This is a genomic window from Bradyrhizobium sp. Tv2a-2, from assembly GCF_000472425.1.
Classification (GTDB): Bacteria; Pseudomonadota; Alphaproteobacteria; order Rhizobiales; family Xanthobacteraceae; genus Bradyrhizobium.
Genome location: NZ_AXAI01000003.1, coordinates 1 through 456295, shown reverse-complemented (window position 1 = coordinate 456295; position 456295 = coordinate 1). Strand labels below are relative to the sequence as shown.

General features: G+C 63.2%; 414 protein-coding genes, 6 tRNA genes, 3 pseudogenes and 1 riboswitch. Of the genes and pseudogenes, 221 read left to right on the top strand and 202 right to left on the bottom strand.

Features of this window, described 5'->3' with window-relative positions; all coding sequences use genetic code 11:
- Positions 1-154 precede the first annotated feature (154 nt).
- Positions 155-562: a hypothetical protein gene (locus A3AI_RS0108360; protein ID WP_502685738.1), complete on the top strand. Its 408-nt coding sequence runs from the start codon at positions 155-157 to the stop codon at positions 560-562.
- Between the two features lie 46 nt (positions 563-608).
- On the opposite strand, the gene A3AI_RS0108355 is transcribed toward A3AI_RS0108360, so the two are convergent.
- The 7 genes from A3AI_RS0108355 to A3AI_RS0108325 form a co-directional block, all read right to left on the bottom strand.
- A complete protein-coding gene (locus tag A3AI_RS0108355) occupies positions 609-1289 on the bottom strand; it encodes a response regulator (RefSeq protein ID WP_024515154.1) in 681 nt (226 codons plus the stop codon).
- Entirely contained in the window at positions 1286-2746 is a 1461-nt protein-coding gene (locus tag A3AI_RS0108350; RefSeq protein WP_024515153.1) for a sensor histidine kinase, read from the bottom strand. Before A3AI_RS0108350 ends, A3AI_RS0108355 begins: the two co-directional genes overlap by 4 nt.
- A 261-nt stretch (positions 2747-3007) precedes the next feature.
- Positions 3008-4084 (bottom strand): class I SAM-dependent methyltransferase, encoded by a 1077-nt coding sequence (locus tag A3AI_RS0108345; protein ID WP_051382321.1) that lies wholly within the window; start codon positions 4082-4084, stop codon positions 3008-3010.
- Between the two features lie 227 nt (positions 4085-4311).
- Positions 4312-5223 (bottom strand): alpha/beta hydrolase, encoded by a 912-nt coding sequence (locus A3AI_RS0108340; RefSeq protein WP_245286858.1) that lies wholly within the window; start codon positions 5221-5223, stop codon positions 4312-4314.
- Between the two features lie 211 nt (positions 5224-5434).
- Positions 5435-6610, bottom strand: coding sequence for a 4-hydroxybenzoate 3-monooxygenase (gene pobA / locus A3AI_RS0108335; RefSeq protein WP_024515150.1), 1176 nt, complete (start codon positions 6608-6610; stop codon positions 5435-5437).
- A gap of 78 nt (positions 6611-6688) precedes the next feature.
- Positions 6689-8053: an LLM class flavin-dependent oxidoreductase gene (locus tag A3AI_RS0108330; RefSeq protein WP_024515149.1), complete on the bottom strand. Its 1365-nt coding sequence runs from the start codon at positions 8051-8053 to the stop codon at positions 6689-6691.
- 240 nt (positions 8054-8293) lie between these two features.
- Positions 8294-9034 (bottom strand): SDR family oxidoreductase, encoded by a 741-nt coding sequence (locus tag A3AI_RS0108325; protein WP_024515148.1) that lies wholly within the window; start codon positions 9032-9034, stop codon positions 8294-8296.
- 125 nt (positions 9035-9159) lie between these two features.
- Between A3AI_RS0108325 and A3AI_RS0108320 the strand changes: the two genes are divergently transcribed.
- Positions 9160-10056 carry a LysR family transcriptional regulator gene (locus tag A3AI_RS0108320; RefSeq protein WP_024515147.1) on the top strand — a complete coding sequence of 299 codons (897 nt, stop codon included), beginning with the start codon at positions 9160-9162 and terminating at the stop codon, positions 10054-10056.
- A 106-nt stretch (positions 10057-10162) separates the two neighbouring features.
- Here A3AI_RS0108320 and A3AI_RS0108315 read toward each other — a convergent pair whose 3' ends face one another.
- The 3 genes from A3AI_RS0108315 to A3AI_RS0108305 form a co-directional block, all read right to left on the bottom strand.
- A complete protein-coding gene (locus A3AI_RS0108315; RefSeq protein ID WP_024515146.1) occupies positions 10163-12535 on the bottom strand; it encodes a phospholipase C/P1 nuclease family protein in 2373 nt (790 codons plus the stop codon).
- A gap of 574 nt (positions 12536-13109) precedes the next feature.
- Entirely contained in the window at positions 13110-14603 is a 1494-nt protein-coding gene (locus tag A3AI_RS0108310; protein WP_024515145.1) for an NAD-dependent succinate-semialdehyde dehydrogenase, read from the bottom strand.
- A 138-nt stretch (positions 14604-14741) separates the two neighbouring features.
- Complete coding sequence (locus A3AI_RS0108305) at positions 14742-15062, bottom strand: hypothetical protein (RefSeq protein WP_024515144.1); 321 nt, start codon at positions 15060-15062, stop codon at positions 14742-14744.
- Between the two features lie 349 nt (positions 15063-15411).
- Between A3AI_RS0108305 and A3AI_RS0108300 the strand changes: the two genes are divergently transcribed.
- Together A3AI_RS0108300 and A3AI_RS0108295 are read left to right on the top strand one after the other, a co-directional pair.
- Complete coding sequence (locus tag A3AI_RS0108300) at positions 15412-16605, top strand: serine hydrolase domain-containing protein (protein ID WP_024515143.1); 1194 nt, start codon at positions 15412-15414, stop codon at positions 16603-16605.
- A gap of 171 nt (positions 16606-16776) precedes the next feature.
- Positions 16777-18477, top strand: coding sequence for an AMP-binding protein (locus tag A3AI_RS0108295; RefSeq protein ID WP_198030071.1), 1701 nt, complete (start codon positions 16777-16779; stop codon positions 18475-18477).
- Between the two features lie 85 nt (positions 18478-18562).
- On the opposite strand, the gene A3AI_RS0108290 is transcribed toward A3AI_RS0108295, so the two are convergent.
- A complete protein-coding gene (locus tag A3AI_RS0108290; protein ID WP_024515141.1) occupies positions 18563-19564 on the bottom strand; it encodes an adenosine kinase in 1002 nt (333 codons plus the stop codon).
- A 168-nt stretch (positions 19565-19732) separates the two neighbouring features.
- Between A3AI_RS0108290 and murJ the strand changes: the two genes are divergently transcribed.
- The 15 genes from murJ to trmB all read left to right on the top strand — a co-directional run bounded on the left by murJ (position 19733) and on the right by trmB (position 34377).
- Complete coding sequence (gene murJ / locus A3AI_RS0108285) at positions 19733-21289, top strand: murein biosynthesis integral membrane protein MurJ (RefSeq protein WP_024515140.1); 1557 nt, start codon at positions 19733-19735, stop codon at positions 21287-21289.
- Positions 21290-21343: 54 nt separating this feature from the next.
- The gene (trpS, locus tag A3AI_RS0108280) at positions 21344-22396 is read left to right on the top strand and encodes a tryptophan--tRNA ligase (protein WP_024515139.1); all 1053 of its coding nucleotides are present in this window, start codon (positions 21344-21346) and stop codon (positions 22394-22396) included.
- A gap of 130 nt (positions 22397-22526) precedes the next feature.
- A complete protein-coding gene (locus tag A3AI_RS0108275; RefSeq protein ID WP_024515138.1) occupies positions 22527-23021 on the top strand; it encodes a universal stress protein in 495 nt (164 codons plus the stop codon).
- 124 nt (positions 23022-23145) lie between these two features.
- Positions 23146-23715: a NifU family protein gene (locus tag A3AI_RS0108270; protein ID WP_024515137.1), complete on the top strand. Its 570-nt coding sequence runs from the start codon at positions 23146-23148 to the stop codon at positions 23713-23715.
- Between the two features lie 283 nt (positions 23716-23998).
- Positions 23999-24700 carry a tRNA (adenosine(37)-N6)-threonylcarbamoyltransferase complex dimerization subunit type 1 TsaB gene (tsaB, locus tag A3AI_RS0108265; RefSeq protein WP_024515136.1) on the top strand — a complete coding sequence of 234 codons (702 nt, stop codon included), beginning with the start codon at positions 23999-24001 and terminating at the stop codon, positions 24698-24700.
- Positions 24697-25179, top strand: a complete 483-nt coding sequence (gene rimI, locus A3AI_RS0108260) for a ribosomal protein S18-alanine N-acetyltransferase (protein ID WP_024515135.1) — start codon at positions 24697-24699, stop codon at positions 25177-25179. Before tsaB ends, rimI begins: the two co-directional genes overlap by 4 nt.
- Positions 25180-25241: 62 nt before the next feature.
- A complete protein-coding gene (locus tag A3AI_RS0108255; protein WP_024515134.1) occupies positions 25242-25691 on the top strand; it encodes a Fur family transcriptional regulator in 450 nt (149 codons plus the stop codon).
- A gap of 224 nt (positions 25692-25915) precedes the next feature.
- The gene (miaB, locus tag A3AI_RS0108250; RefSeq protein WP_502685737.1) at positions 25916-27379 is read left to right on the top strand and encodes a tRNA (N6-isopentenyl adenosine(37)-C2)-methylthiotransferase MiaB; all 1464 of its coding nucleotides are present in this window, start codon (positions 25916-25918) and stop codon (positions 27377-27379) included.
- A gap of 65 nt (positions 27380-27444) precedes the next feature.
- Positions 27445-28440, top strand: a complete 996-nt coding sequence (locus A3AI_RS0108245; RefSeq protein ID WP_024515132.1) for a PhoH family protein — start codon at positions 27445-27447, stop codon at positions 28438-28440.
- Positions 28441-28497: 57 nt separating this feature from the next.
- Positions 28498-29007, top strand: coding sequence for an rRNA maturation RNase YbeY (ybeY, locus tag A3AI_RS0108240; protein ID WP_024515131.1), 510 nt, complete (start codon positions 28498-28500; stop codon positions 29005-29007).
- 1 nt (position 29008) lies between these two features.
- A complete protein-coding gene (locus A3AI_RS0108235; RefSeq protein ID WP_036047619.1) occupies positions 29009-30133 on the top strand; it encodes a hemolysin family protein in 1125 nt (374 codons plus the stop codon).
- Positions 30130-31749 carry an apolipoprotein N-acyltransferase gene (gene lnt, locus A3AI_RS0108230; RefSeq protein WP_024515129.1) on the top strand — a complete coding sequence of 540 codons (1620 nt, stop codon included), beginning with the start codon at positions 30130-30132 and terminating at the stop codon, positions 31747-31749. The genes A3AI_RS0108235 and lnt overlap by 4 nt, the downstream gene beginning before the upstream one ends.
- A gap of 272 nt (positions 31750-32021) precedes the next feature.
- Complete coding sequence (locus A3AI_RS0108225; protein ID WP_024515128.1) at positions 32022-32438, top strand: helix-turn-helix domain-containing protein; 417 nt, start codon at positions 32022-32024, stop codon at positions 32436-32438.
- An 80-nt stretch (positions 32439-32518) separates the two neighbouring features.
- Complete coding sequence (locus tag A3AI_RS0108220; protein ID WP_024515127.1) at positions 32519-33649, top strand: M20 family metallopeptidase; 1131 nt, start codon at positions 32519-32521, stop codon at positions 33647-33649.
- Complete coding sequence (gene trmB / locus A3AI_RS0108215) at positions 33646-34377, top strand: tRNA (guanosine(46)-N7)-methyltransferase TrmB (RefSeq protein ID WP_024515126.1); 732 nt, start codon at positions 33646-33648, stop codon at positions 34375-34377. The genes A3AI_RS0108220 and trmB overlap by 4 nt, the downstream gene beginning before the upstream one ends.
- A gap of 138 nt (positions 34378-34515) precedes the next feature.
- Here trmB and A3AI_RS0108210 read toward each other — a convergent pair whose 3' ends face one another.
- Together A3AI_RS0108210 and A3AI_RS0108205 are read right to left on the bottom strand one after the other, a co-directional pair.
- Complete coding sequence (locus tag A3AI_RS0108210; protein WP_024515125.1) at positions 34516-35358, bottom strand: phytanoyl-CoA dioxygenase family protein; 843 nt, start codon at positions 35356-35358, stop codon at positions 34516-34518.
- Positions 35359-35533: 175 nt separating this feature from the next.
- Positions 35534-36616 (bottom strand): DUF2336 domain-containing protein, encoded by a 1083-nt coding sequence (locus tag A3AI_RS0108205; RefSeq protein ID WP_024515124.1) that lies wholly within the window; start codon positions 36614-36616, stop codon positions 35534-35536.
- Positions 36617-37118: 502 nt separating this feature from the next.
- Here A3AI_RS0108205 and rimP point away from each other — a divergent pair.
- From rimP to pnp, 8 genes are all read left to right on the top strand, one after another.
- Positions 37119-37871 carry a ribosome maturation factor RimP gene (rimP, locus tag A3AI_RS0108200; protein ID WP_024515123.1) on the top strand — a complete coding sequence of 251 codons (753 nt, stop codon included), beginning with the start codon at positions 37119-37121 and terminating at the stop codon, positions 37869-37871.
- A 3-nt stretch (positions 37872-37874) separates the two neighbouring features.
- Positions 37875-39485 carry a transcription termination factor NusA gene (gene nusA / locus A3AI_RS0108195; protein ID WP_024515122.1) on the top strand — a complete coding sequence of 537 codons (1611 nt, stop codon included), beginning with the start codon at positions 37875-37877 and terminating at the stop codon, positions 39483-39485.
- A gap of 22 nt (positions 39486-39507) precedes the next feature.
- On the top strand, positions 39508-40260 hold the full coding sequence (locus A3AI_RS0108190; protein ID WP_024515121.1) for an RNA-binding protein: 753 nt from the start codon (positions 39508-39510) through the stop codon (positions 40258-40260).
- Positions 40261-40307: 47 nt separating this feature from the next.
- A complete protein-coding gene (infB, locus tag A3AI_RS0108185; RefSeq protein WP_024515120.1) occupies positions 40308-43061 on the top strand; it encodes a translation initiation factor IF-2 in 2754 nt (917 codons plus the stop codon).
- A gap of 153 nt (positions 43062-43214) precedes the next feature.
- On the top strand, positions 43215-43634 hold the full coding sequence (rbfA, locus tag A3AI_RS46065; protein WP_024515119.1) for a 30S ribosome-binding factor RbfA: 420 nt from the start codon (positions 43215-43217) through the stop codon (positions 43632-43634).
- Positions 43631-44746: a tRNA pseudouridine(55) synthase TruB gene (gene truB, locus A3AI_RS0108175; protein ID WP_024515118.1), complete on the top strand. Its 1116-nt coding sequence runs from the start codon at positions 43631-43633 to the stop codon at positions 44744-44746. The genes rbfA and truB overlap by 4 nt, the downstream gene beginning before the upstream one ends.
- A 2-nt stretch (positions 44747-44748) precedes the next feature.
- Positions 44749-45018 (top strand): 30S ribosomal protein S15, encoded by a 270-nt coding sequence (gene rpsO, locus A3AI_RS0108170; RefSeq protein ID WP_024515117.1) that lies wholly within the window; start codon positions 44749-44751, stop codon positions 45016-45018.
- Positions 45019-45361: 343 nt separating this feature from the next.
- A complete protein-coding gene (pnp, locus tag A3AI_RS0108165; RefSeq protein WP_024515116.1) occupies positions 45362-47536 on the top strand; it encodes a polyribonucleotide nucleotidyltransferase in 2175 nt (724 codons plus the stop codon).
- A gap of 297 nt (positions 47537-47833) precedes the next feature.
- Here pnp and katG read toward each other — a convergent pair whose 3' ends face one another.
- Positions 47834-49990 carry a catalase/peroxidase HPI gene (gene katG, locus A3AI_RS0108160; RefSeq protein WP_024515115.1) on the bottom strand — a complete coding sequence of 719 codons (2157 nt, stop codon included), beginning with the start codon at positions 49988-49990 and terminating at the stop codon, positions 47834-47836.
- A 316-nt stretch (positions 49991-50306) separates the two neighbouring features.
- Between katG and A3AI_RS0108155 the strand changes: the two genes are divergently transcribed.
- From A3AI_RS0108155 to A3AI_RS0108145, 3 genes are all read left to right on the top strand, one after another.
- Positions 50307-50765, top strand: coding sequence for a GNAT family N-acetyltransferase (locus A3AI_RS0108155; RefSeq protein WP_024515114.1), 459 nt, complete (start codon positions 50307-50309; stop codon positions 50763-50765).
- Complete coding sequence (locus tag A3AI_RS0108150) at positions 50762-51358, top strand: glutathione S-transferase family protein (protein WP_024515113.1); 597 nt, start codon at positions 50762-50764, stop codon at positions 51356-51358. The genes A3AI_RS0108155 and A3AI_RS0108150 overlap by 4 nt, the downstream gene beginning before the upstream one ends.
- A 127-nt stretch (positions 51359-51485) precedes the next feature.
- Positions 51486-52346 carry a hypothetical protein gene (locus A3AI_RS0108145; protein ID WP_024515112.1) on the top strand — a complete coding sequence of 287 codons (861 nt, stop codon included), beginning with the start codon at positions 51486-51488 and terminating at the stop codon, positions 52344-52346.
- Between the two features lie 19 nt (positions 52347-52365).
- On the opposite strand, the gene fabI is transcribed toward A3AI_RS0108145, so the two are convergent.
- The 3 genes from fabI to fabA form a co-directional block, all read right to left on the bottom strand.
- Entirely contained in the window at positions 52366-53166 is an 801-nt protein-coding gene (gene fabI, locus A3AI_RS0108140; RefSeq protein WP_024515111.1) for an enoyl-ACP reductase FabI, read from the bottom strand.
- 171 nt (positions 53167-53337) lie between these two features.
- Positions 53338-54561 carry a beta-ketoacyl-ACP synthase I gene (gene fabB / locus A3AI_RS0108130; RefSeq protein WP_024515110.1) on the bottom strand — a complete coding sequence of 408 codons (1224 nt, stop codon included), beginning with the start codon at positions 54559-54561 and terminating at the stop codon, positions 53338-53340.
- 54 nt (positions 54562-54615) lie between these two features.
- Positions 54616-55137 (bottom strand): bifunctional 3-hydroxydecanoyl-ACP dehydratase/trans-2-decenoyl-ACP isomerase, encoded by a 522-nt coding sequence (gene fabA, locus A3AI_RS0108125; RefSeq protein ID WP_024515109.1) that lies wholly within the window; start codon positions 55135-55137, stop codon positions 54616-54618.
- 358 nt (positions 55138-55495) lie between these two features.
- Here fabA and irrA point away from each other — a divergent pair, with 358 nt between their 5' ends.
- Positions 55496-55987 (top strand): iron response transcriptional regulator IrrA, encoded by a 492-nt coding sequence (gene irrA, locus A3AI_RS0108120; protein ID WP_024515108.1) that lies wholly within the window; start codon positions 55496-55498, stop codon positions 55985-55987.
- Positions 55988-56146: 159 nt separating this feature from the next.
- Here irrA and A3AI_RS0108115 read toward each other — a convergent pair whose 3' ends face one another.
- A complete protein-coding gene (locus A3AI_RS0108115) occupies positions 56147-56674 on the bottom strand; it encodes an SH3 domain-containing protein (RefSeq protein WP_024515107.1) in 528 nt (175 codons plus the stop codon).
- A 341-nt stretch (positions 56675-57015) separates the two neighbouring features.
- Between A3AI_RS0108115 and A3AI_RS0108110 the strand changes: the two genes are divergently transcribed.
- The gene (locus tag A3AI_RS0108110) at positions 57016-58017 is read left to right on the top strand and encodes a 2-hydroxyacid dehydrogenase (protein WP_024515106.1); all 1002 of its coding nucleotides are present in this window, start codon (positions 57016-57018) and stop codon (positions 58015-58017) included.
- 165 nt (positions 58018-58182) lie between these two features.
- On the opposite strand, the gene leuB is transcribed toward A3AI_RS0108110, so the two are convergent.
- Positions 58183-59295, bottom strand: coding sequence for a 3-isopropylmalate dehydrogenase (leuB, locus tag A3AI_RS0108105; RefSeq protein WP_024515105.1), 1113 nt, complete (start codon positions 59293-59295; stop codon positions 58183-58185).
- Between the two features lie 138 nt (positions 59296-59433).
- On the opposite strand from leuB, the gene A3AI_RS0108100 reads away from it, so the two are divergent.
- Positions 59434-60621 (top strand): YbfB/YjiJ family MFS transporter, encoded by a 1188-nt coding sequence (locus A3AI_RS0108100; RefSeq protein WP_024515104.1) that lies wholly within the window; start codon positions 59434-59436, stop codon positions 60619-60621.
- A gap of 102 nt (positions 60622-60723) precedes the next feature.
- Here A3AI_RS0108100 and A3AI_RS0108095 read toward each other — a convergent pair whose 3' ends face one another.
- The 4 genes from A3AI_RS0108095 to A3AI_RS0108075 form a co-directional block, all read right to left on the bottom strand.
- On the bottom strand, positions 60724-61509 hold the full coding sequence (locus tag A3AI_RS0108095) for a molybdopterin-binding protein (protein WP_024515103.1): 786 nt from the start codon (positions 61507-61509) through the stop codon (positions 60724-60726).
- Positions 61510-61525: 16 nt separating this feature from the next.
- Complete coding sequence (locus tag A3AI_RS0108090) at positions 61526-62161, bottom strand: cytochrome b/b6 domain-containing protein (RefSeq protein ID WP_024515102.1); 636 nt, start codon at positions 62159-62161, stop codon at positions 61526-61528.
- A gap of 194 nt (positions 62162-62355) precedes the next feature.
- The gene (locus tag A3AI_RS0108085) at positions 62356-62910 is read right to left on the bottom strand and encodes a fasciclin domain-containing protein (RefSeq protein ID WP_024515101.1); all 555 of its coding nucleotides are present in this window, start codon (positions 62908-62910) and stop codon (positions 62356-62358) included.
- A 366-nt stretch (positions 62911-63276) separates the two neighbouring features.
- Entirely contained in the window at positions 63277-64038 is a 762-nt protein-coding gene (locus tag A3AI_RS0108075; protein WP_024515100.1) for an SDR family oxidoreductase, read from the bottom strand.
- Positions 64039-64121: 83 nt separating this feature from the next.
- On the opposite strand from A3AI_RS0108075, the gene A3AI_RS0108070 reads away from it, so the two are divergent.
- The gene (locus A3AI_RS0108070; RefSeq protein WP_024515099.1) at positions 64122-65651 is read left to right on the top strand and encodes a malonate--CoA ligase; all 1530 of its coding nucleotides are present in this window, start codon (positions 64122-64124) and stop codon (positions 65649-65651) included.
- Between the two features lie 89 nt (positions 65652-65740).
- Here the strand turns inward: A3AI_RS0108070 and A3AI_RS0108065 are convergent, their stop codons facing one another.
- The gene (locus A3AI_RS0108065; RefSeq protein ID WP_024515098.1) at positions 65741-66601 is read right to left on the bottom strand and encodes a sulfite exporter TauE/SafE family protein; all 861 of its coding nucleotides are present in this window, start codon (positions 66599-66601) and stop codon (positions 65741-65743) included.
- A gap of 105 nt (positions 66602-66706) precedes the next feature.
- On the opposite strand from A3AI_RS0108065, the gene A3AI_RS0108060 reads away from it, so the two are divergent.
- From A3AI_RS0108060 to A3AI_RS46060, 9 genes are all read left to right on the top strand, one after another.
- Positions 66707-67612, top strand: coding sequence for a LysR family transcriptional regulator (locus A3AI_RS0108060; RefSeq protein WP_024515097.1), 906 nt, complete (start codon positions 66707-66709; stop codon positions 67610-67612).
- A gap of 263 nt (positions 67613-67875) precedes the next feature.
- Positions 67876-68274 carry a succinate dehydrogenase, cytochrome b556 subunit gene (sdhC, locus tag A3AI_RS0108055; protein WP_024515096.1) on the top strand — a complete coding sequence of 133 codons (399 nt, stop codon included), beginning with the start codon at positions 67876-67878 and terminating at the stop codon, positions 68272-68274.
- Positions 68271-68681: a succinate dehydrogenase, hydrophobic membrane anchor protein gene (gene sdhD / locus A3AI_RS0108050; protein WP_024515095.1), complete on the top strand. Its 411-nt coding sequence runs from the start codon at positions 68271-68273 to the stop codon at positions 68679-68681. Before sdhC ends, sdhD begins: the two co-directional genes overlap by 4 nt.
- Positions 68682-68684: 3 nt before the next feature.
- Entirely contained in the window at positions 68685-70526 is a 1842-nt protein-coding gene (gene sdhA / locus A3AI_RS0108045; RefSeq protein ID WP_024515094.1) for a succinate dehydrogenase flavoprotein subunit, read from the top strand.
- Between the two features lie 42 nt (positions 70527-70568).
- The gene (locus A3AI_RS0108040) at positions 70569-71354 is read left to right on the top strand and encodes a succinate dehydrogenase iron-sulfur subunit (RefSeq protein ID WP_024515093.1); all 786 of its coding nucleotides are present in this window, start codon (positions 70569-70571) and stop codon (positions 71352-71354) included.
- 102 nt (positions 71355-71456) lie between these two features.
- Complete coding sequence (locus A3AI_RS0108035) at positions 71457-72284, top strand: FkbM family methyltransferase (protein ID WP_024515092.1); 828 nt, start codon at positions 71457-71459, stop codon at positions 72282-72284.
- A gap of 22 nt (positions 72285-72306) precedes the next feature.
- Positions 72307-72690: a VOC family protein gene (locus tag A3AI_RS0108030; protein WP_024515091.1), complete on the top strand. Its 384-nt coding sequence runs from the start codon at positions 72307-72309 to the stop codon at positions 72688-72690.
- A gap of 71 nt (positions 72691-72761) precedes the next feature.
- A complete protein-coding gene (locus tag A3AI_RS0108025) occupies positions 72762-73259 on the top strand; it encodes a pyridoxamine 5'-phosphate oxidase family protein (protein WP_024515090.1) in 498 nt (165 codons plus the stop codon).
- A 489-nt stretch (positions 73260-73748) separates the two neighbouring features.
- Positions 73749-75608, top strand: coding sequence for an OmpA family protein (locus A3AI_RS46060; protein WP_084800857.1), 1860 nt, complete (start codon positions 73749-73751; stop codon positions 75606-75608).
- Positions 75609-75718: 110 nt separating this feature from the next.
- Here the strand turns inward: A3AI_RS46060 and argG are convergent, their stop codons facing one another.
- The 6 genes from argG to A3AI_RS0107980 form a co-directional block, all read right to left on the bottom strand.
- The gene (gene argG / locus A3AI_RS0108005; protein ID WP_024515086.1) at positions 75719-77056 is read right to left on the bottom strand and encodes an argininosuccinate synthase; all 1338 of its coding nucleotides are present in this window, start codon (positions 77054-77056) and stop codon (positions 75719-75721) included.
- 114 nt (positions 77057-77170) lie between these two features.
- Positions 77171-77947: a phosphatase PAP2 family protein gene (locus A3AI_RS0108000; protein WP_024515085.1), complete on the bottom strand. Its 777-nt coding sequence runs from the start codon at positions 77945-77947 to the stop codon at positions 77171-77173.
- A gap of 132 nt (positions 77948-78079) precedes the next feature.
- Entirely contained in the window at positions 78080-78571 is a 492-nt protein-coding gene (locus tag A3AI_RS0107995; RefSeq protein ID WP_024515084.1) for a hypothetical protein, read from the bottom strand.
- Between the two features lie 161 nt (positions 78572-78732).
- Complete coding sequence (gene rlmN / locus A3AI_RS0107990) at positions 78733-79932, bottom strand: dual-specificity RNA methyltransferase RlmN (RefSeq protein WP_024515083.1); 1200 nt, start codon at positions 79930-79932, stop codon at positions 78733-78735.
- A gap of 83 nt (positions 79933-80015) precedes the next feature.
- Positions 80016-80627 carry an invasion associated locus B family protein gene (locus tag A3AI_RS0107985; protein WP_024515082.1) on the bottom strand — a complete coding sequence of 204 codons (612 nt, stop codon included), beginning with the start codon at positions 80625-80627 and terminating at the stop codon, positions 80016-80018.
- Positions 80628-80803: 176 nt separating this feature from the next.
- Positions 80804-81643 carry an SDR family oxidoreductase gene (locus A3AI_RS0107980; protein WP_024515081.1) on the bottom strand — a complete coding sequence of 280 codons (840 nt, stop codon included), beginning with the start codon at positions 81641-81643 and terminating at the stop codon, positions 80804-80806.
- A gap of 158 nt (positions 81644-81801) precedes the next feature.
- Between A3AI_RS0107980 and A3AI_RS0107975 the strand changes: the two genes are divergently transcribed.
- From A3AI_RS0107975 to A3AI_RS0107965, 3 genes are all read left to right on the top strand, one after another.
- Complete coding sequence (locus tag A3AI_RS0107975) at positions 81802-82776, top strand: NADPH:quinone oxidoreductase family protein (protein WP_024515080.1); 975 nt, start codon at positions 81802-81804, stop codon at positions 82774-82776.
- A 530-nt stretch (positions 82777-83306) separates the two neighbouring features.
- On the top strand, positions 83307-84239 hold the full coding sequence (locus tag A3AI_RS0107970; protein ID WP_245286852.1) for an SEL1-like repeat protein: 933 nt from the start codon (positions 83307-83309) through the stop codon (positions 84237-84239).
- 42 nt (positions 84240-84281) lie between these two features.
- A complete protein-coding gene (locus A3AI_RS0107965) occupies positions 84282-85511 on the top strand; it encodes a TAXI family TRAP transporter solute-binding subunit (RefSeq protein WP_024515078.1) in 1230 nt (409 codons plus the stop codon).
- A gap of 230 nt (positions 85512-85741) precedes the next feature.
- Here A3AI_RS0107965 and A3AI_RS0107960 read toward each other — a convergent pair whose 3' ends face one another.
- Both A3AI_RS0107960 and A3AI_RS0107955 read right to left on the bottom strand, forming a co-directional pair.
- Positions 85742-86116, bottom strand: a complete 375-nt coding sequence (locus A3AI_RS0107960; RefSeq protein ID WP_024515077.1) for a YkvA family protein — start codon at positions 86114-86116, stop codon at positions 85742-85744.
- Positions 86117-86194: 78 nt separating this feature from the next.
- Entirely contained in the window at positions 86195-86497 is a 303-nt protein-coding gene (locus tag A3AI_RS0107955) for a 4a-hydroxytetrahydrobiopterin dehydratase (RefSeq protein WP_024515076.1), read from the bottom strand.
- A gap of 133 nt (positions 86498-86630) precedes the next feature.
- On the opposite strand from A3AI_RS0107955, the gene A3AI_RS0107950 reads away from it, so the two are divergent.
- Complete coding sequence (locus tag A3AI_RS0107950) at positions 86631-88082, top strand: TAXI family TRAP transporter solute-binding subunit (RefSeq protein ID WP_024515075.1); 1452 nt, start codon at positions 86631-86633, stop codon at positions 88080-88082.
- Between the two features lie 47 nt (positions 88083-88129).
- Here the strand turns inward: A3AI_RS0107950 and A3AI_RS0107945 are convergent, their stop codons facing one another.
- The gene (locus A3AI_RS0107945) at positions 88130-88519 is read right to left on the bottom strand and encodes a response regulator (protein WP_024515074.1); all 390 of its coding nucleotides are present in this window, start codon (positions 88517-88519) and stop codon (positions 88130-88132) included.
- A gap of 176 nt (positions 88520-88695) precedes the next feature.
- Between A3AI_RS0107945 and A3AI_RS0107940 the strand changes: the two genes are divergently transcribed.
- From A3AI_RS0107940 to A3AI_RS0107930, 3 genes are all read left to right on the top strand, one after another.
- Entirely contained in the window at positions 88696-89457 is a 762-nt protein-coding gene (locus A3AI_RS0107940) for a Crp/Fnr family transcriptional regulator (protein ID WP_024515073.1), read from the top strand.
- Positions 89458-89794: 337 nt separating this feature from the next.
- Positions 89795-91621 (top strand): translational GTPase TypA, encoded by a 1827-nt coding sequence (gene typA / locus A3AI_RS0107935; protein WP_024515072.1) that lies wholly within the window; start codon positions 89795-89797, stop codon positions 91619-91621.
- Positions 91622-91775: 154 nt separating this feature from the next.
- Positions 91776-93026: a flavin monoamine oxidase family protein gene (locus A3AI_RS0107930; RefSeq protein WP_024515071.1), complete on the top strand. Its 1251-nt coding sequence runs from the start codon at positions 91776-91778 to the stop codon at positions 93024-93026.
- A gap of 117 nt (positions 93027-93143) precedes the next feature.
- Here the strand turns inward: A3AI_RS0107930 and A3AI_RS0107925 are convergent, their stop codons facing one another.
- From A3AI_RS0107925 to A3AI_RS0107910, 4 genes and pseudogenes are all read right to left on the bottom strand, one after another.
- Entirely contained in the window at positions 93144-93551 is a 408-nt protein-coding gene (locus A3AI_RS0107925; protein WP_024515070.1) for a thiol-disulfide oxidoreductase DCC family protein, read from the bottom strand.
- 86 nt (positions 93552-93637) lie between these two features.
- Positions 93638-93799, bottom strand: a pseudogene (locus A3AI_RS47310) (NAD-dependent epimerase/dehydratase family protein); the annotation flags it as partial.
- A gap of 9 nt (positions 93800-93808) precedes the next feature.
- Positions 93809-94276 (bottom strand): DUF2269 family protein, encoded by a 468-nt coding sequence (locus A3AI_RS0107915; RefSeq protein ID WP_024515068.1) that lies wholly within the window; start codon positions 94274-94276, stop codon positions 93809-93811.
- Positions 94273-95160, bottom strand: coding sequence for a dienelactone hydrolase family protein (locus tag A3AI_RS0107910; RefSeq protein ID WP_024515067.1), 888 nt, complete (start codon positions 95158-95160; stop codon positions 94273-94275). The genes A3AI_RS0107915 and A3AI_RS0107910 overlap by 4 nt, the downstream gene beginning before the upstream one ends.
- 264 nt (positions 95161-95424) lie before the next feature.
- Here A3AI_RS0107910 and A3AI_RS0107905 point away from each other — a divergent pair, with 264 nt between their 5' ends.
- Positions 95425-95934, top strand: a complete 510-nt coding sequence (locus tag A3AI_RS0107905; RefSeq protein WP_024515066.1) for a GNAT family N-acetyltransferase — start codon at positions 95425-95427, stop codon at positions 95932-95934.
- A 168-nt stretch (positions 95935-96102) separates the two neighbouring features.
- On the top strand, positions 96103-96633 hold the full coding sequence (ppa, locus tag A3AI_RS0107900) for an inorganic diphosphatase (protein WP_024515065.1): 531 nt from the start codon (positions 96103-96105) through the stop codon (positions 96631-96633).
- Between the two features lie 114 nt (positions 96634-96747).
- Here the strand turns inward: ppa and folD are convergent, their stop codons facing one another.
- From folD to A3AI_RS0107885, 3 genes are read right to left on the bottom strand one after another with little or no spacing between them, the layout of a single operon-like run.
- Complete coding sequence (gene folD / locus A3AI_RS0107895) at positions 96748-97632, bottom strand: bifunctional methylenetetrahydrofolate dehydrogenase/methenyltetrahydrofolate cyclohydrolase FolD (RefSeq protein WP_024515064.1); 885 nt, start codon at positions 97630-97632, stop codon at positions 96748-96750.
- An 18-nt stretch (positions 97633-97650) separates the two neighbouring features.
- The gene (locus A3AI_RS0107890) at positions 97651-97977 is read right to left on the bottom strand and encodes a DUF167 domain-containing protein (RefSeq protein WP_024515063.1); all 327 of its coding nucleotides are present in this window, start codon (positions 97975-97977) and stop codon (positions 97651-97653) included.
- Positions 97978-97995: 18 nt separating this feature from the next.
- A complete protein-coding gene (locus tag A3AI_RS0107885) occupies positions 97996-98286 on the bottom strand; it encodes a YggT family protein (protein ID WP_024515062.1) in 291 nt (96 codons plus the stop codon).
- A gap of 212 nt (positions 98287-98498) precedes the next feature.
- Between A3AI_RS0107885 and A3AI_RS0107880 the strand changes: the two genes are divergently transcribed.
- A tRNA-Ala gene (locus tag A3AI_RS0107880) sits at positions 98499-98574 on the top strand.
- 114 nt (positions 98575-98688) lie between these two features.
- On the opposite strand, the gene A3AI_RS0107875 is transcribed toward A3AI_RS0107880, so the two are convergent.
- The 6 genes from A3AI_RS0107875 to A3AI_RS42385 all read right to left on the bottom strand — a co-directional run bounded on the left by A3AI_RS0107875 (position 98689) and on the right by A3AI_RS42385 (position 104639).
- A complete protein-coding gene (locus tag A3AI_RS0107875; RefSeq protein WP_024515061.1) occupies positions 98689-99492 on the bottom strand; it encodes a glutamine amidotransferase in 804 nt (267 codons plus the stop codon).
- A gap of 176 nt (positions 99493-99668) precedes the next feature.
- Positions 99669-100445 carry an SDR family NAD(P)-dependent oxidoreductase gene (locus A3AI_RS0107870; protein WP_024515060.1) on the bottom strand — a complete coding sequence of 259 codons (777 nt, stop codon included), beginning with the start codon at positions 100443-100445 and terminating at the stop codon, positions 99669-99671.
- 308 nt (positions 100446-100753) lie between these two features.
- Positions 100754-101230 carry a tellurite resistance TerB family protein gene (locus A3AI_RS0107865; RefSeq protein WP_024515059.1) on the bottom strand — a complete coding sequence of 159 codons (477 nt, stop codon included), beginning with the start codon at positions 101228-101230 and terminating at the stop codon, positions 100754-100756.
- Between the two features lie 223 nt (positions 101231-101453).
- Positions 101454-102863 (bottom strand): adenylate/guanylate cyclase domain-containing protein, encoded by a 1410-nt coding sequence (locus A3AI_RS0107860; protein ID WP_024515058.1) that lies wholly within the window; start codon positions 102861-102863, stop codon positions 101454-101456.
- Positions 102864-102908: 45 nt separating this feature from the next.
- Positions 102909-104297, bottom strand: a complete 1389-nt coding sequence (locus A3AI_RS0107855) for a cytochrome P450 (protein ID WP_024515057.1) — start codon at positions 104295-104297, stop codon at positions 102909-102911.
- 135 nt (positions 104298-104432) lie between these two features.
- Entirely contained in the window at positions 104433-104639 is a 207-nt protein-coding gene (locus A3AI_RS42385) for a hypothetical protein (RefSeq protein ID WP_036047610.1), read from the bottom strand.
- A gap of 252 nt (positions 104640-104891) precedes the next feature.
- Here A3AI_RS42385 and A3AI_RS0107845 point away from each other — a divergent pair, with 252 nt between their 5' ends.
- The gene (locus A3AI_RS0107845) at positions 104892-106580 is read left to right on the top strand and encodes an MFS transporter (protein WP_024515055.1); all 1689 of its coding nucleotides are present in this window, start codon (positions 104892-104894) and stop codon (positions 106578-106580) included.
- A 109-nt stretch (positions 106581-106689) separates the two neighbouring features.
- Here the strand turns inward: A3AI_RS0107845 and A3AI_RS0107840 are convergent, their stop codons facing one another.
- A complete protein-coding gene (locus A3AI_RS0107840) occupies positions 106690-106905 on the bottom strand; it encodes a hypothetical protein (protein ID WP_024515199.1) in 216 nt (71 codons plus the stop codon).
- Positions 106906-107079: 174 nt separating this feature from the next.
- Complete coding sequence (locus A3AI_RS42380) at positions 107080-107361, bottom strand: hypothetical protein (RefSeq protein ID WP_036047609.1); 282 nt, start codon at positions 107359-107361, stop codon at positions 107080-107082.
- A gap of 354 nt (positions 107362-107715) precedes the next feature.
- Here A3AI_RS42380 and A3AI_RS0107830 point away from each other — a divergent pair, with 354 nt between their 5' ends.
- Positions 107716-108771: a polysaccharide deacetylase family protein gene (locus A3AI_RS0107830; RefSeq protein ID WP_024515054.1), complete on the top strand. Its 1056-nt coding sequence runs from the start codon at positions 107716-107718 to the stop codon at positions 108769-108771.
- Positions 108772-108936: 165 nt separating this feature from the next.
- Here the strand turns inward: A3AI_RS0107830 and A3AI_RS0107825 are convergent, their stop codons facing one another.
- The 5 genes from A3AI_RS0107825 to A3AI_RS0107805 all read right to left on the bottom strand — a co-directional run bounded on the left by A3AI_RS0107825 (position 108937) and on the right by A3AI_RS0107805 (position 113421).
- A complete protein-coding gene (locus A3AI_RS0107825; protein WP_024515053.1) occupies positions 108937-109248 on the bottom strand; it encodes a hypothetical protein in 312 nt (103 codons plus the stop codon).
- A gap of 138 nt (positions 109249-109386) precedes the next feature.
- Positions 109387-109462 (bottom strand) — tRNA-Thr (locus A3AI_RS0107820).
- 126 nt (positions 109463-109588) lie between these two features.
- Entirely contained in the window at positions 109589-111349 is a 1761-nt protein-coding gene (locus tag A3AI_RS0107815) for a heme biosynthesis protein HemY (RefSeq protein WP_024515052.1), read from the bottom strand.
- 7 nt (positions 111350-111356) lie between these two features.
- Complete coding sequence (locus A3AI_RS0107810; RefSeq protein WP_024515051.1) at positions 111357-112586, bottom strand: COG4223 family protein; 1230 nt, start codon at positions 112584-112586, stop codon at positions 111357-111359.
- An 88-nt stretch (positions 112587-112674) separates the two neighbouring features.
- Positions 112675-113421, bottom strand: a complete 747-nt coding sequence (locus A3AI_RS0107805) for a uroporphyrinogen-III synthase (RefSeq protein WP_024515050.1) — start codon at positions 113419-113421, stop codon at positions 112675-112677.
- Between the two features lie 294 nt (positions 113422-113715).
- Between A3AI_RS0107805 and tsaD the strand changes: the two genes are divergently transcribed.
- The 3 genes from tsaD (at position 113716) to A3AI_RS0107790 (ending at position 116373) form a co-directional block, all read left to right on the top strand.
- Positions 113716-114789 carry a tRNA (adenosine(37)-N6)-threonylcarbamoyltransferase complex transferase subunit TsaD gene (gene tsaD / locus A3AI_RS0107800; RefSeq protein ID WP_024515049.1) on the top strand — a complete coding sequence of 358 codons (1074 nt, stop codon included), beginning with the start codon at positions 113716-113718 and terminating at the stop codon, positions 114787-114789.
- Positions 114790-114976: 187 nt separating this feature from the next.
- Complete coding sequence (locus tag A3AI_RS0107795; RefSeq protein ID WP_024515048.1) at positions 114977-115957, top strand: NAD(P)H-dependent glycerol-3-phosphate dehydrogenase; 981 nt, start codon at positions 114977-114979, stop codon at positions 115955-115957.
- 2 nt (positions 115958-115959) lie between these two features.
- Positions 115960-116373 (top strand): EVE domain-containing protein, encoded by a 414-nt coding sequence (locus A3AI_RS0107790; RefSeq protein ID WP_024515047.1) that lies wholly within the window; start codon positions 115960-115962, stop codon positions 116371-116373.
- Positions 116374-116383: 10 nt separating this feature from the next.
- Here the strand turns inward: A3AI_RS0107790 and A3AI_RS0107785 are convergent, their stop codons facing one another.
- Positions 116384-117595: an alpha/beta fold hydrolase gene (locus A3AI_RS0107785; protein WP_051382319.1), complete on the bottom strand. Its 1212-nt coding sequence runs from the start codon at positions 117593-117595 to the stop codon at positions 116384-116386.
- Between the two features lie 3 nt (positions 117596-117598).
- The gene (locus A3AI_RS0107780; protein ID WP_024515045.1) at positions 117599-119038 is read right to left on the bottom strand and encodes a DUF4403 family protein; all 1440 of its coding nucleotides are present in this window, start codon (positions 119036-119038) and stop codon (positions 117599-117601) included.
- A 267-nt stretch (positions 119039-119305) separates the two neighbouring features.
- On the opposite strand from A3AI_RS0107780, the gene A3AI_RS0107775 reads away from it, so the two are divergent.
- Complete coding sequence (locus tag A3AI_RS0107775; RefSeq protein ID WP_156927675.1) at positions 119306-119998, top strand: hypothetical protein; 693 nt, start codon at positions 119306-119308, stop codon at positions 119996-119998.
- 463 nt (positions 119999-120461) lie between these two features.
- Complete coding sequence (locus tag A3AI_RS47305; protein WP_156927674.1) at positions 120462-120605, top strand: hypothetical protein; 144 nt, start codon at positions 120462-120464, stop codon at positions 120603-120605.
- A 30-nt stretch (positions 120606-120635) separates the two neighbouring features.
- Here the strand turns inward: A3AI_RS47305 and A3AI_RS0107765 are convergent, their stop codons facing one another.
- From A3AI_RS0107765 to A3AI_RS0107755, 3 genes are all read right to left on the bottom strand, one after another.
- On the bottom strand, positions 120636-122093 hold the full coding sequence (locus tag A3AI_RS0107765; RefSeq protein WP_024515043.1) for a UvrD-helicase domain-containing protein: 1458 nt from the start codon (positions 122091-122093) through the stop codon (positions 120636-120638).
- The gene (locus A3AI_RS0107760; RefSeq protein ID WP_024515042.1) at positions 122083-123870 is read right to left on the bottom strand and encodes an ATP-dependent nuclease; all 1788 of its coding nucleotides are present in this window, start codon (positions 123868-123870) and stop codon (positions 122083-122085) included. Before A3AI_RS0107760 ends, A3AI_RS0107765 begins: the two co-directional genes overlap by 11 nt.
- 1252 nt (positions 123871-125122) lie before the next feature.
- A complete protein-coding gene (locus A3AI_RS0107755) occupies positions 125123-126280 on the bottom strand; it encodes a DNA topoisomerase IB (protein ID WP_024515041.1) in 1158 nt (385 codons plus the stop codon).
- A gap of 402 nt (positions 126281-126682) precedes the next feature.
- On the opposite strand from A3AI_RS0107755, the gene acs reads away from it, so the two are divergent.
- Both acs and A3AI_RS0107745 read left to right on the top strand, forming a co-directional pair.
- Entirely contained in the window at positions 126683-128629 is a 1947-nt protein-coding gene (gene acs / locus A3AI_RS0107750; RefSeq protein ID WP_024515040.1) for an acetate--CoA ligase, read from the top strand.
- A gap of 359 nt (positions 128630-128988) precedes the next feature.
- Positions 128989-129501, top strand: a complete 513-nt coding sequence (locus A3AI_RS0107745; RefSeq protein WP_024515039.1) for a L,D-transpeptidase — start codon at positions 128989-128991, stop codon at positions 129499-129501.
- A 156-nt stretch (positions 129502-129657) separates the two neighbouring features.
- Here the strand turns inward: A3AI_RS0107745 and A3AI_RS0107740 are convergent, their stop codons facing one another.
- Positions 129658-129957 (bottom strand): hypothetical protein, encoded by a 300-nt coding sequence (locus tag A3AI_RS0107740; RefSeq protein ID WP_156927673.1) that lies wholly within the window; start codon positions 129955-129957, stop codon positions 129658-129660.
- Between the two features lie 16 nt (positions 129958-129973).
- Positions 129974-130183 (bottom strand): DUF1674 domain-containing protein, encoded by a 210-nt coding sequence (locus A3AI_RS0107735; protein ID WP_024515037.1) that lies wholly within the window; start codon positions 130181-130183, stop codon positions 129974-129976.
- A 228-nt stretch (positions 130184-130411) separates the two neighbouring features.
- On the opposite strand from A3AI_RS0107735, the gene A3AI_RS0107730 reads away from it, so the two are divergent.
- The 3 genes from A3AI_RS0107730 (at position 130412) to purH (ending at position 135458) form a co-directional block, all read left to right on the top strand.
- A complete protein-coding gene (locus tag A3AI_RS0107730) occupies positions 130412-131755 on the top strand; it encodes an RsmB/NOP family class I SAM-dependent RNA methyltransferase (protein ID WP_024515036.1) in 1344 nt (447 codons plus the stop codon).
- Between the two features lie 209 nt (positions 131756-131964).
- Positions 131965-133680, top strand: a complete 1716-nt coding sequence (locus tag A3AI_RS0107725; protein WP_024515035.1) for a heparinase II/III family protein — start codon at positions 131965-131967, stop codon at positions 133678-133680.
- An 81-nt stretch (positions 133681-133761) separates the two neighbouring features.
- A riboswitch (ZMP/ZTP riboswitch) is annotated at positions 133762-133842 on the top strand.
- Between the two features lie 23 nt (positions 133843-133865).
- Complete coding sequence (gene purH, locus A3AI_RS0107720) at positions 133866-135458, top strand: bifunctional phosphoribosylaminoimidazolecarboxamide formyltransferase/IMP cyclohydrolase (RefSeq protein WP_024515034.1); 1593 nt, start codon at positions 133866-133868, stop codon at positions 135456-135458.
- 113 nt (positions 135459-135571) lie between these two features.
- On the opposite strand, the gene A3AI_RS0107715 is transcribed toward purH, so the two are convergent.
- Positions 135572-136957 carry an MFS transporter gene (locus tag A3AI_RS0107715; RefSeq protein ID WP_024515033.1) on the bottom strand — a complete coding sequence of 462 codons (1386 nt, stop codon included), beginning with the start codon at positions 136955-136957 and terminating at the stop codon, positions 135572-135574.
- Between the two features lie 86 nt (positions 136958-137043).
- Here A3AI_RS0107715 and ggt (A3AI_RS0107710) point away from each other — a divergent pair, with 86 nt between their 5' ends.
- Both ggt (A3AI_RS0107710) and A3AI_RS0107705 read left to right on the top strand, forming a co-directional pair.
- A complete protein-coding gene (gene ggt, locus A3AI_RS0107710; RefSeq protein WP_502685736.1) occupies positions 137044-138792 on the top strand; it encodes a gamma-glutamyltransferase in 1749 nt (582 codons plus the stop codon).
- A gap of 67 nt (positions 138793-138859) precedes the next feature.
- Positions 138860-140158, top strand: a complete 1299-nt coding sequence (locus tag A3AI_RS0107705) for an MFS transporter (RefSeq protein ID WP_024515031.1) — start codon at positions 138860-138862, stop codon at positions 140156-140158.
- A 134-nt stretch (positions 140159-140292) separates the two neighbouring features.
- Here the strand turns inward: A3AI_RS0107705 and A3AI_RS0107700 are convergent, their stop codons facing one another.
- Positions 140293-140958, bottom strand: a complete 666-nt coding sequence (locus A3AI_RS0107700; protein ID WP_024515030.1) for a glutathione S-transferase family protein — start codon at positions 140956-140958, stop codon at positions 140293-140295.
- Positions 140959-141126: 168 nt separating this feature from the next.
- On the opposite strand from A3AI_RS0107700, the gene A3AI_RS0107695 reads away from it, so the two are divergent.
- The 4 genes from A3AI_RS0107695 to A3AI_RS0107680 all read left to right on the top strand — a co-directional run bounded on the left by A3AI_RS0107695 (position 141127) and on the right by A3AI_RS0107680 (position 144989).
- Positions 141127-141717 (top strand): DUF2239 family protein, encoded by a 591-nt coding sequence (locus A3AI_RS0107695; RefSeq protein WP_024515029.1) that lies wholly within the window; start codon positions 141127-141129, stop codon positions 141715-141717.
- 86 nt (positions 141718-141803) lie between these two features.
- The gene (locus A3AI_RS0107690; RefSeq protein ID WP_024515028.1) at positions 141804-143153 is read left to right on the top strand and encodes an MATE family efflux transporter; all 1350 of its coding nucleotides are present in this window, start codon (positions 141804-141806) and stop codon (positions 143151-143153) included.
- A gap of 157 nt (positions 143154-143310) precedes the next feature.
- Positions 143311-144237 carry a 2-dehydropantoate 2-reductase gene (gene panE, locus A3AI_RS0107685; protein ID WP_024515027.1) on the top strand — a complete coding sequence of 309 codons (927 nt, stop codon included), beginning with the start codon at positions 143311-143313 and terminating at the stop codon, positions 144235-144237.
- Positions 144238-144461: 224 nt separating this feature from the next.
- Positions 144462-144989 carry a TetR-like C-terminal domain-containing protein gene (locus A3AI_RS0107680; protein ID WP_024515026.1) on the top strand — a complete coding sequence of 176 codons (528 nt, stop codon included), beginning with the start codon at positions 144462-144464 and terminating at the stop codon, positions 144987-144989.
- Positions 144990-145423: 434 nt separating this feature from the next.
- Here the strand turns inward: A3AI_RS0107680 and ftsZ are convergent.
- Positions 145424-146375, bottom strand: a pseudogene (gene ftsZ / locus A3AI_RS0107675) (cell division protein FtsZ); the annotation flags it as partial.
- 122 nt (positions 146376-146497) lie between these two features.
- Between ftsZ and A3AI_RS47300 the strand changes: the two are divergent.
- Complete coding sequence (locus A3AI_RS47300; RefSeq protein ID WP_156927671.1) at positions 146498-146737, top strand: hypothetical protein; 240 nt, start codon at positions 146498-146500, stop codon at positions 146735-146737.
- Positions 146738-147122: 385 nt separating this feature from the next.
- Here A3AI_RS47300 and A3AI_RS0107665 read toward each other — a convergent pair whose 3' ends face one another.
- The 3 genes from A3AI_RS0107665 to A3AI_RS0107655 all read right to left on the bottom strand — a co-directional run bounded on the left by A3AI_RS0107665 (position 147123) and on the right by A3AI_RS0107655 (position 150768).
- Positions 147123-147704, bottom strand: a complete 582-nt coding sequence (locus A3AI_RS0107665) for a c-type cytochrome (protein WP_024515023.1) — start codon at positions 147702-147704, stop codon at positions 147123-147125.
- A gap of 172 nt (positions 147705-147876) precedes the next feature.
- Entirely contained in the window at positions 147877-149151 is a 1275-nt protein-coding gene (locus A3AI_RS0107660) for a PQQ-dependent sugar dehydrogenase (RefSeq protein ID WP_024515022.1), read from the bottom strand.
- A gap of 306 nt (positions 149152-149457) precedes the next feature.
- On the bottom strand, positions 149458-150768 hold the full coding sequence (locus A3AI_RS0107655) for a class-II fumarase/aspartase family protein (protein WP_198030073.1): 1311 nt from the start codon (positions 150766-150768) through the stop codon (positions 149458-149460).
- Between the two features lie 297 nt (positions 150769-151065).
- Here A3AI_RS0107655 and A3AI_RS0107650 point away from each other — a divergent pair, with 297 nt between their 5' ends.
- Entirely contained in the window at positions 151066-151455 is a 390-nt protein-coding gene (locus A3AI_RS0107650) for a nuclear transport factor 2 family protein (protein ID WP_024515020.1), read from the top strand.
- 82 nt (positions 151456-151537) lie between these two features.
- Entirely contained in the window at positions 151538-152392 is an 855-nt protein-coding gene (locus A3AI_RS0107645; RefSeq protein ID WP_024515019.1) for a helix-turn-helix transcriptional regulator, read from the top strand.
- A gap of 12 nt (positions 152393-152404) precedes the next feature.
- On the opposite strand, the gene A3AI_RS0107640 is transcribed toward A3AI_RS0107645, so the two are convergent.
- From A3AI_RS0107640 to A3AI_RS0107625, 4 genes are all read right to left on the bottom strand, one after another.
- Entirely contained in the window at positions 152405-153382 is a 978-nt protein-coding gene (locus A3AI_RS0107640; protein ID WP_024515018.1) for a M14 family metallopeptidase, read from the bottom strand.
- Entirely contained in the window at positions 153379-154335 is a 957-nt protein-coding gene (locus tag A3AI_RS0107635; RefSeq protein WP_024515017.1) for a class I SAM-dependent methyltransferase, read from the bottom strand. The genes A3AI_RS0107640 and A3AI_RS0107635 overlap by 4 nt, the downstream gene beginning before the upstream one ends.
- Entirely contained in the window at positions 154335-155393 is a 1059-nt protein-coding gene (locus A3AI_RS0107630) for a fatty acid desaturase family protein (RefSeq protein ID WP_024515016.1), read from the bottom strand. Before A3AI_RS0107630 ends, A3AI_RS0107635 begins: the two co-directional genes overlap by 1 nt.
- A 37-nt stretch (positions 155394-155430) precedes the next feature.
- Positions 155431-155505: transfer RNA gene (locus A3AI_RS0107625), tRNA-Gly, on the bottom strand.
- Between the two features lie 933 nt (positions 155506-156438).
- Here A3AI_RS0107625 and A3AI_RS0107610 point away from each other — a divergent pair.
- On the top strand, positions 156439-157359 hold the full coding sequence (locus A3AI_RS0107610) for a thioredoxin family protein (protein ID WP_024515014.1): 921 nt from the start codon (positions 156439-156441) through the stop codon (positions 157357-157359).
- 24 nt (positions 157360-157383) lie between these two features.
- Positions 157384-158058, top strand: a complete 675-nt coding sequence (locus A3AI_RS0107605) for an LON peptidase substrate-binding domain-containing protein (RefSeq protein WP_024515013.1) — start codon at positions 157384-157386, stop codon at positions 158056-158058.
- Between the two features lie 59 nt (positions 158059-158117).
- Here the strand turns inward: A3AI_RS0107605 and A3AI_RS0107600 are convergent, their stop codons facing one another.
- On the bottom strand, positions 158118-158468 hold the full coding sequence (locus tag A3AI_RS0107600) for a hypothetical protein (RefSeq protein WP_024515012.1): 351 nt from the start codon (positions 158466-158468) through the stop codon (positions 158118-158120).
- 92 nt (positions 158469-158560) lie between these two features.
- On the opposite strand from A3AI_RS0107600, the gene A3AI_RS0107595 reads away from it, so the two are divergent.
- Genes A3AI_RS0107595 through A3AI_RS0107585 form a run of 3 tightly spaced genes read left to right on the top strand, consistent with a single transcriptional unit; the run spans position 158561 to position 160285 of the window.
- On the top strand, positions 158561-159139 hold the full coding sequence (locus A3AI_RS0107595; protein WP_024515011.1) for a TetR/AcrR family transcriptional regulator: 579 nt from the start codon (positions 158561-158563) through the stop codon (positions 159137-159139).
- 14 nt (positions 159140-159153) lie between these two features.
- The gene (locus A3AI_RS0107590) at positions 159154-159348 is read left to right on the top strand and encodes a Trm112 family protein (RefSeq protein WP_024515010.1); all 195 of its coding nucleotides are present in this window, start codon (positions 159154-159156) and stop codon (positions 159346-159348) included.
- Positions 159341-160285 (top strand): alpha/beta hydrolase, encoded by a 945-nt coding sequence (locus A3AI_RS0107585; RefSeq protein ID WP_245286851.1) that lies wholly within the window; start codon positions 159341-159343, stop codon positions 160283-160285. Before A3AI_RS0107590 ends, A3AI_RS0107585 begins: the two co-directional genes overlap by 8 nt.
- On the opposite strand, the gene A3AI_RS0107580 is transcribed toward A3AI_RS0107585, so the two are convergent.
- Positions 160286-161509, bottom strand: a complete 1224-nt coding sequence (locus A3AI_RS0107580; RefSeq protein ID WP_283807216.1) for a ubiquinone biosynthesis hydroxylase — start codon at positions 161507-161509, stop codon at positions 160286-160288.
- Positions 161510-161704: 195 nt separating this feature from the next.
- Here A3AI_RS0107580 and tesB point away from each other — a divergent pair, with 195 nt between their 5' ends.
- Positions 161705-162565 carry an acyl-CoA thioesterase II gene (gene tesB / locus A3AI_RS0107575; RefSeq protein WP_024515007.1) on the top strand — a complete coding sequence of 287 codons (861 nt, stop codon included), beginning with the start codon at positions 161705-161707 and terminating at the stop codon, positions 162563-162565.
- Between the two features lie 122 nt (positions 162566-162687).
- Here tesB and A3AI_RS42375 read toward each other — a convergent pair whose 3' ends face one another.
- Positions 162688-163554, bottom strand: a complete 867-nt coding sequence (locus A3AI_RS42375; RefSeq protein ID WP_036047608.1) for a DUF4339 domain-containing protein — start codon at positions 163552-163554, stop codon at positions 162688-162690.
- 211 nt (positions 163555-163765) lie between these two features.
- On the opposite strand from A3AI_RS42375, the gene A3AI_RS0107565 reads away from it, so the two are divergent.
- The 11 genes from A3AI_RS0107565 to hisC all read left to right on the top strand — a co-directional run bounded on the left by A3AI_RS0107565 (position 163766) and on the right by hisC (position 176644).
- Positions 163766-164104, top strand: a complete 339-nt coding sequence (locus A3AI_RS0107565) for a P-II family nitrogen regulator (RefSeq protein WP_024515006.1) — start codon at positions 163766-163768, stop codon at positions 164102-164104.
- A gap of 80 nt (positions 164105-164184) precedes the next feature.
- A complete protein-coding gene (locus A3AI_RS0107560; protein ID WP_024515005.1) occupies positions 164185-165495 on the top strand; it encodes an ammonium transporter in 1311 nt (436 codons plus the stop codon).
- A gap of 464 nt (positions 165496-165959) precedes the next feature.
- Positions 165960-166298 (top strand): P-II family nitrogen regulator, encoded by a 339-nt coding sequence (locus A3AI_RS0107555; protein ID WP_024515004.1) that lies wholly within the window; start codon positions 165960-165962, stop codon positions 166296-166298.
- Between the two features lie 39 nt (positions 166299-166337).
- A complete protein-coding gene (locus A3AI_RS0107550; RefSeq protein ID WP_024515003.1) occupies positions 166338-167840 on the top strand; it encodes an ammonium transporter in 1503 nt (500 codons plus the stop codon).
- Positions 167841-168029: 189 nt separating this feature from the next.
- Positions 168030-168434, top strand: coding sequence for a GFA family protein (locus A3AI_RS0107545; protein ID WP_024515002.1), 405 nt, complete (start codon positions 168030-168032; stop codon positions 168432-168434).
- A 203-nt stretch (positions 168435-168637) separates the two neighbouring features.
- Positions 168638-169864: an aminotransferase class I/II-fold pyridoxal phosphate-dependent enzyme gene (locus A3AI_RS0107540; protein WP_024515001.1), complete on the top strand. Its 1227-nt coding sequence runs from the start codon at positions 168638-168640 to the stop codon at positions 169862-169864.
- A 16-nt stretch (positions 169865-169880) separates the two neighbouring features.
- Positions 169881-172331 (top strand): DNA translocase FtsK, encoded by a 2451-nt coding sequence (locus A3AI_RS0107535; RefSeq protein ID WP_024515000.1) that lies wholly within the window; start codon positions 169881-169883, stop codon positions 172329-172331.
- A 206-nt stretch (positions 172332-172537) separates the two neighbouring features.
- Positions 172538-173302, top strand: a complete 765-nt coding sequence (locus A3AI_RS0107530) for an outer membrane lipoprotein carrier protein LolA (RefSeq protein ID WP_156927687.1) — start codon at positions 172538-172540, stop codon at positions 173300-173302.
- Between the two features lie 148 nt (positions 173303-173450).
- Positions 173451-174266 (top strand): exodeoxyribonuclease III, encoded by an 816-nt coding sequence (locus A3AI_RS0107525; protein ID WP_024514998.1) that lies wholly within the window; start codon positions 173451-173453, stop codon positions 174264-174266.
- Between the two features lie 142 nt (positions 174267-174408).
- Entirely contained in the window at positions 174409-175509 is a 1101-nt protein-coding gene (locus A3AI_RS0107520; RefSeq protein WP_024514997.1) for a hypothetical protein, read from the top strand.
- 82 nt (positions 175510-175591) lie between these two features.
- The gene (gene hisC, locus A3AI_RS0107515; RefSeq protein ID WP_024514996.1) at positions 175592-176644 is read left to right on the top strand and encodes a histidinol-phosphate transaminase; all 1053 of its coding nucleotides are present in this window, start codon (positions 175592-175594) and stop codon (positions 176642-176644) included.
- A 114-nt stretch (positions 176645-176758) separates the two neighbouring features.
- On the opposite strand, the gene A3AI_RS0107510 is transcribed toward hisC, so the two are convergent.
- Positions 176759-177202: a cyclic nucleotide-binding domain-containing protein gene (locus A3AI_RS0107510; protein ID WP_024514995.1), complete on the bottom strand. Its 444-nt coding sequence runs from the start codon at positions 177200-177202 to the stop codon at positions 176759-176761.
- Between the two features lie 51 nt (positions 177203-177253).
- Positions 177254-177940, bottom strand: a complete 687-nt coding sequence (locus tag A3AI_RS0107505; protein WP_024514994.1) for a response regulator transcription factor — start codon at positions 177938-177940, stop codon at positions 177254-177256.
- A 270-nt stretch (positions 177941-178210) separates the two neighbouring features.
- On the opposite strand from A3AI_RS0107505, the gene A3AI_RS0107500 reads away from it, so the two are divergent.
- Entirely contained in the window at positions 178211-178726 is a 516-nt protein-coding gene (locus A3AI_RS0107500) for a L,D-transpeptidase family protein (protein ID WP_502685734.1), read from the top strand.
- Between the two features lie 9 nt (positions 178727-178735).
- The gene (locus A3AI_RS0107495; protein ID WP_024514992.1) at positions 178736-179521 is read left to right on the top strand and encodes a 2-keto-4-pentenoate hydratase; all 786 of its coding nucleotides are present in this window, start codon (positions 178736-178738) and stop codon (positions 179519-179521) included.
- 49 nt (positions 179522-179570) lie between these two features.
- Here A3AI_RS0107495 and A3AI_RS0107490 read toward each other — a convergent pair whose 3' ends face one another.
- Entirely contained in the window at positions 179571-180260 is a 690-nt protein-coding gene (locus A3AI_RS0107490; protein ID WP_024514991.1) for a YggS family pyridoxal phosphate-dependent enzyme, read from the bottom strand.
- A gap of 106 nt (positions 180261-180366) precedes the next feature.
- Between A3AI_RS0107490 and A3AI_RS0107485 the strand changes: the two genes are divergently transcribed.
- The 4 genes from A3AI_RS0107485 to holA all read left to right on the top strand — a co-directional run bounded on the left by A3AI_RS0107485 (position 180367) and on the right by holA (position 186537).
- On the top strand, positions 180367-182064 hold the full coding sequence (locus A3AI_RS0107485) for a diguanylate cyclase domain-containing protein (RefSeq protein ID WP_024514990.1): 1698 nt from the start codon (positions 180367-180369) through the stop codon (positions 182062-182064).
- A 117-nt stretch (positions 182065-182181) separates the two neighbouring features.
- Entirely contained in the window at positions 182182-184803 is a 2622-nt protein-coding gene (leuS, locus tag A3AI_RS0107480) for a leucine--tRNA ligase (protein WP_024514989.1), read from the top strand.
- A complete protein-coding gene (gene lptE / locus A3AI_RS0107475; RefSeq protein ID WP_024514988.1) occupies positions 184790-185341 on the top strand; it encodes an LPS assembly lipoprotein LptE in 552 nt (183 codons plus the stop codon). Before leuS ends, lptE begins: the two co-directional genes overlap by 14 nt.
- 167 nt (positions 185342-185508) lie before the next feature.
- Positions 185509-186537 carry a DNA polymerase III subunit delta gene (gene holA / locus A3AI_RS0107470; RefSeq protein WP_024514987.1) on the top strand — a complete coding sequence of 343 codons (1029 nt, stop codon included), beginning with the start codon at positions 185509-185511 and terminating at the stop codon, positions 186535-186537.
- A 13-nt stretch (positions 186538-186550) separates the two neighbouring features.
- Here the strand turns inward: holA and A3AI_RS0107465 are convergent, their stop codons facing one another.
- The 7 genes from A3AI_RS0107465 to hemJ form a co-directional block, all read right to left on the bottom strand.
- Positions 186551-187432 carry a ParB/RepB/Spo0J family partition protein gene (locus A3AI_RS0107465; RefSeq protein WP_024514986.1) on the bottom strand — a complete coding sequence of 294 codons (882 nt, stop codon included), beginning with the start codon at positions 187430-187432 and terminating at the stop codon, positions 186551-186553.
- Between the two features lie 190 nt (positions 187433-187622).
- Entirely contained in the window at positions 187623-188474 is an 852-nt protein-coding gene (locus tag A3AI_RS0107460) for a ParA family protein (RefSeq protein ID WP_024514985.1), read from the bottom strand.
- Positions 188471-189154, bottom strand: a complete 684-nt coding sequence (gene rsmG, locus A3AI_RS0107455) for a 16S rRNA (guanine(527)-N(7))-methyltransferase RsmG (protein WP_024514984.1) — start codon at positions 189152-189154, stop codon at positions 188471-188473. Before rsmG ends, A3AI_RS0107460 begins: the two co-directional genes overlap by 4 nt.
- Positions 189155-189217: 63 nt before the next feature.
- Positions 189218-191101, bottom strand: coding sequence for a tRNA uridine-5-carboxymethylaminomethyl(34) synthesis enzyme MnmG (gene mnmG / locus A3AI_RS0107450; protein ID WP_024514983.1), 1884 nt, complete (start codon positions 191099-191101; stop codon positions 189218-189220).
- A 181-nt stretch (positions 191102-191282) separates the two neighbouring features.
- Positions 191283-192617 (bottom strand): tRNA uridine-5-carboxymethylaminomethyl(34) synthesis GTPase MnmE, encoded by a 1335-nt coding sequence (gene mnmE, locus A3AI_RS0107445; protein ID WP_024514982.1) that lies wholly within the window; start codon positions 192615-192617, stop codon positions 191283-191285.
- Positions 192618-192913: 296 nt separating this feature from the next.
- Complete coding sequence (rho, locus tag A3AI_RS0107440; RefSeq protein WP_024514981.1) at positions 192914-194179, bottom strand: transcription termination factor Rho; 1266 nt, start codon at positions 194177-194179, stop codon at positions 192914-192916.
- Between the two features lie 256 nt (positions 194180-194435).
- The gene (hemJ, locus tag A3AI_RS0107435) at positions 194436-194858 is read right to left on the bottom strand and encodes a protoporphyrinogen oxidase HemJ (protein ID WP_024514980.1); all 423 of its coding nucleotides are present in this window, start codon (positions 194856-194858) and stop codon (positions 194436-194438) included.
- Between the two features lie 446 nt (positions 194859-195304).
- Here hemJ and A3AI_RS0107430 point away from each other — a divergent pair, with 446 nt between their 5' ends.
- From A3AI_RS0107430 to dnaQ, 4 genes are read left to right on the top strand one after another with little or no spacing between them, the layout of a single operon-like run.
- Positions 195305-196144 (top strand): pyruvate, water dikinase regulatory protein, encoded by an 840-nt coding sequence (locus tag A3AI_RS0107430; RefSeq protein WP_024514979.1) that lies wholly within the window; start codon positions 195305-195307, stop codon positions 196142-196144.
- Positions 196141-196749, top strand: a complete 609-nt coding sequence (locus A3AI_RS0107425; RefSeq protein WP_024514978.1) for a Maf family protein — start codon at positions 196141-196143, stop codon at positions 196747-196749. Before A3AI_RS0107430 ends, A3AI_RS0107425 begins: the two co-directional genes overlap by 4 nt.
- A gap of 39 nt (positions 196750-196788) precedes the next feature.
- The gene (gene coaE / locus A3AI_RS0107420) at positions 196789-197388 is read left to right on the top strand and encodes a dephospho-CoA kinase (RefSeq protein WP_024514977.1); all 600 of its coding nucleotides are present in this window, start codon (positions 196789-196791) and stop codon (positions 197386-197388) included.
- Positions 197389-197416: 28 nt separating this feature from the next.
- Positions 197417-198139, top strand: a complete 723-nt coding sequence (dnaQ, locus tag A3AI_RS0107415; protein ID WP_024514976.1) for a DNA polymerase III subunit epsilon — start codon at positions 197417-197419, stop codon at positions 198137-198139.
- On the opposite strand, the gene secB is transcribed toward dnaQ, so the two are convergent.
- Positions 198136-198615 carry a protein-export chaperone SecB gene (secB, locus tag A3AI_RS0107410; RefSeq protein ID WP_024514975.1) on the bottom strand — a complete coding sequence of 160 codons (480 nt, stop codon included), beginning with the start codon at positions 198613-198615 and terminating at the stop codon, positions 198136-198138. The two genes, dnaQ and secB, sit on opposite strands and share 4 nt — an antisense overlap.
- A gap of 387 nt (positions 198616-199002) precedes the next feature.
- On the opposite strand from secB, the gene A3AI_RS0107405 reads away from it, so the two are divergent.
- The 3 genes from A3AI_RS0107405 to A3AI_RS0107395 are packed head-to-tail and all read left to right on the top strand — an operon-like array spanning position 199003 to position 201918.
- Complete coding sequence (locus A3AI_RS0107405; protein WP_024514974.1) at positions 199003-199707, top strand: Tim44/TimA family putative adaptor protein; 705 nt, start codon at positions 199003-199005, stop codon at positions 199705-199707.
- Positions 199685-201331, top strand: coding sequence for a murein transglycosylase A (gene mltA / locus A3AI_RS0107400; protein ID WP_024514973.1), 1647 nt, complete (start codon positions 199685-199687; stop codon positions 201329-201331). Before A3AI_RS0107405 ends, mltA begins: the two co-directional genes overlap by 23 nt.
- Entirely contained in the window at positions 201328-201918 is a 591-nt protein-coding gene (locus A3AI_RS0107395; protein WP_024514972.1) for a Smr/MutS family protein, read from the top strand. The genes mltA and A3AI_RS0107395 overlap by 4 nt, the downstream gene beginning before the upstream one ends.
- Before the next feature lie 33 nt (positions 201919-201951).
- Here A3AI_RS0107395 and hslU read toward each other — a convergent pair whose 3' ends face one another.
- From hslU to hslV, 3 genes are read right to left on the bottom strand one after another with little or no spacing between them, the layout of a single operon-like run.
- Positions 201952-203253 (bottom strand): ATP-dependent protease ATPase subunit HslU, encoded by a 1302-nt coding sequence (hslU, locus tag A3AI_RS0107390; RefSeq protein ID WP_024514971.1) that lies wholly within the window; start codon positions 203251-203253, stop codon positions 201952-201954.
- 26 nt (positions 203254-203279) lie between these two features.
- Positions 203280-203771 (bottom strand): GNAT family N-acetyltransferase, encoded by a 492-nt coding sequence (locus tag A3AI_RS0107385; RefSeq protein WP_024514970.1) that lies wholly within the window; start codon positions 203769-203771, stop codon positions 203280-203282.
- 12 nt (positions 203772-203783) lie between these two features.
- A complete protein-coding gene (gene hslV, locus A3AI_RS0107380) occupies positions 203784-204344 on the bottom strand; it encodes an ATP-dependent protease subunit HslV (protein WP_024514969.1) in 561 nt (186 codons plus the stop codon).
- 181 nt (positions 204345-204525) lie between these two features.
- Here hslV and hisB point away from each other — a divergent pair, with 181 nt between their 5' ends.
- From hisB to coaA, 7 genes are all read left to right on the top strand, one after another.
- On the top strand, positions 204526-205119 hold the full coding sequence (gene hisB / locus A3AI_RS0107375) for an imidazoleglycerol-phosphate dehydratase HisB (RefSeq protein WP_024514968.1): 594 nt from the start codon (positions 204526-204528) through the stop codon (positions 205117-205119).
- Positions 205120-205152: 33 nt separating this feature from the next.
- Positions 205153-205683: a DUF2628 domain-containing protein gene (locus tag A3AI_RS0107370; protein WP_024514967.1), complete on the top strand. Its 531-nt coding sequence runs from the start codon at positions 205153-205155 to the stop codon at positions 205681-205683.
- On the top strand, positions 205680-206330 hold the full coding sequence (hisH, locus tag A3AI_RS0107365) for an imidazole glycerol phosphate synthase subunit HisH (RefSeq protein ID WP_024514966.1): 651 nt from the start codon (positions 205680-205682) through the stop codon (positions 206328-206330). The genes A3AI_RS0107370 and hisH overlap by 4 nt, the downstream gene beginning before the upstream one ends.
- Positions 206318-207061, top strand: coding sequence for a 1-(5-phosphoribosyl)-5-[(5-phosphoribosylamino)methylideneamino]imidazole-4-carboxamide isomerase (hisA, locus tag A3AI_RS0107360; protein WP_024514965.1), 744 nt, complete (start codon positions 206318-206320; stop codon positions 207059-207061). The genes hisH and hisA overlap by 13 nt, the downstream gene beginning before the upstream one ends.
- Before the next feature lie 11 nt (positions 207062-207072).
- Entirely contained in the window at positions 207073-207849 is a 777-nt protein-coding gene (hisF, locus tag A3AI_RS0107355) for an imidazole glycerol phosphate synthase subunit HisF (RefSeq protein ID WP_024514964.1), read from the top strand.
- Between the two features lie 79 nt (positions 207850-207928).
- On the top strand, positions 207929-208258 hold the full coding sequence (locus A3AI_RS0107350; protein ID WP_036047671.1) for a phosphoribosyl-ATP diphosphatase: 330 nt from the start codon (positions 207929-207931) through the stop codon (positions 208256-208258).
- A gap of 14 nt (positions 208259-208272) precedes the next feature.
- Positions 208273-209229, top strand: coding sequence for a type I pantothenate kinase (gene coaA, locus A3AI_RS0107345; RefSeq protein ID WP_024514962.1), 957 nt, complete (start codon positions 208273-208275; stop codon positions 209227-209229).
- Between the two features lie 36 nt (positions 209230-209265).
- On the opposite strand, the gene A3AI_RS0107340 is transcribed toward coaA, so the two are convergent.
- The 7 genes from A3AI_RS0107340 to rsmI all read right to left on the bottom strand — a co-directional run bounded on the left by A3AI_RS0107340 (position 209266) and on the right by rsmI (position 217509).
- Positions 209266-211506 (bottom strand): ATP-binding protein, encoded by a 2241-nt coding sequence (locus tag A3AI_RS0107340; RefSeq protein WP_024514961.1) that lies wholly within the window; start codon positions 211504-211506, stop codon positions 209266-209268.
- Between the two features lie 133 nt (positions 211507-211639).
- Positions 211640-212116: a hypothetical protein gene (locus tag A3AI_RS0107335; protein WP_036047607.1), complete on the bottom strand. Its 477-nt coding sequence runs from the start codon at positions 212114-212116 to the stop codon at positions 211640-211642.
- A 110-nt stretch (positions 212117-212226) separates the two neighbouring features.
- Positions 212227-213765, bottom strand: a complete 1539-nt coding sequence (locus tag A3AI_RS0107330; RefSeq protein ID WP_024514959.1) for a YifB family Mg chelatase-like AAA ATPase — start codon at positions 213763-213765, stop codon at positions 212227-212229.
- A gap of 77 nt (positions 213766-213842) precedes the next feature.
- Positions 213843-214931 (bottom strand): T6SS phospholipase effector Tle1-like catalytic domain-containing protein, encoded by a 1089-nt coding sequence (locus A3AI_RS0107325; protein ID WP_024514958.1) that lies wholly within the window; start codon positions 214929-214931, stop codon positions 213843-213845.
- A gap of 225 nt (positions 214932-215156) precedes the next feature.
- A complete protein-coding gene (gene gshB / locus A3AI_RS0107320; RefSeq protein WP_024514957.1) occupies positions 215157-216110 on the bottom strand; it encodes a glutathione synthase in 954 nt (317 codons plus the stop codon).
- Positions 216111-216152: 42 nt separating this feature from the next.
- Positions 216153-216578 (bottom strand): YraN family protein, encoded by a 426-nt coding sequence (locus A3AI_RS0107315; RefSeq protein WP_024514956.1) that lies wholly within the window; start codon positions 216576-216578, stop codon positions 216153-216155.
- Positions 216553-217509, bottom strand: coding sequence for a 16S rRNA (cytidine(1402)-2'-O)-methyltransferase (gene rsmI / locus A3AI_RS0107310; protein ID WP_024514955.1), 957 nt, complete (start codon positions 217507-217509; stop codon positions 216553-216555). Before rsmI ends, A3AI_RS0107315 begins: the two co-directional genes overlap by 26 nt.
- A gap of 244 nt (positions 217510-217753) precedes the next feature.
- Between rsmI and A3AI_RS0107305 the strand changes: the two genes are divergently transcribed.
- The gene (locus tag A3AI_RS0107305) at positions 217754-218986 is read left to right on the top strand and encodes a penicillin-binding protein activator (RefSeq protein WP_024514954.1); all 1233 of its coding nucleotides are present in this window, start codon (positions 217754-217756) and stop codon (positions 218984-218986) included.
- Positions 218987-219094: 108 nt separating this feature from the next.
- Here the strand turns inward: A3AI_RS0107305 and hemW are convergent, their stop codons facing one another.
- From hemW to rph, 3 genes are read right to left on the bottom strand one after another with little or no spacing between them, the layout of a single operon-like run.
- Positions 219095-220276 carry a radical SAM family heme chaperone HemW gene (gene hemW / locus A3AI_RS0107300; protein ID WP_024514953.1) on the bottom strand — a complete coding sequence of 394 codons (1182 nt, stop codon included), beginning with the start codon at positions 220274-220276 and terminating at the stop codon, positions 219095-219097.
- A complete protein-coding gene (gene rdgB, locus A3AI_RS0107295; protein ID WP_024514952.1) occupies positions 220263-220898 on the bottom strand; it encodes an RdgB/HAM1 family non-canonical purine NTP pyrophosphatase in 636 nt (211 codons plus the stop codon). Before rdgB ends, hemW begins: the two co-directional genes overlap by 14 nt.
- A 5-nt stretch (positions 220899-220903) precedes the next feature.
- Positions 220904-221617, bottom strand: coding sequence for a ribonuclease PH (rph, locus tag A3AI_RS0107290; protein WP_024514951.1), 714 nt, complete (start codon positions 221615-221617; stop codon positions 220904-220906).
- A gap of 149 nt (positions 221618-221766) precedes the next feature.
- Between rph and hrcA the strand changes: the two genes are divergently transcribed.
- Positions 221767-222855: a heat-inducible transcriptional repressor HrcA gene (gene hrcA / locus A3AI_RS0107285; protein WP_024514950.1), complete on the top strand. Its 1089-nt coding sequence runs from the start codon at positions 221767-221769 to the stop codon at positions 222853-222855.
- A gap of 107 nt (positions 222856-222962) precedes the next feature.
- Positions 222963-223571: a nucleotide exchange factor GrpE gene (gene grpE, locus A3AI_RS0107280; RefSeq protein WP_024514949.1), complete on the top strand. Its 609-nt coding sequence runs from the start codon at positions 222963-222965 to the stop codon at positions 223569-223571.
- A gap of 146 nt (positions 223572-223717) precedes the next feature.
- Here the strand turns inward: grpE and A3AI_RS0107275 are convergent, their stop codons facing one another.
- Positions 223718-224653 carry a hypothetical protein gene (locus A3AI_RS0107275; protein WP_024514948.1) on the bottom strand — a complete coding sequence of 312 codons (936 nt, stop codon included), beginning with the start codon at positions 224651-224653 and terminating at the stop codon, positions 223718-223720.
- A 435-nt stretch (positions 224654-225088) separates the two neighbouring features.
- Between A3AI_RS0107275 and dnaK the strand changes: the two genes are divergently transcribed.
- From dnaK to A3AI_RS0107230, 9 genes are all read left to right on the top strand, one after another.
- A complete protein-coding gene (gene dnaK, locus A3AI_RS0107270; RefSeq protein ID WP_024514947.1) occupies positions 225089-226984 on the top strand; it encodes a molecular chaperone DnaK in 1896 nt (631 codons plus the stop codon).
- Between the two features lie 144 nt (positions 226985-227128).
- Positions 227129-228259, top strand: coding sequence for a molecular chaperone DnaJ (gene dnaJ / locus A3AI_RS0107265; RefSeq protein WP_024514946.1), 1131 nt, complete (start codon positions 227129-227131; stop codon positions 228257-228259).
- 226 nt (positions 228260-228485) lie between these two features.
- Entirely contained in the window at positions 228486-229085 is a 600-nt protein-coding gene (locus tag A3AI_RS0107260) for a class I SAM-dependent methyltransferase (RefSeq protein WP_024514945.1), read from the top strand.
- Between the two features lie 54 nt (positions 229086-229139).
- Positions 229140-229718 carry an NADPH-dependent FMN reductase gene (locus tag A3AI_RS0107255; protein WP_024514944.1) on the top strand — a complete coding sequence of 193 codons (579 nt, stop codon included), beginning with the start codon at positions 229140-229142 and terminating at the stop codon, positions 229716-229718.
- A gap of 7 nt (positions 229719-229725) precedes the next feature.
- Positions 229726-230436 (top strand): orotidine-5'-phosphate decarboxylase, encoded by a 711-nt coding sequence (gene pyrF, locus A3AI_RS0107250; protein WP_024514943.1) that lies wholly within the window; start codon positions 229726-229728, stop codon positions 230434-230436.
- Between the two features lie 18 nt (positions 230437-230454).
- The gene (locus A3AI_RS0107245) at positions 230455-230757 is read left to right on the top strand and encodes a DUF1330 domain-containing protein (protein WP_024514942.1); all 303 of its coding nucleotides are present in this window, start codon (positions 230455-230457) and stop codon (positions 230755-230757) included.
- A gap of 66 nt (positions 230758-230823) precedes the next feature.
- A complete protein-coding gene (dapB, locus tag A3AI_RS0107240; RefSeq protein ID WP_024514941.1) occupies positions 230824-231639 on the top strand; it encodes a 4-hydroxy-tetrahydrodipicolinate reductase in 816 nt (271 codons plus the stop codon).
- Between the two features lie 128 nt (positions 231640-231767).
- Positions 231768-232391: a 2,3-bisphosphoglycerate-dependent phosphoglycerate mutase gene (locus A3AI_RS0107235; protein ID WP_024514940.1), complete on the top strand. Its 624-nt coding sequence runs from the start codon at positions 231768-231770 to the stop codon at positions 232389-232391.
- Positions 232388-232918, top strand: coding sequence for a GNAT family N-acetyltransferase (locus A3AI_RS0107230; RefSeq protein WP_024514939.1), 531 nt, complete (start codon positions 232388-232390; stop codon positions 232916-232918). The genes A3AI_RS0107235 and A3AI_RS0107230 overlap by 4 nt, the downstream gene beginning before the upstream one ends.
- A 96-nt stretch (positions 232919-233014) precedes the next feature.
- Here A3AI_RS0107230 and A3AI_RS0107225 read toward each other — a convergent pair whose 3' ends face one another.
- Both A3AI_RS0107225 and A3AI_RS0107220 read right to left on the bottom strand, forming a co-directional pair.
- A complete protein-coding gene (locus tag A3AI_RS0107225; RefSeq protein ID WP_024514938.1) occupies positions 233015-233911 on the bottom strand; it encodes a methylated-DNA--[protein]-cysteine S-methyltransferase in 897 nt (298 codons plus the stop codon).
- Between the two features lie 53 nt (positions 233912-233964).
- Complete coding sequence (locus A3AI_RS0107220; RefSeq protein ID WP_024514937.1) at positions 233965-234486, bottom strand: DUF2244 domain-containing protein; 522 nt, start codon at positions 234484-234486, stop codon at positions 233965-233967.
- A 22-nt stretch (positions 234487-234508) separates the two neighbouring features.
- Between A3AI_RS0107220 and nth the strand changes: the two genes are divergently transcribed.
- The 6 genes from nth to A3AI_RS0107190 all read left to right on the top strand — a co-directional run bounded on the left by nth (position 234509) and on the right by A3AI_RS0107190 (position 241470).
- The gene (nth, locus tag A3AI_RS0107215; protein WP_024514936.1) at positions 234509-235300 is read left to right on the top strand and encodes an endonuclease III; all 792 of its coding nucleotides are present in this window, start codon (positions 234509-234511) and stop codon (positions 235298-235300) included.
- 167 nt (positions 235301-235467) lie between these two features.
- A complete protein-coding gene (locus tag A3AI_RS0107210; RefSeq protein WP_024514935.1) occupies positions 235468-236520 on the top strand; it encodes a type III polyketide synthase in 1053 nt (350 codons plus the stop codon).
- A complete protein-coding gene (locus A3AI_RS0107205; protein ID WP_024514934.1) occupies positions 236517-237017 on the top strand; it encodes an isoprenylcysteine carboxyl methyltransferase family protein in 501 nt (166 codons plus the stop codon). Before A3AI_RS0107210 ends, A3AI_RS0107205 begins: the two co-directional genes overlap by 4 nt.
- Before the next feature lie 26 nt (positions 237018-237043).
- Entirely contained in the window at positions 237044-238585 is a 1542-nt protein-coding gene (locus A3AI_RS0107200) for a DHA2 family efflux MFS transporter permease subunit (RefSeq protein ID WP_024514933.1), read from the top strand.
- Positions 238586-238685: 100 nt separating this feature from the next.
- Positions 238686-239855, top strand: coding sequence for an HlyD family secretion protein (locus tag A3AI_RS0107195; RefSeq protein ID WP_024514932.1), 1170 nt, complete (start codon positions 238686-238688; stop codon positions 239853-239855).
- Positions 239842-241470: an MFS transporter gene (locus tag A3AI_RS0107190; protein ID WP_024514931.1), complete on the top strand. Its 1629-nt coding sequence runs from the start codon at positions 239842-239844 to the stop codon at positions 241468-241470. Before A3AI_RS0107195 ends, A3AI_RS0107190 begins: the two co-directional genes overlap by 14 nt.
- Here the strand turns inward: A3AI_RS0107190 and A3AI_RS0107185 are convergent.
- Positions 241462-242214 carry a sulfate transporter family protein gene (locus A3AI_RS0107185; protein WP_024514930.1) on the bottom strand — a complete coding sequence of 251 codons (753 nt, stop codon included), beginning with the start codon at positions 242212-242214 and terminating at the stop codon, positions 241462-241464. The two genes, A3AI_RS0107190 and A3AI_RS0107185, sit on opposite strands and share 9 nt — an antisense overlap.
- 102 nt (positions 242215-242316) lie before the next feature.
- Positions 242317-243729 (bottom strand): MFS transporter, encoded by a 1413-nt coding sequence (locus tag A3AI_RS0107175; protein WP_024514929.1) that lies wholly within the window; start codon positions 243727-243729, stop codon positions 242317-242319.
- 425 nt (positions 243730-244154) lie between these two features.
- Between A3AI_RS0107175 and A3AI_RS0107170 the strand changes: the two genes are divergently transcribed.
- Positions 244155-245132, top strand: a complete 978-nt coding sequence (locus A3AI_RS0107170; protein ID WP_084800854.1) for a tripartite tricarboxylate transporter substrate-binding protein — start codon at positions 244155-244157, stop codon at positions 245130-245132.
- 56 nt (positions 245133-245188) lie between these two features.
- On the opposite strand, the gene A3AI_RS0107165 is transcribed toward A3AI_RS0107170, so the two are convergent.
- Together A3AI_RS0107165 and A3AI_RS0107160 are read right to left on the bottom strand one after the other, a co-directional pair.
- Positions 245189-246253, bottom strand: coding sequence for a ketopantoate reductase family protein (locus A3AI_RS0107165; RefSeq protein ID WP_024514927.1), 1065 nt, complete (start codon positions 246251-246253; stop codon positions 245189-245191).
- A gap of 213 nt (positions 246254-246466) precedes the next feature.
- A complete protein-coding gene (locus A3AI_RS0107160) occupies positions 246467-246787 on the bottom strand; it encodes a hypothetical protein (RefSeq protein ID WP_024514926.1) in 321 nt (106 codons plus the stop codon).
- A gap of 188 nt (positions 246788-246975) precedes the next feature.
- On the opposite strand from A3AI_RS0107160, the gene A3AI_RS0107155 reads away from it, so the two are divergent.
- Together A3AI_RS0107155 and A3AI_RS46050 are read left to right on the top strand one after the other, a co-directional pair.
- The gene (locus A3AI_RS0107155; protein ID WP_024514925.1) at positions 246976-247818 is read left to right on the top strand and encodes an amidohydrolase family protein; all 843 of its coding nucleotides are present in this window, start codon (positions 246976-246978) and stop codon (positions 247816-247818) included.
- An 88-nt stretch (positions 247819-247906) separates the two neighbouring features.
- Complete coding sequence (locus A3AI_RS46050; protein WP_198030070.1) at positions 247907-248560, top strand: phasin family protein; 654 nt, start codon at positions 247907-247909, stop codon at positions 248558-248560.
- Between the two features lie 430 nt (positions 248561-248990).
- Here A3AI_RS46050 and A3AI_RS0107145 read toward each other — a convergent pair whose 3' ends face one another.
- A complete protein-coding gene (locus A3AI_RS0107145; RefSeq protein WP_024514923.1) occupies positions 248991-249917 on the bottom strand; it encodes a LysR family transcriptional regulator in 927 nt (308 codons plus the stop codon).
- Positions 249918-250037: 120 nt separating this feature from the next.
- Between A3AI_RS0107145 and A3AI_RS0107140 the strand changes: the two genes are divergently transcribed.
- Together A3AI_RS0107140 and A3AI_RS0107135 are read left to right on the top strand one after the other, a co-directional pair.
- Positions 250038-251216 (top strand): CaiB/BaiF CoA transferase family protein, encoded by a 1179-nt coding sequence (locus A3AI_RS0107140; protein ID WP_024514922.1) that lies wholly within the window; start codon positions 250038-250040, stop codon positions 251214-251216.
- On the top strand, positions 251213-252160 hold the full coding sequence (locus A3AI_RS0107135; RefSeq protein ID WP_024514921.1) for a hydroxymethylglutaryl-CoA lyase: 948 nt from the start codon (positions 251213-251215) through the stop codon (positions 252158-252160). The genes A3AI_RS0107140 and A3AI_RS0107135 overlap by 4 nt, the downstream gene beginning before the upstream one ends.
- Here A3AI_RS0107135 and A3AI_RS0107130 read toward each other — a convergent pair whose 3' ends face one another.
- A complete protein-coding gene (locus A3AI_RS0107130; RefSeq protein ID WP_024514920.1) occupies positions 252161-254608 on the bottom strand; it encodes a heavy metal translocating P-type ATPase in 2448 nt (815 codons plus the stop codon). It lies immediately after the preceding gene.
- A 50-nt stretch (positions 254609-254658) separates the two neighbouring features.
- Between A3AI_RS0107130 and A3AI_RS0107125 the strand changes: the two genes are divergently transcribed.
- Positions 254659-254934: a metal-sensitive transcriptional regulator gene (locus A3AI_RS0107125; protein ID WP_024514919.1), complete on the top strand. Its 276-nt coding sequence runs from the start codon at positions 254659-254661 to the stop codon at positions 254932-254934.
- A 68-nt stretch (positions 254935-255002) separates the two neighbouring features.
- Here the strand turns inward: A3AI_RS0107125 and A3AI_RS0107120 are convergent, their stop codons facing one another.
- Positions 255003-255965 (bottom strand): YiiX/YebB-like N1pC/P60 family cysteine hydrolase, encoded by a 963-nt coding sequence (locus A3AI_RS0107120; RefSeq protein WP_024514918.1) that lies wholly within the window; start codon positions 255963-255965, stop codon positions 255003-255005.
- 197 nt (positions 255966-256162) lie between these two features.
- Here A3AI_RS0107120 and A3AI_RS0107110 point away from each other — a divergent pair, with 197 nt between their 5' ends.
- Positions 256163-257563 carry a flavin monoamine oxidase family protein gene (locus tag A3AI_RS0107110; RefSeq protein WP_024514917.1) on the top strand — a complete coding sequence of 467 codons (1401 nt, stop codon included), beginning with the start codon at positions 256163-256165 and terminating at the stop codon, positions 257561-257563.
- Positions 257564-257615: 52 nt separating this feature from the next.
- Here A3AI_RS0107110 and A3AI_RS0107105 read toward each other — a convergent pair whose 3' ends face one another.
- The 5 genes from A3AI_RS0107105 to rpmI all read right to left on the bottom strand — a co-directional run bounded on the left by A3AI_RS0107105 (position 257616) and on the right by rpmI (position 262670).
- On the bottom strand, positions 257616-258392 hold the full coding sequence (locus tag A3AI_RS0107105) for a sulfite exporter TauE/SafE family protein (protein WP_024514916.1): 777 nt from the start codon (positions 258390-258392) through the stop codon (positions 257616-257618).
- Positions 258389-260797, bottom strand: a complete 2409-nt coding sequence (gene pheT / locus A3AI_RS0107100) for a phenylalanine--tRNA ligase subunit beta (protein WP_024514915.1) — start codon at positions 260795-260797, stop codon at positions 258389-258391. Before pheT ends, A3AI_RS0107105 begins: the two co-directional genes overlap by 4 nt.
- Positions 260794-261876 (bottom strand): phenylalanine--tRNA ligase subunit alpha, encoded by a 1083-nt coding sequence (pheS, locus tag A3AI_RS0107095; RefSeq protein ID WP_024514914.1) that lies wholly within the window; start codon positions 261874-261876, stop codon positions 260794-260796. The genes pheT and pheS overlap by 4 nt, the downstream gene beginning before the upstream one ends.
- Positions 261877-262027: 151 nt before the next feature.
- Complete coding sequence (gene rplT / locus A3AI_RS0107090; RefSeq protein ID WP_024514913.1) at positions 262028-262387, bottom strand: 50S ribosomal protein L20; 360 nt, start codon at positions 262385-262387, stop codon at positions 262028-262030.
- A gap of 82 nt (positions 262388-262469) precedes the next feature.
- Entirely contained in the window at positions 262470-262670 is a 201-nt protein-coding gene (rpmI, locus tag A3AI_RS0107085) for a 50S ribosomal protein L35 (RefSeq protein ID WP_024514912.1), read from the bottom strand.
- A gap of 289 nt (positions 262671-262959) precedes the next feature.
- On the opposite strand from rpmI, the gene A3AI_RS0107080 reads away from it, so the two are divergent.
- Positions 262960-263355, top strand: a complete 396-nt coding sequence (locus A3AI_RS0107080; protein WP_051382324.1) for a hypothetical protein — start codon at positions 262960-262962, stop codon at positions 263353-263355.
- 76 nt (positions 263356-263431) lie between these two features.
- Here A3AI_RS0107080 and infC read toward each other — a convergent pair whose 3' ends face one another.
- Positions 263432-263971 carry a translation initiation factor IF-3 gene (gene infC / locus A3AI_RS0107075; protein ID WP_024514910.1) on the bottom strand — a complete coding sequence of 180 codons (540 nt, stop codon included), beginning with the start codon at positions 263969-263971 and terminating at the stop codon, positions 263432-263434.
- A 235-nt stretch (positions 263972-264206) separates the two neighbouring features.
- Between infC and A3AI_RS0107070 the strand changes: the two genes are divergently transcribed.
- Both A3AI_RS0107070 and A3AI_RS0107065 read left to right on the top strand, forming a co-directional pair.
- Positions 264207-265040, top strand: coding sequence for an alpha/beta hydrolase (locus A3AI_RS0107070; RefSeq protein ID WP_024514909.1), 834 nt, complete (start codon positions 264207-264209; stop codon positions 265038-265040).
- 19 nt (positions 265041-265059) lie between these two features.
- Entirely contained in the window at positions 265060-265530 is a 471-nt protein-coding gene (locus A3AI_RS0107065; RefSeq protein WP_024514908.1) for a nuclear transport factor 2 family protein, read from the top strand.
- A gap of 6 nt (positions 265531-265536) precedes the next feature.
- On the opposite strand, the gene A3AI_RS0107060 is transcribed toward A3AI_RS0107065, so the two are convergent.
- Genes A3AI_RS0107060 through A3AI_RS0107050 form a run of 3 tightly spaced genes read right to left on the bottom strand, consistent with a single transcriptional unit; the run spans position 265537 to position 268193 of the window.
- Entirely contained in the window at positions 265537-266325 is a 789-nt protein-coding gene (locus A3AI_RS0107060) for an acyl-CoA thioesterase domain-containing protein (protein WP_024514907.1), read from the bottom strand.
- A 33-nt stretch (positions 266326-266358) separates the two neighbouring features.
- Positions 266359-267552 (bottom strand): tRNA epoxyqueuosine(34) reductase QueG, encoded by a 1194-nt coding sequence (gene queG, locus A3AI_RS0107055; RefSeq protein WP_024514906.1) that lies wholly within the window; start codon positions 267550-267552, stop codon positions 266359-266361.
- Positions 267501-268193 carry a glutathione S-transferase family protein gene (locus A3AI_RS0107050; RefSeq protein ID WP_024514905.1) on the bottom strand — a complete coding sequence of 231 codons (693 nt, stop codon included), beginning with the start codon at positions 268191-268193 and terminating at the stop codon, positions 267501-267503. The genes queG and A3AI_RS0107050 overlap by 52 nt, the downstream gene beginning before the upstream one ends.
- A gap of 174 nt (positions 268194-268367) precedes the next feature.
- Between A3AI_RS0107050 and A3AI_RS0107045 the strand changes: the two genes are divergently transcribed.
- The gene (locus A3AI_RS0107045; RefSeq protein ID WP_024514904.1) at positions 268368-269183 is read left to right on the top strand and encodes an undecaprenyl-diphosphate phosphatase; all 816 of its coding nucleotides are present in this window, start codon (positions 268368-268370) and stop codon (positions 269181-269183) included.
- 47 nt (positions 269184-269230) lie between these two features.
- On the opposite strand, the gene A3AI_RS0107040 is transcribed toward A3AI_RS0107045, so the two are convergent.
- The gene (locus tag A3AI_RS0107040) at positions 269231-270199 is read right to left on the bottom strand and encodes a complex I NDUFA9 subunit family protein (protein ID WP_024514903.1); all 969 of its coding nucleotides are present in this window, start codon (positions 270197-270199) and stop codon (positions 269231-269233) included.
- 200 nt (positions 270200-270399) lie between these two features.
- On the opposite strand from A3AI_RS0107040, the gene A3AI_RS0107035 reads away from it, so the two are divergent.
- The 13 genes from A3AI_RS0107035 (at position 270400) to ptsN (ending at position 284044) form a co-directional block, all read left to right on the top strand.
- A tRNA-Leu gene (locus A3AI_RS0107035) sits at positions 270400-270486 on the top strand.
- Positions 270487-270720: 234 nt separating this feature from the next.
- Entirely contained in the window at positions 270721-271074 is a 354-nt protein-coding gene (locus A3AI_RS0107030; protein ID WP_024514902.1) for a hypothetical protein, read from the top strand.
- A 97-nt stretch (positions 271075-271171) separates the two neighbouring features.
- Positions 271172-271579: a FixH family protein gene (locus A3AI_RS0107025; protein WP_024514901.1), complete on the top strand. Its 408-nt coding sequence runs from the start codon at positions 271172-271174 to the stop codon at positions 271577-271579.
- Positions 271576-273018 (top strand): efflux RND transporter periplasmic adaptor subunit, encoded by a 1443-nt coding sequence (locus tag A3AI_RS0107020; RefSeq protein ID WP_024514900.1) that lies wholly within the window; start codon positions 271576-271578, stop codon positions 273016-273018. Before A3AI_RS0107025 ends, A3AI_RS0107020 begins: the two co-directional genes overlap by 4 nt.
- A complete protein-coding gene (locus A3AI_RS0107015) occupies positions 273015-276206 on the top strand; it encodes an efflux RND transporter permease subunit (RefSeq protein WP_024514899.1) in 3192 nt (1063 codons plus the stop codon). The genes A3AI_RS0107020 and A3AI_RS0107015 overlap by 4 nt, the downstream gene beginning before the upstream one ends.
- 470 nt (positions 276207-276676) lie before the next feature.
- Complete coding sequence (locus tag A3AI_RS0107005) at positions 276677-277135, top strand: MarR family winged helix-turn-helix transcriptional regulator (protein ID WP_245286850.1); 459 nt, start codon at positions 276677-276679, stop codon at positions 277133-277135.
- 102 nt (positions 277136-277237) lie between these two features.
- Positions 277238-277852, top strand: coding sequence for a ribonuclease D (locus A3AI_RS0107000; protein WP_024514896.1), 615 nt, complete (start codon positions 277238-277240; stop codon positions 277850-277852).
- A 159-nt stretch (positions 277853-278011) separates the two neighbouring features.
- On the top strand, positions 278012-278773 hold the full coding sequence (lptC, locus tag A3AI_RS0106995) for an LPS export ABC transporter periplasmic protein LptC (RefSeq protein ID WP_024514895.1): 762 nt from the start codon (positions 278012-278014) through the stop codon (positions 278771-278773).
- Entirely contained in the window at positions 278773-279555 is a 783-nt protein-coding gene (locus A3AI_RS0106990; RefSeq protein ID WP_024514894.1) for an LptA/OstA family protein, read from the top strand. The genes lptC and A3AI_RS0106990 overlap by 1 nt, the downstream gene beginning before the upstream one ends.
- Before the next feature lie 333 nt (positions 279556-279888).
- Positions 279889-280905: an LPS export ABC transporter ATP-binding protein gene (lptB, locus tag A3AI_RS0106985; protein WP_024514893.1), complete on the top strand. Its 1017-nt coding sequence runs from the start codon at positions 279889-279891 to the stop codon at positions 280903-280905.
- A gap of 95 nt (positions 280906-281000) precedes the next feature.
- A complete protein-coding gene (rpoN, locus tag A3AI_RS0106980) occupies positions 281001-282617 on the top strand; it encodes an RNA polymerase factor sigma-54 (protein WP_024514892.1) in 1617 nt (538 codons plus the stop codon).
- Between the two features lie 143 nt (positions 282618-282760).
- Entirely contained in the window at positions 282761-283348 is a 588-nt protein-coding gene (gene hpf, locus A3AI_RS0106975) for a ribosome hibernation-promoting factor, HPF/YfiA family (RefSeq protein WP_024514891.1), read from the top strand.
- Between the two features lie 234 nt (positions 283349-283582).
- Positions 283583-284044 carry a PTS IIA-like nitrogen regulatory protein PtsN gene (gene ptsN, locus A3AI_RS0106970; RefSeq protein ID WP_024514890.1) on the top strand — a complete coding sequence of 154 codons (462 nt, stop codon included), beginning with the start codon at positions 283583-283585 and terminating at the stop codon, positions 284042-284044.
- A 169-nt stretch (positions 284045-284213) separates the two neighbouring features.
- Here ptsN and A3AI_RS0106965 read toward each other — a convergent pair whose 3' ends face one another.
- The 8 genes from A3AI_RS0106965 to A3AI_RS0106930 all read right to left on the bottom strand — a co-directional run bounded on the left by A3AI_RS0106965 (position 284214) and on the right by A3AI_RS0106930 (position 291275).
- Entirely contained in the window at positions 284214-284474 is a 261-nt protein-coding gene (locus tag A3AI_RS0106965; protein WP_024514889.1) for a BQ00720 family protein, read from the bottom strand.
- Between the two features lie 50 nt (positions 284475-284524).
- Positions 284525-284950: an Hsp20 family protein gene (locus A3AI_RS0106960; protein ID WP_024514888.1), complete on the bottom strand. Its 426-nt coding sequence runs from the start codon at positions 284948-284950 to the stop codon at positions 284525-284527.
- A gap of 121 nt (positions 284951-285071) precedes the next feature.
- A complete protein-coding gene (locus tag A3AI_RS0106955) occupies positions 285072-286160 on the bottom strand; it encodes a sn-glycerol-3-phosphate import ATP-binding protein UgpC (RefSeq protein WP_024514887.1) in 1089 nt (362 codons plus the stop codon).
- A gap of 5 nt (positions 286161-286165) precedes the next feature.
- Complete coding sequence (ugpE, locus tag A3AI_RS0106950; RefSeq protein ID WP_024514886.1) at positions 286166-287014, bottom strand: sn-glycerol-3-phosphate ABC transporter permease UgpE; 849 nt, start codon at positions 287012-287014, stop codon at positions 286166-286168.
- A 2-nt stretch (positions 287015-287016) separates the two neighbouring features.
- Complete coding sequence (ugpA, locus tag A3AI_RS0106945) at positions 287017-287898, bottom strand: sn-glycerol-3-phosphate ABC transporter permease UgpA (RefSeq protein WP_024514885.1); 882 nt, start codon at positions 287896-287898, stop codon at positions 287017-287019.
- A 71-nt stretch (positions 287899-287969) separates the two neighbouring features.
- Positions 287970-289286 (bottom strand): sn-glycerol-3-phosphate ABC transporter substrate-binding protein UgpB, encoded by a 1317-nt coding sequence (gene ugpB, locus A3AI_RS0106940; RefSeq protein ID WP_024514884.1) that lies wholly within the window; start codon positions 289284-289286, stop codon positions 287970-287972.
- 201 nt (positions 289287-289487) lie between these two features.
- Complete coding sequence (locus tag A3AI_RS0106935; RefSeq protein ID WP_024514883.1) at positions 289488-290690, bottom strand: CaiB/BaiF CoA transferase family protein; 1203 nt, start codon at positions 290688-290690, stop codon at positions 289488-289490.
- 159 nt (positions 290691-290849) lie between these two features.
- Positions 290850-291275 carry an organic hydroperoxide resistance protein gene (locus A3AI_RS0106930; RefSeq protein ID WP_024514882.1) on the bottom strand — a complete coding sequence of 142 codons (426 nt, stop codon included), beginning with the start codon at positions 291273-291275 and terminating at the stop codon, positions 290850-290852.
- Positions 291276-291444: 169 nt separating this feature from the next.
- Between A3AI_RS0106930 and A3AI_RS0106925 the strand changes: the two genes are divergently transcribed.
- Positions 291445-291903: a MarR family winged helix-turn-helix transcriptional regulator gene (locus tag A3AI_RS0106925; RefSeq protein ID WP_024514881.1), complete on the top strand. Its 459-nt coding sequence runs from the start codon at positions 291445-291447 to the stop codon at positions 291901-291903.
- Positions 291904-291908: 5 nt separating this feature from the next.
- On the opposite strand, the gene A3AI_RS0106920 is transcribed toward A3AI_RS0106925, so the two are convergent.
- The 3 genes from A3AI_RS0106920 to A3AI_RS0106910 all read right to left on the bottom strand — a co-directional run bounded on the left by A3AI_RS0106920 (position 291909) and on the right by A3AI_RS0106910 (position 292874).
- Positions 291909-292145, bottom strand: a complete 237-nt coding sequence (locus A3AI_RS0106920; protein ID WP_024514880.1) for a GIY-YIG nuclease family protein — start codon at positions 292143-292145, stop codon at positions 291909-291911.
- Positions 292146-292309: 164 nt separating this feature from the next.
- Positions 292310-292385, bottom strand: a tRNA-Ala gene (locus A3AI_RS0106915).
- 75 nt (positions 292386-292460) lie between these two features.
- A complete protein-coding gene (locus A3AI_RS0106910) occupies positions 292461-292874 on the bottom strand; it encodes a TIGR02300 family protein (protein ID WP_024514879.1) in 414 nt (137 codons plus the stop codon).
- Between the two features lie 185 nt (positions 292875-293059).
- Between A3AI_RS0106910 and aroA the strand changes: the two genes are divergently transcribed.
- The 8 genes from aroA (at position 293060) to trpB (ending at position 301117) form a co-directional block, all read left to right on the top strand.
- Complete coding sequence (aroA, locus tag A3AI_RS0106905; protein WP_024514878.1) at positions 293060-294406, top strand: 3-phosphoshikimate 1-carboxyvinyltransferase; 1347 nt, start codon at positions 293060-293062, stop codon at positions 294404-294406.
- Positions 294403-295041, top strand: coding sequence for a (d)CMP kinase (gene cmk / locus A3AI_RS0106900; protein ID WP_024514877.1), 639 nt, complete (start codon positions 294403-294405; stop codon positions 295039-295041). The genes aroA and cmk overlap by 4 nt, the downstream gene beginning before the upstream one ends.
- A gap of 253 nt (positions 295042-295294) precedes the next feature.
- Positions 295295-297004 carry a 30S ribosomal protein S1 gene (gene rpsA, locus A3AI_RS0106895; protein WP_024514876.1) on the top strand — a complete coding sequence of 570 codons (1710 nt, stop codon included), beginning with the start codon at positions 295295-295297 and terminating at the stop codon, positions 297002-297004.
- Positions 297005-297225: 221 nt separating this feature from the next.
- Positions 297226-298206, top strand: a complete 981-nt coding sequence (sppA, locus tag A3AI_RS0106890; RefSeq protein ID WP_024514875.1) for a signal peptide peptidase SppA — start codon at positions 297226-297228, stop codon at positions 298204-298206.
- Positions 298207-298376: 170 nt separating this feature from the next.
- Positions 298377-298685 (top strand): integration host factor subunit beta, encoded by a 309-nt coding sequence (locus A3AI_RS0106885; RefSeq protein ID WP_024514874.1) that lies wholly within the window; start codon positions 298377-298379, stop codon positions 298683-298685.
- 102 nt (positions 298686-298787) lie between these two features.
- Positions 298788-299174 (top strand): lipopolysaccharide assembly protein LapA domain-containing protein, encoded by a 387-nt coding sequence (locus tag A3AI_RS0106880; RefSeq protein WP_024514873.1) that lies wholly within the window; start codon positions 298788-298790, stop codon positions 299172-299174.
- Positions 299175-299231: 57 nt separating this feature from the next.
- The gene (locus tag A3AI_RS0106875; RefSeq protein ID WP_024514872.1) at positions 299232-299891 is read left to right on the top strand and encodes a phosphoribosylanthranilate isomerase; all 660 of its coding nucleotides are present in this window, start codon (positions 299232-299234) and stop codon (positions 299889-299891) included.
- Between the two features lie 11 nt (positions 299892-299902).
- On the top strand, positions 299903-301117 hold the full coding sequence (gene trpB, locus A3AI_RS0106870) for a tryptophan synthase subunit beta (protein ID WP_024514871.1): 1215 nt from the start codon (positions 299903-299905) through the stop codon (positions 301115-301117).
- Positions 301118-301199: 82 nt separating this feature from the next.
- Here the strand turns inward: trpB and A3AI_RS0106865 are convergent, their stop codons facing one another.
- Positions 301200-301544 (bottom strand): endonuclease domain-containing protein, encoded by a 345-nt coding sequence (locus A3AI_RS0106865; RefSeq protein WP_024514870.1) that lies wholly within the window; start codon positions 301542-301544, stop codon positions 301200-301202.
- Between the two features lie 81 nt (positions 301545-301625).
- Between A3AI_RS0106865 and trpA the strand changes: the two genes are divergently transcribed.
- The 4 genes and pseudogenes from trpA to A3AI_RS47295 form a co-directional block, all read left to right on the top strand.
- Positions 301626-302462, top strand: coding sequence for a tryptophan synthase subunit alpha (gene trpA / locus A3AI_RS0106860; protein WP_024514869.1), 837 nt, complete (start codon positions 301626-301628; stop codon positions 302460-302462).
- Positions 302463-302557: 95 nt separating this feature from the next.
- Complete coding sequence (gene accD / locus A3AI_RS0106855) at positions 302558-303496, top strand: acetyl-CoA carboxylase, carboxyltransferase subunit beta (protein ID WP_024514868.1); 939 nt, start codon at positions 302558-302560, stop codon at positions 303494-303496.
- On the top strand, positions 303493-304836 hold the full coding sequence (locus A3AI_RS0106850) for a bifunctional folylpolyglutamate synthase/dihydrofolate synthase (RefSeq protein ID WP_024514867.1): 1344 nt from the start codon (positions 303493-303495) through the stop codon (positions 304834-304836). Before accD ends, A3AI_RS0106850 begins: the two co-directional genes overlap by 4 nt.
- A gap of 11 nt (positions 304837-304847) precedes the next feature.
- Positions 304848-304940: pseudogene (locus A3AI_RS47295) on the top strand (metallophosphoesterase family protein); the annotation flags it as partial.
- A gap of 76 nt (positions 304941-305016) precedes the next feature.
- On the opposite strand, the gene trxA reads toward A3AI_RS47295, so the two are convergent.
- From trxA to ubiE, 12 genes are all read right to left on the bottom strand, one after another.
- Positions 305017-305337, bottom strand: a complete 321-nt coding sequence (gene trxA / locus A3AI_RS0106845) for a thioredoxin (RefSeq protein ID WP_024514866.1) — start codon at positions 305335-305337, stop codon at positions 305017-305019.
- A 97-nt stretch (positions 305338-305434) separates the two neighbouring features.
- Positions 305435-308917, bottom strand: coding sequence for a double-strand break repair helicase AddA (addA, locus tag A3AI_RS42365; RefSeq protein ID WP_036047602.1), 3483 nt, complete (start codon positions 308915-308917; stop codon positions 305435-305437).
- Positions 308911-312057 (bottom strand): double-strand break repair protein AddB, encoded by a 3147-nt coding sequence (gene addB, locus A3AI_RS0106835; RefSeq protein WP_024514865.1) that lies wholly within the window; start codon positions 312055-312057, stop codon positions 308911-308913. Before addB ends, addA begins: the two co-directional genes overlap by 7 nt.
- A gap of 130 nt (positions 312058-312187) precedes the next feature.
- Complete coding sequence (locus A3AI_RS0106830) at positions 312188-314017, bottom strand: tetratricopeptide repeat-containing glycosyltransferase family protein (protein WP_024514864.1); 1830 nt, start codon at positions 314015-314017, stop codon at positions 312188-312190.
- Positions 314018-314037: 20 nt separating this feature from the next.
- Complete coding sequence (locus tag A3AI_RS0106825) at positions 314038-314760, bottom strand: nucleotidyltransferase family protein (protein WP_024514863.1); 723 nt, start codon at positions 314758-314760, stop codon at positions 314038-314040.
- Positions 314761-314903: 143 nt separating this feature from the next.
- Positions 314904-315221: a PilZ domain-containing protein gene (locus A3AI_RS0106820; RefSeq protein ID WP_024514862.1), complete on the bottom strand. Its 318-nt coding sequence runs from the start codon at positions 315219-315221 to the stop codon at positions 314904-314906.
- A 108-nt stretch (positions 315222-315329) separates the two neighbouring features.
- Positions 315330-316868 carry a tRNA (adenosine(37)-N6)-threonylcarbamoyltransferase complex ATPase subunit type 1 TsaE gene (tsaE, locus tag A3AI_RS0106815; protein ID WP_024514861.1) on the bottom strand — a complete coding sequence of 513 codons (1539 nt, stop codon included), beginning with the start codon at positions 316866-316868 and terminating at the stop codon, positions 315330-315332.
- Positions 316865-319366, bottom strand: a complete 2502-nt coding sequence (locus A3AI_RS0106810; protein ID WP_024514860.1) for a sensor histidine kinase — start codon at positions 319364-319366, stop codon at positions 316865-316867. Before A3AI_RS0106810 ends, tsaE begins: the two co-directional genes overlap by 4 nt.
- A gap of 307 nt (positions 319367-319673) precedes the next feature.
- A complete protein-coding gene (gene dut, locus A3AI_RS0106805) occupies positions 319674-320129 on the bottom strand; it encodes a dUTP diphosphatase (RefSeq protein ID WP_024514859.1) in 456 nt (151 codons plus the stop codon).
- Positions 320126-321559: a bifunctional phosphopantothenoylcysteine decarboxylase/phosphopantothenate--cysteine ligase CoaBC gene (coaBC, locus tag A3AI_RS0106800; protein WP_024514858.1), complete on the bottom strand. Its 1434-nt coding sequence runs from the start codon at positions 321557-321559 to the stop codon at positions 320126-320128. Before coaBC ends, dut begins: the two co-directional genes overlap by 4 nt.
- A gap of 63 nt (positions 321560-321622) precedes the next feature.
- A complete protein-coding gene (gene ubiB, locus A3AI_RS0106795; protein WP_024514857.1) occupies positions 321623-323197 on the bottom strand; it encodes a 2-polyprenylphenol 6-hydroxylase in 1575 nt (524 codons plus the stop codon).
- Positions 323194-323955 (bottom strand): bifunctional demethylmenaquinone methyltransferase/2-methoxy-6-polyprenyl-1,4-benzoquinol methylase UbiE, encoded by a 762-nt coding sequence (gene ubiE / locus A3AI_RS0106790; RefSeq protein ID WP_024514856.1) that lies wholly within the window; start codon positions 323953-323955, stop codon positions 323194-323196. The genes ubiB and ubiE overlap by 4 nt, the downstream gene beginning before the upstream one ends.
- A gap of 142 nt (positions 323956-324097) precedes the next feature.
- On the opposite strand from ubiE, the gene mutM reads away from it, so the two are divergent.
- A complete protein-coding gene (gene mutM / locus A3AI_RS0106785) occupies positions 324098-325003 on the top strand; it encodes a bifunctional DNA-formamidopyrimidine glycosylase/DNA-(apurinic or apyrimidinic site) lyase (protein WP_024514855.1) in 906 nt (301 codons plus the stop codon).
- A gap of 220 nt (positions 325004-325223) precedes the next feature.
- On the opposite strand, the gene A3AI_RS0106780 is transcribed toward mutM, so the two are convergent.
- The gene (locus A3AI_RS0106780) at positions 325224-326006 is read right to left on the bottom strand and encodes a nucleotide-binding protein (RefSeq protein WP_024514854.1); all 783 of its coding nucleotides are present in this window, start codon (positions 326004-326006) and stop codon (positions 325224-325226) included.
- Between the two features lie 198 nt (positions 326007-326204).
- On the opposite strand from A3AI_RS0106780, the gene ggt (A3AI_RS0106775) reads away from it, so the two are divergent.
- Positions 326205-327884 carry a gamma-glutamyltransferase gene (gene ggt / locus A3AI_RS0106775; RefSeq protein ID WP_024514853.1) on the top strand — a complete coding sequence of 560 codons (1680 nt, stop codon included), beginning with the start codon at positions 326205-326207 and terminating at the stop codon, positions 327882-327884.
- Between the two features lie 188 nt (positions 327885-328072).
- Here ggt (A3AI_RS0106775) and A3AI_RS0106770 read toward each other — a convergent pair whose 3' ends face one another.
- On the bottom strand, positions 328073-329428 hold the full coding sequence (locus A3AI_RS0106770) for a serine protease (protein ID WP_024514852.1): 1356 nt from the start codon (positions 329426-329428) through the stop codon (positions 328073-328075).
- Between the two features lie 148 nt (positions 329429-329576).
- Between A3AI_RS0106770 and A3AI_RS0106765 the strand changes: the two genes are divergently transcribed.
- Positions 329577-330377, top strand: coding sequence for a HesA/MoeB/ThiF family protein (locus tag A3AI_RS0106765; protein ID WP_024514851.1), 801 nt, complete (start codon positions 329577-329579; stop codon positions 330375-330377).
- Positions 330378-330508: 131 nt separating this feature from the next.
- On the opposite strand, the gene A3AI_RS0106760 is transcribed toward A3AI_RS0106765, so the two are convergent.
- A complete protein-coding gene (locus A3AI_RS0106760) occupies positions 330509-330865 on the bottom strand; it encodes a hypothetical protein (protein ID WP_024514850.1) in 357 nt (118 codons plus the stop codon).
- A gap of 187 nt (positions 330866-331052) precedes the next feature.
- The gene (locus A3AI_RS0106755; protein WP_024514849.1) at positions 331053-331913 is read right to left on the bottom strand and encodes a hypothetical protein; all 861 of its coding nucleotides are present in this window, start codon (positions 331911-331913) and stop codon (positions 331053-331055) included.
- Between the two features lie 115 nt (positions 331914-332028).
- Here A3AI_RS0106755 and A3AI_RS0106750 point away from each other — a divergent pair, with 115 nt between their 5' ends.
- Positions 332029-333063: an aspartate-semialdehyde dehydrogenase gene (locus A3AI_RS0106750; RefSeq protein WP_024514848.1), complete on the top strand. Its 1035-nt coding sequence runs from the start codon at positions 332029-332031 to the stop codon at positions 333061-333063.
- Positions 333064-333090: 27 nt separating this feature from the next.
- The gene (locus tag A3AI_RS0106745) at positions 333091-333642 is read left to right on the top strand and encodes a TIGR00645 family protein (RefSeq protein ID WP_024514847.1); all 552 of its coding nucleotides are present in this window, start codon (positions 333091-333093) and stop codon (positions 333640-333642) included.
- A 2-nt stretch (positions 333643-333644) separates the two neighbouring features.
- On the opposite strand, the gene A3AI_RS0106740 is transcribed toward A3AI_RS0106745, so the two are convergent.
- Positions 333645-334298 carry a carbonic anhydrase gene (locus A3AI_RS0106740; RefSeq protein WP_024514846.1) on the bottom strand — a complete coding sequence of 218 codons (654 nt, stop codon included), beginning with the start codon at positions 334296-334298 and terminating at the stop codon, positions 333645-333647.
- A gap of 103 nt (positions 334299-334401) precedes the next feature.
- On the opposite strand from A3AI_RS0106740, the gene A3AI_RS0106735 reads away from it, so the two are divergent.
- Entirely contained in the window at positions 334402-335280 is an 879-nt protein-coding gene (locus A3AI_RS0106735) for an HpcH/HpaI aldolase/citrate lyase family protein (RefSeq protein ID WP_024514845.1), read from the top strand.
- Between the two features lie 100 nt (positions 335281-335380).
- On the opposite strand, the gene A3AI_RS0106730 is transcribed toward A3AI_RS0106735, so the two are convergent.
- The 4 genes from A3AI_RS0106730 to A3AI_RS0106715 all read right to left on the bottom strand — a co-directional run bounded on the left by A3AI_RS0106730 (position 335381) and on the right by A3AI_RS0106715 (position 337873).
- Positions 335381-335794, bottom strand: coding sequence for a hypothetical protein (locus A3AI_RS0106730; RefSeq protein ID WP_024514844.1), 414 nt, complete (start codon positions 335792-335794; stop codon positions 335381-335383).
- A 68-nt stretch (positions 335795-335862) separates the two neighbouring features.
- Entirely contained in the window at positions 335863-336651 is a 789-nt protein-coding gene (locus A3AI_RS0106725; RefSeq protein WP_024514843.1) for a glycosyltransferase family 32 protein, read from the bottom strand.
- Positions 336652-336739: 88 nt separating this feature from the next.
- The gene (gene leuD, locus A3AI_RS0106720) at positions 336740-337345 is read right to left on the bottom strand and encodes a 3-isopropylmalate dehydratase small subunit (RefSeq protein WP_024514842.1); all 606 of its coding nucleotides are present in this window, start codon (positions 337343-337345) and stop codon (positions 336740-336742) included.
- 129 nt (positions 337346-337474) lie between these two features.
- The gene (locus tag A3AI_RS0106715; protein ID WP_024514841.1) at positions 337475-337873 is read right to left on the bottom strand and encodes a metallopeptidase family protein; all 399 of its coding nucleotides are present in this window, start codon (positions 337871-337873) and stop codon (positions 337475-337477) included.
- Between the two features lie 113 nt (positions 337874-337986).
- Here A3AI_RS0106715 and A3AI_RS0106710 point away from each other — a divergent pair, with 113 nt between their 5' ends.
- Together A3AI_RS0106710 and A3AI_RS0106705 are read left to right on the top strand one after the other, a co-directional pair.
- Positions 337987-338304: a hypothetical protein gene (locus A3AI_RS0106710; protein ID WP_024514840.1), complete on the top strand. Its 318-nt coding sequence runs from the start codon at positions 337987-337989 to the stop codon at positions 338302-338304.
- A 195-nt stretch (positions 338305-338499) separates the two neighbouring features.
- Positions 338500-338790, top strand: a complete 291-nt coding sequence (locus A3AI_RS0106705; RefSeq protein ID WP_245286849.1) for a hypothetical protein — start codon at positions 338500-338502, stop codon at positions 338788-338790.
- 91 nt (positions 338791-338881) lie between these two features.
- On the opposite strand, the gene A3AI_RS0106700 is transcribed toward A3AI_RS0106705, so the two are convergent.
- From A3AI_RS0106700 to ffh, 8 genes are all read right to left on the bottom strand, one after another.
- The gene (locus tag A3AI_RS0106700; protein ID WP_024514838.1) at positions 338882-339115 is read right to left on the bottom strand and encodes a hypothetical protein; all 234 of its coding nucleotides are present in this window, start codon (positions 339113-339115) and stop codon (positions 338882-338884) included.
- A 100-nt stretch (positions 339116-339215) separates the two neighbouring features.
- Positions 339216-340622 (bottom strand): 3-isopropylmalate dehydratase large subunit, encoded by a 1407-nt coding sequence (gene leuC, locus A3AI_RS0106695; protein WP_024514837.1) that lies wholly within the window; start codon positions 340620-340622, stop codon positions 339216-339218.
- Between the two features lie 369 nt (positions 340623-340991).
- Entirely contained in the window at positions 340992-341372 is a 381-nt protein-coding gene (gene rplS / locus A3AI_RS0106685; RefSeq protein ID WP_024514836.1) for a 50S ribosomal protein L19, read from the bottom strand.
- A 122-nt stretch (positions 341373-341494) separates the two neighbouring features.
- Positions 341495-342229 carry a tRNA (guanosine(37)-N1)-methyltransferase TrmD gene (gene trmD / locus A3AI_RS0106680; protein WP_024514835.1) on the bottom strand — a complete coding sequence of 245 codons (735 nt, stop codon included), beginning with the start codon at positions 342227-342229 and terminating at the stop codon, positions 341495-341497.
- 10 nt (positions 342230-342239) lie between these two features.
- Entirely contained in the window at positions 342240-343322 is a 1083-nt protein-coding gene (locus tag A3AI_RS0106675; protein ID WP_024514834.1) for a zinc-binding dehydrogenase, read from the bottom strand.
- Between the two features lie 119 nt (positions 343323-343441).
- The gene (gene rimM / locus A3AI_RS0106670; protein ID WP_024514833.1) at positions 343442-343969 is read right to left on the bottom strand and encodes a ribosome maturation factor RimM; all 528 of its coding nucleotides are present in this window, start codon (positions 343967-343969) and stop codon (positions 343442-343444) included.
- 12 nt (positions 343970-343981) lie between these two features.
- Positions 343982-344314, bottom strand: coding sequence for a 30S ribosomal protein S16 (gene rpsP, locus A3AI_RS0106665; protein WP_024514832.1), 333 nt, complete (start codon positions 344312-344314; stop codon positions 343982-343984).
- 102 nt (positions 344315-344416) lie between these two features.
- Positions 344417-345973 carry a signal recognition particle protein gene (gene ffh / locus A3AI_RS0106660; RefSeq protein ID WP_024514831.1) on the bottom strand — a complete coding sequence of 519 codons (1557 nt, stop codon included), beginning with the start codon at positions 345971-345973 and terminating at the stop codon, positions 344417-344419.
- A gap of 309 nt (positions 345974-346282) precedes the next feature.
- Here ffh and A3AI_RS0106655 point away from each other — a divergent pair, with 309 nt between their 5' ends.
- The gene (locus tag A3AI_RS0106655; protein ID WP_024514830.1) at positions 346283-347278 is read left to right on the top strand and encodes an MBL fold metallo-hydrolase; all 996 of its coding nucleotides are present in this window, start codon (positions 346283-346285) and stop codon (positions 347276-347278) included.
- A 25-nt stretch (positions 347279-347303) separates the two neighbouring features.
- On the opposite strand, the gene A3AI_RS0106650 is transcribed toward A3AI_RS0106655, so the two are convergent.
- Positions 347304-348017: an SIMPL domain-containing protein gene (locus tag A3AI_RS0106650; protein ID WP_024514829.1), complete on the bottom strand. Its 714-nt coding sequence runs from the start codon at positions 348015-348017 to the stop codon at positions 347304-347306.
- A gap of 5 nt (positions 348018-348022) precedes the next feature.
- On the bottom strand, positions 348023-348796 hold the full coding sequence (locus A3AI_RS0106645) for a GyrI-like domain-containing protein (protein WP_024514828.1): 774 nt from the start codon (positions 348794-348796) through the stop codon (positions 348023-348025).
- Positions 348797-348962: 166 nt separating this feature from the next.
- Between A3AI_RS0106645 and dapF the strand changes: the two genes are divergently transcribed.
- Both dapF and mtaB read left to right on the top strand, forming a co-directional pair.
- The gene (dapF, locus tag A3AI_RS0106640; RefSeq protein ID WP_024514827.1) at positions 348963-349829 is read left to right on the top strand and encodes a diaminopimelate epimerase; all 867 of its coding nucleotides are present in this window, start codon (positions 348963-348965) and stop codon (positions 349827-349829) included.
- A gap of 4 nt (positions 349830-349833) precedes the next feature.
- Positions 349834-351087 (top strand): tRNA (N(6)-L-threonylcarbamoyladenosine(37)-C(2))-methylthiotransferase MtaB, encoded by a 1254-nt coding sequence (gene mtaB, locus A3AI_RS0106635; protein WP_024514826.1) that lies wholly within the window; start codon positions 349834-349836, stop codon positions 351085-351087.
- A 160-nt stretch (positions 351088-351247) separates the two neighbouring features.
- Here the strand turns inward: mtaB and A3AI_RS0106630 are convergent, their stop codons facing one another.
- Positions 351248-351949, bottom strand: coding sequence for an RluA family pseudouridine synthase (locus A3AI_RS0106630; RefSeq protein WP_024514825.1), 702 nt, complete (start codon positions 351947-351949; stop codon positions 351248-351250).
- 45 nt (positions 351950-351994) lie between these two features.
- Between A3AI_RS0106630 and ftsY the strand changes: the two genes are divergently transcribed.
- Positions 351995-352942, top strand: coding sequence for a signal recognition particle-docking protein FtsY (gene ftsY, locus A3AI_RS0106625; RefSeq protein WP_024514824.1), 948 nt, complete (start codon positions 351995-351997; stop codon positions 352940-352942).
- Positions 352943-353069: 127 nt separating this feature from the next.
- Entirely contained in the window at positions 353070-353672 is a 603-nt protein-coding gene (locus A3AI_RS0106620; RefSeq protein WP_024514823.1) for a septation protein A, read from the top strand.
- 32 nt (positions 353673-353704) lie between these two features.
- Here the strand turns inward: A3AI_RS0106620 and A3AI_RS0106615 are convergent, their stop codons facing one another.
- The 5 genes from A3AI_RS0106615 to ccmA form a co-directional block, all read right to left on the bottom strand.
- On the bottom strand, positions 353705-354301 hold the full coding sequence (locus tag A3AI_RS0106615) for a DsbE family thiol:disulfide interchange protein (RefSeq protein ID WP_024514822.1): 597 nt from the start codon (positions 354299-354301) through the stop codon (positions 353705-353707).
- Positions 354302-354311: 10 nt separating this feature from the next.
- On the bottom strand, positions 354312-354491 hold the full coding sequence (ccmD, locus tag A3AI_RS0106610; protein WP_024514821.1) for a heme exporter protein CcmD: 180 nt from the start codon (positions 354489-354491) through the stop codon (positions 354312-354314).
- A gap of 6 nt (positions 354492-354497) precedes the next feature.
- On the bottom strand, positions 354498-355265 hold the full coding sequence (locus tag A3AI_RS0106605) for a heme ABC transporter permease (protein WP_024514820.1): 768 nt from the start codon (positions 355263-355265) through the stop codon (positions 354498-354500).
- A gap of 77 nt (positions 355266-355342) precedes the next feature.
- The gene (gene ccmB / locus A3AI_RS0106600) at positions 355343-356011 is read right to left on the bottom strand and encodes a heme exporter protein CcmB (protein ID WP_024514819.1); all 669 of its coding nucleotides are present in this window, start codon (positions 356009-356011) and stop codon (positions 355343-355345) included.
- Positions 356012-356276: 265 nt separating this feature from the next.
- Positions 356277-356879, bottom strand: a complete 603-nt coding sequence (gene ccmA / locus A3AI_RS0106595) for a heme ABC exporter ATP-binding protein CcmA (protein WP_024514818.1) — start codon at positions 356877-356879, stop codon at positions 356277-356279.
- 281 nt (positions 356880-357160) lie between these two features.
- Between ccmA and acnA the strand changes: the two genes are divergently transcribed.
- The 3 genes from acnA (at position 357161) to A3AI_RS0106580 (ending at position 361748) form a co-directional block, all read left to right on the top strand.
- Positions 357161-359881 carry an aconitate hydratase AcnA gene (gene acnA / locus A3AI_RS0106590; RefSeq protein WP_024514817.1) on the top strand — a complete coding sequence of 907 codons (2721 nt, stop codon included), beginning with the start codon at positions 357161-357163 and terminating at the stop codon, positions 359879-359881.
- Positions 359882-360145: 264 nt separating this feature from the next.
- Positions 360146-360925, top strand: a complete 780-nt coding sequence (locus tag A3AI_RS0106585; protein ID WP_024514816.1) for a DUF1223 domain-containing protein — start codon at positions 360146-360148, stop codon at positions 360923-360925.
- 427 nt (positions 360926-361352) lie between these two features.
- Positions 361353-361748 (top strand): DUF2794 domain-containing protein, encoded by a 396-nt coding sequence (locus A3AI_RS0106580; protein WP_024514815.1) that lies wholly within the window; start codon positions 361353-361355, stop codon positions 361746-361748.
- A gap of 90 nt (positions 361749-361838) precedes the next feature.
- On the opposite strand, the gene A3AI_RS0106575 is transcribed toward A3AI_RS0106580, so the two are convergent.
- The 4 genes from A3AI_RS0106575 to A3AI_RS0106560 form a co-directional block, all read right to left on the bottom strand.
- Positions 361839-362375, bottom strand: coding sequence for a GNAT family N-acetyltransferase (locus A3AI_RS0106575; protein WP_024514814.1), 537 nt, complete (start codon positions 362373-362375; stop codon positions 361839-361841).
- A gap of 149 nt (positions 362376-362524) precedes the next feature.
- A complete protein-coding gene (locus A3AI_RS0106570) occupies positions 362525-363319 on the bottom strand; it encodes a Bax inhibitor-1/YccA family protein (protein WP_024514813.1) in 795 nt (264 codons plus the stop codon).
- A 270-nt stretch (positions 363320-363589) separates the two neighbouring features.
- Complete coding sequence (locus A3AI_RS0106565; protein ID WP_051382323.1) at positions 363590-366121, bottom strand: ABC transporter permease; 2532 nt, start codon at positions 366119-366121, stop codon at positions 363590-363592.
- 59 nt (positions 366122-366180) lie between these two features.
- Positions 366181-366912 carry an ABC transporter ATP-binding protein gene (locus A3AI_RS0106560; protein ID WP_024514811.1) on the bottom strand — a complete coding sequence of 244 codons (732 nt, stop codon included), beginning with the start codon at positions 366910-366912 and terminating at the stop codon, positions 366181-366183.
- Positions 366913-366967: 55 nt separating this feature from the next.
- On the opposite strand from A3AI_RS0106560, the gene A3AI_RS0106555 reads away from it, so the two are divergent.
- From A3AI_RS0106555 to A3AI_RS0106500, 12 genes are all read left to right on the top strand, one after another.
- Positions 366968-367615, top strand: coding sequence for an arylesterase (locus tag A3AI_RS0106555; RefSeq protein ID WP_024514810.1), 648 nt, complete (start codon positions 366968-366970; stop codon positions 367613-367615).
- Positions 367616-367815: 200 nt separating this feature from the next.
- Positions 367816-368352: an RNA 2',3'-cyclic phosphodiesterase gene (thpR, locus tag A3AI_RS0106550; protein WP_024514809.1), complete on the top strand. Its 537-nt coding sequence runs from the start codon at positions 367816-367818 to the stop codon at positions 368350-368352.
- 210 nt (positions 368353-368562) lie between these two features.
- Positions 368563-369747, top strand: a complete 1185-nt coding sequence (zapE, locus tag A3AI_RS0106545) for a cell division protein ZapE (protein ID WP_024514808.1) — start codon at positions 368563-368565, stop codon at positions 369745-369747.
- Between the two features lie 233 nt (positions 369748-369980).
- A complete protein-coding gene (gene mdh, locus A3AI_RS0106540; RefSeq protein WP_024514807.1) occupies positions 369981-370949 on the top strand; it encodes a malate dehydrogenase in 969 nt (322 codons plus the stop codon).
- Positions 370950-371064: 115 nt separating this feature from the next.
- Positions 371065-372261, top strand: a complete 1197-nt coding sequence (sucC, locus tag A3AI_RS0106535; RefSeq protein WP_024514806.1) for an ADP-forming succinate--CoA ligase subunit beta — start codon at positions 371065-371067, stop codon at positions 372259-372261.
- A gap of 4 nt (positions 372262-372265) precedes the next feature.
- Complete coding sequence (locus A3AI_RS0106530) at positions 372266-372745, top strand: DUF1579 family protein (RefSeq protein ID WP_024514805.1); 480 nt, start codon at positions 372266-372268, stop codon at positions 372743-372745.
- 33 nt (positions 372746-372778) lie between these two features.
- Positions 372779-373663 (top strand): succinate--CoA ligase subunit alpha, encoded by an 885-nt coding sequence (sucD, locus tag A3AI_RS0106525; protein WP_024514804.1) that lies wholly within the window; start codon positions 372779-372781, stop codon positions 373661-373663.
- Between the two features lie 139 nt (positions 373664-373802).
- Complete coding sequence (locus A3AI_RS0106520; protein ID WP_024514803.1) at positions 373803-376760, top strand: 2-oxoglutarate dehydrogenase E1 component; 2958 nt, start codon at positions 373803-373805, stop codon at positions 376758-376760.
- Between the two features lie 172 nt (positions 376761-376932).
- Positions 376933-378180, top strand: coding sequence for a 2-oxoglutarate dehydrogenase complex dihydrolipoyllysine-residue succinyltransferase (gene odhB, locus A3AI_RS0106515; protein ID WP_024514802.1), 1248 nt, complete (start codon positions 376933-376935; stop codon positions 378178-378180).
- 40 nt (positions 378181-378220) lie between these two features.
- The gene (locus A3AI_RS0106510; protein WP_024514801.1) at positions 378221-378967 is read left to right on the top strand and encodes an SDR family oxidoreductase; all 747 of its coding nucleotides are present in this window, start codon (positions 378221-378223) and stop codon (positions 378965-378967) included.
- 37 nt (positions 378968-379004) lie between these two features.
- Entirely contained in the window at positions 379005-380405 is a 1401-nt protein-coding gene (lpdA, locus tag A3AI_RS0106505) for a dihydrolipoyl dehydrogenase (RefSeq protein ID WP_024514800.1), read from the top strand.
- Between the two features lie 36 nt (positions 380406-380441).
- Positions 380442-380972: a hypothetical protein gene (locus A3AI_RS0106500; protein WP_024514799.1), complete on the top strand. Its 531-nt coding sequence runs from the start codon at positions 380442-380444 to the stop codon at positions 380970-380972.
- 34 nt (positions 380973-381006) lie between these two features.
- Here the strand turns inward: A3AI_RS0106500 and A3AI_RS0106495 are convergent, their stop codons facing one another.
- Together A3AI_RS0106495 and A3AI_RS0106490 are read right to left on the bottom strand one after the other, a co-directional pair.
- Positions 381007-381597, bottom strand: coding sequence for a DUF4337 domain-containing protein (locus tag A3AI_RS0106495; RefSeq protein ID WP_024514798.1), 591 nt, complete (start codon positions 381595-381597; stop codon positions 381007-381009).
- 110 nt (positions 381598-381707) lie between these two features.
- Positions 381708-382700 (bottom strand): tyrosine recombinase XerC, encoded by a 993-nt coding sequence (locus A3AI_RS0106490; RefSeq protein WP_024514797.1) that lies wholly within the window; start codon positions 382698-382700, stop codon positions 381708-381710.
- 94 nt (positions 382701-382794) lie between these two features.
- Here A3AI_RS0106490 and A3AI_RS0106485 point away from each other — a divergent pair, with 94 nt between their 5' ends.
- Complete coding sequence (locus A3AI_RS0106485) at positions 382795-385005, top strand: primosomal protein N' (protein WP_024514796.1); 2211 nt, start codon at positions 382795-382797, stop codon at positions 385003-385005.
- Between the two features lie 203 nt (positions 385006-385208).
- Here A3AI_RS0106485 and A3AI_RS42360 read toward each other — a convergent pair whose 3' ends face one another.
- A complete protein-coding gene (locus tag A3AI_RS42360; RefSeq protein WP_036047601.1) occupies positions 385209-385706 on the bottom strand; it encodes a septal ring lytic transglycosylase RlpA family protein in 498 nt (165 codons plus the stop codon).
- A gap of 678 nt (positions 385707-386384) precedes the next feature.
- On the opposite strand from A3AI_RS42360, the gene A3AI_RS0106475 reads away from it, so the two are divergent.
- The 4 genes from A3AI_RS0106475 to atpD all read left to right on the top strand — a co-directional run bounded on the left by A3AI_RS0106475 (position 386385) and on the right by atpD (position 391111).
- Positions 386385-386945, top strand: a complete 561-nt coding sequence (locus A3AI_RS0106475) for a F0F1 ATP synthase subunit delta (protein WP_024514794.1) — start codon at positions 386385-386387, stop codon at positions 386943-386945.
- Positions 386945-388474: a F0F1 ATP synthase subunit alpha gene (gene atpA / locus A3AI_RS0106470; protein ID WP_024514793.1), complete on the top strand. Its 1530-nt coding sequence runs from the start codon at positions 386945-386947 to the stop codon at positions 388472-388474. Before A3AI_RS0106475 ends, atpA begins: the two co-directional genes overlap by 1 nt.
- A gap of 175 nt (positions 388475-388649) precedes the next feature.
- Positions 388650-389528 (top strand): F0F1 ATP synthase subunit gamma, encoded by an 879-nt coding sequence (locus A3AI_RS0106465; RefSeq protein ID WP_024514792.1) that lies wholly within the window; start codon positions 388650-388652, stop codon positions 389526-389528.
- Positions 389529-389668: 140 nt separating this feature from the next.
- The gene (gene atpD / locus A3AI_RS0106460) at positions 389669-391111 is read left to right on the top strand and encodes a F0F1 ATP synthase subunit beta (RefSeq protein WP_024514791.1); all 1443 of its coding nucleotides are present in this window, start codon (positions 389669-389671) and stop codon (positions 391109-391111) included.
- Between the two features lie 94 nt (positions 391112-391205).
- Here the strand turns inward: atpD and A3AI_RS47290 are convergent, their stop codons facing one another.
- A complete protein-coding gene (locus tag A3AI_RS47290) occupies positions 391206-391352 on the bottom strand; it encodes a hypothetical protein (RefSeq protein ID WP_156927669.1) in 147 nt (48 codons plus the stop codon).
- Here A3AI_RS47290 and A3AI_RS0106455 point away from each other — a divergent pair.
- Both A3AI_RS0106455 and A3AI_RS0106450 read left to right on the top strand, forming a co-directional pair.
- Positions 391351-391758 (top strand): F0F1 ATP synthase subunit epsilon, encoded by a 408-nt coding sequence (locus A3AI_RS0106455; RefSeq protein ID WP_024514790.1) that lies wholly within the window; start codon positions 391351-391353, stop codon positions 391756-391758. The genes A3AI_RS47290 and A3AI_RS0106455 overlap by 2 nt on opposite strands.
- A 161-nt stretch (positions 391759-391919) precedes the next feature.
- Entirely contained in the window at positions 391920-393602 is a 1683-nt protein-coding gene (locus A3AI_RS0106450; protein WP_024514789.1) for an adenylate/guanylate cyclase domain-containing protein, read from the top strand.
- 30 nt (positions 393603-393632) lie between these two features.
- Here A3AI_RS0106450 and A3AI_RS0106445 read toward each other — a convergent pair whose 3' ends face one another.
- The 12 genes from A3AI_RS0106445 to A3AI_RS0106390 all read right to left on the bottom strand — a co-directional run bounded on the left by A3AI_RS0106445 (position 393633) and on the right by A3AI_RS0106390 (position 405356).
- On the bottom strand, positions 393633-394130 hold the full coding sequence (locus tag A3AI_RS0106445) for an RNA pyrophosphohydrolase (protein WP_024514788.1): 498 nt from the start codon (positions 394128-394130) through the stop codon (positions 393633-393635).
- A gap of 249 nt (positions 394131-394379) precedes the next feature.
- Positions 394380-394883, bottom strand: coding sequence for an RNA pyrophosphohydrolase (locus A3AI_RS0106440; protein WP_024514787.1), 504 nt, complete (start codon positions 394881-394883; stop codon positions 394380-394382).
- A gap of 68 nt (positions 394884-394951) precedes the next feature.
- On the bottom strand, positions 394952-396166 hold the full coding sequence (locus A3AI_RS0106435) for a divergent polysaccharide deacetylase family protein (RefSeq protein WP_024514786.1): 1215 nt from the start codon (positions 396164-396166) through the stop codon (positions 394952-394954).
- Between the two features lie 139 nt (positions 396167-396305).
- Positions 396306-397670 carry a S41 family peptidase gene (locus A3AI_RS0106430; RefSeq protein ID WP_024514785.1) on the bottom strand — a complete coding sequence of 455 codons (1365 nt, stop codon included), beginning with the start codon at positions 397668-397670 and terminating at the stop codon, positions 396306-396308.
- Entirely contained in the window at positions 397667-399019 is a 1353-nt protein-coding gene (locus tag A3AI_RS0106425; RefSeq protein WP_024514784.1) for a murein hydrolase activator EnvC family protein, read from the bottom strand. The genes A3AI_RS0106430 and A3AI_RS0106425 overlap by 4 nt, the downstream gene beginning before the upstream one ends.
- 59 nt (positions 399020-399078) lie before the next feature.
- The gene (gene rlmH, locus A3AI_RS0106420; protein ID WP_024514783.1) at positions 399079-399561 is read right to left on the bottom strand and encodes a 23S rRNA (pseudouridine(1915)-N(3))-methyltransferase RlmH; all 483 of its coding nucleotides are present in this window, start codon (positions 399559-399561) and stop codon (positions 399079-399081) included.
- Positions 399562-399681: 120 nt separating this feature from the next.
- Entirely contained in the window at positions 399682-400041 is a 360-nt protein-coding gene (gene rsfS, locus A3AI_RS0106415) for a ribosome silencing factor (protein ID WP_024514782.1), read from the bottom strand.
- A 205-nt stretch (positions 400042-400246) separates the two neighbouring features.
- Positions 400247-400882 carry a nicotinate-nucleotide adenylyltransferase gene (locus A3AI_RS0106410; RefSeq protein ID WP_024514781.1) on the bottom strand — a complete coding sequence of 212 codons (636 nt, stop codon included), beginning with the start codon at positions 400880-400882 and terminating at the stop codon, positions 400247-400249.
- A gap of 25 nt (positions 400883-400907) precedes the next feature.
- Complete coding sequence (locus tag A3AI_RS0106405; protein ID WP_024514780.1) at positions 400908-402200, bottom strand: glutamate-5-semialdehyde dehydrogenase; 1293 nt, start codon at positions 402198-402200, stop codon at positions 400908-400910.
- 140 nt (positions 402201-402340) lie between these two features.
- Positions 402341-403486: a glutamate 5-kinase gene (proB, locus tag A3AI_RS0106400; RefSeq protein ID WP_024514779.1), complete on the bottom strand. Its 1146-nt coding sequence runs from the start codon at positions 403484-403486 to the stop codon at positions 402341-402343.
- A gap of 75 nt (positions 403487-403561) precedes the next feature.
- Positions 403562-404602 (bottom strand): GTPase ObgE, encoded by a 1041-nt coding sequence (gene obgE / locus A3AI_RS0106395; protein WP_024514778.1) that lies wholly within the window; start codon positions 404600-404602, stop codon positions 403562-403564.
- A gap of 274 nt (positions 404603-404876) precedes the next feature.
- Positions 404877-405356: a MaoC family dehydratase gene (locus A3AI_RS0106390; protein WP_024514777.1), complete on the bottom strand. Its 480-nt coding sequence runs from the start codon at positions 405354-405356 to the stop codon at positions 404877-404879.
- A 147-nt stretch (positions 405357-405503) separates the two neighbouring features.
- Between A3AI_RS0106390 and A3AI_RS0106385 the strand changes: the two genes are divergently transcribed.
- On the top strand, positions 405504-406421 hold the full coding sequence (locus tag A3AI_RS0106385) for a DMT family transporter (RefSeq protein ID WP_024514776.1): 918 nt from the start codon (positions 405504-405506) through the stop codon (positions 406419-406421).
- 49 nt (positions 406422-406470) lie between these two features.
- Here the strand turns inward: A3AI_RS0106385 and A3AI_RS0106380 are convergent, their stop codons facing one another.
- From A3AI_RS0106380 to rplU, 3 genes are all read right to left on the bottom strand, one after another.
- Positions 406471-407064, bottom strand: coding sequence for a GNAT family N-acetyltransferase (locus A3AI_RS0106380; RefSeq protein ID WP_024514775.1), 594 nt, complete (start codon positions 407062-407064; stop codon positions 406471-406473).
- 148 nt (positions 407065-407212) lie between these two features.
- Entirely contained in the window at positions 407213-407485 is a 273-nt protein-coding gene (rpmA, locus tag A3AI_RS0106375) for a 50S ribosomal protein L27 (RefSeq protein ID WP_024514774.1), read from the bottom strand.
- 87 nt (positions 407486-407572) lie between these two features.
- The gene (gene rplU, locus A3AI_RS0106370; RefSeq protein WP_024514773.1) at positions 407573-407953 is read right to left on the bottom strand and encodes a 50S ribosomal protein L21; all 381 of its coding nucleotides are present in this window, start codon (positions 407951-407953) and stop codon (positions 407573-407575) included.
- A gap of 394 nt (positions 407954-408347) precedes the next feature.
- On the opposite strand from rplU, the gene A3AI_RS0106365 reads away from it, so the two are divergent.
- The 6 genes from A3AI_RS0106365 to A3AI_RS0106335 all read left to right on the top strand — a co-directional run bounded on the left by A3AI_RS0106365 (position 408348) and on the right by A3AI_RS0106335 (position 414933).
- Positions 408348-409490, top strand: coding sequence for an ROK family protein (locus A3AI_RS0106365; protein WP_024514772.1), 1143 nt, complete (start codon positions 408348-408350; stop codon positions 409488-409490).
- 465 nt (positions 409491-409955) lie between these two features.
- Positions 409956-410045 (top strand) — tRNA-Ser (locus tag A3AI_RS0106360).
- Between the two features lie 370 nt (positions 410046-410415).
- Positions 410416-412050 carry a site-specific integrase gene (locus tag A3AI_RS0106355; RefSeq protein ID WP_036047600.1) on the top strand — a complete coding sequence of 545 codons (1635 nt, stop codon included), beginning with the start codon at positions 410416-410418 and terminating at the stop codon, positions 412048-412050.
- 429 nt (positions 412051-412479) lie between these two features.
- A complete protein-coding gene (locus A3AI_RS0106345; RefSeq protein ID WP_024514769.1) occupies positions 412480-413676 on the top strand; it encodes a PfkB family carbohydrate kinase in 1197 nt (398 codons plus the stop codon).
- Positions 413673-414269, top strand: coding sequence for a 7-cyano-7-deazaguanine synthase (locus tag A3AI_RS0106340; RefSeq protein ID WP_024514768.1), 597 nt, complete (start codon positions 413673-413675; stop codon positions 414267-414269). Before A3AI_RS0106345 ends, A3AI_RS0106340 begins: the two co-directional genes overlap by 4 nt.
- Positions 414270-414285: 16 nt before the next feature.
- Positions 414286-414933: a nitroreductase family protein gene (locus A3AI_RS0106335; protein WP_024514767.1), complete on the top strand. Its 648-nt coding sequence runs from the start codon at positions 414286-414288 to the stop codon at positions 414931-414933.
- Here A3AI_RS0106335 and A3AI_RS42355 read toward each other — a convergent pair.
- The 4 genes from A3AI_RS42355 to A3AI_RS42350 form a co-directional block, all read right to left on the bottom strand.
- Entirely contained in the window at positions 414930-415715 is a 786-nt protein-coding gene (locus A3AI_RS42355; protein WP_024514766.1) for an 8-oxoguanine DNA glycosylase, read from the bottom strand. The two genes, A3AI_RS0106335 and A3AI_RS42355, sit on opposite strands and share 4 nt — an antisense overlap.
- Before the next feature lie 200 nt (positions 415716-415915).
- Positions 415916-417775: a UvrD-helicase domain-containing protein gene (locus tag A3AI_RS0106325; RefSeq protein ID WP_024514765.1), complete on the bottom strand. Its 1860-nt coding sequence runs from the start codon at positions 417773-417775 to the stop codon at positions 415916-415918.
- Positions 417772-419757 (bottom strand): ATP-dependent nuclease, encoded by a 1986-nt coding sequence (locus tag A3AI_RS0106320; RefSeq protein ID WP_024514764.1) that lies wholly within the window; start codon positions 419755-419757, stop codon positions 417772-417774. The genes A3AI_RS0106325 and A3AI_RS0106320 overlap by 4 nt, the downstream gene beginning before the upstream one ends.
- Positions 419758-419812: 55 nt before the next feature.
- A complete protein-coding gene (locus A3AI_RS42350; protein WP_024514763.1) occupies positions 419813-421429 on the bottom strand; it encodes a DUF2130 domain-containing protein in 1617 nt (538 codons plus the stop codon).
- Positions 421430-421659: 230 nt separating this feature from the next.
- Between A3AI_RS42350 and A3AI_RS42345 the strand changes: the two genes are divergently transcribed.
- Genes A3AI_RS42345 through brxL form a run of 6 tightly spaced genes read left to right on the top strand, consistent with a single transcriptional unit; the run spans position 421660 to position 434549 of the window.
- Positions 421660-422424, top strand: coding sequence for a hypothetical protein (locus A3AI_RS42345; protein WP_156927668.1), 765 nt, complete (start codon positions 421660-421662; stop codon positions 422422-422424).
- A gap of 10 nt (positions 422425-422434) precedes the next feature.
- Positions 422435-422998 (top strand): hypothetical protein, encoded by a 564-nt coding sequence (locus A3AI_RS0106305; RefSeq protein WP_024514761.1) that lies wholly within the window; start codon positions 422435-422437, stop codon positions 422996-422998.
- Positions 422995-426462, top strand: a complete 3468-nt coding sequence (gene brxC, locus A3AI_RS0106300; protein WP_024514760.1) for a BREX system P-loop protein BrxC — start codon at positions 422995-422997, stop codon at positions 426460-426462. The genes A3AI_RS0106305 and brxC overlap by 4 nt, the downstream gene beginning before the upstream one ends.
- Before the next feature lie 10 nt (positions 426463-426472).
- Positions 426473-430138, top strand: a complete 3666-nt coding sequence (locus A3AI_RS0106295) for an Eco57I restriction-modification methylase domain-containing protein (RefSeq protein ID WP_024514759.1) — start codon at positions 426473-426475, stop codon at positions 430136-430138.
- On the top strand, positions 430135-432495 hold the full coding sequence (gene pglZ / locus A3AI_RS0106290; RefSeq protein WP_024514758.1) for a BREX-1 system phosphatase PglZ type B: 2361 nt from the start codon (positions 430135-430137) through the stop codon (positions 432493-432495). The genes A3AI_RS0106295 and pglZ overlap by 4 nt, the downstream gene beginning before the upstream one ends.
- Positions 432492-434549, top strand: a complete 2058-nt coding sequence (gene brxL, locus A3AI_RS0106285) for a BREX system Lon protease-like protein BrxL (RefSeq protein ID WP_024514757.1) — start codon at positions 432492-432494, stop codon at positions 434547-434549. Before pglZ ends, brxL begins: the two co-directional genes overlap by 4 nt.
- Positions 434550-434681: 132 nt before the next feature.
- Here brxL and A3AI_RS0106280 read toward each other — a convergent pair whose 3' ends face one another.
- The gene (locus A3AI_RS0106280; RefSeq protein ID WP_024514756.1) at positions 434682-435230 is read right to left on the bottom strand and encodes a T4SS efffector SepA family protein; all 549 of its coding nucleotides are present in this window, start codon (positions 435228-435230) and stop codon (positions 434682-434684) included.
- Positions 435231-435452: 222 nt separating this feature from the next.
- Between A3AI_RS0106280 and A3AI_RS46040 the strand changes: the two genes are divergently transcribed.
- On the top strand, positions 435453-435695 hold the full coding sequence (locus A3AI_RS46040; RefSeq protein WP_084800850.1) for a DUF4160 domain-containing protein: 243 nt from the start codon (positions 435453-435455) through the stop codon (positions 435693-435695).
- On the top strand, positions 435682-436281 hold the full coding sequence (locus A3AI_RS42340) for a DUF2442 domain-containing protein (protein WP_051382318.1): 600 nt from the start codon (positions 435682-435684) through the stop codon (positions 436279-436281). Before A3AI_RS46040 ends, A3AI_RS42340 begins: the two co-directional genes overlap by 14 nt.
- 130 nt (positions 436282-436411) lie before the next feature.
- On the opposite strand, the gene A3AI_RS0106270 is transcribed toward A3AI_RS42340, so the two are convergent.
- From A3AI_RS0106270 to A3AI_RS0106260, 3 genes are all read right to left on the bottom strand, one after another.
- Positions 436412-436612, bottom strand: coding sequence for a hypothetical protein (locus tag A3AI_RS0106270; RefSeq protein ID WP_024514754.1), 201 nt, complete (start codon positions 436610-436612; stop codon positions 436412-436414).
- An 83-nt stretch (positions 436613-436695) separates the two neighbouring features.
- A complete protein-coding gene (locus A3AI_RS0106265) occupies positions 436696-438432 on the bottom strand; it encodes a type IV secretion system DNA-binding domain-containing protein (protein WP_024514753.1) in 1737 nt (578 codons plus the stop codon).
- 2 nt (positions 438433-438434) lie between these two features.
- Positions 438435-438830, bottom strand: a complete 396-nt coding sequence (locus A3AI_RS0106260; protein ID WP_024514752.1) for a hypothetical protein — start codon at positions 438828-438830, stop codon at positions 438435-438437.
- A gap of 180 nt (positions 438831-439010) precedes the next feature.
- Here A3AI_RS0106260 and A3AI_RS0106255 point away from each other — a divergent pair, with 180 nt between their 5' ends.
- Together A3AI_RS0106255 and A3AI_RS0106250 are read left to right on the top strand one after the other, a co-directional pair.
- Positions 439011-439796 carry a hypothetical protein gene (locus A3AI_RS0106255; protein WP_024514751.1) on the top strand — a complete coding sequence of 262 codons (786 nt, stop codon included), beginning with the start codon at positions 439011-439013 and terminating at the stop codon, positions 439794-439796.
- Positions 439793-440884 (top strand): hypothetical protein, encoded by a 1092-nt coding sequence (locus tag A3AI_RS0106250; RefSeq protein WP_024514750.1) that lies wholly within the window; start codon positions 439793-439795, stop codon positions 440882-440884. The genes A3AI_RS0106255 and A3AI_RS0106250 overlap by 4 nt, the downstream gene beginning before the upstream one ends.
- Here the strand turns inward: A3AI_RS0106250 and A3AI_RS47285 are convergent.
- Complete coding sequence (locus A3AI_RS47285; protein WP_156927666.1) at positions 440797-441345, bottom strand: hypothetical protein; 549 nt, start codon at positions 441343-441345, stop codon at positions 440797-440799. The genes A3AI_RS0106250 and A3AI_RS47285 overlap by 88 nt on opposite strands.
- A 266-nt stretch (positions 441346-441611) precedes the next feature.
- Here A3AI_RS47285 and A3AI_RS42335 point away from each other — a divergent pair, with 266 nt between their 5' ends.
- Both A3AI_RS42335 and A3AI_RS45165 read left to right on the top strand, forming a co-directional pair.
- Complete coding sequence (locus A3AI_RS42335) at positions 441612-441962, top strand: plasmid mobilization protein (RefSeq protein WP_024514748.1); 351 nt, start codon at positions 441612-441614, stop codon at positions 441960-441962.
- A 9-nt stretch (positions 441963-441971) separates the two neighbouring features.
- Positions 441972-444374 carry an AAA family ATPase gene (locus tag A3AI_RS45165; RefSeq protein WP_024514747.1) on the top strand — a complete coding sequence of 801 codons (2403 nt, stop codon included), beginning with the start codon at positions 441972-441974 and terminating at the stop codon, positions 444372-444374.
- A gap of 1124 nt (positions 444375-445498) precedes the next feature.
- On the opposite strand, the gene A3AI_RS0106225 is transcribed toward A3AI_RS45165, so the two are convergent.
- Entirely contained in the window at positions 445499-446668 is a 1170-nt protein-coding gene (locus A3AI_RS0106225) for a hypothetical protein (RefSeq protein WP_024514745.1), read from the bottom strand.
- 498 nt (positions 446669-447166) lie between these two features.
- Between A3AI_RS0106225 and A3AI_RS0106220 the strand changes: the two genes are divergently transcribed.
- Positions 447167-447715, top strand: coding sequence for a T4SS efffector SepA family protein (locus A3AI_RS0106220; protein WP_024514744.1), 549 nt, complete (start codon positions 447167-447169; stop codon positions 447713-447715).
- A gap of 527 nt (positions 447716-448242) precedes the next feature.
- Here the strand turns inward: A3AI_RS0106220 and A3AI_RS0106215 are convergent.
- The 3 genes from A3AI_RS0106215 to A3AI_RS0106205 form a co-directional block, all read right to left on the bottom strand.
- Positions 448243-449787, bottom strand: coding sequence for a S41 family peptidase (locus tag A3AI_RS0106215; RefSeq protein WP_024514743.1), 1545 nt, complete (start codon positions 449785-449787; stop codon positions 448243-448245).
- A gap of 38 nt (positions 449788-449825) precedes the next feature.
- A complete protein-coding gene (locus tag A3AI_RS48690) occupies positions 449826-450977 on the bottom strand; it encodes a SagB family peptide dehydrogenase (RefSeq protein WP_502685735.1) in 1152 nt (383 codons plus the stop codon).
- Between the two features lie 188 nt (positions 450978-451165).
- A complete protein-coding gene (locus A3AI_RS0106205; protein ID WP_024514741.1) occupies positions 451166-453412 on the bottom strand; it encodes a TOMM precursor leader peptide-binding protein in 2247 nt (748 codons plus the stop codon).
- Positions 453413-456295: the final 2883 nt, after the last annotated feature.

Genomic DNA, 456295 nt, shown 5'->3' with positions numbered 1-456295 from the left:
GCCTTGATGACCGACTACACCGGCCGGGACATTTCCGGCGAATACAAGATGCAGTGATCACTGCTTGAGAGCGGATCGCCTCGTCGCCGATCGCCCGCTACAATTCTTGCTCACGACATCGAAGATCAACAAGCGGGAGACTGCGATGAGGCGGATGCGGGTGGCAGTGACGGCGCTGGCGATCATGATCTCGGCGGCGACGTGCAATGCGGCGACGGTCGCGCAGACGGCACCGAGCGACAACGCGGCACCGACCCCTGACAATGCCGTCATGATCACCATCTTCCTCAAGCACGACCAGTCGCGCCCGCTAGGCGAGCTCAATGCGCAGCTCGAGAAGCAGGGCTTCTACAAGGCTTTTCCGCCACCCGGCGTCGAGGTCGTGAGCTGGTATGTGATGATGGGGATCGGCCAGGTCGTGACATTGCGGCTGCCGGCCTCGCGCCTGCGCGAGGTCAACCGCATCTTCGAGACCTCCGCCTGGGGCGCCTATCACACGGAGTTCTATCCCACCTACGACTACAAGGCAGTTGGCATCGCCAACCATGAGAAGGCACAGTGAGCGGGCGCCAGCGCCGCATCTTGCTCAGCAACAGCCGGCGCCGGCATCACGTGGCGGTCCCGCCCGCGGTCTCGCCGAGATCGGTCTGCGTCAAGATGCCCTGCCGCAGCGCGAGTCGAACCAGCTCGATATCCGAGCTCACGCCGAGCTTGTCCTTGATCAGGGAATGTAAATTGGCAACCGTCTTCGGGCTGATGTGCAGCGCCTCGGCGATCTCCTGCGTGGTGCGCTCGGCAAGCAGCATCTGCAGGACTTCAAACTCGCGCGCGCTCAGGACATCGGCGGCGACGGTCTCGCCGGCAAGCCTTCCAAGCGCGAGCTGATGATCGATATCGGGGCTGACGGCGATCTGGCCGGCCAGCACATCCTTCACCGCGCGCACCAATGTTTCGGGCGGGCTGGTCTTGGTGACAAAGCCTCTCGCGCCGGCGCGGATCGCCTGCACGGCAAAGCCCGCGTTCTGATGCATGGTGAACACGAGGATCCGGGCGTCGCGGTCCCATTGCCGGATGCGCCTGATGGCTTCGATGCCGCCGACGCCCGGCATGGCGAGATCCATGATCACGACATCCGGCCGCACCTCCTTGAACAGGCGATAGGCCTCGGCGCCATCGGAAGCTTCCGCAATCACCTTCAGGCCCGCCTGCTTCTGCAGCACGCTTCGATAGCCCTCGCGGACCACGGCGTGATCGTCGACCAGCATGATGGTGCCGCCGGCCATCTTCATGCCGCGCACTCCGGCTCGGGAATGATTTGCTCGACAGGGCTCTCCGCAGCGCGCAGAGCCTCCGTCCCGGCGACGGGAATGACAACGCGCAAGACCGCGCCCAGTCCCGGGCGGGCGTTGAAGGTCAGCTCGCCCCCAAGACTCGCGACGCGCTCGCGCATGCCGAGCAGGCCCATGCCCGACTTGACCGCGCGCTCGCTGGCGCGGCCGTCATCCTCGACAATGAGCTCGATCCGCTTTTCGACCTTCGTCTCCTTGCCGTGGCCATCGGGCGCGTCGCGCAGCGCAAGGCGCAAGCTGACCGCTGTCGCCTCCGCATGCTTGGCCGCGTTGGTGATAGCCTCCTGCGCGACGCGATAGAGGTTGTCGCCGATCGCCGCCGGCAGGCTATCGACATCGCCCGTGAGTTTTAGCTCAAAGCGCGGCTGGCCGCGGCTGCGCCCATTCCATCCGGCGACCAGCCCATCAAGGCTCGCGGCAAGACCAAGCTCCTCGACATCGGGCGGGCGCAGGCGGAACAGCGCACCGCGCAACGTCTCCATCATGCCGGTCGCGGTGCGCGCGATGCCGTCGCATTCGACCAGGATTGCCGGGCAATCCTGGGCGGCCGTCTGGCGGGCCGAGGCCGCAAGCGCGCGGATCGCGGCGAGCGACTGCCCGAACTCGTCATGCAGCTCGCGCGCGAGATGCCGCCGCTCCTCGTCCTGCAGCGCGATCAGCCGGCGCGTCAGCTCGTTGCGCTCGGCAAGCGCCGACGCGAGGTTTTCCGCGAGCTGGTTGAACACGTCGCGGAGCGCCGACAGCTCGGCGAGATCGAACGGCGGCAGCCGCGCAGCCAGATCGCCGCCAGCGATGCGCTCGAGGCCGTTCCTGATCAACCGCGTCGGCCGCAGCGCCCGCGCCAGTGCCGCATAGACCAGCGCGCAGAGCAGCGGCAGCGCGACCAGGAGCGCCGCCATCAACCGTCCCGCCTCATGCCAGGCCTCTGCCGTCAGCACATTCGGATCGACCCAGACCACGGCGTCGCCGATCTTGGTGTTGTCCGGTGCAAGCACCGGCCGCACCGCTTCGCGGCCGGGGTCGAACAGTGTGCGATAGAATGCCGCAAACAGCCAGGGCGGATCGCTTTGTCCGCTGGGCGGGCCAACGCAGGCGCGCTGACTGCTGTCGCCGTCATTGCCGCGATAGGCGATGCACAGACCAGGCGTCATGAGATAGCTCGTGACCAGGTCGAGATCTGGAAAGTTGGGACGGCTGCGACTTGCCCACAGCGCCCGGCTCTGCTGCAGAGCCAGCGTCTTCGCCGTGATCTCGGCGATGCCGTTGATCCTGGCGTGCACGGCTCTGTCAGCATCGAGCAGGAAATAGGCTGAGATCGCAGCGAAGCAGAGCGCCGACACCGCAGCCACCCGCAGCGTCAGGCGGTATTTGAGATCACTCCCGGCAAACGTCCACATCAGCGGTTGCCTTTTCCCGATGCCTTGCGCCGGTGATCCCGGCGCAGATCGCATTAAACGGCAGAATTTCGGCGCGTGAAAGCATAGCCGATGCTGCGTAGCGGTATCGGGAGATTTTCCCGGCTCTGACGGCGGGCCCACATGCGGGAGGGTTGGCAGGAATTTGCGAGTGCGCGCCCCCCGGGGCAAATCAACTGCGGTTCGCTCCGGCCCCGAACAGGGGAGCAGCTGGGGCTGGTAAACCGGCCCCAGCTGCCAAATTCAGATCCGTGCTTCCAGGATCAGGTTGAACGGTGTGTCGGCTGCACGGCGGAAGCGGGAGAGGCCGGCCTGCCGCGCGACCTCGCGAAGCCTTGCCTCGCCGGCCTGTGCTCCGAGCGCGAGACCGACCTCCTGGTCGAGCGAGGCGGGCGTGCAGATCATGGTTGACGATGCGTAAAAAACCCGCCCGACCGGATTGAGATTATCCTCCAGGCGATCATTGGCGAACGGCTCCACCAGCATGCACGTTCCGTCGGAGGCCAAGGTCTCTCGCACGTGCTTGAGCGCACCTACCGGATCGCCCATGTCATGCAGGCAATCAAAGAAGCAGACCAGATCGTAGCCGCTTCCGGGATAGGTCTTGGCGCTGTGAACATCGAAGGTCACGCGATCGCCGAGCGCTGCTTCTCTTGCCGCCAGCCGCGCAGCGTCGATGGAACCCTCGTGATAGTCAAAGCCGAAGAAACGGGATTTCGGAAAGGCCTCCGCCAAGAACCGGGTGGATACGCCGTGGCCGCAACCGATATCGACCACGCTAGCCCCGCGCTGCAGCTTTTCCACCACGCCGTCGAGCGCTGGCAACCATTCCTGCACAAGATGATGCTTGTAGCTGGTTCGAAAAAAGCGCGCAGTGCCGCAGAACAGGCATTCGCTGCGCCGATTCCAGCCGACGCCTTTGCCGCTCTTGAACGCGTCCGAGATTTTCGGTTCGTCCAGAAACGCCGCGGCAACGAGATTGCCGATGGCGGCCATGAAAAAAGGGCTTTCCTCGTTCGCCAACGCTAGCGCCTGCTCGGGCTGCATCGAGAACGTCTTGCGATCCGGATCATAGTCCACGTAGCCGGAGGCGGCCTGCGTTGCCAGCCACTCCCGAATGTAGCGCTCGGCGGTGCCTGTGGCCTCGGCAAGCGCGGTCGAATTCATCGGACCTTTCTCGGCGAGCACCTTGTAAAGCCCGAGCTTGTCGCCGACCAGCATCGACGAAGCGCTCATCGCCGCTCCGAAGTCGCCGACCATTTTTCCCATGAACGCATTCAACTTATCAGTATCGATAGCCGTGTCGGTATCAATAGCCATTGCCGGCCTCCATCGCGTATCGCCACATTGCGTCAAATCGGATACTTCAGGACGATGATGGGATCGGATGCCCGCAGAATAATGTCAGCGTTCAGAAATTGCATTGCATCTGTAACGACCCGGGTGCACCTCGTCGCTCAGTCTGGAAGAAGACGTGCCATGAATGATCACAGCGTAAAAGCTGCGCTATAGCTGCACGCGGCGAAGCGACCGAAACAGCAGCCGCTCTATAGCTTCCGAACGAAGGCTTCGAGCGCTTCGTTCGTCTCCGGCGGGGCTTCCTGCTGCACCCAATGTCCAATGCCCGGAATGATAGTGGACCCGCGGAAGTCAGCACAAGCAATCCCTGGGCTGGCGTAAAGGTCCAGGTCCGGGACAAATGCGCGCACGGGGTCGCGCTCGCCGGCAATGAACGTTGACGGTTGCACGATGCTCCGCCCGCTTAATTCGGCGAGTTCGTTGAAATCGATCTCCTCGGCGCGGTATCGATTGATGGGTCCGCGAAAACCGCCCGCGCGAAATGCGTCAAGGTAAATATCGAGATCAGACTCGTCCATCCACCCTGGAAACGGCTGCGGATCGACCAGCCCGTCCAGCAGCTTTGCCTCCAGCGGCTTCCGCTCGATCCACTTGTTGAGGGGCGCGGCCCCGGACAGCGCAAAATAAATCCTGCGTAACGCGCTCGCGACATCCGACTCCAGCTCGGCCTCGACGACGCCCTCCTGCTGGAAGTACAACTGATAGAAGAAACGTCCCTTGTAGGCGGATCGCACCAGGTCGATGAACGGCGCGCGTCCCCGCGGAATGTAGGGAACGCTGAATCCCGCAACCGCCCTGACCTTATCGGGGTGCAGCAAAGCGGTGTTCCAGGCGATGGGCGCGCCCCAGTCATGACCAAACAGAATGGCCGGCTCATCTCCCATGCGATCGATCACGGCAGCGACGTCAGAGGCCATATTGCGCAACGTGTAGGCCTCGATCTCCCGGGGCTTCGAGCTGCGTCCGTAGCCGCGCACGTCTAGCGCGGCTACGCGAAAGCCGCGACTTGCAAAATGCGCGATCTGGTGCCGCCAGGAATACCACAGCTCCGGGAAACCATGAATGCAGACGATCAGAGGTCCTGAGCCGCTAACCGCCACGTTAAGCTCGACTGGCCCGTTATAGACAGTGAGAAAATCCACCACGACCTTACATGTCCCGGAATCGTATTGAATGGCGGGTCCGGCGTCGCGCGCGCCCCAACACGCTGCTAGGCGCTTCGTGTTACCTGGCAGTGTCCAGTTCGGGAATTGGCGTTACATCGGTAACCGGCGGTGCGGTCGACGCGCCCGGCGCTCATGCATGGCCGAGTCAGTCCTCGAAGGGCAGCCCGACATACTGCTCGGCCAGCGCAGCCTGCGCGGCATTGGACGAACGCAGATAATCGAATTCGTTGAGATGCATGCGGCGGCCGAATGGGTCTTCATCGGGAAATACGTGCAAGAGCTGCGTCAGGTGCCAGGAGATGCGCTCCGCGCTCCAGACGCGCCTCAACGCCATGTCCGAATAGAGATCGAGATATCGAGACTCTCCTCGCTTGAACCATGCCTCGAGCGCCCGATGCAAAAAGAACACGTCGGATACCGCGAGATTCAGGCCCTTGGCGCCGGTCGGCGGGACGATATGGGCGGCATCTCCCGCAAGGAACAGCCGTCCGTGGCGCATCGGCTCCGAGACAAAACTGCGCAACGGGGCGATCGACTTTTCGATCACGGGGCCCTCGACGATCCGATCGGCGACGTCCTGCGGAAAGCGGCGCTTGAGCTCGTTCCAGAATTTTTCGTCGGGCCATTCGGCGACATCAGTACCAAGATCGCACTGAATGTAGTACCGGCTCAGCGTCGGACTGCGCTGTGAAGCCAGCGCGAATCCGCGGCTGTGATGTGCATACATGATTTCGTTGAGCGGCGCCGCTTCCGACATGACGCCGAGCCAACCGAACGCGTAGGTGCGCTCGAAGGTTCTTTGCACCGAGGCCGGAATGCTGCGCCGGGAGACGCCGTGGAAGCCATCGCAACCCGCGATGATCCCGCAGTCCAGGCGCTGCTCCACACCATTATGCGCGAAGGTCACATATGGCTTGTCGCCGGCGATATCATGCAGCTCAACGTTCTTGGCCTCATCGATCACCTGTCCTCCATTGCGGGTGCGGATCCGGTACAGTTCCTCCGTTATGGCGGTCTGTCCAAAGGCCATCATCTGTCTGCCGGTAAACTTCCTGGTGTCGATCAGAAATAGCGGCCGATCCTCCCAGGCGATCCAGGCTCCGTCATGAACATGACCCTCTCGATCCATGCGCTCGCCGAGCCCGACGTCCCGCAACAGCTTGATGGTGCCGCTTTCAAGCACACCCGCGCGGATTCGCTGCAGCACATGGTCCCTGCTCTGCCGTTCGAGCACGATGCTGTCGATGCCTGCGAGATGCAGCATGTGCGAGAGCAATAGGCCTGCCGGCCCACCGCCAATGATTGCAACCTGCGTCCTCAACATCGTTTCTCCTTGGCCGCAGCCTGAGCGAACATTTGCCGCCAACCGAGCATGTGCGTTCCCGGTTCCTGCATAGTCCTATTCGGCTGCGACGCGCGGCTCTGGTTTCCAGGCGCCCGCCGCCGGGCGCTGCAGTCCGAGATTTTCGCGCAACGTCTTCCCGGAATAGTCCTGGTGAAAGAGCCCGCGCCGCTGCAGTTCCGGCACCACGTACTCGACAAAATCGGCGTAGGAGCCGGGCACATGGGTTGCGGCGATGACGAAGCCGTCACAGGCCCGGCCGACGAACAGCTCTTCCAGTTCGTCGGCGACCTCCTTTGGTCCGCCGACGATCGCGTCAAAGGGCTTGGAGCGGTCGCCATATGTGAGAAAGTCGCGCGTGGATGGATTGGCCTTGCCGGACGCTTTCACCACCATGTCGCGGATGGGAATCATGCCCTGCATGCTCTGAAGCTCTGCAGTGGTCAGCGGCTCGTCGATCGGCTTCGCGCCGAAATCGAAGTTGAGACCTTCGGCGAGCAGTGACAGCGCATCGATTTCCAGCGACAGCTTCTGGATCAGCGCCATCTTGTCCTCCGCTTCCGACTTGGTCGCCGCGCAGACGGGCGTTGTCAGCTTGCAGATCAACACCTGGTCGGGATCGCGACCGGCCTGTGCAGCCTCGCGCCGCGCCGCGTCATAGCCCGTATAGCCCTCTCGGACCATTGCGCGCGTCGGGAAGGGCGTGAAGATCACTTCTGCCCATCGGCCGGCGAAACGCTGGCCGCGGCCGGAGGCGCCGGCCTGGATGATGACGGGATGGCCTTGCGGCGAGCGAGGCACGGTGAAAGGCCCGCGCGATCTGAAGAACCTCCCCTGATGATCCAGCCGCCTGACCTTGGCCGGATCGGCGAAGTGGCCGCGCGCCTTGTCGACGATCAACGCACCGTCTTCCCAGGTATCCCAGTGGCCAAGCACAACTTCCATGAATTCATCGGCGCGGTCATAGCGCAGATCGTGCGCGAGGTGCTCGTCCTTGCCCATGTTGAGGGCTTCGCCGTCATTGACCGATGTCACGACGTTCCAGCCGACGCGGCCGCCTGTCATCAGGTCGAGCGTTGCGAAGCGGCGGGCCAAATCGAACGGCTCGAAATAGGTCGTCGAGCCGGTCGCGGCGAGCCCGAGATTCTCGGTGACCGTGGCCATCGCCGTCAGCACGACGATGGGATCCATCTTCACACAGCGGATGCCATATTCGACCGCATGCGCGTGGTCGTTACCGTAGCGGTCCGGCATCGCCAGCCGATCGTCGAAGAAGGCCATGTGGAACTTGCCCGCTTCCAGAATGCGAGCGATCTCCTGGTAATAGCCCACCGACATCGAGTCGGTGCGCGATTGCGGATGACGCCAGGAGCTTGGCAAGGTGGTGCAGTTCTGAGCTTGCATGAAGCCGATGATCGTCATTTGCCGCATCGGGCTGTCCTCGTTTTGTTGGCGCTTGTCCTGCTTGCCGCCCCACGCATTGCGAGCCGCCTTGAGGGCGCTCAAACGCAGGATCATGGCCAACGTGTTGCACCGAGGTTTCAAGTCTGGAGAACTTGGCTACGACGGAAACGGCGGCGCCACGCGAATTTGCTCATGGGGAATCTGCTTCGACATCGCCAATGTCTTGGATTGGGGGATGTCCGGAGTTGAGAGGCGGGATCAGATGATCCCGCCATTGGCGCGAAGCACCTGGCCGTTGATCCAGCTTCCGTCGGGGCCGGCGAGGAAGGAGACCGACGCGGCGATATCGGAGGGCTCGCCGAGCCGCTCCAGCGGCGCGAGCTTCACCAGGCGATCAATCACCTCTTTCGGCTTGCCCTCAAGGAACAGTTTCGTTGCCGTCGGTCCCGGAGCGACTGCGTTAACGGTGATGTTGCGGCCACGCAGCTCCTTGGAGAGCACATGCGTCATGGCTTCGACCGCGGCCTTGGTGGCAGCGTAGACGCCGTAGGTCGGATGGAGCAGGTAGGCCTGGCTCGACGACAGGTTGATGATGCGCCCGCCATTGCGCAGCCGGCGCGACGCCTCGCGCAGCGTGTTGAAGGTGCCCTTGAGGTTGATCGCCATATGGCTATCGAACAATGCGTCATCGCTGTCGGCGAGGCTCTGCAGCCGCATGATCCCGGCATTGTTGACCAGCACGTCGACACCGCCGAACGCCGCATCCGCCATGTCGAACATCCGCGATACGGCAGCAGCGTCGCTGACGTCCGCCTGCGCGGTGACCGCGCGGCCGCCTGCCTGCTCGATCTTTCCGGCCAGCGCCTCGGCCTCGGCCTCGCCGCCCGCATAGTTGATCACGACCGTGAAGCCGTCGGCTGCGAGCCGCTCGGCGATAGCGGCGCCGATGCCCCGCGAGGAGCCGGTGACGATTGCGACTTTTCCGTTTGCCTTTGACATTTTCCCTCTCCGTATTTTTGACGCCGCGCTCTCTGCGGCCGACACGGAGGAATTTGCGCTTTACACAATCAAAGATAATCAGGCATAAATTGACATCATTGTTCTATTATGACGAACAATAGACCATGGACCGATTTGATGCGATGCGGCTGTTCATACGCGTGGTCGAGCGTCGCAGCTTCACGCAGGCCGCCCACGACATCGGATTGCCGCGCTCGACGGCGACGCAGGCGATCCACCAGCTCGAACGCAGGCTCGGCGTGCGGCTGCTCCAGCGCACCACGCGCGTGGTGCGGCCGACGCTGGATGGCGAAGCCTATTACCGGCGATGCCTCGCGATCCTCCAGGACGTGGACGACGCGGAGGGCGCGTTCGCCGGCACCAAGCCGAAGGGCACGTTGCGCATCGAGGTGCAGGGCACGCTGGCGCGCCATTTCCTGATGCCGAACCTGCCGGCATTCCTCGAGCAATATCCCGACATCGAGATCGTGATGAGCGAGAGCGATCGCTGGGTCGACCTTGTGCATGAAGGCGTGGACTGCGCGCTGCGCTGGGGCGAACTCGCCGACAGCGGATTGGTGGCGCGCCGCCTCACCGTGCTGACCCGCATCACCTGCGCGGCTCCCACCTATCTGAAGCGCTTCGGCCACCCGAAATCGTTACAGAGCCTCGGCGTGGGCCATCAGATTGTCGGCTTGCGTCTGCTCACCAGCGGCGACCTCGAACCGCTGACCTTTACCGTCGATGGCAGGATCGAGAGCATGCTGCTTCCCGCCCCGTTCTCGGCCACGGGGCCGGAAAGCTATCTGCTGGCGACGAGGCTTGGTCTCGGGCTCGCACAGATGCCGCATTTTCACATTGCCGAGGATCTCAAACGCGGTAGCCTGGTGGCTGTGCTGACCGACAATCCGCCGCCATCCGCGCCAGTCTCGCTGATGTATGCGCAGAACCGCCAGCTCTCGCCGCGCGTGCGCGCCTTCAGCGACTGGCTCGCGCAGCAGTTTCGCAGAAGCGAGGCGTGAAGCGTGGGCTGTAGCCGTTGCTGCCCCCGCTTCGCTCAAGAGCCTCTGGTCCCGGCACTCCGCGCTCCTACGCCGACAAGCCGCGCCGGATTCGATCAGAGCCGGGTCACGGTTCGAACTTACCGCTCTCCGCCATCTCATCCAAGCTGAGGCTAGGCACGAACTTCTGATCGCGGCGATAGACCGGCTCGAGTTCCTCCTCTTCGTAGGTCCTTATCTTGGCTTTGGGGACGCCGGACCCTCCGCCGGCTTGCCAGGCCGACGTCCAGAGCGCGGCAAGCACTCTCACGCTATCTGCCAAGGACCGTATCGTCGCCTTCCTGATATCGTCGTCATTCCAGAGAGCGGTAGCTCTCGCTTTCGGGCCCAGCGACGGGTCGTCCGCGTCAATGATCGTCTTGGGTGCGAGGCGGGTCTGCGCATCGCTCATTAGCGCGATGACGGCCTTCGCCGCACCATGGCCGCTTCGATCCACTTTCACATCGCGCTGCTTTTTGAGTTCCTCGTCGATCGCAGCGAGAGCACCCGCCGTGTCGACCTCAAGCATGGTCTCTTCGTAAATGCCGTGGATCTGCGCCTCGCGGCTCGTCTTGAACTCCTTGAACTCGTCACTGTCGCGCGGCACCGGATAATTTCGGCCGCCCACCCTCTTCATCGGAGGGATGCCGTGATGCATGTATGAACAGTGCAGTGGTTGAGACGCGTCGCCGACATAGTGTGCCATGACGCCCGCGCCGGCCACGAAACGAAGCACGTCACCTTTCTTGAGGTAAGCCACCATCGCATCCCATATCTGCCAGACCCGGAATGGCAGCGCGCCCTCCTCGGGCCCGACGTCTTTTGCGGCGAATCCATCGAAGTAAGCCTTCCATTTGCTGGCGGAGATGTTGGCCGGGTCGTCCACGCAGCGTTGCAGCATGGACGGGCCGCCATCGATGTCCTCAATGTCGATATCCGCAAAGTGCTGGATGTTTTCCGAGCCTCGGCCTGCGCCATGGACCCAAACATAGTCTGGAACATCCGCCAGCGGGACGAATCCGTCACGTCCAACGCGAAATCCCGATCCGTCCGCGATCGTCTCATTGGGGAAGCCGATGCGCTCCTGATTCGCCTTCATGAGGCGACCGAGATCGCCGGAGAGCCGGTCGCAGGCTTTCCATCCGATGGAGAAGTGACCGATTTTACCCCAATACTCATCGTGACCGAGGCTCCAATTGCGGACCACCTCCACATCGAGCGAGCGGCAGATGCTGGAGAGAAACGATCCCAGGGCGTAAGCGCTTCGTACGCCGTCCTGCGTCATCACGCGCTGGCCACCCCATTGCATTGCGATCGGGCGAAGCCGGCGAACCCGCACGCCTGCCTCGGCGGCCTCCTCGCCAACGCCGAGGTCTTCGTTGGCGTCATTGGGGCGCGGTTTGAATGGCGGATCATAGAACCAGAGCGTTCCGGAGTCCCCCGGACGGGTCAGAGGATGCTCGATCTTGGGGTGCTTGATCCTGGCGTGGTCGTCGTTGCGCCGCGGACCGATCAGCAGATCGGTCGCGTATTCGCGCCCGCCCTGGACCTCGTAGCGGAAGAACAGCGCCCGCACCTCGCCTTCGATCACGCCGCTTGTGCCGCCAAAGGCGCGCACCGGACAGCCGATGATGTCAAGGGTGACCGAATGCTCAGTCGCATCGAACACGTCGCCAATCTCGCCAATGCCGAAGGCCTGCGAGGTCCACTCGTTTATGTCGTTGATCTTGATCAGACCCGCATCAAGAGTGAGCAGCGTGCTCTGCTCGCCCCACAGCGGGAACACCGACGACATCGGTTGGCGATCAACGGCAATATTGGAAGTCTTCCCGATAGGTTCGTAGTTGCCGCGGATATAGGCCTTCACGATCTCGCCATCGCCGCCGGCGACGTGACGATTCGTAAGACCATAGTAGGAGCCGCCCTTCCGCACGAGACAAGCGAAAGTGCCGAGCGCCTGCTCCCCCTGATGTTCCCGCAGACATGAGTAGCCGCCGCCCAGCAGATGGCTGGCGTGGAACGGTCCAGCGCTCTGCTCAGGCAGAGCTTCGTCTGGCGGCGCTGCGATGACGCAGGTCGGGACCACGCGACCATCCGCGAGGTACAGGGTGCTCGGCACGGCATTGGCCCCGAGATGTTCTGGCTGCTCCCATTGTTTGACAAAAACCAGAACGGCGGGCCAAGACCATGGCCGAATGACCGAGTTTGCCAACGTCCGAGGACCCTTGACACGCGCGACACTTGGCGGGCGTGGCCGGTCAGGTGGATTCTCCGCGTACCAATCATCTTGCCGAATGCAGTAGCGCCCGATGGCCGTCGCGATCACGTTGTCAAGCTGCGAAAGATAGACGTGATACGCCTCACGCGCGTCGAGCAGGTCCTTGAGCGAGAGCGAGGCGTAGTCCCGTCGTGGTGGAAAGATGCCCGTGCTGCCGGCAGGGCGTCGGGTCTGCAGCGCCATCACACCCTTGGAAGGTCGAGGCGATTTGCGCGTCGATCTTGCATTCATGACATTTCGCTCCGATGTCGAATCAGACGGCGGCATCGCAACAACCTTGCGGCAAGCAGATTCTCTGTCGGGTTGAACGCCTGAACGAAGTCGCACCGGTCGGCGCCGCGAACTTTCGTTCCGGAGCCGGCCGCCCGCGACTCTGATTCTGGTAGTACGCAGTAACCAGACGGCAATCGCAATTGCGGCTACTTACACAAGGTGGTTGATCGCAGCCCTCAGAAATAGCAGTTTTCGAAATCACTAACTCAAGTAGTATACAACCACGACTTGTTTATTCGCAAGGGCGCAGGTCTAAACCACACCTCAATAATCTCACCTGCGATTGCGTCGCGCAGGTGCTTGAAAATTGACATGCTCGCTGCAGGCGCATCGCTTCGATCAGGTCGCAGGTTTTTCCTGGATGCAACAATGTTGCAAAAGAATGCCCGGGTTCAAGCCCGGGCACGGAAAGCGTCGCCGACGCGGCGGCCTGTGGCTATCAGCTACGCCTTCGCCGCGGCGATGCTACAATCGCACGGCGGGATTACACCCCCGCCATCATCACATACTTGATCTCGAGATATTCCTCGATGCCGTGATGCGAGCCTTCGCGGCCGAGGCCGCTTTCCTTGACGCCGCCGAACGGCGCGACCTCGGTGGTGATCAGGCCGGTGTTGACGCCGACCATGCCGCTTTCCAGCGCTTCGGCCACCCGCCAGACGCGCCCCAAATCGCGGGCGTAGAAATAGGAGGCAAGCCCGAACGGCGACTTGTTGCACATCGCGATCACGTCGGCCTCGTCCTTGAAGCGGATCACCGGCGCGAGCGGGCCGAAGGTTTCCTCGTGCGCGACCAGCGCGTCAGGGCTCACATGGGAAAGCACCGTCGGCTCGAAGAAGGTGCCGCCGAGCGCCGAGCGCTTGCCGCCGATGACGATCTTCGCACCGCCTTTCACCGCGTCGGCAATATGACGCTCGACCTTGTCGACCGCTTCCATGTTGATCAGCGGTCCCTGCGTGACGCCTTGCTCGGTACCGTCGCCGATCTTCATGGCGCCGACCTTCTTGGTCAGCTTCTGGACGAACTCATCGTAGATCTTGTCCTGGGCATAGATGCGGTTGGCACAGACGCAGGTCTGCCCCGCGTTGCGGTATTTGGAGACGATGGCGCCCTCGACCGCCGCGTCGATATCGGCATCGTCGAACACCACGAAGGGCGCATTGCCGCCGAGCTCGAGCCCGAGCTTCTTCACGCCGACGGCGGACTGGCGATACAAAATCTTGCCGACCTCGGTCGAGCCGGTGAAGCCGACGAAGCGCACGGCGGGATGTTCGCACAAGACCTTGCCGATCGGCGGTGCATCGCCGGTGATGATGTTCAAAACGCCCTTGGGGATGCCCGCCTTCTCGGCGAGCGCAGCAAGCGCGAGTGCCGAGAGCGGCGTCTCGTTGGCGGGTTTGAGCACCACGGTGCAGCCGGCGGCGATCGCGGGCGACACCTTGCGGGTGATCATGGAGTTCGGGAAATTCCACGGCGTGATGGCGCCGCAGACGCCCACCGGCTGCTTGATCGCAAGTAGCCGCGCATCGGCGCGCTGCGAGGGAATGGTCTCGCCATAGACGCGGCGCGCCTCCTCGGCGAAGAACTCGATATAGGCTGCGCCGATATCGACCTCGCCCAGCGCCTCCGCCAGCGGCTTGCCCTGCTCGGAGGTGAGGATCAACGCGAGGTCGTCGCGGTTGGCGATGATCAGCTCGAACCATTTGCGCAAGGTATTGGAACGCTGCTTGGCGGTGAGCTTGGCCCAGGCTGGAAACGCACGCTGCGCCGCTTCCACGGCCTGCGTGCAATCGTCGGCGCTGAGCTGCGGTATTTTGGCGATCTCGCGACCTGTCGCCGGATTGTTCACCGCGAACACCGGCGTGCCGACCCAGGCGCCGTCGATATAGCAGCGGTCGCGCAACAGCGAGGGATCTTTCAGGCGATCGCGCAGGCTTTGGATCGCTTGCGAAGCGCGTGCGGCGGCAGTCGGGGTCATGGCGTCTCTCCAGGCCTTCTCGGGATTGATCCCAATATAGGCCGGCAGGCGCGCCAAAGCGACCTCCGCCGGAAGCGAGGCTGCGTCAAGCCAAAGTCAGGGCTGAACGGAAGGACAGATAAAGAAGGGGCGGCAACTTCAGGCGGCGCCGCTGATATAGGTTTCGCGGCGGCCGATCATACGATCGGCGGCGTCCCTCGCGTCCGCCTTGGTCGAGGTGGCACAGGTCCGATATTCGAGATCAGGAACCTCCGACGTATCGCGCCGGCCGAACCAGGATTTCGTGCCCAGCGGCAACAGCGCCAGCGCCTGCGCGAGATTGTCGACCGCGCCGAACGAATGCACGGCGCCGGTTGCGGCAATTCGTACTTCGTAAATGCCCGGCGAAATCGGCGCTTCGAGATTCTCGCCACGCCCGGGTCTGGGGTAGCGTTTCCATTCGCTCCAGGTGGAGATCATTTCAGCCCCCTTGCGGCTTTCAGGAAGCCGCAAAAATCTGTATTAAAATTTATGGAAAATTGGCGCCAGCCAGCGTCAATTCATCCGGGATGTGAACGCCTTACTGTGAAAATGGTTTCAAGGACAGTACGCCACGAGCATATCGCCGATGCGCTGTAGGGTCACTGCGGGTTGAAGCGGTTTCCCCCTCAATTTGCACAGTGTGGTAAATCCGCACGCCCCCATGGCCTTTTTCGTTCGCGCGCGATCACGAGATTGCGGCCGCTATCGCTGCGCCGAAAACCCTGCTTGCCGGATCACGATCTTGGGAGGAAGATCATTCTCTCATAAAACAATCGGGAGGATGCCCATGCAAAGCAAGGCTCAGATCGACCAGGCGTTGCGTTCCAAATGCGACGCCAAGGAAATCCCCGGCGTTGTTGCCGTCGCTGCCAGCGGCAGCGAGGTGATCTACCAGGGCGCATTCGGCAAGCGCGACCTGGCAAAAGACGATCCGATGACAACAGACAGCGTGTTCTGGATCGCCTCGATGACGAAAGCGGTGACAAGCGCCGCGGCGATGCAGCTGGTCGAGCAGGGCAAGCTCTCGCTCGACGATCCCATCGGCAAGCTCTTGCCCGATCTCGCCTCGCCCCAGGTGCTCGAAGGTTTTGATGCGAAAGGCGAGCCGGTGCTGCGTGCCGCAAAGCGGCCGATCACGCTGCGCCATCTCATGACCCACACCGCAGGCTTCTGCTACGATCTGTGGAACGCCGACATGGGCCGCTACATGGAGAAGAAGGGCGTTCCCGGCATCATAAGCTGCAAGAATGATGCGCTGAAGACCCCGCTCGCGACCGATCCCGGCACGCGCTGGGAATACGGCATCAATATCGATTTCGTCGGCAAGGCCGTGGAAGCCGCGTCTGGCAAGCGTCTCAATGCCTATTTGCGCGATCACATTTTCGCCCCGCTCGGGATGAACGACACCGACTTCAAGATCACCGACGAAATGCGCAAACGCCTGGTCGGCGCGCATGCGCGCGGACCGGATGGGACACTCTCGCCATTGCCGTTCGAGCTGGAGCAGGAGCCGGAATTCCACATGGGCGGCGGCGGGCTCTATTCGACCGGCGGCGACTACATCAAGTTCTGCCAGATGATCCTCAACAGGGGCCGCGGCAACGGAAACCAGCTGCTCAAGCCGGAAACGGTCGCGTTGATGGCGCAGAACAATATGGGCGATCTCGTCGTCACCAAGATGGTCACGGCCGCGCCGATCTATACCAACGACGTCGACCTCTTCCCTGGCATGGTCAAGCAGTGGGGCCTCAGCTTCATGATCAACACCGCGCTCACGCCGGAAGGGCGCAGCCCCGGCAGCCTGTTCTGGGCCGGGCTCGCCAACACCTACTTCTGGATCGATCCGGCGCGCGACGTGGCCGGCGTGATCCTGATGCAGCTGTTGCCGTTCGCGGACAGGGACTGCCTGGAAGCCTTCGCCGCGTTTGAGCGCGGCGTCTATGCCGGACTCGATGCCGCCGGCGGCAAGAAGGCGGCCTGACCGGTCCTGTCATACCCGTCGTTCGCCCCGGCCCTTTGCAAGACCAGGGGCGAACCTTCCTGCAACGTAAGTCGAACCTGCCGAACGCCCGGCAATTTACTATGATGCGTGTAAAAGCGCCGGGCGGGACGCTGCGCGATCTTGTGCGCAGACACCCGGCCAGGGGAGGAGATGGACGTGGGCGAGCGAGCAGATAGCTATGTGTGCGGCGTCTCCGACACGCCGCTGTTGGGCGAGACGATCGGCCGAAGCCTCGATCGCGCGCGCGAGCGCTGGGGCGACCGCGAAGCGCTGGTGTCGCCGAGCCACAATGTCCGCTGGAGCTGGCGCGAATTCGCCGAGCGCGTCGATGCGCTGGCCGCGGGCTTCCTGGCACTCGGCCTCGAACGCGGCGAGCGGATCGGCATCTGGTCGCTCAATCGTCCCGAATGGACGCTCACACAATTCGCCGCCGCCAAGGCGGGGCTGATCCTGGTCACAATCAATCCCGCCTATCGTCTGAGCGAGCTGGAATTCGCGCTCGCGAAAGTAGGATGCGCGGCGATCGTCACCGCGACCACGTTCAAGACCAGCAACTACATGGAGATGGTCAATACGCTGGTGCCCGAACTCGCGAGCGCCGAACCGGGCCACCTGCGGGCAAGCCGCCTGCCGCAATTGCGCGCGGTGATCCAGATCGGCGGTTCTCTCTTTCCCGGCACGATCCCGTTCGACGAGGTCGCGACCATGGGCGGCGCTCGGCATCGCGAGCAACTGGAGAGAATCGGCAAAGATCTGCAGTTCGATGACCCCGTCAATATCCAGTTCACCAGCGGCACCACCGGATCGCCGAAGGGCGTGACGCTGACCCATCACAACATTCTCAACAACGGTTATTTCACCGGCCGCGCGATGCGCCTGACCGAGAACGACCGGATCTGCATCCCGGTGCCGCTCTATCACTGCTTTGGCATGGTGATGGGCAATCTCGCCTCGGTCTCGATCGGTGCCACCATGGTCTATCCCGGCGAGGGATTTGATCCGCTGGCGACCTTGCGCACCATCGAGCAGGAAAAATGCACCGCGCTCTATGGCGTGCCGACCATGTTCATCGCCGAGCTCGATCACCCTGAATTTGCAAGCTTCAATCTCAAATCGCTGCGCACCGGCATCATGGCCGGCGCCCCCTGCCCGATCGAGGTGATGAAGCGCGTCAACAATGAGATGAACATGGGCGAGGTCACGATCGCCTATGGCATGACCGAGACCAGCCCGGTCAGCTTCCAGAGCGCGGTCGATGATCCGCTCGAACGGCGGGTGTCGACGGTCGGACGCATCCATCCGCATGTCGAGGTCAAGATCGTCGATCTCGAAGGCAAGATCGTGCCGCGCGGCCAGCGCGGCGAGCTTTGCACCCGCGGCTACAGCGTCATGCTCGGCTATTGGGATGAGCCTGCAAAAACCGGCGAGGTGCTCGACCGCAGCGGCTGGATGCACACCGGCGACCTCGCCGTCATCGACGACGACGGCTATTGCAACATTGTCGGCCGCATCAAGGACATGGTGATCCGCGGCGGCGAGAACCTCTACCCGCGCGAGATCGAGGAGTTCCTCTATCGCCATCCCAAGATCCAGGACGTGCAGATCTTCGGCGTCGCCGACGAGCGCTATGGCGAGGAGCTCTGCGCCTGGATCAGGGTCCGCAGCGGAGAAGCGCTGACCGCGGACGAGGTGCGTACGTTCTGCCAGGGGCAGATCGCGCACAATAAGATCCCGCGCTATGTCGAATTCGTCGACGAATTCCCGATGACCGTGACCGGGAAGATCCAGAAATTTTTGATGCGGGAGGCGGTCGAGCGGCGACTCGGGTTGAAGGCGGCGAAGACGGCGTAGCTGTGGTCGAGATTGGGTTCAGCTGATTGAGGCCGTGCGCACCTCTCCCCGGCGGGGAGAGGTGAACGGAGGGTCCGCCCCGTCCCTAAACCGATAGCCCGTTCTGCTGTGCCAGCTCCTTCAGCGACACCTGCGGCCGCGCGCCGATGTGCTGGATCACCTCGGCCGCCGCGAGGCCGCCGAGCCGCCCGGCATTCTCGTAGCCCGCGCCACGCACCAGGCCGAACAGGAAGCCGGCCGCGAACAGATCGCCGGCACCGGTCGTATCCGTGACCTGGGCGACCGGAAAGGCCGGTACCGCGATCACGCCCTCGCTTGAGGCCACCACGCATCCCTTTTCGCTGCGCGTGACCACGCCGAGCTTGGCATCCACACGCAGCTGTTTCAGCGCGGTGTCGAAGTCGGACGTTTCGTAAAGCGAGCGCAGCTCGGCCTCGTTGGCGAACACCAGGTCCACCGTGCCCTTGCGCATCAGCTCCAGGAACTCGTCGCGGTAGCGATCGACGCAGAAGGAATCCGACAGCGTCAGCGCGACCTGCCGCCCCGCCTCATGGGCGATGTCGGATGCCTTGACGAAGGCGTCCTTGGCGCTCTTCGGGTCCCACAAATAGCCCTCGAGATAGACGATCCGCGAAGCCGCAATCTGCGCCGGATCGATATCATCAGGCGTCAGGTCCTGCGCCGCGCCGAGATAGGTGTTCATGGTCCGCTCGCCGTCGCCCGTGACCAGGATGTAGGAGCAGCCGGTGGCCGGGCCGTCAGACGCAGGTGTTGTGTCGAATGTAACGCCCGCGGCGCGGATGTCATGGGCATAGAGCCCGCCGATCTGGTCGGCCTTGACCTTTCCGACATAGGCGGCGCGGGCCCCGAAGCTCGCGAGCCCGACAATGGTATTGGCGGCGGAGCCGCCACTCATTTCGGTCGCCGGCCCCATATCGCCGTAGATTGCCCTGGCGCGCGGCTCATCGATCAGCGCCATGCCACCCTTGGTCATGCCGTGGCGGCTCAGGAAGGCCTCATCCGTCTTGACCAGCACGTCGAAAATCGCATTGCCGATCCCGAGAACGTCGTATCTGGCGTCAGTCATTCCTTTAGGTCCTGCGTTTAAGCTCTGGTTCCGGCGATTGCGGTCCGGTCAAAAATCCGGTTTAGAAACCTGTCCTAGAAATCCGTTTCTTTGGCGGCCGAATTGGCGCTCGCGGCCTATCACGGCCGCCCCGGCAGGAGCAAGCGACGGTTCCGTCCCTTTAAAGCAATGATCCGCTCCTTTCTCACGGTATCGACGGGAACACTGGCCTCGCGCCTGCTCGGATTCGTGCGGGACTCCATGATTGCCGCTTTGCTCGGCGCCGGTCCTGTCGCCGACGCCTTCCTGGTGGCCTTCCAGATGGTCAATGTCGTGCGCCGGCTTCTGTCGGAGGGTGCGCTGAACGCCGCGCTGGTGCCGGCCTGGCTGCGCCTGCGCGAGACCGATGGCGCAGCAGCGGCCGCGGCGTTCGCCGGCAAGGTGCTCGCAACAATAAGCGTCGCGCTGCTGGCTCTGTCCGCGCTGATCGGCCTTTTGATGCCACTGGTGCTGACCGCGCTCGCGCCGGGCTTTGCGGGTGAGGAGACGCTGAAGCTCGCGGTCGGCGATGCCCGGCTGATGCTGCCTTATCTCGCCTTCGCCGGCCCCTCCACGGTGATGCTGGCACTTTATTCCGCCCAGTCGCGCTTCGCTCTCACCGCCTTCTCGCCGCTTCTGTTCAACATCGCGCTGATCGCTGTCATGATCGCGCTGCTGCCGACGAGGCCAGAGGCCGGCCTCGTCGCGCGCGCGCTTGCGGCAACCGTCGGCATTGCAGGCTTCCTGCAGCTCCTGATCCTGTTCTCACGGCGCAGCGGCGCGATCGCGAGCCCGTTGCGCGTCTCCCTCGCCGCCGATATGCGCGGCTTCTTCGCCCGCGCCATCCCCGGCATGGTGGCGAACGCCGCACCGCAGCTCCTGATCGTCGGCGGCGCCATCATCGCATCCTCCTCGCCTTCGGCGGTGTCGTGGCTCTATTTCGCCAATCGCCTGGTCGAGCTGCCGCTCGGCATTGTCGGGGTGGCGATGGGGACCGTGCTGGTGAGCGAACTGGCCCGCGCCCATCGCAGCAGTGATGCGGCCGTGATCGCGCAAGCGCAATCCCACGCGCTGGAGCTTGCGACAGGGCTCGCGCTGCCGGCGATGCTCGGGCTCGCCGTGCTGAGCGAGCCGATCGTGCGGCTGTTGTTCGAGCACGGCGCGTTCACTGCCGAAGACACGCGTGCGACCGCGCAGGCGCTGGTCTGGCTCGCGCTGGCGCTGCCGGCCCATGTTCTGACCAAGGCACTGTCCCCGTCCTTCTTCGCGCGCGAGGACACTGCAACGCCGCTCACGGCGAGCCTCGTTGGGCTGGTCGTCGCCATGGCCGCCGCGTTCCTGCTCGACCGCGCGTTCGGCGCGAGCGGGATCGCGGCCGGCCTCGCGCTTGGCGCCTGGACCAGCACCATCTGCCTGATCCGGAGCGGCGTGGCCGCGTTCGGATTTTCGCTGCTTCCCGGCACGCGCGGGCGGCTTGTGCGGATCGCCATGGCCGCGCTGCTGATGGCCGGCCTGCTTGATCTGGCAACACGCCTGCCCGGGCTGCATGCACCCGCACACGGCCTTGCGCAGGCCCTTGCCCTGGCGCTCCTGATCGGCAGCGCGGTCGCGATTTACCTATTTTTGCTCGCCTTGTTCGGAATCGGCACCTGGCGACAGGCGGTTAACGCGATCCAGACGGGCAAGCCACGCGACTTGCGCAATTGACCGCTCTCGTGGCAAACGACGCCCGCAAACAGCGCTATTAGCGGGAAGCTGGTTATGGCCTTCGTGGAACGGGTATTTTCGGGCGTCCAGCCGACGGGCAATCTGCACCTCGGCAATTACCTCGGCGCCATCGTCAACTTCGTGAAGATGCAGGAGACACACAACTGCATCTATTGCGTGGTCGACATGCATGCGCTCACCCAAGGCATCGACGTCTGGGGCGGCCCGACCGAGCTCGCACGCAACACCCGCGAGGTGACCGCGGCGTTCCTTGCCGCAGGCATCGATCCGAAGAAGCACATCGTCTTCAACCAGAGCCAGGTCGCGGGCCACGCCGAGCTGACATGGATATTCAACTGTGTCGCGCGTATCGGCTGGCTTAGCCGCATGACCCAGTTCAAGGAGAAGGCGGGCAAGGACCGCGAGAATGCGTCGGTCGGTCTCTACGACTATCCGGTGCTGATGGCGGCCGACATTCTGCTCTACCACGCCACCCATGTGCCTGTTGGCGAGGACCAGAAGCAGCATCTGGAGCTGTCACGCGACATCGCCCAGAAGTTCAACAACGACTTCGCCGATTCCATCCGCGCCCACGGCATTGCCGACGGCCTGTTCTTCCCGCTGCCGGAGCCGATGATCACCGGACCCGCGACGCGGGTGATGAGCCTGCGCGACGGCACCAAGAAGATGTCGAAGTCGGACGCATCAGACTATTCGCGCATCAACCTGACCGACGATGCCGACACCATCGCGCAGAAGATCCGGAAAGCGAAGACCGATCCGGAACCGCTGCCGACGGAGGAGAAGGGCCTGGAGACGCGGCCCGAGGCCGACAATCTCGTCGGCATCTTTGCCGCGCTCTCCGGACGCAGCAAGCAGCAGGTGCTGAGCGATTTCGGCGGCGGGCAGTTCTCGGCCTTCAAGAACGCGCTGGTCGAATTGTGCGTCGTCAAGCTCGCGCCGATCGCCTCCGAGATGAAGCGGCTGGTCGCCGATCCCGGCCATGTCGATGCGATCCTGGTCGACGGCGCCAATCGCGCACGCGAAATTGCCGAAGCGAACATGGTAAAGACCAAGGACATCGTCGGCTTCGTCCGCAAGGCCTGATTTTGCGTTGCGAAGTGCCGGCCGCGGCGAATGTCGCGTCGTGCCCGATGTCACCACGTCCCCTCTCCTCATGCGAGAGGGGATGTGGCACCATGCGCGGCGTCTGACGCCGTAAGCCACCGGGACATGCATGACCACCCAGCGACGCAGCTACGAGGCGGGTCACAAGCCGAAATGCCTTGTCATCGTCGACGCCTCAGCGGACTGGGATCGCGCGGTGTATTACTCCAGCCGCTGGGCCAAACGGATCGGCGGCGGCGTGGTGATGCTGCATGTCATCGAGACCGAAGAACAGAACCAGCAATGGCTCGGGGTCGCCGACATCATGCGCGCCGAGGCGCATGAGAACGCCAATGCCGCGCTCGATCGCGCCGCCGGCCGCGCCAACGGCATCGCCGCCATCACGCCGGAGCGCGTGATCCGCGAGGGCGACGCGACCGAGCAGATCCTCGACGTGATTGAGCAGGACGTCGATATCGCCATGCTGGTGCTATCGGCCAGTCCCGGTGCCGAGGGCCCCGGACCGCTCACGACCATGCTGGCCAAGACGGTCGGGACGTTCCCGATACCGGTTGTGATCGTCCCGGGCGATCTCGGCGATTCCGATCTCGACGCACTGTCATAGCGGGGGGCCATGGCCAGGCCGCCGGGGGAACCCGCGTTTCTGTCCCCTTGATCGTGCGTTTGCAGATGCCATCTGCTAGAAGGCCTCACGCGCCGGCCTTGAACCGGCGACGCCGGAGAAAACCATGTTCATTCAGACTGAAGCGACCCCCAATCCCGCCACCTTGAAATTCATTCCCGGGCGCCTCGTGCTCGACGGCGGCCCCATGGAATTTGCCAGCCGCGAGGCCGCTGCGCGCTCGCCGCTCGCCGAGCGCCTGTTTGGCGTACCGGGCGTCACCAGCGTGTTCTACGGCGCCGACTTCATCACCGTCACCAAGGACGGCAGTGACTGGCAGCATTTGAAGCCGGCAATCCTCGGCGCGATCATGGAGCACTATATGTCAGGCGAGCCGCTGCTTGCCGACGGCAGCGCCTCCAGCGCCGCGGACATCGATGGTGGGGATGAGTTCTTCGACGAGAACGATGCCGAGACCGTCGAGATGATCAAGGACCTGATCGAGACGCGGGTGCGGCCCGCCGTCGCCAATGACGGCGGCGACATCACCTTCCGCGGCTTCAAGGACGGCATCGTCTATCTCAACATGAAGGGCGCCTGCTCGGGCTGCCCGTCGTCAACCGCGACACTGCAGCACGGCATCCAGAACCTGCTGCGCCACTTCGTGCCCGACGTGGTGGAAGTGCGGCCAATGTGACTTTTGATGCGTCGCGGCGCGACGCCTTGAAAACCATGCCCCCGGGGCGATGCATCAGCATCGAACCCCGGATCTTGAGGTCCTCAGGTGTGCAACAGCACATTACGGGCCGGCTTGCCAAGATTTTTCCAATTGTTTCAATTGGTTGCGCCAATCCATGATTGCAGGCCAAAGCCGGCCGATCGACTGGAGCGAGCCGGCTGGAATTTCGGCTTGGACAAAGTCCTCAGGTCGCCGGTCCGGCCTTGACCTGTGGCGCCGCAAAGCATGTTAAGAGCGGAACATGCTGATCCTCGCCATCGATACCGCGCTCGACGCCTGCGCGGCCGCCGTGCTCGACACCGGTAGCGGCAGGCTGATTGCGCAAGCCTCCCAGGCCATGAAGCGCGGGCACGCCGAGGCCTTGATGCCGCTGCTCGCAGACGTAATGAAGGACGCGGGCATGCCCTTTGCGGCCCTCGATCGTATCGCGGTGACGACCGGCCCCGGCAGCTTTACCGGCCTGCGCGTCGGCCTGTCCGCCGCGCGCGGTATCGCGCTTGCGGCCAACAAGCCGGTGGTCGGCCTCACCACGCTGTCGGCCTACGCCGCTCCCGTGATCGGCGAGGATGAGGCGCATCCGATTATCTCCGCCATCGATGCGCGCCATGACCAGGTCTATTACCAGGTCGTGGGCGGCGACGGCGCCTCGCTCGCCGAGCCGCGGGTCGCGCCCATCGCCGAGGTGCTGGAAGCATCGCGCTTCGGCGCGCCCTACCTGGTCGGCAATGCCGCGGGGCTGCTGGCGCAGCGCTGGCCCGCCGATGCACCGCCGCCGCGCAAGGTCGATCCGCAAGCAGCGCCCGACATCACCTGGGTGGCGTGGCTCGGCGCCGTCGCCGATCCCGCCACGGCGCCCGCCCGCCCCTTTTATCTGCGCGCGCCCGATGCCAAGCCGAGCGTCGATCCACAGCGCCCGCCGGCCGGCCCCGCGGCAACACAATGAGCTGGTTCAGCGCGTTTTTGGGTGGCGGCACGGCCTCGGTCGAGCCGGCAACGCTGGCCGATGCGCAACGGCTTGCACAGCTGCACGGCGCCTCCTTTCACCGCGGCTGGGGCGAAAGCGAATTCGAAAGCATGCTCGGCGAGACCAACACGCTCGTGCATCGCTTGCGGCTCGGACGAAAGACAGTGGGGTTCGCGGTCTCGCGGATCGGCGCGGACGAGGCCGAGATCCTGTCAGTCGCCATCGACCCGCGCTGTCGCGGCCAGGGACTGTCGCGAAATCTGCTGTTGACCCATCTCGGCCATCTCGCCGGCCGCGGCGTGCGAACTATATTTCTCGAGGTCGAGGAAAATAACCGCGCGGCGCTCAGCCTCTACAAGCGAGCCGGATTTGCCGTGGTCGGCCGGCGCGAAAGATACTACCTGGAGCCCAACGGGGAACAGCTGAACGCGCTTCTGATGCGCCGCGACTTGTCGTAAAATGACCGAGGTGGCACAAGGCTCTCGTTTCCTGGTGCTCATCTCTTTAGGCCGGAATGTCCATGACCGCATTGAAATCGACGTCAGCACCAAAAACTTCCGGCATTGAGGCGCGCTGCGCCGCGACCGGCATGCGCATGACCGAGCAGCGCCGCGTCATCGCACGCGTGCTGGCGGAGGCCGAGGACCATCCCGACGTCGAGGAGCTCTATCACCGCTGTGTCGCGGTCGACGACAAGATCTCGATCTCGACGGTGTATCGCACCGTCAAGCTGTTCGAGGACGCCGGCATCATCGAGCGGCATGATTTCCGCGAGGGCCGCGCGCGCTACGAACAGATGCGCGACAGCCATCACGATCACCTGATCAATCTGCGCGACGGCAAGGTGATCGAGTTCACCTCGGAGGAGATCGAGAAGCTGCAGGCCGAGATCGCCCGCAAGCTGGGCTTCAGGCTGGTCGATCATCGGCTGGAGCTTTACTGCGTCCCGCTGGATGAGGATAAGGGCTGAGCGGGAAACTCCCTCATTATTCCGGGGAGACGCGCAATCATCAAACCATGGTGCGCAGTTGCGCACCTGGGAATCTCGAGATTGCGGGCCTTGCCCTTCGGACCATCCCGGAATGACGGTTCCAACGGATCAGCGGCCATTTTGGCGCGAAAATCGACGGATTCGGCCGAATTGCGGCCCGAACTCGGCCGCCGTCGTTCTGGATTTTTGTCCCCTAAACCTATATTTCACCCTCGCGCTCCGAGCCTGATCCGGCACGGGCGCAATTATCTATATTTCAACCGGTTTTCATGACTTCGAAGCGCAAGCTGCACATCAAATCCTATGGCTGCCAGATGAACGTCTACGATGCCCAGCGCATGGTGGACTCGCTGGCGGGCGAAGGCTTTGTGGAGTCGGCAAGCGCCGAGGATGCGGACCTCGTAATCCTCAACACCTGCCACATCCGCGAGAAGGCCTCCGAGAAGGTCTATTCGGAACTCGGCCGGCTGCGTGCGGCCAAGACCGAAGCGGCACAGAACGGCCGCGAGATGCAGATCGCAGTCGCCGGCTGCGTCGCTCAGGCGGAGGGCGACGAGATCATCCGCCGCGCGCCGGTGGTCGACATCGTCGTGGGCCCGCAGAGCTATCACCATCTGCCGCAGCTGATCGCGCGCGCCAAGACGCAGGGGCGCGCCATCGAGACGGAATTTCCGGTTCAGGACAAGTTCGGTGTGCTGCCGCAGCCCGCGGCCAGCGCGATCCGCGCGCGCGGGATTTCCGCTTTCGTCACCGTGCAGGAAGGTTGCGACAAGTTCTGCACTTTCTGCGTGGTGCCCTATACGCGCGGCGCCGAGGTGTCGCGCCCGGTCGAGAAGATCGTCGAGGACGTGAAGCGCCTCACCGACAACGGCGTGCGCGAGATCACGCTGATCGGGCAGAACGTCAACGCCTATCACGGCGAAGGCAAGGACGGCGCAAGCTGGCCGCTCGGCAAACTGCTGCACCGGCTCGCGGAGATCCCCGGGGTGGCGCGGATGCGCTATTCGACGAGCCATCCCCGCGATGTCGAAGACAGTCTGATCGCGGCGCATCGCGAACTGCCGCAGCTGATGCCCTTCGTGCATCTGCCGGTGCAGTCGGGTTCCGACCGGATTCTTGCGGCCATGAACCGCAAACATACCGCCCGCGATTATTGCGAAATCATTGAGCGTTTTCGCGCGAGCCGGCAAGATATTGCTTTTTCATCGGATTTTATTGTCGGCTTCCCCGGCGAGACGGAGGAGGATTTTTCCGCCACCCTCGCGCTTGTCACGCAAATCGGCTACGCTGCGGCTTATTCGTTCAAATATTCGCCGCGGCCCGGCACGCCGGCGGCGGACATGCAGGAGACGGTGTCGACAGCGGGGATGGACGAGCGTTTGGCGCGGCTTCAGGACCTGATCAACAGCCAGCAATCGGCCTTCAACAAGGCCGCCATCGGCACCACCATGGACGTGCTGTTCGAAGCCGAGGGACGCGTTCCCGGCCAAATGGTCGGACGCAGCGCCTATTTGCAGCCGGTCCATGTCATGGCCTCTCCCGACATCGTCGGCCGGGTACTGCCGGTGACAATTGAAAAGCTCGAGCGCTACAGCCTGTTCGGCGCGCTCGCTTCCCCCGTTTCGACTGTTCAGCCAACGCCCTTTCAAATGACCATTGGAGCCTGAAACCCTTGCCTAAAAGCGCATCGGATTCGTCTTCGCTCGCTCCCAGCCGCAAATTTGACCGCGACATGCAGGTTCCACCCGAGACGCAAGTCGTCATCGATTTCGACGACAACCGCGCGGTGTCCGTGCTGGTCGGTCCGTACGGGCAAAACCTCGCGCAGATCGAACGACGGCTTGGCATCGTCGTCGATTCCCGCGGCAACCACATCACGATTGCGGGCTCGCGCGACGGCTGCGACGCGGGCCGTCGCGTGCTGGAAGCGCTCTATGCGCAGGCGCTGCAGGGCCACGATCTCGACCAGGGCGAGGTCGAAGGCGCGATCCGCGCCGTGATCGCGCAGGGCTCGCTGTTCGAATACGACGCCAAGTCCGCCAAGGGCGCGTTCGAGATCATCAATCTGCGCAAGCGTCCGGTGCGCGCGCGCACCGCGGCGCAGGACTCATATATTCGCGCCCTCAAACGCCATGAGCTGGTGTTCGGTGTTGGCCCCGCCGGCACCGGCAAGACCTGGCTTGCGGTGGCGCACGCCGCGCAACTGTTCGAGCGCAAGGAAGTCGATCGCATCATCCTGTCGCGCCCCGCAGTCGAGGCCGGCGAGCGGCTCGGCTTCCTGCCCGGCGATTTGCGCGAGAAGGTCGATCCCTATCTGCGCCCGATTTATGACGCGCTCTATGACCTCATGGATGCACGCATCGTCGAGCGTGCGCTGCAGACCGGCGAGATCGAAATCGCGCCGCTCGCTTTCATGCGCGGCCGCACGTTGACCAATGCCGCCATCATCCTGGACGAGGCGCAGAACACCACAGCCATGCAGATGAAGATGTTCCTGACCCGCCTCGGCGAGAACAGCCGCATGATCGTGACGGGCGATCCGTCACAGGTCGACTTGCCGAACGGCCAGATGTCGGGCCTTGCCGAAGCCAGCAGACTGCTCGACGGCGTCGAGGGTATCGCGCAAGTGAAATTCACGGCCGAAGACGTGATCCGCCACGAGCTGGTGGCACGGATCGTCGCGGCCTATGAAAGCGCGCCGCAAAAGCAAGCGGCCAACAAGGCTTAAGGGAAGGATCGCGCCGGACGGAAGCGTGATTTCCGTCCGAAAGATGTTCCGTTTGATATGCCACAAAGAGCTTATCCCATCACCGAGGTCGTCGTCGCCGCCGACTGCTGGCAGCGCGAGCCGGACGCCGAGGCCATCGTGCAGCGCGCGATCCTTGCCGCAAGCACGGCCGCGGACGCCGATGTGGGCAATGCCGAGGTCGCTGTGATGCTCACGGACGATGCAGCCATCCGCACGCTCAACAGGGATTTTCGCGGCATCGACAAGCCGACCAATGTGCTGTCGTTCCCGGCTCCCGAAACGCACGGTGCGGACGATGAAGACGTTGCGCCTCATGCGCTCGGCGACATCGCGATTGCCTATGAGACGCTGCGCCGCGAGGCCGAAGAGGAAGCAAAGCCGTTCCTGAACCATTTGAGCCACCTTGCAGTGCACGGCTTCCTGCATCTGATCGGCTACGATCACGAGACCGATGACGAAGCCGACGAGATGGAGGCGCTCGAGACAGCGATTCTGGCGCAGCTCGGCATTCCCGATCCCTATGCGGAACGGGAACGGATGGATTGAGATGCCCGATTCCGACCCCGTCCACGACAATCCGCGCAACACGCGCAACCTGCCTGCGGTGGTGCCGGCGAACGAGGTCGCTCGCCCTGCCGCCGAGAACTGGATGGTGCGCGCGATCCGCGCCTTGTTCGGCTGGAAACCGGGCTCGGTCCGCGACGATCTACAGGTCGTGCTCGATGCGTCGGCGCCCGACGATGTCGGTTTCACCGCCGTCGAGCGCACCATGCTGCGCAACATCCTGTCGCTGCACGAGCGGCGCATCGCCGACGTCATGGTGCATCGCGCCGACATCATCGCGGTGAAGCGCGACATTCAGCTCGGCGAATTGATGGACCTGTTCGAAAGCGCCGCGCATTCGCGGCTCGTGGTCTACCACGAGACTCTCGACGATCCCGAAGGAATGGTTCACATCCGCGACCTGCTCGCCTTCATGACCGCGCGGGCGCGCCTGCGCGATCCCGCCAAGACCCGGCGCAAGAAGCCGTTCCCCGCGGGCCTCGATTTGCGCACGGTCGACCTCGCAATGCCACTGTCGGACGCCAACATCATCCGCAAGCTGCTCTATGTGCCGCCTTCGATGCGCGCGATCGATCTGCTCGCGCAGATGCAGGCCTCGCGCATCCATCTTGCGCTTGTGGTAGATGAATATGGCGGTACCGACGGCCTGGTCTCCATCGAGGACATTGTCGAGCAGATCGTCGGCGAGATCGACGACGAGCATGACAGCGACGACCCGCCGGCGATCGTGCGACAGGCCGACAATTCCTTCGTGGCCGACGCGCGGGCAAGCCTCGACGACGTCCGCTCGGTGATCGGCGAGGATTTCGTGACTGGGGAAGCCGGCGAAGAGGTGCAGACGCTGGGCGGCTATCTCGTCAGCCATGTCGGGCGTTTGCCGGTGCGCGGCGAGGTGATTTCCGGTCCCGGCAATTTCGAGGTCGAGGTGCTGGACGCCGATCCCAGGCGGGTGAAGCGGTTGCGCATCGCCGTGCGCAAGGAACGGCCGCCCCCACGGACGGCGCGCGAGGGCCGCAAGCGCGAGGCCGCATCTGACGGCGGGCCGACGCCGAGCAACGACAATTCGACAAGCCCGCCCTCCTCCGGCGACGGAGCCGGCTCACAGTGACGCTGGACAAGAAACTTCGCCGCGCTGGGTTGACCTTCATCCTGCCGATCATCCTGTCTTGGGGCTGGAAGCGCGAGCTGATTGCGCTTGTCGCAGGCGCGCTGTCCTCGCTTGCGATGGCGCCGTTCAATGCCTGGCCGGTGCTGTTCCTGACCTTTCCGGTGGCGGTCTTCCTGATCGACGGCGCCGGCGCCGGCCGCGCGCAGGGCCTGCCAGCCGCGGCGCTGACCGGCTTCTGGTTCGGGCTCGGCTATTTCGTGCCGGGCCTCTACTGGATCGGCAACGCCTTTCTGGTCGAAGCCGACACGTTCGGCTGGCTGCTGCCCTTCGCCGTGCTGGGATTGCCGGCATTTCTCGCCCTCTTCACGGCGTTCGGCTTTGCGCTGGCCCGCCTGGTCTGGACCAAGGGCGGCTCGCGGGTGATCGGGCTTGCTGCAAGCCTCACCATTTCGGAATGGCTGCGCGGCCATGTGCTGACCGGCTTCCCCTGGAACGCGTTCGGCTATGCCCTGACCGAGCCCCTGGCGCTGGCGCAGACAGCCTCGCTGATCGGCATCTGGGGGCTAACGTTCCTGAGTGTCGCCATCTTTGCCTCGCCCGCCGTGCTGATCGACGGCAGCACCCGCGGTCGCGCGCGCCTTGCCGCCCCCATCGCGGCGCTGGCGCTCCTGGTCGCCATGGGCGCCTTCGGCGTCGTTCGCCTGAGCCAGCACCCGACCACAATGACCGCGAACGTCAAGCTCAGGATCATGCAACCGAACCTGCAGCAGGACGAGAAGTTCAACTACTCCGCCAAGGCGGCAGTGATGCAGAAATATCTCGCGCTCTCCGACCGCGCGACCGGGCCGCACGCGACCGGCGTGCGTGACGCGACGGTGCTGATCTGGCCGGAATCGGCATTCCCTTTCTTCCTGACCCGCGAGCCAGACGCGATGGCGCAGATTGCGGATCTGCTGCCCAAAGGAACGACCCTGATCACCGGCGCGGTGCGCGCCCCCGACCTGCCGCCAGGCGTACGAGTGACGCGGGCCTACAACTCGATCTATGTGATCGATGATGAAGGTACGGTGCTGTCGGTCTATGACAAGCTGCACCTCGTGCCGTTCGGGGAATATCTCCCTTTCCAGGACTTGATGGAGAGCCTGGGCTTGGAGCAACTCACCAGGGTCAGGGGCGGCTTCATTCCCGGTAAGGTCCGGCGCACTTTGGGAATTCCCAACGCGCCGCGCGCGCTGCCCCTGATTTGCTATGAAGCGGCCTTTCCTTCCGCCACAGCGACCCCCGACGATCGCCCCGGCTGGATGGTCAACCTGACCAATGACGGCTGGTTCGGGATCTCGACCGGGCCCTATCAGCATCTGCAGCAGGCACGGATGCGCGCCGTCGAGCAGGGGCTGCCGCTGGTCCGTGCCGCCAACACTGGAATTTCCGCGGTCATCGATCCCATGGGCCGCATCGTGGCGCAGCTTCCGCTGGGCATCGAGGGCGTGCTGGATGCTCCCCTGCCGGCCCCGATCGCACCGACGGTCTACGCGCGCGTCGGCAATATCCCGGCCGCCATCCTTGTCGCCGCGGCCCTGCTGCTGGTCATTCGCCGCCGTTTCCTGCGGCGCTGAGCGTATCAAACACCCATTTGATTGCTTCTGATTGTGGCCCCGCCTCCGGGCGGCAAATTTTTTTTCGAGCAACCGCGGTTCCACTAGTTGACAGAATACCACAGGCATTCTCATTTTGCGCCCGCCGGTAACAATCCACCAGTCACTGCATTGTCAATTTCTCTGATCACTCCCGCGATCTCCGAGCAAGGTTTGACGGTGCTGGTAACGGGGCCAATCCGCGCGCGATTTGCCTCGCTCGTTGATGCCTGATCGCAGAAGGAGTGTCGGAAATGTCCACCAAAGCACCGAACCCTGTTGACAAATATGTCGGCAGCCGGGTGCGGATGCGCCGAATTATGCTGGGTATGAGCCAGGAGAAGCTTGGCGAGGCCTTGGGGCTGACCTTCCAGCAGATTCAGAAATACGAGAAGGGCACCAACCGGGTCGGAGCGAGCCGCATCCAGCAGATCGCGGAAGTCCTGCAGATCCCGGTCTCCTTCCTGTTCGAGGGCGGGCCGACCAGTTCGCCCGGCAAAGATAATTTTGGCGAAGGCGCCTCGCCGACCTATGTCTCCGATTTCCTTGCAACGTCCGAGGGGCTGGCGCTGACCCGCGCGTTCACGCGGATCGCCGACTCCAAACTCAGACGCAGCATCGTCGACCTGGTCGAACAGATTGCCGCGCGTGAGGTCCTCGAGCGGAGCTGACCCCGCCCATTTGGATTTGAGCCATCGCGAAATCTGGCCTATGCCGTGAGAAAGTCATTCTTTCTCAGCAAGGCCACGCGATGCTCAAGTCTGCCAATCCGTTCGACTCCGGGACCATCCTCGACGGCATCCGCCGTTGGGTCGAGATCGAGACGCCGACGGAGGCGCCCGAGCAGGTCAACCGGCTGGTGTCGTTGGTTGCCGACGGCTATCGCGACCTTGCCGCACATCTCGAGCGCGTGCCGGGCCAGAACGGCTGCGGCGATCATCTGATCGTGCGCTCGGCCTGGGGGCAGGATGCACCCGGCATCCTGGTGCTGAGCCATCTCGACACCGTGCACCCGCTGGGCTTCATCGCGCGGCTGCCGTTCAAGATCGACGGCGACAGCGCCTTCGGGCCTGGCATCTATGACATGAAGGGCGGCGCCTATCTCGCTTTCCACGCCTTCCGGCAGCTTTGCGCCGAGGGCAAGCCGACCCCGCTCGGCATCACCCAGCTCTATGTGTCGGATGAGGAGATCGGCAGCCCGACCTCGCGCAGGCTGATCGAGCGCGAAGGCGAGAAAGCCAAATATGTGCTGGTGACAGAGCCCGCGCGCGAGGGCGGCAAGGTCGTCACCGGGCGCAAGGGCGTCGGCCGCTTCGAGGTCTTCATCAAGGGCGTGCCCGCGCATGCCGGCAGCCGGCCCGAGGATGGCCGCAGCGCTATCCGCGAACTCGCCAATATCATTCAGACGCTGGAGGGGCTGAACGATCCGAAGCGCGGCATCACCGTCAATGTTGGTGTGGTCAGAGGCGGCACGCGTCCCAATGTGATCGCGGAAGAGGCCTATGCGGAGGTCGATCTGCGCGCCCCGTCGGTCGCCGCCGCCGACGAGCTGGTCGAGAGGATCCTCGGCATCAAGTCGCGCAGCGAGGGCGTCAGCGTCACCGTGACGGGCGAATTGAACCGGCCGCCTTACGAGAAAGGCAACGCCGGCGCGGCGCTGTTCGAGCACGCCAAGACGCTCGCCACCGAGCTCGGCTTCGAGCTGGTTGACATGTTCACGGGCGGCGGCTCGGACGGCAATTTCACCGCGGCGCATACCGCAACCCTCGACGGCCTTGGCGTCGACGGCAAGGGCGCGCACACGCACCGTGAGCAGCTCTACATCTCCTCGATCGAGCCGCGCGCGCGGCTTCTGTATCGGCTGTTTCAGACCCTGCGATGAGCGCGGCAGAACACGACAGTGAGCAGCGCACGTCCTCCGCCAGCGAGGGCGCGCGTCAGGCGGGCTCGTTTTTCGGCCGTCGCAAGGGGCACAAGCTGCGCGCCCACCAAGCCGACCTGATTGAGCATCTGCTGCCGCATTTGGCGCTGAACATCGCAGGCCCGCCGCCTGATGTCGCTGAACTGTTCGATTCCGCGCGGAGCGCCTTGCGGCTCGAGATCGGCTTCGGCGGCGGCGAGCACCTGGTGGCCGAAGCCATGACATTTCCCGACACGGGCTTCATCGGCTGCGAGCCCTATGTCAACGGCATGGCCAAGATCCTGACCCAGATCGAGGCTCACAACATCGGCAACATCCGCCTGCTCGCAGGCGATGCGGCCGAGCTGCTCGCCTGGCTGCCGCCGCAATCATTGGCGCGGATCGACCTGATCCATCCCGATCCCTGGCCCAAGCGCCGGCACTGGAAGCGGCGCTTTGTTCAGGACGCGACGATTGCCGCGATGGCGCGTGTGGTGAAAGCCGGCGGCGAGTTTCGCTTTGCCAGCGACATCGACGATTACGCCAACTGGACGCTGGCGCATATGTTGCGCTCGCCCGACTTCGAATGGATCGCGGAGCATGCCGACGACTGGCGCCTGCCGTGGGCAGGCTTTACGAAAACACGCTACGGCCAGAAGGCCGAGCGCGAGGGCCGCAAGGCGACATATTTGCGGTTTCGGCGGGTGTGACTCGTCGCAATTGGAGCATCTACACCATTGGCCCGCCGTCATTCCGGGGCGATGCGAAGCATCAAACCCGAGATCTCGAGATTCCGGGTCTGGTCCTTCGGACCATCCCGGAATGACAGCGCGCCATAACGGAAAGAACTATCGCTCCGCCGCCATCCGCGCCTTCTTCGCATCGGTCGCTTCCCAGACCATGCGCTTGCCGCGCTCGCGCCCCAAAAGCTCGATCGGGTCGCGATTGTCGATGTGGCCGAACTGCCCCTTGTAGACGCTGTAGCCGCACAGTTCCTGCAGGCGCCGCGGAAAGCGCGCCGCGGTCTCGCGGGGAATGCCGAGTTGCAGATTCTCCTGCTGGCGCATCCAGCCCCAGCAATAGGCGCAGGAGAAGGCGAAGCGCCTGGCCTCGCTGACATTGGCGCCGCCGCCATGCCACAGCGCACTGTCGAACAGCATCACGCTGCCAGCCGGCATGGTCGCCGTCACCGTCTCATAGTGTCTGCCGTAGTCCGGCGACGAATCATATTTGTGGCTGCCGGGAACGATCCGCGTCGCGCCATTTTTCTCGGTGAAATCCGACAGCGCCCAGATCGCATTGACCGTGATCGGGATATGCGGCCGCGGCAGCGGAATGAGCTGAGTGTCCTCATGGATCGGCTGCGCCTCCTGGCCCGGTCCGAGCACCAGCGAGCAGAACGATGACAACAGGCACTCCCTGTCGAGCATGCCTTCGACCACGGGCAGCACGTTCTCGTGCAGCGGCACCTCCCAGAACAGATCGTCATAGGTCAGGAGATTGTTGATGCGGACGGTCTTGAAACCCTCGAACGAGGTCTTGGCGTAACCCAGATCGTGCTCGCGCTCGATGCGCTCCAGCGTCCGCTTCAGCCCCTCGACCAGATCAATCGAGGCCGCCTGCTCGATCACGGTGTAGCCATCGTCGCGGATGCGCGCGAGATGCGCCTTGATGTCATCTTCGGTCAACATTTCCACTCCCCAATGGCGCTTTTGCGCGCCTTGAGGCAAAACATAGCGCGAGGTCTCCGACCTTGGGAAGCGCTAGAGCATTTCCGGTTCTGATTGAATCAGAACCGAAGCTCCGGATTCTTGTTTTGACGCGTTTTCTTCACGCGAACCGGTGTCCACTTCGCTCGAAAACGCTCTAACCCGACTGGCGCGTCTTCCAGAAGCTCACTACGCGCTCGGCGGTGGCCGGCATCAGGCGCGCATAATTGACCCGCACGGTTTCGATATCGGCCGGCGCCGGCACACGGTTGAGACCGAGCCGGAGCAGCACCAGAGCGCGGACGGTCGCCCATTCGAGCCCGATGAACTTGCCGACGATCAGGATCGGATCATGGCGATCGCCCGAGATCAGCCGGTCAAGCGTTGCAATGCCGATCCGCGACATCGCAGCCAGTGCGGCGATCGACTCTTCATACGAGAAACTCTTGGCAAAGCCGAGTAGCGCGGCCTCGTTGAGATCGCCGGTTTTGTGCAGAGCAAGGATGGCGCGCTGTGCGGGGACGAAGTTGCGCTTGCTTTCGAACGTCTCCGGGACGCCAGTGATGTCGCCGATGACGCGATTGATCGCGGCCTGACGCTCGGGCTTGACGAGGTCGAACAGGCGGCGGCGGATCACCTCAAGCGATCCGCCCATGAGCTCCTTCAGATGTGCATCCGACAGATCGCTGCGCTGACCGACCGTGAGCGTCAGCACGCCGTCCTGCGTGGCGCGCTTGATCAGCGCCTGATAGCCGATCACGGAAAATGCCGCGCCTGGATTGCCCGCCGTGCGGCGCACCACCTCACGGTCGCCGCGCCGGACCATGACATCGGTGAGGCCGGTCGAGAGCGTGCTGCGCTCGGCCATTGCAAGCAAATGGCCCTGTCCTTTCAGCCGCGCCACCTCGAGCAGCACCTCGTCGTCGAGCACGGGCGAGCGGCGCAGCACGGGCCCGGCCACCAGAATCTCGTTCTCGCGCGCAAGCTGGCCGATCAGTGCACGCGGTGCGTTGGCGAGCTGCGAGAAGCGCTCGGCGAGCTCGGCCCGCGCCACCGTTTCAACGTAAGGGACGAGGTCGACCAGGATGTCGTCGAACAGCGCAACATGGCCCGCACGCAGCTTCGCGGCGTCCTCGAAGAACAGTTGCGAAATTCGCCGCGCGGCCTCGCGACGGCGCGCGGGATCGCTGTGGCGTATGATCTTGTCAAGCCCGGGGATCAGCGACGCGGCCGCCGTCATCAAACCTGCCCCATGCGCAACCGCCCCCACGTGACGACGCGCCCCTCGAAAAAAAGCAGGCAACGGACGCTCTTGCCAATTTAGGCCGGCTTGGTGAACGAACGGTTAGAGCGTGATCCGGGAAAATTGTGCGGCGGTCTTCCGGAAGGTCATGTTCCATCGGAAACCGAAGGCGCGGTGACGGCTCAACCTGAACCGATCGCGGTTTAGGCCGGCTCTTGGGCATTTGAGGGGCCTCAAAATCGGCCCGATGAGAGCTGGTTCCTCTTGTGGGGGGAGAGGAAAAACGCTATATCGGCGGCAACTTACAGTTCTCATACGAAACGCGTATTGAGAGTGGGCCCCCCGGGACCCGCTCTTTTTTATTACCCGAAGCAGGCCAGCGGATGATCGCCGGCAGGTTCGGGTTAATGCCATCGGGCGGACTTCCGGCGAGCTTGGATCCACCCCACCTGAAAGCAGAATAGACCTGTCGCACGTTCAACCTGTCTTGACACTGGATATGACCGATCCGACCGCTCCGATGACGGATGCTGACCTGCTGGCCGAACCGCGCCTGGTGGTCGAGCCGGGCGTGGCGGCGCGGGTCGCGGCGGTGGCGGGCCCGGTCCTGCAGGGCATGGGTTACCGGCTGGTGCGGATCAGAATTACCGGCGAGGCCGGCTGCACCGTCCAGATCATGGCGGAACGGCCTGACGGCTCGATGCAGATCGAGGATTGCGAGGCGGTTTCCAAGGCCCTGTCGCCGGTGCTCGACGTCGCCGACCCCATCGATCGTGCCTACCGGCTGGAAATTTCCTCGCCCGGGATCGACCGGCCGCTGGTGCGCCGTTCGGATTTCGAGCGTTCCCGCGGCCATCTTGCTAAGATCGAAATGGCGGTCGCCCATGAGGGCCGCAAGAGATTCCGCGGCACGATAGAAGGCGTCGACGGCGATCGCGTAAGACTGCATCGGGATGACGCGCCGGAAGGCGAAGATGCCGATGTGCTGTTGACCATGGAAGACATCGCGGAAGCGAAGCTCGTGCTGACCGACGAGTTGATCGCCGAATCCATGCGTCGCGGCAAGGCTGCCGAACGCGAGCTGAAGCGTGACCTCGGGCTTGAGCCTCCGGCCCCCGCGCACGCCAAGAGACAGACCAGGACGATTGCGCCGAAACCAAAGAGCAAGCCGGCGCCGACGAATACGAAGAAACACCGCCTCGCCGGGACAAGCGCGCGCAGAGGCGAAACCGATCCTGATAGAGGAGATTGAGCCATGGCAGTCAGTGCCAACCGATTAGAACTGCTGCAGATCGCAGACGCGGTGGCGCGCGAGAAATCGATCGACCGCGGCATCGTGATCTCCGCGATGGAAGACGCCATCGCCAAGGCCGCCCGCGCCCGTTACGGCAGCGAGACCGACGTCCATGCCGAGATCGATCCGAAGAAGGGCGAGCTGCGCCTGTCGCGCCACATGCTCGTCGTCGAAAAGGTCGAGAACTCCTCCAACCAGATTTCGCTCGAGGATGCGCGGCGCGCCAATCCGGGCGCGCAGATCGGCGACACCATCGCCGACACGCTGCCGCCGCTGGAATATGGCCGCATCGCCGCGCAGTCGGCCAAGCAGGTGATCGTGCAGAAGGTGCGCGAGGCCGAGCGTGACCGGCAGTACCAGGAGTTCAAGGACCGCATCGGCGACATCGTCAACGGCATCGTCAAGCGCGTCGAATATGGCAGCGTGATCGTCGATCTGGGCCGTGGCGAAGCCATCATCCGCCGCGACGAGATGCTGCCGCGCGAGGTGTTCCGCAACGGCGACCGCGTCCGCGCCTATATCTTCGACGTGCGGCGCGAGACCCGCGGCCCGCAGATCTTCCTCTCCCGCACCCATCCGCAGTTCATGGCGAAGCTGTTCGCGCAGGAAGTGCCGGAAATCTATGACGGCATCGTCGAGATCAAGGCGGTCGCCCGCGATCCCGGCTCGCGCGCCAAGATCGGCGTGATTTCGCGGGATTCCTCGGTCGATCCGGTCGGCGCCTGCGTCGGCATGCGCGGCTCGCGCGTGCAGGCCGTGGTCAACGAGCTGCAGGGCGAGAAGATCGACATCATTCCCTGGTCGCCCGACATCGCGACCTTCGTGGTCAACGCGCTGGCGCCGGCGGAAGTCGCCAAGGTCGTGATCGACGAGGATCGCGAGCGCATCGAGGTCGTGGTGCCCGACACCAACAACCAGCTGTCACTGGCGATCGGCCGGCGCGGCCAGAATGTGCGCCTCGCCTCGCAGCTCACCGGCTGGGACATCGACATCCTGACCGAGCAGGAGGAATCGGAGCGCCGCCAGGCCGATTTCGAGAACTCCACCCGCGTGTTCATGGAATCGCTCAATGTCGACGAGGTGGTGGGCCAGCTGCTTGCCTCCGAAGGCTTCACCTCGGTCGAGGAACTCGCGCTGGTCGACGTCAAGGACCTCGCCGGCATCGAGGGCTTCGACGAGGAGACCGCGACCGAGCTGCAGAACCGCGCCAAGGAATATCTGGAGCAGCAGGAGGCCGAGCTCGAGGCCAAGCGCAAGGAGCTGGGCGTCGAGGACGCACTCACGACCGTACCGGGCGTGACCTCCAAGATGCTGGTGAAACTCGGCGAGAACGACATCAAGACCGTCGACGATCTCGCAGGCTGCGCCACCGACGATCTGGTCGGCTGGACCGAGCGCAAGGAAGGCAGCGAGCCGACCAAGCATGCCGGCGCGCTCGACGGCATCGAGATCTCCCGGGATGATGCGGAACAGCTGATCATGCAGGCGCGCGTCAAGGCCGGCTGGATCAGCGAGGCCGATCTTGCCAAGCCGAGCGAGCCGGCCGAGACCGCCGACGCGCCAAGCGCATAGGCATCAGGGAGATGGCCCACGCATGCTCGCTGCTGTTGACCCCGAACTCGACCTTGGACCGCGGACCGAAAAGTCCGCGACCAGGCGGATGTGCGCGGTCAGCCGCGAGGTGCGCCCCATCGAGGAACTGATCCGCTTCGTCGTGGCGCCCACCGGCGAGGTGATCGCCGATCTCAAGCGCAAATTGCCGGGCCGTGGCCTGTGGGTCACCGCCTCGCGGCAGGCGGTTGCGGAAGCCGTCCGCCGTCACCATTTTTCCAGAGGATTCAAGCGCGACCTTCGGGTCTCGCCGAGCCTTGCCGCCGACACTGAAGCTCTCCTTGTCCGCAGCACGACCGATGCCTTAGGCGTGGCCGCCAAGGCCGGTCAGGTTGTGGCCGGGTTCAGCAAGGTCGAGGCGGCCCTGAAGCAGCGTGGCTCCCGGAACACGGTTCAGGCACTGATCCATGCCAGCGACGGGGCGGAGGACGGAATCCGCAAATTGGACGCCCTGTTGGGTCAAAATAGCGGGCAGAATATCGAGATCCCGGGGGGATCCATGCAGATTCCCGTCATCACCGTCTTAACTTCAGCAGAATTGGATTTGGCACTAACCCGGTCAAATGTGATACATGCAGCGCTGCTCGCGGGCCCGGCGAGCAAGACTTTCCTGTCGCGCAGCCAGACCTTGGTCCGATACCGGATGGCCGACGCGGACAAGACTGCCGGAATCGGTGCCAGGAATTCGAAACCGCATTCAACGTCGCTCTCGCGAGACGGTGACGACTTGCAATAATAGACGGTGCGCCGAGCGCACCTTGAGGAACAGATTGGGACGACTGAATGGCTGATAACAATACGCCTGGCGACAAGAAATTGAGTGTGCCCAGCAAGACCTTGACGCTGAAGCCGCGCGTCGAGACCGGCACCGTGCGCCAGAGCTTTCCCCATGGCCGCAGCAAGCAGGTCGTGGTGGAGAAGCGCGGCAAGCGCAGGGTCGGCGGCGAAGGGGATGCCCCGCACGCCCCTGAGCCCGTCGCGCCCAAGCCCGCGCCGGCCGCCAGGCCGCCGATGCAGGGCCGCCCGGGCCACGGTTCGCACCCATCCCAGCCGCGCAATACCTCCGGCGTGGTATTGCGCACCCTGACCGAGGACGAGCATGCAGCGCGCGCCAGCGCGCTCGCCGACGCCAAGCTCCGCGACGTCGAGGAACGCCGCCAGGCCGAGGAAGAGGCCAAGCGCCGCGCCGTGCGCGAAGCCGCCGAAAAGGCCGAGCGTGAGGCTGCGGAAGCGCGTCGCAAGGCCGAGGAAGAGCGCCATCGCCACGAAGAGGAAGCCAGGCGCAAGGCGGAAACCGAGGCCAAGAAGCGCTTTGGCGAGGGTGAAGCGCCGCGCCCCGCGCCGGCTGCAGCCAGCGCGGCCCCGGCGGCCGCAGCTGCCACCGCTGCAGCGGCGCCGCAGTCCGCCACAGCCCGCGCACCCGCGCCGGCCCGCGCCGGAGCGCCCGCCACCGCGCGCGCGCCAGCGGCACGTGCGCCGGGGGCAACACCAGGCGCTGCCCGCCCCGCTGTGCCGGCGCGCGCGCCGGGCGTCGCCGCTGAAGCGGAAGAGGATGAAGGTCCGCGCCAGATCCGGCGCGGCCCCGGCGGCGCCATGCGTCCGGTTGCCGCGCCAAAAACCACCCACAAGCCCTCGCCGCAGAAGCAGCGCGGCCGCCTGACCGTGGTCACGGCACTCAATGCCGACGACGTGCGCGAGCGCTCGATTGCCTCGTTCCGCCGCCGTACCCAGCGCCTGAAGGGGCATGCCTCCAACGAGGCAAAGGAGAAGCTGGTTCGCGAGGTGACGATCCCGGAAGCCATCACCATCCAGGAACTCGCCAACCGCATGTCGGAGCGCGCGGTCGATGTCATCCGCCTGCTGATGAAGCAGGGCGCGATGTACAAGATCACCGACGTGATCGACGCCGACACTGCGCAGCTGATCGCCGAGGAGCTCGGCCACACCGTGAAGCGCGTGGCGGCCTCCGACGTCGAGGAAGGCCTGTTCGACGTCGTCGACGATTCCACCGACACCGAGGAGCGCTCGCCGGTCGTGACCGTGATGGGCCATGTCGACCACGGCAAGACCTCGCTGCTCGACGCGTTGCGCCACGCCAATGTCGTCTCCGGCGAAGCCGGCGGCATCACCCAGCATATCGGCGCCTATCAGGTGAGCTCGCCGGAAACCGGCAAGAAGATCACCTTCATCGACACGCCCGGCCACGCCGCGTTCACCGCGATGCGCGCGCGCGGCGCCAAGGTCACCGATATCGTCGTGCTGGTGGTCGCGGCCGATGACGGCGTCATGCCGCAGACGGTGGAAGCCATCAATCACGCCAAGGCGGCCAGGGTTCCGATCATCGTCGCCATCAACAAGATCGACAAGCCGGACGCCCGGCCCGAGCGCGTGCGCACCGAACTGCTGCAGCATGAGGTGCAGGTCGAATCGCTCGGCGGCGAGGTCGTCGATGTCGAGGTCTCGGCCAAGAACAAGACCAATCTTGACCGCCTGCTCGAAATGATCGCGCTGCAGGCCGAAATCCTCGACCTCAAGACCAACTCGGAGCGTCCTGCGGAAGGCACCGTGATCGAAGCCAAGCTCGACCGCGGCCGCGGCCCGGTGGCGACCGTGCTGGTCCAGCGCGGCACCTTGCGTGTCGGCGACATCATCGTGGCCGGCGCCGAGATGGGTCGCGTCCGCGCGCTGATCTCCGACCAGGGCGAGACCGTTCAGGAGGCAGGTCCCTCCGTGCCGGTGGAAGTGCTCGGCTTCAACGGCCCGCCGGAGGCCGGCGACCGCCTCGCCGTGGTCGAGAACGAAGCCCGCGCCCGCCAGATCACGAGCTACCGCGCGCACCAGAAGCGCGAGAACGCGGCCGCCTCGATCTCCGGCATGCGCGGCTCGCTCGAGCAGATGATGTCGCAGCTCAAGACCGCGGGCCGCAAGGAGTTCCCGCTGATCGTCAAGGCTGACGTGCAGGGCTCGCTCGAAGCCATTCTCGGCTCGCTCGAGAAGCTCGGCACCGACGAAGTCGCCGCGCGCATCCTGCATGCGGGCGTCGGCGGCATCTCCGAATCCGACGTGACGCTGGCTGAAGGCTTCAACGCCGCGATCATCGGCTTCAACGTGCGCGCCAACAAGGAGGCCTCGGCCTCCGCCAAGCGCAACGGCATTGAGATCCGCTACTACAACATCATCTACGACCTCGTGGATGACGTGAAGAAGGCCATGAGCGGCCTGCTTGCGCCGACATTGCGCGAGACCATGCTGGGCAACGCGCAGATCCTGGAGATCTTCAACATCTCCAAGGTCGGCAAGGTCGCGGGCTGCCGGGTCACCGACGGCACCGTGGAGCGCGGCGCCAATGTCCGTCTGATCCGCGACAACGTCGTCGTGCACGAAGGCAAGCTATCGACACTGAAGCGCTTCAAGGACGAAGTGAAGGAAGTGCAGGCCGGCCAGGAATGCGGCATGGCGTTCGAGAGCTATCACGACATGCGTGTCGGCGACGTGATCGAATGCTACCGCGTGGAGACCATCCAGCGCTCGCTGTAAGTCCAAATCTTACGAAGCGCCTGAGGTTTTTTGCGAACTGAATGACGTCGGCATGGCCGGAATTGTTCCGGCCATGCACGTTTTGGCTGTTTTGGAAAAGAAAAACGTCGATGCCCGCATCACGCGCGGGCGTTTCGGCTTTGAGAGAACACAATGCCTCGTGCTCACCAGAAAAAAGGCTCTGCGCCCGGCGGCTCGCAACGCCAGCTGCGCGTAGGCGAAGCCGTGCGCCACGCTGTTGCCGATATTCTTCTGCACGGTAGCGCTCATGATCCCGACCTTGAGGGTCACATCATTACGATACCCGAGGTTCGGATGTCCCCGGATCTCAAGCTTGCAACAATCTACGTGATGCCACTCGGCGGACGCGACACGGACACCGTGCTCGCGGCGCTCGACCGCAACAAGAAATTCCTGCGTGGCGAGATTGCTCGGCGCGTTAACTTAAAATTTGCTCCCGATGTCCGCTTTCGCGTCGACGACCGATTCGACGAAGCGGAACGTATCGAGAAATTACTGCGAACGCCTGCGGTGCAAAGAGACCTCGCACCCGATTCGGACGAAGATCAATGAACGTGACCCCGGCCAAGAGCCCGGCAGAGCGCGCGGTCGGCGCGCAAACGCCGGCTGATTCACGCAGCGACGAGAATATTTTTGTCGATGCGCGCCGCGACGAGCCGCGCGGCAACAATGACCCGCGCGCTGGCAAACAGCAGAGGAACAATCAGCCGCGTCGCGACAAGCGCGACATCCACGGCTGGGTCGTGCTTGACAAGCCGATCGGCATGACCTCGACGCAGGCCGTCGCCGTGGTGAAGCGGCTGTTCTCGGCCAAGCGCGCCGGCCATGCCGGCACCCTCGATCCGCTCGCCTCCGGCGGCCTGCCGATCGCGCTTGGCGAAGCCACCAAGACCGTTCCTTTCGTGATGGACGGCCGCAAGCGCTACCGCTTCACCGTGCGCTGGGGCGAGGAGCGCGACACCGACGACACCGAGGGCCAGGTGGTGAAGACCAGCGAGAACAGGCCGACGGCGGAGGCGATTCGTGCGCTGCTTCCGCAGTTCACCGGCCTTATCGAGCAGACCCCGCCCCGCTATTCCGCGATCAAGGTCCAAGGCGAACGCGCCTATGACCTCGCGCGCGACGGCGAGGTTGTGGAACTGGCGCCCCGTCCCGTGGAGATTCACCAATTAACCTTGTTGGATCAACCAGACAATGACCATTCCCTGTTCGAGGCCGAGTGCGGCAAGGGAACCTATGTCCGGGCGCTGGCCCGCGATATCGGCCGGATTCTGGGCTGTTTCGGCCATATCTCGGCGCTCAGGCGGACCCTGGTCGGGCCTTTCGGCGAAAACGACATGATTCCGCTGGAACAGTTGGAGGCTTTATGCAATAGAGCCGCGTCGGGCGAGGGAAGCCTCGCCGACGCGCTTTTGCCCGTTGAGACCGCGCTGGACGACATCCCGGCACTGGCCGTCACACGGGCTGATGCGGCAAGGCTTCACAGAGGCCAAGCCGTTTTGTTGCGCGGACGGGATGCGCCCAATAGTAGCGGCACAGTCTATGTCACGGTGGCAGGCCGGCTTCTCGCGCTTGCCGAAATTGGCAATGGCGAACTCATCCCCAAGCGTGTGTTCAACCTGACCGGGCTGACAGCCAGTTCCGGCCGCAACGAGAGAGTTTGACGATGTCGATTACCGCCGAACGCAAAGCGGAAGTCATCAAGGGAAGTGCCAACAAGGCCGGCGACACGGGCTCGCCGGAGGTTCAGGTCGCGATCCTGTCGGAGCGCATCAACAACCTGACCGAACATTTCAAGACCCACGTGAAGGACAACCATTCGCGCCGGGGCTTGTTGAAGCTCGTCTCCACCCGCCGCTCGCTCCTCGATTATCTCCGCAGGACGGACGAGGCGCGCTACAAGGCGCTGCTTGAGAAGCACAACATTCGTCGTTGAGCTTTTTATGAAGTACACGCGCGCAAGGTTGCGCGCGTTTTTGCATGACGCTTCGGGGTCCGGGAATGGCCCTCGCGGCGTTCATCATGCCAAGGGCATGATCGGGAGGCCTCGATGGAGAGGGTTCCGGCATGCCCAACCAGAGCGCCCAGCAGCAATCCGGCCGCTGGACGCAACGGGCAAGGTGCCCGTGATAACGATAAGGATGGTCGCCATCCGAAAGATAACAACCATGGCAGGATCGCCGGACGCTGATCTTTTGCGATCAGCGTCCGGCCGTCTTGCGCATGGTTTTTGTGTTTTGGAGCGGCCGTTCTTTCGGAAACCATGAAAGAAGACCGCAATGTTTAATATCCATAAAGTTGAGATCGATTGGGGCGGGCGTCCGCTCAAGCTGGAGACCGGAAAGGTCGCACGCCAGGCCAATGGCGCGGTGCTCGCGAGCTATGGCGAGACCGTCGTGCTCGCCACCGTCGTCGCCGCCAAGACCCCGCGCGAGGGCGTCGATTTCCTTCCCCTGACCGTCGACTATCAGGAAAAAGCCTATGCCGCGGGCCGCATTCCCGGCGGCTATTTCAAGCGCGAAGGCCGCCCCACCGAAAAGGAAACCCTGGTTTCCCGCCTGATCGACCGTCCGATCCGTCCGCTGTTCGTCGACGGCTGGCGCAATGAGACCCAGGTGATCGTCACCACCCTCTCCCATGACATGGAAAACGATCCCGACATGGTCGCGATGGTCGCGGCGTCCGCCGCGCTGACGCTGTCGGGTGTGCCGTTCAAGGGCCCGATCGGCGCCGCCCGCGTCGGCTTCGTCAACGACGAATATGTGCTCAACCCGACGCTCGACGAGATGACCGAGACCCAGCTCGATCTGGTCGTCGCCGGCACCGCCGACGCCGTGCTGATGGTGGAATCGGAAGCCAAGGAGCTCAACGAGGAAATCATGCTGGGCGCGGTGATGTTCGGTCATCGCCACTTCCAGCCGGTGATCAACGCGATCATCGACCTCGCCGAGAAGGCCGCCAAGGAGCCGCTCGAGGTCAAGGCGATCGACGACAGCGCGATCGAGAAGGAGATGCTCGGGCTGATCGAGCAGGAGCTGCGTTCGGCCTACGCCATTCCGGTGAAGCAGGAGCGCTACGCCGCCGTCGGCGCCGCCAAGGAAAAGGTGATGGCGCACTTCTTCCCGGAAGGGCAGGAGCCGCGGTTTGAGAAGCTGCGCGTCGCCGACGTCTTCAAGGCGCTCGAAGCCAAGATCGTCCGCTGGAACATCCTCGACACCGGCCGCCGCATCGACGGCCGTGACGTCAAGACCGTGCGCAACATCGTCTGCGAGGTCGGCGTGCTGCCGCGCGCCCACGGTTCGGCGCTGTTCACCCGCGGCGAGACTCAGGCGCTGGTCGTTACCACGCTCGGTACCGGCGAGGACGAGCAGTATGTCGACGCGCTGTCGGGAACGTACAAGGAAACGTTCCTGCTGCACTACAACTTCCCGCCCTTCTCGGTCGGCGAGACCGGCCGTCTCGGCGGCACCAAGCGGCGCGAGATCGGCCATGGCAAGCTCGCGTGGCGTGCCATCCACCCGGTGCTGCCGCCGCATCACGAGTTCCCCTACACCATTCGCGTGGTGTCGGAGATCACCGAGTCCAACGGCTCGTCGTCGATGGCGACCGTCTGCGGCTCCTCGCTCGCGCTGATGGACGCCGGCGTGCCGCTGAAGCGGCCGACCGCGGGCATCGCCATGGGCCTGATCCTCGAAGACAGCCGCTACGCGGTACTTTCCGACATCCTTGGCGATGAGGACCATCTCGGCGACATGGACTTCAAGGTCGCCGGCACCGAAGGTGGCATCACCTCGCTGCAGATGGACATCAAGATCGAGGGCATCACCGAAGAGATCATGAAGGTTGCGCTCGGTCAGGCCCGCGACGGTCGCCTGCACATCCTGGGCGAGATGTCCAAGGCGCTGACCGCCGCGCGTGCCGAGCTTGGCGAATACGCGCCGCGCATCGAGACCTTCAAGATCCCGACCGACAAGATCCGCGAAGTGATCGGCACCGGCGGCAAGGTGATCCGCGAGATCGTCGAAAAGACCGGCGCCAAGATCAACATCGAGGACGACGGCACCGTGAAGGTCGCCTCCAACGACGGCGACGCCATGAAGGCCGCCATCAAGTGGATCAAGTCGATCACCTCGGAGCCGGAAGTCGGCCAGATCTACGAGGGCACCGTGGTCAAGGTGATGGAATTTGGCGCCTTCGTGAACTTCTTCGGTTCCAAGGACGGCCTGGTCCATATCAGCCAGCTCGCGGCCAACCGAGTGCAGAAGACGAGCGACGTCGTCAAGGAAGGCGACAAGGTCAAGGTCAAGCTGCTCGGCTTCGACGATCGCGGCAAGACCCGGTTGTCGATGCGAGCGGTCGACCAGACCACCGGCGAGGACCTCGAGGCCAAGCAGAAGGCCGAGGACAAGCAGAAGGGCGACGCCCCGGCGCCGCGCGAAGCCGCCGGCGAGTAAGGCTTCCGACTGAAGCGCGCTGAGATTCAGTTGAATCGTCATCGCGCTTCGGGCCTTTGATTGAGCATGATCTTTTCGGAAAACCGCTACACACTTTTCCGGATCATGCTTTAAATCGCGATGAGATTCAGTTGAATCGTCATCGCGCTTCAGGCCTTCGATTGAGCATGATCTTTTCGGAAAACTGCTACACACTTTTCCGGATCATGCCTTAGCGAAAAGAGAAAGGGCGGCTTTTCAGCCGCCCTTTTGTTTTGTCTCGGTAAGCGCCGCGTTCTGAGGCGACGCCTCCCGCGGTCACGCCTTCAGATCGAACCGATCCAGGTTCATCACCTTGGTCCACGCCGCCACGAAGTCCTTCACGAACTTCTCCTTCGCGTCGGCACAGGCATAGACTTCCGCGAATGCACGCAGCTGCGAATGCGAGCCGAAGATCAGGTCCACGCGGGTACCGGTCCACTTGGCCTGCTTGGTCTTGCGGTCGCGGCCCTCATACGCGCCATCGGCGGTGGGCTGCCACTCCGTGCCCATGTCGAGCAGGCTGACGAAGAAGTCGTTGGTCAGCGTCCCCGGCTTCTTGGTGAAGACGCCATGCTTGGACTGGTTGGCATTCGCGCCGAGCACGCGCAGGCCGCCGACGAGCACAGTCAACTCGGGCGCGGTCAGCGTCAGCAATTGCGCGCGGTCCACCAGGGCCTCCTCGGGCTGCATGAACTGCCGCTTGCCGTTGACATAGTTGCGGAAGCCATCAGCTCGCGGTTCGAGCGGTGCGAAGGAAGCGACGTCGGTCTGCTGCTCTGACGCATCGGTGCGACCTGGCGTGAAGGGCACCTTCACGTCGGTCCCGCCGTCCTTTGCCGCCTTCTCGACGCCGGCGCTGCCGGCGAGAACGATGAGGTCAGCGAGAGAGATCTTCTTGGTGCCGGCGTTGAACTCCTTCTGGATCGCTTCGAGCTTGCCGAGCACTTTGGCAAGCTGAGCCGGCTGGTTGACCTCCCAGTCCTTCTGTGGAGCAAGTCGGATCCGAGCGCCGTTGGCGCCACCGCGCTTGTCGGAGCCGCGGAAGGTCGATGCCGAGGCCCAGGCCGTCGTGACCAGTTCGGAGACAGACAGGCCCGAGGCCAGGATCTTGGCCTTCAGCGCGGCCACGTCCTGCTCATTGACCAGCGGATGATCGACCGCCGGAATCGGGTCCTGCCAGATCAGCGCCTCCTTCGGAACAAGCGGCCCGAGGTAGCGCACGACCGGCCCCATGTCGCGGTGCGTGAGCTTGAACCAGGCACGGGCAAACGCGTCCGCGAACTGGTCCGGATGCTCGTAGAAGCGCCGAGAGATCTTCTCGTAGGCCGGATCGAAGCGCAGCGAGAGGTCCGTGGTCAGCATGGTCGGCACGCGCTTCTTCGACTTGTCGAAGGGGTCGGGAATCGTCGCGGCGGCGCCTTTTGCCTGCCACTGCTGTGCGCCCGCCGGGCTCTTGGTCAGTTCCCACTCATATTTGAACAGGTTCTCGAAGAAGTAGTTGCTCCACTTGGTCGGGGTCTCCGTCCAGACGACCTCCGGCCCGCCGGTGATCGCGTCCGCGCCCACACCCGTGCCGTACTTGCTCTTCCAGCCGAGGCCCTGGTCCTCGAGGGCGCCGCCCTCGGGTTCCGGACCGATCAAGGACGGATCGCCCGCGCCGTGGGTCTTTCCGAACGTGTGGCCGCCGGCAATCAGAGCGACGGTCTCCTCGTCGTTCATCGCCATGCGGAAGAACGTCTCGCGGATGTCCTTGGCTGCGGCGATCGGGTCCGGCTTGCCGTTCGGGCCTTCGGGATTGACGTAGATGAGGCCCATCTGTACCGCACCGAGCGGTTCGGAAAGCTGACGCTCGCCGCTGTAGCGCTCGTCGCCAAGCCACGTGCCCTCGGGACCCCAGTACAGCTCTTCGGGCTCCCAGACGTCGGCCCGACCGCCGGCAAAGCCGAACGTCTTGAAGCCCATCGACTCCAGGGCGACGTTGCCGGCAAGCACCATCAGGTCGGCCCACGAGATCTTCCTGCCGTACTTCTGCTTGATCGGCCACAGCAGCCGGCGCGCCTTGTCGAGGTTCGCGTTGTCGGGCCAGCTGTTCAGCGGCGCGAAGCGCTGCTGACCGGCTCCGGCGCCGCCGCGGCCGTCGGTGATGCGATAGGTGCCGGCGGAGTGCCAGGCCATGCGGATCATGAGGCCGCCGTAATGGCCATAGTCGGCCGGCCACCATTCCTGCGAATCCGTCATCAATGCGGTGAGGTCCTTGATCACGGCTTTGAGGTCGAGGCTCTTGAATTCCTTGGCGTAGTCGAACGCCTCGCCCATCGGATCGGAGAGCTTGGAGTGATGGTGCAGGACCCGAAGGTCCAGCTGGTCGGGCCACCAATCACGGTTGGCGTGGCCGCGGGTTCCCGTAAACGGGCATTTGGTTTTGTCATCCATGTTTCTTCTCCTCCGGAAATCCTGCTCCGGGCGCCCGCACTCTAAGCAGAGCACCCGATCAGGTGAAATTGGTTTTAGTGATCAGCGCGATCAATTATTCTGATCTCGCAATTTCCATTCGATGGCGATGTCGTGCTTTCGGCTCCGTATACTAGCATCGCCGAACCATGGAAAGCGATCGACGCACGCGGGGCGGCGTTTGCCAGCCTTGCGACAAACACCGCATGGTCGTGATCTTTTCGCTCGCATGTCCGTGAATTGAAACCTAGGCTCGCTCCAGCGTCGCAGACGCGGCCGCGCCTGAAAGTTTCGATCGATGAACGCAGTGATCCGACCCGCCCGTGCAGAGGAATATGACGAGATCGCCCGCGTCTGGATGGAAGGCTGGGTCTCCACCGGTCTCGAGGAGGCGAGCAACTTCCTTCTGGCAAAATTACGCGCACGCGTGCCGCAGGAGATCGAGAAGGGCTGGACGCTTTTTGTCGCAGATGACAATGGTGCGCTCGCGGCCATGCTGGCGCTTCATGTGCCAAAGCTCTATCTCGACCAGCTGTTCGTCGCGCCCGCCTGGCAGGGACGCTCGCTGGGCCGGCAGTTGCTCGCCTTCACGCGAACGCAACTGCCGGCCGAAATTTTCCTGCGCTGCGTGCGCGAAAACGAAAAGGCATGGCGCTGGTATGAGCGTCAGGGTTTTGTGTTCGAAGAGGAGCAGGTCGAGCCGATGACCGGCTTCGTGATGAAGCATTATCGATGGAAGAGGGGAAACACGTCATGATGCAACTCTACTGGTCGCCGCGCTCGCGCTCGTTCTCGGCGCTTTGGCTGATGGAGGAGACGGGCAAGCCCTACGATCGGGTCCTGACCGACATTTCGACCGGTGCGCAAAGGCGCGCGGAATACCTCGCGATCAATCCGATGGGCAAGGTGCCGGCGCTGAAGGATGGCGAGGCCACGCTCGCGGAATCCGCCGCGATCTGCGCCTATGTCGCCGAACGTTGTCCCGACGCGAAACTGGCGCCGCCACTCAGCGATCCCCTGCGCGCGAAATATCTGCAATGGCTGTTCTTCGCGCCCGGCTGCATCGAGCCCGCGATGGTACAGATCGCAACCAAGCTGGAGATGAATCCGGTTTCCGCCGGCTGGGGCGATGCCCAACGGGTGTTCGACGTGCTCGACGTTGCGCTGGAAAAGGGCCCCTGGATCCTCGGCGAGCAGTTCTCGGCTGCCGATATCGCAATCGGCTCGGCGCTGAATTTCTCCGTGCGGCTGTTCAAGATGGTGCCGTCGCGCCCAACCTTCGACGCCTACATCGCCCGCTGCGTCTCGCGCCCCGCCTTCCAGCGGGCGGAGAAGATCGCGGCAGGCTAAGCCTCCTCCCACAACCACGCATGGTCATCCTCCGCAAAAGCGGAGGACACATGCCGCATCAGCTTGCGCGCGGACGGCTCTCGCTTTAGCTTTGTTTCGTCGTTTCCTCAACTTTCGTTTGTCAGTCATGTTACGTCGTTTCGTCGTCGCCACGATCCTGTTGTCGTGCCTCGTTCCGGCCGGCCGGGCACAATCCCCATCACCGGCGAATGCTCCCGCAGCCGCCAACAAGCCTCCCGCCAATACGCCAGTCGCGCACAAGCCCGTTGCGAAGAAGCCTGCGCCCAAGTCCAAGGCCGCAGCGACGCAACATGACGTGGCGCAAACCGGTCCCTGCAGGCTTGGCGTGATTTCGGCGCTCGGCGACCAGTTTGCCGTGCAGCATTTCGGCATCACGGTCTTTGAGAACAAGGAGAGTGTAGTTCCGGTCGCGGGTTGGGGGCTCGACGATCTGGTGCTCGCGCGGGTGCGAGCCGCAACCGGCTCCGATCCCACGGTCCGGGGAATCAGCTATCCCACCGGCGCGTTCGACCCGTTCTACAATCCGAAATCCAGATTCATTCCCGACCCGAGTGAGCGTTTGCCGACGATCGTCAAGAACATCACGTCAAATGCGAATTGCGAGCGCTATCTTGTCGTGACCCGTTCCAAGGGCGAGCTTCCCGGCACGCACATGACGCTCGATGGCATCGGCACCTACGACCAGGGCATCGGATCGGTGCTCAGACACACGCATCTGTTCGCAAACATCTGGATCCTGATCCTCGACGGCAAGACATACGAGGCGATCAACCATCCGTTTGCGAATTTCGGGACCCATTTTGCCGATAGCCTCAGGCTGACCGAGGACCCGTTGACCAGGCTGGACACTTCGCTCTTTCCCGACCCACCGGAAACCGCTTCAAGCAGTGCGACCCTTCGCGAAAGGACCCGCGCGCTGGTCGCAGCACTGCTCGACAAGGAACTGCCTGGCTATCTCAAGGAGTAATGCGCAAAGCGCGCCAAACTCACTCGCCTTCGAGATGGTCCGGGCGCGGCTGCAAGATGATGTTGAAGCCGCTGTCGACGTAATGCACCTCGCCGGTCACGCCACCGGAGAGATCGGACAACAGATACAGCGCTGAGCCACCGAGTTCGTCCAGTGTGACGCCACGCCCGAGCGGCGAATGCTTTTGCTGGAAGGCGAACATGGCACGTGAATCGCCGATCACCGATCCGGCGAGCGTCCGCACCGGACCGGCCGAGATCGCGTTGACGCGAATGCCCTGGCAGCCGAAATCGGAGGCGAGGTAGCGCACTGAGGCTTCCAGCCCCGCCTTGGCGACGCCCATGACGTTGTAGTTCGGCATCGCCCGCTGCGAGGCACCGTAGGTCAGCGTGATCATGGAGCCGCTGCCGCCTGTCATCAGTTCGGCGGCGCGCTTGGCAACTTCCGTGAACGAGAAGCACGAGATCAGCATGGTGCGCGAGAAATTGTCCCGCGTGGTATCGGCATAGCGGCCGCGCAGCTCGTTCTTGTCGGTGAAGCCGATGGCGTGGACGAGAAAATCGAGCCGGCTCCATTTCTCGCGCAGCGCCGCGAAGACGGCATCGACACTCGCGGTATCCTCGACATCGCAGGGCAGCACGAGGTCGGAGCCGAGCTCTCGTGCCAGCGGCTTCAACCGCTTGGCCTGCGCGTCGCCCTGATAGGTGAAAGCCATCTCCGCGCCATGAGCGCCGAGCGTCCTGGCAATGCCCCAGGCGATCGAATGATCGTTGGCAATGCCCATGATGAGGCCACGCTTGCCTTGCATCAAACCCTGCATCGTCCCTCTCCTTCGTCATGCCCGGGTTTGAGGCGTTCGCGGGGCCGAAGCCCCTCCGGCGAAGCGAAGGCCCGGGCATCCACGCGACCAGCATTCCGCACTTCAAGACGTGGATGGCCGGGACGAGCCCGGCCATGGCGGTAATATGACTGTCGTGTTCGCAGATAAAGCTTACGCATCCAGCCGCTTGAAGACCAGCGTGGCGTTGGTGCCGCCGAAACCGAAGGAGTTCGACAGCACGGTGCCGAGCCTGGCGTTGTCGATGCGCTTGCGCACGATCGGCATGTCGGCAAAGACGGGATCGAGCTCGGTGATATGGGCGCTCTCGCAGATGAAGCCGTTGTTGAGCATCAGCAGGGAATAGATCGCCTCCTGCACGCCGGTGGCGCCGAGCGAATGGCCGGTCAGCGCCTTCGTGGCCGAGATCGGCGGGCACTTCTCGCCGGTGCCGAACACCTTGCGGATCGCCTCGATCTCGGGCGGATCTCCTGCCGGCGTCGACGTCGCATGCGGATTGATGTAGTCGATCCTGGTCTTCACGGTCGACAGCGCCATCTTCATGCAGCGCTCGGCGCCCTCACCCGATGGCGCCACCATGTCGTAGCCATCCGAGGTCGCGCCGTAACCGACGATTTCGCCATAGATGCGCGCGCCGCGCGCTTTCGCATACTCGAGCTCTTCGAGCACCAGCACGCCCGCGCCGCCGGCGATCACGAACCCATCGCGGCTGATGTCATAGGGGCGCGAGGCCGTCGCCGGCGTGTCGTTGTATTTCGAGGACATCGCCCCCATGGCGTCGAACAGGACCGACAGCGTCCAGTCGAGTTCCTCGCAGCCGCCGGCAAAGATCACGTCCTGCTTGCCGATCTGGATGGTCTCATAGGCATTGCCGATGCAGTGATTGGAGGTCGCGCAGGCCGACGAGATCGAATAATTGACGCCCTTGATCTTGAACCAGGTGGCGAGCGTGGCGGAGGCGGTCGACGACATCGCCTTCGGCACCGCAAAAGGCCCGACCTTTCTCGGCCCCTTGGTCCGGGTGATGTCGGCCGCTTCGACGATGGTACGGGCGGACGGTCCGCCTGAGCCCATGATGATGCCTGTGCGCTCGTTGGACACCTCTGATGGCTCCAACCCGGCGTCCCGGATCGCCTGCTCCATGGCGATGTGATTCCAGGCTGCGCCCTGGCCGAGGAAACGCATCGCGCGACGATCGATCACGGCACCCGGATCGAGTGTCGGTGCACCTTGCACCTGCGAACGAAAGCCGAGCTCGGCATATTTCTCGGCTCGCGAGATTCCCGATTTCGCCTCATGGAGGCTCGCAAGCACTTCCTGGGTGTTGTTTCCGATGGATGAGACGATGCCCATCCCCGTGATGACAACCCGCTTCATCTCCCGCCTCGCCTGCCGTTACGTCCCTTAAGTCCCTGCTGACTGCTTCCCGGTTCAACCGGGCGCCGAGCCCAGCTTGAAAAGCCCGACCTTTAGATCCTTCGCGCGATAGATAATCGCGTCGTCAACGGAAAGCCACCCGTCGGCGATACCCAGCACCAGCTTTGAACGCATCACGCGCTTGACATCGATGTTGTACACAACCTTGCGTGCCTCAGGCAGCACCTGGCCGCCGAACTTGAGCTCGCTCAAGCCCAGCGCCCGGCCGCGGCCCTCGCCGCCGATCCAGCCGAGATAGAAGCCGACCATCTGCCAGAGCGCATCGAGCCCGAGGCAGCCCGGCATGACGGGATCGTTCTTGAAATGGCAGCCAAAGAACCAGAGGTCCGGCTTGACGTCGAGTTCGGCGCGCACATGGCCCTTGCCGAATTCGCCGCCATTGTCGGAAATTTCCGTGATGCGGTCGAACATCAGCATTGGCGGCAGCGGCAGTTGTGCATTGCCCGGGCCAAACATCTCGCCACGGGCGCAAGCCAGCAAATCTTCGTATTCGTAGCCCGAGCGCCTATTCAGCATGTGACAATTCGCCTCTCTCAAATTCCCGCTTGAGCTTCTCATTGACCGAGAGAACCCTGATCCGCTTACCAAGCGCACCGGACAATTCGGGGCGTAGATCGGCAGATGACCTCAGGCTGTCAGAACGCGCCAATGCACGCCCTAGCCCATATCGGCGACCAGTGTCCGCGCGCTCTCTAACACAGGCCCCGTGGCCGTCAAAGCTCAGTCGCGGGGTTTAAATCGTCGCGTTGGACCTATAGTTCCGCACATGGCGGCTCTGCAGCCATTCCAGTTGCGAAAAACTTGCATCTGGCGGATTTCTTCCATATGTTTCGGGGCATAGTAGAAAAATGGCCAACCGGTGGTTGACGTGGAAATGAATGACAAGGCGGCCCGTCCGAGCGGCGAAACCGCGCCCTCCGCTGTCCTGCAGCAGGGCCGACAGCCGTCCTTGACCGGCTGTCCCTGGCACGATGTCAATGAAATGCTGCAGTCGGCCGGCTTGCGCCCGACCCGGCAGCGTATGGCCCTGGGCTGGCTGTTGTTCGGCAAGGGCGCCCGCCATCTGACCGCGGAAATGCTCTATGAGGAGGCGACGCTCGCCAAGGTGCCGGTGTCGCTCGCGACCGTCTACAACACCCTCAACCAGCTGACCGATGCCGGCCTGTTGCGCCAGGTCAGCGTCGACGGCACCAAGACCTATTTCGACACCAACGTCACCTCGCATCACCACTTCTATCTCGAGCACAACCACGAGCTGGTCGACATTCCCGACCCGCATCTGGCGCTGTCGAAGATGCCTGACGTGCCCGACGGCTACGAGATCTCCCGTATCGACATGGTCGTGCGCCTGCGCAAGCGACGCTGAAGCCGCGCTCCGCTGTCGTCCCGGCCAAGCGCGCAATTGCGCACGGGGGCTGGGACCATACCGCGGAATCTATCCGCGAATTGAAGGCGGAAGACGCGTTTTTCAAACAACAAAATCTTGGGGTCATGAGTCCCGGCCTTCGCCGGGACGAGAGAGAAATCAGTTCACCTGCTCGTCGGAATAGACGCCCCACAGCCGCTGCTGCTCGATCCAGCCGTCAAACCCGCCGCCGGCAATGTGGCACCAGTGCGCGTCGCATTTCTTGACCTGGGCGACGACTCCGGCCTGCAGGCGGGCGGTAACGGCGCTGTCGGTGTCGGCGGTCTCGTGCAGTGCGGCGAGATCGTCCTTGTTCTTCATGGTGACGACCGCGGTGCGGCGACCTGACAGCAGCGAATGATAAACCCAGCCCTCCGCGCCTTCGGAATCGCGGACGCGGCGCCAGTTCTCGAACTCGGCCGTAATTTCGACCGGCAGGCCTGAGCGGGTATAGACCCAGGCGACATCATTGTCTTTGGTCGGGCCGGCACGGACGTTCACGTGATCGGACTTCAGGCTGACGTAGCGCGGAACGGGAAGGCCGCTCGCGGTCGTTGCCGTGTCCTTTGCGGAAAACCCTGTCGTAACCGAAGCCCCGAGCCAACCACCCACCAGCACTGCGATCACACAGAAACGCCCGAACGCCATTCCACTCGTCTCCTGCCGAGAAACAGTTCAACCCGCTTCTTCGAGCTGAATTTCACGAAACCTTCGCCTGATCCCCTTTGATCCCCGCCGCTTTGGACCGCGGCACGCCGGCCTCACCCCAATTCAGGGGGTCTTGCCTGGCTTCTTGTCTTGGCGTCCCCTTCTGCTAGAGAGGACGGAACACACTGAAGCCAAGACGCTGAGTCAAGACGAGCCCGAGGCCTGCTGGCGAAACCCAGCGGGAATATCGGGAACCCCCAAAGGAAACGCCGGGACCAGCGGCCATGGCAGTGTCGAACAACCGGGTTAATGAGGCCTGAACAGCCTCATGAGTGCAGGCCATGTCGGTGAAGAAAAAACCTCTCGTCGTCGTCACCCGCAAACTGCCGGATTCGATCGAGACGCGGATGCGCGAATTGTTCGATGCCCGGCTCAATCTCGACGACACGCCGATGACTGCCGAGCAGATCGCAGACGCGATGCGCACTGCCGATGTGCTGGTGCCGACGGTGACCGACCACATCAATGAGAGCATCCTCAAGGCGGAGGATTGCAAGGTCCGCCTGATCGCCAATTTCGGCAATGGCGTCGACAATATCGACGTCATCGCGGCGCATGCGCGCGGCATCACCGTCACCAACACGCCGAAGGTTCTGACCGAAGACACCGCCGACATGACCATGGCGCTGATCCTGGCGGTGCCGCGGCGGCTGATCGAGGGATCGCTGATCCTGACCGAGGGGCGCCACTGGCCGGGCTGGTCGCCGACCTGGATGCTCGGCCATCGTATCGGAGGAAAGCGGCTCGGCATTGTCGGCATGGGCCGGATCGGCCAGGCCGTTGCACGCCGTGCCCGGGCCTTCGGCTTGCAGATCCATTATCACAACCGCCGGCCGGTCGCGCCGCACATCGCCGAGGAGCTCGGGGCCACCTATTGGGAAAGCCTCGACCAGATGCTGGCGCGAATGGACATCATCTCGGTGAACTGCCCGCACACGCCCGCGACATTCCATTTGCTGTCCGCGCGGCGGCTGAAGCTGATCCGCAAGGACGCCTACGTCGTCAACACCGCGCGCGGCGAGGTGATCGACGAAGACACGCTGGTCAAGCTGATCGAAGCGGGCGACATCGGCGGTGCAGGCCTCGACGTCTACGAGAATGAGCCGGCGGTCAGCCCGAAACTGGTGCGGCTGGCAAAGGCCGGCAAGGCCACGCTATTGCCGCACATGGGTTCGGCCACCATCGAAGGCCGCGTCGAGATGGGCGAGAAGGTGATCATCAACATCCGCACCTTCCTCGACAACCACAAGCCGCCGGATCGCGTGCTGCCGAGCATGCTCTGACCGTCATTGCGAGCGGAGCGAAGCAATCCAGACTATCACCGCGGGCACAGTCTGGATTGCTTCGTCGCTTCGCTCCTCGCAATGACGGAGGAGAAGAACTCGGGTAGCGGTATCGGTCCCGGCGTTAGCCGGGACCGCGGCAGAAAAGTCTGAGCCGAGCCCGCCTCAGGCGTGCAGCTTTTCCAGCTCCTTCAGGATCGCCTCGCCCATCTGGGTGGTGCTGGCGGGCTTGGTGCCTTCCGACTTGATGTCGGAGGTGCGCAGGCCGCTGGCGAGCACTGCGGCGATCGCGGCATCGAGCTTGTCGGCGAGTGCGCCCATGTCGAAGGAATATCGCAGCGCCATGCCGAAGGAGGCGAGCATCGCGATCGGGTTGGCGAGGCCCTTGCCTGCGATATCGGGCGCCGACCCGTGCACCGGCTCATACAGCGCCTTGCGCTTCTTGCTCTTCGCGTCGACCTCGCCGAGCGAGGCCGAAGGCAGCATCCCGAGCGAGCCGGTGAGCATAGCGGCGATGTCGGAGAGCATGTCGCCGAACAGGTTGTCGGTGACGATGACGTCGAACTGCTTCGGCGACTTCACCAGATTCATGCCGCCGGAATCGGCGAGCTGGTGTTCCAGCGTGACGTCCTTGTATTCGCGGGCGTGAACCTGCGTTACCACCTCGTTCCAGAGCACGCCCGACTTCATGACGTTGCGCTTCTCCATCGAGGTGACCTTGTTACGCCGCTTGCGCGCAAGATCGAAGGCGACCCGCGCGATGCGCTCGATCTCATAGGTGTCGTAGACCTGGGTATCGACGGCGCGCTTCTGGCCGTTGCCGAGATCGGTGATGGTCTTGGGCTCACCGAAATAAACGCCGCCGGTGAGTTCGCGCACGATCATGATATCGAGCCCCTCGACCACGTCGCGCTTCAGGCTGGAGGCTTCCGCGAGTGCCGGATAGCACACGGCGGGGCGCAGATTGCCGAACAGGCCGAGATCCTTGCGCAGCCGCAGCAGCCCGGCCTCGGGCCGCACCTCATAGGGCACGCTGTCCCATTTCGGACCGCCGACCGCACCGAAGATCACCGCATCCGCGGCCTTCGCCTTGTCCATGTCGCCTTCGGAGATCGAGACCTTGTGCGCATCATAGGCCGAACCGCCGACTAGGCCCTGCTCGGTCTCGAAGCTCGCAATGCCCTTTGCATTGAGCCAGTCGATCAGGCGCTTCACCTCAGCCATCACTTCGGGGCCGATGCCGTCGCCGGGCAGGAGCAGGAGCTTGTGGGTCGCCATGGTGTTTCCTCGCGAGGGGCCTTTAAAATCCGGCCGGAGTGCTAAAGCGCCATTGCGCAATTGGCAAGACACCATTGCCCCGAAGCGCCTGTGCAAGGCCCCCTGCGCCTGCCACAATACCGATCGCCGGAGTGACCTTTGCACGCCCCTCATCCGCCTACGACCGCGCATGCCGCGCGGCTGATCCTCACGTTGTCGCTTGCCGCCACCGTTGGGCTCGGCATTGGCCGTTTTGCCTATGCGCTGGTGCTGCCGGACATGCGGGATTCCCTGCACTGGTCGTATTCGGCGGCCGGGTTCCTCAACACCGTTAACGCGGCCGGCTATCTGATCGGCGCGCTGTTGACGTCACAGATGATCCGCCGCTTCGGCTGGTCGGCGACGGTGCGCGGGGGCACGCTCGCGGCACTTGCTTCGCTCGCGCTTTGCGCCGTGACAGGCAATTTCGTGGCACTCAGCCTTGCCCGCCTGGCCGCCGGCGTCGGCGCCGCCGCGAGCTTCGTCGCCGGCGGGGCGCTGGCGGCACAAATCGCGCAGTCCCGCCCCGAGCGCGCCGATTTTCTCCTGAGCCTGTATTACGCGGCACCCGGCATCGGTATTCTCGCCTCCGGCCTGATCGCACCCTTCACGCTGCAGGTATTCGGCGCCGGCTCCTGGTGGATCGTATGGTGGGCGCTGACAGCCTTGTCCGCCGTGATGGCGGTTCCGCTGCTGCTGACCCCGATCGCCAGCAAGGCCAATATCGCCGGCGGCTCGCAGGCGAGGTTCGCGATCGGGCCAGTGGCGATCTACCTCACTGGCTATTTCCTGTTCGGCGCGGGCTACATCGCCTACATGACCTTCATGATCGCCTATGTCCGCGATCTCGGCGGTGGCGCGAGCGCCCAGGCCGCGTTCTGGTGCCTGATCGGCGTATCGGCCTTTGTCACGCCCTGGGTCTGGCGCGGCGTGCTTGCGCTCGATCGCGGCGGGCTTTCCACCGCGATTATTCTCGCCGTGAATGCGATCGGAGCCGCGTTGCCGATCTTCGGCCATTCGGTCGCCTGGCTCGCGGTCTCCGCAGTCGTGTTCGGTGTCGCCTTCTTTGCCGTCGTCGGCTCGACCACCGCCTTCATTCGCTTCAATTACCCACCCGTCGCCTGGCCGGCCGGGATCGCCGCCATGACGATCTCGTTCGGCATCGGCCAGACGCTCGGCCCCATCGTGGTCGGTGCGATCACGGATGCGCTGGGAAGTTTGACCTACGCGCTGAACGTATCAGCCGCGACGCTCGCGTTGGGGGCGCTGGCCGCGGCGTGCCAAGGGAAACTGAGGCGAGGCCAGTGATGACATTCCGGGGCGCTCGCGAACAGCGAGCGAATTCGGAATCCGGAGGTTGTGGCGCGAGATTCCCGGTTCGCGCTGTCGCGCGCGCCGGAATGACGGAAATCAGCTCCCGCTGAACGAATTATAGCCCTGGTCTTCCCAGTAGCCGCCCTTGTAGTCGTTGGTGACTTCCATCGAGACCACGTATTTCGGGTTCTTGAAGCCGAGTTTTGTGGGTACCCTGATTTTCATCGGGAAGCCGTAGGCGCGCGGCAGGATTTCGTTGCCGAATTTGAACGTCATCTGCGTCTGCGGATGGAGCGCGCTTTCCATATCGAGCGGCGAATTGTAGCCGTCCTTGTCGGCGCACTGGAACCAGACATATTTCGCGCGCGTGTCGGCGCCGATCAATTTGAGGAAATCGCGCAGGGGCGTGCCGGTCCAGCTGCCGATCGCGCTCCAGCCCTCGACGCAGATGTGACGCGTGATCTGGTTGACCTGCGGCAACTTGTAGAGTTCGTCCAGCGTCCAGGAATTCTTGTTTTCGACGAGGCCGCGCACCTCGAGCTTCCAGTCCTTGCCGTCGATATCAGGGGCATCGTCGACATCGTAATAACCGTTGAACGGAAACGGCTTTGTAATCGCACTTTCCGGAAAGGTCGGCGCCATCGCGTTCGGATTGAACATCCATGACTGCACGGCATCGTTGAATTTCGAGACCCGCGCCAGCATGGCATCAGCGCTGTCGCTATCGAGCACGTCGCAGCCGGTGAGAAGCGTCAGCGCGCCGAGGCTTGCGCCTGCCGTGATGAAGCGGCGGCGCGTCAGATCGGGCATCACCTTGACCGCGTCCTTGACCAGGAGCCGCTTGTCGACGCCGGGAACGAGGAACCTGCGTTTGCGCAGCATAATCATATCTCCGAAATCAACGGCCGATGATCATCGCGCGTAGGCTTTTGGGCACCAGAAGCGCCAGCGCGACATGGACGATCAGGAACAGGCAGATCAGCGACATGCAGACGAAGTGGACATAGCGCGCCACGTCATAACCGCCGAACAGCGCGGTCAGGTATTGCAGCTGCACCGGCTTCCAGATCGACAGGCCCGACAGCACGATGACGACGCCGACCGCGATGATGCCGGCATAGAGCAGCCTCTGCACATAGTTGTAGGTGGTGAGGTCGTCATGCGCGAGCTTGAAAGTGAGCGCCGCCTTCAGGTCAGTCAGCACGCCGCCGGGCGTGATCGGAAACAGCTTGCGGCGAAAGCGCCCTGTCGCAAAGCCAGTGATGAGATAGGCAAGGCCGTTGATCATCAACAGCCACATCGCCGCGAAATGCCATAGCAGAGCGCCGCCGAGCCAGCCACCAAGCGTTATGCTGCGCGAAAATGAGAAGCCGAACAGCGGCGAGGCGTTATAGATCTGCCATCCCGACATGATCATCAGGATCATGGCAACTGCATTGATCCAGTGCATGGTCCGCACCCAGGCCGGCTGGACCACCTTCGCCTTTGTCGGCGCGGGCGCTACGTGATGGTCTGTGACAATCAGGGTCGACATGGCAGCTCCGTTCACGTGTCAGGCGGCTTCCCAATATAATTCGTCGGGAACCGGGCGTCCGTTACTCCAACCCCGCCCCCGGAAGATAATGCCCCAATCGAAAAACGTTCACAAAAAAGCGAGCCGGGTCGCCCCCGGCTCGCCTGTCGCCCATCCGGTTTGGCGGATGGATCGGATGGACGCCCGGGTCGCTATCAGCTCGCGGGCATCAGCACAGTGTCGACCACATGGATGACGCCGTTGGACTGGTGGACGTTGGAGATCGTGACCATCGAGGTGTCGCCCTTGGCGTCGACGATCCAGATCTTGCCGCCGTCTTTTTTCACGGTGAGGGTTTCGCCCTCGACGGTCTTGAGCGTCTTGCCGTCGCTGAGGTCGGAGGCCTCTAGCCGGCCAGGCACCACATGGTAGGTGAGGATCTTGGTCAGCGTCGCCTTGTTCTCAGGCTTGACCAGATTGTCCACCGTGCCGGCCGGCAGCTTGCCGAAGGCGGTGTTGGTCGGCGCGAACACCGTGAACGGGCCCTTGCTCTCCAGCGTATCGACCAGGCCGGCGGCCTTCACCGCGGCGACCAGTGTGGTGTGGTCCTTCGAATTGACGGCGTTCTGGACGATGTTCTTCGAGGGATACATCGCGGCACCGCCGACCATCACGGTCTTCTCCTCGGCATGCAGGGGCGCTGCGATGGTCGTGACGAGCGCGAACACGCTGAAGGCGGCGGCGGACAACAGGGCAAGACGCTTGGACATGAGACGCTTGGACATGAAGAATCTCCCGAATGGTATGACCGGCTTCAAGCCGGCGGTGAAGGGTGGCGGCGACGCTGTTGCGTGAGCGGTTCTCGTCGTCGTCGCGCCGAACTACGAGAGATTTCGGCGGGCGGTTTCGGGAAAAAATTCTTTGTGATGCGTGAAACTATTGGCGGGACTTTTCGTGGGGGCGCGAGGGCACCGCATTCTCGCTGTCGTCCCGGCAGTAGAACGGGGACCCAAAACCACGGGATCTCATTGTCGCGAAGAACGTCTATCGCTCTGCCCTTTTCAGAAAATTACGCGGCATGGGTCCCGGCCGTGCGCTTCGCTCGGCCGGGACGACGGCCGCTTTTTCCTCGTCGACTAATCCCTGTTCGCAGGCGTCTGGATAAATCCCCTGTTCCACGTCGGGCTGATCAGGATTTCATTCACGCACACCCGTGGCGGAAGGCTCGCGATAAACGCGATGGTGCGCCCCAGGTCCTCGGACTGCAGCATCTTCGCCTGCTCCTCCTCGCTCGGCACCACCGGGCGCAGCTTCAGAATGGGTGTCGCGACCTCGCCAGGCATCAGGCAGCAGGCACGCAGGCCGTTGACGCATTCGTCCATGTTGAAGGAATGGGTCAGCGCCAGCACCGCATGTTTCGTTGTGGTGTAGGCCGGACCCGGCATTTTCGAGACATGGCGGCCGGCCCAGGAGGAGACGTTGATGATGATGCCGTCCTTCTGCCTGCGCATCGCCGGCAGCACCGCGCGCATGCAATAGAGCACGCCGTTGAGATTGATCTCGACCAATTTGTTCCAACCGTCGAGCTCCATGTCGTCCCAGCGCCGCTTGGCTACATTGATGCCGGCACTGTTGACCAGGAGATCGATGCGGCCGTGCCTGGCTACGATTTCGCCGGCCACGGTCTCGACGTCGGCGGCGTCGCTGACATCGAGCGGGATCGCCGCCGCCAGCCCGCCCGCCTTGGTAATATTCGAAACCACAGTGTCCAGCGTGTCCTTGCGGCGGCCCGAAACCACCACCGTCCAGCCCTCCGCGGCCAGCGCCTCCGCGCCCGCCTCGCCAATCCCGCTGCCTCCACCCGTCACCCAGGCCACGCGTTTTTCGCTTTTTGTCATGCCAACTGTCTCCGTTGCCTTTTGAAGGGCGTTTTTGCTAAGCAGCCTTTGTCATAAAGAGGCCGTGCCCCACGGAATGTTGCATGAACACAAGCGCCAACGCCAACCTGTTTTCCCGCCTGTTTGATCACCTCGACGATCCCAACCGGCTCGCGATCGAGACGCACGACGGCGAGCGCATCACTTATGGCAACCTGATCGCTCGGGCCGGCCAGTTTGCCAATGTGCTGGTCGAGCGCGGCGTCAAGCCGGGCGACCGCGTCGCCGTGCAGGTCGAGAAGTCGGTCGCGAACCTCGTGCTCTATCTGGCAACGGTGCGAGCCGGCGCGGTCTATCTGCCGCTCAACACTGCCTATACGCTGAACGAGCTCGACTACTTCATCGCCGACGCCGAGCCGTCGCTGGTGGTCTGCGATCCCGCCAAGGCCGAAGGCATCAAGGCAATCGCCGCCAGGGTTGGCGCAAGGGTCGAGACGCTGGATTCCCATGGCAAGGGCTCGTTGACGGAGGCAGCCAGCAAGGCGAGCCCCGCCTTCGAGACCGTGCAGCGCGGCAATGACGATCTCGCCGCCATCCTCTACACGTCAGGCACCACCGGCCGCTCCAAGGGAGCGATGCTGAGCCACGACAATCTCGCATCGAACTCGTTGACGCTGGTCGACTACTGGCGCTTCACGGACAAGGACGTCCTGATCCACGCGCTGCCGATCTATCACACCCACGGCCTGTTCGTGGCGAGCAATGTCACGCTGTTCGCGCGCGCCTCGATGATCTTCCTGCCGAAGCTCGATCCGGACCTGATCATCAAGCTGATGGCGCGCGCAACCGTCCTGATGGGCGTGCCGACCTTCTACACCCGCCTGCTGCAGAACCCGGCGCTGTCGCGCGAGACCACCAGGCATATGCGGCTGTTCGTCTCCGGCTCGGCGCCCCTGCTTGCCGACACCCATCGGGAATGGTTTGCGCGCACCGGACACGCCGTGCTCGAACGCTACGGCATGACCGAGACCAACATGAACACCTCGAACCCCTACGACGGCGAGCGTGTGCCCGGCGCGGTCGGCTTTCCGCTGCCCGGCGTGAGCGCCCGCGTTACCGATCCCGAGACCGGCAAAGTGCTGCCGCCGGACAATATCGGCATGATCGAGGTGAAGGGCCCGAACGTATTCAAGGGCTATTGGCGGATGCCGGAGAAGACCAGGTCGGAGTTTCGTGACGACGGTTTCTTCATCACCGGCGACCTCGGCAAGATCGACGACAAGGGTTACGTGCACATCGTCGGCCGCGGCAAGGATCTCGTGATTTCGGGCGGCTTCAACGTCTATCCGAAGGAAATCGAGAACGAGATCGACGCCATGCCGGGCGTGGTGGAATCCGCTGTGATCGGCGTGCCCCATGCCGATTTCGGCGAGGGCGTCACCGCCGTCGTGGTCAAGCAACCCAGTGCAGCCGTGGATGAAGCGACCGTGCTGAAGGGGCTGGAAGGGCGGCTCGCAAAGTTCAAGATGCCAAAGCGGGTCTTTGTCGTCGACGAACTGCCCCGCAACACCATGGGGAAGGTGCAGAAGAATATTTTGCGGGATATGTATAAGGATATTTACAACAAGGCCTGAGGGGACATCGCGGTGATCCCGAGGACCCATACCGCGGAATCCGTCCATGGCATTCGGTGGCTGAAGATCTTCGCGCGAACGTTCAGATGTCACTGGCCCGACCAGAGACTCATCACAAAGCGGCTGCCGACGAGCAAGAGATAGCAGCCGAAGGCGATCTCAAGCTGGCGTTTTGACAAGGCATGCGCGGCCCTCACGCCAAGCGGCGCGGTGAAGAGCGACATCGGCATCACCAGGATAGCTCCTATCAGCGAGATGTAGCCGAGCGCGAAGGGAAGCTGCAGCGCCATCACATCGGGAAAGCGCGCAGCCGCGGGCCAGCCCGCGTAGACATAGCCAAGCGCTCCGGGGATCGAGATCAGAACCGCAAGCGCCGAGGAGGTCGCGACCGATTGATGGATCGGCCGGCCGTAGAAGGTCATCAGCAGATTGGAGAACAGGCCGCCGCCGATCCCCATTAGGGTGGAGAGGATGCCGATCAGCCAGCCGTAGACCTTCATCAGCGCGCCTTTCGGCAGATCATCGCCGAGCTTCCAGCTCTCGCGCCCGAAGAACAGCCGCACCGTCGCGGAATAGGCCACGGCGACAAAGACGATCTTGAACAGCCGCTCCGGCGCATAGCGCGCGATCACGCTGCCAACGACGACGCCGATCAGGATCGGCAGCCACCATTGCCTGAGAATCGACAAGTCAACGGCGCCACGGGCGTAATGTGCACGGAAGGAGCGGATCGAGGTCGGGATGATCACGGCGAGCGAGGTGCCGACGCAAAGCGGCATGCGCACCTCCAGCGGCACGCCGGCCAGCCGAAAGCATTCGTAGAACACAGGGACCAGGATCGCGCCGCCGCCGATGCCGAACACGCCGGCGAGAAAGCCGGCGAGGCCGCCGACGACGATCAGAAGCGCCGCCAGCTCGATCACTTCAGAAGGGTTGAGTCCGGTCGGCAAGAATCGCTTCTCCGAGGTTGCGCCGATCATAGACTATGGCGAATTATGGGAGTATTGGCTTTCTTGAGATACTTCCTTGCGCTAAGCGGAAGGATCGAGCCCGGGATGGATCAGTTCGCGTCTCTCGCGACCTTTGTGCAGGTCATCGACGCCGGCAGCCTGTCCGGTGCCGCGCGGTCGGCGCGCAGCTCGCTGACATCGGTCAGCCGCCAGCTCTCCGCGCTTGAACGGCACTTCGGAACGCAGCTCGTCAAGCGCACCACGCGCCGGCTCGCGCTCACCGAGGAGGGGCGGATCCTCTATGCCCGCGCCAAAGCCATTCTCGCAGAGCTCGGCGAGGTCGAGCGCGCGCTGTCCGCGGGCAAGGCAGAGCCCACCGGGCGGCTCCGCCTCAGCGCGCCGAACCTGCTCGGCCGGTTGCTGGTCGCACCGCTGCTGCCGGAGTTCCTGCGCCGCCATCCGTCGCTGTCGGTCGACCTCATGCTCGCCGACCGCCCCGTCGATATGATCGAAGAGGACATCCACCTTGCGCTGCGCGTCGGACGCCTGCCGGATTCGCAGCTCGTCGCGCGCAAGCTCGCCGACATCAGGATGATCGTCTGCGCTGCACCGGCCTATCTCGAGCGGCATGGCACGCCTCGCGACCCCGAGGAGCTCGACACGCACGATTGCCTGGTGTTCTCCAGTGCGCCCGGCGCCGGAACCTGGCGCTTCCGCATCGACGGGAGCGCGGAATGCAAAATTCCGATATCTGCCAAGCTCTGGATCAATAGCCTCGATGCGCTGGTCACAGCCGCGCGCGAGGGCGGCGGCATTGTGCGCGTGCCGTCCTGGCAGGTGCGGGACGATCTTGCCGCCGGCCGTCTGCGGCGCATCCTGCAGGCGCAGGAGGCGGCGCCGGCGCCACTGCATCTGCTGTTCGACGCCTCGCGCCTCGCAGCGCCAAAGACACGGATATTTGCGGATTATCTGACCGAACAATGGCGTGCGTCAGACCCCTTCACCGACTGACGCCCGCCGCCAGACCAAGCAGTAAACCGCGATTCGACCTTTCAGCTGTAACGCAGCTGCCTGGTATACCACGAGCGATTTCCATCCATATTTACGTGCAGCCTAACGATGAATGCGGATTCGCTTAGCTGGCATTTGGCCGTTGCACTGACTGATTCGACTCCGTAAATAAGGCGCGTCTCTCCCGCGATCTTATGACGCGCCTTCGCGGGGCCCGCACAACAATCGAAGCCGCCTGCAGCCGCTTTAGAAGCAGCGTGAACATGACCGCCAGGATCGAACGACCGCTTTCGCCCCATATCCAGACCTATCGATGGACACTGACGATGATCATGTCCATCGTCCATCGCGCCACCGGGATCGCCCTGTATGTCGGCACCCTTTTATTGGTGTGGTGGCTGCTCGCGGCCGCCTCCGGGCCGACCGCTTACGCCAATGTGCAGGCCTTCACCGGCAGCTTCATCGGCCGGCTGATCGTGTTCGGCTATACTTGGGCGATCATGCACCATCTGCTCAGCGGTATCAGGCATTTCGTCTGGGACCTCGGCTACGGCTTCAAGGCCAATGAGCGCGAGGCGCTGACCTGGGGCGCGCTGATCGGCGGCATCTCGCTGACCGTGCTGTTGTGGATCATTGCCTATGCGATCGGAGGCGGACGATGAGTGCACTGGATTCACAAGGCGCTCCCCGCTCGATGCGCACCCCGCTCGGCCGCGTTCGCGCACTCGGCGCCGCCCATTCCGGCACCCAGGATTTCTGGCGCCAGCGCCTCACCGCAGTCGCCATGACGATTCTGATGATCCCCGGGATCGTCGTCGTCATGATGGTGCTCGGCCGCAACCAGGCCGGTGCCGCGCAGATCCTCGGCTCGTCCTGGGTCGCGCTGATCCTGCTGCTCTTCATCCTCGCTTCCACCTGGCACATGAAGATCGGCATGCAGGTGGTGATCGAGGATTACGTCCATAACGAGAAGCTGAAAATTGCTTCCATCATGGCCAACAACTTCTTCACGGTCGCGGTGGCGCTGGCAGCGGTCTACGCGATCTTCAAACTGTCATCGGGAGTATGAGCCATGGCCGCTGATGGCAACGGCAAGGCTGGGAACGGCGGCGCGCCGGCGACGAACGGAAAAGCCTATCCGATCGAGGACCACACCTACGACGTCGTCGTGGTCGGCGCCGGCGGCGCGGGCCTGCGCGCCGTGGTCGGCTGCAGCGAGACCGGCTTGCGCACCGCCTGCATCACCAAGGTGTTTCCGACCCGCTCGCACACGGTCGCGGCACAGGGCGGCATTTCGGCCTCGCTCGGCAACATGCATCCGGACGACTGGCGCTGGCACATGTACGACACCGTGAAGGGATCGGACTGGCTCGGCGACCAGGACGCCATCGAATACATGGTGCGCAACGCACCCGAAGCCGTCTACGAACTCGAACATTGGGGCGTGCCGTTTTCGCGTACCGAGGACGGCAAGATCTACCAGCGTCCGTTCGGCGGCATGACCATCGACTACGGCAAGAGCCAGGCGCAGCGGACTTGCGCCGCCGCCGACCGCACCGGCCACGCCATGCTGCACACCATGTACGGCCAGGCGCTGCGCCATTCCGCGGAGTTCTTCATCGAATATTTCGCCATCGACCTGATCATGGACGATCAGGGCACCTGCCGCGGCGTGATCGCGCTCAAGCTTGATGACGGCACATTGCATCGCTTCCGCGCCCAGACCACGATTCTGGCTACCGGCGGTTACGGCCGCGCCTATGCCTCCTGCACCTCGGCGCACACCTGCACCGGCGACGGCGGCGGCATGGCGCTCCGCGCCGGGCTTCCGATGCAGGACATGGAGTTCGTGCAGTTCCATCCGACCGGTATCTACGGCTCGGGCTGTCTCGTCACAGAAGGCGCCCGCGGCGAAGGCGGCTATCTGGTCAACTCCGAGGGCGAGCGCTTCATGGAGCGCTATGCGCCCTCGGCCAAGGACCTCGCCTCGCGCGACGTCGTCTCCCGCGCCATGACCATCGAGATCCGCGAAGGCCGCGGCGTCGGCAAGAAGAAGGACCACATCTTCCTGCACCTCGATCATCTCGATCCCAAGGTGCTGGCCGAGCGCCTGCCCGGCATTTCCGAATCGGCGCGGATCTTCGCCAATGTCGACGTCACCCGCGAGCCGATCCCGATCGTGCCGACCGTGCACTACAACATGGGCGGCATCCCGACCAATTATCATGCCGAGGTCCTGACCAAGGCGAATGGCGACGACAACTCGGTGGTGCCCGGCCTGATGGCGATCGGCGAAGCGGCTTGCGTCTCCGTGCATGGCGCCAACCGTCTCGGCTCCAACTCGCTGATCGACCTGGTCGTGTTCGGCCGCGCTGCGGCACTACGTCTCGCGGAGAAGCTCACGGCCGACGCCAAGCAGCCGGACCTGCCGAAGGATTCGGCCGATAAGGCGCTTGGCCGTCTCGACCATTTCCGCAATGCTTCCGGCGGCACGCCGACCGCAAAGCTGCGCGAGAGCATGCAGCATGTGATGCAGAACAATTGCGCGGTGTTCCGCACCGGCGAGGTGCTGCATGAGGGCCAGAACCTGATCCACAAGGTGCATGGCGGCATCACCGACATCTCGGTGTCCGACCGCTCGCTGATCTGGAACTCGGACCTGATCGAGACGCTGGAGTTCGACAATCTGATCGTGCAGGCTGTGGTCACCATGGACTCTGCCGCCAACCGCACCGAAAGCCGGGGAGCGCATGCGCGCGAGGATTTCTCCGAGCGCGATGACAAGAACTGGATGAAGCACACGCTGGCGTGGATGGACCCGAACGGCAAGACCACGATCGACTACCGGCCCGTGCACAACTACACCATGACCAACGACGTGCAGTACATCCCGCCCAAAGCGCGCGTTTACTGAGGCCGCGGGTTTACTGACAACGACAGCGCAAGGTTTTGCCTAATGGTTGAATTTGCCCTTCCGAAGAACTCGAAGATCACTGCCAACGGCAAGACCTGGCCGAAGCCGGCCGGCGCCACGCAACTGCGCGAGTACAAGATCTATCGCTGGAATCCGGACGACGGCCAGAACCCGCGCATCGATACCTACTACGTCAACACCGAGGACTGCGGTCCGATGGTGCTGGACGGCCTGATCTGGATCAAGAACAACATCGACCCGTCGCTGACCTTCCGCCGCTCCTGCCGCGAAGGCGTCTGCGGCTCCTGCGCCATGAACATCGACGGACAGAACACGCTCGCCTGCACCCGTTCGATGCATGACGTGAAAGACGGTGCGGTGAAGATCAACCCGCTGCCGCACCAGCCGGTCGTAAAGGACCTGGTGCCGGATCTCACCAATTTCTACGCGCAATATGCATCCATCGAGCCCTGGCTGAAGACCTCGACGCCGACGCCGCAGAAGGAATGGCGCCAGAGCCATGAGGACCGCGAGAAACTCGACGGCCTCTACGAGTGCATCCTGTGCGCCTGCTGCTCGACCTCCTGCCCGAGCTATTGGTGGAACAGCGAGCGCTTCCTCGGCCCGGCTGCGCTGTTGCAGGCGACGCGCTGGGTCAAGGACTCCCGTGACGAGGCCACCGGCGAGCGGCTCGACAATCTGGAAGATCCCTTCCGCCTCTACCGCTGCCACACCATCATGAACTGCGCGAAGGCCTGCCCGAAGGGGTTGAACCCGTCGGAAGCGATCGCCGAGCTCAAGCTGAAGCTGGTCGAGCGGCAGGTTTAAGATCGCTTATCTGGTTGTCTCGGCTTTCGCCGGGACGACGGAAGGTTTGGCGCCGCGCTCAAAACCGGTTATGCATCGCTCGCTTCTCACGAGGATGCTCAGGTGACCCCGGACAACGATACTTCGCCCGCCCCGTTTGGCACGTTTGCGCCGAATGTGGCGCAGGCGGCGTTGCTTCGGCTGGCGCACGGGTCCGGGCTGAAGCGTGGGGCGTTTCGCCCGTGGCTGTCGCGGCTGACCAATCTGCTCCGCGGCGGCCCTGTCGACGTGCAGTATCAGGGCGCGTCCTTCCGCTTCTATCACCAGGTGAGCGCCACGGAGCGTGGCGCGCTGTTCAATCCCGACTACAACCGCGAAGAGCTCGACTTCCTGCGCGCGTCCCTGGCCGAGGGCGGCGTATTCGTCGACATCGGCGCCAATGTCGGCACCTATGCGCTGGCGCTCGCGCGCGACGTCGGGGGGCGCGGCATGGTGATCGCGATCGAGCCCCATCCGGTGATTCATGGGCGGCTTGCCTTCAACCGCGCGGCCAGTGGCTTTGCACAGGTCCGGTTGGTCGCGGCGGCCGCCGGCGATTGCGACGGCGAGGTGATGATCGAGACTGACGGCGGCAATCTTGGCGCCAGCCATGTCGTGACCGGCAGCGCCTCGACCGACGCCTTCAAGGTGCCGTGCTTCACCTTGCAGCGCATTCTCCGCGATGCTGGCGCCGCCAGGATCGATGCGCTGAAGATCGACGTCGAAGGCTTCGAGGATCGCGTGCTGACAGGTTTCTTCGCACAAGCGCCGCAAACCCTGTGGCCGCGCGCGGTCGTGATCGAGCACCTGTCGCGCGGCGAGTGGCAAAACGACTGCATCGCCGACATGATCGCGCGCGGCTATCGCGAGGCTGGCAGGACAAGGAGCAATACGCTGTTGCTGCGTGGGTAGCGTTTGAACACGGGAGACCCTCATGATCGACCATATCGGCTTTCCGGTTTCCGATTATGCCCGCGCCAAGGCGTTCTACACGCAGGCGCTGGCGCCGCTGGGCTATAGCCTCATCATGGAGGTGACCCAGGAGGATCGTCCGGGCGAATCCGCCGCCGGCTTCGGCGCCAATGGCAAGCCGGATTTCTGGATCGGCGGTGAAGGCGCGCTCAACAAGCCCGTGCACGTTGCGATCCAGGCCAACGATCGCGCGACGGTCGATGCATTCTACAAAGCGGCGCTCGCGGCTGGCGGACGCGACAATGGTGCGCCGGGCATCCGCGCCCACTATCATCCCAACTACTATTGCGCGTTCGTGCTCGATCCCGACGGCCACAATATCGAAGCGGTGTGCCACACGCCGTAGTTCCAGCGGCAGCGCTCAGGAACATCGCCGTCACGGGACCGTTGACGCTCCAGCGATGAAAGGAGCGGGACATGGCCAACAAGGGTACCGGCAGCAATCCGCAGGATATCGACCGCGCCTGGGAACTGATGAAGCGCATCGGCTATGCCATGCTGGTGACACGCGACGGCGAGAAGCTGCGGGCGCGTCCGATGGCGGCCTTTGTCGAGCACGATGAGGGCGCGGTCTACTTCCTCGCCGATGCGCGCCACCATGCAGACGACGAGATCGCGCGGTCTCCCGTCGTCAATCTGTCCTTTGCCGACACCGGCGGTCAAAAATATGTTTCCGTCAGCGGCAAGGCAGTCGTCTCGAACGACCGCGCCAAGATCGGTGAATTATTCGCGACGCCGGCGCGCGCATGGTGGGACAACGCCGACGATCCGAACATCCGCCTGCTGAAAATCACTCCTGATGAAGCGGAGTTCTGGGATTCGCCAGGCACGCTCGTCACCTATGTCAAGATGGCGGCCGCGGCGGTCTCGGGCACGCGGCCTGCTGTGGGCGACAAGCGCAAGGTCGCGATGTGATGGGCAATCCATCGCCCACCGAACCACCGGACATTCCGCCGCCCACACCGGGACATCCGACCGAGCCGCCGCCGGAGAGTCCGCCCGTCAATCCCAATCCGGAAGCGCCGCCGCCGATGCGTGAGCCTGGCGAGGCGCCGGTGCCGGACGAATTACCAGGCAACGTGCCGGACGAACTTCCAACGCGCGGACCGAAAGGGCCGCGTACGCCGAGTCCTGCGACGGATTAGCACCAAGGCCGAATCATCCGCTTTCGCGGACGATGGCGGCGTGTGCTCGGCGCCTTCCGCGTCCCACGGTCGCAGGGGGACGCGCAAAGGTTCGATTTGAAAGCACCGGCTGAATGCGCCATGAACGAAGTTCCAGGCCGGGGCCATGTCTTGCGAAAATATATCCCGGTCAGCCCGCCAGCGCCGCCACATTGCGGCCTAACCCGTATTTGTTGATCGCCGCGTTTTTCGCTTCCGTTGACTCCGGGAACCATAGCACATGTCTAAACTTCGTCTCCTGCTGCTTGCCACGACCGCCATGACGGCGATGCAATTTGCAAGCTCCGCATCGCACGCCGAGGGCGCACCGATCGTCGTTGCGCAAGCGCAAAGGGAAGAGCTCGGCCCCGACGGCAAGCCGAAGCAGCCGCCGAGGGAAGCGCCGAAGCAGCCGCCGGCAAAGGGAGCCCCAACGCCGCCTCCGCCGCCTCCTGCGGTAGCACCGCGCCCCGCGCCGCCTCCGCCGCCTCCCGCCGCAGCACCACACCCCGCGCCGCCTCCGCCGCCTCCCGCCGCAACACCACACCCGGCGCCGCCTCCGCCGCAACGTCCCACGGCTCCGCCTCCGCCGCCGCCGGCTGTGCGTCCCGTGCAACCGCCACCTCCGCCGCCGCCTGCGGCACCAAGGCCGCCGGCTCCTCCGACCGCTCAGCCGGCACCGCAGCAGCACGCGCCAACCCCGCCAGCTCCTCCGCCTCCGCCGACGCCGCCCGCGGGACGCCCGCAAGGGTCACCTGCGCCTGCGCCGCAGCCGGGACAGCATGAGCGTCCCGTGGAGACGCCGGCGCCCGGACACGCGGTCCCACCGCCTGCCTCTCCTGCGCCGGGAGCGGGGCGTCCCAACGCCGCACCGGCGGCCCAGCCTCCCGCGCCACCGCCGCCTCCTCCGCCAGCCGCCGGTGCGCCGGCGATCCGGCCCGGCACTGCTCCCGGCGCAACTCCGCCCGCTCCACCCCCGCCACAGGGCGCCGGCGCGCCGCCGAGCCGTCCGGGTACGGCACCGGGCAATCAAACTGCCGCACCGCCGGCGAGTGCTCCGCCTGTGCTGGTGCGGCGCGCACCGCCGCAGGTGACTGCGCCGTTACCGCCGCCGCCTCCGCCGCCGCAGAATCTGACGCCGCTGCCGGCGAACCCGGCCGCGATCCAGGGGCCGCGCCGGCTCGAGGACTTCCGTGCCGAGCGCCGCGAGGTGCAGGAAGGCGGACGAACCGTCATCACCGAGCCCGGCCGCGTCATCATTCGCGATCCCTCCGGCGAAGCCTTCGTCCGCCACGACGAGATGGAACGCTTCCGCTTCGGCGCGCGTGACATCCAGACGCAGCGGGTAGGCAACGAGATGCGCACCATCGTGGTGCGGCCTGACGGCTCACAGGTCATCACTGTGCTTGCACCCGACGGCTCGCTGCTCAGGCGTATCCGACGCGACCCGCGCGGCCAGGAGTTTGTCATCATCGACAACTCCTATCGCGATCCGCGCGCGGTCGGCGGCTTCTATGTCGACCTGCCGCCGCCGGTCATCCGCATCCCCTACGATCGCTACATCGTCGATGCTTCGGATGCGCCGCCCGAGCTGATCTACGACACCATGATGGCGCCGCCGGTCGACCGCATCGACCGCCGCTACTCGCTTGACGAGATCCGCTACAGCCCGAACGTGCGCATGCTGATGCCGAGCATCGACGTCAACACCATCAACTTCGAGCTCGGCTCATGGGAGATTGCTCCCGACCAAGCCGCGAAGCTGCAGGCGATCGCCGACGGCCTCAACCGCGCCATCCAGCGCAACCCGCGCGAGGTGTTCCTGATCGAGGGCCACACGGATGCGACCGGCAACGACACCGACAACCTGTCGCTGTCGGACCGCCGCGCCGAATCCGCGGCCGAGCTGCTGACCCAGCAATTCGGCGTGCCGGCCGAGAACCTGACCTCGCAGGGTTATGGCTCGCAATATCTGAAGGAGCAGACCGATGGACCGAGCCGGGTCAACCGGCGCGTCACCATCCGCCGCATCACCCCGCTGCTCAACGGCGCCGCCGCATCGCTGCCCCCGCCCCCGCCGGGCATCGCGCCGCCGCGGTGAGGGTAGACGGAGACGAAATGCAAATGGCCGGGAGCGATCCCGGCCATTTTTGTTTTTGCGTCGTGATACCGATGCTGCAAGGACAGCGAGGATGGCCTCTCACGCGCGACTCAGTCCTTGTCACTTTCGAGCCTCAGGATGTCGGAGCCCTCGCCGACCGACAGCAGGCCTGTTCGTGCATAGATATCGAGCTTGGCTCGGGTGTCGGTGATGTCGAGATTGCGCATGGTCAGCTGGCCGATGCGGTCCGCCGGAGTGAACGCCGCGTCTTCGACCTTTTCCATGCTCAACCGCTCAGGCTGATAGGTCAGGTTGGGACTCTCGGTGTTCACGATAGAATAGTCGTTGCCACGGCGCAGCTCGAGCGTCACCTCGCCAGTGATGGCGCGCGCCACCCAGCGCTGGGCGGTTTCGCGGAGCATCAGGGCTTGCGAATCGAACCACCGCCCTTGATAGAGCAGGCGGCCGAGGCGCAGGCCGTTGATCCGGTATTGCTCGATGGTGTCCTGGTTGTGGATGCCGGTGATCAGGCGCTCATAGGCAATGTATAAAAGCGCCATGCCGGGAGCTTCGTAAATGCCGCGGCTCTTGGCCTCGATGATCCGGTTCTCGATCTGATCGCTCATGCCGAGGCCATGCCGGCCACCGATGGCGTTGGCCTCCAGAAACAGCGCGACCGGGTCAGCAAACGTCTTGCCGTTCAGCGCAACGGGCTGCCCTTCGTCGAAGCGGACCACGACCTTCTCGGCCTTGACGGCACAATCGTCGCGCCAGAACGGCACCCCCATGATCGGGCTGACGATGTTGATGCCGGTGTCCAGGCTCTCGAGATCCTTGGCCTCGTGGGTTGCACCGAGAATATTGCTGTCGGTAGAATAGGCCTTCTCGGCGCTCATCTTGTAGTGGAAGCCATGGGCAGTCAGGAACGCCGACATCTCGGCGCGGCCGCCGAGTTCGTCGATGAATTGCTGGTCGAGCCAGGGCTTGTAGATTTTCAGGCTCGGATTGGTCAGAAGGCCGTAGCGATAGAACCGCTCGATATCATTGCCTTTGAAGGTCGAGCCATCGCCCCAGACGTTGACGCCGTCCTCCTTCATTGCGGCAACCAGCATCGTACCGGTCACGGCGCGGCCGAGCGGCGTGGTGTTGAAGTAGGTGGCGCCGCCGGTCGAGATGTGGAAAGCGCCGGACTGGATCGCGGCGATGCCCTCATGGACCAGCTGCGTGCGGCAGTCGACGAGACGGGCGATCTCGGCGCCGAAGGCGAGCGCTTTGCGCGGAATCTCGTCGTAGTCGGTCTCGTCAGGCTGGCCGAGATTTGCCGTGTAAGCAAAGACGCGTGCGCCCTTTTGCTTCATCCACAACAGCGCCGCGCTGGTGTCGAGACCGCCCGAGAAAGCGATGCCGACTTTTTCCCCCTTGGGCAGGCCTTTCAAAATCGTACTCATAGAGCGTCCAATCGATCTAACCAGCTGACGTCATTTGCGACTTGAGGGCCGCGAATATCAAATTTCGCCGACATCGGCACGCGTTTAATGGCGGCCGGCCGCGATTGACGCCACTCATACCGACGACGCAGGTCCTGTTTTGCGGCCGAACAGGCGCTGGCGGAGCCGATAGCCGGGCCAGGCGAAGCGGGTGATCGCAGCGTCGATGGCCGCGTCCGACAGGCGGGTGCGCGGCCAGCGGTAAATATAGCCGTGGGCGAGCCAGATCACGAAAAACGACACCAGGCCCGCGGCGGCAACGTCGGTGAAGAAATGGCCGCCAAAGGCCATGCGCAGCACGCTGGTCGTCAGCCCGAACAGGGTTGCCGCCGCGTAGGCCAGGGGCCGCCACGCCGGCGGCGTCAGCGCGGCCGGCGCGATGGTCCAGAACGCGGTCGCGCCCTCACCGGAGAAGAACGAGCAGTTATGCCCGCAGCGCCCGCGCGGATCCCACCAGGCCACAAAAGGCAGATCACCGTTGAACTCCGTCACCAGCACCGGGCGCGGCCGGCCCCAATAAGTCTTGAAGGTGAAATTGGTCAGCACGCCCGCCGACAGCGTCATCGTGAGCAGCAGGAACACAATCGCGCGGCCCGACATCAGAAGCGGCCGGTCCGGCCGGATCAGCTTGATCAAAAGCGAACCGATCGCGGGTACAGCAAGCCCCCAGGCGATCCACATCGCACCGTCGCGCGCCAGCGACGCGAGCCAGTCCTGCTTCAGCGGAAAGGTCCGCGTCTCAGGATCATAGAACAGCGCCGCCAGCTTGAGATCGAGCTCGGGATAGACGGCGAACAACAGCCCGATGACGAGCGCGATCGCCAGTGCGATGAAAAGTCCGGTCCGATTCATGAGCGCGGTTTAGCGGAGCGAGGCAGATGTGAAAACCCCTGCCGTCATTCCGGGCTGCGCGCAGCGCAGACCCGGAATCTCGAGATTCCGGGTTCGATACTGGCGCATCGCCCCGAAATCACTGAACAAGCCTCACAACGGCGGCCGCGAGGCCGAAGGGAGCGGCGGTGGCGGGTCGAGGCGGGGCGGCGGCTTGCGCCAGGCGCCTGCGTTGCGGCCAGCAATCAGCCAGTAGACAAGGCCCGCGACAATGCCGGCGCCGGTCATGATTTCCAGGTGCCGCCGGACGACGCCCTCGAACTGCCACGTGTCGGTATCGAAGGGAACCAGGCCGAGATAACAGGCCAACCCCATGAAGCCGCCGCCGATCGCATAGGTCAGGGGCCCGCGGATATAGAAAGCCTCGGTGATCGCGGCGATGAGCGTCGCCGGCACCAGCGCAAAGCCTGATACGATGATGAAGCTGAAGCCGAGCAGAACATCCAGCGCGCCCTCGTCCACCGGGCCGGTGCCGAGCTCACTGAACTCCGGAAACAAAAGCGCGCTGACGACAATGATCCCCGCTGCAAGGCAGGCGGCGAGGAACGCGAGGAAGATAACAAGAAGGCGGCCGATCAGCGCCATGCAGGGTAACCACCGATGCTTGCCTCATTGCGAGGAGCCACCGGGTCCGCGCAAGCGCGGCCCGATGACAGGCTCCGCGACGAAGCAATCCGGAGCCGCACGTGGGGTTCTGGATTGCTTCGCTTCACTTGTACAGACGAATTAGGCGACACTACAGATTCTCAATCCGTCATGGCCATGGCGCGCAACGCCTGGCGCTCGCGCGCGGAGAGTTTTTCGGTCTCCGATTTCAACTGCCCGCAGGCGGCGAGGATGTCGCGGCCGCGCGGCGTGCGCACCGGCGAAGAGTAGCCGGCGTTGAAGATGTATTCGGAGAATTTTTCAATCTCGTCCCAGTCCGAGCATTCGTAAGCGGTGCCCGGCCACGGATTGAACGGTATCAGGTTGATCTTGGCAGGAATGCCCTTGAGCAGCTTGACCAGGAGCCTGGCATCGTCGAGCGAATCGTTGACGCCCTTGAGCATCACATATTCGAAGGTGATGCGTCGAGCATTCGACGCGCCGGGATAGTCGCGGCAGGCCTGCAGCAACTCGGCTATCGGATATTTGCGGTTGAGCGGCACGAGCTCGTTGCGCAATTCGTCGCGCACCGCGTGCAGCGAGATCGCCAGCATCACCCCGATCTCGTCGCCGGCACGGATGATGTTCGGCACCACGCCGGAGGTCGACAGCGTGATGCGCCGGCGCGAGATCCCGATGCCTTCATTATCGGCGACGATCAAAAGCGCATCGCGCACCGCATCGAAATTATAGAGCGGCTCGCCCATGCCCATCATGACGATGTTGGTGACGAGCCGGCCGCCGCTCTCGCGGTCGGCCCAGTCATTCAGACGATCCCGCGCCACCATCACTTGGCCAACGATCTCGCCGGCCGTGAGGTTGCGCACCAGCCGCTGCGTGCCGGTGTGGCAGAAGGAGCAATTGAGGGTGCAGCCGACCTGGGAGGATACGCAGAGCGTGCCGCGGTCGGTCTCGGGAATATAGACGCACTCGACCTCATGCGGCCTTTCGAGCTTGTCGCCCGATGGCAGCCGCAGCAGCCATTTGCGGGTACCGTCATTGGAGATCTGCTCAGCAACGACCTCGGGCCGGTCGACGGTAAAATGCCCGGCGAGCTCCGCGCGGGTATCCTTGGAGATCGATGTCATCTCCTCGAAGCTTTTGGCGCCACGGAAATAGATCCAGTGCCAGAGCTGCTGCACCCGCATCCTGCGCTGCGCCGGTGCGATCCCGATCTCCCCGAGACGATCGGCGAGCTCGGCGCGCGACAGGCCGATCAGCGACGGCTTGGCCGGCGGCACATAGGTCTCGAGCGGCGTTTTTTCCAAGGGCGCGGTCGCGCCTCCGCTAGCTGATGTCATGAGGTCGGTCATGTCTCATCAAATAAGCCTTCCCGCTCGCGCTGGAAAGGCAGCAAAACACCCGATTTCTATCTAAAATAACCCTAGCGCTTGCAGTCCTGCGCGATGCGATCGAGCGCCTGGGACAGGCCTTTCAGCGAGAAAGTGTCGGTCGTCTCGGTGCCCTTGGCTGAGACGCCCTTGACCACGGCGTCCGCGGCGCGGCGCATGGCCTCGACCATGCGCTCCTCTTCTGCAGCATTCTTGATCCAGAGCCCGTCGCCCTGGGTGTACATCGCGTAACTCGCGCCGCCGACCTCGAGCGTCGATTCCGATCCCGGCTTGAGGGCATAGCCGATCATGACCGAGACCTCGTTAAAGACCTTCTCCGAAGGCCGCGTCGAGACGAAGGCAAAGGCCGGATCGCGCGGCCGGTTCGGCGGATTGGTCTTGGACGAGGTGGGCTTGGCCAGCGCAAAGCACACCTTCTTGCCGTTCGGGGTCGCGGTGTAGGCGCCCCAGGTACCGAACTGGCCGATGAGGACAGGCTCGGCGCCACCTGCCACAGCAGCTGCCGGCGATTTCGGCGCTGCCGCCGGCTTGGCCGTGGTCTTCGCGGGCTTTGGAGATGGCGCAGCCTGCGCCAGCGCGAGGTCGGCAACCCCGCACGCCAGCCCGTTGATGGCCAAGATTGTCAGCGCCCGCCGAAACCACATGGTGCGGTTGGTTCCTCCAATATTGTGACTGGAAGATGGCCCGAGATTGGAACGTACAAGGCGAGCCATCGCCGTGATTGCGATTCGTCGAAAGGAAACCACGAACGATCGTCACTTGGCCTTCGTATTTAGCCCCTTGGTAACTAACGCTTCGCTAATTGCGGTCTCATCTTAGCCTAGCTTTTGCCGCGCGACGCGCGCAGATCGCGCCACCGCGCTTCGCTCCATTGCAGCAGATCTTCGGCGCCGGACGAGCGCAGATGTGCGCCACCGTCCTGCACCACCATCTCACCATTGATATAGGCGGCGGCATCCGAGATCAGGAAGCTTGCAAGATCGGCGAGCTCGCGGTGCTCGCCGACGCGGCCGAGCGGATTGCGCGCGGCCCAGCCGGAGTCGCGGCCCTCCGGGCGCAGCTGGCCCGAGGCACCAGGCGTCGGAAACGCGCCCGGCGCGATCGCCACCGTGCGGATGCCCTTCGGTCCCCACTCCACCGCAAGACTCCTGGTCATCGCAAGTACCGCCGATTTCGCCATCGCCGAGGGCACGGTGAAGGCGCGGCCGGTGATGGTGGAGGTCGATAGGATCGAGAGCACCACGCCTTTGTGACCGCCTTCGATCCAGCGTCTGCCTGTTGCGATCGTGCAATACATGGTGCCATGCAGAGTTGGCGCGAGGATGGCATCCGCCGCACGGAATGACAGCTGCTCCGTCTGCGCGATAAAGGTCGCCGCGGCATTGTTGACCAGGATGTCGAGCGGCGCCTCGCGCCAGATCTCGTCCATCATGGCATCGACGCCGGCTCCATCGCGGATGTCGCAGGCGATCGCACTGACCGTGCCGCCCGTGGCCGCTCGCAGCTCTGCTGCGGTCGTTTCCAGGAGTTCCCGCCTGCGGCCGCAAATGACGATCTCGGCACCGAGCTCCAGGAAGCGGCGGCCCATTGCGGCGCCAAGTCCGCTACCACCGCCGGTGACGAGGATGCGCTTGTCCTTCAGCAGGTTCTTTTCAAACATTGTTCTATTCCTCCCTGAGCCGGCCGCCACGCCCCGCAGTTGAGAATGGCGCACGCGACGAGGCAATTCATCATCTTTGTGCCGCGCTGGATTGCTTCGCCGCGCTCGCAATGACAAGCTGGAATCATCAACTCTGCGACCGAAACCCGGGTGTATCCATGAAAGCCATTCTCTGCTCGCAATTTTGCCAACCCGACGATCTCGTGCTGGCGGACATCCCCGATCCGGTGGCGGAGGCTGGACAGGCCGTGATCGCGATCAAGGCGGCGGCGCTGAATTTTTTCGACATCCTGATGATCCAGGGCAAGTACCAGATCAAACCGCCCTTCCCGTTCTCGCCCGCGGCCGAAGTTGCCGGCGTGATCGAGAGCGTCGGCCCCGGCGTCACCGATCTGAAGGTCGGCGATCGCGTGGTGGCCTCCTGCGGCCATAATGGCGCGCGTGAGAAGATCGCGCTGCCGGCCGCGTCGATTGTCAAGATTCCCGACAGTCTCGACTTCGACCGTGCTGCGGGCATCATCATCATCTACGGCACGGCGCTGCATGCGCTGGAAGATCGCGCAAGCCCCAAGAAGGGCGAGACGCTTGCCGTGCTCGGTGCCGCCGGCGGCACGGGCCTCGCGGCTTGCGAGCTCGGCAAGCTGATGGGGCTCAAGGTGATCGCCTGCGCCTCGTCGGAGGAGAAGCTTGAATTTGCCAAAGCGCACGGCGCCGAGTTGACGCTGAACTACGCCAAGGAAGACTTGAAGGAAGGTTTGCGACGGCTGACCGACGGCAAGGGCGCCGACATCATCTTCGATCCCGTCGGCGGCACTTACGCCGAAGCTGCCTTGCGCTCGATCGCATGGGAAGGCCGCTTCCTGGTGATCGGCTTTGCCGCCGGCGACATTCCGAAAATGCCGCTCAACCTCGCATTGCTCAAGGGCTGCGACATCCGCGGCGTGTTCTGGGGCAATTGGGCACGGCTGAACCCGGCAAAAAACCGAACCAATCTGCAGAAGCTCGTGCAATGGACCGCGGAGGGCAAGATCTCCTCCCACGTCGATCGCACCTTCCCGCTCGCGCAGACCGCCGATGCGCTGAAAGTACTGGCGGGCCGCCAAGCCATGGGCAAGGTGATCCTGCATCCCTGAGCGGCGCTGCAGGGTCGCGCGTTAACCGTCGCAACTAATTACGCGCGATCCTTCGCACGAATGTCATGTTCCGCAAGATTGCCACAAATTAGCCATCAGCGGTGACGGCGGGATAATGCCGTCTCGCGTGCGGCAATCGGCGCTTGACCAACGCCGCCGTCACCCCGCGCTGCCGGCTGCCGATCGATGTGCATGCACAAGTTATTGCGGCGCGGCGCAGAGATTCGTGACTCGGCCCGCCGCCCAAGGCTGCGCAATCGCTGCAACAGATCATCTGATGCAACATGCCCGATTGCGCCGGATTTGAATAAAAGAGGCCACGCAATCTCGGCGTGAATTGTTCGCATGCGCCTCAATAAATCCAAAATATCTCCCCATTCGCGCCAAAGAGGGCCGTCTTTTGGGCTGATTCAAACGGCGGATTAGGCGTTCCAGTACCGGGGCGGCGTCTGGACAACTATAATAAGCAGGGAAAGTTCTGGCCGAGCGGCTGCCCCAATTGTTGCGTCACAGTTGTGGGAAGCATCATCATGGTCGAACACAAGTCGCGATTTCGTTCCTTCGCGCCCAGTCTAGACGGGTATGACGAAGACCTCACCGACACCAACACGCAGTCGGCTGCCTACAAGTTCGGACGCTCCGCGCGGGATGAGTACACAGCCGAACCATCGATCCCGCTGTTCCTCTCCGATCCCGATGGCGAACCGGAGCCGGAGGAATTCGTACCGGCGCGCAAGCGCCGGATGGCTTCGGTCTCCTCGAAAATCCTGATGGCCGTCGTTGCGGCATCCGGCGTCGCCATGCTGTTCGCATGGTTTTCCTCCGACGCCACGCGCGACATCATCGTCAACGCCAAGGCATCGATTGCCGCTTCTATACCGACGCCTTCCGCGACCGCACAGGCCGATGCTGCGCAGCTCACGTCCGGCGACCTGCAGTTGAGGGATCCCGCGCACGGCGGCGCACCGCCGGTTCAGCCGCAAGTCGCAGCACCCGCGCAAGCGCCCGTCGTGGTCGCCAACGTTGCGCCCTCGCGCGAGGATATCGCCACCGCCTATCAGAGCGCGCTGCAGGCGCGCCCGCCCGTCGCCGTCGCGCCTACCGCGCCACAAGCGGCCGTGCCGTCGCCGGCACTGATGCCGCAGGCACCGGAGCCCCAGGCGGCAACGCAGCCACTCAAGCGGATCGAGCCCCAGGAGCTTGCCGTGCTGATGAAGCGCGCCAAGGACATGCTCGCCATGGGCGACATCCCGGCCGCGCGGCTTCTGCTCGAGCGCGCCGCCGAGGGCCAGGACGCCAACGCGGCGCTGATTCTGGCGCGGACCTATGACCCGACCGCACTCGGCACGTCGGATGTCCGCAACATCACGCCGGAGCCTGACAAGGCGCGGGCTTGGTACCAGAAGGCCGCGCAACTCGGCTCCCCCGAGGCGCAACGGCTTCTCGCGCAATTGCCGAACTGACACGTCTTCTTCGACATCACGACGCGATATCAAGGGAACCTCATGCGACGTATTTTCGGACTGGCACTCGTTGCCATCATGATGGCGTGCGGCTTTGCGGCGCGCGCCGACGAGACCGAGTATGACCCGGCCAAGGTCAGCGACAGTCTCCGGGCAATCTTTCAATTTGGCTCGGCCCAGACCAAGCAGTCGCTCAATGCCAACACGGTGACGCTGATCACCGGCACGATCGGCGGCACCTACGTGCAGTTCGGCGCCGACCTCGCTTCTCTGCTCGACAACGGCAACCAGCTGCGCGTGCTGCCGATCGTCGGCCGCGGCTCGGTGCAGAGCGTCGCCGACATTCTGTTCCTGCAGGGCGTCGACCTCGGCATCGTACGCGCCGACACGCTCGACTATCTCGAGCGCAAGGGTTTCGCCAAGGACATCAAGAAGCAATTCACCTACGTCACCAAGCTCTACAACGAGGAGATGCAGGTTATTGCTCCGAAGACCTTCCACAATCTGCGGGAGCTCGAGGGCAAGACCATCAGCGTCGATCTGCCCAATGGCGGCACCTTCGTCACCGCGCTGACCGTGTTCGAGCGGCTCGGACTGAAGGCCAATTTCGTCTATATCGAGCAGCGCATCGCGATGGAGAAGCTCAAGAAGGGCGAGATCGACGCCGTGATCGTGGTTGGCGGCAAGCCCTACAAGTCCGTCTCGACCTTCGCCAATGACGGCCGCTTTCATCTCGTGACGGTGGATTACGACAAGCCACTGCAGGGCGACTATCTGCCGGCGCGCCTGACCTCGGCCGATTATCCGAACCTGATCTCCAAGGAGGAGGGCCAGGTCGACACCATCGCAGTGCCGGCCGTGCTTGCGGCCTATAACTGGGCGCAGAATACCGACCGCTACCGCAAGCTGTCGCTGTTCGTGGATGCCTTCTTCACCAAGTTCCCGGCATTCCAGAACCCACCCTTCCATCCGAAGTGGAAGGAAGTGTCGCTGGCGGCGCCGCTGCAGGGCTGGCAACGCCTGCCCTACGCCAAGCAATGGCTCGATCAGCACGGCCTCGAACAAGGTGCACGCAATCGCTTCGACGACTTCCTGCAGCAGAACCCGGCTGCGGCCAAAGGCGCGCAGTCGGAGGCCGACAAGGAAGCGCTGTTCAAGCAATTCCAGGCTTGGCAGGCCGATCAGACGGCCAAGGAGAATGCGCAGGCCCAGGCACAGGCGGCTGCTCCCGCCGAGACCAAGCCCGCGCGGCGCGCGCGCTCCAGCCAGTAGTTTGGCTCACCACTCCCACCCAACTCGCGGGGGAGCCGGAATTGGGCATTGAGCACAGTCGAAGTCGGATCACTCCGACTTCGATGCCGAAAGTCGAGTTGAGTATTGAGTCGCACGTCGAGTTGCTACTGGCGATCGCGCAGCATCGTCCAGCGCAAATGGGTGAGGGGCTACGGTATCTGGTTGGCGTTGCGCGCCCCTCACCCGAATTGCGTTACAGGCAATCCGCTTCAGCTTTCGCCGTCGATGCCCCGCTTCAGCGCGGCGCGCGCGGCTTGGCGGTGCTCGTCCGTGATGTGGCTTGCTACCAGACGGAGCGCGGTCGCGAGGATGGCCGCGTCATCGGTGAAGCCGAGCACGGGAAGCATGTCGGGAATGAAGTCGAACGGCAGGATGAAATAGGCAATCGCCCCTAGCAGCGACGCCTGGACGTGGCGCGGCGTCTGCCGGTCGAAAGCGCAGTAATAGGCAGCGAGCAGATCTTCCGCGAAAGGAAGCTTCGCCACCACGCGCTTGAACTTGATCCAGAACTTCCGGCGTACGCTTTCGCGGTCTTCCGCCAGCCGGTCAGCCGGCTCGAAACCCACCGAATATTCACTTGCCATCGCTGCGGCTCCCTCCAACGACAAGCAATTGGGCATTGGGCGCCGCAGGTGCAAGGTTTCTCTATCAGGACTCGCGGCTCACACCCCGAGTTGGCCTGCGATCGCATTCATTGCCTTGGCAAGGGCGACGTCGCGCTCGGTGACGCCACCGGCATCGTGAGTGGCAAGCACCACCTCCACGGTCTTGTAGACATTGCGCCACTCCGGATGATGGTCGTGTTTCTCGGCAACCAGCGCTGCGCGCGACATGAAGCCGAAGGCCTCGTTGAAATCCTTGAATACGAAGGTCCGTGCGATCGCCTCCCGGCCCGCCACCTCGGTCCAGCCGGACAGGGTCTTCAGGGCCGATTTGCGGGCTTCTGCCGATAACCGCTCCACCATGATCGTCTCCCATGCTTTCCCGGAACTTTACCTTAACACCGCAAGTTGGCGCTGGGTCCGGCAACCATGACGCAGTTGTAACCCTTTCCGGGCAAGGAATTTGCTAGACTGTCTTTTGAACCATGCCGGCCAGATGAAGCTAAGCCTGAAACGCTTGTTTGGGAGATCCATGACCGGAGGCGTCAAATTGGCCGCCGCGCCGGCCGCGTCCTCGCCGCGCCAGGCGGGGCGGCAGACGCTCTTGGTGGCGATCGCCCTGCTCCTCGCACTGGTCGGCGCCATCGCCGGCGGCTATTATTTCGTCATGCGGCCGGAGACGTTGAAGATCGCCGTTGGGCCGACCAACAGCGACGACGTCAGGGTGGTGCAGACGCTGACCCATGCTTTCGCGCAAACCCATGGCCATGTCCGGCTGAAACTGATCCAGACCGACGGCGCCGTCGCAAGCGCGGATGCGCTGTCGCAGGGCAAGGTCGACCTCGCCATCATCCGCGGCGATCTCGACGTGCCAAAGAATGCGCAGGCCGTCGCCACGCTGCGCAAGAATGTCGTGGTGATCTGGGTGCCGGCGCCGGCAAAGGGCAAAAAGAAGTCGGGCGCCAGGATCACCAAGATCTCCCAGGTGGCCGGACATCGCATCGGCGTGGTCGGCCGGACCGAGGCCAATGTGAACCTGCTCAAGGTGATCCTGCAGCAATCCGGCGTCGATCCCAACAAGGTCGATGTCGTGCAATTCCCCGCCGCCGAGGCGTCCGAGGCCATCCGCAACCAGAAGGCGGACGTCTATCTCGCCGCCGGCCCGGTCAACAGCAAGATCACCGCTGACGCGATCGCTGCTTCTGCCAAGGACGGCGGCGAGCCGACCTTCCTTGCCATCGATTCGGCGGAAGCGATTGCACAGAACCATCCTGTGTATGAGTCCGCGGAAATTCCCTCCGGCGCGTTCGGCGGCTCGCCGGAGCGGCCCGACGACGAGGTGAAAACCATCAGCTTCAACCACCACATCGTCGCCCGCAAAGGCCTGTCGGAATCGACCGTGGCTGCGCTCACCCGCCAGCTTTTCGCGGCCCGCCAGCAATTGCTGACCGAATTCCCGCTGGCCGCAAAGATCGAGACCCCCGACACCGACAAGGACGCCGTGATCCCGGCGCATCCCGGTGCCGCCGCCTTTGTCGACGGCGAGGAGAAGACGTTCCTGGACAAATACAGCGATTACATCTGGTGGACCCTGATGGCACTGTCGGCCACGGGCTCGCTGGGGGCCTGGTTCGCCGGCTATCTCAAGCGCGACGAGCGCACCAACAACGGCCATCTGCGCGAGCGCCTGCTCGACATGATCGCGGTCGCGCGCCGGAGCGAATCGACCGATGAACTCGATGTCCTGCAGAGCGAGGCGGATACGATCCTGCGCGACACGCTGCATTGCTTCGAGGACGGCGCGATCCCGGAAGGCGCGCTGACCGCCTTCAATATCGCTCTGGAGCAATTCCACCGTGCGGTCGCCGACCGCAAGCTGGTGCTTGCAACCATCGCCCAGAGCCTGCCACGCGCCGGCGCTCAGCTCCGCGCCGCTGGCACGCTTTAATTCGGCCGTCACACAATCTTCCTATAGCGAGCGATCAGCGTCTTACCTCACCCTGATCTCATCCCCCGCCGCAACGCTGCTTCCAGCGTGTCCGCCGTGCAAGGCTTGCCGAGCCTCGGTCGGCCCGCAAAAGCCGCCGGCACGCTCGCAGCGCCGCCATAGCCGGTCACGAACGCGAACGGAATGTTCAGCACGTCGAGCTGCTCGGCGACCGCAAAGCTCTTCTCGCGCGCAAGGGCGACATCGAGCAGGGCGAAATCCGGCGGCCGCGCCGCGATGGCGGCAAGCGCGGCGGCGACATTGCCGACCGAACGCACCGAGGTCACACCGAAGCCGAGAATCGTGTCCTCGAAATCGAGCGCGATGATCGGGTCGTCTTCGACGATCAGCACGTCATTGGGCAGCGTGGGAAAGCCGTTGAGAGGGGCGGACTCCATTGATCAGCCATGTCTGTTGGATTTGGCAGGACGGCCCGCTGTCGGTGCCTGGGATTAGCGCGCCGACGGGTTCCCAGGATGAAGCCATCACAGCCTGCGCTGCAGGTCTGTGCACTAGTAGACGGAACCAAGAAACTGGCTTGGCGATTATCCCTCAGCGAGGAGAGATTTCATTCATGCTGAGACGGCTCGACCCGACAGCCGAGGTTACCGACCGCCCCTACAACAACCTGCTGCGGCGGTTGAATGCGGATGACTATGCGCTGATCGCACCGCATCTGTCGTTCGAGGAGGTCGAGGCAAATGACGTGCTCTACAGCCCCGGCGACGATGTCAGCGTGGTGCATTTCCCCTGCGGGCCGAGCCTCGCGACCTTCCTGGTCACGAGCGAAGACGGCCGCGACGTCGAGACCATCCTGGTCGGCCGCGAGGGCGCGGTCGGCGGCATTGTTAGCCAGGGCTTTCTGCCGGCGTACACGCGCATCATTGTCAAATTCGGTGGCCCTTTCGAGCGCATGCCTGTCAGCAGGCTCGATGCGGCGAAAGCCGAATCGAAAACCCTGCGCAACGTGTTCACCCGCTATGCCGACTGCATGCTGGCGCAGATCTTCCAGTCGACCGCCTGCAACGCCATCCATTCCATCGAGCAGCGCACCGCCAAATGGATCATCTCAGCGATCGAGCGCACCGAAGCTGCCGACGCCGTGCCGCTGACGCATGAGCAGCTCGCCACCCTGCTCGGGGTCGGGCGCTCCTATGTCAGCCGCGTGATCCAGACTTTCAAGGCCGAGGGCATCCTGCAGACCAGACGCGGCGCCATCCTGGTGTGCGACCGCGCGCGTCTGGCCGAGCGCGCCTGCCTCTGCAACGAGCAGGTGAAGAGCCATTTCGAGGAGGTCTTGCGGGGGGTCTACCCGACCAAGGAAGGCCCAGCTTGAAACGCCAAATCGCGCTTCAGTGGTTTTTCAGCATGAACTTTTCGGAAAACCGACCCGGTTTTCGCTAACGCGGTCCCACGGGTCCGGATCATGCCCTAAACCCGCGTTTTTGCGGTCGGAAAACGGCTAACCAATTGTCAAACAGCCCCATTGTTTTTTGGCTTTTTCTGAATATATTGCGCTGCAAACGCGCAAGGTGCCCGGTCGTTTGGCCGGGCTTCCTTTTTGGGATCGCGCGGCCCCTCAATTTCTCAGGTTTCAAGCGTTAACGGAAACAGGTCCCGGCTATCCCGCGAGATCGCGCCTTGAGCCATTGCACGACCAAAAGAAGCAACCCATGAACCTCCGCAACGTCGCCATCATCGCCCACGTCGACCACGGCAAGACCACCCTCGTCGACCGCTTGCTGCAGCAATCCGGCACCTTCCGCGAGAACCAGAAGGTCGCCGAGCGCGCCATGGACTCCAACGACCTGGAGCGCGAGCGCGGCATCACCATTCTGGCCAAGGCGGCCTCGGTGCAGTGGAAGGACACCCGCATCAACATCGTCGACACCCCCGGCCACGCTGATTTCGGCGGCGAGGTCGAGCGCATCCTCAACATGGTGGACGGCGCGCTGGTGCTGGTCGACGCCGCCGAAGGTCCGCTGCCGCAGACCAAATTCGTGGTCTCCAAGGCATTGAAGGTGGGCCTGCGGCCGATCGTCGTGATCAACAAGGTTGACCGCCCCGACGCGCGGCCGACCGAGGTTATCAACGAGGTGTTCGACCTGTTCGCAGCGCTCGACGCGAACGAAGAGCAGCTTGATTTTCCGATCCTCTACGGGTCGGCCAAGCAGGGCTGGATGGCGAATAGCCCGGAAGGCCCGAAGGACGCCGGTATGGAGCCGCTGTTCAACCTGATCCTCCGCCATGTGCCGGCGCCGCAGATCGAGGAAGGTCCGTTCCGCATGATCGGCACCATCCTCGAGGCCAATCCCTATCTCGGACGCCTGATCACCGGCCGCATCACCTCGGGCAGCATCAAGCCGAACCAGCAGGTCAAGGTGCTCGCCGGCGACGGCAAGCTGATCGAGCAGGGACGGATCAGCAAGATCCTCGCCTTCCGCGGCATCGAACGCACGCCGCTGGAGGAGGCCGATGCCGGAGACATCGTCGCTATTGCGGGCCTCACCAAGGGCACTGTCGCCGACACGTTCTGCGATCCCACGGTCGAGACGCCGCTGACGGCGCAGCCGATCGACCCGCCGACGGTGTCGATGTCCTTCATCGTCAACAACTCGCCGCTCGCGGGCACCGAGGGCGACAAGGTGACCAGCCGCATGATCCGCGATCGCCTGCTGCGCGAGGCCGAGGGCAATGTCGCGCTGCGCGTCCGCGAAGCCGAGGACAAGGATTCCATGGACGTCTCGGGCCGCGGCGAATTGCAGCTCGCGATCCTGATCGAGACCATGCGCCGCGAGGGCTTCGAGCTTTCGGTGTCGCGTCCGCGCGTCGTCTATAAGAAGGACGAGGCCACCGGGCAGACGCTGGAGCCGATCGAGGAGGTCGTGATCGACGTCGACGAGGAGCATTCCGGCGTCGTCGTGCAGAAGATGAGCGAGCGCAGGGCCGAGATGATCGAGATGCGTCCCTCTGGCGGCAACCGGCTGCGGCTGGTGTTCTACGCGCCGACCCGCGGCCTGATCGGCTATCAGGGTGAACTGCTCACCGACACCCGGGGCACCGCGATCATGAACCGCCTGTTCCACGGCTATGCGCCCTACAAGGGCGAGATCCAGGGCCGCCGCAACGGCGTGTTGATTTCCAATGACCAGGGCGACGCAGTGGCCTACGCCATGTTCAAGCTGGAAGATCGCGGCCCGATGATGATCGAGCCGGGCTGGAAGGTCTACAAGGGCATGATCGTCGGCGAGCACACCCGCGACAATGATCTCGAGATCAACGTGCTCAAGGGCAAGCAGCTCACCAACATCCGCACCACGTCGAAGGACGAGGCAGTGCGGCTGACGCCGCCGATCAAGATGACGCTGGAAAAGGCGCTCGCCTATATCGAGGACGACGAGCTCGTCGAGGTGACGCCGAAGTCGATCCGCCTGCGCAAGAAGCACCTCGATCCCAACGACCGCAAGCGCGCCGAAAAGGCCAAGGAAGCGGTGGCGTAACGGCGCCAACCGCGCGGCAGCCGTGATGGCCAGGCTTGTCCCGGCCATCCACGTCTCCGATACTGGGCGGGAAAGACGTGGATGCCCGGGAGCATGAGAACGAAGATGCGCTTTGCGCTCGTGCCCGGGGTATAGCGACGAAACCAGACATCCAATGCCCCTCTCCTCCTCGGTCGATGTCGTCATCATCGGCGCAGGCGCCGCCGGCCTGGGGGCCGCGCATGCGCTGAAAGATTCCGGCCTCAACATCATCCTGTTGGAAGCGCGCGACCGCGTCGGCGGGCGCGGCCATACGGTGCAGGCGGCGCCTGATGTCATCTTCGACGTCGGCTGCGGCTGGTTGCATTCGGCGGATCAAAATTCCTTCGTCCTCATCGCCGAGCAGCTGAATTTTGAGGTCGATCGCACGCTGCCGCCGTGGCGTGACCGGGCCTTTGGCGAGGTGTTTCCGGAACGAGAGCGGCAGGAATTCTTCCGCGCGATCGACGCCTTCTATGACCGCCTCGGACAAGCCGCGCTTCGGGGCGAGGACTGCGCCGCCAACCTCTATCTCGAGCCGGATAACCGCTGGAATCCGATGATCGATGCGATTTCCACCTATGTAAACGGGTGCGAACTCGACCAGGTTTCGGTGCTCGATGTCGATGCCTATGAGGACAGCGGCCACAATTGGCGGGTGCGACGCGGCTATGGCGCGCTGATCGCGGCCTATGGCGCGGGGCTGCCGATCGCATTCAATTGCAACGTCGCTCTAATCGATCATTCGCAACAGCGCTTGCGCATCGAGACTTCGCTCGGCACGCTGACCGCGGACAAGGTCATTGTGACGGTGCCGACCAACCTGATCGCAGATCAGGCGATCCGCTTTTTCCCGGCGCTATCCGCGAAAGTAGACGCCGCGGCGGCCCTGCCGCTCGGGGTCGACGAGAAGGTGACACTGGCGCTGTCCGGGCCCGAGGCGCTGCCAAGGGATGGCAATCTGCGCGGCGCCACGATGCGCACGGCGATGGGCACCTACCACATCCGCCCGTTCGGCCAGCCCTGCATCGAAGGCTTTTTCGGCGGCCGCTATGCCAGGGAATTGGAAGATGCAGGCGACGGCGCGATCGCTGCCGCGAGCATCGACGAGATCGTGTCGTATCTCGGCAGTGATTTCCGTCGCAGGCTGACGCCGCTACGTGAGTCGCGCTGGGCCCACGACCCCTTCGCCCGCGGCTCCTATTCGCACGCGCTGCCCGGACATGCGGGGAAGCGCGCTGTGCTGGCGGCACCGGTGGATGGACGGCTGTTCTTTGCGGGCGAAGCGACGTCGCCGAACTTCTTCTCGACGGCGCATGGGGCGCGGGATTCAGGCGAGCGGGCGGCGAATGAGGTGCTGGCGGTAATTGAGAGCGCTAATCGTTAGCGCCGTCATTCCGGGGCACGCGGAGCGTGAACTATGGCGCATAATTACGCGCCTGAGAATCTCGAGATTCCCGGCTCGATGCTTTCGCATCGCCCGGAATGACGGGACCTTCGAGCTCTATTCCAGTACCCGCGCCCGCATCGCCACATCAGGCACGAAGCAAGCATCATACTTCCCGAAAATCCGATACCTGTTGCGTGCGGCGACCGTGTAGACCGCGTTGCGCAGCGGCTTTGGCATCATAAACAACGCCCTCGTCCAGCCCCACCCCGGCAGATGCGACAGCACGGTCAGCGCGGCGTCGGATTTGAAATAGGCAATGCCGCCGTGCACCACCGCGTTCGTATCGGGATCATCGGGATCGATCCCAAAGGCCTGCGCCAGACGCGTGCCATAGGCCGACTGGATCGGCGTGAAGCGGAAACGGGCGGCTACGTCACGCTTCGCGATGAAGCGAATCCAGCGCGAGCAGAATACGCAGACGCCGTCATAGAGGATCACGTCATCGTCGGGCCAGCGGCTCATCTGTTGTCCAGCATCAGCAATGCGACCACCATCAGCACGATCGCCGGTCTTGGCGCAGCTACGAAGCCCTGAGCCGAGCAACAGCACGGCATCTCGAGATCAAGCGCGCTGATGCGCTGGCCCGCGAAGAATTTCCGCGCGACGCCTGTCGCCGCAAAGCCCCGTTGCCGCAGATCGTCGGTGACGAACCGGCCAATCAGGCCGGACGCGCCGAGCACGAGAACGTTGCGCGCGTTCGCTTCACTCATCTTTCGCCCTCAAAACGGCTTTGCGATCATCAGCCACAGGATGATCATGACCGAGCCAAAGCCCGGAATGCCGAAGGCAAACCAGCGGCGAAACAGCGTGAAGTATCGCGGCGGCAGCCCCGTTCCTTTTTCCGCCGCGAGGCGGGCAAGATCGCGCATCTCGATCTGCATGAAAATGACAGGCACCCAGAGCAGGCCGGCGACGGCATAAAGCCCGAGCGAGGAAACAAGCCAGCGTTCGCCAAGGCCCGTGCTCGAAAGCTTCATCAGAAGGAGGCCTGTGATCGGCTGCGCGATCACCGCCGACAGCGTGAACAGCATGTCCGCGGTCACCACGACAGATGCGGTACGAGCGACGAAGGCAGCATCGCCGGTTCGATGCGCCATTAGCATGAAGAACGCGATGCCCGTCCCGGTGCCGAGAATGACGATAGCGCCGAGGACGTGCAGGTATTTGGCCAGGAAATAGAGCGTCATGGTTTTTTGGCCGTCCTGGAGGCGTCAGGCTTCAGCGCACGGTTCAGCGCGCTTTCCGCATGCTTCACGCCTGTTGCGGTCTCCGCCATCCAGTGTCCCTCGCTGCCGGACGGCGGCAACACGGAAAATTGAACCTTGCCACCGGCCGCATGGAATGCGTCCGCCAATCTCCGCGACAATTCCGGAGAGAAATAGGTATCGTTCGCGGCGACCAGCCAGGTCACGCGCACGCGCGCGGCCTTGCCAAAAGCGGATGCTGCGGCGATCAGCGTATGCGGTGCGCACACCTGGTTCTCGCGATCATTGGCATGTCCGCCGCGGCCGGGCGCAAAAGCGATGATCGCAGCAATCTCGCGGGGGTCGCTCGAGCTAAGTGCGAGCGCGCCCCAGCCGCCGGCGGAATGGCCGATCACGACCACCCCTTCAGGCCGCACGAAGGGCTGTGTGCGCATGAAGCTCAGCGCCGCGGCAATCTCATCGGCCGTTGCGCGTCCGGAGCGGGCATAGTCCGCCTCGTCGCAACCACCCTGGTCTTCCAGATAAGTCCCGCCAGTGGCGCCATGGCCCAGGCGTTCCGGCACCAGCACGGCAAAGCCGCGACCGACCAGGAACGCCGCGAGCGGCTGATAGTCCGGTTGCGGCATCTGCGCCCGGCGCAGGACATTTTGCGTCGAGGCATGTGCGATCACCGCCAATCGGAACGGCCCATCACCATCGGGGCGAAACAGGATTGCACGCGCGGCAACCGCAGCATCGCCTGACGGAACCAGCCATTGCTGCGCGCGCAGGCCTGCGCCTTCCGCTCCCACCGCGCCGAAGGTCTGGGCAGATGCGGCGGCAAGGCCGACCGCAAGCCACGCGAAAACCGCAGTTAAGAAACGCATGAAATTCCGATCCCTTCGGCTCTCCCGCAACGGCAACACACCAGCCGCAGCGAATCAAATGCGGCGTCGACCGGGGGCAAAGCGGTAAAAAACTTTGAGCGCAGTGAAGTTGCACTGGCCCCGGCCAGCCGGCGACCGCTTCAAGAGGCGCTTTGTCCTTTTTCGATACAGGCTTGCGATGAACTGATGCAGAAAGTCCACACGTTAACCGATAATTAACGATGGACCTTGAAGCGAGCCCGCGGACTTGGTTTGATCAGCGTCATGAGCACAACCCTGATCGAGGTCCGGCCGGCCAAAGCTGCAGATGCAACTGCAGTGGCATCCACCCATGACGAAGCCTGGCGTGCAGCCTATCAGGGCATCATCCCCGGTGCCGAACTGGAAAAGCTGATCAATCGCCGCGGCCCGCAATGGTGGGACAGTGCGATCCGCAAGGGCAGCCGCGTCAGCGTGCTGGTGTTCGGCGACAAGATCGCAGGTTACGCCAATTACGGTCGCAACCGCGCGCGTAGCCTCCACTTCGAAGGCGAGATCTACGAACTCTATCTACGGCCGGAATTCCAGGGCCTCGGCTTCGGCCGCCGGCTCTTTACCGCCGCCAAGCGTGATCTCGCGCAGAGCGGCCTGCGCAGCATGGTGGTCTGGGCACTGTCGGACAATGATCCCGCCACCGAATTCTACCGCACTCTCGGCGGCCGCATGGTAGCCCGCTCCTCGGAACGCTTCGGGCCGAAGTCGCTCGACAAGGTCGCGTTCGCCTGGACTAACTAAGGCGCGAGCCCGCTTTAGCGGGCACAACTTTTCAGCCATATTTGAGCTGTCAAGGTGCATACCATTTTTGTGCACTGCGCTCTGGCGCCCGCGCGGTTTGACGCGTATTAGCCGGTCCAGAAGCCCACGTTTCAAAGCCTGACTGCAGGCCGCACGGAGCCCATTTTCATGCGTATTGACGCCATCCCGATCGGGATCGATCCGCCACGCGAAGTCAACGTCGTCATCGAGGTGCCGGTCGGCGGCGAGCCAATCAAATACGAGATGGACAAGGAAGCCGGTACGCTGATCGTCGACCGGTTCCTCTATACCGCCATGCGCTATCCCGGCAATTACGGCTTCATCCCGCACACACTGTCCGATGACGGCGACCCCTGCGACGTCCTGGTCGCCAACACCCGCGCCATCGTGCCCGGCGCTGTGATGAGCGTGCGTCCGGTCGGGGTGCTGTTCATGGAAGACGAGGCCGGCGGCGATGAGAAGATCATCGCAGTGCCCTCCTCCAAGCTCACCCAGCGCTACGACCGGGTGAAGACCTATAGCGACCTGCCCGACATCACCCTGCAGCAGATCCAGCACTTCTTCGAACACTACAAGGATTTGGAGCGCGGCAAGTGGGTCAAGATCAAGCGTTGGGGCGGGCCTGAGGACGCCCAGAAGCTGATTGCCGAAGGCATCGAGCGCGCGAAGAGGAAGTAAGGCGGCCGTCATTCCGGGGCGATGCGCTGGTATCGAGCTCAGATGTGCAATCGCACATCCGAGAATCTTCAGGTTCCGGGTTCGCTCTTCGAGGCGCCCCGGAACGACAACCGATCACACCGCCGGCTTCGGTAATCCTGCGATCGCACACGCCGCGCGCAGCGTGTTCACCAGAAGGCACGCCACGGTCATCTGCCCGACGCCGCCGGGCACCGGCGTGATCGCTCCGGCGACTTGCGACACTTCCGCAAAGGCCACGTCCCCGACCAGCTTCGTCTTGCCTGCCGCCGTCGGCAGACGATTGATACCGACGTCGATTACGGTCGCGCCTGGCTTGATCCAGTCGGCGCGCACCATTTCCGGCTTGCCGACCGCCGCATAGACCAGGTCAGCCTGGGCACAGAGTTTCGCCAGGTCGCGCGAGCGCGAATGCGCGATCGTTACCGTCGCGTTCTCATTCAGCAGCAACTGCAGGAGCGGCCTTCCAACGAGATTGGAGCGGCCGATCACGATCGCGTTCATGCCTGCGAGCGAGGTATGCACGCTCTTGCTCAGGATGATGCAGCCGAGCGGCGTGCATGGCGCCAGCGCCGCAAAGCCGCCGGCAAGCCGCCCGGCATTATGCGGATGCAGGCCGTCGACATCCTTGGCGGGATCGATAGCGTTGATGATGGTTTCGGTGTCGAGCCTTTTCGGCAGCGGCAATTGCACGAGAATGCCATGCACCGTGGGATCGCGGTTCAGCTTCGCAATCAGCGCCAGCAAATGCTCCTGCGAGACCTCGGCCGGCAGCTTGTGCTCGAAGGACGCCATGCCGGCAGCTTGCGTCTGGGTGTGCTTGCTGCGCACATAGACTTCGCTCGCGGGATCGTTGCCAACCAGCACGACCGCAAGCCCCGGTGTGAGGCCGTGATCGCGCCTGACGCGAGCGACCTCGCCCGCGACCTGGGCGCGAAGCTCGGCGGCGATCGTCTTTCCATCGATGATGCGAGCCGTCATGTCGATTCCCTTAGGTAGTTAGGTCTTGCTGTGCCTGGCCTGCGTCAGCGTCCGCAAGGACCTGCCGAGTTCTGCTGGATCGCCGTCGATCGCAACCTGCTTCAGCCGCGAGGTCGCGCCTGAGACGAGCCGCAACTTCGCCTTTGGCACGCCTAGCGCTCTGGCCAGCAATTCGATGACGGCGCGATTGGCTTCGCCGCCATCGGCCATGGCACGGACCCGCATCTTCAACACGCTGCGTCCGTCAGAGAGCGTCTCGATCCCCTCGATATCGTCGCGGCCTCCGCGTGGCGTCACCCGCAGCGCGACACTGATGCCCCCGGTCGAAGCACGCCAAGGGAGCATCAGGCCATCGGTCAAGTGTCAGAACACCGCCGGATAGATGTAATAGGTGATCACCCGTTCAAGGAACATGATGATCAGGATCAGAATGATCGGCGAGATATCGAGCCCGCCAAGGCTGGGCAGGAAATTGCGGATCGGCGCCAGCAACGGCTCGGTGATCCGATAGAGGAATTCGGCCACCGCTGCGACGAACTGGTTGCGGGTATTCACGACATTGAACGCAACCAGCCAGGACAGGATCGCGGACGCGATCAAGAGCCAGATGTAGAGATCAAGGACGATGAGAACGATGTCGAGAACAGCTCGCATGGGGGAGGGGCTCGAATGCTGCGGTCGTGGGATAGCTCCCGCTAGATATCGGTTCCGACCCCACCAAACAAGGGAACTTCCCGGCAAATCCGCGCAAATCCGGGATTTTCGCACCTCCCGACTTCTCAATTGACTTGGGGTTGTCACGGACTGTAAATGGCGCCGCTTGAAGCCGCCTTTGCCCTCCCTATTTCTGCAAAGGTGGTCGTGACGGGGCCATAGCTCAGCTGGGAGAGCGCATCGTTCGCAATGATGAGGTCGGCGGTTCGATCCCGCCTGGCTCCACCACGCTCTGCCTTCGGCTACGCGTGGCGCAGCCGCGCTTGGCCGAAGACAGAGCGTGCCCGGCGTAGCCCAACGGGCGAAGACGGGCTTTCAAGATTACCGCTCAGGATCAGCAACTCACTCCGCTACCTGAGCGAACACCGGCACCTGCAGCAGCCATCCCTCAATGAAATGCGTCAGCCACGCGCGCTCGACGGCGTCGTAGACCGCGCGGTCTGCGAAGTGCTGGTGACGCGGCCGAGCGCCAGGCGCATCCATGCGGTCGCAGCTGCGGGCAGTCCAGCGATGCATCATGGCGTACGTGACGTCGGGGTGGAACTGCAGGCCGAAGCAGGTGTCGTAGCGGATTGCTTGCACCGGGAAATCGTCGCCCGAAGCCAACAGTTCGGCGCCGCACGGCAGCTCAAAGCCCTCGCGATGCCAGTGATAGACCTGTTCCGGCCAGTCAGAGCAGACGCCCATGCCCGCAGCCGTGGGACGGATCGGGTAATAGCCGACCTGAACCACGCCTTGCTCATGCGGGGCGACGGCGGCACCAAGCTGCTTGGCCAGCATCTGCGCGCCGAGGCAAATCCCGAGGAAGGGACGGCCCTCGCGCAAGGGGATCTCGATCCAGTCGATCTCGGCGCGGACATAGTCGTCGGTATCATTGGCGCTCATCGGGCCGCCGAAAATGACGGCACCGGCGTGCCCATCCAGCGTTGTCGGAAGCGCATCACCAAAGCGCGGCCGGCGGATGTCAAGCTGGTAGCCGAGCGTGCGCAAGGCGTTGCCCACCCGACCGGGGCTGGATGTCTCCTGGTGCAGGACCACCAGGACCGGTCGTAACGGCTTCGGCTCGCTGGACCTCGAGATCGGAGGGCGGGCAGGCGGAAAGGAAACCAGGTTCTGGCCGCGAAGGTATTTCGAGCGATTCGACATGGGCCCGCGCAAAGTTCTTTAACCCAGCGCGAAATCGTACCTAAGCAATTCTTAATTTCGCGTGAGTTCAGTCACACACGGAAGCAAGTCGCGGGCCAAAGCAGTGGTTTTGCACGCCTTGTTCACCTCTCGCGGCGAGCAGAGGTGAGCGTCAACCGCCCAGCCAAGCCTCGAAACTACTGCTTGGTCTGGAAACGGCCGACGGCGGCGAGAATGAAGCCGCGCGGGAACAGACGCAACATGAATGGCACCAGCTTGATGCCAAGGCCGGGAAGCACTGCGCGCTTGTTGGCCATCAAGCCGCGATAGGCCTGCTCCGCGACCTCGCGGGGCGACATGTCGAGCACGGAGTAATCGAAGCCAGGCTTGTAGTTGGCGCGCTCCTGAAACTCGGTCTGCACCGGCCCCGGACAAAGCAAGGTGACGCGCACGCCATGAGGCTCGAGCTCCTTGCGCAGCGCCTCGGTGAAAGACAACACATACGCCTTCGACGCGTAGTACACGGCCATGCCGGGACCCGGCAAGAAACCGGCGATCGATCCGACATTGAGCAGCCCGCCGCGATTCTTGATCAGGGTTTTGGAGAACCGCAGCGAGAGGTCGGTCAGCGCCCGGATGTTGACATCAATGATGCCGAGCTGGCGTGCGCGATCAAGTTCGAGACTCGGACCGCACGCACCAAAGCCGGCATTGTTGACGAGATATTCAAGCTCCACGCCGGCCGCCGTGAGCGCGGCCTCGATCTTGTCGCCGGCGTCGGCCGCCTCGAGATCGCAGGGAATGACAACGGGCTCCGGCCTGCCCTGGGCCTTCAACTCCGAGGCGAGCGCAAACAGTCGATCCGCCCGCCGTGCAGCCAAGGCTAGACGGTGGCCTCGACTCGCAAAGACGCGCGCAAGTTCGGCGCCTATTCCCGCCGAGGCACCGGTTATCAGCGTCACACGTTCAGTCACGATTCCAGTGCTCTAAGATGATTTGGCTATGGTTCTAACACTGAAGACGAGAGCATAGGGTTGCCGTGGGTTGCAAGTCGCCCAAACCGCATGGCGATGTGCGCAAACGTTTAGAAGCGGGCGCCTGCGACCGCGTCGCGCCAAACTTACCGTTTGGCGGTAGCAGCCGAGACACCCCGCAGATTAAAGTTTCTTCATGTAGGGCGTCGACTGCGCGGCAGCGAGGCGGATTGCCGCAGCGTCCGGACCAGGCAGGGAGCAAGCGCCCTAGGGAAAGGCCTCGCGCGAACCAACTGAAAGCCCGCCCTTCAGGCGCCGGCCTCGGCTGAGCGTCGGCCTGCGACCAGGTGCTTCAGATCGATGCGATCGCGCGAGGAGATGCCGAGCAGGTCGGCGGCACGCCAGACCACATTGTCCTCGAACTCGCTGACTGCGCCGTCGGCATAGACCAACTCCCACATCATCTCGACAATGCGCAGGCGCCCCTCTTCATTGACCTCGCGCATGATGACGCTGGTGAAATGATAGAGGTCGACCGCCTCACCCTCGGCCAGGGTCGCGGACCTGATCAGCTGGTCGGCAGTGCCGGGATCGAGCCCGAAGCGGCTCTCGATCAGGCTGTGTAGCTTGCGCTTCTCGATCTCGGACGGCTCGCCGTCGAGCGAGATCACATGGATCAATAGCGCAGTGGCAGCCAGTTGATAGCCGTTCTCATCGAAGGCGCGGTTGCCATGGGGATGGGGTGATACAACGTCGGCAATGAATTGGCGTAGTCCGTCGAGCATCTGGTCCTACCGCGGGCTTCGGCATCCGCCGGAATGGCAGTGCCTCATGCTCAATATGTGGGGAAAGCGAACATCCGCACAATGCGGAACACGACGGCGACGGCATTACGTTTCGGCAATTTCGCGGTCCATATCGCCGAACGCTGGTATACTATTGCATACTTTGGAATCTCGAGATTTCGGGTTGGCCTTTTCAGGGCGCCCCCGGAATAACCGCAACAGCCTATGGTATCTCGTACACCACCATCTTGTCGGCGATGCCGCGCAGGGCGGCGTGCTTCTGGATCGGCTTGATGGACTGCCGCTCCAGAATGCCCGCGACTTCCGGCGCCTCGATCACGGGCGCCGTGGCATGGATCTCCTGCGAGGTCGACAGGCTCTGCACACGCGCCGCGACATTGACGGTCTGGCCGAAATAGTCCTGCCGCTCGTTGAGCATCACTGCCAGGCACGGACCTTCGTGAATGCCGATCTTGACCACGAGGTCGTTGCTGCCACGCTCCTTGTTTAGCTCGTCCATCGCAGCGCGCATGCGCAGGCCCGCCGTCAGCGCATGTTCGGGGCGGATGAAGGTCGCCATCACCGCATCGCCAATGGTCTTCACCACCGCCCCCTTTTCGGACGCGATGATTTCGAGCAGCGCCCGGAAATGCGCGCGCACAAGATCGAAGGCGGCGAGATCGCCGACGCGTTCGTACAGCGCGGTCGAGCCCTTGAGATCGGTGAACAGGAAGGTCAGCGAGGTGATCCTCAGGCGCTGGTCGACATTGAGATTGTCGGCCTTGAAGACGTCACGGAAGGTCTGGTTGGACAGCATCCGCTTGGCGGTGAGGAAGGGCCTCCGCTTGCCCAGGAGCTCATGCAGCGGCTCGGCGGCGATGAAGACCGAGGGCAGCACACGCACGCCGGCCTGGTTGTCGACCGACAGCCGCAACGGTCCGGGACGCATGGCCATCGATCCCGTCGGCGGATGATGCTTGTTGTAGACCAGCGAAAGCTGCTGCCGCTCCTTGGTTGGCTCGCCCTGCACATCGATGAAATGCGCGGAGTGCGTCACCGGCTCGAACACGATGATGAATTGCGCCGGCAGTTGCAGCGACATCACCGCCTTCTCGCCCGCGGGCAATTCCATCGTCTCGAGCGCGACCTCCTCGGTCAGCGACGCAAAATTGCGCTTGTTGAGATCGATGCCCGAGCTCCAGAACACCTGCTTGTAGTACTCCCACAGCGGCAGCGTGTTGGGATCGTGAGCGGCTATGCGGCGGACCCTGGGGCTGACAGTGAACGCGACCTCGACCTGCTCGTCGACCGACGGCTGATAGCCGCAAGCGCAAAGCCCGCAATGATAGTCATCGGGCTTGAGGGATTTCAGCGTGTCATGAGCGCCGAGCACGCCACCGCAACCCGGGCACAGCACATTCCAGCCGAGCTCGAACAGGCCGAGCCGGGACGCGTGCAGAAAGCCCGAGATCACCTTCTCCTCGTCGAGCGAGGTACGCCTGGAAAAATCCAGCGCATTGATCCGGTTGAGCTCGGCATCGTCGCCGGTCCTGATGAGCTCCCCGATCGCGTCTGCGACAGCAGGATCGGCGCTCTGCTTCAGGACGGAAATCTGGGCGGAGATATCGCTCATGGCCAACTCTAGATGGGATTGCTTGGGCTCTCGGACAATCCCCTGTTACCGCACCTTGATGACAAAAGGTGGCGAATGATCCGGCTGCGTGGTGACCACGCCCAGAGGCATGACAGGCACACTGTCCTTCAACTGGACATGGAACGCGCCGATCAGCCGCGCAAGCGCGAGCGTCGCCTCGACGATCGCAAAATGCGCGCCAATGCATATCCTTGGCCCTGCGCCGAACGGCATATAGGCAAAGCGATCCGGCGGCGGGATTCCCGGCATAAAGCGCTGTGGCACGAATGCTGCCGGCTGCTGCCACAGCTTTTCGTGCCGGTGCAACAGCCAGGGCGCAATCAGCATCAAATCGCCCCTTCGCACGGGAAGGCCGGCGACCCTGTCGTGGCCGGTCGCGGCACGCGCGATCAGGAAGGCCGGTGGATAGAGCCGCATGGTCTCGTCAATGACCGCGCGGGTGAATTTCAGGCGATCGGGATCGGTGGCGTCGTTGGCGGCGACGCCGCGCGCCTCCCGCGCCACCTGCTCCTGCGTTTCCGGATCAAGCGCGAGCAGATAGAGCGCCCAGAACAGCGTGGTCGCGGTGGTTTCATGTCCGGCAAGGATCATGGTTGCGACCTCGTCGCCGAGCTGGGCGTCGGAGAACGCGGCTCCGGTCTCGGGATCGCGCGCCTCGCCCATCAGGTCGAACAGGTCGCGCGCCGGCGCGCCTTCTTGCTTGCCGGCCGCGCGGCGCTCCGCCATCAGCTGGCCGACGAACGCGGTCCAGCGCTTGCGGAAGCGGGCGCGGGGGAAATCCTTTGGGCTTGGCCAGGACAGCGGCAGCAACATATCGAGGACATGCGGCCGCGCCAGCTTGTCGCCATATTCCATGACGAAGTCGCGCAGCGTCGATCCATGCTGGGCCATCCCGAACGAGAACATGGTGCGGCCGGCGATCTCGAGCGTCATGTGCTGCATGGTCTCGCGCAGATCGACTTGCGCGCCGCTCTTGTCCTTGAGCGCGGCAACCGTCTCGTCGATCACCGCAACCATGTGCGGCACCAGCATCGTCACCGCGCGCGGCGTGAAGGCGGGCGCGAGCGTGCGGCGCTGATGCTTCCAGGCCCGTCCCTCCGCAATCAGCACACCCTGGCCGAGGATCGGGCGCAGCACGCGAATGCCGGCCGGCGTGCGCGCGTAATTCTCGTAATTGTCGACCAGCACATGCCTGATGGCATCCGGCGCGTTGAGGACAAAGCTCGCTCGCCCCAGGAAGCGGCTCTGGATCACGTCCTCTTCATAGGCGCGACCACCCCAGGTGGAGATGATGTTTTCGCGCATCATCTTCATCCGGCCGAAGGCGGTTTGATTGTCCGGCGCGCGCGGCAGGCTCGGCGGCACCAGTGGCCGGCGCGTTGACGGGAAATCGTAGGCTTCGGCGATGCTCATGACGGCCCGCTCCGGTAGCCCGCATGAGCGAAGCGACATGCGGCACTTGCAAATATTACTCCGCATATCGCTTCGCTCATGCGGGCTACAGTCACCATCAAACCCAATTGCGTCAACACGGCGCTCTTGAAACAGCTAGTAAGTCGGCTCAATGACCGCAATCCTGTTCTCCAACGCAGTCCGGACGCGGAAAACGTGACCGTCGCCGCGCGCCAGCGGATCGGTGAAGTTGATGACGAACATCCGGTCGCGCGGCACGCCATTCGACTGCATCCGCGACAGCGTGGTGATCCAGAGCGCAGCATGGTCGCCATTGCCGTGCACGAACAGAATCGGCGGCACGTCAGAGGCGCCTGCGCCGCGGTTTCCGCAGGCGCCCGGATGCCGAAGCCACCAGCCAGCAGGGGCAAGGCCGTGGCGTCCCAAAGAACTTTGCGCCGGGTCAGGCCCATCATAATCCTTCCTTATCTTTCAATATCTTACCTGCGGTATGACGGGCGAAAGCGCATTCCCGGTCTTGCCAGCGATCGCCTTTCCCGGGCATCACTTGACGTCATCCAGAATCAAACCATGGCAGGTGAGGTGGGACCCGATATGACTGATGCGCCCAGATCCCAGACGTTCAGCGGCGACGGTATCACTGCGCCGCTGCGGTATCCGACCTTCCGGCGCATCTGGCTCGCAAGCCTGCTCTCCAATCTCGGCATCCTGATCCAGGGGGTGGGCGCGGCCTGGTCGATGACCCAGATGACGTCGTCGGCCGACAAGGTCGCGCTGGTGCAGACGGCCTTGATGCTGCCTATCATGCTGATCTCGATGCCTGCCGGCGCCATTGCCGACATGCACGACCGGCGCGTCGTCGCACTTGTCGCGCTCTCGATCTCGCTGGTCGGTGCGACCACGCTGACCGCGCTCGACTGGCTCGGTCTGGTTCAGCCGAACCTCCTGCTGACGCTCTGCTTCGTGGTCGGCAGCGGCATGGCGCTGATGGGACCGGCCTGGCAATCCTCGGTCAGCGAGCAGGTGCCTTCGGAGACATTGCCGGCGGCGGTCGCGCTCAACGGCATCAGCTACAATATTGCGCGCAGCTTTGGGCCTGCGATCGGCGGCATCGTGGTGGCAACCGCGGGGGCGGTGGCGGCGTTTGCTCTCAACGCAGTGCTCTATCTGCCGCTGATGGTCGCTTTGTTCACCTGGAAGCGCGAGGCCGAAGCGTCGCGCCTGCCGCGCGAGAGGTTGAGCCGCGCCATCGTCTCCGGCGTGCGCTATATCACCAATTCGCCCTCGATCAAGATCGTGCTGACCCGCACCATGGTGACCGGCCTGATCGGCGGCTCGGTGTCGGCGTTGATGCCGCTGGTGGCACGCGACCTCCTGCATGGCGGCGCGCAGACCTATGGCATCATGCTCGGCGCCTTCGGCCTTGGCGCGGTGATCGGCGCGCTCAATATCGGCGAGTTGCGCAAGCGCATGAGTGGCGAGGCCGCGATCCGCGCCTGCACGCTGTCGATGGGTGGCGCGATCGCGGCCGTGGCGCTGAGCCATCAACCCGTGCTCACCGCGGCCGCGCTGGTGGTGGCCGGCGCCGTCTGGATGATGGCGGTCGCGCTGTTCAATATCGGCGTACAGCTTTCGGCGCCGCGCTGGGTGGCGGGACGGTCGCTCGCGGCCTACCAGGCTGCGATTTCTGGCGGTATTGCGATCGGCAGCTGGTTGTGGGGCCGGCTCACCGATGCGGCGGGCGTCGAAACCGCGCTGCTGGTCTCCGCCGCGCTGATGCTGGCCTCGCCGCTGCTCGGCCTGTGGCTGCGCATGCCGCGCATCGGCGCGCGCGGCGAGCAGGCGGAGTCGCTCGACGATCCCGAGGTGCGGCTGGCACTGACCGGGCGCAGCGGACCGCTGGTGGTCGAGATCGAATACCGCGTGGCCCAGGACAATGCGCGTGCGTTTCATAACGTGATGCAGGACGTGCAGCTGAGCCGGCAGCGCAACGGCGCCTATGGCTGGTCGATCGCGCGCGACATCGCCGACCCCGAATTGTGGACAGAGCGCTACCACTGCCCGACCTGGCTGGATTACCTACGCCAGCGCAACCGCTCGACCCAGTCGGAGCGCGCGCTGCATCAGCAGGCCATCGCCTTCCATATCGGCCCCGACCCCGTGCGCATCCGCCGCATGCTGGAACGCCCGTTCGGCTCGGTGCGCTGGAGGGAGGAGACCCCCGACCGCGCCGCAAACGAAGTGCTGCCGGTGGTCGCGAGCGCGGCGGGCAGCAGCACCTAAGTTTCTTGCACCGCCATTCCGGGGCGGTTCGAAGCCGAACCCGGAATCTGGAGACTGCGGCGCGAGATTCCGGGTTCGCGCTTCGCGCGCCCCGGAATGACAGAGAACATTACTGCCCGTGCTCGGTCAGCACCTTGTCGCAGGCGCGGCTAAGGCGTCGGCGGTTCTGTTGCAGGCAGGACAGGACCATCTGGTCGCCCTCGCTCATATGGGCGCGGCAGAAGCGCGTCACATCGCGCGCGCAGGCATCATGCTCGTGCGCCGACTGTGCAAGCGAGCTGGAAGCGATCAGGACAAGGGGAATGCAATAAAGAAATCTGCTCATCAGGACCGCCTCAATAGCAAGCCACAACCTTGGTTTTGTTGTCTTTGTTTCCTTGAGGCTTTCTAAGGCGAAAAACCATCCAGCCGCAATGCATTTCGCATCGGCCGAAACGCTGATGGCAGCGCAGCGTTTTGCCGCACCGCCGTCAAAGCGTTGCACGCTCGCTATGCCGGCTCAGTCCGTCGTCGCGACCTTGCCGCCGCCCTTGGCGAGATCCTTGTCCATCACCGCGCGGCAGCCGGGCGAGAGGTCGCTGCGATGCTTGACCATGCAGGCGGTGATCTTCGGGATGTTGGGGATTTCCGAACTGCAGAGGCGGAAGGCGTCGCTTGTGCACATCTGCTCTGCTTCCGCGGTGTAGGCGAAGCTTCCCGTGGCCGACAGCGTCGAGAGCGAGAGCGCGAAGGCCAGCACCAAACCGGCCCGGCGAATCGTGCGCAAGAAGGATGCGGTCATTGTCGGCTCCCATTGGCGGCCCGCAAAACTTCGGGCCCGTTGTTGCGATGGCACGATCTTGCGCCCGGGCCGTTGCCTTCACTGTGAGGCCTGTCACGTCAGCGAGCGCGACCGTGACGTCGGTCACGAACGGGATATCGGCGTGAATTCCTTCCGCAAAACGTGTCGTGTTGGCGTCACGTTAAGACTTCCTTCGCATTAATGAGACGAAGTGAATGCCAAGCTTCGCGAAGCCAAGTCCTGGTTAATGCCAGGGTTTCGCGGCCAAGGTTTCGTTGCCAGGTCTGCGTTGCCAAATCTGCATTGCCAGGTCTGCATTACCAAGTCCTCGTTGTTGGCTACTGGAAGAGACACATGCGTAGTGCGTTAGCCCTGATGCTGGGCGTCGTCGTCATGGCGGGTGCGATCGCCGCAGGCTGGTACCTCGTGGGAGCGCTGCGCGGCGATGGCGCCGTTCCTCAGTTCGCCGCGGCCCACCAGGCTCCGCCATCGGCCAATCCGCCGGCAAAGCTCGCCGCCAAGGAAGGCGCGAAGGATGATGTCGAGGTCACCGGCGCGATCGGGCCCAAGCCCGCCGCGCCCGCACCGGTGCCGGCGCCTGCCCCCGTCGTGGAAAAGGCCTGCGCCAATCCGGATGCACTCGGCGTCTCCCGCGTGGTCGAGATCGACACCACGGGCGGTCCCGGCTTCGGCTTCCAGCATTTCAAGCAATTCGATTTCCTGACCGACAAGGAAGTGGTGCTGACCTTCGACGACGGTCCCTGGCCCGGCAGCACGCCGGCCGTGCTTAAGGCGCTCGACGACCAGTGTACCAAGGGCCTGTTCTTCTCGATCGGCAAGCACGCGACCTATCACCCCGAGATCCTGAAGCAGGTTCTTGCCGCAGGCCACACCGTGGGTGCGCACACCTGGTCGCATGTCAATCTGAACGGCAAGAAGATGACCGAGCAGATGGACACGGACGAGATCGAGAAGGGTTTCAGCGCCGTGAAATGGGCGCTGGGAACCGAGCCGGCGCCGTTCTTCCGCTTCCCCGAGTTGCAGCATAACCCTGCGATGGTGACCTATCTCGGGACCCGCAATGTCGCGATGTTCTCCTGCGACATCGACTCCCACGACTACAAGCACGATTCCACGCCCGAGAAGGTCGTGAGCACCGTGATGACCGAGCTCGCCAAGCAGGGCAAGGGCATCATCCTGATGCACGATTTCCAGAAGCGCACGGCAGAAGCATTGCCGACGCTGCTCAAGCAGCTCAAGGCCGGCGGCTACAAGGTCGTGCAGATCAAGGCCAAGAGCACCTTCCAGACGCTGCCGGACTATGACGAGGCCTTTGCCAAGGAGATGAAGCTGCCCACCGCCAGCTCGCGACCGATCTCCAGCGTGGTGCAGACGGTGATGTCGAAGTAAGGCGGCAACACAAGAATTCCGCTGCGTCCACAGACGCAGTCATCATGCCCGGGCTTGTCCAGCTGGCGGGGCCGAAGCCCCTCCGCCGAGGCGCAGCCCCGGGCATCGACGTTTTGAGACACGTGCGGGAGCACGTGGATGGGCGGGACAAGCCCGCAGCGTCGCTTACCAATAAATCCCGTGGCGATGCAGCTCGTAGATCACGCGGGCTTCCACGGATGCGCGGTGCTTCTTCCGGTCCGCCTTGACGACCGGCTTGGCATCAGCCTTCGGCTGATCCGTCGTCGCCTTGGTGTCGACCGCGGACGGCCGCTCGACATATTTCGGTGCATCGGCGGGCGTGGCCTCAGGCGCGGGCGCGCTCTGCGTGGTCGCCGCCGGATCGTCATTGGAGGCGAGCGTCAGGCTGTGTGAGCCACCAGCCTGGGCGGAAGCGGAGGCCAGAACCATCGCGGCAATCAAAACGAATTTGCGCATGTGAAGTCTCCCCTGGATCTGATTGAACGGCTTGGATCAGGGGAGATTAGAGGAGAGCGGCGCACGGTTGTGTGAGACGAATCACGAAAGGCGTACCGTCTCGCGTTCGGCGACCGCGGGCGCCAATGTCCGGAAACGTGGTGCCGCAAGAGGGACTCGAACCCCCGACCCCGTCATTACGAATGACGTGCTCTACCAACTGAGCTATTGCGGCAAACCGAGAAGCCGCGCCGGAACCTGATCCCGGGCAACGCGCGCTTCTGATATCGGCGGACGGGCGAATTGGCAAGGACAACCCGGCAATCCGGCGCACGATCCGATCCGGATCGGCACGGCGCCGCTACCCCCCCAGACGGTTCCAAAATCCACGCCAGCCGCCGGCCTGCGCCTTGGGCGAACCAATTTGTTCCGAAAATTCGTCCGGAGGGGCCTCCTCGTCCACCCCGGGATCGTCGGGCGCGCGCACGATGGGAATCACGGGCGGAACGGGCGCCGTGGCCGGCTTGGCGAACTCAGGACGGGCGCGGAAGAGCGGCTGCGCAGCGGGGGCCGGCGCCGGAGCGACCGATTCGGCCGGCGGCGCTGCGGCCGGCTTGGGCGGGTTGGCCGGCTCAGGCGCTACCTCGACCACCTTCTCCCCGACCTTGGGCGGCGGCGGCGCATTGTCCTGGATGGCGTCGGCGGCAGCTGGCGCGGCCGGCGGTTCCCGCAATGGCTCGGCAAGACCCTCGTTGGGCTCGATAATGGGCTGCGGCGACGGCGCGGCGAGCATGGCCTCCTCGAAGGCGGACGATTCGATGGTCTTACCCCTGTCCGAGGGCAGGCTGGCGACAGGGGTCTGCCATTGGAAGGCGTCGAGCCGTCCGGTCACCGGCGACACCGGGCGCCAGCGGTCGCTGACATAGCCATCGGCGGTCCAGGCCGGATCGTGACGCGCGCGCACCGCGCGCAGGGTCCATGCGCGCGCCTTGCCGCTGTCGCCATGCTCGGTGCGCTCGAGCTCGGCCATCAACACCGCGACCCGCTGAGTCGGATCGGCGACAAAGGGTTTCAGCGCCTCGCGCGCCTTGGCAAATTCGGAGGCGTCGATCGCCGCACGCGCCACGGCCAGTGCGCCCTCGATATGGCCGGGTGTCTTGGCCGCGAGCGTCTCCACCCGCACCAGCCGCTGCCGCGCGGCGTCGCCCAGCCGCACATGCGCATAAGCATCCGCAAGATCAGGATGCGGCTGTGCGAGCCATGCCGTTTCAACGATCCGCATCGCGCGGCGCACCTGATGCGCCTCGCTCTCGAATTTTGCCGCGAGCACCGCGGCCGGCACCAGCGTCGGCGCGAGCTTCACCGCCTCCATCGCACTCTCGCGCGACAGGTCGCGGTCGACCGTCTCCAATTCGAGCGCGCGGGCGGCGAGCAGCACGCCACGCTGGCGCTTGAACGTTGGCTTGTCGATCAGGCCGGAGGCGAGATTGTTGTCGAGAATTTTCAGCGCACCGTTCCAGTCGCCCCTGGCGCAGCGGAAGCCGAGCACCGCATGGGACGCCCAGGTCGAGGACGGCGCGAGCTTCAAGGCTTCGTCCGCGATCATCACGGCAGCAACCGCATCGTCGGCGCGCTGGGCCTCGATGAAGAGGCCGCGAAGCCCGAGCAGCCGCGTATCGTCGCGCTCGGCCATGGCGTGGAACGCCGCCTTCGCACCCTCGCGATCGCCCTCAAGCTGCGCCGACTGCGCGTGCAACAGAAGCGTCAGCGGATCATGCCCCACAAGCCTGCGCGCCACGGCAGCATGCTGACGCGCGGCGGCCGGATCGCCATGGCCGATCGCAAGCAGGCCTTGGGTGATGGCATGGCGGCCGCGGGCATGGCGGCGCTCATGGCGATGCCGGCGGACCCGCCCCGGCGTCCGCCACAGTATGGTGAAGATGCTCCAGACGATAATCGTAGCCACCGCCAGGATGCCCAGGCCGAGCGCAAATACCGGCAGCGTGGCCGTGAGCTTGTAGCCGCCCCAGGACAGCACGATCGAGCCGGGCTGGTCGGCGATCCAGACCTCGCCGGCCGCAGCGAGCGCGATCAACAACAGGAACAGAACGATGCGGATCATGAACGCCCTATTGTCCGGGATTACCGAGCGCCGCCATCGCAGAATCGGCGAATTGACGGGAAGCGGAAAGCGCCGCATCGCGTGCAGCGACCTTGTCGAGCCAGGCCTGTGCCGGAGCGCGGTCTTCCGGCGATAGTGTACTCAGCTCGCGCCGCGCCTCGACGATGTCGTTGCGCAGTGCAGCCCCGGTGGCACGCGCGATCACTGCGCCACGGTCGTTGCCGACCGCGTCGGTGCGCTCGATCTGCACCAGCTTTTCGGCGCCGTGCTCCAGCCGATCAAGGATGCTGCCGCCGGATGCCGTTGCTCCCGCCGAGCTCGGCGAGAATTTCGGCACCAGGTTCAACAACTCCCGGCCGAGCATTTGCGGGCTCGGCACGCCGGTTGACGCAAACTGGTCCAGCGGCTTGAGCGCAGCGGGATCGGGCGCCAGCGTCTTTGCGGTCGCGAGCGTCGATTTGAAGGGGTCGCCATGGCGAGCCGCGACATCGAGCAAGGATGCCGCCACCAGCCGCCGCAGCGGCAGATCGTCGGCAGCCTTGGCATCGGCAGCTTTGGCATCCGCGGCGGCCGCATCGGCTTTTGCGATTGCCGTGCTTTGCACGGTGATCGCCTGCTCGAGCTTGGCGATACGGTCGTTAATGCCGGTGAGATCGACATTGCCCGCGGCATCGCGCGGGGCCGATTTGAGCGCGTCGATCGCCGCACCGAGCTTGTCGACCTGCGCGCGCAAATTGCCGACATCGCCGCGTAACGTGGTGACCGATTTCTCCAGCGCGTCCGCGCGCCCGGCAAGCGCCGGATCGACCACAGGTTTGCCGGCCCTGGCCTCAAGACTCGTCACGCGCGCGCCGAGATCGTCGACCGTGGACGCACTCACCTGAGGTGCCGCCGGCGGTGCCTGCACCGCGGGCCAGCCGAGCATCCAGCCGATCCCAATCACCAGCGCTGCCGCGACCGCGCCTGAAAACGGCGCGACCACCCAGGGCGAAATTCCCGATCGGCTCGGCGGTGTGCTCGGACCGGCTGCACCTGCCGCGGACCGCTCCGGCGCAGGCTGCTCCGGCGCGGCCTCTGCTTGCGGCTTGGCATCGCCGGGTTCCGCTGCGGTCTCGGTGGCTTCGACTTTTGGCGCAGTGGTCACGTCGGTCGCTTCAAGATCGATGGTGGGCGGGGCGCGCCTGGTACGGCCGGCATCGGCCGGCGGTGATGCGTCTTGTTGACTGTCATCGGCCATCGTGTGCATCCCGATCTGGAGCATGTTTCCTAAAAAATCATGCTCAACCCATGGCGCGGAGCGGATTTATCAAGATTCGAACGCTCTCTTACGCCAATCGGGATGGCAAAGCACGCTCTAGCGCCTCGAACAAGGCATTTTCATCGGTTGACGCGGCCACCTTGACCTGGGCGGCGCCGGCCTCGTGCAGAACCGTGGCGACATTGGCGGACATGCAGCATTGCGGCACCGCCAGGGCCGAGATCTCGATTCCGGCGTTCCGCACGGCCTCAAGAAATGCTGCGGCACTTCGCCGCGAATAGTGCAGCACGGCCTCCACCTCGTCTCTTGCGAAAGCATCGCAGGCCGCGCGCGGCAGCGCGGCGAGCGCAACCATGCGATAGGTGGTCTGGGTCACGACCTCGAGGCCATGCTGGCCGAGATCGCCGGCGAGATCGCGCGACAAGTCGGCGCCGGCGAGATAGAGCAGCGGTCGTTTCTTCTTCAGCTCTTTGGCGCGCAAGCTCTCCAGCACGCGGTCACGCAAGGTACCCGCATCGCCCTTGGCGACGATCACCTTGGCAAAACCGAGGTCGCGCGCGACGGAGGCCGTGTGTTCGCCAACCGCAAACAGCGGCAGCTTGCGCAACGGGCTTTGCGCAAGCGTCGCCTCCACTGCGCGCAGCGCATTGGCGGAGGACACGATCACGGCCTGATAATCGACGCCGGGCTCATCGGCAGACTCCACCGGCTCGAACCGCAGCATCGGCGCCAGCAGCACCTCGAACCCGCGTGCCCGCAAGGCTTCGCCACTGGTCTCATTGTCGGGAGAAGGGCGCGTGAGCAGAACGGCCATGCCTGAAACCTTTGCGAACCCGCGCACCGTCATCCTGAGATAGTCGCGACGGCGAGCCTCGAAGGATGAACAGCCTCGCTGCGACCATCCGGCCGTCACCCTTCGAGACGGCCGCCGCGCGGCCTCCTCAGGTAACGGTGATAGAGGGAGACTCCGATGATACAAGCCGCAAACGACGATTGCACCTTATGACCGCGGAATGCTACGCGGTTGTTACGAAAAGTCCTGCGTCGCAAGCAAGAATTTTGGCGACGATTTTTGTTGAGGGTTTTGGGATTGGATCGCAACCGACCGATGCTGGTTCTGGGCATTGAGACCACCTGCGACGAGACCGCCGCAGCCGTGGTGGAACGCGCCCCTGACGGTTCCGGCAAGATCCTGTCCAACATCGTGCGCTCGCAGACCGAGGAGCATGCGCGGTTCGGCGGCGTGGTGCCGGAGATCGCGGCGCGCGCCCATGTCGACGTGCTCGATGGCCTGGTCGCCCGCGCCATGGCGGAGGCCGGTGCACATTTCAACCAATTGTCGGGCGTCGCCGCCGCGGCCGGACCCGGTCTGATCGGCGGGGTGATCGTCGGTCTCACCACCGCAAAAGCGATCGCCATGGTGCACAACACGCCGCTGGTCGCGGTGAACCACCTGGAGGCCCATGCGCTGACCCCCCGCCTCACCTGCGCGCTCGCCTTTCCCTATTGCCTGTTCCTCGCCTCCGGCGGCCACACCCAGATCGTCGCCGTGACCGGGGTCGGCGATTATGTCCGGCTCGGCACTACCGTCGACGACGCCATCGGTGAGGCCTTCGACAAGGTCGCGAAGATGCTAGGCCTGCCTTATCCGGGTGGGCCCGAGGTGGAGCGCGCTGCACGCAGGGGCGATCCCGCCCGATTTGCCTTTCCGCGGCCGATGCTGGGACGCCCGAACGCGAATTTCTCGCTGTCGGGGCTGAAGACCGCCGTGCGCAACGAAGCGAGCCGGCTTGGCGAACTCAAGCAGCAGGATATCAGCGATCTCTGCGCGGGCTTCCAAGCGGCAGTGCTGGAATCGACCGCGGACCGGCTGAGCATGGGACTGAAATTGTTCGCCGAACAATTCGGTCCGGCGCGCGCGCTGGTCGCGGCCGGCGGTGTTGCCGCCAACCAGGCCATCCGCGGCGCGCTGCAGGAGGTCGCAGCGAAGGCCGAGACCACGCTGATCATCCCGCCGCCAGCGCTTTGCACCGACAATGGCGCCATGATCGCCTGGGCCGGCGCCGAGCGGCTCGCGCTCGGCATGACCGACACCATGGACGCCCCGCCCCGCGCCCGCTGGCTGCTCGACGCCAACGCGAAAGCGCCCGCGGGTTTTGCGAATACGCGCGCGGGATTTTGAGAATGAACGGCTCGCGCCGCTTGCTCCTCCTTACCTCGCCCCGCGAGCTGGGAAAGGTCGAATTGCATCAAAGACCGGGTGAAGGGAATTCTCCGTGCACTCCTCTCTCTCCGAATATGCCGATACAGCCTGTTAGCCCAACCCTCTCCCCGCAAAGGCGGGTAGAGGGAGTTTCGGAGGCTGCCTGATGGCCTCGTACAGCTCCGTCGCAGTGATGGGGGCCGGCGCGTGGGGAACGGCGCTTGCTTCCGTTGCCGCGCGGACCGGGCGTGAAGTGATGCTCTACGCCCGCGACGCAGCGCATGCTGCACATATCGATGCCGCACGCGAAAATCCGCGGCTGCCGGGAATCGCGCTGGCACCGGGCATCGCCGTCACCAACGATCTTGCAGCCGCGGGGCGTTCCGACATCGTACTCATCGCGACACCGGCGCAGCATCTGCGCGCCGCGGTGACGCATCTTGCGCCGCATCTTCGCAAGGGCACGCCGGTGATCGCCTGCGCCAAGGGCATCGAGCACGGCACTCACAAATTCATGACCGAGGTGATCGCGGCTGCCGCGCCAAACGCGGTCCCCGCCATCCTCTCCGGCCCGAGCTTCGCCGAGGACGTCGCGCGCGGCTTTCCGACCGCGGTGACGCTGGCCACACATGAGGAAAAGCTCGCGAGCGAGCTGGTGCAGGCCCTGGGATCGCCGACCTTCCGGCCCTATCACACGACAGACGTGCGCGGCGTCGAGATCGGCGGCGCCGCTAAGAACGTGCTCGCCATCGCTGCCGGCATCGCGGTAGGCAAGAAGCTCGGGGCCTCCGCGCAGGCCGCGCTGACCACGCGCGCATTTTCAGAGCTCACCCGGTTCGGCCGCGCGCTGGGTGCGCGCAGCGAGACGCTGACTGGCCTGTCCGGCCTCGGCGATCTGATCCTGACCTGCTCCAGCCCGCAGTCGCGCAATTTTGCGCTGGGGCTTTCGCTCGGCCGCGGCGAAAACGCTCCGCCGGGCAAGCTCGCGGAAGGCGAGTTCACCGCGCCGGTTTTGGTTGAGCTCGCGGCTTCGCAAAATGTCGAGATGCCGGTATCAAGGGCGGTGGCCGCGATCCTGAGTGGCAAGACCACGATCGACGCCGCGATCGAAGGTTTGTTGATGCGCCCCTTCAAGGCGGAGGAATGAGTATGGCGTACTGGCTGGTGAAATCCGAACCATCGGTGTGGTCGTGGGACCAGCAGGTGACCAAGGGCGCCAAGGGCGAGGCATGGACCGGCGTGCGCAATTTCACCGCGCGGCAAAATCTCGTCAACATGAAGAAGGGCGACAAGGCCTTCTTCTACCATTCCAACGAGGGCAAGGAGATCGTCGGCATCGCCGAGGTGATCAAGGAAGCCTACCCCGATCCGACCGACAAGACCGGCAAATTTGTCTGCGTCGACATCAAGGCCGACAAGCCGCTACCGAAGGCCGTGACGATGGCCGCCATCAAGGCCGACAAGAAACTGGCCGAGATGGCGTTGGTGAAATATTCGCGCCTCTCGGTGCAGCCCGTGACGGCCGAGGAGTGGAAGATGGTCTGCAAAATGGGCGGCCTGTAAGCCAGCGCGATCATCGATTCGTACAGTCGTTCGGCGGCGCCTCGCCTGCTAGGCGGTCGGTCATCCAGTTCACCGCCGCCATCGTGCTGGCCTGGGCCGCTCGGCCGTGACCGATGTTCGGGAGCATCATCAGCCTGACCTTGCTGCCGGCCTTGCAGAGCTTGCTCATATAGTCGCGAGTGACGTCGGGGCGGATGATCTTGTCGATCGTCCCCTGGGCCAGGAAGACGGGAATCTCCGGCGGCAGGGCGCCGGGCGTGTTCTTTTCCAGCAGCGCGTGCCAGGGCTCGACATTGGCCGGCTTGTCGACGGTGAGGAAATGCTGCTCAAGCGGCTTTTCGGTTCGCTGTCGTTCGATCAGGTCGAAGGGACTTTCGATGCATTCCCGCGCGAGGCGATCGACGGTGGGCATCGCGCGCGGATCGATGACCTCGTCGATCGGCGCGTCGTAGACGCGATGCCATGACCACAGCGTCATCGCCGTGATGTTCTTGCCGCCAACCGAGTCGATGTCGTCATTCATGAGCGTGACGAGATCGGTCGCTGGTGCTGCGGCCGCCACACCGAGAAGCGTGAGCTCCGGCGCGTAAGTCTTCGCGAGTATCCCGGTGAAGAGCGCGGCCTGCCCGCCCTGCGAATGACCCCACACGACGAAGCGTTTGCCGCCACCAGAACCCGGCACGGTGCCCGCAACCCGCACGGCATCGATGACCGCGCGGCCTTCGCTGTCGCCGACGAGATAGGGATGGGTCTGGGGCGTGCCGAGGCCGGGATAATCAGTCGCGGCGACGACGTAGCCACGTTGAACGAACGAGCGCAGGCCCTGGATCTGCTGGAAAAGGAAGATCGCGAGCGACGGCGCGCAGCGCGGCGTGATGCCGGTGGTCGGATGCGCCCAGGCGATGATGGGGCGGCCGTCAGCCGGCGGCTCGCCGGGCGGCACCACGACGACGCCCGAGACGAAGATCGGCTCGCCTTGCAATCCGGTCGAACGGTAAAGCACCCGATAGGCGGCGGCGCCAAGCGGCGCCCCATCGATGCGCTCCTGTCGAACCAGACTACCGGGCTCGCCGGCAAGCATGGATTTCGGCGCATCATAGAACGAGCCCTGCGCCGACAAAGGACTGATGCCAGCAGAAAGCGCCAGCAACCCGGCGACATGCGCCAGCCAGCTGCGCGCCCGAAAGCCTGCGGTGAGGCGCGCCAGGGTGAGCCGGTTCATGGCTTACATTCCATATAAAATTTCCAAGGCGCCGGTTGCGCGGAGCGCGATCACGACGCCATCGGCGGGGAGGTAGACCTTCTCCAGCTTGGCCGAGGCGAGGTGTCCTTCCATCCGGTAACCGTCCTTCAGCCGACGAGTGAGCTTATCGTTCGCGGCATTCAGCAAGTTCTGATAGGCAACGTCGTAATCCACGCTGATCTTGTCGCGCAATTGCGCGATGATCGGCGTAATGACGTCGTTGATGTCGGCATTGTCGGTGGTCAGACCGAGATCGGAAAGATGGACGGCATGGCCGTCCGCATCGACCTGAAGCGCGCCTGACAGATAGAACCGCTGCCCGCCATTCGCGCCGACATCGCCGGCCTTGGTCAGATGCAGGCCGATGATGAGCTTGCCCGACGACGGATAGACATCGACATCCCCGACCGACATTCCCGCAATGGGCGTCACCGCTGCGAGCGCCTCGTTGATCTTGTCCTTGAGCACATCGTAGCCGATGCGGATGGGAAGGATCACGTCAAACGCACCGGGACCGCTGACATCGTGGCCGAACGCCGGCAATGCCGTCGCCGTTGCGGCCGGCGCGCTCTGCCCAACGGAGGTTTCCGCCCTTCCCGCGAATTCCAGTGAGCCACGCAGGACATGACTGTCCGCCCGCACGCCGGCGAAAGCGGCCGACTGCGGTGTCAGCTGCAGCCAAACTTGCGGACTGTCAGAGAGTTGGATCGGCTCAAACGCGTGGCGCCAGGCGGTTGCCGCCTTGTCATGCAGATCGAGCCGCCGGGCGGCGGCAAGCGCACGCGACCTGACATGGGCCAATTGCGCGCGAATCCGGGGCTCGGCATATTTTGCCAGCGGAATTTCGCGCCCGAGCACATGCAGAATCGGCGGCTCGCTCCAGCGGAAGCCGTCGCTGAAATTCAGATCCAGCGACCAGTCGCGGCCAAGCTCGGGGCGCGCCTCGGCTTCGACTGTCGCGCTCGCTTCGGTCTCACCATGGATGCGTGCAGTGAAGCGGTTCGCGCCCTGCCCCTCCAGTGCACCATGAATCGGCACCGAGCCGTAAACGCGATCGCCGCGACCATACAGCGAGACCGGGCCGGTGCGCTCGACATAGCCCCAGACGTCGCAATTGGCGTTGACCCGGAAGATCAGCACCCGGCGATGCACGCAGTTCACACGATCGTCGATCGTGGCGAGGCGTCGAGGAATGTCCTTGCCGATCTCCTCCGCCAGCGCCGGCAAGCCGAACTCGATCGTCGCCGAAATTCGCGAGTCCGTGGAAAATTGGGCAACCGTATCCGGCGCCAAAGCCGGCTTGTCCGCCGCAAATGAGACCGAACAGAGTCCAACGAGACCGAAAGCGGCAAGTGCCGCGCGGGCCCATCGGTCAAAACGGATGGTGCGGGCCGTCACGCGAACAGCGGAAATGAAAGCCATGATGGAATGACCTCGAAGAATATGTATTACCTCAAGAAATATCTGGGCGCGACCGCCACATCGGCGCGCGCCGGTACGGTGAGCATTCAGACGCACGACACACGCGGCTCCCCCTACACTGCTCTCATTGGCAATTGGCTTGAGAAGAGGAAACGGGCCACCGGTAGTGAACCTCAGGCACGAATCTGTCACGGTTGTGGAGACGCACCCCCAATCCCTTGCAAGTTGCGCGAGACGCCGCCACTATAGGTTGTCTAGGAGTGACGCATGGCAAGAAACTATGGGATGTATCCCATTCAAATGGATGGAAGTTGGAGCCTTGAGGATCTTTATAAGTTTCCCCGAACATACGAGCAGGCTTATTTCGCGCTGGACGCATTGATTCCTTCGGATGGTCAGGTTGACCTTGATCGTATTGATCGAGCCTTTAAAACGTTTCCCTGGCAGGGCGGATACAGCGCGGTCAATTTCTACAATCAGCTAAAATATGCCACTCCGATAGGGACGAGGCCGACGGTCCTATCAATCCGCTATGCCTCCCCAGGCGTCATCAGCTTAGCCCTCATTCTGGAACAGGCGCAAATGCTGGCTGCGATCGTCACTGCCGTGGCTGGCTCGGTCGCTGCTTGCAACGCACTTTACAATCAGATCATGAACGACCTTCAGCGCCGCAAATTGTTGCGCATCGAGGTCGAGAAGGCAAGAATCACGCTAAGCCGAGAAGAGCTGAACCTCATACGCGAGTACAACAAGGAGATGGCCGAAATACTGAAGATTGGCACGCCCGATGTGCTCGATGAGCGTACAGGAAAACCACTTGTTTCATTAAAGATCCTGCTGTCGGTTTATCGCCGGATTCGGACATTGGCTGAGTATCACAACCGACACAAAGCCGTTCTCCCGACTAAGGTGCCTCCAGCGGCACGGTTACCCCCACCCGCACAAGACGATCTCTTCTGATCGCCTTCATTGAGCCCCCAAAAAGAGACGTGAATATGGGCAAGAACTCTCCCGCAGAGCAGATATGGCGAGCTAACGTGGCCGTACCCGGTGGTGGCCACACGCTTTACCTCGATCGTGAGCAAGCAGAGCGCTATCGCGCCGATCCTGACGCCTACGCAGCCTCACAATTCGGCTTGAGCAAGATGGAGTACTTGCAGTGGGTCGACCTTGATGGAGCGCCACTATGTGGTCACCGCACCAAGGGTGGAGACCTGTGCCGCAACATGACGGGCGGATATCAGTTGAGAGCTGGCAAATGGAAGGCACGACACCGGAAGCTTTTTTGCACATCTCACGGTGGAGAACGTTCTGCCAACCGATAGGATAACAGCTGACCATAGCCTGACCGCCTTTCTCGCTGCGTGATAGATAACCCGGTGGCGGCCCCTACGCTCGATAAGATTGAGTAGAGGGATCCAAAATGGGCGGCAAGCCCCAACGGCTGCCCGAAGGCAAGCTCAAGCTGGTCGCCGTCAGGGGAGCGTTTGATCAGTTCCATGCCGTAGCTCAACTTAACAGAGCCGTGCCGCTCGTCGAAATCTTGGATGGCACTACTAGCTATTAGGCAGGTTCAAGTCTCGCCGCCGCGCCAAAGTTATTGCTTCTTGTTCTTGGTGGCCCGCCCCGGCTTGGCAACAAGCAACTGTGTCGACGAGACGACCGTAATCGTCCGCGAAGCCCTGGTTAGCGCAACGTAGAGGTCATTTCGGCTCAGCTTCTCCGGAGCAACTATGACAGCGTGATCGAACTGCATGCCCTTCACAAGCAGCGTGCTGCCAAGGGATCGTTGCGCCAATCGGCGCCCGGCATGGCGCATTTTGTGCTGCACTTGCCAGGCCGCTTCATCCAAACTTGGCTGCTCCCCGCTTATGACTAGCTTGAGTGTTTTTTGAAGCGCCGACAGCAACTCCCTACGAAAGACGACTACGCCTGATTGCCTCCGGAGACCTTCCAAAAGTCTGTGGGTATGAAAGAGATCGTCGGATGTAAGAATATCGAGAGCCGCTCGTTCAAGCTCTGTCGGCTTGTTTCTCGGATTCCAGCCTTCCGAGCGACGAACAACTCGCTCTTCGAACGCAGCCCTCTTGATTCCGGTCATCGTGCTGGCCGCAAATTTTAGCACCAAGGCCAAACGCTGCTTCGCTGAGCAAGTTTCGATCGCCTGGAGAAAGTCGCCAAGCGTTTTGCAAGCCACCGGTTCGATCGCACAACATTTCATCTTGCTTGCGAGAGAGCCACGCACCACCTCACTTGCCTTGTCGCCGATTACGATGAGTGTTTCTGAGGCTTTGACGCTGGGCTGCCGGCTAGCCTTTATATTCGCTTTAAGCACGTTCTGTTGACCGGACGATTCGGGTGTAATGCGAACAACACAGGCAGGAGCTGCGGCAAGATTGACCCGATTTGACGCCTCCAGCTCCTCGCGGATATCGATCAGCCACCGTCCCAGCTTGTCGTTCTTTACCCTTTTCCACCGCCAAGGCTCACTCAGCGTGCCAATCGGCGCAAAATCAGCCGTGACAGTCGTCCAATCCACCAATTGTTCATTGCGAAAGCCGAAGATCGCTTGCAGATGGTCGCCAAAAATACACGTTGGCAGATGCTTCGACAGTGCGACGATCAGCGCGTGCTGCTGGACGGTGCAGTCCTGATATTCGTCGACCAGAACCCTCTCGTATGAAGCCTTCAGCACGCTGGTTATGAAGCCACCCTGGATTAGCCGGGCCGCAGCTTCATAGACGGCAGACCATTCCTCGCCTCGAGGTTCGCGCACTATGAGGCCCGACCTCCGCGGGAAGGCTGCAGCAAATCTCAATGACCACCCGGCGATAGTTTCTAGGTCCGCTTGCGGAAGCCTGACGCCCTTGTTCTTCATTCGCGTCCGAAGCGAGTCCACGCCAGCGAGGGTATGGGTGAGAACGAGGCATTTGCCGGGACCACTTGCCGCCTTCACCACATCGACAATGCAGTCGGTTTTGCCGCAGCCTGCTGGGGCAACGACGCTCCCCAGCCTGCAGCTATGGACCGCGTGAACGAGCCTCTCATTGCTCACGGTCCACCCAGGTGCGGATTTCGGCGATGGTGTCTGGGAATTTTCCCTTTAGACGGTCAAGTGAGGGGCCAACATGTTTAAGGCCGATCCATTCCGCAAGACTAATGTCCTTGAACCATCCACGCTCACGTTCCCGCTCACGTTCATCCTTCTGTTCTCGCGCTTTTTCTCGTGCTTTCGCCAGTTCGCCGAGGACCATGCGGACATCAGGACTATCTGCAGCACTTTCAATCTCAGAGAAGGTCGCGAACTTCCTGGCCGGGAGCTTTCTGTTGAGGCGGTCGAGAATCGATTGTTCGTCAGCTTGAGTGACAGCTGCAGCTTTGATGAGATTGACAACCGAGTGTGATGGCAGGTCCCTAAAGAGATGGTCTTCCGTTGCGTGGCCATCGGCCCAACGGAAAACCGTTACACCAGCAGACCTAAGCTCGTTCAGGATGTTGCTGTCTTTGGGGTCACGATCGCTATCGAGCAGAAGTCCCACACGATAGCCGAGAGAGCAAAAATAGCCTGCCACGTCGGGTGCCTTGTCGACACCACCACCAGAAACGGCAACAACGCCGGCGGTAGAGAACGGCAATCGGTCTTTTGTTACCCAGAAATCGTCAAGGCCGCGGACAAGGCCAACTTCTGTTTTCCCTTCACACACCAGAATGGCAGGTGCCAAATAGGCCTGTGGGTTAGCCCTAGGTTGGGTTTGTACGTCAAACTTTTTGTAGGGCTTATTGGCCGGTGAGATCGTGACATTACCGCTCTTGGGGTCGCGCCTGACCACGTTTAGTTCGGCTACACTCAGCTCCTGCAGCACAACAGAAGAGTGCGTCGTTAAGAACACCTGAGCCTTCGTTTTGCCATTGACCTCTTTCAATTGCCTCAACAGCCTGGATATTCGATGGGGCTCCAACCCATGCTCGACCTCGTCAATTAAAGCCACCGATGCATTGGCCATGGCGTAATCTTGCAAGGCCGCCGTAAACAATCGCGACGACCCGACGCCCAGTCGCCGGAGCGGAAGATCGCCATCATGAAGTGAGATGCCACCACCAGTGAGACCTAAAGCTTGAACATCAAGCATAGCGTGGAGCTCATCGCTGACCGGAACGCCGAACCGTTGTGCGGCCGCCTTAGCCTGCGCGATGGTATCTGCAAAGAAGGTTCTAGAGTCCTTCGAGAACTCTTGCCTTGCAACACGTGCTGCTTCGGCCATGACGCCACGCGATGCAGCAGGCCCCTTTTTTGTGATCCGATTTAGCACCGACTGACGTCCCCAACTCAGATGCCGGTTTGCGTAGGGACCTAGGCGACTTGGTGCGATGTCCTGCCGATCATGAAAGGCCAAGGCCCGAGTAGGGGCGCCTTGTTCGACTCGTTCGTTAAAGAGCGTCCATTCCCCTTCAAGGCTTTGATCAACGGTTAGTCTGATAGAGAGCACATCTTCGAGCCCGTGACCTTCGTCTGGCTCATCTTCTAGTTTCTTAACCGCCTCGTTCCAGCCTCTCAGGTAAGGCCCGTACCGATCTTCCTTCAGAAACTCAGAAGGCAAATCTCCGATCGTTACGGTGATAGTGATCGGGTTGGCCTTCGGGTTTACTCCGAAGAAATCCGCATCATCAAACGTAACGCCGTTTCGCGCGACAAAGGCCAGCTCTATAGCATCGAGCACGCTCGTCTTGCCCGAGTCGCCCGGTCCGATCAGACAGTTCGTGCCTACTGACGGATTCCAAAGAAGTCGTTTGATTCCACGAAAGTTGGAGACTTCAACCTGAACTATTCGCAATCGTCACCCCCGCTGCCAATGGTAAGGTTAGCACGGTTGCGCAACCATTGGTAGTTTTTCTGCCGTCCCGACGAAACTGACAATCTGGTTGCTTTGCACGTTGCAACAAGGCAGGCCTCACCGCCGAGCCGAACCCGCACGTCACGCAGGCTTTCCTGGTCTCCTCGTTCCCCTTTCGTCTGCTCTACGCGCGGCCTCGATTTCGGTCATGGGTCGGCTTGGGTGCCACTTTGAATCTCCATTAGCGCAGACGGTAGGTCGAGTTTTCCTGGCGACTGGTGCTGAGGAGTGCAAGCGCATTGGCGCCGAATCGTAAAATCGCAAGGCCAATCAATTTGCCGCGCGTTCAATATTTGTGGCAGGGATGGCTGTTTCGACAACAGCGAGATCGGCGCGGACTTCGCGATCGATCGGGCTTCGGGGCGCGACCGCGCAAGATGCGGCGGCCGGCTGCAACCGGGAGTACAGGGTCGGTCGATCGGCACCATATCCGTTTAGACACGGCTACATCAAGAGATATGCGCGACACGCGTTCTGGCCACGGGTCCTGAAACGCGTCCGCAAGCAATGCCTGTCCAACCGAGAAGCTTCGGCACGAACCGATTTTGCCCGTCGCGTTAATGTGCCGCAGACGCGCGGCTTGCACCGTCGGGCAAATCAGGCGCACCTCTTCGGGCGTCCCGCCTCTCTTGCAGAGGGACGTATCGCGATCGTCACGACACGTGAGGCGGAGATGCGGTGGACGTGAAGGTGCTGACTGACGAGCGGCACTCTTCGCGGACGGCGAAATCGTGTGGTCCTGGCGCCCCAAGGTCTGGCGCCAAGTTGGCGATGATGCTTGCGCATCACGCCGACGACGGTGGCAAACGGGATGGTTCACCGAGGAGAGCGCGTATAAGCCGTAAACCACTGCGCAGGGAAGGCCGGTGTGATCACCGCCGTACCTGTGGTTTTCGCGCTCGCGCAAATCTTTTCTGCGCGAGGGCCCCGGGTGCAGCGGCCACCCGGCCTTCCCTGCGCCCTCTGTTCTCGATGAGGGTACGACGATGCAAAAACTCGGGCGAATTCCGTCGCGAGAATGCTGAGCTGCGTCGACGGCCTTGGCATGGCCCATCCTTCGAGACGACGCTGACGTGCCTTCTCAGAATAACGTCGTCACGGTGGCTCTCGCTGCTGGACCGTGATGGTGAGGAGGCGCGCAAGCGCCACCAACGAGGTGCTGCATACCGTTTCAAATATTGAAAGCAGAAAGCTACGCCGCAGCCGCGGCAACCACCTGCGCCAGCAACTGCTCGCGCCTGGTCTGCGAGCGGCAGCCTTTCATCGTGGCGGCGAAACGCTCCAAAATGCCGTCCTCGAACGCGGTGACGATGGTGTCGTGCACGTAGCTCTTGCGGCAGATCGCCGGCGTGTTGGAGAGCTGGTCGGCGGCGGCGCGGATGGCATCCAGCACCTGCTTCTTGCGGCCGCGGGCGCTTGCCGCCGGTGTGATCCGCGACAGCGATTCCAGCGCGACCGCAGACGCCATCAGAGTGCGGAAGTCCTTCAGCGAAATCTTGATACCAGCGATGTCGCGCAGGAAGGCGTTCACTTGCGTGGTGTTGACCGCGCGCATGACACCGGCACCATCGCGGAACTGGAACATGCGTTTTCCCGGCAGGCCGCGCAGGATGCCGATGGCACGAACGAGCTTGGCCGCGTTGCATTCCTTGCGCACCGCCTTGCCACCCTTGGCCTTGAAGGTCAGGACGACGGCGTCGTCCTCGATCGTGACGTTCGACTTCAACAGCGTCGAGGCGCCGCGGGTGCCGTTCAGCCGCGCGTAGGATTCGCTTCCGGGCCGGATCGCAGTGCGCGCGATCAGCTCGATCACGGCGGCGAGCGCGAATTCCCGGGTCGGCTCTTCACCGGACAGGATCGCCGAAACGTTGCGCCGGATCTTTGGCAGCGCAGCGACGAGTTTGGCCAGGCGGTGCGCCTTGCGCTGCTCGCGCACCTTCTCCCAGTCCGCATGGTAGCGGTATTGCAGCCGGCCCGCGGCGTCGATACCGACGGCCTGCAGGTGGGACGCGGGATCGGGCGAATAGCGCACCTTGCGATAGGCCGGCGGCACCGCCATCGCATGCAGGCGGCGGATGGTGCGGGCATCGCGGATATGCGAGCCGTTGGCGCGGACGAAAGAATAGCCCTTGCCGCGCTTGATGCGGCGGATGGTCAATTGGTTCTGGTCGCCGAGCCGCAAACCGAGCTCTTTGGCCAGCGCTTCGACCGAAGCAGCGCCGCTGAGAGGGGCTTTGATGGGGGCCGGTTTGGGCCCGGGTTTCGGCCACTGGCCGAGGGCAACGGCCAAAGCCACTTCCGGATCGGCCGCACGCGGCCGCGACGCAGCAAGATTCTGCTGATCCATCATAGCTTTAGACGCCTTGCTCCTGTTGTCCTGTCAAACGCCGGTTTTTATCGCTTTGTTCCGGCGGGGCCGCTAGGGCCATGGTCTGGCCATTTAGGGGCTTCGTTTTCCCATTGCGAGTCAGAATCTGGCGATCAACGGTTGCCAAGTACCGGTCATGGGAGGTATTCGCCCGCTAACCTTGACGGTCGGTCGCGGCAGAAGCCGGCATCCGAGCGGTCGCGGAAAGCCGAGCGCCGCCATGGCGTGGCTGATCGCGCCTCTTTGATCCCGCTCATGTCACGCCTCTCCGAAGGTCTTAACTGTTCCGCTTGTCGGTGCTGCTCAGCCCGACGCATAATCGGAAATCCAATCAAAAGACGGCAGCCGGAGGCTTTCGCTGGCTGCATCGGTGGAGGGTGTGAAATGTCCGAGAAGATTTACGACGTGCCGGCCGAGTGGTCGAAGCGCGCCTGGGTTGACCAGGCGAAATACAGCGAGATGTACGCACGCTCGATCTCGGACCCCGACGGCTTCTGGGCCGAGCAGGCCAAGAGGCTGGACTGGATGAAGGCCCCCCACAAGATCGGGAACTGGTCGTTCGAGCCGGGCAATATCTCCATCAAATGGTTCGAGGACGGCGTGCTCAACGTCGCCGCCAACTGCGTCGACCGTCACCTCCATAAGCGCGCCAACCAGACCGCCATCATCTGGGAGGGTGACGATCCCTCGCAGTCCAAGCACATCACCTACAAGGAACTGCATGACGAAGTGTGCCGGATGGCCAACATCCTGCGCACGCGTAATGTCAAGAAGGGCGACCGCGTCACCATCTACCTGCCGATGATTCCGGAAGCCGCCTATGCGATGCTCGCCTGCGCCCGGATCGGCGCCATCCATTCGGTGGTATTCGCCGGCTTCTCGCCGGACAGCCTCGCCCAGCGCATCAACGACTGCAAATCCAAGGTGATCATCACGGCGGACGAAGGCCTGCGCGGCGGCAAGAAGGTGCCGCTGAAGGCCAATGTCGATGCGGCGCTCTCCAAGGTCGACGGCGTCGACTGGGTCGTCGTGGTCAAGCGCACCGGCGGCAAGATCGACATGAAGCCGTCGCGCGACCTCTGGTACCACGAGGCGGCGGCGATGGTGACCACCGAATGCCCGATGGAGCACATGCACGCGGAAGACCCGCTGTTTATCCTCTATACGTCGGGCTCGACCGGCCAGCCCAAGGGCGTGCTGCACACCACCGGCGGCTATCTCCTGTTCGCCTCTATGACGCATCAATACGTCTTCGACTATCACGACGGCGACATCTACTGGTGTACCGCCGATGTCGGCTGGGTCACCGGCCACAGCTACATTCTCTACGGGCCGCTCGCCAATGGCGCGACTACGCTGATGTTCGAAGGCGTGCCGAACTATCCCGACAATTCGCGCTTCTGGAACGTCATCGACAAGCACAAGGTCAACACCTTCTACACTGCGCCGACCGCAATCCGGGCGCTGATGCAGGCGGGCGACGAGCCAGTCACGAAGACCTCGCGCAAATCGCTGCGGCTGCTCGGCAGCGTCGGCGAGCCGATCAATCCGGAGGCGTGGGAATGGTATCACCGCGTGGTCGGCGACGAGCGCTGCCCGATCGTCGACACCTGGTGGCAGACCGAGACGGGCGGCATTCTGATCACGCCGCTGCCCGGCGCGACCAAATTGAAGCCCGGCTCGGCGACGCAGCCCTTCTTCGGGGTGGTGCCCGAGATCGTCGATGCCGACGGCAAGACGCTGGACGGCGAGGCCACGGGCAATCTCTGCATCACCCGTTCGTGGCCGGGTCAGATGCGCACCGTCTATGGCGATCACGCCCGCTTCGAACAGACTTACTTCTCGACCTACAAGGGCAAGTATTTCACCGGCGACGGCTGCCGGCGCGATGCCGATGGCTATTACTGGATCACCGGCCGCGTCGACGACGTCATCAATGTCTCCGGCCATCGCATGGGCACGGCGGAAGTCGAGAGCGCGCTGGTGGCGCACGCGAAAGTGTCCGAGGCCGCGGTGGTCGGCTATCCCCACGACATCAAGGGTCAGGGCATCTATGCCTATGTGACGCTGATGGCGGGCACCGAGCCTTCAGAGGATTTGCGCAAGGAACTGGTGACCTGGGTGCGCAAGGAGATCGGCCCGATCGCGTCTCCCGACCAGATCCAGTTCGCGCCCGGCCTGCCCAAAACCCGTTCCGGCAAGATCATGCGCCGCATCCTGCGCAAGATCGCCGAGGACGAGCCCGGTAGCCTCGGCGACACCTCCACCCTGGCCGATCCCGCCGTGGTCGACGACCTCGTCAAGAACCGCCAGAACCGGCGGCCCGCGTAGCGGACATTTTCGAAATTCCGGGGCGCGCGGACAGCGAGCGAGCCCGGAATCCGGAGGTTATGGTGCGAGATCCCGGGTTCGTCGCTGCGCGACGCCCCGGAGGGATCGAATTCGTTCCGGTCACGCGATCGTCAGACGCGACCCGGCGGCAATCTTCAGGCAAGCATTGTTTCCGAGTCATTTACTTTAATTGTAACATTCCCCTTCCGCCCCCCAGTCGAATGCACCGACACCACCCGCTTGGAAACCATCCAGTCAACGCACGCGGTTAAGAATGTGTCGGCAAGCGGCGTTTGCCGTCGTCGCGTGGATTTTGAAGCCCCGGTCGGGCGCTTGATGCGAAAGCGGAGAGAAAGTCGATGTCGAAGGGTATTGCGGTGGCGTTGGCTGCCACCATCGGGGTTGGGGCTCTCATGACCACGGCGGCGCAGGCGTCGCCCGAAATGGTGGCTATCCACAATCAATATTCGCCGGGAACCGTCGTGGTGAAGACCAACGAGCGCCGGCTATACTTCATTCTCGATGCCGACCACGCCATGCGTTATCCGGTCGGCGTCGGCAAGTCAGGCAAGCAATGGGCGGGCACCACTCAGATCGATGGCAAGTACCGCAACCCAGCCTGGTCGCCGCCCGCGGAAGTGAAGCACGACAAGCCCAACATGCCGGACGTCATTCCGGGCGGCGCACCGAACAATCCGATGGGAGTTGCGGCGATGACGCTTGCCGGCGGTGAATATGCAATTCACGGCACCAACAGGCCGAACTCGGTCGGCGGCTTCGTCTCCTATGGCTGCATCCGCATGCTCAATACCGACATCACCGACCTCTATCAGCGGGTCTCGGTTGGAACCACTGTGGTCGTGACTCACTGATCCCAAGCTCGCCAAGGCGCAGATTTACCGACAGTCGGCGTAAGGCTGCCCGTCAGCCCCGACCGCTCGTCAAGAAACACCAGCGGCACGCGCCGGTGATGCGGATCAACAGCAGGACAGGGTGCACACGAGACTCGACCATTCGTACACCCAGAATTATCCGCGGAGCACCGACGACGTCGTCGTCACCGCACCGCGCCTGGTTGCCGCCTCGTCCGATTTGGTTGCCACGGTGGTGACTCCCGTCGCGTAAGACAGGCTATCCGTTCGCGACGTCGCGAGATCCTCGCGCACGCCGCGCAACGCAATCCAGTGATCGATCTTGATCTGGTCCTGCAGTTGGATTCCGACCTGATCGAGTTGCTGATGGTTGCTGGTCGTCAGCGGCAGCGGGACCACAGCAAGACTACCGCTGAGCGTGCTGGTAAGCGCCGCGCGTAAAGTTGGTCGAACCATGAATCTCAAGACGAGCTCAAAAATCCGAGGCGATGCCCTTGCTTTCCCAATCACCATAACGCGTCGGCTCCGGTCCCTTCGGGCCCTGGAATTCCTTCGGAAGCGGTTTCGCGGCGGCAGCCGCCTGCCGGCGCGCCTCGGCCTCCGCAAGCGCGCGTTGGGCGGCGGGCGTCAGCGGCTTGCGTGCAGATTCAGCCGTGTGCGATTGCGATGGATCGTCGGTCATCGGCTTGCTCTATAGCTCAACTTTGTTTGAGCGTGATCTTCCCGTAAAACCGCTATACACTTTTCCGGATGGTACTCCAGCTTCATATGTGGGAGACCGCCGCAGAGCTGCCAAGACGCGGAAGGCAATTCTTACAATTGGCATATTCGCGTGGCAGAGGTATTGCGTCTCAATGGCATGCGCCGAAGCTTTGCGGGGCTACCCTTTTACTCTGATTGACGTTCCAGCATGCCTCAACGAATAGCGACGCCGTCCGAAGTGCCTGGTCTTGCGGCGCGACGGATCGCAGCCGACATACTGGACGGCGTGTTGCACAAGCACCGCACGCTCGACGACCAGCTTGACGGCTCAGGCGCTCATCCTGGATTGAAGACGCTGCCCGATCGCGACCGCGCGCTGATGCGGCGGCTGGTCGCAACCATTCTGCGCAGGCTCGGAACGCTCGGCCACGTGCTGTCGCGCCTGCTCGATCGCGGCATGCCGACCGACGCGCCGCGTGCGCAGAGCGCGCTTCTGATCGGTGCCGCGCAGATTCTCTGGATGGACGTGCCGGATCACGCGGCCGTGGACCTGTCGGTGCGGCTGGTGCAGTCGGATCGACGCGCGGCGAAATATGCCGGCCTCGTCAACGCCGTGTTGCGCCGTTGTGCACGCGAGGGCGAAGGCCTGGTCGCGGAGGTGAAGGGCGAGATGCTCGATCTGCCGCCCTGGCTCACCAAGCGTTGGATCGCCCACTATGGCGAGGCCATCGCACGCGAGATGGCGGCAGCGATCGGCCACGAGCCTTCGCTCGACATCACCGTCAAAGCGGACTCCACGCAATGGGCGAACCGGCTGCATGGTATGACATTGCCGACCGGCTCGGTGCGCACGCTGCTGCAGGGTTCCGTGCCCATGCTGCCCGGCTTTGCCGAGGGGCAATGGTGGGTGCAGGATGCAGCCGCGGCTTTGCCCGCGAGGCTGCTTGGCGACGTTGCCGGCAAGACCATCCTTGATCTCTGCGCCGCGCCCGGCGGCAAGACGGCGCAGCTTGCGCTTGCCGGCGCAGAAGTGACCGCGATCGACCGCTCGCCGGCGCGGATGGCGCGGCTGCGCGACAATCTCAACCGGCTTTCGTTGCAGGCCGAAGCCATCGTCGCCGATGCCTGCGAATGGCAGAGCACGAATCCGGACGGCTTCGACGGCATCCTGCTCGATGCACCCTGCACATCGACCGGCACCATCCGCCGCCATCCTGATGTCGCCTGGCTGCGCGAGGAAACCGACATCGCCCAGCTCGTTGGCCTGCAGAAGCGCCTGTTGCAGAAGGCCGTGAGCCTGCTCAAGCCCGGCGGCAAGCTCGTCTATTGCACGTGTTCCCTCGAGCCCGAGGAAGGCGAGGCGGCCATCGCGAGCCTGCTTGCCGCAGAGCCTGGCCTGCGCCGCCTGCCGATCGGGCCTGCAGAGCTCGGCGAGCTGGCCGAACTCATCGGCCGCGAGGGCGATTTGCGGACCTTGCCCAGCCACCTGCCCCATGCCGACCCGCGCTTTGCCGGGCTTGACGGATTTTACGCGGCGCGCTTGGTGCGTTGACGGGCAGGCATAACAGATGGATGGTAGGACCCGTCCATTCGTCTTAAATCCTGATTTTGCACCGGATTTTGCACGCCGCGCCTGATTCGTACGCTTTCAAGAGGATGTTAAAGCTGCGTTTCCGGATTAAAAGGATTCGCGTAGAGCTATCCCCCAATCCAAGGCCAAGCGTGTCGGCAGGTCAACGCAGACGCATTTCGACCCTGATCATGGGCCGTTTCGCGCGGAACCTGGTGGCCCGCGCCAGCGGCGGATCGGTCGCGCTGTCGCGGGTGTTGCCTGGGCGGGCTGACCGGCTGATTATTGCGCCGCACGACCTGCGCACGGCCGATGCCACTCGCGCCGCCGAGATTTATGCCGGCCGCTTCGTCTTCGCCGGCAAGATCGTGACCTGCCACGGCCGCTCGATCTTCGATCTCGAGCCGCCGTCGGAGGACTGGGAGGTGTCGCTGCTCGGCTTCGGCTGGCTCCGGCACCTGCGCGCCGCCGACACCGCGCTGACCCGCGCCAACGCACGTGCGCTGGTCGACGACTGGATTTCCAACCAGTCGTGGAAGCGCCCGATCGGGCGGCGAGCCGACGTGCTGTCGCGCCGACTGATCTCGCTGCTATCACAGGCCCCGTTGGTACTCAGCGACACCGACGGCAAGTTCTACCGGCGCTATTTGCGCGGGCTGACCCGCGAGATCCGCCAGCTGCGCCATGCGATGCTCGACATGCCCGATGGCGTGCCGCGGCTGCAGGTGATGATTGCGCTGTGCTATGCCTCGCTGTGCCTTGCCAACCAGGCGCGGCAGATCAAAAACGCCAGCAAGCGACTGTCCGACGAATTGCAGCGCCAGATCCTGCCTGACGGCGGTCACGTCTCGCGCAACCCCGGCGCGCTGATCGAGCTTCTGATCGACCTGTTGCCGCTGCGGCAGACCTTTGCCGCACGCAACATTCCGCCGCCGCCGGCACTTCTCAATGCGATCGACCGCATGATGCCGATGCTGCGCTTCTTCCGCCATGGCGACGGCTCGACCGCGCTGTTCAACGGCATGAGCGGCACGCCGTCCGATCTGTTGGCAACCTTGCTTGCCTATGACGACACCCATGGCACGCCAATGGCGAGCATGCCGCATACCGGCTTTCAGCGGCTGGATGCCGCCACCACCACCCTGATCATGGATACCGGCGCGCCGCCGCCAGCCAGCGTCAGCCATGAGGCCCATGCCGGCGGCCTGTCGTTCGAATTGTCCTCGGGCCAGAGCCGCATCATTATCAACTGCGGGATGCCCTCGACCGGGCGCGACAATTGGCGCAGCTTCGCGCGCTCCACCGCGGCGCATTCGACACTGACCTATCACGATACGTCATCGTGCCAATTCGTCGAGATGTCGGCGATGAAGCGCTTCCTGCACGGTGCGCCGGTGACCCGCGGCCCTGCGCATGTGGAGAGTACCCGCGAGACGGTGGCCAATGGCGTGCTGCTCACCACCTCTCATGACGGCTATGTGCCGCGCTTCGGCGTCGTGCATCGGCGCGTGGTCCTGCTCGCCCATGACGGCTCCCGCATCGACGGCGAGGACTCGGTGTCGCCAGCCGCGGGCTCGCGCATCAAGGGAACCGGCACCGACTATGCGCTGCGCTTCCATCTGCATCCTTCGGTGAAAGCGAGCCGGCTCTCCGATGCACGGGGGGTGATGCTGGTGTTGCCCAATCGCGACGTCTGGATCTTCGAGGCGTTCGACGACAAGGTCGACCTTGAAGACAGCGTATTCCTGGCCGGCACTGACGGTCCCCGCCGCACGGCGCAGATCGTGGTCCGGCAGGACTCGCGGCACGCGAGCTCGGTCCGCTGGAGCCTCGTGCGCTCGGCCACCTCGCCCGCCGCGCCCAATGCCCGCCGCAACGGCCGCCGCGAGCCGGAATTGCCGCTATAGTATCGTTCTCGGCCCGCGGGCCAAGCGCTCGACGATGCCCTATCTTTCCGTTGTGAATGCGGCCCAAAGCTGCTACTCAGCCACCGCTCGCGCGACTGGCGACTTTGGATGGAGCACCATCGGGAAGCGCGGGAATTTCAGCCGTGCGCCTGGGCATCAGTACCCCTGAACAGAGGATTTTGCCCATGACCGATCCGACGCGCCGCGTCTCCCGCGCTCTATTGTCCGTTTCCGACAAGACTGGATTGATCGAATTCGCCCGGGCGCTCGCAGCCCATGGCGTCGAGCTGGTCTCGACGGGCGGCACCGCCAAGGCGATCGCAGCCAGCGGGCTCAAGGTCAGGGACGTCTCCGACCTCACCGGCTTTCCCGAGATGATGGACGGGCGGGTGAAGACGCTGCATCCCAAGGTGCATGGCGGGCTGCTCGCGATCCGCGACAATGCCGAGCATGCAGAGGCGATGAAGATGCATGGCATCGCGCCGATCGATCTCCTGGTGGTCAACCTCTATCCGTTCGAAGCCACCGTCACGAAGGGCGCGGATTTCGAGGAGTGCATCGAGAACATCGACATCGGCGGCCCCGCGATGATCCGCGCCGCAGCCAAGAACCACGAGCATGTCGCCGTCGTGGTCGAAGCGGCGGATTACCAGGCGGTGCTGGACGAACTTGCCGCCAATAGCGGCGCGACCACTCTCGCGCTCCGCCGCAAGCTCGCCGCGAAAGCCTATGCGCGCACCGGCGCCTATGACGCCGCGATCTCCAATTGGTTCGCGAACGAGCTGAAGATCGATGCGCCGGATTTTCGCGCCATTGGTGGCCGCCTGATCCAGTCGCTGCGCTATGGCGAAAACCCGCACCAGAATGCTGCCTTCTATGCACTGCCGGAGAAGCGCGCAGGCATCGCGACCGCGCGGCAGCTGCAGGGCAAGGAGCTGTCCTACAACAACATCAACGACACCGATGCGGCCTACGAATGCATCGCCGAGTTCGATCCCAAGCGCACCGCGGCCTGCGTCATCGTCAAGCACGCCAACCCCTGCGGCGTCGCGGAGGGTCCCGATCTCGCGACCGCTTATCGCAAAGCGCTCGCCTGTGACTCGACCTCGGCCTATGGCGGCATCATCGCGCTCAACCGCACGCTGGATGCCGAGACCGCGCGCGCCGTCATCGGGATCTTCACCGAGGTGATCATCGCGCCTGATGCCACCGACGAGGCGATTGCGATCATCGCCGGGCGTCGCAATTTGCGGCTGCTGCTGGCGGGCGGCCTGCCCGATCCGCGCGCGGCGGGGCTGACCGCGAAGACGGTTGCCGGCGGGCTCCTGGTGCAGAGCCGCGACAACGCCGTGATCGACGACATGGTGCTGAAGACCGTGACCAGGCGCGCGCCGACCGAAGCCGAACTGCGCGACCTGAAATTTGCTTTTCGCGTCACCAAGCACGTCAAGTCCAACACCATCGTCTACGCCAAGGACCTCGCCACCGTCGGGATCGGCGCCGGCCAGATGAGCCGCGTCGATTCCGCGCGTATCGCGGCGCGCAAGGCCGAGGATGCGGCGAAGGAGTTGAAGCTCGCCGAACCCCTGACCAAGGGCTCGGTGGTAGCGTCGGATGCGTTCTTCCCCTTCGCCGACGGCATGCTCGCTTGCATCGAGGCTGGCGCTACCGCTGTGATCCAGCCCGGTGGCTCGATCCGCGACGACGAGGTGATCAAGGCCGCCGATGAGCACAAAATCGCCATGGTATTCACCGGCGTGAGGCATTTCCGGCATTAGCCGCACCACGATCGTCGTTCCCGGAATTCGCAAGCGATGAACCCGAAATCTGGAGACGAGGCGCGAAATTTCGGGTTCGCGCTAACACGCGCCCCGGAATGACTGCAAAACACCTATTCTTTGACCTGCGCCAGCAACGCCAATCCCGTCACGAAAAACGCCACCAGCACGGCCATGCCGGCCTTCTGGCTCGCGGTCGCCGCCGTCACGACGCCGATCAACAGGGGGCCAAGAAAAGACGTGACCTTGCCGGTCAACGCGAACAGCCCGAAGAACTGCGCGATGCGGTCTTTTGGCGCGAGCCGAATCAGGAGCGAGCGCGAGGCCGCCTGCAGCGGCGCGCCGGCGGCGCCGATCATGCAGCCGAGCACGAGATAAGCGCGCTCGGCGGCGGAAGCGAACAAGGCTCCGCCTGATACGGGCGGCGCGACCTTGATGAACAGCACGGAATCCTTGTCCACCAGGAGGATGGCGACGATCGCTGTCAGCAGCACGGTCATGCTGCCGGCAATCACCGTCTTCGGTCCGAGATAATCGTCGAGCTTGCCGCCGATCCAGCCGCCAAAGGTGCCGGCAATCGCGAGGATGATGCCGAAAGTGCCGATCTGGATCGTGTTCCAGCCGAAGGTGCCGGCGGCGTAGATGCCGCCGAAGGCAAACAGCGAGACCAGGCCGTCGGTGTAGATCATGTTGGCAAGCAGGAAGGTCGCGAGCGTTCTTCGCTTCGGCAGCTCGAGCAGCGTATGTTTGAGCTCACCCAGGCCTTCGCGCAAGGCAGCGCGCCAAGGATACCGCGGCGGATAATCCGGCGTCAGCACGAACATCGGCAGCACGAAGACAACGAACCATATGCCGGTCAGGGGCCCGGAGATGCGGTCGCCCTGATGGGTGACGGGATCAAGTCCGAACAGCGGCGTCAAGCCGAACAGTGTGCGCCCGGTTTCCGGGTTCGCGGCCATGAAGCCCAGCACGAGGATCAGACTCAAGATGCCGCCGATATAGCCTGTCGCCCAGCCGGTACCGGACAGGCGACCGATTCGGTCCGGCGGCACCAGTGTCGGCATCATCGCGTTGTTGAAGACGGTAGCGAACTCCACGCCCACGGTGGCGATCGAATAGGCCAGAAGCAGCGGCGGAATGAGGTGCGTGTCGCCGGGCGCGCCGAACCACATCAGCGACGAGCCAATCACCAGCATGGCGCCAAAGGCCGCGATCCAGGGTTTGCGGCGGCCGGAAGCGTCGGCGACGGCGCCGAGAACCGGCGAAAGCAGCGCAATCGCGAGGCCGGCAGCCGCGGTGGCAAAGCCCCAAAGCGCCTGTCCGCTGGCCGGATCGGGCGCGACATGGGCCGCGAAATAAGGCGCGAAGACGAAGGTCATGATCAGCGTGAAATAGGGCTGCACCGCCCAATCGAAAAAAATCCAGCCGATGACGGCAGCGCGTGAAGGATAGGTCTTCTCGGCCCCGGTGCTACCGTCCGCCAATGCCGTCACTGCCATCTGGAAAATACCCTTCACGTCTGCCGCAATCCCTATAGCATGGCGGCGGCATCCCCTTGATCCGATCCCGCGGCGAAAGTTTGATGATGGAATTTCCCCTCAGCCGGCGCAGATTCTTCGTCACCTTCGCCCTGCTCGCGATCCTGCTCGGAGCCGCGCCTGCGCAAGCCCAGCGCCGCGCTGCCTACACGCCGCCGGCACCGGACAGCATTCATGCCGTCGCGGCCGAGCATGGCCTCGTGGTTGCGCAGGAGAAGCTCTCTGCCCAGATCGGCGCCGATATCTTGAGGCGCGGCGGCAATGCCGTCGACGCTGCGGTCGCCACCGGCTTTGCCATGGCCGTGACCTATCCGCGCGCCGGCAATATCGGCGGCGGCGGCTTCATGGTGATCCATCTTGCCGCAAGTGGCGAGGATGTCGCGCTCGATTATCGCGAGACCGCGCCGAGTGCGACGACGCCGCAGATCTTCCTCGGCGCCGATGGCAAGCCCGACCCCGCGAAATCGCGCGATTCCGCGCTCGGCATCGGCGTTCCCGGAACCGTCGCGGGTCTTGCGCTGGCGCTGGATAAATACGGCTCCGGGAAATTCAGGCTTGACCAGCTGCTGCAACCGGCGATCGCGCTGGCGCGCGACGGCTTTGTCATCACCGACGACGTCGCCGACACGCTGCCACAATGGTATCGGCGGCTCGCACGCTGGCCTGCCGCGGTGAAGATATTCTCGCGGCCCGATGGCAACTCACTGGGTGAGGGTGACAGGCTGGTGCAGGCCGATCTCGCGATGACGCTGACCGCGATCGCAGCACAGGGGCCGCGCGGTTTCTACGAGGGGCCGGTCGCGGAAAAGCTTGCCAAGGCAGTATGCGATGCCGGCGGCATCATGACGACGGATGACTTGAGTGCCTATCAGCCCGTTATCCGCACGTCGGTGCGCGGCACCTATCGCGGCTACGACATCGTCTCCATGCCGCTGCCGTCCTCGGGCGGCATCGTGCTCCTGGAGTCGCTGAACATCCTCGAGGGCTTTGCGCTCGCCGACATGAAGCAGGGCTCGGCGGCCTCGCTGCATCTCTTGGTCGAGGCGATGAAGCGCGCCTATGCCGATCGCGCCCGCTATCTCGGCGATCCCGCCTTTGTCAACGCGCCGCTCACGACCTTGCTGGACAAGGATTATGCGGCCAGACAGCGTGCCAGCATCGATCCCGATCGCGCGACGCCCGCGGCAAATATCGCCACCGCAATGTCACCGCGTGAAGGCAGCAACACCACCCATTTCTCGGTGGTCGACCAATTTGGCAATGCGGTCGCCAATACCTACACATTGAACTTGAGCTACGGCGTCGGCCTCGTCGCAGAGGGCACCGGCGTATTGCTCAACAACGAGCTCGACGATTTCACCGCCGCGCCGGGCGCCTCGAACGCCTTTGGCCTTGTCGGCTTCGAGGCCAATCTGCCCGGACCCGGCAAACGGCCGCTGTCCTCGATGTCGCCGACCATCGTGCTGAAGGACGGCAAGGTGGTTCTTGTCACGGGATCGCCGGGCGGCAGCCGCATCATCTCTACGGTGCTGCAGGTCATCGTCAACGTGCTCGACTATAAATTGGACGTGGCGCAGGCCGTCGCCGCGCCTCGGCTGCACCATCAATGGCTGCCGGACGACGTCTCGATCGAGCCGGGCTTTTCCGACGAGGTGCTGACGGCGCTGAGGGAGAAAGGGCATCACGTGGTGGGATCGGCGGGTTACTCGTCGGCGAATTCGATCCTGGTGACGCCAACCGGCTTGTTGGGGGCGCCCGATCCGCGCACGCGTGGTGCAGAAGCGGCGGGACATTGAACATCCGGCGGATTTGCCTCCCTGCGGCAGCAGAGTATAACGCCGATCAAAGTCCGGGAGGAAACCAATGACAACGGCCGAACCGTCGCAGCACATCGAGACCGCAGAGATCGAGGACACCAGCCTGGTGGCGTTCTACCGCGACATGGATCTTGCGGAGCGTCGGACCTTTTGGGCCTGTGCCGCGGGCTGGGCGCTCGACGGCATGGACTTCATGATCTATCCGCTCGTGATCGGTACCATCATCACGCTGTGGAAGGTGGACACCGGCATGGCCGGTCTCGCCGGCACCGTGACGCTGCTGTCCTCCGCCGTCGGCGGCTGGCTCGGCGGCTACCTCGCCGACCGCATCGGTCGCGTCAGGACGCTGCAATTCACCATCCTCTGGTTCTCCTTCTTCTCGCTGGTCTGCGCCATCGTGCAGAATTTCGATCAGCTCCTGCTCGCGCGTGCAGTGTTGGGCCTGGGCTTCGGTGGCGAATGGGCGGCCGGCGCGGTGCTCATGGGCGAGGCGATCCGGCCACAATATCGCGGGCGCGCGGTCGGCTCGGTGCAGTCGGGCTGGGCCGTCGGTTGGGGGCTCGCAGTGCTGTCGCAAGCAATCCTGTTCTCAGTTCTGCCGGCGGAGACCGCCTGGCGCTGGATGTTCGCCGTCGGCGCGTTGCCTGCGCTGCTCGTGTTCTATCTCCGTCGGTATGTCACCGAGCCTGAGATTGCGGAGGCGACCCGCGTGAAACAGGCCCAGGCCGGCGACCAGCCGCAGCTCTGGGAGATCTTCTCGGGCCCCATTCTGAAGACCACCATCCTCGCCTCGCTGATGGCAACGGGATGCCAGGGCGGCTATTACGCCATCACCTTCTGGGTGCCGCGGTTTCTCACCACCGAGCGCAAGCTCTCAGTCGTCTCGTCGACCGGCTATCTCTCCGCGCTGATCATCGGCTCCTTCATCGGCTATCTCGTCGGCGCGTGGCTCGCCGACCGCATCGGCCGGCGCAACCTCTTCCTGACCTTCTCGATCGGCGCCATCGCGGTGGTGCTGCTCTACACCCAATTGCCGCTGACCAACGAGGTGCTGTGGATGCTGGGCTTCCCGCTCGGCTTCTTCGCATCAGGCTATTTTTCCGGAATGGGCGCTTTCCTGACCGAGCTCTACCCGACGCGCCTGCGCGGCTCCGGCCAGGGTTTCTGCTACAATTTCGGCCGCGGCATCGGCGCGCTGTTTCCCTTTCTGGTCGGCGCGCTCTCGACGACCACGACGCTCGCCAACGCCATCGCGATCTTCGCGGTGGCTGCCTATGGCGTATTCTTCCTCGCAGCGTTCGCCCTTCCGGAGACGCGCGGCCGGGTGCTGCACGCCGATGCATAACGCGCCGACCGCTGCACCGTCATTCCGGGGCGCTCGCCCATGCGAGCGAACCCGAAATCCAGGGGTGCGAGATTCTCAGGTGCGCAATTGCGCACCATAGTTCGCGCTCACGCGCGCCCCGGAATGACGGGGCCTTACCTTCCCACTTGATACGGCCCGCCCTTTTCCAGCGCGCGTTGATAGGCGGGGCGGCCGTGGATGCGATCGAGAAACGCCATTGCCTTGGGATGACCCTGCTCGAGTCCGCCGCGCGCGGCGGCGGCTTCCAGCGGAAAGCTCATCTGGATGTCGGCGGCCGTAATTTCATTGCCGGCGAACCATTCGCTCTTGGAAAGCTCCGCTTCCCAGAAATCCATGTGCTGCTTGAGCTGCGGATTGACCAGCGTCGTCAGCGCCTGGCTCGACACCTTGCGCACCAGCGGACGCAACAGTGCCGGCGCACGCTTCGGCATCAGCGTGAACAGAAGCTTCAACAGCAGCGGCGGCATTGCCGAGCCTTCCGCATAATGCAGCCAATAGGTATAGCGCAGCCGCTCCGGCGTATTCGGCGGCGGGATCAGCCGGCCGTTGCCGTAGGTTTGGATGAGGTATTCGACGATCGCGCCTGATTCGGCGATGGTGTTGCCGTTGTCGGTGATCACAGGCGACTTGCCGAGCGGATGAATCGCCCGCAGCTCCTTTGGCGCGCGCATATCGGGCTGGCGCTGATAGCGCACGATCTCGTAAGCGACGCCGAGTTCTTCCAGGAGCCAAAGCACCCGCTGCGAGCGCGAGTTGTTGAGATGATGAACCGTCAGCATGGATCGTACCCCGGGGTGATGCGTTGTGCGCCTCTCCCGTAACAGGCCGCCGCTGCATTAGCGATGCGGCGAAGGACGAGCTTCGAAAATTTAAGTCCGGGTAATATTGACTTGCATTATTTTACCCGGATATAAATGACGGGCAATCCGCCGGGAGAGAGACCGCTCATGACCGATCGTTTTACCGCCTTTGAGGGACCACGCCGGCTGGCGGCAGGCCCACTGGCCGATGTCGCGCTTGCGGTCAAGCGGGCGGAGCAGCAGCAGGCCGCCGAGCCGATCCTGATTTTCAGCGATGCGACGGGGCGCGCGATCGATCTCGACCTGCGCGGCGAGGCGCACGCCGTGCTCGCTCGACTGGCCAAACCCGCGCCGGCAGACGACACAACCGAAACATCAACGCAAAGCGAGCCGCGCGGCCGCGGCCGGCCAAAGCTCGGCGTCGTCGCGCGCGAGGTGACGTTGTTGCCCCGGCATTGGGAATGGCTCAATGCCCAGCCGGGCGGCGCCTCGGTCGCGCTGCGCAAGTTGGTCGAGCAGGCGCGCCGTGCCAACGGCGCTGCGGAACGCCAGCGCGCTGCGCGTGACGCGGCCTATCACTTCATGTCGGCGATGGCTGGCAACCTGCCCGACTTCGAGGAAGCCTCGCGCGCGCTGTTCGCCGACGACCGCCGCAACTTCACGCGCCTGATCGCGCCCTGGCCTGCCGACATTCGCGATCACGTCGTCAAACTCGCCTATGCGGATTGCGCCGAGTAGCCGGCGGAACTTCCGACAGCACCAAATCTGCCGACAACGTTTGCGCATTGCGCGAAGAGCTGCCACGCCGCTCAACAGGTCAACCCATGTCGAATACCCAGTCCTTGCGAAAGCCCTTCTTGATGTTCTTGGCGCCGATGATGCTGAGCAACATCCTGCAAGCGCTGTTCGGCACCATCAACAGCGTCTATCTCGGCCAGATGATCGGCGTGCACGCACTCGCCGCCGTCTCGGTGTTCTTCCCGATGATGTTCCTGCTCGTCGCTTTTGTTGTGGGCTTGGGCTCGGGCGCGAGCGTCCTAGTCGGGCAGGCATGGGGCGCGGCCGAACCCGCCAAGGTGAAGGCGGTAGCCGGCACGACCTTGACGGTGGCGCTGCTGCTTGCCGGCATCATTGCCATCTTCGGCGGCCTGTTCAGCCGGCAGCTGCTTGCGGCGCTCGCCACGCCGCCTGACGTCCTCGATGCGGCGAGCGTCTATGCGCGGATCATGATGATCACCATGCCCTTGACCTTCACCTTCATCCTGATGAGCTCATTGATGCGCGGCGTCGGCGACACCTTGACGCCGCTGCTGGCGCTGGCGGTGTCCACCGTGATCGGCCTGGCCGTCACGCCGACGCTGATTCGCGGCTGGTTCGGTCTGCCGCAGCTCGGCGTTGCCAGCGCGGCCTGCGCCTCTGCGGTGTCGAGCTTCGTCACCCTGGCATGGCTCAACATCCATCTGCGCCGGCGCGGCCATGCGCTCGCCTTCGATGCCGCGTTCCTGCGATCCATGCGGCTCGACGGCGCGCTGCTGAAAACCGTGCTGCGGCTCGGAATCCCCGCGGCGATCGGCATGATCGTGATGTCGCTGGCCGAGCTCGTACTGCTGCACCTTGTCAACAGCTTCGGCTCCAACGCCACCGCAGCTTACGGCGCCGTCAACCAGGTCATCAGCTATGTGCAATTCCCTGCGCTTTCCATCGCGATCTCGGTCTCGATCTTCGGGGCGCAGGCGATCGGGCGCGGCAATGCGGCCCAGATCGGGGCCATCGTTCGCACCGGGCTCGAAATGAACATCGTGCTGACGGGCGCACTGATCGCGATCGTCTACATCTTCTCGCGCGTGCTGATGGGCTTCTTCATCACCGATGCCGCAGTGCTGGAACTCGCCCAGAGCTTGCTGCATATCGTGCTCTGGAGCCTCGTGATGTTTGGCATGTCCACGGTTTTTTCCGGGGCCATGCGCGCCAGCGGCACGGTGTGGATGCCGCTCCTGATCTCGATCTTCGCGATTCTCGCCATCGAGGTGCCGTCTGCGCTCGTGCTCAGCCGCGTCATGGGAATCGAGGGCATCTGGATCGCCTATCCCATCACCTTCTGCGCCATGTTCGTGCTGCAGATGGCCTATTACGGGCTGGTCTGGCGCAAGCGCGCGATCAAGCGCCTGATCTGACCGGGCTGCGCTCACATGTCACAATATTATAACCATCATAGATAGGGCGGATGCATGCCGCGTCTGCACCAAATGCGGCATAATAGGGGGTGAACGGTAGACGGCAACACGCTAGGCTGTCCGCTGTCAAATTGTCTAGGGAAGAGGAAGCAGCTTCATGCGGGTTCTCGTGGTCGGTGCCGGCGCCATCGGCGGATATTTTGGCGGCAGGATGCTGCAGGCCGGCCGCGACATTACCTTTCTGGTACGGCCGCGCCGTGCCGGAGAATTGGCTTCGGCCGGCCTTGTGATCAAGAGCCCGAACGGCGATGCGACGCTGAAGAGCCCGCCGACCGTTCAGGCCGATACGATCAAGAACACGTTCGACGTCGTGCTGCTGAGCTGCAAGGCCTATGACCTCGCCGACGCGATCAAGTCGTTCGCGCCCGCGGTCGGGCCGCAGACCTCGATCGTCCCGCTCCTGAACGGCATGCTGCATCTCGACATCCTCGATCAGGAGTTCAGCCGCGAGCGCGTGCTCGGGGGCCTCTGCGCCATCGCGGCGACGCTGAACGAGAAGCGCGAGGTGGTGCAGCTGACGCCGATGCAGTCGCTGACCTTCGGCGAGCGCGACGGGAACATGAGCGAGCGCGTCCGCGCGATCGCCGAGGTGATCAAGAGCGGCGATTTCAACGGCACGGCCAGCGAGAACGTCATGCACGACATGTGGGAGAAGTGGGTGTTCCTGTGCTCGCTCGCGGCCTCGACCAGCCTGATGCGTGCTTCGCTGGGCAACATCCTGGCTGCGCCGGGCGGCAAGGATTTCGTGCTCGGCATTCTCGACGAGTGCAAGTCGGTCGCATCGGCCGAAGGCTATTCGCCCCGCGCGCCCTTCATGGAGCGGACGCTTGCGATGCTGACCGCAGAAGGCTCGCCCCTGACGGCGTCGATGTTCCGCGACATCAAGGCCGGCCTGCCGGTGGAGGCTGATCATGTGGTCGGCGACCTGATCGCACGCGGCGATGCCGCCAAGGTGCCGGTTCCGCGGCTCCGCGTCGCCTATACCCATCTGAAGGCCTATGAGCGCCAGCGTGCCGGCGGCTAGGCCGGCTTGATAGAATCATGCTCTCGCCGTGAGCTTTTGGAGGAATATCTTTCAAGACCAGGCGTCGGCGTCACGCCCGCCGGACGCTCCTGCTTTCCAAGAAGCTCCGGCGCCATAAAGCTGGCGAACATGTGAGGGCCGATTTGCATTCTTGGGTAGCAATGACGCGGGCCTTCCGCTATCTGCCGGGACAAGAATCGGATTACGCCTAACGGACGTCGCGCGTGGAGCCCTCAGACATTCTGGAAATGCCCGCGACCGGGTGGGACAAGCGGATTGCTGCCGACCTAACCGCGGAAATGGAGCGACATCTTTCGGAAAAGGTCGCGACAATCCCCGAAATGCGCCGCATCCTTGCGGTCAAAGGCTATAACGAGTTGCGGGAAGCCGTGGAACGCGCGATCGCCGGCAAGACCGGCACCGATGCGCTGCGTGCCATGATGCTCGCGATGCGACGTTATGCGCTGGACCGCCCGGGTATGTCGGCGGCCACCTTCCGCACGCCGGAAACCGACAGCCCGGAGTGGCGCGCCGCCTATATGGAGCTCGGCGCCGTCGTGTTTGGCGTGTTCGGCCAGCTCGGCGTCCGCGGCGAGCAGGCCCAACATGCGCTGCGAATCCTTCGCGCCATCGTCCGCGGCTTCGTGCTCCACGAAATGGCCTCGTCCTTCCTCGAACCGCTCGGCCACGACCAGAGCTACGAGCTCGCCATCAAGGTTTTCAACGATGGACTTTCAGCCCTGCGCAAGTAAGGCGTGAGACTGGCCTGAAGCGCGATGAGATTTGGTTGAATAGTCATCGCGCTTCAGGTCTTTGATTGAGCATGATCTTTTCGGAAAACCGCTACACACTTTTCCGGATCATGCTTTTAGGCCTCAATAGGCCTTGCGGGGCAGGAAGGCCGGAATATCCAGGGCGTTTTCGTCGGCCAAGCTGCGCGCGGCAGACGTGTGCCCGTATGGACGGGGGCTCTGCGGAGCAGCATGGCGCGCGTGTTGCGAAGCCGGTATTGGCGATCGCCCTTCAACTTGGTGGGTCGTCGCGCGCAGTGGCGGCGTCTTGATCTGCAGCAGTTGTGCCGCGCGCTCAGTCCGGCTGCCGCCGGGATAGCTCTCTTTGTTCAGCCTGCCAGCAAGGTGCGGGAGTGCGCGTTCCGCTGGTTCCGCGTGGCATGCCGGTCCAAGATTGTCGATGCCGGTCGCCACGACCGAGACGCGGACAAGACCCTCCAGGCTCGCATCGAACGTGGCGCCGACGATGATATTGGCGTCCTGATCGGCCTGCTCGCGAATGCGGGTCGCGGCTTCGTCAACCTCGAACAGGGTCAGGTCCTTTCCGCCGGTGATGGAAATGATGAGGCCACTGGCCCGCTTGATGGAGGGGTCCTCGATCAATGGGTTGGATATCGCGGCCACGGCGGCCTTGAGCACACGCTTTTCGCCAGAAGCCTCGCCCCTGCCCATCATGGCTTTGCCCTTTTCGCGCATGATGGAGAGAACATCGGCAAAGTCGAGATTGATCAGACCTTCCTTGACGATGAGATCGCTGATGCAGGCCACGCCCGCGTAGAGCACGTCATCGGCAAGGGCAAATGCGTCGGCGAACGTGGTCTTTTCGTTGGCTACCCGGAACAGGTTCTGGTTCGGTATAATCAGCAGGGTGTCCACGGCCTTCAACAGTTCCGCGATGCCGGCTTCGGCAAGGCGCATTCGGCGCCCGCCCTCGAAGAGGAAAGGCTTGGTGACGACACCGATAGTCAGAATGCCAAGCTCACGTGCAATTCTGGCGATAACAGGCGCGGCGCCGGTGCCGGTGCCGCCGCCCATGCCGGCAGTCACGAACACCATGTGTGCGCCGGCCAAATGATCGCGGATTGTATCGATTGCCTCTTCTGCTGCTGCGCGCCCGACTTCAGGCTGCGAGCCGGCGCCAAGGCCTTCGGTCACCCGAGTACCCAGCTGGATGAGACGCTTGGCCTTCGACATGGTGAGCGCCTGCGCATCGGTGTTGGCGACGATGAAGTCGACGCCTTCCAGGCCGGCCGCGATCATGTTGTTGACGGCATTTCCGCCGGCGCCGCCGACGCCGAATACGACAATGCGCGCCTTCAGCTCGCGAATATCGCTGATGTCAGTCATTTCGCCTCACAATTACTTCGGCACGCCAGTGAATGAGACGATAAGGTTTACGATCTCCGGGCCTTGCGATCGGCCTCAACCAACTCGGCGGCCAGATGCCCCAATCGGCGGGGAGCTTGTCCGTGGCCATCGATCGACCCAACAGCGCCGCCACCGCTCCGCAGCGAGCCTTCAAGCCGCGCTTTCGCCTCCCTGGCTGCCATAGCCTCGGCGTTCGCCTGCCGCAGCTCAGCCATCAGACGATCGGCGCGCTCGCGCTCATGCTCGAAATCTGCCCGGTGACCGGCTGCCGCTGCTTCGAGCCGCACGATCTCCGCCTGCAATGCCACGATCTTTACTGTGAGCTGGGAGGCGTCGCCTGACTTGCTACCAGTGCGCGGCCGTGGCGTGTGCCTTATCTCGGCGAGATCCACGTTCACCAATGCCTTGCCGTCATCCGCAAGTGAGCATGGCAACCGGAGCCGCTTGGCAAGCGAACGAGCAGCTGCCGGCGAGATTCGCAGGCGGGCACCAAGTGCGGCATATGTGAGCGTTTCAACGGGCATCGGTTGTTCTCCTGGAACGAACCGGGGAACGATCGGCTGTTAACCGAAAGGTAACTGCAGGCTAGGCCGCGATGGTTAATAGACCGTTAACGGGTGAGCAACGACCTGCCCGTTGAGCGACGATCAGCTCACCTTCGACCACTCCATCGCCGAGCCTGGCGTGCATGACCCGCGCAACAGCATCAGTCGCCGGCACACGCCCTTAGAGATGCGCAAGATAATGCGCCAGCGCTTCGATTTCCTCATCGCTCAGGGGATAGGCGACGTCGGCCATCACGGCCTGGCCGCCGCCTACGCGCTTGCTGGATTTATAGTCATGCAGCGCCTTGACCAGATATTCCTCGCGCTGGTCGGCAATGCGCGCAACCGCCTTGGTGCCGGCAAAGCTGTCGGTATGGCAGGAGGCACAGCGGCGGCCGACGGCCGCCTGTGCGCCCTTCTTGGACAGATCCGGATTGTCGTCCTGCGGCGGCGCCTTGGGCGGCGTCAGCGCGGCGAAATAGGCGCCCAGACTGCGGATGTCCTCGTTGCTGAGACCTTCCACGATCGGCTGCATCTGCTCGTTTTTGCGGGAGCCGGCGCGAAAGAACACCAGCTGCCACTGGATGTACTGGTCGGGCTGGCCGGCGAGCGACGGGATATTCTCGGTCTGCGAGATGCCGCTCTCGCCATGACAGCCGGCGCAGACCGCGGCCTTCTCCTTGATCGCCGCATCGTCGGCCGCACGGGCAGGCAAAACGCCGACCAGGGCGACCGCCAGCATTCCCATCAACAATTTTCGCATCGCCATATCCTTCGGCGCCATCGGGCCGACAACGCGCGACAAGTTCGCGCGTGCCGCCGGGACGCTTCTGTTTTTCAACGCAAGTTGCGGCAAGGGCAACTGAACGGGAGCACTAACAGAAAGGCTGCGGACGCCTTAAGGCAACCGCAGCCTCTGTTTCGTCACTTCTTCGCTACTTGCTGTAGCTGATTCGATAGATCGCACCGGCCCAGTCGTCGGCAACGAGGATCGAACCGTCCTTGGCCAGGATGATGTCGTCGGGACGGCCGAGATAGCCCTGGTCACCCTCGATCCAGCCGGAGGCGAAGACTTCCTGCTTGGGGTTCTTGCCATCAGGACCGACGATTACCCGCACGATGCGGCCGCCCTGATATTTATGCCGGTTCCAGGAGCCGTGCTCGGCGATCAGGATGTTGTTCTTGTACTCGGCGGGGAATTGGTCACCGGTATAGAACTTCATGCCGAGCGGAGCCACATGCGCGCCCAGGTTCAGGACGGGCGGGGCGAACTCCGAGCACTTGTGACCCATCGCGAATTTCGGATCCGGCAGATCGCCCTGGTGGCAATAGGGATAGCCGAAATGCTCGCCGATCTTCTGGATCATGTTGAGCTTGTCGGAGGGCAGGTCGTCGCTGATCCAGTCGCGGGCGTTTTCCGTGAACCAGTATTTGCCGGAGCGCGGATCGACGTCGCCGCCGACGCTGTTGCGTACGCCCAGCGCCCAGGTCTCGGCATTGCCGGTCTGCGGATCGACGCGGCGGATCTGCGAGACGCTGGTCGGGGGTATGCCGACATTGAAGGGAGGTCCGAACGGAATGTAGAACCAGCCGTCCTTGTCGACCGCGATATATTTCCAGCCATGCGCGGCGTAGGACGGCATGTCGTCATACACCACCTTGCCCTCGCCGAGATTGTCGAGATTGGCCTCGGCATTGTCATATTTGATCAGCTTGTCGACCGCGATCACATAGAGCGCGCCGTTCTTGAAGGCGAGCCCGGTGGGCATGTTCAGGCCCTTGAGGATCGTCTTGACCTCGCGCTTTCCGCCATTGTCCTTGATCGCATAGACGTTGCCGAGACCGAAGGAGCCGACGAACAGCGTCCCCTTGTCGCCCCAGGCCATCTGGCGCGCTGCGAGCACCCCCGGTGCCCAGACCTCGATCTTGAAGCCCGGCGGCAGCTTGATCTTCTTCACCAGCGCTGCGAGCTCGGCATCCGACGCGCCGGTCGGCGGGCCGGATGGCGGCGCCAAACCCTTCTGCTGCTCGGTCTCGTCGCCGAGGAACCAGTCATCCGGCGGGTGGGTCCAGAATTCCTTGGTGCCGGATTCGTAATGTTTGAGCGCGCGGCTCTGGTCCTGCTTCTGCTGGGCCTTGGCAAGGCCCGCACCCGCGATTAGGCCTACGGCCGCAAGCGCAAGAATGGTGTGATGGAAAGCCGGTTTCATCGCTACTCCCTTGGAGCGACCTGAGGGCCGCGTTGTTCTATTTTGGACATTTCGTGGGACGAACTTTGGCGTCTGCGAACAGATCAGACGATGAAACTCTAGCACATCTCAAGCCGGAGAGAAGCGGGCCGCGCACCGCGCGATGACGCGCCGCAAAATTTGAGAAGAAGTTTCTGCAGTGCGCGGCAGGCCAAGACGTTTTGTAACGCAGCGCTGCAGCGCAGTATCCGATGCCGTGAGATGGCTGCAAAATTCTTGGCCACGTGCCGGCAAGCAAACCTCATCGGCAACGTTCACTCCTTGCGACTATAACGGTCGTGCGCGGAGAACGCGGTCGACCATCTCGCCGCATAGGCCGAGATAATTGGTGGGATCGCAGTAGCGGCGGATGCCGTCTTTGCCGCCCAACGCCGCCATCACCTCGGGCGTGCCGGCCAGGATGTCGGCGAGATCGCCGCCGCCTTCGATCGCCTTGCGGCAGGCATCATAGACGACGTCATGCGCATGCTGCCGGCCGAGCACAGGCGCGGCCGCCATCATCACGGCTTCGGCAACGATCAGGCCGTGGGTGAGGTCCAGATTGGCGCGCATACGATCCTCGTGAACGACAAGGCCGGTGAGCATGAACTTCGCGTTGGCGAGCGCCGACGCGGTCAGGTGAAAACTCTCCGGCAGCGACACCCATTCGAGGTGCCACGGGCCGGTCGCCCGCTCGAAATCATGGATCATGCCGTCGAGCATGGTGGCAACATGCTGGCGGACCGCCTTCGCGGCCGCCAGGATCAGCTCGCTGGAGATGGGGTTGCGCTTTTGCGGCATGGTGGAAGACGCCCCGCGACCCGGCACGAACGGCTCCGACACCTCGCCGAATTCGGTTGCAGACATTATCATGACGTCGGTTGCGATCTTGCCGAGCGTGCCCGTGATCAGGCCGAGCAAGGTCACGGCTTCCGCAAGGCCGTCGCGCGCAACATGCCAGGTGATCGGCGGCTGGTGCAGGCCGAGCTCCTCGCAGTATAGCCGCTGCACCTCGAGCCCGGCTGTGCCGATCGAGGCCAGCGTGCCGGCGGCACCGGAAAACTCGCCGAGGAGAATGCGCGGCAGCGCTTGCGCGAGGCGTTCGATATGACGGTCGATGGAGGAGAGCCAGACCGCGGCCTTGTAGCCGAAGGTGATCGGCAGCGCCTGCTGCAGATGCGTGCGCCCAGCCATCGGCGTATCGCGATACTTTCGCGCGAGGTCGGCAAGCACGGCACGGACGGCGCGCAGATCGCGATCGACAACGACGAGCGCCGCACGGATCTGTAGCACGGTCGCCGTATCCATGATGTCCTGGGTGGTCGCACCCCAATGCACATAGCGGCCGGCCTCGCCGGCTGCCTTGGCGAGCTGGTGGACCAGCGGAAGGATCGGATAGCCGACGATCTCGGTCTCGTGGCGTAGCGTTTCGTAGTCGATCTCGATGGAGCGGGAGGCCGCGTCGATCGCTGCGGCCGCCTCGTCCGGAATGATATCCAGCCGCGCCTGGGCGCGGGCCAGCGCCGCCTCCGCCTCGAGATAGCGGCCCACCAGGGCCTGGTCAGAGAACACCGCGCGCATCTCGGCGGTGCCGAACATGTCGCGGAACAGGGCGGAATCGAAGACGGTACTGGTCAAATTGTCCTCCCGGTCGATGCTATCCGTTCATAATCGGCACGACGGAGATTGGCGAGCGGATTGCTGACAAGGCCGGCCTGCGGCGGCGCTCCCAATATTCCTCCGATGTAATTGAGGCGCCGCCTTATCTGGATCATTTAACCGAGGGTCATCTCGCAACGCCAGCCGGCGCGAGAGGCGCGCTCAGGCCAGTTCTGTCCAAGTCACGAAGGCCTGCGACGCATTGACAAATCCGAACCCAGCTTCAGGAGAAGCAAAATGCAGGTCACTTTTACCAGGAAAGAACCGCCGCAATGGCTGCTCGAAATGTGGAAGGAGATCGACGACAAGACCTTCGGGAAGGGCTTTGACTGCTTCACCGAGGATGCCGTGTGCAATCTGGGCGTGGCGGACTGGAAGGGCCGCGAGGCCATCCGCGCGAACCTGAAGGCCTTCATCGACACCGGATTCACTGCGTTACATCACGTCACCGAGTATTGGGACGGCGGTTTCCTGAAGGTGTTTCGCGGCACGGTCGATATGACGCCGGACAACCGCTCCGGACCGACCTTGCATCCGACGATGACGCATTTCTTCTATATGGACGAGACGGACAACACCAGGGTGCGCCATTGGATCGGCGCGGTGGGTCCGGTCGCCTTCGGCTAGGATGGCGGCGCCCGCAACCCGATCAGGCCGGAAACCATCCGGCCTGATCGGCCTCGCCCATTTCGAGTTGGATCATAAAGCCATGGCAACATCGACCGTCCAGACCAAAGCGGCAACCAGCCAGGCAGGAATCATCCTGCGCCAATGGCGCGGCAGCCGCGGCAAGACACAGCTCGATTTGTCTTTCGACTCCGGCATTTCACAGAAGCACATCAGCTTCGTCGAAAGCGGCCGCAGCATGCCGAGCCGGCAAACGCTGCTGGATCTGGCGCAGGCGCTCCAGATTCCCTTGCGTGAACAGAATACGCTGCTGCTCGCTGCCGGCTACGCGCCGGTCTATTCACAGGACCCGCTGGATGCACCGGCCATGACAAGCATCACCAGGGCTTTGCAGCGCATGCTGCGCCAGCACGAGCCGTTTCCGGCGATCGTCATGGACCGGCACTGGAACGTGCTCATGACCAACGACGCCAGCCCACGGTTCTTCAACTGCTTCATCGACATGAACGCGCGGCCGCAACCGCGCAACCTCCTGCATCTGATGTTCGATCCCAGGGGTATGCGTCCCTTCATCGCCAACTGGAGGATTGCGGCGAAAAGCCTGCTGGCGCGCGTTCACCGCGAGGCGCTGGGGGGCGTGATTGATCCCGGGACCAGGAGCCTTTTGGACGAGCTTGCGAAATATCCTGATGTCGCGCCCGAATGGCGCAATCCGACGCCCGATGCTGGCGTCCCCGTGATCCCGTTGTCCTTCCGCAAGGGCGCCGTGACGCTGAATTATTTCTCGATGATCACGACAGTCGGAACGCCGCAGACGGTCGCTACGGAAGAATTGCGGCTGGAATCCATGTTTCCGGCGGACGAACAGACGGAAGAGGCGCATAGCCGGTTCGTGCGCGACAATGCTGACACTGGATCAGTGCCGAAGCCGAACTAGACGACGCATTCCTCACGGCGGCGAAATCAACCGTCCCAGCCGCACAGCCGTCAGGCCCGCTATGAGGCGCTGCGACGGCATCAGGACGAAGCAGTCGTCATACGGAGTCACGACCGGCTCGCCGCCGTCATGGCCGATGACAGTGCCGGCGCGGGGGATGATTTCGCCGCCGCGAAGCGGCAGGGCAAAGACGAACTCGCGCTTGACCGTCACCGGCATCGTGATCTCGACAAAGCGGCTCGGCACCTCCGGCAGGGTGACAGACGGTTGCTCGAAGGTGGCAGGCGCCATCTCCAGCCGTTCCAGCATGCGGATTGCAGCCGCATACGCGACTTCGCCGCTTGAGGCCGCCCAGTGCTGGCCGCATTCGATCAACAGCGCCGTGTTGGCGGAGCCCGGATCGGCAAAGCCACCATAGTCGCGCATGCGGGGCCCCTGGGCGTGGCCGCGGTCGACCACGACGAGATCGGCAAGGGCGGCCTTGCGCGCGAGTTCGCGGCTACGTGGGAGCGGCCCGGCCAGCACCAGGGGCTCATTCGGATGCTGGGTGGTGTGCAGGTCGAGCAGATAGTCGGCCTGTTCGACCAAGGGCCGCAATTCAATGGCCCGCGCGACATCGGCGCTGCGCGGTGGCGCTACGAGAATATCGGGCGACCAGACCCGGTTCATGTCCTCTTCCACCGAGCGGCTGGCGCGAGGCGAAGATGGATCGAAGCGCGCATAAGCGCCGACATTGGCGAAGGCGAGCGTCAGACGTCCGCGGCTGGGACGCAGCTGTTGCGACAGCAGGCGATTCAACGCCACGGCGCCGGCCGGCTCGTTGCCATGCACCAGCGCGGTGATCAGAAGATGCGGCCCGGGCCGCGCAGCCTCGAAGCTATGGACAAAAGGCACACCCGCGTTGCCGTCGCGAAAGCGCACGATGTCGGGCGGCGAAAACTCGACGGGATATTCGATCACGGCCTGCGCCTGGGCGCGTGTTCCGGTCACGACCCCTCCTGCATTCGCCTGTCTGCGCGCCGCCCGAGCGTGAATACCATCTGCGAGAGCGGGGCAAAAGGCGCTCGCGCAAAATCGAAAGCAGCGAAACCCGCCTGCAAAAGCGGCGTCAGGGGATGATAGATCGCAGGACGTTGCGCCGAAATTTCGACAAGGCCCAAGCGGCGCATGGCGTCGAGCACCGACACGCTCCAGAACGGCGCACCTTGCGTGTATGAGAAGGTCGTGACGGCTAGACCGTTCCGTTCGGCCAGATCGATAAAGCTCTCGCGGTTGAACAGAACGAAATGGCGCGGCGTGTGATAGCCGGCCCACGAGCGATGCCGGAATAATCGCGCATCAAGTGCGTCGAAATTCGGCGTCTTGAGCAACGCGCGACCGTGGGGCGTGAGAAGCTCCGCGATGCGACGCAACACGTGTGCGGGATCACGCACATGCTCAATCAGATTGAGCGCGAGGATTAGGTCAAATCGCCGATCGGTCTCGAACTCTTCGATGGCACCAAGATGATAGGCGTGCCCGCGCGCGACCGCCTCGGCCTGGGCACCCTCGTCAAGATCGACGCATTGCGTGAAGCTCACACGCGGCGAACAGGCCTTGACCTGATCGAGCAGCCAACCACTGCCGCCGCCGATATCGAGCACGCTCAGCTTCTCGCCAGGGATGGATGCCAGGAGTTTCTCGAAGAGGCGCCGGTCGAGCGCCTCCTTGAGACGCTGCACAAGGCCCTTCTTCGCCGGTGCGTAGGAGTAATAGTTCTTCGGATAGATCTCCCCGAGACGATCCCACAGCATCGGCGCGATGAACAGAACATCGCACCTCCCGCACTTGTGGATGGCATAGGTGCGCTCGGACGTGTGGTACTCGATATCGCAGGCATCGGCGTACCAGGAGGTGTCAGTGCATCCTTTGATCGGGCATGCAGGCGACGGACTGTCAGTCATCACCACCGGAACAACTCCCGGAACGCGCGGATATAGGTGGTCCGGCGCGCTTCCAGCACAGGTGCGATCTCAGTACGCATCAGGAAGCGTTCGAGATCGGGCAACCGCGTGTAGGACACCTGCGGCTCCCAATGATGCAGCAGATGTCGATTGAAGCCAGCGCCGCCAAAAGTCGACGCCAAGGGACCGTCGCCAAAGATGCGCGTATAGGCGCCATGGTCACTCCTGGCATAATCAGTCTCCGGATCGGCCGAGGGATCCCGATGTTCGAGCAACTGACGCAGCGCGCCGAGCAGCGGAAACACGATCGCAACGCCGATGATCCAACTCGCGGTCGCGGTCCAGCTGACCAGCGCTAATCCGATCGCGATAAGTGCGTGCAGGGCAAGACCAACCACGAGCACCGTCCTTGCTTGTGGTGATCGGCCAGGGCCCTGCTCTCGCCCACTTGTTGTGGCGGCCACCTTCCCGGATTGCACCATCCTGTGCCGGGCGAGGAATACCTCGATGGCGCGGATGCCAAATGCACACCGGATCATGAACAGCAGATTGAGAGGAAAGAAGTAGGTAAACTCGCTGTCCTCGACTGTTCCGATCTTGCGATGATGCTGCCAATGGACCACGCGGTAGCTCGCGATATCAGTTCCGATCATCCAGCCGATCAACGCATTGCAGAACATATCGCTGCGCGAGCGGTCGGAATGCAGGTTGAAGTGCGCCCCCTCGTGGAGGAACAGTTGCAAATAGGCGAACCAATATCCGACACCCAGGGCGCCGAACGCGACGAGCAGCGGTGGCCATACCCAGCGAGACAAGACCGCGACCGCCAGGACGGTCGCGGCGAGGGCCACATAGCCAAAGGCGATGTCGCGCCAAACCCGGTGGTAGTTCGCCGTCAGGGATTGGACAAAGGCGACGTAGGAGCGGCGGTCTTGATCGAGGAGGCGACCGCGCAACGGCGCGAACGACCCCGACCGGTCATCGTCGATCCTCACCGCTGGCGGAAACTCGGTCGGATAATCGTCGACAGGCCGGAAGGGGGCGCGTGTATCGGTCACGATCCCTCCTGCATTCGCCCGTCGTCGCGAGAAATATTGGAGCGGGCGAAGGGGCTCGAACCCTCGACCCCGACCTTGGCAAGGTCGTGCTCTACCACTGAGCTACACCCGCATCCTTAAGAGAGTTGGCGGCGGCGTAAGCCCGTCGGCAACGGCAGACGTATGGCAAATGCCGCCGGCGAATGCAATGCCCGCGAGGGGGGTGAGGTCACCCAAAATTGGTTATTCTCGCAGCCAAAGCCGGTAAACGAGTCCGAATCTCCACTGTTCCGGGTCGGAATCCGGCACTTCCGTGGCGGCGTGACGGACAGACCCTCAAGATGGGCCCGCACCGATTCGAGCCATTTGGCAAACCGGCCGCTTGGGGTGGTCGCCATTTCCTCGCGGCTTTCGGACTCGCGATCAAATGTCGTCGACCATTCGACGAAGGCGCGCCTGCCATCGATCATCGGACGCAAGCCGGCCTGGAAATCGTGCGGGCGCGCCACGAAATTCGTAAGTCTGCGTGCGCTCGATGTCGGGCAGAGGAAGAGGGCGTTGGCGGATTCGCCGTCCCCGGTAGAGCACGTCCCCGACGGCGCCGACGTCTCGCCGGCCTTGCCGTCGTCGATCCGGCTTTCGTCGGCAGCGCCGACCGGGACCGGGTAGTTATTGAAATCCCGAATGATTTTCCGATCCTCGGGCGCCGCCTAGTGAAAAACCGTGCTGTGACAGGCCCTGATCATCGCGCTATCTCCACGAAAAGAGGCACCTCGTGATCCTGATGCTGCGAGAGCCGCCGGACCCACCCGCGCTCTGGCCGGCATAACAAGGAACCCGATTGAATTTTGCCCACAGACTGCCATCTAGAGCATGATCCGGCGCATGGTCCGGACCTGGAGGGCCGCGCCAGCGAAAGATCCGCAGCTGTGGTCCGACCAGACCATGCTCATGCAAACCACCTAAGGCGCTGCGACCGGTCATGGCGCGTTAGGCTGAACAGAATTTCCAACCCAGCGCGTGGGCCGTGCTAGAAGGCCCATTCCAGACATCCGATGAGGATCCCGTGACGATAGTAGAGCAGGGCAACGGAGCGGCGCCGGCCGCGCCTGATCTGATCAAGGAAACCACGACCCAGACCTTCGTGAAGGATGTGATCGAGGAATCCAAGCGCCAGCCCGTCCTGATCGACTTCTGGGCACCCTGGTGCGGACCGTGTCGGCAGCTGACGCCGATCCTGGAGAAGGCGGTTCGTGCCGCCAAGGGCAGGGTCAAGCTGGTCAAGATGAACATCGACGAGCATCCGGGCATTCCAGGCCAGATGGGCATCCAGTCGATCCCGGCCGTGATCGCCTTTGTCGGGGGACAGCCGGCCGACGGATTCATGGGCGCGATTCCGGAGAGCCAGGTCAACGCCTTCATCGAGAAGCTGACGCGCGGCGTGCCGGCGGCGGGCGAGCCCAATCTCGCGGATGTCCTGAAAGAGGCCGAGGCCGTTTTCGCCGAGGGCGATGTCGAGACCGCGGCGCAAATCTATGCCGAAATCCTGGCCCATGATGCGGCCAATATTCCCGCGATCGCGGGGCTTGCGAAATGCTACGTCGCGACCGACGCGATCGACAAGGCCAAGCAGACACTGGAGCTGGTGCCGGAAGCCAAGCGCAACGACGCCGCTGTCAAGGCGGTGCAGGCCGCGATCGATCTTGCGGAGCAGGCCTCCTCGCTCGGCCCGGTGAACGAGCTGGAACGGAAAGTAGCCGCCAATCCACTCGATCATCAGGCGCGTTTCGATCTTGCCACCGCGCTGAACGCGGCGGGCAAGCGCAGCGAGGCGACCGACCAGCTGCTCGCGATCGTCAAGCGCGATCGCAAATGGAACGACGATGGTGCGCGGAAGCAGCTCGTGCAGTTCTTCGAGGCCTGGGGTGGCACGGACGAGGCCACCATCGAGGGACGCAAGCGGCTGTCGACGATCCTGTTCTCGTAACTCCAGAGATCACCGGGGCGGGTAATGCCGATCAACGCCGACTATCGCGGGCCCGGCGACCTTCCCGAGGTGATCCCCGTGTTTCCGCTGCCGGGCGCCTTGCTGCTGCCGCGCGGGCAGATGCCGCTCAACATTTTCGAGCAGCGCTACCTGTCGATGGTGGACGATGCCTTCCGCGACGGCCACCGTCTGATCGGCATGATCCAGCCCGACGCCGCCCACTCGCGGAGCGAAGAGCGGCCGGTGCTGTTTAGCATCGGATGTGTCGGGCGCATCACCCAGCTCGCCGAGACCGGCGACGGCCGTTACATCCTGGAGCTGACCGGCGTTTGCCGCTTCAGGGTGGTCGAGGAGATGACCGTGCTGACCGCCTATCGGCAGTGCAAGGTCGACTATTTCCCCTTCATCGACGATTTCACCGCGCGCAAGGGCGAGGACGCCGTCGACCGCGAGGCGCTGCTTGCCGTGCTGTCGGATTTTCTGAAGGCCAACAATCTCAGCGTCGATTGGGAAGGCATCGAGAATGCGCCCAACGAAGCGCTGGTGAATGCGCTGGCGATGATGTCGCCTTATGGTCCCGCGGAGAAGCAGGCGATGCTGGAAGCGCCTGACCTGAAGACCCGCGCCGAGATCCTGATCGCCATCACCGAGATCGATCTCGCCAAGAAGCGTACCAGCGGCGACCCGCCGCTGCAGTAGCGCGCGTTTCGTAGGTCACGGCGTGACCGCACGTCACCAGCGCTGTAGCCATGCCGATTTCAATAGCCGGCGACTGCGAGTGCCACCACGGCGCTCATGGCGATCCAGCCGAAATGGCGGCCGCGCAGCGCCCAGGCATTGCCCAGCGCGGCGGAGGCGAACACCACCGCGAAGGTCACGATGATCCAGTGCCGCGCCGTATCCGAGCCCATCCAGGGCGCCGCCAGCAGCAGCACCCCGCCAGCAATCCAGGCGACGGTGCCGGCCTGCCAGACGGCGCGGACGAGCGCGGCGACCCGTTTCGGCTCGATCGTGGCGCGGGCGAAAACCTTCGTTTCGCCAAGCACGCCATGCGTAAGCGAGGCGACGACGGCAAGCAGCCCCGCACATTGCAGCAGGATATCGCGCATTGAACGCCTCCATGCTCCATACCATACAGCACTGTATGGTATGTGCGCCTCCCGCTGGCATCTGTCAATACAGTAGTGTATGGTGCGGCATCATGGCAGATCAGCTCTCGGCAAAGGACTGGCTCGACGCCGGCCTGAAAGCGCTTGCGGCAAGCGGCTTCACGGCGCTCAAGGCCGAGCCGCTTTCGAAGGCGCTCAAGGTATCGCGCGGCAGCTTCTATTGGCATTTCGCCGACCTCAACGCCTTTCATGCTGCGGTGCTTGCGCATTGGCGCGAGGTCGCCGCCGAGCGCATCATTGCCGACCTCGAGTCCGCGCCCGCCGGCGAAAGCCCGATTCGGCTGTTGCTGCGCCGGACCTTTTCCGGGCGGCTCGCTCTGGAGAGGGCGGTGCGAAGCTGGGCGACATCAGATGCACAGGCCCGCAGCGCGGTGCAGGCGATCGACCGCCGCCGGCTGGATTATGTCTCTATGTTGCTGCGGGACGCCGGACTGCCGGCGGAAATCGCGCAGGCGCGGGCGCAGATCCTTTATTGGGCCTTTATCGGCTATGCGCTGTCCGACAAGCCGCTGCCGAAGACGCGGCAAGAGGCGGTCCTTGACGAGTTAATGGGGATGGCCCTGGCGCTGGACGACACGCGGGCGCGAGCTGTGCTAGAAGCCGGCAGATAGCCGGAGCTCCCGATATGACCGCGCCTGAACGCCCCGAAAACACTGTCGATCCCAAGCTGCTCGAAATCCTGGTCTGCCCTGTGACCAAGGGCCCGCTCGAATTCGATGCAGTGAAGCAGGAGCTGATCTCGCGTTCAGCCAGGCTCGCCTATCCGATTCGCGACGGCATCCCGATCATGCTCCCGGAAGAGGCGCGCAAGATTGACTAGGCTTCGCATGCGCACCGCGCTCGCCGGCATCGCTGCCTTGCTCGCCGCATTCGCTGCGAACGCTTCCGCCGAGGAGACCAAGGTCACCGTCGCCGCCATCGACGCCGTCCTGACGATGCCCGCCGGTGTCGAGAAACCACCGGTTGCGCTGCTGATCGCGGGCTCCGGAACCGTCGATCATGACGGCAACGGGCCGCAGATGAAGCCCGCCACGCTGAAAAAGCTGTCCGATCAGCTGGTCGCGCACAACATCGCAACGCCGCGCTATGACAAGCGCGGGGCGGGCGGCTGGAAGCCTGAGTTCGGCAAGCCGGAAGATTTCCGCTTCAAGGACTTTGTGCAGGATGCCTCCGCGCTGGCGAAATATTTGCGCGACAGCGGAAAATTCTCGAAAATCATCCTGGTCGGGCATAGCGAGGGCGGGCTGGTCGCGATCCTTGCCGCGCAGCAACAGACCGCTGACCGCCTGGTGCTGCTCGCCACCGCCGCGCGCAAGCAGGGCGACCTGTTGAAGGCGCAACTGGAGAAGAAGCTCTCGCCGGAGGCCTATGCGCCGATCGCCAAGGCGGTCGATACCATCATGGCCGGCCAGATCGTCGATCCGCCGCCGCAAGGCCTGCCGATCCCGCCCGCGATGCAGCCAAGCCTTGCCTCATCTTTCAACCAGGATCCGATCGACCCGCTGCAAAAGCTGACGCTACCGATCCTGATTGTCGCCGGCGGCCGCGACCTGCAGCTCGCGCGCGTCGACATGATCGCACTCTCCACCGCCGCACCCCAGGCCAAGACGGCGTGGGAGCCCGACATGAACCACGTGCTGGTCGACGTCACCAACGATGCCGACAATCTCGCGGCCTACGGCCAGTCCGACCGGCCGCTCGATCGCGACATGATTGACGAGGTGGCCGCGTTCATTCTGGAGGGCGCGGGACGCTGATCAAAGCGCCTCGCCCTTCAACAACCGCGGCACTTCGCCGGTCAACCCCGCTGCCTGGCGGATGAACAGGTTCTTCAGCGGCGGGGTACGGTCGACGACGCCGAGGCCGATGTCGCGCACGGTGCGGAGCAGGGTCGACTTGTTGGAGAACAGGAAGTTGAGCGAGTTGGTGGCGACGCCCATCGCCATGGTGTCGAAGCGGCGCCAGCGCTGGTAGCGCTCGATTACATCGGCTTGTCCAATGTCCATGCCAAGCCGCGCGGCGTCGACCACGACCTCGGCCAGAGCCGCGACATCCTTCAGGCCCATATTGAGGCCCTGGCCCGCGATCGGATGAATGACATGCGCGGCGTCACCGATCAGGGCAAGGCGATCAGCGACGAACGAGCGCGCGACGAAATAGGAGAGGGGGAACGCGCGCGGCTTGTCGAGCAGCTTGATCTCGCCGAGATGCAGCCCAAAACGCTCTTCGAGTTCGGGCAGGAATTCCTCCTCGGATAGACCGATGATGCGTGCAGCTTCACTGCGCTTCTCGGTCCACACCAACGAGGAGCGTTTTCCCTTCAGCGGCAGGATCGCGAACGGACCGGCCGGGAGAAAATGCTCCTCGGCGCGGCCATCATGATCGCGCTCATGGCCAACGGTGACGACAATGCCGGACTGATCATAGTCCCAGCCATGGGTCGGGATGCCCGCGCGCTCGCGCAGCCTGGAGCGGGCGCCATCGGCGGCGACCAGAAGGCTCGCGGCAATGCGACTGCCATCGGCCAGCGTGACGTCGATGCCATCGGGCCGCGCATCATAGCTTTCGACCGCGGTGGCCTTGAGCTCGACACCGGCCGCCTCGGCGTGCCTGACCAGCGCGTCGATCAAATGGCGGTTCTCGACCATATGCGCGAAGGGTTCGCCCGGCTCGACATGACCGGCAAAGGTCAAGAACACCGGCCGCGTTGCATCGTGCAGCTTGGAATCGGTGACCACCATGTCGAGGATCGGCTGCGCCTCGCCGGCCACCTCGTCCCAAACCCCGATGGTCGCAAACAGTCGCCGGCAGGCGGCGACAATCGCGGTGGCGCGCGGATCGCGGCTCGGGCGGGTCGCCAATGCGGGATCGGCGACAATGACGGGCACTTCGGGCCCAAGGCCCTGGCGCAAGGCGAGCGCCAGCGCCAGCCCCGCAAACGCACCGCCCCCGATCACAATACCTGCCTGTCCTGACATCAGCCTGTTCGCCTTCCGGTCTTGCCCTCAGCCTATACCTGGGCGAAACAGATGGGCGAAACAAGGGCCTCGAAGGCCCAGGTCGTCATTCCGGGGCACGCGAAGCGTGAACCCGGAATCTCGCGCCGCAACTTCTGGATTTCCGGGTCCGCTCGCTGCTCGCGAGCGCCCCGGAATGACGGAGCACTGGAACCGGATATGTCCAAAAGCCTGATCGACCTGCTCGCCATTCTCGACATCGAACCAATCGAGGTGAACCTGTTCCGCGGCAATAGCCCGAAGACCAGCTGGCAGCGGGTGTTCGGCGGACAGGTGATCGGGCAGGCGATGGTCGCGGCCTGCCGCACCGTCGAGGGCCGGCTGCCGCATTCGCTGCATTGCTATTTCATCCTGCCCGGCGACCCTCAGGTGCCGATCATCTATCAGGTCGAGCGCTTGCGTGACGGCAAGAGCTATTCGACGCGGCGCGTCACGGCGATCCAGCATGGCAACGCGATCTTCTCGATCATGGTGTCGTTCCATGCCGAGGAGGAGGGCGCCTTCGACCATCAGGACAAGATGCCGGACGTGCCGCCGCCCGAGAAGCTCACTGCGGAAGAGGTCGCGAAGCAGCCGATGTTCCGCGAGATGCCGGAGTTCATCCGCCGCTATTACGAGTCCGATCGCCCGATCGAACTGCGCCCGGTCGAACTCGGCCGCTATTTCGGCCAGAGGATCGACGACGGCCGCATCCATGTCTGGATCAAGACCGCCGCGACGCTGCCCGACGATCCGGCGCTTCATATGTGCGCTCTCGCCTATGCTTCGGATTTCTCGCTGCTCGATGCCGTGATGGCGCGCTATGGCCGCACGCTGTTCGACAAGCGCATGATGCCGGCGAGCCTCGACCATGCGATGTGGTTTCACCGCCCGTTCCGCGCCGACGAATGGCTGCTTTACGCCCAGGATTCGCCGAGCGCGCAGGGCGGCCGCGGCCTGACGCGCGGGCTGATCTTCAAGCCTGATGGGACGCTGGTGGCTTCCGTCGCCCAGGAAGGCTCGGTGCGCGAGCGGAAGTAGATGACGATGAGAGTTGGTGACCGTTTCGCATTAGACGCCGGTTCACTTCTCCCCGTCGGGAGAGGTGTACCGGGAGGCGCAATTGAGCTGGATCTCATCGCCGGAGTCTGGCTCGTCATCCGTTACTCAACGAGCTGCGTCTGCGACGCGATCCAGCGCGCCATCCAGCGGGCAACCCATGGAATCGGAATGATGAAGGCGCTTGCGATCGCCGTGACGATGCCGCGCCACAGATATTCCAGGCCCGTACCCTTGAAGACGACCTGTCGCCGCGTGCCTTCGATTCTGCGGCAGTACCAGCGCATCATCGCGGCAGCGACCCAGGCCCAGCCGACGATGGTGATGACGGAAAGGCCGAGCAGGATGTTCCAACCGAGATAGGCCCAGAACGAGCCTGCGAATTTGAGCCCCAGAGGCTGGCCATTCGAGGCAAGATTGGCGACGAACCAGCGGATGAAGAGCCAGTCGAGGGCGATCCAGACCAGCGACATCGCATTGCTCAGCCCCTGCGCGTCCACCCAGTAGATCAGGGCGTAGAGCACCGCTATGCCCAGGACCCACGGCAAGAGCGTCATCGGTTGCCCGGTGAAGGAGAGATTGGGCCGTCCCGGAACGTGCACACAGGAAAGCAGCCAGTTGAAATACCAGACGATCGCCCACGGCGCTGGAATGACGAGGCCGACGCCGATGGCGAACACGATGGTCCGCCAGACATAGTCCAGGATGCCGAAATCGATCGATAGCGTGCCACCGCCATAGCCGCCGGCGCCCATGACGGCACCGCCGGCACGTGCAATTACTGGGGGAGTCGAAGAGGCGGAAAACAGCCCGGGGACTTCGCCGGCCTTTTGCCAGCCAGCCATGCCCTCGCTCCAGACCAACGTATCCGCTGTCACCGCGCCGCGGGCGATCAGGTCGCGAAATTGCGCCTCGCCATAGGGGCCCTGCTGCTGCCCGCTCGCCGCAAAAAACCACGATCTTTCGGCCATTTCGTCCCTCATGAAAACACTGGACTCACGGGACTAATACGCCCGCTGGAACCATTGTGCGGGAGCCAGTGCGGTGCTGTACAGGGGGCAACTTGGGAATAGGCCGCAACAGCCTCTTACCCTTGCAACTTTTTTGTGCCATTTGCCCAGAAAGATGCCAGATTGCGGAGTGGGCCGCTGATCGACCCATTCGCCGAACCGGGGAACCGCCATGAAGCTCGTTGTCGCCATCATCAAACCGTTCAAGCTTGACGAGGTGCGCCAGGCGCTGACGGCGATCGGCGTGCATGGCATGACGGTGACCGAGGTCAAGGGCTATGGCCGCCAAAAGGGCCACACCGAAATCTATCGTGGCGCCGAGTATGTAGTGAATTTCCTGCCCAAGCTACGCATCGAGATCGCCGTCGCCTCGGACATTGCGGACAAGGCGGTCGAGGTTATCACCGCCCATGCCCGCACCGGCCAGATCGGCGACGGCAAGATCTTTGTCACGCCGATCGATCACGCGCTGCGCATTCGCACCGGTGAGACCGACAGCGACGCGCTCTGAACCCTCTCTTTCTCATCTTCTCATCGCGCGGACGGCAACGGCGCCGGCGGCTCGCGCAAGACAATGCCGGGGATACGACAATGGGGGCATTCCTGCTTCGCCCAGCGCGCGGCGCTGTTGCGACGATCAGCCTGAGCGCGATCTGTTCATTTGCGACGCCGGCGTTCGCCGCGCCGTCCGGAATCAACACAGCCGACACGGCCTGGATGATCGTCGCAACTGCGCTGGTGCTGATGATGACGATCCCGGGGCTTGCGCTGTTCTACTCGGGCATGGTGCGCAAGAAGAATGTGCTGGCGACCATGGCGCAGAGCCTCGCCGCGGTGATGATCGTCTCGATCCTCTGGGTCGCATTCGGCTATTCGCTGGTGTTCGCCGGTGACGGCCCATGGGTCGGCACGCTCGATCGACTGTTCCTCACAGGCATGGGCATGGACAGCGTTCACCCGAGTGCAAAGACCATTCCTGAAGCGCTTTTCATGCTCTACCAGATGACCTTCGCGATCATCACGGTGGCGCTGGTCGCCGGCTCGGTCGCCGACCGGATGCGGTTTTCCGCCTATCTGTTCTTCTCGGTTCTCTGGTTCGTCCTGGTCTATGTGCCGCTTGCGCATTGGATCTGGGGCGGCGGATTTCTTGCGTCGATGGGCGTTGTCGATTTCGCCGGCGGCCTGGTGGTACATCTCTCCGCCGGTGTCAGCGGGCTTGTCGCGGCGAAGGTGATGGGAAACCGCCAGGGCTATGGCCATGACAACCTGTCGCCGTTCGATCTGTCGCTCGCGGTGATGGGCACCGGGCTGCTCTGGGTCGGCTGGTTTGGTTTCAACGGCGGCTCGGCGCTGGCTGCCGACTCGCGGGCGGTAATGGCGATCATCGCCACCCATCTTGCCGCCTGTGCCGGTGCGCTGGTCTGGGGCGGCATCGAATGGTCGGCGCGCAGGAAGCCTTCCGTGCTCGGCATGATCTCCGGTGCAGTGGCCGGTCTCGGCACCATCACGCCGGCATCCGGTTTCGTCACGCCATGGCAGGGCCTTGTCATCGGCATGATCGCGGGCGCGGTGTGCTACTGGGCCTGTACCTGGCTGAAGCATCGCTTCAAATATGACGACTCGCTCGATGTGTTCGGCGTGCATGGCGTCGGCGGCATGACCGGCACATTGCTCGCCGGCGTGTTCGCGACCGCCTCCATCGGCGGCGTGTCAGGGCTGATCGAAGGCCATCCGCAGCAATTGTTGATCCAGTTCTATGGCGTGCTCGTCACGCTGGTGTGGTGCGTGGGCGTGACCTACGCGATCCTGAAGCTGGTCAGCATTTTCATACCGCTGCGGGTAACGCGGGAGCACGAGCTCGAGGGCCTGGACATCTCGCAGCATGGCGAGGCGCTGCAGTAGGAGCATGATCCGGCCCAAACGACCGCGCTGGACCATGGCGTCGGCGCTTGCCGGGAAAGTTCAAGCTCAATCAAGCAGCTAAGGCCGGACGAGGCCCGTTCGAACCGGCGCTCAAAACGGCGCGGAAAGCGCGTTGACTCGGCCGGACGCCCCATATTCCGGCAGCCGGCATGCCGCTGCTGCCGCAGTGAGCAGGATTTTGTCGAGAGTCAGGGCCTGCCCGCGTTTTAATCACGCGTGACTATGATTTAGGCGCGACCAAATAGCGCATTTTTGCACTGCGCTCGAAAAGCACGAAAAGGCTCGCGTTCATAATCCGTTAGACAAACCGCGCGTTCTGGCACGGCATTTGATTCTGTGGGTCCCGGCTGTGCCCGCGTCGTGAATTTGTTTCTCCGCGTGGTGAACCTCAGTCGATAACGCCCGGTCACGTCCGGACCGGGCCCAAGCGGGGATAGGGACCGATGAAAATTGTTATGGCGATCATCAAGCCATTCAAGCTCGAGGAAGTCCGTGACGCCCTGACCGCCATTGGCGTTCATGGTCTCACGGTAACTGAAGTCAAGGGATATGGCCGGCAGAAGGGCCACACTGAAATCTATCGCGGCGCCGAATATGCCGTGAGTTTCCTGCCCAAGATCAAAATCGAGGTCGCTGTCGCCTCCGACCAGGTCGACCAAACCATCGATGCCATCACCTCGGCCGCCAAGACCGGCCAGATCGGCGACGGCAAGATCTTCGTCATCAACCTCGACCACGCGGTTCGCATCCGCACCGGCGAGGCGGATGCGGCGGCCCTCTGATACGCGCTCACCCTTATTACCACTCAGGAGTAATCGAAAATGACGTTTAAGCGTCCCACCCGCGCGGGTTGGGCAGCCCTCGCGATCGCAACGCTCTGCGTTGCGGGTTTCGTCGACGTAGCGTTCGCCGACGACGCGGCGCCTGCCGCGGCCGCAGCCGCACCCGTGGCCAACAAGGGCGATGTGGCCTGGATGCTCACATCCAGCGCGCTCGTTCTGATGATGTCGATTCCCGGCCTCGCCCTGTTCTATGGCGGCCTGGTCCGCACCAAGAACATGGCGTCCGTGCTGACCCAGGTCTTCGCGATCGTCTCCATGATCGGCGTGACCTGGACGATCTACGGCTACTCGATGGCCTTCAGCGACGGCGGCAGCATGACGCCGTGGGTCGGCGGCTTCAGCAAGGCCTTCATGCACGGCATCGACGCCAGCTCGACGGCGGCGACCTTCTCCAATGGCGTGGTGATTCCGGAACTCGCTTATTTCGTGTTCCAGATGACCTTCGCGATGATCACGCCGGCCCTGATCGTCGGCGCTTTCGCCGAGCGCATCAAGTTCTCGGCCGTCATGCTGTTCATCCTGCTCTGGTCGACCGTGATCTACTACCCGATCGCGCACTGGGTCTGGTACGTCGCTGCGCCGGATGACGTCGCTGCCGCTGCCAAGGCGCTCGCCGCCGCAACCGATGCAGCTGCAAAGACCGCGGCACAGGCCAAGCTCGACGAAGTCACCGGCAATGTCGGCTGGCTCGCCGGCGCTGGCGCCCTCGACTTTGCGGGCGGCACGGTCGTGCACATCAACGCCGGCATCGCCGGCCTGGTCGGCGCTCTGATCATCGGCAAGCGCACCGGCTACGGCAAGGACCTGATGGCTCCGCACTCGCTGACCATGACCATGATCGGCGCCTCGCTGCTGTGGGTTGGCTGGTTCGGCTTCAACGCCGGATCGAACCTCGAAGCCAACGGCACCACTGCGCTGGCCTTCGTCAACACCATGGTCGCCACCGCTGGTGCCGCGCTCTCGTGGCTGCTCTGCGAATGGATGGTCAAGGGCAAGCCCTCGCTGCTCGGCATCTGCTCCGGTGCCGTGGCCGGCCTCGTCGCGGTCACCCCGGCGTCCGGTTTCGCCGGCCCGGTCGGCGCGCTGGTGCTGGGTCTTGTCGTGTCGCCGATCTGCCTGTTCTTCGTCTCGACGGTGAAGAACGCTCTCGGCTACGACGACGCGCTTGACGTGTTCGGCGTGCACTGCATCGGCGGCATCGTCGGCGCGCTCGGAACCGGCATCCTGGTCAACCCCGCGCTCGGTGGCGTCGGCATCACCGACTACACCAACATCACGGGCAATAACGCCGGCACCTATGATCTGGTCACCCAGATGATCGCACAAGGCAAGGCGGTGCTGGCAACCCTGATCTGGTCCGGCGTCGGTTCGGCCATCCTCTACAAGATCGTCGATCTCATCGTCGGCCTGCGTCCCTCGGTCGATGAGGAGCGCGAGGGTCTCGACATCACCGATCACGGCGAGCGCGCCTACAACATGTGATTCCTCCCGGGGCGCGGACTTTTTCAAAAGCCCGCGCCCACAACTTCGGTTTGGGCACATACCCGGCAATGCCCCGACCGTTGAGGGGCTCCAGCGCAGGTTGGAGCCCCTTCTTTTTTGAGAAAAACAGATTACAAATGCCGCGCGCAGACGTCGAAATAGAAAAAATGCACCCGGGAGGAAAAAGCCATGAAGGTCGAAGGCGGATGCTATTGCGGGGCGGTGCGTTATGCCTCCGAGGGCGATGCGATGATGAAGGCGCAATGCCATTGCCGCGAATGCCAGTACATCACCGGCGGCTCGCCCAACACGTTCGTGGCCATGCCGGCCGACGGCTTCCGCTACACCAAGGGAAGTCCGAAGCAATTCACGCGCAAGGACCTGGAGCGCGCGGTTACGCGTGAATTTTGCGCGGAATGCGGCACGCACATGGTGACCAAGGTGCCGGGCATGCCGATGACGGTCCTGAAGGTCGGCACCTTCGACGATCCGAGCCTCGGCCAGCCGCAGATGGCGATCTACACCGTCGACAAGCAGGTGTTCCACCATATCCCGCAGGGCATGCCGGCCTTCGAGCGGCTGCCGCAACGGTAGCGGAAGCCGCGCGAGCGCGATCGCTGCCCAAGTGTGGGCTGGCGAGGCCCCACGGGAGGTGATTTCCCGGCTGCCAGCGGCGTGAAAATCGCCGCTGGCGTCGATGGTTAATCGCGTCTTAACCTCGCCTTATCTATGGTGATTTGATCCGCCTCCCGGCCGGTCCTACCGATCGGCGGCCTTTGAGTATTGGCGCCTACAGTATGGCTATCACCGCTCCATCCCGCGCGCCGCTGGGCGCAGGACCTGTGCAAAACCCCCAGGACACGGAACGCTCGCCTTTTGCCCGCACGGCCGAGCTCTTGGCACCCTACCAACCCGGTAAGCCCTTGATAACGCTATCATTAGGTGAGCCGCAGCATCCGCTGCCGGATTTTGTTGGGCCGGTGCTGGCCCAGCATATCGCCGAATTCGGCCGCTATCCGCTCGCCAAAGGTATCGAGCCGTTCCGCAAGGCCGCCGCCGACTGGCTCTCCAGACGCTTCAACCTGCCCCGCACCATCGACCCCGAAAGCGAGGTGCTGGTGCTCAATGGCAGTCGCGAGGGGCTGTTCTTCGCGGCCATCACCGCCATGCGCTATGTCGGCGAACGCCGGGGGCGTCCCGCGATCCTGATGCCGAATCCGTTCTATCCAGTCTATGGCGCCGGCAGCCGCGCCGCCGGCTGCGAGCTGGTGTACCTGCCGACCACGCTTGCCAACGGCTTTCTGCCCGACCTCGACGCAATCGATGAAGCGACGCTGGCGCGCACCGTGGCGTTCTACATCGCCTCCCCCGCAAATCCGCAAGGCGCGGTCGCCTCGCCCGACTATTTCAGGAAGCTGAAGCAGCTCGCGGACCGCTTCGGCTTCGTCATCCTGAGCGACGAGTGTTATTCGGAGATCTACACCCGCGAGGCACCGGGCAGCGCACTGGAATATGCGGGCGCTGATTTCGCCCGTGTCGTTGCCTTCCAGTCGCTGTCGAAGCGCTCGAATCTGCCGGGTATGCGCGTCGGCTTTGCCGCCGGCGACAAACGATTCCTCACACTGTTCCACGAGCTGCGCAATGTCGCGGCCCCGCAAGTTCCGGTGCCGTTGCAGCATGTCGCAGTCGCGGCTTACGGCGATGAAGCACATGTCGAGGAGAATCGCAGGCTCTATCGAATCAAGTTCGATCTGGCCGACCAGATTCTGGGGAGCCGCTACGGCTACCGGCGGCCCGCGGGCGGGTTCTGCGTCTGGCTCGACGTATCCAGGCTTGGCGGCGACGAGGCCGTGACGGTGCAGCTTTATCGCGACGCCGGCGTGCGCGTGATCCCCGGCAGCTATCTCGCGCGGTTGCAGCCCGACGGCTTCAATCCAGGCGCCGGTTACATCCGGTTGGCACTGGTTTCCGACAGCGAATCGACGGGCGATGCGCTGAATCGCCTTGTCGAGACACTCGGCTAATCGCGGGGGCAAGCGGATGCCGGCGATCGAACGTGTCATTCCCCTGGTCGGGCACCTGCCGACCTCGATACGCGACGCGCTCACACGCCGCGTACGAGAACTCGCGGGGCTGGGCCTGATCATGCTCGCCGGCCTGATGGCGGCGGCGCTGATGACCTGGTCGGTGCACGATCCCTCGCTCAGCCATGCAACGTCGCGCGGCATCCACAACATCATGGGCTATCCCGGCGCGATCGGCGCCGATCTCCTGATGCAGATCCTCGGGCTTGGCGCGATCATGCTGATCCTTCCCGTTGCGATCCGCGGCTGGCGCATGATGAACCATCGCCCGTTCGACCGCGAAGCGCTGCGTTATGGCTGCTGGGTGCTTTGCACCGTGACTGCTGCCGGCTTTGCGAGCTGCTGGCCGCATAATGGCGCGTGGCCCTTGCCGACCGGGCTCGGCGGCGTCGTTGGCGACGCGCTGGTCCGCGCACCGGCTGTCGTATTCGGACCGCCCGGCTTCACCTACCGCCTGGTGCTCGGCATCATCTTCCTCAGTGCGACGATCGTGACGCTTGCATTCGCCGGCGGTTTGGGCGCGCAGGAGGCGGATGAGGAAGAGGCGGCGATCGAGGACGACGGCGCACCGTTCGAGGAGGACGAGGAGAACCATCGCGGCTCAGTCTCGCTGGGCTGGATTTTCCACGCGCTGATGAGCGCGAAGGCGCGTCTCACCTGGCTCGCGATCCGGCTCTATCGGCTCCTTGTGTCGAGCGAGACGCCGACGCAGCTGAAGTTCCAACGCCAGGAGCCCAATCTCGGCGGCCGCGCCGCGCCTTCCATCGCACCCGACGCCGAAGCCGATTTCGACGAGGACGAGGGAGAAGAGGTCGAGGACGACGACGAGGAAGAGGAGGCCCCGCGGCCGCGCAAGAAGGCCGCGTCCCGCGCGCCCGCACGCAAGGCCGACAAGTTCGAGCTGCCTGCGGTCTCCATGCTCGCCGCGCCCAAGGCCGCCGACCGTCAGCCGCTCAGCAAGAGCGAACTGGAGGCCAACTCGCGCGCGCTGGAAGGCGTGCTGCAGGATTTCGGCGTGCGTGGCGAGATCGTCAAGGCCAATCCGGGCCCCGTTGTCACGCTGTACGAGCTCGAGCCCGCGCCCGGCATCAAGTCGTCGCGCGTCATTGGGCTGGCCGACGACATCGCGCGCTCGATGAGCGCGCTGTCGGCGCGCGTCGCGGTCGTGCCCGGCCGCAATGCCATCGGCATCGAGCTGCCGAACGCACATCGCGAGAAGGTCTATTTGCGCGAGCTCCTGGTCGCCAAGGAATTCAACGAGTCGGTCGCCAAGCTGCCGCTGTGCCTTGGCAAGAACATCGGCGGCGAGAGCATCATCGTCGACCTCGCGCGCATGCCGCATCTGTTGATCGCCGGCACCACCGGCTCCGGCAAATCGGTCGCCATCAACACCATGATCCTGAGCCTGCTGTATCGGCTACGCCCCGATCAATGCCGCCTGATCATGGTCGACCCGAAGATGCTCGAATTGTCGGTCTATGACGGCATCCCGCATCTTCTCACCCCCGTCGTCACCGATCCGAAGAAAGCCGTCGTCGCGCTGAAATGGGCCGTGCGCGAGATGGAAGAGCGCTACAAGCGCATGGCCAAGCTCGGCGTGCGCAACATCGACGGCTACAATGCGCGGCTTGCGGAAGCCAAGGCGAAGGGCGAGGATCTCACGCGCACCGTGCACACCGGCTTCGACAAGGAGACCGGCAAGGCTATCTATGAGGAGGAGAAGCTCGATCTCGATCCCCTGCCCTACATCGTCATCATCGTCGACGAAATGGCCGACCTGATGATGGTCGCGGGCAAGGACATCGAGGGCGCGGTACAGCGCCTTGCGCAGATGGCGCGCGCCGCCGGCCTGCATGTGGTGCTCGCCACTCAGCGTCCGTCGGTCGACGTCATCACCGGCACCATCAAGGCGAACTTCCCGACCCGCATCTCCTTCCAGGTCACCTCCAAGATCGACAGCCGCACCATCCTCGGCGAAATGGGCGCCGAGCAGCTGCTCGGCCAGGGCGACATGCTCTACATGGCGGGCGGCGGACGCATCAGCCGCGTGCACGGCCCGTTCTGCTCCGACGAGGAAGTCGAGAAGGTCGTGCGCTATCTGAAGACGCAGGGCGCGCCCGAATATCTTGAAGCGGTCACCGCAGAAGAGCCGAGCGAGGACGACGCTGCCGTGTTCGACGCCACCGGCATGGGCACCGGCGGCGAAGGCGATCTGTTCGCGCAGGCGGTTGCAATCGTCAAACGCGACCGCAAGGCCTCGACCTCCTACATTCAGCGCCGACTGCAAATCGGCTATAATCGCGCCGCTTCGCTGATGGAGCGCATGGAACTTGAAGGCATCGTGGGCCAGGCCAATCACGCAGGAAAGCGCGAGATTCTGGTCCCCGAGGAAGAAGGCGGTTTTTGAGGCGTTGAGCGGATGGATTTCCGCGAGCGGCCCCAGAAAAGGGGCGGCTGACTTCACGGAAAAGCCATATCTCCCAGTATCGAACCAAGATAGAATGGCTCGAACCCAGGCAGGACGACTCGTTGCATAAAAGCCCAGAATCTCAATCGGCGAAAACGTTGTCGCGCGGCCTCTCCGTGGTGGCGCGACTTCTGATGGCCGTGTCCATGGCCGCGCTTGCCACGCCGCTGTCGGCGCAGTCCGTGCCGGTCCCGCCGCAAAGCGTCCCGGTGCCGAAGCCTGCACCCAAAAGTCGCACGCAGCTGTCCGCTTCGGAGACGCAACGTGGCCCATCGGTCACCGGCACGACGCAGACACAGCCGCCCGATCCCGTGATCCCAGATCCGCGCCGTAACGTGCCGTCGAGCATTTTCACGACCTTCGATGCCAACCAGAAGGCGCAGGCTGCGAAAGTGAGTGCCTATCTCTCTTCGCTACAGACCCTGGTCGGAAACTTCGTGCAGGTCGGACCCGACGGCAGCAAGACCACCGGCGATTTCTACATCCAGAAGCCGGGCAAGGTGCGTTTCGAATACAATCCGCCGACCCCGATCGAAATCATCGCCGATGGCTCCTCGCTCGCCGTGCGCGATCGCAATCTCGCGACCCAGGACATCTATCCGCTGTCGCAGACGCCGCTACGTTTTCTCTTGTCGGACCGCATCGACCTGATGAAGGACACCAATGTCGTGAGCGTCACCGCCGACGACGTCTTCATCAGCGTCACCATCGAGGAAAAGCAGGCGCTGGTCGGCACCAGCCGATTGATGCTGATGGTCGGCGCCAAGGACGGCCAGCTCAAGCAATGGACGGTTACAGACCCCCAAGGCTACGACACCACGATCGCTGTCTATAATCTCGATACCAGCAAGAAGGTCGATCCAGGCCTGTTCAAGATCGATTTCACCAAGTACCCGACCTCGCCGGGGTAGGCGCGCAGCGGCCGCCGCGGATCACCTCTTCCCAACGGGGAGAAGTGCGGCAGCCATCGTTGGCGGCGGAAAACGTGTGGATGATCGCGCCCCGCCCCACGATCCAGGCAATCGACACCAATTCGATCCATGCTAAGACGCAACTCCCATGCGTCTTTCCCTGACAACCTGGAATATCAACTCGGTGCGACTGCGCATCGACCTGGTGGCAAAATTCATCAAGGCGGTGCGGCCGGATGTGCTGTGCCTGCAGGAGACCAAGTGCATTGACGACGCATTTCCGCTGAAGCGCTTCAAGCGGCTCGGCTATGAGCATGTCGCGCTGAACGGGCAGAAGGGCTATCATGGCGTCGCCATCATCTCGAAACTGCCGTTCGACACCACAGATGTCAGAACCTTCTGCGACAAGATCGACTCCCGCCACATCTCGGTGGCCTTCGGCGAGAAGGCGCAGCTTGCGAGCCCCATGGTGCTCCACAATTTCTACGTTCCCGCTGGCGGAGACATTCCCGACCCGCTCGAGAACCCGAAGTTCGATCACAAGCTCAAATTCCTCGACGAGATGAAGACCTGCGAACCCTTGCATCCGCGCGGCGAGGATCGTCACATCCTGGTCGGCGATCTCAATGTCGCGCCGTATGAGAACGACGTGTGGTCGCACAAGCAGCTCCTGAAAGTCGTCTCGCACACGCCGATCGAATGCGAGAAGCTGCTCGAGGCCCAAGCGCACGGCGAGTGGTTCGACGTTGCGCGCGAGCGGATTCCGCAGTCGGAGAAGGTCTATACCTGGTGGAGCTACCGCGCCGCCGACTGGACCGCCGGCGACCGCGGCCGCAGGCTCGATCACATCTGGGTCTCGCGCGCGCTCAAGGACAGGATCAGCGACTTCCAGATCCTGCGCGCCGCCCGCGGCTGGGAGCGGCCGTCGGACCATGTACCGGTAACCGTGACGCTGGAGGTGTAGCCGTCGCCCTGGCGAAGGCCGGGGGCCATAATCACAGGCGCGCGTTGTTGCGTCGAGCGGCTGACACAATCATCTTCTTGATGGATTCCGCGGTATCGGTTCCGGCCATCGCCGGGACGACAACCGCGAGCCGGAAGCAGCCATGTGCAAAGAAAATCAAGCCACCGCCATCAGGGCCATTGCCGTCGGAGTTCTGCTCGCAACACTGGGCACGCTCATCGCGATATCCCCCGCCATGGCGCAATCGAGCGCGCTGTCGGCCACGCAAGCGGACGCCCTCGGCGCCTATAATCGCGCGTTGAGCCATTTCAAATCGATCCTTGCCGAGCGGCGCGGCCAGATCGATGCGCATCGCGGGCTGCCGAACCTGCCGGGCCAGGCGCTTTACCTCGCACGCGTCGACGTGATGAGCACCTACAAGGACCTCACCGACGCGCTGCCCTCGCGGATCGGAAGGCCAAACAAATTTGCGATTCCTCCGGCCTATTACGATGCCGACAACGAACCGCTGAGCGACGAGTACCGGAGCCTGTTCGACATCATGGAGGCGCCGCCGGCCAATGCACAGAAATCGGCGACGCCGTTCAAGGACGTGGTCGAACTGGGCGCCGCGATCGCGCGCGCCAAGGGCCTCGATGCGGCCAATGCTGACCTCGCCGGCCGCATCAGCCTCGGCCTGTTCTTCGCGGAGACCAACGGCAACCAGAATGTCGGCAATGCACGCTCGAACACCTACAAGGGTAGTTTCCAGACTGGACCATCGGAAGACCGTAACGGCCGCAGAAAATGGGACGCCATCAAGGAGCGGATCGCGGCTTTCGATCCCCAACTGATCGCACGCGACGAGACGGAGGAGCGACACGCCGACGGCCTCGATCACCGCTTCAACCACTGGACCGCGGTGAGGGACGGCCTGATGAATGCACATGCCGAACTCTTCACCCAGATACCAGCGATCGCGAAGACGCTGCCGAACCCGATTGATCAGATGAAGGTCTTCGAACTCATCCAGATCATCCCGACGCCGACGCGATCCGCGCTTCAATCAGGTAATTTGCTTGGCTATCGGGTATCCGAACCTCGCATCATGGGCTACTTGCGCAACAACTCGATCTTCGCCTACGGCCATGCCGACCGGGCCAGAACATCCGCCACCTTTCGCGAAATTCTCGATGCGATGTGGCTCTTCAACAGCAAGTTCGAGAAGGCGCTGGCGACATACAAAGAGGTCGCATCGCGATAGGACGCGCAAATCGTCCATCGCGGCCTTTTATCGCGGCCTGTCATATCCTACGGTGATGGCATCACCCGTCAGGTCCTAAACCATGAGCCGTTTCTGGAGTCCCGTCGTCCGCAGCCTGTCGCCATATGTGCCCGGCGAGCAGCCAAAGCAGGATGGCATCATCAAGCTCAATACCAACGAGAATCCCTACCCGCCCTCGCCGCACGTGCTGACTGCGATCAACGCTGCGACCGACCGCCTGCGTCTCTACCCCGATCCGCGCGCGTCCGCCCTGCGCGAGACGATCGCGGCCCATCACAATGTTGCCGCTGAAGAGGTGTTCGTCGGTAACGGCTCCGACGAGGTGCTGGCCCACACCTTCCAGGCCTTGCTGAAACATGATGCGCCGCTGCTGTTTCCCGACATCACCTACAGCTTCTATCCGGTCTATTGCCGCCTCTATGGTGTCAGTCACGAAGAAGTGCCGCTTGATGCCGCGATGAGAGTGCAGATTACCGACTACCGGCGGCCGTGCAGCACCATCCTCTTGTCCAATCCGAACGCGCCCACCGGCATCAGTCTTCCGCGCAAGACGATCGAGGCGCTGGTGACCGAACATCCGGACCAACTGGTGGTGATCGACGAAGCCTATGTCGACTTCGGCGCCGAGAGCGCCGTTCCGCTGATTGCACGCTACGGCAACCTGCTTGTCATTCAGACCCTCTCCAAGTCGCGGGCGTTGGCTGGACTGCGCGTTGGCTTTGCGATCGGTCAACGTCCCCTGATCGAGGCGCTGGAGCGGGTCAAGGACAGTTTCAACTCCTACCCGCTCGATTGCCTCGCCATTGCTGGAGCGGTCGCCTCCATCAAGGACGATGCATGGTTTCATGATACGCGCCAACGCGTCATCGCGACCCGCGAAGCACTGGTCCGCGCGCTCTCCGAACTCGGGTTCGAGGTGCTGCCGTCGCTCGCGAACTTCGTCTTCGCACGCCATCCGAACTGTCGCGGCGCCGAGCTGGCAGCCGGGCTTCGCCAGCGCGGCGTTCTGGTGCGGCATTTCCAGAAGCCGCGGATCGACGACTTCCTCCGCATCACCGTCGGAACCGACGACCAATGCGGCCGCTTGATCGCGCTATTGCGCGATCTGGTTTGAGCCTTCGATTGTGAATACACCTCTCGGCCTGCGCCGGGACGACGGATGCATAGCCCCAAAAGCCAATGGCCGGGACGAGCCCACCATGGCAAGGCGACAGCGGCAATGCGAGGTTTACGTGCTCAGCTTGGCGCCGGCCATCATGATATCGCTGGCGATCTGGCTGGAGCGCAGAGCGAACTCATCGCGCAGCCGGCGGGCGGCTTCGGGGTCGCTTTCAAGCACACGCTGAAACAGGCTGCGGGCGATGCGGACGACGGTCGCGTATTCGAGCGCGGTCGCAGTCGAGGGCCGGTGCATCGCGACCACCAGAGCGAGCTCGCCGAGCAAGACGCCGGGGCCCGCGGTGACTTCGGCGCCGGAGTCGTCCTGGATGCGAAAGGAGCCACGCTGCACGATAAAGCCGCAATCGGCATTGTCGCCCTGCTTGAACAGCGTATCGCCGCGAGCAACGTCGCGCTGCTCGGAGCCGATCGCCAGCATGCGCAGCGCAGCGCTGCCTAATAGCCGCAGCGTCGGGACCCGCTCCAGGAGGGCGACATCATCTTCGATCGACATTCAGGACCGGTGATCGGGACACGTCTATGCGAATCGGTGGCCCGAATCGTATCACGGCACCAGCTTGTAGCCACCGGCTTCCGTTACCAGGATCTCGGGATTGGCCGCGTCTTTCTCGATCTTCTGGCGCAGCCTGTAGATATGGGTTTCCAGGGTATGGGTGGTGACGCCGGAATTATAACCCCACACCTCCTGCAACAGCGTCTCGCGCGACACCGGAAGCTGGCCGGCGCGGTAGAGGAAGCGCAGGATCGCGGTCTCCTTCTCCGTCAGCCGCACCTTTCGGGCATTCGCCCCGGTCAGCATCTTGGAGCCGGGCCGGAAGCTGTAGGGGCCGACCGAGAACACGGCGTCTTCGCTCGCCTCATGCTGGCGCAGCTGCGCCCGGATCCGGGCGAGCAGCACGGCAAAGCGGAAGGGCTTTGCCACATAATCATTGGCGCCGGATTCGAGGCCCAGAATGGTGTCTGAGTCAGTGTCATGCCCGGTCAGCATGATGATCGGAGCCTTGAAGCCGCCTTTGCGCAGGGAGCGCACCACCTCGCGGCCGTCGGTGTCGGGGAGCCCGACATCCATCAGCACCAGATCGGGAGCATTGGCTTTGGCGGCGCTGGCGCCCTTGGCGCCCGTATCGACAGCGGAAGCCTCGAATTCGTCGTGTAGCGACAATTGCTCCACCAACGTATCGCGCAGATCGGTATCGTCATCCACGATGAGGATCTTGCGGGCATTGGCCATAGTCAAATCCTTTAAAGGGGCTGCGGCGGGAGCAACGAAGCTGGCGGCCGGCCCAGTTTTTCGGTGCGGCCGCCTTCAGTTGATATGTCTTGAGGTAGGCGGCCATTACCGATTCACAAGTCGGACCTGTACTTTACTCCATAAAAGCCAGCCGTTCAGGTGAATGTCCGGTAATCAGGCTGCAGCCGTAACAATCCTGCAGGATCGACAAGATTGATGAAAAAGCCCGTAATATCAAATGATTACAAGGCTACTAGGGGCTGCAGACCGATGTCATCGGTGACAATTCGCCCCGCCGCAGGTAACCCGCGGCGGGGGTGGCTGACCGGCGGCGGCCTAACAATTCCGGTGGCGCTGGGACGGGGCGGCATCATCGCCAACAAGCGTGAAGGCGACGGCGGCACGCCGCGCGGCACCTTCCATCCCAGGCAATTATGGTGGCGCGCGGACCGGCACAATCGCCCGCGAACGTTGCTCCCCGCACGATCGATCAAGCCGGAGGACGCCTGGTGCGAAGACCCCAGCGACAGCCACTATAACCAGCCGTTGCGACTAAAGCCCGATCGCAGCGGCGACCGGCTGATGCGGCGCGATCATCTCTACGATTTCATTGTCGAGATCGACCACAACACCAGGCCGCGCATTGCCGGGCGGGGCAGCGCCGTGTTCCTGCATCTGGCGCGAGAGAATTATGGGCCGACCGCGGGGTGCGTATCAATGACCAAGGCGGCGATGCTGCGGCTGTTGCGGCGGTTGTCGCCAAAAACAAGAATCATGATCGGGTGAGGATTTGAAATGCTAGAGCAAGACCAGATACAGGCTGCCTCGCGGCTGCTGCATGGCCATTGGCGCGCCGGAACCAAGATCGGCGCACTCCAAGACTCGATGCGTCCGCACAGTCGCGCAGAGGCTTACGCAATTCAGGCGGAACTCGAGCGCACGTCGCGCGAAAAGCTATTCGGCTGGAAGATCGCAGCGACCAGCGACGCCGGGCAGCGCCATATCAATGTTGCTGGTCCCTTGGCCGGCCGCATCCTCGCCGAGACCGTGCTGCCCGATGGCGGCACGGCACACATGGCGGGCAATGAGATGCGCGTCGCCGAGCCGGAATTCGCCTTCCGCATGGGCAAAGACTTGCCCCCGCGCGCAACGCCTTTCTCCGTCGCCGAGGTCCTTGACGCAGTGGCGACGCTGCATCCGGCGATCGAAATTCCTGACTCCCGCTTCGCCGATTTCGTCAGCGCCGGCGAAGCACAGCTGATTGCGGACAACGCCTGCGCGCATCTGTTCGTGCTGGGCGCGGCGACCACGGCTGACTGGCGCGCGCGCGATCTGGTCGAGGAGCGACCACGCATCGCGATGCGGGGCCAACACTATGTCGGCCACGGCAAGAACGTGCTCGGCGATCCCCGTGTGGCGCTCGCCTGGATCGCCAACGAATTGCGCGGGCTCGGCGTCACGTTGCGCGCCGGCGAAGTGGTGACGACGGGCACCTGCCATCCGCCACTGCCGATCGCCGCGGGCGACCGAATGGACGCCGATTTCGGCCTGCTCGGAAAAGTGTCGGTGGGGTTTGAGTAGTTGGCTCACGTCCTCCCCGGCCTTCGCCGGGCCTGCGGCGGGACGACAGTCACCGATGCCCGAAAATCGCTGACCCTACGCGCACATGGGTGGCACCGAATTTGATCGCGGTGGCGAAATCCGCGCTCATGCCCATCGAGAGCCTGGCGAGGCCATTGCGCGCGGCGATCTTGGCGGTCAGCGCGAAATGCGGGCCTGGCGCCTCGTCGACCGGCGGAATGCACATCAGCCCCGAGATGCTAAGCCCATAGGCCTCGCGACAGCTCCTGATGAACGCATCGGCATCGGAAGGCGCCACGCCCGCCTTCTGCGCCTCCTCGCCGGTGTTGATCTGCACGAACAGCTCGGGATGTTTTTTCTGCGCTTCGATTTCCTTGGCTAACGCCTGGCAAATGCTCGGACGATCGACCGAATGAATGGCATGAAACAGCGCAACCGCCTCTTTCGCCTTGTTCGATTGCAACGGCCCGATCAGATGCAGGACGATATCGGAGTAAGCAGTCATTAACGCTGGCCACTTCGCCCTGGCTTCCTGGACGCGGTTTTCGCCAAAAACGCGCTGTCCACTTTCGATCACCGGCGTAATCGCGTCTGCGGCGAAAGTCTTCGACACCGCAATCAGCGTGACCGATGAACGCTCGCGGCCGGCCTCGGCGCAGGCGCGCGCGATCTCCTGTTCGACGCTGAGCAGCGCGTTTGGTGAATGCGAAGTTACAGCGGATGTGTTTTCAGGCGTCATGGCGATACGGAGGCGTAGTTTTACGGGGGTCGCTCGAATTTTACCGAGTTCGAGAAAGGCTTCTTGAACCATTCCCGCTAGCCTCGCTCGCGGGGTTAGGGTGAAGATGTCCAGGGTCAGTTTCAACCGTAAACGAGTGAAACTCAAGCAGCTGCTTGGGATCCGCGCGCGGCTTGCGCTGCTGGCGTTGATCCTGGTCGCGCCCTTGATGCTGGAACGCGCCCGCTCGCTGGAAGACGCCAGGACGAAGCAGATCGAAGCCGCCGCGGCGGAATTCTCAAGCCTTGCCAGGCACAGCGCTGATACCGAGCGCGAGGTGATCTCGTCGGTCGAAACAGTGCTGAAATCCGCAGCCTATATTCGGGCGACCTCCGGCGGCATCGCCAAGAGTTGCGACTTGCTGCGGGCCAGTCTGCCGTCGAACCTGCCCTGGATCCGCAATATCCTGATGGTGGGCGGCGACGGGCGGGTGCAATGCTCGACCAGCAATACGTCTGTCGGTGTCGACCTGAGCGATCGCGCCTATTTGCGGGACGCTCGGGCAACCAGGAATTTCATCTTCAGCGACTTCCTGTTCGCGCGACAGAGCCATGTGCCCGTCGTGATGGCCGCCTATCCGGTCGCGGCGATCAACAGTGAGAGCGACGCCGTGGTGCTCGCTGCCGTCAACATCGACTGGATGTCGAAGGTGATCAGCAATCTCGGCGGCCGGCCCGGCGTCTCGGCGGTGCTGGTCGACGGCAACGGCGTCGTGGTTGCCGCGCCGTCCGATCAGACCCATCTGGTCGGCAAATCCTTGGACGACCTGCCGCTGTTGTCGGCCATCGCGGAACCTGCGCTGACCTCGAACCAGGAGGAAGGCTCGCTCTCCTTCGTCGCGGCTGACGGCTCGAAGCGCGCCATCAGCTTCGCCCGCATCGCCGGCACGAGCGCGCGCCTGATCGTCAGCAATGACGAGGGGCAGGCGACCTCGGCGATCGACCGCAACATCCGCACCGCCTATCTGCAGCTCGGCTTCGTCAGCCTGTTCGTGTTGCTGGGAGCATTGATCGCGGCGGAAAAGCTGATCATCCAGCCGATCGAGATCCTCGTCGGCACCGCAAGACGCTTTGGCCAGGGCGACTGGTCGGCGCGCGCCACCCGCGATCGCCTGCCGTCGGAATTCGTTCCGCTGGCGCGCGCCTTCAACGCGATGGCGGCAAAATTGAGCCAGCGCGAGCGCGAGCTGCTCGCCACCAACGACCGCCTCACCGTGATGGCCTCCATCGACATGCTGTCCGGGCTTGCGAACCGGCGCGGTTTCCAGAGCCGGCTGGAATATGAATGGATGAAGGCGCAGCAATATGGCTCGGACCTGTCGCTCCTGATGATCGACGTCGATCATTTCAAACTCTACAACGACACTTATGGCCATCCCGAAGGCGACGCCTGCCTGACCCGGCTCGGCGAGACTCTGTCGGCAATCGCTGCGGAAAATCTCGGCTTCGCTGGCCGCTATGGCGGCGAGGAATTCTGCCTGCTGCTGCCGAACACGGACGCCGACAGCGCCCGCGAGGTCGGCGAGACGGTCCGCGCGGCGGTGCAGGACCTCAACCTCCCGCACCGGACCTCGCTGCACCAATGCGTCACCGTCAGCGTCGGCGTGGCCTCGACCAGGCCGAACGACAGCCAGCGTCCCGGCGATCTGATCGAGGCGGCGGATGCCGCGCTCTACGCCGCCAAGCACCGCGGCCGTAACACCGTGCTCGAACACGGCTTTATGCTGGCGGCTGAACGCGCAAACGGTATTGCGATGGCGGGCTAGATCCGGCCCCCCGGGGACCGCTTTTCAGGACGTCAACCGTTGACCGTGCGGCCGCTTTTGTGGCCTAGTCCGCCGTCCTTATGGACGGCCCGAATCCACGAAAACCTAAGCGATTCCATGAGCTCCGAACGCTATAACGCCCGCGAAGCCGAACCGCGCTGGCAACGCCAGTGGGACGAGAAGGCAATCTTCGCCTCCAAGAACGAGGATCCCAGGCCGAAATATTACGTGCTCGAGATGTTCCCCTACCCGTCCGGGCGCATCCATATCGGCCATGTCCGCAACTACACGCTTGGCGACGTGCTCGCGCGCTACATGCGCGCCAAGGGGTTCAACGTCATCCATCCCATGGGCTGGGATGCGTTCGGCCTGCCGGCGGAGAACGCGGCAATCGAGCGCAAGGTCGCGCCGAAGCAGTGGACCTACGACAACATCGCCGCGATGAAGAAGCAGCTGCGCTCGATCGGGCTGTCGCTTGACTGGGCGCGCGAGTTCGCGACCTGCGATCCCTCCTACTACAAGCATCAGCAGAAGCTGTTCCTGGACTTCCTCGCCGCCGGCCTTGCCGAGCGCGAGAAGCGCAAGGTGAACTGGGACCCGGTCGACATGACCGTGCTCGCCAACGAGCAGGTGATCGACGGCCGCGGCTGGCGCTCGGGCGCCGTGGTCGAGCAGCGCGAGATGAATCAATGGGTGTTCAAGATCACCAAATACGCCCCAGAGCTGCTGGAGGCGCTCGATACGCTTGACCGCTGGCCCGACAAGGTCCGGCTGATGCAGCGCAACTGGATCGGCCGCTCCGAAGGCTTGCTTGTCCGCTTCATGCTGGACGCAGCGACGACGCCTGCTGGCGAAACCGAGCTGAAGATCTTCACGACGCGGCCGGACACGCTGTTCGGCGCGAAATTCATGGCGATTTCCGCTGATCACCCGCTGGCGCAGGCTGCGGCCGCGAAGGACCCGAAGCTTGCGGAGTTCATCGCCGAGATCAAGCGCATGGGCACAGCCCAGGAGATCATCGATACCGCCGAGAAACAGGGCTACGACACCGGCATCCGGGCGATCCACCCGTTCGATTCCAGCTGGAAGCTGCCGGTCTATGTCGCGAACTTCGTGCTGATGGAATACGGCACCGGCGCGATCTTCGGCTGCCCGGCGCATGACCAGCGCGACCTCGACTTCGTCAACAAATACGGCCTCGGCAATATTCCGGTGGTGTGCCCGGAGGGCCAGGATCCGAACAGCTTCGTGATCACGGACACCGCCTATGACGGCGACGGCCGGATGATCAATTCGCGCTTCCTCGACGGCATGACCATCGACGCCGCCAAGGAAGAGGTCGCCAAGCGGCTGGAAAGCGAGTTGCGCGGCAACGCGCCGGTCGGCGAAAGGCAGGTCAATTACCGCCTGCGTGACTGGGGCATCTCGCGGCAGCGCTATTGGGGCTGCCCGATCCCGGTGATCCACTGCCCCAAATGCGATGTCGTGCCGGTGCCGGCAAAGGACCTGCCGGTCAAGCTGCCGGAGGACGCGACCTTCGACAAACCCGGCAATGCGCTCGACCACCACCCGACCTGGAAGCACGTCAGCTGCCCGAAATGCGGCGGCAAGGCACTGCGCGAAACCGACACCATGGACACCTTCGTCGATTCGTCCTGGTATTTCGCGCGCTTTACCGATCCGTGGAACGAGAACGCTCCGACCACGCGCGCTGTCGTCGATCGGCTGATGCCGGTCGATTGGTATATCGGTGGTGTCGAGCATGCGATTTTGCACCTGCTGTACGCTCGATTCTTTACGCGCGCGATGAAGGCCACGGGTCACATTGCGTTCGATGAGCCATTCGTAGGCCAATACACTCAGGGCATGGTCGTCTATGAGACCTATAAGAAGGCGGACGGGGGCTGGGCTGCGCCTGCGGAGGTCAGGATAGAGGTCGGTGCCAATAACCGCCGTGCTTTCCTGATCGACACCGGCGAGGAGGTCACGATCGGCTCGATCGAGAAGATGTCGAAGTCGAAGAAGAACACCGTCGACCCCGACGACATCATCGCGACCTATGGCGCCGACGTCGCGCGCTGGTTCATGCTGTCGGACTCCCCCCCCGATCGCGACGTGATCTGGAGCGACGAGCGGGTGCAAGGCGCGGCGCGTTTTGTGCAGCGGCTATGGCGGCTGGTCAACGAGGCGGCCGAGATCGCCGGCAAACCTGCGGCGCGGCCCCAGAGCTTCGGCGCCGACGCGCTCGCCTTGCGCAAGGCGGCTCATGGCGCGCTCGACAAGGTGTCGACCGGTATCGAGCGGCTGCATTTCAACGTCTGCCTCGCCTATATACGAGAGTTCACCAACGCGCTCGCGGAGGCGCTGTCGAAGGACGGTCGGCCGTCAGCCGACCTCGCCTTTGCAATCCGGGAAGCCGCCACCATTCTGGTTCAGCTGATTGCCCCGATGATGCCGCACCTGGCGGAAGAATGCTGGCAAGTGCTGGGCCAGAGCGGGTTGATCTCGGAGGCCAATTGGCCGCAAATCGAACGCGATTTGCTGGTTGAAGACAGCGTCACCCTGGTGGTCCAGGTGAACGGCAAGAAGCGCGGCGAGGTAACGGTGCCCAAGGCGGCCCAGAATGCCGAAATTGAGGCTGCCGTTTTGGCGCTCGATGCGGTAAAAGCCGCGCTGGGGGACAAACCCGTCCGTAAAGTGATTATCGTTCCCATGAGGATCGTTAATGTGGTTGGCTAGAATCCGCATCGCCCTCCGGCTGTTGGCCGTGGCCGCCCTCGCGGCAACCACCGCCGGCTGCTTCCAGCCGATGTATGCCGAGCACACCGACGGCACGCCGGACCTGCGGGAAAAACTGCTGGGCGTGGAAGTTCCCCCGGTCGACAAGCCGAACGGCTCCCGCGAGGCCCGGATCGGGGTCGAGATCCGCAATGCACTGGCATTCAAGCTCTACGGCAATGCCACCGGCATGCCGCCGACGCACCGCCTGGTCCTGAACTTCAACACCGCCAAATCCTCGCTGATGATCGACCAGGCCACCGGGCTGCCAACCAGCGAGAATTACGGCATCAACGTGCAGTTCAACCTGATCGATATCGCGTCCAACAAGTCGGTCATGACGGGCAACACCTTCTCCCGTGTCTCCTACGACATTCCTGGCTCCTACCAGCGCTACGCCCGTTCCCGTGCCTTGCGCGATGCCGAAGACCGCGCCGCACAGGAGGTCGCGGACAATATCCAGACGCGCCTCGCCTCCTTCTTTGTGGCTGGGAGCTGACGCGGCAGCGTTCAGACGAACGCCGATGTCCGGTAGCCGGCGGCGGCAAGCTAAAGCGCGATGAGATTTGGTTGAATCGTCATCGCGCTTTAGGTCTTTGATTGAGCATGATCTTTTCGGAAAACCGCTCCACACTTTTCCGGATCATGCTCTAGCTTCGGTTCTAAATGGTCGCGCTGCGCGGAAGAGACATCGACGCCTATCTTGCCCGGCCTGACGCCGGCCGACCGATCGTCCTGCTCTATGGTCCGGATGCAGGTCTGGTCCGCGAGCGCGCCGACCTGCTGATCGCATCCGCTGTCGACGATCCCAATGACCCCTTCTCTCTCGTCAGGCTCGACGGCGACGAGTTGGCTGCCGAGCCATCGCGGCTGGTGGACGAAGCGCTGACCGTTCCGCTGTTCGGCGGGCGCCGCGCCATTCGCGTGCGGGCGGGCTCCCGTAACTTCGCCTCCGGCGTCGATACTCTGGCCGGCTCATCGCTGAAAGATTGCCGGGTCGTGATCGAAGCCGGTGACCTCCGCGCGGAGTCGCCGCTGCGCAAGGCTTGCGAGCGCGCCAAGACGGCGGTTGCGATCGCCTGCTATCCCGACGGCGAGCGCGATCTTGCCAAGCTGATCGACGATGAGTTGAGGTTCGCCAATCTGCGCATCGCACCCGACGCGCGCGCAACGCTGACGACATTGCTCGGCGGCGACCGCCAGGCCTCGCGCAACGAACTGCGCAAGTTGGCGTTGTTCGCCCATGGCGAGGGCGAGGTGACGCTGGACCACGTGATGGCCGTCGTTGCCGATGCCTCCGAGCTCAAGCTCGATCCGATCGTCGATGGCGCCTTTGCGGGCAAGCCAGAGCTTGTGGAAAGCGAGTTCGCCAAGGCGATGGTCGCGGGCACCTATCCCGGCGTGATCATGGCGGCCGCCCAGCGCCAGGCCGCCTGGCTGCACAAGTCGGCGCTCGCGCTCGCCGAGGGCACGCCGCTGTCGACCTTGCTCGAAGGCGGCTATCCGCGGCTGCATTTTTCCCGCAAGGGCGCGGTCGAAGTCGCGCTGCGCAATTTCAGTCCCGAGCGGCTGGTCGTCATCATCGATCAGCTGGCAACCGCTGCGCTCGACATGCGCAAACAGGCCTCGCTCGGTGCGGTCATCGCTCAGCGCGCCCTGCTGTCGATCGCGGTGAACGCGCGACGGCGGGGGTGACGTTCGAACGCTGTCAGGCGTTCCGCGCCAGCCGCCTCATCACTTCGTCAAGCTGTTCGAGATTGCGGTAGTTGATCTGCACCGTGCCGCCGGGATCGCGGTGATTGACGGCGACCGCAAGTCCCAGCGCGTCGCTGACCCGCTTCTCCAGCGCGACCGTGTCGGGGTCCTTGATCTTGGCGCCGGCGCGCGCCTTTTGCGGCTTGCGCTCGGGCACGCCCTCTTCATGCGCCAAGGCCTCGACCTGGCGCACATTGAGGCCCTCTTCAACGATGCGCTTTGCGGTGGCGAGCGGATCCGGCACGTTGATCAACGCGCGTGCGTGACCAGCGGACAATTGTCCGGCCGCAATGAAGGCCTGCACCTCCGCCGGCAATTTCGTCAGCCGCATCATGTTGGCGACGTGGCTGCGGCTCTTGCCGACGATCTTGGCGATGTCTTCCTGGCTGCGTTTGAACTCGCCCGCGAGCGCGTGATAGCCCTGCGCCTCCTCCATCGGGTTGAGGTCCTCGCGCTGCACATTCTCGATGATCGCGATCTCCAGCGCGTCGCTGTCGCTGACATCGACCGGAACGATCGGCACCTCGTGGAGACCTGCGGCCTGGGCCGCGCGCCAGCGCCGCTCGCCGGCGATGATCTCAAAACGATCCTGCGTGCCGCGCACCGGACGCGCCACGATCGGCTGGATCACACCGTGCTGTCTGACCGATTCGGTGAGCTCAGCGAGCTCCGCGTCGGAAAAGGTGCGCCGTGGATTGCGCGGATTGGGTTTTAGAAACTCGATCGGCACCTTGCGCTGACCACGCGGGCGCTCGACATGCGCGGCCTCGCCGCCGACATCGCCGATCAGACTTGCAAGACCCCGGCCCAGTCGCGAACGCGCTTCTTCGGCCATCGCCAGCTCCCTTGGGTTCAACTTGAGCGCTCCTGTCATTTCGTCTCCATCGCCCAAGAGCACATCGCCAGACGTAGCCCCGGACTCTCGTAGGGTGGGCAAAGGCGCCTCTTCGCGCCGTGCCCACCATCAGGCAATTCCAATGTATCGGTGGAACCGCTTCGCTTTGCCCACCCTCGTCTTCAGCCGCTCAACTCGCCCGCAGCTCGCGCTCGCGCTGGATCACTTCAGTGGCGAGCTTGAGGTAGGCTTCGCTGCCGACGCATTTGAGGTCGTAGACCAAGACCGGCTTGCCGTAGGACGGTGCCTCCGAGATGCGCACATTGCGTGGGATCATGGTCTTGTAGACCTTGGCACCCATGAATTGCCGGACGTCGGCGACCACCTGATTCGACAGATTGTTACGGGAGTCGAACATGGTCAGCACGATACCGTGGATCGACAGATTCGGATTGAGGGTCGAGCGTACCTGTTCGACCGTCGACAGAAGCTGCGACAAACCTTCGAGAGCGAAGAACTCGCACTGCAGCGGCACCAGGATCGCATCCGACGCCGCCATCGCATTCACGGTGAGCAGGTTGAGCGAGGGTGGGCAGTCGATCAGCACATAGGTGTAGTCATTGTCCGGCGAGACATTGTTGTTCAACGCCGCGATTGCATCGCGCAGGCGAAACGCGCGGCCCGGGGTGGTGCCAAGCTCGAGCTCAAGGCCGGAGAGGTCCATGGTGGAGGGCGCGATATGCAGGCGCGGCACGGCGGTCGCCACTACCGATTCGCGCAAGCTCGCCTCGCCAACCAGAACGTCATAGGTCGAGCAGCTGCGGTTGCGCCGGTCGATACCAAGACCGGTCGAGGCGTTGCCTTGCGGATCGAGATCGACGATCAGAACACGTTCCCCAATCGCAGCGAGTGCTGTCCCGAGATTGATCGCGGTGGTTGTCTTGCCGACCCCGCCTTTCTGGTTGGCCAGCGCCAGGATCCGCGGATGGCCAGCTGGAACCTGAGCATTATCATCTTGATAAACTTGATCAATTACGGTCATCGGCGATTGCCATCTGCTGTCGGGGACACCTCCCGCCGCTCGATCCGGTCGAGTTCGACGATCCAGCCCTGTCCGCCCGTACGGCTGGAGATAAGTTTAGGCTCAATCTTCCAATATCTGGTAGCTTCGGTCAATTCGGCCTCAACATCTTGACCTTTCAAAAACAGCGCTTTCGCGCCTTTTTGCACCAGCGGCTCTGCAAAGCCGATGAGTTGATGTAACGGAGCCAGCGCGCGTGCGGTGACACAATCGACCGACCCGGCGAATCTATCCACAGTATGTCCGATCTCGGCGAGGTGCACCATGCCCGGTGCTCCCGTAACCCGCAGCGCCTCGCGCAAAAAGGCGGCCTTCTTGGCATTGCGTTCGACGAGATGGACGGAGGCACCCGACGTCTCCGCCAGAGCGCAGGCCAGCACAACGCCGGGAAAGCCGCCGCCACTGCCCAGATCGACCCAGATTTTGGCAGTCGGCGCGAGCGACAGAAGCTGCAGCGAATCGGCGATGTGACGAGTCCAGAGCTGCGGCAAGGTCGATGGTGCAACCAGATTGGTCTTGGCCTGCCACTGCTTCAGGAGATCGAGATAGCGATCGAGCCGCGCTTCCGTTTCACGTGAAACGGGCGTCAGCGCCAACGCTGACGCCTTGTCGGTAGCAACGGCCTTGGCGTCGGCTGACACAACCGCCGACCGCCCCGCGTCCGCCGTCCGGCCTTGTCCTCGCCTCTGTTTCACGTGAAACACCTACGCGCTGACGCGGGCCGCTTTCCGTCGCGCCTCGCGGCGCAGATAGGCGGCTAGGATTCCCAGAGCGGCAGGAGTCATTCCATCGATGCGGCCTGCTTGCCCAACAGTCCATGGGCGCGCTGTCGCCAGCTTTGCCCGTACCTCGTTGGATAGTCCGGGCACCTGGCCATAGTCGATGTCAGCCAGCACCAGACCCTCGTCACGCCGGAACGCTTCCACGTCAGCGGTCTGTCGCTTCAGATAGACATCGTATTTGGCGTCGATCTCGAGATGGACGGCGACGCCTGGTTCAACGACCGACAACTCCGGCCAGATCCTATTGACCTCGGTCCAGCCGATTTCCGGATAGGCCAGCAGTTCAAAAGCCGACCGGCGGTGACCATCCTTATTAAGGGTAATGCCATGCCCGGCCGCTTCGTTCGGGGTCAGGGTCAGCGCTTTCGCCAGCGACTTGGCGGTGTCCAGCGCAGTCATCTTTGCGGTATGGCGGGCGCTGCGGATTTCCCCGACACAGCCGAGCGCGATGCCCTTGCAGGTGAGGCGCTGATCGGCATTGTCGGCCCGGAGTGTCAACCGATACTCGGCGCGCGAGGTGAACATGCGATACGGCTCGGCGATCCCCCTCGTCACCAGGTCGTCGATCATCACACCGAGATAGCCGTCGGCTCGATCGAACACGACCGCGGTGGATCCACCCGACGTTAGGGCCGCATTGAGACCCGCGACGATCCCCTGTGCCGCCGCCTCCTCATAGCCCGTGGTGCCGTTGATCTGACCGGCCAGAAACAGCCCTGGCAGGCGCTTGGCCTCCAAGGTGGGATCGAGTTCGCGTGGATCGACGTGATCGTATTCAATGGCGTAGCCGGGCCGAACCATCCGCACCCGCTCCAGCCCCGGGATGGTCGGTAGCAGCGCGAGCTGCACCTCCTCCGGCAACGAGGTCGAGATCCCGTTGGGATAGACGGTGGAGTCGTCGAGTCCTTCGGGCTCCAGGAAGATCTGGTGTCCATCGCGGTCGCCGAATCGGACAATCTTGTCCTCGACTGACGGACAATAGCGCGGTCCCGTGCTCTTGATCTGTCCCGAATACATCGGCGAGCGATGCACATTGGCCCGGATCACCTCATGGGTGGCAGGCGTGGTCCGGGTGATCCCGCATTGGATCTGAGGCGTGGTGATACGGTCGGTCAGCATCGAGAACGGCTCCGGCGGATCATCACCAGGCTGCATCTCGACGGCGGACCAGTCGATGGTGGTGCCATCGAGCCGCGGAGGGGTGCCGGTCTTCAGGCGCCCTAGCTTGAACCCTGCCCGCTCAAAGGACTTCGAGAGCCCCATCGCCGCCGCCTCACCAACTCGGCCAGCGGGCCAGTTCTTCTCCCCGAGATGGATCAGACCACGCAAGAAGGTGCCGGTGGTGACGACGACCGCCCCACAGCTGAGTTCACGTCCGTCCGCCAACCGGATGCCGGTTATGCGGCCGTCTGAAACGACGAGCTCGGCGGCTTCGCCCTCCACGACGGAGAGATTGGCGGTCTCCTTGATGGCGGCTTGCATGGCGGCAGCGTAGAGCTTGCGGTCGGCTTGGGCGCGGGGTCCACGGACTGCGGGACCCTTGCGGCGATTGAGCACACGAAATTGGATGCCGCCAACGTCCGCGACCCGACCCATCAGGCCATCCAGCGCATCTACCTCGCGGACCAGATGACCCTTGCCCAACCCGCCGATGGCGGGATTGCAGGACATCGCGCCGATGGTGGCAAAGCGATGGGTCACCAAGGCCGTGGCCGCGCCCATCCGGGCGGCCGCAGCCGCGGCTTCGCAGCCGGCATGACCACCGCCGATCACAATGACATCGAATAATTCTGCGTGTGCGCTCATGCCGCGGACTTCTATCGCGAGATGACCAATGCCGGAAGACGTTTCACGTGAAACGCGGTCAACGAAGTTGCTCCAGGTGTTTCACGTGAAACGTTTGGCCCATGGCCCCTGCTGATTCACGTGAAACGATTCCCCAACCACAATCCGAAAGCATTCGTTAACGGACTGGGCCAGCGGCTCACTATTTGCCGATGCAGAACTCACGAAAGATCAGGTCGAGAATGTCCTCGACGTTGACCCGCCCGAGCAGGCGCCCCAAAGCATAACTCGCTCGTCGCAACTCCTCAGCCGCTAGCTCCTCACCCTCATCAATCACCGTGGTGCTCCGTCGCAGCGCCTCCACGGTCTCCTGCAACAATATCCTCTGCCGCTCCCGAGTGACGAGGCTACTCTCGTGGCCACCGAAAAAAACTTCCGCGAAGTCGACCAAGGCGGTCACGAGCTCAGCGACACCATTGCCCAACGCCGCAGAGATCCGGAAGGCTGGGATGGTGGTTGTCATTGGAGCCATGCCAGTGGCAGACCCATCCAGGTCAGACTTGTTCCGCACCAGCCAGGTCGGAGCAGGACTCTCATCCGGAGGCGAAACGCCGTCCGCATCAGTCAGCCAAAGAACCAGATCGGCAGCCTCAGCCCGCGCCCGTGCGCGTCGCACACCCTCTTGCTCCACCGGGTCGTCGGTCTCGCGAATGCCGGCGGTGTCAATCACCGTGACCGGATAGCCGTCAAGATCGAGCTGGACCTCGATCACGTCCCGGGTTGTGCCGGCATGCGGCGAGACGATCGCGACCTCGCGCCGCGCCAGCTGGTTCATCAACGTCGACTTACCGACATTCGGAGGGCCGGCGATGGCGACGACTAGGCCATCACGCATCCGCTCGCCCCTGCCCTCGACTGCCAGCACCGCCTCGATCTCATCGAGCAGCGTTGCAACCTTTATCAGTGCCGGCGCGATCAGCTCCGTCGGCACATCGCCTTCATCGGCGAAATCGATGCCGGCCTCGAACAGCGCCTGGACCTCGATGATACGAGCCCGCCAATCGCGAGCCTTGTCGCCGAGCAGTCCCGTGAGCTGACGCAATGCCTGGTGGCGCTGCCGATCCGTGTCGGCATGAATCAGGTCGTCGAGGCCTTCGGCTTCGGTCAGGTCGAGCTTGCCATTTTCGAACGCGCGTCGCGTGAACTCACCCGGCTCGGCCGGACGCACTTGCTCTATTGCCGACAGCGCCGCAAAGACTGCGGCGAGCACGGCACGGCCACCATGGACATGAAGCTCGGCGACATCCTCACCGGTCGCGCTCGCAGGTCCGGGAAACCAGAGCACCACCGCATCGTCGATCGGCTGCGCCTGTCCATCCCGCAGCAAGGCGCGCGTTGCCTGGCGTGGTGTCGGGATTTTGCCGGCGAGCGATTCTAGCGCGATGCCGGCCTGGGACCCGGACACCCTGATGATCGCGATCGCACTCGGTAGCCGGCCGGATGAGAGCGCAAAGATGGTTTGGTCATTGGGGTGCATTACGCTTCTGTTTGTGCCGCAGCCCCTGCAAAGGCAACGCTTGTTTGAGTTGGCCGCAAAGCCAGCGATGGTCGCCGGAAGATATTGCGCTCGCTGAGCGGCAGCATTTTCAAAGCGGGAGATGAGCATGACCCCCGTTCGTCCAGATAAATGTTATAAATATCAATTACTTAAACAAGAACTGGGTTCCAGACAGTATGTTCATGCTTTATGTTGCGGCGCAATATAGGTGGACTTCAAACAAAAAGGGCGCCCGCTTGCACAGGCGCCCTCTTCAATCGGTATTGCCCCGGATATCAGGTGTTCATCGACTCGAAGAACTCGCCGTTGTTCTTGGTGTTGCGGAGCTTGTCGAGCAGGAAGTCGATCGCATCCATCGTGCCCATCGGATTGAGGATCCGGCGCAGCACATACATCTTCTTCAGGAGTTGCGGATCGGTGATCAGCTCCTCCTTGCGGGTGCCGGAGCGCGAGATATCGATCGCCGGGAAGGTGCGCTTGTCCGAGACCTTGCGGTCGAGGATCAGCTCCGAGTTGCCGGTGCCCTTGAACTCTTCGAAGATGACTTCGTCCATGCGGCTGCCGGTGTCCACCAGCGCGGTGGCGATGATGGTGAGCGAGCCGCCCTCCTCGATGTTGCGCGCCGCGCCGAAGAAGCGCTTCGGCCGCTGCAAGGCATTGGCATCGACACCGCCGGTCAGCACCTTGCCGGATGACGGCACCACGGTGTTGTAGGCGCGGCCGAGGCGGGTAATCGAATCGAGCAGGATGACCACATCGCGACCGTGTTCGACCAGTCGCTTGGCCTTCTCGATCACCATCTCGGCGACCTGGACGTGACGCACGGCCGGTTCGTCAAAGGTCGAGGACACCACCTCGCCCTTCACCGAGCGCTGCATGTCGGTGACTTCCTCTGGGCGCTCGTCGATCAGAAGCACGATCAGATAGCACTCGGGATGATTATGCGTGATCGAATGCGCGATATTCTGCATCAGCACGGTCTTGCCGGTGCGCGGCGGTGCCACGATCAGGGCGCGCTGGCCCTTGCCTATCGGTGCGACGATGTCGATGACCCTGGCCGAAAGATCCTTGCGGGTGGGATCGTCGATCTCCATCCGGAAGCGCTGATTCGGGAACAGTGGCGTCAGATTGTCGAAATTGACCTTGTGCTTGGATTTCTCCGGGTCCTCGAAATTGAGGGTGTTGACCTTCAAAAGTGCAAAATACCGCTCGCCCTCCTTCGGACTTCGGATATGGCCTTCGATGGTGTCGCCAGTACGCAGGCCGAATCGGCGGATCTGCGAGGGCGAGACGTAGATGTCGTCCGGTCCCGGCAGGTAGTTGGCATCCGGCGAGCGGAGGAACCCGAAGCCGTCGGAGAGCACCTCGACGACGCCCTCGCCGATGATGTCAGTTTCCGCAATCGCCAGCTGCTTGAGGATGGCGAACATCAGCTCCTGCTTGCGCATGGTGCTGGCATTTTCGACCCCGTTCTCTTCCGCGAACGAGACCAGCTCGGCCGGTGTTTTCGATTTGAGGTCTTGAAGTTTGATTTCCCGCATTGGGGTAGTCCTGTGGAGCATTTCGGAATGGATGGGGGTGCAAGGGGGCTTCGAGAAAAGCGGACGCCAAGGGCAAGAAGGTCCGCAGGTCTGAGCAAGGAAAGCGCCGGTTAGGCTTCAAACCTGATGCGGCGGCCGGCCTAAAACCGGGACGCAATCACATCCGCCTGCGTTGGGTGGGATTTGCTCAATATAGAAAATTGATCGGCGTTCCGCAAGCAGGCCAAATGACTGAATGATCGGCTTTGCCTGCCCATCAAAACGGCTTCACGACCACAAGGATGACGATCAGGATCATCAACAAAGTCGGCACTTCGTTGATAAATCGATAGAATCTCTGGCTCCGGGTGTTGCGGTCGGCCTCGAAGTCCTTACGCCAGCGTGAAAAAAAACCGTGGACCCCTGACATGATCAAGACCAGCAGAAATTTGGCATGAAACCAGGGCGCCACATACCAATGGCCCGCCCAGGCGAGATACAGGCCGGCAAGCCAGGTTACGATCATGGCGGGATTGATGATGGCCCGCATCAGGCGCCGTTCCATCACCTTGAAGGTCTCGGACTGCCTGGAGCCCTTCTCGGCCTCGCAATGATAAACGAACAGCCGCGGCAGATAGAGCATGCCCGCCATCCAGGAGATGACGGCAATGACATGCAGCGCCTTGATCCACTCATACATTGCGGGACTGCCTCTTCACCAAGCTGGGAGAGCGCGCGTGGGTTCGTGGCCGGCGTCTCCTCGTCTGGGAGCGAGACATATCCGCGAACGCGTCTCTTCCAAACCAAATAATTTTAGAATCTTAAGGTTTGAGTCTGTTGTGACGGTGGATTGGACTCACGCAATGGGATGCTGCAATTGCGCGGGCCTTGTTCACATCCCTCAACATTCCTTGGGCATCGTGGGTCAAGCCTGATTCCGCTTCATCCATCAGGGCTTTGCCAAAGCAGGTGGGCAGCTTATGCAGAGACAAGTCCACATAACCCCACTATCATTGCTGATGCCTAGCTGACTTGTTCTTTGGCGAGGTGATGTGAAGAAAAATTTTGGTTGTCCGCCGCTTTTGAAAGCCGAACCCTTGACACTGGGTTAAGTCCACAAGTGTCCACAGGACTTAAAGGATCGACGTGCCCAGCTCAGGCAATTATTTCCATCTCCATCTGGTGTCCGACTCGACCGGCGAGACGTTGATCACCGTGGCGCGCGCAGTCGCCGCGCAATATGCCAATGTGACGGCGGTGGAGCATGTCTATCCGCTGGTCCGCAGCCAGAAGCAGCTCGATCGCGTGCTCGACGAGATCGAGGAGTCACCCGGGATCGTGCTTTTCACGTTGCTGGAAAAGGATCTGGTCGGCCGGCTCGAGTCCAAATGCAAGGACATCAATGTTCCGAGCCTGTCGATCATTGGCCCGGTGATGCAGTTGTTCGAGGCCTATCTGGGCGCAGCGACCGCGGGCCGGGTCGGCGCGCAGCACGTGCTCAACGCCGAATATTTCAAGCGTATCGACGCCCTGAACTACACCATGATTCACGACGACGGTCAGCATGTCGAGGGCCTGGAAGAAGCCGACGTCGTGCTGGTCGGCGTTTCCCGCACGTCCAAGACCCCGACCTCGATCTATCTCGCCAATCGCGGCATCCGCACTGCCAACGTACCGCTGGTGCCCGGGATTCCTATTCCCCACCAGCTTGAGATTCTGACCAAGCCGTTGGTGGTGAGCCTGCATGCGACGCCGGAACGCCTGATCCAGGTCCGGCAGAACCGGCTGCTCAGCATGGGCGCGGGTCCCAGCAACGAGGACTACGTCGATCGCCAGTCGGTGACTGACGAAGTCGCCTACGCGCGCAGGCTGAGCGCCAAATTCAATTGGCCGCAGCTTGATGTAACGCGCCGCTCTATCGAGGAGACCGCGGCCGCGGTGATCAAGCTCTATTCCGACCGGCAACGGCAGCGGCTTGCGGAATGACGATTTGGCGCGATCACCGGCCCCTGGTGCTTGCATCGCAAAGCAAGGCGCGGCAGATGCTGCTCGCCAACGCCGGCATCACCTTCGAAACGCTGCCTGCCGAGATCGACGAGCGCGCCATCCAGGAGAATTCAGGCCTTGCGGCGCCGGGCAAGGTTGCCGCGTTGCTCGCGCGGGAGAAGGCACTTGCCGTCTCGCTGCATAAGCATCAGCAATTCGTGGTCGGGGCGGATCAGACGCTGGCGCTCGGCAGCCATATCTTCAACAAGCCGTCTGGCCGAGCGCAGGCGCTTGCTCAGCTGTCGCAGCTTGCCGGCCAGAGTCACGAACTGCATTCAGCGGTTGCCGTCGCCAAGGGCGGAACAATTCTATTCGAGCATGTCGCCGTCGCGCGCATGACCATGCGCTCGCTCAGCGAGGCCGAGATCGCGGCCTATCTCGACGCGGCGGGCGAGGCTGTGACCTCGAGCGTCGGCGCCTACCAGCTCGAGGGCCTGGGCATCCATCTCTTTGCACGGATCGAGGGCGATCACTTCACGATTCTCGGCCTGCCGCTGTTGCCCTTGCTTGATTTCCTGCGCAGTCGGAAGCTGCTTGCGGTATGAGAGCCAATTGGCCAGACAACGTTTGATGCGGATTGCCAAATGCGAATTGTTGGTTTGACCGGCTCGATCGGGATGGGGAAGTCCACCACCGCGAGATTGTTCGCGGAAGCGGGTGTGCCGGTCTACGACGCCGATGCGACTGTGCACAAAGTCTATGAGGGCGAGGCAGCACCTGCCATCGAGGCAGCCTTTCCTGGCACGACCGTCGACGGCAAGGTCGATCGCAGCAAGCTCTCTGCCGAAGTCGTGCATGATCCCGCCGCCATCAAGCGGCTGGAAGCAATCGTGCATCCGATGCTTCGCGCCTATCACCAGAAGTTCCTGGAGGATGCTGAGCGATCCGGTGCGCCGGTAGCCGTGATGGACGTGCCCTTGTTGTTTGAAACTGGTGGCGACAGGCGTGTCGATGCGGTCGTGGTGGTGACCACCTCGCCGGAACTGCAACGGGAGCGGATTCTCGCACGCGGCACCATGACGAACGAAGCTCTGGATTCCATCCTGGCGCGGCAGATGCCGGATGCGGAGAAGCGCAAGCGTGCCGATTTCGTCGTGGATACGTCACATGGACTTGATCCGGTGCGCACCCGGATCCGCGACATTCTGGAGCAGGTGGTTAAGATGCCACAGCGGCGCGCCTGATTCGCCGCACGAGCCTGAAATTTGGTCCATGCGCGAAATCGTCCTCGATACTGAAACCACCGGCCTTGATGCCTTGCGCGGCGATCGTCTGGTCGAGGTCGGCTGTGTCGAGATTTTTAATCGCATGCCGACCGGGCAGACCTTCCACCGACACATCAATCCACAGCGCGCGGTCAACCCGGAAGCTGTGGCCGTGCACGGGCTCACGGACGAGTTTCTCGCCGACAAGCCCTTGTTCGCCGAGATCGTCGAGGAATTTCTGGCCTTCATCGGCGATGCGCCGCTGGTGATCCACAACGCTTCCTTCGATATCGGCTTCATCAATGCCGAGCTCGACCGGATCAAAATGCCGCCGATCCCGCGCGAGCGGATGATCGACACGCTGCTTCTGGCACGGCGCAAGCATCCTGGCGTATCGAACCGGCTGGATGATCTCTGCTCGCGCTACTCGATCGATAACTCTCACCGCACAAAGCACGGCGCGTTGCTCGATGCCGAGCTTTTGGCGGAAGTCTATGTCGACCTGATCGGGGCGCGGCAATCGTCACTGATCCTGGCCTCTGACACGCGCGAGATTCGCGTCACCGGCACGACGGATGCACCGCGTCGCCAACGGCTGATCCAACTGGCGCCACGGCTGACCGATGCCGAACGCGAGGCGCATCGTGCCTTTGTCGCCACATTGGGCGACAAACCGATCTGGAATGATTTTCTGCCGCCACCCCCGGCGGCGGAGGCAGCCGCCAGTTAGCTCGGCCTCACCTGGGCGTCGGCCTGCCGCTCCATGTTCTGCCGGTACAGGCCGACAAAATCGACCGGATCGAGCATCAGCGGCGGGAAGCCACCATCACGCACGGAGGTTGCGATGATCTCGCGTGCGAACGGGAACAACAACCGCGGGCATTCGATCATGATGAGGGGATGCAGGTTTTCCTTCGGCACGTTCATGATCCTGAACACGCCGGCATAGATCAGCTCGAACGAGAACATCACCTTGCCGGCGTTCTCGGCCTTGCCCTCGATGGTGAGGCTCACTTCGTATTCGGTTTCCGAAAGCGGATTGGCGCCAACATTGATCTGGATGTTGATCTGCGGCGGATTTGCCTGCGGCTGCAGCGACCCCGGCGCGTTCGGATTCTCGAAGGAGAGGTCCTTGGTATATTGCGCCAGAACGTTGAGCTGGGGCGGAGCACCCGCCGTGGGAGGGGTACCATTGCCGTTGGTCATGAAAATCTTCTCCTGGCGCGAAAAGCGTCGTTCCGCGCGAGTGGCTATCATAGCCCTGCCATCCTCCACAAGGATACGTCCCAGAAAGCGTTGCGCTTTGTTAACCTTGGGGCTGGCAGGCCGGGCCGAAGAGAACCAAGGCCCGTCGGCCGGCACCTTAAATGATTGAAGACGTGTGATTTCCACCCAAACGATCGGGTTTCCCCTCGACCGCAAAAAGCGCTACAATTCGTCTCAACCAGCATGCCATTGGCCGGGCAAGATTTCGTTCCTACATCCTGTCGGTCCTGAAACGGTGATGTAGTGTCGAGCCGTTCCTGACGAGGGAGGGCTTCCGGCGCCGGTCCCGTTACCGGCCGAAGACATTAGAGAGAAGCGGAAAGCGACGTGGACATTTATACGATCATCTTCCTGGCGTTAGCCGTCTTCATCTTCCTGCGGCTGCGCAATGTGCTCGGCCAGCGCACCGGGAGTGAACGGCCGCCGTTCGACCGCGCCGCGCGCAATGCCATGCCGGGCACGCCCGACACCGGGGTGGTTCCGATGCCAGGCAAGGTCATCGACCAGCCACCGCCGGTGCCTCCGGCCGAAGCCGCACCAACTACTGACCGCTGGAAGGGCGTCGCGGAACCGGGCACCCCGCTGGCGCAGGGCCTCGACGCCATTGTCGCGCAAGACTCCTCGTTCGACCCCAAGCATTTCCTCTCCGGCGCGCGCAGCGCCTATGAGATGATCGTGCTTGCTTTTGCCAATGGTGATCGTCGCGCGCTTCGCGACCTGTTGTCATCCGACGTCTATGAAAGCTTCGAGGCGGTCATCAAGGATCGCGAGAAGCACGACCAGAAGACCGAGACGCGCTTTGTCTCGATCGACAAGGCGGAACTGGTTGGCGCCGAGCAGCGCGACCGCACCGCCCAGCTCACCGTTCGCTTTGTGTCGCAGATGATCTCCGTGACCCGCGACAAGGCCGGCACGATCGTCGACGGCAATCCGGACAAGGTCGCCGACATCACCGATGTCTGGACCTTCGCCCGCGACACCACTTCACGCGATCCGAACTGGAAGCTGGTTGGCACGGGAAGCGCTCACTGACATCACGGGTCTGAAGCGATACGCCGCGGTCGGCCTTCTCACCGCGGTGGTGCTGTCGCTGGTGCCGCTTGCGGCATGGGCGGCACGGAGCTGGCGGGCGCATCACCTGCCGCCCCAGGTCGTTCGCCAACTGCCCTACCCGCGCCTCGACTTTCCGCTTCAAATCGCCAACACCCAATATATCCCGCTCGGCTTTGCCGATATTCCGAGCTGGACCGAGGACGATCATCTCGCCGCCTACAGGGCGTTCCGGACCAGCTGCCGGCCGATTGCAGCGCAGCCACCGCAGCCTATCGACGACAAGGCGCTGGGAAGCTCGTTGCGCGATCCGTGCCGGCTGGCGCGGGAGACTGATATCAACGACGCCGCCACCGCTCGGCTGTTTTTCGAGCGGCATTTCGTGCCGCTGCAGATCTCGCGCCTCGGCGAGGGCGACGGCTTTGTCACCGGCTATTACGAGCCTGTTCTCGATGGCTCGCGGACGCAAACCGACATCTACAATGTGCCGGTCTATCGCCGCCCCTCGAACCTGTTCGTGCGCGGCTACAGCCAGGATGCGCCGAACCTGCCGAACAAGGGGTCGGTCTACCGCAAGATCGGGCGCCGCAAGCTCGTGCCCTATTACGATCGCGCCCAGATCGAGGACGGCGCGATCGCCGGCCGCGGACTGGAAATCTGCTGGTTGAAGAACCCGACCGACCTGCTATTTGCGCAAATCCAGGGCTCGGCACGGATTCGCCTCGCGGACGGCTCGACCGTCCGCATCAATTATGACGCCCATAACGGCTATCCATATACAGCGGTGGGCCGCGTCCTGATCGAGCGCGGCATCATCCCGAAAGAGCAGATGTCGATGCAGAAGATCCGGGAGTGGATGGAGCAGAATCCCGACGGCGCGAAGGACGTGCGGCGGCAGAACCGCTCCTATGTCTTCTTCCGCGAGGTGCAGCTCTCCGACAAGGACGAGCCGGTCGGCGCGCAGGGCGTGCCGCTGACCCCGGGCCGCTCCATTGCCGTCGACAATTCTCTGCATGTCTACGGTACGCCGTTCTTCATCGAGGGCGAGCTGCCGATCGACTCCGCGCAATCCAGGACGCCGTTCCACCGGCTGATGATCGCCCAGGACACCGGCTCGGCCATTGTCGGCCCGGCCCGCGCCGATCTTTATTTCGGCGCCGGCGCCGATGCCGGCAAGGTTTCCGGGCGGCTGCGCCATTCCATGCATTTTGTGATGCTGGTGCCGAAGGGCATCGATCCGGTCGAGCGGGGCCGCAAGATGCCCCTGCCCGACCCACGGCCTTCAGAGAAGATCGCAAGGTTGTTCCCGCAGCCGGAGCCGGCAAAGCAGCTCCCGAAGGAGGAGGTCAAGCAACAGGCCAAGGACCAGCCGAAGGAACAGGCCGGGGCGCAAGTCAAGGACCAAGTCAAGGACCAAGCCAAAGATCAGTTTAAGGATCAGCCGAAGGACCAGAAGGCTGCCACGCCTGCGACCGTCTCGACCGTCGCGCAGGCGACGAGCCCCACCGCGGCCGGCGTACCGCTGCCAGAGCCGCGGCCAAAGATCGCGCCGGAGACTGAGCTGCCGCGGCATCACTATATCAGGCGCTATCATCACAGCCGATGAAGCGCTCAAGCTCATTTCCTGGCCTCGATGTTCCCGCGCCGCGGCGCAAGCGCGGCCTGAGCGAGGAGGAGCGCTCGCTTTGGGAGAGCGTGGCCAAGCAGGTCAAGCCGCTGCGCAAGAAATCGCGTCCGCTCAAGCCGCATGCCGCCGAGCCGAAACCATCGACGCCGGCGCCGGCCAGGCTGGCGCCGCGGTCGTTGGCGTCAGCGCCGGCGCCCAAGCCGAGCAAGCCGGCAGTGCCGCCGCTGGTGACGCTTGGCCGGCGCGAGCGAGCAAAGCTCTCGCGCGGCAAGAGCGAGATCGATGCAAGGCTCGATCTGCACGGCATGACCCAAATCCGCGCCCATCATGCGCTGCTCGGCTTTCTGCAGCGCGCCCGTCATGACGGACTCACCTTCGTGCTTGTGATCACCGGCAAGGGCACGGCCAACGGACTGGATGCCGAGCGCGGCGTGCTGCGAAGGCAGGTTCCGCAATGGCTGGGCCTGCCGGAATTCCGCTCACTCGTCGTCGGCTTCGAGCAGGCCCATATCGGCCATGGCGGCGAGGGCGCACTCTATGTGCGCATCAGGCGGGCGAGAGGCTGAGGGGGACCCGACCGAAGCGCCCTTTCGTCAAGCTTACAGAATGAACCGGCTCAGATCGGCATTCTTGGCGAGGTCGCCGACATGCTTCTTCACATAGTCGGCGTCGACCTGCACGGTCTCACCGTTGCGGTCGGGCGCAGTGAAGGAAATCTCGTCCAACACGCGCTCCATCACGGTCTGCAACCGCCGCGCGCCGATATTCTCCACCGTCGAGTTGACGGCGACCGCGACATCGGCGAGCGCGTCGATGGCGCCATCGGTGATGTCGAGCGTCACGCCCTCGGTCCGCATCAGCGCCACATATTGCTTGATCAGCGAGGCCTCCGGCTCGGTCAGGATGCGGCGCATGTCGTCACGCGTCAGCGCCTGCAGCTCGACGCGGATCGGTAGCCGACCTTGCAGCTCCGGCAGAAGGTCGGAGGGTTTTGCAATGTGGAAAGCGCCCGAGGCGATGAACAGGATGTGGTCGGTCTTGACCGCGCCATGCTTGGTCGAAACCGTCGTGCCTTCGATCAGCGGCAGGAGATCGCGCTGCACGCCCTCGCGGGAAACGTCGCCGCCGACGCGGCCGTCGCGCACGCAGATCTTGTCGATCTCGTCGAGGAAGACGATGCCATTGTTTTCGACCGCGCTGATCGCCTCCAGCACCAGCTGGTCACTGTCGAGCAGCTTGTCGGATTCCTCGTTGACCAGGATCTCGTGCGAGCCGGCAACCGTAAGCCGCCGCGTCTTGGTGCGGCCGCCGAGCTTGCCGAAAATGTCGCCGATCGAGATCGCGCCCATCTGGGCGCCGGGCATGCCCGGGATCTCGAACATCGGCATGCCGCCTGACGACTGCGTCTCGATCTCGATTTCCTTGTCGTTGAGCTCGCCGGCGCGGAGCTTGCGGCGGAAAGAATCGCGTGTCGCGGCGCTGGAATTGGCGCCGACCAGCGCATCGAGCACTCGGTCCTCGGCGGCGAGCTGCGCGCGGGCCTGCACATCCTTGCGCTTGCGCTCGCGCACCTGCGCGATCGCGACCTCGACGAGGTCGCGGACGATCTGCTCGACATCGCGGCCGACATAGCCGACCTCGGTGAACTTGGTGGCCTCGACCTTGATGAAGGGCGCGCCGGCGAGCTTTGCCAATCGCCGCGCGATCTCGGTCTTGCCGACGCCGGTCGGCCCGATCATGAGAATATTTTTCGGCAGCACCTCCTCGCGCAGGCCGTTGTCGAGCTGGAGCCGGCGCCAGCGGTTGCGCAGCGCAATCGAGACGGCGCGCTTGGCCTCGCCCTGGCCGACGATGAAGCGATCGAGTTCGGAGACGATTTCGCGGGGGGAGAAGTCTGTCATGGGTTCTAGCTAGGATAGGAATGTGATCAGAACAAGCGGCTTGGATCGTGAACCATCAGTAAGGCAGGTCCATCCGGTGTGGCGACTGTGCGATCCGTCGCAAACCCCGCCTTCTCATAGGCCCGAATGGCGCGGGCATTTGCCGGATCGGGATCGGTCACGATCCGAGGCACGCCGTTGCGCAACTGATCCTGCACGAAGCGACCGATCAATGCCGATCCATGGCCGATCATGTCCGGCTCCCCGATGAAGAGGTCGATGCCGCGCGTGCCGTCGGGCTGCTCGCCGAAGCCGGAATTCCAGGCCGTGAGGTCGTAGCATTGCAGGTAGGCGAAGGCGCGGCCGTCTGCCTCGACAACATATTGATCCATTGCGGGCTCGTTGAGGTCACCACTCACCAGCGCATATTGCTCGGCGGGATCGCCCCACCACTCCCTGACATGTAGCAAAGCGAGCCATCGTGCGACCAGCGGTAGATCGTCGGCTTGCATTGGGCGGAAGAGGTAATCCGGCGTCATGCTTTGGAGCGCCTAGCCGCTTTGCAAGGTCTCGATGGTCACGTTGCGGTTGGTGTAGACGCAGATATCGGCGGCGATATCGAGGGAACGGCGCACGATGGCCTCGGCGTCCCGGTCGGTGTCGATCAGCGCCCGCGCGGCGGCCAGCGCATAATTGCCGCCAGAGCCGATTGCCATCACCCCGGCCTCGGGCTCCAGCACGTCGCCAGTGCCGGTGAGGATCAGCGAAACGTCCTTGTCGGCGACGATCATCATGGCTTCCAGCCGCCGCAAATAGCGGTCGGTCCGCCAGTCCTTGGCGAGCTCGACGGCGGCCCGGGTCAGCTGCCCCGGATATTGCTCCAGCTTGCTCTCCAGTCGCTCGAACAGCGTGAAGGCATCGGCGGTGGCGCCGGCAAAGCCGCCGATCACGTCGCCCTTGCCGAGCTTGCGAACCTTTTTGGCATTCGACTTGATCACGGTCTGGCCGATCGAGACCTGGCCATCGCCGCCGATCACGACCTTGCCGTCCTTGCGGACTGTGACAATTGTGGTGCCGTGCCAGACCAGTGGCTCGTTTTGGGATGCTTGCATAGGGGTACCTCGTTCAGAGCCTGATTTAGGGGCTTGAGGCCATCCTTACAATCAGGGGCGACCGGGCGCGAAATCCGGTCACCATAGCCGGAAGTTCAGGCCTGACCGGCCCATGCCGCAGTAGCGAAGGGGCTATCTGCCTGCTAAAAGGGCGCGTTTTTTGACGTCCGGAAGCACCTTCATGCGCAGCGCCACCATCAAGCGTAAGACCAAGGAAACCGATGTCGAGGTGACGGTAAACCTCGACGGCACGGGCGCGTCCAGCGTCTCGACCGGGATCGGCTTCTTCGACCATATGCTCGATTCGCTGGCGCGACATTCCCGCATCGACATCTCCGTGAAGGCGGTCGGCGACCTCCATGTCGACCATCACCACACCACTGAGGACGTCGGGATCGCGCTCGGCCAGGCCGTCAAGCAGGCGCTCGGCAGCATGGCCGGCATCACCCGCTATGCCTCCGTACACATGCCGATGGACGAGACGCTGTCGCGGATCGCGCTCGATATTTCGGGCCGGCCGTTCCTGGTGTTCAAGGCGGCGTTCCCGCGCGACAAGATCGGCACCTTCGACACCGAGCTCGTGCGCGAATGGTTCAACGCCTTTGCCATCAATGCGGGCGTGACTTTGCACGTCGAGACCCTATATGGCGAGAACAGCCATCATATCGCCGAATCCTGCTTCAAGGGTCTTGCGCGAGCGTTGCGTGTGGCTGTCGCGATCGATCCGCGCGCCGCGGGCGAGGTGCCGTCCACCAAGGGTCAGCTCGGCGGCTAGGCAAGCCCGCCCAAAGCTGATCGGAGAGCTGCGATGCCGGTCTACACAGTTCATGCGCCGGGAGCGGGCGGGGCGGATCTCCGTTCGACCGACAGGTTCGTTTTCGTTCGCGACGGCTTCCATTTCTGGGCCGCGCTGTTCGGGCCGTTTTGGCTCGCCGCGCATCGGCTGTGGCTGGCGCTGATCGGCTGGATCATCGCCGTCATCGCGCTTGAGCTGGTGTTGAGGCAGCTTGGCGCCGGTTCGGCAGCGATCCTCTTCGCCGATATCATCGTGGCGCTGCTGACGGGCTTCGAGGCCGCCAGCCTCGAGCGCTGGACCTTGTCGCGGAATCGCTGGCTGCAGCTCGATGTCGTGATCGCCGATGACGAGGAAGCCGCCGAGCGGCGCTTTTTCGAGCGCTGGGCCGGAAAGCAGCACGGCATTGTCAATGACCAGCAGGCCGTCGATCGCGGCGCGCCGCCGCCGACGCGGGATCTCGCCGGGCAGCCGTTCTCGCGGCCGCCGCAGCTGCCGGGCAGCGGGATCATAGGATTGTTTCCGGAGCCGGGAGGGCCACGATGACCGTTGCCATCATCGACTACGGGTCGGGCAATCTCCATTCGGCGGCGAAAGCCTTTGAGCGGGCCGCGCGCGGTGCCGAGGACCCCGAACGGATCGTGGTCACCCGCGATCCCGATTTCGTCTACCGTGCCGACCGCATCGTGCTGCCGGGCGTCGGCGCCTTTGCCGATTGCCGCAGGGGCGTCGATGCGCTCAACGGCATGCTGGAGGCGCTGACCGAGGCGGTACGCCACAAGGCGCGGCCGTTCCTTGGCATCTGTGTCGGCATGCAGTTGATGGCGACCCGCGGCAAGGAGCACGTCACGACCGACGGCTTCAACTGGATCGAGGGCGATGTCGAAAAGATCGCGCCGCGCGACGAAAGCCTGAAGATCCCGCACATGGGCTGGAACACGCTCGAGCTGACGCGAGAGCACCCGGTTCTGGAGCGGCTGCCGCTGGGGCCGAAGGGGCGGCACGCCTATTTCGTGCACTCCTATCACCTCAATGCCAGGAACGAAGGCGACGTGCTGGCGCGCGCAGACTATGGCGGGCCGGTCACCGCTGTCGTGGCCAGGGACACCGCCATTGGCACCCAGTTTCACCCCGAGAAGAGCCAGCGTTTTGGGCTGGCTCTGATCTCGAATTTCCTGAAATGGAAGCCGTGATCCTCTTCCCTGCCATCGATCTGAAAAACGGCCAGTGTGTGCGGCTCGAACAGGGCGACATGGCGCGCGCGACCGTGTTCAACCTCGATCCCGCCGCCCAGGCGCGGAGCTTTGCCGCGCAAGGCTTCGAATATCTCCACGTGGTGGATCTCGATGGCGCCTTCGCCGGCAAGCCGATGAACGCGCAAGCCGTCGAGGCCATGCTGAAGGCGATCACAATTCCGGTTCAGCTTGGCGGCGGCATCCGCGATATCGGGACGGTCGAAGCCTGGCTTGCCAAGGGTATCGCGCGGGTGATCATCGGCACCGCGGCGGTGCGCGATCCGGAACTGGTCAAGAGCGCGGCGAGGAAATACCCCGGCCGCGTCGCGGTCGGGCTGGATGCGCGGCACGGCAAGGTCGCGGTCGAAGGCTGGGCCGAGACCTCGCAAGTGACGGCGCTTGAGATCGCCCAGCGCTTCGAGGATGCCGGCGTCGCCGCGATTATCTTCACCGACATTTCCCGCGATGGCCTGCTCAAGGGCCTCAATCTCGAGGCGACGATTGCGCTCGCCGACCGCATCTCCATTCCGGTGATCGCCTCTGGCGGCCTCGCCTCGATCGAGGACGTCCAGGCGATGCTGCAGCCCGCGGCCGGGAAGCTCGCTGGCGCCATCGCTGGTCGCGCACTTTATGACGGTCGGCTCGACCCGGCAGCCGCGCTGGCGCTGATCCGCCAGGCGCGTGCTTAAGGAGCATTTGCATGTTCAAGGTCCGCGTCATTCCCTGCCTCGACGTCAAGGACGGGCGTGTGGTCAAGGGCGTCAACTTTGTCGACCTGCGCGACGCCGGCGATCCGGTCGAAGCGGCGATCGCCTATGATGCCGCCGGCGCCGACGAACTGTGCTTCCTGGACATCACCGCGACCCATGAAAACCGCGGCATCATGCTGGATGTGGTCCGGCGCACCGCGGAAGCCTGCTTCATGCCGCTGACCGTCGGTGGCGGGGTCCGCACCGTCGACGACATCAAGACCTTGCTTCGCTCCGGTGCGGATAAGGTCTCGATGAATTCGGCGGCCGTGGCCCGGCGCGACTTCGTCAAGGAAGGGGCCGAAAAGTTCGGCGAGCAGTGCATTGTGGTCGCTATCGACGCCAAGCGGGTCAAACGATCGGGCGGTTCGGACCGCTGGGAGATCTTCACCCATGGCGGCCGCAAGGCGACCGGGATCGACGCGATCGAATATGCCCAGGAGGTGGTCTCGCTCGGCGCCGGTGAAATCCTGCTGACCTCAATGGACCGCGACGGCACCAGGCAGGGCTTTGACCTGCCACTGACCCGGGCGATCGCCGACAGCGTGCCGGTCCCGGTCATCGCCTCCGGCGGCGTAGGCAACCTGGATCATCTGGTCGACGGTATCCGCGAAGGGCACGCCACGGCGGTACTCGCGGCCTCGATCTTCCATTTCGGGGAATTTACCATCCGCGAGGCCAAGGATCACATGTTGCGCGCCGGTCTATCCGTGCGGCTCGATCCGTGACGACGCCGCGTCACAAAAGTGCTAAATCAGCACCGGAAGAACAGTGCCTGCGATGCGGGCGTGCTTGTCGAGTATGTTGATGCCGCCGCGTTTCACCATCCATGATCTGGCCGCCACCATCGATGCCCGTGCCGCGTCGGGGGGAGACGCGTCCTACACCAAAAAGCTGCTCGACCGGGGCGCCGAATATTGCGCCAAGAAACTGGGCGAGGAGGCGGTGGAAGCCGTGATTGCCGCGATCGAGAATGATCGCGGGCATCTCATCGCCGAATCCGCCGACCTGCTTTACCACCTGCTGGTTCTCCTGAAATCGCGCGGAGTCACGCTCGCCGAGGTGGAAGCTGCACTTGCGCAGCGCACCTCGATGTCCGGGCTGGAAGAGAAAGCGTCGCGCACACGTAATCAGTAATGAAAGGCGGCTTCATGGACATCCGCGCGCCCGACCAGAAATATAATCCTTATCGTCTTTTCACCCGTGAGCAGTGGGCAGAGCTGCGCAACGACACGCCAATGACGCTGGAGCCGGGCGAGTTCTCTCAGCTGCGCTCGATGCATGACCGCCTCGACCTCAAGGAGGTCGAGGAGATCTACCTGCCACTGTCGCGCCTGTTGTCGATCTATGTCGACGCCACCCAGCGCCTCTATTATTCGCAGCGCCAGTTCCTGGGGATTCGCGACCGCAAGGTGCCCTATATCGTCGGCGTGGCCGGATCGGTCGCGGTCGGCAAATCCACCACCGCGCGCGTGCTGCAGGCGATGCTGGCGCGCTGGTCGCCGCGTCCGAAGGTCGACCTGGTGACCACGGATGGCTTCCTCTATCCCAACGCCGTGCTCGAGCGGCAGGGGCTGATGCAGAAGAAGGGCTTTCCCGAAAGCTACGACCTGCCACTGCTCTTGTCGTTCCTGAGCGACATCAAGTCTGGCCGAGCCAAGGTGCGTGCGCCGGTCTATTCGCATTTGACCTATGACATCGTGCCGAACCAATGGATCGAGATTGACCGGCCCGACATTCTCATCGTCGAGGGCGTCAATGTGCTGCAGACCGGGCCGTTGCCGCGCGACGGCAAGGCGGTCCCTGTCGTCTCCGACTTCTTTGATTTCTCGGTTTACATCGACGCGGACGAGTCGGTGCTGCGGCAATGGTATGTGAAGCGCTTCCTGACGCTGCGCGACACGGCATTCACCGACCCAAAATCCTATTTCCATCGCTATGCGCTGCTGTCGGATGACGAAGCGATCGCCACCGCGATCGCGATCTGGGAGCGCACCAACCTCGCCAATCTCGAGGATAACATCCTGCCGACCCGCCCGCGCGCGACGGCGATCCTCAAGAAGGGCGCCGATCACGTGGTGGAGACCGTGGCGCTCAGGCGGCTGTAGCGGTCACGCCACAACTCCAACGTCATTGCGGAGAAATTACGCTGCCAGGTGCCGCGTGGCGGCCAGCCCGCTCAGCGCTTCCTCGAGCTTCTCGCGATCGAGCGGCTTGATCAGGAAGCCGTCCATGCCGGCTTCGAAACAGGCGTAGCGATCTTCCACCAGCGTGTTGGCGGTCAGTGCCAGGATCGGCGTGCGCGCGCCCGGCTGCTCCGCCTCAAGCCTGCGAATACGCTTGGCCGCCTCGATGCCGTCGAGCTCGGGCATCTGGATGTCCATCAGCACCAGGTCGTAAGGCGTGCCGGCGGACCTTGCCGCAACCCAAGACTCGAGCGCGGCTGCGCCGTTGGTGGCGATGACCGCGTGATGGCCGAGCCGGGTCAGGAGCGAGCGCATCAAAAGTGCGTTGATCTCGTTGTCCTCGGCTACCAGGATCGATAGCGCTCTCGGCTGGTTCTCGCCGGGCGCCGCGATCTCCGCGGGCAATGCGTCACTGCCGAGCGACGGTGCTGAGACCTCCGGCGGCGCCGACAGTCGCGCCGCGAGGGACGCGGCGCGCAGCGGCTTGACCAAATAGCCGGTGAAGGCCTCGGACGGCTTGATGTCGTGTCGCGTCGCCGGTGTCACCATCAGGATCCGCAGGCTCGCGTGGCGACGCGCGGCTTCGCTCAAGGTTTCCGCGATGTCGGCCCCCAGCGCCTGGTCGACCAGGAGCGCGTGCCAGGGGCGCTCCGGCAGCAGCGCTTCGGCGGCTCTGGCATCGGAGATCAGGCAGGTCTGCCCGCCCCAGCGCTGCAACCGTCGCGCCACCAGCGAGACCTCGATGCCCTGCGCGCTCACCAGCATGATCGATTGGCCGGTCAGATCAGGCGCAACGAAGGTCGGCCGCGCAATGCTCGTCTCGGCCGCCGGTAGCGGCAGCGATACTTCGAACGTGGAGCCGTTGCCCGGCTCGCTCTCCAGTGAAATCCGCCCGCCCATGCGCTTGACGATGCGTTCAGAGATGCTCAATCCGAGGCCGGTGCCGCCGTAGTGCCGTCCGATGTGGTCGCTGGCCTGCTCGAACTCGCGGAAGATGCGTTCGCGCGCCTCCGGCGCGATGCCGATGCCGGTGTCGCGCACCAGGAAGCGGACTTCGTTCGGCCAGATCCCTGGTTCGGCGATCAGGGCGACCCCGCCCGTCGAGGTGAACTTGATCGCATTGCCGGCAAGGTTGAGCAGTACCTGGCGCAGCCGCGCCGCGTCGCCGACGACTTGCGCCGGCAGTCGCTCGTCGACGAAAGCTGCGATCTCGAGCTGTTTCGACTGCGCGCGCGGCGCCAGCAATTCGCTGATTTCCTCGATCAGCCCGGTCAGCGCGAACGGGCGCTGCTCGAGATCGATCTTGCCGGCCTCGATCTTGGAGTAGTCGAGCAGCTCCTCGATCAGGGACAGCAGCGCTTCGCCCGAGGTCTTCACGGCCTTGGCGTAGGTAGCCTGCTCCGGCGTGAGCTGTGTGTCGAGCAATAGGCCGCTCATGCCGATGATGCCATTCAGCGGCGTGCGGATCTCGTGGCTGGTCATGGCGAGGAAGCGCGACTTGGCGCGGTTGGCGCTATTCGCCTGGTCGCGCGCATCGGTGAGCGCACGCTCTGTCTCGGTGCGATCGGTGACGTCGCGGCCGACGCATTGCAATTCCGCGGGCTGGCCCGCGTCGCTGCGGACGAGGCCCTCGCGCCAGGCGATCCATCGCGGGCCCAGCGGACTTGCGATCTTCTGGTCGTGAATTCGGGTACCGTTCGGCTCGCGCGCGTCCTCGCCCTGCTCCAGGATCCGAAAATCGAAGCGGGTGCCGATCAGCGCCTCGCGCGATCGTTCGGCAAGCTCACAATAGGCCTCATTGGCGAAGGTGATGTGGCCTGCATTGTCGCGCATCACGATCAGGTCGCCCTGCTGCTCGAACAGGCTGCGAGCGCGCTCCTCTGCTTCCTGCAGCTCCCAATTGCGATCGATCAGCGCTTCATTGTGGAGCGCGATCTTGCGCAGGCGCCTGTTGATGAAGCGCAGTCTGATGCTCAGGGTTGCGAGCGCAAGGCAGGCCAGCGCAAACAGGAAGCTCGCGCCGATCGCGAAAGCATTGGCGTCATAGCCGGATTGCTCCGACCGGCTGCCGGTAATGAAGCCATAGGCACCGCCGAAGGCAGCGGAGAAGATCATGAAGGAGCGAACGATGCTCGTGATCAGCGGATGGCGTCGCGTGAGGCGGCGAACGCGTAGTTTGATACGTAGGCCCCGCCCCATCATCGATCACCTTCAACGAGTGCTGTTCTCAAATCATATGCGCTGGCGCGGGCGACGATGCTGCGACGGTCTTGCAAAGTGTTTGAAGCTTGGAGTGTTCCCTCGGAGCACTGCAAACAGAGCTAATGAAACGTTAAAGCGCTGCCGCAAGCTGCGGCTGCGCGCTGCGGGCGCCGACGATCAGCGCGGCGGCCTCGCGCGGCGTGAAGTGCTTCGAGTTGACGAAAATCCGGTAGTCGGCCGGGCCGTCTTGCGCGAGATAGATGACGGGGGCGGCTTTCGTTGGCTCTGCCGAAACGGCGATGAATTGCGTTGACGGTGTTGTCCCGCAGGCGTTGTCATCGTTGCTCGCGACATCGTCGATCACGGCGAAATCGGCTCCCGCCGCATCGTCGGTCAAGGCGACGCGCACGGTTGCGAGCGCGGGATCATCGGTGAAGCTGACATGGAGGTCGGCGTGCCACGGCTCCGATCCGATCTCCAGCGTCGCGGCGCCGACGGCGATGCAGGGGCGCGGACTGTCGAAGACCTCGACACCGGCGAAGGTCGCGGCTGCCACCAGCGGAACGGCCGAGAGCAGAATCTTGTAACGCAGCTTGAAACTCAACATGACGGGCACTCACTCAAACACAAGCCCGCGAACACTGGGCTTATGGTTGGCAGAGCGTAAAGAAAACTCGTTACCGGCTGGTTGACGGTAGCGCGGAACCCGCGGTGGGATTACGCCGCATGCCGGACGTCGTCGGCGAGCGCGCGATAGGACAGGGCCTCCGCCAGATGCAGCCGGCCAATCTTCTCCGCATGATCGAGATCGGCCAGCGTGCGGGCGACCCGCAGCACGCGGTGATAGCCGCGCGCCGACAGGCGCATGGTCTCGGCGGCGTCGCGCAGGAGTTTTTGTCCTTGCGCATCCGGCTGCGCGATAGTTTCCAGGAGCGATGCCGGCGCTTCCGCATTGGTGCGGACATGTGGCAGGCCGGCCGCGGCATAGCGGGCACGCTGAATGTCGCGCGCGGCCGCGACGCGGGCGGCGACCTCGGCTGAACCTTCGGCCGGCGGCGGCAGGATCAGGTCGGCGGCGGTCACCGCGGGCACCTCGATGCGCAAATCGATGCGGTCCATCAGCGGACCGGAGATCCGCATCTGGTAATCCGCAGTGCAGCGATCGACGGCCGCGCGCTTGCAGGCATAACCGGGCTCGAAGGCGCGCCCGCAGCGGCACGGATTCATGGCCGCCACCAGCATGAAGCGCGCAGGATAAGTCACCCGATGATTGGCGCGGGACACCGCGACCTCGCCATTCTCGAGCGGCTGGCGCAGCGAATCCAGGACGCGCGGATCGAACTCAGGCAATTCGTCGAGAAACAACACCCCCTGATGCGCGAGCGAGATCTCGCCGGGCTTCGCGCGCGTGCCGCCGCCGGTCAGCGCTGCCATGCTTGCGGAATGATGCGGCGCGCGGAACGGCCGCCGCGCAGTGAGCGCGCCGCCCTCGATCTCGCCGGCGACAGAAGCGATCATCGAGACTTCCAGCAGTTCGGACGGCGTCAGCGGCGGCAGGATCGAGGGCAGTCGCTGCGCCAGCATCGACTTGCCAGCGCCGGGCGATCCGATCATGAGCAGGTGATGGCCGCCGGCGGCCGCGATCTCGAGCGCGCGCTTGGCGCTCTCCTGGCCCTTGATATCGCGCAAGTCGAGCGAGGAGACCTGCTCCTCATGGATCCTGGGCTGCGGCCGCGACAGCACCTGCGTGCCCTTGAAATGATTGGCGATCTGGATCAGCGAATTGGCCGCGATGATCAGGATGTCCGGGCTCGCCCACGCGGCTTCCGCGCCACACGCCGCCGGACAGACCAGCCCCTCCTCGCGGGCATTGGCGCCGATCGCGGCCGGCAGTACGCCCGCGACCGCCGCAATCGAGCCGTCAAGCCTGAGCTCGCCGAGCACGGTGAATCCGTTTAACGCATCCGGCGGTATCGCTCCGATCGCGGCCATCAGGCCGAGCGCGATCGGCAGGTCGTAATGGCTGCCTTCCTTCGGCAGGTCGGCGGGCGCGAGATTGACCGTGATCCGCCGTGCCGGCAGTGCAAGCCCCGAGGCAATCAGCGCCGAGCGCACCCGCTCCCGCGCCTCCGAGACGGCCTTGTCCGGCAGGCCGACAATTGTGAATGCCGGCAGGCCCGGCGCGACCTGCACCTGCACGTCAACCGCACGGGCCTCGATCCCCTCAAAGGCAACCGTCGAAACCCGCTGAACCATACCGCCCCCGCCGCCAACCACACAATCAAAGGTAGCGGAGTGCTGCGGATTTGGCAAGAACATTAAGTGAACAATCGTCACCGCCCCGAACATTCGGTCGGCGGCACGCATTGGTAGCTCGCCGGAATATTCGGCGGTCTGTAATCCGAAACCAGCCTCATGCGCTCGAACACGGAGGCATGAATTTTCGCGCCGGCCGCGACGTAGCGGTGCCGCCCCGCATGAATCATCCAGCGCCTCTCGTACTGCGCCGCGGGGTCGCGATAGGGTTTTGGAATGAACTCGGGGATCCACCACAGGCCGTGCAGAGATTCATGAGCCGGGCCGCCGGCAAAGGGCGCAGCATAGGCCGCGTCAGGCACGTTCTGCGCCGGCAGCACCGTTTTCTCCATCTCCGGGTTGAGCACGAGGCCAGCCGCTTTCGCCTCGCCGACCATCCATTGCAAGGCAATGGCCGACAGCCCCGACTCATTCTCGGGGAGTCCGCCGCCGACATCGCCGTGAACGCCGGGAAACCAGATCTGGACGACGTCATCAGGCACGTTGCCCCAGAGGTTCTGCACGAAATAGGCCCGCCGCTCGTCAAGTGCCATCGCATGACGAACCTGGCGCACGATCGGGTTGTTCTGGGTGTATGGCAGGTGCTGCGGGTCAAAGGCCCAGCCGACCGAACTCACGGTATCCCAGAGGCCGAGAAACTCCACCCCGACCGGCCGGCTGAAGGTTGTCTTGAACCCTTCCGCGAGCTTCTTGTCGTCTTCGTACTTGAACATATGCCAGGCGAACGGGATCAGCTCTTCATTGCCCTGAGTCAGCAGCCCGACCTTGTAGAGCATCCCGGCCACTGCGCGCGCGGTGTACGCACCACGGCTGAAGCCGAAGATGAAAACCCTGTCGCCGTCCCGATAGTAGCGCATCAGGAAGCGGTAGGCGTCACAGACATGATCCGACAGGAACAGCGCGACCGCGAGGTCGATCTGCTTGATCACCCACCGCTTGATGCGGCCCCAGATGCTTGTCGGCACCGACGTGCCAATGCCCGGCTGATAGTAGGCCAGCTGATCATGTGCACGCTCGAGCATGGCGTAAAGCTTGACCACATTGGTGTTGGTTGCCGAGTACTGGTTGCTGGTGCCGTCAAGGCACAGAACGATGTTTTGGGGCATTGCAATGCTTTCCGCGAAGTGCGCAGGCCTCGCCAAAAAAATCGCGTCAATCCGGGCTGGATCAGCGCCGCTTGCGGGAAAAAAAGCTCGCAACGAGCGAAAGACTATCTGCTCAACCAAGGATGTACAAGTCATGCAACGCAGCTTGTACGAGATAACGGATGATTGTTCGTGGAGGGTACGAAGAAACTGCGGCGCCGCGTGTTGGGTCGCGGCGCTGCATTGTCAGGCCTTCGCCGCAGCCCGCTTTGCCTCGATCACGTCCCAGATCCTCGCCGCGATGTCGGGTCCGCCTAGCCGGGCAATGGCGCGGATGCCGGTCGGCGAAGTTACATTGATCTCGGTGAGATAGCCGTCGATCACGTCGATGCCGACGAACAGGAGACCGCGCTCGCGCAACGCCGGTCCGATCGTGTTGCAGATCGCGCGTTCGCGATCGGAGAGATCGGTGGCCTGCGCCGCGCCGCCGCGCACCATGTTGGAGCGGAGATCGTCCGCGGCGGGCACGCGGTTGACCGCGCCCGCGAACTCGCCATTGACCAGGATGATGCGCTTGTCGCCGTGCTTCACCTCGGGAAGGAAGCGCTGGATCACCCAGGGCTCCTTGAAGGTCACGGAGAACATGTCGTAGAGAGAGCCGAAATTCATGTCCTGCGGCATGACGCGGAACACCGCGGCGCCGCCGTGGCCGTGCAACGGCTTCATGACGACGGCGCCATGGGTGTCGCGAAAGGCGTTGATCTCGTCGAGATCGCGCGAGATCAATGTCGGCGGCATCAGCTGCGGAAAATTCATTACGAACAGTTTTTCCGGCGCATTGCGGACGCTGGCGGGATCGTTGACCACCAATGTCCTGGGATGCAGCTGCTCCAGGAAATGCGTCGAGGTGATGTAAGCGAGGTCGAACGGCGGGTCCTGTCGCAGCAGGATGACGTCGAAATTGGCCAGCGGTTCGCGCTTCGGCTCGCCCAGCGTGAAATGGTCGCCGACCTCATCGCGCACGGCGAGCAGTTGAACAGGGGCAACCAACTCGTCCCCCACCAGCGAGAGCTTGTCAGGGGTGTAATAGGACAGCCCATGGCCGCGCTTTTGCGCCTCCAATAGCAGCGCGAAGGTCGAATCGCCGCGGATGTTGATGCGCGCGATGGGGTCCATCTGGACGGCGACGTTGAGAGTCATGGTGTGAGGTCCGTGAGCTTGAGGCGCGAGAAGGGGTCTATCTTACGTGCTGGCGTCGAAGGCCGCTATCACATGGCGCGGCAGGTGCCGCGGCGCAATCAGCATGGCGTCGAAACGCAAATCCAGTTCGGCATGTTCGGGATGTGCCATCAGCCAGGCCTGCGCGGCATCGATGATGCGCGCTTTCTGCCGCGGCGTCACCGCGAAGGCCGCTTCGTCGAGGCTGGCGCGAGCCTTGACCTCGACAAAGGCGACGAGGTTGCGCCGCTTGGCGACCAGATCGATCTCGCCATGCGGCGTGCGGAATCGCCTGGCGAGAATGCGATAGCCTTTTGCCATCAGATAGGCGGCGGCGCGGCTTTCGGCTGAAAGCCCGGTGCGAAACGCCGCCACTCGTGCCGGCGACGCCGGTTTGGCGACGGGCTCGGGCGCAGCAGCGCCGTCACGCTTGGCCGGAATCTTGGCCATGATCGCCCTTCATGTTCTTCGCAAGCTCCAGCGCGCGCGCATAAACCTCCCGGCGCGGCCGGCCCGAAAGCTCGACGGCCTGCACCACCGCATCCTTCAAGCTGGAATGCGACAGCGCGTTGCGCAAGAGCGCGTCCAGCGACTCGGCAGACATCAGTTGCGCGTCGGCGTCCGGCGGGCCGATCACCAGCACGAACTCGCCGCGCGTCTCCAGCTGGTCCGCACGGCCTGCAAGCTCGGCAAGGCTCGCGCGCGAGACCTCTTCATGCAGCTTTGTCAGTTCGCGGCAGATCGCGGCCTCGCGGCTACCCATGATGGATGCGAGATCGGCCACCGTCTCCTGCACGCGGCTGCCGGATTCGAACAGCACAAGCGTCGCATCGATCCGGGACAGCTCTGCCAGTCGCGTTCGGCGCGCGGCCTGTTTGGGCGGCAGAAAGCCCGCAAAGTAAAAGCGGTCCGTAGGCAGCCCCGCGACTGTCAGTGCTGCCAGCACCGATGACGGGCCGGGTAGCGCGGTGACGGCAAAGCCCGCCGCGCAGGCCTCGCGCACCAGCTTGAAGCCGGGATCGGAGATCAAGGGGGTTCCGGCGTCCGAGACCAGCGCGACCGCCTCGCCCGCGGCCAGCCGCTGCAGGAGCTTGGGCCGGGCAGTCGTCGCATTGTGCTCATGATAAGGCGTCAGCTCCGCCGAGATGGCGTAACGCTCGGTCAGTCGTCGGGTGATGCGGGTGTCCTCGCAGGCAATGACGTCGACACCGGCAAGCGTCTCCAGCGCGCGCAAGGTCACGTCGGCCAGATTGCCGATCGGGGTCGCCACCAGATAGAGGCCGGGTTCGAGCCTCGCAGCCGGCAGGATGTGCCCGAGAATTGAAAAGCTGCGGGGTTCCCTGCCGCCTTCGGTGTTTATTGGGGCCGTTTTTGCGAGCATAATAATGGAAGCTTAAAGGGGTGATGGTCAGGGCGCCACATCAAGGAGCTGCCCCCGGCGTAACCTTATCCGCAGCGCAAAGCGTCCACAAAACATGACTGCGCGCCCCTTGCGCACGCCCGGCAAAGCCATAATCCTTTTGTTTTAGTTAACTATTCGTCGACAATATGCCCGAATCCGCCCCCCTGATCGGTTTTGATGGAGGGGAGCCGGCCGCCTCCGGTCGGTCAATCCAAGAGATGGTATGGTAGACCCGTTCAATCGCAGGTTCTCGTTATCGGGTCCGCTAGGTGTGGGCGCGACGCGGCGCGCGGCGCTGGGGCTTATCCTGGGCGCGCCCGTGCTGAGCGCCTGCGCCAATGTGCAGCAGAGCCTGAACTCGTTCTCCAACCCGCTCTCGTCGTCGCAGCCAGCCCCGGCTCCAGCCGGCCCACCCCAGCAGCCGATGGTCGCGGGTAACGGCCAGGTGAAGGTTGGGCTCCTGCTGCCGCTGTCGGCGTCCGGCAATGCCGGGGTTGCTGCGCTGTCCATGAGGAACGCGGCAGAGATGGCGCTGGCGGAGTTCCAGAATCCCAACATCCAGCTCCTGATCAAGGACGATGCCGGTAGCCCCCAAGGCGCATCGCAAGGTACACAGCAGGCGGTGGACGAGGGTGCGGAGATCATTCTCGGACCGCTGTTTGCTGCCTCTGTGCCTGCCGCCGCGCAGGTCGCCCGCGCCCGCAACATCTCCTGCATCGCCTTCTCCACCGATTCCACCGTTGCCGGGCGCGGCGTCTTTCTCCTCAGCTTCCTGCCGGAGTCAGACGTCAACCGGATCGTCGAATACGCGGCATCGACCGGGAAGCGCTCCTTTGCGGCGCTGCTGCCGGACAACGCCTACGGCAATGTGGTGGAGCTCGCCTTCAAGCAGGCGGTCGCCCGACGCGGTGGCCGTGTCGCCGCGTTCGATAAATACGGTGCCGATCGTACGACGCCGGCGCGTAACGTGGCGCAGTCGCTGGCACAGGCTGATTCGCTTTTGCTCGCCGATGACGGCGAATCGATCGTGGCGACGGCCGACGCGCTCACGGCCGCGGGGGCAAACCTGCGCAACATCCAGATGCTCGGCACCGGGCTGTGGGACAATCCGCGTGTCTTTGGCAGCGCCTCGCTGCAGGGCGGCTTGTATGCCGCGCCCGATCCCTCGGGCTTCCGCGCCTTTGCCGGCCGCTACCGCACCCGTTATGGCGGTGAACCGGTGCGGACCGCAACGCTGGCCTATGATTCGGTGGCTCTTGTCGCAGCACTTGCAAGGACGCAGAGCGGCCAGCGTTATTCGCCCGACGTCTTGACCAACCCATCCGGCTTTTCCGGCATCGACGGCCTGTTCCGCTTCCGCGCCGATGGCACCAACGAACGCGGGCTCGCGATCATGCGTGTCGGTTCCGGCGGCAGCGTGCCCGTCGCAGGCTCGCCCAAGAGCTTTGGCGCCTGACTAGAGCATTTCCGGTTCTGATTGAATCAGAACCGGAGCTCTAGATTCTTGTTTTGACGCGTTTTCTTCACGCGAACCGGACCCCACTTCGCTCGAAAACACTCTAGTCTAAGCCGCGAGATCCGCGACCACCGCATCGAGCACGGGAAAGCCGGCCTGCGTGACGCGCAGGCGGCCGTCGCTGTCGACCGCGATCGCGCCCTCCTCGCGCAGCAGTGCGATGCGGTCGGGATCGAGCGAGCGCCCGGCGAGCGTCGCATAACGCCTGGGATCGATGCCTTCGGCGAGCCGCAGGCCCATCAGCAGGAATTCGTCGGCGCGCTCTTCGCTGTTGAGTGAGTCGTCGGTGACGACGCCATGGCCGTTCGCCTCGACCCGCATCAGCCAGGCTTCGGGCCGTTTCTCGGTCGCGGTCGCATGCCGGATGCCGTTGATATCGAGCCGGCCATGCGCGCCGGGACCGATGCCGGCATATTCCTGGCCCCGCCAGTAGACCAGATTGTGCCGGCATTCCGCGCCATCGCGGGCGTGGTTGGAAATCTCGTAGGCCGGCAGGCCATGGCGCGCGCAGATTTCCTGGGTCACGTCGTAGAGGGCACGCGCGACCGCCTCGTCCGGCGTCTGCAATTTGCCGGCCGCGTGCAGGCCGAAGAAGGGCGTGCCTTCCTCGATGGTGAGTTGATAGAGCGACAGATGTTCGGCGGCTTCGCCAATGGCTTGCTGTAATTCAGCCGCCCACATTTGCGGCGTCTGATCCGGCCGGGCGTAGATCAGGTCGAAGGAGTAGCGCTCGAAGGCCTTGCGCGCGATCGCGACGGCATCGAGCGCCTCGCGCGCGCTATGCAGTCGGCCGAGTGCCTTCAGCGATGCGTCGTCGAGTGCCTGCACGCCGAGCGAGACGCGGTTGACGCCCGCCGCGCGGTAACCGGCAAAGCGTGTCGCCTCGACGCTGGTCGGATTCGCTTCCAGCGTGACCTCGACGTCGGCGGCGACCTGCCAATGCTTGCCGATCGCCTCGAGAATGGCGCCGACGGTTTGCGGCTGCATCAGCGACGGCGTGCCGCCGCCGAGAAAGATCGACGTCACCTCGCGGCCGGGAATGCGCGCAGCCGTGGTCTCGATCTCGCGCGCGAAGGCGTTCGCAAAGCGCGCCTCGTCGATCGCCGCATGCCGCACATGGCTGTTGAAGTCGCAATAGGGACATTTGGAGAGACAGAACGGCCAATGCACATAGACGCCGAACGCCGTCTGCGTCGCTCCTCTGGCCTGCTTCGCCTTAGCGCGGCTCAAGGCAGACCTCCGCAAGCTTCACGAAGGCGCGGGCGCGGTGCGACAGACCCAGCCCCAGAGGCGGCAGCCCATGCTTCTCGATGCTGGTCATCTCGCCAAAGCTGCGGTCGAAGCCATTGGGCATGAACATGGGATCGTAGCCGAAGCCCGCGGTGCCGCGTGGCGGCCAGACCAGCGTGCCGTCGACGTGCGCCTCGACCTCCTCGATATGGCCATCGGGCCAGGCGACGCAGAGCGCGGAGACGAAATGCGCGCCTCGTCTGCCGGGCGTGGTGGCGCCCCGCTCCTGCAGCAGGCGCTCGATCTGCGCCATCGCCGCGTTGAAATCCTTGTTCGACCCGGCCCAGCGCGCGGAGAAAATGCCAGGCGCACCGTTCAGCGCATCGACCGCCAGTCCCGAATCGTCGGCAAAGGCCGGCAGCTTCGCGGCGTTCGCCGCGGCGATCGCTTTGATCCTCGCATTGGCCTGGAATGTATCGCCGGTCTCCTCCGGCTCGTCGAGACCAAGCTCGCCCGCCGACATGGCCTCGATCCCATAAGGCGTCAACAGCTCGCGCATCTCCGCGAGCTTGCCGGGATTGTGAGTAGCGATGACGAGCTTGCCTGTGATCCGACGATGCATGGTCCTTAGGTCACCGCCATTTTCTGCAGGTCGACCAGCCGCGCAACGCCTTTGCGGGCGAGCGCCATCAGCGCCAGGAATTCATCCTGCGTGAACGGCGTTTTTTCCGCGGTGCCCTGCACCTCGATGATGCGGCCGTCGCCGGTCATGACAAAATTGGCGTCGGTCTCGGCTTCGGAATCCTCGGCGTAATCGAGATCGAGCACCGGTGTGCCATTGAAAATCCCGCAGGAGATCGCGGCGACATTGTCGCGCAGCACGGTCCCCTTCACCATGTTGCGCGCCTTCATCCAGCCAAGGCAGTCGGCCAGCGCGACCCAGGCGCCGGTGATGGACGCCGTGCGCGTGCCGCCATCGGCCTGCAGCACGTCGCAATCGACGGTGATCTGGCGCTCGCCGAGCGCCTCGAGATCCACGGTCGCGCGCAAGGAGCGGCCGATCAGGCGCTGGATCTCCACGGTGCGTCCGCTCTGCTTTCCGGCGGCGGCTTCGCGCCGGGTCCGCTCCAGGGTGGCGCGCGGCAGCATGCCATATTCGGCCGTGACCCAGCCGCGGCCCTGGCCCTTGAGCCAGGGCGGCAGGCGGTCTTCCAATGTCGCCGTCACCAGCACATGGGTATCGCCGAATTTCACCAGGCAGGAGCCCTCGGCATATTTGACCACGCCGCGTTCCAGGCTGACGGCGCGTAGTTCGTCCGGGGCACGGCGGCTCGGCCGCATGGGAATCCTCCGAAAATTCGGCAAAGAAAATAAGGCTGGCGCAGCTTGTAGGTGGGGGACGGCGGGGCGGCAAGCCCCCATGGGGGCGATCTCCGGCTTGTCAGGGGGGCCGCGGAGGGACAAATTATAGGCGTTGGAAGGAGTAGCGATTGGCCCACCACGATCCGATCCACCTGATGACGCCACCTGCCGGGCTTGCCCAGCTCAACGAGCGTTCGCGGGAGATTTTTCGCCAGATCGTCGAAAGCTACCTTGCGACCGGCGAGCCCGTCGGTTCGCGCAATATTTCGCGCCTGATCGCGGTTCCGCTGTCGCCGGCCTCGGTCCGAAATGTCATGGCCGACCTGGAACAACTTGGGTTGATCTATGCCCCGCATACCTCGGCCGGCCGGCTGCCGACGGAACTCGGTTTGCGATTCTTCGTCGATGCCCTGATGCAGATCGGCGACCTCACCGCCGACGAGCGGCAGACCATTCAGAGCCAGCTCGCTTCCGTCGGGCGCGCCCAATCGGTGGAGGCCGCGTTAGGCGAGGCGCTCACGCGGCTGTCTGGATTGACGCGGGCGGCCGCGGTGGTGCTGACCCCGAAATCCAATGCGCGGCTGAAACATATCGAGTTCGTGCGGCTGGAGCCCGAGCGCGCGCTGGTGATCCTGGTCGGCGAGGACGGCCAGGTCGAGAACAGGGTGCTGACCCTGCCACCCGGCGTGCCCTCCTCCGCGTTGATGGAGGCCTCCAATTTCCTCAATGCACGGATACGCGGTCGCACGCTGGCCGAAGCCCGGCTCGAGCTTGAGACTGCGCTGACGCAGGGACGCGCCGAGCTCGATCAATTGACCCAGAAAGTGATCGCGGCGGGGCTTGCCAGCTGGTCCGGCGGCGACAACGAGGACCGCCAGCTGATCGTGCGGGGCCACGCCAATCTGCTGGAAGATCTGCATGCGCTTGATGATCTCGAGCGGGTGCGGCTGCTGTTCGATGATCTCGAGACCAAACGTGGCGTCGTCGACCTGTTGGGCCGCGCGGAACAGGCCGAGGGCGTGCGGATTTTCATTGGCTCGGAGAACAAATTGTTCTCGCTGTCGGGTTCCTCGACCATCATCGCGCCCTATCGCGATGCCGCCGGCCACATTGTCGGCGTTCTCGGCGTGATCGGCCCGACAAGGCTCAATTATGCGCGGGTCATTCCGACCGTGGACTATGCCGCCCGCATCGTGAGCCGGATTCTGGGCGGCTGATTGCGAGCCCTTTGCCCGTTCACGGGCGCTTGATTTTCGCCGCCTAAAGCACGATATCCCGCGCAAGCGAAGAACATGAACTGAGCGATTTCTCGAAAAGGCCGTCAATGTCCGATTCCGAGCCGAAGAACGATCCGGCGAACCCCAGCGAGCCCGTGATGTCAAAGCCCTACATCATGCCCGACGACCCCGAGCCGGCATCGGCGGAGGCGCTGGCGCGGGAAGCGGCCGACGCGCGTGACAAGATGCTGCGCACGCTGGCCGAGATGGAGAACCTGCGCAAGCGCACCGCGAAAGAGGTGCAGGATGCGCGGACCTACGGCGTCACCGGCTTTGCGCGCGACGTGCTCGACATCGCCGACAATCTGCAGCGCGCCCTGGATGCGGTGCCGGCGGAGGCCCGCGCCAACGCCGATCCGGGCCTGAAATCGCTGATCGAAGGCGTCGAGCTCACCGAACGCTCGCTGCACAACACGCTGGAGAAATATGGCGTGAAGCGCCTCGATCCGTCGGGCAACAGGTTCGATCCGAACTTCCACCAGGCAATGTATGAAGTGCCCGACGCCTCAGTGCCGGCAGGTACCGTGGTGCAGGTGGTGCAGGCCGGCTACACTATCGGCGATCGCGTGCTGCGGCCGGCGCTGGTCGGCGTCTCCAAAGGTGGCGTGAAGGCAGCTCCTGCGGCCGCCAACGGCAACGAGCCAAGCGCGGCCTGAGGGCCGCGCTATCTCTCAGCTCGTTATCCCTTAGCTGTTGATGCCTTAAAGCGCGATGAGATTTGGTTGAATCGTCGTCGCGCTTTAGGTCTTTGGTCGAGCATGATCTTTTCGGAAAACCGCTTCACACTTTTCCGGACCATGCCTTAGCTTTTGGGCTCGATGCCGTCGCGTACGGCGCGGAAGCGTGGAAACGCCGCCGACCACTGGTCGCGCGGCGCGCTGCCGACGATCCGCATTGAGGTCGCCCCGCCAAAGCGGATCCATTGCACCACGGTGACCTGGGTGTTGTCCTTGCCGCTGGTTGCATTGATCCGCGTTTCATAGCCGGGCATGCCGCCGATCCGGATCGGCTCGGCCATCGTGATGTGCGCGTCGCGGACACCAGGGATATTGGTCGCGGCCTGCTGGGCGAAGCGGGCGCGGTCATTGGCCTCCGGCGGCGTGGCGCCGATGATCCCGATGATCATGAATGGGGCCGGCTCAAAGCCGGTCTTCTCGTCGGCATCGGCGAGAATGACGGCAGCACCGGGCGCCAGCGTGCGTACGTTCTTGAAGCTCGCGAGGTCGTTGAGCTTGAAGGGCAGCATGCCCAGTTGCTCGCTGATCGGCACCTCCTTGCGCAGGGTCGCGGAGGCGAACATCTGCCGGATGGCATCGTCAGTGTAGATCTTGCTGGTATCTTCCGGGACCTGCACGGCGACATAGCCGGAAAAGGTGCCGGCCGACAGGATCATCGAATAGCGTCGGACATTGGTCGCGCCCTCTTTGGCGTTCTCGACGGTGTAATAGGCAGGGCCCGCGGCGGTCTCAAGGCTCTCCGGCTTGACGCCGCTCACGCCGGCGGGATTGGTGAATGCGTTCTTCACCTCGTTGTAGGCGTCCGCCGGAAGCTCGGTCACCAGCACCTTCACGCTGTGGTCCTCGGTTTCGAAGCCGGGGAAGGTCTTTGCGACGGAGAGGCCGACCAGCGGGGTCAACCCGACCCTTACTCCCTGTGGAAATACGGTGTCCGCGGCAAAAGCTGGCTTGAGCGCGGCAACGAGCAGGACGACGGCGGTCAGGAGTCTGGCAGGCTTCATGAAGAACCTATTTCGGTTGTATTAAGGCCGTTCCATGGTCGGCGAATGCGGCCCGTTGACGCGCAGTCGCTTGACGGACGGTCGCCCGACGGGTCTTGGGATGCGCCCTCGGTCCCGTCGCTTTTAGCGGGTTTGACCTGCCGGCAACAGGGTCCGGGGAACGCTTCCGCTGACGCCCGACCGGACCCGCCACGGCGCGGTTTGCGCCCGCCATTCCTTGACAAGCGGCCGGGCTGGGCCGCATCGGTCGACACTATCTTTCAATTGCACGGCTTTTTCCGGCGCCGGGATTGCCGTTCGGTCCTTGCGGCCCGATGGCCCCCTCCTATATGAGGCTCACCGTCGCAATATCGCGAGTTTTTGATCTAGAGGGGGTTCGGACCGGGCGCCGTCAGGGCCCTGCCAACCTGCCGCAAAAGGAAGGATGTGAGGACCATGGGAAAGGTCATTGGGATCGATCTCGGCACCACCAATTCGTGCGTCGCCGTCATGGATGGCAAGAACGCCAAAGTTATCGAGAACGCCGAAGGCATGCGGACGACACCGTCGATCGTCGCTGTCACTGATGATGGCGAACGTCTCGTCGGCCAGCCGGCCAAGCGCCAGGCAGTCACCAATCCCGAGCGCACCTTCTTCGCGGTGAAGCGGCTGATCGGCCGCCGCTACGACGACCCGATGGTCGAGAAGGACAAGAAGCTCGTCCCCTATAATATCGTCAAGGCGTCCAACGGCGATGCCTGGGTCGAGGCCGACGGCAAGACCTATTCGCCCTCGCAGATCTCCGCCTTCATCCTGCAGAAGATGAAGGAGACCGCGGAAGCTCATCTCGGGCAGAAGGTCGATCAAGCGGTCATCACCGTTCCCGCTTATTTCAACGACGCCCAGCGCCAGGCGACCAAGGATGCCGGCAAGATCGCGGGCCTTGAGGTGCTGCGCATCATCAACGAGCCGACCGCGGCTGCGCTGGCCTATGGCCTCGACAAAACCAAGTCCGGCACCATCGCGGTGTATGACCTCGGCGGCGGCACTTTCGATATCTCCATCCTCGAAATCGGCGATGGCGTGTTCGAGGTGAAGTCGACCAATGGCGACACCTTCTTGGGTGGCGAAGACTTCGACATGCGCCTGGTCAACTATCTGGCCGATGAGTTCCAGAAGGAACAGGGCATCAACCTGCGCAACGACAAGCTCGCGCTGCAGCGCCTGAAAGAGGCGGCCGAGAAGGCGAAGATCGAGCTGTCCTCGACCACGCAGACCGAGATCAACCTGCCCTTCATCACGGCCGACCAGTCGGGTCCGAAGCATCTGACGATGAAGCTGACCCGTGCCAAGTTCGAGGCGCTGGTCGACGACCTCATCCAGAAGACCATCGAGCCCTGCCGCAAGGCGCTCAAGGATGCCGGCGTCACCGCCGGCGAGATCGGTGAAGTGGTGCTGGTTGGCGGCATGATCCGCATGCCCAAGGTCCAGGAAGTCGTGAAGCAGCTGTTCGGCAAGGAGCCGCACAAGGGCGTCAATCCGGACGAGGTCGTCGCCATCGGTGCTGCGATCCAGGCTGGCGTGCTGCAGGGCGACGTCAAGGACGTGCTGCTGCTCGACGTGACCCCGCTGTCGCTGGGCATCGAGACGCTGGGCGGCGTGTTCACCCGCATCATCGACCGCAACACCACGATCCCGACCAAGAAGAGCCAGGTGTTCTCGACCGCCGAGGACAACCAGAATGCGGTGACCATCCGCGTCTTCCAGGGCGAGCGTGAAATGGCGGCCGACAACAAGATGCTCGGCCAGTTCGACCTGATGGGCATTCCGCCCGCCCCGCGTGGCATGCCGCAGATCGAGGTGACCTTCGACATCGACGCCAACGGCATCGTCAACGTCTCGGCCAAGGACAAGGCCACCGGCAAGGAGCAGCAGATCCGCATTCAGGCCTCCGGCGGCCTGTCGGAAGCCGACATCGACAAGATGGTCAAGGAAGCCGAAGTCAATGCCGCGGCCGACAAGAAGCGCCGCGAGGCGGTCGACGCCAAGAACCATGCCGATGCGCTGGTGCATTCCACCGAGAAGGCGCTTGCCGAGCATGGCTCGAAGATCGCCGAGACCGAGCGCCGCGCCATTGAGGACGCTGTCAGCGACCTCAAGGAAGCGCTGAAGGGCGACGACGCCGAGGCGATCAAGGCCAAGACCAACACGCTGGCGCAGGCCTCGATGAAGCTTGGCGAGGCCATGTACAAGCAGCAGGCCGAAGGCGATGCCGCCAAGGCTGCTGAGCACGACGATGTGGTCGACGCGGAGTTCACCGAGGTCGACGACGACAAGAAGAAGTCCGCTTAAAGGGCGCGGGCATTGATCATGACCCTCATACCAAAGAGCGCCGTCAGCGTCTCGATGGATGAGGGTCATTGTTCATTAAGCCGGAGGCTGCATGATTCTTGCAGTTCTTACGGGATGAAGATGAAGTTTGGGCGGGTCTGACGGATGTCTACCAAGCGCTGCTACTACGAAACCCTTGAAGTCGAGCGCAACGCGGACGATACCAAGCTCAAGTCGGCCTTTCGCAAGCTGGCGATGAAGTGGCATCCGGACCGCAATCCCGGCGATGCCCAGAGCGAGGTCAGATTCAAGGAAATCAACGAGGCCTACGAGGTCCTCAAGGACAGCGACAAGCGCGCCGCCTATGACCGCTTTGGCCATGCCGCCTTCGAGCAAGGCGGCATGGGCAACGGCCACGGCTTCGGTGCCGGCTTTGCCTCTTCCTTCTCCGATATTTTCGAAGACCTGTTCGGCATGGCCGGCCAGCGCCGCAGCGGCGGCCGCGAGCGCGGCGCCGACCTGCGCTACAATATGGAAATCACGCTCGAGGAGGCCTACCTCGGCAAAACGGCGCAGATCGAGATTCCGGTCTCGGTAACCTGCGAATCCTGCTCGGGCATCGGCGCCAAGGCCGGCAGCAAGCCGAAGACCTGCTCGATGTGCGGCGGCGCCGGCCGGGTTCGCCAGGCCCAGGGCTTCTTCACGCTCGAGCGCACCTGCCCGGGCTGCCAGGGGCGCGGCCAGATGATCGAGGACGCCTGCTCGTCCTGTTCGGGCTCGGGCCGGGTAGCGCGCGAACGGACGCTGTCGGTCAACATTCCCCAGGGCGTCGAAGATGGCACGCGGATCAGGCTCGCCGGCGAGGGCGAGGCCGGCGTGCGCGGCGGTCCGCCCGGCGACCTCTACATTTTCCTGTCGCTGGCGGGACACCCGTTCTTCCAGCGCGATGGCGCCGACCTGCATTGCCGGGTGCCGATCTCGATGGTTACGGCGGCGCTCGGCGGTGAGTTCGAGGTGCCGACCATCGACAAGGGCAAGACCAAGGTGAAGATCCCTGCGGGCACGCAGTCCGCACGCCGCTTCCGCATTGCGTCCAAGGGCATGCCGGTGCTGCGTTCGCGGCAGATGGGCGACATGTATGTCCAGGTCATGGTCGAGACGCCGCAGAACCTCACCAAGCGGCAGCAGGAACTGCTCGCCGAGTTCGAGAAATTGTCGTCGGGCACGACCCAGCCCGAGGCCACAGGCTTCTTCGCCAAGGTCAAGGACTTCTTCGGCAAATCCGCCGCCAACTAGCCGTTCTGCGTGCGAGTTGGCAGCCATGCGCGGAATGTCGTTTTATGCCGCGCTGTGACCACGGCCGAAACTTAAGACAATCCAGGGTGTTATCGCCAAGCCTCAGCGGTGTCGGCCGGTTGCCGCTGTCGCGGTGCGGCTTGACCGCCCCGTCGCCTGCCTATACGTCTTTGTGACTGTTTTCTGACATCCACCGCGCAAAACGCGGTCCCGTCTGGTTAGTGACATGCCCTCGCAATCGTCCGTGCGTACGCTGAAAAAACCTCGGCTTGACGACGAGGTTCGTTTTCTCCGTTCATGGATTGAGAAGCCGCTCCACGTCGGCGCCGTGATGCCGTCGGGCCGCCCTCTGGCCCGCACAATGGCGCAATATGTCGATCGCCATGCCACAGGTCCGGTGATCGAGCTTGGCCCCGGCACCGGCGCGATCACCAGCGCCCTGGTCGAGCACGGCATCGACCAGAAGCGGCTGGTGCTGGTCGAATATAATCCGGGCTTCTGTGCGTTGTTGCGCGACCGCTATCCGCAGGCGAAGGTGGTGCAGGGCGATGCCTATCGCCTGCGCGATACGCTCTGGAACGTGCTGGGCGCGCCCGCGACTGCCATCGTCTCCTCGCTGCCGCTGGTGACGAAACCGATGCTGACCAGGCTGCGCCTGATCCGCGATGCCTTCGCAACGCTGGCGCCGGGTGCCCCGTTCGTGCAGTACACTTATTCGGTGGTCCCGCCGATTCCGAAATCGTTGCCCGGCGTCTCCACCGAGGCCTCCGAGCGAATCTGGATGAATCTTCCACCCGCCCGCGTGTGGGTGTATCGCAAGGACTAACCCGCGCCCGCCGCATTTGTCGGGTGCATCAACCCGGAATGCGTTTTTCCAGAGATGGCCGCGCCGAAGATCCTGATCATACCCGGCTCGCTGCGCAGCGGCTCGCACAATGCGAAGCTGGCGGCGCAGGCCGCCTATGAGTTTGCGCTCGCCGGTGTCGAGGTGACCCGGCTGTCACTCGCCGATTTTGCGTTGCCGATCTATGACGGTGACCTGCAGGCCAAATCCGGGGTGCCGAAGAACGCGCTCAATATCAAGCGCATGATGGCGGCCCATCACGGCATCCTGCTTGTAACGCCCGAATACAATGCCTCCGTCCCGGCTCTGCTGAAGAATATGCTCGATTGGGTCAGCCGGGTGCAGGATCCCCATGAGACGCGTGGCCAGGTGTTCCGCCAGCGTCCCTTTGCGATCGCGGCCGCCTCGGAGAACCGGCTCGGCGGAACACGGGCGCTGGCTGCCTTGCGATTGATCCTCGCCTCGCTGCAGGCCCATGTGATCCCGAGTCAGCTCTCGCTTTCCTTTGCGCACCAGGCCTATGACGATATGGACAAGCTGAAGAATCCGGCCGATAGCGAGGCGCTGCAAGCGCTGGTCCGGCAGTTGATCGACGTCTCCCGACGCATGATGTGAGGTGAGCATGCCTGCAACCGACATCCCTCCCCGCGACCGGCTGATCGTGGCGCTCGATGTGGCCAGCGTGGAGGCAGCGGAGGCCCTGGTGATGCGCCTCGGCGATAGCGTTACCTTCTACAAGATCGGCTACCAGCTCGCCTTTGCCGGCGGCTTGCCGCTCGTGCGCAAGCTCGCCGACAAGGGCAAGAAGGTCTTCCTCGATCTCAAGCTGCACGACATCGGCAACACGGTCGCGCGCGGCGTCGAGAATATCGCCAAGTCAGGCGCTACCTTTCTCACCGTGCATGCCTATCCGCAGACCATGCAGGCAGCAGTCGAAGCGCGTGGTCCGAACCTGAAGATTCTCGCGGTGACGGTGCTCACCTCCTACAACGAAGACGATGTGAAGGCTGCGGGCTATCGGCTCGGCGTCGCTGATCTGGTCGCGCAGCGCGCGCGCCAGGCCGACGAGCTTGGCGTCGACGGCCTGGTCTGCTCGGCCGAGGAAGCGGCCAACTTGCGCAAGATCGTAGCGAAGCGGCTGTGCCTGGTCACGCCGGGCATCCGACCCGCCGGTTCGGCAAGCGGAGACCAGAAACGCATCATGACGCCGGCGCGTGCGGTCGCCGCGGGCGCGGACTATCTTGTTGTCGGCCGCCCGGTCGTCGAGGCGGCTGATCCCAAGGCGGCCGCGGACGCAATCGTGGCCGAAATCATGCCGGTACTGGTGAGCTAGCAAGAAGGAAGAACAAGCATGGCAAAAGGCTATTGGATCGGGCGCGTCGACGTTCACAACGAGGATGGCTACAAGGCTTACGCGGCGGCCAATCCAGCGATCTTCAACAAGTTCGGTGCGCGCTATGTCGTGCGAGGCGGCAAGTTCACCGGCGTGGAAGGCCAAAGCCGTTCGCGCAATGTCGTGATCGAATTCCCGGACTATGAGACCGCGCTGGCCTGCTACAACTCCCCGGAATATCAGGCGAACATCAAGGTGCGGCAGCCGCATTCGATTGCCGACCTCATCATCATCGAAGGTTTCGACGGCCCGCAGCCCTGAGCCCAATTGGGGTCGGTTGCTGGAACGCTTTCCCCCGGTTACAAGGGCAGCCGGAAAGGTATTGCCATGGCCGACATGCGTTTGATCGTAGCTGGAGCCGGTGGCCGCATGGGCCGCGCGCTGACGCGTGTCATTGCGGAAACCCCGGGTGCGGCGCTCGCGGGCGCGCTCGAAGCGCCCGGCTCGGAACTCCTGGGCCAGGATGCCGGCGTGCTGGCGGGTCTCCCAGCCAATGGTGTCAAGGTGTCCGCCGACCTGTGGTCGCTGTCGGCTGAGGCCGACGGCATTCTCGATTTTACCGTGCCGCGCGCCACTATCGCCAATGTCGCGATCGCTGCCGAACGCGGCCTCGTTCATGTCATCGGCACCACCGGCCTGTCGGTCTCGGACGATGCGGTGATCAGGAGCGTCACCTCGCGCGCCGTGGTGGTGAGGTCGGGCAATATGAGCCTTGGCGTCAATCTCCTGGCTGCGCTGGTCAAGCGCGTTGCGCAGTCGCTCGATCCCTCCTTCGACATCGAAATCCTGGAGATGCACCACAAGGGCAAGATCGACGCGCCCTCGGGCACCGCTTTGATGCTGGGCGAAGCGGCCGCCGCGGGCCGCAGCATTGCGCTCGAGGAGCATTCGGCGCGCGGCCGCGACGGCGTCACCGGTGTCAGGCGAGCCGGCGATATCGGCTTTGCCTCACTTCGAGGCGGCACTGCGGCCGGCGATCACAGCGTGATCTTCGCCGGTCCTTCCGAGCGGCTCACGCTAGCGCATCATGCCGAGGACCGCATGATCTTCGCCCATGGTGCCTTGAAAGCGGCGCTGTGGGCGCATGGCAAGAAACCCGGGCTCTACTCCATGGCTGACGTCCTGGGCCTGGGCGACATCTAAAGCATGATCCGGAAAAGTGTGTAGCGGTTTTCCGAAGAGATCATGCTCAATCAAAGACCTAAAGCGCGATGACGATTCAACCAAATCTCATCGCGCTTTAGACAACGCAAAACTGGAAATCGAAACACATGAGCGATCGACTTCTTGTGCTGGTGCGCCACGGCCAGAGCGAATGGAATCTGAAGAACCTGTTCACAGGCTGGAAGGATCCCGATCTCACCGAGCTCGGCGTGAAAGAAGCAAACGACGCGGGCCGCAAGCTGAAGCAGAAGGGCCTGCAGTTCGACGTCGCCTTCACGTCCGTCTTGACCCGCGCACAGCACACGCTCGATCTGATCCTTGACCAACTTGGCCAGACCGGACTGCCGACCGAGAGGAACCTCGCGTTGAACGAGCGCGACTATGGCGATCTCTCCGGCCTCAACAAGGATGACGCCCGCAAGAAGTGGGGCGAGGACCAGGTCCTGATCTGGCGCCGTTCCTACGACGTGTCGCCGCCCGGCGGCGAAAGCCTGAAGGATACGCTGGCGCGCGCCCTGCCCTATTATGTTCAGGAGATACTGCCCTGTGTGCTGCGCGGCCAGCGCACGCTGGTCGCCGCCCACGGCAATTCGCTGCGCGCGCTGATCATGGTGCTGGAGAAGCTCTCGCCTGAGGGCATCCTGAAGCGCGAGCTCGCGACCGGCGTGCCCATCATCTATCACCTCAACGCCGATTCCACCGTCGCCTCGAAGCTCGACCTCGCGGCGTGAGCGCCGGGCTCGACATCGCCGTCCTCGCGGCGCCTGTCGCCGACAGCGCTCTCGACGAGCTCGCGTCGGTCCTGGTCGATTGCGTCGCGGGCGGCGCCAGCGTCAGCTTCATGGCGCCGTTCTCGCATCACGACGGGCTGAAATTCTTTCGCAAGGTGTCGGCGTCCGTTGCCGACGGCGATACGGTGCTGCTGGCGGCAAGGCTCGACGGCCGCATCATCGGTACGGTGCAGCTCGGGCTCGATACGCCGCCCAACCAGCCGCACCGCGCCGACGTGAAGAAAATGCTGGTGCACCGTTCCGCGCGTCGCAGCGGCGTCGGCGCGGCCCTGATGACGGCTGTCGAGGACGAAGCACGACAGCGCGGTCGCTGGTTGTTGGTGCTCGACACCGTGCCTGGCGAAAACGGCTACCGCCTCTACAAGCGCGCCGGCTGGACCGAGAGCGGCATCATCCCGAACTACGCCCTGTTTCCCGACGGCCGCCTCTGCAACACCGCAATGTTCTGGAAGCGGCTGGATCAGTAGTTTTTTGCGTAGTTATTCTGACGCCATGCGAAGCACCGAGCCCGGAATCTCGAGATTTCGGGTCCGCGCTCACGCGCGCCCTGACCACGCAATCCCCTACTGCATCCCGATCCGTCCCGCTTCCCAGCCGAGCATCGCCTGCTTGCGGGTGACGCCCCAATGATAGCCGGTGAGCTTGCCGTCCTTGCCGAGCGCGCGGTGGCACGGCACCACGAATGAGACCGGGTTCTTGCCGACGGCCGCGCCGACAGCACGCGAGGCCTTTGGTGATTTGATCTTGTTGGCGATGTCGGAATAGGACACCGCGCGGCCCATCGGAATCTTGAGCAGCGTCTCCCACACCCGCACCTCGAAATCGGTCCCGATCAAGACCACCCGCAGCGGCTGGTCCGCGCGCCATAGTTTGGGATCGAAGATGCGTTGCGCGACCGGCGCGGTGCCGAGATAGTCCTCGACATAGGTCGAGTTCGGCCAGCGGCTGGTCATGTCGGCCAGCGCCGACTGCTCCTCGCCGCCATCGGCGAAGGCGAGCCCGGCAAGCCCGCGGGGGGTCGTCATCACGATCGCCATGCCGAACGGCGAGGGATGGAAGCCGTAACGCAGCGTCATGCCTGCGCCGCCATTCTTCCATTCGCCGGGTGACATCGCCTCATGGGTGATGAAGAGATCATGCAGCCGTCCCGGTCCTGAAAGCCCGGAGTCGAGCGCGGCATCGAGCACGCTGGCCGAGCCGCGCAACAGGCCCTTGGCGTGGTCCAGTGTCAGCGCCTGCATGAAGCCCTTGGGCGTGATCCCCGCCCAGCGGCGGAACAAATGATGCAGTTCGTCAGGGGTGACGCTTGCCGAATCGGCCATGGCTTCAATGGTCGGCTGGTTGCGCCAGTGCTCGGAGATGAAGGCGATCGCCCGCCGCACCGAATCGTAATCGCGAAGGGCGGCGCTCTGCGGGCCCGGCTTGGCGAGGCGTTGGTCATGGATGGCGAGTGTCATCATGCTCTCGGATGTAGGCCGGCCAGCTTGGTCAAACCACCCGATTTCTGATGAACTCACACCACCGGGTTATAGGTGAGGCCGCGTCGGGCGGCGCTCAGCGCGGCCGTCAAAGCCTTGGAAAAGCTTGCCTTTTCCCCCGGGCTCAAGAAGCTTCCGATTGCCACCCGCTTACCCCTGGAGGACAGGTAGAGCCGTTCCACGCCATATTCGTCATCCGCCTCCTGATCGAGCCGGACCCAGAGCGGATTGAAGACCCATTCCACGACATGGCCGCGGTGGCTCACCCGGCGCAACCGCAGCACTGAGGCGGTCACCGAGATCTGCTCGCTGGCCAAGGCGCGGCGGAAATTGACCCGGAAGGCGAAATAGATCGCCAGCACGTCGAGCCCGAGAAAGCCGAACACCGGCCAGGCGCCCATCAGCAGAAAAGCGATTCCGGTGGCGAAGCTGACCACGCTCAAGAACACCATCACCATTATAAAACCGGTCCGGTTGAGCGACCGGTGCGGCGTCAACAGCGCCGCAAACAATTCGGGTTCGGCCGTGTCAGGATCAAAGTCATTGCCTGTGCTCATGGCCTGTCAGTATATCCGCTTCATGGCAAAAATCATCCGTGCACAACGCGCCAAGGCAACGCGTGTTCAGTCTGTGCCGAAAAAATCGGCAAAGAAGGTCAAGCCGACCAAGGTCAAGACTGGCAAGGGCGCGGCCGGGCCGAAGCGCGCTGCCAAGACATCCCTTAGGGCACCCAAACCTTGGACTCCCGCCGAAATCCGTGAGGCCTTTGAGCGGTTTCGCAAGGCCAATCCGGAGCCAAAAGGGGAACTGGAGCATCTCAATCCCTACACGCTGCTGGTCGCGGTGGTGCTGTCCGCGCAGGCAACCGACGCCGGCGTCAACAAGGCGACGCGCGCGCTGTTTGCGGTGGCCGACACGCCGCAAAAGATGCTCGCGCTCGGCGAGGAGCGCGTGCGCGACTACATCAAGACCATCGGCCTCTATCGCAACAAGGCGAAGAACGTCATCGCGCTTTCGCAGAAGCTGATCGACGAGTTCAGCGGCGAGGTGCCGCGCACGCGGCCGCAGATCGAAACGCTACCGGGCGCAGGCCGCAAGACCGCCAATGTCGTGCTCAACATGGCCTTTGGCGAACATACGATGGCCGTCGACACCCATGTCTTCCGCGTCGCCAACCGCACGGGTTTGGCGCCTGGCAACACGCCGCTCGAGGTCGAGCTCGGACTTGAGAAAGTGATCCCGGCCGAGTTCATGCTGCATGCGCATCACTGGCTGATCCTGCACGGCCGTTACACCTGCCTTGCGCGCAAGCCACGTTGCGAGCTCTGCCTCATCAACGATCTCTGTCGCTGGCCGGAAAAGACGGTTTGAACCGGCGACGCCTGATGACGCGGTGTCACCGCGAAGCGACCATATCGCCGCCCCCATTCAACTTATAGTGACGGTATCTGCGCGAGGGCGCCCGAGCTTCGCCGAAATATTTGCACGTCGGCGCGGTTTCTATGCCTGGGACAGTTTCGTCGGGCGGGGACAGCAATATGGACCAATCAGCGGCACTCATGTCGCTGGCGACCTCAGTGCCGCCGCATCAATTCCAGCAGACGCAGGTTCTGCAGGCCGCGCGTAGCATCCTGGCGCATCGCTGCGAGCAGTTCGAAACGCTTGCGAGCCTGTTTGCCAATACCGGCATTCGCAATCGCTACGGCGTCAAGCCGATCGAATGGTATCTCGAGCCGCGTGGCTGGCCGGAACGCACCAACGCGTTCCTCGATGGCGCGGAAACCCTGTTCGTCGACGCGGCGCGCGAGGCCATTGCGCGCGCGAACCTCGCAGCGCACGACATCGATACGGTTGTCACTGTCTGCTCGACCGGCATCGCGACGCCGACACTGGAAGCACGTCTCGCGGGCAAAATCGGATTCCGCGCCGATGTATCGCGCGTGCCGGTGTTCGGCCTCGGCTGCGCCGGCGGCGTCTCCGGCCTCGCGGTCGCGGCGCGGCTGGCCGAGTCGCGGCCGGGAACCAATGTGCTGCTGGTAGTGCTCGAGCTCTGCACGCTTGCGGTTCGCCATGACGAAGTGACCAAGGCCAACATCGTGGCCGCGAGCCTGTTCGGCGATGGCGCGGCGGCATTGGTGCTGCGGGCCGGCGACGGCGGATCGACGCGGGTCGAGGCATCGGCCGAGAGATTGTGGCCCGATACGCTCGGCATCATGGGCTGGAGTGTTGACGCGACAGGATTGGGCGTGGTGTTCCAGCGGACCATCCCCGATTTCGTCGTAGAGCACCTGGCTCCTGCCGTCGCCGAGATTCTCGCGCGCATGGATTTGTGCGAAGCCGATATCGACCGCTTTGTCTGTCATCCCGGCGGCACCAAGGTCATCAACGCGCTCGAGCGCGCGCTGTCGCTCGATCAGGGCGCGCTGGATCATGAGCGTGACGTCATTGCCGACTATGGCAACATGTCGGCGCCGACGGTTCTGTTCGTGCTGCAGCGCGCGCTTGTGCAAGGTTTGCCGCCGCGGTCATTGTTGACCGCGCTTGGTCCGGGCTTCACCGCAAGCTGCGTCGCTCTGCGGCACAGCCCGTGACTTCCGCTTCGATCATATTGGCTTTGGTCACGCTGCAACGGCTTGGCGAACTGGTGCTGTCCCGGCACAACACATCGCGGCTGCTGGAGCGGGGCGCGATCGAAGTCGGTGCGGGTCATTACCCGCTGCTTGTCGTGCTTCATGCGGCGTGGCTGATCACACTGTGGACTTTCGGCTGGGATCAGCAAGTGAACTGGCCGGCGCTCGCTGCTTTCGCGCTGCTGCAGTGCTTGCGTCTTTGGGTTCTCGCCAGCCTCGGTTCACGCTGGACCACGCGCATCATCGTGCTGCCGGGCGCGCCGCTGGTCACCGCTGGTCCCTACCGCTACCTCTCCCATCCGAATTACGTGATCGTGGCTGGCGAAATCGCGCTGCTTCCACTGGCGCTGAACTTGCCATGGCCGGCGCTGCTGTTCTCGGTGCTGAACGGCATTGCGCTCGCGGTTCGCATTCGCGCCGAGATCCGTGCGCTTGCCGCCTGCAGCGTCACGCCATGACGGAGCTCCAGAGAGGCTGCGAGGAAATGTCGACTCTCGCGCGGCCGCTGTTCGCGACACCGCGCATCTCAACCTGGGCCGGCTTTCTCCTGATGTGCCTCGGCATGTTCATGGCGATCCTGGACATCCAGGTGGTTGCGACCTCGTTGCCGACCATCCAGCGCGCGCTGAACATTTCGCCTGAGGCGATGAGCTGGATCCAGACCGCCTACCTGATCGCGGAAGTGATCGCGATCCCCCTCACCGGCCTGTTCACGCGAGCTTTGAGCCTGCGCTGGCTGTTTGCCTCGGGCGTCGGGCTGTTCACGCTGGCCTCGATCGGCTGCGCCCTGAGCGACAGCCTCACCACGCTGCTCGGCTTCCGCATCATCCAGGGCTTCTCGGGCGGCGTGCTGATTCCAGCGGTGTTTTCGGCGGTGTTCATGCTGTTTCCGCCGCGGCTTCACGCGGCCGCCACCACCATCGGCGGCGTGGTCGCCGTGCTCGCGCCGACCATCGGGCCGGTGGTCGGCGGCTTCATCACCGAAACCTGGTCGTGGCCCTGGCTGTTTCTGATCAATGTCATCCCGGGATTGATCGCGACCGCGCTGACGCCGCGCCTGTTGCCACGCCAGCCGACCAATCTTGGGGAACTGGCAAAGCTGGACCTGGTCGCGCTTGTCGTCATGGTGCTGGCGCTTGCAAGCCTCGAGATCGGGCTCAAGCAGGCGCCGCAGAGTGGCTGGCTCTCGCCGCTCTGCGCCGGGCTGCTGCTCGCGAGCGCGCTCGGCATCGCCATCTTTGTCTGGCGCAGCTTTCGCGCCGCGCACCCGATTGTGCAATTCGCGGTCATGAAGCGGCGGTCCTTTGCGATCGGCTGCGCCTTGAGCTTCTGTCTCGGCGTCGGCCTCTACGGCTCGGTCTATCTGATGCCCGTGTTCCTCTCATTCGTCCGTCGCCATGATGCGTTCGAGATCGGCACGATCATGCTGGTGACGGGGATTTCGCAACTGATCGCGGCACCGTTGGCGGCGCTGCTGGAGAGCAGGCTCGGCGCGCGCCTGCTGACCGCTGCCGGCTTCTTGCTGTTCGCGCTCGGCCTCGGGCTTTCCAGCTTGCAGCCGCGCACGGCGGATTTTGCCGAGATGTTCTGGCCGCAGGTCCTGCGCGGCGTCGCCATCATGTTCTGCCTGCTGCCGCCGACCCGCATTGCGCTCGGCTCACTGCCGGAAAAAGACGTCGCCGACGCCAGCGCCCTGTTCAATCTGATGCGCAATCTCGGCGGCGCGATCGGCATCGCGCTGATCGACACCATTCTCTACGGCCGCGTCGCTGCCTATGCCGAGGACTTTCGGATCCGCCTGCTGGCCGGCGATCTCACGGCCGCGCAGGCGATCGGGCTCGATCCGTCGCGGCTGCTCAACCGGCCGCCGGGGCCGCCGACCCCCGAGGAAATCGACTTTGTCCGCCCGATGGTCGAGAAGGCCTCGCTCGCGCTGTGTGTCGGCGAGGCCTGGGCGATGCTCGCGGGCGTCGCCGTCCTCGGTGTCCTGCTGGTGTTTTTGGCAAATGATCGCGCCAAGCAATGAACTGCGTTCACGATTGGTATGAATGAACGCCGTCGTAAGCTGCTCGCCGCGACAGGAACTTTGGCATATGGTCGTTTCCGCAATTCGGAGAGCGTAAGATTTGACTCAGCAGGACCAGACCATACCGGCCGCCCCGTCCAAACCAGCCGTGGCGCCCGCGGCGGTTCCGCCGCCGTCGGGTCTGCGAACGCAAGCCCCGATCAGCGTGCGCAGCACGCTGGCGCGGCTCGCGATTCCGCTGCTTGCGGTGATCGCAGCGCTCGCGTTTGTCGCGGTGGCGACGTTGCGCTGGGATATCTGGATCGGGAGCGCGGCGATCCAGACCACCGATGACGCCTATGTGCGCGCCGATCTGACTAGGTTGAGCAGCCGCGTCTCCGGCGAGGTGCTGAGCGTCGCCGTTGACGATTTCCAGCGCGTCAAACAAGGCCAGCTCCTGATCCAGATCGATCCGGCGGACTATGAGGCGCAGGTGACGCAGGCGGAGGCGGGCGTGCTCGGCGCGCAGGCCGCGCTCGATAATCTCGCCAACCAGATCGAGCTGCAATATGCGACCATCGCGCAGGCCGAGGCCGCGCAGGCGTCGGCAGAGGCGATCGAGATCGAGGCGCACCAGGAGCAGGTGCGCCAGCAATCGCTGTCCCAGACCGATGCCGGGACTCGGCAACGGCTGGAACAGGCGGTCGCGGCCTATTCCAAGGCGCAGGCCGATGTCCACGCCAGCCGCGCCCTCGTTGCCGCGCAAAAGCATCAGCAGGAGGTGCTGCAAGGAACCCGCAAGCAGCGCGCCGCGGACGTCGAGGCCGCGAAGGCGATGCTGCGCCTGGCCAAGCTGAAGCTCGGCTATACCAAGATCATCGCCCCGTTCGACGGCGTCGTCAGCGAGCGCCAGGTGCAGCCCGGCGACTATGTCAACATCGGCAGCAATCTCATCAATGTCGTGCCGCTGCCCAATGTCTATGTCATCGCCAATTACAAGGAAACGCAGCTGACCCATGTGCGTCCCGGCCAGCGCGTCGACATCAGGGTCGATACGTTCCGGAACCAGAAACTCACCGGCCGCGTCGAACGGATTGCGCCGGCCTCCGGCTCGCAATTCGCGCTGCTGCCGCCCGACAACGCGACCGGAAACTTCACCAAGGTGGTACAGCGCATCCCGGTTCGCATTGTCTTCGACCGGGACCAGAAGCTGCTCGACCAGCTCCTGCCGGGCATGTCGGTGGAAACCCGCATTCACACCACCGACGACGACGTCGATGGCGGAAAGTAGCGGCAATCGCGGGCCGGTCTCGCGCGGCGGCGTTGCGCGTTATCCGATTTTTGCTGTCGGCGCGGTGCTGCTCGGCGCCTTTCTCGCCAATTTCGACACCAGGCTGACTTCGGTCGGGCTGCCGGACCTGCGCGGCGGCTTCTCGCTCGGCTTTGACGAAGGCGCGTGGTTCTCGACTGCGGCGATCGGCTCGCAGATCTTCATCGCGCCGTCGGTGGCGTGGCTGGCGACCGCGTTCGGCCTGCGCTGGGTGCTCGGCTTTGCGAGCCTGCTCTATTCAGTGGTATCGCTCGTGATCCCGCTGGTTCATCAATATCCGGTACTGATCACGCTCAGTGTCGTCCACGGCATGTTGCTCGGCACCTTCGTGCCTGCGACCTTGATGATCATTTTCCGTAACTTGCCGATCCGCTGGTGGCTGCCGGCGATCTCGATTTACGCCATCCGTGTCGGCTTTGCCTTCGATACCAGCCAGTCCGCGGTTGGCTACTATGTCGAGCATCTCGGCTGGCAGTGGCTGTACTGGCAAGGCGTTTTCATCGCGCCGCTGATGGCGCTTTTCGTCTATCTCGGCACGCCAAGCGAGCCGATCAATCGTGACCTGCTCAGGAATGCGGATTGGGGCGGCATGCTGCTGCTTGGCACCTCCGTGTCCATGATCTATGCCGGGCTCGACCAGGGCAATCGGCTCGACTGGCTGGGATCCGGCACGGTGATCGCACTGCTGGCCGGCGGCGCGGTGCTGTTCGTCGTCTTCGTAATCAACGAGATGCTCGTCAAGGAGCCCTGGGCTCATGTCAACGTGCTGTTCTCGCGCAATATAGGGCTCTCGCTGCTCGGGATCGTGCTCTACACGCTGTCGGGTCTGGCCAACTCGTCGCTGGTGCCGAATTTCCTCGCGACCATCGCAGGCCTGAGGCCAGAGCAGACCGGCACGCTGCTGCTGACTTACGGCGCTCTGCCGATGATCGTGCTGGTGCCGCTGTCGATCTGGCTGCTGCGGCATTTCGATACGAGGGCCGTCGTGGTGCTGGGCTTCTCCGCTTTCGCCGCAGCCAATCTGCTCGGCACGCAGCTCACCCATGAGTGGGCGCGCGGAGATTTCGTCGTCATCGTGGTGCTGCTGTCGATCGGCCAGGCGCTGACGCTGTTGCCTGTCATCATCACGCTGCTGTCGAACTCCGATCCGAGCCGGGCCACGGCCTTCGCGGCCTATATCCAGGTCTGCCGGCTCGGCGGCTCCGAGATCGGCATTGCGCTGATGGGCACCTGGCTCCGCGTGCGCGAGCAGATCCATTCCTATTACATCGGCGTGCATGTCGAGAACGGCAGCGCGGACGTGACCGGGATGCTGAAGCAATTCTCGAATTACTTCGCGGGCTTCGACGCAGGCAGTGCGCCGGCGCGCGCGGTCGACCTGTTGGCCTCGCTGGTCCAGCGCGAAGCCAATGTGCTCGCCTATATTGACGGCTTCTGGCTGTGCTTCTGGTTTGCGATCGCGGGGCTCGTGGTCACAGCCTGTATCACCCGTGCGCCGCCCGGGCCGTTCACGCCCGAGCCGTTCAAGTTCGCCAAGATCGTACTGCGGCGCTGCGGCTTTTCGCCGTCAGCGTAACGAGGCCTCGCGCCGCCGCGCCGGCTCGATCAGCTCGGGCCGCGGCCCCGACAGCCTCTTGTGCATGTGGACCATGAAGGCCATGCCGAACAGCGGTGTCGCCAGGTTGACGACCGGGATCGAGACGAAAGCGGCGATGAAGAGTCCGGCGGTGAAGATGGTGGCGGCATTGTCGCGCCGCATCGCCTTGGCCTCCTCCGGCGAGCGGAAGCGCATGGCCGCGAGCTCGAAATATTCGCGGCCGAGAAGCCAGGCGGTCGCGATGAAGAAGCCGACGAAGCCGACGCCGGCCAGGAACACGAACGGCAGCGCGATCAAATAGACCAGGATGGTGAGAAGCGCCGTCTTGACGCCCTCGTGCATGGCGATCGCAAACGGCAGCGCCACGCCCGGACGTTCGGCCGGATAGTGCTCGCGCTCCACATGGTCGGCGATCTCATCAACAAAAAGACTCGCCACCAGCGAGGTGATCGCCGGCATCAACAGGATAGCGCCGAACACGATGCCGAGCCCGGCGGCGACCGAGACGATCCAGGCCAGCACATAGAGCGGCATGTGGGCGCCGGGGCCGATCGCCGCCTCTGCCCAGCTCTCGCCGGATGTGGCAAGCCAGCTCAAGAGACGCTGTAGTCCGACCGACAGCACCGTGATCAGCACCAAGGCGAGCCCGATCGAGCGCCACAGAATGGAACGCATCGGCGGCGACAGCATTTCCTCAAGCGCCTTGACGGCGGCCTCGATCATAATGGCTTACCTCTCGCAAAGGGTCACGCGAGAGGTAGATACGCTTTCTGGCTTCGGCAAGGTCTTGATTTTCAAGGCCGCGACGATCGGCCGCTTGACGTCCTAGGCGTCGAGCGCCTTGCCGCGCACATCGGGGCCGAATGCCGCGAGCGTCACGATCACCACGACCATCGCGGCCGTGATCAGGGCGAACACGGCGGTGACGCCGCCCTCGCGCAGCATGAAGGCAACGATGAAACCGGAGAAGGTCGCGCTGATCCGGCTCATGGAATAGACAAGCCCGGCCGCCCGCGCCCGTACCGCGGTCGGAAACACCTCGGTCTGGTAGGCGTGATAGGCGTAGGACATCGTGGTGTTGGCTGCCGTCAGCAGCACGCCGCAGGCGATCAGCAGCACGGGCTGGGTCAGCTCGGCGAAGGCAAGCCCGAAGGCGATAATGGCGACGCAGGCTCCCGAGATGATCCATTTGCGCTCGTAGCGATCAGCAAAGCTTGCCGCAAGCAGCGGCGCGATCGGATAGGCGAAAGCCACGATGAAGGAATATTGCAGGCTCTTGGTGACGGTGATGCCCTTTTCCACCAGCAGCGTCGGTACCCAGTTGGCGAAGCCATAGAAGCCGAAGGCCTGGCAGAAATTGAACACCATGAACAGCACGACCAGCGACAGATAGGGCGCTCGGAACAGCTCGCTGAAGCTCGCCTTCTGCGCCGCGGCCGACGGCCGTCCCTCTGGCATAAGAAAGTCCTGCGGTTGGCCGCCGGTCGCGGCCTCAAGCTTGCGAACCACTGCAATCGCCTCGCGGTCGCGGCCATGGCGGGCGAGCCAGAGCGGGCTCTCCGGCACGAATAATCGCAGCACCCAGATCACCATGCTGGCGGCGGCTCCAATCAAGACCACCCAGCGCCAGCCATCGAGGCCGTAAGGTTTTAGCGGCACCAGCGACCAGGCGAGGAAGGCGACAACCGGCACGGCCATGAACATCACCGCCTGGTTGATGGCAAAGGCGCGCCCGCGCATCCAGCTCGGCACCAACTCGGTGATGTAGGCGTCGATGGTGATGATCTCGACGCCGATGCCGATCCCCGCGATGAAACGCCATAGCAGCAGGCCGCCGGAGGTGGTCTGGAATGTCATGATCACCGATGCCGCGCTATAGCTAAGCAGCGCGAACGTGAAGATCGCACGCCGTCCGAACCGGTCGGCGAGAAACCCCAGGAAGAACGTGCCGGCAAACAGGCCTGCAAAGGTCGCCGCGACAAAGGCGCCGATGCCCGAGAAACCGAAGAAGCTCTCGGTTGTGGTGCTCAACAGGCCGCTGCGGGTCAGCCCCGGCGCGATATAGCCTGTCAGGAACAGATCATAGATCTCGAAGCAGCCGCCGAGCGAGAGCAGGATCACCAGCCGCCAGAGATAGGGCGAGGCCGGCAGGCTTTCCAGCCGTCGCGAAATCTCGTTCGGCCCACTGGTCGCGGGCGCATAACCAACATTGCTGCTGTCGATGCCGACGGCACTCATTGATGTCCTCCCCGGCGCGCCAGGCGTTCTCCCCGCGCTGCTCTGCGGCCATTCCTTCTTGGCGAGAATGGTCCTGACAGCCATGTTTGGGCGCTTGTCAGCCGGAAATCCAGAAGAACATATCGATGGAAGCGTTCGATAAAAGCGAAGGCTCCAATCGAGCGCAGGATTGAGAACCATCCCTGATGGTCTGCCGGTGACGCACGCTCCGGCAGGCGGGGAATAATGGGTGATGCTCGTCTTCGTCTGGAGTTAGCCCATTTCCGCCATTGCGCGGTCTCGCCCTGCGGCGGACCTTCGCTTTTCGAATGATGCGGACGAAAACCGTCCGCCATGCGGTGCGTCGCTCAGGCTGGACAGCCGACGACATGTTGGCTCGCCGATATGGGCAATAAGGAAAAGAGGTGCCTTCAGGGAGGGGCCTCATGATGACGAGGCGCTGGTCGAGCTTGCTCAGCCTTCTTTGTCTGATTGCATCGCACGCGGCGGTGGCCCAGGACTATCCCTCTCACGTCATTACCATCGTTGTTCCAAATGCCCCTGGCGGTCCATCAGACCTGTTCGCGCGCTGGATCGGAAACTTGATGAGCGCGGAACTCGGACAGCAGATCGTCATCGAAAATGTGGGAGGCGCCAGCGGTACGATTGGTGTGGGGCGGGTCGCCCAGGCCGCGCCGGACGGATACACGCTTCTGATGCATAACATCACGTTTGCGGCGGCGCCCGCGCTCTACAAGAGGCGCACCTATGATCCTCTCAAGGACTTCGATCCGATCGGTCTGGTCACCAGAACACCGCAGGTGATCGTGGCCAGGAGGGCAATCGCTGCGACGAATTTGCGCGAGCTCGTTGCCTACATCAAGACGAACCAGCAGACCATCAATCTCGCCGACGCAGGACGGGGTAGCGCATCCTATCTCTGCAACCTGTTCTTTGCCCAGTCCATCGGCGCTTCAGTGACCGCCATTTCCTATCGCGGAATGAATCCTGCCCTGAACGATTTGGTGGCAGGTCAAGTCGACCTGATGTGCGACCAGGTCGCCAATACGGCCGAACAGATCAAGGCCGGAAATATCAAGGCCTATTGCGTGACCACCCATGAAAAGCTGGACCAGCTGCCATCCTTGCCGACCTGCGACGAGGCGGGACTCGCGCATCTCGAAACGAGCGTCTGGATCGCCCTACTTGGTCCCAGAGGAATGCCGCAGCACGTCGTCTCCCGGCTCGCCTTCGCCTTGCGGCAGGCTCTGCATGACCCAACATTGGCGCGGCAACTGGCGAAGCTCGAAACCACCGTTGTCCCGGACGATCTCGCCACGCCGGAGGGCCTGAGCGCATTTCTCAAGGCGGAAGTTGACAAGTGGAGTCAGACACTGGACGCGATGCATGTTCGGCCTGAGTAGCGCGTGGAGCGGATGACGCTGGCACTCATCCGCCCCATACGCTGCGACGATGCTTGTCAGGAGGAGCCGGAGCCGCCCGGCACGATCTTCTCGCTCAACTTCTGATCCACGATATCGACCGTGCGATCGACCTCGCCATTGGGCATGTCGAGCTGATGGGAGATCAGCTTCACCAGCAGGTCGACCCGCTCGATGAAGGGCGCGCCGCTGGCGACCGCGCGTGCTGCCGACGACGGCTTGAGCAGGCTCTGCGCCGCCTTGGCATATTTCTCGAACGGAACCTGGTCGTTCGCCTCGGCGCCGAGACGTCGCGCAACCGCATCGACATGGTCGTAGATTGACTGCGACAGCTTCAGGTCGCCATGCACGGCATCGCGGATCGACTGCGGCTCGTGCGGCGTGATGCAGCGATAATTCCCGGTCAGCAGCATCGACCATTTCGCCAGCGGCACGAACAGCGAGTCGAACACTTTCAGCTTCACCGGCACGTCCTGGCCAGCGAGCGTTACCGCATCGATGTCGGCTTCCAGCTCTCGCAGCACCTTGTTGTGCTTCTCGTCCGCGAAGACCGAAGCCTTGAAGTTGGTGGGCAGGCCGACATGCAGCACGTTCGCCGCCTCTTCCGGCGGACGAAACGCCTGCGGATCGGGCGAGCACAGCGTCACCAGCCCTGGCTTGAACCGCTCCCACACCTGGGCATTGGTATAGGCCTCCTCGAGGTCCATATCCTTGAGCGCCGTGATCCGCTTCAGATACGGCAGCGGCGGCATGTTCATGATCGAGAGACAGGGCAGCCCCGCCTCCGCGATCTTGATCATCAGGACGCGGACCGTGTGGTTGGTGTATTGCGGCTCCTGCATCGCAAGACCGACCATGTCGTAACGGGACACGTCGACCTTGTCGGGCGTAACCGCGTCCAGCTTGCCAGGCAGATCGCGTGAGAAGATCGCACGGTGCGTCGCTTCGTCACGCAGCTTGATGCGGACTTCGGTACCGTCGCGATTGATAAGCTCTGCAGTCTTCGTCCGGCAAACCAGGGTCACATTGTGACCCGCCATCAGAAGCTTTGTCCCCAGCAAGGAGCCGTACGAAGCTCCAAGGATCAGAATATTGCGCGCCATGCTCCCTCTTCCAGTGATTGTGTCTGTATTTTCTTGAATGCCCGATCCAAGCCGGGCTGGAAATTCCGTTAGCGCGTATGGCGGATCAACACCAGCGTAATTGCGCGGGCGCCAAGCCAGTTAGGTCGGCGAAACCTCGTCCGCATTATCGAGCTCGGCTATCGCGCAATCGGGATTGCCTATCGAGACAAGGTTCTTAGGGCGGATTGGGTTCTACCCGCAATTCCATGCGGGACCAATCGGCGTCCAGGTCCAGCACGGACCAAAACCGCCGCCGTTGTAGCGCCCGCGATAAAAGCCGGGACGACCGAAATAGTGCCAATCGCCCATGTACCAGTACATCGGCGTAAAATCCGGCCCACTGCGGTTTGCACCATACACCGGGATGTGAGGGTTCGGCGGCTGATGATAGCCCGGCAGGAAGCCGTAGCCATGCCAATGATGGAGCTGCTGCTTGTGAGCGGACGCCGAGAATGCGCTGGCCGGCAGCAGCGACACGAGAAGGACACTCGACAGGGACAATATGCGCAACATCGTTGCAAGCTAGACTGTGTTCCGTCCGAAGGCGATTCAAATCGATGTTGCCGCAATGCCATCGGGATGACGATCATGATCCCGGACAGAATCAGAAATAAATCCCGCACCCCTATGCGCGCGCTGTGCCCTCTGGACTCGCGCGACCGGCAGTGTCCAAACTCGCACGAATCAGAGGAGACGTCCCAATGATGAAGATCGATTCCCAGGTTCATGCCTACGAGGCAAACACGCCAAAGCGCCCCTGGGCGACGGTGCCGAACTGGCCTGATCACGTCACTGGCGACGAGATGGTGGCGGCGATGGACAAGGTTGGCGTCGATGGCGCGATCTTCATCTCGGCCTTTTCGATGTATCGTTACGATGCAAGCTACGCCGTCGAGGTGCAGCGGGCGCATCCGACCCGCTTCGGCATCGTCAAGCCCGTCGACCCCGACAATCCCGATGTGGCCGATGTCGTCGCGGATTGGAAGAAGACGCCGGGCACCGTCGGCATACGCATCATGCTGACCAGGGAGCACAAGCGCGCGTCCGATGAGGGCCTCGACCGGATCGCACGCGCGGCCGTTCGTTACGACTTCCCGGTCAACATCCTGTGCTGGGGCAATCTCGACGCCGGCATGGCGCTCATCGATCGCCATCCTGACACGCGTTTCATCCTCGACCATCTCGGCATCATCCAGCCGCGGGTGCCGCCGGCGCCGCAAGAGCCCTGGGCCGATCTGCCGAAGGTGGTGGAGCTTGCCAAGCGCGCGAACCTGGTGATCAAGATCAGCGGCGCCTGCACGCTGTCCCGCGAGCCTTATCCATTCCCCGATATCTGGGATCCACTCGGGCGCATCTTTGACGCCTGGGGTTTCGAGCGTTGCCTCTGGGGAACCGACTGGACGCGCGCCTTCGCGGTCGTCAACTACGCGGAGGCGGTCGAGCCCTTCCTCGGCACTGATCGGCTGAGCGACAGCGAGCGGGCCATGCTGATGGGCGGAGCCTGTGCCAAGGCCTATGGCTGGTCGCCAAAGCCGTACCCGTAGTCGTACGGGCTGGCCAGTTCAACGTTCCAAATGCGAACACGTGTCTGCCGCGCCGAGAACAGGCCACAACCCAGATTCGAGCGCAAAGATGGCGGACGCTGCCGTCCGAATCGATACTTGGAACCTAAGGAGTATTTCAGTCATGTTAAGTGGGGACGAGACCGAGAACAAGCCGGTGAAGAAACCCGTGCAGCGTAAGGGGAAGGCGGAGCAGGAGGGCAAGAAGGCCGAGTCGCGGAAGCGGAAGCCCGCTGCAGCACAGGAACCGCAGGCGGATCAGTTGCCCGAAGTCGCGACGACAATCGATGCACCCATTGTGGTTCCAGAAACCGTGGTGGTTCCAGCAACGCTGCTCGACGACACCATGCCGATCGAGGACGCTCCGTTGGTCCCGGTTGCTGCGGCGGAAGCGGCCGCGGTTGTTCCGGTGACGGCGGTCGAGGAGACCGCAGTTGCCCCGGTGGCAGCCGTGCAGGTGGTCCCAGTCAGCTATCAAACAATCGTCGACGCCTATAGCAACTACACGCGGCACTCGCTCGATCAGACGCAGTCGTTCTTCGCGCGGCTTGCAACCGTGCGGTCGCTGGACAAGGTGATCCAGCTTCAGACCGAATTCGCCAAGCAGGCTTATGACGGCTTCGTCGCCGAGACGCGCAAGATTGGCAAGCTCCACAGCCAACTGGCCCGACAGAGGTTGCAGCACTGGGAGGGCCTTGTTGCCCGAATGATCAGCCCTCGCTGATCTCGCCTCGTTTGCAGAGGGACGTATCACGGTCGTCACGACACGTGAGGCGGGGATGCGGTGGACGCAAAGGCGCTGACTGACGGGCGGCGGTCTTTGCGGACGGCGAAATCGTGTGGTCCTGGCGCCCCGAGGTCCGGCGCTCAAGTTCGCGATGATGCTTGCGCATCACGCGGGCGACGGTCGCAAACGGGATGGTTCACCGAGGAGAGCGCGTATAAGCCGTAAAACCACTGCGCAGGGAAGGCCGGTATGATCACCGCCCGCACCTGTGGTGGTCGCGCTCGCGCAAATTTTTTCTGCGCGAGGGCCCCGGGTGCAGCGGCCACCCGGCCTTCCCTGCGCCCTCTGACTTTTTAGGAGGGCGCGAACGATGCAAAGCTCGGGCGAGATCCGTCTCGAACGATGCAGCCCCGATGCAGCAGAGTCGTCAAATCAACAGCGTCGCCTCCCACGCCCCCTGCCCAACCTGCTCGGCAATCAGCGCCAGGATCAGGCGCCGCATCTCCTCCATGGCGTAGGTCATGGGGCGATTGCGGAGGTGGCAGAGATAGAGCGTGCGCGTCAGCTTCGGCTCGATCACCTCGCGGGCGACGAGCTTGCCTGTTTCCAGATGTTCCTGGGCAAACAGCTTGGTCGCCACCGCACAGCCGAGTCCGGCGAGCAGTGCGCCGGACATGCCGGTGATGGAGTTGAGATGCAGGATGGCGTTGGCTTCCAGTCGCTTCAGCAGCACGGGATCGTCGAGCAAAGCGCGCGAGGACAGCCCATGCACCAGCGTGATCAGCGGCAGGCGGGTCAGCTCCTCGAACCTGATCGGCGCCTTGGGCTTGCCGACCAGTTTCGGCGTACCGACGCAGAACATCTGCTCCTCCAACACGGGCTCGGCGACCAGGTCCTTTTCCGAGGGCGGATTGTAGACCAGCGCGAGATCGACCTCGGAGGCCATCAGATGCATCAGCGTCGCACCCGACAGGCTCTCGGTCAGCGACATCTTCAGGTCAGGATATTTGCCGAGCACGGCGCGCATCAGCGGTACGCCGATCGCCTTGACCCCTGAATTGGCCATGCCGATCGAGATGTCGCCGGCGACGGTGCGGCTGCCTTCGCGGATCTCACGCTCGGCCGCGGCCATTGCCCGCAGGATGATGCGGGCATGCTCATAGAGCCGCTCGCCGGCCGCGGTCGGTTCCATGCCGCGCGGCTTGCGCGCGAACAGCGGCGTTGCAAACTCGGCCTCCAGGTTCGAAATGTGATGGCTCAGCGCCGATTGCGCGACGCTCGCCTGATCCGCCGCCCGCGACAGGTTGCGCTGTTCGTAGACGGCAATGAAATAGCGAAGCTGCCGCGAATCCATGGGATCAATAATATGAGGGCCGAGCGTTCGAAAGTAACGAATGTAATCTTCGACAGATTATAATTTTCAGATGGCGTGGGAAAGGCTTAGTCTGACAGGGAGAATTCAGGGAGACGTGCGATGGCTGTAACCGGACTGCCGCTCGAAGGCGTGAGGGTCGTGGAAATGACCCACATGGTCATGGGCCCGACCTGCGGCATGATCCTCGCCCAGTTGGGCGCCGAGGTGATCAAGGTCGAGCCGCTGGTCGGCGACAAGACCCGCTCGCTCGGCGGCATGGGGACCTCGTTTTTCCCGCTGTTCAATAGGGGAAAGCGCAGCGTCGTGCTCGATCTCGCAAAAGCCGAGGACCGCGAGACCATGCACCGCCTGCTCGCGACCGCAGACGTGTTCCTGGAAAATTTCCGCGACGGCCAGCTCGACAAACAGGGCCTGGGTACGGAGGAGCTGCGCCGCCGCCATCCGCACCTGATTGTCGCCGGCCACAAAGGCTTCTTGTCCGGCCCCTATGAGCATCGCCCGGCGCTGGATGAGGTCGTGCAGATGATGTCGGGTCTCGCCGCCATGACCGGCACGAAGGAGAAGCCGCAGCGTGTCGGCTCCTCTGCCAACGACATCATGGGCGGCATGTTCGGCGTGATCTCGATTCTCGCGGCGCTGTACCAGAAGCGCGGCGGCAAAAAGGAAGGCACGGACATCCGGATCGGCCTGTTCGAAAACTGTTTGTTCCTGGTCGCCCAGCACATGGTCGAATATGAGATGACCGGCAACAAGCCGCGCTCGATGCCCGAACGCGAACATGCCTGGCCGATCTACGATATCTTCGACACCGCGGGTGGAAACCGCATCTTCATCGGCGTGGTCACCGAAGGCCACTGGCAAAGCTTCTGCCGCGAGTTCGGCATGCAGGAATTCCTTGATGATCCGGCTCTGCGCAGCACGACCGATCGAATCATGGCGCGCGGCCGGATCATTCCGCGCGCGGCGGAGGAGATCAGGCACTGGGATGTCAAAGAGCTCTCCGCCAAGCTCGATGCGCTCAACATCTGCTTTTCGCCGATCAACCGCCCCGAGGATCTGTTCGATGATCCGCATGTGCTGCGGCCGGGCGGTCTGGTCAACAATGTCAATGCTGATGGCGCGCCGTTCCGCGTGCCCGCGCTGCCGATCGAATGGAACGGCGCCAATCTCGGCGAGGGCCTGAAAGTTGCTCCACTCGGCGCCGACACGGCCGCTGTCTGCGCCGAGCTCGACAATCAAGAAACACCAACCGCAAAAGCCGCAGGGAGGCGCGCATGACCAGGGTTCAGGAGATCTATCCGCAAGGCCGCATCACGCTCCGCGAAGTGGGGCTGCGCGACGGGCTGCAGCTCGTGAACCGCTTTCCCTCGACCGAGGCCAAGCAGCGCTGGGTGCGCGAGGAATATGCCGCCGGCGTCAGGCATTTCGAGGTCGGCTCGTTCCTGCCGGCCAAAACCTTTCCGCAATTTGCCGATGTGCGCGACATCGCCCAGCAGGTCGCGGCGCTATCAGGCTGCCATGGCATCGCGCTGGTGCTGAACGAGCGCGGGGCCAACGAGGCGCTTGCCGCTGGCGTGCCCGAGATCGCGTCAGTGGTGTCGGCGACCGAAGAGCACAGCCAGGCCAATGCCAACCGCTCGCGGGAGGCGGCGATTGCCAACATCAGACGGCTGTGCGAGCTGCGCGATGCGGGCACGCACAAGCCGATCGTGCATGCGGCGATCTCGATGGCGCTCGGCTGTTCCATCGCCGGGCCGGTCGACCCGAACGAGGTGCTGCGGCTGGTCGAGAAATGCTTCGAGGCCGGTGTCGATGCCGTCGGCATCGCCGACACGGTCGGCTACGCCGGGCCGAAGCAGGTCGGTGATCTCACGCGCGCAGCGGTGAAGCTCGCGGGCGAAAAGCCGATCTGCATTCACCTGCATGATACGCGCGGTATGGGCATCGCGAACGCGTCCGCCGCGCTCGACGAAGGGGCGCGCATTCTCGACGGCTCGCTCGGCGGCCTGGGCGGCTGCCCCTTCGCGCCCGGCGCCACCGGCAATGTCGTGTTCGAGGATCTCGTGTTCCTGTGCGAGAGCAAGGGATTCGCCACCGGCATCGATATCGATAAGCTGGTCAAGGTGCGCGCCATCCTGCGCGCAGCGATGCCTGACGAAGCCCTCTATGGCGGCCTCGCCCGCGCGGGCCTGCCGCGCGGAGCCGCGGCAAAGGCGGCATGATTACAATCGCGTTCCACGTAATCGGAGCGCGTTGCCGACCACACTCACCGACGACAACGCCATCGCGGCCGCCGCGATGATCGGCGACAGCAGGATGCCGAATGCCGGATAAAGAACGCCGGCGGCGATCGGAATGCCGGCGGCGTTGTAGAGGAAGGCGAAGAACAGATTCTGCCGGATGTTGCGCATGGTCGCCTGCGACAGCTTGCGCGCCTTTACGATGGCAGTCAGGTCGCCCTTGAGCAGCGTCACACCCGCGCTTTCCATCGCGACGTCAGTCCCCGTGCCCATGGCAATGCCGACATCGGCGGCGGCAAGTGCAGGGGCGTCGTTGACGCCGTCGCCGGCCATGGCGACGACCCAGCCCGCATTGCGCAGCTTGGTCACCACGGCGCTCTTCTGATTCGGCAGCACCTCCGCTTCGACCTCGTTCAGCCCGAGCCTGTTTGCCACCGCGTTGGCCGTGGTGCGGTTGTCGCCGGTCAGCATGATCACCTTGATGCCATCAGCTTTCAGCGCCCGCAGCGCTTCCGGCGTCGACGGCTTGACCGGGTCGGCGATTGCGATGACGCCGGCGAGGCCGCCGTCGACCGCCATGTTGATGACGGTCGCACCATCCTGCCGCAGCCGCTCGGCCTCGGCTTCCATCGCGGTGGTCGCGATACCGAGAGAATTGAGATAGCCGGCATTGCCCAGCACGATTGCCCTGCCCTCGACCTTGCCGCTGGCGCCCTTGCCCGTCGGCGAATCGAAGGCGTCGGCGGCCTTCAGCGCGAGCCCGCGCTCCTTCGCGGACCGCACGATCGCGTCGGCAAGCGGATGCTCGCTGGCGCGCTCGACACTGGCGGCAAGCTGCAGGAGGTCGCCTTCCGAGAATCCTGCGGCCGGAACCACCGCAACAACCTTCGGCTTGCCCTCGGTGAGGGTGCCGGTCTTGTCGACCACCAGCGTGTCGACCCGTTCCATTCGCTCCAGCGCCTCGGCATTCTTGATCAGGACGCCGGCCTGCGCACCACGTCCAACGCCGACCATGATCGACATCGGTGTCGCGAGCCCCAGTGCGCAGGGGCACGCGATGATCAGCACACTCACGGCGGCGACAAGGCCGAATGCTATGCGGGGCTCAGGCCCGAACCAGCTCCAAGCGGCAAAGGCGATGATTGCAACGGCAATGACCGTCGGGACGAACCAGCCCGCGACCTGGTCGGCGAGGCGCTGGATCGGCGCGCGCGAGCGCTGCGCGTCGGCAACCATCTGCACGATCTGGGACAGGAGCGTGTCGCGCCCGACCTTCTCGGCACGCATCACAAAACTGCCCGACTGGTTGAGCGTGCCGGCGATCACCCTGGCGCCTGCCTCCTTGGTCACCGGCATGGATTCGCCTGTGACCAGGGATTCGTCGAGCGCGGAGCGTCCCTCGAGAATGATGCCGTCAACCGGAACCTTCTCGCCGGGCCGCACGCGCAATTGGTCGCCGACGGCGAGGGCGTCGATTTCGACCTCGTGGTCGTTGCCGTCAGCGCCGATGCGACGCGCCGTCTTGGGCGCCAGCTGCAGCAGCGCTTTGATCGCGCCCGACGTCGCTTCCCGCGCCCGCAGTTCCAGGACCTGCCCAAGCAGGACGAGCACGGTGATGACGGATGCGGCCTCGAAATACACCGCGACCGACCCGTCATGTCCGCGAAATGTTGCGGGGAACAGCTGTGGCGCCAGGGTGCCGATCAGGCTGTAGACATAGGCCACGCCCGTGCCCATCGCGATCAGCGTGAACATGTTGAGATTGCGCGTGATGATAGATTGCCAGCCGCGCACGAAGAACGGCCAGCCGGCCCACAGCACGACGGGGGTCGCGAGCAAGAGCTGGATCCAGTTCGACCAGGTCTGCTCGATCAGCCCGTGTCCGCCGACCAGATGTCCGCCCATCTCCAGCACAAAAACGGGTGCCGTCAACGCCAGCGCGATCCAGAACCGTCGCGTCATGTCGGCAAGCTCGGGATTCGGCCCGGTATCGAGGCTCGCAACCTCCGGCTCCAGCGCCATGCCGCAGATCGGGCAACTGCCGGGGCCGACCTGGCGAATCTCGGGATGCATCGGGCAGGTGTAGATGGTGCCCGCGGGCAGCTCGGGCTCCGGCTCGCGCTTGTCGAGATATTTGGCCGGGTCGGCCGCGAACTTGGCACGGCAGCCCGCCGAGCAGAAATGGAAGGTTTCGCCGTGGTGCTCGAAGCGGTGCTTCGAGGTCGCGGGATCGACGCTCATGCCGCAGACGGGATCAAGAACCTTGGACGTCTCGTGGTGATGATGGTGCGCATGGCCGGCGTGGCCGCCCCGCGCACCACAGCGGGTCGATTGCTCGACGTTCTCAGCCACCTTCACAGCCGCCTTGCCCCCGCAGCCGCACGCGGAATGCTCTTTGTGGTCCGGTGTTTCGCGTGAGGCTTCCGTCATGAGGACACTCCGGTCTTGAAACCTATACCCGGTAGGGGTATATAGGCCGCATGCGCAAGGACATCAAGGCATCCGTTCAAAAACGTCTGAGCCGGATCGAGGGCCAGGTCCGCGGCCTCTCGAAAATGGTCGAGGAGGATCGTTATTGCATCGACGTCGTCACGCAGATTGCGGCGGTGCGTGCCGCGCTTCGGCGTGTCGAGGAGGAGGTGCTGCGCGACCACGTCGCCCATTGCGTCGAGCATGCCATCGCAAGCGGCGACAAATCCGATCAGCGGCAGAAGATCGCTGAGCTGATGGCGGTGATCGGACGATCAGACCGATAGATCTATGGAATCTCGAGATTGCGGGTCTGCGATTCGCGCATCCCGGAATGACGGGGGTATCTAATACCCTACGTCGCAACCCCGCGGCGACGGGCCGGACGGCGCATCTCGACATATTCGGCACGCAGAAAATGCTCTTCCACGGTCACGCGCTCGACCGCTATGGGCGCACTCACTTCCTCAACAGGAAGCGCCGCTTCCTCGTCAGCCTCTTCAGGAATAAGCGGCGGCGAACCGAGCGTTTCCGGAAACACACCGAGTTCGCCCGCTACCTCCGGGAGCGGCTTCTGCTTGTCGGCCCAATGCAGGGCCGTGTAGTCGAAGCCGTGCACGATGGTGGGTTTGACGACTTCGAAATAGGGCGAGATGTCGAAGTCGCGCGGCATGTAGAGCGAGGAATCGCGGATGTGCAGGATCTCGCGCCGCGCCTGTCGCGAGCCTGCGCGGGTAATCTTGGGCAGGATCGGGTAGCGCACTGCCTCGAAGGCCTGTGCGATCAGCGCGGAGCAGATCATCTTGGTCGGATCGCCGGAGCCGAAGGCGATCAAGCGCCGACGCCAGCGCTGCGGCACCGGCAGCGGAAACAGGTAGCGCATCAAATCGAGGATGTTCTTGGTGTCGTAGCCGAAGCCGATCCGGTTGATGGCATAGCGGCAGACCGTGTTGCGGTCTTCGAAGGACAGGCCGACCGGCCGGCAAATTCGGGTGTGATAGGTGAAATATTTGGACAATGGCGCGGATGTGACGCCCTCGCCGACATTGGCCTCGATCAGCACGTGCGGCTCGCCGTCCGGCTCCCGCGCGCCGTCGACCGGGCCGACATAGAGCGCCGCATGAGACCAGGTGGACTGCGTCAGGTATTTGATGATGCCGGAGATGCGGTTGTTGCCTTCGACCAGCAGTACGTCGCCGGGTGCAATCACGCCGCGCAAATAGTCCGGATCGCTGGGCGTGAACGGCTCGTAGCCGGGCAGCTCAGTCTGAAGGTAACTGGCGATCAGCTTGCCGATGGTATCGAGCATGACGCCCATGCTAATTTCCCCCCAAAGCGGACCTTGCCGGCCCCCTTATTAACCTCAGATAACATGGTCCGAAGCCGTTTCAATTTCGTTCATGGCGAAGGGCGGATCAATCATGATTGATTCGCCGTGATGGTTGCCGCGCCGCATCGGATGCGGCAAGTTCATATCCCCACGCCTGCTTTTGCAAAGCTTTCGGAAACCATGCCATGACAATCACGCGCCGCGGCTTCCTTTCGGCATCCGCGGCCCTTGCAGCGATGCCCGCTCTGACCGGGCGAGCCCTTGGTGCGGCGCCGCTGCCACGCGAGGCGGATATTGTCGTGATCGGTGCGGGCGCTGCCGGCATTGCCGCAGCGCGGCGCGTTGCGGCGGCCGGCCGCAAGGTGATCGTGATCGAGGCTGATAGCCGCATCGGCGGCCGCTGTGTGACGGATGCGAGCTCGTTCGAGGTGCCATTCGATCGCGGCGCGCGCTGGCTGCACAATCCCGATAGCAATCCGTTGCTGAAGCTGGGGCGTGCCGCCGGCCTCGATGTGGCCCCGGTCACCTTGGGCCAGAAGATCCGCATCGGCCGCCGCTTTGCCCGCGCCGGCGAAACCGAGGAGTTCCTCGCCGCACTGGTACGTGCCAACCGCGCGATCGATGAAGTGTCGCGCGGCAGGCTCGATGTGTCCTGCGCGTCGGCGCTGCCGAAGGACCTTGGCGATTGGGCCGCGACGGCCGAGTTCGTGCTCGGCGCCAGTGCCTTCGGCAAGGACTTGAAGGATCTGTCGGCGATGGACAAGGCCCACGCGCAGGATCGCTCGGCCTTGATCGCCTGCCGCCAGGGGGTGGGCACATTGATTGCGAAGCTCGGGGAGGCATTGCCGGTGTCGTTGTCGACGCCCGCAACCCGCGTCATGTGGAGCAATCGCGACGTTGCCGTAGAGACTCAGTCGGGGAAGATCACTGCACGAGCCGCCATTGTCACGGTGTCGAGTAACGTCCTTACCAACGATGCGATCAAATTCACGCCCGACTTTCCCAAGCGCCAGCTCGATGCCGCCACCAAACTGAGCCTCGGCAGCTACGACCACATCGCGCTGCAGCTGCCAGGCAATCCGACGGGTCTCGCCCGAGATGAACTGCTGATCGAGCAGAGCAGCTCGACGCGAACCGCGATGATGCTCGCGAACGTCGGTGGCTCCTCGCTCTGCGTGATCGACGTCGCCGGCTCCTTCGGCAGAGATCTATCCGCACAGGGCGAGCCGGCGATGGTTGCTTTTGCGAAGGAGTGGCTGACAAAATTGTTCGGCAGCGAGACCGCTGCTATGGTGAAGAAGACCGCCGTCACACGCTGGAATGCCGCGCCTTACGTGCTCGGCGCGATGTCGGCCGCGGTGCCGGGCGCGCTACTGTCGCGCCGGGTCCTGACCGAGCCAATCGGCAATGTCTTCCTCGCGGGCGAAGCAACCCATGAGACCATGTGGGGAACGGTCGACGGCGCCTGGGACAGCGGCGAGCGCGCGGCGGATGCAGCGTTGCGCAAGATCGGCGCACTCAAGGATGATACGGTCGAGGCACCGGCGCGGCCTGCGCGGTCCAATCGCCGCGCGCCGCGGCGTTAGAGTGTTTTCGAGCGAAGTGAGGACCGGTTCTTCGCGTGAAGAAAACGCGTCTTCAGCCCTGGCGCAGCACGCCGTCGAGGATGGGTAGACCGACGATCACGGCGAGCGCGATCAGTGCGTAGCAGATCGCGCGAAAAACCCGCTCGCTGGCGCGGCCGAACAGCGAGGCGCCAACCCCGAGGCCAATGGCGTAGATTGGTCCAACCAAAAGCGCAAAACGCACGGCATCAGCGTTGATCAGGCCGGCCGCGACATAGCTGACCAGAGAGAAGAAATCGGACGCCGCGAAGAACAGCACGATATTGGCGCGGGCTATATCCGGCTTGATCGGCCGGCCCAGCCAGTAGCCGACGATAGGCGGCCCGCCGGTCTGCGCAAGCCCGCTGCAAAAGCCGGCGAGGCCACCGATGCCGACCGACAGCACGACATGGTCCCTGCCGCGATAGCGCCAGCCCGACAGCAAGAGCACGAGCAATGCGCCGACAAAGGCGGAGATGATCCAGCGCGTCGTGACCGGATCGAGCCGGCTCAGGAAATATGTACCGACCGGCACGCCGACCAGTGCGCCGGTCACGATGATCGCGGTGGCCTTGCGGTCGGCATGTCTCCAGGCATTCGGGATCAGCGGCGTCGCTGCGATGAAGTCGATGATCAAGAGCAGCGCTGCGACAAGCCGGGGCGCGGCCATGCTGCTTGCGAGCGGCATGAAGATCAGCGCCGAGCCGAAGCCGGAGAAGCCGCGCGCCGTTCCCGAGACGAAGGCGATGGCGCAGATCGCGATGGCTGCGCGAATGCCGACGTCAGGCGGGATCAGCCCGAAGAAGGTCATCCCCGCAGCGTGCCACCGGTCTTCTTGGCGACCTCCGCGACGACCTTGGCGGCGACCGCCTCGATCTCCTCGTCGGTCATGGTCTTCTCGCGCGGCTGCATGGTCACCGCGATCGCGATCGATTTCTTGGCGTCGTCGATGCCCTTGCCTTCATAGACGTCGAAGACTGCGACGTCGGTGATGAGCTTTTTGTCGCCGCCCAGCGCAGCACGGACGATATCGCCGGCCTTGACGGTGCGGTCGACGATGAAGGCGAAATCGCGCGAGACCGGCTGGAATGGCGACAGCTCGAGCGGGGGCTTGGCCCGCGTCGGGCGCTGCTTGCCCTGCGGGATGCGGTCGAGGATCACCTCGAATGCGACAAGTGGGCCGTCGGCGCGCAACGTTTCCAGCGTACGCGGATGCATCTCGCCGAAATAGCCGAGCACGTTCTGCGGGCCGATCTGGATCGTACCGGAGCGTCCGGGATGCAGCCACGCCGGGCCGCCGGGCACGATCTGCAGCGCCTGCATCGGCGCGCCAGCTTCGGCGAGCACGGCAAGCGCATCGGCCTTGGCATCGAACGCATCCGCCGTCTTCGAGCCCGACCAATGCCGGCCGATGCCCTGCGAGGTCGCAAAACCATGGCGCACGCCGGCGGCGGCGATGAACTGGTCTTCCGGGCGGTCGCCGCGGAACACCTGGCCGACCTCGAACAGCGCGACATCGGAGAAGCCGCGGTCCGCATTTGCCTGGGCAGCCGCGATCAGGCCCGGCAGCAGCGAGGGTCGCATGTCGGAAAGGTCAGCCGCGATCGGGTTGGCGAGCGCAAGCTCGGGCTCGCCGCCGCCGAACAATTCCGCTGCCGGCTTGGAGATGAACGACCACGTCACCGCTTCCACCATGCCGCGCGCGGCGGCAGCGCGCTTGGCGCGGCGGGTGCGGAGCTGGATCGGCGTCAGAACCGGCTTACGTGGCGCGTCACCGCGCTCGAACGGTGTCTCCGGCACCTTGTCGACGCCGACGATGCGCACGATCTCCTCGACGATGTCGGCCTTGCCCTCGACATCTGAGCGCCAGGTCGGAATGGCGATCTTCACGACGGGGCCGGAGCCAGCCAGCGTGAAACCGAGACGCGTCAAAATGCTGCGCACCTCCGGGAACGGCACTTCGAGTCCGGCGAGGCGCTTCACCTCGGAGAGAGGAAAATCGATGATGCGGTCGTCGGCAAAGGCCTTGCCGACCACGACGTTCTCCGATGGCGTGCCGCCGCACAACTCCATCACCATCTTTGTCGCGAACTCGAGCCCTGGCACCATGAACGCCGGATCGACGCCACGCTCGAAGCGGTAGCGCGCATCCGAATTGATACCGAGCTTGCGTCCGGTCTGCGCGATATTGATCGTGTTCCACAGCGCCGATTCGATCAGCACGTCGGTGGTGTTTCCGTCGCAGCCGGAAGCCTCGCCGCCCATGATGCCGGCCAGCGATTCCACACCGTGCTCGTCCGCGATGACGCACATGGATGCATCGAGCGTGTAGGTACGGCCGTCGAGCGCCAGCAGGGTCTCACCCTCGCGCCCGCGGCGCACGACGAGATTGCCCCTCACCTTCTTGGCGTCGAACACGTGCAACGGCCGCGCGCGGTCATAGGTCATGAAGTTCGTGATATCGACCAGCGCGTTGATCGGACGCAGGCCGATCGCGGTCAGCCGCTGCTGCAGCCACTTTGGCGAAGGGCCGTTTTTCACGCCGCGTACCAGCCGCAGCGCAAAGCCCGGGCAGAGCTCGGCGTCCTCGACTTTCACCTGCACCGGGCAGGGAAACTCGCCCTTGACCGGCTTGATTGCGGGATCCCTGAACTTGCCCATGTCGGCAGCGGCGAGGTCGCGCGCAATGCCATGCACGCCGGTGCAGTCGGGACGATTGGGCGTCAGGTTGATCTCGAAAACGGGATCGCCAAGGCCTGCCCATTCCGCATAACTCTTGCCGACCGGCGCATCCGCCGGCAGTTCCATGATGCCGTCGTGGTTCTGCGACAGCTCAAGCTCGGCCTCGGAGCACAGCATGCCGTGGCTTTCGACGCCGCGGATGGTGCCGATCGAAAGCGTGATGTTCTTGCCGGGGATGAAAGTTCCGGGCGGCGAGAACACGCTGATGAGGCCCGTGCGCGCATTCGGCGCGCCGCAGACGACCTGCACCGGCGCTCCACCATTGCCGGTGTCGACCATGCAGACCCGCAGGCGGTCGGCATTCGGGTGCTGCTCGGCGGAAATCACCCGTGCGATGCTGAAAGGCGCGAGCAGCTTGGCCTTGTCCTCGAGGTGTTCGACCTCGAGCCCGACCATGGTGAGCTTGTCGGCGAGCTTTTCGACCGAATCGTCGGTGTCTAGATGGTCCTTCAGCCAGGAGAGAGTGAATTTCACGAGCCTAGGCCTCCCGCCAGCGTCGGCACTTCAAGCGGCCTGAAGCCGTAATGATTGAGCCAGCGAACATCGCTGTCGAACAGCTGGCGCAGGTCGCTCATGCCGTACTTCAGCATCGCGATACGGTCGATGCCCATGCCCCAGGCGAAGCCCTGATACTCGTCGGGATCGATGCCGCAGGCACGCAGCACATTCGGATGCACCATGCCGCAGCCGAGAATCTCCAGCCAATCCTCGCCCTCGCCGAAGCGGATCTCGCCCTTGTCGCGCCGGCACTGGATATCGGCCTCGAGCGACGGCTCGGTGAAGGGGAAGAACGAGGGACGGAAACGCATGTTGATGTGGTCGACCTCGAAGAAGGCCTTGCAGAACTCGTGCAGGATCCATTTGAGATGGCCGAGATGCGACCCCTTGTCGATCACGAGCCCCTCAACCTGGTGGAATTGCGGGGTGTGGGTGGCGTCGGAATCGATGCGGTAGGTGCGGCCCGGGCAGATCACACGGATCGGCGGCTTCTGGCTCAGCATGGTGCGCACCTGCACCGGCGAAGTGTGGGTGCGCAGCAGAAGGCGCGAGCCGTCCTCCTTCGGATTGAAGAAGAAGGTGTCGTGCATCTCGCGCGCGGGGTGGCCGATCGGGAAGTTGAGCTTGGTGAAATTGTAGTCGTCGGTCTCGATGTCCGGGCCCTCGGCAATGGAGAAGCCCATATCGGCGAAGATCGTGGTCAGCTCGTCCATCACCTGGCTGAGCGGATGGATGCGGCCGGCTTCGACCGGCGGCTCGCGTAACGGTAGCGTGACGTCGATGGTCTCGTTGGCGAGCCGCGCATCGAGGGCAACTGACTTCAGCACCTCGCGGCGCTGGCTGAGCGCTTCCGTCACCTTGTCCTTGGCGAGGTTGATGGCCGCACCCTGGGTCTTGCGCTCCTCCGGCGACATCTTGCCGAGGGTCGAGAGCAGGGCCGAGATCGAGCCCTTCTTGCCAAGGGCTGCGACGCGCACGGCTTCGAGCGTCGACTCGTCGCCGGCGGCGGTGATCTGTCCAAGGATAGTCTGTTCGAGGGTGGCGAGGTCGGACACGGTCAATCTCTTCCTTCAACGGCGGGCAGGTTCTTGCCGCGCCACGGAAGGCTCGCCTTCGGTCGCGGCCTTTTGCCGGGCGCAAGCCGCCCGGCATACTCGCTCTTTAGAAGCGGAAGGCGGCCGGCGCGGTCGCGCTGGCCGGGCCTTATCAAGCGGCGAGGGCCGCCTTGGCCTTCTCGGCGATCGCCTCGAATGCAGCGGGCTCGTGGATGGCCAGATCCGACAGCACCTTGCGGTCGACGACGATGCCGGACTTGGAGAGCCCGTCGATAAATCGGCTGTAGGTCATGCCGAAGGGGCGGACGGCTGCATTAAGGCGCTGGATCCAGAGCGCGCGGAAGGTGCGCTTCTTGCGCTTGCGGTCGCGGAACGCATACTGGCCGGCTTTCTCGACCGCCTGCTTGGCGATGCGGATGGTGTTCTTCCGGCGGCCGTAATAACCCTTGGCGGCCTTGTAGACTTTCTTGTGCTTGGCGTGGGCGGTCACACCGCGTTTGACGCGAGACATGACGAATATCCTCAATGCGAATGGATGAAGTGGAAGCCGCGTGGAACGCGGGCCTTAGCTCGATTGCGGACGAAAAGTACGATCAGCCGTTGGGCAGGAAGTACTTCTGGATGTTGTCGCCATCCGTCTTGAACAGCACGCGGGTGCCGCGGAGCTGACGGATCTGCTTGTTGGTCCGCTTGATCATGCCGTGGCGCTTGCTGCGCTGGGCGTGCAGCACTTTACCGGTCGCAGTGATCTTGAAGCGCTTTTTGGCGCCCGATTTGGTCTTCAGCTTGGGCATTTGGCTCTCCTAAAGATGGCCGCAACACCAACGTGCCCCGGAGGGAGCGTCGGACGGCTAAAATGCTCGTTAGAGCGTTGGAAGTGCGAGGGTTTTCCGAAAGGGAAGCGCGCTCGCACAAATGATCGCCACGGCAGCCCGTAAATCAGCCGGGCGATCGAAGGCGGCCTTATGGCAGAGCGCGGCGCAAATGGCAACGATGAACCGTCACCCGCCTCGTCTAGACTATTTTGGTATTCCCCCTCCGAAGCCCAACTGGACCAGGACGATGACGAATCCATCCCTAAACATGACGAATCTGGCTGTTTTTCTACATTCAAAGGCGGCGCGCCGCCTATTGGCCACCGCCGCTCTCGTCGCGGTGTTTGTACCAGCCGTGGCTGACGCACGGGGGCCAGGCGCCTATGACGGCGTCTGGGATGTGGTGTTCGCTACCACGCGGGGCAATTGCAGCTCGGGCTACCGCGTCCCCTTCACCGTTGTCGGCGGCCGGGTGTCGTCCGCCGGCGGGGGCAGGGTCGAGGGCCGGGTCAACCGGGCCGGCGCAGTTGCGGTCCGGGTCAGCGTCGGCGCGTCCCAGGCGTCCGGCGGCGGCCGTCTGTTCGGCAATACCGGTAGCGGGGCCTGGAGAGGAATCATTTCCGGGGACCGTTGCAGTGGAACCTGGCAGGCGACGCGAACCTAAGCGACTCCTAACGTTCCCCAAAAAGCATAGTCCCCGCGTGGCGGGGACTTTTGCTTTCGGCCGCGGCGAAGCCGGATCAGCGCGGCGCGAGCACCATCACGACCTGACGACCCTCGAACCTGGCGTCCTGCTCGACCTTGGCGATCTCTGCGACGTCGCCCTTGATCTTGTCGAGGAGCTTGGTGCCGATCTCCTGGTGCGCCATCTCGCGACCACGATAGCGCAAGGTGATCTTGACCTTGTCGCCTTCTTCAAAGAAGCGCTGCATGGCGCGCATCTTCACGTCATAGTCGTGATCGTCGATCATCGGCCGGAGCTTGATCTCCTTGATCTCGACCGTCTTCTGTTTCTTGCGGGCTTCCGCAGCCTTTTTCTGCGCCGAATATTTGAACTTCCCGTAGTCCATAATCTTGCAGACGGGAGGGCTGGTGTTCGGCGAAATCTCAACCAGATCCATGCCCGCTTCCTGGGCCATTCTGATCGCGACCATGGTCTCAACGGTACCGCGGTTGAGGCCGGTCTGATCGATCAGCTGGATCTGCGCATTGCGGATATCATCATTGATGCGCGGCCCGTCTTTGGCGGCAGCGGGCGGGGCTCTATTGGGACGGCGAATGGGTCCTTCTCCAAGGTTGTGAACGATTTCGATATTTTGAAGTAATAAGGCTGAATGGGCAAGCGCACTTGCCGAAGCTCGTGCGAAAAACCCGGACGCGAGCGGCTTTTCGGCCACGGCCAGATGAGATAGCGAGCGAACGACTATTTCGCAAGCGCATGGAAACCCTTAGAGCCCTATTGTGCTGAGGTAAAGCGCGCCATCGACGCCAACTTGAGAGCCGAGCTAACGTTCCATGACCAATCCCGCCGGAGCCGATCAAGCTGTTTTCATCGAGGTCGGAGACGCGTCAGGTCGCCGCATCGCGGTGCGTGCCCGCCCCGGCGGCGGACCCGGGCTGTTCTGGCTCGGCGGCTTCAAATCGGACATGACGGGCACCAAGGCGCTGGCGCTCGATGCCTGGGCGGCCGAGCATGGCCGCGGCTGTGTGCGGTTCGACTATTCCGGCCATGGCGAATCCGGCGGCGAGTTCGTTGACGGTACCATCGGACGCTGGCTTGAGGAGGCGCTCGCCGTGTTCGATCAATTCTGCACTGGTCCCCAGGTCGTGATCGGTTCCTCGATGGGCGGCTGGATGGCGCTGCTTTTGGCGCGCGAGGTCAAACGTCGCCAGACCAAGACTTCGCTGGAGACCAAGACTTCGCTGGAGACCAAGGCTTCGCTTGAGACCAAGGCTTCGCTGGCCGGCCTGGTTCTGATCGCACCGGCTCCCGATTTTACCGAGGAGCTGATGTGGAAGGGCTTTTCGCGGGAGGCCAGGCGCGAGATCGAGGAAAATGGCGTCTGGGACCGGCCGTCGGACTATGGTGATCCCTATCCGATCACGAAAAATCTGATTCAAGAGGGCCGCAACCACCTGATCCTTGGCGCGGCGATCGATGTCGGCTGCCCGGTCCGCATCCTGCAGGGCGCGCAGGACCCCGATGTGCCCTGGCAGCACGCCATGCGGCTCACCCACCGGCTGCCGGCCGAGGATGTCGTGCTAACCATGATCCAGGACGGCGATCATCGGCTGTCGCGCCCGCAGGATATTGCGCGCATCATCGCTGCCGTCGCCGAGATCGGCTGACGTAACGGGGAGAGACACGATGGACATCCCTGCCCTGCTCTACACCTTCTGCGACGCCGTCGAGCGCCGCGACGGCAAGGCATTTGCCGCGCTGTTTGCCGAGGGCGGCGTCTATCACGACGTGTTCTATGGAACCTTCACCGGCCGGGCCGCTATTGCTGACATGATCGACGACTGGTTCTACCGTACGGCGACCGATTTCCGCTGGGACATGCACGACCCCATCAGCGATGGCCGCACGCTCTATGCACGCTACACCTTCAGCTATCGCTCCACCCTGCCGGAGGCCAAGGCTGCGCGCGTGATGTTCGAGGGCGTCGCCATCATGACCTTGCAAGACGGCCTGATCACCTCCTACCGCGAGGTCGCCAACGCTGCGCCGGCTTTTGTCGACATGAACTTCACGCCCGAACGCATCGTCAGGATCGTTGCCAAACAGGGCACCGAGCTGAAGGCGCGGCCGGAAATGCGACGCCATCTGGCGGAGTGATTCGACCTATAGCCTGGGCATCGGCTTGCGCTGCGCCAGCGCCGCCACCGTCGAGGTCCCGATCGGGCCGTGCTCGTCATGCAGCCAGCACTCGCCGATTGCGATGCCGTCGGCTGAATGATGGTTCACCACCTCGAAGCCGATCCATTCCGCAATCGGCAAGCGGTGCAGATAGAGCGTGACGTCGCTGTTGATGAAGGTCAGGCCCCGGTCGCCGGCATTGGCCAGCGGGCTGGCGAAATCGGCAGCGACCGCGACCCGCACGAATGGCGTCAGCGGCGCGTCCTCGACCAGCTCACGCACCTCGCTCATCCAGAGCCGCCGTGGTCCGAGCGAGCCCATGTGGCCGACGATCGGCCGGGTCGCCCATTTACCGTGCATGCCGAGCCGCGCGTCTGTCGGCACTGGAATATCAGCAGGTTTCGGCACATCCCAGTTCGGCGGTGACCAGATGTTGCCTTCTGGATTCCCGGTCCGGCGCAGCAGCTGGCATGAAGCACGCGCCATGGCGACACTGCCGGAGAGGAAATCGGCCTCGATCACGCGAATGCGCAAGCCTTCGCGCACCGCGCGCGTTTTCACCTCGATGGGCGTGGTGATGTTTGGCAGCCGGAACATGTCGACTGTCAGCCGTGCCGGCACGAAATTGTCGCCGCCATGGCGCTGCTCGATCACGAAGGCGAGCAGTCCGATGACGACGCGGCCGTGCAGCGAGTTCGGGTCCCATGGGCCGTTGGAAATTGGATTGGGAAGAAAGTTGTCGCCATCGCGGCGGAAAAAGGGCTGGTTTGTCATGCACGCGACAATGGCGGGTTTTACGCGCCCGAATCAAGCGTGGCCAAGCGCGTATCTCCATTCCGTCAGCACATCATCATCCGTCTCGGTGGCGCGCACCGCGGCCAGTGCCGCGAGCGTGCGTGCGTCGAGCAATTGCGACAGCGCCCACACCGCAGCGCCCCGCACCAGCGGGCTTGCATCGCCGAGCAGGTGCTTCGCCTCGCCCGCCAGCGCGGCGTCGTCCGAATTGCCGATCGCGATCAGCACATTGCGAATGAAGCGCTCGCGGCCGATGCGCTTGATGGGAGATTTGGTAAACAGCGTGCGAAACGCCGCATCGTCGAGCCGCGCCAGCGTTGCAAGGTTCGGCGCGCGCAATGCGTCGCGTGCGGCAAGTTTCGTCTCACGCCCCTCCCGCGCGAATTTGTTCCACGGACAAACCGCAAGGCAATCGTCGCAGCCATAGATGCGATTGCCGATGGCCTTGCGAAATTCGCGCGGGATCGCACCCTTGCTCTCGATGGTCAGATAGGAGATGCAGCGCCGCGCATCGAGCTTGTAGGGCGCTGGGAATGCTGCGGTCGGGCAGATATCCTGGCACGCGTTGCAGGAGCCGCAATAATCGATCTCGGCTGGGTCGCACTCAAACTCCAGCGTGGTGAAGATCGCGCCGAGGAACAGCCATGAGCCGAAGCCGCGCGACACAAGATTGGTGTGCTTGCCCTGCCAGCCAAGGCCCGCGGCTTGCGCCAGCGGCTTCTCCATCACGGCGGCGGTGTCGACGAACACCTTCACCTCGGACGGAACTGCCGCGACCAGCCAGCGCGCGAACGTCTTCAGTCGCTTCTTGATCACGTCGTGATAGTCGTCGCCTTTGGCATAGACCGAGATCGCAGCGTGCGAGCGTTGTTCCAGCACGGCGAGCGGGTTCTCGTCCGGCCCGTAATTGACGCCGAGCATGATAACGGAGCGCACGTCGCGCCACAGTCCGCGCGGATCGGCACGTCGTTCCGGATTGGCCGCAAGCCAATCCATGTCGCCATGAGCGCCGACTTCCAGGAATTCGTAAAAATGCCGCGCCGCATCACCGATTGCATCAGGTGCGGTGATTCCGATGCAGTCGAAGCCGAGCTTGCGGGCCTCATCCGCAAGTGCGGACCTCAGCTCAGTGATCGGCTTTGCCGCAGGCTCGCTCAGAAATCCAGATCCACATAGGTCCGCGACGCCGGCACGCCCGCCAGCCATTCGCTGAGCAGCGGGCGGAACGACGGACGCGACTTGATCCGCGCGTACCAGGCTTTTGCTGCGTCGTTCTCGATCCATGGCACGTCGCCGAGATAATCCATCGCCGACAAGTGGGCCGCCGCGGCAAGATCGGCATAGGTCAGCCGCTCACCCGCCAGATAGTTCCGCCGCTGCGCCAGCCAGCCGATATAGGCGAGATGATAGCGCAGATTGGCCCGTGCCGCGCGCATCACGTCAGACGCCGGTGGGCCGCCGCCGTCCTCCTCACTCATGAAGCGCTTGTAGATGCGCTCCATGACCAGGGGATTCGATGCCTCTTCGAAGAATTTCTCGTTGAACCAGGCCATCAGCCGCCGCACCTCGATGCGCTCGCCCATGGTGGTCGGCAACAGCCTGCGGTCGCCCATCTCGGCGCCGAGAGTCTCGTCGATATATTCGGCGATGATCGCCGCGCCGGGAATCGCCGGCTGCCCATCGGAGAACAGGACCGGCGTGCTGGCCGCGGGGTTCATGGCCAGAAAGCCCTCGCGCCGTTCCCAGACCCGCTCCTCCACCAGCTTGAGATCGCAGCCATATTCGCCGAGCACGAGGCGGACAAAGCGCGAATGCGGGCAGAAGGGGTGATGGAATAGGGTGAACATGCAACCTTTGAATATGCAGATGGTGCTTAAACAATTCCTTAGGAGCGGCCAAACTACCCAAGCAAACGCACGTGGCAACCGAAGTTTTCGCGATTTTTGCGATTGCGGCATCGGGACGAATGAGCGAGAAGGGCCCGCCGATCCGGCCGAAATTCTCCACAACGGGTGAGAAGCATGATCTCGGATATGCTGCGCGCGGTGATTCTTGGCGTCGTCGAGGGTGTCACCGAGTTCCTGCCTGTCTCCTCGACCGGCCATCTGTTGCTGGCGGGTCGCTTCTTCAATCTCGGCGAGGATGATTTCTGGAAGAGCTTCGACATCCTGATCCAGCTCGGCGCGATCCTTGCCATCGTTGCACTCTATTTCGTCAAATTTTGGAAGATCGCGGTGGGAGCCTTGACCAATGCGGAGGACCGCGGGGACCGTCGCTTCATCCTCGGCGTCCTGATCGCATTCCTGCCGGCCGTGGTAGTGGGCCTTGCCGCGGGCAGGCTGATCAAGGAGTATCTGTTCAATCCCTGGGTCGTCTGCTTCTCGCTGATCGTCGGCGGCGCCATCCTGATGTGGGTCGACCAGCTCGATCACAAGCCGCGTGAGCACGACGCGACCAGGTTCCCTCTGCCGATGTATCTGTGGATCGGCATCGCGCAGTGCCTCGCCATGATTCCGGGCGTGTCGCGTTCCGGCGCGACCATCGTGTCGGCCATGCTGCTGGGGGCTGACAAGCGCGCCGCCGCCGAGTTCTCGTTCTTCCTCGCGATCCCGACCATGATCGGCGCCTTCGCTTATGATTTCTACAAGAACCGCGCCGACATGACGACCGATCACCTGGGTATCATCGCGATCGGTTTTGTCGTCTCCTTCGTGGTCGCCATCATCGTGGTGAAGACGTTCCTGGAATATGTCACGCGCCACGGCTTCGCGCTGTTCGCGTGGTGGCGCGTCATCGTCGGCACGCTCGGGCTTGTCGCGCTGGCGCTTGGGCGGTGAGGCAAAACCGTTGTCGTTCCCGCCTTCGCCGGGACGACCACGAACCCTTATGCGTTCTTGCGCTGGAACTGCCCGGCGGGGCGGAAGCGCCAGAGATATTGCGGGGCGACGCCTTCGAGTGAATCCGGCGTGATGCCGAGACCTTCCAGCGTCAGCCCGGCATCCTTCGCCGCCTGCGACACCACATTGTCGCTGCGCAGCAGCTCGACCTGGTCCGGCGTCAGCTTCAGCGCGCCGGGCGCGAATTGCAGGACGTGGGACTGGAACCTGGCAATTCCGAACGGCAGCGAGACCAACATGCGCTCGCGGTCGGTGATATCAAGGATGGTCTCCATGATCTCGCGCATGGAGAGGATTTCGGGCCCGCCGAGCTCGTAAGTGGCACCGGCCTTCGCCTTGCCGTCGACGGCATCCGCGACCGCGCTTGCGACATCGCCGACATAGACCGGCTGCATCTTCGTCACCCCGCCGCCGATCAGCGGCAGGAAGGGCGAAATCCGCGCCAGCGCGCCAAAGCGGTTGGTGAACTGGTCCTCAGGCCCGAACACCACAGAGGGCCGCATGATGGTGGCCGTGGGCACCGCCGCCAACACGGCCTTCTCGCCTTCCGCCTTGGTGCGGGCGTAAGCCGAAGGCGAATTCTCGTCGGCCCCGATGGCCGACACGTGCACCACCTGGGCGGCTGCGCCGGCCGCGGCCTTGGCGATGGTGCCGGCGCCGGCCGCCTGGACCGCTTCAAAGGTCTGCGCGCCGCTTTGAGCGAGGATGCCGACCAGGTTCACCACCACATGGGCGTCGCGCGCCGCTGCCTCGACCGAACCCTGGTGGCGCACATTGGCCTGCACAGTGTGAATCTGCCCGACCCGGCCGAGCGGCTGCAGGTAGCCGGCCAGTTCCGGCCGCCGCACCGCGACCCGGATGCGGTACTCGCGCTTGGCCAGCGCCCGGACCACGCTTCGCCCCACAAAACCCGATCCGCCGAAAACCGTAACCAGAGTGTCCAGATTCGAGGGCATGGCTTTATGTCCTGAGAGGCAAATTCGAGGGTATGGCGGCTATTTAGCGGATTCGCGATAAGCCATCCCGGCTTTTCTGTACAGCCTAAAGCGCGGTGCGTTTTAGGTTTTGATCGGGCATACCGGCCTCCACTTTTCCGGGATCATGCTCACATCGGCAATTTGACAAGCGCGCGACGGCCCCTTAGTAACCGCGCCGGGCCCAGGTGGCGGAATTGGTAGACGCGCTGGCTTCAGGTGCCAGTGGTGTAACAGCCGTGAAGGTTCGAGTCCTTTCCTGGGCACCATTCTCTTTGCCCAATGCCCCGGTTTGCCCTTGAAGGGGCCCTCGAGCCGTTGCTGGCTTCGTCGTCGCGCAGGCAATCCGCGCCGCATGGTCCGCGAGATCACGGTGAGCGCCCGTTCTGCGAAACCGATCCGTCGCCGTTTCAAAATCCTGATTTTGTTGTCCATTCGTCTTGGCAAAGAAGTGAAAATTTGGGGGTTCCCCCGAACCCTGTCCTGTGGGAAGGTTCACCGCCATGAAAGCCGCAAGCTTCCTGCAGCTCCTGTTTGCCGCGCTGATCTCTCTGGGATTGGTGATCGCGCCGCTGTCATCGCCGCTTGCGGTGGCAAATCACATGTCGGACGACGGCATGATGCAGATGGCGGACGTGGCCGGCGACATGCCGTGCTGTCCCCACAAGCAGAAGCCGGCTGATTGCCAGGATTGTCCGTTGTTTGCAGTCTGCATGGTAAAGCTGCTGCTGAACAGACCTTCCGATGGCCTTCCCATTCGCGAGGCCGAAGCGCGGGCCCTGCGCCCGGTTGATGAGCCGGTGCTGGCCGGTCTTGCCCGGCCGCCTCCCGACCAACCACCTCGAACAAGCGTCTGATTCGTCGGCGACGCCGACCGCGTTCGCATGCGCCATGCGCGTGCGCTTGCTTGCCGCCTTAAGCGGCTCATCAGACACGTTCGAGGATTAAAGATAAATGAAGACCTTCACCATCGCGCGCGCCGTTGCTGCGGCGCTGATCAGCCTGTCCGTCATCGGCGCACCGAAGCTCGCGCTGGCCGATATCAAGGACTATGAGTTCGAATTGGTGCAGCCGACCATCCAGGCCGGCGCCGACAAGATCGTAAGCGTCCGGCTTATGAACAAGAAGACCGGCAAGCCGGTGCCTGACGCAGTGATCTTCGCGACTCGTCTGGACATGGCCCCGGAAGGCATGCAGGAGATGGTCACGAAGGTGACGCCGATGTCGGGCGCGGAGCCGGGGACGTACAGCTTCAAGGCCAATTTCAGCATGGCCGGCCGCTGGCAATTGTCGCTTGGCGCCAAGGTGCAGGGCGAGACCGGCACGGTCGAAAGCAAGCTCGTCGTCACGGCACGAAAATGAACCGCGTCGCCGCCATCGGCGCAGCCGCTGCGATCGCCGCAGCGGCTGGCGCCGGCGTGCTCGTGGACGCTTTTCTGCGGGGCAAGCCAATGGCCGGACCGGTGGTCTCCTCAGCCAGAGCCGCCGAGAGCGGCCCGCCTATCTACTACCAGGACCCTGACGGCAAGCCGTTCTATTCGCCGGTCCCGGCGAAGACGCCGGACGGACGCGAGTACAAGCCTGTCGCGGTGGGCGCCGACGTCAGTTTCGACGAGCCCGACGCGCCGGCGCCGGGCATCCAGGTGGATGCATCCGAGCCAAGCCGCAAAATCAAATACTACCGCAATCCGATGGGGCTGCCGGATACCTCGCGGGTGCCGAAGAAGGACTCGATGGGGATGGATTACATCCCGGTCTATGAGGACGAGGCGAGCGACGATGGATCGGTCAGGCTTTCGCCCGGCAAGATCCAGCGCACCGGCGCCAAATCCGAGCCGGTGACGCGTCGGCCGATCAGATCAATCATCCGCGCGCCGGGAACCGTTCAGGAGGACGAGCGGCGCGTCTCGGTCGTCGCGCTGCGCTTCGAAGGCTTCGTCGAAAGCGTGGCCGACGTCACGACCGGCGATCACGTTCACAAGGGCCAGGTGCTCATGAACGTGTATAGCCCCGCGCTCTCCAGCGCGGCCGCTGAATATCTCTCGGCCATCGACACTCGCGCTGCGGGACGGGAATTGAAGGGCGCGCGCCGGAGGCTGGAGAACCTGGCGATGCCGGAGCCGGCTATCAAGGAGCTCGAACGCACGCGCGAAATCTCGCTGTCGATTCCTTGGCTTGCGCCACAGGACGGGGAAATCCTGCAGCGTAACGCTGTCAATGGCATGCGCGCAGGCCCCGGCGACGTCTTGTTTCGGATCGCCGATCACAGCCTGGTCTGGGTTGTCATCGATGTCGCCGAGCGCGACCTGGCGCAAGTCGCGGTCGGCGCGCAGGTAACGGTCCGGCCGCGCGCCCTCGCCGGCCAATCGTTCAGCGGCGCCGTGACGCTGATCTATCCGCATCTCAACGCCCAGACCCGTACCGCGCGTATCCGTATCGAGGTGCCCAACCCGGATGAAGCTTTGCGGCCGGAAATGTACCTCGATGCCGAGATTGAAACCGGCACCGGAGAGCCGGTGCTGGCCGTGCCGGAAAGTGCCGTGCTGGACAGCGGCAGCCGGCAGGCGGTTTTGATCGACAAGGGCGACGGTCGCTTCGAGCCGCGCGAGGTCAAGCTCGGCCACCGCGGCGGTGGCTATGTCGAGGTTACCGATGGTCTTGCGGAAGGCGACGCGGTCGTAACCTCGGCCAATTTCCTGATCGATGCGGAGAGCAATCTGAAAGCGGCGTTGCAGGGTTTTGCCGACGCCGCAAGCACGCAACAGCCGGCGTCAGCGGCCGGCACAGGAGGGCGCCGATGATCGCCCGTCTCATCGGCTGGTCGGCACGCAACCTTCTGCTGGTGCTGTTCGGCACCGGCTTCGCCGCCGCTGCCGGAATCTACGCCCTGCTCCATCTGCCGCTCGACGCCATTCCCGATCTCTCCGACACGCAGGTGATTGTCTACACGGAATATTCGGGCCAGGCGCCGCAGGTCGTGGAGGACCAGGTCACCTATCCGCTCACAACTGCCATGCTGACGGTGCCGAAATCCAAGGTCGTTCGCGGCTTCTCGTTTTTCGGCGTGTCGTTCGTCTACATCATCTTCGAGGACGGTACCGACATCTACTGGGCCCGCTCGCGGGTCCTCGAATTCCTCAACTCCGCCACGTCGCGCCTGCCTGCCGGCGTGTCGCCGACCATCGGCCCCGATGCGACGGGTGTGGGTTGGGTCTACCAATATGCCGTGGTGTCCAGGGAGCTGAACCTCGCCGACACCCGCACGATCCAGGACTGGAATCTCAAATTCGCGCTGGCAAAGGCCGAGGGCGTGGCCGAGGTCGCCAGCGCCGGCGGCTTCGTCAAGCAATACAACGTGATTCTGGACCCGCAGCGGATGCGCGATCTCGGCATCACCATGCAGCGGATGCGGGACGCGATCCGGTCCAGCAACGCCGATGTCGGCGGCCGTACGGTCGAGCTGTCGGAGTTCGAATATGTCATTCGCGGCAAGGGCTATCTGAAGAGCATCAACGATCTCGGCAATATCGTGCTCAAGAACGACGGCGGCACGCCGGTGCTGCTGCGCGACGTCGCACGTGTCGAGCTCGGGCCGGACGAACGGCGCGGCATCACCGAGCTCAACGGCGATGGCGAGGTCACAAGCGGCATCGTGCTGCAGCGCTTCGGCATGAATGCGCTTGACGTCATCGAGAACGTCAAGAGGCGCTTCAAGGAGATCGCGACCAGCCTGCCCAAATCGGTCCAGATCGTGCCGGTCTACGACCGGTCGAACCTGATCTATGCGGCGATCGATACGCTGAGGCACACGCTGGTCGAGGAAAGCCTGATCGTCGCACTCGTCTGCATCGTGTTCCTGTTGCACGTCCGCAGTGCGCTGGTGGCGATCGTGATGCTGCCGGTCGGTGTCCTCATGGCTTTTGGCGCGATGAAGCTGCTCGGCATCGGCTCCAACATCATGAGCCTGGGCGGGATCGCGATCGCAATCGGCGCAATGGTCGATGCTGCGATCGTCATGATCGAGAATGCTCACAAGCATCTCGAAAGAGCTGAGCCCGGTCAATCCAGGCTCGCGATCCTGACCGAGGCGGCGTCCGAAGTGGGGCCGGCGCTGTTCTTCAGCCTGCTGATCATCACCGTCTCCTTCATGCCGATCTTCACGCTGGAGTCGCAGGAAGGACGGTTGTTCAGTCCCCTCGCCTACACCAAGACGTTCTCGATGGCCGCGGCAGCGCTCTTGTCGGTGACGCTGGTGCCGGCGCTGATGGTGATCTTCGTGCGTGGCAGGATCATCCCAGAGCAGAGGAATCCCATCAATCGCTTCCTGATCTGGATCTACCGGCCCGTCATCAAGGGCGTGCTGCAGGCCAAGACATTCGTGATCCTGTTGGCCGCCCTCGCCCTAGCTGTCTCGATCTGGCCGGCCCGCCAGCTCGGCAGCGAGTTCATGCCGAACCTCAACGAAGGAACGCTGCTCTATATGCCCACCACGGTGCCCGGCATTTCCGTCACCAAGGCGGCCGAGCTGATGCAGATGCAGGACCGGATCCTGCATTCGTTTCCGGAGGTGGCATCGGTCTACGGAAAGGCCGGCCGCGCCCAGACGGCCACCGATCCCGCGCCGGCCGAGATGTTCGAGACGATCGTCAATCTGAAGCCGAGGGAACAATGGCGGCCCGGCGTCACCCTCGACAGCCTCGTTGCCGAGATGGACAAGGCGCTGCAATTCCCCGGCGTGTCCAATGCCTGGACCATGCCGATCAAGGCGCGCATCGACATGCTCTCGACCGGCATCCGCACGCCGGTCGGCGTCAAGGTGATCGGCACCGACCTCGGCGAGATCGACCGGCTCGCAAGACAGATCGAGCAGGTGCTGAAGGCAGTCCCGGGCACGTCATCGGCCTACGCCGAACGCGGCCTCGGCGGCTACTATCTGGAGATCACGCCGGACCGGGCGGCGCTTTCGCGCTACGGCATCATGGTTCAGGACGTGCAGGATACGATTGCGACCGCGCTCGGCGGTCAGACCGTGACCACCACCGTGGAAGGCCGGCAGCGCTTCACGGTCAACATGCGCTATCCGCGCGACCTGCGCGACAATCCGAAGACCATCGCGAGCGACATCCTGGTGCCGATGCCCGCCGGTGGCGCCGTGCCGCTCGGCGAGGTGGCCAAGGTCGAACCGGCGCGCGGGCCGAGCTCGATTCGCACCGAGAACGGACAGTTGGCCACCTATATCTATGTCGACATCCGTGACCGCGATCTCGGCGGCTACGTCGCCGATGCGCAGCGCGCGGTGCAGGCCAGCGTCCAGTTTCCGCCGGGCTACTACGTCGTCTGGAGCGGGCAGTACGAATATCTCGAGCGTGCCGCGGCACGTCTGAAGATCGTCGTGCCGGCGACGCTGTTGATCATCTTCCTGCTCCTGTACCTCAACTTCCGCTCGGTCCTGGAGACGATGATCGTGATGCTGTCGCTGCCTTTCGCGCTGGTCGGCGGCCTCTGGCTGATGTGGTGGCTCAATTTCAATCTCTCGGTCGCCGTCGCCGTCGGCTTCATCGCGCTCGCGGGCGTCGCCGCGGAGACAGGCGTCGTCATGCTGATCTATCTCAACGAAGCGCTGCGGAGCGCGGCGGCGCAGCGGGCAATCGAGGGACGACCGCTCACCCGCAAGGACCTCCACCACGCCATCATGGAAGGTGCAGTCGAGCGCGTGCGGCCCAAGATGATGACGGTCGTCGCGATCATGGCCGGGCTGTTGCCGATCATGTGGAGCACGGGCACCGGCTCCGAGATCATGCAGCGCATCGCAGTGCCCATGATCGGCGGCATGATCTCGTCGACGCTGCTGACCCTGATCGTCATCCCCGCGATCTTCGGGCTCGCGAAGGGCTTTGCCCTGCCCTCGGACGTCGGCAATGCCCCATGTCAGCGCGAAGAAGCGCGCCTTGCGGATAAGCGTGATCTTGTCTTGGAGTCGAACCAATGAGGCGATGCACGCACGCCCTGCACCCGAACCGCCGTCACCGCCCTATCTTCTTGATGCAGGTGGGGTCGCCCTTTGGCTGAGGCGTGCAATCCCATTCGCGGCCAAAGCCCGCACTGGCGTTCCGCTGTTGAATGGAAGGAGAGTGAATCATCACAGCCGCAAAGGCGGCGATAACGATAATTGCGGATGTCAACAGGCGCAAAATGCCCGCGCGGTCAGGAGTCCATTGGAGCCGCCACATCAATCTTTGAATTGAATGCTTCAGCCTGGTCAAGTTCCTGCCCGGTGTTGGTAGCGCGTGCCGCATCGGTACACGACGTCAGTGCACAATACCCTACCGGACGACCAAAAATTCTAGTGGATCCGAACCCACGCGACTGCGCACCTGTCCCGCCTCCCTGGCGCTTCGGAGGGTGTCAATTCGGCAGGATTCAGACAGAGTGGCGCGGCAAGACCGGGAGTCGGGGCACGTGAAAGCCAATCAGCAGCCAGCATCGAAAAAGCCGCTCAATTTGAGGGCGCTGCAGAACACGCCGGGATTCATGATCCGGCTGGTGCAATTGAAATTCTTCGAGGGCTTTTACGAGCAGTTCGCGGAAATGGGCATCAGCCCCGCGAGCTATGCCATCCTTGCCCTGGTCCGCGACAATCCGGGCGTAGCCCCGAGCAGCGTGGCGGGCCTGCTCCGCCTGCAGCTGCCGAACCTGATCAAGATGCTGAACGAGCTCGAATCGGCAGGCCTCATCAAGCGCAGCCGCTCCAAGGCCGATCGCCGTGCCGTCGAGCTGGTCCTGACGCCGAAGGGCAATAAGCTGATCCAGGAGGCCGCCAAAATCAGCGAACCCTATAATCGCAGGATGCTTGCGCCGCTCAGCGAGGCCGAGCAGGGCACGCTGATCGAGATGCTCAACCGGATTCTGCCGCTGTGACGGTCCCGAGCCGGTCGAAATCGCGGCCGGCCGACTCGCCTCAGCGGCCTTGCGGCGCTAGGTTGGCGCCCGGAATCAAATCGACCAGAGGCCAGACATTACATGACCGTACGCCTGCACCGCGGCGACCTGCCTGATCTTTCCCGCTACACCCGATCGGTGGCGATCGACACCGAGACCATGGGGCTCAATCCGCACCGCGACCGGCTCTGCGTGGTGCAGCTGTCGAACGGCGACGGCAGCGCCGATGTGGTGCAGATTCCGAAGGATCACACGGAGGCGCCGAACCTGGCGGCGCTGCTCGGCAATCCCGACATCACCAAGATCTTCCACTTCGCCCGCTTCGACATTGCCGTGCTCTACCACACCTTCGGCGTGATGCCGCAGCCGGTCTATTGCACCAAGATCGCCTCCCGCCTCACCCGTACCTATACCGATCGCCATGGGCTGAAGGACCTCGTGCGCGAGCTGCTCAACATCGATTTGTCCAAGCAGCAGCAGTCCAGCGACTGGGGTTCGCAGCAGCTTTCCGAGGCGCAGCTCGCCTACGCGGCCTCCGACGTGCTGCATTTGCACGCGCTGCGGGAGCGGCTCGACGTCATGCTGGCGCGCGAGGGGCGCACTGAGCTTGCGCAAGCCTGTTTCGATTTCCTGCCCACGCGGGCAAGGCTCGACCTCCAGGGCTGGGAGCTCGAGGACATCTTCGCCCACTCGTGAGGATACCTCTCCCGGCCGGGGCGACCTAAAGAACGCCGTCAGGGTTCATTCGTTAATCTCCCCGCCCCGTTTCGGACACAGTCATCGACCCAGTTCCCGACTGCATAGTCGGCCATTGCGGGGTAGAATGCGCAATCCAGCCCGCCATCAGGAGCAGCGGTGAACTCGGTCCAGAACCCGGCCTATCAGGCAAGCCTCGAGGCGCGCTTCGCCATCGCCGCGCGGCACAGCCGCATGGTGCGGGTGCTGCGCATCGCCGTGCCTGCGGCGGTGGGCCTGGCAATGGCGATCGTTATCTTCTACGCGTTCTTCAATAAATTTCGTATCGAGCTGCCCAAGTTCGACATGGGCAAGCTCGTGGTATCGGGCACCAAGATCACCATGGAATCGCCGCATCTGTCCGGCTACTCGACCGACGACCGGCGGCCCTATGAGCTCTGGGCCGAGACGGCGACCCAGGACGTGACCGATGCCGACCATGTTGAGCTGCACACGCTGCGGGGCAAGGTGTTGATGCAGGACCAATCGACCGTGACGCTGACCGCCCGCACCGGGCTTCTCGACAATAAGCAGCAGACGATCGACCTGCACAAGGACATCCATCTGGTGACCTCGAGCGGCTATGAGGCGTGGCTGAGCCACGCGTTTGTCGACATGGGCAAGAGCACGGTGGATTCCGAGGAGCATGTCGACGTCAAGCTGACCAACGGCACCCTCAGCGCCGATCGCCTGCACATCACCGACGGCGGCGCAGTGGTTCGCTTCGACGGCAATGTCGTGATGCATCTCGATCATCTCGACGACAATTCCGCCACCACGGAAGCGAACGCCGCGCCCGCCGCGCCCGCCGCGCCCGCGCCGCCCCCGCCTGCCCCGCCGGCGCGAACGCGCGCCGCGTCCGGCAAATCCAATTTGAGATGATGAGCATGCCTTTCCTGCCGCGATTGTGTGGCCCGAGCGGACAGCTTACCGCTATCGCATTTGCAATCTCGTTCGGCGCAGCCTTTGGCGCGAGTGCACAGAGCTCGGTGCAGGGCGTGCCCAATGCAATGCAGGGCTTCTCGCAGAACCGCGACCAGCCGATCCAGATCGAGGCGGCTTCGCTTGAAATGCGCGACAAGAAGAAGGAAGCGACCTTCTCCGGCAATGTGAAGGTGGTGCAGGGCGACACCACCATGACCTCGAAGACGCTGGTCGTCTTCTATGAGTCAAGCGGGCAAGGGCAGGGCCAAGGCCAGGCGCAGGGCCAGCAGCCCGCGCCGGCGCCAGCCAAGGGCGCGAAGGCGGCGCCACCGCCCGGCGCACCGATGCAGTCGGCAGCTCCCGGACCCGGCGGTAGCTCCTCGATCAAGCGGCTTGAGGCGCACGGCAATGTGGTGGTCACCCAAAAGGACCAGGTCGTGACCGGCGAGACCGCGGTGTTCGACACCAAGAGCAATTTGATCACCATGCTCGGCGGCGTGGTGCTGACCCAGTGCAAGAACGTATTGCGCGGCGACCGCCTGTTCGTCGACATGACCACCGGCGTCTCGCGGGTCGAATCCGACAGCGGCAAGGTGCAGGGCCTGTTCATCAACCAGGGCGGCGGTGGCTGCGAAGGAGCCGGCCCAGGGCCCGGTCCAACCCAGAGCCCGGCGCCGGCTGGCGCCAAGCCTGGCGCAGGATCGCCCCTGTCCATCCTTAATCAGAACAAACCGAAATAAGTTCAATCACTTCCCATATAGGCAGTGGGGCTGCGGTTGAAGCTCGGCGCGCAAGCCTGTATCTAGCTCGGGATCGAGGCGCGCACCCGTCGCAAACCGTCATCCTGAGGTGCGAGCCTCGAAGGCTGAAACGGTCCCGCTGCGAGAGCCGGGCTGTCGCCCTTCGAGGCTCGCCGTCGCGAGCGCCTCGGGACGGCGGAGCTAACTCGGGAGACATGACGTCGGGTGTTCCGCTGGGCAACGGTCATCCAATCCTTCATCCTGAGCGGACGAATCAAGCCGCGGGCGGCCGGCTACCGAACGACTTTTGAGAGGCGTGGGAAGCAAGCGCGGATGGTCGATTTACTCAGCATGTTCCGTCGGCGCCCCGCCAAACGCGGCCGGACCGGGTTCGCCCGCGCTCACGGCGACATCACCGCCTTCGGCGACGGCTATGGCGAGATGGTACCGAGTGCCGTGCGCGATGCACCGCCGATCGCCCGAGAGGCCCAGCTTTCGAGCCTCGATCTCGCAGCCCCGCCCCAGCACGCCGAGGTACCGACACAGGCCCAGCGCCCGCGCCCGCGGCCGGCAGCCAAACAACCGGCCAAGCCGACTGCGGCCTCCGGTGTCCGGTTGTTGCGGCGGCCGGGCTTTCTGGCGGTGCACAGTGTCGAAAAGAGCTTTGGCAGCCGCCAGGTGGTGCGCGGGGTCTCGATCTATGTACGCCGCGGCGAGGCCGTCGGCCTCCTGGGCCCGAACGGCGCCGGCAAGACCACCGTGTTCTACATGATCACCGGCCTGATCAAGGCCGATCGCGGCGCCATCGAGCTCGACGGCCATGATGTGACCCAGCTACCGATGTACCAGCGTGCGCGTCTTGGCATCGGCTATCTGCCGCAGGAAGCCTCGATCTTTCGCGGCCTTACGGTGGAGCAGAACATTCGCGCGGTGCTGGAGGTGGTCGAGCCGTCGAAGAAGAAGCGCGAGCATGAGCTCGATTCGCTGCTCGACGAATTCAACATCACGCGGCTGCGCAAATCGCCGTCGATCGCGCTGTCCGGCGGTGAGCGGCGCCGTGTCGAAATCGCGCGCGCGCTCGCCACGCGCCCGAATTATATGCTGCTCGACGAGCCCTTCGCCGGCATCGACCCGATCGCGGTCGGCGACATCCAGGACCTCGTCCGCCACCTCACCAATCGTGGCATCGGCGTTCTCATCACCGACCACAATGTGCGCGAAACGCTCGGCCTGACCGACCGCGCCTATATTGTTTATGCGGGAGAAATCTTGACGGAAGGCAGTCCGGAGGAGATCGTCAACGATCCCGACGTGCGCCGGCTTTACCTTGGCGAAGAATTCCGCCTCTAGACTATTTTTGCTCTGCGTCAAGACGTGTACATCGAACGCAGACTAGGATAAGCAAGAATCGGACCAAGTTGTATTTTGGGGACGTTCTTGCCTCCATGGCACTGACACAGAGATTAGAGTTCCGCCAGTCACAGTCACTGGTCATGACGCCGCAGCTGATGCAGGCCATCAAGCTGCTGCAACTGTCCAATCTCGACCTGTCGGCCTTCGTCGAGGAGGAACTCGAACGCAATCCGTTGCTGGAGCGGGCCGCCGAGACCCATGAGCCGCCGGTTGCGGGCGAACAGGGGCCAGAACGCGCCGAAATGTCCGATTCCGACCATGGCAGCGGAGCGGAAGATTTTGCCTCCGGCCAATCTGACTTCGTGGGCGCGTCTGCCGACGGCTTCGAGCCGGGGCAGGAAGGGGCACAAGAGGATTGGCTGAGCGGCGATCTCGGCAGCCGCAGCGAGATCGAACAGACTCTCGATACCCGGCTCGACAACGTGTTTTCCGAGGAGCCGGCCGAGGCCGCCGCGCGCAACGCCCAGGACGCCGCGCCCACCGCCTACACCGAATGGGGCGGCGGCGCCTCCAATGACGAGGAATATAATCTCGAGGCCTTTGTCGCCGCCGAGTTGACGCTCGCCGACCATCTTGCCGAGCAGCTCGCGGTCGCCTTCAGCGCGCCATCCGAGCGCATGATCGGGCAATACCTGATCAATCTTGTCGACGAGGCCGGTTACCTGCCTACCGATCTCGGGCAGGCCGCCGAGCGGCTCGGCGCCTCGACTTCCGATGTCGAGAAGGTGCTCGGCGTTCTGCAGCGCTTCGATCCGCCCGGTGTCTGTGCGCGGAACTTGAGCGAGTGCCTGGCGATCCAGCTGCGCGAGCTCAACCGCTACGATCCCGCGATGCAGGCCCTGATCGAGCATCTCGATCTCCTGGCCAAGCGCGATCTCGCCGCGTTGCGCAAAGTGTGCGGCGTCGATGACGAGGACATCGCCGACATGATCGGCGAAATCCGCAGGCTCGATCCGAAGCCGGGCCTGAAATTCAGCGCCGCGCGGCTGCAGGCCATGGTGCCCGACGTCTATGTGCGCCCCGGTCCGGACGGCGGCTGGCAGGTCGAGCTCAACAGCGACACGCTGCCGCGGGTGCTGGTCAACCAGACCTATTATTCGGAGCTGTCCAAGACCATCAAAAAGGACGGCGACAAGTCCTACTTCACCGATTGCCTGCAGAACGCAACCTGGCTCGTGCGCGCGCTCGACCAGCGCGCCCGCACCATCCTGAAAGTCGCAACCGAGATCGTGCGCCAGCAGGATGGCTTCTTCACGCACGGCGTGGCGCATTTGCGCCCGCTCAATCTGAAGGCCGTGGCGGACGCGATCCAGATGCACGAATCGACGGTCTCTCGCGTCACCGCCAACAAATACATGGCGACCAACCGCGGCACCTTCGAGCTCAAATATTTCTTTACCGCCTCGATCGCCTCGGCCGATGGCGGCGAGGCGCATTCGGCCGAAGCCGTGCGCCATCACATCAAGCAGTTGATCGATGCCGAGAATGCGAGCGCAATCCTGTCCGATGACACGATCGTGGAACGCCTGCGCGCGTCAGGCATTGATATCGCCCGCCGTACGGTCGCGAAGTACCGCGAGGCGATGCGCATTCCTTCCTCGGTGCAGCGCCGTCGCGAGAAGCAGAGTGTGCTCGTCCTGCCGATGTAGATTTGTTGCAAGATTGCCGTAGTTTCCCGGGGGGCGGATGCGCGCTTGCGCCAGATTGCGTCCGGATCAAATCGCGTTAGTGTCAGTTTTCCCAGATCATCCAGTCGAGGATCCCCAGATCAGGGATCCGGTGGGAGGCTCACATGACTCTTCGGATTTCGGGAAAAAGCATCAGCGTCGGCGAGGCCTTGCGCGGGCGTATCGGCGAGCGCACCGAGGAGGTCTTGCGGAAATATTTCGACGGCAATTTTTCCGGCCATATCACCCTGAGCAAGGACGGCTTCGGCTTCCGCACCGACTGCGCGCTGCATCTGGATTCCGGCATAACGCTGGAGGCCGATTCCAACGCCCCTGACGCCTATGCCAGCGCCGATCAGGCGCTGCTGATGATCGAGAAGCGGCTGCGCCGCTACAAGAGCCGACTGAAAGACCGCTCAGCGCGCAAGGCCGCAGCGGAAGCAGCGGCTTTCGCAGGGCTCGATGCCCCAAGCTACGTGATCGAGGCTCCGGGTGAGGGCGAGGACGAGGTCACCGGCTACAACCCCGTGATCATCGCCGAGGCGACCACGGCCTTGAAACGGCTCTCGGTCAGCGAGGCGGTGATGGAGCTCGATCTCACCGGCGCCGCGTGCCTCGTGTTCCAGCATGGCTCCAGTGGCCGGGTAAACATCATTTACCGCCGTGCCGACGGCAATGTCGGCTGGGTCGACCCGCCAGCGGTAAAGCCGTAGAAAAACGGGGCCAAATCCGGTGATTTGCCGGCTCTCACCGTCGTTCACCGATTTTAGGATTAGAATGCAGGAAACGCGTCGGGGGTGTTGGCATGGCCATTGCGTTGGAGTAGAAGCGCCCCACATCAGGGACCCGGGGCAGGGACAAACCCGCCTTCCACCTCACCTTCTTGACGCGGGCCGCGTAAGGCCTATTTCGCAACCTGACGGTTCAATTCACCCTCGGAACGCTCCATGACGATTACCGATCTGGTCGCACCCGAGGCGATTCTCCCGGCGTTGAAGGTCAACAGCAAGAAGCAGGCTCTGCAGGAGCTTGCCGCCAAGGCCGCCGAACTGACCGGGCAGAACGAGCGGGCTGTCTTCGAAGTTCTGCTGCAGCGCGAAAAGCTCGGCACCACTGCCGTCGGCTATGGCGTCGCGATCCCACACGGAAAGCTGCCGAAGCTGGAAAAGATTTTTGGCCTGTTCGCCCGGCTCGAGCGTCCGATCGATTTCGAGGCCATGGACGGTCAGCCGGTCGATCTCATCTTCCTGCTGCTCGCGCCGGAAGGCGCCGGTGCCGACCACCTGAAGGCGCTCGCCCGCATCGCCCGTCTCTTGCGCGACCAGGACATCGCGAAAAAGCTCCGCGCCTCCCGCGACGCGCAAGCGATCTATTCCGTGCTGGCGCTGCCGCCGGCGAGCGCCGCGTAAATCTAATTTTTCTCCATCATCTGCGAGGTCCCTTTGCCTGGCCCGGGAGGAAAAAGGTAATCCGCGCCGCTGCAGCAGCGCGACCCCACCGAATCAGAGAACATAGAAACGGCGAGCCACCTCCAATCGGAAGCGGCCCGCCGTTGTTGAATTCGCTGGTGTGCGCGCCTCAGTGCACGCTGACGGCCTGAAGTTCGTTGCTCCAGGCGTTCGCAATCGCGGCTTCGCGGCTGTCGGTCAGCATGATCGGCGTGCCGTCGGCGGCGTGGAGCGCGAACAGCTTCAGGCCCGGCGCGATCTTCGGCGCCTGCGGAAACAGGTCCGGCACGTCCTCGGAGCGAATCTGCTTCACATAGGCGATATGCCCCTCGCCGAGATGTTCCAGGGCCTCCGGGGAAACGCGGTCTAACGCAACATTCACTTCAGTCATGGTCTCGACTCCTTCAGAGTCTCAAGCGGTCGAGTCCGCCACTCGTTCCATTATTCGTGTTCATTGATAGCGATTGTCTTAACGATCCTCTCCGGCTCGGGCCGGCAGAGGTCGATCGACAACAGCCCGTTCTTCAGATCCGCACCCAACACCTGCATCCCCTCCGCCAGCACGAAGGTGCGCTGGAAGTGGCGCGCGGCGATGCCGCGATGGATGTATTGCCGGGCTTTGTCGTCCTGCTGACGACCGCGGATCACGAGCTGGTTTTCCTCAATGGTTACATCGAGTTGATCGCGGGTAAAACCCGCCACCGCCAGCGTGATGCGCAGCCGCTCGGGCGAACCGTTGGTACGCTCGCACCTTTCGATATTGTACGGAGGGTACCCGTCGGCCCCTTTGACGACCCGATCGAGCACACGCTCGATCTCGTCAAATCCCAGAAGGAACGGACTGGATAACGTCGGAACACGAGTCATAGTCTACAAAGTCCTCGCGGAAGCGACTTTGATGTTTCAGGGCCCTTGCGGCACCCCTTGGACAGCAATATGGGCACGAACGCGCATGCGTTCAAGGAACCATCTCCAAGCGCGGTAAATACTAGATTTCGATCCGCTTTCGCCCGTCGGCTGAGAACAGATGCAGCTTGTCCCGCACCGCAGTGGCGCGGATTGTCTCGCCGATCGCCGGCCCTTCTTGGCCCGGGATCCGCACCAGAATTTCCCCGGGTGGCAGCTCGCCGGGCCTGGCGCTGATCGCCGCCTGGCCCCGCTGCTGCGGGCGCTGGCCGTAGATATAGGTCTCCGCGCCGACCCGCTCGATCGCCTCGACCGTGAGGTCGAGCGCCACTCCGCCATCTGGAACGGCGCCGCTGACCATCTGCAGGTCTTCCGGGCGGATGCCAAGGATACCGGCCTCGGCCTTGCAAGCGGGAAGATGGATGTTCGAATCGCGCAGCGGGATCAGGTTCATCGGCGGGGCGCCAATGAAGGCCGCGACAAAGGTCGTTGCCGGCTTCTGGTAGATCTCGAGCGGATTGCCGATCTGCTCGACCTGCCCGCCATTCATCACGACGAGAATATCGGCAAGCGTCATCGCCTCGAGCTGGTCGTGGGTGACATAGATCGAGGTCGTCGACAGCCTGCGCTGCAATTTGCGGATCTCGACCCGCATGGCGATGCGCAGCTTGGCGTCGAGATTCGATAGCGGCTCGTCGAACAGGAACACCTTTGGCTGGCGAACGATGGCGCGGCCCATCGCGACGCGCTGACGCTGGCCGCCGGACAATTGCCCCGGCTTGCGGTCGAGCAGCGCCGCAAGCTCGAGTATCCGCGCGGCTTCCTGCACGCGGGTGTCGATCTCGTCCTTCGGCATGCCGCGATTGCGCAGGCCATAGGCCATGTTGTTGTAGACGCTCATATGCGGGTAGAGCGCGTAGTTCTGGAACACCATGGCGATGTCGCGGTCGGCCGGCTCGACCTGGTTGACCACGCGCCCGCCGATATCGATCTCGCCTGTCGTGATGGTCTCAAGTCCCGCGACCATTCGCAGCAGCGTTGACTTGCCGCAGCCGGAGGGGCCGACCAGCACGCAGAACTGGCCGTCACCGACTTCGAAATCGACCCCTTTGATAGCCTCGAACCCGTTGGGATAGGCCTTGCGGACGTTGCGCAGCGCGACGTTGGCCATAGGGACTACTTCTCCGTCTCGATCAGGCCTTTGACGAACAGCCGCTGCAGTAACACTACGACCGCGACCGGCGGCAACATCGCGAGCACGGCGGTTGCCATCGCCACGCTCCATTCGGTGAGCGCGTCGTGAACGTCGATGATCTTCTTGATGCCGATGACGATGGTCTGCATGTCGTCGCGTGTCGTGATCAGAAGCGGCCAGAGATATTGATTCCAGCCATAGATGAAGAGGATCACGAACAGCGCGGCGATATTGGTCACCGACAACGGCAGCAGTGTATCGAAGAAAAAACGGATCGGCCCCGCGCCATCCATCTTCGACGCCTCGACCAGCTCCTTCGGAATGGTCATGAAGAACTGCCTGAATAATAGCGTCGCGGTCGCGGACGCAATCAGCGGCAGGATCAGGCCGGAATAGGAGTCCAGCATGTGCAGGTCGCTTGTGATCTTGTAGGTCGGAAAGATGCGCACCTCGACCGGCAGCATCAAGGTGATGAAGATGATCCAGAACGTCGTCATCCGGAACGGGAAGGCGAAGAACACGATCGCATAGGCCGAGATGATCGAGATCGCGATCTTGCCGACGGCAATGCCGACCGCCATGATCAGGCTCGCCAGCATCATGCCGCCGACCGGCTGGCGCGTGGTCTTGCCGGTGCCCGAGACGATGGTGTGCCAATAGGTCTCGAGGCCGTGCGTGCCGGGATAGAGCGGCATCTGGCCGTTGGCGATCAGCGTGTCGTCATGGGTCGACGCGACGATGGCGAGATAGACCGGAAAGGCGACGATCAGTACGCCGATCAGCAGCACGAGGTGCGGGAGCAGGTTTCCGAAGCGGCGATGCTCGACCATGGCTAGTAGTGCACCTTCTTCTCGACATAGCGGAATTGAACCGCGGTGAGGATCACCACGATGACCATCAGAATCACCGATTGCGCCGCCGAGCCGCCGAGATCGGAGCCCACCTTGCCGTCCTGAAACACCTTGTAGACCAGTGTCTGCGTCGCCCCGTTCGGGCCGCCGCCGGTCGCGGTGTCGATGATGCCGAGCGTGTTGAAGAAGGCGTAGGTGATGTTGACCACGATCAGGAAGAAGGTAGTCGGCGACAACAGCGGAAACACGATGGTCCAGAACCGGCGCATCGGCCGTGCGCCGTCGATTGCAGCGGCCTCGATCACGCTTTTCGGGATCGACTGCAGACCTGCGAGGAAGAACAGGAAATTGTAGCTGATCTGGTTCCAGACCGCGACGATGATGACCAGGGTCATCGCGTGCGTGCCATTGAGCACGGGATTCCAGTCGATGCCCCAGCGCTGCAGGGCGCGGGCGAACATGCCGAGCCCGGGCTGGAACATGAAGATGAAGAGCACGCTTGCAACCGCGGGTGCCACTGCATAGGGGATGATCAGGAAGGTGCGGTAGATCTGCACGCCCCTGATGTTGCGGTTGGCCATCACCGCGAGCAGAAGCCCGATCGCGAGTGAGAACACCACGACAAGGGTTGAGAAGAGAAAGGTGACGCCGACCGCGTGATAATATTCAGGCGTCTTCAACAGCTCGACATAGTTCTCGAACCAGACAAACTCGGTCGATAGCCCGAACGCGTCCTGCACGAGGAACGATTGCCACACCGCCTGCGCCGCCGGCCAATAGAAGAAGATCAGCGAGACCGCGAGCTGCGGCGCCACCAGGAGAAATGCCAGCAGCTTGCCTGAAAAGATCGCGCGGTTTTCCATCACGCCCCCCGGTCGTGCCGCGATACATTACGGATGATGGCCGGCTAAGCCGGCCATCATCAAGTCGTGCATTATTTCGCCGCGGTACGCTCGAACTGCCGCAGCATCTGGTTGCCGCGCGAGACGGCGGCATCCAGTGCCTCCTTGGCCGACTTCTTGCCGGCCAGCGCCGCCTCGATCTCCTCCGACCAGACGTCGCGCATCTGCACCATGCCGCCGAAGCGAAGCCCGCGCGAATTCTCGGTCGGGGTCTTGTTGGTCAATTCCTTCAAAGGCACTTCCAGGATCGGGTTCTTGTCATAGAAGCCCGATTCCTTGGTCTTCTCATAGGCCGCCTTGGTGATCGGCAGATAGCCCGACACCTCGTGCAGATAGACCTGGCGGTCGGTGTCGGAGAGGAAGGTGAAGAACTTCGCAATGCCCCTGTACTCTTCCGGCTTTTGCCCGGCCATCACCCACAGCGAAGCGCCGCCGATGATGGAGTTTTGCGGCGCGCCGTTGACGTCAGGGAAATAGGGCATCGGCACCGCGGTGTAGCTGAACTTCGCGTTGGCCTTGACGTTCGGATAGAAGGCCGAGGACGTCATGTAGAGCGGGCATTCGCCCGAGGTGAAGCGGCCTTCGCCGGTGTTGGTGCGCCCGGAATAGTCGTAGCTCTTGTCCTTCTGCAGCTCGATCAGGTTTTCCAGCAGCTTGGTCTCGAGCGGGTTGTTGAAGGACAGCACGGTGTCAAAACCGTCGAGGCCGTTGGCCTTGCTGCCGATCGGAATGTTGTGCCAGGCCGAGAATTGCTCGATGAAGCCCCAGGTTACCCAGGACGAGGAGAAGCCGCAGGTCGGGCTCGTGGCGTGCAGCTTCTTGGCATCGGCGAACACCTCCGGCCAGGTCTTCGGCGGCTCGGCGATGCCGGCCGCTTTCAGCGCGTCGAGATTGACCCACATGACCATGCTTGAGGAGTTGAACGGAAACGACAGCATCTCGCCCTTGGAGGTCGAGTAGTAGCCGGTGATCGCCGGCAGATAGGCCTGCGGATCGAATTTCTCGCCCTGCTCCTTCATCAGTTCGAACACCGGTTTGACGGCGCCCTTGGCGGCCATCATGGTTGCGGTGCCGACCTCGAACACCTGCATGATGCCGGGTGCATTGCCGGCGCGGAAGGCCGCGATGCCGGCGTTGAGCGTATCAGCGTAAGAGCCCTTGAAAGAGGGGACGATCTTGTACTCGCTCTGCGAGGCATTGAAGTCGTTGGCGAGCTTGACCACCACGTCATTGTTCGGGCCGGTCATGGCGTGCCACCACTGGATCTCGGTCACCGCGAATGCGGGCGACGCGGCAAAAGCAAGCGATATGGCGCCGGCCGCGGCAGCACTGAACCCTCGAAAAACCATCAAAACCCCTCCCATTTGAACCATCTTGTTGCGCGGTAGCAGTGCTCAATGACGCGCAAATGACTTTATGACAAGGGATGGTACGGGGGAAAAGCGGGATGAGGGAAGCAGGAAAAAGGGCGCAGAGCAGGACGGCCGCCTGCGAGAAGGGTTGTCGTCCCGGCGAACGCCAGGACGACCATAATTAACTGCTTCGTTCCGTCAGCGCTTCCGCTCCTCGCAGACGACGCCCTTTTCGACGAGCCCATCGATGTCGCCGTCGGAATAGCCGAACTCGGCGAGCACCTCGCGGGCATGCTGGCTGAATTTCGGAGGCAGGCTGCGCAGGCTCGGCCTGGTACGGTCGAGCCGGATCGGCGAGGCCACGCCTTTGTACCAGTCCTTCTCGATCACGTCGCCGCGGTAGATGGTGTGCGGGTTGGTCAGCGCCTGGTCGATCTTTTGCACGGGGCCCGCGGGCAGGCCCGCGGCGAGCAGGCGGTTGCAGAGCGGCTCGGCTTCGTGCAGCGAAAACACCGCGCCGAGTTCGGTGCGCAACGCCTCGCGGTTTGCGATGCGATCCTTGTTGCGGGCAAAGCGCGGGTCGGTGCCGAGATCGGGCTTGCCGATCTCCTTGCAGAGCTTCCTGAAGGTGCCGTCATTGCCGACGCCGATGAAGATGTCGTCGGTCCTGGTCGGGAAGATGGCATAGGGCACGAGGTTCGGATGCTCGTTGCCGGTGAGCGACGGCGGTTTGCCATGCATGAAATAATTCGCCGTATGCGGATGCATGATGGCAAGCCCGGTCTCGTACAGCGTGACCTCGAGGAATTGCCCCTTGCCCGACTTTTGCCGCTCCGACAGCGCCATCAGGATGCCGATCGCAGCATAGAGGCCGGTCGTGATGTCGACCAGCGGCACGCCGATCCGCATCGGGCCGCTCTCGGGTGAGCCGGTTGCCGCGATCATGCCGGTCATGGCCTGGATGATGGCGTCATAACCGGGATTGCCGCCGCGCGGGCCGTCGGCGCCGAAGCCGCAGATGCGGCAATGTACCAGCTTGGGAAACTTCTCCTGCAGCACGTCACTGCCGATGCCCCATTTCTCCAGCGTGCCCGGCTTGAAATTCTCGATCAGGACGTCGGCGCCCTCAAGCATCCTCATCAGGATTGCGCGGCCGCCGACGGAAGCGAGGTCCATGCCGATCGAGCGCTTGTTGCGATTGATGCCGACGAAATAGGCCGCATCCTCCTCATGGAAGGGAGGGCCCCAGTCGCGCACCTCGTCGCCCGCGGGCGGCTCGACCTTGATCACGTCGGCGCCGTGATCGGCGAGGATCTGCGTGCAATAGGGGCCGCCGAGCACGCGCGTGAGATCGATCACGCGCAGTCCGGCCATAGCGCCGGGAGCAAATTGAGGGGTCATCAATGGGTTCGCGAGGTTGGTGTTGCGATTCCGACCATTAAGCATCGCAACCGCAGCTACGCAAATGCGTCACCGCCATGCGGTTCCCTCGCGCGCGCATGAGCAATTCCGCAACACGAAAGGCCCGCCGAACTTTCCGGAGGGCCTTCCGTTATGCGATCAGACCACCTTCAGACGGACGTCGACATTGCCGCGGGTGGCGTTGGAGTAGGGGCATACCTGATGGGCCTTCTCGACCAGCGCTTCGGCTTCGTTGCGGGCGAGGCCCGGCAACGAGACCGCGAGTTCGATGTCGAGCCCGAAGCCACCGGCCGAGCGCGGACCGATGCCGACGGTGGAAGTGACGGAGGCATCCGCTGGAACCTTCGGGCCGCCCTGCGAGGCCACGAACTTCATGGCACCGATGAAGCAGGCGGCGTAGCCTGCGGCGAACAGCTGTTCCGGATTGTTGCCGGTGCCACCCGTGCCGCCGAGCTCCTTCGGGGTGGTGAGCTTGACGTCGAGCGCGCCGTCGAGGGTTGCGGCGTGGCCGTCGCGGCCGCCGGTGGCCTTGGCGGAGGTCTTGTAGAGCACATTCACGGACATCGTGGTTCTCCCTTCCTGGTTGCGATCTTCGATGGCGGCTCTATCGCACGCAATTAAATTGTGCGCAATATGATTGTCGGTCGAATTTTCGTGATTAGATTGTGCGCAATTGATTGAAGGGGGCCCGCTGGCGCATAATGGGCCAGTCCGCGGTCCCGAAGAGGCAGGAATGGCAAAGAAGTTCATGGCAGAAGCCCAGCTGATGCTCAGCAATCAGCTCTGTTTCGCGATCTACTCGACCGCGCATGCGTTCAACCGCGTCTACAAGCCGCTTCTGGATAGGCTTGGCCTGACCTATCCGCAATATCTTGTCATGCTGGTATTATGGGAGCGTGACGGCGTTGCGGTCAGGGAAATCGGCGAACGGCTGTTCCTGGATTCCGGCACCCTTACGCCGCTCCTGAAGCGGCTGGAGGCGGCGCATTTGGTCCGACGGACCCGCTCGAGCGAGGACGAGCGCCACGTGCTGATCGCGCTGACCGCCCAGGGCCACGCACTGCGGGAGAAGGCGAGGGCGGTGCCGGCTGCGATCCTGTCGGCGTCGGGATGCTCCATCGGGGAGCTGTCGAGCCTGAGGAAGAGCCTGGTCGCGCTGCGGGACCAGCTGAACGCCGCGGCGAGGGAGTGAGGGGGCTAAAAGTGTTTCTTCGCGAAGGCTCGTCCCGAGCCCGACTTGAGATACCTTTCGAAGGCGAAAGCAAGACTTTCGTCGGTAAACGCGACGTAGGTCCGAATCCGCCACGGTCGGTACTTCGAGGTGTGAGATACCTCGCCGGCGTTGTGCTTGATCAACCGCGCAGGCACATCATCGGCAATACCGACGTAGAAATGACCTCCGTCGAGGCTCTCGAGGATGTAGACGTGCTTCATTGGATCAGTTCGCCGGCCAATGCTCCCTCGCGATGCGAGTGGGAATTATGAGCTTGCGGATAGAGCCCGCCTTCGCCCTTTGGGCTACGGCGGGGCAGCCTTCGCTCTCTTCGCCGCGAGCGAGCGTGGCCTGCCCAGCCGTAGCTCGCGAAGCGAGCGAAGGCTGGTGGAGCCAGGCGGGATCGAACCGCCGACCTCTTGCATGCCATGCAAGCGCTCTCCCAGCTGAGCTATGGCCCCATCAGGCGAACCAGCGCGCCTGGGCGACGCGCCGGGAAATCAGGAACGACCGTTGATCACACTTCGGCGATAAGCTCAAGTCTCCTCATCGCCGCCGACGTCGCCGATAATATCGGTGACGTCCTCATCGCCCTCTTCCTCGTCGGGGATGAAGGTCGAATCGTCGTCGTCATCGTCCTCGATTGTCTCGTCAACCTCGATATCGTCCTCCGATTCGGGGACGACGGCCTTGACCTTGCCGGTGTTCTCTTCGGCATCGGCCTCCTCGAGCGAGACCAATTCTTCAGACTCCGCGGCCTCCGGAGCAACGTCACGGACGGGTGCGGCGCGCGCAGCCTCACTACTACGGGAGGCGCGTACAGGGGCAACCGGAGCAATCGGCACCACCTCGCCGGTATAGGGCGAGATCACTGGATTCTTGTTCAGATCATAGAATTTCTTGCCCGTGGTCGGGCAAATGCGTTTGGTTCCAAGATCGGTTTTGGCCACGTGCAAAATCCTGGCAATGTCGGAAAAGCGGAGCTTCACTTGGCTAGTTGAGGGCCGGCTGTCAATAGCGCTTCGTGTAAGAAATGGGTGCCATTACCCCTCCCCATCGCTATCGCGCCGACGCATCCTCCGCGTGACGTCGCCGGCCGGCTGTGTTACCTGCGCCTCGCGCACAGGACCGAAAATTGACCCATTCCGACCATTCCTCCTCGCCCACGCCCCTGGAATCGCGTGCCAGCGGCCCGCTTTCGGGCAAGGCGCGCGTCCCCGGCGACAAATCGATCTCGCACCGAGCCCTGATATTGGGCGCGCTCGCAATCGGGGAGACCTCGATTTCGGGCCTTTTGGAGGGCGAGGACGTCCTCAACACCGCCAAATCCATGCAGGCGCTGGGCGCGCGGGTCGAGCGTACCGGCGATTTCGCCTGGAAAGTGTGGGGTGTCGGAGTCTCGGGCTTCGCCCAGCCCAGCGCTCCTCTCGATTTCGGCAATTCCGGCACCGGCTGCCGGCTGGTCATGGGCGCGGTCGCGGGCTGTCCGATCAGCGCGGTGTTCGATGGGGATGCCTCGCTCCGCAGCCGTCCCATGCGTCGCGTGCTCGATCCCCTGGCCCTGATGGGCGCCAAGGTAACCGCAAGCGGCGAGGGTGGCCGGCTGCCGCTGACCTTGCAGGGGGCGCGCGATCCGGTTCCGGTAACCTACCGCACCCCGGTGGCCTCCGCCCAGATCAAGTCGGCTGTGCTGCTGGCGGGGCTTGCGGCCCCCGGCGTCACTACCGTGATCGAGCAGGAGGCGAGCCGCGACCATACCGAGCTGATGCTCAAGCATTTTGGCGCCGACATCGTCTCGAGCCTTGAGGGCAGCCATGGCCGGCGTATCGCGCTGTCCGGCCAGCCGGAGCTGCATGGCGCTGCGGTGGTGGTGCCGGCAGATCCCTCATCTGCCGCGTTTCCCTTGGTCGCAGCCCTGATCGTGGAGGGTTCCGACATCGTCCTCTCCGACGTCATGACCAATCCGCTGCGGACCGGGCTTTTCGCGACATTGCGCGAAATGGGCGCCTCGATCGAGGAAACCGGTGCGCGCGGCGACGCCGGTGAGCCCATGGCGCAACTGCGCGTGCGAGCGTCAAGACTGCGCGGGGTCGAGGTCCCGCCGGAGCGCGCGCCGTCGATGATCGACGAATATCTGGTGCTGGCGGTCGCGGCTTCCTTCGCAGAAGGGACCACCATCATGCGCGGCCTGCAGGAACTACGGGTCAAGGAGTCCGACCGGCTGGAGGCCACGGCCGCGATGCTGCGGGTCAACGGGGTCAAGGTCGAGATATCAGGCGATGACTTGATCGTCGAAGGCAGGGGCCATGTGCCCGGTGGCGGGCTGGTCGCCACCCACATGGATCATCGCATCGCCATGTCGGCGCTGGTCATGGGGCTGGCCTCCGACAAGCCGGTCACCATCGACGACACCGCGTTCATCGCCACCAGCTTCCCCGACTTCATTCCCATGATGCGCGGCCTGGGGGCGGAGTTTTCATGATCATTGCCATCGACGGACCGGCAGCCTCGGGCAAGGGTACGCTCGCCAGGAAGCTCGCCCAGCACTACGGTTATAGGCACCTCGATACCGGCGTGATCTACCGCGCGGTGGGTTATGCCTTGCTCCAGGCGGGCGCGGACCTGCGCGACGAGGCACTGGCGGTCAGGGCAGCCATGGAACTCGATCCCGATACTTTCGGCAATCCGGCCCTGAAGAGCCAGAAGGCCGGCGAGGCCGCGTCGGTGGTCTCGGCTATTCCTCGGGTCCGCGAAGTCCTGCTCGACTTCCAACGCCGGTTTGCGGCCACCCCGCCCGGGGCGGTGCTCGACGGGCGCGATATCGGAACCGTGATCTGCCCGGATGCCGAGGTGAAGATCTTCGTCGTTGCGGATGCAAAGGTCCGGGCCCACCGCCGCGCTCTCGAGGCGAAGTCGCGAGGCGAGGAGGCCGACGAGGCGAAGATCCTCGCGGACATCATCCAGCGCGACGAACGCGACCGGACTCGCGCTTCAGCGCCTTTAAAACAAGCCGCCGATGCTTACTTGCTAGATAATACCAATCTCGATATAGAGGCGGGCGTCCGGGCCGCCATTGACATTGTCGAGGCCGTCCGAGCGGGCCGGCAGCGGGTTTGAGCCCCTGCCGTCACTGGAGGAACGCCCGCTCCCGCGTCTAGTCAGGTCGATCTCCTGAGATCTTTCGGTCTCGCGAGTCTCGTCGTCTCCGGACACAATCAACGTATCGAACGTGCAGGCTCTGCCGGCCCGCTGCTCGCGTTTTTTTCAGCGCGATACACGGTCGTCCGAGGGCTTTGCGGACCTTGGATCACTGCGCGCGCGATACGCCCTTTAACCGCAATGGCCGGCAAGATCCCGCATTGGAGAACATATGGCTTCGACTTCTGCGAATACTTATTCCCCGTCCCGCGACGATTTCGCCGCGATGCTCGACGAGTCCTTTGCCGGCGGTAACCTGCAGGAATCCTCCGTCGTCAAAGGCACGGTGGTTGCGATTGAAAAGGACATGGCCGTCATCGACGTCGGCCTGAAGACCGAGGGCCGCGTCGCGCTGCGCGAATTCTCCGGCCCCGGCCGTGACAGCGAGATCAAGGTCGGCGACGAAGTCGAGGTGTTCCTCGACCGCATCGAGAATGCGCTCGGCGAAGCCGTGCTGTCGCGCGACAAGGCGCGCCGCGAGGAGAGCTGGGGCAAGCTGGAGAAGGCGTTCCAGAACAACGAAAAGGTCATGGGCGTCATCTTCAACCAGGTCAAGGGCGGCTTCACCGTCGATCTCGACGGCGCCGTGGCCTTCCTGCCGCGCTCGCAGGTGGACATTCGTCCGATCCGCGACGTTGCGCCGCTGATGAACAACTCGCAGCCGTTCCAGATCCTCAAGATGGACCGCCGCCGCGGCAATATCGTCGTCTCCCGACGTACCGTGCTGGAAGAGACCCGCGCCGAGCAGCGCCAGGAGCTGGTGCAGAACCTCGAAGAGGGGCAGGTGATCGACGGCGTGGTCAAGAACATCACCGATTACGGCGCGTTCGTCGATCTCGGCGGCATCGACGGTCTGCTGCACGTCACCGATATCGCCTGGCGCCGCGTCAACCATCCGACCGAGGTGCTTAGCATCGGCCAGTCGGTGAAGGTCAAGATCATCAAGATCAACCACGAGACGCACCGCATCTCGCTCGGCATGAAGCAGCTGCTCGACGATCCGTGGCAGGGCATCGAGGCGAAATACCCGCTGGGTGCTCGCTTCCACGGCCGCGTCACCAACATCACCGACTACGGCGCCTTCGTGGAGCTGGAGCCGGGCATCGAGGGCCTGATCCACGTCTCCGAGATGTCGTGGACCAAGAAGAACATGCACCCCGGCAAGATCGTTTCGACCTCGCAGGAAGTCGAAGTGCAGGTCTTGGAAGTCGATTCCGTCAAGCGCCGCATCTCGCTCGGCCTCAAGCAGACCATGCGCAATCCCTGGGAAGTCTTCGTCGAGGCGCACCCGGTTGGTTCGACAGTCGATGGCGAGGTCAAGAACAAGACCGAGTTCGGCCTGTTCCTCGGCCTCGAGGGCGATGTCGACGGCATGGTGCATCTGTCCGATCTCGACTGGAAGCTTCCGGGCGAGCAGGTGATCGACAACTTCAAGAAGGGCGACCACGTCAAGGCTGTGGTGCTCGACGTGGACGTCGAAAAGGAGCGCATCTCGCTCGGCATCAAGCAGCTCGAAGGCGATCCCTTCGCGGAGCCCGGCGATGTCAAGAAGGGTGCGGTCGTGACCTGCGAAGTGCTCGAGGTCAAGGAAAGCGGCATCGAGGTCAAGATCGTCGGTACCGACTTCGCGACCTTCATCAAGCGCTCCGAGCTTGCGCGTGACCGCAACGACCAGCGCTCCGACCGTTTCGCGGTCGGCGAGAAGGTCGATGCGCGCGTGATCCAGTTCGACAAGAAGGCCCGCAAGGTGCAGGTCTCGATCAAGGCGCTGGAAGTCGCCGAGGAGAAGGAGGCCATCGCGCAATACGGCTCCTCCGACTCGGGGGCCACACTGGGCGACATCCTGGGCACTGCGCTCAAGAACCGCGACAAGGACAAGTAAGCGGATTTGCGTTCCGCTTGCGACAGAGGCCCCGGCATTCGCCGGGGCCTTTTTGTTTGTGACCTCTCCAGGCCGGGGAGCAGTGAAGGACCTGCCGGGGGCGACTACGACCGAAGACCAAGTCACGTTTTCTTCATATTGCGTGGCAATTGATGTATTCAGCTAAGGCGTCGTTGACGCTGCCGAGGCAAAACGGCGGCGACTTATCTGGGAGCATTTCGATGTCGCTTGATTCGGATGTGATCGTCGATCGCCGCAGGATGCGGCGCAAGCTCACCTTCTGGCGCGTCTCGGCGGCAGTGGTTGCGATCGCGGCAATCGCGGCGATCGGCGTCCTGGTTTCGCCGCGCGGGCAAAGCGCCTTCACGCGCGCAGGCTCGATTGCGCGGGTCAACATCGAGGGCCTGATACGCAGCGACCGCGAGCGCGTCGCGGCGCTGGAGCGGCTGGAGAGCTCGAATGCGGCGGCGGTCGTCGTGCACATCAATTCGCCCGGCGGCACCACCGCGGGCTCCGAGCAGCTCTACGATTCGCTGGTAAGGCTGAAGGCCAAGAAGCCTCTTGTCGTGGTGGTCGAGGGCCTGGCAGCCTCCGGTGGCTACATCGCGGCGATCGCCTCCGATCACATCGTTGCACAGCAGAGCTCGCTGGTCGGCTCGATCGGCGTGCTGTTTCAATATCCGAATGTCGCGGAGCTCCTGAAAACCATCGGCGTCAAGGTCGAGGAAGTGAAATCCTCGCCGCTGAAAGCCGCGCCGAACGGTTTTGAGCCGACCAGCCCCGAAGCGCGCGCAGCGCTCGACGCGCTGGTGAAGGATTCGTATGCCTGGTTCCGCGATCTGGTGAAGAGCCGTCGCGGCATGGACGACGCGCAGCTCGAGAAAGTGGCCGATGGTCGTGTCTTCACCGGCCGTCAAGGCGTCGATCTCAAGCTCGTCGACGAGCTCGGCGACGAGAAGACTGCAGTCGCCTGGCTGGTCGAGCAGAAGAACGTCAAGAAAGACCTGCCGATCCGCGATTACAAGCTCGCGCCGCGCTTCGGCGACCTCACTTTCTTGCGCACGGCGGCATCAATTACGCTTGACGCACTCGGCCTGAATGGCATCGCGCACAAGATCGAGCAGGCCGGTGTGGCGCAGGCAGTTGATCGCCTCAGCCTCGACGGAATGCTCGCGCTCTGGGAGCCCGGAGGAACCAATTGACGGCCTCCGGCCGCGATTGTGACGGGTCATTCCCGTCCTGCTTGTATTGTGACAGCCCGGTTTTGGCCGTTTGTCACCCCTTTTCGTGCCGGGCTAAATTGATTTAGCGTCTTGACAGTTCTAGGTATTTTCACAGAAATGAGAGACGACGTCCCCGGGCCCACTCCTTTATGATCAAATCCGAACTCGTCCAGCGTATTGCCGAGCACAACCCGCACCTCTATCAGCGGGACATCGAGAACATCGTGAACGCGATTCTCGACGAGATCGTCGCAGCGCTCGCGCGCGGCGATCGGGTGGAGCTGCGCGGCTTCGGCGCCTTTTCGGTCAAGCATCGCCCGGCGCGTGCGGGCCGCAATCCGCGGACCGGTGCCCATGTGCCCGTCGACCAGAAGAACGTGCCGTTCTTCAAGACCGGCAAGGAAATGCGCGAGCGGCTCAACCGGGATGATCCCGGGGCTGCCGAGGCCGACGACTGATCTCGCGCTTGCCTCATTGAGGGCGGCAGCCGCTTAAAGGGCTGTTTTTGGCCCTTGCGCATGATACGCATGCGCCGGTGGCGATCCATGCGAGCGCGTCTGATGCGAAAATTCCTCACCTATCTGATCGTCGTTCCGCTGTTCCTCATCCTCGTGGCCTTTGGGGTGGCGAACCGGCATTTCGTCACGGTCTCGTTCGATCCCTTCAATTCCGCCGATCCGGCTCTCTCAGCCGATGTGCGGCTGTTCGTCCTGGTCATCGTGGTCGCGATGCTAGGCGTCATCATGGGCGGCATTGCCACCTGGTGGGGCCAGCGACATTGGCGGCGGGCGGCGCGCCGGCACGAGGCCGATGCGCGGGCGGCGAGGGCCGAGCTGGCGGACCTTCGCGCCAGCACCATGCGCACCGGCTCCGGGCGGCTTCCGGCCCCGGCAAATGGCGGGTTTTACGGGGCTTCCGGGCGAGACAAGCAGGGTGCGACGTTGTAGAAGCGCGCATGCGGAAGCCCGGCTTCCGCCCCACGAAAAGCCGACCCGAACCGAGCCATGTCCTTGACGGTAAAGATTTGCGGCCTGTCCACGCGCGAGACGCTCGACGCGGCGCTTGGTGCGGGCGCCGACATGGTGGGTTTCGTATTCTTCCCGCCCTCGCCCCGGAATGTTTCATTTGACATGGCCCGCGAGCTGGCTGCTTCCGTCGCGGGCCGCGCCCAAAAGGCCGCGCTGACGGTCGATGCCGATGACGCGGCCCTGTCTGCCATTGTCACGGCGCTCAGGCCCGACATTCTGCAGCTGCACGGCCACGAGAGCGTGGCGCGGATTCTGGAACTGAAGCAGAGATTCGGCCTCGAGGTGATGAAGGCGCTCCCGGTCGAGACCTCAGCCGATCTTGCCGGCCTGCTTGATTACGCCGCGGTCTCCGACCGCATCCTGTTCGATGCGCGCCCGCCCAAGCACGCCACGCGGCCGGGCGGGCTGGGGACGACCTTCGACTGGCGCGTGCTGACAAATCTCGACCTGAAGCGGCCCTTCATGGTCTCCGGCGGGCTCACCGCTGACAATGTCGCGGAGGCGCTGCGCGTCACCCGGGCCGGTGGCGTCGATGTCTCCTCCAGCGTCGAGCGCGCGCCCGGCGTCAAAGACCCGCAGCTGATCGAATGTTTCATCCGCGCGGCGCGCGCCACCCAAGAACTGGCGATACGATAACTGGCGATACGATGACACTGGCAAAACCAAATTCCTTCCGCAGCGGTCCCGACGAGCGCGGCCATTTCGGCATCTTCGGTGGCCGCTTTGTCGCGGAAACCCTGATGCCGCTGATCCTCGACCTGGAGAAGGCCTACGCCGACGCCAAGGCCGATCCGGCCTTCCGGGCCGAGATGGATGGTTATCTGAAGAACTATGTCGGCCGGCCTTCGCCGCTTTATTACGCCGAGCGTCTCACGGAGCATCTCGGTGGCGCGAAGATCTATCTGAAGCGCGAGGAGCTCAATCACACCGGCTCCCACAAGGTGAACAATGTGCTCGGCCAGATCATGCTCGCACGGCGCATGGGCAAGAAGCGGATCATCGCCGAGACCGGCGCCGGCCAGCACGGCGTCGCGACCGCGACGCTGTGCGCGCGCTTTGGGCTGGAATGCATCGTCTATATGGGCGCGGTCGACGTGGCGCGGCAGCAGCCCAATGTGATCCGCATGGAGATGCTGGGCGCGGAGGTCGTCCCGGTGCAGTCCGGCACCAGGACGCTGAAGGACGCCATGAACGAGGCGCTGCGCGACTGGGTCACCAATGTGCACAACACGTTCTATTGCATCGGCACGGTCGCCGGTCCCCATCCCTATCCGACGCTGGTGCGTGACTTCCAGTCCGTGATCGGCAACGAGACGCGCCAACAGATGCAGGACGTGGAGGGGCGGCTGCCGGATTCGCTGATCGCCTGCATCGGCGGCGGCTCCAATGCGATGGGGCTGTTTCACCCGTTCCTCGACGATCCCTCGGTCGAGATCTTCGGTGTCGAAGCGGCGGGCCATGGGCTCACGCAATTGCATGCTGCCTCGATCGCCGGCGGCCGGCCTGGCGTGCTGCATGGCAACCGCACCTATCTCCTGATGAACGAGGACGGCCAGATCCAGGACGCGCATTCGATCTCCGCAGGCCTCGATTATCCCGGCATCGGCCCGGAGCATTCCTGGCTGCACGAGGTCGGCCGCGTGAACTATCTGTCCGCGACCGACGACGAGGCGCTTGCCGCGTTTCAACTCTTGTCGCGGCTCGAAGGTATCATCCCGGCGCTGGAGCCGGCCCACGCCATCGCCAAGGTCATGGAGCTCGCGCCCAAGCGGCCCAGGGATCATCTGATGGTTGTCAATCTCTCCGGCCGTGGCGACAAGGACGTCCCGCAAGTCGGCGACATCCTGCGGGGGAGGAAGTGACCATCGAGCGGCGCTCTCTCCTGCACCTCTCCCCTGTGGGGAGAGGTCGGCTGCGAAGCAGCCGGGTGAGGGATCTCTCCTCTCAATCGAATCGAAGTGTGCCTGCGATCATCTCGAGAACTCCCTCAAGATTGTCATACACATCGGTGTTCGACACCCGAACGACGAGGAAGCCGAAAGCCTCGAGTGCTTTCGTCCGCTCCTCATCCCGCGCGACGTCCGCCGGCTCAGTATGGGTAACGCCATCCACTTCCACGATGAGCTTTCCTGCCAGACTTACAAAGTCCACGACGTATCGGTCGATGGAATGCTGTCGCCGGAACTTCCAATGGGCCAATCGCAGGTTGCGGAGCGCCTGCCATAGCCTCGCTTCAGCGTTGGTTTGCGAAGCCCGAAGGATTCGTGCCCTGGTTTTGAACCTGTCCATTCCCCTCACCCGGCTCGCATCTTGCGATGCGATCCGACCTCTCCCCTCTGGGGAGAGGTGTACCACAGCGTGTGCCGCATTATGACGACTCGCATCGATGCACTGTTCGCAAAGCTCAAGCGCGAGGGCCGGTCGGCGTTCGTGACCTTCCTGATGGCCGGCGATCCCGATCCGGAGACGTCGCTGCAGGTCATCAAGGCGATGCCGAAGGCCGGCGCCGATATCATCGAGATCGGCATGCCCTTTACCGATCCGATGGCCGACGGCCCGTCGATCCAGGCGGCGGGCCTGCGTGCGCTCAACGCCGGCATGACGCTGAAGAAAACGCTGGAGTTGGTGCGCAGCTTCCGCAAGGACGACGCCGCGACGCCGCTGGTGCTGATGGGTTACTACAACCCGATCTACATCTACGGGGTGGACAAGTTCCTGGACGACGCCAAGAGCGCCGGTATCGATGGCCTGATCATCGTCGACCTGCCGCCGGAGGAGGACACCGAGCTCTGCGTGCCCGCGCTCAAGGCGGGGCTCAATTTCATTCGCCTGGCGACGCCGACTACCGACGACAAACGCTTGCCCGCGGTGCTCGCCAACACCTCGGGCTTTGTCTACTACGTCTCGATCACCGGCATCACGGGTGCGGCGGCGGCCGATTCCAGGGCGGTCGGCGACGCGGTGGCGCGGATCAAGCGGCACACCGATCTGCCGGTCTGCGTCGGCTTCGGCATCCGCACGCCGCAAGCCGCGCGCGCCATCGCCGAGCATGCCGACGGAGCAGTGGTCGGCACCGCGCTGGTCGATGCGCTGCGCGGCAGTCTCGATGCCGACGGCCGCGCCACGGCCCGGACCGTCGATGCAGTGGCCGAGCTCGCCGTATCGCTGGCGCAAGGCGTCCGGGGCGCCCAACAGGCCGCAGAATAAGCCACAATCTGCCCCTAACCACGGCTTGCCGGGCCCGAGCCCGGCGGCCATATATTCGAGGGCGATCCCCACCGAATCGCGAACCGGAGCAAGACATGAACTGGCTCACCAATGTGGTCCGGCCAAAGATCCGCAACATCCTGCGGCGCGAGACGCCGGAGAATTTGTGGATCAAATGCCCCGATTCCGGGCAGCTCGTGTTCTACAAGGATGTCGAGGCCAACCAGTTCGTCATTCCCGGCTCGAACTACCACATGCGCATGGGCGCGGTGGCGCGGCTGAAATCGATGTTCGACAACGAGACCTGGTTCGACGTGGCGCTGCCGGAGGTGACGCCCGATCCGCTCAAGTTCCGTGACGAGAAGCGTTACGCCGACCGCATCAAGGATGCGCGCGCCCGCACCAGCCTGAACGATGCGGTGAAGATCGGCTACGGCAAGCTGGAAGGCGCGGCCGTCGTGATCGCGGTGCAGGATTTCGATTTCATGGGCGGCTCGCTCGGCATGGCGGCGGGCGAAGCGATCGTCCGCGGCATGGAGCTTGCGGTCGAGAAGAAATCGCCCTTCATCGTTTTCGCGGCTTCCGGCGGCGCGCGGATGCAGGAAGGCATCCTGTCGCTGATGCAGATGCCGCGCACCACGGTCGCCGTGCAGATGCTGCGCGAGGCGCGGCTGCCCTATATCGTCGTACTGACCAATCCCACCACCGGCGGCGTCACCGCCTCCTATGCCATGCTGGGTGACGTGCAGATCGCCGAGCCCGGTGCGCTGATCGGCTTTGCCGGTGCGCGCGTGATCGAGCAGACCATCCGCGAGAAGCTGCCGGAAGGTTTCCAGCGCGCCGAATATCTGAAGGACCACGGCATGGTCGATATGGTCGTGCATCGCCACGACCTGCGGCCGACGCTGGCGCGGCTGTTGCGGGTGTTGACCAAGTCGCCGGCGGTGCCGAGCATGCCCAGGGCGGCGCCACTGGTTCCGGAGCCGGCGACAATCGTGGCGGCGCCCGACGTGGCGCCGGCCGATGACGCGTGAACGCGGCTGCTGAAACACCGCAGGCACCACTCGGCGATTTGATCGCGCGGCTGTCTGCGCTGCATCCGAAGAAAATCGATCTCACCCTCGACCGCATCGAGCGTCTACTTGCGCGGCTCGGCCATCCCGAAGCGATGTTGGCGCCTGTGATCCATGTCGCCGGCACCAATGGCAAAGGCTCGACGGTCGCCTACTTGCGGGCGATCCTGGAAGCCGCCGGCCTGCGCGTTCACACCTACACCTCGCCCTATCTGGTGCGGATCAACGAGAGCTTTCGGATCGGCCAGGTCGGCGGCGGCCGGCTCGCCACCGATGAGGAGTTGTGCGAGGCGTTTGCGCATTGCGAAGCCGTCAATGCCGGCGCGCCCATTACCTTCTTCGAGGCGAAGACGGCGGCGGCCTTTCACCTGTTCGCGCAGCATCCGGCTGACGTGGTGCTGCTGGAGGTCGGGCTCGGCGGCCGCTTGGATGCGACCAACGTCGTCGCCAGCCCGCTCGCCTCAGTGCTGACGCCGATCAGCATGGACCATATGGATTTCCTTGGGCCCACCTTGACCTCCATCGCCGGCGAAAAGGCCGCCATCATCAAGCGCGGCGTGCCGGTGGTCTGCGGCGAACAGATGGCTGAGGCGATGGACGAGATCGAACAAGAGGCGCGGCGGATGCGGGCGCCGATGCATGTGGCCGGCCAGCAATGGCATGTCGGCGTCGAGCACGGCCGGCTGGTCTACCAGGACGAGCGCGGCTTGATGGATCTTGCCGCGCCAAAACTGTTCGGGCGGCATCAGTTCGACAATGCCGGGCTTGCGATCGCAACGCTGCGGGCGATCGATCGCTTGAAGATACCGCATCGCGCATACGAAGCCGGCATCGTCAATGCCGAATGGCCGGCGCGGATGCAGCGCCTGTCGTCGGGCGCGCTGATTGCGCTGGGGCCGCAGGGCTCCGAGATCTGGCTCGACGGCGGCCACAATGCGGAAGGCGGCCGGGTCGCAGCCACGGCGTTGGGCGATCTCGAGGAGCGCGTCTCGCGCCCGCTGGTGGTGATCGCGGGCATGATGGCGAACAAGGACGCCAGCGCCTTTCTCACCAATTTCGCCGGGCTTACGCGCCACATCATCGCAGTGCCGATTCCGGACCAGGACAATGCGATGCCACCGGAGCGCCTTGCCGACGCCGCGCGCGCGCTCGGCATGCGCGTGGAAATCGCCCGCGGGGTTGAGGCTGCGCTGTGCGGGATCGCGCGGCTCGCCTATGAGGTGTCCCCGCGCATCCTGATCACGGGCTCCCTCTACCTTGCCGGCCACGTGCTGGCGATCAACGGCACACCGCCAAGCTAGGGAGGGGGCTGATGCGGTTTGCGGTGATCGCGGACGTGCGCGGCAATCATCTCGCGCTGGAAGCTCTGCTCGCCGATATCCGGGCACAGGGCGTCACCGGCATCGCTCCCGCTTCAATCAAACAAAACAGCCGGCTGTTGGCCGGCCGTTTCACAAGCACTCACTATCCGAACGCGGCAATCACACCGCGCCGGAAATCCACTGCTGCAGCTTTGCCTTCGGTGCGGCACCGACCTGGCGGGAAGCCATTTCGCCGCCCTTGAAAATCATCAGGGTCGGGATCGACATCACGCCGTATTTCGACGCTGTCTTCGGGCTCTCGTCGACATTGAGCTTCACGATCTTGACCTTGTCACCCATCGTGCCGGCGATCTCGTCGAGCGCAGGCGCGATCATGCGACAGGGGCCGCACCACTCGGCCCAGAAATCGACAACCACCGGGCCGGACGCCTTGAGCACTTCAGCTTCGAAATCGGCGTCAGATACTTTACCAACGGCCATGGAGATACCTCGTTCAGTTGGAGAGAGGGCGCTTTGCTGGACCTGAGAATCGCGCCCGGGATCATGCGCTGAAACCTATGAACGGGGTGTTGCCGGGTCAAGCGGGCTGGCGCCCGCGATCCAGGGATGCCAGTGCCGCGTCCAGCGCGGGAGCCAAAATTTCCATGAAATCAGGCGTTTCGGTCCAAAGCAGCGCGGCACGGACTGCCCGATTGGGATAAAGCTTGCGCAGGACGGCCCGGTAAAGCGCCAGTTGGCGGACGTAAGTGGGAGGCGCCAGGGCAGGATCGGTGGGGGGAGAGTGGTTGGTCTTGAAATCGACGATCAGCACCTCGTTGTCCGCGACCACCAGCCGGTCGATCTGGCCTGAGACCAACGGCCGGCCGGGCAGCTCCAGCCGACCCACGATCGAGACCTCGGCACGGCTGCCGGGCGCGAACACAGCGGCAAAGCGCGGGTCGTCGATCAGGGCCAGCGCGCCTTGCCCAAGCGCCTCGCGCTCGGGCTCGCTCCAGCCGATGGCGTTGCGGGCGAGATAGTTGGTCGCGGCGTCGCGGCGCCTGATAGGGGAGATGTCGGGCAGCGATTGCAGCAGCCGGTGCACCAGCGAGCCGCGCTGCATGGCGCGCGACCGTTCCAGCACCGATTCCCCCGACGCTGCGCTGCGGCTCGCGCCACCCGCCTCCGATGGGCGCAGCAGATTGTCGAGGGAAGGCCGGCCCGGCAGCGGCGTCACCAGCCAATCCGGCAGCGCGCTCGGAGGGCTCCGTACAACAGGCGCCGGCGTGCCGGCGGCCGGCTGTCCATCGGCCGTGCGCGAAAACCGCTTGACCGGACCATCCGGCGTCTCGACGGTTTCCTGCCCAAGGCCGGATTGGGTGAGGCCCTTGTCGATCAGATCATACCAGGAGTGGAGGCGGACCTTGTTCATGTTGCCGGGCATGCAGCCGCCGACGACAAGGCGGTCGGCGGCGCGAGTCATGGCGACATAAAGCAGGCGGCGGTATTCGTCCTCGGTGTCGTCAAGCATCGCCTGGCGAGCCTGCGCGACCATGACGGGGTCCTCCGCCTTGCGGCCGGCCCAGACCACGACCTTGCCGCCTTTGCTGTCGGGCAGGTGAATGAGCCGCAGCCGCTGTGTGTCCGAGGGCGAGGAGGTGGTGTCGACCAGGAACACCACGGAAGCCTCCAACCCTTTGGCGCCATGCACGGTCATGACGCGAACCTCGTCGCGCGAGATTTCCATGTCGCGCTTGACCTCGGTGTCGGCGGCGCGTAGCCACGCCACGAATCCCTGCAGCGAGGCTGGCGCCTTGCGCTCATAGCTCAGCGCGAGCTCAAGGAATTCGTCGAGCGCATCATTGGCCTCATGGCCGAGCCGTCGCAGAAAGCGCTTGCGTCCGCCATCGCCGCCGAGCAGCCAGGCATAGAATGCAAACGGTGTGTCCTGCACAGAGCGGCGCTCGCATTGATCGAGCCGGTCGAGCACGTCCTTGAATTTGGCGTTGTCCGACGCCTGAAGCGACAGCGCCTGCCGCAGCGATCCCTTGCGTTCATGGGCGAGTGTGAACAGGTCGTCATCGTCGAGCCCGAACAGTGGGCTTTTCAGCGCGACGGCCAGCGCCAGATCGTCTTGCGGCAGCAGCAGTGCATCTGCGAGATTCATCAGGTCAATGATCGCGATATGCTCGGTCAGCTTCAGCCGGTCGGCGCCGGCGACGGGAATATTGGCGTGCTTGAGCGCCTGGATCACCGCATCGAATGCGTTGCCGCGCCGGCGTACCAGGATGAGAACGTCGCCATAGCGCAGCGACCGTCGCGCACCCTCATGCCCCGTGAGGGTGCCGCTCTCGATCAGCCGCTTGATCTCGGCCTGGATGCGGCGGGAGAGTTTCACTTCCGGGCTGGTCGCCGAGACGCCGTCGAACGGCGCGCGCCAGCCCTCGATATCATTGCGTTTGTCAGGCTCGGCGAGATCCCAGAACTCGATCAGGCTGGGGCCGGCATCGCCGAGCGATTCGTGCACCGGATAGGCGTTTTCCGCATGGATGCTGCCGTAGATCCGTGGATCGCGGAATACATGGTCGACGGATTGCAGGATCGCCGGCCCCGAGCGGAACGAATAGGTGAAAGAGACCGGGTCGAATTTCAGCCCGGCGTCCTCGAATTTCTTTCTGAGATCGCGCCGGCGCTCGGCGAACTCGCGGGGTGCGGCGCCCTGGAAGGAGAAGATCGACTGCTTCTCGTCGCCGACCGCGAAGATGGTGCGGGTCAGGCCCTCGCGCGCGCCTTTGCCTGAGGTGAACTCCTCGATCAGGCGGGCGACAATGTCCCATTGCTTGGGGCTGGTATCCTGCGCTTCGTCGATCAAAACATGATCGACACCGCGGTCGAGCTTGTAATGCACCCAGCCGGCGGAGACACGGTCGAGCATGGCGAGCGTCTTGTCGATCAGGTCCTCGTAGTCCAGAAGCCCGCGCTCGTCCTTCTCGCGCCGGTAATGCGCGGCTGCCGCGGTTGCGATATGCAGCAAGGCGGAGGTGCGGTCGCGCACCGTGATTGCCCGGCGCTTTTCGATCAGCGACGACAGGCGCTGAATTTCCGCGTCGAACAGGCGTGCGACGCTCGGGTTGTCGTCACAAAATCTCTGAGTGAGCACCGCCTTGCGAGGCACTCGCTCCTCGGTGAGAAAAACAGTTAGATATGAATCGACTTGTGCGGCGCCAGAAAACGCCAACGACCCGCGCAGACGCGTTCCCTGATCTTGGTCCGACTTTCTGCCTGTATCGAGGGCCTGCGCTATCGCCTCCCAGCGTCGGCGAGGCAGGAACGAGCCGTCCAGGATCTCGCGCTCGACGTCCTCAATGGCGTCGTCGGCGCTGACGCCGAGCGCGGCGGCTGCTTGCGCCGCCGCTGTGTCCGCGCTGCCAGCCGTATCGGTCCAGCGCATGAAATGATCGCGGGAGAGGCAGGCTTCGCGCACCACGTCCTTGAAGGTGACATCGGCTGCGCTCGCCATGGCGGTCAGCAGCGCGCGGCCGGTCGCGCTCGAGGGATCGCGCGACGCCTCGAGGAAGACGGATAGATTGGCGCGCTCCATCATCTCGGCCTGGTCGCGGTCGTCGAGCACGGCAAAGCGCGCGGGAACGTTGGCCTCGAAGGGAAATTGCTGCAAGAGGCGGGCGCAGAGCGCGTGAATGGTCTGCACCTTCAGGCCGCCCGGCGTTTCCAGCGCGCTGGCGAACAGCTTGCGCGCAGAGTCGCGCAGCCGTGCGTTGGGATAGGGAATGCCGGCCTCGCGGATAGCGGCATCGAGCGAGGCATCGTCCAGCGTCACCCAGTGGCCGAGGGTCGAGAACACGCGCTCGGCCATGTTGGCGGCGGCAGCCTTGGTGAAAGTGATGCAGAGGATCTTTTCCGGCGGTGCGCCTGATAGCAGCAGCCGGATCACCCGCTGTACAAGAACATGGGTCTTGCCCGAGCCGGCATTGGCCGAGACGAAGGCCGAGGCGTCCGGGTCCGAGGCGCGCTTCTGCGCGGCGCGAACAGCGTCGGGGATAGGACGGGGCGCCTTCACCATTCCTCAATCCCCAGTCCGCCCGCCGCCGACCATTCCTTGATCCGCGCGAGATCGTCGTATGCGCCGTAGCGATTGCTCCACATCGGCAGGTTCAGCGAGCGATACGGCTCGTCTTCATTTTCGAACTTGCGGACGAGTACCTCGAGCTGCTCGCGCGCATAGTTGGCGGCTCGATCAGGCGGCTGCGGCGTGTCACCCGGCCTGATCTTCAATTCGAGGCTTCGTTCTTCGCCCGGCGGATTGTTGCCGGAGAGACGGACATAGACCAGCTCGCCGACCGAGCCGCCGCCCGGGATGTTGGGAAAGCCGCCTTCGCGCAAAATTGCCGCTTCCAGCGTCAGTTGCGGCGACAGGCCCATGCGCACCTGCTTGCCCGTCGGCGGCTGGCCGGTCTTGTAGTCGAGAATGGCGTAGGTGCCGTCGCGGCGGCGCTCGATGCGGTCGGCGCGGGCGTTGAGACGGAAAGAACGGCCATTGTCGAGGGGAATGGTGATCTCACCCATGATCTCGGCGTTGATTGCTTCGATATGGTCGCGCCGCGCGCTCTCCCATTCCGCGAACCAGCCGGCGATGCGCAGGAAGCGCGGCCACCACAGCGCGCGCGCCTCGGGGCGCTCCATCAGCGGTGCGAAATAACGCGTGCCGATCTGCCGGAGCATTTCCGCCGCCTGGTCGGGGAGCTTCTCTGTGAACTCCCTGGTGAACGCACCGATCGCGTCATGGATCGCCGAGCCGCGGTCGGCCGCCGACAGCGGCATGTCGACGGGATCGAGCGCCTCGAGCCTGAGGATGTATTTGGCGTAGATGGTGTAGGGATCGCGCAGCCAGTCCTCGATCGCGGTGACCGAGAGCTTTTGCGGCCGCGTCGCGCGTGGCGGTCTCGGCTCGGGCTGGCCGATCGGCGTGACCTTCTCGGGCCGGTCGAGCTCTTCCGCGAAGCGGACGTAGCGCTCGCCCTTCTCCTTCGCCGCCTGCCACGGCGCATCGCCCGCAACCGCTTGCAGCCGATGCAGGAAGCGCGAGGCGACGGCCGGCGCGCCGCCGGCCTTCGCGGCGTGACTGAGGATCACCTCGTCGCCGCCGAGCAGTTGCGCGAAGTCATGGGCGGAAAGGCCGATGCGCCGCTCGGGTAGATCGAGGCCAAGCTCATGGCGCATCGGCCGGCTCAGCCACGGATCCATCCGCGGCGCCGGGGGCCAGACGCCTTCGATCAGCCCGCCGATGATGAAGCGATCGGCCTGCATCAGCCGGGACTCCAGCGGACCATAGATGTGCAAGGTGGCGCCGATCTTCTCGGCGCGGCGCACGGCGCGGTCGGCGAAAGCGGTCTGGAACACCTCTGGATAATCAGGCAGTTGCAGCAGCAGTCCGCTGCGCCGCTGTTCGGCGAGCAGATCGTCGAAAGCCGCGGCGAGCGCAAGGCCGTCCTGTCCCTCGAAAGCAAGTGCGATGCCGCGCTCGTCGCGCGACAGCTCGATCAGCACGTCGCGATGCCGCTGCGCCAGCTCGGCGAAATCAAATGGCTTTTTCGCTGCCAGCGCTTCCAACGGCGCAAGCGCTGCCTTGAGCCGTCCGACAAGCGCGCTGATGCCATCGAGCTGATCGTTGCTCAGCCGCGCCCGCTGCTCGGCCTTGTGCAGCCCGGAGGGGTCGCCACGGTTCAGTTTGCCGAGCTCCTCATGGAAGCGGCAAAACTCGTTTGCGAGCCCGCTGGTGCCGGGTTGCGGCCGGGTGCCGCGTAGCACGGCCAGCTCCAGCGCTTCGATCGTGGACTTGAAACTGCCTGCCCCGCCGCCGAGCCGGCACAGCGGATGCTTCAGCAGCGCGAGCAAGGTCGGCGGCTCCAGCCCTCGCGCTACGGCCTCGGCGACAAGGCGGGCAAAGATGCCGGTCGAGGTCTCGATCAGTGCCTCGCCGCCGGAATCGTCAAAGTCGAGATTCCAGCGTGCCAGCGCCGCCGTCACGCGCCGCGCAAGCGCGCGGTCCGGCGTTACCAGCGCCGCGGATTTCTGCAGGTGTTGCGCCTCGCGCATGGCGACCGCAATCGCCAGTGCCTCCATTTCCGGGTTGGGCGCTTCGATCACCGCGAGATTTTGCATGCCGGCTGCGATGCGCGCGGCGACGTCTTGCTGCTGCAGCCGTTCGTGCCAATGGTCGGTGGCGTGCGAGGGACGCATCGCCTCTGACAGCAGCATTTCGCGGCCATTGGCCGCGGGCATCGACAGGATCTCGACATCGCGCCGCGCGAAGCCGAAGCGGCGCAAAAGCGCGTGCATGGCGAATTGTGGATGGTTGGAGGCGGGATGAATCTCGAAGGCGCCAGCTGCGTTCTTCACGCCGCCGATGCTCTTCCAGGCGTCCTCGTCGAGATCGGTGTCGAGCCCCGGCAGCACCACCGCGCCGTTGGGCAGGTTCGCCACCGCATGGAGGAATTTCGCGGTGGCCGGCATCGAGCCGGTGGAACCGGCTGCGATCACGGGGCCCGCGTGATGCGCACTCAGCCGCTTCGCTTCCGCGGCGATCAGGAAATCGCGCCGTGCCGCGGGCTCGATCTTGCCGATCTCGGCGAGATAGTCCGGCCAGGTCTTGCGGGCGATCTGCAGGAACTGCAGCGAGTGCTGCCAATACGGGTCGAGATTGTCAGGCACGAGATCGTCGAGAGCGTCCCACGGCACGTCGCGCGTCACCATGTCGTCGATCAACCGCGCCAGATCGGCGGCAAGTGACAATGTTGACGCTGGCCCGCCGACCACCAGCGGCGCCAGCACCTCGCCCTTGGCCCAGGCCGCGACCAGGCGCGCCAGGGTCAGGCGCCGCTCCAGCTCGCCTAGCCGCGGCGGAATTTCCAGCGGCGCGGCGCCGCCGAGCGCCTCAGCCTCGTCGGCAAAAGCGAGTTCGTCCTCGTCGATGTCTCCGAGCGGCACGATGCGCGGCAGCACCGCCGCGTCGCTTTGCAGTTCGTCGAGGAACACCTCGCGCGCCACCCGCACCGCGCGGCGGGTCGGCAAGTACAGCGTTGCTTCGGCTAGCCGCGCCGGATCGTTCCGTGCCTCAAAGCCTTGCACCAGCCGGCCGTCGATCAGCGCGGCAATGACGCTGCGCAGGAACGGCACGGAAAGCGGAACACTGAAGACGCGCATGAAAGTCCTGATTCGATGTCACGGCGAATATACGGATGGATCGTGGATCGGTCATGGGCATGCAAGCGTTGGCAGTGGAAAATGGGGATGCCCGCATGGGCTGGGTAGAGCCCAGCGAAACCCATCATTTTTACGACGAGGGCAATTGGTTTCGCTGAGCTCTACCCATTCTGCAAAGCGCGCTCAACTCATCCCGCACCTTTTCGACCACACTCGCATAGTTGCGGCTCTCATCCTGGCGGAACAGCCGTACGCTCGGATACCAGGGGCTGTCATCGCGATCGAGCAGCCAGCGATAGTCCGGGGTATAGGGCAGCAGGATCCATATCGGGCAGGCAAGCGCGCCGGCGAGATGGGCAACGCTGGTGTCCACCGAGACGACGAGGTCGAGGCGGGCGATCAGCGCCGCCGTCTCGGCGAAATCGGTGAGGTGGCCTGCGAGGTCGATGATGCCGCTTTGCGCGAGGCTCGCCATGTCATCCGCGCGTGCGTCCTTTTGCAGGCTGATGAAGGTGGCGTCGACGTCGCAGATGCGCGCCAGCATCTGCAGCGGAATGGACCTGTTATGGTCGTTGCCATGGTTCGGATTGCCCGACCAGACAAGGCCGACGCGCAATTTGTCATGCGCGCCGAGCCGCTCCTCCCAGGCGCGCACGCTGCTCACGGCAGGCATGGGCAAATAGGGCGTCGCGCCCGGGATGGTGTCGAGGCTTGTTTCGAACGCGAGCGGCAGGCTCGAGACCGGGCAATGCAGATCGAAGGCGGGCAGGGCGGCGGCCGATCGCGGCAGGCATTGGGCGATGCCGGTCATGTCCTTCAGCAGCGGATACAATGCGTCCTGCACCATCAGTACGACGCGCGCGCCGCGCGCGGCGAGCATCGGCACATAGCGTACGAATTGCAGCGTGTCGCCAAAACCTTCCTCGGCGCAGACCAGAATTGTTTTGCCCGCGATGTCGCCTTCGCCCAGCCACATCGGTTGCGACAAAGCCGGATAGATGTGGGCAAATGCTGGAATCTTCCAGCGCGCCTCGCGCCCACGCAAACCGGCCGCGAAATCTCCGAGCAGGAGCTGCAGCAGGGCCAGATTCCATTCGGCCTGCGCTTGGTTGGGATCGATGGCGATGGCCTGCTGAAAGGCTGCGCGTGCCTCGTCGAAACGATGCAGCGCCGTGAGCGCGACCGCCTTTTCCATCAGCGTTGCCGCGGCATCCGGGCGGAGCGCAAGCGCGCGGTCGAACCAGGGGAGCGCCTCCGCATCGCGCCCGAGCATGCGCAGGATGTTTCCGATGTTGCAGCAAACGTCGGCGTTGCCAGGATCAAGCGCCGAGAGGCGCTCATTGTCGGCCAGCGCTTCGGCAAATCGTTTCAAATTGTGCAACGTGCGTGCACGCATATAGAGCGTCGGGACGTGGTCCGGCCGCATTTTGTCGCAGAGCGAGAAATAGCCGAGCGCGTCCTCGAGCTGCCCGTCCTCGAACAGCAGCACCGCCGCCTTGTTGGCGGCGTCCCAATCGCCGGCGTCCCGGCTTACGGCCTCGCGAAAGCTTGACAGCGCATCGGCGCGCCGTCCGACGGCGGCCAGCGCATTGCCGAGATCGCGCCATGGCTCGGCCCTGTCGGGGTTGAGCCGCACCGACTTGCCGAACACCTGCAGCGCGTCGGCGTGCCGCCCGTGCTTCAAGAGTGTCGTGCCGAGGCTCCGCAGATAATCGTGCCGCGGCTCGCGCCGGATCGCATGTGAGATCCACGTCACGGCCTGGTCGTAGTGCCCGGCATGGAGGGCGAGGATCCCGAGCAGATGAAGCGCGTCGGCGTGATCGCTGTCGTGCGCGAGCGCCCGCCGGCAGCACAGCTCGGCGTCAGGATAGCTGCCGGCACGGAAATGGTTGAGCGCGGCCTGGTAAAGCTGAGCGGATGAGCTTGTCGTGGAGGCGGTCGGTTCGTTCTCGGCGCTCATCAAGGTTTGCAAGCGCCGACCTAGGCCACGCTCTCCAGGAATGCTTCTTCCGCAGCGCCAATGGCGTCGGGGGTGCCGACATGCATCCAGACGCCGTCGAGACGCAGGCCAAACAGGCGCTCCTGCTCGTTGGCGCGATCGAACATCCTGGTCAGCGAGAACGCGCCCTTCGGTGCATCGGCAAAGATCGCGGGCGAGATGATCGCAGCTCCCGCATAGACGAACGGCACCACCTGGTTCTCGCGGCGCTTGCGCAAGGCGCCATCCGGCAGCATGCCATAGTCACCCGAGCCGCTATAGCCGATGCTGCTCGCGGTCGGCGCCATCAACAGCAGGATGTCCATGCGTGCGGGGTCGAAGGTCTCGGCCAACCGCGCCAGATTGGAGCGCACGCCGTCGATCCACAGCGTGTCGGAATTGACATGGAAGAACGGCGCGTTGCCGAGCATCGGCAGCGCCTTGACCACGCCGCCGCCGGTGCCGAGCACCTGGTCGCGCTCGTCGGAGACGATCACGCGCGGATGCTTTCGCGATGCGACATGGTCGATGATCTGATCGGGCAGATAATGCACATTGACCACCGCCTCGGTGACGTCGGCATCGGCAAGCTTGTCCAGCGCATGGTCGAGCAGCGGGCGGCCCGCGACCGGAACCAGCGGTTTCGGCATTCGCTCGGTCAGCGGGCGCATGCGCAGGCCGAGACCAGCGGCGAGGACCATGGCTTTGGTGGGCTTGACCGGCATGTTCGGGATGCTTTCGGGACGATGCTTGCGAGGAGTCTCGGGATTGGCGATTCGCTGGCAGGACTGATCATATCACGTTGATTCGCAGCCGCCCGATTCGTGCTGCCTTAGCGGGCCGAGATGACGGTTGTAAGACTGGAGGATCACACTTCCGCCGTGGTCTGCCGTGCGGACTTTTTCCCCTTGTTGCCCTGCTTGATGAAGCTGACGCCAATCTGGTCGCCGTTGACCCAGGAGAGCTCGCAGCGCCGGTAGGCCAGCCCGGTCGACGACAGCAGCAGAAAAAATTCCTTCAAATGCAGCCCCTCGACGGAACCCTCCACCGTCAGCTTGGCGCCGGCCTCGGAGACGTCCTCCATCATGCAGTTGCGCCGCCAGGTGCCGTCGATCGCCATCATAAAGGCTGGTATTCCGCGCTCGAATGCGACGCGGCCCTCATTGCGCCGTTCACCACTCGCCATAGTCCGCTCCGGCCTCGAAATTGAGCGGTCGCCATGCCCGGCCGACCGCTCGGCAAAGACTACCGGGCTGATGGCTAACAAGCCGTAAAGGCCGGAAACCCGGTAAAATCAGAAACTTGGCGGCGGCAAACCTGGTGGCGGAACGTGGGCGGCGTACCAGGCCTTGATGGAGGCCAGCGCCGGGTGGTCCAGCGAGCGCGTCAGGTAGCTCCAGATCCGCGGCTGGTGACGGAGATAGTGCGGCTTTCCGTCGCGCCGGTTGAGCCGGGCGAAGGTGCCGAGCAGACGGGTGTTGCGCTGTGCCGACAGGATGGCATAGGTCGCCGCAAAGGCGCCGGCGTCGAATTGGGCGTCCGCCGCGCGTCGGGCCTTGATGTAGCGCGAGAACAGCATGAGCTCGAGCATCTCCGGCACGTCGAGCCGTGCGTCCTGCAACAGCGACACCAGATCATAGGCAGGCGAGCCCAGCACCGCATCCTGAAAATCGATCAGGCCGACGCGCTTGATGTCTTCACGTGTCTCCAGCCAGATCAGATTGGGCGAGTGGAAGTCGCGCAGCACCCAGCTTCGCGTTGATGATACGGACGTATCCAGGAGCTCGCGCCACATCGCGAAAAACTCCGCGCGCGCGGCATCGCCGAGCGCAGCGCCGCGATCGGGAAGGTACCATTCCGGCATCAGCCCGATCTCGACCAGCAATGCGTCGGTATCAAAAACCGGAATCGAATAGCTCGCCTGCTCCGCGATCGGCAGCGTCTCCGGCAACATCTCGCGATGCAGCGCCGCCAGCATGTCGGTCGCCACCTCGTAGCGGTCCTGCATCGGCTGCGGCGGATCGCCCTCGAACAACACGGCCTGGCCGAGATCCTCGGTGATCAAAAAGCCGCTGTCGAGATCGGCATGAAAAATCTCGGGCGCCGAAAGGCCGCGTGCGCGCAAGCCGCCGGCGATGGCGACAAAAGGCTTCACGTCTTCGGCGAGATGCACAGCGGCGCTATAGGGCTTGCCGTCATAGATCGGCGGGCCGTCCGGCCGTCGCGGCGAGTTCATCAGGATGAAGCTGGCGCCGTCCTTGTTCAGCCGCGCATAGGAGCGGATCGAGGCATCCCCCGCCATGCGCCGCCGCGTCGCCTTGCCGAAGCCGGCCTTGTCAAGGAATTGCCTGAGCGATTTGAGCCGCTCGACCTGCGCCGCCGCCTTGCCATGGCCTGCGATCTCGGCTGTGCGCGCCTCTGCGTCAAGTTCGTTGCGGTGACTGAGTGCGATGTCGATGCGGTTGGACGGCAAAGCATCGCCGGCGCGCTCCGGCCATTCGATCAGGACCACCGTGCCTTCGGGAAAGGGCTGTAGCCCAATCTCCTCCAGCTCGGAGGTGTGGGCTATCCGGTAGAGGTCGGCGTGCAGCAGCGGGAACGACGGCAGCTCATAGGCCTGCACCAGCGTGAAGGTCGGACTCGGGACCTCGAGCTCCGCGTCATCGGCGAGATAGCGGATCATCGCCCGCGCCGCCGTGGTCTTGCCGGCGCCGAGGTCACCTGTGAGGGTGATGATGTCGCCGGCGCCAAGCAGGAGCGCGAGATCGGCCATCAGATGTGCGGTCGCGGCCTCGTCGGGCAGCGTTACAGAGAAAGTCGCAAATTCTGTCATTCCGCAGCGTTACGCTGAGCCTGTTCGGTTGGGAAGTCGCAAGTGACCATGGTGCCCTTGCCGACCACCGAATCCACCCGCACCTTTCCGCCATGCAGCTCGACAAAGGAGCGCACCAGCGACAGCCCGAGCCCGGCGCCGCGGTGCCGCGAGCCGTGGGACCGGCTCTCGAACCAGTCGAACACCTTGTCCTTCATTTCGGGCGGGATGCCGGGGCCGGAATCGCTGACGGAAAACACCACGCTGCGCTCGGTCCTGGTGGCGCTGACCACGACCGTCCCGTCCTGTGGCGAGAAGCCGACCGCGTTGGCAAGCAGGTTATAGAGCACCTGCACCACGCGCCGCTCATCGCCGGTGAAGCTGCCGACATTGGGGTCGACCTCGACCTTGAGGTGAATGCGGTCGGTGGCGAGCCGGTCCTGGATGCCCTCCGCCGCCGCCATGATGGCCTTGGTCGCATCGACAGACCCAAGCTCCAGCCGCATCGCGCCGGCATCGATGGTGGCGAGATCGAGAATGTTGTTGGTCAGCGCGAGCAGCGCGTTGGTCGATTTGGTGACGTAGTCGAGATACTCGGCCTGCTTCGGCGTCAGCGGCCCCGTCGAGGGGTCGCTCAGGAAATGCGCAAAGCCGATGATGGTGGTGAGCGGGGCGCGCAGCTCGTAGGACACGTGATGCACGAAGTCGATCTTCATCTGTCCGGCGGTCTCGAGCGCTTCGTTGCGCTCGCGCAGCGCGCGCTCGACATTCTCGGTGTCGGTGATGTCCTGGAAGGTCAGCATGGTGGCGCCATCGGGCAGCGGGCGCAGCATGCAGTCGAGCACGCTGCCGTCCTTGCGATCCAGCTTCAGGGGTACGTCGATGCGATTCTCGATCGCCGTGATGGCTTCGCGAATCGTCTGCCAGGCTCTCGGCTCGTCGAACAATGGGCGGCACCAGCCGGCCACGGCATCGATATGGGGTTGTTCGCGCAACGATTCCGCCGAGAGCTTCCACATCCTGGCAAAAGCCGGATTGAACAATTGCGCCCGCCCGTTGCTGCCGAACACGGCGACGCCTTCGGCAAGGCTGTCCAGCGTCTCGCGCTGGACGCGGATCAGGCCGTCGAAGCGGCGCGCAAGGTCCAGGCTCTCGGTGACGTCGTCGAACAGATAGGTGACGCCGCCCTCCGGGTTGGGCGTGGTGACGACCGAAAGCGCGCGGCCGTCGGGCAGGAACCAGGTGTCCTTCGCGGTCTCGACCGCGCGATAGGCTTCTTGCAGTTTTGCTTTCCAGGCGCGGAAGTCGGCCTGCTCGGGAAGTTTTCTCGCCGCGCGCAGACGGTCGAGCACGCTGGAGTCATCGGGATGGCTGTCGAGAAAGGCGGTATCGAGATCCCACAGGCGCCGATAGGAATCGTTGTAGAACGCAAGCCGTCGCTGGCCGTCGAACACGGCAACACCCGACGAGAGCTGGTCGAGTGTGCGGCGATGTGCATCCGCCATCCGCACCAGGGCCTGTCGCAGTGCATCCGCTTCGCTGGCATCGATGGCGATGCCGATGCTACCCTCGCCGATATTGATCGCGCGGACATCATAGAAGGCGCGTTCGCCGCTGGTGACGATCGCCAGGCGCGCGTTGAATGCGGAGCCGCCATGCAGCGCGCGCTCCATCTCGCTGCGGCCGGCGCTGTCGAGCAGCTCGAGATTGCGGCTGATGGCATCAGCGGCATCGGCGGCGTCGGTCGCACGCGCATAGGCGTCGTTGACGTAAGAGAGACCCCTGGCATCCCTAGCCCAGATCGGCCAGGGGGAGGTGGCGGCGAAGCCGCGCAGCATCTTGGTCTCGTCCGCAAGCTGCTTGAAGCGGAGATTGGTTTCCGCAAGCTCACGGCGCAGGCCCGAAAGCTCGCGAATGCGGACAATGGCCTGTCCGCCAATGGCACGTCCCGTAGCCTCGATGGCGCGTCCCGTGACGGTGGTGAGGTTGAGCAGGAAGCCTTCGCCGGTCTCGCGCAACGCGTCGACCGCATGATCCATCTGCAGCGCCGGTTCCGGCGGCAGCCAGGTTCCGAAGGCGAGCAGGCGCTGCGGCGAGTCCTGATGCACCAGAAGCGAGATATCGCCTGAGATCTGTGGGCGGTTGTCGCCCGCGGCCCAGGAGATCAGGACCTGGGGCTCGGCAAACAGCAGCGCGCGATAGCTGTCGGTCTGCACCTGCAGTTCCCCGATACGGCTCCTGAGCCGTGCCTCGTCGCGCGCCGCCGACAGCCGGCTGCGCATCAGGAGAATCGCAGACACCACGGAGAAGCCGAGCAGCGCGAGCGCGGTCGTCAGCACCGCGATTTCCTGGCGGTTGAAGCCGAGCAGGCCGGCGAGCTCGTTGAGCACGGGCAAGTCGGCGGCCATCGCGCGACCTGCCGGCAGCAGGGTCGCCGCGGCAAGCCCGATCAGGCCGCTGCGTGCAAGCGTCGTGCACGACAGCAGCGTCCGACGCATCGCCGTGATCACGCCTGACATCATTGCCCCAAAGACCGAAAAGAATATCCGCGACCGTCGCGGGTCGAATGGTACGCGCGCTTGCCGCGAATCAAAGAACAATATCGCCGGGAGGACTCCAGGGGTAAGAGTCCAGACCGTGAACGTGAATCTTGTTGTGCAAAAAGTGGAACGCAAACGCTCCACTTTAATGAAAATGAATCCAGAGTTTTATGTGAGCCACAAACGATTCGGTCGAATCGATGTCGCCGTGGGTTCCAGCCTTCTCGCCTTACAAGGGGAGAGGCTGCAACGCGAATGTGAACGTCTCTTCGGTCGCACCGAAGCGCTACCGCCCCGTCGAGCCGAAGCCTCCGGCGCCGCGTTCGGTGCTCGACAGCGCGCTAACGGGAACAAGCTCGGCCCGCGACACCGGAGCGATCACCATTTGCGCGATGCGCTCCCCGCGGCGGATGGTGAAGGGAGCGCTCCCGTGGTTGACCAGTAGCACCGCGACCTCGCCGCGATAATCCGCATCGATGGTTCCGGGTGCATTGAGCACGGTAACGCCATGCTTGGCGGCGAGCCCCGAGCGCGGCCGCACCTGCGCCTCGAATCCTTCCGGCAGCGCGATCGACAGACCGGTCGGCACCATCACGTATCTGGCGGGCTCGAGCACGACCGGCGCGCCCTCGGGAACCGCAGCGAGCAGATCGAGCCCCGCCGCATGGGCGGTCTGGTAGGCTGGCAGCGTCAGGCCCGCGCCATGCGGCAGTTGCAAGATTTCGACTTTGACTGCGCTCATGCCAGTGTCCTCAAGGCTTCAACGATTTGTGCGACCAGGGCGACCGCGACCTCGTCCTTGGTCATGACCGGCCAATCGTCGACGCTGATCTCGCCGCCCTCGCGGCGAAGCAGATGGATGGTGTTGCGGTCGCCGCCAAAAGTGCCGGCTGCGGGCGACACATCGTTGGCGACGATCCAGTCACAGCCCTTCCGCTTCAGCTTGGTCTTGGCGTTGTCGATCAGATGTTCGGTCTCGGCGGCGAAGCCGATGACAAGGCCCGGCCGTCTCTCGTTCAGCTTGGAGATCGTCGCGAGAATGTCCGGGTTCTCGACCAGCTGCAACGGTGCGGGCAATTGGCCCGCGGTCTTCTTCAATTTCTGGCCGCCCTCATGCGCGACGCGCCAGTCGGCCACTGCCGCCGCGAAGATCGCGATGTCGGCGGGCAGCATCGCCTCGACCTTCTCGAGCATCTGCCGGGCCGATTCAACATGCACCATCGCAACGCCCTTGGGATCGTCGAGCTCGACGGGACCGGTGATCAGCGTGACATCGGCGCCCGCGGCCTTGGCGGCTGCGGCAATCGCAAAACCCTGCTTGCCCGATGAGCGGTTGGAGATGTAGCGCACGGGATCGATCGCCTCTTGGGTCGGGCCCGCCGTGATCAGCACGCGCTTGCCGGCCAGCGGTTGCGGCGGCAGCGGCCGCAGGAAGCGCTCGGCGCTGGCCGCGATCTCCAGCGGCTCGGCCATGCGGCCGACGCCGGCCTCGCCCGCCTCCGCCATCTCGCCGGCATTGGGGCCGACAAAATGGATGCCGTCGCGGCGAAGCTGCTCGGCATTGCGACGGGTGGCGGCGTTGGACCACATCATCGGGTTCATGGCCGGCGCGAGCAGGATCGGCCGGCTGGCTGCGAGCAGAACGGCGCTGGCGAGGTCGTCGGCATGACCGTTCGCCATCTTCGCCATCAGGTCAGCGGTCGCCGGCGCCACCACGATGAGGTCGCAGTCGCGGGCAAGGCGAATGTGGCCGGCGTCGAACTCGCTGTCGGGATCGAACAGGTCGGTGTAGCTGCGCGCGCCCGAGAGCGCGCTGGCTGCGAGCGGCGTCACGAATTGCTGCGCCGCCTTGGTCAGCACGCAGCGGATGTGGATGCGGCGCTCCTTCAGCCGCCGGATCAGGTCAAGCGCCTTGTAGGCGGCAATACCGCCGCCGATAATCAGGGTGATGCGCGCTTCGCCGGTCGCGCGCACGGCTTGCGGCACGGCCGCAGGGAGCTCGGTCGGCGCAGCGCCTACCAGAAAGGTGCCCGGCGGCACCGGGCTTCCTTCCACATAGTCCCGCAGGATGACCCGGACCTCTTCCTCGACCGAGCGGCCATTCTTGGCCGAGCGCAGCCGGAGGTATGACTTGATGGCGTCGTCGAGCTTGCGGATGGTCAGGCTGGCCATGGACGACCTCCCCCGGAGCGGACCGGTGCTAGCAATGCTAGCATCGGCATGATTGCAATGCAATCAAAGTCGGGTGACCGCGATCAAGATGCCGATGAACGTCGCCGCGATGATCCAGAGCGCGACGGTGCGCCAGCGGTTCTTCCTGCCCTCGCTGCGGCCCAAGGCGGCGATCGTCTCCGGCGACAACTGCACGCCCTCGCGGGTCAACACCTCGAGCTGCTCCAGCACCGCGACCGCGCGGAGCCCCATGGTTGGCAGCGCAGTCAGCACGCGCGCCAGATCGCCCGCGCCGGAGGCCGCGCCCTGCAGGCGCCCGACAGGACCGAGATTGCGTTCGATCCATTCCCGCACCACGGGCTCGGCCACCCGCCAGATATCGAGCCTGGGGTTGAAGCTGCGCGCCACGCCCTCGACCACGACCATGGTCTTCTGCAGCAGGATCAACTCGGGGCGCGTGCGCATGTCGAACAGGCCGGTGACCTCGAGCAGCAGCGTGAGCAGCCGCGCCATGGAAATCTCTTCGGCGGTACGGTTGTGGATCGGCTCGCCGATGGCGCGGATGGCTTGCGCGAAATTCTCCACCGAATGGTGCGCGGGCACATAGCCCGCCTCGAAATGCACCTCGGCGACGCGGCGATAGTTGCGGGTGATGAAGCCGAGCAGGATCTCGGCGAGGAAGCGCCGCTCCTTGTCGCCGAGCCGGCCCATGATGCCGAAATCGACCGCGACCAGCCGGCCATCCTTGTCGAGGAACAGGTTGCCCGGATGCATGTCGGCATGGAAGAAGCCGTCGCGCAGCGCGTGGCGCAGGAAGCTCTGGATCACCTTGCGGCCGAGATCGGGCAGGTCGACATTCGCCTGCGCCAGCCGTGCATGATCGGACAGCGGAATGCCGTCGATCCATTCCATGGTCAGCACGTTGTGGGTGGTGCGGTCCCAGTCGACCTTCGGCACCCGGAAATCCGGGTCGCTGTCGGTGTTCTCGGCCATCTCGGAGAGCGCGGCCGCCTCCAGCCGCAGGTCCATCTCCATAGCGACCGACCGCGACATGGTGTTGATGACCTCGACCAGCCGCAGCCGCCGCGCTTCGGAAGAATGCGTTTCGGCCTTGTGCGCGACGAAGAAGAAATCGGAGAGATCGCGGCGGAAGCGCGTGGCGACGTTCGGGCGCAGCACCTTGACCGCGACAGGATGGAGCGCGCCGTCGCGCAGCACCTCGCCGCGATGTACCTGGGCGATTGATGCGGCCGCGACCGCCGGGCCCAGGCTTGCGAAGGCCTGGTTGATAGGCTGCTCCAGCGAGGTCGCGATGGCGGCCTCGGCTTCAGCCTGCGGGAAAGGCGGCAGGCGGTCCTGCAGGCTTTCGAGGTCGCGCGCGAGGCCGACGCCGACCACGTCCGGGCGCGTCGCCAGGAATTGGCCGAGCTTCAGATAGGCCGGGCCCATGCGCTCCAGCGCGCGCGACAGCCTTGGTCCCGACTTGGCGCCGCGGCGCTCGACCAGCCCCGCGATCTTGATCGCGAGCTGTCCGGGCGGCGGCACCAGCGCGGGATCGACGACGCCAAACACGCCCTCGCGCGCCAGCACGAAGGCGGCCCGGCTCAGCCGCAGGATGTGGGTTGCAGCAGAGATCACAAACGCCAGCCCGAATGCAGTGCCACGATGCCGCCGGACAGGATCTGCCAGTTGACGCGGGAGAAGCCGGCCGCGCGGATCATGTCGGCGAAGGCGGGCGGCCTTGGGAATTTGCGGATGGATTCCACGAGATATTGGTAGGAATCCGCGTCACCCGTCACCATGCGGCCGAGTGGCGGGATCACCCTGAAGGAAAACAGATCATAGAGCCGGTCGAGCCCAGGCACCTCGACGGTGGAGAATTCCAGGCACAGAAAACGGCCGCCGGGTCTGAGCACGCGGAACGCTTCGTTCAGCGCGCGATCGATTCGCGGCACGTTGCGGATGCCGAATGCGATGGTGTAGCCGTCGAAGTGCCGGTCAGGAAAGGCCAACGCTTCCGCATTGCCTTCGACAAAGCAGACGCGGTCGTCGAGATGCCGAGCAATGGCGCGTTCGCGGCCGACACGGAGCATGTCCTCATTGATGTCGCAGACGGTCGCCCGGAATCCGGCGCCGGAGGCATTGGCCGCGCGGAAGGAAATGTCGCCGGTGCCGCCGGCCACGTCGAGCAGGGCAAAGGGCGCATCGCCCTTCGGCGGGTTCAGGATGTTGATCATGATGTCCTTCCAGACCCGGTGCAGGCCCATCGACATCAGATCGTTCATCAAATCGTAGCGCGAGGCGACGCTGTGAAACACCTCGTTAACCAGCGTCTGCTTCTCGCCGAGCGGCACGTCGCGGTAGCCGAAATGCGTGGTGGGGTCCGGTTGACTCATACTCTTAGGATCCTGGATAGGCATTTCGATCGTCATTGCGAGCGAAGCGAGGCAATGACGAGGGGACGGCGGACGGGCCGGGACCATAGCGCGCCGGCCGCAATGGCGCTATCACGTCACCCCGCCAAGGTGAATGACCAAAATGCCTGAATTGCCTGAAGTCGAGACCGTCCGGCGCGGCCTGCAGCCGATCATGGAGGGGGCCAAAATCGTTCATGCGGAGGCCCGCCGCAAGGACCTGCGGTTTCCGTTCCAGAAGGACTTCTCCGCCCGCCTGAACGGCCAGACTATTACCGGGCTGGGGCGACGGGCCAAATACCTGCTCGCCGATCTTGCCTCGGGCGACGTGCTGTTGATGCATCTGGGTATGTCGGGTTCGTTCCGGATCCGAAAGCTGGGCGAGGAGGGCACGCCGGGCCAATTTCACCACCCACGCGACAAGGACGAGGCGCATGACCATGTGGTGTTTCATATGTCCTCGGGCGCCGATGTCGTGTTCAACGATCCGCGCCGTTTCGGCTACATGAAGATCATCGCGCGCAATGCGATGGATGAGGAGCCGCTGTTGCAGGGTCTCGGCCCCGAGCCGCTCGGCAATGAATTCGACGCCAGGATGCTGGCGCGCTCCTGCGCCAACAAGAAGACCAGCCTGAAGGCGGCGCTGCTCGATCAGCGCGTGGTCGCAGGCCTCGGTAACATCTATGTCTGTGAGGCGCTGTTTCGCGCGCATCTTTCGCCGCGCCGGTTGGCGGCCACGCTCGCAACGAAGACCGGACAACGCAAGGGCGTTCCCGGGGGCGAGCCGACCGATCATGCGAAACACCTGGTCGAGGCGATCCACGCGGTGCTCAACGAAGCCATCAAGGCCGGCGGCTCATCCCTGCGCGATCACCGCCAGGCCTCTGGCGAGCTCGGCTATTTCCAGCATTCGTTCCAGGTCTATGACCGCGAGGGCGAGCCCTGCCGGACCAAAGGCTGCAGCGGCGTCGTCCGCCGCTTCACCCAAAACGGCCGCTCGACCTTCTGGTGCCCGAAGTGCCAGAAGTGAGCTGGACGTGGATCAAGGCTGCGTTGATTGATTCACTGATCAGACGAGTCGGCTCGCCTCGCCCCGCGCGCGGGGAGAGTCCGCAATGCATCGAAACGATGCGTTGCCGGTGAGGGGACTCTCCGCGAGGTTCGGCTCGCGGAGGCGGGCCCTCACCCCGACCCTCTCAGCGCGAGCTTTGCTCGTCGCGGCCCCGCAAGAGCGGGGCGATGGAGAATAATTACAAACAGGCGTCCCAGTTGGGACCGCTGTCGCGCAAGGAGGCAAGGCGGATCACCGGCTTCTCCGCTTGCACGGGCTGCTCGACGAAAATGATCGGGAACGGCGATTCCGTCTGCTCGTCCACGACTTCGTCTGCCAGTGGGCGGCCAGTCAACTTGGCCTCGGTCCACCGCCAGAGATCGCCGATTTCCGCGGCCGATTTGCCGCCCGGCGCATATTCAGTGACAGCAAGGCCTGCGGCCAGTGCGTCCTGATGATCGTTGCGCATCACGATGAAGGGCTGGGCGAGGACGTCCGCGAGCTCCAGGGCCGCTTCGTCGGCGAGCGTGGTCGCGGCGTTGGTGATGCGAGCGCCGCGGATCGGCGTCTGGTTGAGGACGAAGGCAAACGGCTTCCTCCAGGCGCGCGCGACACTCAGCGTGGAGCTCGTGGCCTCGATATCCGCAGCGCTCGGCCGCGCCGGGATCAGGCAGAGATCGGCATAGCGGATCGCAGCGGTCGTCGCGGCGCTGACGCCGCCGGCGGTGTCGATGATGGCGACCGTCACACCGCTGGCGCGAAGCGCCTCCAGGCGGGGCTCGATCGCGGCGGCATCATGTACGGCTTCCACCAGGGGCTCGGCCCGGCCGCGGCGGGTCTGCCAGTTCATCAGCGTGGCCTGCGGGTCGGTATCGACGAGTCGGACAGTCTGACCGGCCTGCTTGGCTGCCAAGGCGAGGCCAATGGCAAGCGTGGACTTGCCGCTGCCGCCCTTTTGGGTGGCCAATACGATCGTCAACATGGAAGAAATCCTTGAGGAGTTTACGGGATTTTTTGGATACGCCACACTGCGTGCACCGCCTCTCGCGGCGCCGGGCGGTTCTGGCCCAGGACGTTCCGGCCCGATCCCAAGGACAAGGGAATCGCGGTGGTCCGAATCAGCTGTGATAATGACGGATTGCCACAATTGTGGCAAATCCGTTCGACTACTGGAGTAAGTATGAATACTGACTGGCGAAATCGGAGTGAGGCGGCGTTTGAATGCGAGCGGCAGCCGGCGCGCGGCAGCCGCGGCATGGTGGTGAGCAACCATCCGTTGGCCTCCAGCGCCGGCGCGGAAATGCTCGCCGCCGGCGGCAATGCGATCGATGCGGCGATCGCAACCCTGTTCACGCTGACGGTGGTGGAGCCGATGATGGTCGGCATCATTGGCGGCGGCATGGCGCATATCCGTCTCGCCGACGGCAGCCACCGCTTCATCGACGGCCAGAGCACGGTGCCGAAGGCCGTGAAGCCCGACACCTATCGCTCCAGGCCGGGCTCGGCGCCGCATGTGTTCGACACGGTCGACGACGAAAACCTGACCGGGCCGAAGGCGGTCGCGGTGCCGGGCTCCCTGAAAGCCTGGTGCGAGACTTTGCAGCGGTTCGGCACCATGAGCCTTGCCGACGTACTGCAGCCCGCGATCAAGCATGCCTCGCGCGGTTATGCCGCAACGCCCTATTTGCATGGATGCATCTCTGAATCCGCGCGCGAGATGCGCAAGGACAAGGCGATCTCGGCGGTCTATCTGCCAAAGGGCGAGCCGCTCAAGCCCGGTGAGCGCGTGCTGCAGGCCGAGTATGCCGAGACGCTGCGCCATATCGCGCAGCATGGCGAGGCCGCGCTCTATCGCGGGCCGCTCGGCGATATCCTGGTCGACTATATGACAGCGCATGGCGGCTTTATCGCCAGGGAGGACCTCACCACCTACAAGACCGTGGAACGCGCGCCGATCCGCGCCGATTATCGCGGCTGGGAGATTCTGGGACCGCCACCGCCCGCGGCGTCCGGCGTGCATATCGCCGAGATGCTCAACATCCTCGAAGGCTATGATCTCGCGACGCTCGGCTTTGGCACCGCCGAGACCGTCCATCTGGTCGCGGAGGCCCTGAAGATCGCCTTTGCCGATCGCGCCGCGGCCTCGGGCGATCCGGACTATGTCGGCGTTCCCGTGGGCCGGCTGACCTCAAAGGACTACGCACACGAGCGCCGTGCCGCGATCGATTTGAACCGCGCGAAAAACTGGGGTGCGGGCGTGACGCAGCTCGAAAGCGCGCACACTACGCATATGACGGCCGCGGATTCGTTCGGCAACGTGGTCGCGACCACGCAGACCATCAACAATCTGTTCGGCGCCAAGATCATGATCCCGGGCCTCGGCACCATCCCGAACAATTACATGAACCTGTACGATCCCAGGCCCGGACATGCGCTGTCGCTGATGCCGGGCAAGCGCGTCACCACCTCGATGTCGCCGATGATGGCGCTGCGCGACGGCAAGCTCGTCTATGCGCTGGGATTACCCGGCGGAAAACGCATCTTCCCGAGCGCGATGCAGGCGCTGATCAACCTGATCGACCACGGCATGAGCCTGCAGGAAGCGGTGGAAGCGCCACGGGTCTGGACCGAGGGCCATGCGCTGGAAGTCGAAGGCGGCATTCCTGAAAACGTCCGCTCGTCGTTGCGCGACAGAGGTCACGAGGTCGTGGTGATGCCGACCATTGCCGGCGGCATGAACGCCATCCAGTTCCGCGCCGACGGCACCCTCGAAGGCGCCGCCTGCTGGCGCGCCGACGGCACGCCGATCGGGATCGCCGGCGGGCTCGCACGCTCCGGCGTGCGCTTTGACTTGAGGTGAGGTTGGGCGGCGAGTCATCCGGGGTGAGATGGAAAGCCGGGGCTACACGCAAATGGTGGTCATACCCGCGAAAGCGGGTATCCAGTACGCCGCGGCTCCTCCGTATCTCTCGACGTCTCTGGAATACTGGATCCTCCGCTTTCGCGGAGGATGACAGCGGAATGGAAGGCCAGAGCGGAGAAATCCGGCTACTTCCTCACGCAGATCACGCGCACCACGGCGGCCTTGGCATCGGTCGATGTGCCGTTCGCAGTCACGCCGTTGGCCTTGAGAAACGTCCGCACGGTGCCTGATGACACCAGCACCGCCTGCGACGTGGCTGCCGTAGTCGAGACGCCCGCGACAATCACCGGCTTCAACAGCGCGATGCCGGCGAACTTGCTGCTCGCATCAAGCGCTGCGGCGCCGGAAAATCCGAGGGCCGGCGCGGGCGACAGCACGGCGTCGCCATCGCCGCCAATCTCCGCGGCCCGCGCTTTGACGCTTGAGACGGTGCTGCCGCCGCCCTGGTTCTGCGGATCGGCGATGCCGGTGATCTCGACGCCCGTCGCCACGCCATCCGCAAGCGCGAGCGGCTTCAACTCGCGCACGCCATAAACGCGCAACAGCGCCAGCCCATGCTCCTTGTCGTCGGCAACGCGGTCGGCATGGCCGAATCCTGCCATGGTGAGGGCGATGCAGCCTTCCGTGATCTCACGATCGGCGATGATCGCGCCGTCATCGCTCACCACGACGCCCGTGCCGTAATCGACGGTCTTGCGCGGTGGCGGGCCGGGCTGCGGCCCGGATGGAAATGCGTTGAACGCGCTCGACATCGCGATCACCACCGGCTCGACGGTGTTTTCCGTCGCCTGGTCGTAGAGAATAGTCATGACGCGGACTTCGTCGCCCTTGGAGGTGCCGCGAATGTAGAATTTCTTCAGCCCCTGCAGGCCCGAGAGCACGAAGAAATCCGGCTTGACCACGGTGTAGTCGACATTGCGGCCCGGCTGCTTCTTCTCCTCGTCCGCGAGCTTCGCGGTGGTGGGGCCGGCCTCCTTCCGCCGCGACAGCAGGATCTGGATGGTGCCGGTCGGCGACGTCCATTTGCTGCCGTTGGCGTCGCTCGCCTGTTGCGGGACGAGCTTTGCGGGGATGCCGAGCCGTGCACCGGTGACCATGTCGGTGACGATCTTCCAGCCGACACTCTCCTGCCGCCGCCGCGCGGTGTCAGCCAGCACGTTGCGCTCCTGCGGATTGAGCACGCCGGTCTGCTTGCCGCCTCTGGCCTTCTGGTATTCCTTGATTGCGGCGACCATGCGCTCGCTGACGTCACCCGTGATCGCGCCATTATATTCGCCGACCCAGGCGAGGTCGGACTGCAGCGCCAGCCGCTCGGCCTGCGCCATGGCGTTGGCGGTATCGGCTGGCGCCTGCACTGCCGGGCGGATCGGAACCGTCGCCATTTGCTTCGGCTTGGCGGCGGCGGTAGTCGGCTGGGTCAATTGGGCCTGCGTCAGGGAAGTCGAGGTCAGCAAGATCATTGCAGCGAGCGTCGCTCTCATGACAAATCCCTGAAAACCCGATTGACGTTGTGCAAGCTTAAGCACATCTCGTTGGTCGGCAACAACAGCGCCACGGTTCAGCACCTGCTGTATGATCCTCACCATGAGGGGAGGCAGTGATCACCAAGCGTAAGGAGTAGCCAGGACCATGTTCAGCGAGGACGAACTCGAACGCTACGCCCGTCATATCGTGCTGCGCGAGGTCGGCGGTCCCGGCCAGGCCGCGCTGAAGGAGGCCTCTGTCCTCGTCATCGGTGCCGGCGGGCTCGGCGCGCCTGCGCTGATGTATCTCGCCGCGGCCGGAATCGGCGCGCTAGGCGTGGTCGACGACGATGTCGTTTCGCTCTCCAACCTGCAGCGCCAGATCATCCACACCACGCCCGATATCGGCCGGCGCAAGGTCGATACCGCGGCCGAGCGCATCCATGCGCTGAACCCGTATGTCCGCTTTGCCGCGCATGCTACCTGGCTCAAGGCCGACAACGCGCTGGATCTGATCGGCGGTTATGATCTCGTGCTCGACGGCTCGGATAATTTCGAGACTCGCTATCTCGTTTCCGACGCCTGTTTCCTGGCGGCCAAGCCGCTGATCACGGCCGCGCTCGGCACATTCGACGGTTCGCTCACTACCATCCGCGCGCATGAGCGGAATGAGAAGGGTGAGTTCAACCCGACCTATCGCTGCCTGTTTCCGGAGGCGCCGCCGCCCGGCACCGTGCCGCCTTGCGCGGAGGCCGGCGTGATGGGCGCGCTTGCTGGCGTGCTCGGCTCGATGACGGCGCTGGAGGCGATCCGCGAGATCGTCGGCTTCGGCGAGGGCCTGGTCGGACGCCTCTTGATGGTCGATGCCCGCACCATGCGTTTCGAAACGCTGCGCTACGCGCGCGACCCGAATAACCCGCTCAATGGCGATGGCCTGACGATCACGGATCTAAGTGCGCATGTATGAGCTCTGTCCTCTCTCTCCCCGTTCTTGCGGGAAGAGGGCTGGGGTGAGGGACCATCTCAGCGAATGAGGTGACTGAGGTGCGCAAATGGCCGGGACGAGCCCGGCCATTGCGACGGCAAAAATCGCAAAATTCAGTACAGTGGGAAGCGCGTCGGCTCGCCGCCGAGATCGGAGGGCGGGTTGAGCGGCTGGCGCTCGGTCGGGCGGTTGTTGTTCTGAACGCCGAACGACGGTCCCGGCGGGTAGGCGTAGTCGGTGAACTTGCGCTCGCCGGGGAGCACCTCGGTGCCGGCATCGAGCCAAGAGCGCTTGCTGATAAAGAGGCGCGTATGCGGGCCCTGCTGCACCACGACGTTCGGACCGCCCTGATAGGTCACGCGGCCGTTCTTGTCGTAGTTGAGCTGCTCGGCCTGCGCCGGCGCGCCGGCGACGAGGGCGGGCACGGTGAGGGCCAGCGCGAGACCAGCGGCGGAAAATTTCATTGTCATTGTCACGTCCTTGAGGTGGCAGTCCCTGCCGATGGTCCCGACAGATGTCTTGGCCGGTCGCCACTCACCTGATTTGGCTGCACTTTATCCGCGCGGCCGAGCTCCCCACAAGGTTAATCCGGCCACACCTTGAGACATAATGCGCCCGCGCAACAAAACATTACGAATTCGCAAGCCCTTGGCCGCGTCATAACGCCCCGCGCAGGGGCGGATTGTCGGCCTGGGTCACCCAGTCGCCGGAGGACGCGGTTGCCCCGGCGGCGCCGCAATTGAGCCGGTTCAGCTCGGCGCGGGCGAACAATTCGGCGAGCTTCGGCTCGCTTCCAGCCGAAACCAGCGTCAGCCGGTCGAGCATGCAGGCGACAGCGCCACGCTGGGCGGGCAGGGTATCGCCCTGGCAGGACCAGCCGGAGATGCGCATGGCGGAATCGTCGATGCCCCTGAAAAAGCCGAGGCAGCCGGAAGTCCGGTGCTCGTCCTTGCCCTTGTCGGCGCCCTTTTCTTCTCCTTTGGAGCTACCAGCAGCGGTCGCGCCGCGCCAGAGCAGCGACACGGTGCCGAATTTGCTGTCGATGACGCCGGCAGCCTCCAATTCGCCGCCGGGCGGCATCCGCAAAGCCAGGTCCTCTGATGGCAGCGAGGCGGAAGCCGCCTCATCGCCCAGGCGGTAGATTTCGAGCTCGGCGGCCGGCCGGTCGCCTGCGCCGGGCCAGCTGAAGATGTCCCTGCGGCCGCCCTGAGGGTGCCTGAGGATCGTGTAAGTGGCTGATTTATCGGCCTGATCGGAAGCGCCGAGGGAGAAAGCGGGCTGGCTGTGGCCAGCCACGCTCCAGCTTGGCAGGCTGGCCGCATCGCCCGCGAACTGCGGCAGCTGGCCCCAGAAATGCACGGCCAGGATGGCGATCAGCGCCAGCGTCCCCACATAGGCGAACAGGCGCGCGATCGTGGCGCAGACTTCGTCGGCGAAGCTGGTCAGTGCGGGATGGATTGCGGTCGAAAAGGGGGAATTGGCCAAGGAGTTGGCGGGGTCGGTCCAAAACGGTCGCATTCTACGCCCGAACGCCATGGTAACGTTGTCAGGGTCATGTTTCTCGCATAGAAGCGCTGCCGCTTCCCTATCCGCTGTGAGCCGGGGCGAGGCATTTTTCGTCGGAGAGTGAATGATGGGTTACAAAGTCGCAGTGGTCGGCGCGACCGGCAATGTCGGGCGCGAAATGCTCACCATCCTGGACGAGCGCAAATTCCCGGCCGACGAGGTGGTGGCGCTGGCATCACGCCGCAGCGTCGGTGTCGATGTCTCCTATGGCGACAAGACGCTGAAGGTCAAGGCGCTCGAGCATTACGACTTCTCCGACGTCGACATCTGCCTGATGTCGGCCGGCGGCTCGGTCTCCAAGGAATGGTCGCCGAAAATCGCGGCGCAGGGCGCGGTCGTGATCGACAATTCCTCGGCCTGGCGGATGGATCCGGACGTGCCGCTGATCGTGCCCGAGGTGAATGCGGATGCGACGGCCGGCTTCACCAGGAAGAACATCATCGCCAACCCGAACTGCTCGACCGCGCAGCTCGTGGTCGCGCTGAAGCCGTTGCATGATGCCGCCAAGATCAAGCGCGTGGTGGTCGCGACCTATCAGTCGGTGTCGGGCGCCGGCAAGGACGCGATGGATGAGCTGTTCTCGCAGACCAAGGCCGTCTACACCAATGACGAGCTGGTCAACAAGAAATTCCCCAAGCGTATCGCCTTCAACGTCATCCCCGAGATCGACGTGTTCATGGAGGACGGCTACACCAAGGAAGAGTGGAAGATGATGGCGGAGACCAAGAAGATTCTTGATCCCAAGATCAAGCTCTCCGCCACCTGCGTGCGCGTGCCGGTGTTCGTCGGACATTCGGAAGCCGTCAATATCGAGTTCGAAAATCCGATCACGGCGGACGAAGCGCGCAACCTCCTGCGCCGATCGCCCGGCCTGCTCGTGATCGACAAGCAGGAGCCGGGCGGCTACGTCACGCCTTACGAAGCGGCCGGCGAGGACGCGACTTATGTCAGCCGCATCCGCGAGGACGCGACGGTGGAGAACGGCCTGGTGCTGTGGTGCGTGTCGGACAATTTGCGCAAGGGTGCGGCGCTGAACGCGGTGCAGATCGCGGAAATCCTGCTCAACCGCAAGCTGCTCACCGCCAAGAAGAAGGCGGCTTGAGGCTGGTCGTTTAAGGAGTCGGAGCACATGTCCGAGACCCCGGCTCCGTCGCGGCCAGACAGGATGCGCAACGCAATCGCGCGCGGTGCCGAGACGGCGCTGTTCAACAGCCGCTGGCTGATGGCGCCGTTCTATCTCGGCCTCATCATCAGCATCGTCGTCCTGCTTCTCAAATTCGTTCGTATGCTCTGGGAGTTCATTCTCGAGGCGCCCGGCGCCAAGTCGACCGACACCATTCTCGGCGTGCTGTCGCTGATCGACGTGGTGCTGGTCGCCAACCTGATCCTGATCGTGGTGTTCTCAGGCTACGAGAACTTCGTCTCCCGCATCGACACGTCCAACTATCCGAACTGGCCGGTCTGGATGACCAAGATCGATTTCGCAGGGCTGAAGCAGAAGCTGCTCGCCTCCATCGTCGCGATCTCGGCGATCCACGTGCTGGAGGCATTTCTGAACATCGACCACGCCTTCGATGCCACGCGGATGACCTGGCTGGTTGCCGTGCATCTGGTGTTCGTCATCTCGGCGCTGCTGCTCGCGATGTCCGACCGCTGGTCGGCGGATCACGATGCCGAGTAACCCTATGGACTCGCCGTGTCCGTTGCGGCGCTCCTGAATTCCTTGCTTTGCTTGTCGAGCACGAACAGCGAGCCTTCGGCGACGCCGAAATAGGCGCCGTGCAACTGCAACTCGCCGCTCTCGACTCGTGCGCGCACGAACGGAAAGGTCTGCAGATTCTCGAGGCTGCGGAACACCGCCGCCTTCTCGATGCGCGTGACGAAATCCTGCATGGATTCGTGGGCGCGCTGCTCGACCACCTCGCCCGGCTTGATGAACATCGCCATCCATTTGCCGATGAAATCGCCCGGCGACAGCGGCTCGATCTTGTCGACGAAGGCTCGAATGCCGCCACATTGGGCGTGGCCCAGCACCACGATGTGCTTGATGCGCAGCACGTTGACCGCGTATTCCAGCGCCGCCGAAACGCCATGGGCGTTCTCGTCAGGCTGGTAGACCGGCACCAGATTGGCGATGTTGCGCATCACGAACAGTTCGCCGGGGCCGGCGTCGAAGATCACCTCCGGCGAGACCCGCGAATCGCAGCAGCCGATCACCATGGTCTCGGGCGACTGGCCGCGCACCGACAGCTCGCGGTAGCGGGATTGTTCGATCGGCAGCCGCTGGGTCCGGAAGGCCCGGTAGCCGTCGAGCAGGCTCTGCGGAAACGTAATCATACCCATGCCTAAGCATAGGCCGCGAACATGACAAGCCTTTCGATTAGGCAGGCAAAGTGATATCGGCTCGGTTCCGGCCCCATAATCACGAGGAAACTACGCCATGACCCGTCCGCGCCGCAGCGTCTTGTTCATGCCGGGGTCCAATCCGCGGGCGCTGGAGAAGGCGCGGACCTTGCCGGCCGACGGTCTGGTGCTCGACCTCGAGGATTCCGTGGCGCCAGACGCCAAATCCAAGGCCCGCGACCTGATCGCGCAAACGGTTGCCATAAAACCTTTCGGCAAGCGCGAGGTCCTGATCCGCATCAACGCGCTCGACACTCCGTGGTGGCGCGACGACGTTGCCATGGCGGCGAAATCCGGTGCCGATGGCATCCTGGTGCCGAAGATCTCGAGCGTGGACGATCTCAACAATGTCGGCGCGCGGCTGGCCGAGGCCGGTGCGCCCAGCTCGCTAGCGGTCTGGGCGATGATCGAGACCGCGCCTGCGATCCTCCATGCCGAGGAACTCGCCGCGGCCTCGCGCGATCCGAAGACGCGGCTCGCCGGGTTCGTGTTCGGGCCCAACGATATCGCGCGTGAGACGCGCATCAGGATGGTGCCGGGGCGCGCTACCATGATCCCGATGATCACCCACTGCATCCTGGCCGCGCATGCCTATGGCATCGAGATGCTGGACGGTCCCTACAGCGACTTCTCCAACCCGCAGGGCTTCGCCGCGGAGTGTCGCCAGGCGCTCGACCTGGGCTTCGACGGCAAGACGCTGATCCATCCCGGCCAGATCGAGGCCTGCAACATCATCTTCACGCCGCCCGCCGATGAGGTGGCACAGGCACGCCGGATCATTGCAGCATTCGAATTGCCGGAGAATGCCTCCCGCGGTGCGATCCAGCTCGACGGCCGGATGGTCGAGCGGCTGCATGCGGAGATGGCCAGGCGCACCATCGCGATCGCGGATGCGATCGAGGCTATGGGAAACTAGAGCATTTCCGGTTCTGATTGAATCAGAACCGGAGCTCTAGATTCTTGTTTTGACGCGTTTCTTCACGCGAACCGGTGTCCACTTCGCTCGAAAACGCTCTCTAACTCGCCTTCGCTTGGTCGAGCTGCTCGATCGTCGGCGCGTTGAGGCAGTAATCGCTGTAGCGATTGGCTGCTGTGCCGGCGGCGAGATCGTGGTCGCATTGCGGCTTGTGCAGGCAAAGCGCACAGACGCGCTCCATGTCGCGCAACAGAAGCGGCTGGGTGTCGGCAAGGTCGCCCTCGTCGATGCCGAGCACCTTCAACAGCTGCGGCAGCTCGTCGGCGGCATGCGGTCCGTGCCGGACCAACTCGTCGAGATCGCCGGGAGAGACGCGCAAATCGCCGGCGATGCGATCGAACTCGGTGCGGTCGAGCCGGCGCATCTCGATCAGCTCGCGGCGGTGCTTGAGCCAGTCGGCGAACGTGCTGATCAGGAGTTCGACGCGAGGATATGGCTTGTCATGAGCGGTCATGGCTCACCTCCTTCTCGCCAGAGACCACGGGTCAGAGCCGCAGTCGTTGCGCTGGATCAAAAAGAGGGTCAGCCGCCGAAGCGTTCGCTTGCCCAGGCATAGAGGCTGCCCTGGACGGGCGCCTGGTTGCCGCGGCCCTTGGGGGAGATGTGCAAGCCTGTCACAGCAGGATCCGTGATCAGCGCCGAAAAATCCGAGGGCTCGAAGAAGCGCTTCGGCTCCGCATGCACGGCATAAAACGATCGCTTCGGCAGCGCGTATTGCAGCTCGCCATGGCGGCGCGCGAGCGCGGTGAGAGACGCGGGACCGAAGATCGCCACGCGAAGATCGGCAGCGCGGCCGGAACGGCCGATCACGCGGCGCAGTGTGAGCAAAACGCGGTGGCGTGGTGAGAGCCAGTCGGGCTCGAGATCATCGCTTGCCATCAGCTGTGTGTAGGCGGCCACGATTGGATCGTCGGCCGGCAGGCAGAGCACGGAATTGCCGAGTTGGCGCGGCCGCTCCCAGGCGAAGTAAGGCTTGGCCGGATCGATCTCGATCGCCTTGAGCAACAGCACGTCGGCATCACACCAGATGCCGGCGCGGACCGCCATCAGCCGCATGCGAAAGAAGTCGCTGAACTGCAATAGCGTCCAGTCGCGCCAGCTTCCGTCCGGCTCTGCGGGCCGCAACCGTTCCGAAAATGCGTGCGGCAGGATCGCTTCGGCCTCGGCATTGCCGACGCCGACGGGCAGGCCGGGAATGGGATCGAAACTATAGACGGTGACCTTGTGGCCGGCAGCCAGCTGAGACCTCAGACAGGTCTGCCGCAATCGGTCGAGCGGGCCGTGCCAGAAGGTGACGATGTCGGGCAACATGCGTCACCATCTCACACACAGCGTTTTCAAGCGAAGTGGAGGCCGGCTCGCGTGAAGAAACGCGAAGGAAAAACCGGGCGATCGAGTATCAGGCCCAGGCACGCTCGCGCTTGAGCTTGTCCTCATAGGAGTCGATCGAGGCCTTCTTCTCCATGGTGAGCCCGATGTCGTCGAGGCCGTTGATCAGGCAATGCTTGCGGAACGGGTCGATCTCGAACTTCACCGTGCCGCCATCCGGGCCGCGAATCTCCTGCTTCTCAAGGTCGATGCTCAGCGTTGCGTTGGCGCCGCGCTCGGCGTCGTCGAACAGCTTGTCGAGGTCTTCCTGGCTGACGCGGATCGGCAGGATGCCGTTCTTGAAGCAGTTATTGTAGAAGATGTCGCCGAACGAGGTCGAGATCACGCAACGGATGCCGAAATCCATCAGCGCCCAGGGCGCGTGCTCGCGGCTCGAGCCGCAGCCGAAATTGTCGCCGGCGACGAGAATCTTGGACTGGCGATAGGCCGGCTTGTTGAGCACGAAATCCGGATTCTCGCTGCCGTCGTCCTTGTAGCGCTGCTCGGAGAAAAGCCCCTTGCCAAGGCCGGTGCGCTTGATGGTCTTCAAATACTGCTTGGGGATGATCATGTCGGTGTCGACATTGATGATCTTCAAAGGCGCCGCGACGCCTTCCAGCCTGGTGAACTTTTCCATCGGTGCGCTTCCCGTCTACATAAGGGCAAGTCTTGAGGGGCAAGGGCGATGGTCTAACGCGGATAGCGCCAATAATAAAGGCAGAAATCCCGAGGGGCTCCGGCATAGGCGCCCCGGCTTATGCCAACCTTACCTCGCCCCGGCCTCGATCTTGGCCATGTCGTCGTCCGATAGGCCAAAATGGTGGCCGATCTCATGGATCAGCACGTGGCGGACGATGTTGCCCAGCGTTTCCTCGTGCTCGGCCCAATAGTCCAGGATCGGGCGACGGTAGAGCCAGACCATGTTGGGCAGGCGGGCGATATCGCTACCGCTCTGGAACGGCAAGCCGACCCCCTGGAACAGGCCGAGCAGGTCGAACTCGGACTCGCACTCCATGTCATCCAGCACCTCGTCGGTCGGAAAATCATCGACGCGGATGATCACGCCCTCGCACAGGCCGCGAAAGCCTTCGGGCAGGCGCGCAAAGACGTCGTGGGCCATCGCCTCCATTTCGGCGAGCGAGGGTGCCTTCAGGTCGGTCCACATGACTCCTGTTTAGCGCGCCTTCGGCAACTCTGCATCTCGCTTTTGTGACGGGGCTGGCTGCGCCCGATGGCGGATGCTAGAAGTTAACGCGGGGATAAATTCGGGTGAACGTAATGAAGGCAATCGGGGTGGTAGTTACGGTTTTCCTGGCGGGGGCGCTTGTCCTGCCATCGCAAGCCAGCCGGGCGCAGAGCGCGTCCTCTGGTGTGCGCGTCGCGCAAGCGGCGCCGACCGATGCCCCTGTTCCGCCGGCGCGCAGGACGCCGCGGCTGCGCATCTATCCGAACTATGAAGCCCCGCCCGAGGTGTACCCGCGCTATTTTCCCGGCCCGAACGCCGTGCGCGAATGCAATGCCACCTATGTGCAGGAATATCGGCCGAGTGGCACCGTCATCGTGCCGCGCATGCATTGTTTCTGGCGGCCCGGCTAACGCATGATCCGGAAAAGTGTGCAGCGGTTTTCCGGAAAGATCATGCTCAATCAAAGACCAAAAGCGCGATGAGGATTCAACCAAATCTCATCGCGCTTTAGCGCGCCGCGAATTGCATCGTTCATCTCTGCGGCAAGACTGTTCAGGCCGCATTCAACTCCCCCATGTTCAAGTTTGCTCCGTGAGGAGCGCACGATGAGCGTGCGTCATCTGCGCGACATCGGGTGGGAGAAAATCGGAATGAACGGGATGAGGATCTTGGGGCTTGCCGCGGTCGGGGCAGCATTCGTGCTGACTGCGCCGATCGAACGTGCGGCGGCGCTTTCGCTGAGCAATCCAGCGGCGGCGACCGCCGTGCAGAACAGCGCGAAAGTGACCACCGAGGTGGGTTGGCACCATCACTGGCATCATCGCGGCTGGCACCATCGCCATTGGCATCACCGCTATTGGCACCATCGGCACTGGCACCACCGGCATTATCGGTGAACGGCTGACATGAAGAGGGCGCCGATCAGGCGCCCTTGTGCCCCGGAACGATGGAGGACTCGTCGGCGGTGCGCGACTTGCCGCTGGCGCCTCAGGTCCAGTCCTTGTACGTCCAGCCCTTCACCTTCATCTTCCACGGCGTGATATTCTCCAGCCGCCACTTCGCGAAGCGCGCCGGAGGCCAGTTACTCAGCCGCCGTTCGGGCTGTGGCTCCTCGGGCTCATCGAACACGGTCTTGGCGACGACGTGGCTTTCCTCACGCCGCCTCCGCTTTTGCCGCGTGGCATCGCCGATCAAGTCGACATATCGAGATTTGTCAGCCATGGCCGCTCCTTGCGCGAGATAAGCCTGCGCAAGGAGCGAGTGTGCCGAGGGTCCTTTAACGAGTCGTTGCCAAAGCCGGGCGGACTTTAGCAAAAGCGCGTTACCGCCAGTCCCTGACATCGACGAAGTGCCCGGCGATCGCGGCCGCTGCCGCCATCGCGGGCGACACCAGATGCGTACGGCCCTTGAAGCCCTGGCGGCCCTCGAAGTTGCGGTTCGAGGTCGAGGCGCAGCGCTCTTCGGGCCTGAGCTTGTCGGGATTCATGGCAAGGCACATCGAGCAGCCGGGCTCGCGCCATTCGAAACCGGCCTCGAGGAAGATCTTGTCCAGCCCTTCGGCCTCCGCCTGCTCCTTCACGATGCCGGAGCCCGGCACGATCATGGCGTTGACGTTGGCGTTGACCGTCTTGCCCTCGGCGATCTTGGCGGCTGCGCGCAGATCCTCGATGCGACCGTTGGTGCAGGAGCCGATGAAGACACGGTCGAGCTTGATGTCGGTGACCTTGGTCCCAGCCGCGAGCCCCATGTATTTCAGCGCGCGATGCTTGGAGATGCGCTTGGCCTCGTCCTCGATCTTGTCAGGGTCGGGCACGAATCCGGTGACCGAGATAACGTCCTCGGGTGATGTGCCCCAGGTGACGATCGGCGGCAGCTTGGCAGCATCGAGCCTGATCTCATGGTCGAAATGCGCATTGTCATCGGAGCGAAGCCGCTCCCAGTAACGCATCGCCGCGTCCCAGTCGGCACCCTTGGGCGATTTTGGTCGACCGCGCAGGAAGTCGTAAGCCTTCTGGTCCGGTGCGACCAGACCCGCGCGCGCGCCGCCCTCGATCGACATGTTGCAAACGGTCATGCGGCCTTCCATCGACAACGAACGGATCGCCTCGCCGGCATATTCCAGCACATAGCCGGTGCCGCCGGCGGTGCCGATCTCACCGATGATGGCGAGGATGATGTCCTTCGCGGTCACGCCGTCAGGCAGTTTGCCGTCGACGAGCACGCGCATGTTTTTCGCCTTCTTCTGGATCAGCGTCTGGGTCGCCAGCACATGCTCCACTTCAGACGTGCCGATGCCATGCGCCAGCGCACCGAAAGCGCCGTGGGTCGAGGTGTGGCTGTCGCCGCAGACGATGGTGGTGCCGGGCAGCGTAAAGCCCTGCTCGGGGCCGATGACGTGGACGATGCCCTGGCGCTTGTCGAACTCGTTGTAATATTCGATGCCGAAATCGCGCGCATTGTCGGCGAGCGCGCGGATCTGCTCGATGCTCTCGGGGTCGGGGTTCGGTTTGGTGCGATCGGTGGTCGGCACGTTGTGGTCGACGACGGCGAGCGTCTTCTCCGGCGCGTGGACCTTGCGGCCGGTCACGCGCAGGCCTTCGAAGGCCTGCGGCGAGGTCACCTCATGGACCAGATGGCGGTCGATATAGAGCAAGCAGGTGCCGTCTTCGGCTTCGTGCACCAGGTGGTCGTTCCAGATCTTGTCGTACAGCGTGGTCGGTTTGGACATGAGCACAAGCTCCAGGCATAAATTTTGTGATCGGGTGGCGTGTAGGCGCCGGGAAATGACAGGAAGCGGTTTGCGTCAAAACGCGCGCGTAAGCTCCGACGTCGCAGACGTCGCGAAACGGCCGAAGAAGCGGCTGGGCAGGCGCGAGCGATCGTCGATCACGATGCGCCGGCAGGCCACGCTGGTTGAATCCAAAACCATTCTAAATTTCTAACACAGGCCTTGCGGCTGGGACAATCGATCGATCGGCGGACCTGCTCTGGTCCGCATGACCAGCGGAAGGCGTGATTTCCGCCATTACATAGGAACGCGCCAACAAAAAAGCGCGGGGCCAGCCCCGCGCTTTTCGTCAACTCTGAGAGCTGGCGCTTACTCGCCAACCGCCGTGGCGCGGTCCTGCTTCTCGACAATCCGGGCCGACTTGCCGCGCAGATTGCGGAGATAATAAAGCTTGGCACGGCGAACCTTGCCGCGGCGCACAACCTTGATCGAGTCGATCATCGGCGACAGCACCGGGAACACGCGCTCTACGCCCTCGCCGTACGAAATCTTGCGCACGGTGAAGCTCTCATTGATGCCCTGGCCAGAGCGGCCGATGCAGACGCCTTCATAGGCCTGCACGCGGGTGCGGTCGCCTTCGACCACCTTGACGTTGACGATCACGGTGTCGCCAGGCGCGAAATCCGGGATTTCCTTGGTGGCGGCAAGCTTGTCGTACTGCTCTTTTTCGAGCTGCTGAATCAGGTTCACGGCTAAATCTCCATCGGCGGCGCGCCCGGCGGCTTTGAGTTCAAGCGCGGGCTAGCGCGAGCGTCCTATCATCCTGCGACTTGTCGGATTGGCCGCTCCTATAAGGCAAAGCCCAGCGTTTGTCACCCGTCTGTCGTGTTTTTTGTGCGGCCACCCGTATTAGGCCGCTGGGCCCAGAGATCCGGGCGTCGGGCCCGGGTCAGTGACTCGGCTTCAGTCTTCCGCCAGGCCGCAACCTTGGCATGGTCGCCGGAAGTGAGGATTTCGGGGATCGGGCGTCCTTCGAACAGCTGCGGACGGGTGTATTGCGGGTATTCAAGTAGGGGAGAAGAAAAGCTTTCTTCAGCCGCCGAGTCCGCCTTGCCCATGACCCCCGGCAGCAGCCGGACGCAGGCATCGATCAGAGCCATGGCAGCAATCTCGCCGCCGGACAGCACGTAATCGCCGATCGAAACCTCCTCGAGGCCCCTTGCCTCGATCACCCGCTGGTCGACCCCCTCGAAGCGGCCACAGACGATCAGGGCGCCGGGACCTTCGGCGAGTTCCCGCACCAGGGGCTGGGCCAATGGCCGACCCCGCGGGCTCATCAGCAGCCGCGGCCGGTCCGGCCCGATATCGGCGGCATCGATCGCCGCCGCCAGGACATCGGCCCGCAGCACCATGCCGGGGCCGCCGCCTGCCGGTGTGTCGTCGACGCTGCGATGCCTGTCGGTTGCGGAAGCGCGGATGTCGCGCGCCTCGAGCGCCCAGAGCCCCGTGGCGAGCGCCTTGCCGGCCAGGCTGACACCAAGCGGACCCGGAAACATGTCCGGGAATAGCGTCAGTACGGTTGCCCGCCAGATTGGAGTCCCGCTCATCGGCTTCGACTCATGGGATTACAGCCGTAAGGTCGAGGCCCTGCATCAGGGCGGCGGCCTCGACGGCGCGTTTGAAATCGGCGAGCGGAAAACTCGTCACGACGATCTTCTTCAGGTCGAGCAGGTTCTCGGCAGCGAGGGTTGCGAGCTCGCCGGGCGCGGTGCGCTCGTACATGAATTGCCCGACCACCTCCCAGTCATTTGCCAGCATCTCGCGGAATGACAATTCCAGCGGCACCTCTGCGCTGCCCATCAGCACCAGTCGCCCGCCGCGTTTGAGCGCACGCAAGGTCGAGAGCGTGGTCGCGGTGCTCTTGGCGCTACCCAGGAGATCGAGCGCGACATCGGCGCCGCCACCCGCGGCGCGGCGGATGGTGGGGAGGTCCATGGCCGGGTCGCCCGTCGCGACAGCTGGGATCACGCGCGGGCCGAAGGCGTCGCGCAATTGCTCCAGCGCGGCCTGTTTGCGCCCGACCGCGACGACGCGGCCCGCGCCCATCGCAACCGCAAGCATCACGGCGCCCGAGCCGAAATAGCCGGTCGCGCCGTTGATGATGACGGTCTGTCCGCCACGCAAGCCGGTTCGCTGCAAGCCGCCGAAAGGCACGATGAGCTTGGCCAATCCGATCAGCTCGGTCGCGGGCCTGTCGTCGAGGCTCGACAGCGGTGTGACGCAGGCGGCAGGCCAATGCGCGATTTCCGCGAACACGCCGTCGCGCCAGCGCGTCTGCAATGCAAGCGCCGCATCCGTGGTCACGGTTGCAGTGAGTCCGATCAGGATCTGCGGCGGCTCGCGGTCGGGCACATCGGCGCGAAGATGCGGGCTCAGGAAAACCCGGTCGCCGCTCTGCACATGGCTGACATCGCCGCCGGTCCCGACCACCCGACCGATGGCGTTGGTGCCGGGCACGAAGGGCATCGGCGGCAGGCTGTAGGGCACCGCGCCCGTGAGCACGCGGCCCATATAGGACAGCACCATGGCCGCCTCGATGCGCACCAGCACGCCATCCGGCGCGGGAGGCACAGTTTCAACCGTATCGAAGCGCAGATCGTTGTGCGCGTGCAGCCGCCAGGCTTTGTGGGTTTTGGGCATGTGCCAGATTCCAAACTCTCTGTCGTCCGGGCCGAACAGCCGGGACCCATAAGCATAGGTCCTGGGTTTCGCGAGAGACGAAGGAGGGAGCTTACGCGATTGCAGCCGGTATTGGCTACTCAGCCAGCCTCCGGCCCGTCACCCTCGACTTCCTGCGGCAATTCGATCAGCACACGGCCGCCGGCGATATCGACCGTCGGCACCACGGCATTGGTGAAGGGCAGCAGCATGGTCGCGCCCTGTGGCGGCGCGATTTCCAGGATGTCGCCGGCGCCGAAATTGTGAATGGCGACGACACGGCCGAGCAACTCTTCCGTCGTGGTAACAGCGGCAAGCCCGATCAGGTCGGCGTGGTAATATTCATCCTCGTCAGCGGCCGGCAGCTTGTCACGGGGGACATAAAGCTCCAGGCCGTTGAGGCGCTCCGCTTCGTCGCGCGTCGCTATCCCCCTGAATTGCGCGACCAGGTGGTCCTTGGCCTCCCGCGCGCTTGCGATCTCAAACTTCCGCGTGCCGTCCTTGGTTGAGAGCGGCCCGTACCGCTTCACCGCGAAGGGGTCCTCGGTGAAGGTCCAAAGCTTCACGGCGCCGCGCACACCATGCGCAGCGCCGATCCGGGCGACACAGACTTGTGCGGGCGCCGTCACGCGCGACCGCGATTAGGCCTTGGCAGCAGCTTCGGCCTGCGCCTTGCGCTCCTTGCGCGGCACGGCCTTTTCCGGATTGTTGCGGGCTTCGCGCTTTTTCACGCCAGCGGCGTCGAGGAAGCGCATCACGCGGTCCGACGGCTGCGCACCCTTGGCGAGCCACGACTTGACCTTGTCCATGTCGAGCTTCAGGCGGCCCTCATTGTCCTTGGGCAGCAGCGGGTTGAAATGACCGAGGCGCTCGATGAAGCGGCCGTCGCGCGGAAAGCGCGAGTCGGCGGCGACGACATGATAGACCGGACGCTTCTTGGTGCCCGCACGAGCGAGGCGGATGACGACTGACATTTGGTTCTCCTGTTTGTTCGTCTGAAGTTCAATCAATTGAAAGTTGGTCCGTCATCTTTCCAGGCGCGTTCCTGAGGACGACGGTGAGAGAGTGTGCGCCCCTCATTTCTTCTTCCCCGGGAAACCGCCGAGTCCGGGCAGGGTTGGCTTGCCGCTGAGGCCGGTGAGCCCGGGCAGGTTGGGAAGGCCCGTGCGCAGCCCCGGGGGAAGATCTTTCGGCAGATTGGGCATGCCTTCCGGCAGGCCACCACCGCCCTTCATCTTCTCGGCCATCGCCTTCATCTGCTCGGGCGAGGGCATGCCGCCACCGCCGCCGCCAAAGCCCATGGCCTGCGCGATGCCGGCGAGCGGACCGCGCTTGCCGGAGCCCATGGCCTTCATCACGTCGGCCATGTTCCGGTGCATCTTGAGGAGCTTGTTGACTTGTTCGACGCTTTGGCCGGCGCCGGCGGCAATGCGCTTCTTGCGGCTGGCCTTGAGAACATCCGGATGGCGCCGCTCGTCGCGCGTCATGGAGTCGATGATCGCAACCTGGCGCTTCAGGATCTTGTCGTCGATGCCGGCGGCCGCGATCTGGTTCTTCATCTTGGCAATGCCGGGCATCATGCCCATCAGGCCGCTGATGCCGCCCATATTCGCCATCTGCGACAGCTGCTCGCGCATGTCGTTGAGGTCGAACTGGCCCTTGCGCATGCGTTCCGCAGTGCGTGCGGCCTTCTCGGCGTCGATCGAGGCTGCAGCTCGCTCGACCAGCGACACCACGTCGCCCATGCCGAGGATGCGTCCGGCGATACGGCTGGGGTGAAACTCCTCCAGCGCGTCGGTCTTTTCGCCGGTGCCGATCAGCTTGATCGGCTTGCCGGTGACCGCGCGCATCGAGAGCGCCGCGCCGCCGCGCCCGTCGCCGTCGACGCGGGTCAGCACGATGCCGGTCAGGCCCACACGCTGGTCGAACGAACGGGCGAGGTTGACCGCGTCCTGGCCGGTCAGGGCGTCGGCGACCAGCAGCACTTCATGCGGATTGGCGGCGGCTTTGATGGCGGCTGCTTCGGCCATCATCTCTTCGTCGAGCGTGGTGCGGCCGGCGGTGTCGAGCAGCACGACGTCATAGCCGCCGAGCTTGCCGGCCTCCATCGCGCGCTTCGCGATCTGAGTCGGCTGCTGGCCTTCGACGATCGGCAGCGTCGCGATGTCGAGATCGCGTCCCAGCACCGCCAGCTGCTCCATGGCCGCCGGACGGTAGACGTCGAGCGAAGCCATCAGCACCTTGCGCTTGTCGCGCTGGGTGAGGCGGCGCGCGAGCTTTGCGGTGGTGGTGGTTTTGCCGGAGCCTTGGAGACCGACCATCATTATCGGAACCGGCGGCACGGCGTTGAGGTCGATGGTCTGACCGTCGGCGCCGAGGGTGGCGACGAGCTCGTCATGGACGATCTTCACAACCATCTGGCCGGGCGTGACCGATTTCACGACCGTGGCGCCGATCGCCTGCTCGCGGACCTTCTCGATGAAGCTCCGCACCACCTCCAGCGCGACGTCAGCTTCCAGGAGAGCGCGCCGCACCTCGCGCATTGCGGCATCGACGTCCTTTTCGGTCAGCGCACCGCGCCCCGTCAAACGATCGAGGATGCCGCCAAGCCTTTCCGACAGATTGTCGAACAATGCCGTTGTCCTTTGTCCTGCCCGCAGACCAGCGGGACATGACGCCCAAATAAGCGCTTCCACACCGGGCGAAAGCACCACACAAAACACATTCGCGCCCGAGGGCGCACAGCGCTGTCGGGCGTTGACCTCCGGCCTCTTGGACCGGGCGGTGGCTCGAAAAGAGTACACTTTCCGATGAACGGGCTGCGTTAAACCCCCGGAGGGCCAAAAAGTCAAGGAAACTCGGCCCGAAACGCCGTGCGTTTCGGTCTCGCCGATTGGCTGCCTCTTGCGGAAACGGCGTTTTCTGGCTCAATCGAGAATGAAATGAGCCGCCGCAACGAAAAGACCTATTCCGGACCCAAATCCGATCATTTTGACGGGGAGCGCTTCTTCGATCCCCAGGGCGCGCCGCCAAAGAAGCTGCGCGAGGTGCTGCGCTGGCAGTTCGGCGGCGAGCGGGAGCGGGTGAAATGGCCCGAATGGGTCGATAACGCCTTTTCCGATACCCCGCCGCCGCGGGTCGATGGCGGCAAGGTCCGGCTGTCCTTTGTCGGCCATGCGAGCTGGCTGATCCAGACCGCGGGTCTGAACATCCTGGTCGATCCGGTCTGGTCGATGCGGGTGTCGCCCGTCAGATGGGCCGGGCCGAAGCGGCACAATGATCCCGGCATTGCCTTCCCGGCGCTGCCGCGCATCGACACCGTACTGGTCTCGCACGGCCATTACGACCATCTCGATGTTGCGACGCTCTCACGGCTCGCCAAGACATTTGCGCCGCGCGTGATCACGCCGCTCGGCAATGATCTCGCCATGCGGGCGGCCGACGTGGCGATCAAAGCGGAGAGCTACGACTGGCACAACCGCGTCGAAATCGGCGGTGGCGTTGCCGTGACTCTGGTGCCGACCCATCATTGGTCGGCGCGCGGGATGTTCGACCGCAACCGCGCGCTGTGGGCAAGCTTCGTGCTGGAGACACAAGCGGGCAAGATCTACATCGTCGGCGACTCCGGCTACGGCGAGGGCAAGCATTTCCGCCATGTGGCGGAAGCGCATGGACCTCTGCGGCTCGCGCTGCTGCCGATCGGCGCCTATGAGCCGCGCTGGTTCATGCGCGACCAGCACATGAATCCGGCCGATGCTGTGAAGGCGCTGGCCGATTGCAGGGCGGAAGCCGCGCTCGCTCATCACCACGGCACGTTCCAGCTCACCGATGAAGCCATCGACGCACCGGCGCTGGCGCTGGCCGAGGCGCTCGACGCGGCGAAGATCCCGCGCGAGCGGTTTGCGGTGCTAAAGCCGGGACAGGTGGTGGAGATTTAGACTCGGTCGTCCTGGCGACGGACTATTACTGCGATGCCTTGATCCCCCAGGACACGGCGACCGTCACCGACAGCGTTTCCTCGCCTTGCGCGATCGGTGTCGGGGCAGCCATCGCCATCGGAGCGGCGCCCAGCATCTTGGCACGGAACATCGGCGTGGGCGCGCCTTCCTCGGCGATGGAGAGGGGCGTGCCGAGTGTCACGCCGGCGGCCCTGGCGTAGATCTCCGCCTTGCGTCTGGCGTCGGCGAATGCCTTGTCGCGGGCCTGGTCGAGCAGCTCGGACGCCTTTGACACGGTGAAATTGACATTGCCGATGTCGTTGGCGCCGGCGCCGACCAGCGCGTCGATCGTGCTCGCGACCTTGCTCACGTCGTGCAGCTTTACGGTCACGCGGTTGCTGGCGCGGTAGCCCGTGATTGCAGAAGGACCGGAGCGGTTGGGCGCATATTGCGGCTGCAGCGACAGGCGCGAGGTCTGAACATCCTTGTCCTCGATGCCGGCGGTCTTCAACGCTGCCAGCACTTTGGCCATCGCGGTGTTGTTGGCGTCGGACGCTTCCCGCGCGGTCTTGCCGTCGGAGGCGACGCCTGCGTCGAGGAGGGCGAGATCAGGCGATACCGAGACCGAGGCTTCGCCCGTGACTGAAATCGCCGGTGGGATATCCGATTGGGCCAGTGCCGGCGCTGCGTAGAGCGAGGCGCAGGCAACAGTCACGGCAAGAGCGAGGGCGTGTTTCATGGAGCCTACTTCAGCGGCACGTAGACATTGATCACGAGCTTGTCCTCAGCCGTCTTGATGGGATCGGTGAGGTATTCCTCGATGAAGGTGTCCTTGGCCTCGAGCTTCTTCTCGTCGAGGTGATTGGTGATCGCCTCATAGGTGTTGTCCATGTTGTCGTAGGAGCCGCGATGGACGAATTTCAGCGCGCGGCCCTCCGGCGACTGGCCCATGCTCATGGCCTTAGGCAGATTCTTCGGCTCCTGGTCAACAGGGATCTCGGCAAGGAAGGTGAAGCCGGTGTCGTCGGTCGAGGTGTAGACGATCAGCGGATTGCCCGACGGCTTGATGCCCTGCTTGTCGAGCAGCGTGCTCACTGCCTTCAGCGAATCCACCAGCGTGTCGAAGGCGGCGTCCCAATTGGCGCTGCCCTTGGCGATCACGACCTTCTTCGCCTCGAGCTTGATCTCCTGGCCGAAGGGATCGGCGGCCTGCACATTCGCTGCCGGGGGTGGGTTCTGCGCGGCGGCCGGCGGGGCCGGGGGCGCAGGTGAAGCGCCTGGCGCCGGCGAGGCGCTCGCGGCCGGCGCTGGCGTTGCCGCAGGGGCGGGGCTGGCGCTCGCCGCGGGGGCCGGGCTTGCCGCGGGGGCGGGGCTTGCGCTCGGCGCGGGCGAGGGACTTGCGGAGACCTCTGGCGTCGGCGTCGGGGAGGGCGCCTGCGCCAGCACCTCACCTGCCCAAAACGCCAGCGCGGCCGGCGCCAACGCGGCCAGAGCGAGGCGGAACATACGGAAATTCATTCGGTATTCTCCAAAACCGGCTGATGGCGCCGGCGAAGCATGGCTGTCTAACACGCTGACTGGCGTTTCGTCCCATAACAGATGAGTCATGCTGCCTTTGCTGCCCTGCGGGCTGGTCAGCGCCTCGTCTCTCGCCATATAAGGCGGACACAATTTGGATATTTTCATGAGCGTGCTTGCCAACCATGCCTTTGCCAAGATGAACGGCATCGGCAACGAGATCGTCGTCGTCGACCTGCGCGACGGCAAGGCTGCCGTGACGCCGGAGGAGGCGCGCGCGGTTGCAGCGCATGTTCCTTACGACCAGCTGATGGTGCTCTCGAGGCCGCGGCTGGACGGCACCGAGGCTTTCATCCGCATCTACAACAATGACGGATCCGAAGCCGGCGCCTGCGGCAACGGCATGCGCTGCGTGGTCCGTCGCTTGTTCGAGGCGACCGGGCAGAGCACGGCAACCTTCGAGACCAAGGCAGGATTGTTGAGCTGCTGGCAGGGGCCCACGCCCGATCTCTACACCGTCGACATGGGCGCGCCGAAGTTTGGCTGGCAGGACATTCCGCTGGCCGAGGAATTTCGCGACACCCGCTATATCGAGCTGCAGATCGGGCCGATCGATGCGCCGCTGCTGCATTCGCCCTCGGCGGTCAGCATGGGCAATCCGCACGCGATCTTCTGGGTCGACGACGTCAATGCCTACGACCTCGGCCGCTTCGGGCCGCTCCTGGAAAACCATCCGATTTTCCCGGAGCGCGCCAACATCACCCTCGCCCATATCGTTGACCGCGACCACATCACCATCCGCACCTGGGAGCGCGGCGCGGGGCTGACAAAAGCCTGCGGCTCGGCGGGCTGCGCCACTGCGGTGGCGGCGGCCCGCCTGAAGCGCGCCAATCGCACGGTGGAGATTACCCTTCCCGGCGGCAAGCTCTCGATCGAATGGCGCGAGCGCGACGATCATGTGCTGATGACCGGACCTGCCACCTTCGAATATGAGGCGCAGTTCGATCCGGCGCTGTTCGCCGGCGTCGCGTGACGCGATGAGCATCGAGGTCATCACCTTCGGCTGTCGCCTCAATGCATTTGAGTCCGAGGTCATCGCGCGCGAGGCGTCAGGCGCAGGGCTTTCCGACACCGTCGTCATCAACAGCTGCGCGGTGACCAACGAGGCCGTGGCGCAGGCGAGGCAATCAATTCGGCGACTGAAGCGCGAGCGACCGGCTGCGCGCATTGTCGTGACCGGTTGCGCGGCACAGACGCAAGCCAAGATGTTTGCCGACATGGGCGAGGTCGACCGCGTCATCGGCAATGACGACAAGATGCGCAGCTCCGCCTGGCGCGCGGCGCGCGCTGCGTTCGATGTCGAGGCGGCCGAGAAGATCGCGGTCAGCGACATCATGGCCGTGACGGAAATGGCGCCTCATCTGGTCGACGGCTTCCAGAGCGGTTTGCCGCGGGTGTTCGTGCAGGTGCAGAACGGCTGCGACCATCGCTGCACCTTCTGCATCATCCCCTTTGGACGCGGCAATTCGCGCTCGGTGCCGATGGGCGCGGTGGTCGACCAGGTGCGCGCGCTGGTTGAGCGCGGCCATGCCGAGATCGTGCTAACCGGCGTCGATTTGACGAGCTATGGCGCGGACCTGCCGGGCGCGCCGAAGCTTGGGACGTTGACCAGGCAGATCCTCCGGCACGTGCCGGAGCTGCGGCGTTTGCGGATTTCATCGATCGATTCGATCGAGGCTGATGCCGATCTGCTTGACGTCATCGCCGGCGACGAGCGGTTGATGCCGCATCTGCATTTATCGCTGCAATCGGGCGACGACCTGATCCTAAAGCGGATGAAGCGGCGCCATTTGCGTCAGCACGCGATCGATTTCTGCGCCCAGGTGCGGCGCCTGCGGCCGGATATTGCGTTGGGGGCCGATATCATCGCGGGTTTCCCGACCGAGACGGACGAGGCGTTCAAGCGCTCGGAAGATCTGGTCGAGCAGTGTGGGCTGACCTTCCTGCATGTCTTTCCCTATTCGCCGCGCCCCGGCACGCCGGCCGCGCGCATGCCGCAGGTCGCAAGCAGTCTGATCAAGGAGCGTGCGAAACGGCTGCGCGCCGCGGGCGAGGCGGCTTTGCGGCAGCGGCTGGGGTCGGAGATCGGCAAGACGCGTGATGTGCTGATCGAGAGCGAGAAGCTGGGGCGGACGGAGCATTATCTGCCAGTTGCCATATCCAGCGATACACCGGGCAAGGTGCGTCGGCTTGCGATGACCGGCCATGATGGGGCCCGGCTGTTGGCCTAGCGCACTGTCATTCCGGGCGATGCTTGGCACCGAACTCTGATGTGCTGTTACACATCTGAGAATCTCGAGATTCCGGGTCTGGTCCTTCGGACCATCCCGGAATGACCGGGCAAACTAACGTGGACGGTCGAGACAAACCGGGCCACGACGAGTGGAGAGATCACTCCCCATTCCACCCGCACGCACGCAGCCGCTCATGCATGTGCTCCGGGGCCGGCGCGACCGCGCGCACCGGGTCCTTGTTCTTCGAAATCGGGATAACCAACTCGCGTGAATGCAGGTGCAGCACCGGCTCGCCGAAGCGCGGGCCGTTGCCGTAGATATTGTCGCCGACGATCGGCCAGCCCTGGGAGGCCGCGTGTACGCGCAATTGATGGGTGCGGCCGGTGACGGGTTCCATGGCGAGCCAGGTGAGACCGTCAGCGCGGCCCAACACTTTCCATTTCGTCACCGCCGGCTGGCCGTCCGGATCAGGCTTTTGCCACCAGCCGCGCTCGGCATTGAGACGGCCAAGCGGCAGCTCGATGGTGCCTGCATCGGCAGCAGGGCCGCCTTCCACGACGGACCAATAGGTCTTGGCAATCTTGCCGTGCTTGAACAAGAGGCCGAGCGAGGCCGTCGCCTTGCGGTGGCGTCCCAGAACCAGGCAGCCCGAGGTGTCCTTGTCCAGCCGATGGGCGAGCACGGGCGGCCGCGGCAGGCCGAAGCGAAGCGCGTCGAAGGACGCCTCCAGATTGGCGCCACCCTTGGGGCCGCGGTGGACGGGTAGCCCCGCCGGCTTGTCGATCACCAGCATCAACCCGTCGCGGTGGAGCACGCGGGCCTGGATTTGCTCTGCCGTCAGTTCGGGAACATCGTTCAAGTGCAAGTCTTTCGTTTGGTGCGAGGAACGGCTAACACACCCCCCATGAACGACACCACCGCAGAAACACCCAAATTGAGCTGGTGGCGGCGGCTCTCCAACGGGCTGAAGCGCACCTCATCCTCGCTTGGCACGGCGGTCGCCGACCTCGTCACCAAGCGCAAGCTCGACCGCGCGATGCTCGAGGACATCGAGGACGTGCTCTTGCAAGCCGATCTCGGCACCGCGGTCGCTGCGCGCATTGCCGAAGCGGTCGGCACCGGCCGCTACGACAAGGCGATCAGCGCTGAAGAGGTGAAGAGCGTCGTTGCCACGGAAGTCGAGAAGGTGCTGGCGCCGGTGGCGCGGCCGCTGGTCATCGACGCCGCCAGGAAGCCGTTCGTGATCCTGGTGGTCGGTGTCAACGGCTCCGGCAAGACCACGACCATCGGCAAGCTTGCCGCGAAATTTTCCGCCGAAGGCCGCAGCGTGATGCTGGCAGCCGGCGATACGTTTCGTGCCGCCGCCATCGAGCAGCTCAAGGTCTGGGGCGAGCGCACCAAGTCGCCCGTTGTCGCGGGCGCGCAAGGCTCGGACGCCGCAAGCCTTGCCTTCAATGCGCTCAGTACGGCGAAAGAGCAGCAGCGCGACGTGCTGTTGATCGACACCGCCGGCCGGCTGCAAAACAAGGCGGAGCTCATGAACGAGCTCGAAAAGGTCGTTCGCGTCGTCAGGAAGGTCGATGCGACGGCGCCGCATGCGGTGCTGCTCGTGCTCGATGCGACCGTCGGCCAGAACGCGCTGTCGCAGGTTGAGGCATTTCACCGCACTGCCGGCGTCACGGGCCTCGCGATGACCAAGCTTGACGGCACCGCACGCGGCGGAATCCTGGTTGCGCTGGCCGAAAAACACCAACTGCCGGTGCATTTCATTGGCGTCGGCGAAGGTGTAGACGATCTCGCTCCGTTCACTGCAAGGGATTTCGCCAAGGCGGTTGCGGGAATCGAAAGTTAGATTTTTCTCTTGTCATTACCAGCGCAGGCAAGGCATCCAGTACGCCCGCGCCACGGGCTGAGGAAGAGCGGCGCGTTCGGCTATCGATCATCATTTCGCGGCCAGCGACCGCTACAGAAGGCGCTTCATGGACAAGACTCAGCCGCATCCTTTGTTCAAGCTCGCGACCGAGCTCGGCCCGCTTCTGGTGTTCTTCGGCGTCAACGCCAAATTCCAGCTGTTTGTGGCAACCGGCGCCTTCATGGTCGCGATCGTCGCGGCTATGGTCGCCTGCTATGTCGTGACAAAGCACGTGCCCATCATGGCGCTCGTCACCGGCGGCGTGGTCCTGGTGTTCGGCACGCTGACCCTGGTGCTGCATGACGAGACTTTCATCAAGGTCAAGCCGACCATCATCTACGGCCTGTTCGCGGCCGTGCTCGGCGGTGGGCTGTTGTTCGGTCGCTCCTTCATCGCCGTGATGTTCGACCAGATGTTCAATCTGACGCCGACAGGCTGGCGCATCCTCACCGGGCGCTGGGCGCTGTTCTTTCTGGCCATGGCGATCCTCAACGAGGTCATCTGGCGCACCCAGAGCACGGACTTCTGGGTCGCGTTCAAGGCGTTCGGCGTTATCCCGCTCACGATGGGGTTTGCGATCCTGCAGATGCCGCTGATCAAGCGGTATCATATCGAGCCCGTTTCGCTGGAAGCGAGCGAGGCGGAAGCGGGCGATGTGAGCAAGGGGTGAAGTCTTGCACCGCCCCGGAATGACGGAGGAAACTAACTCCCCGCCTTCACCGCCCTATCGATCTGCGCTTTCACCACGCTCTCGAGGTTGTCCGGTGTAATCGGGCCGACCAGCTTGTAGGCGATCTTGCCGTCGCGGCCGACGATGAAGGTCTCCGGCACGCCATAGACGCCCCATTCGATCGCGGCACGGCCGTTACCGTCGACGCCGACTGAGGCGAACGGATTGCCATAGCGGCCGAGGAAACGGCGGGCGTTATCGGCCGTGTCCTTGTAGTTGATGCCGACGAGCTGGATGCGGGTGTCCTTGGCAAGCTCGGTCAGCAGAGGGGCCTCCTCATGGCAGGGCACGCACCAGGAGGCCCAGACATTGACGATCGAGACCTTGCCTTTGAACGCGGCCGGATCGAGCCCGGGCACCTGTGTGCCGTTGTTGGAGAGGCCCTCGAGTGCCGGCAGCGCAGTCTGCGGCGCCGGATGACCGATCAGCGCAGAAGGGATTCGCGAGGGATCGTCGTTGCCGAGCCGGAACCAGAAAATCGCCGCGAGCGCCATGAAGGCTACGAGCGGTAGCAGCATCAGCAACGACCTGCGCCGCGGAGCGGCTTCGGATGTCATTTGCTCGCTCATGCCGGTTCACTCATCTCATATCCGTCGCGCTGCGGCCGGAGCGTCGCGATACGCCGCTCTCCTCGAGCTCGCGCAGGCGCTGCTTCTGGCTGCGGTAGTCGAGCGTGATCCAGCCGATCAACAGCGCCACCACCAGCGCGACGGCGAGGTAGGAGGTCACGATGAAGGAGGCGTAGGGGCCAAGCGACATGGTGCGTCACGCCGGCTGCGAGGCGGGCGATGTCGCGCCCACGTCATTCGAAGCGGCACGGGCCTGCATCATCTGCAACGACCGCACCCGCCGCCGCAGGATTTCGTTGCGCATCGCCGCCACATGCAGCGTGATGAACAAAACTGTGAAGGCGATCGCCATCACCAGCAGCGGATAAAGGAAGGCCCGATCGAGCGTCGACCCGCCCATCCGGAACACGGAGGCCGGCTGGTGCAGCGTATTCCACCAGTCCACCGAGAATTTGATGATCGGCAGGTTGATCGCGCCGACCAGCGTCAGCACCGCCGCGGCGCGTGCCGCGCGCGCCGGATCTTCCACCGCCCGCCACAGCGCCATCAGGCCGAGATACATCAGAAAGAGAATGAGCACCGACGTCAGCCGCGCGTCCCATTCCCAATAGGTGCCCCACATCGGCCGGCCCCACAGCGACCCCGTCACCAGTGCGAGAAAAGTGAAGCTGGCGCCGATTGGTGCGGCAGCCTTGGCCGCGACGTCGGCAAGCGGATGCCGCCACACCAGCGTGCCGAGCGCCGATGCGCTCATCACCGCCCAGACGAACATCGACAGCCACGCATTGGGCACGTGTATGAACATGATCTTGACGGTGGCGCCCTGCTGATAGTCATCAGGCGCGGTCGCCGAGAGGTAGAGGCCGATCGCGAGCAGGACCACGGTTCCCGCCACGAGATACGGCAACAGCCGTGCCGTCAGCGACAGGAACCTGGAGGGGTTGGCGAGGTCGATCAGCGTCATGGCATCCTGTTAATGGCGGCGGCCGCCCCGCGCAATCAGCATAAGGGCGCTCGGCAAGAGTTGATCGTCATCAATCGTCAGTCCAGTCCGTGGCGCAGGCTGGCGGCGGCGGCAAACGGCCCCACCACCAGACTGACCAGCGACAATGCGCAGAGAATCGAAAATGGCGCGCCGAACGGTACCGGGCCGCTGATCGCGGCTTCCGATGCCGCCACGCCGAAAATCAAAACGGGAATCGAGAGCGGCAACACCAGCACGGCAAGCAGAAGCCCGCCGCGATGAAGCGTCACGGCCAGCGCGGCGCCGATCATGCCTGTGAAGGTCAGCGCCGGCGTACCGGCAAGCAGGGTCAGCGCCACGGCGGAAGTTGCGGCCATGTCGAGATTGAGCAAAAGGCCCAGCACCGGGGTCGCCACGATCAACGGAAGCCCGGCCGCGAGCCAATGCGCCAGTGCCTTGGCGGCGCAGGCGAGTTCCAGCGGCGTGCGGCCCATCACGATCAGGTCGAGCGAGCCGTCCTCGTGGTCGGCCGTGAACAGCCGGTCCAGCGTTAGCAGGCTCGCCAGCAGCGCACCGAGCCAGAGGATCGCGGGACCCAGCCGCGTCAGCAGCGGCAGATCGGGTCCGAGCGCAAACGGCATCAGTACCACCACGGTGAGAAAGAAGAGTACGCCAATGAGCGCCCCGCCGCCGACGCGAAGGGCGATGCTGATGTCCCGGCGGATGAGGGCGGCCAGCGCTGTCATGAGGGGCACGGCTCCACGTCGCAATTCGGCTCTTCGCCTACAGGGAAATGGCGGAGCCAGGCACGCGCTGCTCTCCCTCCCTCCTTGCGGTTGTTCAGACCGGGGACATAGTGGACGGGTGCTCGGAGACATCGTGGACACTTTCGACAGCGAATCAAGGAGGCTGTCGGATGCCGTGCCGTGGGGCACCCCCCTCCCTGATCCTCTCTCGCAAGGGGCGAGGCAACGGAGAGGGCGGTGTGCGAAGTGCGGTGGGCCAGTGGAGTCATTGCTCGCCTCCGATCCGCAACTCCTTGGAGGTCAGCCCTAGCGGCGCGTGGGTGGTCGCCACGATCAGGCCGCCGCCTGCGAGGTGGTTGCGCATCAGGCCGGTGACCATGTCTTGGCCGGTGGTGTCCAGCGCGCTGGTCGGCTCGTCCAGGAGCCAGAGCGGGCGCTTGACCGCGAGCAGGCGGGCGAGCGACAGGCGGCGGCGCTGGCCGGCGGAGAGATAGGCGGCGGGGAGGTGAGCGGCGTGCGCAAGCCCGACCGTGGCGAGGCTTTCCGCGGGATCGAAGGGCTTGCCGCCGAGAAAATCCCGCCAGAATTGCAGGTTTTCCAAAACGCTCAGCGCCGGCTTCAACGCGTCGCGGTGGCCAAGATAATGCGCCTGCTCGGGCAACGTCAGCTCGGTATCGCCGCCCTCGAGCGCCAGCGAACCCCCGGCCGGCGTAAGCAGCCCTGCAACCAGCCGCAGCAGCGACGTCTTGCCCGAGCCGTTGCGGCCGGTGACCGCCAAGAGCTCGCCCGCAACCGCTTCGAACGTCAGGGCTGAAAACACCTCGCGGCCGCCGCGCACGCATGTCAGGCCGCTTGCCAATAGCCGCATGGATTCTCGTTCCGTGCCCTCTGATAGCCCAACCGATCGCCCTGCCGATGCCCCAACGATGCCCCAACGATGCCCCAACGATTCCTGGGGGTAGCGCAGCAGAATTTATGGGCCCCAACCGCTTATCGGATGATTGACGCTGTGGCGGTGACGTTAGAAAGCTTCTATAAGCCGGAACTTGATGCAGCACACAATAATGATGGCTGCGAACCATCGGGCCCTCGGCTCGCGGTGTTATAATACCCTAAGCCGGGTAAAACTGACAATTGGGATTTCCTCGCATGACCTCTCTCGACAGCTTCAAATGCCAGAAGACCCTCAAGGTCGGCAGCAAGACCTATGTGTATTACAGCCTGGCCACCGCCGAGAAAAACGGTCTCAAGGGAATTTCCAAGCTGCCGTATTCGATGAAGGTGCTGCTGGAAAACCTGCTGCGCAATGAAGATGGGCGGTCCGTCAAGAAAGAGGACATCCAGGCGATCGCGAAGTGGGTCAGGAAGCGCAAGCTCGGGCATGAGATCGCCTTCCGTCCGGCGCGCGTCCTGATGCAGGATTTCACCGGCGTGCCGGCCGTGGTCGATCTCGCCGCCATGCGCAACGCCATGCAGAGCCTCGGCGGCGATGCCGAGAAGATCAACCCGCTGGTGCCCGTCGATCTCGTCATCGACCACTCGGTGATCGTGAACTTCTTCGGCGACAACAAGGCTTTCGCCAAGAACGTGTCAGAGGAATACAAGCAGAACCAGGAGCGCTACGAGTTCCTGAAGTGGGGCCAGAAGGCTTTCTCGAACTTCTCGGTGGTCCCGCCCGGCACCGGGATCTGCCACCAGGTCAATCTCGAATATCTCGCCCAGACCGTCTGGACCAAGAAGCAGAAGATGACGGTCGGCAAGAAGACCGCAACCTTCGAGGTCGCCTATCCGGACTCCCTCGTCGGGACTGATTCGCACACCACCATGGTCAACGGACTTGCCGTGCTTGGCTGGGGCGTCGGCGGTATCGAGGCGGAAGCCTGCATGCTTGGCCAGCCGCTGTCGATGCTGTTGCCCGACGTGGTCGGCTTCAAGCTCAAGGGGCAGCTCAAGGAAGGCGTCACCGCAACCGACCTCGTGCTGACCGTCACGCAGATGCTCCGCAAGCAGGGCGTGGTCGGCAAGTTCGTCGAGTTCTTCGGCCCTGGCCTTGACAACCTCTCGGTTGCGGACAAGGCGACCATCGGCAACATGGCGCCCGAATATGGCGCCACCTGCGGCTTCTTCCCGGTCGATAGCGCTACCATCGATTATCTCAAGACCTCGGGCCGCAAGTCGGATCGCGTGGCGCTGGTGGCTGCCTATGCCAAGGCGCAGGGCCTGTTCCGCACGGCCAAGTCGACCGATCCGGTCTTCACCGAGACCCTCACGCTCGACCTTGGTGCCGTAGTGCCTTCGATGGCCGGTCCGAAGCGTCCGGAAGGCCGCGTCGCGCTGCCCTCGGTTTCAGAAGGCTTCGCCGCGGCAATGGCCAGCGAATACAAGAAAGCGACTGATGCCGACCATCACTACGCGGTGGATGGCCGCAACTTCGAGATCGGCCACGGCCACGTGGTGATCGCCGCGATCACTTCGTGCACCAACACCTCCAATCCAAGCGTGCTGATCGGCGCCGGGCTGCTCGCGCGCAATGCAGCCGCAAAGGGTCTGAAGGCCAAGCCATGGGTGAAGACCTCGCTTGCGCCGGGAAGCCAGGTCGTCGCGGAATATCTCTCCAATTCGGGCCTGCAGACCGATCTCGACAAGGTCGGCTTCAATCTGGTCGGATTCGGCTGCACCACCTGCATCGGCAATTCCGGCCCGCTGCCCGAGGAAATTTCCAAGTCGATCAACGACAATGGCGTCGTTGCGGCGGCCGTGCTCTCCGGCAACCGCAATTTCGAAGGACGCGTCAGCCCGGACGTGCAGGCGAACTATCTCGCCTCGCCTCCGCTGGTCGTGGCTTACGCGCTCGCAGGCAGCGTGACCAAGAATCTCGCCGTCGAGCCGCTCGGCGAAGGCAAGGACGGCAAGCCGGTGTACCTGAAGGACATCTGGCCGACCGCGAAGGAGATCAGCGCCTTCGTCAAGAAGTACGTGACGGCGCCGATCTTCAAGAAGAAATATGCCGACGTGTTCAAGGGCGACACCAACTGGCGCAAGATCAAGACCACTGACAGCGAGACCTATCGCTGGAACATGAGCTCGACCTATGTGCAGAACCCGCCCTACTTCGAAGGCATGAAGAAAGAGCCGGAGCCGACCAACGACATCGTCGAAGCGCGGATTCTCGCGATGTTCGGCGACAAGATCACCACCGACCACATCTCGCCGGCCGGTTCGATCAAGCTGACCTCGCCCGCCGGCAAATTCCTGAGCGAGCACCAGGTACGGCCCGCGGACTTCAACCAGTACGGCACGCGGCGCGGCAACCACGAAGTGATGATGCGCGGCACCTTCGCCAACATCCGCATCAAGAACTTCATGCTCAAGGGCGCTGACGGCAACATCCCCGAAGGCGGTAACACCAAGCACTGGCCGGACGGCGAGCAGATGTCGATCTACGATGCCGCGATGAAGTACCAGGCCGAGGGCGTGCCGCTGGTGGTGTTTGCCGGCGCCGAATACGGCAACGGCTCCTCGCGCGACTGGGCCGCGAAGGGGACCCGTCTGCTCGGCGTGCGCGCCGTGATCTGCCAAAGCTTCGAGCGTATCCACCGCTCCAACCTCGTCGGTATGGGCGTGCTGCCGTTAACCTTTGAGGAAGGGACATCGTGGCAGTCCATCGGGCTTAAAGGGGACGAGAAGGTGACGATTCGGGGGCTGCAGGGCGAGCTGAAGCCGCGCCAGATACTGACCGCGGAGATCGTCTCCGGCGACGGCGCGTTGCAGCGCGTGCCCCTGTTGTGCCGCATCGATACCCTGGATGAGCTCGAATACTATCGAAACGGCGGCATTCTCCACTACGTGCTGCGGAAACTTGCGGCTTGATCCGAACTATGATCGGTGGCTCACTGCGAAGTGAGTAGCGGGCACCTGGGAGGCGGCCTAAGACAAAGGCCGCCTTCTTGGTGTTCGAGCATGGTCCGGACCCAAAGGAGCCCATTGGCGCCAATGCCGTGAACGAATTCTGCCCTGTGCGAAGCGCAAAGCGCTTGTACAGCCTGTGCGCGAGGAAACGGATGCGCATAGAAACTCAGCTGGCGCGCCACCGCGCCGAGAAACGGGTGTGGTGATGCAGGTGCGTGGTTGGCAATGACAGCGATGATGGCTCATAGTTCTTTCTCGCGCTGGTCAGGCGCACTCGGACTCTTTGCGATCATCGCCGTTATACGGCCAGCCCACGCCGATCCGCGTGCGGTGGTCGAGCTCTTCACCTCGCAAGGCTGCTCGTCATGCCCGCCGGCCGACAAGGTCATCGGCGAGCTTGCCAAGGATCCCGACGTCATCGCGCTCAGCATGCCGATCGACTATTGGGACTATCTCGGCTGGAAGGATACGCTTGCGGACGCGCGTTTCTCGGCGCGGCAAAAGGCGTATTCCAGGATGCGCGGCGATCGTGACGTCTACACGCCGCAGGCGATCGTCAACGGCTCGGCGCAGGTGATCGGCAGCGACATCGCGGGCATCACCCAGGCCATCCACGATACCAAGAAAAACGGCGTGATGTCGGTACCGGTGTCGATGACGCTCGCCGGCAAGCAAATCAATGTGTCGGTTGCCGAGAGCAAGGTCCCCAGCATCACGCATGGCGAGGTGTGGATCTGCTCGATCTCGAAAGCCGTGCCGATCTCCATCGGCCGCGGCGAAAATCGCGGGCAGGAAATTACCTACCACAATGTGGTGCGCAACATCCTGAAGGTTGGTGACTGGAACGGTGCGCCCGCGAGTTGGAGCGTGCCGCTCGAGAACGTGATGCGGGACGGCGTCGACGGCGCCGTGGTCTATCTGCAGGACGGCCGCAGCGACCGGCCCGGGCCAATGCTGGGTGCGGCTTTTGAACCGCTGACCACCACCTACAGCTCGCTACGCTGATATCTGCCGAATTTGTCCGTGCTTGGCGCTTGCAGCGGTGTTCGCGTGCCTTCGCGTGTTGACGAAGGCAAACGACCGCAGAAACAAAACGGGCGCCCATACATAAACAAAAAGGACCAACTTTCGTTGGTCCAGTCTGGCGTTTTGCTGCGTCAGGCCCGATCCCGACAATCCCGGGGGGCTGGGGGCTGAGGAATCCGGAACCGAAAGGACCGGGCCAACGCAGTATCCACTTATGGCTAAATAGGACGGCATGCGCTGGGCGGAAGTGGGGCGGCTTTATGATTCTACTAACGATACCGTGACGCGCTATGTTCCATTGAAGGCGGACGATCCGTCGCGTTTACCGGTCGACTATTCGCAAACCGCCCCTTGCGGCGCTCCCTCATTGGCGCAATCATGTCATGGGTATGACAGGAGGCGCTCCATGAGCCTGACGTCGGAGGATGCCGATCCAAGCGCAAGCCACGCAGCGGCCCGCGGCGCCGTTGCGAATCCCGTTGGCAATCCGGCTGCTGCAGCCGTGCCGAACCGGGTGACATTCAATCGCTTCGAGCTCAATCGCATCCTCAACCTTTACGGCCGCATGGTCGCGGACGGCGAATGGCGCGACTATGCCATCGACTTTCTCAAAGACCGCGCGGTGTTCTCGGTGTTTCGCCGTTCCTCCGAGGTGCCGATCTACCGGATCGAGAAAGACCCGCGGCTGCGTAACAAGCAGGGCATGTACAGCGTGATCTCGGCCACGGGGCTGATTCTGCGGCGCGGCCCCGATCTTGACCGCGTGCTGCTCGCGATCGATCGCAAGCTCGCGCTGGTGTAGCTCCTTGCACCTTCATCGAGGCGCGCCTGAAACGTGCGGATTCGGACTCTGTTTCGGATCAAGCTCAAAGCGCTCGTCCGGAACGACGCCTTATATCTGCTCCGCCGGCACCGTGATCGCGCCGTCGCCGAGCGAGCGTTGCATCGTCACGATGTCGAGCCAGCGGCCGAATTTGAGGCCGACATTGGGATGGGTGCCGATCAGCGTGAATCCGGTCCTCGTGTGCACGCCGATCGATCCGGCGTTGGCGGAATCGCCGATGACCGCGATCATCTGCCGGAAGCCGCGCGCCTCGCATTCGACGATCAGTCGCTGCAGCAATTGCAGGCCGATGCCGCGGCGGTGGATCGAAGGCTGCAGATAGATCGAGTTCTCGACGGTAAAGCGATAGGCCGGCCGCGCCCGGTAGGCGGCGGCATAGGCGTAGCCGATTACGCGGCCCTCGACCGTGGCGGCGAAGTACGGGAAGCCGCCGTCCATCAGCGCGCGATAGCGCTGGGTCATCTCGGCCAGATCCGGCGGGACAAGCTCGAAGGTCGCGGTGCCATGGCGCACCGCGTGCTCGTAGATCTCGGTGATCAAGGGAAGGTCGGCCTCTTCGGCCGGACGGATATCGAGTTTGGACATGGCGTGAAGATAGCAGCCGATCGCGCCCGATCAACTTTCTTTCGCCATGGCGGTACAAGCCCCGGGCATGACAGCGCAGCGCATGACCGCCAAAAACAAAAGCCCCGGCGCGAAAGCCGGGGCTCGGTATTGGTTTCTCGTTCGACCGATCAGTTGTCGCGCTGTCCAAGCAGCTGCAACAGCAGCGTGAACAGGTTGATGAAGTTCAAGTACAGCGACAGCGCACCGATGATCGAGGCCCGCTCGGCCATGTCGCCGCCGGCCGAGGCGTAGCCGTAGATGTAATCGTTCTTCAGCCGCTGGGTGTCCCAGGCGGTGAGGCCCGCGAACACCAGGACGCCGACCAGGGAGACGATGAACTGCAGCGCCGAGCTCGCCAGGAACAGGTTGACCAGGCTCGCGATGATGATGCCGATCAAGCCCATGAACAGGAACGAGCCGAAGCCGGTGAGGTCACGCCGCGTCGTATAGCCGTAGAGGCTGAGCGCGCCGAAGGTCGCCGCCGTGATGAAGAACACCCGCACGATCGACGTGTGGGTGTACACCAGGAAGATCGACGACAGCGAGACGCCCATCAGCGCCGAGAACACCCAGAACAGGAGCTGGGCGGTCGAGGGCGCGAGCCGATTGATGCCGGCCGAGAGCGCGAACACCATCGCGAGCGGCGCGAGGATGAACAGCCACTTCAGCGGACTCACGAACATCGCGTAGCCGAACGGCGTCAGGAACGCGCTGCCAATCTTGGCGGCCGCACCCGATGGATCGCTGGTCACAGCGGCCATATAGACGCCAAGCGCGGCAAGGCCGGTGATGGCGAGGCCAATGCTCATGTAGTTGTAGATGCGCAGCATGTAGGCGCGCAGTCCGGCATCGACCGTCGCGGCGTCAGCGCGCCCTGCGGCCCGGCCGAACGGGGAAGTGTAATTGCGGTCTAGATCCGACATGGTCGAATTCCCGTTTGTTGTGTCGGCGGAGCGCAAGGGCTGCGTCGCCGAGGAAAACCTATCTCAGATGGCTCGGCTTGCGGACATTAATTTTGTGTCATCAAGTCCCGGCTGGCCATCTGACCCAGCGCTTAAATGGGAAACTACCACATCTGCCGCAACCTTCCACGCGCGGCCGAATGTCGCTTCCGGGTGCCGGGAAACTGCGGCAAAAGGGCTCAATCCTGCCGCGCCGCAGGAAGATTAACCTAGGAAATCTTTATGATTTTTTTATAAGTTGCGGAGCACCGACGCCGGCTTCTGGTTCAGGGCCAAAAGCGTGCCGGCAAGCCCGAGCCCGACGGTCACGAGCAGGGCAGCGAGGACCACGATCGTGGCGCTGCCGGCCTGCCAGACGAAACTCAAGGTCATCAGGCGCGTCACGATCAGATAGGCCGCAACGGAGCCGGCAAAGACGCCGAATACGGCGGTGGCGAGCCCGATCAGGAGATATTCCAGCGCATATGCCCCGAGCAGCCGCAGCCGGGTCGCACCCAGAGTCTTCAGGACGACGGCGTCATAGACCCGGTGGCGATGGCCGGCGGCCAGCGCCCCGCCCAGGACCAGGATAGCCGAGATCAGGGTCACGGCGCTGGCGCCGCGGATCGCCAGCGCAAGGTTCGAGACGACCGCGCCGACGGTTTCCATCACCTCGCGCACGCGCACGCTGGTCACCATGGGAAACGCATCGGCCACCCGGCGGATGATGCGGCCATCGCTTCCCGGGTCCGGCTGGGCCTCGGTCAGCGTCGCGATATGGGTGTGCGGCGCGCCCTTGAACGCATTGGGCGAGTACACCAGCACGAAGTTGATGCCGAGTCCCTGCCAGTCGATGCTGCGCATATTGCCGATATGGGCGTGGATATCGCGCCCGAGCACGTTCACCACGATCTCGTCGCCGAGCTTCAGCTTGAGCCCGTCGGCGATCTTCTTCTCGATCGAGACCAGCGGCGGCCCGCTATAGTCGGCGCTCCACCACTCACCCTCGACGATCTTGGAGCCCTTGGGAATCTCGCTGGTATAGGTCAGGCCGCGGTCGCTCTGCAGCACCCATTCTGCGTCGGTCGTGGGATCGAGGTCTTCGGCCCTGACACCGCGTGCCGCGATGATCCGTCCGCGCAGCATCGGCACCTCCTCGACCGTCGATTGCGGCTCGATTTGCTGCAGGAAGTCGTGGAAGCGTTGGGCGTCGGCCGAGGGAATGTCGATGAAGAAGAACGACGGTGCGCGGTCCGGCAGCGAAGCCATGAACTGCCGACGCAGATTGCCGTCGATCTGGGTGATGGTGACGAGCACCGCGAGCCCGAGCCCGAGCGACAGCACCACCGAGGGCGTCAGCGCGCCCGGCCGGTAGATGTTGGAGATCGCAAGCCGGAGCATTGGAAAACGCGTCCGCGGCAGGCGGGCGGCCAGCGCCATCACGCCGGCGGCAATGCCGCGCAGCACGGCGAAGACGATCACGGAGGCGACCACGAATATCGCGGCGATCTTCTTGTCATAGGCGAGGCCGATCACGACCGCAACCAACGCCGCCACCACGAGCGCCATCAGCGCCAGATACGGCCAGCGCGGCCGATGCCACTCGGCCCTGACAGCCTCGCGGAACAGTGCCGCCACTGGCACGTCATGCACGCGGCCGAGCGGCCACAGGCCGAAAGCAAGCGCGGTCAGCAGGCCGTACCCGAACGATAGCGCGAGTTCATCCGGATGCAACGCCGGCGTCACCGGCAAGGGCAGCAGCTTGCCGAACAGCCCGATAATGACAAAGGGCAGCGCCGCACCCGCGGCGAGGCCGATCACCGCGCCCAGACTTGCCAGCAGCATCACCTGCGCAAGATAGATCGCGAACACGTCGCGCCCGGTGGCGCCGAGCGCCTTCAGGGCGGCGATCACCTCCAGCCGCCGATCGACATGGCTTTTCACGGCGTTCGCAACGCCGACGCCGCCGACCAGGAGCGCGGCCAGTCCAACGAGCGTGAGGAACTGAGTGAAACGGTCGATGGTGCGCTCAAGCTGCGGCGAAGCATTGGTCCGGCTGCGCACCTCCCATCCGGCTTCCGGTGCGGCCGTCCGCGCATCCTCGATCAGCGCGGTTAGCGCGCGATCATTGCCGGCGCCTTCATCGGGCAGCTTCACGCGATAGCTCCAGCGCACCAGGCTGCCGGGCTGCAACAGGCCGGTCGCGCGCAAGGCGTCGACGCTGATCAGAAAGCGCGGGCCGAGCCCGACGCCACCGGCGAGCTTGTCGGGTTCGGCATCCACGGCGCTGCGGATCTGGAAGGTCGCATCGCCGAGTGTGACGTTGTCGCCGATCTTGAGATCGAGCCGAGCCAAGAGTGTCGGATCGGCGGCCGCGCCGAACGCGCCGTCGCGCTCCGCGAACAGCTCGGGCATTGGCAAATCGGGTTTGAGCGTCAACGCGCCAAACATCGGATAGACGCCGTCAACCGCCTTCATCTCCACCAACGCAAGCTTGCCGTCGGCCGCCTTCGCCATCGCGCGCAGCGTCGCCGCAGCCGACACCTCGCCGCGCGAGCGCAGGAAGCCGAACTCGGCCGGCGTCAACTCGCGGTGGAACAGCACGAAGGCGGCATCGCCGCCGAGCAAGGTGCGGCCTTCACGCGCGAGACCCTCGGACAGGCTGGCGGCGACCGAGCCGACGCCGGCAATTGCGAACACGCCAAGCGCGATGCAGGCGATGAAGACGTAGAAGCCGCGCAAGCCGCCGCGTAGCTCGCGCAACGCATAGCGCAACGGTAGCATCGCGGTGCGGCCGTCATGAGCAGGCTGGGGTGCGAGATCGATACCTTCGGATGCGATGCTCATGAGGCGGATTTGCGCGATGTCGTCGAGTCGACCCGACCCGACCGCAGCCGCACCACGCGGTCGCAACGCTCGGCGAGCGAATGATCGTGGGTGACCAGCACCAGCGTCATGCCGCGCTCGGCATGCTTGCCGAAGATGAGATCGACGATCTGCTTGCCGGTGGATTCATCGAGATTGCCGGTTGGCTCGTCCGCGACCAGGATTGCAGGGTCGGGCGCCAGCGCACGCGCGAGCGCCACGCGCTGCTGCTCGCCGCCGGAGAGCTGGCTCGGATAATGATGCAGCCGGTCGCCGAGGCCGACGGAAGCGAGTTCCTGCGCGGCGCGCGTGGCGGCATCGCCAACGCCCGCAAGTTCGAGCGGGACGGCGACATTCTCCAGCGCCGTCATGGTCGGGATCAAATGAAATGACTGGAAGACGATGCCGACCTGGCGACCGCGAAAGCGCGCCAGCGCATCCTCGTTCAGGGCATTGAAAGGCGTGCCGTTGACCACCACGTTTCCACTATCAGGACGTTCCAACCCGGCCATCACCATCAGCAGCGTGGATTTTCCGGAGCCTGACGGCCCGATCAGGCCGAGTGCCTCGCCCGAGGCCACCTGAAGGCTGATGTCCTTCAGAATATGGACGCGCGCTGCACCAGTGCCGAGCGAGAGGTTGACGTTGGAAATGGAAATGGTGTCCGGCCCAAGGCCTGACAAATGTGAGGGATCGATGCGACTGTCCATGGCTCGGTCATATGGCACTTCGTGTACTCGGGTCGAGAGGCGCGCGCCAAACTTCGTGCACATACTCGTGTTGATGGTCGCGATGATGACGGCCTGGCCGGCTCTTTCACAGCCCGCGCCGGGTGGTGAGGCCAAACCGATCAAGCTGGTCGTTCTGGGTGATTCCTTAAGTGCCGGCCTCGGCCTTCCCGGCCAGGCCGCGTTCCCGGCCCGCCTGCAAAAGGCCTTGAACGACAACGGCCTGGATGTCGAGATCAGCAATGCAGGGGTATCGGGAGATACCGCCTCCGGTGGACGCGACCGCCTTGACTGGTCGGTGCCCGATGGAACCGAGGGCGTTATCCTCGAGCTCGGCGCCAATGACGCACTTCGCGGGATCGATCCCAAGATCACGCGCGATGCGCTGTCCGATATCGTCGGCCGGTTGAAGGCGCGCGGCATTCCGGTGATGGTGTGCGGTATGCTGGCGCCGCCGAACTACGGCAGCGACTATGCGGCACAGTTCAACGCGATCTATCCGGATTTGGCGAAATCCTTCGGTGTGCCGCTCTATCCGTTCTTCCTCGATGGCGTCGCCGCCGACGCGAAGCTCAACCAGGCGGATGGAATGCATCCGACGGCGGAGGGCGTCGACATCATCGTCAATCGAATCCTGCCCACGGTGCGGGCATTCGTCGGCACGATCGGTGGGCAACACCGTTGAAATTAGGGCAGCTTCAAGCTTAACCCTCAGGATTTCTACGGAGTTTCCGATCCGTTAACCCGGGATGCTTCGCAGAGTCATATATCTACGGTACAAATTCCTCATCGGTGATTCGCCGCCGGGATTTGTGGTCAGGTTTGGTCGAGCTTTGGGTCTTTCCATGGCGTTGCATCAAGCCTCAAGCATCGGGAGTCCTGACGATGCCGCGTTTGTTTACTGGACTGGAGATACCTCAAGACGTCTGCCAGACGCTATCCAGTTTGCGAGGTGGCCTTCCCGGCGCCCGCTGGATCGATCCCGAAAACTACCATGTCACCCTGCGCTTCATCGGCGATATCGACGGCGTCTCCGCCAACGAGATCGCCATGTTGCTTGCGCGTATCGACCGCAAGCCCTTTGAAGTGACGGTGCAAGGGCTCACAAGCTTCGGCGGACGCAAGCCGCGCGCAGTTGTCGCGACGATTGCGCCGAGCCGGCCCTTGATCGAGCTGCAGGCGGAGCTGGAGCGGCTGATGCAACGCCTCGGCCTCGATCCGGAGGGCCGCAAATTCGTCCCGCATGTGACGCTCGCCCGGCTCTATGACGCATCAAGCCAGGACGTCGCCGATTATCTCTCGGTGCGCGGCTACTTCCCGAGCAAGGTCTTCACCGCCGAGCGTTTCGTCCTGTTCTCCGCGCGCGCCTCTACCGGCGGCGGCCCCTATGTGGTCGAGGATTCCTACGCGCTGAGCGCGTGAGGTGCGGGGCGCTTTCGCCAATCCTGCGCTCGCATCGCCCGGCTCGAACCGGGCGATCCAGTATCCCGGCGACAATAGTCCTTAAGTCGATGGGCCGGTGGCTACCGGATGCCCCGCTTTTGCGGGGCATGACCGGGGATGTTAATCCCTGCATACCCCGACTGCATTTGCCGGCTTGAATCTTGCCCCTTCTCATGCGGTAAGGAGGCAATGCTGACCCCGCCGTCATCTTCCTTCCGCACGCAGTACCTTGCTCTGATCGCCTCCGGCGCCATCGAGGCGGACCCGGCGCAGGCCGAGCTTGTCGAGGCCTATGCAGGCCTCGAACAGCGCCTGGATGGTTACAAGCCGCTGCGCAGGCAGGGCCTGCTCGGTCGGCTGTTCGGCGACAAGGACGCGCCGCCCCCGCGTGGCCTTTACGTCCATGGCGAGGTCGGCCGCGGCAAGACCATGCTGATGGACCTGTTCTTTCAGGCAAGCCCGGTCGAGCACAAGCGCAGGGCGCATTTCCACGAGTTCATGGCCGACGTGCATGAGCGCATCTATGGCTACCGTCAGTCGATCGCGCGCGGCGAGATCGCCGATGCCGACGTGATCACGCTGACCGCGTCGGCGGTTTTCGACGAAGCGTGGCTGCTCTGTTTCGACGAGTTTCACGTCACCGACATTGCCGATGCCATGATCCTCGGCCGCCTGTTCGCAAGATTGTTCGAACTCGGCACCGTGGTGGTCGCGACTTCCAATGTCGCGCCGGAAGATCTCTACAAGGGCGGCTTGAACCGCGCCCTGTTCCTGCCCTTCATCGCGCACATCCAGGCGCACATGGATGTTGTGAGGCTGGATGCGCGCACCGATTTTCGCCTGGAGAAGCTCGCCGGCGGCAAGATGTGGTGGGTGCCGGCGGATGCGGAAGCCGATACGGCCCTGGACAAGGCCTGGGCAAAAATGACCGGCAAGGCGCCGTGCAAGCCGCGGGATATTTCGATCAAGGGCCGCACGCTGCACGTGCCGTGCTCCTCGCATGGCGTGGCGCGGTTTTCCTTTGCCGATCTCTGCGAGAAGCCGCTCGGCGCCTCGGACTACCTGCGGCTCGCGCATGATTACCATACCATCCTGCTCGACCATGTCCCGGTCATGGACTATTCCGAGCGAAATGCCGCCAAGCGCTTCATCTCGCTGATCGACACGCTCTATGACAATGCCGTGAAGTTGATGGCGTCGGCTGCGGCGCATCCGGTGGCGCTGTACATTGCATCCGAGGGCGTCGAAGCCAACGAGTTCAAGCGGACGTCCTCGCGCCTGATCGAGATGAGTTCAGCGTCCTATTTGGCGCAACCGCACGGAAGGAAGGACTCGGCCGCCAGCGGCGCTACGACCGGGCTGGTGGAGACGTAAGTCTGCCTGGCGTCATTCCGGGCGTCGCGCAGCGAGGAGCCCGGAATCTCGCGTTACAACCTCCGGATTCCGGGTTCGATTCCGGGCGCATCGCCCCGGAATGACGGGGTGCATGGCTGAATTCTCGGCAGGGCCGACAAATGGGCCTAGCGTGACTTGAACGGTCTCACCGAAAGGGATAACAGCCACTCAATTCCAAACTTCCCGGCTCGGGTTCAAAGGACGGATTTCCCATGGCGCGCGACAAGATTGCTTTGATTGGCTCCGGTCAAATCGGTGGAACGCTGGCTCACCTCATCGGGTTGAAGGAGCTTGGTGATGTCGTCATGTTCGACATTGCTGAGGGTGTGCCCCAGGGTAAGTCGCTCGACATCGCGCAGTCCTCGCCGGTCGACGGCTTCGACGCCCACTTTACCGGTGCCAACTCCTACGACGCGCTGGATAAGGCCGATGTCTGCATCGTCACCGCCGGGGTGCCGCGCAAGCCCGGCATGAGCCGCGACGACCTCCTGTCCATCAACCTCAAGGTCATGGAGCAGGTCGGCGCCGGCATCAAGAAGTACGCCCCCGACGCCTTCGTCATCTGCATCACCAATCCGCTGGACGCCATGGTCTGGGCGCTGCAGAAGGCCTCGGGCCTGCCGCACAAGAAGGTGGTCGGGATGGCCGGCGTGCTCGACTCCGCGCGCTTCCGCTATTTCCTCGCTGACGAGTTCAACGTCTCGGTCGAGGACGTCACCGCCTTCGTGCTCGGTGGCCATGGCGACACCATGGTGCCGCTGGCGCGCTACTCCACCATCGCCGGCATTCCGCTGCCCGACCTCGTCAAGATGGGCTGGACCTCGCAGGCGCGCATCGACGAGATCGTCGACCGCACCCGCAACGGCGGCGCCGAAATCGTCAACCTGCTCAAGACCGGGTCGGCCTTTTATGCGCCGGCAGCATCCGCGATCGCGATGGCCGAAAGCTATCTGCGCGACAAGAAGCGTGTGCTGCCCTGCGCTGCCTACCTCAACGGCGAATATGGCGTGAAGGACATGTATGTCGGCGTGCCCGTCGTGATCGGCAGCAAGGGTGTCGAGCGCATCGTCGAGATCGAGCTGTCCGGCAAGGACCGCGAGGGCTTCGACAAGTCGGTCGGCGCCGTCCAGGGCCTGGTCGATGCCTGCAAGAAGATCGCGCCCGACCTCCTGGGTCGCTGAGCCGGTCGAAAGTCAGTTCCGACGTCTTGATGCGATCTTGGTATATGGTATACCAGACGGGAAATGGGTGTGGGCCTGGCAGGGCTCGCGGGCAAGCCTTTGGGGAGCGTCCTAGATGAATATCCACGAGTATCAGGCCAAGGCGGTGCTCAGCGAGTTTGGCGTGGCCATCTCCAAGGGCGTGCCGGTGCTCCGGCCCGAGGATGCGGAAGCGGCCGCCAAGGCGCTGCCCGGACCGATCTGGGTGGTGAAGAGCCAGATCCATGCCGGCGGTCGCGGCAAGGGCAAGTTCAAGGAAGCGAGTGCCGGCGACAAGGGCGGCGTGCGCATCGCCAAGTCGGTCGCTGAAGTCTCCGAGTTCGCCAAGCAGATGTTAGGGGCCACCCTGGTGACGGTGCAGACCGGTGCGCATGGCAAGCAGGTCAACCGCCTCTACATCGAGGACGGTTCCGACATCGACAAGGAGTTCTATCTGTCGCTGCTGGTCAACCGCGAAAGCTCGGAAGTCTCCTTCGTGGTGTCGACCGAGGGCGGCATCAACATCGAGGACGTCGCGCATTCGACGCCGGAAAAGATCATTTCTTTCTCGGTCGATCCGGCCACCGGCATCATGGGCCATCACGGCCGCGCGGTGGCGAAAGCGCTGAACCTCACCGGCGATCTTGCCAAGCAGGCCGAGAAGCTGACCGCCCAGCTCTACAACGCCTTCACCGCCAAGGACATGGCGATGCTGGAGATCAACCCGCTGGTCGTCACCAAGCAGGGCCAGCTCCGCGTCCTCGATGCCAAGGTCGCGTTCGACGACAACGCGCTGTTCCGCCATCCCGATGTGGTGGCGTTGCGCGACACCACCGAAGAGGACGCCAAGGAGATCGAGGCCTCGAAATACGATCTCAACTATGTCGCGCTCGACGGCACCATCGGCTGCATGGTCAACGGCGCGGGCCTCGCCATGGCGACCATGGACATCATCAAGCTCTACGGCATGGAGCCGGCGAATTTCCTCGACGTCGGCGGTGGCGCCACCGTGGAGAAGGTGGCTGCGGCGTTCAAGATCATCACCTCCGATCCCAATGTGAAGGGCATCCTGGTCAACATCTTCGGCGGCATCATGAAGTGCGACGTGATCGCCGAGGGCGTGGTCGCGGCCGTGAAGCAGGTCGGCCTCAAGGTGCCCCTGGTGGTGCGGCTCGAAGGCACCAATGTCGAATTGGGCAAGAAGATCATCCGTGAATCAGGCCTCAACGTGCTGCCGGCCGACAACCTCGATGACGCCGCGCAAAAAATCGTGAAGGCCGTCAAAGGGAGCTAAGGCCATGACCGAGAACCATCTCGCCGCGCCGTCGCCATCGGAGGAGCACCGCAAATTGAAGGTGTTCGCCGGCGAATGGAGCGGAGAGGAGATGGTCTACCCGTCGCGCTGGGTGCAAGGCGGCCCTGCTACCTCGCGTGTTGTCGCGCGCATCGATCTCAACGGCTTCTATCTGATCCAGGACGTGCACCAGACCCGCGACGGCAAGGAGAGCTTTGCGACTCATGCGCTCTTCACCTACGACCGCGAGGACCGCCTCTACAAATTGTTCTGGCACGACTCGCTCGGCTATTTCCCGCCGTCGCCGGCCTCCGGCTCCTGGGTCGGCAAGACCCTGACACTGGTGCGCGGCTCGCTGCGCGGCAATGCGCGTCACGTCTACGACATCGTCGACGACAACAGCTACTCCATGAAAATCCAGTTCTCGCCCGATGCCGAAGGTTGGAGCGACGTGCTCACCGGCGTCTACAAGCGGATCAATTAGTCCACCTCAGTTCGCGCGGAAGCATCAGCAAACATGTCCATCCTGATCGACAAGAACACCAAGGTCATCTGCCAGGGCTTTACCGGCAAGAACGGCACCTTCCATTCCGAGGCGGCGATCGCCTACGGCACGCAGATGGTCGGCGGTACCTCGCCCGGCAAAGGCGGCTCGACGCATCTGGGGCTACCGGTGTTCGATACGGTGCAGGAAGCACGCAACAAGACCGGCGCCGATGCGTCGGTGATCTACGTGCCGCCGCCGGGTGCGGCGGATGCGATCTGCGAGGCGATCGATGCGGAGATCCCGCTGATCGTCTGCATCACCGAGGGCATCCCGGTGCTCGACATGGTCCGGGTGAAGCGCTCGCTGTCCGGCTCCAAGTCCCGCCTGATCGGGCCGAACTGCCCGGGCGTGATGACCGCCGGCGAATGCAAGATCGGCATCATGCCGGCCAACATCTTCAAGCCCGGCAATGTCGGCATCGTCTCCCGCTCCGGTACCCTGACCTATGAGGCGGTGTTCCAGACCACCCAGGAAGGCCTCGGCCAGACCACCGCGGTCGGCATCGGCGGCGATCCGGTCAAGGGCACCGAGTTCATCGACGTGCTGGAAATGTTTCTCGCCGACCCCAAGACCACCTCGATCATCATGATCGGCGAGATCGGCGGCTCGGCCGAGGAGGACGCCGCCCAGTTCATCAAGGACGAGGCCAAGCGCGGCCGCAAGAAGCCCATGGTCGGCTTCATCGCCGGCGTCACCGCTCCTCCGGGCCGCCGCATGGGTCACGCCGGCGCCATCATCTCCGGGGGCAAGGGTGACGCTGGTTCAAAGACCGAGGCGATGGAATCGGCCGGAATCACTGTCTCTCCGTCGCCCGCGCGGCTCGGGCATACGCTGGCCGAAAAATTGAAAGCTTGATTCACGGCTTAGTTCTTTTCGGCGAGAACATTCATACTAAATAAGGTAAACGGTCGGTATGACCGCGCTAATCCCTGCCCGGGGGATCGGCGACGGCGACCTATTCGTCGCGCAAAGTAAAAATCACCAGGACGCCATCATGTCTCGCCAAGACGCGAACGCAGCCTTTGCCCTCTCGTCATTTCTGCAGGGCACAAACGCCGCCTATATCGATGATATCTATGCCCGCTACGAGAACGACCCGGCCTCGGTCGACGGTGAGTGGCAGGCGTTCTTCAAGAGCCTGAAGGATACCCCCGCCGACGTCATCAAGAACGCCGAAGGCGCCTCCTGGGGTCGCGACAACTGGCCGCTGACCCCGCGCGACGAACTCACCAGCGCGCTGGACGGCAATTGGGCCACCGTCGAGAAGGCGGTCGGCGACAAGATCGCCGCCAAGGCGAAGACCAAGGGCGCCGAGATCACCGCGGCCGAACTGCACCAGGCGACCCGTGATTCAGTCCGCGCCCTGATGCTGATCCGCGCCTACCGCATGCGCGGACACTTCCACGCCAATCTCGATCCGCTCGGCATCGAGGTGCATCCCTCCCGCGAGGAGCTCGATCCGCGCACCTACGGCTTCGAGGAGGCCGATTTCGACCGCAAGATATTTCTCGATCACGTCCTTGGTCTCGAATACGGCACGATCCGCGAGATCGTCGCGCTATGCGAGCGCACCTATTGCCAGACGCTCGGCGTCGAATTCATGCACATCTCGAACCCGGCGCAGAAGGCCTGGATCCAGGAGCGCATCGAGGGGCCGGACAAGGAGATCAGTTTCACCCGCGAGGGCCGTCGCGCCATCCTCAACAAGCTGATCGAATCGGAAGGGTTTGAGAAGTTCTGTGATACCAAGTTCACCGGCACCAAGCGCTTCGGGCTAGACGGCGCCGAATCGCTGATCCCCGCGCTGGAGCAGATCATCAAGCGCGGCGGCAATCTCGGCGTGAAGGAAATCGTGGTCGGCATGCCGCATCGCGGCCGCCTCAACGTGCTCACGCAAGTGATGGGCAAGGCGCATCGCGCGCTGTTTCACGAGTTCAAGGGCGGCTCGGCCAATCCGGAGGACGTCGAAGGTTCGGGCGACGTGAAGTACCATCTCGGTGCTTCGTCGGATCGCGAGTTCGACGGCAACCGCATCCATCTGTCGCTGACCGCCAATCCCTCGCATCTCGAGATCGTCGATCCCGTTGTGCTCGGCAAGGTGCGCGCCAAGCAAGATCAGCACGGCGATCCGCCCGACCAGCGCATCTCGGTGCTGCCGCTTCTGATGCATGGCGATGCGGCTTTCGCCGGCCAGGGCGTCGTCGCGGAATGCTTCAGCCTGTCCGACCTGAAGGGCTACCGCACCGGCGGCTCGCTGCATTTCATCGTCAACAACCAGATCGGCTTCACGACCTATCCGCGCTACTCGCGCTCCTCGCCCTATCCGTCGGATGTGGCGAAGATGATCGATGCGCCGATCTTCCATGTGAATGGCGACGATCCGGAAGCTGTGGTGTTCGCCGCCAAGGTCGCGATCGAATTCCGGCAGAAATTCCACAAACCGGTCGTGATCGACATGTGGTGCTATCGTCGCCACGGCCATAACGAGGGCGACGAGCCGGCCTTCACCCAGCCGGTGATGTACAAGAAGATCGCCTCGCATGCCTCGACGGTGGAGATCTATGCCAAGCGGCTGGTCTCCGAAGGCGTGATGACTGAAGGCGAGGTCGACAAGGCCAAGTCCGACTGGCGCGCGCGGCTTGATGCCGAATTCGAGGCCGGCACCGGCTACAAGCCGAACAAGGCCGACTGGCTCGACGGCAAGTGGGCCGGCTTCAAGATCGCCGACCAGGAAGAGGATGCGCGGCGCGGCGTCACTGGCGTCGACGTCGCGACCTTGAAGGAGATCGGCCGCAAGATCACCAAGGTGCCCGATGGCTTCCGCGTTCACCGCACCATCCAGCGCTTCCTCGACAACCGCGCCAAGGCGATCGACACCGGCGTCGGCATCGACTGGGCGACCGGCGAGGCGCTTGCCTTCTGCTCGCTTTTGCAGGAGGGCTATCATGTCCGCCTCTCGGGCCAGGACTCCGAGCGCGGCACCTTCTCACAGCGCCACTCGGTCCTGATCGATCAGGAAGACGAGAGCCGCTACACGCCGTACAATCATCTCGGCAACGACCAGGGTCATTACGAGGTCATCAACTCGCTGCTGTCGGAAGAAGCCGTGCTCGGCTTCGAATACGGCTATTCGCTCGCCGAGCCCAATGCGCTCGCGCTGTGGGAAGCGCAGTTCGGCGATTTCGCCAACGGTGCGCAGGTCGTGTTCGACCAGTTCATTTCATCGGGCGAACGCAAGTGGCTGCGCATGTCCGGCCTCGTCTGCCTGCTGCCGCATGGCTATGAGGGTCAGGGACCGGAGCACTCGTCCGCCCGCCTGGAGCGTTACCTGCAGATGTGCGCCGAAGACAACATGCAGGTCGTCAATCCGACCACGCCGGCAAACTACTTCCACGCGCTGCGGCGCCAGTTGCATCGTGAGATCAGGAAGCCGTTGATCATGATGACGCCGAAGTCGCTGCTGCGCCATAAGCGCGCGGTATCGCGGCTCGAGGAACTCGCCAAGGGCGCGACCTTCCACCGCATCCTGTATGATGACGCCCAGATGCTGCCCGACGAGAAGATCAAGCTGGTGCCGGATGACAAGATCCGCCGGGTGATCCTGTGCGCGGGCAAGGTCTACTACGACCTCTACGAGGAGCGCGAGAAGCGCGGCATCGACGACGTCTATCTGATGCGGATCGAGCAGCTTTATCCGGTGCCGCTGAAGGCGCTGGTGATGGAGCTCGGCCGCTTCAAGGGTGCCGAGATGGTCTGGTGCCAGGAAGAGCCGCGCAACATGGGTTCGTGGCACTTCATCGAACCCTATCTGGAGTGGGTCCTGAACCAGATCGGCGCCACGCACCGCCGTCCGCGCTATGCGGGCCGTGCGGCTGCTGCGGCCACCGCCACCGGCCTGATGTCCAAGCACCTCGCCCAGCTCAAGGCCTTCCTGGACGAGGCGCTGAGCTAGGAATTTTCACGTTGTCATGCCCCGCGTAAGCGGGGCATCCGGTACGCTGCGAAATCAGTTTTCTCACAATCGTCTCGGCGCACCGGGCCGCCCGCCCCACCTGCGCAATCGCGCACAAGGCGGGCGATGACCGTTAATCCATGACCGCACAGGTTCTCTTCGAGGAAAAATCATGACCGAAATTCGCGTTCCGACGCTCGGCGAGTCCGTCACTGAGGCCACCATCGGCCGCTGGTTCAAGAAAGCGGGCGACCCGGTCGCAGTCGACGAGCCCCTGGTCGAGCTCGAGACCGACAAGGTCACCATCGAGGTGCCGGCACCGTCGGCCGGGACGCTCGGCGAGATCATCGCCAAGGATGGCCAGACGGTTGCGGTCGGCGCGCTGCTTGGCCAGATCACCGATGGTGCGGCTGGCGCAAAGCCGGCTGCGGCGCCTGCCGCGGCCGCCGCGCCTGCTGCCGCCAAGCCGGCTGCGCCGCCGCCGGCCCCCGCCGCCCCGCCGAAGGTCGCGCCGGCCGATGCGCCGCTCGCACCCTCGGTGCGCAAGCTCTCGGCCGAGAGCGGTGTCGATGCTTCCACCGTGCCGGGCTCCGGCAAGGATGGCCGCGTCACCAAGGGCGACATGCTGGCGGCCATCGAGCGCGCCGCGTCCGCGCCGACGCCGGTCAATCAGCCCGCTGCCGCGGTGCAGGTCCGCGCGCCGTCGCCGGCCGATGATGCCGCCCGCGAGGAGCGGGTGCGAATGACCCGGCTGCGCCAGACCATCGCGCGCCGCCTGAAGGACGTGCAGAACACCGCGGCGATGCTGACGACCTTCAACGAGGTCGACATGACCCACGTCATGGCGATGCGCGCCCAGTACAAGGACGTGTTCGAGAAGAAGCACGGCGTGAAGCTCGGCTTCATGGGCTTCTTCACCAAAGCCTGCGTGCAGGCGCTGAAGGACATCCCGGCCGTCAATGCCGAGATCGATGGCTCGGACCTGATCTACAAGAACTACTACCACATCGGCATTGCGGTCGGCACCGACCGCGGCCTCGTGGTGCCGGTGGTACGCGACTGCGACGAGAAGTCGATCGCCCAAATCGAGAAGGGAATCGCCGATTACGGCCGCCGCGCCCGCGACGGCCAGCTCAAGATCGAGGAGATGCAGGGCGGCACCTTCACCATCACCAATGGCGGCATCTACGGCTCCTTGATGTCGACCCCGATCCTGAACGCGCCGCAGTCGGCCATCCTCGGCATGCACAAGATCCAGGAACGGCCGATGGTGGTCGGCGGCAAGATCGAAGCGCGCCCGATGATGTATCTGGCCCTGTCCTACGATCATCGCGTCATCGACGGCAAGGAAGCAGTCACCTTCCTGGTGCGCGTCAAGGAGAGCCTGGAGGACCCGGCACGCCTGGTGCTGGACCTGTGATCGCGCATAGCCGGGTGGGCATTCAGCATCGGGGGCGACGTTGACCGACAAGGTTGTAGTGATCACCGGCGGCAGCCGCGGCATTGGCCGCGCTGCGGCGCTTGCTTGTGCTGAACGCGGCTATCGCGTCGTCGTTGGCTATGCCAGCAATGAGGCTGCCGCAAACCAAGTCGTTGCCGCGATCGAGGCCAGGAACGGCAAGGCGATCGCGGTGAAATGCGATGTCGGCGAGGAGGCCGACATCCTCGCGCTGTTTGCGGCCGCCGACAAATTCGGTACGCTCGGCGCGCTGGTCAACAATGCCGGTATTGTCGGCAAGACCTCGCGTGTCGACGAGATGCCGGCCGAGCGTATCCAGCGGATGATGGCGGTCAATGTCACCGGCAGCATTTTGTGCGCACGGGAAGCTGTGAAGAGAATGTCGACCCGCCATGGCGGCAGGGGCGGCGTGATCGTCAATCTGTCGTCGGTCGCGGCCAAGCTCGGCTCGCCCAACACCTATGTCGATTACGCGGCTTCGAAAGGCGCGATCGATTCCTTCACCATCGGCCTCGGCTATGAGGTCGCGGGCGAAGGTATCCGCGTCGCCGGAATCAGGCCCGGGCTGATCGATACGGACATCCATGCTTCAGGCGGCGAGCCTGACCGGGCGCATCGCCTTGCGCCCAACGTGCCGATGAAGCGCGTCGGCACTGCGGATGAAATCGCCAATGCCATCGTCTGGCTGATGTCGGACGACGCCTCCTACGTGACCAGCACCATCCTTGATGTCTCGGGCGGTCGCTAATACCTGTCACAAGCCTTAAGCATACAGGACGTCAATCATGCCCACTTACGATCTCGTTGTCATCGGCACCGGTCCTGGCGGCTATGTCTGCGCGATCCGCGCGGCTCAGCTCGGTATGAAAGTCGCCGTTGTCGAGAAGAACGCGACCCTCGGCGGCACCTGCCTCAATATCGGCTGCATGCCGTCGAAGGCGCTTCTGCATGCGTCCGAAATGTTCGAGGAAGCGGAGCATTCCTTTGCCAAGATGGGCGTTAGCGTCTCCGCGCCGAAGCTCGATTTGCCCTCGATGATGAACTTCAAGCAGCAGGGCATTGACGGCAACGTCAAGGGCGTCGAGTTCCTGATGAAGAAGAACAAGATCGACGTAATCCGCGGCGTCGGCAGGATTCTCGGCGCCGGCAAGGTCGAGGTTTCGGCCGACGGCAAGACCGAGACGATCGAGACCAGGAACATAGTGATCGCCACCGGCTCCGATGTCGCGAAGCTGAAGGGCATCGATATCGACGAGAAGCGCATCGTCTCCTCGACCGGCGCGCTGTCGCTTGAGAAGGTGCCGGAGAAGCTTCTGATCGTCGGCGCCGGCGTCATTGGCCTCGAGCTTGGCTCGGTCTGGCGCCGCCTCGGTGCCGAGGTCATGGTCGTGGAATTCCTGGACCGTATTTTACCGGGGATGGACGGCGAGATCGCCAAGCAATTTCAGCGTCTCCTGGAAAAGCAGGGCTTTGTCTTCAAGCTGTCGTCCAAGGTCACCGCCGTCGACACCTCGGGCAAGATGCTCGGCGTCAAGATCGAGCCCGCGGCCGGTGGCGCGGCGGAAACGATCGAAGCCGACGTCGTGCTGGTCTGCATCGGACGCGTGCCCTACACCGAAGGCCTCGGGCTGAAGGAGGCCGGTGTCGCGCTGGACAATCGCGGCCGGGTTCAGATCGATCCGCATTTCGCAACCTCGGTCAAGGGTATCTATGCCATCGGCGATGTGGTGGCGGGTCCGATGCTGGCGCACAAGGCCGAGGATGAAGGCGTTGCCGTTGCCGAAATCATCGCCGGCCAGGCGGGACACGTGAATTACGACGTGATCCCTGGCGTCGTGTATACAACGCCGGAAGTGTCCTCAGTCGGCAAGACTGAGGAAGAGCTGAAGCAGGCCGGCATTCCGTATACCGTCGGTAAATTTCCCTTCACCGCCAATGGCCGCTCCAAGGTCAACCAGACCACTGACGGCTTTGTGAAAATTCTCGCAGATGCGAAGACCGACCGCGTGCTCGGCGTTCATATTGTCGGCCGCGAAGCCGGCGAAATGATCCACGAAGCGGCGGTATTAATGGAGTTCGGTGGTTCTGCGGAGGACCTCGCGCGCACCTGCCACGCCCATCCGACCCGTTCGGAAGCCATCAAGGAAGCGGCGCTTGCGGTCGGCAAGCGGGCGATCCATATGTAGGCGACGCCCTTTTAAGAATTGGGCGGGATAAACTTGATGATGCGCCGCCTCCTTCAACCGGTCTGGATTCTGCTGGCGATCATCTTCCTGATCGAAGCCTGGCTGTGGGATCATCTCGAGCCCATCATCGCCAGGGTCGTTGCCGCGATTCCGCTGCGCGCCTTCAAGCAATGGCTCTCCGAACGTGTCGACACGCTGTCGCCCGCGATGACGCTGATCGTGTTCATCGTGCCGGTGATCCCGCTGTTTCCGCTGAAGATGGTCGGCGTGTGGCTGCTCATGCACGAATATTGGTTGAGCGCGGTCACGACCATTCTGTTCGCCAAAATGCTCGGCGTCGGCATCACTGCCTTTGTGTTCGACGTGACACGGCCGAAGCTGTTGGAAATGGCGTGGTTCGAGAAGCTCTATGAGTTCGTGCTGGCGCTGCGGGCCAAGTGCAACGAACTGGTCGATCCGGTGAAGGCCAGGATCGTCGGGGTCTTCCGCGGCGACGGTGACCGCTGGTCCTCTCGCGTCATGCGGCTGATCCTGCGCTTCCGTAAGAGCGTGCGCGAGGCGCGGTAGCTTTTCTCTCTTTCTCTCGCCTCGCTCATGACGATTAATGCAGCGGCAGCAGATGCGGCTGGAAAATGCCGAACGCAGTCACGGCGATGCCGGCGAGCATCAGCAATCCCGAAATATAGGCCAGTCCAACAATGCCGGTGATGATGGTGGCCGAGGCCAGCACGATCGCGATCTGGAACGCGGCGGAGCCCAGCTCGAAATGATGGTATTTGGCGGTCGCGAGATTGCGCTCTTCCTCGGCGTGCTTGGCGCGTTCGGCAAGCTGCTCGCTCCCCTCGCCGGTCTCGGGCTCCGAGCGGTAGCGCTGCGCGGTCTTTTGCCAGTCGTCGATCTGCTTCTGGGCAGCGGCCCTGGCGGCATCGTCGCCGATTGAGCCCAGGTTCAGCTTGGTGGCTTCGGCTGCTGTCTGAACCGTGGTACGGCGGATCGTCTTGGCCTGGAAGAACGCCCAGAGATTGGAGGCCTCGACGTTCATGCTGATGGCCTCGGTCTGTGCGCCTTTGCCGAGCGTCTCCGACAGTGCAAGGCATAGCGCGATCACCGCGATCAACAGCGCGATCTTCTTGTTCTCGCTGGATGCGTGCTCGACGTGTTCGGCGTGCTCCATGCTCTCTTGCGCGCTCATTGGTTTCCCCTCCAGATAAAGGCAGAGCGTCACGATTGCAGGAAGGCGGCCATAAGCGCAAGAGCTCAAACTGTGAATAGGTCAAGGTGTCAGGCAGATGAACGAGCTGTTCAGCTGCGTGGATGCGCGCGGCGGTAGACCTCAAGCAGGCGCTCGCTGTCGATGCCGGTGTAGATTTGCGTGGTCGAGAGCGAGGAATGGCCGAGGAGCTCCTGGATCGCGCGCAACTCGCCGCCGCGGGACAGCAGATGCGTTGCGAACGAATGGCGCAACGCATGTGGCGTGGCGCTGTCGGGCAGACCAAGCGCGCCGCGCAGTCGCTGCATGGTGAGCTGGATGATGCGGGGACTTAAAGGTCCGCTGCGGGCGCCGATGAAGATCGGTCCATCTTGCGGCAGCGTGTGCGGGCAGATCGCGACATATTCGGCAATCAACTGCAGCACGTTGTTGAGCACCGGCACCATGCGGGTCTTGTTGCCCTTGCCTGTCACGGTCAGCACGTCGGCTTCGCCGGGCCGCGGTACATCGCGTCGCTTGAGCGACAATGCTTCGGAGATGCGCAGGCCCGAGCCATACAGCAGCGCCATCACCGCGGCGTCGCGCACCAGCACCCAGGTCTCGCGCTCCTCGCCCGCGCGTTCGTCGGCGTCGGTCAGCCGTTTTGCCGCGGCGATATGGATCGGCTTCGGCAGGCTCTTGCCCACTTTCGGTGCCCGGATCGCGGAGAGCGCGCCGACCTTGCCCTTGCCCTCGCGCTCCAGAAAGCGGCCAAAGGAGCGTAAACCCGCAAGGCTGCGCATCAGCGAGCGACTGCCGATCTCGTCGGCCCGTCGCATGGCCATGAAGGCGCGGACATCCGTCGCCTCCAGCCCGGCGAATTGCGCGAGCGTCACCCGAGCGCCCCAATGTTCACAGAGGAACTCCAGGCATTGGCGAAGGTCGCGGGAATAGGCTTCCAACGTCTTCGGCGACAGCCTGCGCTCGGCGCGCAAATGCGACAGCCAGCGCGTTACTTCGACCGCAATGCTCTGATCGGCGCAGGCGAGCTCAATCGGCTCGGGCGCAGATTCAGCAGATCCAGGTGCAGCCTGTTTGCGGGCCATAGCGGGTATCGCCGGATTGATTCTCCTGATTATATCGCACCTCGTTCCTTTACCCTTCGCTAAGGCCGCCGACCGGCGTTAATCTCACGCTCCGATGGACCACGCCCCCCACCTAGGTGCACATTCCACCACATCGACGCGCGTCGTCGACGTGCTGGTTCCGGTTGCGCTGAACCAGACCTATTCCTACCGCGTGCCGCGCGGCATGGAGCTTGTGGCCGGCGATGTCGTCGGCGTGGCCTTGGGGCCGCGCGAGGTGCTTGCGGTGGTCTGGGGCGAGAATGCCAATCCGGATCCGCGGCTGCATAACCGGCTGAAGGACGTCGCCGAGAAGCTCGACGTGCCGCCGCTGAAGGGCGAGTTGCGCTCCCTGGTCGATTGGGTTGCCAATTACACGCTGTCATCGCGCGGCATGGTGCTCAGAATGTGCCTGCGCATGGGCGAGCATCTCGGTCCCGAGCGCGTGCGTCTCGGGGTGAGGCTGGTTGGCGCGCCGCCGCAGCGGATGACGCCGGCGCGGCGGCGGGTGGTCGCGGTGCTGTCCGACCACCTGTTGCATGGCAAATCCGAGACCGCGCATGAAGCCGGCGTCTCCACCGGCGTGATCGACGGCCTGGTCGACGAGGGGACGCTGACGACGGAGCCGATGCCGAATGCGCCGCCGCCGTCGCCGCCCGATCCGTCCTATGCACAGCCGGAATTCTCGCGCGAGCAGCGCACTGCCGTCGACACCATGCGCGCGCTCGCCGCCAGCGGCAGCTTCCATGTTGCGCTGCTCGACGGTGTCACCGGCTCCGGCAAGACCGAGGTCTATTTCGAAGCCGTGGCCGAGATCATCCGGCGGCGCAAGCAGGCGCTGATCCTGATGCCGGAAATCGCGCTCACCGGCCAGTTCCTCGATCGTTTCTCGCAGCGCTTCGGCGTGCGGCCGATCGAATGGCATTCGGAGCTGACCCCGCGCACCCGCGCCCGCAACTGGGCTGCGATTTCCGCGGGCGACGCCCCGGTCGTGGTCGGCGCGCGCTCGGCGCTGTTTCTGCCCTATGCCAATCTCGGGCTCATCGTCGTGGATGAGGAGCACGACCAGTCCTACAAGCAGGACGACGGCGTGCACTATCATGCGCGCGACATGGCGGTGGTGCGCGGCCATATCGCGAAGATTCCCGTTGTGCTCGCCTCTGCCACGCCCTCGGTCGAAACCGAGGTCAACGCGCGCAAGAACCGCTACCAGCGCGTGGTGCTGCCGCGACGCTTCGGCGGGGCGACCATGCCCCATATCGAGGCGATCGACCTGCGCCGCGAGGCGCCGCCGCGAGGCCGCTTCATATCGCCGCATCTCGCGCAGGAGATCCAGAATGCGATCGAGCGGCGTGAGCAGGCGCTGTTGTTCCTCAACCGCCGCGGCTATGCGCCGCTGACATTGTGCCGCGCCTGCGGTCACCGCTTTGCCTGCACCATCTGCGACGCCTGGCTGGTCGACCACCGCTTTCGCCAGCGCCTGGTCTGCCATCACTGCGGCTTCTCGATGCCGCGCCCGCATATCTGCCCGCATTGCGCGGCGGAGGAATCGCTGGTTGCAGTCGGGCCCGGCGTGGAGCGGCTGCAGGAGGAGGCGGCAAGCCTGTTCCCCAATGCCCGCACCATGGTGCTGTCGAGCGATCTCATCACCTCGATCGAGACCATGCGCAGCGAGCTCAACGAGATCGCGCAAGGCCGCGTCGACATCATCATCGGCACGCAATTGGTGGCCAAGGGTCATCATTTTCCGCGCCTCAACCTGGTCGGCGTGGTCGACGCCGACCTCGGCCTTGGCAATGGCGATCCGCGTGCGGCCGAGCGCACCTGGCAATTGCTCAACCAGGTGATCGGGCGCGCCGGCCGCGACCAGGGCCGCGGCGTCGGCTATATGCAGACGCACCAGCCCGAGCATCCCGTGATGAAGGCGCTGATCGCTTGCGACCGCGAGGCGTTCTATGCCAGCGAAATCGAGGCGCGTGAGCGCACCGGCTATCCGCCGTTTGGGCGGCTCGCGAGCCTCATCATCTCAGCTGGCGACCGCGCCACCGCGGAGGGATATGCGCGCAAGCTCGCGGGCTCAGCGCCGCGCGAGGAGCAGGTGCTGTTGCTGGGACCGGCGGAAGCGCCGCTCGCGGTGATCAAGGGCCGCTATCGCTTCCGCCTGCTTTTGAAGTCCGCGCGCGGCTTCGATCTCTCTGACTATCTTCGGCACTGGCTTGCGGTAGCGCCGAAGACCACGGGCAATCTGAAGCTCGAGGTTGACGTCGATCCGCAGAGTTTTCTGTGATGTTGCCACCGTCATTGCGGGGTGATGCGATGGCATCGAACCCGGAATCGCGAGGTTCTCCGGTGCGCAATAACAAAACCCGCCGTCATTCGTGACGGCGGGTTTCAGTGTCAGCGCGTGAACCAGTTCCGCCGCGCTCGACAAGAGCGACGGTACGCCAATCGCGCTGATGTCGTGTGAACTGCGCTTGAAACCGCGCGGGGTTAGGAGATGACCTCGGCGGTGACGCGGCCAACGCCCGCACTGGTCAGGCCGACGGCGCGCGCCGCGGCGGTGGAGAGATCGAGAACCCGGCCCCGGACGAACGGGCCGCGGTCATTGACGGTGACGATGACGCTGCGATCGCCATGGGTGACACGCAGCTTGGTGCCGAAGGGCAGCGAGCGGTGCGCGCAGGTGAGGGCGTTCTGATCAAAGCGCTGTCCCGAGGCGGTCTGGCGGCCGGACTCGTTGCCGTAAAAGGAGGCTATGCCCGAGAACGTGCGACCGCCGCCGGAGGACGGACCGATCGAGGCGTTGGCGTCGCGCCAGGACGATTCGGAGGCGTGACGGGCTTGGTGGGCATAGTGACGGTGATGATGCCTGGATCTGGCCGAAGCCTCGGTGGCAGTACCACCGACCAGGAGGGTAGCAGCGACAACGGCAAGCGCCGTGCGCGAGCGGGTCATGGTTCCCGCCATCGACTTCATCGAGTTCAGCATTAGTAGATAGACCCTTGATAAGTATTGCCACATTAGTGGCAAGTGGAACCCCCATTGCTTGGTGGAGCGATTGCCGTTTCACGGCGCAATGAGGCGTGAATTGGGCAGTAATTCCCGTTTCTCTCCGGATGAAATATCTTGTTACCGGAGGGGATCATCACGAAAGGTTCCGTAAATTCGCGCGTTAACTTATAATTAACCATTGAAATACTTATGGTTATTTACGAATACAGTCATCACCAGTTTTCACGCGGACGTGTCAAGTAATGCGCGATGTAAAGGGGAATCCTTGGGCGAGCGCCGCTTTGCGGTTCGCACATATGCCCATGCGCCTATCCAGAGAACAAAAGCGCGCGTTGGTGACGATCGAGTCGCCCGCGGAGCTGACCAGGCTGGTCGGTCGATGAGGTCGGCATGAGCCCGCGGGTGCGCCGACCCGGCGATAAAAATTTGCGGCTAGAGATCAGGAAGAAAGGATGCGCAACTCACGTTGCCGTCATGTTGCACCTGCGCGCCTGCTATGTTAGCAAAGCCGCGATTTTTAGGATCCCGGTGCCCTCACGTGCCGGTTAAAAAATCGAAGTCCCGCTTGAATTCCAAGGGCTTGGATCGCTTAGCCGCCGCTTTCCGCGGCGACGGTTTTTCCCTTGCGAGTTTGACAGCAAAAAGAGCGCGTCAGTGGCTGCAGAAGAAACGTCTGTTTCGGGAGTGTCCGGTCGTTATGCAACGGCCCTGTTCGAACTGGCCCGCGATGAGAAATCCATCGATGCGGTCCTGCTCGATCTCGACAAGTTCAATTCAATGCTCGAACAGAGCGCCGACCTGCAGCGCCTGGTGCGCAGCCCGGTGTTTTCAGCTGATATCCAGCTCAGCGCGCTGACGGCGATCCTCAATCAGGCCGGCATATCGGGCATCTCCGCCAATTTCCTCAAAGTCCTCACCGCCAACCGGCGCCTGTTCGCTGTCGCTGACATGATCCGCGCTTTCCGCGCGCTGGTCGCCAAGTTCAAGGGCGAGGCGAGCGCCGACGTCACGGTTGCCGAGGCGCTGAATGAAAAGAATCTCGACGCTCTCAAGACGGCGCTGAAATCAGTGACCGGCAAGGACGTCACCCTCAATGTGAAAGTCGATCCTGCGATCATCGGCGGGCTTGTCGTCAAGCTCGGCAGCCGCATGGTCGACAGTTCGCTTCGCACCAAACTCAATTCGATCAAGCACGCGATGAAAGAGGCAGGCTGATGGACATCCGCGCCGCGGAAATTTCCGCGATCCTCAAAGACCAGATCAAGAATTTTGGCCAGGAGGCCGAGGTCTCCGAAGTCGGACAGGTGTTGTCCGTTGGTGACGGCATCGCCCGCGTCTACGGTCTGGACAACGTCCAGGCCGGTGAGATGGTCGAGTTCGAGAACGGCACCCGCGGCATGGCGCTGAACCTCGAAACCGACAACGTCGGTATCGTGATCTTCGGCGGCGACCGCGAGATCAAGGAAGGCCAGACGGTCAAGCGCACCCGCGCCATCGTCGATACCCCCGTCGGCAAGGGCCTGCTCGGCCGCGTCGTCGACGCGCTGGGCAACCCGATCGACGGCAAGGGTCCGATCGTGGCAAGCGAGCGCCGCCGCGTCGACGTCAAGGCGCCCGGCATCATTCCGCGCAAGTCGGTGCACGAGCCGATGGCGACCGGCCTCAAGGCAATCGACGCCCTGATCCCGATCGGCCGCGGCCAGCGCGAGCTGATCATCGGCGACCGTCAGACCGGCAAGACCGCGATCGCGCTCGACGCCATGCTGAACCAGAAGCCGCTGAACGCGACCGGCGACGAGAAGATCAAGCTCTATTGCGTCTATGTCGCGATCGGGCAGAAACGCTCCACCGTGGCGCAGTTCGTCAAGGTGCTGGAAGAGCAGGGCGCGTTGGAATATTCCATCGTGGTCGCCGCCACCGCCTCGGACCCGGCTCCGATGCAGTACATCGCCCCGTTCACCGGCTGCACCATGGGCGAGTACTTCCGCGACAACGGCATGCACGCCGTGATCATCTATGACGACTTGTCCAAGCAGGCCGTCGCCTACCGCCAGATGTCGCTACTGCTGCGCCGCCCGCCGGGCCGCGAAGCCTATCCGGGCGACGTGTTCTATCTGCACTCCCGCCTGCTCGAGCGCGCCGCCAAGCTCAATGACGACAACGGCAACGGCTCGCTGACCGCGCTTCCGGTCATCGAGACCCAGGCCAACGACGTGTCGGCCTACATTCCGACCAACGTCATTTCGATCACCGACGGCCAGATCTTCCTGGAAACCGACCTGTTCTTCCAGGGCATCCGTCCCGCGGTGAACGTCGGTCTGTCGGTGTCGCGCGTCGGATCGTCGGCGCAGACCAAGGCGATGAAGAAGGTCGCCGGCAAGATCAAGGGTGAGCTCGCGCAGTACCGCGAAATGGCGGCCTTCGCGCAGTTCGGCTCCGACCTCGACGCCACCACCCAGCGCCTGCTCAACCGCGGCTCGCGTCTGACCGAGCTCCTGAAGCAGCCGCAGTTCTCGCCGCTGAAGATGGAAGAGCAGGTCTGCGTGATCTGGTCCGGGACCAACGGCTATCTGGATCCGCTGCCGGTCAACAAGGTGAAGAGCTTCGAGGACGGCCTGTTGTCGCTGCTCCGCAGCAAGCACGTCGACCTCCTCAACGCCATCCGCGACACCCGCGAACTCTCGGGTGATAGCGAGGCCAAGCTCAAGGGCGTGGTCGAGGGTTACGCCAAGAGCTTTGCGTAACGCGAAGCGTGATGGTCGGCCAAATGCGCGGAGCGCGTCTTCGCACGAGATGCCCGACCGTCCCGCGCGTCTCGCTCGAAACAGAGCACTGAATGCCCGGCGCAACGCCGGGCATGACGATGGAATAGGCTAGCGGTCCGTATCAGGGATCGGATCGCGGGGGTGAGAGCTAACAATGGCGTCACTAAAAGACATGCGGGTCCGCATCGCCTCCACCAAGGCGACGCAGAAAATCACCAAGGCCATGCAGATGGTCGCGGCCTCCAAGCTGCGCCGTGCGCAGACTGCGGCAGAGGCCGCGCGCCCCTATGCCGACAAGATGGCGGCGGTGATCGCCAACATCGCAAGCGCTGCTGCAGGCTCGCCCGGCGCGTCGCCGCTTTTGGCCGGCACGGGCAAGGACCAGGTGCACCTGCTGCTGGTCTGCACCGGCGAGCGCGGCCTGTCGGGCGCCTTCAACTCCTCGATCGTTCGCCTGGCGCGCGAGCGCGCAATTGCGCTGATGAACGAGGGCAAGGAAGTCAAGTTCTTCTGCGTCGGCCGCAAGGGCTATGAGCAGCTGCGCCGCCAGTTCGAGAAACAGATCGTCGAGCACATGGACCTGCGCAGCGTGCGCCAGCTCGCGTTCCATCATGCCGACGACATCGCCAAGAAGGTGATCGCGCGGTTCGAAGCCGGTGAATTCGACGTCTGCACCCTGTTTTTTGCGCGTTTCAAGTCGGTGATCGCGCAAGTGCCGACTGCACAGCAGATCATTCCGCTGGTCATCGAGGAAGGTGCCGGCAATGGCGGCGCGGCGACGTCTTACGAATACGAGCCGGAGGAGGACGTGATCCTGCCGCGCCTGTTGCCGCGCAATCTGGCGATGCAGGTGTTCCGCGCGCTGCTCGAGAACAACGCCTCGTTCTACGGCGCGCAGATGTCGGCGATGGACAACGCCACCCGCAACGCGGGCGAAATGATCCGCAAGCAGACGCTGATCTACAACCGCACGCGCCAGGCCATGATCACCAAGGAGCTGATCGAGATCATCTCCGGCGCCGAGGCCGTCTAACAGGGTCGAGCTGGAGCATGATCCGGAAAAGAGGAAACCGGTTTTTCCGAAAAGATCATGCTCAAACGAAGAGATGAGATCATAATGCGATCTAGTCGCATCATGACTGGTACAAAGTTTTGATCGAAGGAGATAGTTGAATGGCCACCGCAGCCAACCAGACCGGTCGCATCACGCAGGTCATGGGCGCCGTCGTCGACGTCCAGTTCGAAGGCCACCTGCCGGCGATCTTGAACTCGCTGGAAACCAAGAACGCCGGCCACCGCCTTGTGCTCGAGGTCGCCCAGCATCTCGGCGAATCCACCGTTCGTACGATCGCGATGGACGCGACCGAAGGTCTGGTTCGCGGCCAGGAAGTCACCGACACCGGCCGTCCGATCGCAGTTCCCGTTGGCGACGGCACGCTCGGCCGTATCATGAACGTGGTCGGCGAGCCCGTCGATGAAGCCGGCCCCATCAAGGCCACCGAAGTCCGCGCCATCCACCAGCCGGCACCCGAATACACCGAGCAGTCCACCGAAGCCGAAATTCTCGTCACCGGCATCAAGGTCGTGGACCTGCTCGCGCCCTACGCCAAGGGCGGCAAGATCGGCCTGTTCGGCGGCGCCGGCGTCGGCAAGACCGTGCTGATTCAGGAGCTGATCAACAACGTCGCCAAGGCGCACGGCGGTTACTCGGTATTCGCCGGCGTCGGCGAGCGCACCCGCGAGGGCAACGACCTCTATCACGAGTTCATCGAATCCAAGGTCAACGCCGATCCGAAGCATCCCGACCCGAACGTGAAGTCGAAATGCGCGCTGGTGTACGGGCAGATGAACGAGCCGCCGGGCGCGCGCGCCCGCGTCGGCCTCTCGGGTCTGACGGTCGCCGAATATTTCCGTGACCAGGGCCAGGACGTGCTGTTCTTCGTCGACAACATCTTCCGCTTCACGCAGGCCGGTTCGGAAGTGTCGGCGCTGCTCGGCCGTATTCCTTCGGCCGTGGGTTATCAGCCGACGCTCGCCACCGATATGGGCGCGCTGCAGGAGCGCATTACCACCACCACCAAGGGCTCGATCACCTCGGTGCAGGCGATCTACGTGCCGGCCGACGACTTGACCGACCCGGCGCCCGCCACCTCGTTCGCGCATCTTGACGCCACCACGGTGCTGTCGCGTGCGATCTCGGAAAAGGGCATCTATCCGGCGGTCGACCCGCTCGACTCCACCTCGCGCATGCTCTCTCCGCTCGTCGTCGGCGACGAGCACTACAACACCGCGCGCGTGGTCCAGCAGATCCTGCAGCGCTACAAGTCGCTGCAGGACATCATCGCCATTCTCGGCATGGACGAGCTGTCGGAAGAGGACAAGCTGACGGTGGCGCGCGCCCGCAAGATCGAGCGCTTCCTGTCGCAGCCCTTCCACGTCGCCGAAGTCTTTACCGGCTCGCCCGGCAAGTTCGTCGAGCTCAAGGATACCATCAAGGGCTTCCGCGACCTCAGCGAAGGCAAGTACGACCACCTGCCGGAAGCTGCCTTCTACATGGTCGGCACCATCGAAGAGGCGGTCGAGAAGGGCAAGAAGCTCGCTGCCGAAGCAGCCTAGTCTCTAGAGCATGATCCGGAAAAATGTGTAGCGGTATTCCGGAAAGATCATGCTCAATCAAAGACCTAAAGCGCGATGACGATTCAACCAAATCTCATCGCGCTTTAGAGCCATCATTACCGGGCAACAGCGCGAAGCGCGTCTCCGAGCCGGATGCCCGGCAATCCATCGGGAAAATTTTCGATTGATGGACCCGCGGGTCAGCCGCGCGGGTGACGATCGGAGAGAACGGAAAGACCATGGCCACCTTCCATTTCAATCTCGTCTCGCCGGAAAAGCTCGTCTTCTCGGGTGAGGTCGACCAGGTTGATATTCCCGGCACCGAGGGCGACTTCGGCGTCCTGGCGGGCCATGCGCCGATCATTGCCGGGATTCGCCCGGGCATCCTCACGGTCATCACCGGCTCTGCCCGCGAGAAGATCATCATCCACGGCGGCATTGCCGAGTTTTCCGAGAAGGGCCTGACCGTGCTCGCCGAGGTCGCGCACTCGCTGGATGAGCTTGACCGGGGACAATTGTCCGAAACCATCTCGCAGATGGAGGAGCGGCTCAAGGAGCAGGCAGGCTCCGAGCTCGACCTCGCACTCGAGCGGCTCGATCACTTCAAGAGCATCGAGCAAGAGCTCGGCACGACCGGGATGCATTGAGGCCTGTCGGTGAACAGGCCTTAGCGCGGCTCGTCATCGCCGCCCAGAGAATCGCAATCATTTCGAGCTAAGCGCTTTAGCTATGGCGCTGAAAGCCGGTTGCGCCGCAGCGCGTCTGGCGGCATTCTGCCGCCCGCCAATGCAGTGCGGGGCTGCCTTTTATGAAACGGAAGATCGCTGCGATTTTTGCAGCCGATATCGCCGGCTACTCGCGGCTGGTCGCCGAGGACGAAGAGGAGACGCTGCGGCGTCTGGCCGCCTATCGCGCCGTCACCGACGACTTCATCGCCAAGGCCGGCGGGCGGATCTTCAACACTGCGGGTGACGCCGTGCTCGCGGAGTTTCCGAGCGCGGTGGAAGCCGTGCGCTGCGCCATCGACATCCAGGAGAGTCTGCGTACGCGCAACATGGCCTATCCGCCGAGCCGGCAGATGAACTTCCGCATCGGCATCACCATCGGCGATGTGGTCGAGCGCGACGGCGACCTGCTTGGCGATGGTGTCAACATCGCCGCGCGCCTGGAGGGGCTCGCGGAAGTCGGCGGCATCTGCATCTCGCGCGCGGTGCACGAGCAGGTCGCCAACAAGCTGTCGGTGCAGTTCGCCGATATCGGTGAGCAGGAGGTCAAGAACATCCCGACCCCGGTGCATGCCTACATGGTCGCGATGCGGCGTGAGGACGGAACGTACGCGACCCCGCAGGTGAAGAAACCGCCGCCGAAGCCGGCTGCTGCAGGCGCGCCGAGTTGGATGTGGCCGGCGGTGGTGCTGGTGGTCGCCTTGTTTGCCATCGGCGTCGCCGGCTTTCTCTATTTCACCAAGCTGGAGTTGCCGGCCGGGAGGGACACCGCGCCGCCGGAGAAGATGGCCGCGGCGTCTCCCGTTGCGCCGTCGCCTTCGCAGATCCCGGTCGCCACGTCCGCACCGCGCCTGACGGCGTCGCCGTCTCCCGCGCCAACATCCGCCAACGCTGTGTCGCCGTCACCGCTGTCTCCGTCGCCGTCGAGCGCGCCGGGCGAAAAAATCGTGGCCCAGGACGTTCCGTTCATCGGCGAACGGACGCGGGCTAACCTTGCCAGCGAATATGTCGGAGGCGCTGACCACAAGGCCTTTGCCCTGACCACGCTCGGCGTTCCCGGATTCGTGGTGGGGCAGCCGAGCGAGGAGGCGGCCAGGAATGGGGCACTCGAGCTCTGCCAGAAGCGGGCCGACAGCAACCCGGCCGGCGGAGGGCGGCATTGCGAGATCTACGCCATTGGCAACACCGTGGTCTATCAGCACGGCAAGCCTCCAATGCCGCCGCAGCCCTGGATCCGGAATGACCCGCCGACGGAACGTCCCTTCGCTTCCAAGGACATGCCGCTGGTCCGCGATCAGGGCAAAGCGCGGCTGGACGCGATGTATGTGCCTGCCAGGAAATCGCGCAGCATCGCGCTGGGGCCGGGTGGCCAGTTCATCTTCAACAGCAACGGCGAATCGATCGATGAATCGGCGCGTCGTGCGCTGGAATCCTGCGGCGTGCTGGCCGGCGTGCCGTGCATGATCGTGGCCGCCGACGACAATTTCGTCGTCCCGGTCCCGACCATCATGAAAGCGACCGGCTTCTTTCACGCCGCCGGTAACGCGTCCATCATCGCCGATGCGCGCGACGACGTCACGCGCCGGCTGAATGATGCCGCAAGCGGATGGAATGCGGTTGCGGTCGGCACCCAGGGCCGGCCCGGCCTGGGGCTCAAGGCCGCGAACGAGCAGAACGCCGTCAACGAAGCTCTCGCCAATTGCGCCAAACGCGACACCGACTGCCACGTCATCGCCGTCGGCCCCTTCACGGTGGGACCGAATTGATGCTCCGCAGGCGCGGCGAGGGACAGAGAATCACCCCGCGAACTTCGCGAATTGCCGCGCCACCTCGCGATAGACCTCGCGCCTGAACGGGACGACCAGGCCGGCGACGCGGTCGAGGCGCTCCCAGCGCCAGGCATCGAATTCGGCCGGCTGGCCGTTGCGTTCCGAGAGGGGATCGATCTCGCTGTCGTCGCCGGTGAAACGCAGCGCGAACCATTTCTGCCGCTGGCCGCCGAATCCGCCGAGCCGGTGCGGTGGGCCGTCATAGGGTGGAAACTCGTAGGAGAGCCAGTCGGTCTCGCCGAGATAGCCGGCCTTCACAACGCCGGTCTCCTCCCACAATTCGCGCGCAGCCGCTGCGCGAAGGTCCTCGCCTGCATCGACGCCGCCTTGCGGCATCTGCCACTCGAGGCCCGGCAGGATGATCTCGGGCCCATCGCTGCGAAAGCGATGACCGATCAGGACCAGGCCGGCCGCGTTGAACAGCGCGATGCCGACATTGGGGCGGTAGGGTTTTTCGGTCGGCATGGATTTTCTTTCAGCGCTCATTCCCGGGCGGTGCGACGGCACCGAACCTCAGATGCGCAATTGCACATCGGGAATCTCGAGGTTCCCAGGTGCGCAATTGCGCACCTTAAAGCGCGATGAGATTTGGTTGAATCGTCATCGCGCTTTAGGTCCTTGATTGAGCATGATCTTTTCGGAAAACCGCTACACACTTTTCCGGATCATGCTTTAGTTCGCGCGGCGCGCGCCCCCGGAACGGCTCCGGAAACCTCAGCCTTTCGCAAGCTTCAAAAATTCCCGCACCACGCGATCGTAGACCGGGCGCTTGAACGGAATGATCAAATCCGGGAGATTTTTCATCGGCTCCCAGCGCCAGCCGATGAACTCTGCCTTGTGGCCGCCGGGCGGGTGCTCGACATTGATCTCGCTGTCCTTGCCGGTGAAGCGCATGGCGAACCATTTCTGCCGCTGGCCGCGATAGCGTCCCTTCCAGGTGCGCCCCGCCACCGTGCGTGGAATGTCGTAGGTGAGCCAGTCCGCGATTTCGCCGAGCTTCTCGACCGAGCGGACGCTGGTCTCCTCGTAGAGCTCGCGCTTGGCGGCTTCCCAGGCGTCCTCGCCGGGATCGACGCCACCTTGCGGCATCTGCCAGATGTGGCTTTCGTCGACATGCTCGATGCCGGAGGTGCGGCGACCGATGAAAACCAGCCCTTCCTTATTGATCAGCATCATGCCGACGCAGGTTCGATAGGGCAGATCCTCATAGCGCGTCATGCCGCAAGTCACCTCTCTGCCCCGTTTCGCCGCCAAAGCGCGGCCGGACGGGCGCCACCCCCGCCAGTTCAGCTTGATTTTGATTTCGTCATCGCGGTTGTCAATGGCGCAAGCAGGACACCATGGGCCTCGAGCCCTTTGACCCAGAGGCCGATCCGCTCGATCGAGACCGGCAGTGCGGAGGCCGCGCCGATGGCCGTGCCGCGTTCCTTGGCGAGTTCCTCGAGCTTGGCCAGAGCGCGATCGATCTCGCCGGGCGTCGGCACCCCGTCGATGATGAGGTCGGCCTTGGCGAACGGCATGGCCTGCGCGCCCGCAACCGCGGACGCCACGCTGCGCGGCGCCGCGCCGTCGTCGAAGAAGGCCAGGCCCCGCTTGGCGGCGTCGCGCACGATCGGCTGCATCACCGGTTCGGTTGCGATGAAGCGCGCGCCCATGAAGTTTGCAACCCCGACATAGGCCTGAATGCGACTCAAGTGCCAGTAGAGCCGGTCGAGATTCTGGTCCGGCCCGAGCGTGGTGAGCAGCGTCTGCGGCCCCGGATCATTGTCCGGATAATCGTAGGGCTCCATCGGAACCTGCAGCAGGATCTCGTGATGCTGCGCGCGGGCGCGCTCGGCGAGCTTGCCGGGATCGGCGCCATAGGGCGTGAAGGCGAGGGTCACCGCGCCCGGCAGCTTCATGATGGCGTCGGTGGTCTTGGCCGCGCCGACGCCGAGGCCGCCGATCACGATCGCGACCACCGGCATCTTCGCCGCCTTCGCCCTGTCGGCGTCAGCGGCGTAGACCGTGAACGGCTTCAGGCCGTCTGTGGCCACCGGGATCATGCCGTAGCGCGACGGCTCCAGCAGCCGCTGGTCGACGCCCGCCATGATGCCGGGCGCGTTCTCGGTCTTGTCGCCAGACTCGGGCGAGATCACCACGTCATGATGTGCGCCGTTCGATCCGTCGATGATGGTGACGGTCTTCTGGTCACCGGAAGCCTGTTTGGTGACCGCCGTCTCGCCATGCCCCGCGGCCGGAGCGGCGGCCTTCTCCATGGCCTTGCCGTCCCCGGCCTCTTTCTTGGCGTCGTCGGTGGTCCCGTTCAGCGCCACACGCGCGATCGGCTCGCCGCCGAGCGGATCATTGTTGAAAATGGCGAAGCCGATGAAGGCGAGCAGAAACAGGCCAAGCAGCACTGCCAGTCCCTGGGTCCCCGTGAAAGGCAGGCGGAAGCGGCGCTTGCGGCGCGCCGGCTTCTGGCCGAGCGGGGCGCTCAAATCGTCGACCGTCTCTGTCATAAAGTATCCCGAATCAGTCGGGGAACGATACCACGCCAGGACGTGACCGCGGCAGTCCGGCCGGACGCGGCGCGGGCTGCAAAAAAAGGCGGCCTCTTGGGCCGCCTTTTCGAGCAGTCGCTGTGATGCTTTGCGCTGCTTAGTTCTGCGCCTTGGCCGGCTTGTTATCGCCCGCCGCTGGCGTATCGCTGGCCGCCGGGACTGCCGCGGTCGTCGCCGAGGACTTGATGCCGTGCAGGAGGTCGTCGGCCATCTTCAGTGCTTTGTCGTCCTTGGCATCCGGCGGAACATAGGACTGCGAGCCGGTCTTCTCGTCGCCGTCGTTCTTCAGATGGCCGCGCAGCGAAGCCTCGCCCTTGGTGTCGGTGCGGGATTTCAGCTCGTCCGGCACGTCCTGCAGAACCTCGATGTCGGGCACAATGCCCTTGGCCTGGATCGATCTGCCCGACGGCGTGTAGTAGCGCGCCGTGGTCAGACGCAGCGCGCCGTTGCCGCTGCCGAGCGGAATGATGGTCTGCACCGAGCCCTTGCCGAAGGAACGGGTGCCGACCAGGGTCGCCCGCTTGTGGTCCTGCAGCGCGCCGGCGACGATTTCGGACGCCGAAGCCGAGCCGCCGTTGATCAGGACGATCACCGGCTTGCCCTTGGTCAGGTCGCCCGGATGGGCGGTGCGGCGCTGGGTCTCTTCGGCGTTGCGGCCGCGGGTGGAGACGATCTCGCCGTGATCGAGGACCGCGTCGGAGACGGTGACCGCCTCCTCGAGCAGGCCGCCCGGATTGTTGCGCAGGTCGATGATGTAGCCCTTCAGCTTGTCGCCGAGCTGGTTCTGCAGGTCCGCGATGCTCTTCTTCAGGCCTTCGGTGGTCTGCTCGTTGAAGGTCGTGATGCGGATATAGGCGATGTCGTCGGCCTCGACGCGCGAGCGCACCGATCGGACGCGGATGTTGTCGCGCACCAGCGTGATGTCGAGCGGATTGTCCACGCCCTTGCGAAGCACCTTGAGCTTGATCTTGGTGTTGACCGGCCCGCGCATCTTCTCGACTGCCTGGTTCAGGGTGAGGCCCTGCACCTGCTCGTCGTCGAGTTGGGTGATGATGTCATTGGCGAGGATGCCCGCGCGCGACGCCGGCGTCTCGTCGATCGGCGACACCACCTTGATCAGGCCGTCTTCCATGGTCACCTCGATGCCGAGGCCGCCGAACTCGCCGCGGGTCTGCACCTGCATGTCGCGGAAGCTCTTGGCGTCCATGTAGCTCGAATGCGGATCGAGGCCGCTCAGCATGCCCGAGATCGCGGATTCCACCAGCTTGCTGTCGTCGGGCTTCTCGACATAGTCGTTGCGCACGCGCTCGAACACGTCGCCGAACAAATTGAGCTGGCGATAGGTGTCGGCGGTCGCCGCCCTCGCGCTCGATCCCATCAGCACGCGCGGCTGAGTCACAAACAGCGTCAATGCCGCGCCCGTCGCAGCGCTGAGGAGAACTATCGAAGTCTTGCGCATCATCCGCGAACCTTTTCGCCTTCTTTACTGGCCCACCATGGGCTTGGATCAATTGGAGTGCCGTCCTTACGGAACTCGACGTAGAGCACGGGCTGACTGACATTGGGTGCAAAGATCGACGCCACCTGGGACGTCGTGCCCATGGTCGCGACAGGTTCACCCGTCAGAACAAACTGCCCGATATTGACCGAAATGCGCTCCATCCCAGCGATCAGGACATGATACCCGCCACCGGCATTGAGGATCAAGAGTTGACCATAGCTGCGAAACGGTCCGGCATAAACTATCCAGCCGTCGCAGGGCGTCGTCACCTGCGCGCCAGGGCGGGCTGCCAAAGAAATGCCCTTTTCTGCGCCACCAGCGCCGTCGGAACTGCCGAACTCGCGAATCTTGTTGCCGTTGACCGGGAAGGCGAGCAGGCCTTTGGCTGAGGCGAAGGCAATCGCCGGGCTGGTCCGGTTGGGATTCTTCAACTGCGCCGGGTTACCGCTCACCGGCGTGCCCTGGCGGCTGGCGGTCGCGGCCGCCTTCGCCGCCGTCTTGACGTCCTGTTCCATCTTGGCGATCAGGCCCTGCAGGTCGTCGACCTGCTTTGAGAGCGCAATTGCACGCGCGCTCTCCGTCGTCATGTCCTTTTCCATCGCCGCCTGCTGGCGCTGCCGCTCCTCGATCAACGCCGCGAGCCGGGCCTGATCGTCCCTGAAATGGTCGCGGTCGGCTGCGAGCCGGTCGCGCTCGCCGGCTATGGTCTTGCGCAAGGCGACGAGCTCGCCGAGCTGGCTCGCCAGCACCTCGGCGCGGGCGCGCAGTTCCGGCACCACAGCGCCGAGCAGCATCGCCGTGCGTAGCGATTGCAGCGCGTCTTCTGGTCGCACCAGGAGCGCCGGCGGTGTGCGCCGTCCGGCCCGCTGCAGCGCTGCGAGCACCTCGATCACCTCGGCGCGGCGGGAGTTGAGATTGTTGCGCAGCTCCTGCTCACGCGAATCGAGCGAATGCAGCCGCGTTTCCGCGGCCGCCATCCGATCTTCAAGCCCGCGCACCTGGGCAGCGCTGTCGATCAGCTGCTGATTGAGCTTGCTGCGATCCTGCCCGATCGAGGCGATCTCGCCGCGCAGCCTGGTCTGGGTCTCGGCGGCACGAGTTTGCTCGGCGCGGGCCGCCTCCAGTTCCTGCGACCGCTGCTTGATCGCGTCGGGCGAGCCGGGTGCGGCTTGCGGCGGCGCCGGTGTCTGCGCAGCCGACCAGGGGCCGAGCAGTCCGGCGGAGAGCAGGGTGACAGAAAGCGTCAGCGCGGCCAGCCCGCTGCGGCGAGCGGTGTCATGGTAGGAAGCGTGGGGCTGCGCGCGCTGCATCTTTCCCGAAAGCTGCTCTTTGTCCCGTGCGCTTCCCAAAAGCGCGATTGCTGCGCCTCTCAAGCGCGGTGGTATGGATGTCCCGACAAAATGGTCGCCGCCCGGTAGAGCTGCTCCAGAAGCATGACGCGTACCATTTGATGCGGCCAGGTCGCAGCCCCGAAAGCGATCCTGGACTTTTCATTGGGGCCCAATTCGGGCGAAAGTCCGTCAGCACCGCCGATCACGAACACGGCGCTCGGGATCGATTGATCCCGCCAGCGGCCAAGGCGCTGGGCCAACGCTTGACTTCCGACATTTTCGCCGCGTTCGTCAAGCGTGACAAGCACGGAGTTTTCCGGGATTGCTGCGCGAATCGCCGCGGCTTCCTCGGCGATCCGGGCTTGCGCGTCACGGGCGCGGCTTTCAGGAATTTCATGGATGTCGAGGCCGCGAAAGCCGAGCTTGCGGCCGATGTCATCGAAGCGCTTGCGGTAGCGCTCGGCGAGCTCGCGCTCGGGTCCCTGTTTCAGCCGGCCGACGGCAATGACGACAAGTCGCATCAATGGTTTCCGGCAGAGTGGAGACTGTTTGCCGGGGAAAAGGCGTCGCAACCACCTCGCGCGCAACATGCGCGCGTGCTCGGACGTCATGCGCTCCGGCCGATGCGAAACCGGCTTCGGCTACTGTACGACCTTCGCCCCCGAGGGTCCTTGGGTCCACAACCGCTCGAGGTTGTAGAACTCGCGAACCTCCGGCCTGAACACGTGGACGATCACGTCGCCGGAATCAATCACCACCCAGTCGCAATTGGGCAAGCCTTCGACATGGATGTTCTTGATGCCGTTTTCCTTCAGCGTCTTGTTGACGTTTTCCGCGATCGCGCCGACGTGCCGGTTGGCCCGGCCCGTGGTGACGATCATGTAGTCGGAAAATGCCGATTTGCCGCGAAGGTCGATGGTGACCGTTTCTTCCGCCTTCATATCGTCGAGGCGGGAGAGGATCATCTTCAGCGTCTTGTCGGCGTCGGGTTGCGCCTTCAAGGCCGCAGCTGGGGTCGATGTTTTACGCGCGGTCTTTTGAGCCTTGGGTAAAACACTCTTTGACAATACAGAAGATGTCGCCAGGGACCATTCCTTTCACTGTATCGCGGGAGACCGAATCCGGGCTCCGTGGTTATACTAGCCATGTGGGGTTAAAGGTTTCAATATCCAGTACCGCCGTTAACCCCAGCGGCGGTGCTGTATTCTACTTCCAGCTCCCGTCCGGGTTCCTTAATCCGGTCGAGGACAGGTTGAGCTTGAGCCCGGTCAGGAAAACCCAGGCCGGCGGCCTTAGCTCCGCGAGCCGGCTGGCCCTGTTTTCAGGAATTCGGTAGCGCGCCAAGGCCTGTCCGGCGGGCGCGGTTAGTGCGCGAAAGCTTTGTGGCGGGCGATCGATTACCGCGATTGGGATCTGCATCGCGATGCGCTGCCAGTTCTGCCAGCGATGGAATTGCGCGAGGTTATCGGCGCCCATGATCCATACAAAGTGCAGCTGCGACGCGCGGCGGCGCATGAAATTGATCGTGTCGACAGTGTAGCGTGTTCCGATGACGGATTCGAGACATGTCACGTCGATGCGCGGATCCTCGGCGACCTCGCGCGCGCGCTGCATGCGCTGTTCCAGCGCATGCAGCGCGCCCGGGTCCTTCAGCGGATTACCCGGAGTGACCAGCCACCAGACCCGATCAAGCTTGAGCCGCTTGATCGCAAACAGGCTGATGGCGCGATGCGCAAGGTGCGGCGGATTGAACGATCCGCCCAGCAGGCCGATGCGCATGCCGTCGCTGTAAGGCGGAAACGCCTGGGCGACGGAAAGGGAGGCGGCTGATGCTTCCTTCAACGCGTCCCCGCGTGACCTGCAGACATCACGGCCGCGTCTGTCCGCTGCCATGGATGCGATATTTGAACGTCGTCAGCTGCTCGACGCCGACTGGCCCGCGCGCGTGAAACTTGCCGGTGGCAATGCCGATCTCGGCACCGAAGCCGAACTCGCCGCCATCGGCGAATTGCGTGGAGGCGTTGTGCAGCACGATCGCTGAATCGACCTCGTTCAGGAATTTCTCGGCGGCCTTGTCGTCCTCGGTCACGATCGCGTCGGTGTGATGCGAGCCGTGAGCCTGGATATGGGCGATCGCGCCGCCGACGCCGTCGACGACTTTGGCCGCGATGATGGCGTCGAGATATTCCGCGCCCCAGTCCTGCTCGCTCGCCGGCTTCACGCGCGCATCGATGCGCTGCACGGCGTCATCGCCTCGCACCTCGCAGCCGGCCTCGAGCAGCATCTCGATCAGCGGCTTGAGATTGCCGCTGGCACCGGCGCGATCCACCAGCAGCGTCTCGGCGGCGCCGCAGACGCCGGTGCGGCGCATCTTGGCGTTCAGCACAATGTCCTTGGCCATATCGAGGTTGGCGGCGTGATCGACATAGACGTGGTTGACGCCTTCGAGATGCGCAAACACCGGAACCCGTGCTTCCTGCTCGACACGGGCGACCAGGCTCTTGCCCCCGCGCGGCACAATGACATCGACACCGCCGTTCAGGCCGCTGAGCAGAAGACCAACGGCCGCGCGGTCGCGGGTCGGCACCAGCGTGATCGCGGCTTCCGGCAGGCCGGCTTCGCGCAGGCCCGCGACCAGGCAATCATGAATGGCGCGGCAGGAGCGGAAGCTGTCGGAGCCGCCGCGCAGGATCACGGCGTTGCCCGACTTCAGGCACAAGACGCCGGCATCGGCCGCGACATTGGGACGGCTCTCGAAGATGACGCCGACCACGCCGAGCGGCACGCGCACGCGCTCGATGGTCATGCCGTTCGGGCGCTGCCAGCTCTCCGTGATGACGCCGACGGGATCGGGAATGGCGCGCACGACTGCGATGCCGTCAGCCATCGCATTGATGCGCGCCGGCGTCAGCGTCAGGCGATCGAGGAAGGCAGCGGTGATGCCGCTCGCGCGCGCTTCGGCCACGTCCTCGGCATTCGCTGCGAGGATCGCCTGCGCATGGTTGCGGACGGCGTGCTCCATCGCGTCCAGCGCCCGGTTCTTCTGCTCGCTCGGGGCCAGCGACAACACCCGCGCGGCTGCGCGCGCACGCGAGGCGAGCTCGTTCATCAGGGCCGGCAAATCGGCATTGCCGTCGATTGCCTTCAGTGACGCGGACATGTCAGTTCCAAATCCAGATTAAGGCCGTGTCCTAGCACGGAATTTGCGCGCTTGGCGAGGCTGCGAGCCGCGATAAGGGCTTAACGCCCTCCATTGCTTAACACCCTCCATTTAAGACGGGCCCGGGCTCAGCCAATGGCCTACTTCGCGGTCTCCGGTCCCTGCGGGCCGACCACGAGGTCGTCGCGGTGGATCATTTCGGACCGGCCGCTGATGCCGAGGATGCTCATGACATCGGGTGAGGAGCGGCCTTTGATCCTCTCGGCGTCCTCCGCGTCATAGGCGACCAGCCCCCGGCCGATCTCGCGGGTATCCGGCCCCCGCACCACCACGGCATCGCCCCGGGCGAACTGCCCGTCTACCCGGATCACGCCCGCCGGCAGCAGGCTCTTTCCCGCGCGCAGCGCGTTGACGGCGCCGGCGTCGATGGTCAGCGTCCCTTTCGGCTCCAGGGAGCCGGCGATCCAGCGCTTTCGCGCCGTGACCGGGTTGGCCGGGGTGAGGAACCAGGTGCAGCGGCCGCCATCGGCGATCGCCTGTAGCGGATGCTCGATCTTGCCTGACGCTATCAGCATATGGGTGCCGCCGGTGGTGGCGATCTTCGCCGCCTCGATCTTGGTCCGCATCCCGCCGCGCGACAATTCGGACGCCGCGTCGCCCGCCACCGCCTCGATTTCCGAGGTGACGGTGTCGACCACCGGAATGAGCCTGGCGTTCGGATTTTGCGCGGGCGGCGCGTCGTAGAGGCCGTCGATGTCGGACAGCAGGACCAGCAGGTCGGCGCTGGCCATGGTGGCGACGCGGGCGGCGAGGCGGTCGTTGTCGCCATAGCGGATCTCGTTGGTCGCGACCGTGTCGTTCTCGTTGATGACCGGCACTGCCCGCCATTCCAGCAATTTGGCGATGGTGGAGCGTGCGTTGAGATAGCGCCGCCGCTCCTCGGTGTCCTGCAGCGTCACCAGGATCTGGCCGGCGCCGATGCCATGGTCGTCCAGTACCTCGGACCAGATGCGCGCCAGCGCAATTTGCCCGACCGCCGCCGCCGCCTGGCTTTCCTCAAGCTTCAGAGGCCCGCGCGGCAGCTTCAGCCGGCTGCGGCCAAGCGCGATCGAGCCTGAGGAAACGATCAGGAGATCGCTGCCGCCGTTGTGCAGCTTGGCGATATCGGCCGCCAGCGCCTGTAGCCACGACGCGCGCACCTCGCCCGCATCGGAGTCGATCAGGAGCGACGAGCCGACCTTGACGACAATGCGACGGAAATTCTCAAGCCGGGGGCGACGGGACATGGACGTGCTTTTGCAGCAGGATCCAGTCAGGCGCAAGGCAAGTTGCGCCAGAGGCCGATCACAAGGTCTCCCGCTTTAAGCTGTCCAGGGCTCCGCCTCGGCGGCGCGCTTGGCTTTGGACGTCACCTGCTTGTCGCCGATGATGTCGGCGAGCGCGCGCAAGGCCTGCTTGACGCCGGTGCCGGTCGCGCCGGAGAGCAGGAGCGGGGTTTTCTTTGCCGCGCGCTTCAGGCGGTCCTTCTGCTTCTTCAGCGTGTCTGCATCGACCGCATCGATCTTGTTGAGAGCGACGATCTCGGTCTTCTCGGTGAGGCTGCCGCCATACGCCTCTAACTCGGCGCGCACGGTCTTGTAGGCCTTGCCGGCGTGCTCGCTGGTGGCGTCGACCAGATGCAGCAGCACGCGGCAGCGCTCGACATGACCGAGGAAACGGTCGCCGAGGCCGGCGCCTTCATGCGCGCCCTCGATGAGGCCCGGAATATCCGCCAGCACGAACTCGCGCCCGTCGGCGTTCACGACGCCGAGCTGGGGATGCAGCGTAGTGAAGGGATAGTCGGCGATCTTGGGCCGCGCGGCACTGACCGCCGCAAGGAAGGTCGATTTGCCGGCATTGGGCAGGCCGACGAGACCTGCGTCGGCAATGAGTTTCAGCCGCAGCCAAATCCAGCGCTCCTCGCCCGGCTGCCCCGGATTGGCGTTGCGCGGCGCGCGATTGGTGGAGGATTTGAAATGCGCGTTGCCGAAGCCGCCATTGCCGCCCTGCGCGAGCACGAATTTTTCGCGGAGCGTGGTGAAGTCGTGCAGCAGGGTTTCCTTGTCCTCGTCGAACACCTGGGTGCCGACCGGAACTTTCAAAACGATGGGCTTGCCATTGGCGCCATGGCGGTCCTTGCCCATGCCGTTCACGCCCCGCTCGGCTTTGAAGTGCTGCTGGTAGCGATAGTCGATCAGCGTGTTCAGCCCGTCGACCGCCTCGATCACGACATCGCCGCCGCGGCCGCCATTGCCGCCGGACGGGCCGCCGAACTCAATGAACTTCTCGCGGCGAAACGCCACGCAGCCGTTACCGCCGTCGCCGGAGCGAATATAGACCTTTGCCTCGTCAAGGAATTTCATGGGTCCTAGGTAAGCCAGCCGCCGTGCGGCGGCAACCCGAACAGGTGGTTAAACCGCCGGTATTTTCGCGCGATTTTGGGAGCCCGGCGGCGTTCCCCTGATGTGCCGGTATGCTACGGTCGCGCCAAAATCCGCGGACTGAGGGACGAGGGATGAAGCGCCGCAGCTCGGGCGACCAAGTTCGAGTTCGTCGTCAACCGCAGGACCGCGCGCACGTTAGGCATCGAGGTGTCGTCGACGCTGCTCGCAACGGCGGATGATGTGATCGATCGAGTTATGCCGGCCTCCGGCGGATCAAAAACTTCTGCATACCCTCGAGTGCCAGCTCACGGCGCTGGTTGAACACCGTCGAGCGCAAGGTCACGACTCCGGTGGTGCGGCCGGGCGCAAGCTCGGTGACCTCGAGCGCGGGATAGAGCGTATCGTCCGCATAGACAGGCTTGAGGAAGCGGCTCGACTGTTCGAGGAAGCCGACCAGCGATTCCTCGACCAGGAACGGGAACAGGCCGGCGCCGGGCGCGGTGTGGATCAGGGTCTGGAAGCCGTGCGCGAGCAGGTTCGGCATGCCGCGGGCGCGACAATATTCGACATCGTAATGGACAGGATGGGTATCGCCGCTCGCAGCCTGGAAGGCCGCGAAGATCGCGCTGGTCTGGGTGCGGCTCGGCAGCACGAAGCGCTCGCCGAGCACGAAATCCTCGAACCAGCGCTGCTCTTGAACCATGCGATGGCTTACGGGATCGAAATCGGGCATGGCGGAGGTTCCCTGGTTTGGCGGCTGAAGAACCGGTATCGCGACTCGATAGGGGCGGCAATCTGTCTCTATCGTCATGGCCGGGCTTGTCCCGGGCATCCACGCGCTTAAAAAGGGCCCGCAACGAAAAACGTCGCGCTCCAACTCATGTCCCTGCTCGCCAAAATCTCTGCTCACAGCGACGAACGTTCCGCGCGCCTGGCCGGCATCGGCCTGATGGTGCTGGCGGTGTTCATGTTCTCCTTTGGCGATGCGACCGGCAAATTCATTGTCGCGACCTATTCGGTCGGGCAGTTGCTGCTCCTGCGCGCCTGTGCGGCGCTCTTGTTTCTGGCGCCGATGATCTGGCGGCAGCGTCGGCATTTCACGAGGTTGGAGCGGCCGCGGCTGCAACTGTTCCGTGTCGCGCTGTCCACGCTCGAGGTGGCCGCCTTCTTTCTCGCCACCGTCTATCTGCCGCTTGCCGATGTGGTCACTTATTATCTCGCCTGCCCGATCTTCGTCACCGCCTTGTCGGCGATCGTGCTGCGCGAGCAGGTCGGCTGGCGGCGCTGGAGCGCGATCCTGATCGGCTTTCTAGGCGTGCTGATCGCGCTGCATCCGTCGACTCAGAGCTACAGCTGGCCGGCGCTGATCGCACTATGCGGCAGCATGTCCTTTGCGGTGCTGATGCTGATCACGCGCTCGTTGCGCAGGACGCCCGACATCGTGATGGCGACCTCGCAATTCGTCGGCACCTTCCTGCTCGGCGCGGTGCTCGCGCCGATCGGCTGGGTGCGGCCCACGCCGCATAGCCTCGGGCTGTTCGCCGCGGCGGGTCTCATCTCGGTTTGCGCGCTGATGTGCGTCAACCGCTCACTGAAGCTCGCGCCGGCGAGCGTCGTGGTGCCCTACCAATATTCGATGATCGTCTGGGCGGTGATCTTCGGCATCGTCGTGTTCGGCGACCTGCCGTCGCCGGCCACGCTGGTGGGCGCAGCGATCATCATCGGCGCCGGGCTTTATATCTTTTTGCGCGAGCGCAGCCTCGGGCGGGAGGAAACCGCGGTCAATCCGCCAGCGTGACGTCCCGACTCCGCCGGGACGTCGTTTTTTGCGTGGTGGCCGGCGTGCCTTACCGCACCCGCCGCAGGGCGCTGGTCCAGTTCTTCAGGGAGGACCAGACGCCGCGGGAGAGGCGGAAGCGGTCGACCGGGGTGGAGGAGCCCAGCGCTTCGAAACGGTGCAGCTCGACGCCGCTCCACTGGAAGCCGCACTTTTCCAGCACGTTGCGCGAGGTCGGGTTGGTAACGCGCGCCCCGGCATGGAGCTGGTCGAAATCGAACTCCTCGAAGAAATAGTCGATCGTGGCGCGCGCGGCCTCGGTGCCAAAGCCCTGGCCCCAATGCTCCACGCCGAGCCAGTAGCCGAGTTCCGGCGCGTCGCGCTCGCTCCAACTGACGCCGACCATGCCGATTGGCACGAAATTGTTTTCGATCAGGAAAGCGTTGTCGCCCGCATCGGCCATGGTGCGCACGAAGTTCACCGCATGGTCTTGCAGGTAGGGATACGGCAGGCGGCGGGTGTTCTCGGCGATGCGGCGGTCATTGGCGAGGCGGGCAATGGCCCTGACATCCGCAAGCGTCGGCCGGCGCAGGGTCAGCCGTTCCGTATCGAGGACGCAAGAGCTGGTCTCGCGCCGCGTGGGGGTCGGGATATCCTGCAACATGTCGGGCTCCTCAAAGCGCATCGTCGCAATCGCACAAACAAAGACGCAAATGAAAAAGAGGAGGCCGGTATCCCGCCTCCCCTTGGGAGCCCTTATGAGCTCCGCCGGTTCATCAGGATGCCGGCGGACTCAAAACTCGATCCACCGTTTACTCGGCCGCGGCCTCCGTGATCGGGAGCACCGATACGAATGTGCGGCCATTGGCCTTGGCCTGGAATTCCACATGACCTTCGACCTTGGCGAACAAGGTATGATCAGTGCCCATGCCGACATTAAGGCCGGGGTGCCAGGTGGTGCCGCGCTGACGCGCAATGATGTTGCCGGGAATCACACGCTCGCCGCCAAAAATCTTGATCCCAAGACGTTTGCCTTTGGAATCACGACCGTTCCGCGATGATCCGCCTGCTTTTTTGTGAGCCATGGCCCAGTCTCCAAACCTATCGATCTCTAGTTCAATTCCTTGAAGGAATCATTTCACTTTTTGTCACGCAAAAGTTTTGCGTGTGCGTCACTCTGCCGCTTCGGTCGCGGGTGCGGCCTTCGCCTTCTTCGGCCGCGGCCCGATCGTGGGCTTGGCGTTGTCGGCGAGGATCTCGGTGATGCGAAGCACCGTGATCTCGTCGCGATAGCCGCGCTTGCGGCGCGAGTTCTGGCGACGGCGCTTCTTGAACGCGATCACCTTCGGGCCGCGCTTATGATCCAGCACCTCGGCGGCCACGGTCGCGCCCGCCACGGTGGGCGCGCCGAGCACGGGCGTATCGCCACCAAGCACCAGCACCTCGGAGAGCTGCACGATGGTGCCAACTTCGCCCTCGATCTTGCCGATCTCGAGCACATCATCAGGGACGACGCGGTATTGCCGGCCGCCGGTTTTGATGACTGCGAACATCTTTTTTATCCTTCGTGTTCGATCCCAGCCTCGAGCCTTTGCCCGGGCCGGCTTCTTGTTCAGTCGCGTTAGGGTTTAAGCTCTTCGCGCGTGAGGGCATGCCCTCAGAATCAAATTCCAGAATCAAATTCCAGCGTCAAATTCCGCGCAAAAGCAAATGGCGCGAGAAACGCCCCGCGCCGGATGGAGCGGACTTATAGCCACCGCGGGCCTGGAGTCAAGGTAAAGACGGGCAAAAACGGTCCGAAACTGAAGGATTTGGCCAGAATGCGCTAATGGCGAGCGGCGATTTGCGAACCGGCCCCGATTCTCCCTTCCGATTCACCATTCACCCCTGAAACCAAGCGGTTCCACCGCCGTTGTTCCGTCTCTCATTACAGGCAAGGGGTTTTGCATGGCCGAAGACCTGATCGCGACCACCGGCATCGCCGGCCATGGCTCAACCCGGCTGCCCTCGGTCGAGGTGGATAGTTTCAACCTCGAATTGAAGGAGGAGGATGGCTTCCTGGGCGATCGCGCCTCCAAGGGCGCGTTCCGGGAGATCTTCGACCGCTGGCGCAAGCCGCTGCGCAAGACCGGCAAGGACCCGTTCGGGGACCTGCCGTCGGAGCAGATCAGCAAGAAGGCGCTGGATGACATGCTGGTGGGCGACGACACCGAGGCCTCCGCGGTCGTGCACAGCACCATCGAGGAGTTCGCCCAGGAGCTCGCCCATGTGACTCGCCGTTTCCTTAAGACCAAGGCCTGGGCGAAAACCGCGCGTATCGTGGTCGGCGGCGGCTTGCGCGACAGCCGGCTCGGCGAGCTCGCCATCGCCCGCACCGAGATCATCCTGAAATCCGAGGATTTCAAAATTGACATGCGGCCGATCCGCTACCATCCGGACGAGGCCGCGCTGATCGGCGCCCTGCATTTGGCACCGTCCTGGATATTCGAGGCGCATGACAGCATTCTCGCCGTCGATATCGGCGGCACCAATATCCGCTGCGGTGTGGTCGCGACGCGCTGGAAGAAGGCGTCGGACTTGTCGAAGGCCGAGGTGTGGAAGTCGCTGTTGTGGCGCCATGCCGACGACGAGCCGACGCGCGAGGGCGCGGTGAAGCGGCTGGTTCGCATGCTCAAGGAATTGATCGGCGAGGCGGAGGCCGAGAAATTCAAGCTCGCGCCGTTCATCGGCATTGCCTGCCCCGGCGTGATCAAGGAGGACGGCTCGATCGAGAAGGGCGCCCAGAACCTGCCGGGCAATTGGGAGAGCTCGAAATTCAACCTTCCGGCGAGTCTGGTCGAGGCCATCCCTGGTATCGGCGATCACGACACCGCGGTGCTGATGCATAATGACGGCGTGGTGCAGGGCCTGTCGGAGATCCCTTTCATGCAAGACGTCGAGCGCTGGGGTGTTTTGACCATCGGCACCGGCCTTGGCAATGCGCGCTTCACCAACCGCCATAAGGACAACGGCAAGAAGGCGCAGAACAGCAGCGGCGACCACAAGAACGGCGACAGGAAGAACGGCGAAAAGAAGGACAAAAAGGCCTGATTCCGGCTCCCCTCGACGGCGGTAACCTTGACTGGTGAGGTTAAAATCAGCTTCGCGTTGCCGCCCTTTTTCCCGCCGCTAGCGTTACGAGCGTCGCATCACGCCGCTCGCCGAGGCCCCGCTTCGTCTGGTGGCATTGCAATGAGGCGGCACGGGACCGCCGATGTGTTCGTGCGTACGGCGGTCCCAACTTTTTAGACGCGGTCGCGACGGGGGCGGCGCCGTTCGGCCAGCCTTCTGCTATGGGCGAATCAGCCGCCTCGGGAGAATCTCCGCGAATCCGGTGCGATCGGTACCGCGATCGCCCTCCCGCAAGGTCATCCAGCGCAGTCGAAGCGCAAAAATCCGCAGGGTTCGGCCCGATCCGCGGCCACAGGCATTTTTTCCGCTCCGCGCCTTGTCTGGTCAGCCGTCCTCGCCTATTACGGCCCCGACCACGGCGGGCTCGGTCCCGATTTGGCGCCTGGAGAGGTGGCAGAGTGGTTGAATGCACCGCACTCGAAATGCGGCATAGGTGCAAGCCTATCGGGGGTTCGAATCCCTCCCTCTCCGCCAGTTAATTCGCCCATCCGCCACTTTTTGGACCTGCAAAAAGCCTCGGAAAACAACGCTTCCGGCCTGCCCGAGTGTGCAAGTGTCGAAGCGTGTATCCCGCAATGTAGTCCGCAAAGTAGTCCAGCAGAAAAGTGCATCCGAGCGCCCGGCGCCCCGGCCCAGAGGGCCGGGGCGGGCACCAACCTATCTGGTGCGTAGGCTTTCCACGTATTTCTTCCAAATCCGGCCCCCCTCAAACCTTGCAGCCAGTCTGCCGTCATGCGCTCCTATTCGGGTGCGACTTGGGGTGCTTCCGCATCGCGAGGCACAACGACGGGCCTCATGGCTGGGCGCGCTGGCGCAAACCGGCTTCAGCCAGTGGAGATGCGGGGTGAATATTCAAACCGGGGAAGAGATTCCGTGCAGCGATGTCGGGTTTCCGAAGGGCGATAGCCCTGAGGAATTCCTGGCGAACATGCTCGCCTTCCTCGAAACGGCAGCGGCCAAGATCGCCAATCCCCCTCCGTGGCCGGATTTTTCGCCCGACGTGCTGCGCGATATCGCCTCGATACAAGAGGCGGTGCTGATCGAAAAGGAGGTCAGCAAAGGTGAAGCGGGAAATTCGACGGTCGTGGCCCGCGCCGATCTGTTGCGTCGAGACGTCTGGAATCGCTGGCGAGCCGGTGCGGGCCTAGCGCCTGGTGGTGAGCCATTGTCGGACGTGCTCGGCAAGCTCACCGAAGTCGCCGATAGGCAACTTGCAATTCTGGAACGGACCTCGGCGGCGGCTCCGGCTGGCCGCTCTGCCATCTCGCGCGACCTCAGGCCGGCGAAGCCGCCGCCCCAATCACTTGAACAGCCGCCTGCAGACGTTCTGCCTACCATCAACACATCGTCTGCGCCGAAATTCGGCGAGTTGGAAGATGAATATTTCGAACTTCGAAGGGCTGGGGGAGCATCTGAGAGCGCCATCAGCACTGGCCGGATGCGTGCGGCGACCTTCAAAGCGCTTGTGGGAGATCGGCCGATCGATTGCTACTTGCCAATTGATCTCCAGAATTTCGTCAACGAGCTTCAGTATGTCCCGCTTGAGCTTTCGCGCGAAGGTGAAAACACCGAAGAACTGCGACAGATGGGGATCCATGCGGCGATCGCAAAGAATAAGGCCGAAAGCTGCTACGAGCCGCTCGCATTGAAAACCATCCAAGATGGATACGTGCAGACGGTTCGAGCTATCATCAATAATGCGGTAGGATTGCATCGCCTTCGTAACCCGTTCGAGGGCTATAGGGTGCGATGGCCGGACAACGCCAAGCCCTCGGTAAAACGCGAGGCATTGGATTACGAAAAAGTCGACAAGGTCTTCAGGCTGGGCGTCGACACCGGCTACCTGGACGACGCAATGCTCGGGCCGCTGTGCCTTCTTTCTTCGCGCCGTATTGGAATTCTGCCGTTCATCCGAGGTAGCGACTTCGACCGCAAACACGGGGTCGACATCGTTCGCGTCAACGGTATCGTCTATGACAAAGAAAAAGGCATGTACAAGCGGGTCGGATTCAAAACCGAAGGCAGCCTGCGCTTTTTCGTGCTGCATGACTTTTTCCGCCGTATTGGCTTTGTCGATTGGGCGACGGAGCAGGGCGATAACTTTATCTTCCGCTTGCTCGCATCCACGTCCGATCCCGGTGACGTCGCATCCAAGCGCGTGAACCGACTCCTCAAAAAGGCCGGCGCCATCGGCATGAATATCGAGGTGGCCCATTCCCTTCGACATGGCGCCAAGGACATGTTCATCGAGGAAGACCTCGACGACGAGGCCACGAGGTTGCAGATGGGTCACGAAGCAAACGATGTTCACGGCAACTATGGCCAGCAGTCTGCACTACGCCGCAAACAGTGCCAGGAGTTGGCTCACTTTGATCTGCCGAAAGAGATCGAATGGTCGATGTTCGATAATCTGAATTTTGGCGCGATGGCATCTAAGCAGAGAATTGTAGGGCGGCCGAAGACGGCGAGGGTGGGCTAGGGACCAAATCGAGTTGTGCTCGGCGAGGCGTCACCTTAGAATTGAGAAGGTTCTGGTTTATTTCGCATTGCAAAAGGAGGTGCGCCTGATGTCTGGGCCTTCTAACTCGGATTCTGACGGCTGGCGGACCGCCGGTGGTGACGGGAGTGGAGCGAGCGGTGCGGACAAGTGCGCGATTACGGAGAGGACGGTCCTGGCATCACCCGTGCCCGCGGTCGTCGCCAATTTGAAGGTGGGCGACATACTCACAGTCGAGCTTGAGACGACTCCGCGCACGCGGGTTGTGGTCAAGCGGCTCGGTCAAACGGCTGGAGCCCTTACATCAGCACGATTGGTGGACATCATCGAATGTTTGCGAAATTCGTTTTCCTACGAAGCTGAAGTTCTATCGATCAAAGGAGGAAGAATCGAAATCGAGATTCGGCCGAAATGAAATCGATAGATATCGTCGGTGGCGTGTACGGCGAGACATGCGCCTTCCCGACAAGAAAGCAGATATTTGGTTCTGGCGGGCGAGCTGCGGTTACCTTGTCATCCCCGCATTTCGAGACTGTCAGGTTGCACACTATTCTAACACCGGGGGCAGCGGAACAGGCTGTGCCTAACTTTGATGCCTACGATATAGATGTCGTGGTTCATCAAGGGCAGCAGTTTATCAGCTTTGAATATCTCCACTGCCTCTCTGTACCCTTGGTACATCCGCCCATTCCGAACATTACCCAACAGTCCTCCTTCCCCGTAAAAGGCGAGTTGGTTGTGCAATTCGGCATGATGGAATGCCGGCCAACGATTGAAGCCGACGTCTGCGTCTACGATCCCCAATCCGCAACTAGTCCGCGCCTGTTCTCAGGAGCTGGGTCTGCCGCCGGTCGCTTGGCCATCGTTGCGAACGCGCGCGAGATACAATTACTGACCGGTCTTGAGGTGGATGAGGGGGCCAATCGCTTGCTTCGCGACGAGAAAGCGGAGGTCGTTGTCGCTAAATGCGGTTTAGACGGAGCGCGTGTCTTCGACGGGAACGGTCTAGTAGGAAGCGTACCTGCTTACGTCACGGAAAATATGTTTACGATCGGCTCTGGTGACGTCTTCGTTGCCGCGTTTGCCTTGGCCTGGGGAAAGGAGAAGCTGGATGCGATGGCGGCTGCAGATTTTGCCTCCAAGTCGGTGGCTTCATACGTGGAGACGGAACTCCTGCCGATTCCGACGATTGCCGAAGCCAGGCAAAGCACTCGGGATCCAGTGAAACTTGCCGGGGGAAATATCTATCTAGCCGGACCATTTAGAGAGCTCGGCCAACGGGTGATCATAAACGAAGCGAGAAAAGTACTAAACGATCTGAGGATGCGACCCTTCAGCCCCGTTCACGACATCGGCCATGGCCCAGCGAGGGCAGTCGTTCAGAAGGACCTCGATGCGATAAGGAACTGTGATGCGGTCCTTGCGATTCTCAATGGGAGCAGTCCCGGCACACTATTCGAAGTCGGATTCGCGGTGGCGTTGAACAAACCAGTGTACTGCGTGGCGCAGAACATGCGGTCGAACGACATAAAGCTTCCGGAAGGCGCGGGGTGCATCATACACGAGGACTTCATCAGCGCCCTTCATCTTCTTGCGTGGCGACAATGACGACTGCGCTTTTGTTGTCCGGCGGCATGGACTCAACATGCATCGCGTTTTGGAAACGCCCGTCGCTGGCGATTACAATTAATTACGGTCAAAAAGCTGCGGCCGGCGAGATCCGCGCATCCAGTGCGATCTGTGAGGCTCTTGATATCCAGCACGTGGTGGTCGAGGCCAACATTTCCGCCCTAGGAAGCGGCGACATGGCTGGGAGGGCGCCTTCCGTATCCGCGCCGGCAACCGAATGGTGGCCGTATCGCAATCAATTCCTTATCACGACTGCAGCGATGAAGTGCCACGCTGTAGGTGTGAGCGAACTCATGTTCGGCAGCCTTAAGTCGGACGGATTCCACGCCGACGGTGCACCACCGTTCTTCGCCGCTATAAATCACTTGCTCGCACTTCAAGAAGGAACTGTGGTCGTGACCACCCCGGCGATCCATTTGGATGCCCATGAATTAGTCCAAGTATCAGGGACACCGATTGAAATTCTGGGTTGGTCCCATTCGTGTCACGTGAACGACATCGCTTGCGGCTTTTGCCGGGGATGTCGAAAACATTTCGAAACCATGGGTATCGTTTTTGGATATTCCTACTGAACCAAGGCCCAGACGAATGCAGCAGGTCCTGGGAAAGCGCCGCTGGACCATGACGTCGGTCTATGAGACGCTCGCCTGCTCGCAATGGCCAGCGAAGAATTTTCGAGATGTGATGCTCAGTCGTCGGACCATGCGAGTAGCCGAACCGATGGCGCTTTTGGACCTTATGTCTCTGGTTCGCTTCGTAACAGCGCGGAGAGAGATTGGCGTCGCAGAAAATAACGGTCGATCGCGAAAGATACCCGTGTCGGCCGGAGCTCTGCATCCAATCGACGTCTTGATAGTTGCCGGCCCAGGAGTATCCGAACCAATCGTCTACTCTGACGTCGATGATCGTTTTGGAAGTGTTCCGTTAATCAACGATCATGACTTCTCTTCCGAAATCGAGAAGCTGGAAAGCATGTTGCCCTGCGCAAAGGGGCATCTTTTGCTCTTTACTGGTGATCTCGATATGGTCGATCGGGCCTATGAAAATCCCGCTTCGCTGCTTTGGCGTGATGCCGGCGCTATGCTTCAGTCCTTCGCATTCGCTGCCACAGTTCTCGACCTCGCCTTCGTTCCGCTCGGGCCTTTAGGAACGGGTGTTCTGAGGAATCTGCGTTGCCCGAGCTCCACTTTCCTGGCCGTTGCGACAGCCTTTATGGGCGTAGCTAAGTCGGACTAAGTGTTCCGAGTCTGCGCCGACGCTTTGCCTATTCGTCTCATGTAGTCCCACATCAGGGCATCGATTAGGCTTGCGGGCTCGCCAAGAGCGTCACAGAACCGAAGGAAAATTTCCTCTAATCGAAAGTATTCCTTTGACGGGTTGACGTCGGGTGGAAATAAGCCGATCGCCGTCCCAGCACGCAGAACGTGCACGTCAATGATCGCGACTTCGTCCGATCGCAGGTGATTCCTGACGACCCATGAAGCGGTTTTGGGCCCGATGCCAGGCAGGCTTGTTAAAAAATCCCGAAGGGGCCGAGAGGAACTCGGCAACGCCGTGCACGACAAGGTTTGCATTGCGTGCCAGAGATAGTTTGCCTTTTGACGCGGAAATCGGTAGCGCCGCTGACCTTGATCGAATGGGAATGGCTCATGGAGCGCTTCCTCTAATACGTCGACCGTCGTGGCCTGCTTGAGAAGGTCACGATCGCGAAGACGACAGAAAGCAGCAAGCCCCAGCTCGGCGGGCATGCCGTATCCGCCGAGCAGGCAAACTGCGACCTCCTCTATAATCGTTTTGCCGATGCAATGCGAAATATTGACGTTTTGCGCCCTGAAGGCCGCGGATTGATATTTCCAAAATGCCGGAGTGAACACCTCGGTGGCACAGCCCCATTGTACGCCAGGGATGACGTCCTCCTGGGGGCCAGGAATCGAAATCGCAATGAGTCCTCGACTGGCGTTGGCCCACGCCGTTTGATGACTGCGATAGTGTTCCATAAAGGCTTGAATCAAGCCCATAGAAACGTATCAAGCACTCAAATTTTCTGTTCCGGTCTTGATCCGCTTTTGGACTCCTTTTGATTCACGATCGGCGTGCGGATTTCTAATTCTGTGTAGCCAAGAAATCACGTCGGGACCCGGTTACGGGCTCGAATTGAGCGCGCGATTCGTCGTGGAGAATCGAGCCGAGGCACTCTCCGAGCCGTGAATCTCTTCCTCTAGTCATCGACAAAATCTGCCAAATTGATGCGGAGGACTCCCGGCGGGGCGAGAAGGTTTTCAATCCAGGCAACCGGCTGGCCGCGCTCAAGACATAGAGTGAAGAAGGCCCTCTGCTTCGCGCGAGTGAAGGCCACAAAAAAAGAGTTCAGCTCCTCCGTTCGATCAGGAGTGAGGCTCCACCACGTTTGATTATCAAGCCCGTAGAAGATGACAGTGTGGAACTCAAGTCCCTTGCTCTTGTGAATCGTCATGAGGGCGATTTGGCCGAGCCCTTCGAATTCGTCGAGTGCGCCTGACCAGGTTTCTGCGTGCTGGAGGGATTCCTGTAGGAGCAGTGTGAAGCCAGTCCAGACGCGATCGAAGTCGAGCTGCCTCTGATAAGAGGGGAAAGCCTGACGCAGGACCTCTAACCCGATGAAATCGAGCGCTGCCTGTGCGGCCTCCGCGGCGGACTCCGGGACGGGGTCAAGCCCTTTTAGGGTTCGCCGCATCTCACGTACGAACCTTTGAAGCCGCTCCTGAAGGTGCTGCTGTCCCATTTCATCGGCGAGATCCAACGCTTTGAGAAACTGCAAATCGAGCAGCGCTGCGTTCCAATTCTCGGGACTTCGGGCGGTCGCGCCGAGACGTATCAATCGAAGAAGAATTTGGGTCAAGTCCTCGCCGAGCAGGTCCTGAATGGCGATGTCGCCTACGTTACGCGCCACGTTGCGCAGCCTTAGGCCCCGGTTTTCAAACGCGAGGGCGAGCTGGTCTTCGACTTCATTGGCGCGCATGCGCACAAGGACGGCGACGTTGTGAGGCTCGACATTACCCGACTGCACCTCGCGCTCTATCCATTGAGCGAGGCAATCGCTTTCTTCATCCTGAGTTTCGAATTCCCAGATGGCCGCAACGTCGCCGTCCACAAGCCGGTCGGCGCGCGCTTCCGGCTCCTCAACATTCGGATCGATCCTGCTCGCGATGACGTGCTGAATTCGCACGAGGTCTTCGTGCGAGCGCCAGTTGCTAATCAGCGATATCCGCTCAGCGGCGAAATGCTGTTCGAACTGCGCGAACGCATTTGGCATCGCTCCGGCCCAGACCATGATGCGCTGCTTGTCATCGCCAACCGCGGTGAAGATTGCTCCGCTGCCGTCAAATGCCCTGCGCAGGAGCTGAAATTGCGCAAACGTGGTGTCCTGAAACTCGTCGAGAAAAACGACAGGGAACGTGAGGTGCAGGGCCCTCAGTATCGAAGGGTTTTGCCGGATAAGCAATTCCACGAGTCGGTTGACCATCGGAAACGAAAGCAGTGCATCGTCCTGATCGTTGTATTGAGCGTGCCAGTACGCGGCGACAGCGCGCTGGAGTGCCGTGCCTTGATCGGCGACCGGCAATCGCGCTCTAGCTATCGCACGTTCGAACTGATCAGCATTCACGCCGCGGAATTCACGCGCATCCAGAAAATCAGCATAATCCTGCCGGCGCGGCATCACTATCCGGTAGTCCGCAGGCGGGCGATATGGCTCGGGCACAGCAGCACGAAAGCGATCCACGAGGCTCTTCCCAAATGCATCAAAGGTGTACGAGTTGAAGCGTCGCGCCTGCTCGGGCGGGCAGCGCTTTGCTACCCGCTCCGCGAGATTGCGCGCTGCATCGCGCTTGAAACTGATCGCAAGTATGCGCCTCGGCGACCTGCAAAGGCCAGTTTGGAGAAGATAGGTCGCCTTCTGTGCAAGAAACTCTGTCTTTCCCGCGCCCGCTCCTGCTGTGACGAGCACGCTCTTTTCCGTCTGCCGCAGCGCGTCCAATGCGCGTGGCTCAAGGTCATCAACGCCTTGTGGCTTCCAGTCTTCAGGATGCATCTGGCTCATTGATCGTCCTCAAGACCGAGCCGTTCCTTCACATGCTCAATGAGCGCCTTGAGCTCGGCAGGCGCGGCTTCGGCAAGGTCGTCCTGCGCGATTCGGGCAAGCGCCGCGATGTGGGTTTCGGGCTTGCTTCCGCTCAGGAACAGGTATGGGTACCATTTAAACTCGTCATCGTAATCGTCGTCGTACAGGTCCGGATCGCCACCGGTCTTAAGGGTGACGCCCTTCTTCCCTCTAATGATGTCAGCGCCACCGCGCGGGCCGTGACCTCCAGGATTCGGATGCTGGTAGGCTTCCGGGAAAGCGCTGAGCATCGAGAAATCGATATCAAGCGGAAACGAGAAAAATATCCCCTCTTCCCTAAAGGCTTTCACCCACTCGTTGTCCACGCCTTCTTCTAGGAGATCGTCATCCGCGACATCGTCCACGTCTTCGGGATCTATAGTGCCGTCCACAATGAGCGGGTTTTCGCTCAGATCATTATCGATTTCACCGAGCTTCTCGACGACATTGGCGATGAGGGTTGCTCCGCCGTGCACCCTTCCAAGGTCAAGGTCCAGCAGCGTCGCATGAGGGATACGAAGATCGTTGAGAAGTCTCCAAAAGTGGCTAACATATCGTCCACCCAGCGGCACGATCGGCACAAACGAAGGATCTAGCTGAACACCCATGGCCTCCGCGACCCGCGGGATCACAAGGCGCTCGGAATCGCCTTCGCCTAGAATGACGAAGCGGGCGAAGTAAAGTTCCGGATACGCCTTGATGGCGAGCCGCACATACTGGCTCGCCTCGTTATCGCCGTCGGGCAGCGTAATGCGTCGGACATGAGTGCGCCGTCGTGAGCGGTCCAGCCGAAAATAGCGCACCTCCTTCGGGTCTATACGGCTGAGGATAGCAGGCGAGTGGCTGGAAAGTGCGACCTGCGCAGACGCAAGAGCGCCGATATCCCGCGCCTGCGCGACAATGCGTGAGAGGAAGAAGGGAGAGAGGCTGTTCTCCGGCTCTTCGATTGCAAGGAAGGTAAGACTGGTCCTCCGCAGCTTCTCCTGATCGAACGCGCATTCGTCAGCGGCCTGCGCGAACACGTCTTTCTCGACTTCCAGAGCTGCGGCGGTAAGTGCGATATGGAAGAGCGAGCGCTGGCCATCGCTTAGGTCCGCGAGCTCGCGCTCCTGCTCTGCTTCATCGGGAGAAAAAGCGAATTCAGCTTTGCGGACCAGCTCCTCGAAGCGGCTTTCGACGAGGCGCAGGACTGGCGTTGTGTCCGTATCTGCCTCATGGACCTGACGCCAGCGCTTGGTAAGCCGCTCAATAATGAACTCCGCAGGCTTCTCGCTCTCGAATTGTTGCTGAATCTCCAGGGCGCTTGCCGCACTGCTATCGCGAAATTCGTCTGACCATCTTGCTGCCTGCCACAACCGGCCCTTGAGCAACGCGGTCACCTGCGTCGCTGCGTCGCGGGCAGCCGGGACATAGATGAGTTGGACCGAGCCGCGCTCGACTGCCTGTACTCGCTTGCAATCATCCCACTCGAATTCGTCGTCAAGCGTGGTAACCCACCGGAGATCCTCGTCGACGCTGCCGTCCGGCGTGCCGTCGTCCGTCCATGTCGCCTGAAGCCTCATCCTCGCCTTGAGCGAGGCGCCCGGCGCGGAAGCTGCCATTTGGAGAAAGAATTCCGGAACGGCGCCCGCCCCATCCTCCTCGTCGAGCTCGTCCAGCTCCGGAAACGAGCAGACGACCTCGATCGACAGGGTTGCTCCCGACTGAAGCCCCTGCTGATTAGCGGGCACATGGAAATCTTGCCGCCGCACCGCCCTCTGCGCGGGCGTGACGCCAAAGAGCCGCGATAGCGCCTGAAAGGCTGCCGTCTTGCCGGAGCCATTGGCGCCAACGAAGGCGGTGACGACACTTCTCAACCTAATCTGCGTCCCTAGCGGGCCGAAGCAGCGGAAATTTTTAAGAGTGACCTTTTCGATCTTCATCGGCGTTCGCCCTAGATGGTTTTGAGATCCCGGAATTGTCGACGGCAGCCGGCGCCTAGGCCGCCGCAGTCTGATCCTGTTCATCACCGCGGTGTTCGATCATCGGTAGTGACAATGCTTCAATCTCTTCGAGAGCCTTACCCGCGATGCCTTGAAGGTCGCCGTACATTCCAGAGGTCGTCTCTATCACGCCGCGGATTTGCTTTTCGCGCTTGGCCCAGAGGCGCGTCATAGCAGTGCGCTCTTTTTCCAAGTCGGTCCGCATTTCCTCGAATTTTTCGACGATTGCCGCGACTCTCTGACGAAAGTGCGGTCCAGTCAGATACTGGTAGACCAGCTCCATCTTGGTCTGTTGCCCGTCGCGTGCTTGTCGGGCATTCGCTACCTCTACAAGGCTTTGCCGGAGAGCGAGCGCAAGTGAAAAGGCATAGCGTGGTTCAGTCACCCAAATCCCGTCAACATACGCAAAGCCTTGCACGCCCTTCGGAAGATTGTCCGAGACGATCAACGCAACGTCCGCCTTCGCTCTGCGCTGGTCCTCTCGGAGCTTTATAGGCCAGCCGTCGCTCCAATGTTTCGTGCGCTTGGATTCCCAGAGAATGGTCCCGCAAGGCTTGTTCTGTGGTCCCATGACCGTCTGCAGGATATCGCCACCGAACTCACCCTTCGGGACGGGCTGAATCGAATCGCGCGGAAATTTCGCTCGCAAGGTCCCTTCCAGCTCAATCTCTTGGACCTCGCCTTGCAGTTGTTGTGATCCTTGCTCGGCCTTGCGCTTGAGCTCGTCAATTTGACGCTGCATGGAAGCAATCTGTTCTTCCCTTTCCAGAACACGAAGCCTCAACGGTTCCTCGGCCTCTAATTTCGCCTTCTCCTGAGCCACAGCAATTCGCGACTGCACGCGTCTCTCCACGCTGAGCTCCAGCTCACGCTTCTCGTCCTGGAGTTCCCGTTCCTTGCGCATCAATTCGGCTTGCGCCGTCTGTGCCTCAGCTAACTTTTCATCCCGCTGTTTGAGGATGGTGTGAAGCTCGGCAAGTTCGCGAGACTTGGAATCCAAATCAGCAGCGGCAATTCGCTTGGCCTTGGCTGCTTCCTCGGCGGCAATGCGCTGGCGTTCGGCGTCCAATTTTTGTGTGAAGTCTTCCTCAAACGCAGCCCGGTCCTTTTCAAGCAATTCCCGTTGGGCTCCGATAGAGGCCTCCGCTTCGGCGATGCGCGACTGCACGCGCTTTTCGACGCTGAGCTCTAACTCCCGCTTCTCACCTTCGAGTTGCCGTTCCTTTCGCATCAGCTTGGCCTGCGCCATTTGCGCCTCAGCCAATTTCTCGTCTCGCTGTTTGAGGACCGCGCTAAGCTCGGCAACCTCACGAGTCTTCGAATCGAGATCGGCAGCCGCAAGTCGCTTGGCTTTGGCGGCTTCCTCCGCAGCGATGCGCAGGCGTTCGGCGTCCAACTTCTCGGCAAGGTTCTCTTCGAAGGCGGCCCGATCCCTATCAAGCAATTCCCGCTGCGCCCCAATTGAGGCTTCTCGCTCCGCGATATCGCGATCCTTCGCCGCCATGGCCTGTTCGTATTTCTGCTGCGTCGCTTTGATCAGGGGGGCGGCAAGCGATGCCGTTAGCGGGATGTTGGTGCTGCAATTTGGGCACGTGACGATTGGCTCCGACATGGAAGTTCCCCGTTTGGAAAAGCCTAACTCCCGCACATGCTGAGCCCGGTTCCCCCGCCCGTCAATGTATCAATCAGTGCCGCCGGCAAGTTTGCCGGCGTAAAATACCGGAATTTCAAACCGAATAATGCCTTTGAGCCATTTCGCCGGCAAGTTTGCCGGCGAGATGTTCCAAGTCTGTTGACGATTTATGAGGGATGGCGCACTGTCAGACGCGGGGGGTGAGGCGCTTGAGGTACAACTTCTTTCACAACGACAAACTGCCGATGCCGAGCGGTTTTCGGGCGGGCGCGCGCGGCACGCATTCGAGCCGCACCATTATGCTGACCGAACTCGCGTTGCTCTGTTCAGCAACCGGCCTCTCGGGCGACCTCAAGAAGGCGATCGTGGATGATAACGCCCTCGGCAAGTCCAGTAGCTCTGGCAGGGGTCTCAGCCTACAGAGGCTTTCGGAGCTCTACTGCTTCGACAGCAAGGTACCTACGTTCAGGATTTTCCGGGCCCTGTGCAAGCGTGATCCTTCAGCGCTTCCGCAGCTTGCGTTGTTGATGGCAATCGCTCGCGATCCTCTTCTGAGGGCAAGTGCCAGGCCGATCCTCGGACTTGCGCCCAATTCAGAACTGATGCGGGACAGCGTGCGAAACGCAATTGCTTCTGCGGTCGGCAGTCGAATGAATGAAGCGGTACTAAACAAGGTCGTCCGCAACGCAGCAAGCAGCTGGACGAAAGCAGGGCATCTCGCCGGACGAACCCTCAAACGTCGTGTGCGAGTTCGAGCAAATCAAATCGCTTTCGCCTTTGCTCTTTGGCTCGCCCAACAGTCTGGCTTCGTTGGCGCTGAAATTTTCGATAATGGCTGGATGGCAGCGCTCGATCTCGATCCTGCCGCGGCGCGCAGTCTCGCCGAACGCGCGCACGCAACTGGCTTGATCAACTATCGAACGCTCGGCGACAGTTTCGAGCTCGATACTTCACCCTTGGAACGACTGAATTGAGACTTTTGAAATGTCAAAGATCGATCAGCTCGCTGTCGTCTTCCGGGACCACGTGGCCGTCGGGTGGCCCAGTGGTAGTTCCGGCGCGCAGCGCGTGATCATGATTGTTTACGACCCGAACGAAGAGCGTGCCCTCCGAGGCAAAATAGATATGTTCGCTCAAGCGGCGCGTACCCACAGCTATGATTGGCACGGCCTCGATTTGACTTCGTCCTTCGGGGCGTGGCTGGGCGCGCATCGGTATCGCGAAGGCTATTTCGAAGAACCGCACATGCTGTCTGCTGGCGCGAACGAGCGTTTCACCCAGTATGCTGCCGACGCTGTGCTTCGGGTCTTGCGACGCCCCGAACACACGGAACGCGAGATTGTGGGCCTGATCGGCGTCGCCTCTCTATTCGGCGTGGCCTCCGTTTCGGATCTCCTAGCGCGCGTGGATCACGCAATCAAAGGACGCCTTGCGGTTTTCTTTCCGGGGCGAGCGCGCGACGGGCGATATCGACTGCTCGATGCCCGCGATGGCTGGGACTACCACGCCGTTTCTATTCAAATCGAACCCATTGGAGCGCACCAATGACGGTGATCGCCGACTTGCTTGACCGCGACCCGCGCGGCCAACGGCTCGTCAATAACGGCCAAGCGCGCCTCAGCGACACCAGCCCGGAAGAGGATCGTGGCGAATTGCGAACGTTCGTCTGCGAAGGTCGTTACGCGGAGGGAATCACGCGCATTATCGAAAGCTTCTGTCGCGACCTTGGCAAATCAAGCCAACAAGCGGCATGGGTCAGTGGCTTCTACGGCTCCGGCAAGTCGCATCTCTTGAAGATGCTCGGGTACTTGTGGGCCAATGAATTGTTCCCCGACGGCATGAGCCCGCGCACGTTGGTCGAGGATATGCCGGAATCCGCGCGAGCGGCGCTTCGTGAATTAGACGTTGAGGCCGCCCGCCATGGCGGCTTGTTTGCTGCTGCAGGGCCGATGCCCAGCGGCCAGCTCGAACGGCCACGCCATTCGGTTCTATCGATTGTCCTGCGCGCAGCCGGTCTGCCTGGCGACTACGGCAAAGCCGCGTTCTGCCTTTGGCTAGAAGACAAAGGCATTGCCGACGAGGTCAAGGCGGCGGTTGCATCTGCTGGCGGGCAATTCGAGGATGAGATCGAAGAACTCTACATGAGCCCCGTCATCCCCAAGGCGATTGCGGGCCAGTTCAAGGACGAAAGCATTAAGGAAATTCGCGAGCGTATCCGCACGCAATACAAGACACCCGATATTGATATCGACCGAAATCAGTTTGTGTCGATGTTGAAACGCGTGCTTGCGCGCCGGGGCAAGAGCGGCAAGACCCCGCTTACCCTGATCCTCTTGGATGAGGTGCAAATCTATATTGGCGACAGCCAGGATCGTGCCGGCGCGATAGCCGAGATCGCAGAGACGCTGGCGAAGGAATTCGATAGCCGGGTCATCCTGGTGGGCGCCGGGCAGAGTGCGCTCCAAGGCACCTCCCAATCAAATCCGCAACTTGTCCGCCTTCTCGACCGCTTCACGATCCGCGTGCAGCTCGACGACAATGATGTTGAGACGGTCACACGGAAGGTGCTGTTGCGTAAGAAAGCCGACGCCCGACCGCTCATCGAACGTTGTCTCGACGAAAATGATGGGGCGATATCCCGCCAGCTCGGGGAGACGAAGATAGCCGCTCGCCCCAGCGATCGCGCGATAAGAGTTGACGATTATCCAATGTTGCCGATTCGGCGTCGGTTCTGGGATGTGTGCTTTCGTGCTGCCGATCTTCAAGGCACGCAGAGTCAGCTCCGATCACAGCTCCGTATCCTTCACGATGCGCTTGCCGAAAATGCGGAGAAACCGCTGGGCGCGGTCGTGCCGGCAGACGTTCTCTATGAGGCCTTGAAGGCTGCACTTGTCCAATCCGGCGCGCTCCCGCGCGACGCCTATGATCGCATCGAACCGCTCGACAAGGCCTATGGCGCAGATGGCGCTCTCGCAAAGCGGCTCGCAGGCCTCGCTTTTCTGATTTCGCGGCTTCCGACGGAGGCCGGCGCTGACATCGGAGTCCGAGCGACACCCGATCACTTAGCCGATCTGCTCGTTGATGATTTGACAGTCGACCAGGGCGCATTCCGCTCCCGCGTGCGTGTCCTGATCGACCGCATGGTCGAGGACGGACATCTGGTGCGCATCGGCGAGGAAGTCCGGATTCAGACCACTGAAGGGCGCGCATGGCAGCAGGAGTTCCAAAAATTCCGCAGCCACTACGGCAACGATCTGTCGGCGATTGCAGATTCCCGGGATAAGTTGATCGAGGAGGGGCTTGCTTCGGCAGTGCGGCAAGTCTCCGCTGTGCATGGCGACGCGAAGGTGCCGTGCAAGGTCGTGGCCCACAGGGGCGACCGTGCGCCTGAGAAGGACGGTCGAAATGTGCCTCTCTGGGTTCGTGATGGCTGGCGAACGCCCGCTAAAGAGGCGCGCGAGGCGGCGCGGACGCTCGGATCGGCGGACGGAATCGTTCACCTCTACATCGACAAGCCGGCGAACAACGACCTGAGGGACGCAATCGCGGACCTGCTCGCGGCCAAGGCGACGCTCGACAGGCGTGGGCTCGGGCATGGAGCGTCGGGAGAAGAGGCGCGGCGCGGTATGGAAACGCGCGAGCGCATCGCGGAAGAGCGGGCAAAAGACCTTGCCGGAAAGCTCGTTGACGACGCCGAAGTGCTGCTCGGCGGTGGCACGGCCGAAAAGCAGGCGACGCTCGTTGCGCGTCTCGAAGCGGCCGTCGAGACGGCTCGCAAGCGCCTCTTTCCGCAGTTCAAGGATGCTGATCGGCCTGCGGTCGAGTGGGAGAAGGCGCTCAAGACCGCCCGGGAAGGCGGCGAGCATCCGTTTGCGGCAGTGGGCCATGTGGCGGAGGCCGATACCCATCCGGTGGGTCGCGCGGTTCTTGGCCTCATTGGCCCTGGTAAGTCCGGGCGCGACGTGCGCCAGCAATTCGAGCGTGAGCCCTACGGCTGGCCAAAGGACGCCATCGACGCCGCACTCGTTGCCCTCGTGCGCGCGAACAAGCTCACCGTCATTCTGAACGGTGAGCCGGCCTCTGCCACGGCTCTGGACGGCACGGCCATCGGCAAAGCGACCTTTCGGCGCGAGGAGATTTCGATTTCAGCGCGGGAGAAGATTGGGCTTGCCGGCCTTTTGCAGAGGCTAGTCGGCCCGATCTCTAATCGAGATGATCTCGCCGAGCCGGCTCGCGAATTCCTGCGCAAACTGAGAGCGTTGGGCGAGAGCGCCGGTGGCGAGCGGCCCTTGCCGGCTGCGCCACGGCTCGCGTTCGAAGACGAGGCGCAGGCGCTTGCCGGCAATGCGCTTCTGCGGCTCCTGCTCGACCGGAAATCCGAGATCGAGCAGGCGATCGAATCGTGGAAAGAGCGGGCTAAGCTCAAGGCTGAACGCATCGCGCGCTGGCGCACGGCGGAACGGCTTGCCCGCCACGCCGAGCCGCTGACCGAGGCGACGACAGATCTGATTGAGCTCAAAGGCATCCGCGATGGACGCCAGCTGCTGGAATCGAACAACCCCTTGCCGCCGCCAATGCGAAGGTTGCGCGAACTGCTGACAAAACAGCTCGTGGCAGCGCACAAAGATTTGAGTGAGGCGGTACGGAGCGCTCTCGATGCGCTCAATGCCAATCCCGTCTGGGCGACACTCGATCTCGCGAGGAAGGAGGCGATTCTGGCTGAGGTTGGGCTGAAGCTTCCGCAACCGCCCGACACCTCCGACGATGAGGTGCTCGCAGACAGCCTTGATCGTCGGCCATTGGGGCAGTGGCAGGCGGAAATCCGCGGTGTGGCCGATCTTCAAGTCAGCGCGGCGCAGAAGGCAGCTCAAGTGTCGGCGCCGCAAACTCAACGTGCCGCGATCGAGCGGGGCACTATCGTGAGCTCCGAGCCAGAGGTCGACGTCTGGCTTGCTCGGCAGCGCGCGATGCTCGTGGCTGCAGTCAAGCGCGGCCCTGTAGTGATCTCCTGAAAGGTGCATTATGGCAACCGCCCTCGATCGCGAAATTCGAAAGTTACTGGACAAGGCGGTGCGTAAAGCGCGCTTCGTCGCGGAGGACGGCGCTCGCAAGGCGTTAACGGAGCTCGGAGTCGAAGATGCGAGAAAGCCGGACGGGCTTTCCAGGGAGAGGGCAGACTTGCGCAGTCGTTTACGTGCGCATGCGCAATCGCTGGGAGACGTCAAAGCGCCTAACGACTCCATCAGAGCGAGCCGACTTGTGCGCGAGATTGCCTATGAGCATTGGCATCGTGCGCTGTTCGCGCGCTTGCTGGCCGAGAACAATTTGCTCACTGATCCCGACCACAAGGTCGCGGTGTCATTGTCCGATCTGGAGGAGATAGCCAGGGAAGAAGGACGCGATCTTGTTGAGCTTGCCGCCGACTGGGCGGAGCCGATGCTGCCGCAGATTTTCCGCAAGGACGATCCCATTCTGGCGCTCACGCTTCCGCCCGAGACCAAGGCAGGTATTACTGATATCGTGAAGGAGTTACCGCGGGCGGTGTTCGCGGCGGACGATTCTCTTGGTTGGGCTTACCAGTTCTGGCAGGCGGACCAGAAGGACCGGATCAACGAGTCCGAGGTGAAGATCGGCGCCGACGAGCTGCCCGCCGTGACCCAGCTTTTCACCGAGGATTATATGGTTCTCTTTCTGCTGGAGAACACGCTCGGCGCCTGGTGGGCCGGCAAGGTCTTGGTCGCGGATCCGGCATTGGCGGCGGGGGCCGAGACGGAAGAGGATCTGCGACAGAAGACCAGTCCGCCCGGCTATCGCTGGACCTATCTCCGCTTCGTGCGCGAACCGTACCAGGACGAGACGCACGAGACCGCGACCGGTCCTTGGAGGCCGGCGGCCGGCGCCTTCGATGGCTGGCCTAAGGCGGCGAGGGACGTGACGATCCTCGATCCCTGCATGGGATCGGGGCATTTTCTCGTGTTCGCGTTGTCGATCTTGATCGCCTTCCGCTGTGCCGAGGAAGGGCTTGATGAGCGCGCCGCTGTGAGGGCGGTTCTTGCCGAGAACCTCTTCGGTCTGGAAATTGACCCACGCTGTACGCAGATAGCCGCGTTCGCTCTTGCGCTCGCAAGCTGGAAGCGCCTTGGCGGTCCGGAGCAACTGCCGCAGCTGAATCTCGCTTGCTCGGGCTTGGCTATCGGACTGGGTAAAGCGGCGTTCTTAGATCTCGCAGAGAAGATCGCCGATGCCGAAGGTTGGACCGGAAAAACTGATCCTCTTGGGACCGATAGAACTCCCTTAGGAGCTACCGCTTCGGCTGCGCATCGTGGTGAACTTGCAGCCCTTTATCATCTCTTCGAACAAGCTCCACAGCTTGGAAGTTTGATCGATCCGCGCCGAACGCTTGAGCAGGCATTCGGTCCTTTGTACGCAACTGGCATCGACAAGCTCGGCACAGTGCTCGATCGCCTGTTGGAGGCTGGAGCGGCAACAGCAACAGCTGAGGTACACGAGATTGCGGTCACGGCGCATGGGATTGCCAAAGCAGCGGAACTGCTGGGCCGGCGGTACACATTGGCAGCCACCAATGTTCCGTATTTGGGAAACGGAAAATTTTCGCGTGAGCTCAAGGAATATATCGAGAGGACATTTGAAGAAGCGAGAGCGGATATTGCGAACGTCTTCGTATTAAGGCTCTTGGCACTCTGTTCCGAAGGTGGAAGTTACGGCGTGGTTACCCCACAAAATTGGCTCGCGCAGGTAACTTTCAAAGACTTCAGAGTAAGCTTGCTCTGCACGAGCACCATAAATTTTCTCGCGTTGCTCGATAAGAATGCCTTCCAAGATATGAATTGGTGGGCAGCGATCACCTTACTGACTGTTGGATCAAACATCGCGCCAACGGCCAAAGCACATTACTCTGGACTCAATTTAGCGGGGCAGCACTTGCCCTCAGAAAAAGCGGCCGAGCTACCAAACATCGAGTTGGTGACCGTTGCTCAAGCGAGCCAATTGACAAATCCTGATTCGATGATTGGCCTGGAGGATCTTACTGGACGCACGCGATTGTCAAAGTATGCCGATTGTTATCAGGGGATTTCGCCGGGCGATTCGGCGCGAACTGTATTTTGTTTCTGGGAATACGGCAGCCTTCGGAAAGGTTGGGAGTTCATACAATATCCGCCTCACGAAACGACAGAATACGCAGGATGCCATTACGTCCTTCGCTGGTCCTTATTGCAGGGTGGTTTTGAATCTGCTGCGGTTCGCGGCGAGGCAGCCTGGGGTCAAAGGGGGCTCGCCTTCGGGCAAATGAACAATTTGCCCCTCACAATCTTTGGCGGGACTAAATTCTCTAATTCCTCACCGGTTGTTGTGCCAAAGGAAGCGTCAAATCTAGAAGCGCTGTACGCATTCTTTGTGTCTCCTCAATTTCGCACCGAGCTAAGAAAGATCAACGCGAAGACTAGCGTCGACAATGGGTACTTCGGAAAAATTCCTTTCGATCTCACCCACTGGAAGGAGGTCGCTGCCGTTGAGCTTCCGAAGGGCTTACCCAAACCACGTTCGAACGATCCGACTCAGTGGTACTTCGACGGCCACCCGCGTGGCAGCGCTGATCCGAACGTCTCAAGAAGTGGCGCCACCAATCCACGCCTGGTGACGCCGTATGGCGTCCGTCCGGGCATGGCCGAGCATCCGTTGCAAGTCGTCGTCGCTCGGCTGCTCAACTATCGCTGGCCGCGCCAAACCGGTTCGTCGTTCATGGATTGCCCGGCGGCCCCTGCGCCGGACGAGGTGGATCGATCAGGCGTCATCGATACCGACGGTATCGTCCCCCTGGCCGCGCTTGGTGGTGAGGCCGACGCGGCGACGCGTTTGCGCGACCTGATTCGTGCAGTCTGGGGACCGGACTACGCCGAGGATACCATCCGCGAATTGCTCACGGCGGAAGCGGCGAAGGCCACCGACCTCGGTACGTGGCTCGCCGACGAGTTTTTTGAAGGACATTGCAAGCTATTCCATCAAACCCCATTTGTCTGGCACATCTGGGACGGTGTGCGCGGCGGCTTTTCCGCCCTCGTCAACTACCATCGGCTGTGTGAAGCTAATGGCGCTGGCCGTCGCCTCCTTGAAAAGCTGCGCGACAGCTATCTAGGTGAATGGATCGCAGCCCAACGTCGCGCCCTCGCCGCAGGTGAAGCGGGTGCGGAAGACCGTTTGCTTGCGGCCGAGCATCTTCGCGGCGAGCTGACCAAGATCATCGAGGGTGATCCGCCGTACGACATTTTCGTGCGCTGGAAGCCGCTGCATCGCCAGTCGATCGGCTGGGAGCCGGACATCGACGATGGCATTCGCCTCAACATTCGTCCTTTCCTGACCGCGAAGCCGAAGAATTCCGCGCGGAGGGACGGTTGTATACTGCGAGTCACGCCGCGCGTGAAGAAACACGCTGGTGCCGACCGGGGTGCTGAACCAAAACTGGAGAAGGGGGATTTCCCTTGGTTCTGGGCCGAGGATCATGACGTTGACACGACAGATTTTGCCGGTGGACCACAGTTTAAAGGGCGTCGCTACAACGACCTCCACTACACGCGCGCGTTCAAGCAGAGCGCTCGGGAGACCAAAGCGGGAGCGGTATCCGGTGCTCTGTCTGAACCGGTTTTGGAAGACCAGGGCAGAACATCGTGAGCGACCGCACCCTTATTCAAGGTCTTGCCCGCACCCTCATCGACGCCTCCCAGACCTTCGCCGGCGAGGAATGGCCCGCGGCGCTGATCTGGCCTGACCCTGAACGACAATGGTTTTCTGCGTTCGCCGACCTTCGCCGTCGGCTCGCCTTGCAGCACGTGGGGCTGTACGCACTCGGTGACTATGCGCCAGACGATGGTATCGGACCGGCTATCTGGATTCGCTGCGTCGTCGAGGCGTCGGATGCACCAGATCTGAAAGGTGTTGTCGTCGGCGCAGCTCATTCGGTCGTCCTCTTGCCGGGCATTTCATGGCGCGATTTGCGTGAGCCGCTCACTCTCACGAAGAGCGCCCAGATGCTCGTTGACATGCAGTATCGCGGCGACGTCTTTCGTCAGCGCCGTCAGGCCCGCGATTGGACGGTAGCGACTTTCCTGCGCGATCCCGACCAGGGATTAGGGCTCGATGTCTCGACCGATTCCCGCACCGACGAATCCGCCCGCCGCGCACTCGCGGGCCTTCTCGATCTCCCGCTCGATGGTTGGCGTCAGAAACGTCTGTCCGCGGACGATTTCGACAGCTTGCTGGTCGAGGACAAAGAGCGCGATCTCTTGCGGTGGATTGCCGATCCGGATGCCGTACGCGCCGGCATGGCCGGCGCGGCGTGGAGTGCCTTCCGGGATCAGATCGAGCGAGACTACAGAATCGACCTTGAGCAAAAGGGAGCACTCCAGACGGCAATCGAGCGTTTGGCGCGCCGGTCTGGCGCATGGGTTCGCGTGTGGAATCGACTTGCCGCGGAGCCCCACCAGTTCCGTTCGGTCTGCGAGCGGATTCGTGAAGCGACCAGCCCTAAGCAAGGCAATCTTCTCGGAGGATTGGAAGAGGGTGATCCTGTCACAAGCCCGCATGACAATGCGCTCGCCGAGAAGATTCTAACGCAGGAGCTCAGCGCAATCGCGCAGCTTCCGAGCCGCGAGGCAGCAGCGAAAGTCATCGCGCTGGAAGAGCGTCACCGAGCCCGCCGCGATACGCTCTGGGCAAAGCTCGGCGAAGCGCCACTTGCTCGAGCACTCGAACCGCTTACGCGTTTGGCGGCAGCAACTGAGACGGCTCTGCTGGGCGATGACCTTACCGCGATTGCGACCGCCTATTGCGAAGAGGGATGGCGAGTCGATAGGGCGCTGATTGAGACGATCGCAGCAGCGAGAACGCGCGAAGATGTCGTCGCGCGGGCCGCAGGGGCTCTCTATCGTCCGTGGGTCGATCCGCTGGCGCGACGATTTCGAGCCGCGGTGGAGGCGGCCGGCAACGCTGCCCGGCCGCATCCACTCGCGATCGAGGCGGGCACTCTCGTGCTCTTTGTTGATGGATTGCGCATGGATCTCGGCCATGAGGTTGCTGAGCTGTTGAACAACGCCAGTGTCGCGGCATCGCTCACATGGAGACTTTCACCCGTTCCCAGCCTTACGGCCACGGCAAAGCCATTGGTTACGCCGGTGGGAGACAGCATTGCCGGAAAGGGCAAGGTGGACGCTTTTCAGCCGCTCGAAGCATCTTCTGGGAAGCCAGCAAGTATCGACGTCCTCAGGAAAGCCATGCTCGCGCGTGGCATTCAGGTCCTCAATCGCAACGAAGCGCTACCACCGGAAAGGCCAACGTCGATCGGATATGCGGAATGCGGTAACATCGACAATGATGGCCACAACATGGGCTTGCGGCTCGCTGGCCAACTCGACACCGAACTCGCTCGCATCGCCGGGTACGCGAAGGCGCTAAAGGCGGCCGGCTGGTCTCGCGTACGGATTGTGACTGATCACGGTTGGCTCCTGATGCCGGGCGGCTTTGAGGTGGTACGCCTGCCGCCTTCGGCGGTGATCGCGAAGGGCTCGCGGGCCGCGATTCTTCAGGAACAAGCCACTGCCGAGCTATCTTTCCTGCCGTGGCATTGGGATGGCTCTGTTCGGATCGCCGTGCCTCCAGGCGCAGAGGCATTTCGCGCCGGCGAGGTCTATTCCCACGGCGGCCTCTCGCCGCAGGAATGTGTGATTCCCGATATTGCCGTTGGAGGTGAGACCGCGGTCGCAGGCACTTTGCGTATTAGCTCAATTAGCTGGCGGCGCTTGCGCTTGACCGTCGAGCTTAGCGGTGAAGGGACAGACTTCACTGTCGAAGTTCGTCGCAAAGAGCGCGATCCAGCTTCCCGGGTCGATGTTGCGTCAACAATCGAAGGAGCGCGAGCCCGCTTAACGGTTTCTGACGAGATAGAAGAGGGAGATCCCGTTCTCGTCGTAGTCATCGATCGGCACGGTAGCGTCATTGATGCGCGTGCCACCCGTGTTGGAGAGCGCGTATGACTCTAGAACTCGATCGGCTTGACCATTTGGGCGCGAGCGCCTTTGAGGGTTTCATTGTCCGAAAGGATTTGGTCCGGCGCTATTCCAAGGCGTACCCAGTACCGGCCTACGTCGTGGAGTTTTTGCTTGGTCGTTACTGTGCGTCCATAGACGAACAAGAAATCAAAGAAGGGCTTGAAATCGTCGAGAAGCAACTGAAGGACCGGTGCGTGCGCACCGGCCAGGAGGAAGTTTTCAAAAACGAAGCCTATCGAAAAGGATCTGTCCGCATCATTGATAGTGTGCGCGCCCGCCTGGACGCGAAGAACGCCTGCTACATCGCTGAGCTACCCAGCCTTGCTCTGCGCGACGTTCGCATCCCCGATAATATAGTTGAAGAAAATGATCGCATTCTGATTGATGGGTTCTACGCCGAAGTGACGCTCACATACGACAGCGTCATTGCCGAGGAAAAGAACGGTCGACCGTTCGGAATTGAGGCGCTTCGTCCAATCCAAATGTCGCGGGCTGACGTCCTTGATACGTTTTACGAAGGGCGCTCGAAATTTGAATCGACTAGTGATTGGGTCGATTTCTTACTCCGCTCGGCTGGGTTTGAGCCGAGCGAGTTTGATGAACGAGCTAAGCGCGTTGCGTTGCTGCGAATGGTCCCGTTCGTGGAGCGGAACTACAACCTTGTCGAGCTTGGCCCGCGCGGCACCGGCAAGAGCCACTTGTTCCAGCAGGTATCGCCTTATGCGCACCTTATATCTGGGGGGAAGGCCACCGTCGCTCGCATGTTTGTCAATATGGCCTCCGGGCAGCGAGGACTCGTATGCCAATACGATGTTGTTTGTTTCGACGAAATAGCTGGCGTCTCCTTTGATTCAAAGGATGGCGTGAACATAATGAAGGGCTACATGGCCTCTGGGGAATTCTCGCGAGGTAAGGATTCCATTAGAGCCGAAGGTGGGGTCGTTCTGGTCGGTAATCTGGATATGGATCTTGACCAAGCCCAAAGGGTCGGGCATTTGCTCGCGCCGCTTCCTCCAGAAATGCGTGATGATACCGCGTTCATGGATCGTCTCCACGCATATGCTCCGGGTTGGGACTTTCCAAAGCTCGACCCTCGGCGCCATTTGACAGACCACTTTGGTCTTGTTTCGGACTTTCTTTCTGAGTGCTTTACTCGCCTGCGCAATAGTTCCCGCGCTGGCATTCTAGATGGCCGGGTCCATTTCGGTGGTGCGTTGTCGGGTCGCGATATCGAAGCCGTTCGCAAGACGGTGAGCGGGCTCGCAAAGCTTCTCTATCCAAGCTCGACCAGTCAAATTCCTGATGCCGACCTAGAATGGATTGTGCGGCTCGCGCTTGAGGCGAGGCGACGTGTGAAGGAACAACAACGGCGCGTGTTCAAGAGCGAGTTTCGTAACACGCATTTCAGCTACACGTTGGGCCTTGAGGGCGTGGAGACGTTTGTCGCGACGCCTGAACTTCGATCCGACCAGGCGATCGAAAGCGATCCACTCCCACCAGGTCAGATTTGGGCTATCGCCTCGGGGTCAAGGGAGGCCGGTGCCGGTCTGTACCGTATTGAAGTCTCGCATCAACCTGGTTCGGGTGTGCGTATCCTCAATCAGCCTGCACCTCCTCCTTTCCGCGAGAGCGTAAAGGTAGGCGAGCAAATCCTGTTTGCACAAGCTCGTAACTTGGTCGGCGACCGCGATCCGCGAGAACAAGAGTTCACGCTACAATTGCGCGCGATCGATGCTGACAAATCCGGCGCCGGACTTGGCGTTGCCGTGTTGACCGCATTATGTGGATCACTGCTCGGTCGGAACACCCGAGGCGGAACAATCTTGGTTGGATCTGCAAGTCTTGGAGGTTCGCTAGAAACGGTATCGAACGCAGTGCAACTGGCTGAGCTGGCAATCGAGAAGCAAGCGCAAACGATATTGATGCCTGTTTCTGCTCGCCGGCAGCTAAACGATCTTCCCGACGAGCTTTGGACGAAGATCAATATTGAGTTCTACAAAGACGCACCCGACGCGGTTTTCAAGGCTTTGGAAGAATGAGTTGCCTTTTATAAGGACGGATTTGGCCTTCAGGCTTACATGAAGTCGTCGACCGAAAATTCGTGTCGATCCGGAACGCGAAACAAGGGGCTCCGGCTAAGCCGAGGCCCTTTGAGAGCAGTGCGCTCTTGTTCACTTGCCGTCGTACACAAAGCGGCCGGCGCGGCCAGGATGCGCCGCCTTGGGCGTCTCCTGCCAATAGAAGTCGATGGTGACCGGAATTTTGGCTGCCTTGGCCACCTTGATGATTGAGCGGTAGCAGAGGTTCGCGTCACGGCCTTGCACAGTAATGCCGGCCTCCTTGATGTACTCACCAAAACCGGTGTGCTCCCCCTCCTTGTAGTTCACGTCGAGGTGCGGCTTCAGGCTTTCCATCCCCATAGCGGCGGCGGCCAAGCGGATCATCTCGAACAGCACCGGGTTCCAGTACTTCTTGTCGAAGCTATTGCCGTCGATCAGAACATTGCTGAGGCTCGTATATGTCAGCAGGGGCGGGTTCTCGGTCGGGTAGGTTTTGACCGAAAGATCCTGGTCCTCTCCGATCGAGGTCGGTGCAGCCTTGGAACCGACGGCCCTTTCGTAAACATCCAGGATCTTGGCCAGGACGCTGTCCAGGTCGTCGACAAGCGGCGTGGCGTGGCTTTGTAGACGAGAGAAATTCACATTTGAGATCGTAACCATAGGCACCTATAACTCCTTGTAAATGGCTTAATTGCCGTGTCTATACATTATTGACTTATAAGCTTATACAAACAAGCCTCTTGCAGATGGATATTGGCAGGGTCGAATTAGCCGCTAAGGTTGTGCACCATCCACGCCGAATCGCTCTTCCTGTGCAATCATTTCACAATTTGTTATTGCTCTTGTGCAACTATTGCACTAGCCTTACGTTATAGAGGCAACATGGCGAGCGTTGATGCTCCCTTAAGTAATTGTAAGGTCTACGTTTATCCGGGGGATCATAATCCTCCGCACTTCCACCTAAAGGGGCCGGATTCCAGAGCTTCCATCGATATAGTGAGCTTGGAAATCATCGCGGGGAGGGCGTCGAAAAGGGATCTAGCTGAAGCCAGAGAATGGGCCGCAAAGCCAGAAAACCTGGCCGTCTTAGTATCAGAGTGGAGAAGGCTCAATGAGCGGGAATGACATCGTTGATAGCGGAATCCCCCTCCCTCGGATGGCAAGTGTCCAGCCGCTCCATGACTTTGTGCTTCGGGTTAAGTGGGCAGAGGGTCCTCGGGCTGGACGTGAAGACTTCGTCGACGTTAGTCCAGCAATTTTCAGCTATAAGGTCTTCCGTCCCCTTAGAGATGAGAGTTTCTTTCTGAGTGGCGCTCTTGCCGAAGATGGCGACGCGGTGGCGTGGAGTGACAATGCGGATTTGATGATGTCGGCAGACAACATCCTATCCCTCGCGCAGGAAAGCTGGACGCCCAAAGAATTCGTGGATTTCCTGACGCGGAATAGGCTTACCCAAGAAGCAGCCGCAGCCTTGCTAGGCAGAAGCAGAAGGCAAATTGCAACCTATGCCAAGCTAGGCCCAATCCCTCGCGTGATCGCGCTCGCTTGCTACGGGTTTGAATCTCTAAGGCGCGATCGGTTCTTGCAAGGCTCGGGCAGCGATATCAACGCGCAACCACCCACAGTTTATACCAGCCGGGCTCCAGAACAGAGCGAACAATCTCGCGGCGCCGCCGGCAGTGCAGCGCAACGTCAACGCGTTTCGTCGTGAGACCAAATCTTCTCTTTGTGGCCGATGACGGGAAGCACGGGCTGTGCGCCGTGACGCAAGGTAGTCATTCGCCGCGGCAGCCGTCGACCCTCTCTTTGGCAGCCGTCCCGCGGGTGTGAAATCCAGAAATCTAGTTCGCCCCACGGCTCAGGCAGTCGCCGTCCAGCAGCCTCTCAAAGGGTTCAGTTTCGACTTCGCCTTGAATGCCCACGCAGGCCAGCGCCAGTTGGGCAACGAGCGCGCCTTTCATGGCTCCGTGCATCTCACGCCCTTCGTCAGCGAAAAATCCTTCAAGAGCGGTTGCAATCCAATCTTGCGGTCTGCGGTCCATGTAACTCTCCACTGGAGATGGGCGGAATCGCCCTGGATCGTGATTCTGGGAGCGGCTGTATGTCAAAAGCCGGCGGGCATTTGTTAGTTGGACCTAATCCATGCTGACCTGATTGAGCTATCCCGCTGAATTGGCGCATTCGGAAAGGGCCACTCCAGTCCAAAGGCCGCATTGCCGATGAGCAAATAGCCTTGCGCACCGTCACGTGTGATTTCTAATCTTGAGAGGTCGTCCTGGGACAAAATGCGGATCTCCTTAGATCCTGGCTCTTTGATACCCGTCTTGTCGTTTGCGATCCAGGTACGCACCGGAGCCGTCGTCAGCCTCTCCTCGCAAACGCGCTTGGCGTCCGCGCCAGGATTGAGGCGAAAACATACTAAGGTGCCGATGAGTTGAAGGAGTTCCGCGGGTGCGTGCTGGCCCTGGATACGCGAGAGTTGTTGGAAGTTTTGCAACCCGACCATCGCGCGTACGCCGAGCGAGCGACCGACCTCTAACAATGGCAAAAAGCTCGACGAAATCGGTCCGAGTTGCGCAAACTCGTCGAGCAAGAGCCACACGTCCGGCGGATGGGAGGCATGTTGGTCGCCTGGATTCCGATCTCGCCGTGTTCCGACAAGGTGTTGCGCAATCACTTGGACGGCGGAGCCGATCCATGCTGTTGATAAGGCGCCGAGGTCAGGGGCCCTCTGCAGTATCAAGGTCCGGAAAGTTGGGTTGGGATTGTCGAGCCATTCCGTCAGAGACATTTGAAATTGCGGCCTGAGGCCGCCCCAAGCCGCCGCCAGCGGCTCGATCAATCTATTGATAGGCGCCATCAACGTGGAAACATAACTTCCGGCGTTCTTCGTGAAATTCTGGTCGCCATCGAGCGACGTGAATCGCTTCGCTACGGGATGAAAGCGGCACGCAAAATCTTTCAGAGCCGCATCATCAAGTTCGAGGGCTGCTTTCAAGTCGGGCCAGCCCCATTCCGTTCTTCGCTCATGTTGCAGCGTCTTGATGATCCCGACAAGAATCTCGCGGGCCCCTTCGGCCCACTGCGGATCATTGCCAGCTGCCGCGACCAGCAATGTGGATAGCTCGCGCGCAAGGACGGTACCGACGATGTCCCGTCCAATTGCCCAACCCCAGGATCGCGCGTCGTGAGGCGCCAGCAGAATAAATTGCCCAGGCCAACGAGCCGTCAGATCACCCTTCACATCGTGGCCAATGATGTGGCACCTCCGTTTGAGAAGCTGGAAAATTACCTGCCAAAACGCGACAGTTTTTCCGCTGCCAGGCTCGCCGACGACGGCCAACGAGCGTGCCTCTTGTTCCTTGGACAGTGGGATGCCGGGGCAGATCTCCAAGCCCCGGCCGGTCCGTTTGATTCCGGCGAGTAGTGTTGAATTGGCGTTGGCGATAGCGTCCTTTCCTTCCGACCAGGGCGGGATGTCCCTATCGATCCATTTCGTTCGTAGGCGGCGGGGTGTTTGTCTCCTGCGCCACTCGGCGATGGTAACTGCGGCGAGGAAAGCGGCGGCGAACACGATTCCGACACGCCCGAAGAAGGATAGCGTTAGCCCTCCACGTTCAAGCACCTGCGCAACCGTAATGTTGTCGAGTTGAAAGCCGACCGCCTCGCACATCGCGCGGCCGAGGACGGTCAAGGCCATGGTCGATTGAGACAGAAAGGGACCGACCGAGTTCGGGAAACGAGTGATGTCGAATGCTGCTACCCAGCCCGCTGCTGACGCAGCGACGAACACGAAGCAACCCCAAGTGAACGCCTTCCAGGAAGAACGATGGCGTTCCGTGATCTCGGTTGAAGCGGCCATAGCTAACCTCCAGCAAAAATTTTCAAGAGAGAGAGGCCGATCACGATGATCGAAATCCAATAGGCTGCGGCGATCTTCATGGCGTAGCGGAGTTCGCGACTGATGAAGGCCCGGCGCGGCGCGGCCGCCGATTTCGTCACGGGTCCGACTTTGATCGGAGCACGGAGAGATTTTGCTTTGGCGGCTTGGGACCCACCTGCCCGCGGGGCTGCGACCGGCCGGCTGACGCCCGTTTCAAGCCTCTTCCAAATGGTATTTTGATCCTCCGGCGTCAGGTTTTTGAACTTCGGGTGCTGCGTAAATCTCAGCAGCTTGTCAGCCGGCCAGGAGAGAGCGATGGCCAGACCTTTGGCCGAGAACGCGCGCCAAATCGCTTCATTTGGTCCCACATCCGTCATTTCAGGTGTTTCCGAGGGTTGCGCGCCGAGCGGAGGTAGCGTATGAACGTCACTTTCGTCACTAGTGACGTTAGCAACTGGTAGCGGGCCGGTCAACGGCGCCTTTACCCAAGCCCGACGACACGTTGGCGGATACCGAGGCGTCGTCAGGCGCGGACCGGGGAACATAGGAGAAGTCGAGTGACGGTCGTAATCGTCGGCGGTGATAAGGGCGGGATCGGAAAGGATACGGTATCGGACGGGCTCTTCATCGCTGCGGTGCAACGGCAGCTGACCCCGACCATGTTCGAGATCGAGATCGAGCGCCGGATGGCGGTGAAGTATCCGAACTCAATTTATGTCCCGACCGGCGCGCCCTCGCCCGAGGCGCTCTATGCGCGGCCCGACCTCCTGTTCGCCCCGCTCGATCGGGCCGCCTCGCAGATGGCGGAGCAAGACTTGGCCATCGTCAATGCCGGGGCGTCTGTGACGACGGCCTTCATCAGGTGGAGCGAAGGCGACGTCGGGCGTGCATTTTTTGGCGACGGGGAAATCCTGCATTTCGTTTGCCTTCTCACCATGCAAGACCAAGCGCTGCGGTCCGGATTCAGCAATCTGGCTCGCTTCGGCGAAATCTATCCGCAAGCTCGCCGCACGGCCGTGCTGAACCCGGTGGTCGCGGATTTTGTGGAGGGAGATCAAAATATCGAACGCGCCATCGAAGCGGCGACCGGCAAGGCCCAGCCGATCAATGTGATAAAAATTGAGCGCATGGCCGCTCCGGCCTGGGGCTACATGATGAACCAGGGACGACTGGATCAAATCGCGAGCATGAGCTGGAAGGACCTCGTCGCACTTGGGCTGCCCGAGGCTCCTTCCATTCGGTCGGCCGGAATTTTCGAGGGCTGGCTGAAGCGGCTGCTCGCGTCTCTCGGTCCAATCCTGCCGGACGCCAAACCGACAAACCGCAAGGCCAAAAAGGAATGATGACCGAGCCCCCGGCAGGTTCTGCGGCGCGAACGCGCGATTGGCGAGCGCGCAGGCGGCAGCACCCGGGCGGTCTCACGCAGGTCATCACCTGGGTTCCTAGCGAATATGCGGCGCAGCTTCGGAAAATCTTCGCCTTGCTCGGCGACCCGGACTGGCGCGGTATTGCATACCGCAGCGTGGTCGCACCCTGGCTTCATCGCCGTCGGCCGGGCATGTTTCGCGGCGCCGGAGACGGCTACGCGATCGAAATCGACGCGCCGGAAATAGACAATGGCCGCGAACTGATTCCGATCGGCGGGCGCATTTTTGGCGCAGACCGCAGCTTCGTGGAGCTTAATCCTGTCGAAGCCGACGAGCTGAACAAAAACCTGCAGGCGGCCATCGCGGGGGTGGCGCGAGATTTTCTCGCACGCCATGGTCTGGAAAAACACCTGAGGGATCGGACGGGTGTCCTACTGCCCGACATCGCGCCGCACCATGCAGGCTATCGGCCCCCGGACATGGAAGTCTATGACGTCGATCGCCCCGAAAACGAGCAACAATATGTCGTACGCGAAGCGACCGTCGTTGCCGAGATCTGCAGCTCCCAAGAGCCGATCGCCATTGATACGGTTTCTGAAGGCATCCACGAGCTGCGCTATCTCGGCGGCGGCGGGATGCCGAGCCGCGCTCTGTTGGTGATAGGAATAAAGGGTGATCACGGCCGCACGATCGATGATCAGTCTTCGCTAATCACCCTTATCGGCCTGCCCGGAGGGGGAACGCCCCCGACCTTGGTGTTTGCCGATCTGGTCAAGACGGTACGCGAAAAATTTCTGGCAGGCCACGACGCCCCGCTGCGCTATCTCGACGTGGAGCCCAATGAATTTTCCCCGTCAGCCGCCTTGCGGATGTCGGAAGTCAAGCCGAACGACGGCGACTTCAGCGCGCTTCAATGGCTGCCGAATCCGAAAATCTCATTCGGCCTAAATTACGGCTTGCGAGCGGCCTTGGAAGACTACCGGGCTTGGCGGCGGCGGGGTCGTTTGAGCGAAGCGGACGTCGAGGCCTTGGGATCATTAGGCGACGGTGGAGGAGGGAATTGATTCCTGCCAAACATCGCATCCAATGCCGCACCGATGTCACGATCGATTGCCGCCTCACGCTCCTGTTCCGCAACCTGGCGTGCGGAGCGCTCAGCGAGCGCCGCGAGATTGTCGGCCATATTCAACTCGGTCGAAGCAGCGCGCTGCTCGTCCGCCGCGCGCGGCGCCAGCTTAATTTGTTGGGAGGGGTGGCTCCGATGCTGGCGTCTGCGGCCGCGGGCCTTTGCGCGCGCACGGGTCACCATCACCGCAAAGTGGCCCGCCGTCAGGCGTTGGCCACCACGATGCGTCACGCCGGCGGCGGCAAGATGCGCGGCGAGCTCGGTCATGGACCAGCCTGCGGCCAGCACGGTCTCGATGTGATCGAGCGCGTAAGTCACCCGACGCTGCAGCAGCGTATGGGTGGACCTTCGCCGTAGCGCTTCGACAATTTCACCTAAAGGCTTCTCGGTCTCGCTCATGGCCGAAGCGTAGCAAAAGCGTAATAAAAGCGTAAGAGCATATTTCTTGAAGTGTCCAATCCATTGAAGTAACGAAGGAATCATCGTAGTGCGAACGAGGAAGCTTGAAGATAAGGCTTGGGGCAAGCCATGCGCGGTAATACCGCGCCGACTTGCGGAAGGGGGCGCCACCCCCGTTCGATCCCCCAGCTTCAGCGTAGTTAGCCGCCTCCTGGCCGAAGGAGGCGGGTGCGCAGGTTGGTCCGAAGTTGGCTCAGGCGGCTGTCATGGCCGGTTCTGAAAAGCGCCAGCGAGGTGAACTTCTTCAGATTCGTCTCTCCAATGAAGAGTGGACAAAAATCTGGGAGGACGCCGACAGGGCCGGGCTCTCGGCGGCTTCGCACGCCCGCAACGTGCTCCTGGCGGCCAAGACCATTCGGTCGGTGCGGAGGCCGCCAATCGACCGGACCGCCGTGGCGCAACTCTTGGCAACGCTCGGTCAGGCCGCGACCGAGTTGCGCACGCTGGCGAGGCCGTCCAACGCGAACGAGGACGATCGCAAAAAAATTGCCGATTGCCTCTCGCAAATATCCGAAATGCGCAACGCGTTGATGAACGCGCTGCGCCGGCAGCCTTGATCGTCGCTCATGATCATCAAGGGCCGTTCACGCGCAGGACCGGACGAATTGGCCGTCCATTTGATGCGGGTCGATACCAATGAGGTAATGGAAGTCATCGAAATCCGCGGCACGGTTGCATCTGATCTAAAAGGCGCGTTCCGGGAAATGAGCGCTGTTGCAGCGGGCACCCGCTGCAAACGCAATCTCTATCATGCGTCAATCAACGTCCGTGTCGAAGAGCGCCTCGAACTCGAGCAATGGATGTATTCGATCGATTCGCTGGAGAAGCGGCTGCAGTTGCTTGGGCAGCCACGAGCAATCGTGATGCACAAGAAGCATGGCCGGGAGCACCTGCACATCGTCTGGTCCCGGATCGACGCTTCAAAAATGTGCGCAATTCCGGACTCGCACAACTACCGTGCTCACGAGGAGGCCTCTCGCGAGCTGGAGCGAGTCTTCGGCCATCAATATACGCAAGGTGCCCACGTCGAGCGCGACGGCCTCGCCCGGCCAAAGCGAACTCATTCCCACGCGGAACAGCAACAGCGTGACCGTACGAAGGGCAATGAAATAGCCTCCATTGTCTCCGAAGTTACAAGCCTGTGGCGCTCGACGGACAATGGAATGTCATTCCAGGCAGCATTGCAGGAAAAGGGCTATGTGCTCGCGCGGGGCGACCGTCGAGATTACGTCATCGTCGACCGCCAAGGCGGAATCCATTCTCTCGCGCGCAGGATCGAAGGCGTACGCGTGGCGCAGCTGCACGCGCGGCTGCAAGATTTGGACGTTCAATCTCTGCCTTCGGCCAAGGAGGCCCGTGTTCAGCAGGAGGCGCGGCTCGCGGCACAGCGTCCGGCCCCTGCCGACCTGCAAAGTCCGCTGGCAACCTTTCAGAACCTTCTGCGAACGCGGTCCTATGTGACGGAGCAGGACCTGGAGCAGGCCTTCGAAGACGTCGTTACCCGTAAGTTGGCGATAAACCTCATTCGGGAACAATCCGGCACTCTTAGATTGTATGAAGCTGCAGGCGGTCAGTTCGTCGGTTACACGACCCGAGACGTATGTATGCAAGAGAGCGCCACTGTCGCAGCGGCCCGCCGCCTGGCGACGACTCAGCGCTCGCCGATCGCTTCAAACCATCTTGAAGCGCTCCGTGAATGGGGGCTTTCGGAGGAGCAGGCCATTGCAGCGCGTCAAATTCTCTCTGGCATGCAGCTCAGTGTGCTCATTGGGCGGGCGGGCACTGGAAAAACCGCGGCACTCAATGCAATCCGTCTCTTAGCTGAACGCGATGGCTACAAAATATGCGCACTCGGGCCGACCAACGCCGTCGTGGCAGACCTCAAGGATGCCGGCTTTGCACGCGCTTCGACGATCCACTCTCTATTGTGGTATCAAGACCATGCTCCCCATCACTCCAACGCACAGTTTGCACGCAAGACCTTGATCGTGTTGGACGAGGCGGGCATGGTGGATACAGTCAGGCTGCAAAGGCTCCTTGCGCTTACCGAGCAATCCAAAGGCGACGTGCGCCTCGTCATGGTCGGCGACGATCGACAGCTTGCCAGCATTGAACGCGGCGGAATTTTTGCCAACCTGGCCCACGAAATCAACGCCGCGAAGTTGTCGACTGTCCAACGGCAGAGGAAGGATTGGGCGCGTCGCGCTTCCGAGGCTTTCTCCGAGGGCCGCTTCCGTGAAGGCGTGGAGGCATTCTCGGCCCAGGGATGCATTGCTTGGTCGACATCCCTAGATGAAAGTCGTGCGGCTCTTATCACTCAATATCGGAACGACACGATTTCCGCGCGGGGCAAGCGCTTCGTCTTTGCCTATACGAACGAAGAAGCGCGACGGCTGAACGATACGATCCAGGCTCTCGAAATCGAACGCGGGCGCGTCCGCAGCATCGGTCATTTCGAGACCGGTAGCGGTACGTTAAAGATCGGCGAGGGTGATCGCATCGTTTTTCGCAGCACCGACAAGAAGCGCGGCATTGTGAACGGCTTGTTCGCTTCGGTGCTCGCAATCGAGAAATCCAATGTGACGGTTCGAACCGACCGCGGCAAGCTAATCGCCATCGATCTTTCGAAAGGAGATGTTGCGGTGGACCTGGGATACGCCGGGACGATCTATCGCGGCCAAGGTCGAACGCTAGACGAAGTGTATCTCTTGCATACCCATCACTGGCGCGATGCTGCGAGCTATGTCGCTCTCACCAGATCTCGGGGGACTACGCGCGTATTCGTCTCGAAAGATCAGGCGCGAAACCTCGATGAACTCGCGAGACAGTTTAGCCGCCAGAGCCGTCGCGGAACGACGCTCGACTTCACAACAGCTAATCCGGAGGCGTCGGCGTCGAAGGTCGCCACGCTGCAAGACTCGAAAATCAATGCATCTGATCGCGTTAGTAATTCTGAGAGAGAAAACTAAGGACTAAATCTCGCGATAGGCGCACGCGGCGCTGATCCGGCCTGGCACGTCATCGAGGCCGTGAATCCATAAAATCCGCCGAGCGGACGGCTCGCGAGAGCCCGCTGTGCCCCGGGTCGCTGCCAAGTGTTCCGATAGGGTAACATCAATGAGAAAGCAATGATCAGAGGTATCTGGCAAGAATTGAGGTTGGTCTGGTTTGTCAGGCGATTGGAAATGCGCATGAAATCATTCGCACCAACGCTAAGTCCCGTCGAGCGACTTGTCCGCTTCAAATACTGCCTCGATAGATTATCCAGAAAAAGTCTTCGGCAGCGAAGCAAAGGATCATTCTGCGTCAACTTCCGGGGTGGCCCACAGCAGCAGTATGCGTTGGATCCAGTCGCCTGCGCGGGGATCTTTCTGAGAGCGGCCGATGGCGAAATAGAAAGTGAGGCAGCGTTAGTCGATGCCAAAACTATGGTCGGGTCAAATTGGAGGGTGTATCCTGCGTTACCCAGCTTAGACACAATTTCTAGCCTAAACGAGCAGCCGGTCGGCGTTGGAAACTACTGCGGTGTAGTGAGGGTCGGCCCAACGCACCTTCACATCGTTCTTGAGGGCAAAAACCGCATCCGATGGTTTCAAATTCATAACCAAGCAGTGCGTTGTCGCTCAACGCAGCTCGTATTTGGCCAACTCGTTCTCGCCCGAGATTTGCTCGGGCATTGGTATCTAAAAACGTGGTCGGGACAGTATGAGGTGATACCGTTTCCATTCCTGATGTTACCCATTATTAGGTCCATGCCCTTTCGAACAAGAAGCGCGCGCCTGTGGCGTATCGGAATTATGGCTCGGCTGATAACCTATAAAAACATGTTCAGCAGCTTCAATAAGGCGTAGCCGCTTCAGGAGTGTGATGACCCGAGGTGCTGGGCCCTCATTGAGGCTGTCGGACGGCATTTTGCATTATCTGCGCCGCGCGCTCGTCCTCGTCATCGGAAGGAAGCGCCGCCTTTGCCGCAAGCCTTCTGCGCGAGCATGATTCGAGTTCGTTGCTGTCATCGCCAAGTTCGTAAATCTGCTTTTCGACCCGTTAAGGCCTTCGGAGCTTGGCCGGAGCGCAAGTTCAGCAGCGATCTGCGTCATGACCACTGCGTAGTCTTGGCGATGGCTTGAAACATCCCAGCAGCTCCCGCACTAAACGGATTGAGAGCTTCCGCATTCGCCTTTGCCCACTCGACCCATTCCTTTAGAGTGCGGTCACCGATCACAATATCAGCCTCATCGGCCAGTCGAGCTTCGATCTCAACGAGAAACTTCAGCAGTATCTGGCGCTCATCCCAATTGACGGCGTACTCGCGAAACTTATTCCAGCGCTTTTCATTGATTTCCCGCAAGCGACGGGCTTCGTAGCGGCGCGTTTCCTCCTCACGGTGTCGTTTCTCCTGCTCTTCGCGCTCGCGCTTCCTCTTCTCAAGGATCGGCCCTGCAGCCATTATCTGGCCGACAAAGGTCGGTATGAGTTGAGCAATTTTGACTTTTTGGGTTTCGACCCACTCAGGCCGCCGGCTTTCCAAATAGGTCGTGATGCTGAGCCGCAAAAAGCCTGAAGAATCCAGTCCCGACTTGCAATACTCGGTGAAGGCGGTCCATTTGCGCTGCTCCTCCCATTGCTTGAGAGACTGCACCATCTTTTCAACGATTGAACACTCGACCTGATGTCCGTCGATCAAGAACGTCACCTTGCCCGAAGCTGACGATTTCTCGATCGTGCCACCAGCCTTTTCGACAGCGTAAAATATCGCGCTGCTCGCTCTGAAACGGTAGAGATCGCGCTCTGTGAGGTCAGGGATCAGGGGTGATGCCCACCCGAAATCCCGACGGCGATTCCTGTTTTCCAGCTCGCGCTCTTTCTGCCGTTTCTTGTGGCCGGCGATCCAGGCCTGGACCCTTGGATGAAGGTGATCGTTGCTTTCGGGCACCGCGATTTCGCGAATGCGGTCGGCCACCGCCTCTGCGGTCTGTTTTTCCGCCGGGGAAGGCGCGGGTTTTGGCGGCGTTGGGTGGATGTCTGCTGTGCTTGGGATTCCCTCCCTCTGCGGTGGAAGCTTGAGGGTAACGACTGGCTTTCCCGCCTCCTTCTTCGACCAGTGGCCTCGCGGAGGGTAGGGCACGTCCAGCCTGTCGCAGACCTTGGCCAAACCGTTGCCGGTGATCCCGAATTCCGCGGCCAGCCGGATCAGCGGCTTCTCCCAAACCATCTTGTACAGCTCTTCGCGCGTAACGCGCCGCGCATGCGAGGGTGTCGGCATTTCCACCGCTTGTTCGCTCCAAGGTAGATCGTTTTGGTGAACCCTCGGGCAGCTTGCTCCAGACGAGACGGAGGCCGCAAGCGTGTCGTGGTCATGGGCCGACAGACCCGTCGAGGGACGACGCTCGATTTCTCGATCGGTCAAAGTTCGTCGGATTTTGAGCAGGCGTCATCCCCGAGACCCGGTGCCAAAACACGGCACCATACGATGTTGAGAACGAGAGCTGACTGCGGGACGTCAAATCAAATCGCTGGGCCAGGTTCAGACTCCGTGCGGAGCTACGGCTGAGAGCAAGCTTTGAGGAACGCCGTCATCACTCAAGCCGGCTTTTCAGCTCAGCGCGACGCGGTTGTAGTCCGATGCGGTTACACCCGTTGCCCTGAAAAAGAACAGACATGGAACAAAGATTCTGGAACCTTGCTCTTGCGTTATTAAACTTATAAGCCTATAACAATTGGCGACGGCAATTAAGCCGCTTACAAGGAGTTATAAGTGCCTATGGTTGCGATCTCAAATTCCAATTTTTCACGCCTCCAGAGCCACGCCACGCCCCTTGTCGATGACCTCGACAGCGTCCTGGCCAAAATTCTGGATGTTTATGAAAAGACGACTGGCGCGAGGCCTGCGCCCGCCTCGGTCGGGGAGGATGAGGACCTCTCGGTGAAGACCTATCCGGTCGAGAACCCGCCGCTCCTGACGTACACCAGCCTCAGCAACATCCTGATCGACGGCAAGGCGTTCGATAAGAAGTACTGGAACCCGGTACTGTTCGAAGTCATCCGCCAGGCGACGGTCAAGATGGGGTTTGACGCGCTCAAGCCGCACCTCGACGTCAACTACAAGGACAACGAGGTCACGGGCTTCGGCGAGTTCATCAAAGAGGCGGGCATCACGGTGCAGGGCCGCGACGCGAACCTCTGCTATCGCTCGATCATGAAGGTCGCCAAGGCCGCCAAGATCTCGGTCACCATCGACTTCTATTGGCAGGAAACCCCCAAGGCCGCGCATCCTGGCCGTGCGGGTCGCTTCGTATACGACGGCAAGTGATCGCAAGGTCATTGTCACGCAAAAGGGCCTCGGCGTCGCCGGGGCCTTTTTCGTGTACGCTCGGCATGGGCATTGACTTGGAGGTGGAAGTCCTCTCGTGGGGGTGGCCGAAGAGCGCCTGCCGGTGATCCGCGGTGGATCCGAGTCTGGAGCTAAATGCAGGTCTCAGGCAGATCGCTCCTTTAGAACGCCGCCGGCAACGCCCCATCAACTCTGAATCGACTTTCCACGCTGGTCGGCCCCGAGGGTGTTGACCGCGGCCGGCGGCCGCGCGATTCTGCGCCGCTGACCGCTATGGTAGTCCACGGCATAGTCGTCAGTGTAGTCCGTAACCCGCCGGCTCGCGTTGTTTTATCGAGGTAATTGGCGGATGGACGAAAATTGGTCGAGGAGTCCCTCCGACCCCACCGGTTAATTGAGGCGACGCTTGTCAGGCCGGAACTGACCTTTCAAGCTACATGCCGGCAGGCGATCCGCGTCCGTGACCAGTTGTTACCCAACCTCGAATCAGCGCTCACGCGAAAGCTCTAGCTATAACGCACTGGCGCGTTTCTCAGTGCCGCTGCTGTGAAATTGATGAGATCCACGTTTGCATTCAATAAATCATTGCGGGTTAACTCACATTGCACATCAACCTCTACTCCAAAACCCTCGATCGGTATGCCTGCATTGAAACCTGTGCGCAGGGACCTGCGCCCGGCAATCGTGACCGTGAAGCCGCCGGGCAATTGAGACAACCCGCCATCCACTGCGTCGCTCCAGGAAACTAATTCATTCCAGGCGAATACATTTGCACCCCCGCCGCCGGTCGCCGGATCAACGCCGACCACCAGTCCTACGCCATTGTCCGCAAAATCCGCCGCGAAGAAATCGCTTGTGCTGTACGCGAGCGCGTCAACCACCAGCGCAATTTTTCCCGGATATCGATAAGCCGGCAAATTGTCGTAGCTAGATAAAGCGTACGCTTGCGAGTAATCCAAACCAGTAAGTGTGCGCAATTCAATCGATCGCCTCCAAATCCGGAACTCCTCTAGCTGTGTGAGTTTCAACGTGCAATCGGTGCACCTAAACTCGACGGGCGAGGGCAATAGTGGTTTAGCTGTAAGCACTCTGAGGAGCTTCTGACCCGCGGGAATCAATCCGCCCGGATTGTTGCGGATGTCGATGATCAGCATATCTTGGGGCAATGACGCCAAGATAGATGCCATCTTAATTACAAACGCGACATCGTCTGAAACGTCGAAGCTAAATATACGCACGTAGCCAACGGGGCCGGTGGTAGTTTCGATTTTCCCGTACCGCAAATTGCCATCTGTGATCAGCTCGAAGACCGGTTCGGCACTTACTTTGGGCACGCGCTGAAGGAAGTCATTCGTATGCAAAAGTTGGTAGTCGGCGCCCTGCAAGGCCGCGCCGTAACCATCCCTGACCAAGGTTGGGGCGGAGTTCAATGGCACGCCGTACGCGCAGTACCAGGGGGTCGATATGGACCGGAGTTCGCCAGAATGGAGATAAGTGAGAGTGACCCAGTCCTCAATCGGTATAGGTGAAAATGCGAGAGGTCGCTGGGTCAGGTTCACGATGGCGAGCCGTAACCTTGAAGCTTCATTTGCTCCATTGGTCTGCGCAGCAAGTGCCGCCACGTATAGATCGATCGGCACACCGTTCCAATGGGTAATGCATGCACCTAACGGAACGCTCGTGTATCCGAAGAATTGCTTCGTCACAATATAAGTTGGTTCGCCATTTGTCGTGTAACGTTCAATCATGAATGGAACATAGGCCGTAGCGCCCTGCCACGGCTGCGGCAAACTGATAGTTGTGTGACGGTCTTTCAACGCTTGTACAATGCCGAGCAACCGTTTCGAAAAGTTGTACTCGTTTGATGTTCTTAATATTGTAAGTGCCTGCACCGGCTCGACAGCAAGACTGGAACGCTTCTGCGGAAGATGAACGTAGTAATGCTGGAGCGCTCGCGCGAGCTCGTTGCAAATAATGTCTCGAACTGTTTTTTCCGGCTCAGCGTGCCATCCGCGAATTGCAGCGAGCGTGCAATACCCGAAATCAATCATCCGCGCCTCTAACAATAATCGCCCGATATTGGGAAACGTCAAAGAGGACGGCCCAGCATGAACTCCCCGACTGAACCTTCCATCAGATAATCTTCGCCCGTCATGCGACAGAATCGGTCGCTGTTCCCGATCCCGAGAGCGCAACCCGCGACATTCATCGATGTAGCTACCAAATACATCGTCTGATATATCGCGCCCACATTCTTGAGTTGGGTAGCATATGCCATGCCGCGATATTTCCACCCGATACGATGAAAGCGACTCGCGATCGTAATCAGGATTTGCGGTCGCACCATCCACGCTGCCGAAGCGCTCGCTTCGTCAAGTAACAGCTCCATATCTGCGGTTGGACCAGATATCAGGCAAAGCCCGTGATTTACGCCATCATAGTAGTAGAACCCGCGTGGGCAGTCGAGGCACGCATCAATAGTGACGTAAAATTCCTGCTCATAGAGGCCGCCTCCGTTCGCGTAAGGGCGGCTCAGTAGTTCACCAAATGCGGTCGGTACGATGTGACGCGTTCGAACAGTTCGAAAGAGGAATTCTCCTAGTTGCGTCAGCGAGAGAGGAACTATGCTGTGCTGTCGTATTGAGCGGCGTGTCTCTATCGCTGCGGTTAAGCTGATATCGACTCGGCTCAAACCTACAATGTCAGGTCGAGGAAGGGCATAAAAGGAGCCAGCCCAAGGATTTTTCTTTGCTGCAGGGAGTGGATCGATTTCGCCACGGAAAGCGTACGACCCCCCCATTTTCTGTGTCGTTCGGCCGAGTCGGCTAAGCGAGTGAAACAACAAATCGTGGAGGTCCCATTGCCGGCATTTTTCTTCGTGAGCCTCTAAAGGCTTACCGGAGTACTCACATGGAACGATAATCTCCGCGCGGGCCAGCATTCTACATGCATGCATTACATAATCGTCCGGCTTGCAAGCCGGAAGAGACGACGGGACCCTTGCAGTGTAAAGGATATCACAGACTGTGTGATCGCTGATCTTCAGCCAACAATCTGCCAGAGGGCTTCGAGCAATCAAAAGGCCATCTGAGTAATGCATGTACGCGAAGCGCGAAACCTGCCATGTGCACTCTAGTGATATTGAGTCCAGCCGAAGCTTGAAGTCATCACGGCACGGAACAAGAATTAGTTTGTCGCAAGTATGCCCCGCATGGAGCTCGACCGAGCCTGACCGAGCCATCGCTTCGAGGATTTCAATTAGATCACTATCACAGCCATCTAACGGTATGCCATCTTTTGACAATCGATCAATAATATTGACGCAATGTGAAGTTTGACGTCTGTTCAAGGAAATTGTCGCGTCCTGGATAGACGCCAACTTGGACAAGCGAACAGTGGCCGCTGGTTGCCGCACGTCTGCACGTCGCGTCATAGAAACATTACCGTCGGATTGAGCTCGAGCTCTGCTTTTGCGTTTTCCAGCCAGCCTTCTGTGACGGGAACATCGAAAAGTCGACCCGGCGCGTAACGCGCCCAAAAGTGACGCATCCCCGGAACGACTATCTTGACTACTGGAAGCCCGATATCGGGTCGGGTCTGATCTAAAATCAATATTTCCAAGCCCTTGCCTTCTATTCTGCTAAAGAGCTCTAGAAGCAGCTTCGTAACCGAGCCAGCTGGAGCACGCGGCAAGTCTTCGAGACGAACGCTGGGCAGCGTCGATGTTAAATATGGCTGGTTGTCAACGGTCGCGGTTTTCCACCATGTAATGGCATCTTGATCCGCAGTGCCGTATCGTGTGTGCCCATCCTCGCCAATATCGAGGACGGCGGGCATAAATTGATTCATCTCCGTCAAGGCACGGGAAATCGCAATACGTGGGTCGAAATGGGCGCCGAACCCCATAACAATATCTCTCGTTGGTCCGGTTTCACGTTGACTAACAGCAACAGCAACGGGCACTTTGAAATCGGATGTGACATCGAGTACCCAGAACGTCCTGTTTCGCGCGCCATAAAATGTCCTCAGCTCGTCGATAAAGGGGTCATTCAACGAGTCTAAGTCGACGCGACTTCGCGTTAATCTGTTCGTCCACCAAATTGCAACTGCGTCGCGTTCGACCAGCTCTAAAGCACCTTGCAGTGCTGCGTCTTCGAAATAACTGCCAGCTGCCGCGCCATTTGAGTCAGCCCAAGCGAAGGACAACTCTGCCGATTGCGGAAATCCATAGTACATTAGACTTGTGGGCAGATACTTGCGCCGACCTTCAGTCCACGACCATATCGGTGACCAGCTTATCACGGCATCTTCATCAAATGGTATCGGGACCATTCGATAGAAGCTACGTCGCGCGAGCCATTCATGTCGCTCGCGGTATTGGGTCTCACTAAACTGCATCACAGTGCGCGGGTCGACAGCTTCGTCCTTTAGCTGCTTCAGAGAGGCAAATATTTGCTCTTCCTCTCCACGATACACGCCAGAATATCGTTCGAGCGCTTCACAGAGAGCACTTGTGCGCGCTTGAGCTTCGCTCCTTCCTTTTCCGGAGCTATTTGACCGAAGGGTATCTTTTATAAAGAGAAGGTCGTCGCCCTTCAGCGCAAAATTGTGGCCGGCTATGTAGGACTTGACGGGACCTATGCTGTTTGCAGCGGACGGAGCAACACCCTTTACGACTCCCGACACCTCGGAAATATGGTGGGCGTAGCGATTAAAGGTGGCGTCAGGATCTTCCGCTCGCACCCCGTTCTCATTTGCGGTAGACACTGTCCGTTCCGTCAGCACCACGGGACGGCCCGCAACGCGCGCCACAGCCGGCGTGCCGCAGATTTGGCATTGCGGTCGGCGGGTCACATGATGTGCTCGCTGCTCTCCCGTAAGCACATTGATGGTATGAATGCGTGACTCGAAATGAGAGTTTTCGCCTCTTGCGAGCCAACGCATCATTTGTAATATCGTCAGCGATATGGCTTGGGTTTCACCGAGCGGAACAGCAGCTCTGCTGACCGGGAAATGCGCACTACGACCAGTGTGCTCTTTGATGAATGTCTCCGCATCGCGATTCTGGCGAAGCCGACTTTCTAGGCATGCCCAGCAAGGCCCACGTCCTGGTCGGAAAAACGGCCCGACCATCGGCATGAGACCCTGCGGCTTCATCAAGATCCACGGTCGACCTAAGGAGTGGTTTCGGCGATTGATTTCATCAAGTCCAGGGTTCTGGTAGTCATCCACTATGACGAGTAGAAGAGAACAGTGCGGCGTATCGTTAACCGAAAAGCCGGAAAACCGCAGGTAGTTGACCGCCGCGTTAGTGTCCGCATCAATTCCGACCACGTGGAGCGGATTAGAAGCGATGAGGGCGGCACCGCGCCTCGCATCAAGGCCAAGCTCGCTCCAAAAGATCTGAAATGGGCTTAGGTGAGGCTCAATTGCCTCCTCGAGATGGTTGCATCGATGCAATACATCAAGCCCTGCAAGGACGGCATCGCGCCCCAGCAAAGGATCGAGCACGGTTACTATATCAAGCCAACTATTGTGACCATTGAGGAGGGGAACGATTTGGAACATCGTCTCGCCCTCCAGTAGATGCTTTTCATTTTCGGAAAGGAGGAAGATCCCGTGCCCGTGAACGATCTCAACGTGATATTTTGACTTGATGACCGGAAATCGGAACATTCAAAACACCCAACGTTCACAAGCAACGGGCCGATTAGCTGCCGTCTCCAAGCCGCGGCACGGAGAAAAGCTGTTCAATCCGCGTCCGAGGGAACACAAAAGCACCTCTGCGACCCGGGAGCGGATCGCAGTTTCTGCGTCGTGTGTGTGGTCCAGGGAGGATTTCCGAGGAGAACCAAACTTTAGGATTTGCCCGGGCCGAACGACCCGTGCGTGGCGATCGTCCCAACTGTCGGCGATGTGAACGCGGTGCCGGCTGTGAAGGTCGTCCCGCCGGACAACTGGGAAGAGCTGCCACCCGCCGCGCCGATTGACCCGTGCGTGCCGATCGTTCCCATCGTGGGCGATGTGAACGCGGAGCCGGCTGTGAAGGTCGTCCCGCCGGACAACTGGGAAGAACTTCCGCCCGCGGCACCGAACGACCCCTGCGTGGCGATCGTCCCAACTGTCGGCGACGTGAACGCGGTGCCGGCTGTGAAGGTCGTGCCGCCGGACAACTGGGAAGAGCTGCCCCCCGCCGCGCCGATTGACCCCTGCGTGCCGATCGTTCCCATCGTGGGTGATGTGAACGCGGAGCCGGCTGTGAATGTCGTGCCGCCGGACAACTGGGAAGAGCTGCCACCCGCCGCGCCGATTGACCCCTGCGTGCCGATCGTTCCCATCGTGGGTGATGTGAACGCGGAGCCGGCTGTGAATGTCGTGCCGCCGGACAACTGGGAAGAGCTGCCNCCCGCCGCGCCGATTGACCCCTGCGTGCCGATCGTTCCCATCGTGGGTGATGTGAACGCGGAGCCGGCTGTGAATGTCGTGCCGCCGGACAACTGGGAAGAGCCGCCCGCGGCGCCGATCGACCCCTGTGTGCCGATCGTTCCCACCGTGGGCGATGTGAACGCGGTGGCGGCTGTAAAGGTCGTGGCGCCGGACTGCGACGCGGCAGATTGAGCAGAAGCCATTTCGATCCTCCTGATGGTCGTAATCATTTCGTTGAGAGCTGACCGGAAATCCGCAACAGACAAGGACTTGATGCCAACGTCTTTCAACTTTCCCGCATCTGCAGCCCGTATCTCTTGGCCGAAGTCTGCGTTCTCGATGGCACGTATCGCTAGAGACGCAATTAGAAGCGCGTCCTGAGAGCGCTCCTCCGAGTTAATTTCTGATGGTCGTCCAGCACTTTCAGATTCCGCGCTTGGAGCGGCTGGCGGTTTCTCTGTTTCACTCTTCAGATTTGGATGCTTTGCCATGTCTGCACCCCAAGAAAAAATGGCTCACCGACACGGCTCGCCAAACAAATTCGTGAAATCACTTTATAAGTTAGTTTCTGTTTAGCGCTACTTAAGCCTGTGAGTCAAGAGTTGCGTGTGCCGCAGCGCGAACGAACGCTCAAGATGCACCGCGCCGCCATGGGGCCTCGGCGATGCGGTGCCGTGCGCGTTCGACTCTTAGAGCCTGAAACACAGATATCTTCCGGGGCTCTCTCGCGCGCCAACCCGCAAGGAGCGCCTGCAATGTGCGAGCGAGCCTCGTATTGTAAAACGTCAGCTGCATGCGCTGGGACGTTGTCCTGTAGCACTGCGACATCGCCTATGCGGTTGGACTGGGAAGAGCCGCTCGAAAGCGGCGAGAAGCGAGGCTAGTGAATGTGAATATCGTGATCGTCGTTGGTAGGGTTCACGATCTCCCATATCTCGGTCCTCGGCCGGCCAGTGACGTGGGAGCAGTGCACGGTCGGCATCTCGGAAAAGACCAAACTCGTGCCGCTCGATGGCTCGCCGAACTCTATGGTTTCGAGCGCCGAGGTGGGATGGCCTGTCGACAGTGGGCGCCTGGATCCGAAGCGCGTTACGAACGGACCCAATAGAATTGCCCTACATCCTGTTCGATGAGCGGTAAACCTTGCCAAAAGTTGCCGGTTGCGCGGCATTGACTGCGGCGCGTCTTCGCAGGAGGGTAGTCGCCTAAAGTAGCCTGCAAAGTAGCCCGCTGAGTATCCCGTAACCGCCGCGAAGCAGATGTGTTCGAGGAAAACCGGCGGATGTGCGGAAATTGGTCCAGGAGTCCCTCCCTCTCCGCCAGAATGCTATCTAACAATTTGATATTGCTGACTTATTGCGATGGCTGGCAATGCGGTCCCCAAATTGGTCCCCGACGCGGCCGAGCCTAATCAATTGAATGATGAGGTCCGCAAATAAGCACCGGCTCACTTCTCGGTTCGCATGATGCTCCGCGAATGATCGCCGTGAGCGGCTGGTCGGTCATCGCCTCCTGACCTATACCGCGACGGCGGGCTTCGTCGCGCGCTTGCCGAAGTCGCTGGTGACTTCATCACTTTATGATGCTTCCCCCACTCGATTGTAGGATCGCCGCACCTGCGGCTCGGAAAATTTGCGCTCAGCGATGCAGAAAGATTTCTTCGACAGCGTCGGTCAAAACGCGAAGAACTCACCGTCAGCAAATCTAAAGCGCGACGAGATTTGGTTGAATCATCGTCGCGCTTTAGGTCTTTGATTTGAGCATGATCTTTCGGAAAACCGCTACACACTTTTCCGGATCATGCTTTGGTCCGCTGTAACCTCCTAACAGCGGACAGGGTTGAAGTGTCGCCCATCTTCGGCTGCGGGCCATGTGTGGACGGCTCCGGGTTGGCAAGAAGAATCTTCACTTGCAGCGTTGGTCGGAGCAGCCATGTGTTCGGCCTGTTTGCGCGGTACTCATGACCGCTGGCCATAATGCCCTCCGCGGATCAGGTCCCGGTCAAAAGCACGCATTCGATGATGCTGTGGCCCGAGTGGGTTGTCCTGATCGCCGGATCGACCGGCACTGCATTAAGTGCTGTTCGTCTTCCCAACCGTTACGTCACACCGGTTGCCCGGTGTAATCTCGTCT

Excerpts from the sequence above, each read along its gene's own strand:
- A3AI_RS0108360 (WP_502685738.1), top strand. The coding sequence starts at position 155 with ATGCGGGTGGCAGTGACGGCGCTGGCGATCATGATCTCGGCGGCGACG.
- A3AI_RS0108355 (WP_024515154.1), bottom strand. The coding sequence starts at position 1,289 with ATGAAGATGGCCGGCGGCACCATCATGCTGGTCGACGATCACGCCGTG.
- A3AI_RS0108350 (WP_024515153.1), bottom strand. The coding sequence starts at position 2,746 with ATGTGGACGTTTGCCGGGAGTGATCTCAAATACCGCCTGACGCTGCGG.
- A3AI_RS0108345 (WP_051382321.1), bottom strand. The coding sequence starts at position 4,084 with ATGGCTATTGATACCGACACGGCTATCGATACTGATAAGTTGAATGCG.
- A3AI_RS0108330 (WP_024515149.1), bottom strand. The coding sequence starts at position 8,053 with ATGACGATCATCGGCTTCATGCAAGCTCAGAACTGCACCACCTTGCCA.
- A3AI_RS0108325 (WP_024515148.1), bottom strand. The coding sequence starts at position 9,034 with ATGTCAAAGGCAAACGGAAAAGTCGCAATCGTCACCGGCTCCTCGCGG.
- A3AI_RS0108320 (WP_024515147.1), top strand. The coding sequence starts at position 9,160 with ATGGACCGATTTGATGCGATGCGGCTGTTCATACGCGTGGTCGAGCGT.
- A3AI_RS0108315 (WP_024515146.1), bottom strand. The coding sequence starts at position 12,535 with ATGGCGCTGCAGACCCGACGCCCTGCCGGCAGCACGGGCATCTTTCCA.
- A3AI_RS0108310 (WP_024515145.1), bottom strand. The coding sequence starts at position 14,603 with ATGACCCCGACTGCCGCCGCACGCGCTTCGCAAGCGATCCAAAGCCTG.
- A3AI_RS0108305 (WP_024515144.1), bottom strand. The coding sequence starts at position 15,062 with ATGATCTCCACCTGGAGCGAATGGAAACGCTACCCCAGACCCGGGCGT.
- A3AI_RS0108300 (WP_024515143.1), top strand. The coding sequence starts at position 15,412 with ATGCAAAGCAAGGCTCAGATCGACCAGGCGTTGCGTTCCAAATGCGAC.
- A3AI_RS0108295 (WP_198030071.1), top strand. The coding sequence starts at position 16,777 with ATGGACGTGGGCGAGCGAGCAGATAGCTATGTGTGCGGCGTCTCCGAC.
- A3AI_RS0108290 (WP_024515141.1), bottom strand. The coding sequence starts at position 19,564 with ATGACTGACGCCAGATACGACGTTCTCGGGATCGGCAATGCGATTTTC.
- murJ (WP_024515140.1), top strand. The coding sequence starts at position 19,733 with ATGATCCGCTCCTTTCTCACGGTATCGACGGGAACACTGGCCTCGCGC.
- trpS (WP_024515139.1), top strand. The coding sequence starts at position 21,344 with ATGGCCTTCGTGGAACGGGTATTTTCGGGCGTCCAGCCGACGGGCAAT.
- A3AI_RS0108275 (WP_024515138.1), top strand. The coding sequence starts at position 22,527 with ATGACCACCCAGCGACGCAGCTACGAGGCGGGTCACAAGCCGAAATGC.
- A3AI_RS0108270 (WP_024515137.1), top strand. The coding sequence starts at position 23,146 with ATGTTCATTCAGACTGAAGCGACCCCCAATCCCGCCACCTTGAAATTC.
- tsaB (WP_024515136.1), top strand. The coding sequence starts at position 23,999 with ATGCTGATCCTCGCCATCGATACCGCGCTCGACGCCTGCGCGGCCGCC.
- rimI (WP_024515135.1), top strand. The coding sequence starts at position 24,697 with ATGAGCTGGTTCAGCGCGTTTTTGGGTGGCGGCACGGCCTCGGTCGAG.
- A3AI_RS0108255 (WP_024515134.1), top strand. The coding sequence starts at position 25,242 with ATGACCGCATTGAAATCGACGTCAGCACCAAAAACTTCCGGCATTGAG.
- A3AI_RS0108245 (WP_024515132.1), top strand. The coding sequence starts at position 27,445 with ATGCAGGTTCCACCCGAGACGCAAGTCGTCATCGATTTCGACGACAAC.
- ybeY (WP_024515131.1), top strand. The coding sequence starts at position 28,498 with ATGCCACAAAGAGCTTATCCCATCACCGAGGTCGTCGTCGCCGCCGAC.
- A3AI_RS0108235 (WP_036047619.1), top strand. The coding sequence starts at position 29,009 with ATGCCCGATTCCGACCCCGTCCACGACAATCCGCGCAACACGCGCAAC.
- A3AI_RS0108225 (WP_024515128.1), top strand. The coding sequence starts at position 32,022 with ATGTCCACCAAAGCACCGAACCCTGTTGACAAATATGTCGGCAGCCGG.
- A3AI_RS0108220 (WP_024515127.1), top strand. The coding sequence starts at position 32,519 with ATGCTCAAGTCTGCCAATCCGTTCGACTCCGGGACCATCCTCGACGGC.
- trmB (WP_024515126.1), top strand. The coding sequence starts at position 33,646 with ATGAGCGCGGCAGAACACGACAGTGAGCAGCGCACGTCCTCCGCCAGC.
- A3AI_RS0108210 (WP_024515125.1), bottom strand. The coding sequence starts at position 35,358 with ATGTTGACCGAAGATGACATCAAGGCGCATCTCGCGCGCATCCGCGAC.
- A3AI_RS0108205 (WP_024515124.1), bottom strand. The coding sequence starts at position 36,616 with ATGACGGCGGCCGCGTCGCTGATCCCCGGGCTTGACAAGATCATACGC.
- rimP (WP_024515123.1), top strand. The coding sequence starts at position 37,119 with ATGACCGATCCGACCGCTCCGATGACGGATGCTGACCTGCTGGCCGAA.
- nusA (WP_024515122.1), top strand. The coding sequence starts at position 37,875 with ATGGCAGTCAGTGCCAACCGATTAGAACTGCTGCAGATCGCAGACGCG.
- A3AI_RS0108190 (WP_024515121.1), top strand. The coding sequence starts at position 39,508 with ATGCTCGCTGCTGTTGACCCCGAACTCGACCTTGGACCGCGGACCGAA.
- infB (WP_024515120.1), top strand. The coding sequence starts at position 40,308 with ATGGCTGATAACAATACGCCTGGCGACAAGAAATTGAGTGTGCCCAGC.
- rbfA (WP_024515119.1), top strand. The coding sequence starts at position 43,215 with ATGCCTCGTGCTCACCAGAAAAAAGGCTCTGCGCCCGGCGGCTCGCAA.
- truB (WP_024515118.1), top strand. The coding sequence starts at position 43,631 with ATGAACGTGACCCCGGCCAAGAGCCCGGCAGAGCGCGCGGTCGGCGCG.
- rpsO (WP_024515117.1), top strand. The coding sequence starts at position 44,749 with ATGTCGATTACCGCCGAACGCAAAGCGGAAGTCATCAAGGGAAGTGCC.
- pnp (WP_024515116.1), top strand. The coding sequence starts at position 45,362 with ATGTTTAATATCCATAAAGTTGAGATCGATTGGGGCGGGCGTCCGCTC.
- katG (WP_024515115.1), bottom strand. The coding sequence starts at position 49,990 with ATGGATGACAAAACCAAATGCCCGTTTACGGGAACCCGCGGCCACGCC.
- A3AI_RS0108155 (WP_024515114.1), top strand. The coding sequence starts at position 50,307 with ATGAACGCAGTGATCCGACCCGCCCGTGCAGAGGAATATGACGAGATC.
- A3AI_RS0108150 (WP_024515113.1), top strand. The coding sequence starts at position 50,762 with ATGATGCAACTCTACTGGTCGCCGCGCTCGCGCTCGTTCTCGGCGCTT.
- A3AI_RS0108145 (WP_024515112.1), top strand. The coding sequence starts at position 51,486 with ATGTTACGTCGTTTCGTCGTCGCCACGATCCTGTTGTCGTGCCTCGTT.
- fabI (WP_024515111.1), bottom strand. The coding sequence starts at position 53,166 with ATGCAGGGTTTGATGCAAGGCAAGCGTGGCCTCATCATGGGCATTGCC.
- fabB (WP_024515110.1), bottom strand. The coding sequence starts at position 54,561 with ATGAAGCGGGTTGTCATCACGGGGATGGGCATCGTCTCATCCATCGGA.
- fabA (WP_024515109.1), bottom strand. The coding sequence starts at position 55,137 with ATGCTGAATAGGCGCTCGGGCTACGAATACGAAGATTTGCTGGCTTGC.
- irrA (WP_024515108.1), top strand. The coding sequence starts at position 55,496 with ATGAATGACAAGGCGGCCCGTCCGAGCGGCGAAACCGCGCCCTCCGCT.
- A3AI_RS0108115 (WP_024515107.1), bottom strand. The coding sequence starts at position 56,674 with ATGGCGTTCGGGCGTTTCTGTGTGATCGCAGTGCTGGTGGGTGGTTGG.
- A3AI_RS0108110 (WP_024515106.1), top strand. The coding sequence starts at position 57,016 with ATGTCGGTGAAGAAAAAACCTCTCGTCGTCGTCACCCGCAAACTGCCG.
- leuB (WP_024515105.1), bottom strand. The coding sequence starts at position 59,295 with ATGGCGACCCACAAGCTCCTGCTCCTGCCCGGCGACGGCATCGGCCCC.
- A3AI_RS0108095 (WP_024515103.1), bottom strand. The coding sequence starts at position 61,509 with ATGCTGCGCAAACGCAGGTTCCTCGTTCCCGGCGTCGACAAGCGGCTC.
- A3AI_RS0108090 (WP_024515102.1), bottom strand. The coding sequence starts at position 62,161 with ATGTCGACCCTGATTGTCACAGACCATCACGTAGCGCCCGCGCCGACA.
- A3AI_RS0108085 (WP_024515101.1), bottom strand. The coding sequence starts at position 62,910 with ATGTCCAAGCGTCTTGCCCTGTTGTCCGCCGCCGCCTTCAGCGTGTTC.
- A3AI_RS0108075 (WP_024515100.1), bottom strand. The coding sequence starts at position 64,038 with ATGACAAAAAGCGAAAAACGCGTGGCCTGGGTGACGGGTGGAGGCAGC.
- A3AI_RS0108070 (WP_024515099.1), top strand. The coding sequence starts at position 64,122 with ATGAACACAAGCGCCAACGCCAACCTGTTTTCCCGCCTGTTTGATCAC.
- A3AI_RS0108060 (WP_024515097.1), top strand. The coding sequence starts at position 66,707 with ATGGATCAGTTCGCGTCTCTCGCGACCTTTGTGCAGGTCATCGACGCC.
- sdhC (WP_024515096.1), top strand. The coding sequence starts at position 67,876 with ATGACCGCCAGGATCGAACGACCGCTTTCGCCCCATATCCAGACCTAT.
- sdhD (WP_024515095.1), top strand. The coding sequence starts at position 68,271 with ATGAGTGCACTGGATTCACAAGGCGCTCCCCGCTCGATGCGCACCCCG.
- sdhA (WP_024515094.1), top strand. The coding sequence starts at position 68,685 with ATGGCCGCTGATGGCAACGGCAAGGCTGGGAACGGCGGCGCGCCGGCG.
- A3AI_RS0108040 (WP_024515093.1), top strand. The coding sequence starts at position 70,569 with ATGGTTGAATTTGCCCTTCCGAAGAACTCGAAGATCACTGCCAACGGC.
- A3AI_RS0108030 (WP_024515091.1), top strand. The coding sequence starts at position 72,307 with ATGATCGACCATATCGGCTTTCCGGTTTCCGATTATGCCCGCGCCAAG.
- A3AI_RS0108025 (WP_024515090.1), top strand. The coding sequence starts at position 72,762 with ATGGCCAACAAGGGTACCGGCAGCAATCCGCAGGATATCGACCGCGCC.
- A3AI_RS46060 (WP_084800857.1), top strand. The coding sequence starts at position 73,749 with ATGTCTAAACTTCGTCTCCTGCTGCTTGCCACGACCGCCATGACGGCG.
- argG (WP_024515086.1), bottom strand. The coding sequence starts at position 77,056 with ATGAGTACGATTTTGAAAGGCCTGCCCAAGGGGGAAAAAGTCGGCATC.
- A3AI_RS0108000 (WP_024515085.1), bottom strand. The coding sequence starts at position 77,947 with ATGAATCGGACCGGACTTTTCATCGCACTGGCGATCGCGCTCGTCATC.
- A3AI_RS0107995 (WP_024515084.1), bottom strand. The coding sequence starts at position 78,571 with ATGGCGCTGATCGGCCGCCTTCTTGTTATCTTCCTCGCGTTCCTCGCC.
- rlmN (WP_024515083.1), bottom strand. The coding sequence starts at position 79,932 with ATGACATCAGCTAGCGGAGGCGCGACCGCGCCCTTGGAAAAAACGCCG.
- A3AI_RS0107985 (WP_024515082.1), bottom strand. The coding sequence starts at position 80,627 with ATGTGGTTTCGGCGGGCGCTGACAATCTTGGCCATCAACGGGCTGGCG.
- A3AI_RS0107980 (WP_024515081.1), bottom strand. The coding sequence starts at position 81,643 with ATGTTTGAAAAGAACCTGCTGAAGGACAAGCGCATCCTCGTCACCGGC.
- A3AI_RS0107975 (WP_024515080.1), top strand. The coding sequence starts at position 81,802 with ATGAAAGCCATTCTCTGCTCGCAATTTTGCCAACCCGACGATCTCGTG.
- A3AI_RS0107970 (WP_245286852.1), top strand. The coding sequence starts at position 83,307 with ATGGTCGAACACAAGTCGCGATTTCGTTCCTTCGCGCCCAGTCTAGAC.
- A3AI_RS0107965 (WP_024515078.1), top strand. The coding sequence starts at position 84,282 with ATGCGACGTATTTTCGGACTGGCACTCGTTGCCATCATGATGGCGTGC.
- A3AI_RS0107960 (WP_024515077.1), bottom strand. The coding sequence starts at position 86,116 with ATGGCAAGTGAATATTCGGTGGGTTTCGAGCCGGCTGACCGGCTGGCG.
- A3AI_RS0107955 (WP_024515076.1), bottom strand. The coding sequence starts at position 86,497 with ATGGTGGAGCGGTTATCGGCAGAAGCCCGCAAATCGGCCCTGAAGACC.
- A3AI_RS0107950 (WP_024515075.1), top strand. The coding sequence starts at position 86,631 with ATGAAGCTAAGCCTGAAACGCTTGTTTGGGAGATCCATGACCGGAGGC.
- A3AI_RS0107945 (WP_024515074.1), bottom strand. The coding sequence starts at position 88,519 with ATGGAGTCCGCCCCTCTCAACGGCTTTCCCACGCTGCCCAATGACGTG.
- A3AI_RS0107940 (WP_024515073.1), top strand. The coding sequence starts at position 88,696 with ATGCTGAGACGGCTCGACCCGACAGCCGAGGTTACCGACCGCCCCTAC.
- typA (WP_024515072.1), top strand. The coding sequence starts at position 89,795 with ATGAACCTCCGCAACGTCGCCATCATCGCCCACGTCGACCACGGCAAG.
- A3AI_RS0107930 (WP_024515071.1), top strand. The coding sequence starts at position 91,776 with ATGCCCCTCTCCTCCTCGGTCGATGTCGTCATCATCGGCGCAGGCGCC.
- A3AI_RS0107925 (WP_024515070.1), bottom strand. The coding sequence starts at position 93,551 with ATGAGCCGCTGGCCCGACGATGACGTGATCCTCTATGACGGCGTCTGC.
- A3AI_RS0107915 (WP_024515068.1), bottom strand. The coding sequence starts at position 94,276 with ATGACGCTCTATTTCCTGGCCAAATACCTGCACGTCCTCGGCGCTATC.
- A3AI_RS0107910 (WP_024515067.1), bottom strand. The coding sequence starts at position 95,160 with ATGCGTTTCTTAACTGCGGTTTTCGCGTGGCTTGCGGTCGGCCTTGCC.
- A3AI_RS0107905 (WP_024515066.1), top strand. The coding sequence starts at position 95,425 with ATGAGCACAACCCTGATCGAGGTCCGGCCGGCCAAAGCTGCAGATGCA.
- ppa (WP_024515065.1), top strand. The coding sequence starts at position 96,103 with ATGCGTATTGACGCCATCCCGATCGGGATCGATCCGCCACGCGAAGTC.
- folD (WP_024515064.1), bottom strand. The coding sequence starts at position 97,632 with ATGACGGCTCGCATCATCGATGGAAAGACGATCGCCGCCGAGCTTCGC.
- A3AI_RS0107890 (WP_024515063.1), bottom strand. The coding sequence starts at position 97,977 with ATGCTCCCTTGGCGTGCTTCGACCGGGGGCATCAGTGTCGCGCTGCGG.
- A3AI_RS0107885 (WP_024515062.1), bottom strand. The coding sequence starts at position 98,286 with ATGCGAGCTGTTCTCGACATCGTTCTCATCGTCCTTGATCTCTACATC.
- A3AI_RS0107875 (WP_024515061.1), bottom strand. The coding sequence starts at position 99,492 with ATGTCGAATCGCTCGAAATACCTTCGCGGCCAGAACCTGGTTTCCTTT.
- A3AI_RS0107865 (WP_024515059.1), bottom strand. The coding sequence starts at position 101,230 with ATGCTCGACGGACTACGCCAATTCATTGCCGACGTTGTATCACCCCAT.
- A3AI_RS0107860 (WP_024515058.1), bottom strand. The coding sequence starts at position 102,863 with ATGAGCGATATCTCCGCCCAGATTTCCGTCCTGAAGCAGAGCGCCGAT.
- A3AI_RS0107855 (WP_024515057.1), bottom strand. The coding sequence starts at position 104,297 with ATGAGCATCGCCGAAGCCTACGATTTCCCGTCAACGCGCCGGCCACTG.
- A3AI_RS0107845 (WP_024515055.1), top strand. The coding sequence starts at position 104,892 with ATGACTGATGCGCCCAGATCCCAGACGTTCAGCGGCGACGGTATCACT.
- A3AI_RS0107840 (WP_024515199.1), bottom strand. The coding sequence starts at position 106,905 with ATGAGCAGATTTCTTTATTGCATTCCCCTTGTCCTGATCGCTTCCAGC.
- A3AI_RS42380 (WP_036047609.1), bottom strand. The coding sequence starts at position 107,361 with ATGACCGCATCCTTCTTGCGCACGATTCGCCGGGCCGGTTTGGTGCTG.
- A3AI_RS0107830 (WP_024515054.1), top strand. The coding sequence starts at position 107,716 with ATGCGTAGTGCGTTAGCCCTGATGCTGGGCGTCGTCGTCATGGCGGGT.
- A3AI_RS0107825 (WP_024515053.1), bottom strand. The coding sequence starts at position 109,248 with ATGCGCAAATTCGTTTTGATTGCCGCGATGGTTCTGGCCTCCGCTTCC.
- A3AI_RS0107815 (WP_024515052.1), bottom strand. The coding sequence starts at position 111,349 with ATGATCCGCATCGTTCTGTTCCTGTTGTTGATCGCGCTCGCTGCGGCC.
- A3AI_RS0107810 (WP_024515051.1), bottom strand. The coding sequence starts at position 112,586 with ATGGCCGATGACAGTCAACAAGACGCATCACCGCCGGCCGATGCCGGC.
- A3AI_RS0107805 (WP_024515050.1), bottom strand. The coding sequence starts at position 113,421 with ATGGCCGTTCTGCTCACGCGCCCTTCTCCCGACAATGAGACCAGTGGC.
- tsaD (WP_024515049.1), top strand. The coding sequence starts at position 113,716 with ATGCTGGTTCTGGGCATTGAGACCACCTGCGACGAGACCGCCGCAGCC.
- A3AI_RS0107795 (WP_024515048.1), top strand. The coding sequence starts at position 114,977 with ATGGCCTCGTACAGCTCCGTCGCAGTGATGGGGGCCGGCGCGTGGGGA.
- A3AI_RS0107790 (WP_024515047.1), top strand. The coding sequence starts at position 115,960 with ATGGCGTACTGGCTGGTGAAATCCGAACCATCGGTGTGGTCGTGGGAC.
- A3AI_RS0107785 (WP_051382319.1), bottom strand. The coding sequence starts at position 117,595 with ATGAACCGGCTCACCCTGGCGCGCCTCACCGCAGGCTTTCGGGCGCGC.
- A3AI_RS0107780 (WP_024515045.1), bottom strand. The coding sequence starts at position 119,038 with ATGGCTTTCATTTCCGCTGTTCGCGTGACGGCCCGCACCATCCGTTTT.
- A3AI_RS0107775 (WP_156927675.1), top strand. The coding sequence starts at position 119,306 with ATGGCAAGAAACTATGGGATGTATCCCATTCAAATGGATGGAAGTTGG.
- A3AI_RS47305 (WP_156927674.1), top strand. The coding sequence starts at position 120,462 with ATGGGCGGCAAGCCCCAACGGCTGCCCGAAGGCAAGCTCAAGCTGGTC.
- A3AI_RS0107755 (WP_024515041.1), bottom strand. The coding sequence starts at position 126,280 with ATGATGGATCAGCAGAATCTTGCTGCGTCGCGGCCGCGTGCGGCCGAT.
- acs (WP_024515040.1), top strand. The coding sequence starts at position 126,683 with ATGTCCGAGAAGATTTACGACGTGCCGGCCGAGTGGTCGAAGCGCGCC.
- A3AI_RS0107745 (WP_024515039.1), top strand. The coding sequence starts at position 128,989 with ATGTCGAAGGGTATTGCGGTGGCGTTGGCTGCCACCATCGGGGTTGGG.
- A3AI_RS0107740 (WP_156927673.1), bottom strand. The coding sequence starts at position 129,957 with ATGGTTCGACCAACTTTACGCGCGGCGCTTACCAGCACGCTCAGCGGT.
- A3AI_RS0107735 (WP_024515037.1), bottom strand. The coding sequence starts at position 130,183 with ATGACCGACGATCCATCGCAATCGCACACGGCTGAATCTGCACGCAAG.
- A3AI_RS0107730 (WP_024515036.1), top strand. The coding sequence starts at position 130,412 with ATGCCTCAACGAATAGCGACGCCGTCCGAAGTGCCTGGTCTTGCGGCG.
- A3AI_RS0107725 (WP_024515035.1), top strand. The coding sequence starts at position 131,965 with ATGGGCCGTTTCGCGCGGAACCTGGTGGCCCGCGCCAGCGGCGGATCG.
- purH (WP_024515034.1), top strand. The coding sequence starts at position 133,866 with ATGACCGATCCGACGCGCCGCGTCTCCCGCGCTCTATTGTCCGTTTCC.
- A3AI_RS0107715 (WP_024515033.1), bottom strand. The coding sequence starts at position 136,957 with ATGGCAGTGACGGCATTGGCGGACGGTAGCACCGGGGCCGAGAAGACC.
- ggt (WP_502685736.1), top strand. The coding sequence starts at position 137,044 with ATGGAATTTCCCCTCAGCCGGCGCAGATTCTTCGTCACCTTCGCCCTG.
- A3AI_RS0107705 (WP_024515031.1), top strand. The coding sequence starts at position 138,860 with ATGACAACGGCCGAACCGTCGCAGCACATCGAGACCGCAGAGATCGAG.
- A3AI_RS0107700 (WP_024515030.1), bottom strand. The coding sequence starts at position 140,958 with ATGCTGACGGTTCATCATCTCAACAACTCGCGCTCGCAGCGGGTGCTT.
- A3AI_RS0107695 (WP_024515029.1), top strand. The coding sequence starts at position 141,127 with ATGACCGATCGTTTTACCGCCTTTGAGGGACCACGCCGGCTGGCGGCA.
- A3AI_RS0107690 (WP_024515028.1), top strand. The coding sequence starts at position 141,804 with ATGTCGAATACCCAGTCCTTGCGAAAGCCCTTCTTGATGTTCTTGGCG.
- panE (WP_024515027.1), top strand. The coding sequence starts at position 143,311 with ATGCGGGTTCTCGTGGTCGGTGCCGGCGCCATCGGCGGATATTTTGGC.
- A3AI_RS0107665 (WP_024515023.1), bottom strand. The coding sequence starts at position 147,704 with ATGCGAAAATTGTTGATGGGAATGCTGGCGGTCGCCCTGGTCGGCGTT.
- A3AI_RS0107660 (WP_024515022.1), bottom strand. The coding sequence starts at position 149,151 with ATGAAACCGGCTTTCCATCACACCATTCTTGCGCTTGCGGCCGTAGGC.
- A3AI_RS0107655 (WP_198030073.1), bottom strand. The coding sequence starts at position 150,768 with ATGTTCGGCACCGCCGAGATGCGCGCGGTGTTCTCTGACCAGGCCCTG.
- A3AI_RS0107650 (WP_024515020.1), top strand. The coding sequence starts at position 151,066 with ATGCAGGTCACTTTTACCAGGAAAGAACCGCCGCAATGGCTGCTCGAA.
- A3AI_RS0107645 (WP_024515019.1), top strand. The coding sequence starts at position 151,538 with ATGGCAACATCGACCGTCCAGACCAAAGCGGCAACCAGCCAGGCAGGA.
- A3AI_RS0107635 (WP_024515017.1), bottom strand. The coding sequence starts at position 154,335 with ATGACTGACAGTCCGTCGCCTGCATGCCCGATCAAAGGATGCACTGAC.
- A3AI_RS0107605 (WP_024515013.1), top strand. The coding sequence starts at position 157,384 with ATGCCGATCAACGCCGACTATCGCGGGCCCGGCGACCTTCCCGAGGTG.
- A3AI_RS0107600 (WP_024515012.1), bottom strand. The coding sequence starts at position 158,468 with ATGCGCGATATCCTGCTGCAATGTGCGGGGCTGCTTGCCGTCGTCGCC.
- A3AI_RS0107595 (WP_024515011.1), top strand. The coding sequence starts at position 158,561 with ATGGCAGATCAGCTCTCGGCAAAGGACTGGCTCGACGCCGGCCTGAAA.
- A3AI_RS0107590 (WP_024515010.1), top strand. The coding sequence starts at position 159,154 with ATGACCGCGCCTGAACGCCCCGAAAACACTGTCGATCCCAAGCTGCTC.
- tesB (WP_024515007.1), top strand. The coding sequence starts at position 161,705 with ATGTCCAAAAGCCTGATCGACCTGCTCGCCATTCTCGACATCGAACCA.
- A3AI_RS42375 (WP_036047608.1), bottom strand. The coding sequence starts at position 163,554 with ATGGCCGAAAGATCGTGGTTTTTTGCGGCGAGCGGGCAGCAGCAGGGC.
- A3AI_RS0107565 (WP_024515006.1), top strand. The coding sequence starts at position 163,766 with ATGAAGCTCGTTGTCGCCATCATCAAACCGTTCAAGCTTGACGAGGTG.
- A3AI_RS0107560 (WP_024515005.1), top strand. The coding sequence starts at position 164,185 with ATGGGGGCATTCCTGCTTCGCCCAGCGCGCGGCGCTGTTGCGACGATC.
- A3AI_RS0107555 (WP_024515004.1), top strand. The coding sequence starts at position 165,960 with ATGAAAATTGTTATGGCGATCATCAAGCCATTCAAGCTCGAGGAAGTC.
- A3AI_RS0107550 (WP_024515003.1), top strand. The coding sequence starts at position 166,338 with ATGACGTTTAAGCGTCCCACCCGCGCGGGTTGGGCAGCCCTCGCGATC.
- A3AI_RS0107545 (WP_024515002.1), top strand. The coding sequence starts at position 168,030 with ATGAAGGTCGAAGGCGGATGCTATTGCGGGGCGGTGCGTTATGCCTCC.
- A3AI_RS0107540 (WP_024515001.1), top strand. The coding sequence starts at position 168,638 with ATGGCTATCACCGCTCCATCCCGCGCGCCGCTGGGCGCAGGACCTGTG.
- A3AI_RS0107535 (WP_024515000.1), top strand. The coding sequence starts at position 169,881 with ATGCCGGCGATCGAACGTGTCATTCCCCTGGTCGGGCACCTGCCGACC.
- A3AI_RS0107530 (WP_156927687.1), top strand. The coding sequence starts at position 172,538 with ATGGCCGCGCTTGCCACGCCGCTGTCGGCGCAGTCCGTGCCGGTCCCG.
- A3AI_RS0107525 (WP_024514998.1), top strand. The coding sequence starts at position 173,451 with ATGCGTCTTTCCCTGACAACCTGGAATATCAACTCGGTGCGACTGCGC.
- A3AI_RS0107520 (WP_024514997.1), top strand. The coding sequence starts at position 174,409 with ATGTGCAAAGAAAATCAAGCCACCGCCATCAGGGCCATTGCCGTCGGA.
- hisC (WP_024514996.1), top strand. The coding sequence starts at position 175,592 with ATGAGCCGTTTCTGGAGTCCCGTCGTCCGCAGCCTGTCGCCATATGTG.
- A3AI_RS0107510 (WP_024514995.1), bottom strand. The coding sequence starts at position 177,202 with ATGTCGATCGAAGATGATGTCGCCCTCCTGGAGCGGGTCCCGACGCTG.
- A3AI_RS0107505 (WP_024514994.1), bottom strand. The coding sequence starts at position 177,940 with ATGGCCAATGCCCGCAAGATCCTCATCGTGGATGACGATACCGATCTG.
- A3AI_RS0107500 (WP_502685734.1), top strand. The coding sequence starts at position 178,211 with ATGTCATCGGTGACAATTCGCCCCGCCGCAGGTAACCCGCGGCGGGGG.
- A3AI_RS0107495 (WP_024514992.1), top strand. The coding sequence starts at position 178,736 with ATGCTAGAGCAAGACCAGATACAGGCTGCCTCGCGGCTGCTGCATGGC.
- A3AI_RS0107490 (WP_024514991.1), bottom strand. The coding sequence starts at position 180,260 with ATGACGCCTGAAAACACATCCGCTGTAACTTCGCATTCACCAAACGCG.
- A3AI_RS0107485 (WP_024514990.1), top strand. The coding sequence starts at position 180,367 with ATGTCCAGGGTCAGTTTCAACCGTAAACGAGTGAAACTCAAGCAGCTG.
- leuS (WP_024514989.1), top strand. The coding sequence starts at position 182,182 with ATGAGCTCCGAACGCTATAACGCCCGCGAAGCCGAACCGCGCTGGCAA.
- lptE (WP_024514988.1), top strand. The coding sequence starts at position 184,790 with ATGTGGTTGGCTAGAATCCGCATCGCCCTCCGGCTGTTGGCCGTGGCC.
- holA (WP_024514987.1), top strand. The coding sequence starts at position 185,509 with ATGGTCGCGCTGCGCGGAAGAGACATCGACGCCTATCTTGCCCGGCCT.
- A3AI_RS0107465 (WP_024514986.1), bottom strand. The coding sequence starts at position 187,432 with ATGGCCGAAGAAGCGCGTTCGCGACTGGGCCGGGGTCTTGCAAGTCTG.
- A3AI_RS0107460 (WP_024514985.1), bottom strand. The coding sequence starts at position 188,474 with ATGACCGTAATTGATCAAGTTTATCAAGATGATAATGCTCAGGTTCCA.
- mnmG (WP_024514983.1), bottom strand. The coding sequence starts at position 191,101 with ATGAGCGCACACGCAGAATTATTCGATGTCATTGTGATCGGCGGTGGT.
- mnmE (WP_024514982.1), bottom strand. The coding sequence starts at position 192,617 with ATGCACCCCAATGACCAAACCATCTTTGCGCTCTCATCCGGCCGGCTA.
- rho (WP_024514981.1), bottom strand. The coding sequence starts at position 194,179 with ATGCGGGAAATCAAACTTCAAGACCTCAAATCGAAAACACCGGCCGAG.
- hemJ (WP_024514980.1), bottom strand. The coding sequence starts at position 194,858 with ATGTATGAGTGGATCAAGGCGCTGCATGTCATTGCCGTCATCTCCTGG.
- A3AI_RS0107425 (WP_024514978.1), top strand. The coding sequence starts at position 196,141 with ATGACGATTTGGCGCGATCACCGGCCCCTGGTGCTTGCATCGCAAAGC.
- coaE (WP_024514977.1), top strand. The coding sequence starts at position 196,789 with ATGCGAATTGTTGGTTTGACCGGCTCGATCGGGATGGGGAAGTCCACC.
- dnaQ (WP_024514976.1), top strand. The coding sequence starts at position 197,417 with ATGCGCGAAATCGTCCTCGATACTGAAACCACCGGCCTTGATGCCTTG.
- secB (WP_024514975.1), bottom strand. The coding sequence starts at position 198,615 with ATGACCAACGGCAATGGTACCCCTCCCACGGCGGGTGCTCCGCCCCAG.
- A3AI_RS0107395 (WP_024514972.1), top strand. The coding sequence starts at position 201,328 with ATGAAGCGCTCAAGCTCATTTCCTGGCCTCGATGTTCCCGCGCCGCGG.
- hslU (WP_024514971.1), bottom strand. The coding sequence starts at position 203,253 with ATGACAGACTTCTCCCCCCGCGAAATCGTCTCCGAACTCGATCGCTTC.
- A3AI_RS0107385 (WP_024514970.1), bottom strand. The coding sequence starts at position 203,771 with ATGACGCCGGATTACCTCTTCCGCCCAATGCAAGCCGACGATCTACCG.
- hslV (WP_024514969.1), bottom strand. The coding sequence starts at position 204,344 with ATGCAAGCATCCCAAAACGAGCCACTGGTCTGGCACGGCACCACAATT.
- hisB (WP_024514968.1), top strand. The coding sequence starts at position 204,526 with ATGCGCAGCGCCACCATCAAGCGTAAGACCAAGGAAACCGATGTCGAG.
- A3AI_RS0107370 (WP_024514967.1), top strand. The coding sequence starts at position 205,153 with ATGCCGGTCTACACAGTTCATGCGCCGGGAGCGGGCGGGGCGGATCTC.
- hisH (WP_024514966.1), top strand. The coding sequence starts at position 205,680 with ATGACCGTTGCCATCATCGACTACGGGTCGGGCAATCTCCATTCGGCG.
- hisA (WP_024514965.1), top strand. The coding sequence starts at position 206,318 with ATGGAAGCCGTGATCCTCTTCCCTGCCATCGATCTGAAAAACGGCCAG.
- hisF (WP_024514964.1), top strand. The coding sequence starts at position 207,073 with ATGTTCAAGGTCCGCGTCATTCCCTGCCTCGACGTCAAGGACGGGCGT.
- A3AI_RS0107350 (WP_036047671.1), top strand. The coding sequence starts at position 207,929 with ATGCCGCCGCGTTTCACCATCCATGATCTGGCCGCCACCATCGATGCC.
- coaA (WP_024514962.1), top strand. The coding sequence starts at position 208,273 with ATGGACATCCGCGCGCCCGACCAGAAATATAATCCTTATCGTCTTTTC.
- A3AI_RS0107340 (WP_024514961.1), bottom strand. The coding sequence starts at position 211,506 with ATGGGGCGGGGCCTACGTATCAAACTACGCGTTCGCCGCCTCACGCGA.
- A3AI_RS0107335 (WP_036047607.1), bottom strand. The coding sequence starts at position 212,116 with ATGTTGAGTTTCAAGCTGCGTTACAAGATTCTGCTCTCGGCCGTTCCG.
- A3AI_RS0107330 (WP_024514959.1), bottom strand. The coding sequence starts at position 213,765 with ATGGTTCAGCGGGTTTCGACGGTTGCCTTTGAGGGGATCGAGGCCCGT.
- A3AI_RS0107325 (WP_024514958.1), bottom strand. The coding sequence starts at position 214,931 with ATGCCCCAAAACATCGTTCTGTGCCTTGACGGCACCAGCAACCAGTAC.
- gshB (WP_024514957.1), bottom strand. The coding sequence starts at position 216,110 with ATGACTCTCAACGTCGCCGTCCAGATGGACCCCATCGCGCGCATCAAC.
- A3AI_RS0107315 (WP_024514956.1), bottom strand. The coding sequence starts at position 216,578 with ATGGCCAAGATTCCGGCCAAGCGTGACGGCGCTGCTGCGCCCGAGCCC.
- rsmI (WP_024514955.1), bottom strand. The coding sequence starts at position 217,509 with ATGCTCGCAAAAACGGCCCCAATAAACACCGAAGGCGGCAGGGAACCC.
- A3AI_RS0107305 (WP_024514954.1), top strand. The coding sequence starts at position 217,754 with ATGGTAGACCCGTTCAATCGCAGGTTCTCGTTATCGGGTCCGCTAGGT.
- rdgB (WP_024514952.1), bottom strand. The coding sequence starts at position 220,898 with ATGCATCGTCGGATCACAGGCAAGCTCGTCATCGCTACTCACAATCCC.
- rph (WP_024514951.1), bottom strand. The coding sequence starts at position 221,617 with ATGCGGCCGAGCCGCCGTGCCCCGGACGAACTACGCGCCGTCAGCCTG.
- grpE (WP_024514949.1), top strand. The coding sequence starts at position 222,963 with ATGTCCGATTCCGAGCCGAAGAACGATCCGGCGAACCCCAGCGAGCCC.
- A3AI_RS0107275 (WP_024514948.1), bottom strand. The coding sequence starts at position 224,653 with ATGAAGCCTGCCAGACTCCTGACCGCCGTCGTCCTGCTCGTTGCCGCG.
- dnaK (WP_024514947.1), top strand. The coding sequence starts at position 225,089 with ATGGGAAAGGTCATTGGGATCGATCTCGGCACCACCAATTCGTGCGTC.
- dnaJ (WP_024514946.1), top strand. The coding sequence starts at position 227,129 with ATGTCTACCAAGCGCTGCTACTACGAAACCCTTGAAGTCGAGCGCAAC.
- A3AI_RS0107260 (WP_024514945.1), top strand. The coding sequence starts at position 228,486 with ATGCCCTCGCAATCGTCCGTGCGTACGCTGAAAAAACCTCGGCTTGAC.
- A3AI_RS0107255 (WP_024514944.1), top strand. The coding sequence starts at position 229,140 with ATGGCCGCGCCGAAGATCCTGATCATACCCGGCTCGCTGCGCAGCGGC.
- pyrF (WP_024514943.1), top strand. The coding sequence starts at position 229,726 with ATGCCTGCAACCGACATCCCTCCCCGCGACCGGCTGATCGTGGCGCTC.
- A3AI_RS0107245 (WP_024514942.1), top strand. The coding sequence starts at position 230,455 with ATGGCAAAAGGCTATTGGATCGGGCGCGTCGACGTTCACAACGAGGAT.
- dapB (WP_024514941.1), top strand. The coding sequence starts at position 230,824 with ATGGCCGACATGCGTTTGATCGTAGCTGGAGCCGGTGGCCGCATGGGC.
- A3AI_RS0107235 (WP_024514940.1), top strand. The coding sequence starts at position 231,768 with ATGAGCGATCGACTTCTTGTGCTGGTGCGCCACGGCCAGAGCGAATGG.
- A3AI_RS0107225 (WP_024514938.1), bottom strand. The coding sequence starts at position 233,911 with ATGATGACACTCGCCATCCATGACCAACGCCTCGCCAAGCCGGGCCCG.
- A3AI_RS0107220 (WP_024514937.1), bottom strand. The coding sequence starts at position 234,486 with ATGAGCACAGGCAATGACTTTGATCCTGACACGGCCGAACCCGAATTG.
- nth (WP_024514936.1), top strand. The coding sequence starts at position 234,509 with ATGGCAAAAATCATCCGTGCACAACGCGCCAAGGCAACGCGTGTTCAG.
- A3AI_RS0107210 (WP_024514935.1), top strand. The coding sequence starts at position 235,468 with ATGGACCAATCAGCGGCACTCATGTCGCTGGCGACCTCAGTGCCGCCG.
- A3AI_RS0107200 (WP_024514933.1), top strand. The coding sequence starts at position 237,044 with ATGTCGACTCTCGCGCGGCCGCTGTTCGCGACACCGCGCATCTCAACC.
- A3AI_RS0107190 (WP_024514931.1), top strand. The coding sequence starts at position 239,842 with ATGGCGGAAAGTAGCGGCAATCGCGGGCCGGTCTCGCGCGGCGGCGTT.
- A3AI_RS0107185 (WP_024514930.1), bottom strand. The coding sequence starts at position 242,214 with ATGATCGAGGCCGCCGTCAAGGCGCTTGAGGAAATGCTGTCGCCGCCG.
- A3AI_RS0107175 (WP_024514929.1), bottom strand. The coding sequence starts at position 243,729 with ATGAGTGCCGTCGGCATCGACAGCAGCAATGTTGGTTATGCGCCCGCG.
- A3AI_RS0107170 (WP_084800854.1), top strand. The coding sequence starts at position 244,155 with ATGATGACGAGGCGCTGGTCGAGCTTGCTCAGCCTTCTTTGTCTGATT.
- A3AI_RS0107165 (WP_024514927.1), bottom strand. The coding sequence starts at position 246,253 with ATGGCGCGCAATATTCTGATCCTTGGAGCTTCGTACGGCTCCTTGCTG.
- A3AI_RS0107160 (WP_024514926.1), bottom strand. The coding sequence starts at position 246,787 with ATGTTGCGCATATTGTCCCTGTCGAGTGTCCTTCTCGTGTCGCTGCTG.
- A3AI_RS0107155 (WP_024514925.1), top strand. The coding sequence starts at position 246,976 with ATGATGAAGATCGATTCCCAGGTTCATGCCTACGAGGCAAACACGCCA.
- A3AI_RS46050 (WP_198030070.1), top strand. The coding sequence starts at position 247,907 with ATGGCGGACGCTGCCGTCCGAATCGATACTTGGAACCTAAGGAGTATT.
- A3AI_RS0107145 (WP_024514923.1), bottom strand. The coding sequence starts at position 249,917 with ATGGATTCGCGGCAGCTTCGCTATTTCATTGCCGTCTACGAACAGCGC.
- A3AI_RS0107140 (WP_024514922.1), top strand. The coding sequence starts at position 250,038 with ATGGCTGTAACCGGACTGCCGCTCGAAGGCGTGAGGGTCGTGGAAATG.
- A3AI_RS0107135 (WP_024514921.1), top strand. The coding sequence starts at position 251,213 with ATGACCAGGGTTCAGGAGATCTATCCGCAAGGCCGCATCACGCTCCGC.
- A3AI_RS0107130 (WP_024514920.1), bottom strand. The coding sequence starts at position 254,608 with ATGACGGAAGCCTCACGCGAAACACCGGACCACAAAGAGCATTCCGCG.
- A3AI_RS0107125 (WP_024514919.1), top strand. The coding sequence starts at position 254,659 with ATGCGCAAGGACATCAAGGCATCCGTTCAAAAACGTCTGAGCCGGATC.
- A3AI_RS0107120 (WP_024514918.1), bottom strand. The coding sequence starts at position 255,965 with ATGGGCGTCATGCTCGATACCATCGGCAAGCTGATCGCCAGTTACCTT.
- A3AI_RS0107110 (WP_024514917.1), top strand. The coding sequence starts at position 256,163 with ATGACAATCACGCGCCGCGGCTTCCTTTCGGCATCCGCGGCCCTTGCA.
- A3AI_RS0107105 (WP_024514916.1), bottom strand. The coding sequence starts at position 258,392 with ATGACCTTCTTCGGGCTGATCCCGCCTGACGTCGGCATTCGCGCAGCC.
- rplT (WP_024514913.1), bottom strand. The coding sequence starts at position 262,387 with ATGTCTCGCGTCAAACGCGGTGTGACCGCCCACGCCAAGCACAAGAAA.
- rpmI (WP_024514912.1), bottom strand. The coding sequence starts at position 262,670 with ATGCCCAAGCTGAAGACCAAATCGGGCGCCAAAAAGCGCTTCAAGATC.
- A3AI_RS0107080 (WP_051382324.1), top strand. The coding sequence starts at position 262,960 with ATGACGAATCTGGCTGTTTTTCTACATTCAAAGGCGGCGCGCCGCCTA.
- A3AI_RS0107070 (WP_024514909.1), top strand. The coding sequence starts at position 264,207 with ATGACCAATCCCGCCGGAGCCGATCAAGCTGTTTTCATCGAGGTCGGA.
- A3AI_RS0107065 (WP_024514908.1), top strand. The coding sequence starts at position 265,060 with ATGGACATCCCTGCCCTGCTCTACACCTTCTGCGACGCCGTCGAGCGC.
- A3AI_RS0107060 (WP_024514907.1), bottom strand. The coding sequence starts at position 266,325 with ATGACAAACCAGCCCTTTTTCCGCCGCGATGGCGACAACTTTCTTCCC.
- queG (WP_024514906.1), bottom strand. The coding sequence starts at position 267,552 with ATGGCTGGCGGGCGTGCCGGCGTCGCGGACCTATGTGGATCTGGATTT.
- A3AI_RS0107050 (WP_024514905.1), bottom strand. The coding sequence starts at position 268,193 with ATGTTCACCCTATTCCATCACCCCTTCTGCCCGCATTCGCGCTTTGTC.
- A3AI_RS0107045 (WP_024514904.1), top strand. The coding sequence starts at position 268,368 with ATGATCTCGGATATGCTGCGCGCGGTGATTCTTGGCGTCGTCGAGGGT.
- A3AI_RS0107040 (WP_024514903.1), bottom strand. The coding sequence starts at position 270,199 with ATGCCCTCGAATCTGGACACTCTGGTTACGGTTTTCGGCGGATCGGGT.
- A3AI_RS0107030 (WP_024514902.1), top strand. The coding sequence starts at position 270,721 with ATGAAAGCCGCAAGCTTCCTGCAGCTCCTGTTTGCCGCGCTGATCTCT.
- A3AI_RS0107025 (WP_024514901.1), top strand. The coding sequence starts at position 271,172 with ATGAAGACCTTCACCATCGCGCGCGCCGTTGCTGCGGCGCTGATCAGC.
- A3AI_RS0107020 (WP_024514900.1), top strand. The coding sequence starts at position 271,576 with ATGAACCGCGTCGCCGCCATCGGCGCAGCCGCTGCGATCGCCGCAGCG.
- A3AI_RS0107015 (WP_024514899.1), top strand. The coding sequence starts at position 273,015 with ATGATCGCCCGTCTCATCGGCTGGTCGGCACGCAACCTTCTGCTGGTG.
- A3AI_RS0107000 (WP_024514896.1), top strand. The coding sequence starts at position 277,238 with ATGACCGTACGCCTGCACCGCGGCGACCTGCCTGATCTTTCCCGCTAC.
- A3AI_RS0106990 (WP_024514894.1), top strand. The coding sequence starts at position 278,773 with ATGAGCATGCCTTTCCTGCCGCGATTGTGTGGCCCGAGCGGACAGCTT.
- lptB (WP_024514893.1), top strand. The coding sequence starts at position 279,889 with ATGGTCGATTTACTCAGCATGTTCCGTCGGCGCCCCGCCAAACGCGGC.
- rpoN (WP_024514892.1), top strand. The coding sequence starts at position 281,001 with ATGGCACTGACACAGAGATTAGAGTTCCGCCAGTCACAGTCACTGGTC.
- hpf (WP_024514891.1), top strand. The coding sequence starts at position 282,761 with ATGACTCTTCGGATTTCGGGAAAAAGCATCAGCGTCGGCGAGGCCTTG.
- ptsN (WP_024514890.1), top strand. The coding sequence starts at position 283,583 with ATGACGATTACCGATCTGGTCGCACCCGAGGCGATTCTCCCGGCGTTG.
- A3AI_RS0106965 (WP_024514889.1), bottom strand. The coding sequence starts at position 284,474 with ATGACTGAAGTGAATGTTGCGTTAGACCGCGTTTCCCCGGAGGCCCTG.
- A3AI_RS0106960 (WP_024514888.1), bottom strand. The coding sequence starts at position 284,950 with ATGACTCGTGTTCCGACGTTATCCAGTCCGTTCCTTCTGGGATTTGAC.
- A3AI_RS0106955 (WP_024514887.1), bottom strand. The coding sequence starts at position 286,160 with ATGGCCAACGTCGCGCTGCGCAACGTCCGCAAGGCCTATCCCAACGGG.
- ugpE (WP_024514886.1), bottom strand. The coding sequence starts at position 287,014 with ATGGTCGAGCATCGCCGCTTCGGAAACCTGCTCCCGCACCTCGTGCTG.
- ugpA (WP_024514885.1), bottom strand. The coding sequence starts at position 287,898 with ATGGAAAACCGCGCGATCTTTTCAGGCAAGCTGCTGGCATTTCTCCTG.
- ugpB (WP_024514884.1), bottom strand. The coding sequence starts at position 289,286 with ATGGTTTTTCGAGGGTTCAGTGCTGCCGCGGCCGGCGCCATATCGCTT.
- A3AI_RS0106935 (WP_024514883.1), bottom strand. The coding sequence starts at position 290,690 with ATGACCCCTCAATTTGCTCCCGGCGCTATGGCCGGACTGCGCGTGATC.
- A3AI_RS0106930 (WP_024514882.1), bottom strand. The coding sequence starts at position 291,275 with ATGTCCGTGAATGTGCTCTACAAGACCTCCGCCAAGGCCACCGGCGGC.
- A3AI_RS0106925 (WP_024514881.1), top strand. The coding sequence starts at position 291,445 with ATGGCAAAGAAGTTCATGGCAGAAGCCCAGCTGATGCTCAGCAATCAG.
- A3AI_RS0106920 (WP_024514880.1), bottom strand. The coding sequence starts at position 292,145 with ATGAAGCACGTCTACATCCTCGAGAGCCTCGACGGAGGTCATTTCTAC.
- cmk (WP_024514877.1), top strand. The coding sequence starts at position 294,403 with ATGATCATTGCCATCGACGGACCGGCAGCCTCGGGCAAGGGTACGCTC.
- rpsA (WP_024514876.1), top strand. The coding sequence starts at position 295,295 with ATGGCTTCGACTTCTGCGAATACTTATTCCCCGTCCCGCGACGATTTC.
- sppA (WP_024514875.1), top strand. The coding sequence starts at position 297,226 with ATGTCGCTTGATTCGGATGTGATCGTCGATCGCCGCAGGATGCGGCGC.
- A3AI_RS0106885 (WP_024514874.1), top strand. The coding sequence starts at position 298,377 with ATGATCAAATCCGAACTCGTCCAGCGTATTGCCGAGCACAACCCGCAC.
- A3AI_RS0106880 (WP_024514873.1), top strand. The coding sequence starts at position 298,788 with ATGCGAAAATTCCTCACCTATCTGATCGTCGTTCCGCTGTTCCTCATC.
- A3AI_RS0106875 (WP_024514872.1), top strand. The coding sequence starts at position 299,232 with ATGTCCTTGACGGTAAAGATTTGCGGCCTGTCCACGCGCGAGACGCTC.
- trpB (WP_024514871.1), top strand. The coding sequence starts at position 299,903 with ATGACACTGGCAAAACCAAATTCCTTCCGCAGCGGTCCCGACGAGCGC.
- A3AI_RS0106865 (WP_024514870.1), bottom strand. The coding sequence starts at position 301,544 with ATGGACAGGTTCAAAACCAGGGCACGAATCCTTCGGGCTTCGCAAACC.
- trpA (WP_024514869.1), top strand. The coding sequence starts at position 301,626 with ATGACGACTCGCATCGATGCACTGTTCGCAAAGCTCAAGCGCGAGGGC.
- accD (WP_024514868.1), top strand. The coding sequence starts at position 302,558 with ATGAACTGGCTCACCAATGTGGTCCGGCCAAAGATCCGCAACATCCTG.
- trxA (WP_024514866.1), bottom strand. The coding sequence starts at position 305,337 with ATGGCCGTTGGTAAAGTATCTGACGCCGATTTCGAAGCTGAAGTGCTC.
- addA (WP_036047602.1), bottom strand. The coding sequence starts at position 308,917 with ATGGTGAAGGCGCCCCGTCCTATCCCCGACGCTGTTCGCGCCGCGCAG.
- addB (WP_024514865.1), bottom strand. The coding sequence starts at position 312,057 with ATGCGCGTCTTCAGTGTTCCGCTTTCCGTGCCGTTCCTGCGCAGCGTC.
- A3AI_RS0106830 (WP_024514864.1), bottom strand. The coding sequence starts at position 314,017 with ATGAGCGCCGAGAACGAACCGACCGCCTCCACGACAAGCTCATCCGCT.
- A3AI_RS0106825 (WP_024514863.1), bottom strand. The coding sequence starts at position 314,760 with ATGCCGGTCAAGCCCACCAAAGCCATGGTCCTCGCCGCTGGTCTCGGC.
- A3AI_RS0106820 (WP_024514862.1), bottom strand. The coding sequence starts at position 315,221 with ATGGCGAGTGGTGAACGGCGCAATGAGGGCCGCGTCGCATTCGAGCGC.
- tsaE (WP_024514861.1), bottom strand. The coding sequence starts at position 316,868 with ATGACAGAATTTGCGACTTTCTCTGTAACGCTGCCCGACGAGGCCGCG.
- A3AI_RS0106810 (WP_024514860.1), bottom strand. The coding sequence starts at position 319,366 with ATGTCAGGCGTGATCACGGCGATGCGTCGGACGCTGCTGTCGTGCACG.
- dut (WP_024514859.1), bottom strand. The coding sequence starts at position 320,129 with ATGAGCGCAGTCAAAGTCGAAATCTTGCAACTGCCGCATGGCGCGGGC.
- coaBC (WP_024514858.1), bottom strand. The coding sequence starts at position 321,559 with ATGGCCAGCCTGACCATCCGCAAGCTCGACGACGCCATCAAGTCATAC.
- ubiE (WP_024514856.1), bottom strand. The coding sequence starts at position 323,955 with ATGAGTCAACCGGACCCCACCACGCATTTCGGCTACCGCGACGTGCCG.
- mutM (WP_024514855.1), top strand. The coding sequence starts at position 324,098 with ATGCCTGAATTGCCTGAAGTCGAGACCGTCCGGCGCGGCCTGCAGCCG.
- A3AI_RS0106780 (WP_024514854.1), bottom strand. The coding sequence starts at position 326,006 with ATGTTGACGATCGTATTGGCCACCCAAAAGGGCGGCAGCGGCAAGTCC.
- ggt (WP_024514853.1), top strand. The coding sequence starts at position 326,205 with ATGAATACTGACTGGCGAAATCGGAGTGAGGCGGCGTTTGAATGCGAG.
- A3AI_RS0106770 (WP_024514852.1), bottom strand. The coding sequence starts at position 329,428 with ATGAGAGCGACGCTCGCTGCAATGATCTTGCTGACCTCGACTTCCCTG.
- A3AI_RS0106765 (WP_024514851.1), top strand. The coding sequence starts at position 329,577 with ATGTTCAGCGAGGACGAACTCGAACGCTACGCCCGTCATATCGTGCTG.
- A3AI_RS0106760 (WP_024514850.1), bottom strand. The coding sequence starts at position 330,865 with ATGACAATGAAATTTTCCGCCGCTGGTCTCGCGCTGGCCCTCACCGTG.
- A3AI_RS0106755 (WP_024514849.1), bottom strand. The coding sequence starts at position 331,913 with ATGCGACCGTTTTGGACCGACCCCGCCAACTCCTTGGCCAATTCCCCC.
- A3AI_RS0106750 (WP_024514848.1), top strand. The coding sequence starts at position 332,029 with ATGGGTTACAAAGTCGCAGTGGTCGGCGCGACCGGCAATGTCGGGCGC.
- A3AI_RS0106745 (WP_024514847.1), top strand. The coding sequence starts at position 333,091 with ATGTCCGAGACCCCGGCTCCGTCGCGGCCAGACAGGATGCGCAACGCA.
- A3AI_RS0106740 (WP_024514846.1), bottom strand. The coding sequence starts at position 334,298 with ATGATTACGTTTCCGCAGAGCCTGCTCGACGGCTACCGGGCCTTCCGG.
- A3AI_RS0106735 (WP_024514845.1), top strand. The coding sequence starts at position 334,402 with ATGACCCGTCCGCGCCGCAGCGTCTTGTTCATGCCGGGGTCCAATCCG.
- A3AI_RS0106730 (WP_024514844.1), bottom strand. The coding sequence starts at position 335,794 with ATGACCGCTCATGACAAGCCATATCCTCGCGTCGAACTCCTGATCAGC.
- A3AI_RS0106725 (WP_024514843.1), bottom strand. The coding sequence starts at position 336,651 with ATGTTGCCCGACATCGTCACCTTCTGGCACGGCCCGCTCGACCGATTG.
- leuD (WP_024514842.1), bottom strand. The coding sequence starts at position 337,345 with ATGGAAAAGTTCACCAGGCTGGAAGGCGTCGCGGCGCCTTTGAAGATC.
- A3AI_RS0106715 (WP_024514841.1), bottom strand. The coding sequence starts at position 337,873 with ATGTGGACCGACCTGAAGGCACCCTCGCTCGCCGAAATGGAGGCGATG.
- A3AI_RS0106710 (WP_024514840.1), top strand. The coding sequence starts at position 337,987 with ATGAAGGCAATCGGGGTGGTAGTTACGGTTTTCCTGGCGGGGGCGCTT.
- A3AI_RS0106705 (WP_245286849.1), top strand. The coding sequence starts at position 338,500 with ATGAGCGTGCGTCATCTGCGCGACATCGGGTGGGAGAAAATCGGAATG.
- A3AI_RS0106700 (WP_024514838.1), bottom strand. The coding sequence starts at position 339,115 with ATGGCTGACAAATCTCGATATGTCGACTTGATCGGCGATGCCACGCGG.
- leuC (WP_024514837.1), bottom strand. The coding sequence starts at position 340,622 with ATGTCCAAACCGACCACGCTGTACGACAAGATCTGGAACGACCACCTG.
- trmD (WP_024514835.1), bottom strand. The coding sequence starts at position 342,229 with ATGAGCGGGACTCCAATCTGGCGGGCAACCGTACTGACGCTATTCCCG.
- A3AI_RS0106675 (WP_024514834.1), bottom strand. The coding sequence starts at position 343,322 with ATGCCCAAAACCCACAAAGCCTGGCGGCTGCACGCGCACAACGATCTG.
- rpsP (WP_024514832.1), bottom strand. The coding sequence starts at position 344,314 with ATGTCAGTCGTCATCCGCCTCGCTCGTGCGGGCACCAAGAAGCGTCCG.
- A3AI_RS0106655 (WP_024514830.1), top strand. The coding sequence starts at position 346,283 with ATGAGCCGCCGCAACGAAAAGACCTATTCCGGACCCAAATCCGATCAT.
- A3AI_RS0106650 (WP_024514829.1), bottom strand. The coding sequence starts at position 348,017 with ATGAAACACGCCCTCGCTCTTGCCGTGACTGTTGCCTGCGCCTCGCTC.
- A3AI_RS0106645 (WP_024514828.1), bottom strand. The coding sequence starts at position 348,796 with ATGAATTTCCGTATGTTCCGCCTCGCTCTGGCCGCGTTGGCGCCGGCC.
- dapF (WP_024514827.1), top strand. The coding sequence starts at position 348,963 with ATGAGCGTGCTTGCCAACCATGCCTTTGCCAAGATGAACGGCATCGGC.
- mtaB (WP_024514826.1), top strand. The coding sequence starts at position 349,834 with ATGAGCATCGAGGTCATCACCTTCGGCTGTCGCCTCAATGCATTTGAG.
- ftsY (WP_024514824.1), top strand. The coding sequence starts at position 351,995 with ATGAACGACACCACCGCAGAAACACCCAAATTGAGCTGGTGGCGGCGG.
- A3AI_RS0106620 (WP_024514823.1), top strand. The coding sequence starts at position 353,070 with ATGGACAAGACTCAGCCGCATCCTTTGTTCAAGCTCGCGACCGAGCTC.
- A3AI_RS0106615 (WP_024514822.1), bottom strand. The coding sequence starts at position 354,301 with ATGAGCGAGCAAATGACATCCGAAGCCGCTCCGCGGCGCAGGTCGTTG.
- ccmD (WP_024514821.1), bottom strand. The coding sequence starts at position 354,491 with ATGTCGCTTGGCCCCTACGCCTCCTTCATCGTGACCTCCTACCTCGCC.
- A3AI_RS0106605 (WP_024514820.1), bottom strand. The coding sequence starts at position 355,265 with ATGACGCTGATCGACCTCGCCAACCCCTCCAGGTTCCTGTCGCTGACG.
- ccmB (WP_024514819.1), bottom strand. The coding sequence starts at position 356,011 with ATGACAGCGCTGGCCGCCCTCATCCGCCGGGACATCAGCATCGCCCTT.
- ccmA (WP_024514818.1), bottom strand. The coding sequence starts at position 356,879 with ATGCGGCTATTGGCAAGCGGCCTGACATGCGTGCGCGGCGGCCGCGAG.
- acnA (WP_024514817.1), top strand. The coding sequence starts at position 357,161 with ATGACCTCTCTCGACAGCTTCAAATGCCAGAAGACCCTCAAGGTCGGC.
- A3AI_RS0106585 (WP_024514816.1), top strand. The coding sequence starts at position 360,146 with ATGACAGCGATGATGGCTCATAGTTCTTTCTCGCGCTGGTCAGGCGCA.
- A3AI_RS0106580 (WP_024514815.1), top strand. The coding sequence starts at position 361,353 with ATGAGCCTGACGTCGGAGGATGCCGATCCAAGCGCAAGCCACGCAGCG.
- A3AI_RS0106575 (WP_024514814.1), bottom strand. The coding sequence starts at position 362,375 with ATGTCCAAACTCGATATCCGTCCGGCCGAAGAGGCCGACCTTCCCTTG.
- A3AI_RS0106570 (WP_024514813.1), bottom strand. The coding sequence starts at position 363,319 with ATGTCGGATCTAGACCGCAATTACACTTCCCCGTTCGGCCGGGCCGCA.
- A3AI_RS0106565 (WP_051382323.1), bottom strand. The coding sequence starts at position 366,121 with ATGCTACCGTTGCGCTATGCGTTGCGCGAGCTACGCGGCGGCTTGCGC.
- A3AI_RS0106560 (WP_024514811.1), bottom strand. The coding sequence starts at position 366,912 with ATGGACAGTCGCATCGATCCCTCACATTTGTCAGGCCTTGGGCCGGAC.
- thpR (WP_024514809.1), top strand. The coding sequence starts at position 367,816 with ATGCCGCGTTTGTTTACTGGACTGGAGATACCTCAAGACGTCTGCCAG.
- zapE (WP_024514808.1), top strand. The coding sequence starts at position 368,563 with ATGCTGACCCCGCCGTCATCTTCCTTCCGCACGCAGTACCTTGCTCTG.
- mdh (WP_024514807.1), top strand. The coding sequence starts at position 369,981 with ATGGCGCGCGACAAGATTGCTTTGATTGGCTCCGGTCAAATCGGTGGA.
- sucC (WP_024514806.1), top strand. The coding sequence starts at position 371,065 with ATGAATATCCACGAGTATCAGGCCAAGGCGGTGCTCAGCGAGTTTGGC.
- A3AI_RS0106530 (WP_024514805.1), top strand. The coding sequence starts at position 372,266 with ATGACCGAGAACCATCTCGCCGCGCCGTCGCCATCGGAGGAGCACCGC.
- sucD (WP_024514804.1), top strand. The coding sequence starts at position 372,779 with ATGTCCATCCTGATCGACAAGAACACCAAGGTCATCTGCCAGGGCTTT.
- A3AI_RS0106520 (WP_024514803.1), top strand. The coding sequence starts at position 373,803 with ATGTCTCGCCAAGACGCGAACGCAGCCTTTGCCCTCTCGTCATTTCTG.
- odhB (WP_024514802.1), top strand. The coding sequence starts at position 376,933 with ATGACCGAAATTCGCGTTCCGACGCTCGGCGAGTCCGTCACTGAGGCC.
- lpdA (WP_024514800.1), top strand. The coding sequence starts at position 379,005 with ATGCCCACTTACGATCTCGTTGTCATCGGCACCGGTCCTGGCGGCTAT.
- A3AI_RS0106500 (WP_024514799.1), top strand. The coding sequence starts at position 380,442 with ATGATGCGCCGCCTCCTTCAACCGGTCTGGATTCTGCTGGCGATCATC.
- A3AI_RS0106495 (WP_024514798.1), bottom strand. The coding sequence starts at position 381,597 with ATGAGCGCGCAAGAGAGCATGGAGCACGCCGAACACGTCGAGCACGCA.
- A3AI_RS0106490 (WP_024514797.1), bottom strand. The coding sequence starts at position 382,700 with ATGGCCCGCAAACAGGCTGCACCTGGATCTGCTGAATCTGCGCCCGAG.
- A3AI_RS0106485 (WP_024514796.1), top strand. The coding sequence starts at position 382,795 with ATGGACCACGCCCCCCACCTAGGTGCACATTCCACCACATCGACGCGC.
- A3AI_RS42360 (WP_036047601.1), bottom strand. The coding sequence starts at position 385,706 with ATGCTGAACTCGATGAAGTCGATGGCGGGAACCATGACCCGCTCGCGC.
- atpA (WP_024514793.1), top strand. The coding sequence starts at position 386,945 with ATGGACATCCGCGCCGCGGAAATTTCCGCGATCCTCAAAGACCAGATC.
- A3AI_RS0106465 (WP_024514792.1), top strand. The coding sequence starts at position 388,650 with ATGGCGTCACTAAAAGACATGCGGGTCCGCATCGCCTCCACCAAGGCG.
- atpD (WP_024514791.1), top strand. The coding sequence starts at position 389,669 with ATGGCCACCGCAGCCAACCAGACCGGTCGCATCACGCAGGTCATGGGC.
- A3AI_RS0106455 (WP_024514790.1), top strand. The coding sequence starts at position 391,351 with ATGGCCACCTTCCATTTCAATCTCGTCTCGCCGGAAAAGCTCGTCTTC.
- A3AI_RS47290 (WP_156927669.1), bottom strand. The coding sequence starts at position 391,352 with ATGGTCTTTCCGTTCTCTCCGATCGTCACCCGCGCGGCTGACCCGCGG.
- A3AI_RS0106450 (WP_024514789.1), top strand. The coding sequence starts at position 391,920 with ATGAAACGGAAGATCGCTGCGATTTTTGCAGCCGATATCGCCGGCTAC.
- A3AI_RS0106445 (WP_024514788.1), bottom strand. The coding sequence starts at position 394,130 with ATGCCGACCGAAAAACCCTACCGCCCCAATGTCGGCATCGCGCTGTTC.
- A3AI_RS0106440 (WP_024514787.1), bottom strand. The coding sequence starts at position 394,883 with ATGACGCGCTATGAGGATCTGCCCTATCGAACCTGCGTCGGCATGATG.
- A3AI_RS0106435 (WP_024514786.1), bottom strand. The coding sequence starts at position 396,166 with ATGACAGAGACGGTCGACGATTTGAGCGCCCCGCTCGGCCAGAAGCCG.
- A3AI_RS0106430 (WP_024514785.1), bottom strand. The coding sequence starts at position 397,670 with ATGATGCGCAAGACTTCGATAGTTCTCCTCAGCGCTGCGACGGGCGCG.
- A3AI_RS0106425 (WP_024514784.1), bottom strand. The coding sequence starts at position 399,019 with ATGCAGCGCGCGCAGCCCCACGCTTCCTACCATGACACCGCTCGCCGC.
- rlmH (WP_024514783.1), bottom strand. The coding sequence starts at position 399,561 with ATGCGACTTGTCGTCATTGCCGTCGGCCGGCTGAAACAGGGACCCGAG.
- A3AI_RS0106405 (WP_024514780.1), bottom strand. The coding sequence starts at position 402,200 with ATGTCCGCGTCACTGAAGGCAATCGACGGCAATGCCGATTTGCCGGCC.
- proB (WP_024514779.1), bottom strand. The coding sequence starts at position 403,486 with ATGTCCCGTCGCCCCCGGCTTGAGAATTTCCGTCGCATTGTCGTCAAG.
- obgE (WP_024514778.1), bottom strand. The coding sequence starts at position 404,602 with ATGAAATTCCTTGACGAGGCAAAGGTCTATATTCGCTCCGGCGACGGC.
- A3AI_RS0106390 (WP_024514777.1), bottom strand. The coding sequence starts at position 405,356 with ATGCCCGATTTCGATCCCGTAAGCCATCGCATGGTTCAAGAGCAGCGC.
- A3AI_RS0106385 (WP_024514776.1), top strand. The coding sequence starts at position 405,504 with ATGTCCCTGCTCGCCAAAATCTCTGCTCACAGCGACGAACGTTCCGCG.
- A3AI_RS0106380 (WP_024514775.1), bottom strand. The coding sequence starts at position 407,064 with ATGTTGCAGGATATCCCGACCCCCACGCGGCGCGAGACCAGCTCTTGC.
- rpmA (WP_024514774.1), bottom strand. The coding sequence starts at position 407,485 with ATGGCTCACAAAAAAGCAGGCGGATCATCGCGGAACGGTCGTGATTCC.
- rplU (WP_024514773.1), bottom strand. The coding sequence starts at position 407,953 with ATGTTCGCAGTCATCAAAACCGGCGGCCGGCAATACCGCGTCGTCCCT.
- A3AI_RS0106365 (WP_024514772.1), top strand. The coding sequence starts at position 408,348 with ATGGCCGAAGACCTGATCGCGACCACCGGCATCGCCGGCCATGGCTCA.
- A3AI_RS0106345 (WP_024514769.1), top strand. The coding sequence starts at position 412,480 with ATGAAATCGATAGATATCGTCGGTGGCGTGTACGGCGAGACATGCGCC.
- A3AI_RS0106340 (WP_024514768.1), top strand. The coding sequence starts at position 413,673 with ATGACGACTGCGCTTTTGTTGTCCGGCGGCATGGACTCAACATGCATC.
- A3AI_RS0106335 (WP_024514767.1), top strand. The coding sequence starts at position 414,286 with ATGCAGCAGGTCCTGGGAAAGCGCCGCTGGACCATGACGTCGGTCTAT.
- A3AI_RS42355 (WP_024514766.1), bottom strand. The coding sequence starts at position 415,715 with ATGGGCTTGATTCAAGCCTTTATGGAACACTATCGCAGTCATCAAACG.
- A3AI_RS0106325 (WP_024514765.1), bottom strand. The coding sequence starts at position 417,775 with ATGAGCCAGATGCATCCTGAAGACTGGAAGCCACAAGGCGTTGATGAC.
- A3AI_RS0106320 (WP_024514764.1), bottom strand. The coding sequence starts at position 419,757 with ATGAAGATCGAAAAGGTCACTCTTAAAAATTTCCGCTGCTTCGGCCCG.
- A3AI_RS42350 (WP_024514763.1), bottom strand. The coding sequence starts at position 421,429 with ATGTCGGAGCCAATCGTCACGTGCCCAAATTGCAGCACCAACATCCCG.
- A3AI_RS0106305 (WP_024514761.1), top strand. The coding sequence starts at position 422,435 with ATGTCAAAGATCGATCAGCTCGCTGTCGTCTTCCGGGACCACGTGGCC.
- brxC (WP_024514760.1), top strand. The coding sequence starts at position 422,995 with ATGACGGTGATCGCCGACTTGCTTGACCGCGACCCGCGCGGCCAACGG.
- A3AI_RS0106295 (WP_024514759.1), top strand. The coding sequence starts at position 426,473 with ATGGCAACCGCCCTCGATCGCGAAATTCGAAAGTTACTGGACAAGGCG.
- brxL (WP_024514757.1), top strand. The coding sequence starts at position 432,492 with ATGACTCTAGAACTCGATCGGCTTGACCATTTGGGCGCGAGCGCCTTT.
- A3AI_RS0106280 (WP_024514756.1), bottom strand. The coding sequence starts at position 435,230 with ATGGTTACGATCTCAAATGTGAATTTCTCTCGTCTACAAAGCCACGCC.
- A3AI_RS46040 (WP_084800850.1), top strand. The coding sequence starts at position 435,453 with ATGGCGAGCGTTGATGCTCCCTTAAGTAATTGTAAGGTCTACGTTTAT.
- A3AI_RS42340 (WP_051382318.1), top strand. The coding sequence starts at position 435,682 with ATGAGCGGGAATGACATCGTTGATAGCGGAATCCCCCTCCCTCGGATG.
- A3AI_RS0106270 (WP_024514754.1), bottom strand. The coding sequence starts at position 436,612 with ATGGACCGCAGACCGCAAGATTGGATTGCAACCGCTCTTGAAGGATTT.
- A3AI_RS0106265 (WP_024514753.1), bottom strand. The coding sequence starts at position 438,432 with ATGGCCGCTTCAACCGAGATCACGGAACGCCATCGTTCTTCCTGGAAG.
- A3AI_RS0106260 (WP_024514752.1), bottom strand. The coding sequence starts at position 438,830 with ATGACGGATGTGGGACCAAATGAAGCGATTTGGCGCGCGTTCTCGGCC.
- A3AI_RS0106250 (WP_024514750.1), top strand. The coding sequence starts at position 439,793 with ATGATGACCGAGCCCCCGGCAGGTTCTGCGGCGCGAACGCGCGATTGG.
- A3AI_RS47285 (WP_156927666.1), bottom strand. The coding sequence starts at position 441,345 with ATGAGCGAGACCGAGAAGCCTTTAGGTGAAATTGTCGAAGCGCTACGG.
- A3AI_RS42335 (WP_024514748.1), top strand. The coding sequence starts at position 441,612 with ATGGCCGGTTCTGAAAAGCGCCAGCGAGGTGAACTTCTTCAGATTCGT.
- A3AI_RS45165 (WP_024514747.1), top strand. The coding sequence starts at position 441,972 with ATGATCATCAAGGGCCGTTCACGCGCAGGACCGGACGAATTGGCCGTC.
- A3AI_RS0106225 (WP_024514745.1), bottom strand. The coding sequence starts at position 446,668 with ATGCCGACACCCTCGCATGCGCGGCGCGTTACGCGCGAAGAGCTGTAC.
- A3AI_RS0106220 (WP_024514744.1), top strand. The coding sequence starts at position 447,167 with ATGGTTGCGATCTCAAATTCCAATTTTTCACGCCTCCAGAGCCACGCC.
- A3AI_RS0106215 (WP_024514743.1), bottom strand. The coding sequence starts at position 449,787 with ATGATTGATTTCGGGTATTGCACGCTCGCTGCAATTCGCGGATGGCAC.
- A3AI_RS48690 (WP_502685735.1), bottom strand. The coding sequence starts at position 450,977 with ATGGCTCGGTCAGGCTCGGTCGAGCTCCATGCGGGGCATACTTGCGAC.
- A3AI_RS0106205 (WP_024514741.1), bottom strand. The coding sequence starts at position 453,412 with ATGTTCCGATTTCCGGTCATCAAGTCAAAATATCACGTTGAGATCGTT.